The following is a 461373-nucleotide window of genomic DNA, read 5'->3' on the forward strand; positions in this document are numbered from 1 at the left end:
CGGCCGGTCAGTTGCAGGCATCAGCGCACTATACCTCTGCTGGCGTTGGCGATGAAATCGGTAAACAGCTTAAGCTCGGGCACTTCAGCGGCTTTATCCTGCAGTGCGGCTAAGGCTTCGGCTACCGTTTGGCCTTTACGATATACTTCTTTGTAAGCACGGCGAATTTCCAACAGCGCTTCGCTGCTGTAGCCGCGGCGTTTTAAGCCTTCAGTATTAATGCCGGCCGGCACGCAGGGCGCGCCATGCACCATCAGATAAGGCGGTACATCTTTAAGTACAATAGAACCACCTCCACAAAAACTGTGAGCGCCAATATGCACAAACTGATGCACGCCGGTCATACCGCCCAGAATAGCCCAATCACCAACATGCACATGGCCGGCAGCCTGAGCGCCGCTGGCAAAAATAGTATGGCTGCCGATAACACAGTCATGCGCAATGTGAGTGGTATTCATAAACAGGTTATGGCTACCGATAATGGTTTTACCCTGGTCCTGCACCGTACCACGGTGCACTGAGCAGCCTTCACGAAATACGTTGTAGTCGCCAACAATAAGTTGGGTAGCTTCACCTTTATACTTTTTATCCTGGCACGACTCACCGATACTGGCGAACTGGAAAAAGTGGTTACCTTTACCAATAATACTGGGGCCTTTAATCGCCACATGCGATTCCAAAACACAGTCATCACCAATGACCACGTCATGGCCAATGTAGCAAAACGGCCCGACTTTAACGTTCTTACCCAGTTTGGCACTGGCTTCAATTACTGCAGATGGATGGATCACGTTATAGCTCTCTTCTGGCACACATCAGCTCAGCCGAGCAGACAATTTGGCCTTCAACCTTAGCTTCGCCGTAAAACTTCCACATGTTGCGGCGTTCTTTTAAAAATTTAACTTCGAGGATCATGGTATCACCGGGTACCACCGGCTTTTTAAAGCGGGCATCGTCTATAGCGGCGAATAAGTACAGCTCATTTTCAGAGCGTTCAGTTACCGTTTTAAAACCCAGAATACCGGTAGCCTGCGCCAGAGCTTCAAGAATTAATACACCGGGAAAAATAGGCATGCCCGGAAAATGACCGGTAAAAATGGGCTCATTAATAGTGACATTTTTAAGCGCCGTCAGACTTTCACCCGGAGTGAAATCCAATACACGGTCAATCAGTAAAAACGGATAGCGGTGTGGTAGTAACGCCATAATCTCCTGCACCTGGAGACTATTAAGTTGGTTAGCCAAGGTTGTTCCTCTGTTTAGTGATCAGCACCAGTTGCAGTTTGCATACCGGCCAGCTGTTGTTCCAGCTGCTTCACCCGCTGATAAAGTTGGTCTATCTGACGTAACTTAGCGGTATTTTTACGCCATTCTAAATTGCTGACAGCGGGAATACCGGAAGAGTATACGCCTTTTTCGGTGATGGGTTTCATCACCATGGCCATACCGGAAATATGCGCACCATCACATATTTCAATATGGCCGTTAATTACTACAGCACCGCCAATAATACAATAACGGCCAATACGGGTACTACCGGCAACAACCGTAGCACCGGCCATCGCAGTATGATCACCGATGCGCACATTGTGAGCAATTTGGCACAGGTTATCGATGATTACATTGTTGCCTATTACTGTATTATCTATCGCTCCACGATCGATGGTGGTATTGGCGCCAATTTCGCAATAAGCACCAATAATTACCGCGCCGGTCTGTGGGATCTTAAGCCAATTGCCCCGCTCATTAGCAAAACCAAAGCCATCAGACCCTATCACAGCACCACTATGTACTATAGTATTGCTGCCAATTTTAACGCCATGATATACCGAAACATTAGGCCAAAGCCGCACATTATCACCAAGCACAACCTGCTCGCCAACAAAACAACCGGCACCAACCTGAACATTTTCACCAATAGTTGCACCGGCGGCGACAACAGCATTCGGGCCTATAGCAGCCGATGCCGCAACGTCGGCAGTCGGGTCAATACTGGCAGAAGGATGAACGCCATCCGCAGCTGCAGGAGTCGAATCCAACAACTGCGCTACCCTGGCAAAAGCTACATATGGATCTTTGACCACTAAAGCATTTACGCCAGGTGGCATAAAAGGCACATCATCAATTTTTACCAGCACAGCTGCAGCCTTGGTCTCAGTCAAATACTTGCGGTACTTGCTGTTAGACAAAAAACTGATTTGGCTGTCACCACCATGCTCCAATGTCGCAGTAGCTGTGATATTGCATTTTGCATCGCCAATTAACTGAGCATCTAAGTGCTCAGCTAATTCTGCCAGACAGTAACTGCGCATTACTTAGCTTTACCTACCTGAGCAGCAACTGCCTCAGAAATATCATATTCCGGCTTGGCATACACTGCTGCACCAGAGTTTAATACCATATCGAATTTTTCGCGCTCTGCTACCACATCAATAGCCGTTTTGATTAAGGCCAAAACTTTATTGCGCTCTTCAGCCTGGCGGTTACGGATTTCTTCGTCCAATGGCCGGGCTAATTGCTCGTATTGCTGACGCTGATTTGTCACAGCCGTTTTTAATTCTTCCTGCTGTTTTTCGCTCATGGTCGGGCCATCGCGACGCAGCTTTTCAATATTAAAAGTAATGTCTTTTTCCAGCTTACCTACAGCCTCAATACGCTGCGCAAACTCATTTTTAATCGTTTCCTGCATAGCGGCAGACTGTGGAATCTTTGCCGCTACAGCTTGCACATCAACAAAGGCAATTTTCATCTCTTTTGCCGCTACGTTGCCAGCTAACATTAAACCGGCCATCAGTACCAAAGCGGATTTTACTACACGTGTATTCAACATCTTTTATTCCCTATTTTTTCTGTTCTAGAAAGTTGTACCAATATTAAAACTGAAGTTTTCCTGTAAATCACCTTCATACTTTTTGATGATTTTGGCCAAACTAAAGGTTAGCGGGCCCATCGGCGAGATCCATTGTAAAGATACACCAGCCGTAGCGCGAATCAAACCAGGATCTGAATAATCCTGTAACGCTGGCTCCCCCTGAAAGCTCGGGACCTGGATCAACGCCGCATAGCGGTTAAGATCAAACTCGGAGTCCCAAACGTTGCCGGCGTCAACAAACAAACTGGTGCGCACGGAATTGCGATACTCATCACTTAAAAACGGTGTTGGCGTGATCAGCTCCAGTGTCAATATACCCATAGCATTACCACCAATAGAACGCGGCGAGACAGAATAAGTGTCATTTTCCGGGCCACTGGGGAACGGTACACTACCGGTATTTGGGTCAGGCAGCCCTGGTACGGATTGAGCCCGGCGGAAGATCGCATGCGGCCCAATAATACGGCTTTCAAAGCCGCGGATATTCTGGCCACCGGCATAGAAGTTTTCAGTAAATGGTAGGGTGTAATCATAACCATTTTTTGAGCCATAACCATTACCGTAGCCCAGTTCCAGCTTAGACAGGAATGACCAGGCATGATCGTTGCTGAGCGGAATATAATTACGCCCTTCAAAGGTAGTCTTAAAGTAAGTTAAATCAGAATTTGGTGTAGTAGCCTTTAAACTCAGTCCTAAATAATGCCCCGCCGTTGGGAACAGACCGCGGTTTAGCGTGCTGCGCACCCATGATGCCGACAACTCATAGTTAGTAAAGTTATAACCACCATCCGGGTTTTGCGCGTCCAGCAACACGGCACGGAAATGCCGTAATTGATCATACTCATTAATTGAATTGATCTTGTTAACAATGTAGTTCGCACCGAAGTTTAGCCGATTGTACTCATTTATCGGATAACCGATATTGGCACCAAAGCCATAGCGTTGCTGATTATAGGCCTCAAGGTTGGATGAAGCACTACTGTAATCCACATCGGAGTAAAACACCTGGCCACCGAGGCTGACACCATCAAGGGTGAAATATGGATCGGTATAAGTAGCACTTATTGATTTCTGATATTTATTGGTGTTCAGGCTAATACCGGCGCTGTTACCGGTACCAAAAAAGTTTTCCTGTTGCACCCCAACCTGGAACGACAAGCCCATATAATTGCCGTAGGAAATACCGGCGTTAAAACTACCAGACGGCTGCTCTTTAATATTAAAACCTATGTCGACCAGATCGTCGACACCTGCCACCGGTGTAGTGGCAAAATCTACGCTCTCAATATACGGCAAACGCTGAATCCGCTCTTTAGACAGCTCCAGCGCATCATTAGACAACCAGGCGCCTTCCATTTGTCGCAACTCACGGCGCAACACTTCATCGCGGGTATTGCTGTTACCACTCATATCGATGCGGCGCACATATACGCGCTTGCCCGGATCAACGCTAATGGTTAGCTCAACCTGGTTAGTATCATCATTAATTTGCGGAATAGTGCGTACTTTAGAATTGGCATAGCCAAAGCGGGCTAATAACTTGGCTATGCTCTCTTCGGTATAGGTAACCAAAGCACCATTATATAATTCACCGTCTTTTAGCGGCATAATCTTGCGGATAAATTCATCCTGGCCAATCAAATCGCCAACAAACTTAACACCACTGATGGTGTACTTTTCACCTTCAGTGACGTTTAACGTTACATAAACAGATTCTTTGTCCGGACTTACCGATACCTGCGACGAGTCGATATTAAAGCGAAGATAGCCACGGTCTAAATAATGGCTGTTAATTTTTTCTATATCACCCTGCAGGGTTTGCTTTTGATAGCGGTCGGAAGACATAAAACGCCACCAGGGTAAATCTTGTTTAGACTCGACATCTTGCAACAGCTCTTCATCAGAGAACAGCTGATTACCCACCACGTTTATCTGCCTGATAGAGGCTGCATCGCCTTCTTCAAAGTTAATTTTCAGATTTACGCGATTACGCGGCAGGTAAGTCACTTCAATTTCTACTTCAGCCTGATATTTACCCACACCGTGATAAAACTCAGTTAAGCCGTTTTCAATGCTTTGCAGAATAGTTTTGTCCAGCGGTTCGCCCACTTCAACACGGTTGCCGGCTAAACTTTCATTAAGCTGCTCTTCTTTAATATCTTTATTGCCATCAAACTCTATCGTATTAATGGTCGGGCGTTCGCGTAAACGGTAAATAACCGTATTGCCATCACGATATACTTTGATGTCGTCAAAATGACCGGCCGCATAAAGTGTGCGGATACTACGGGATAAATTGTACTCCGTTACCGTGTCGCCAACATTAAAGGGTAAATTGTTCAACGCCGCGCCCAGCGCAACGCGTTGCAGGCCTTCAACCTGAATATCCTGAACCGTAAATGATTCTTCAGCGAGCAGCGGGTTACTGGCAGAGGCAAGTAACATCGCAGCTACTAATCGTTTAATTGTCATTATTTGAACTACTTATGATTAGTTATTTACAAACGAGAAATATCGTTGAGCAGCGCAATTCCCATTAACGTCAGCAGGATTAACGCTCCGAACCGGAAACCTATTTCCTGCGTCTTTTCAGAGACAGGTTTGCCACGTATTAGTTCCAGCAGCATGTACATTAAGTGCCCGCCATCCAGTACCGGTAACGGCAGCAAATTGATGACGGCTAAGTTAACACTTATCAGCGCCAAAAACGATAAAAATGCCACCAAACCTATACTGGCAGTAGTGCCCGCGCCTTGGGCGATAGAAATGGGGCCGCTTAAATGCTTAACGGATACATCACCGGTTACCAGCTTACCAATCATCGCCAGGCTAAGCCGGGTCAACTGCCAGGTATGCGCCACACCAGCACCTACCGCATCCAGCACACCATAGCGTTGGGTATACAATACGCCAGCCGGCCAATCACTGACTTTAGGTGTAACACCCAATATACCCTGCGAAAAACCATCTTCGGTTATTGATAATGCCGGCGTTACCGTTAGCGTTAATTCATTACCTCCCCGCAACAACAGCAGCGTTAAAGGCTGCTCAGCAGCATTAACAATAATCCCCTGCAGTTGCGGCCAATCGCGGATCACCACATCATCTATCTGCAAAATTTTATCATTTGCCTGCAACCCTGCAGCCTGTGCCGCTGAGCCTTCGGCTACTGTAGCGATTTCGGTTAATGCTGTTGGCCGCGCTAAGTGCAGTCCCAAGCTGTCAAACACATTCTGTGTTTCAGGGTCAAATTGCCAATTACGGGTATCCAACTGCACGCTACGCTGTTGCTGAGTTGCCAGGTCTTGCAAGCCCAGCGTTATGCTGTCACTGCCGATTTGCTCCACCAACAATAAATTAACGCTGCTGGCATCGGTAGCGGGGCGTTGATTTACTGACACGATTTGCTGTTGCGCACCGATACCGGCCTGCGCCGCTATAGATTGCGGCGCCACATCAGCAATTATCGGCCGCATAGTTTGCACGCCCAATATATACATCAGCCATAAAGCAAACACAGCGAAGATAAAGTTTGCTGCCGGGCCGGCGGCAATAATTGCCATCCGCTGCCACACGGTTTTGTGGTTAAACGCCAGGTCTTTAAACTGCGGCAACACGGGGTCGATCCGTTCATCCAGCATCCGCACATAACCGCCCAACGGAATAGCGGCAATAACAAACTCCGTACCCTGTTTATCGCGCCAGCGCAGCAGTGCTTTACCAAAACCAATAGAAAAGCGCTTTACCAATACGCCGTTTTTACGGGCGACCCAAAAATGGCCGAACTCATGCACCGTGATCAGTACACCCAGGGCGACAATAAATGACAACAAATTCCAAATCGCACCAGACATTAACTTAGTTTCCTTAGCTGTAACCGCGCATGCTCACGTGCCTGCTGATCCAGCGCCAATATATCATCCAGCGTGCTGACACGAAAGCCGGCAAATTGCTCCAGACTGTGCGCATTCACAGCAGCAATGTCGGTAAAGCGGATTTGCTGCTGCAAAAAGGCCTCTACAGCAATTTCATTGGCAGCATTAAGCGCCGTCGTCGCGCCCTGACCGTGTTGGCATGCCTGCATGGCGAGGTATAAGTTCGGATAGCGCTCAGGTTGTGGCTCAGTAAAAGTAAAATCACGCATCTGTTTAAAACTTAACGGCGCCACGGGACTGGCGATACGCTTTGGAAACGCCAGGGCATGCGCGATAGGCGTACGCATATCCGGCTGACCTAACTGCGCCAGCACAGAGCCATCGGTGTATTGCACCATAGAATGAATAATACTTTGCGGATGGATCACCACCTCAATATCGGCAGCCTGGCAGTTAAATAACCAACGCGCCTCAATAAACTCCAGGCCTTTGTTCATCATCGTCGCGCTGTCAACAGAGATCTTATGCCCCATACTCCAGTTCGGGTGCGCCACGGCCTGAGCCGGCGTAATAGCAGCAAAGTCTGCTAAAGGTAACGTCAGAAAAGGCCCGCCACTGCCGGTCAGTAATAATTTACTGATACCAAAATCAGTGATTTGTTGATCATGGGTATGCTGCTGTAACGCCGCAGGTAAACACTGGAATATCGCATTGTGCTCGCTGTCTATCGGCAACAACGTAGCACCGTGGCGCTTCACTTTGTTGAGAAACAACTCACCACTCATCACCAGCGCTTCTTTATTGGCCAGCAGTATGGTTTTACCCTGCTCTACTGCCGCCAGGGTGGGCAACAAACCGGCAGAGCCGACGATAGCGGCCATCACAATATCAGCGTCCGGGTGCGCGGCCAACTGGCACAAACCGTCAATGCCGGCTAACACTTCTGTGCGGCTACCGGCTTGTTTTAGCGCTGCTGCCAACTCTTTAGCCGCACTGTGGTCCAGCATAGCGGCAAAGCGCGGTTGATACTGCAAACACTGCTGTAACAGCTTATCGCTTTGCGTGGCAGCTGTTAGTGCCAAGACCTGGTAATCCTGCGGATGCGCTGCCAGTACCGATAAGGTACTGACGCCGATAGAACCGGTGGAACCGAGGATAACCACATGACGCATCAGTAAAAACCACCAAAAATTGCCAGAATAATGGCAAACAGCGGCGCCGTCGCCGTTAAGCTGTCAATGCGATCTAAAATACCACCGTGGCCCGGCAAAAAGGCGCCACTGTCTTTTTTACCCGCCACGCGTTTCAGCATGCTTTCGGTCAGATCACCAAACACTGATAACACGGTAAGCAAGAAAGCAGCGATATACCACACTGTAGTTTGTGCCGGCCAGTCCTGCAGTGCCGCAACCACGGTAACCACTATGCCAACAAACAACAAGCCGCCAAGCATACCTTCTATTGTTTTACCAGGGCTGACTTTAGGCAGCAATTTATGCTTGCCAAACGGCTTGCCGACAATATAACCGCCAATATCCGCCGCCCATACCAGGCCAAGCAGACAGCAAATTAACCAGGCTCCGGTAAAGTTTGATGCCGCATAATCCGTTGAACGGATAAATAATACCGCAGCCCAGGCCGGTATCAGCGTTAGCCAGCCCATCAGGGCTTTGCGCCAATCACTGCCAGCCCACAATCTTTGGCTACGCGGGTAAGTAAGTACTAACACTATTGCCAGCAACCACCAGGCCACACCGGCCAATAATAAGCTGCTGAGCAACACATTGGTTTCAACCGGCCAACTGGCCTGCACCGGCAGTTGCCAGTACAGCAGCGCCAGAATAGTCGCCGTAAGGCCAACATAAACCCATCGCATCGCTTTGGTTGCTAAACCACAAAAACCACTCCACTCCCAGGCACCAAGCAAAAAAGCGGCTGAGATGAACAGTGCAAAACCGGCCAGCGGTAAATAAAATACGGCCATTAAAGCCAGTGGCGCTAATATCAGCGCGGTAATTACGCGTTGTTTAAACAATCTCGTTATCCTTTACCCAGCGTTGCCAACTGCCGGATTTGTTCTCCGGTACAGCCAAAACGACGCTCACGGTTAACAAAGGCGGCTATCGCTTCTGAGAACACCTGTTGATCAAAGTCAGGCCACAGGGTGTCTGTAAACCAAAGCTCGGCATAAGCAGCCTGCCATAGTAGAAAATTGCTGATGCGTACATCGCCACCGGTGCGGATCAATAAATCCAATTCCGGCTGTTCTGACATCTGTACCTGTGCAGCAAAAGTATGTTCGTTAATATCCGCCACAGTCAGCTCACCGTTTTGTACCTGAGTGGCCAAACAACGGGCAGCATTCACCATGTCCCAGCGGCCGCCGTAGTTAGCGGCAATATTCAGTGTCATGGCAGTGTTAGCCGCGGTCAACTGTTCGGCTTTGGCAATATTTGCTTTTAATTTATCACTGAAAGCCGATAAATCACCGACAATTTTTAACCTGACATTGTGCTTATGCAGTGTTTTCACTTCGCTTTGCAACACCATCAGAAACAGCTGCATCAAGGTTGACACTTCTTCTTCCGGCCGGCGCCAGTTTTCGCTGCTAAAGGCAAACAATGTCAGCGAACTAATCCCCAGCTCACGGCAGAAACTGACGCTGCGGCGCACCGCTTCTACGCCCTTTTTATGGCCCCACACCCGCGGTTTACCTTGCCGCTGTGCCCAACGACCGTTGCCATCCATGATAATTGCCACATGCTGTGGCAAGCTTTGCGGCTTGAGCTGCGAGTCTGCAGTCATAACGTGCGACCTGTCCTTAACTTGTAATACCCATCAGTCTGCTGCTGATGTCAGATAAAACTATTACCGGATAGAAAAAAGCGCCGTAATGCCAAAGCGTCACGACGCTGTAATGTTAACAGAAGGCCAAATCAGACTTCCATTAGTTCCTTTTCTTTCTCTGCCAACACGTCATCAATTTTCTTCACGAAAGTGTCGGTAATTTTCTGGATCTCATCCGCTGCACGGCGCTCGTCATCTTCACTGATTTCTTTATCTTTTTGCAGTGTTTTTAAATCAGCATTGGCATCACGACGGATATTACGCACGGCAACACGGCCGTTCTCGGCTTCAGCACGTACCAGTTTCACCAGGCTTTTACGCCGCTCTTCGGTCAACGCCGGCAAAGGTACACGAATAATGGTGCCGGCAGACATCGGGTTTAAGCCCAGGTCAGACGCCATAATGGCTTTCTCTACCGCGGCTGTCATGCTTTTGTCGAATACGGTAATAGCAAGGGTGCGGGCATCATCGATTGACACGTTAGCCACCTGGCGCAGCGGTGTATCCGTGCCGTAGTAAGACACGGAAATGCCATCCAATAAGCTTGGGTGCGCGCGGCCGGTGCGCACTTTAGTTAATTGTACTTTAAGCGCATCAACGCTTTTTTCCATCCGTACTTTACTGTCTGTAATAATGTCGTTAATCACGATCGGTATCCTTGTTTGTTCATGGCGTCGATTCAGCACGCCTTACTCAGCGCTCTAGTTTACTGTAAATTTTCGGCGTGGTCGATGACCGTGCCTTCCGGCTCGCCCATAATCACCCGTTTCAGCGCGCCGGCAGTATTCATATTAAACACACGAATTTGCAAATTATGGTCCCGCGCCAGCGTAAAGGCTGCTAAATCCATCACTTTAAGCTCTTTATCCAGCACTTCGTTATATGTCAGTTGGCTGTAAAGGGTAGCAGTAGGGTCTTTTACCGGGTCGGCCGAGAACACACCGTCAACCTTAGTTGCTTTTAGTACGGCGTCGGCTTCAATTTCAATGCCGCGCAAACAGGCAGCAGAGTCGGTAGTAAAGAACGGGTTACCGGTACCGGCAGAGAAAATGACCACCCGGCCCGATTTTAACAAGCTGATGGCCTCGGCCCAGCTGTAATTGTCACAGACACCATTTAACGGAATAGCACTCATCATCCGCGCGTTCACGTAGGCGCGGTGCAATGCATCACGCATCGCCAGACCATTCATTACCGTCGCCAGCATCCCCATGTGGTCACCCACTACGCGGTTCATCCCGGCTTTGGCCAGGCCTTCACCACGGAAGATATTACCGCCGCCGATCACTATGCCAACCTGTACGCCTAATTCGACCAGCTCTTTTATTTCCTGCGCCATCCGGTCCAGCACTTTGGGGTCAATACCAAAGCCCTCATCGCCCATCAGTGCTTCGCCACTGAGTTTTAATAAGATCCTGCGGTAAGTTGGTTTTGGATTCGTGCTCATGAGATCCCCATAGTGCGTGGTTAATTAGGATTATTGCGGGTAAAAAAAACCGCGGCCAGGTTGTTAGACCTGAAGCCGCGGTTATTCTAGCGGGTTTTGCCGTCAGGCAGAAGAATAAATTACTTCTTCGCTGCCGCGATTTGGGCTGCAACTTCAGCCGCAAAGTCTTCTTCTTTCTTCTCGATACCTTCGCCTACTTCCAGACGAATGAAAGAAACAGCTTTAGCACTGTTTTGCTTCAGGAAGTCACCAACAGAAACTGATGGATCTTTCACGAACGGCTGACCGGTTAAGCTTACTTCACCGGTGAACTTGCTCATACGGCCGGCAACCATTTTCTCAGCGATTTCCTGTGGCTTACCAGAGTTAACCGCGATGTCGATTTGGATAACGCGCTCACGCTCTACTACATCAGCCGGTACGTCGCCAGGTGTTAAGAAACCCGGGTTGTTCGCTGCAACATGCATTGCTACGTCTTTAGCGATATCTTCGTTACCGCCTTCCAGCACGGCCAATACACCTATACGGCCAGAATGCACGTAAGAACCAATTACGCCGCCTTCAACTACTGCTGCACGGCGTACGTTGATGTTTTCACCAATTTTGGCTACTAAAGTCGCGCGGGTATCTTCAACTGAAGTACCGTTTAAATCAGCAGCTAAAATCGCTTCAGCAGTGAACAGCTTGTTAGCGTGCGCTAAGTCGGCAACTGCGTTAGCAAAAGCCAGGAAGCTGGCATCACGTGCTACGAAGTCTGTTTCACAGTTAAACTCGATAGCTAAACCGTAACCGTTAGCTACGCGGGTTAAAATAGTACCTTCAGCGGCAATACGGCCTGCTTTCTTGGCAGCTTTGGCCAAACCACTTTTACGCATCGCGTCGATTGCAGCTTCGATATCGCCTGCAGTTTCTTCCAATGCTTTTTTACAATCCATCATGCCAGCGCCAGTGCGCTCGCGAAGTTCTTTTACTAAAGCGGCAGTTACAGCCATGGGAGCTTCCTCGTATTAATTCGGGTTGGACAAACAGGGGCCGGGGCCCCTGTCGCAATTTGGCACTGTGTTAGCGCAAGCTTAGCCTGCGCTAATGACAGAGAAATTACTCTGCTTCAACAACGAAGGCTTCGGCTTCAGCCTGGACTTCGATGTTTTTGTCACGACCTTCCAGGATAGCCTGACCTACAGCAGCCAGATATAACTGGATAGCGCGGATCGCGTCATCGTTACCCGGTACTACAAAGTCAACGCCTTTTGGATCAGAGTTGGTATCAACGATAGATACAACCGGAATACCCAGGTTGTTAGCTTCTTTGATCGCAATGTGTTCATGGTCAGCGTCGATCACGAACAGCACGTCTGGCAAGCCGCCCATGTCTTTAATACCGCCTAAGCTCTTTTCCAGCTTGTCCATTTCACGGGTACGGTCTAAAGCTTCTTTCTTGGTCAGCTTGTCGAAAGTACCGTCCTGGCTTTGCGCTTCCAGATCTTTTAAACGCTTGATTGACTGACGAACAGTTTTCCAGTTAGTCAGCATGCCACCTAACCAACGGTGGTTTACGTAGAACTGATCAACTTTGCTTGCCGCTTCTTTGATTGCTTCAGAAGCCGCACGCTTAGTACCAACGAACAGGATTTTGCCCTTTTTCGCTGCTACTTGCTGAATGAATGCCAGTGCATCGTTCATCATAGGAACAGTTTGTTCCAGGTTGATGATGTGTACTTTGTTACGCGCACCGAAAATGAATGGCTTCATTTTTGGATTCCAGTAACGGGTTTGGTGACCGAAGTGCACGCCCGCCTGGAGCATGTCGCGCATAGAAACTTTTGCCATGATTTATTTTCCTGTATAAGGGGTTAAGCCTCCATGTATCCCATATGCCGACCTTGGTCTGGCTGTGGTTCAGCGCAGAGCAAAGCACCCCGGAATATGTGCCGATACATGTGTGTTTTGTTTAGATTCCGCCGATTAACTCAGTGTTATCTCTATCTGAGAACAAAAGGTTCTGCAATAACAGATAAAGCAATTTGCTAATTTGCGGCGCGCTTTATACCATAGGCACCTTACAAACACAATCAAATGTGTATTTTTGCAGCAGTACGGCGGGCAACATAGTCCTTCGGTATAACCAGAGAGAACAGGCATGACAGCAAGCATCAAAACCCCGGCCGAAATTGAAAAAATGCGTGTCGCAGGCCGCCTCGCCGCCGACGTGTTGGAAATGATTGAGCCTTATGTAACAGCCGGTGTTACCACCGACGAACTGAACACCATCTGTCACAATTACATTGTTAACGAGCAGCAGGCGATACCGGCACCGCTGAACTACCACGGTTTTCCCAAATCCATCTGCACCTCGGTTAACCAGGTGATTTGCCACGGTATACCTGGCGACAAAAAGCTTAAAGAAGGCGATATTGTTAATATCGACATCACGGTAATTAAAGATGGCTACCACGGCGATACCTCGAAGATGTTCGTGGTAGGTAAAGCCAGCATCATGGCCGAGCGGCTGATACGGGTTACGCAAGAGTGCATGTATCTGGGCTTGAAGAAAGTGAAAAACGGCGTGCGCTTAGGCGATATCGGCCATGTTATCCAGCAACACGCGGAAAAGCACAGCTACTCGGTGGTGCGTGAATACTGCGGCCACGGTATAGGGGCGGTATTTCATGAAGACCCGCAGGTATTGCATTACGGCAAACCTGGCACCGGTGAAGTACTAAAAACCGGCATGTGCTTAACCATAGAGCCGATGATTAACGCCGGTGGCCGCCACAGTAAATTATTGGCCGATGGTTGGACAGTGGTGACCAAAGATCGTAGTTTATCAGCCCAGTTTGAACACACTATTTTAGTTACCGATACCGGCTGCGAAATTTTAACCCTACGCAGCGACGATACTATAGAGCGGATCTTAACGGCGGAGTAACCGCCCCAACGGAGTAGCAGTATGAGCCAGGCGGTAACCTACAGCAAAGCGCTTCCGGACAGTTACAGCCTGGAAGCTTATAAAAAGCATTTTGCTGACTTTCATGACTGGCTAAGCCGCAGCTTCTCGCAGCATCCGGTAAATGCGCTGGTAAAAGCCCGCGCCCGTTTTATTGACGATGTACTGGTGCAGCTGTGGCACAAGTACGAGTTACATAAAAGCAAAGACTTAAGCCTGATTGCAGTGGGCGGCTATGGCCGCGGCGAGTTGCATCCCTGCTCTGACATTGACTTGCTGCTACTGGCAGACGGCCGGTTATCCGCGGCACAACAAGAGGCGATCGCGCAATTTATTACCGTATTGTGGGATTTACGCCTTGAAGTTGGCCACAGTGTGCGCACGATAAAAGAATCGATAAAACTGGGCAAAGACGACATTACCATTGCCACTAACCTGTTAGAAATGCGCCTGCTTACCGGTAATAAGCCGCTGTTTGAACAACTGCAATCAGACGTCAGCAAAGACAGCTTCTGGACCAGCCAGGCGTTTTTCCAAGCCAAACGCCACGAGCAACAACAACGCCATGCCCAGTATCACGGCACGGCTTACAACCTCGAACCCAACTTAAAAGCCAACCCGGGTGGCCTGCGCGATATTCAAACCATTGGCTGGGTGGCCAAACGGCATTTTCAAACCCGCACCATGCGCGAGCTGGTGGCCTACCAGTACCTGACCGAAGATGAATACCAGGAACTGATGGAATGTGAAGCCTATTTATGGCAAATGCGCTTTGCACTGCACATAGAAGCCGGCCGTAACGAAAACCGTATTCTGTTTGACTACCAGCCGGCCGTGGCAGAACGGCTGGGTTTTGGCGCCGACGGTAAAGCTTCGGTGGAACGGATGATGAAGCGGTTTTTCCGCACCGTACAGCGCGTAGCAGAGCTAAACGAAATGCTGTTGCAACACTTTGACGGCAGCATTTTAAACCACAAAGAAAAAGTGAAAACCCTGCTGCTGGATGACTACTTCGAGCTGCAGGGCCATTTGATCGCCGCCCGTGATAACGCGGTATTTGCCAGGCGCGATAACCTGCTGCGGCTGTTTTGGCATATTGCCAATAACTCTAATATTACCGGCGTACATTCCTCTACCATGCGGCTGATCCGTCAGGTGCGGCGGCGCTTAATGGGCGACTTACAGGACTATGAAGCCTGCCGCCAGCTGTTTTTAGCCATTATCCGCCATCCGCGCGGTATGGATAAAGCCATTACCTTAATGCACCGCTATGGCGTACTGGCGGCTTACTTGCCGCAGTGGCGTAATATTGTCGGCCAGATGCAGTTTGATTTATTCCATGCTTACACCGTGGATGAACATACCCACCGTTTACTGAAAAACTTATACAAATACACGCTAAGCGAACATGAAAGTGAGTTTCCGCTGTGCAGCGATATCGTCAAAAAAATGGAAAAACCGGAGCTGTTGTATTTAGCCGGTATTTTTCATGATATCGCCAAAGGCCGCGGCGGCGATCACTCTGAGCTTGGTGCTATGGATGTGCGCGAATTTTCCAAGTTGCACAAACTCAGTGAGTTTGACAGCAAGCTGATTGCCTGGCTGGTCGAGCATCACCTGCTGATGTCAGTAACGGCGCAGCGCCGTGACATTCACGACCCGGCGGTAGTGGCGGAATTTGCCGAAAAAGTGCGCGACGAAACCCGGCTGAATTATCTGTACTGCTTAACCCTGGCCGATATCCGCGCCACTAACGACAATTTATGGAACGACTGGAAAGGCTCCTTACTGCGCGAGCTGTTTTTGGCCACGCAAAAAGCCTTTCGCCGCGGTTTGGAAAAACCAATGGATTTGCGCGACCTTATCCGCGAAAACCAAAGCGAAGCTATGCCACTGCTGCTAAAGCAAACCTTTAGTGAGAGTGAAATTTTGCAATTATGGAGCCGGATTAAAGCCGATTACTTTGCCCGCTACAGCGCGCGGCAAATTGCCTGGCACTGCGAGCATATTTTGCGGCATAAAAACCCGGACGAACCGCTGGTGCTGATCAGCAAAGCGCCCATCCGCGGTGGTACCCAGGTATTTATTTACACTAAAGATCAGCCCAAGCTATTTGCCCGGTTAGTGGCGGCGCTCGACAGCAAAAAAGTGAATATTTTCGATGCCCAAATTATGACCAACAAAGACGGTTATGCGATGGACACCTTTGTTATTCTGGAGCAAAACGGCGAGGCGGTAAATTCGCCATCACGCCAACAAAGCATTAAACGCGCGTTAGAGCTGTATATTCTGGACAAACCGGATTTATCGCGGCAAAAAACCAGGTTATCGCGCCAGATGCGCCAGTTTAACGTGCCGCCCAAGGTAGTGTTTTTACCCGGCAACACTGCCAGACGTACTATGGTGGAATTGGCCGCACTGGATACCCCGGGGCTGCTGGCCAATATCGGCGAAGTATTTCAGCGCTGCGATGTGAATATTCATGCGGCTAAGATCACTACCATCGGCGAGCGGGCTGAAGACTTTTTTATGATTTCAAATAGCGACGAGCAGGCCCTGAGCAGCGAGCAGCAAAGCGCGCTGAAACGGGCACTGATCGAGCAACTATCACAGCAAACAGAAGGCTAACAAAGACAATGTCAGAGTTAAAAAGCATTATCGAACAAGCATTTGAACAACGTGCCGACATCACCCCTGCTACTGTCAGCAGCGAAGTAAAACAGGCAGTAGAATCGGCCATCAGCATGCTGGATAACGGCAGTGCCCGGGTGGCTGAAAAACTTGCCGGCGAATGGGTAGTACATCAGTGGCTGAAAAAAGCCGTATTACTGTCGTTTCGTATTAACGACAACCAGGTGATGGACGGGGCAGAGAACCGCTTTTTCGATAAAGTAGCGATGAAATATGCCGGCTACAGCGATGCACAGTTTCGCAGCGATGGCGTGCGCGTAGTACCGCCGGCTGCAGTGCGCCGTGGCAGCTATATTGCAAAAAATGTGGTGCTGATGCCTTCATACGTCAATATCGGCGCCTATGTCGGTGAAGGTACTATGGTCGATACCTGGGCTACCGTAGGCAGCTGCGCACAAATTGGTAAAAACGTGCATTTATCCGGCGGCGTAGGCATTGGCGGTGTATTAGAGCCGTTGCAGGCCAACCCGACCATTATTGAAGATAACTGCTTTATCGGCGCCCGCTCTGAAGTGGTAGAAGGCGTTATCGTGGAAGAAGGCGCGGTGTTATCCATGGGCGTATATATCAGCCAGAGCACGCGCATTTATGACAGGGAAACCGGTGAAATCAGCTATGGCCGCGTACCGGCCGGTGCTGTGGTCGTGCCCGGGACTATCCCGGCAAAAGATGGCAGCCACAGCTTATATGCGGCTATTATCGTGAAAAAAGTCGATGCACAAACCCGTGCTAAAGTAGGCATTAACGCTCTGCTGCGCAGCATAGAGTAACTTACTGTTATAAAAGCAAAACGGCAGGTTATACCTGCCGTTTTTTATTACGCAGCTGCAGCGTTAGCCGATATACAGCAGTACCGCAAAGCTGACTAAACCCACAGCGGCAAACATACCGTACTCCAGGCGCTTTTCAAATTGTTTCTCCGCCCCCACTTCCGCCGGCACCAACAGCGCCGAAAACAAACAGGTTAACCCTGCCAGTAAACACAGTGTGGTTACCCCAAACACCAGCGCAGAACCTAACATCGCCATATGCCACCCTTAGTTGCTGTTAAAACCGGTTAAGCCGCGTCGCGGCAAAAAACTGCGCGCATTCTAGCATAAAAATACCGCTGTTATGCCAGAGCTCTGTTACAACGTTATATTCTGTTACCAAAAAACTGCCGTCAATACAGCGGAATGTCAGCTAAACACCTTATACTGCCTGCATAGCTGTTGCCGGTATTTTAGCTGAGGGTGTAATGTACTACTTTTTTCGTGGCCTGACTTTGATCCACACCAAAGGTTTAAAGCGTTTTGTGCTGGTGCCGCTGTTAATCAACCTGGTGCTGTTTTCCTTTGCGTTTTACATCTTACTGGCTCAGGTAAATGCCATGGTCGCGGCTGTGCAGCACTATCTGCCCGGCTGGTTGCACTGGTTAGAGTATTTACTGATCCCGCTGGGCGTAATGACACTGGTAATTGGTTTAGCCTACAGCTTTACCATGGTAGCCAACTTTATTGCCGCGCCCTTTAATGGCTTGCTCAGTGAAAAAGTAGAAGCACATCTTAGTGGTAAAACACTGCCCGATGTCGGCATAGCAGGCTTTATAAAAGATATCCCGCGCATGCTCGGCCGCGAATGGCAAAAACTGCTGTATGCTCTGCCGCGCGCTATCATTTTATTTGTGCTGTTTTTGTTTCTGCCGCTGGTGGGCCCTATCCTGTGGTTTTTATTTACCAGCTGGTTGCTGGCTATTCAGTATGTCGACTACCCGTACGATAACCATAAAATTGACTTTCGCACCATGCGCGCGCAACTGCGCAGCCAACCCGGAACCAGCTTTGCCTTTGGCGTGACGGTAAATATCGCCTGTATGATCCCGTTGTTTAACCTGTTTGTGATGCCGATAGCCGTATGCGGCGCCACCGCCATGTGGGTAGATAAACTGGCAGCACAAAATGACCCGGCACTAAAAGCTCCGGGCGCCAGGGCATACAATAAGCTGGACAAATACTGTTAGCTTTTCCGTCAGGAACACCAGACCAAACCTTACCCTTGTCGCTACCAGTGTCTATGCTTGGTTTAACTGTCAACTTTGACAACCGCTGATTAACCACAGCACACCAGCATGGAAATATAATGAAAATCGAGCCCTGTGATTACCGCGTGCAACCCGGTGAGAACCTTGACCTGACACAGCGTCCAACCCATGTTGAGCCGGTTTATGACGACAAAAAGGACTACAAAAAGCTGTTGCGGGAACAGGTCGGTGACCTCAGTGAGTTACAGCGGCTGCATTACGCGTCGAATAAATATGCTTTATTAATAATTTTTCAGGGCATGGATACTGCCGGCAAAGACAGCGCTATCCGGCATGTGATGTCAGGCGTTAATCCACAGGGCTGCCAGGTATTTAGTTTTAAACAACCCAGTGCAGCAGAGCTGGAGCACGACTTCCTGTGGCGCACGGTCAAACGCCTGCCAGAGCGGGGACGGATTGGCATATTTAACCGTTCTTACTACGAGGAAGTACTGGTAGTGCGGGTACACCCGGAGCTACTGAAGGCACAAGGTTTTGCCAACGATGTCCTCGCAGGGCAAACCATCTGGCAGCAGCGCTTTAAATCAATAACGGATCTGGAAGCGCATTTACACCTTAACGGTACCCGGGTGGTTAAGTTCTTTTTGCACTTGTCTAAACAGCAGCAGCGCGAGCGGCTTTTAGCCCGTATCGACGAGCCGGAGAAAAACTGGAAGTTTAGTGTCGCTGACATAAAAGAACGCGGACACTGGGACGACTATATGCACGCCTATGAAGCTTGCCTTAGCGCCACCAGCACTGCTGCGTCACCTTGGTTTGTTATTCCGGCCGATGATAAGAAAAATGCCAGGCTGATTATCTCGCAGATCGTCATCGACAGCTTACAAAACCTGGACATGCACTACCCAAAAGTCAGCGCGGCGCGGCGCCGGCAATTGCTAAAACTACGCGAGCAACTTTGACCACCGCCGCACAAGTTTCAACAAACCGAATCTGCCTTATTACCGCGCCGAAAAATGTTGCTCAAGCCACGGCAACGCAATCGTCTCTGGCTCCAGCGTTTCGCCGGTGTCAATGCGCAGCATCGGCGCCAGTTCCGTACCCTGAATTTCCAGTAACAGCTCACGCAGCTGCTCTCCGGCACCGCAAAACGTATCGTAACTGCTATCACCCAAGGCAATGAACGCAAACTGTTTGCCGGTTAACAACGGAAAACGGCTTTGTACATCCAGATAAAACGGCAACAGGTTGTCCGGAATATCACCCAGCCCAGTACCGAACTGTAGAGTTCAACCTGATACTTAACACCAACTCCGCGCAAAATACACAAACAAAACTTATTGACACAATATAAATTACAATATAACAATATTCCTGCATGATTAACATATTTAACTTAACGGAAAAACATAGAGATGAAACCATTTAGTATATTATTAGTTACATTACTCTTCTCTGCTTCAGCACTGTCACTACCGATGACATGTAAATGCACTTCGGGAAGTATGGTGGTAGAGGTTTCTGGAGGCACAACTAAGATGAGCTGTTCAGGTGGCGGACGCGTTAGCTGCAGGATTGGATAAGATAACTCAAGGGCTTTATTTACAAGCTCTTCTTCAAAAACAGAGCGGATCATGAAATTAAATATTAATGTATTGGTAGTTATAACTGTGATAATTGCAGCTTTATTTCTTTATAGCTTCGATGGCAATGTTGAGATACTAAACCAGCACCCAGAGCAACAGGCAGCTTCACAGAATAATAAAACTACCGAAAGCGATGTCACACCGCCTATACAGCTTGCTACGCTGCACGATAAAGATGTTGCTCCGGAATCTGCAATACCTGATAGCGTTGAGCAACTACCCAGCTCAGATCCTGAAGCGATAGCGCACCGTAAAGCAATAATGTTTTTCAACAGCTCGGCATTTAAGTCTGCGGAAACCATAAACGCAGCGTATCTAAATCACGATGGTATTGTGTCACGAAATACATTGGAAATGTCATTTTCCAATAATGACTTTAACCAATTAGTAACTGTAATTAAAAACGCGGAAAAAAATTCAGCGAGCTTCGAATTAGAAACGACCTTAGAGCAACATTTACTCCGCACATTAAGCAGCAAAGTTTTTGACGAAAGCTATTCTTGTGCAGGACGCGTTTGCGCCTTAACTTTCAAAGCAATTCAGCCAGAACAAAACGTTGAATCAGTCAAAGACTTTACAACAAGTTATGCATTTACTAACATTAGCCAAGATGATACCGGTGCTTATATTTATAAAGCTATTTTTATTCAGACAACTGATCCCAGTAATTTGCAGATACAATAAAACACTGAAAGAACTTAATTAGCTTCATTAAGTTCTTCAGCTTCTATCACACCTTACTTTTCGTCTTTGAGTGCAAACTTCTGCTCAAGCCACGGCAAAGCAATCGTCTCCGGCTCCAGCGTTTCGCCGGCGTCAATGCGCAGCATCGGCGCCAGTTCCGTGCCCTGAATTTCCAGTAACAGCTCACGCAGCTGCTCACCGGCACCGCAAAACGTATCGTAACTGCTATCACCCAAGGCAATGACCGCAAACTGTTTGCCGGTTAACAGCGGAAAGCGGCTTTGTACATCAAGGAAAAACGGCAGCAGGTTGTCCGGAATATCGCCCTGCCCGGTGGTAGAGCTTATCAGCAACCAGATATCAGCATTAAAGCTTAATACCTGATCCAGTTTTGCTTCCTCATACAGCGCCACCTCGTGTCCCAAGCCGGTTAATAACGGCTGCGCCTCTTCAGCAACGTATTGGGCAGCACCATATACGCTACCGACAATCAGGGCTATTTTTGCCATTTTTCCTCCATAAAAAGCTCAGCAAATTGTTGCTGATAATAAGTTTCATCTACCGGCCAGCCAAATTGGGCAAACAACGGTGCAAGCTCGTTCAGACCAGCGCTAAACTGCAAAGTTTCAGCGGTTACCGGATGCGGTAACTGTAATTGCTTAGCAACCAACATTAAGCGACGGCAATTAAAATGCTGTTTAAACAACGCATTGTGCTTGCCATCACCGTGGCTGGTGTCGCCGACAATCGGATGGCGTAAATGCGCCAAGTGGCGGCGCAACTGATGTTTGCGACCGGTTATTGGCTGCAGTGCCACTAATGAGTAACGCGCAGCCGGGTATTTACTTACCGCAATGGGCAGTTCTACCTGCTGTAACGGCTGGTAGCGGGTTATAGCCTGCTGCGGCGCTTTATCGTCACGGCTGAACTTATCGGCAATTTTATCCAACTGTTCTTTAAGCGGGTAATCCAGCTCGCCGCCCTGCGGCAAAAAACCGCGAACCACTGCCAGATAGTGCTTACGCCACAGCTTTAGCTCCTGTTGCTCGCCCAGCAGGCGCGCAACCTCAGCAGATAATGCAAACAGCAGTACGCCTGACGTGGGCCTGTCTAAGCGGTGCACCGGGAAGACATGTTGGCCGATCTGATCGCGCAGCGTTTGCATAACAAACACCGTTTCGTGTTTATCTAAAAAAGAGCGATGCACCAACATGCCGCCGGGTTTATCTATCGCCACGATATAGTCGTCCTGATACAGGATAGTTAGCGGCGCTTGTAGCACAAAGGGTTCAGCTGAGCTCATGTATCACCCGACCATGTATTGCCCGACAAAGTGTTGTCAATACGCGCAATAATACCAAGCAGCGGGGCAAGCCGAGCACCGTAAGCGTTAAAGGCATGTTCTGCTATTGGTAGTACACTGATCTTTGTTGGCAAGGCCGAGTGTGCATCCAGCAGTGCCTGCAGCCGTGGCAGAAAGATAAATTGCAGCCATTGCTCAAGCGACATAGTATCGCAGCAAAATGGTGCCGTACTGGCCATCGCTTTAGCAACGGGCGGCGCAGCACTCCAGAGTTGCTGCTGCTTCAGCTCGGTTTCCAGTTCAATAAGCAGGGATTTAACGGCGTCTGACATAACTACCTCATAGTAAGCAGCGCAGTTTAGCATAAGCAAAAGCCACAGCCAGCCCTTGTAAAACAACATGCTAATCAGCATTATCAGCCAATAGCTTTAGGAGTAGAGTATGGGTTCGGTATTATTGCTGCTGGCAGTCAGCACTATTTGTTATCTGTTTTGGCTGCAGCGTAAACAGGATGAGCGTGCCGTTGTCGTAGCGCGCCAGTTGTGCCAACAGCAGCAACTACAGCTGCTCGATTGCGGTCGCAGTGGTCATAGTTTTCGCAGAATTAACGGCCGCTTACGTTTTATTACGCTATACCAGGTCGATTTCAGCGGCGATGGCGAAAGCCGATATCAAGCAGAACTGTTGCTAAGCGGTATGCGGCTGGCCGCTTTTAACTTACCGGCTTACCGTATTAATTAGCCGGCAGCTTGCGTTTTAACTGCCCGGTAAGAAAGTCTTTTAGCATGACCCAATCCGCCGCCAGGCTGTAAAACGGATAGTCAAAGGTTGCCGGTTTATTGTGTTCAAACATAAAATGGCCAAGCCAGGCAAAACCGTAACCAATAACCGGCAATAGCCACAACCAGAGCCATTGCTGCGTCAACAGCACATACAACAACACGGCGATCACTAAAGCGCTGCCAATATAATGCAGCGCACGGCATACAGGGTTTTGGTGTTCACTTAAATAATACGGGTAAAACTCTGCGAAACTACTGAATTTACTCATAAAAGTTATCCCCTTATTAAGTCACACGGCCAGCTGCTGCCGTGGCCGGAACATCAGGGTACCACTTACCGTATTAAACGCCAGTTCAGTTACCGGCTGATATTTATCATCAGCAAAAAAGGCCTGGTATTTTTCCAGCGTAACAAAGACACCAATACCGGCAGAGTGCTGGTCTTTGTCGACAATCGAATCCACCGCATGGATCAGATAATGCCCAAGGCCCAGATGTTGTTGCTTGGGGGCAACAGCAATAAAGGCCAGCATATGGTAGCGCTGCGCTGGCATAGCGGCATGAATTTTTTGCTCTTTTTCCAGCAACTGTTTAGTAGAAACGTAACCGGCCGTCAGCAGCATTTTCAGGCGCCAGTGCCACAACCGCCCGGCACCGATACCGGAGTCCGGTGCTATCACACAGGCCACGCCCAGCAACTGCTCGCCGTTAAACAGCCCTATCATTGGCTGTTTAGCTTGCCAAAAGGTATTGAGCTCTTCTCTGATCGCGGCCCGCAACCGCTGCTCATAATCCGGCTTGTCGGCACGGAAAATTTCCATAAACAACGGGTCATCATGATAAGACTGATACAACAACGACGCTGCCAATTTTAATTCATCAGCACTGAGTAACATGGCTTTTAACCGGTCCAACTCTACTGTATTCAGTTCAGCTAACATACATTCCCCGACTGTTATTGTTGTTTTTTTATCCACAATAGCAGTGCGGCTATCAATTGCCAAGCAACCCATTACAGCAATCAGCAGCAAAGCTGACTATGCTTACAACAACGCTTTAAACAGCAGAGGCTTTTTATGGATATGTCAGAGCACAATTTACGCACTTTGTTTGCCCAACTCGGCCTGAGTAACAATGAACAGGCGATAGCGCAGTTTATCCGCCAACACAGGTTGGCGCCGGGCATGGCCATTCAGGATGCGCCGTTCTGGAATAGCGCCCAGGCCAGCTTTTTGCGTGAGTCGCTAAAACAGGATGCCGAATGGTGTGAGATTATTGATGAGTTAAATGCTCTGTTGCATTAAGCAACAGAGCGAATTTATTACAGATACGGCGGGATTACAGATACTTGTAGGCTTTGTCGCCCCAACCTGTTAGAAGGTTTTGTTTGAAAATCAGCGGTGTGCATTCTTCTTTAGTGGTTTTACCATCACTTTTATGATGATGGGTGCGGTAAAATAATACTGTTACCGTTTCTCCCTCATGGCTGAATGACTCGGTGAAATCCGGCGTACCCAATAATGTACGTATATCTTCTGCACTGCTATCCAATGCCAGTTTACTGATTTGTTGCTGATTATACTGCTGGGTTTTCTTCCAGTTGCTGTCATCATCAAACTCATGATCACCACCCACAGCAATAACACATCCCGACAACGTCACTGCCAAAGCCGCAGCAATAAAAAATTTACCTAACATAATGATTTTCCTGTGTTGTTTTAGTTAACCGGCCGCTATTTCAGGCTCTTATGCATACAGCAAAGAGCGTGCCACAGATTAAAGCGATATAAAACAGTATGTTAATAAACACAAGCTACTCTTCAACGCGGATTAGTGGTAAATTCCGCCACTAGTTAGTCAAACAGGCAACCAACATGACAGACCCGGTACAACTGCTGCAACAAGTAGCGACTCAGCTGCAACAGGAAGGTAAAACCCCCAGCCTGGCGCTGTTTCGTGCACGGTTGGCAGGCCGGATTGCGCCGCAGCAGCTGTTTACGGCTTATCAGCACTGGCGCAACAACCCTGTTATTGCCGCTGTGATTGAAAACACTGAACCAGCCACCACAGCGCCTGCAATGCCGGTGGATAATAACGACATCGCGGCCAGCCTGGCGAGGATTGAAGCTAAGCTGGATTTACTGCTCAGTAAGTTGGATAAATAGCCATGTATGTGGCGCAGCTGCAATTTAAGCTGATTGCGGATACGGATTTTGGCAGTGCTGAAGCCGCTATTCGCCGCTATATTGAAGCACTGATTTTTAATGGCCAGCTACTGGGCCGCGAATTCCCTACTGCGTGGCAGCAAGACAGCTTTAGCAGTAGGGTTGTGCTGCCGGCAGAAGATGCGCTGCTGCAAAAATATCACAGTGCACGCGGCATTAAGGCAATGGAGCACTTAGCCAGCGCAGGGCTGGCCTACCCGCAACTGCAGCTGCTGGGTATGGATCTGATGTCACAACATACCGATCCGTGCCAACAGCCGGAGTTTTATATTCTGTACAGCCGCTTTAATGACACCTGCTCAGCACTACGCTGTGGTGAACATTTCGCACCGCTGCCGTTATATCAGCTGAAAACCACACAACCGGACCATGAACAGTTGATCCGCTGGCAGTTGCAATATCAGGCGCTGGACGAAATACAGATGCAGCAAAGCCGCGTCCTGCTAAAAAGTGCCGAGCGCAGTTTGCAGCAACTTAACAGCCGGTTAAACAACCAGGGCCGGCAGTTGGCCCGGCAACTGGAACGCAGCAACGGTAAAGCCGTGTACTACGCACTTTATAGTGGCAGCAGTAACGACTGCTCACAGGAAGCCGGAAAAACCTGCCCCGGCTGCGGCGGTAATTGGCGCTTAGCCCAACCGCTGCATCAGCTGTTTGATTTTAAATGCGAGCCATGCCGTTTAGTCAGCAATATTGCCTGGGATTGTCAGAGCCCGTCATAACTGCAAGGCGTAAGCTGCGCCAAAAAGTCAGCCAGATTATCCGCCAGCTTTTCTGTCACCTCACGGCCGACATGCTCCAGATAGACTTCGCCGGTGCTATTTAACACCGACAGCAATACGGCATCATCTTCCGTGGTGGCGAAAAATACTGTTTCACGCTGTTTTAACCGCCGCTTCATCAAGATATGGCCGATGATATTTTCCTGCAGCCGTTTTATATCCTCACTGTTCCATACCATCAGCAACGCCAGCTTGCCGCGCGGGTGCACAGCGGCCAGTCCGGCACCGTAATACAGCTGGTAAAAAGCTTTAATATCGTCGTGCAGCTTCAGCTCCAGTGCTTGTTCAACATTGCTGAAATCTGCTGCCGGCTGCTGTAACAACGGCTGCCATTGCACAGTGTTATCGACAATAGCGCCTACCTGACAAGGCGATGGGCTAGCCGGGTCTGCCAGGGTACTTAATGCCAGATTGTGTTGCTGATGCCATTGTATGGCTTGTTGGATAAATTGGCTGTAATTCGTTGCCAGAGCCACGCGACCTTCCGTCAAACTTTATGATAAACTTGCGCCATTGTAACGCCAACTACGCCGTGATGACAAAGCAGACATGACCAGCAGCCACTCAGATCTTCTTGCCGGGTTAAGCCTTGGTAAAGTAACCGCCTATGCCGATAAATACGATGCCGGTTTATTACAGGCAGTGCCGCGCAGTTTGGGCCGGGATGATATTGGTTTGGACCCTGCTGCCCTGCCTTTTGTCGGCCAGGATATCTGGCACGGTTACGAGTTGTCCTGGCTTAACGCCAAAGGCAAACCGATGGTAGCGCTGGCCACCTTTGTAGTGCCGTTTGATTCTGCCAACCTGATTGAATCCAAATCGTTTAAGCTGTACCTGAACAGCTTTAATCAAAGCCGTTTTCCTGATCTGGGCCAGGTATATCAGCATTTACAGCGCGATTTATCGGCTTGCGCCGGTAAGCCGGTAAAAGTCAGCCTGCACAACGTAAATGAAATTATGGCATTTCAGCCAACCTGGATCCCGGGCCGCTGCATTGATGATCTGGATATTGAAATCGATCAGTACCAGTATGATGCCAGCTTGCTACAAACCCAAACCGACGCTGATATTGTCGAAGAGAAGCTACACTCGCATTTACTGAAATCAAATTGCTTAATTACCTCGCAACCTGACTGGGCCAGTGTTTATATTCACTATCGCGGCAAAGCGCTGGATCATGCAGCACTGTTACGCTATCTGATCAGTTTTCGCAGTCATAACGAATTTCATGAACAATGTGTAGAACGTATTTTTTCTGACATCTGGTCCCGTTGTCAGCCGTCTTTTCTTGCTGTCTATGCCCGCTACACCAGACGCGGCGGCCTGGATATCAATCCCTGGCGTGCCAGTGAGCTTTGCACCCCACCTGCTATCCGCCTGAGCCGACAGTAATCATGTTTTAATACATAACTACTTTCACAGAATTAGCAATTAGCCGATTTTGAAAAATAAATTAAGTGTTATTTATCAACAATCTGAGCAAAAATCGGTTAACTGTACACTTTACATAACGGGAAAAAGCTGTAACTCAGCATGAAATACTACAGATCAACTTTCAAAAATAACTGATTTCTGCTTAAATAGTCGGCGTTTGGCAGACGGACTGCCGGACAGTAGTTCCAACAAGGAATGCTGATTATGCAATATCTTACCTCTACTGAAGAACAATCCTGGTTACCTTATTACCTGTGTAAAAAGTAAACCGGTAAAAAAACATCCCCTACCACAGCGGGCTTTGCCCGCTGTTTTTTTTCCATTCAGCTCATTTCTGTACAAACAGTGATCGCATTTACAGCGATAGTCGATATACTTAAGCCTAAACATGCATTTAACCATGAACTCTCAGGTGGTGGCCTTGCAGGACGACTCTAAACAACAGCTGACTAATGCTCTGAAAGCACGTAAAACGCTGGAAGACACTTATGAAGCGCAGTTTAAAATCCTGGCGTTATTTGTGTCCAGATTATCATTGGCATGTAAAGGTGTTGATATTGACCTGGATAACCGGTTGGCGAAACTTCGCACCGAGCTTAATCGTGGCACTGACCTCGAAAAGCTATTGCCTTTTATTGAAGCTACCAGCGACAACCTTAAGCTGTTGGAATCACGCCACCAGGCGGACATTCAGCGCATGCAACAAGGCCTGGCTGACGCCGGGAAAATGTTGCAACAACAAAAAGGTCTTCCTGATCAACTACGCCGCGATTTACGCCTGTTGTTGGGTAAAGTTGGCCAACCCTCCGCTACCGTGCATGCCTTTTTACCGCATTTAACTGAACTGGCCAAACTGTATCAAAACGTGCTGCAAGCCAAACATCAACTGGCAGATGACAGTGAAGATGATGTGCGCTACGGCCATATTTGCCGCCAAATCAGTGTCGAGTTAACCAACCTGCTTAGCGAGTTGGCTTTTGCCGAAGAAAGCGCGGCTGAAATTGATGAAATTCGTCTGAGCTTGTTGGGTAAGCTGCCGATTGATGCCCTGCTGGAAGCCTGTTTAAAAACCATCGGTATTATTATCAGCAGCATTAACCGCGAACGGCAGTCCGCTGAGCATTTTCTGTTAAAGCTGAATGACGCCCTGACCAGCGTGCAGCAATCGGTGGTATCGTCGCTAAGCACCTCTGCTGATCTGAAACAAAAAATGCAGGTGCTGAATCAACAAATTGAGCAGCAAATTGAGCATTTAGGCCATGCCAGCCAAAAAGCCACCTCACTGGAGCAATTAAAATTATTGGTCAGCGATAAGTTAACCGCTATTACCGGCTCTTTGCGCGAGAAAGAACAACTGGAACAGCAGGAGCGGCAACAGTTGTTGTTAACCCTGGGCAATATGGAACAACGTTTGGGCGAGCTGGAAACAGATGCCGGCACTTTTAAAAAGCGCATTGCCGAGCAGAACTTCCGCAGCCTGCAAGACGCCCTGACCGAAATACCCAACCGCGCCGCTTTTGATGAGCGCTATCAGTTAGAGATTAAACGCTGGCAGCGCTATAAAAAACCGCTTTGTGTGGTACTGGCAGATGTTGATCACTTTAAGAGCATTAATGACAACTACGGCCACAGCGCCGGTGATAAAACGCTCAAAGTGATAGCTAAAACACTGAAACTTAACCTGCGCGAAACCGATTTTATCGCCCGTTACGGTGGCGAAGAATTTATTATGCTGTTTCCGGAAACCGAGTTAGCCGAGCTGGAAAAGCCGCTTAACGCCTTAAGAGAGAAAATAGGAAAAATCCCGTTTAAATTCAAAAATGTAAACGTGCCTATTACCATTTCATTCGGTGCCACCCGGTATACAGAACAAGACACCAACCGCAGCGCTTTTGACCGCGCCGATGAAGCACTGTATGAAGCCAAAAAAGCAGGCCGTGATAAAGTAATTCTTAAACCTGCGTCCTGAGACGGCATTAACTGATTGTATAAAGGAGCACATATGCATGTGCAATTAAACCCGCTTGGGTCTATGGATTTATTGTCCCAACTGGAAGTCGACCACCTAAAACAAAACACGCAACAAGCTGCCTTTACCTTATTTCGTAATTGTTGCCTGGCAGTACTTAATGTTGGCAGCCATACCGACAGCTCGGCTGAAATTTATGACCAGTATAAAGATTTTGCCGTTAACCTGCTCAGCCGCGAACGCGGTATTAAAATAGAACTGTTTAATCCGCCACTGAGTGCTTTTGTCGACGGCCAGATTATTAAAGGTATCCACGAACACCTGTTTGCCGTACTGCGCGATATTCTGTTTTACCATAGCCGGCTGCAGAGCAACAAAAGCTGGCTGGATTTAAACAACAGCGCGCATATTACCCACACCGTATTTGATATTTTGCGTAACGCCCGCGTCATAGATGCCAGCAACGAGCCAAATATGATTGTCTGCTGGGGCGGCCATTCCATCAACGAAACCGAATATAAGTACACCAAAGAAGTAGGCTATGAGCTGGGTCTGCGGGGCATGGATATTTGTACCGGCTGTGGCCCGGGCGCGATGAAAGGCCCGATGAAAGGCGCCACCATTGGCCACAATAAACAACGCATCAGCAGCGGCCGTTATCTCGGTCTGACAGAACCGAGCATTATTGCCGCTGAACCGCCCAACCCTATCGTTAATGAGCTGGTGATCCTGCCGGATATTGAAAAACGGCTGGAAGCTTTTGTCCGCGTAGCACACGGTATTATTATTTTCCCGGGTGGTGCCGGTACCGCAGAAGAGTTGCTGTATTTGCTTGGTATCATGCTGCATAAAGACAACCGGCAGCAAAGCTTGCCGGTTATTTTAACCGGACCAAAACAAAGCGAAGCTTACTTTCGTGAGATTGCCGGTTTTATCGAAAACACCCTGGGCAACGAAGCACTGAAGCTGATAGAAATTATCATCGATGACGCCCCTGCAGTGGCGCGTAAGCTGAAACTGGGCGCGGCAGAAGTACGCCACTACCGTAAGTCGGTGGGCGATGCTTATCATTTTAACTGGACACTGCAAATAGAGCCCGACTTCCAGCAACCCTTTGTCCCGAATCATCAGAATATGGCCGCACTGGACTTGCACACCAACCAGGACAGCGCCAAACTGGCTGCTAACCTGCGCCGTGCTTTTTCCGGCATAGTAGCCGGCAATGTTAAAGACGAAGGCATTAAAGCTATTCGTCAGCATGGTCCGTTCCAAATAACCGGTGAAGCTAAACTGATGCAAATGATGGATACCCTGTTACAGGCGTTTGTGGAACAAGGCCGGATGAAATTACCCGGCAGTAAATATGAGCCTTGTTACCAGGTACTGCGTTGATGGCACATTTGCTATTGATAGATGCACTTAACCTGATCAGGCGGCTGTATGCTGTGCAGGAGCGGCCGTATCTGCCATTAGCAGATGATGTAGCAGAAGGCACTAAAACACAGATCATCCGTAATACGGAAAACATGTTACGCCAGGCGCTGGCCAGATTGCAGTTGGAACTGCAGCCCAGCCACGCGCTGCTGGTGTTTGACGGCCGTGACAGCCTGTGGCGTAAAACGCTGTATGCCGATTACAAAGCCAATCGCAAACCAATGCCGGCTATTTTGGCCGATGCCTTACCGGGGCTGCAGCAAACCGCGCAGACATTGGGGTTTAGCAGCGTGCAGCAAGCTGATTATGAAGCCGATGATGTCATCGCCTCGGTTGCGGTCAGATTAGCTCAGCACGGCCAGCAGGTGACCATAGTATCCACCGACAAAGGTTTTTTGCCGTTGTTGGGGCCCCATATTGCTATTTATGATGCCTTTGCCAGGCAGTTTCAAACCGAAGACGCGGTGCTGCAAAAGTTCGGTGTTAATAGCGAGCAATTGGTACGTTATTGGAGCCTGGTCGGTGACAGCACGAATAATATTCCCGGCGTGCACGGTATCGGCCCCAAGGGCGCACATGATCTTATGGCGTTGGGCGAGACGCTGACACAAGCGTTGGAGCACCCGGATTGCCATAAAAAGTTACGCGAGAAAATTCTTCAACACAAAGAGCAAATCAAAATTTTTATGCAGATTTTAACGTTAAAAACTGATGTGCAGTTGGGGCTTAATCTGCAAGATATGCGCATCCAACAGCATGCAAACTCTTAGCACACACGAGGCTACGCACGCTATGCTATCGGTCAAATCCCGCAAGCTGACGTTTTTTCTGTCCGGCCTCGGGATTTACCTGTTGCTGACACTGGCGGTATTGTTCTGGTATCAGGACGATGTTGAGCAAATGAGCTGGGTAGACCGTGAAGTGTTTAATCATAAAATTATTAACAGCTACAGCTCTACTGCCAATATTCAGCAGCAAGAAGTACTGCAGCGTTTGGGCAGCCCCGACATTACCACCGCTGTGCAACAAAATAACACCCTGTATCAGCTGTTATACTACCGCACTCATCGCAGCGTTGCTGATGGCATCACCACCGCAGATGAATGCACGGCGCTGTTGTTCAAAAACCGTCGCTTAATTGCACTGGGCGAGCCTGCTGTGACGCAATATCAGGCAATAGCAGCTAATGGAGGCTAATAACCCCGCCTGGCTGCGCTATCAGCATTTATTACAACAAAGTGCAGAGCAGCTTAGAACCGCGTCCGACATAAGCTCCCTGCTTACACTCAGCCGGCAATTGGCGGCACAGCGGTTGGCTATCGCTGATACCAACGCTGCCGACATTGACACCACAGACGTATTGCAACACATTGCCGCTCTACCCGCAGCGGCGCAGCCGGCAGAGCTATTGTTGCTGTTTTGTCAGCTTTATCGCTGGCCGGCTAAAGTACGACAATTGCTGCTGTTCGCCGGTTATTGCAGTACGCTGGCCAAACACCTGCCGCAAGCGGCTGAGCATGTTAAGTTGCAACCTTACCCTGCACTGTTGGCGGCGAAGTTACTGCACAAACTACCGCAGGCCGCTGCTGTTACAACGCTGCTCAACAACTGTTATCCAACCGAGCGCAATATAGCCCCCTGGCAGCAAAACCCGCTTAGCCTATTGCTGACACAATGTGAATACCTGTGCCGCGATACAGAGTTGTCAGCCCAACCGCTGCGGCAGCGCATTGGCCTGCGCCTGGCGCTGACTAAAAGCGAATATGAGCTGCAATTATTACAGCGCTTATTACAGCCGCCACGGCCCGGCATTGAACTGTCGGACAGCAGCGATTTACTCAGCCAGTCCCAATTTACCCGGCTGTGCGATGCCAACACTAAACAGTTAGTGCTGTATCTGGGCCAATCAGCGACGTTAGCCGCGCCGGTATTGGCACTGGCAACGGAGCTGAACCGGCAACAACAACCTGTTACTGACTTGCGGCTGGCGTTAAATCTGATAGGACAGCAGCAATTGCCTTATATGCTGGCCGAAGCGGAATTGCAGGCGAACCTGCAGCAATTACAACAGCCGGCACAGGTGTTATTGCATCAATTCAGTTTCTGTATGGCGCAGGCACTGCACTTATTACCCACCCTGCAGCTGTCGCTGCCACAGAGCCGCACGCTGGCACTGTGTCTGTGTTCTGAGTTGTGGCGCAATGAGGCAGCTTATACCGGCGGTTTACTCAAACGCGCCGCTCAAAGCTGGCACAGCGCTATTGATAGCCGCTGCTACACACAAGACGACACCTGTGCCGACCGGCTGGCAGCCTTGTTACAGCATTATCGTCTGCAGCAATGGCTAAAGCCGGCTCAGCATTGGTTGCAAAGCCTTAGCGGCAATGCGGTGCCGCGCGACAGTAACACCCTGGCACTGCTATTGGCGTGGCACAGCAGCCTGTTGCTGTTTACAGCGCATAGCCCACAGACACTGCAACGGGTGTTCAGCCTTGCACAGCAGCCGTTGCTGCTGCCTGCCGACAGCGATACCTGGTTGCAGCAGTTGCTGGCCGGCAGTAACTGTTATTATCCGCTTGAATTAACATTGTAGTTTTATTACAACATTCACCGGCTTTATAGTGCCTATAACGGCAAAAACAGCAGTAAACTTGTGCCAAACTGGCACTTTGGGCCGAAAAATGCTATATTCTGCGCCGTTTTCAGGCCCGCCAGAGGCCCTCTTTCCGAATAATTACGACAGCTAAGGATCCCCCCATGAGTAAGCAAATTATTACTGTCATTAAAGGCGATGGCATAGGCCCAAGCATTGTTGAAGCCGCCATCCAGGTACTGGATAAAGTGGGCTGTGACTTCGACTACGAGTATGTCGATGCCGGTTTAACCGCACTGGAGAAAACCGGTGAGTTGTTACCCCAGGCCACGCTGGATGCCATAGCACGTAACAAAATTACGTTAAAAGGCCCGCTGACTACGCCGGTAGGCGAAGGCTTTACCTCTATTAACGTAACGCTGCGGAAAAAGTTTAACCTGTATTCCAACGTACGCCCGGTAATTTCCTTTAAGGGCACTAAGGCACGTTACGAGAATATCGACATCATCACTATCCGTGAAAATACCGAAGGCATGTACTCCGGTCACGGCCAGGTAGTGTCTGCTGATGGCATGGTTGCCGAAGCCACCAGTATTGTGACTAAAGACGGTGCCGAGCGTATTGCGGTGTTTGCCTTTGAAACGGCACGGCGCGAAAAGCGCAAGAAAGTGACCATTGTGCACAAGGCCAACATTCTCAAATCCACCTCTGGTTTATTCCTGAAAACGGCGCGTGAAGTGGCGACCCGTTACCCGGATATTGAAGCTCAGGAAATGATTGTCGATAACGCCTGTATGCAGCTGGTGATGAACCCGCAACAGTTCGACGTTATTGTTACCACTAACCTGTTTGGTGACATTTTATCTGACTTATGCGCCGGTTTAGTTGGCGGCTTAGGCATGGCACCTGGCGCCAACATTGGTGCCGATTGCGCTATTTTTGAAGCGGTACACGGCAGTGCACCGGATATTGCCGGTAAAAACCTGGCTAACCCAAGTTCGGTGATCCTGGCTTCTATTCAAATGCTGGAATATTTAGGCATGCAGGATAAAGCCGAGAAAATCCGCAGCGCTCTGGCCGATGTTATCGCCAGCGGCGATCGTACCACGCGTGATTTAGGCGGCAGCTTCGGCACCACCGACTTTACCGCTGCGGTATTAGAGCGTTTATAAGCAATATTGCTGTTAGAATAGCCACCTTAGGGTGGCTATTTTTTTACCGTCAACAACAGAGGACTTTACATGTCTCAACCGAAAAACCCGCTGCACGGTGTCACGCTGGAGCAAATCGTCACCGCGTTGGTCGATCACTTCGGCTGGCCGGCTCTGGCGCAGCAGATAGATATCAACTGCTTTAAAACAGATCCGTCAGTAAAAAGCAGCCTGAAATTTTTACGCAAAACGCCGTGGGCACGGCAAAAAGTAGAAGAGTTGTATGTGGCAAAAAAGCTGTATCAGCAAGTCTGATACAGCTTTTCGTCTAACCGTTGTAAATAGCCCCGCCGCCACTCACATAGCTTTGCAGTACACTGTTAGCCGCATCGCGCTGTACCAACCGCACTACTTCAACACCGGCATTGGTAAGATATTCATAACTGCTGTCATACACCGGGCCTTCATCAAAACCGATAGCACGGGCGTCGTCGGCTGTAGCCGCACAGACTAAACGCTTTACCCCACTCCATAAAGTACCGCCCAAGCACATAGCGCAAGGCTCGCACGAGGTAAACAGCTCACGCTTAACACCATCGGCTGATAAACTAAAGCTCTGCACGCTTTGCTCTGCCAGCATTATCGCCATCATCTCGCCATGCGCAGTAGAGTTATGCAGTGGCATTACGCGGTTTACGCCAACACTGACCAGTTTGCCGCTGGCGCAGTCAAAAATAGCACTACCAAAAGGGCCGCCGGTGCCGCGCAGCACGTTTTGCTTTGACAGCTCTACCGCCAGCGCCATTTTTTCATCGTCGTTTTGATACACTTTTTGCCAGTCGACTACTTCGTTAATCCAGTCCGGCAAGTGCAGGGTTAATTGTTGTACTGCTGTCATCATTACTCCAAAAACATCTGCTGCAAGCAAACGAGTCGGATTGCCCACGCCAACACGCCGTAAACCCATCCCTGGGGGCTCGTCTCAGCCCGTCCGGGGCTTCAACGGTTAGCTTAGGGCAATCCGACTCTCAGCCTCTCGCTTCTTTCTTTACTTCTCAGCCAATGGCTTGCTATAAGCCAGTTCCATATCCCATGGCAGCTGGATCCAGGTGTCCTGCTCGATATCCGTTACATACTTATCCACCAGTGGCTTACCTTGTGGCTTGGCATAAACGGTAACAAAGCAAGCTTTAGGGAAATGCTCACGCAGGGCTTTGGCCGTTTCACCGGTATCCACCAGATCGTCGACAATTAACAGCTTGTCTGAATCGGCCAGGCTGGCGTCTTTTAAAATGCTTAAGCTACCTTGCTTATCATGCTCGTAGCTGGCAACACAGATACTGTCTACCACACGGATATTCAGCTCACGGGCTAAAATAGCCGCCGGCACCAGGCCACCGCGGCTTACTGCCACTATGGCATTATAGTCATGGCCTAACAGCTGATGCGCCAGCTCTTTGGTGGCGCGGTGAAAGGCTTCCCAGGAAACATAAAACATTTTATTGCTGGATAACGACATGGTTCAATCCTGTAGTCAGTTAAACGGTGATCAGAGGCAGCCCAGTGCCACTTCGACCATTTCATTAAAGCTGTTCTGCCGCAGCTCTGCGCTTAACGCCTCGCCGGTGCGAATATGATCGCTTACCGTGAAAATCGCCAACGCATTGATGCCGTATTCTGCAGCCACGCCGTACAAACCGGCGGCTTCCATTTCAACTGCCAACACACCATACTTTTCTAAGGTGTCGAACAGGGTTTCGCTGGGGTTGTAGAACAAGTCTGAGGTAAACACATTACCCACTTTGACATTGATATTTTTTGCTCTGGCTGCGGCTACCGCTTTTTCCAGTAAGGCAAAGCTGGCCATAGCGGCAAAGTCCATCCCCGCCAGGCGGTTACGGTTAACGTTAGAGTCGGTGCTGGCACCCATACCAATAACTACGTCACGTACTTTAACATCCAGTGGCAAGCCACCGCAGGAGCCGATACGGATAATGTTTTTTACGCCATAAAACTTTACCAGCTCGGTGGCATAGATTGACATCGACGGTATGCCCATGCCGGAGCCCAGCACGCTAACCGGCTTACCTTTATAGGTACCGGTATAACCAAACATATTGCGCACAGTGTTTACACACACCGCGTCGGTTAAAAAGGTTTCAGCAATGTGCTTAGCGCGCAGCGGGTCGCCCGGCATCAATACTGTTGCAGCAAAAGCGCCCTCTGGCGCATTAATATGCGGAGTTGCCATAAATATCTCTTAGTTAATTTTATCCAGGAAGGAATCGCCGTACGCCATAGCGTCCAGCGTAAAATAATCGGCCAGCGTCTGGCCAATATCAGCAAAGCTCATACGCTCGCCCAGATCTGTGCCTTGCATGCCGGGTTTATACACCAACACCGGGATATATTCCCGGGTATGTTCAGTGCCATGCCAGGTTGGGTCACAGCCATGATCCGCGGTCAATATCATCAGTGTGTCATCAGCACAGGCGGCCATTAATTCCGGCAAACGGCGGTCAAAATACTCCAGCGCTTCGCCATAGCCGATAGGATCACGCCTGTGGCCAAAGTTCTGGTCAAAATCCACCAGGTTGGTAAAGACCAAGCTGTTGCCCGTCTGCTGTGCCATCTGTGCCAGGGTTTTATCAATCAGCGCTTCCAGCCCGGTGGCTTTTAAACTTTCACTAATGCCCTGATGAGCATAAATATCGGCAATTTTACCGATGCTTACCACCCTGCCGCCAGCGGCAGTAAGTTTATCCAACACAGTGGGTGCCGGCGGCAGTACGGAATAATCGCGGCGGTTACCGGTGCGGGCATAGTTGTTTGCGCTGTCGCCCAAAAACGGCCTGGCGATAACGCGGCCAATATTGTAGTCGTCCAGCAGTTCACGCGCGACCAGGCAAAAATCCAGCAGCTTTTGCAGGCCAAAATGCTCTTCGTGCGCCGCCACCTGAAACACGCTGTCGGCCGAGGTATAACAAATCGGTTTACCGGTTTTTATATGTTCATCACCCAGCTTTACCAGAATATCGGTACCTGAAGCATGGCAATTGCCCAAAATACCAGGCACACCGGTGCGCCGGCACAGCTCGTCTATTAATGCCGGCGGAAAGCTGTCGGTTTTGTTATGAAAATAGCCCCAGTCAAACAGTACCGGTACACCGGCAATCTCCCAGTGGCCGCTGGGAGTGTCTTTACCGCTGCTCAGCTCGCGGGCATAGCCATAGCCGCCAACTATGTTATCGCTGTCGGCTACATCAGCCGCAATGCCATGCGATGCGGCAGCGCCGGCTTTAACCAGCCCCAGCCGCGCCAGGTTAGGCAACGCCAGCTGACGGCCGGTTTTAGCACGAAATGCTTTGGCAATACTGGCGAAGGTATTAGCACCGACATCACCAAAGGTGTCTGCATCCGGTGCATAACCGATACCGAAACTATCCAATACCAGGATCACTGCTTTTTTTGCCATAGTCCTGCTCCTGCCATCTGTGTTAATCGTTGGTATATCTACTGCGACCAGCATAACCGCTATAGGGTTCGTGCAACAGTGGCCGACACATTTTAAAAAAGGGCACGCAGTGTAAAACGAACGCTGCAGCTTTACAATAAGGCCGGCGGGCTTTGCCGTTAGCCAAAGACAAAAAACCCGCCGGTTGGCGGGTCTTTTATGCCATAGCAGCGGTTACGGCAACTGCTGATAGCCCATGTTATACAACGTAAAGCTGAAGATATCCGCCATCTGTTCAATCTGCTTTGACACCGGCGTACCGGCACCATGCCCGGCATTGGTTTCAATGCGGATCAGCTGCGGGTTTGCTCCGGCATCTTTGGCCTGCAGCTCAGCAGCAAACTTAAACGAATGCGCCGGCACCACGCGATCGTCATGATCGGCTGTGGTCACCATAGTGGCAGGATGCGCCACACCGGCTTTAACATTATGCACCGGTGAGTAACCCAGCAGGTAATCAAACATTTCTTGACTCTGCTCGCTGGTGCCGTAGTCATACGCCCAGCCGGCGCCGGCAGTAAAGGTATGATAACGCAACATATCCAGCACACCCACGGCCGGCAATGCTACTTTTACCAGCTCAGGCTTCTGTGTCATTACCGCGCCCACCAGCAAGCCACCGTTTGAGCCACCGCGAATAGCCAGTTTATCTTTTGAGGTATAGCCTTCTTGTTGCAGGTATTCTGCTGCAGCAATAAAGTCGTCAAACACATTTTGCTTTTGCAACTGCGTACCGGCCTGATGCCAGGCTTTACCGTATTCACCGCCGCCACGCAGGTTCGGTACAGCGTAGACACCGCCCATATCCAGCCATACCGCATTAGGGATACTGAAACCCGGTGTCAGGCTAACGTTAAAGCCACCGTAACCATATAGGATAGTTGGGTTAGTGCCATCGCGTTTTAAGCCTTTTTTGTAACTGATGATCATCGGTACTTTAGTGCCGTCTTTTGAGCTATAAAATACCTGCTCAGACACATAGTTATCGCTGTCAAAATCCGCGCCTGACTTACTGTACACCTCTGAGCTGCCGGTTGCCGGTGCAAAGCTGTATATGGTTTGCGCTGTAGTGTAGTTAGTAAAGGTGTAATACAGCGTATCGTCGGCTTTTTTAGCGCTGAAACCGCCTACACTACCCACGCCCGGCAGGCTGATATCGCGTACCAGTTTGCCGCTGTAGTCGTATTGCTGCACTTTGGCGATAGCATCAACCATATACTCGGCAAAAATGTAGCCGGCGCCGGTGGACGCACTCAGCACGTTGTCAGTGTGCGGGATTAAATCAACCCAATGCTCAGGCTGAGGCTTAGCCGCATCTACCGTTACCACTTTTTTGTTCGGCGCATTCAGGTTAGTCACCAGATACAATTTACTGCCATCGTTATCCAGTAAGTCGGTATCAGAATCGGTGTGGTCTAAAATAGTCACCAGGGCGCTGTCAGGCTTGGTTAAATCTTTTAAAAACAGCTTATTGCCGGATGTAGATACCGCAGCAGAGATCAACAGGTAGCGATCATCTTCAGTGACAGAAGCACCAACATAACGGTGTTTTTCCGCATCAGTACCACCAAAAACGACGGTATCGTCTTTTTGTGCTGTACCCAGTTTATGGTAGTACAGCTTATGCTGATCGGTTTTGGCCGACAGCTCACTGCCATCCGGTTTGTCATAGCTGGAGTAGTAAAACCCTTCGTTACCTAACCAACTGATACCACTGAACTTTACATCAACCAGTTCAGTTTCCAATTGCTGTTTGGTTTCAACATCAATAACGATAATTTTGCGCCAGTCACTGCCACCTTCAGAAATGGAGTAGGCCAGTTTAGAACCATCTTTGGAAAAGCTGACCTCCGCCAAAGATGTGGTGCCGTCTTCACTAAAAGTATTGGGGTCAAGAAATACTTCGCTGCTGCCATCAGCTAACTGACGATACAACACATACTGGTTTTGCAGGCCGTCATTTTTGTAAAAATAGGTGTACTTGCCTTCTTTAAACGGCGCACTGACTTTTTCATAATTCCATGATGCCGCCAGCTTTTGCTTAATTTGTTCGCGGTACGGAATTTGCTCCAGATAACCAAAGGTAACTTTGTTTTGTGCTTTTACCCAGGCTTCAGTTTCACTGCTGCGGTCATCTTCTAACCAGCGGTACGGGTCGGCAATTTGTTGTTCGAAATAGCTGTCTACCACCTCAATTTTGGTAGTTTGCGGATAGCTGATAGTCAGTTTTTTAGTTTCTGTCATAGTAGTACTGTCAGGTCCGGTTACGCTGTCGGTGCCAGGGGCGCCGCCACAAGCGGCCAGTAAGGATAGGGTAAGAATGCTTAAAACATGTTTCATCTGCGCGGACTTCCTGTTTCTGGTTGTTATAAACGCCAACGAGCTTAACAAAGAAGCAGGCCCTTGCCTATTTCAACAGCGCAGATTTTGCCGGCGGTTAAACGAAAAAACCCTAACCAAATGGTTAGGGTTTTAAGTATGGTGCCCAGACCCGGAATCGAACCAGGGACACGCGGATTTTCAATCCGCTGCTCTACCGACTGAGCTATCTGGGCAAAACTGTGACGCTAAATGGTGCCGCTTATCCGAGTCGAACGGATGACCTACTGATTACAAGTCAGTTGCTCTACCAACTGAGCTAAAGCGGCTGCGACAACATGGAAAAAGTTATTTAAGTTTGATACTTTACAACAACTTTAGCACCGAAATTAATGGTGCCCAGACCCGGAATCGAACCAGGGACACGCGGATTTTCAATCCGCTGCTCTACCGACTGAGCTATCTGGGCAACGCGGGTCGTATTAAACGGATTTTACGATCCTAAGTCAACAGATATTTTAGTGCACAAGGTGCGTTAGCTTATTAGTTGAACAAAAGCCCGAAAGATCTGTATCACGGTTGAAAAACACGGCTACTTTTTGCTTAAAAACTAAGCCGCTACCTTATTTAGCAAAAGTTGTTAGAATGCCGGCTATCAATGTTACTTTGCTCTGTCGGCAGCTATGATTGGATAATAAATGGAAAATACGTCGTTTAGTAAACCGATTTTTAAACGCCTGGCTTTATTGTCAGTACTACTGTTGTTAGTCCAGGCTGCGCTGTTACTGCTATGGCATAAACCTGAACCGGGCCTGGTTAATAAACAACTGGAACGGCTGGCTGCCGATACCCGGTTGGTTGGCCGCGTAGTGCAACCTTTACTGCGCCGAAACGATTACAGTGCTATAGAACAAATATTGGCGCAGGCACGCGATGGCAACACTGACAGAGCAATGTACCTGTATCGTACTACCGAAAGTAACGAGACAGAACTGATCGCCAACACCAACAACGTACAGGGCTTTGTACCACAGCCGGCATGGCAGGAAACCGCAGTGCAGCAACCGGGCTATCTGGTAGTACATCACCTTATAAACGTTGGCCAGCAAAAAGCCTTACTGGTGTATGTACAGCAATTAACAATTAAACCGCTGTGGCCTTACGCAGCTATTTTTGCCATTAGTTTGGTAATAGGCCTGTTGCTCAGCGGCTTTTTTGCCTCTGCTATTTCCGGCTTTTTCAGCCGCCGTATTAAGCCTTTATTGCAGGGCACTAAACTGGCACTGGATAAAAATCAATTTAACAGCAGCCTCGACAGCCACGCGCGTGACAGCTACGGCACCCTTGGCAGTTATATTAACCAGTTATTTCGCAAAATTGAGGCTGCACAACAAGGCCTTGCCGAATCAGAGCAAAATATTAAAACGCTGAAGCAGGAAGTAGACACGCGAATTAAAGAGCGCACCGACGCACTGGAAACGGCAAAACTGACAGCGGAAAAGGCCAATGAAGCCAAATCTACCTTCCTGGCTACCATGAGCCACGAAATACGCACGCCAATGAACGGCATTATCGGCACTATCGATTTACTGCGTAAAACCCAGCTGTCTACCTCGCAATTTCGTATGACAGATACCGTACGGGAGTCGTCATTCTCGCTGCTGCGCATTTTAGACGACATTCTGGATTTCTCTAAAATTGAAGCCGGTAAGCTGGAACTGGAAACCATACCGCTGTCGTTGGTGGAAATTATTGAAGCGGTAGGCCGTATTCTGGTGTCAGTAGCGTATCAGCGCCAAATCGATTTAAAGCTGTTTATCGACCCGCGCATTCCGGATGGCCTGGTTGGCGACCCTGTGCGGTTACGGCAAATTCTGTATAACCTGGCCGGCAATGCGATTAAATTTACCCAAACCACACCGGAAACCACCGGTCTGGTGGTAATAAAAGCTGAACTGCTGGAAGAGAATATGGACTTCAGCCAAATTCAGTTCAGTATTATCGACAACGGCAAAGGCATGACGCAGCGCCAAATAAGCTATGTGTTCCAACCATTTAACCAGGCCGAAGGTTCCATTACGCGTAAATTTGGCGGCACCGGACTGGGCTTGTCTATTTGCCAGCGCTTAACCACGCTGATGTACGGCGACATTAATGTGGTCAGTGAAGTTGATAAAGGTACCGAATTTAAAGTACGGGTGCCGATGCGCCGCTCAGACGAAATTCATTATCTGGATAAAGAGCTGTTACGCGATATTCATCTGTGCCTGTTTACTACAGATGCGCATAACCGGGCGCACTTACAAGCGTACTTTGCTTATGCCGGTGCCGAACTTAGCACAGAGCACAGCTTTGAAGCACTGCAGGCCAGAGCCGCTGCGATGAAGCCGCTACCGCCCAAGCAAGCCGCTGTCTGGGTACTGGATGCTACCTATGAGCAAATTTCTGCGAATGAAATTGACCTGCTGCAACAAACGCCGGGCATGAGTCAGGTACAGTTTGTTGTCATTACCAATCAGGTGGAGTTATCTGAGCGTAGTAATGACAAAATCTATTATCTGCACAGCTCACCTATTTGCCGCAGCCATTTATACGATGCGGTGTTAATTGCGGCTAAACGTAAAGCTAAACCGGTGTACGCCGGTGAGAAAACCCCGACCGCCGCAGCGCCGTCGATTGAACAAGCACGTAAACAACGCCGCCTGGTGTTACTGGCCGAAGACAATCTGATGAACCAACGGGTGATTGTCGACCAATTAAACGCCCTTGGCTATGCGGTAGAAGTCGCCGACGATGGCGCTATCGCGCTGGAAAAATGGCGCCGCTATCACTACCCGTTGCTGTTGACTGATCTGCATATGCCCAATATGAGCGGCTATGACCTGGCAAGCGCAATACGTAAAGAAAGCCTGCACCTGAGCGAAGGCGCTGAGTTTACCCGCATTGTCGCTGTAACTGCCAATGCTCTCAAAGGTGAAGAGCAAAAGTGCCTGAGTATTGGTATGGACGGTTATATTACTAAACCGATTGAGCTGGCCACGCTGGAACTGATGTTAGCGCGCTGGCTACCGCACCCGCAAAGCGGTAAAAAAGCAGTGCCGGTAAGTGGCGATAATGGCCAGAATAACTCACCGATTTGTTTTACCACCATCGCCAATTTCCTTGGCAATGACCCGGCCAAACACGAAGAATACCTGAATTACTTTGTCAAACATGCTGCTGAACTGCTAACCAACCTGAGCAACAGTGCAGAGCAACAAGATCGCAGTACCGCGCGCTCTATAGCACATCAGTTTAAATCAGTGGCAAAAAGCGTCGGCGCCCTCAGTTTATCCGCTGATGCAGCGAAGCTGGAAAAAGCCGCAGAAGAAAGCGATTGGTCAGTTATCAACGAGTATATCCGTCAAATGCAGGAGAAATATCAGGAAGTGGTAAGCTACGTGAAGCAGCGTTACTAAGTCGCCTCATTGATTAACCGGAGCCTTAAGGCTCCGGTTACACTTGTGCTAATCAGAACGTTGTATATTGTGCTTTGCTTGGTTTAAGCACTTTACGTACTACTTTTTTCACATTAAAAGTCTGGGTGCTAAGCGCATTTTGCGGTGCGGTATCATTCCAGTATTCGTAGTCAATCTCTTCATACATACCAATACGACCAGCAATTATCAAGGCGCCTTCACGGAATGACTCTTCCCGAACATACAAACGCCGTCCCAACAGACCATCTTCCATTTTTAACACTGTCCATTCACGCTGTTGCTGTAAAGGCTCGTAGAATAATGTCATACCGTTATCGCCATTGAGCTGCCAGGTTAATGGTGGCGTGTTCACTTTCGGGTCAAATGCCGGTGGAAAATCTGTTAACGGAAATGGGGAAATTACCCTGTTACCGCTATTGTCAGCGTTCAGTTGCCAACCAAAAAACTGTGAAAAGACGTTTTCTGTGTCACTGCAATCAGGATCCGCCGGACAAAATAATAACCGGCCGTTATCCCAACTTTCTTTAGTCCAGGAGTTAATCATCGTTTGCCAATATTGTTCTTCAGCATTGGCCAGCAAGCTTGCATCAACACCAGCATCGGTTTTAAAGGCATACTCTGCCTCAGCCGCAATAATGTTGTCGTCTGTATCATAGACCGTAGTAAACACCTGCAAGTCTGTACCGGACTGGTCAATAATTTCCAGTTTAACAGCAGTGCCATCTGATATTGTAAGGAATAGCTGGCCATCAGTTACCTGCCAATTGAAGGTTCTGTCAGTGGCAGTTCCTAAACCGGTACCATCGGCATTAAACAGCAGTGGGTCCAGGTAGAAATTAGTTAAATCTCCGCCTTGAAACGGCAGGTTTTGCGTATAGTAGGTATTTATCGCCCAAGTTCCGGCCATTTGTTCTGCATCAAAAGCTAACTCTGAGTTACTCTGCTTACGCATTAAAACATTGCTGCTAAATTCAATCGTATCTGATGCTTCAACTAAGCCCTGACTCGTTTGCACAGGTACCACTTCACGCCGTTGTATACCTGCCTGACGATATGTATCAATTAGTTGGCCTTGTGTAACTCTGGATAACTCAACCGAATCGATATAATACATAACTGCAACCTGAGAAATATTATCCGTAGTTAACCAATCTACCTGTTGTTGAGTCAGGCCTGCAGCTCCAACTGCCACACCGACAAAACTGGTGAAACTTGAAGCTGCATTAATATAATCAATGCTGATTTTGCCATTTATCAGTTCCCATTCAAAAGTAGATTCACCGCTACTGATTGCATGTAAACCTGTGCCGTCCTCATTAAACTGCCAACGCTCACCACCGCGGGATAAAAAGCCCGGCGCAGCAGCGTAAGTGCGAAAGTACAATGGTGCAATTGCATCGGCGGTTACCGGCGGAGTTAATGTCGGATCTGCCACGATGGCTGCGATGGTATCTTCAATCAAGCTCGGCTGTTCTGCTTCAATTTGCGTAACCAAAGCATTGTAAGCGCCAACATTCGCCAGTAGCGCTACTATATCTGTAGTACCGTCCGGCAGAGCAATATCCGGGTTGTCAGTAAGAATCTTTACAACAGCTGCAGCCTCGGCCAATTCATCAGCATCAATAGATTTTTCTACGAAGGTTAGATCATTGATATTTGCCGGCACCACTCCGTTATTGGCACTAACTAGTAAAGAGTACAACGCGGTGGATACAGCTGTTACCGAAACAGTGTTAGAGCCATCTGCTGCCACACTGACTTGAGTATCTGCAGGCTTGCTTTTTACGGAAGCGACAGAAACTACTTCAGCCACGGTAAAACCGGAATAGACAGCATTGTATTTTAAGCGAGTGTTGGCAACTGATGTCACCTCAACAACTACTACGCTATCAGTAAGGTCATCATCTAATTCCAGCTCAATTACAAAGGCACCATTTTCGTCTACTACAGCAGTTGCCGGCAGCGCCGCGCCGCTCAAAACAGCCTCAGCACCACTGAAATCAGCACCACTAACCTGCCCCTCCAGCGTAAACGCTACCAATGCAGGCGCAATATCGACCACTAACTCTAATTCGGCAGTTTCATCATCATCATCTGTCACCGTTAACATAAAGCTAAGCGAAGTAAGCTCTGTAACCGCTGGTGTAGTGAAACTAACCGTATCAGTGTCGCTTCCGGTCAAGGCTACAGTTGGCCCTGCTGTTTGCAGCCAACTAACAGCAGTAATCTCGCCGTCATCAGTAAGCGGGGCTGTTAATGAGATGTCTGCTTTTTCGGCTATCGCATCAGGTTCACCACTTAACTGCGGCAGGAGGTTATTTAAAAGAGTAACAGTGACATCATCCGTTGCCGTCTGCCCTTTGGCGTCGGTTACCGATAGCCTTAACACAGCGGCACTGTCAACATCTACCGATGGGGCAGTTATCGTCGGCGACAACGTATCCAGGGCTGAAAAGATCACGTCGGGCCCTGACATCTGAGACCAGCTAACCGTCAATTCGCCCTCACCGCTGGCAGAACTGCCGCTGATTTGCACTGAGCGTCGCTCTTTCAGACTAACGTCTGCGCCGGCATTTGCCACGGCATCATCGTCAGATGAACAGCCTCCTAACAAAACACCTGCGACAAGCACTGCTGCCACTTTTTTACGCCATACAGCCATAATAACTATCCTTATATTCGTCTAATCCACATGGATAAAACGCTTACATTCAGCAAAAATTCATAATCAACTATACCTGCAACTTGATAAACAGCCGAGGACATTCATTTATAGCGGATAATTTGCAGCAAAAGATGAGTAAAAAAGAAATAACGAATATATCCGTCAAATGCAGGAAAAATACCAGGAAGTGGTGAGTTACGTGAAGCAGCGTTACTAAGTTGTATTGCGCAGTTTAAAACGCCGGCGCAAAGCCGGCGTTTTACATTTTAATTGCCCCAAATGGCGCTGACAAATTGCGGGTGATCAATAAAAGGGTTACGGTTACCCTGATATTGATAAGCTGCGTCGTTACGATCGCGCTCTTTCTGGCTGACCGGATCCTGCTGATGCCACTGCTTTAACAGCTGCAACAGCCAGCTTTCAAATACCTGAGTGGTGCTGCCATTTAGCGCTGCGTTGGCTTCACTGCTGTTGTTCTGCCAGTTAGCCAACTGGTGCTGATAACGCGTTGCCATATAAAAATATGCCCGCGCCACATCGCCTTTAAACTCATCAATCGGCTCAAACACCACACCACTGTAGCCGGTGCCCGCAGCGGCATTGCCTAGTTTGCTACCATTGGTTGAGGTAAAACTTGCACTGCCTACTTCACCAAACGGATAACTGCCGCGTTTAGCATTAACGTAACCGTCGGTGGCGAATATATGGTGGATATCCGAGTTCATCGGCTCTATTGCACCACCAAACCAACTGCGCGGAAAGCTGTGCTCACGGTTATAGCAATCGGCCTCGCTGTTATAGCTGCCACACTGATCACTGCCGGCGGCATAGACATAGCTATCGCTTGCCGATGGTTTTTCGGAGTAAATATCTAAAATGGAACCGTCGTTCTCATAGTAGTTATCCAGCTCGTAAACATTATAAAAGCCCCAAATTGCGCTGTAGCCCTGCGCCGTATGGGTTTTAATAATGTTATGCAGTGCGGTTTTCAGGTTGTAGCCGGTTAAGCCGGCAGCATCTGCATAATAACTGCCTAAATCGCCGCCACCGCCCGTGCTGCCCAACGTAAAGCTATGGCTTTGCTGGCTGGCAAAAGCGCCGCCACTAAACACCGGTTGACCGCCTAAGGTCAGGCTATAGCTGCCATTACCATAGCTGCAACAAATACCATCACCGTAGCTGTCGAAAATGGTAAAGGTGTAGTCCCCATCCGCCAGGCACCACTGTTCAGTGTAACTGCTGCTGGCGGCATAGCCATCGCCGCTGTACACAGTACCGCTGACATTTGCTACCAACTGCCAGCTGGTTTCAGCACCATAGTTGTCGGTGTTAAGTTCAAAGTCTGCGCTGGTATTAGCACAGCCGGTCGGCGGTGGTGCCTGAGTTGTGGCCGGTTCAAACTGATCAACATACACCAGCTCTGCACCATCAAAACCGCTGACATCATAAAAGCGCAGACCAATTTCGATATTACCGCTGCTGGCAGCGGTATAGCTGTAACTCAGCGTTTGCCACTGTCCGGTTAGTTGCTCATTGGAGTAGCCCTGATAACCGTTAACATATAGCCGGGCTCTGACATTGCCCTCCGTATGATATACCGCGGTACTGAAGTTATAGGTTTGGCCGGCCGTAACGCTGACCAGTTGGCGAAAATCGGTATTGGCCTGATCGGTAGTATTAACGCTAATGGCCGCGGCGCTGCTGCCGCTCAGTTTAGTATTGCCTGATTGGCTCAACGTAATACCGCTGTCAATCAGGCTCCAGCTATCCGGCTGATTGCCTGTCCACTGCTCAAAACCGCCGTTAAGTACAGTAGCCTGTGCCGCTATACTGAGGGTAGCAAGCAGACCCGACAAGATCGTAATTTTTCTCATGCTGTTTGTCCTGTGGCTGAAAAAACTGCCGGCCGGATAGCCAACAGTGCCACTACACTATTGCAAATAATTTGTATAAAAATAAAGCAGTGATGAATTTTTTATGAAAAATTCAATAAAAAAGGGCAGCACAAGGCTGCCCAAACTGTCAGTTACCTGACCACGTAGTATAAAACTAAACTTAACTCATCACTTAACACTCAAAAGTTAAAACTGATTCATGGTGTTATGCGTACCACCGGCTTTCAGTGCGGCTTCACCGGAGAAATATTCTTTATGGTCATCGCCCACATCTGAGCCGGACATGTTCTGGTGTTTAACGCAGGCAATACCCTGGCGAATTTCTTTGCGTTGTACACCTTCTACATAACCCAGCATACCGGCAGCACCAAAGTACTCTTTGGCCAGGTTGTCGGTAGACAGCGCCGCCGTATGATAAGTAGGCAGGGTGATCAGGTGATGGAAGATACCGGCTTCACGCGCCGCATCGGCCTGGAAGGTACGAATACGGTTATCGGCTTCCAACGCCAGTTCTGTCGCATCGTAATCGGCACTCATCAGCAGCGCCCGATCATAGACCGACACATCTTTACCGGCTGTTTTCCAGGCATCAAATACCTGCTGGCGGAAATTCAGTGTCCAGTTAAAGCTTGGGCTGTTGTTGTACACCAGCTTGGCATTGGGTACCACTTCACGAATGCGGTTTACCATCTCCGCTATCTGGCCAACGTGCGGTTTTTCCGTTTCAATCCACAGTAAATCCGCACCGTGCTGCAGTGACGTAATACAATCCAGTACTACCCGGTCAACACCACTGCCCGGTTTAAACTGAAACAAACCACTGGCTAAGCGTTTTGGTTTTAACAGCTTACCGTTGGCTTTTACTACCACATCGCCGTTGGCAATATCGTCCGCACCGCTGATTACGTCACCGTCTAAGAAGCTGTTGTATAAATCACCCAAGTCACCAGGCGCGTTAGTGACCGCAATTTGTTTGGTTAACCCGGCGCCTAAGGAGTCGGTGCGGGCGACGATAATACCGTCATCCACGCCCAGTTCTAAAAAGGCGTAACGCACAGCGTTAATTTTCGCCAAAAAGTCAGCGTGTGGCACGGTAACCTTACCGTCCTGGTGACCACATTGTTTTTCATCCGACACCTGGTTTTCAATCTGAATAGCACAAGCACCGGCTTCAATCATTTTCTTCGCCAGTAAATAGGTGGCTTCTTCGTTACCAAAGCCGGCGTCGATATCAGCAATAATCGGCACAACATGGGTTTCAAAGTTATCAATTTTGCTTTGTACCGCTACGGCTTTGCTGCTGTCGCCGGCAGCTTTGGCGGCATCCAGTTCACGGAACAAGCCGCCTAACTCACGGGCATCGGCTTGCTTTAAAAAGGTATACAGCTCTTCGATTAAAGCCGGCACCGCCGTTTTCTCGTGCATCGATTGATCCGGCAACGGACCAAACTCAGAACGCAGCGCCGCTATCATCCAGCCGGACAAATACAGGTATTTACGTTTGGTAGTGCCGAAATGTTTCTTGATAGCGATCAGTTTTTGCTGACCAACGAAGCCATGCCAGCAACCTAACGATTGCGTGTATTGGCTGCTGTCAGCATCATAGGCTGCCATATCAGCGCGCATAATTTTGGCGGTATATTTGGCAATGTCCAGCCCGGTATGAAAACGGTTCTGCGCCCGCATTCTGGCGGCAGACTCAGGGTTTATTGCACTCCATGCGTCGCCGTTTTGCTGGCGTAACTGCGCGATTTGTTGTATTGCATCTTGGTAAGCTGACATAGCAGTATCCTCTTGTTGCTTGTTGCCCGGCTTGCCGGACGCTGACTGTTCCCAGGCTGATGTGTTACCTGTTGCCTTACACTATAGGTTTCATTTTGATAATTCATAAAGGTGATTTTTGTGATGCCGGCCATTCATGGTATTAATACCAAACCAGGCTTGACGCTGGCCTGGTGGCTAATGCTATGATTCAGTTTAGTTATGAAAAATTGCCAGGCTATTTAACTAATGAATATTAATAAGATGGATTTGAATCTGCTGGTGTACCTGGACGTACTGCTGCGCGAGAAAAACGTTACCCGCGCGGCCAACCAGCTGAACATTACCCAGCCGGCGATGAGTAATGGTTTAAAACGGCTGCGCGATTTACTCAACGATCCCATCTTAGTACGCACCTCAGATGGCATGGTACCGACCGAGCGCGCGCGTGAGTTGGCGCCAATAGTGCGCGGCGTATTATTAACATTGGAAGAAACCCTGCAGCCAAATAAAGACTTTGAGCCGCTGCACAGCCAACGCGTATTTCGCATTATGGCCAGTGATTATGCCGCTTCAACCTTAATACCGGCACTGCTGAAAAAGATGCGCGCGCAAGCGCCGCATACCAGCCTGGATATTATGACGCCTTCCGATGTGACCTTTCACGATGTTGAAAACGGCAAAGTAGATATGGCGATTAACCGCTTTGATCAGTTGCCGCAGTCGTTTCATCAAAAAACCGTATGGCGCGACAGCTTCTCCTGTTTAATCAATGCGCAAAACCCTGTACTGAAAAACTTTAACTTAGACAGTTATTTAAAAGCACAGCATATTTGGGTGAGTAAAACCGGCTTTGGCGTAGGCGTAGGCATGGACCCGAAAGACGTGCAAAAGCTCGGCTGGGTAGACGAAGCCCTGGCTAAGTTGGGCAAGCAGCGCAGCATCTCGGTATTTACCCGTAACTACCATGTGGCGATGCACTTAGCCGTAGGCATAGATTTAATCGCCACCCTGCCCAGCCGCGCTGCTAAGTTGTACGAGAACGACGCCACGATGGCCATTATGGACCCGCCGTTTGCCATACCCTCGATTGAGCTGAAGATGATTTGGAGCCCGTTACTGCACCAGGATGCCAGCCATATCTGGTTCCGCCGGCTGATTGTAGAAACTGCAGATGAATTGAACTGACCCCTCCAGCGAAGGCTGGAATCCCGATTTGGTCGACACAGAGTGTCTGAGTGAGTGCGCAAGCGCGAGCGACAAATTCGTCTGGAACGAATTTGAACAGCTTTAGCTGGCCCGGAGGGTGCAAGGCAGGAAGCCTGAAATAGTTGCTGTGGCGAGCCAAAGCGGGAGTTGCAGCCGAAGCCTTGCTGCTGGCTTAGTAAAACACCCTGCCTCACTCGCCGGGGCAACTCGCCCTAATGCCTACGGCAGGGCTCAGACACTCCCCGACTCCTTCAACAGGGTCTTTTTCACGCAGCCGACCTTGGATGTTTCAACCTTAAAGCCATAAAAAAGGCGCTGTCAGCAAGTCAGCGCCTTTTGCATTGGTGGTTTACTCAGGTTAATCAAGTAACTGATACGCCGGCAGGGTCAGGAAATCTACCAGCTGATCAGAAGTCGTGATATCAAGCAGTAAAGTTTGCGCCCGGGCAAAATTTTGCTCTGCCCATAGCGTTTCACCTACTTCTGCCCGCACCACTTTTGCCTCTTCTTCTAACATAGAAGCAAATAGGGTTTTGGTAATCAGCTTGCCGTTGCTTAAGCTTTTACCGTGTTTAATCCACTGCCAAATCGAAGTACGCGAAATCTCTGCTGTGGCAGCATCTTCCATCAAACCATAAATCGGCACACAGCCTTTGCCACTGATCCAGGCGGCAATATATTGCAACGCTACGCGAATATTGGTGCGCATGCCCTCCTCCGTGCGCTCACCGTCACAGGGTTCCAGCAACTGCGCTGCAGTAATCTCTGTATCTTCTGCGCGGCTGACATCCAGCTGGTTCTGCTTGCCGCCGGCCAGATACTTAGCAAATACCGCATTGGCAGTAGCCGCCAGTCCCGGGTGCGCCACCCAGGTGCCGTCGTGACCGTTAACCGCCTCAAGCTCTTTATCTGCGGTTACTTTGGCCAGAATAGCCGCGTTTTGTTCAGCGTCTTTGGCCGGAATAAAGGCCGCCATACCACCCATTGCCAAAGCGCCGCGTTTATGACAGGTTTTTACCAGCAAGCGCGAGTAGGCATTTAAAAACGGTTGTTTCATGCTAACCACCTGGCGGTCAGGCAGTACGCGGTCAGCATGATTTTTTAACGTTTTGATATAGCTGAAAATGTAATCCCAACGGCCGCAGTTAAGCGCCACTATGTGATCGCGCAGCATATACAAAATTTCGTCCATCTCAAACACCGCCGGCAGGGTTTCAATTAACACCGTGGCGCGAATGGTGCCAATCTTTTGGCTGAATTTTTGCTCGGTGTAACGGAACACATCGTCCCACCATTTGGCTTCCAAATGGCTTTGCAGTTTCGGCAGGTAATAGTACACACCGCTGCCATTGGCTAAGCGGGTTTGGTAGTTGTGCAGGAAATACAGCGCAAAGTCGACCAGCGAACCCGGAATTTGCTCACCATCAACCAACAAATGTTTTTCCCACAAGTGCAAACCGCGCACCCGGGCTATTAACAAGGCAGGGTTATCAGCCAACGCATAGTGTTTGCCACTTTGCGGATCGGTATAACTAATAGTACCAAGGTTAGCGTCGCGCAGATTAATCTGCCCCTCGATAACCCCGGCCCAACTGGGCGCCTGCGAATCTTCAAAGTCGGCCATAAACACTTTTACATCAGCGTTTAGCGCATTAATGATCATCTTACGGTCTACCGGGCCGGTAATTTCCACCCTTCGGTCCTGCAAATCCGCCGGTATGGCAGCTACCTGCCAATCAGACTGGCGAATATTGGCCGTTTGCGGCAGAAAATCCGGCAAGGTGCCCTCGTCATAGCGCTGCTGCGTAGTTTGACGGGCGGCTAATAATGCTGTTAAGCGCGGGCGGAATTCACGCGTCAATTCAACCAGTAAGGCACAAGCCTGTTCCGTCAGAATGCTGTCATAGCCATCATGTAACGGCGCGTTAATGGTTAAACCGGCACGGCTGATGCTTGTTGTCATAAGTCTGTCCTTTTTTGCTGCTAATACCCGGCGACTAATTCAGCCTTGCGGGATCAGGGATACGCACTAACTATAAGCGCTTTTTAGCTATAAAATGTATCAATGCAAACAATGCCTGCCATTCGCAGCATAAATAGTTAAGTTGTAAAATCAGCCCTAATGTTGGCACAACTTATGCTTTAACTATCACAGTGTTGTGGTGTGTCAGACACCGGGTCAATTTTCTGTCGGAGGTGTGCATGGAGTATGTCCTGCTATTAATTTTACTTTTGGTAATAGTGGTCGCGATGGTAGCCAGCCGTTTTATTGACAGTGGTAACCCTTTTCCGCTGCAGAAGAAAGGCAGCTTGTTCAGCCCGGTAGAGCGCTCTTTTATGCAACTGCTGGAAAAAGCCGTAGCGGACGACTACAAAATTATAAACAGAGTGCGGCTGGCCGACGTAATGGAGTTAAAAAACGGCACCAGCGATAAAACCCGCGCCAGCACCATGCAAAAGTTAAACGCCAAATACTTAGACTTTGTATTATGCGACCCACAAGATTTCAGCGTTATAGCGGTATTAGATTTGGTGAATAACAGTAGTAAAGACGGCCACAAAGCGGTGCCGGATTGGTTTGTTAACGGTGCTTTAGACGCGGCCGGTGTGCCTTATCTACGCATGAAAATAAAAGCCGGTTATACTGCCGCCGATATTCAGGCCGCTATTGCCGCCCGCTTAGGCAAAACGGTTGCCAAAGCTGAACCTATGTACAAAGGATTAGTGAAAACAGGCCCCACCCGGCCAGTACGTTCACTAAGACCGGCAACAACCGGCGGCAATACTTTGCCGGTACCGGCGTTGTCACACTCACAAATTAAGGCGCAGCAAACTGCGCTGATCCGGGCTTCTTAACGCACATGGAGAAATGAGTCACTCCGCGCTAAGTTGGAATGCCGCCCGCTGCAACGGGCGGCATTTTTTTATCTGTAAAAAAATGCGTAATAAATGCTAAAGGTATTTATCTCCCGGCCGTTACAGTCTTGAGGAATTGGCAAAGGAGGTTCTATGAGTCAATCCGTTGGCGCTTTGGCGTCGAACCAGGGCTTTGAAGTACTGGGGGCCGTAATGGCCAAAAAGCAACAAAACCAGGAAGCTAAAATGGCGACCATGCTGGTACAAAGTGCTATGCAATCGGTTGAGCAGGTACAGGCTTCATCCCCTGTAGGCAACCTGGGACAAAACATTAATATCACGGTTTAACGGATATTAATGTAGTAAAAACAAAGGCCGGCATCTGCCGGCCTTTTCTATATCTGCAGCTTATAGCCCGGTTAACTGCCGCCCTAGCGGGCAAAGCGCACCACTAATTCATGTAACTCATTTGATACTAACTGTAATTGCTTAATGCTGTCGGCTGAGTTTGCCGCTTCGGTCAGGCTGTTATTAGCTAAACCGGAAATATTAACCACCTGCTGGTTCACTTCTTCTGCCACATTAGCTTGTTGCTCTACCGCTGCCGCCATTTGAATAGACATATTGGCGATATTACCCACTGCATCTGAAATGCCATTCAACATTTCTTCGGTTTCTTTTACTCTGCTAAGCCCGGTTTCAGCACCGGCAGTGCCGCTTTGGGCCACACGCACGGCGGTGTCAGCTCTGCTGGTTAAATCACTGACAATTTGATGAATTTCTTTGGTGGACTCCTGCGTACGCTGCGCCAGGTTGCGAACTTCATCTGCCACCACGGCAAAGCCCCGGCCCTGCTCTCCGGCGCGCGCGGCTTCAATAGCGGCATTTAGCGCCAGCAAATTGGTTTGCTCAGCAATTTGTTCAATCATTTGCGCTACTGTGGCTATTTTGCGGGTTTGCTCCGACACCTCGGTAACAGAGCTGCTGATAGCATTCACGGTTTCGCGCAGCTCTTCTATCGCCTTGCGCGTTATGCCCGCAGTATGCCGGCTCTTGCCGGCCAGTTCATTAGACTGCTCGGCTTGTTGCGCGGTTTCCTGTACATGCTTTGATACTTCAGCGATGGTGGTGGTCATCTGATGCATCGCTGTCGCAGCTTGCTCGGTTTCCTGCTGCTGGCGCTCGATTAACTTCATTGAAGATTGCGCCAGCTGCAAGCCCAGATCTGACTGCTTCGACACACTTTTGGCTGCATCTTCCATCCGGCTCAACACAGCCCCCAGATGAGCTTTAGAGCTCATCACAGCCACTTTCAGCTCACCAACATCCGGTGAGTCATCGGTAAAGGTTTGCACCGCCAGCTCATGTCGGAACGAGTTAGCTAACAACATTTTGACGCTATCCAGCGCGTTCTTCTTGCTGACATTAGCCCAAGCCACATAGCCAATCAGCGCCAGCAACAGCACTAACTGTGATATGCCGGCAAAGCCACTAAAGTGTAAACCGGCGGCCAGCAGCAGCACAGCTGCCAACCCGGCATTGGCGGCCCCGAGGTGAAAATTGCGCGCGCGGAACTTGCCGTTGTTAATGGCAGCATAAAGTTTTTCCGCCCGTTTGATATCGTCGCGCGCCGGACAAGAGCGCACCGATTCATAGCCAATAACACGGCCGTTTTCCGTTACCGGTGTCACATACGCATCGACCCAGTAATAATCACCGTTTTTGCTGCGGTTTTTTACCAACCCCATCCACGGCTTGCCGGCTTTTAAATGCTCCCACATTATTTTATACGCCAATGGCGGCATATCCGGGTGGCGCACGATATTGTGCGGCTGACCAATTAACTCCGCTTTGCTAAAGCCGCTTATTTCAATAAACGCGTCGTTACAGTGCCGGATATTACCGTTCAAATCAGTGTTAGAAATCAATTTTTGTTGCGGGGGAAAAGTACGTTCGGTGTTAGTAACCGGCATATTACGACGCATAACAGAGTGCTCCGTGCATTAACAAATATTTAAGCTGTGCCCTAAAAATAGCAACAGTTCGCAATAAGGCAATGAAGATTAAAGAATATAGTGTGAAGAGCGACAGCTTGCCGCGAAAACGTTAAGTAAGGTTAAGCAAAGTAAAGCAGGGTAAATTATTGAACCGCAGTGCGGATAACGCATTCTTAGCCCCGTTATATCATCTACTTAATGAGGCGTTATGCGTATTTTTTTAACAGTATCGGCACTTGGCAGCTTAATGATGTTAACCGGTTGTGGTAGCAGCAGTTCTGATGACACATCAGCCACTTACACCAGCAGCTATATTCAGCTGTATAACGGTTCTGCCAACAGTACCTCCACCAGGCTGTTACTCACCGACAGTGATGACAGCACTGTGCTGGCCGGCACTGCTGCCTATGCTGATGCTACATCCTTAGTTAGTTACACCCCGGCCACTTATGACATCTCCCTTAGTCGCCTGAATAGCGACGGCGATGATATCAGCATGCTGGATACAAGTATTACCCTGCGTAAAAGTTACAAACACCTGTTGTTGCTAACCGGCGACTACAACGCCCCTGAACTGCTAAAGCTGGAGTTTTTGCGCGATGACAGCCTGACAGACAGTTTTAAGCTGTATGTGGTCAGCTTATTGCCCGACGACAGCGCCTATGATGTGTACTTAAGCACGTCCGATACCGGCTTTGACGATGCCACCCTGGCGGCAACCTTAAATTACAGCCAAATAAGCTCTGTGCTGGAATTTGACAGCGGTAATTATATTGTTTACATCACTGTAGCCGGTAGCCGCGACATATTATTTCAATCACCAAAATATAACTTTGAATATCTTACCGAGTATGTGCTGGTGCCACGCATTGCGTCAGGCCCGCTGGCAGGCAACATAGCGGTAGATGTTATTAATAACACCACTACCGTTGGCGACCTGACCGATCTGACCGCACAAGCACAGTTCCGGCTTTACAACAGTGTAGACAGCGCCGGCAGCAGTGATATTTATCTGGATGGCGATGTAGCAATAACATCAATTAGCGCTGACAGTTTGTCCGATTATGTCGAGTTAGCGGCGAAAGACTACCGCTTGTCGGCAACCGGTGAACAAGGACAATTGTTTTTAAATAACGCCCTGCTGACCTTAAACCAGGGTGAAAGCAAAGCTGTGGTGTTATATCAAAACGCCAATGCTGCAACCGCGGTTATGGTGATAGAGGAAAGCAATACACCGCAAATTTATGACTTTGATCTGAATGTGGTAAACACCATTTTTGATTACAGTACCTTAAGTATTTATTTTGTACCGCCCAACGAAACCATTGATACCACAGAGTATTACATTACGTCGGTTAACAGCGGGGCACAAAAAGAAATCAACCTGCCGGACGGCGAATACACTATTTTTCTGCTTTATACCGACGACAATAAGAACAAAACCCTGATAGCCGAGTCTGACATGCAGCAGTTTGTTGCCGGCAGCAACTATTTGCTGGTTGCCGAACCCGACAGCGGCAGCAGCAGCGGTTACAAATTGAGCTTATTGCGTTAAACAACTTACTGAGGTAGCCGTGCTGCACATACTGTTAATTGATGATGACGTTCAACTAACCGCCCTGCTGGCAGAATACCTGCAAAAAGATGGCTTTAACGTGTCCAGCGCTAATAACGGCGCGGCCGGATTAGAGTGTTGTCAAAAGCAGGCAGTTGATCTGGTCATACTGGATGTAATGATGCCGCAGTTAGATGGTATCTCGGTATTAAAACAGCTGCGCCGCGACAGTAATATCCCCGTGATCATGTTAACGGCGCGGGGAGAAGACCTGGATAAAGTAATAGGCCTGGAGCTGGGGGCGGACGACTACATTGCCAAACCCTGTCTACCGCGGGAGCTCAGTGCCCGCATTAAAGCCATACTGCGCCGTGTACAACAAAGCCGCAACCAAACTGAACTGCAACTGGGTGCTTTGTGCATTAAGCCGGTTAACCGCAGTGTGTCGCTGCAACAGCACAATATTGAATTAACCGGTGCCGAGTTCAGTATTTTATACCTGCTGGCACAACACGCCGGCCATGTTATCAGTAAAGCGGAGCTGTCACAGCAAGCGCTGGGTAAACCGCTGGGCAGTTACGATCGCAGCATTGATGTGCATATCAGCCATATCCGGCAAAAGCTGGGTAAGCCACCGGCAGGGCAACAATGGGTCACCTCTGTGCGTGGCAAAGGCTATCAGTTTACCTATCCGTTTGGCGGCGGAGCATAACAAGATGAATAAATTGTTTTGGCGTTTTTTCCTCGTATTTTGGGCCACCTTGCTTATGGCAGTTGTGTTAGTGCGCCTGACCTTTACCTGGGATGATGCTCCCCCCTGGTTGCCACCGGACAAGCTACCGTTTGGGGCCGGCTTTTTCAGCCAGCCATCAATACCGGCGCACAGTATCAACGCTGCAGGCGCCGCAGCTCTCCCCGTAACTGTTGCAACTCCGCATCCCGTGCCGCCATTTTGGCGCCGGCCGTTGCTGCATTTGGCGGTGTTGCTGGCCACCAGTATCTTGTTTAGCTGGGTACTGGCGCGCAATATTGCCGCGCCGGTACGCCAGCTAAAGCTGGCGCTGGCCGGGTTAGCGGCAAATAACTGGCGCACCCAGCTTGGCCCGGAGCTGATAACGCGGCGGGACGAATTTGGTAGCTTGAGCCGCAACTTCAACCAAATGGCCGGCCAGGCAGCAGAGGCCATCGCCTCGCAGCGCCGTCTGCTGCACGATGTATCCCACGAGCTGCGCTCGCCGCTGGCCAGAATGCAAATTCTTACCGGGCTGGCGGCACAGTCACCATCTTATGCAACTATGGCAATGGAAAAAATTGAACAAGAGGCCAGCAAGCTCGATGCGCTGGTTACTGAAATTCTGACCTTTTCCAGGTTGGAAAGCGGAGCAGTTTGCGCCGAACATATTGATATTAACCTGGCGGAGTTAGTCGCTTCGGTCTGCGATGATGCGCGACTGGAAGCCGACAGCAGCAATAAGTCACTATGGTTGCATCTGGAAAATGTGCCGTTAATTAAAGGCGATCCGTCTTTGCTGTACAGTGCGATAGAAAATGTGATCCGCAATGCAGTGAAATATACCCCGCCGTACTCAGAAGTCAGTGTTTGCCTGCGGCAACATCAGCAACAGCTGAGTTTGCAAGTGCGCGATCAGGGCCCGGGTGTGGCACCGCAGTACCTGGCTAAATTGTTTACGCCGTTTTTTCGCGCCCAGAGCAATCACAACGGTATAGGTTTAGGGCTAAGCATTGCCAAACGCGCCACTGAGGCCTGCAATGGCAGTATAGATGTAGCTAATATCATGACAAATAACGAAATTAGTGGCTTTAGCGTGGTCATTACCTTACCACTCAGTTCATCTGCCGTTCAGGCGGAATAAATAAACTGCAACGCTGTTTTTTCCGTTTTAGTTAATTTTTGCATTACACTGTAATTGCATCTGCGACCGCAAAGGATCTGCCATGACACAACAACAGTGCTCAATATTGATAATTGATGACGCCTACACCGTGCGTGAATACTTGCGCCAAACGCTGTTACATCTGGGGATCAGTAATGTGCATGAAGCAGCGAGCGGCAGCAAAGGCTTGTCTGCGTTTAAACAACATCATCATGATTTGGTCTTTTTAGATATTGAATTGCCCGACATGAATGGCCAGCAAATTCTGCAGAAAATTAAATTACAGGCCGACAAAACCCATGTGGTGATGGTGACGGCGCATAACTCTGTGGATAATGTGCAGCAAAGTATTGCCGCCGGTGCCAGCGGTTTTATTGCCAAACCCTTTTCACCACAAAAGATAAAAAATATTGTCGACCGTTGCCTGGCAGCAAAATTAAATTAAATACTGTTGAATAACAAAGGCCGCATTGCTGCGGCCTTTTGTTTTTATAGCGGCTTAAGTTGTTGCACAATATGCTGCCATGGCACCAGTTTCAGGTTTTGGCCCTGCTCCGGCATGCGGTTACGGCCATCCTGTACTATTAATGCCCCCTGCTCAAACCCCGGCCCCAGCGAACGGGTCGTTACCTCCAGGCCATCGGTTTCAGAGCTGCCATCTATGCCCAATTGCGTATTAGTGCTGACACGAAAGTGCAACCGCATACTATACGGCGCTACAGCATCATAAACCACATAGCTGTCGTTACCCTGGCTGGATACCACCAGATAGGTTTGCCCGCCCGCTTTTGCTAAAGCCAGGCCCTCGACATCGTCTACCAGGGTGCTACCGTCAACCAGAATGATTTTTTCACCGTTAGCAGTAGCATCCGCTTCAGCCGCAAAGCGCCAAATACCTGCATCTTCTTCGCCGACAAATAAAGTACCGCTTTGGTCGTCCGCCACGCAGCCTTCCGGCTGCGAAGGCACCTGCAATGAGCGCACTAAAGTGCCCTGCCAGGCTGTGCCATCGCTATCGATACGGTATTGCTGAATTAAACCGGACTTATCATTAACAAACACATAGTGCTTATTGCTTTGTGTACTCTGGTACATACACAAGCCATAAATATCATCCATCCCGGTCGCTACGTTGCCGGCATTGTGCAGCTTGCCGCTGCTATCAATAGCAAACAGCTGCAGGCTGTTATCGTCACGCAAACTGGCTACGGCAATATCGTAGGCACTACCCTGCCAGTTAAGGCCGTAGCGTACATCGACATTATTTAACCGGCCCACGCTAAGCTGCTGCACACGCTTACCCTGCATATTGTAAACATCCAGCCCGGCGCGTTTGTCAGTACCAAGGATCAGGCTAAGCTCGCTCTTAAGCGGATGATGCCACACTGCCGGGTCGTCCATCACATCGCCACGCTGACTGGCCGCTTCGGTCTGCAGTGTTGGCTGCAGCTGCGTTATTGCCGCTTTAGGGCTACGCTCATTTGCCAGCGGCAGTGTTAGCGATAACTGCTGCACCGCTTCAGCATCTTCGCTGCTGATATAGGCTGTCGCGGTGTTGTTCCGCATACTGACAGCTAAACCGCTGGCCCCGGCCAACGCCGGGACAGCGGCGGCGCTGCGCAGTTGGCCGTCGCTGTTAATCAGCAATAACCTGGCAGGCTGCTCTTCCAGTGCCAGCAGACTGCCGTCAGGCAAGGTTTGCAGCGCTTTTACTTCGCCTTGCAACTGACCAAAGGGTTTATTTACCTGCACTAAACTGCGGCCTTCGTCAGCTTCAGGTTCAGCCTGGTAACGCCAGATAGCTCGGTCTGCCTCGGCAACATAAAGTACGCCTGCCGTTTGATCCACCACACAGGCCGTGCTGCCATAAGGTATATTCAGCTCACGTATTACCAGCGGTTGTGTCAGCCACTGTTGCTGCTGTTGCAGTAGCAACTGATCTGCTCCGCCGCGGCCACCGAGTAAAAACAGGCTGAGCTGCTGGTTTTCGCTACTGTGATAAAAACACAGATCGTCTACTACCCGGCTGCTGATCAGCTGTTGCTGCACCAACTGCAGCGGCGTTGGCTCTGCCGGGGCAAAACGCCATATATACAGGCTGTTACTGTTGTCATCCATCGCGGCCAGTAGCAGGCTATCGTTGCCAAGCGGCTGCACGGTCAGGCGGATAAAAGCACCGTTGTAACGGCTAAGCACAGTGGCACCCTGTTGCACTTGTAACCCTGTCGCATCAGTAAACAGCTGATATTCAGCGCCCGCCAGTTGCACCTCGTGATAATGACTGGCATTAACCGCTAACGCCTGTGCTGCCGGCGCCGGTGTCTGCTCAGTGCCGGCCTGACAAGCACTGAGCAGTGCAGCTAACGCCAGGCTCAGCACACTTAATTGAAACATATTTTTATTGCTTAACATTGTGCTTCCCTTGCTTACCAGTTGGTGATCTGCACGCCCAGCACAAAGGTGCGGCCATATTGCTCATACTGGAAGTTATAAGGCGTACGGCCTGTGTAGGCGTAATAAGGTTCGTCGTTAATATTTATCACGTTAAAATACAACTGCATACCACGACGAAGGGTCCATTTGCCGGTAAAATCGAGCTGCATATGGTCATCAGAATAGACATCGTAAGCCGCATCGGTAACATCGCCCACTTCGGCCAGATACTTCGATTTATAGTTGGCGGCCAGGCGCAGGCTAATCACATCGGTTTCATAGCCGATGCTCAGGTTAGCGGTTTTATCCGACTGGCTGGGCAGCGCCACTTCACGGCTAAATAACGCCCCATCGTCAAACCATTCAATATCGGCGGCAGAATCCGTTAATGTCAGGTTGGCGGACAACAACAGGTTATCCAGCCAATTGCCAAAACCCGACAGCTGATGAATAGCGTTCAGTTCCAGGCCGTATAAATCGGCCTTACCACCGTTAACATAGGTTTCGGCTACCGCAAAGTCGGCATACGCGCCACGGCCGGCCAAATCAGCTTCGTAGATAAAATTATCAATTTGCTTGTAAAACAACATGGCAGAGAGCACGCCCAGTTTGTCGGCATAATGCTCGATACCCAGGTCAAAGTTATTTGACGTCAGCGCTTTTAACTCCGGGTTACCAAAGGTAGCTTCGAGCTCATCGTCATCTTCTTCCAGGATAAAGGCCGGCGATAGCTGCTCAAAGTTAGGCCTTACCAAACCGGTGCTGAACGCCGCCCGCACTATACTTTGCTCCGACAGGTTATAGCGCCCTACTACGGCCGGTAACCAGTAACCTTCAGAACTACTTACCTGATTGGCACTGAATACTTCTTCTATAGCATCATAGCGGCTACCTGTTGCTTCACGTTTCTCGTGCTCATAACGCACACCGGTAATCAGCTGCCAGTTATCCCGCTCCCACTGCGCCATAAAGTACGCCGCGCTGATATCTTCATCTACCTGGTAGTCGTTAATTTGTGACTCAACTTCGTCAATAAAATCGGCACGGTCTAAGCTGCTAACCAGCTGATAAATACTGCCGCTATTGATGGCAGCGCCCATGTTGCCCAAGCCGTAATCCACCGCGGCGCCGGCATAATCACTCAGGCTTAGCGCGCTAATGCCGGAATCTTCAAAGTCTTCAAACAGCCAAACATCCTCTTCGGCGCTTTTCTCACGCTGGCTGAATTTGGCCCCGCCTTTTAACAGCACGCTGCCGTGGCGCTGAATAATCTCGCGGCTTAGATCAAACTTAATATTGCGTTCGGTTTCTTCGGCGTAGGTATCGCCCATCTCAACTTCTTTCAGCTCATAACCATCGGTAAGCACGGCCTCTGCCGGCGCAGTAAGCCGCAGTATCTTGCTACCGCTAAAGCCGACGCCGTCGTCCAATTCTTGCTCAAAATCAGCCGCGCCGATATTAAACGGCGTATCTTCATCGGCTTTACTGGCGCCGGCTTCCAACAACCATTCCCAGCTGCCGGAAATTTGTTTGGTACCAATCACCAGTGCGCTGATGCTCTGAGTTTCTTCACGCTGCTTCAGTGAGCGGATAAGCTCAGCACCACCACTGTTGCCGGCAAATTGTGGATCGGCCAATTCCACTATCATGCCCTGGCGCGTTTCGGTGTCACTAAAACGGCTGTAGAGGCTACGCAGGTAGTATTCGTTATTGTTACCCGGCCGGTAATCGACATTTAGTGCCAAACCAATACGCTCGCGGCTAATGTTATAATCACGCAGTTCAAACTCTTCCAGTCCCTCGTCAAAATCCCAGCTGCCGCCGGTCTCAACGTTTTCAGAGCCGAATTTACGCTCGGCGTAACTGGCTGCGATGGCGATACCTAAACTATCAGTTTCACCAGCGGCATCCAGTATCTTGCTAAACACACCGGAGACCTTCGGGCTGGTTTTACTTTGCTGCTCGTTATAGCCGGCTTCTGCAGTAAAGGAATAAAAATCGTTGCTGCGATCAAAGGCCGACAAGCTTTTAATTTCTACCGTACCGCCTAAGGACCCGGCCGGCATATCCGGTGTCAGGGTTTTGTTTACTTCTACTGATTCGAGCAGATCCGATGGGATCACATCCAGCGCTACTGCGCGGCGACCCGCTTCCGGCGCGGCTAACTGAGTACCGTTGTAGGTTACTGCGTTGTAATCCGGCGCCAAACCACGTACGCGGACAAAACGGCCTTCGCCCTGGTCACGCTCTACTGATAAACCCGCCAGCCGTTGTAAGGCTTCACTAACATTGCTGTCCGGGAACTGACCCATTTCATCGGTACTGGCCACGGTAACAATACCGCCGGCATTACGCTGGCGGTTCAGCGCTTTACTTACCGCGCCGGATTGCCCCACCACTTCGATATGCTCTACATCTTCACTGGCAGACAGCAGCTTAATATCACCCAGACGCTGTTCGGTATCGGCTACCACCAGCACCCGGGTTTCCGGCACTGCGCCAAGGTAGTTCACCAGCAGGGTGTAAGTACCCGCCGGCAGCTGATTAAACTGAAAGCGGCCGTCCGCTGCGGTGGTACGGCTTAGCTTCAGCTCCGGAATACTGACTTGTGCACCGGTCAGCAAGTTGCTGCGGTTGTCAGTGATACGGCCCTGCACGTCGGCATCGGCTAATACCGGCGCGGATAACGTGGCAAACGCCAGGCTTATGGCACAGGCCAGCGCGCTGCGTGAAGTATGTTGGTGATGGCTTGATTTCATCGGTTGCTCTCAGATCACGGCTAATAATTGCGCTAAAGTTTGCCGGTTCTGTGTGACAAAACGCCGTTTGTTAACAGTATGCGCTGAGCCGATATGACCCGGGTCTTAACGGTGCAATGCAATGCCGTAAGCAGCAAAGCTTGTCATCCGGCTGTCATACAGGGCACGGAAAATTGAGTTTATTTGTGTGGATAACCTGACTATGTGGCGACAACACCGCTATAAAATGCTGTTCAGCCTGCTATTGCTGTTAAGTGGCCTGCTGCTGGCTATTGATACCGGCGATGCCAAACACAGCAATGAATTTGACGCTCTGGATATTCTGGGTGAAGGCACTACCTTATTGGTAGCCTGTGGTTGGCTGGGGCTGATTATCAGCAGCCGGCCAACAGGGAGGGTAACCGAATGGTTGTACTATGGCAGCCTGCTGCTGGTGTATTCATACTTTCTTGACTTACTGGACGAATTTATCCGCTACCCGGATCATATCCGGCTAATGAGCTGGCTGGAATCTTTACCGGCGCCGGTTGGCATGTTGGTATTAACCTATGGCCTGATAGGCTGGCACCGTGAACAACGGGCTATTAACCGTCAGTTACGTGGCCGCGAGCTGTTTTTGCGCGACCACCAGCTTATTGATCCGCTCACCCAGCTGTACGGTATTGAGTATCTGCAAGCGGTATTGCAACGCGAAATTGAGCTGCACCAAAGCCAGCACAAAGCTTTAAGTTTACTGGTGCTGGATGTTGATAATTTTGCCGCTGTTAACCGCCGCCATGGTATGGCCGCCGGTGATGCTTATCTTAGCCAGCTAAGTGAGTTGCTTAGCAGTCAGCTGCGCTACAGTGATGTGGTGTGCCGCTACGCCGGTGACCGTTTTATTGCGCTATTGCCCAATACCGCTCTGCCACAGGCACAAATCATGGCACAGCATTTACGCCAGCAGCTATCGCAACTGTCGGTTGCAAACGCCGGGCCACAACTGACATTACTGGAAATGGCCGTTCAACAACACAGTGCGAAAACTGCTTTACACGCGGCTGACCAGGCTATGGCACTGGCGAAAAAAACCACCGCACTTAAGTTGCAGCCTGTCTGATGACTATTCGCCACTTTGGCTATCAGGACAAAATCCTGCTGTTGCAACATGGCTGCACTGAGCTGCTCTCGCTGGCACAACGCCGTGGCGCCCTGTTACATAAGCTGCTAAATGGCACCGGCATTTTTGAACAGGACTTACACAAACCGCATGGCAGGTTGCACCATAACGATTGGTTGAAACTGCTGCAAAATTGCCAGCAACAGCTAAACAGCCCGGAACTGCCCTATTTGCTGGGCGGCGCTTTACTGAACAGCCGTTATATTTCGCTTTGCCAAAGCCTGCAATATGCGCAAAACCTGCGCCAGGCACTGGCTCAGCTGCACTATTTCCGCCATCAGCTGTTTCCTTGCTTCTATGTGCGGCTATACCAACAACAGCATTGCATCCTGATCGAATTTAAACCGGCGCTGGGTTTAGCTAATCAGCAAGGGTTTATGCAGACCGTCGTTTTTTCGCTGCTGCTGGGGTTGATAAAACAACAGCTCGGTAGCGTTTGCGGCATCAGCCTGCAGTTGCAGCAGGCGGCATCACATCAGTTACAGCACCAGTTGCATTGGGGTGTAGATGTCAGCTTTAATCACAGCGCTGACAGCATCAGTATTCCGCTTGCTTTGTGGCAACAACGCTTTACTGATGCGGACGCGCAAAAGTTTAGTGCCACCCGCCGCACCTGTCGCCAGCTTAACCGCGTGCTGAGCAAACAACGGGCTTTGCCGGAGAGCATTTGCCGACTGCAACGCAAGGCCCTGCCGCAACTGCTGAATCAGGATCAGGTTGCCACCGCACTGGGGTTAAGCAGTAGCAGCTTAAAGCGCCAGCTTAGCCAACATAACACCAACTTTGCCACCCTGCTTGACGAGGTACGCCGCGATGCGGCGCGCCAACTATTACAACAGGGCCACTATTCAAACCGTCAGTTGGCACAAAAACTGGGTTACTCCGACGAGCATAACTTTCGCCGTGCCTTTAAACGCTGGACCGGGTTAATCCCCAGCAGCTTTAAAGGCATGTTCAATTTCAACTAACCTCAACATCACAACCAGGGATTTTTAATGAAACTGTTTACTACCGCCAGCCTGGCACTGCTGCTAAGCACTTTGCTTATCGCCTGCTCACCGGCCGACACACCAAAAACCAGCCAGACACCTGCCGCGGCAGCAACAACAGAAAATGTAGTGTTGCGCTTTGCCGTACTGGGTGACGCCGAACCCAAACCTGAGCCGCAATTTCCGCATCTGGCGGCTGCGGTAGCCGATGTAAACCGGTTGGCAACGCAGACTAAACTGGATTTCGTTGTTGGTGTCGGTGATATTGCTCACAAAGGCACCTTAGTGCAATACGACAATGCCACGCCGGTGCTGCAACAGCTAACGCTGCCGTTTTACCCGATTATGGGCAACGAGGAGCACGGCAGCAGCGTTGAGCGCTTTATGCAGTACGCTAACAGCTGGAATGCCGGCAAAATTACGCTGGACTCGCCCAGCTACGTACTGGAATTTGACACTGTGGCGTTGGTATTTGCCTCGCCCGATCATGGCCGTGATTTTAATGACAGCGGTATAAATTGGATGCTAAACCAGCTAAAACAGTTGCAGCCAAAGCCGGTGCTGTTAATCGTGCATGGTGCGCAAACCGGTGTATATCCGGAAAACGCCGATAAAGGCATTAAGCACCCGGGTTTCGCCGACGTGATTGCCCAGCCTAATCTGGCAGCCGTGATCTCCGGCGATTTACATATGGATATGAACCGCGTTGAACATTCGAAACAACTTGGCAAGGTGCATTACCTGCATATACCGGCGCTGGAACGCACTAAAATTCCGGATGAAACACAGCACAGCGCCATGTTTCGCGTATTTAGCCTGAGCAGCAACGGCATAGTGCAGGTAGATACTTACCAAACCGGCAATGCCAAGCCACTGGCGCAGCACAGCTACAGCTTTAGCTTACCCCGCCAACCATAACAACGTGGCCATAAAGCAGGGCTTGCTTGTAACATAGTTTGCAGCTATGTTACGCAGCTTTAATAAAGCTGCCGTTTGTGTGGGCCCTGCTTATATCCAAGGATGTTATGAAGTTACTCTCTGCCTCTGCTAAAACACTTTCTGTTGTAACTATATTGCTGGCCCTGCTCCTAAGCCGCGCGGTAAAAGCGGAACTATCAGCGTTGGAACAGCTGTTTGAACAACAGCAATATGACACCTTCTTGCAACAAGCACAGCAGCAAGCCAGCGAAAACAATGCTGAAGCATTATTTTTACTCGGTAAAGCTTACGATCTCGGCCGCGGCGTTACAGCAAACCCCGTCACTGCCAGCCAATACTATCAGCAGGCCAGAGCTTTAGGCTCTGCCCGCGCCAGCCACAACCTTGGCAATATGGCACTGCACAACGGCAGAAAAACCGAAGCAATCAGCTTGCTTGAAGAAGCCCTGGCTGGTGGCCTTAAATTACCCACCTTATACAACCTGGGGCTGGCACACAGCCCGGCAGACCCTACGTCCATATTTAATCTGGCGCCCACCATAGAGGCCGCACAGCGGGCCGGTAGTTACTTTGGCCAAGCCTATGAGTTGGAGCAAGATAGTTTGTTTCTGGACAAAGCATCTCGCGAATACTTGCGTGCCTATTTAATAGCTTTACAAACTTACGGCAGCGAAAGAGAACAGTTCGATATGGCACAGTTGCGCCAGCAAGCAGTGCATTGGCTGGAACGCGGCATGGCGGCAGATCAGGGCACAGCCTGGACAAACTATGGCGCACTGCTGCTGAACGAAAAAGACTACAGCGGCGCTCAGGCCGCATTTTTACAAGGTGCACAGCGCAATATTGCTGTAGCAAACTATCATCTGGCCACTATGGCAGACAAAGGCCTGGGGGCTGAAGCGGATAAAGCTCTGGCGCTGGCATATTATGAAAAAGCGGCTTTAGCCGGGATGGAACAAGCCAAAGTTCCGGCTTACCGTCTGCTTGAAGATCAGCTTAAGTACGAAGACGACATATTAGTGCTGGAGCAGGGTATTGCCCGTTTTGATGCGCTAAAACAGCAGGAAAAATATCCCCCTGTTTCGTTGGATGCCGCCATTCGCCGGCTGGCATGGGGCAAGTTTTTGGCACAACAACGGCAGCAGAAAATAGCCCTGCCCACGTCAGGCGACACACAATTAGGCCTGCAGGCCTGTGGTTTAGACCTTAGCCAACAGCATGGGGCAACTTACAACCTCGGTATCAATTCACACTGGCGTATGGCCGCCTATCTGACGCTGGCAGACAGAACCCCTTTACCGTTCGAAGGCCGGGTTGACGCGCAAGGCTGTGCCCGTTTCAGCTCCGCCATAACGGAGCAACTGCAGAGCTTGTTACAACAAGGTGCGGTATTTGGCTTGCGCTTTCCTAACTATACCTTACCGCTGGCACTCAGCCGGCAAGACAATGTGCTGCAGCTAACGCTGTTACCTGTTGGCACGCCATTACCAGCTAATTAACCCCTGCAGGAGCGATGATGAGCGAACATGAAATTATTATTCTGCTGCGGGACCCGCAACAACAGCCAAACGCGGACATTATCGCCGCCACTAAACAGTTTATCGCCGGCCTGTTTCCGGCGGTTGAACATATAGACGTTACCTGCACGGACGAAATACGTTATTACGACTGCGGCGGCAATTTTGAACATATTCATTGCCCCGCCTGCCAAACAGAACTTAGCGTAGCGCAATGGCATAGCCTGATGGAGGCAGACTACAACGCTGTGCATAACAGTTTCGCCATGCAAAATCTGGCGCTGCCGTGCTGTGGCATGCTCTGCAATTTAAATCAGCTGCAGTACTCTTTTGAACAGGGCTTTGGCCGTTTCGCCATCATTATGGATAACAGTGTTGGTATTGTTGATACAGCCACGCAGACAGTAATAGAAGCATTTTTAGGCAACCAGCCGGTAAAAATTATCTATCGCCACTAACTAACAACAGGTAGCAGTGCCAGAACAGCGGCCTGCGTATAAACCGGAATAATTGTACATTTTTTGTTCAAGTTTAATTTATCGCTGCCGATAAGCTGATAACAGAAAAACCTTGTGGAGCCTATGATGCACATTACATCAGCTTCGCAACAGTTTGCGGTTGCCGAACAAAAAACCGTTGCTTATGGTCGCAAACAGCAGTTACTAAGCAAAGCTACTACCGAACCCCGCCCTGCCACTATTGCAGCAATGCCTGTTGCAGCCAATACCGCAGCACCGGCTGCCAACGGCACCACAGCACAACCGCAGCCGGCGCAGACCACTGACGATGATCAGGTGTTTAATGCCTTTCAAACCGTTGGCATGGTAAAGCGCATTCTGGCGCAGCTTAGTGCCCACAACGATGCGTGGCTCGACAAACCTTTGCAGGCTGAGTTTGCGGCAAAAGAGGTCGACAGCTTTAGTTTTAGCGCTGCCGTATCTGCGCAATCTGTTTGGTTGGGTGGCAGCCAAAGCCGGCAAGGTGAGGCAAGCCAGGTGCTGGCAACTGAGCAATGGGAGCTGGGGTATCAGGCGGTGCAGGCCAATTTCAGCGGCGAGCTGACGCTAAACAGTGGTGAAACCATCAGCTTTGCGTTTGAATTTAGTATGGTGGTAAGTTGGGCGCGTTACAGCTATACAGAGCAGCAACTGCAAGACCCGTTGGTGGTCAGTTTGTCAGGCAAGCCGGTGCAGCTTGATAACGCCGGTACAGCGTTTGATTTACACAATGACGGCAACAAGGTAAAACTGCCGCAGTTAGCGGCGCAGCAGTATTATTTGGCCGCGGATCGCAATCAGGATAAACAGATAAATAACGGCACTGAGCTGTTTGGCCCGCAAAGCGGCCACGGCTTTGCTGAGCTGGCGGAGTTTGATGACAACGGTAACGGCTTTATCGATCCCGCCGATGATATCTGGCAGTACCTGTACCTCTGGCGGCCAAAACAACAGTTACTGAGTATGACAGAAGCCAGGCTGGGAGCATTTTCGCTAAGTTCTGCCGCCACACCGATGCCGTTACTGAGCCAGAGTCATCAGCCGCTGGGCGAGATACAACGCAGCGGCCTGGCGTTTACTCAGGATGCCAAACCGCTGTTGCTGCAACAGATTGATTTAGTGGTGTGAGAGTTGAATACCTGATTTAAGAACCGACTTACCCTAAACCAACCGTTGAAGGCATGGATGCCTGAATCGAGCCTACAGGGACGTATTCACGGCGTGTTGGTGTGGGTAAGACGGTTCTTGAAGCTACCTAAGGTTAGTTTTTATCCTGCATTTCCAAAAAGTCTCTGAACTCAATGGTGTATAACCGCAGAAGCACCAGTGTCAGGGCAAAAATAATAGGTCCGTAAATTAAGCCAATTAAACCAAACAGCTGAATACCGCCAATTAACGACAGGAAAATCAGTAAGGTGTTCATGCCCGAACTGCCCTGCATCAGTATCGGCCGCAGTATGTTATCAATAGAGCCTACCACTACCGCGCCCCACAGTGCCATAAACACTGCCCAGGGCCAATCGCCGGTCAGCAGCAGATACAAACTGGCCGGTATCCAAATCAGTGCCGTGCCTACTGCCGGAATAAAAGACGCAAACGCCATCATGGTACCCCAGAACAAACCGGGCAGGCCGACTATCGCCATGGCGATACCGCCGGCAAAGCCCTGGGCAATAGCCGTTAAAAATGAGCCCATTACGGCAGAGCGGGTAACCAGCTTGGCCTCTGTTAACAGCGCCTCTTCCTGCGAGCGTGACAGCGGTAATACCCAATGCAGGGTATCAACAATTTTGTCGTGGTCACGCAGCAAAAAGAACAGAATAAACAACATCAGCACAAAACCAAAAATCAGCCCGGTAACATCGCCGAGCACCTTGGTACTGAGGTTCAGCAGTTCTTTACCAAAGCCGGCGGCAAAGTCAGTCAGGTACTGCACTATGCTCTCGCCACTGATTTGTTCTGTCGGCAATATCCGGTTAATTCTGTCCAGCGCACTTTGCACAAACGGATGTTGCAACAACTTCTCAGCGCCGCCCTCACTTAACCAGTTATAGCTCTGTTTGGTAAAAGACACCCCTTGCTGCACTATCGCCATAAACACCAGAGAGGCCGGTACCAGGATCACCACAACCAACAACAAGCAGGAAATGCTGGCGACCAGATTAGGCCGGCCGGGCAGTTTTTGCTCAATATATTGGTGTACCGGGAAACACAGTAAGGACAAAACAAAGGCCAGCACTATGGCGCCAACATAGGGCGCCACCAGTAAATAACTGGCGTACAGCGCTAATAACAGCGCAACGATCAGGATCCAGTGGCGAATTTCTACATCAAACTTTGTCATACAGAATTCCCTTTTCGCGCGTCGTTAAGGCGCAACTTGCTGCAAAATTAAACCACAGATATAGGCACCATAGGTACCCAGACCATACCCCAGCACCGCCAGTAACACCCCCACCGGCGCCAGCGACGGATGAAACGCTGCCGCCACTACCGGTGCCGATGCCGCACCGCCTACGTTAGCCTGGCTGCCAACTGCCATATAAAACATTGGCGCTTTAATCAGTTTCGCCACCAACAGCAACAAACCGGCATGCACCAGCATCCAGACAATACCCACTAAAAACATCAGCGGATAATCCAGAATAGCCGTTACGTCCATATGCATACCAATAGTGGCTACTAATATGTACAAAAATGCCGAGCCCACTTTAGACGCACCTACCGCTTCAAGCTTACGCACTTTGGTGGTCGACATAAATAAACCCACGGTAGTGGCAATAACCACCAACCAAAAGAAGCTGCTGGTTAAACTGTACATCGCAAGCTGCGGTGCAACCTGCTCAATCCAGGGGGCGATAATATCTGCCAGCGCGTGCGATAAACCGGTAACACCAAAAGCAACCGCAATAATTAACATCAGGTCGTTCAGCTTGGGGATGCGGGCATTGTCGGCTTCGTACTGCTCAATTTTCCGGCGCAGATTTACAATGCCGCTGGTATCAGCGCCGTTTTTGCGATCGAAGAACTCGGCGCGGCTGGCAATAAACAGCAATACTGCCATCCAAACATTCGCGACCAGCACATCAACCGTAATCATTACTGAGAAAATGCTGCCTTCAACGCCAAACACTTCTTTCATTGCCGCCTGATTAGCGCCGCCGCCAATCCAACTGCCGGCAATGGTGGTCATGCCGCGCCACACGTCGCCGCCCAGCTCCTGCGGGAAGAAATACCCGACGCTCACCAGCGCTATAGGCCCGCCAATAATAATGCCCAGGGTACCGGTTAAAAACATAATCAGCGCTTTGGGGCCAAGGCCAAGTATCGCTTTAAAATCTACGCTCAGGGTTAACAACACTAAACTGGCCGGTAATAAATACCGCGACGCCATCTTATACAGTGATGAGCCTTCACCATCGATAATGCCAAAACTGTTAAACAGCGACGGAATGAAGTAACACAGCAACAGCGCCGGGACAAATTTGTAGAAGGCTTTGCAGTAACGGTTATCGCTATGGCTGGTATAAAACACCGCGCCCAAAATAACCGCCATTAAGCCCAACACCACCGCATCGTTGGTGATAAGCACACTGGATTCTTGCATACGGGACCCTGAAAAATGAGTAAGAGACAGTTGTTTTACTGACAACACTTTTGGCGCCAACATAGCACAGCACCCGGCGTTAACAAAGCGCCGGCCGTTGTTTTACTGCTAAGCTGCGATAATCTGCTACGTTTTGTTTATCTGACTCACCTTCGCCGACCGGGCTTGTTATGGTGCCGCTTTGGCAGTCAATGCCGGCGTATCAAAGGCAACACCGTCCCAGCCATTGCGGATAAAATTGCGGATATTCTGATGATCAGTACCTTTGGGAGTATCAAGCACAGCGCGGTAATAATCGCCGAATAAATGCAACGTCTGTGGCGCCGACAACTGATGTAGCAGGCCAAAAGCAAGGATTTTACAGGAGCCGTTATTCTCACCGGCGTCGTTGTATAAATCACCGTTTTTAAAGGCTGCCGGCGTAAACTGATACAAGCTGTCAATTAAGCTGATGCTTTGTTCAAAGCTGATGGTGTCCGGCTCAGTACTTAACTGAATAAAAAAACGTTCTAACATATGAACTCCTGTTCTGCGACTGCCTCGCTGGCAAAGTGTTATAGCGCAGATACTAAGCGTTGATACCGCGCTTAGCAAGACGCCCGGCGCCAACGGCAGACAAATTTACTATTCAGTACCGGATCCGGCCGGTTTTTACCGGCGCTGTTGATATACTGCCTTCATACCCAGTTGTCACCGGAACCACCATGCTTAACAACACTGTTTGCCAACAAGCCCGCCTGGCAAGGGACGCCCGCTTTGATGGTCTGTTTTTTACCGCCGTCAAAAGTACCGGCATTTATTGCCGGCCCGTTTGTCCGGCCAGAGCCCCGGCAGAACATCAGGTCAGTTATTATTTCAGCGCTGCGGCTGCCGTTGCCGCCGGTTACCGTCCCTGTCTGCGCTGCCGGCCGGACAGTGCGCCGGGTTCTGCGGCCTGGCAAGGCAGTCAAACCACCTTGCAACGAGCATTACGGCTGATTGACGAAGGCGGATTACAACAACAGAGCCAGGCCGCTCTGGCAACACGGCTGGGGATCAGCGAGCGCTATTTGCGTAAGTTATTTCAGCAACAACTCGGCTTAGCGCCCAAGCAATATGCATTAACACAGCAGGTATTGTTTGCCAAAAAGCTGCTGCATGAAACCGCCCTGCCGGTCAGTGATATTGCGTTTCAGGCCGGCTTTAACAGCGTGCGCCGTTTTAACGATGCGTTTAAACAGCAACTGCAGTTAAGCCCTACGGCAATTCGCCGGCGCAGCAAGGCAACAAATGACTGCATTGAACTGGAGCTGAGCTACCGCCCGCCGCTGGCATGGCAGCGCATGCTGCAATTTTGGCAGGCGCGCACCCTGGATGGCATAGATTGGGCAGACGCACAGCAATACGGCCGCAGCTTTAGTTACCTCGGCCAGCCCGGTTGGTTCGATGTGGCGCCGTGGCGTGCTAACAGTTTAAAGTTGCGCCTGCATTGGCACGGCAAACAAGGCTTGTTTAATCTGGTACAACATATTCGCCGTTTGCTGGATTTAGACGCCAATATGCTGTTAATTGAACAACAGCTGGCAGACAGCCCGCTGTTTGCCGGTGGCATTATCAACGGTCTGCGCATTCCCGGACTGTGGGACAGCTGGGAAGCCGGGGTACGGGCAGTGTTAGGCCAGCAAGTCAGTGTCGCCGGCGCCAGAACCCAATTAAATCGCCTGGTACAGGCGCTGGGCGAAACACTGGGTACAGATAAAAAACTGTTTCCCACGCCGCAAGCACTACTGTCCAGCGACTTACAGATGATTAAAGTGCCCAATGCCAGACGCGATACGTTAAAAGCACTGGCACAGTTTGTTATTGCGCAGCCGGAAGCAGAGCCGCAGCAATGGCTGGCGTTAAAAGGCATCGGCCCCTGGACCGTTAACTACGCCAGATTGCGTGGTTTATCTGACAGCGATATTTGGCTGGGCGGCGATCTGGGCGTACAAAAAGCGCTGGCTAAAACCGGCCGTGACACCGATAACAGCAGCCTGGCGCCGTGGCGCAGCTACGCCACCTTTCAGTTATGGTTTAGTTTAGGAGACTGACTATGTATATGCAGTTTATCAACAGCCCGCTGGGGCCGGTAAAAATAACCGCTTCAGACAGCGGCATTACCGGCATCAGTTTTGTCAGCACAGTATTTGCCGGCACAGCACAGCCATCGCAGCCCTCGGCGCTGACCGACAGCGCCGCTGCCCAGCTTAGCGCTTATTTTGCCGGCAGCCTGAACCGTTTTGATCTGCCGCTGGCAGCGCAAGGCACCGCGTTTCAGCAACAAGTATGGCGTACGCTGTGCACCGTGCCCTTTGGTACAACCTGCAGCTATGCCGACATTGCCCGCGGCATCAGCAATGTGAAGGCCGTGCGCGCCGTCGGCGCAGCCAATGGCCGTAACCCTATTGCAATAGTGGTGCCCTGCCACCGCGTTATCGGCGCTAACGGCACCCTAACCGGCTATGCCGGCGGTTTGGATAAAAAAGCCTGGTTGCTGAAACACGAACAGCGCCCTTAGGCGCTGTTCTTTTTACCATTAAGCTTGCTTAGAACTGGTACGACACGCCAAAGCGGAACTCGTTTTTAGTGTCACCGCTGTTCAGCGCAATATTGCTACGGATAGCCCAATCCGGGCTCAGGTAAAATGCAATACCACCGGCTAAGCTGCCGTGATCATCACCAATAGAGTGGTAAGTTGCTTCAGAGTACAGCTCTACCTGCGGCGTTAACGGATGGCGTAAACCAATACCGCCGTAACCACCGGTGTCGTCGGCATCGCCTGACGCATTTTCAATACCTGCCAAAACATAGGTTTGGGTAGCAGGTGAGAAATCCAACTTAAAACCAGTAAGATAATTAACACCGGCCTGAACAAAGTTCACATCAAAAGGGCCGTTAGATAAACGGGAGAAAGTAGCGTCCACAACCCAGTTACCGTCCAAACGGTAAGAACCTTCGACGTAAGGGCCATCGCCACCTGCATCGGTATAGCCGGCACCGACGTAGTCCCAGTTAATATTAGCCTGGGCACCACTTGCAAATGCTGCCGCGATAACTGCGGCTAAAACCAGTGATTTTTTCATTATTATGACTCCGTTGTTGCTCTGAGGTAGTTGTTACTTCAACTGACTATGCTTAAACACGGCCAGCTTAACCCGGGCGTATTAACGCTGCCTGAACTGGCAAGACCAGCTACAGTTCTATTTTTTAGAAAAATTGCGCGCGGATAATACCATTTTCTTTTCATTTAAAACGGAGTTTAATAGCCAAAACCTGAATGGGAGCACCTGATGACAGCACGCACCTTGCAACGATTAATCCCCGCCATACAAACATCGGATGGCGCCGGGGTCACTATAAAGCGCAGCCTGGGGCAAACGCCGCAAACACGGCTGGACCCGTTTCTGATGTTGGATTTCTTTGGCTCAGACCAGCCCGGTGACTATATCAAAGGCTTTCCGCCACACCCGCACCGCGGTTTTGAAACCGTGACCTATATGCTGGACGGCCATATGCTGCATCAAGACCACCTGGGTAACCAGGGCCACCTGAAAAGCGGCGGCGTGCAGTGGATGACCGCCGGGCGCGGCATTATTCACTCCGAAATGCCGCAACAGGAGCAAGGCCTGATGCAGGGATTTCAACTGTGGCTGAATTTACCGGCGGCAGAAAAAATGCAGCCGGCCGCCTATGTTGATATTCGCCCGGAGCTGATCCCGCACGTTACATTAGCGGAGGGCAACAGTGCTAAAGTGATCGCCGGCCTGTTGCAAACCGACAGCATACAGCAAGGTGGTCCGATCCGTGGCCTCACTACAGATCCGCAATATTATGATCTGCAGCTGCGCGCCGGCAGCCGGGTTACGCTGGAATTGCCGGTAACGCACAACGCTTTTGTTTACCCTTACAGCGCAGATATTTATGTGCAGGACGACAAAGAGCAGCGTAAAGTGCCGCAGCATCAGGCCGGTGTGCTGACACACGGCAATAGTGTAACCCTGGTTGCCACTGAGGATACTAAAGTGCTGCTGTTAGCTGCCGCACCTATCGGTGAGCCGGTGGTGCAGTACGGCCCCTTTGTGATGAATAGTACAGCGGAGATCGAACAAGCCATCAGTGACTATCAGCAAGGTAAACTTACCGCAAACACGGCCGCCGGCAGTATTAAGCTGGCGCCGTAAGGCTAACGCAATGAAAAGCGGGATTTTGTCAGCATAGCGTTTTATACTAATGCCTTTGTAATGACAGAGACTGCAGCATGCAATTAATCGGTATTATCGGCGCCATGGAGCCGGAAGTGGCGCTGCTGCGCCAACAAATCACAGATGTTAACAGCACCGAACTGGGTGGCTATGTGTTTTACAGCGGCAAGCTGGCAGGCCAGGCCGTGGTGCTGGTGCAATCCGGCATTGGTAAAGTGGCATCGGCGCTGGCCACGGCTTTACTTATTCAGCAGTTTAAACCCGATGCAGTCATTAACACCGGCTCAGCCGGTGGCTTTGATCCGCAGCTGAATGTCGGCGATGTGGTGATCAGTACTGAAGTACGCCATCACGATGTCGACGTGACCGCCTTTGGTTATGAAATGGGCCAGGTGCCACAAATGCCGGCAGCCTTTAGTGCACACCCGGCGCTGGTCAATGCTGCAGAGCAAAGCATACAGGCGCTGGGTTTTTGCCAGACCAAAAAAGGCTTAATCGCCACCGGCGACAGCTTTATTTGTGATCCGGCACGCATCGCCGTTATCCGCCAGCAATTCCCCACCATGCTGGCAGTTGAAATGGAAGGTGCCGCCATTGCCCAGGTCTGTCATATGTTGAAAACCCCCTTTGTGGTGATCCGCAGCCTGAGTGACATTGCCGGTAAAGAGTCGCCGCAATCTTTTGAGGCTTACTTGGAAGTAGCCTCCAAACACAGCTCAGCTATGGTCACAGAGCTGTTAACCCGTCTACACGGCGTTACACTGTAACGTGGCGTGGCCGGACGGGCTGGCCGTCTATCCGCCGTTGCTGCTGGTTACCCTGCTGGCAGCACGGCTGTTGCCGTTACCGATGGCCTACCACCCGTTAACCGCATTTCGTTACTTTGCCCGCAGCCTGGGCAATAAAGTTAACCCTGATCCCGGCCGCGCCAAAAGCCAACAATATATTTCCGGCAGCCTGGCGCTGTTGATCGGCTGGCTACCGGCTATGGCATTGTTATACAGCCTGTATCAATTTTCAGAATTGCCATTAGTGCTGGATGCCCTATTGCTGTTTTGCAGCCTGGACTGGCAAAGCCGGCGTAGTCAGGCACTGCAGGTATATCACAGTTTGCAAAGCCATCAGCTAACTCTGGCAAGAGAGCAGGCGCAGCCGCTGCTGCTGCGCAACTGCAGCAAACTGACCGCAATGGGCCTGAGCAAAGCCGTTATTGAAAATCTGCTGCTGCAAAGCAGTAAGCAGCTGATTGGCGTGGGCTGTTTTTTCCTGCTCGGCGGTGGCCTGGCCGCTATCGGTTACCGCTTGCTGCAACAATTACAACAGCAATGGAACCCCAAACTTGCCGGTTATCAGCTGTTTGGCAAGCCCACTGCAATTATCGCCAGGCTGCTGAGCAGTATCCCCATGTTGTTGAGCAGCTGCCTTATAGCGCTGCAACACGGCGTGCTGCGGTTTTACCGCCGCAGCAAAACCGCGCGCTACCGTTTCAGCCTGCCGGCGTTTTATCTGTTGTGTGCCGGTTCGGCCGCACTGCATTGTGATTTGGGTGGTCCGGTCTATTATAGTGAAACCAAATACAATCGCAGCCGCATCGCAGGGCAACATCCGCCCGGCGCAGCCGATATTAAAGCCTGTCTGCGGTTGTTGGCGTTTTTGCACCTTTATCTGCTGCTGCTGACCGGCAGCTTCAGCTTGCTGCAATTAGCATGGTGGCTGGCGAACTGAATATGCCTTTATCAACGCTGACAGAAGGCTGGACAAGGCTGGTGTTCTCGTTATATGTTTTGCCATCACGCAAGGTGTAGCACCGATAATATTGATAAAGCTACCGAACGGGAGTTCCAGTGAATTTTTTGCCGCATTTTTTGCGCTACGCAGCTCTGTTTTTGCTGTTTACAGCATTTTGCCTGCCTGCGGCTCCGTTACTACGGCCGCTGACCCCCGATCAGGGTTTGTCGCAGGGTTCAGTAAACAATTTACTGCTGGATGATGACGGCTTTTTATGGATCGCCACTGCTGGTGGCCTGAACCGTTTTGACGGCAACAGGGTAATTCAGGTAGGCAGTGCCGACTCCGGTTTAAAAGAAGTTAACTTTACCAGGTTACTACGCGACTCTGACCGCATGATCTACGCCGCCAGTGGTTATGGCGATATCTATCGCTATCAGCCATTGTCCGGTTTAATGGCGCCCTTTGCCACTATCCGCCACAGCGAAACCGGCCAACCGCAATTTATTGCCGCTCTGGTACAACAAAACGCTGACTATTTGCTAGCTGCCACCAACTCTACTGTAGTGCGTATTAACCGCTACACCGGCAGCAGCGAAACCTTATTTCACCTTGCCGACGCCGGTTATCCGCAAGGCTGGCTGCGCCAACTTTATGTGTATCAGCACTATGTGCTGATCGCCGCTTTTAACGGCGTTATTGCTCTTGATACCACAAACGGCAACCACACTTACCTGCCGCATATCGCAGTTGAGCAGGCTAATGCAGACAATACCCACGTTAAATTCCTGGATGTTAAACAAGATAAACTGTGGATTGGTACCGTCGATGGTTTATACAGCATTGCGCTTGACGCCATGCAGGCTTATTTACAACAGCAACAACCCTACAGTGCAAAGCTTGAAATAGCCGGGCTGAACATCTGGAAAGTATTATGGCAAGACGACGGCGCCCTGGTACCGACAGAAAGCGGCTTGTATCGCTTTAATTCCACCAGCGGCGATATTACGCGATTGCTGCGGCTAAGTGATGCCAACCTGAACTTATTTGAAAACACCATTTTAGATATTGCAGCCGATAATGCCGGCGGCTATTGGCTGGCTTCGCGTGATGACGGCGCCTTTTACTGGCATCCGCGCAGCAGTGCTTTTCGCCAGTTAACCAGGCGAGATAGCAGCGCGGCGTCATTAAGCAGCGACAAGGTGTTTGCACTGCTGGCTGATGATAACGATACGCTGTGGATTGGTACCGCTAACGGGCTGAATAAAAAGCAATTACCGGGCAAAGAGCTGCAACAGTACCTGGTATCAAATGATCCAAAGGCTGTGCAACACGGTGGTACCATCTACAATATTCATCCAGCCGATACTAATCAACTATGGCTAACCACTGCGCAGGGGCTGAAACTCTTTGACACAGCAATCGGCACAGAGCTGCCATTACCCGGCGTCAGCAATGATGACAAAATGTATTTTAACCATCTGAGCAGCAATTATTACCGTTACGGCGCAGATTTTTACTTTTTCAATCAAGACAAGTTTTTACGCTACACCCCGGCGACGGGCAAGGTTGATGATATCAGCAGCAATATAGCGGCGCAGATCAATCTCAGCGGGCAAATTAATATTATTGGCCAGCTAACCGGCAAACATGCCGGCTTATTGCTCAGCAAACCGGATGAAATTTGGCTGTGGCAGCCGTCCGGCAACATCACCCGGTTGTTATACCGTGTCAGCGACTACAAGCCACAGTTGGGTCGTATCGCCGATACGGCCGTGCAGGATAACAAGGGCACACTCTGGGTGGGTATGTCCGGCATTGGTTTGCTTGGCTTTGACCCCGACTCAATTGGCTTATCCACACTGTTTAACAGTAAAGATAACTTACTGTCCGATGCCATATACAGCTTGCAATCTGACCGCTTCGGCGATATCTGGTTTTCCTCACACGCCGGCCTTGCCAGGCTGGACACACAGCTGCAACAAATAGAGTTTTTTACCCGCGAAGATGGTGTCTACACCAATGAATATAACGCCGGCGCAGTCAGCACTTTGACTGACGGCACTATGGCCTATGGCAGTATGCGTGGCGTTACTTTGGTTAATCCGGCGCTGTTGCAGGAAAAGCCGACAGTGCCCAAAGTGGTGATTACCGGCCTGAGTATATTGTCCGGTGACTTCAGTGCTATAGATGCCAACTTAAACGGCCGCACCTTTAAGTTCTCGCATCAGGATTTAGGCGTATCCTTGCGTTTCAGTTCCATGAACTTCAGTGAGCAGCACAAAATGCGCTATCGCTTCTGGCTGGAGGGCAGCGACAATGTGCACTATCCGGCACAGCGCGATAACAGCGTTATATTTCCCCAGTTGGATAATGGCGACTATGTGTTCAACGTGGTAGCGATATCGCCCGCCAGCGGCAGGGAAAGTGAACCGGCGGTGCTCTACCTTAGTATTCATCCACCACTGTGGCAGTCTAACCCGGCCTTAGCGGCTTACTTGCTGTTAGTGTTATTTACCGGCTATAAATTTTACCGCTTCCGGCGGCATCAACTGAAAGAAGTCCGCGCCGCACATTACCGCGTGCAGCAAAGTGAGCAGCGGTTAAAACAAGCGCTAACCTCTGTAAACAGCGGCGCCTGGGAGTGGAACGCAGACAATAACCGGCTGTTTGCTGCCAGAGTTCACACTATGCTGGGTTACAGCGAGCAGATGAACCCGCTGACGATGCAACAACACATGACGCTGATCCATCCGGATGACAGGGCCGGCTTTGCCAGCCAATGGCTGCGCTTTTTGCAAGAGCCGGATGCCGGCTTTGATTACACCTACCGTATGCAGCACCAGGCCGGGCAATGGCTGTGGTTTCGCGATCTGGGTAAAGCAACTACAACCGACTCCGGCAATAAAGTGACCAAAGTTATCGGCACCTTTAGCAATATCACTGAAACCCGAGCCAATATGGAAAAAGCGCGGCTATTTGGTGAAGCCTTTCAGCAAACCCGTGACTGGGTGGTTATTTTGGACAACCGTCAACGCGTGGTGGCTGCTAACCAATCCTTTGCTGCCGCTTTTGGCAATATGGAGCAGTATCTGGATCAGCCGCGTACTCACCATTTGGGGATCAGCCTGGTGCGGCGGCGTTTTTACACCAAATTACTGCGCGAACTCACTCCCGGCGAGCACTGGCAAGGCGAAGAGCTGGTGATTACCCCGGATGGCCGTGAACGGCCTACGCTGATCAATATCAGCGCCATTGGCGAGCAGCAGCAACACACCTTTTATGTGCTGGTGTTTACCGACATTACCGCGCAAAAACTGGCTGAAGATGAGCTGCGCTACCTGGCCAACTATGATGCCTTAACCGGCCTGCCCAACCGCGCTTTATTAATGGACCGCATTTACCACGGTATTGATCAGGCCAAACGTGACAAACGCTCGTTGGCACTGTGCTTTATCGACCTGGATAAGTTTAAGCAAATTAACGACTCTCTTGGCCATGATATCGGTGACTTATTGCTAAAAGAAGTGGCGCGGCGCCTGACGCTGACGCTGCGTGACAGCGATACCGTCGCCCGGCTTGGCGGCGATGAATTTGTCGTGCTGCTCGAAGGCTATAAAGCCGAAGATAATATCAGCCATGTGGCGCGCAAAATGCTGGCGATTGTTGGCGAGCCAATGCAATTTGGTACCCATACCGTTGGCGTTTCGCCCAGTATCGGTATAGCAGTATATCCGGAAGATGCACTGAACGCCGCGGAACTGCTGAAACATGCCGATGTGGCCATGTATCACGCCAAGGAAGCCGGACGCAACAACTATCAGTTTTTTACCGCCGAGATGAACGAAAAAGCCCATATGCGGTTGGCACGGGAAACCAGGCTGCGCCAGGCGCTGAAAAACGATGAGTTCGTTAACTTTTATCAGCCTATCGTTAACAGCCAAACCCGCCAGGTGGTGGGCGCTGAGGTGTTACTTCGCTGGAACAGCTCCGATGGCATGATATCGCCAACCGAGTTTATTCCGCTGGCCGAAGAGTTGCGGTTAATCATTAATATGACGCATCAGCTACTGGAGCGCGCTCTTAGCGACTTAAAGCAATGGCATGAAGACGGCCACCAGATTTATCTGTCGATTAATTTATCCACTCAGCATCTGGAGCAGCCGGCACTGGCCGGGCACACGCGCTTTTTGCTGAGTAAATACCAGCTGCCGGCCAGCTGTCTACGCTTTGAAGTGACAGAAAGTGCATTAATGCGCGATCACCAAAGCGCGATAGAAACCATGCTGGCGCTGAGCAACCTTGGCGTGCAACTGGCGCTGGATGACTTTGGCACCGGTTACTCATCATTGAAATATTTAAAAGAGCTGCCGATTGACGGCATTAAAATTGACCGCAGTTTTGTCCAGGATATCGGCATCGACAGCAGTGATGAAACCATTATTGATGCCATGCTGAGTATGGCAAACAGCCTTGGCATGTACTGCGTGGCCGAAGGCGTGGAAACCGAGCAGCAACTGGCATTCTTTTCGCGCCGTCAATGCTACCTGATCCAGGGCTATTTGTTCGCCAAACCAATGCCGGCTAACGAATTACTGCAGTTTTTACACAGCGAAAACCTCAGCGCATGACACCGGCACGCCGGGCGGTTGCCCGGCTGCGATAATTGCCGCGCTCACAGGGCACAGCCAGCGCCCGCTCTGCTATACTGGCCGCCTTATCCTGTTACCCGCGGAATACCATGCTGTCGCCGTTAGCCAAAGGGGCTTTGCTGTTACTGCTGGCCGAAGCCTGCTTCGCCGGTATTGGTGCTATTGTTAAATTTACCAGCGGCACCGCCTCTGAAGTACAGGTGGTGTTCTTCCGCAACTTTTTTGCCCTGCTGTTGATGTTGCCGTTTTTGTATAAGCATGGCTTTAGCCTGTTAAAAACCCAACGCTGGTACCTGCATCTTAGCCGCGCCTTAACCGGGCTTATTTCGATGTACTGCTTTTTCTATGTGCTGGCGCGTTTGCCACTGGCACAGGGCATGTTGGTATTGTTGCTATCGCCCTTCATTGTGCCGATTATTGCCAGATTCTGGTTAAAGGAGCGCCCCAGCCGCCTGACACTGTTTGCCATAGCACTGGGTTTTGTTGGCGTAATGCTGGCACTGCCCGGCACCGCCGGTACTGTTGACGCCATTATGCTGGTGGCACTGGTATCGGCGGTGTTAGTGGCCGTAACCAAAACTACTATTCGCTACATGTCCGATACCGAGCCTGCGGTGCGTATCGTATTCTATTTTTCGCTGCTCACCGCCATTTTGTCTGCCATACCGCTGCCGTTTTACTGGCAGCCACTGAATAACGACGTTTGGCTGGCCTTTATTGGTATGGGTGTGCTGGCGGCGATTGGCCAACTGGCGATGACCCGCGCCTACGCCGTAGCGCCGGCCAGTGATATCGGCATGTGGACTTACAGCAGCGTAATTTTTGCCGGCCTGTTTGGCTATTTGTTCTGGCAGGAGCCGGTAACTATGGCGTGGTTTGCCGGGGTGCTGGTTATTTTTTACGCCGGCTATATCACTACCCGGCAAAGGCTGTTATAGCCGTTTTCCGGCAGTGCTGGCAACGCGGGCCCGAACAGGCTAAAATACGCTCCCTTTTTTCCAAGTGACAATACAGGTAACAACGCGCAATGGGCAAAAAACTGCACATTAAAACCTGGGGCTGCCAGATGAACGAATACGATTCATCCAAAATGGCCGACCTGCTGGATGCTACTCATGGCTTTACACTGACCGAAGAGGCAGAAGAGGCAGATGTTATTCTGCTGAACACCTGTTCTATCCGCGAAAAAGCACAGGAGAAAGTGTTCCATCAGCTGGGGCGTTGGCGTCCGCTTAAGGAAAAGAACCCGGATTTAGTCATCGGTGTCGGTGGCTGTGTTGCCTCACAAGAAGGCGCCGCTATTCGTGAGCGCGCGCCCTATGTTGATATCGTGTTTGGCCCGCAAACCCTGCACCGCCTGCCGGAGATGATCAACGCCGTGCGCGGCAATAAATCACCGGTGGTGGATGTATCTTTCCCGGAAATTGAAAAATTCGACCGCCTGCCGGAGCCCAAAGCCGATGGCCCAACCGCCTTTGTCTCGGTAATGGAAGGCTGCTCTAAATACTGTACCTTCTGCGTGGTGCCTTATACCCGAGGTGAAGAAGTCAGCCGGCCGCTGGATGATGTGTTATTTGAAATTGCCCAGTTAGCCGAGCAAGGCGTACGCGAAGTTAACCTGCTGGGGCAGAACGTTAACGGCTACCGCGGTGAAAAATTCGACGGTACTATCTGTCATTTCTCCGAATTACTGCGTTTAGTGGCGGCGATCGACGGTATTGACCGTATTCGTTACACCACCTCGCACCCTGTTGAATTTACCGACGACATTATCGAAGTGTATCGCGACGTACCGGAATTGGTTGATCACCTGCACCTGCCGGTACAAAGTGGCTCAGACCGTATTTTAAACCTGATGAAGCGCGGCCACACGGCGCTGGAATATAAATCGCAAATTCGTAAGCTGAAGAAAATCCGGCCGAATTTGAGTATGTCATCAGACTTTATTATCGGTTTCCCGGGCGAAGACGATGCCGATTTTCAGGCCACCATGGATCTGATCCAGGCTATCGATTTTGATATGAGCTTCAGTTTTATTTACAGTGCGCGGCCTGGCACACCAGCGGCAGACTTGCCGGATGATGTCAGTGAAGAGGCGAAAAAGCAGCGTTTATATATCCTGCAAGACCGTATTAACCAGCAGGCACTGAAAATTGCCCGTGGTATGCTGGGTACCGAGCAGCGTATTTTGGTCGAAGGCCCGTCGAAGAAAAGCATTATGGAGCTGACCGGCCGTACCGAAAACAACCGCGTGGTTAATTTTGAAGGTTCACCGGATATGATTGGTGGCTTTGTCGATGTGAAAATTACCGACGTATTCAGTAATTCACTGCGCGGCGAGCTGATTCGTACCGAACGCGACATGGGCCTGCGCCGTGAAATATCGCCGCAGCAAATTCTGGCACGGCAAAAAGCCGACGCCACGCCCGATGTACTGGGCGTAACCACCTTTACACCCTGATTAATCCGGGGGCATAGCAGCCCCCTTTTACGCTGAGGCAGGCATTTGAGCACATCTTTACATACTGCAGACTTAACCCTGGAAGGGGCGGACAACCGGCGGTTAACGCTGTTATGCGGCCCGTTCGACGATAATTTAAAGCATGTAGAGCGCCGGTTGTTGGTTGAGATCAGCCATCGCGACAACCAGTTAAAAATTGCCGGCCCGGCTGATAACGTTGCCGCCGCGCTGGATGTGCTGCAACAACTGTATGATGCCACCGCCACCCCGGCCTCAGAGCTGACACCGGAGCAGGTGCATTTGCTGATAAGTGAAAACTACGATATTCAGTATCAACAACAAGGTGATGAACCGCGTGATTTCAGCCTGAAAACCAAAAAAGGCCTGATTAAACCGCGTAACCCTAACCAGGCGGCCTATGTCGGCAATGTGCTGAGCCACGATGTTTGTTTTGGCATTGGCCCGGCCGGTACCGGTAAAACCTATTTAGCCGTAGCCTGTGCTGTCGATGCGCTGGAACGTAATCTGGTGCGGCGTATTGTGTTAACGCGCCCGGCGGTAGAGGCCGGTGAAAAACTGGGCTTTTTACCCGGTGATTTAGCGCAAAAAGTCGATCCTTATCTGCGGCCTTTGTACGACGCTCTGTTTGAAATGCTCGGCTTTGAAAAGGTAGAAAAGTACCTTGAGCGCGGCATTATTGAAATTGCTCCGCTGGCCTATATGCGCGGCCGCACGCTGAACGATGCCTTTATTATTCTCGATGAAAGCCAAAACACCACGGTAGAACAGATGAAAATGTTCTTAACGCGGATTGGCTTTAGCTCCAAAGCGGTGATCACCGGCGACATTACCCAGGTAGATTTACCGCGCGGCCAGTATTCCGGCTTAAAACACGCCATTGATGTACTGAGCGACGTAGAAGAAATCAGCTTTAACCACTTTACCGCCAAAGACGTAGTGCGCCACCCGATAGTACAGCGTATTGTCATGGCCTATGAAGCCTTTGAAGCGGCCAAACTGGCAGCCGATAACGCGGCCAAAGGGCAATAATGGCGATTATTCTCGATTTACAGCTGGCCAGCACAGCTGACAATTTACCGACAACTGAACAAGTGCAGCAATGGCTGGACGCGGCCATCCTGCCGTTTCAGGCAGAAGCCGAAGTTACCGTGCGTATTGTTGATAACAGCGAGAGCCAACAGCTGAATTTTGACTACCGCGGCAAAGATAAACCCACCAATGTACTGAGCTTTCCGTTTCAGTGTCCGCCGGGTATTGAACTGGCGCTGTTGGGCGATTTAGTTATTTGTGCACCGGTGGTAATGGCAGAGGCCGCTGAGCAGGGCAAAAGCTTAAGCGCACACTGGGCGCATATGGTGGTACACGGAAGCTTGCATTTACTCGGTTTTGACCATATAAATGACGACGATGCACAGCAAATGGAAGCTGAAGAAGTGACCATATTGCAACAACTTGGCTTTACTAATCCCTATTTGTTGGATAACGAATAGACTCTTTTAATTGTTTGGAGCAACAGTTCACCCATGAGTGACGACAACCCCCACTCTAGTCGCGGTTCTGCCGGTAAATCCTGGTTAGAGCGTATCGCCGGAATTTTCAGTGCAGAACCACAGGACATTTCAGAATTACAGGACATCATCAGCGAAGCCGAAGTGCGCAGCCTGATTGATGCCGACACCAAGAGTATGCTGCAGGGCGTGCTTGAGGTATCCAGCATGCGGGCCCGCGATATCATGGTGCCACGCTCGCAAATGGCCACTATTGATATTGATGACTCCGTCGCCGACATGTTGCCCATTTTAATGGAAAACAATCACAGCCGTTATCCGGTGGTAAATGAAGACAAAGACCATATCGAAGGCATCCTGCTGGTAAAAGACTTACTGCAATATGCGCTGGATCCGAACGTCAACGACTGGCATCTGCGCGATTTACTGCGCCCGGCGGTGATCATCCCCGAGAGCAAAAGAGTGGATGCGCTGTTAAAAGAGTTTCGCCAGAAACGCTACCATATGGCCATAGTGGTCGATGAGTACGGCGGCGTGTCCGGTCTGGTTACCATTGAAGATATTCTCGAACAAATTGTCGGCGAAATTGAAGATGAGCACGACGATGAAGAAGAAAACGATATCAAGAAAATGGCCTCAAGGGTGTTTCAGGTGAGTGCCTTAACGCCGCTGGATGAGTTCAACGAGTCGTTTAATACCCGCTTTGATGAAGAAGATGCCGACACCATCGGTGGTATAGTGCTGCACGCATTCGGCCATATGCCGGCAAAAGGTGAAAGCATAGAACTGGAAGGCTTAACCTTTAAAGTCAGTAAAGCCAACAGCCGCCGCTTAGTGCAGTTGCAGGTTATCCGCGCCAAAGAAACCGCAGATACTGAGGAAAACTAGCCATCTTGCCCGCTGCCGTAAAGCGCCTTGCTAAACTAAGCCTGCCCCACCTGCTGCTGCTTGCAGCCGGTGGCGTTACCACTTTAGCCTTTGCTCCATACACCTTATGGTGGTTACCACTGCTGAGCGTGGCTTTGCTGGTGTTGTTGTTGCAGCGCGCCACATCGGCCAGGCAAGCTGCCTTACTCGGCTTTAGCTATGGCGTAGGCTGGTTTGGTGTTGGTATCAGCTGGGTGCATGTCAGCATAGCGCAATTCGGCGGTTTACCGCTGGCCGGCAGTTTAGGCTTAATGGCGCTGCTGGTGGGCTATCTGGCGTTGTTTCCGGCACTGGCCGGCTGGCTTAGCGCTAAACTGCGCAGCCCTGCATTTACCCCGCTGTTATTTGCTGCCTGCTGGACCTTCAGCGAATGGCTACGCAGCGTGCTGCTAACCGGCTTTCCCTGGCTGTCTATGGGCTACAGCCAAACAGAGCATGGGCTTAGCGACTTTGCGCCGCTAATCGGTGAAACCGGTATCAGCTTTTTACTGGTGTTTGCCGCCGCTGCGCTGGTGCAGCTGTTTCGTCCACAGCATGCCCTCAGCCGCTATGGCTACCTGGTTATCGCCGGGCTGTTATTTGCCATTGCACCGCAACTTAGTGCGCTAAAAGGCTGGCAATACAGCGACGAAACTTTAGACGTGGTGCTGGTGCAGGGCAATATTAAGCAGGATTTACGCTGGGCACCGGAGCAGGAATGGCCCACCATGCTGAAGTATATGGACCTGACACGGCCGCATTTTCAAACTGATTTAGTTATTTGGCCTGAAGCCGCAATTCCGCAGTTGGAACCACTGGCAGAGGGCTACCTGGAAAACCTGAACCGCGCCGCGCTGTACGCCGACACTGCAGTGATCAGCGGCATTTTAGATTACAACTTTAAAACCCAGCAAGCCTGGAATAACCTGATCGTGCTGGGTAAACGCCAACCGAATTCGACCGACGGCGATTATTTCTACGGCCACGGCAACCGTTACAGCAAGCACCACTTGCTGCCGATTGGTGAATTTGTGCCGTTCGAGAGCTGGCTGCGCCAACTGGCACCGATTTTTGATCTGCCGATGAGCTCGTTTAGCCGTGGCGCCTATGTACAACCAAACCTGGTTGCCAACGGCTATCACCTGCTACCGGCTATTTGCTTTGAAATCGCCTTCCCTGCGCAAATAAGCGCCAATATGACCGCCGACACTCAGTTGCTGCTAACGGTAAGCAACGACGCCTGGTTTGGCGACAGCATAGGCCCGCAGCAACATTTGCAAATAGCACAGATGCGCGCGCTGGAATTTGGCCGGCCGCTGCTGCGTGCCACCAATAACGGCGTTACGGCTACTGTTGATGCCAACGGCAGCATCAGCGCCAGAGCGCCGCAATTTACAGAGGCGGTGCTGCAGGACACCATGCGCTTAACCCGGGGCCAAACGCCTTATGCCCGCTTTGGTGATTGGCCGCTGGCACTATTATGCGGCCTGTCGCTTGCCGGCTGCTGGTTAAAGCGCCGCTTTGCCCGTGACTAATCGCCCACTATAGCCACCCAAACATCTGCAGCTCTATATTTATTTAAGTCTGTACACCTGCGAAAAATCAGCCTGATTACACTTTGTAACATTTATTTAGTTAACTAATTTCACAAAAATCACATAAATCAGGGCTTTTCGGGAACTTTGCCGTTGTCGTTGCAATATAAATTCCTCTGTGGCACAACATTTACCTTGCTGAATAAAACAGCAATGCGATAAAGCGCCGACAGAGCGCGACCAGTAACAAGTAAAATCAGCAACAACGACTGATTAATGCAACATCCAGAGGAAGTAAATTAATGAAATATAATAAATTATCCACGATTGCTACTGCTACCCTGCTGGCAATGGGGTTCACCGCTGCCGCAACTGCATCAGACCGCGTCATTATCCAGCTTGATAACAGCAAAAAAGGCGTGGTTAAAGCGCTGGCGAAACAGCTGGGCGGCGATGTTAAAGTTGATGCCGATGGCTTTATCGCTGCACAGTTCAGCGGTAAATCATTAAGTGAAATCAAAGGCCTGTTAAACAATCCGCACATCAAGCTGGTTGAAGAAGACGCTCTGCGTAAGCCACTGGCGATCTACAACGACGATGCAGGCAACCCGATGGCCAGCCAATTAACACCTTATGCGGTGTATCAGTCGCAAGCCAACCAGGTGGCATTGAACTTAGGTGCCGGCATGAAAGTTTGTGTTATCGACTCCGGCCTGGACCGTTCAAATATCGATTTCGACTGGGGCAATATCACTGGTGATAACGACTCCGGCACCGGCAGCTGGGATGTTGCCGGTGGCCCGCACGGCACTCACGTTGCCGGCACTGTTGGCGCCGCCGATAACGGCGTCGGTGTAGTGGGTATGGCACCGGGTGTGGCTATGCACATTATCAAAGTATTTAATGCTGAAGGTTGGGGCTATTCATCTGATCTGGCGTATGCCGCACAAAAATGTACTGCTGCCGGTGCCAATATCATTACCATGAGCTTAGGTGGTGGCGGTGCGAACAGCACAGAGTCTAATGCCTTTGCTACGTTCACTAACAACGGTGGCTTAGTGCTGGCTGCAGCCGGTAACGATGGCAACAACGTACGTTCATACCCTGCCGGTTACCCATCAGTGATGATGATTGGTGCTAACGATGCCAATAACGCCATTGCCGACTTCTCCCAATTCCCAAGCTGTGCCAGCGGCAAGGGTAAAAATGCAACGAACGATGAAACCATCTGTGTTGAAGTAACAGCCGGCGGTGTTGACACTCTGTCTACCTATCCTGCTGATGGCGCAACCTCGGCATCACTGTATGCCGGCAGTACGGCTTTTGCCTCTTCAGCAATGGAAAACGCCGGTTCAGCTGCAGGCAATACCTATTTTATGGGGCTGGCTACAGCAACTGACAGCGGCGCAGCCGGTAAAGTCTGCGTAATTGACCGTGGCACTATCTCATTTCACGACAAGGTGAAAAACTGCGAAAACTCAGGCGGTATCGGTGCAGTTATTATCAATAACGAACCAGGCATGCTTTACGCTACCTTAGGTGAAGGTTCGGCCAACACTACCTCTATCCCTGCAGTAGGTGCGGCGCAGGAAGATCGCTCTGCCCTGCTGGCGGCCGGCACAATGTCAGTTACCATTGAAAGCAGCGACTATGGCTACATGAGCGGCACCTCAATGGCAACGCCGGCAGTAGCGGGTGTAGCAGCTCTGGTATGGTCTAACTTCCCAAGCTGTAGCGGTACGGAAATACGCAATGCGTTAAAAGCCACGGCACAAGACGCCGGGGCGGCGGGCAAAGATGTGTACTTCGGCTATGGCATCGTTAAAGCCAAAGCAGCATATGACTATCTGACTGCCAATGGCTGTGCCGGCTCTGGTGGTGACACTGGCGGCGGCGATACTGGCGGAGACACCGGCGGCAGCTGTAAAGGCGGCCCGAGAAAGTGCGGTTAAGCCGTAACGATTAAAAAAGCCGGCATCAAGCCGGCTTTTTGTTAACATTTAACTTGAGAACACAGCTAAGTCCGGTAGACTAAAGCCACCTGAGCGTCAGTCGGCCTTTGCCATGACTTTACTGCACAATATCAGCCGCACTTTGCAGCGCCGCCGCAACAGCACCTGGCATGCACTGGGCTATGACACCACTGTACGGCCCGAAACTCCGGCCGACTACGCGGCAATAGCCCGCCTTACCCACACTGCCTTTAATAATGATGCCGAAGCAAACCTGATAGCCACACTGCGCTGCCAGGCTGAGGATTATATCGCCTTAGTAGCAGAGCAGCATGGCGAAGTAGTGGGCCATATTTTGTTTTCACCGGCAAGCCTGGATAAGGCCCCGGACTGCAAAATAATGGCACTGGCACCCATGGCGGTAAGTAATGTATTGCAACATCAGGGTATAGGCTCTGCCCTGGTGCGGGCCGGGTTGGAGCAATGCAATAAACAAGGCGTTGCCGCAGTGGTGGTACTGGGCCATCCGGGTTATTACCCGCGTTTTGGCTTTACCCCGGCCAGCCGTTTTAACATCAGCTGCCCGTGGCAGGTGCCGGATAACACTTTTATGCTGTTGGAGTTAATACCAGGTGTGCTGAAGGGCAAAAGCGGCCGCGTAGAGTATCACCCGGCCTTTACTGCGCTGTAGCCTAATCCTCATCCATGGCGCCGTTTACTATTTCGGCAATTTTCGCTAACCGCACCAGCGCACGGCCGTTAACCGACTTTTTCGGATACTGGCCACGGCTGCTTTTCTCGCCGGCTTCTACACCGGTAAGCAGCGTTAAAGCTTCATCCACTGTTTTTACTACGTAGATATGAAACTTGTGCTGCTTCACGGCGTTAATTACTTCGTCATTCAACACCAGGTTAAGCTGGTTGCTGGCCGGAATAATCACACCCTGCTCGCCGGTTAAGCCACGGCTTTGGCACAAGCGGAAGTAACCTTCTATTTTCTCGTTTACGCCACCAATAGCCTGTACCTGGCCATGTTGGTTAATTGAGCCGGTCACTGCCAGGCTTTGCTTAATGGGTATGTCGGTAATCGCCGATAACAGCGCACACACTTCAGCCAACGAGGCGCTGTCGCCGTCGATATGACCATAGCTTTGCTCCATGGCAATATTGGCCGATAACGTCAGCGGGAATTCCCGCGCATATTTCGCCCCCAGGTAACCGGTTAGCAACAACACGCCCTTGGAGTGAATGGCTTTGCCCAGTTCAACTTCGCGCTCTATATCAATAACACCGCTACTGCCGGCAAACACCGTAGCGCTAATGCGTGCCGGGGTACCAAAGGCGGTATCGCCGATTTCCAGCACCGTTAAGCCGTTTACTTTACCCACGGCCAGGCCGTCGGTATCAATTAAAATCTGGCCTTCCTGAATATCTTCCAAAAAGCCTTCGCTAATACGGCCGGTACGGTGTTGTTTGCCTTTTAATGCCTGCTGGATATGCTCAGCCCCCAGGCTGTCGCTGTGCTGCTGGCCGGCGTAAAAACAGGCTTCGCGCACTAATTCCAGTACATCAGCAAAGCGCGCCGACAACTTACGCTGGTGCTCTGCCTGGCGAAAACTAAAGGTCAGCAATTGTTTAAAACCGGCCTGGGTTAACTCGTTAACGTTTAACAAGCGCATTTGCTCGCGAATTTGCATCGCCATATAAGTCACGGTTTGTTCGTTATACGGCAAATAATGTTCAAAATCGGCCAATACCCGAAACAGCTCGTTAAATTCGTCGTCTACGTCCTGGATCAGGTAATACAAGTCGCGCGAGCCCAGCAGCACCACTTTGACATTCAGTGGTATGGCTTTGGGGGTAATAATGGTGGAATTGGTTACCGCATGCTCAGATAAGGTATCAATCAGCAGCTCGCCGGATTTCAGCGCCAGCTTCAGTGCATCCCACAGCTGCGGTTGTGTCAGCAGGCGGTCGGCGTCGAGAATTAAATAGCCGCCATTGGCACGGTGCAGCGCGCCCGGGCGGATCATGCGGTAGTTGGTGTATAAGTTACCACTGCTGGAGTTGTACTCCACCCGGCCAAACAGGTTGCCGTAGCTGGGGTTAGGCTCAAACACTATTGGCGCGCCGGACATGCTCTCGTAATGCACCAGCACGTTAGGGACAAATTCTTCAATAAAAATTTCACGGTTATCGGCTTCTTCCTGCTTCTCTGCTTCAGACTCGTCCGGCATCAGCTCCAGCACGGCTTTTACCAGGTGGTTGCGCATTTCGCGGATGTAACGCTGCACGCCAAGCTCGGCGGCGTAATCATGCTCCAGCTGTTTTAACAGCGGTTTAATCGCCTGCTCTATGGTGTCTTTACGCAGCGCCCGTAAGCTTTCCGACAGCTCGCGTTTCCACTGCGGCAGCTCCAGTAATTGCTCATTTAAGATGGTTTCCAGCTCGCTGACCAGGCCGTAGAAATACTGGCGTTGCTCTTCGGTCAGTTTAGAAAACTCCTGGTCGTCCAGTGGCTTGCCGTCGATAATCGGCGAAAAGCTCACCGCGCCGTTTTCTTCATACAGTACAACATTTTTTTCCAGCGCCTTGCTCTCTACCAGCTCTATCGCATGCTCGTATTTGTCGTCAAAGGCGCGGGCGATGGCTTTTTTCTTGCGCTGATAGCCCGGGTTATCAAAAGCCGCCGGAAAGGTGTCCAGCAACTCGTCAATCAGGCCTTCAATCTTCTTCACCAGCACTTTGCCTTCACCCGGCAGCAGCCGCAAGGTTCCCGGCACCCGCTCGTCGTCAAAGTTGTTCAGGTAACACCATTCTTCCGGCGTGGCTTTTTCACTGGCGGCTTGCTGCAGTATGTCCTGCACCAGGGTAAAGCGGCCCAGCGCCGGCTCACCCATTACGTACAGGTTGTACCCCGGCATATCCATGCCGATAGCAAACGCCAGTGCCGATTTGGCCCGCTCCTGGCCGATAAAGGCCGGGATCAATTGCTTTACGTCCAGTGCTTGTTTAAGCAGCTTGCTGTCCAGATGCGGGCCCAGTTGTTGTATCGTCAGTGCCAGAGGATGTAGGTGTGCGGTCATGTAGTACCTTAGCTTAACCAGCTGTTATAGCGGCTATACTAGCAAAAAGCCGCCCTGCTGTGCTGGTCAATTTCATTGTTTCGCTAAAGAATTCTCCGGCCTTGCCGTTACAGTGTGTATCAAGCAAACAGGACACGGGGCACATTATGAACGAGACTAACCGCTTACAGAAAATCCGCAACCTGGGCGTACGCCTGCAGGAGCTAGAGTTAGTGTCTTTAACGCCGGGTAAGTCTTATACCGGTGCCGCGCTGAACTTTTTATTTGCTGATCACCAATTAGAGCGCCCTGCCGGCTTGCCGCTGGAGCACACGCTGAAAACCCTCGGCGCTGCCATAGTAGACAAACGTAAAGTGCGCTTCGCTAACCTGGATGCCGATGCCGTAATTGACTTCTTTTGCCGCCTGTATCGCGTACATTAAATGGCTTAGCATTCCCTAAGCCGCCTCTCCTTCCCGTTCAATTTCACACTTACTGCCCGGCAAAATTAGCGCCGTGCTGAAATATTCCCGCCGGCCGGCCGTTCTAATAGGCTAGTCAGTAGCTATATGAGCCGGGTCTATGCCAGCCGTTGTTAGTTTTTACCATCGCCTTATTACACACAGCCAGCAGTTGTCAGGGCTGGCACCGCTGTTATTGCGTTTATACCTTGCGCCGGTGCTGTTGCAGGCCGGTTGGAATAAATACCGCCATTTTGATAATACCGTTGCCTGGTTTGGCAATGCCGACTGGGGCTTAGGTTTACCGGCACCGGCGCTGCTGGCTGTGCTGGCCATCGCTGCGGAAACCCTGGGCGCACTGTTTTTACTGTTGGGGCTGTTTACACGGCTGGTCAGTATACCGCTGCTGGTTACCATGCTGGTGGCGATTTTTGCTGTGCACTGGCCCAATGGTTGGCTGGCGATAGCCGACAGCAGCAGTTGGTTAGCGAACGAGCGGGTACTGAATTCGGCCACACAACTTGATGCAGCCAAAAGCCTGCTGCAACAACACGGTAATTATGATTGGCTAACCGGCAACGGCAATATTGTTATTTTAAATAACGGTATTGAATTCGCGGCAACCTATTTTGTTATGTTGCTAAGCTTATTTTTCAGCGGCGGTGGCCGCTATACCAGCATTGATCATTACCTCAGCCGCCGCTACAGTGCAGGACAACGCTAATGGCCAGCATTCATTTTTTGCCAAGCCGGCAAAATCATGCCAGGCTGGCGCTCAACTCAGCAGCGATTAACAGCACTTCTATGCCAGAGCAATCTCACACTGCCTCCGCTGACACCCCGGACGTTGACAGCAAGCCCGCTGCTAACGTCGCAGTATTCCAGCTAAGCGACAGTAAAACCAAGCGCTACGAGCAACTGGTGCAGCATTACCATGCAAATCTGTACCGCTACGGTTATTGGTTGTGCAAAGACCCGGATATTGCGCAGGATTTAGTACAAGACACCTTTTTGCGTGCCTGGAAGCATTTAGACAGCCTGCTCGACCCGGCGGCCGCCAAGGCCTGGCTGGTAACCATATTGCGGCGGGAAAACGCACGGCGCTTTGAACGTAAGCAGTTTGACTATGACGATGGCGCCGAACAAGACAACCTGGCCGACACCAGACAAAGCAGCGCCGAGCAGGACTGCGACAACGACTTATTGCGCAAACGCATGGCTACACTGCCGGAAGAATACCGCGAACCGCTGGTGCTGCAGGCACTGGGCGGCTTTAGCAGCGATGAAATTGCCCATTTGCTGCAGCTTAATGTTAATACCGTAAATACCCGGCTGTTTCGCGCCCGCAACTTGCTGCGCGCTCAGCTTACTTTGCAGGGGGAGTCCGGCCATGGATAACACAGAATTACGCCGTATCTTGCTGGCCAACCCGTTTAGCCGTCATCCGGCGCTGCTGGCGGCTATGGCCCGCGACACTGATTTACAACAGTTCGCCAATGAACTGCAACAGCAGCAGCGCGAGCTGGAAGATGCACTGCAAGTACCGGTACCGCCAATGCTGGCCGAGCGCTTATTGCAAATTCCGCAGCAACACAAACCGCGCCGGCGCTGGTTTACACCACTGGCGCTGGCAGCCAGTATTGCGCTGGTGTCGGTGCTGGGTGTACAGCTGTATCAGGGCAGCTTAGCCACTGATCTGGGCAGCCATGCGCTGGCCCACGTCTACCACGAGCATGACTATTTGCAGCAGCATGCGCAAATGCAGCCGCTGGACGAGGTAAACCTGAAACTGGCCAGTTTTGATGCCAGCCTGCAAGACTGGCAGGACGAGATTATCTACGCCCGTTACTGCACCTTTCAGGGCGTGCGCTCACTGCATCTGGCGGTCAAAACTGCCAGCGGCTATGCCACTGTTTTTGTTGTGCCAAAGGACGCCGAACTGGCCTTCAGCAGCCAATTTTCCGACCAGCAGTATCAGGGCTTAACGCTGGCCATGGCCAAAGCCAATGTGATCGTGGTGAGCGATAACGCCGCTGATTTACAACAGCTGCCGCAAAAGCTGGCCGATAAACTGATTTTCTCCGCCTGAGGCAACAACGCTGATGCCTGCGATCATTGCCGACCCTGCTATAGCGCCTGTTGGCAACCTGCAACATTTGGGCTTGCAGGCATTTATGCCGCATCCTGTGCTGGCTGCTCTGGTGCAATGTTACTGGGTAATACGCCAGCCAACATTGCCCACTGGCGGTTACCGCCAAACCCTGTATCCGGACGGCGGCAGCAGCCTGAACTTCTATTTTCAGCCCAACCAGCCGCCACTATGCCAATTTGACGGCAGCCAAACCCTGAGCAGCATGCAATTAGCCGGCACGCCGGACGTCATAGGTATCCGCTTTTATCCCGGCGGCGCCTTTCAGTTGCTGGGTCACGATATGCCGCAGTTACAGGGCGATGCCATTAATGCCGCTGATTTGGGGATTAGTTCGCTTGCACAGCTGCAACAACAACTTGGCACTACACAGCTTACCGCTACGCGGTTGCACCATCTGGAGCAATGGCTGTTGCGGCAAATGCAGCAATCTGCTGCTCAAAGCAGCCATATTCAACAAGTGTTGCCACTGTTGCTGCAGCATCAGCAGCTGACAACGCCTTCTGTCAGCGCGCTAAGCGCAGCAGTTAACCTGAGCCGGCGCCAGTTTGAACGTAAATTCCTGCAACAGGTTGGTTTAACCCCCGGCCAGTTAAAACTGCTGCAACGGGTGCGCCACGCCAGACAACTGATTAACCTCAATCCGCAGCAAGCCCTGACCGATATAGCGCTTTGCAGCGGCTTTTATGACCAGGCGCATTTTATTCACCAGTTTCAGCGCATTACCGGCCAGACACCGGGCCAGTACCGCCGGCGCAAGCAAAATCAAGCTGCAAACGTTAATACGCCCTGATTGTCGCAAAAATACAATTCTGTTTAACCGCTGTGCGGCACTATAGCGGCTCCACCACCACGAGGAGCACAACATGACGCCACGTATAGATCGCAACGAGGTATATAAACTGCAACCCGCCTTAGTTAAGGCATTGAGTAGTCTGGGCGAAGCGGCCGGCAAGGTCATTGAAGCCCCGCTGGTGCATCTGTTGCACCTGCGCATATCGCAGTTAAACGGCTGTGCCTTTTGCCAGCATATGCATGCTGCAGAAGCCCGCCACGACGGTGAGCAACAGCAACGGTTGGATGTACTGGCCGCCTGGCAAGATACCACTTTTTTCTCTACCCGCGAGCGCGCGGCACTGCGCTGGGCCGAAGCATTGACCTTGCTGGCAAGCCAGCAGGTATCTGATGATGTTTACAGCGAACTGACAGCGCAGTTTAGCCAGCAGGAAATTGTTAATTTAAGCGCGGTAATAGTAACGATGAACGCCTGGAACCGTATCGCAGTGGGCTTTCAGTTTCAACCGCAACTGAGCGCGGGTTAGCACGCGGCGCAAATTAAACGCCGCTTAAACGCTGCTACGTTGGGCGGCATTTAACCGCCGCCACAGGTACCAACCATAGCAGGCGTTAAACCAAAAGCCGGTATACACTATGGCGGTAAGCTGTAACTCGCGGGAGAAATACAGCGGTACCGCCAGCGTATTAACAATAAGCCAGAACCACCAGGTTTCCAGCTTACGGTTCATCAGTAAAAACTGCGCAATAACACTGAACATTAAAATGGCCGAATCGGCAAAGGGGGCGTAAGCATCGGTTAAGCGGTGCAGCATGTAGCCATACAGTGCCGTCACCAGCAGCGCCAGCGCGGCGTAACCGGCCAGCCGCAGCAATGGCGTGGTGCTTACCTGCTTAATGCCACTGGCCCTGCCCCACTGGTACCAACCCATAACGTTGGTAACAATAAAAAACAGCATCAGCAGTACTTCGGCGTACAGCTTTACCTGGTAAAACAGCAGCGAAAATAACGCACAGCCAATAATGCCCAGCCACCAGGTATGAATACTGTTACGCGCAGCCAGAAACACCGCCAGCAAATAAAAGCCGTTGGCGGCATATTCCAGATAAGTCGGGTTCATCTGCATGCCCGGCGGTTAAAAGCGATCATTGCCGCTAACACCCAGGTTGTTAATTTTGCGTTTTCGCAGCAGTTTCAGCAGCAAATTGCGGCAAGCCCGCAACAAAGGGTACAACCATTTCGCCACCCTGCGTGATTTAAACAGATGATAATTCAGCCGGTTAAATACCCCGCTGCGGCTGCTAAGCAGCGACAGCATATAAATAGCGTCACTGCCGTAATAGCAGCTGTCGGCCATTTTCAGCACCATACCCTGATCAATATCCAGCCCTTGTGCGGTTATCGCGCGCATGGTTTCGCTGTCTTCACGGGCATTAATCAGCTTTAGCTCTCCCACGCTTTGGCGAATACGCACCACCTGGCAATAGGCATTACAGGCCGGACAGTCTTTATCGTAAATCAGCAGGATCTGGTTTGGCTTAGTCACGTTACTCCTCTGCTTGCAACTCACGGGCTGCCAGCATATAAAAAAAGTGGCCAAATTCTGCTGAGGTTTTACCCGAAGAATGGCTGTTATTAAACTGCCACCACGGCTGCGCCTGCATATTACTCAAAATCTGGTTCCAACTATTGTCTTCCAGCTCAAAACCGCGCACTTCACACAAACTGTTTTTACAGCGCACAGCCTGCAACTGCACACCGCCGCTAAGCTGATGCATACTGATAAAATCGGCTATGCGTTGCTCCATTAATGGCGCCCAGTCATAATTCACCGCTTCATTTTCCAGCTGATGAAAACGCTCAACCAAAGTGCCTTTAAAGCCGGCGACCAAGCCAGCAAAAGGTTGTGGTAACACGGCTTCCACCTCTTCAATGGTGGCGGTGTTCATTCGCGGTTTCGCCTCAGCAGGCGTAAAAGCCGAAGCCGTATCAGCTGGTTGCGCCAATGCCTGCTCAAAGACCTCGCTTTGCTGCGCTAACTGTTGCTCCAGTTGTAAAATTCTGGCCTCCAGCGCTTCAATGCTGTCCGCGCCGGTTTCATCTTGCACTTGCGGCGGTGTAACCACCTTAGCCGGCAAATTACTGTTAGCCGCTGCCAAACCCGGTTGCGGTGTATTTGCATTTACGGTTATTTCATTATCAGATGGTAATACCCGCGCGGCGCTGAACATGCCACCCAAGACATAGCCGGTTAGCAGACAAACCAGAGCAATAAGCAGAGTTTTCAACATAACATTCCTTGTCAGAAATTTTACTATCTCCAACATAAAGCCTTTACCTGTTTCAGGCAAGCGCCAGCTCAACTGCCGCCTTGGCATGAATCACCGTAGTATCAAACAGCGGCACGGCGGCATCGGCTTTGGCCACTAACAAACCAATTTCCGTGCAACCGAGAATAATGCCGTCCACACCTTGCCAGGCAAGGCCGGCCATCATCTTGCGCACGGCTTGTTTCGACTCGGGGTTTATCACACCCTGACACAATTCCTGATAAATAATCTGATGCAGGCTGTCCTGTTCAGCTTCATTGGGCAGCAGCACTTCTATGCCATGTAACTCACTTAGCCGCTCGCGGTAAAACGGCTGCTGCATGGTAAATTTGGTACCCAGCAAACCCACCCGGCTGCAACCTGCCTGCTTTATCGCTGCGGCGGTAGCATCGGCGATATGCAACAGCGGAATAGCCACTGCCGCTTCAATACTGGCAGCCACTTTATGCATGGTGTTGGTACAGAGCACAATAAAATCGGCACCGGCCGCTTCAAGCGAGCGCGCCGCATCTGCCAGCACAGCGCCGGCAGCGTCCCAATCGCCGGCCTGTTGCATACGTTCAATGTCATAAAAATCAACGCTGACTAAAATGCATTTGGCGGAATGCAGCCCGCCCAGCTGTTGTTTTACGCCTTCGTTAAGCAGGCGATAGTAAGGAATAGTCGACTCCCAGCTCATACCGCCGATAAGGCCAATGGTTTTCATCTTACGACTCCGTCCGGTTCTCAGACAGCTAACATGGCGTAAAAACGCATCGCCTGCAATATCAACGCAGTAGTGTTGAGAAGTTCTGTAACACTAATACCGCAGATTTAAGTTTATTTGTTGTTATTTGCTAATACTGTCCGGCGTATTCCAGCTGTTGCACTGAGAGTAGCTGGTTAAGAGTACTGATATTCAGGTCTTGTTATGTATTAGTATCGCCGACAAGAATATCAAAGTGCAGAACATCCTCGCGCTGCCCCAGCTTTGTGTACAGCGCGATGGCGGGTTCGTCTTCAACCCCCTGATCAGCTTGCACAAAGATCACGTAAGCACCCCGTTTTATTGCCACTTTCTTCAGCTCTTCAATTAGCGCTGTCGCTATTCCTGCACGACGATACGGCTCAGTAACCGCCAAATCGTATATGTAGATCTCGCTACGTTCTTGTTCGAATTTTCTTAACTCGTAGGCAGCAATACCACCGATCACTTTCTTGTCGTCCAGCGCAACGATGGCAATAAACGAATCACTTTTTAAAAGCCGCCGAAGGTAATCTGCGCCAGGCCGCTTCCCGGTATAAGTCTCCGGATCATTGAAAGCTTCGCCGAACATTGTCGACAAATCCTCTATGAGCTTCAAATCAGCGCAAACAAGATGACGATAGGCTAACACCATGGCTCCCCCCAATACGTTCTGAATCAGCAAGCCAGAGTCAAATTGAACTCATGCTTTTCAGCAGTTTAACTTTTATCTGTCACCGTTGATTCCTTACGCACACTTTTTAACGCAGAACTTTGGTCAGTTACTTTGCGGCGATACGTTAAACCATAACTCTTTGCGTTGAACCGGAGTGTTCTCAGGCAAAGCGGCATTGTGCAGCCGCAGTATTGTGCGTTGCGACAACGCTGAACGCGCAATGGCGTCGCGGTGGTGCTGATAAAACAGCTGGTCAAATTTACCGTTGGCAATGGCACGGTTAAGCCCTTGCTCAACCAGCTGCGCCAACGCCGCATTTTGCTTGTTGAAGAAAAAATACACTGCAGTGGGATAATACAGCGCTACGCCGGGCGCTACGGCAAACTGATTGGGACGAGCGTCCATCTCCGACCAGATTTCCAATACAGACCGTGGAAAGGCATCGGCCCTGCCCTTTTGCAGCATACTGAATAACAACTCAATATGCGTTGCAGTATCCAGCCGTAAGCCATTTGAGCGTAGCAGGACATTATCAGGCCAGTCATGGCCCTGCACTAAAATATACTTTTTTAATTCTGCGACTGAAGATACCGGATTTTGCAGTAAAGCACTACCTGGCTTAACCAGCAGTAAGCGCCAGCCATATAAGCCTTTATAAATCGGGATCCGTACCGGCAGTAAGTTATCCTCACGCTCAGCTGATGTCATCGACCAGGCCAGCGTAATGTTTTGATTCTCTTCAAGTAATTTTAACGCGCGGCTTTGTACCAAAACATCGTCAGACGGCTGCAAACGATGCGCAACATTACTTTCACGCAGTGCAAGCTTCAGCAATTGCAGCGGGTACCAATTATCTTCAGTAAAATCACGCATTGGTTTAGGATAGATAATGACCTGTGGCTGAGCCGTGTCGGCCTCCGATGCTTTTGTTAACTGCACGCTACTGGTTGCGAAAAGCAAAAAACTACACCAGCTAAGCCATCTGGGCATTGCAGATTTACCGCCTGAGATACAATACGCTCAGTATAGCGTTAATGCGTTGCGCTTAACGCTACCTAAATATCAAGCGCAGGGAAAATAACCAACCAAATCGATTTGCGGATGTCATATGGCGACGAACTCAGGCCGTAGCAGACCAAAGCATTTGAGATCATGGAACTTGTTTTTCCAAAACCCGCATTCACGCCTGATCCCTTCCTGTTTAAATCCAAGTTTACGCAGCAATAGTTCAGAAGCATCATTACCAGGCACAGTATCTGCCTGGATCCGATGCAATTCGCCACAAGCCAACGCTCCTGAGAAACCAGCGTTTACAATAGCGTGAACGGCTTCGAAGGAATAACCTTGCCGCCAAAATTCAGGCAGCAGGTCATAACCAATCACAGCATTACGCATTTTGCTACTCCACGAATTAAAACCACAAGTACCGATCAATTGGCCTGATGCCTTCAAGCGGATAGCCCATCTGATGCCCTGCTTTTCCTCGTATCGCGTTTTAAAAAGGCTAATCAAATTAGCAGCCTGGCTTTGTTCACAGAACGCTTCTAAGTCGTAGTATTCAACTACAGCAGGGCTGGAAAACAAACTGAATATACTTTGTTCATCATCAGGTTGAAGCTCTGTGAGCAATAGTCGCTCAGTTTCCAGTGATGGAAATACCATCGGAATTCCTCCATGAAATATAACGCCCGCAACACGGGAAAACTTGTAGCACAGCGGAGATTTAATCCGTGTGATTACGCTTATTAAAGCTTGGCGGCAATTGTATAAACATGCTTTTCCGGGTATTGGTCCAGTTCAAGATGCAAAACAGACAAACCATTATTTATAAGTACCTGCACATTTTCATTAATACCAATAGAGCTGTAGTAAAACGTGTCATCGTGCCATCGATCGGTGTGCTCTCCTTCAGCATTGCCAAATGTATATATCAGAATGCCCCCCTCTGCTAAGAGCTGACACAGCTTTGTAACGACAGGTTTTTGCATAGCCAACGGTAAGTGGAAAATGCTGTCCCATGCAACAATGAGATCGAACCTCTGTTCTGTTTCCCAGCAGCAGATATCTTGATGCAAAAATTTGTGCCTGGGGTGGTTTAGGCTAGCCAACCTAATCATTTCTTTTGATACATCAAGGCCTGTAACAGAGAAATCGTTGCCTTCCAATATGCGGACAAATCTGCCACCAGAACCACAACCTACGTCGAGGGCTTTTCCACCGCGCCGCGCAAATTTAACCGCTCGTTGAAACTGATTTACACCATAGGCGGAATCAACATGTTGGTCATGCCACCACTGAGCAATTTTGTCGTATTTCGCCCCTAATACAGATGGTTCCATATGAAAACCTTAACGCTGTGCGCATGCGCGCGAAATTTGTGATTCCGGCATGGTCATCTTAAAAAATACGTAGCCGATAAAACTAACAATCGCAGCCCAACCCAAAATTGCTGTTACAGTTTCCCGGCGTTTTGGGCGTTAATGGCCATAGCTTGCTACCCGTACCACCGTCCACCGCCCTTCTTGCTGTTTCCAGATATGCAAAAACTTAAACACATTGCAATCGGGCTTGCCATTTTCAGTATGGCAAAAGCGGTGCTGCCCGGTTTGAATAGCGCCAAAGTCTTTAACCGGATACACCTCAGTACTACCGGGCACCAGCTCGCGCTTTAAGTCACCGGCATTGGCAAACAGCCGGTTTAAATTAGCGATGGTTTGTTGATGATCCGCCAGCCCGCCGGTGTCGTGGTAAAACTCAACATCGGCATCAAGCATGGCCTTAGTGGTTTCAATGTCGCGCTGATTAAACGCATCAAACAGCTGTTTGTCCAATTGCAGAATTTCATCCTGCAGTGAGGTCTCAATGGCAAACAACGCCGCTGGGTTTAGTAGTGCAACAATTAGTGTCAGTCCTCTTGGCAGTACACTGATTAACTTTGGGCTTAACTTTAGCATGGTATGGCTCCGGTTACAGTTCTCAGCCAGTGTTGCACAGCAATACCGCATTGGCTTGGCAAAAATGTAACAAAAGCTAATAGCACTTATGCACCAAGCGCCAGATCAACCGCCGCCCTGGCTTGAATCATCGTGGTATCAAACAGCGGTACGACGGCATCGGCTTTAGCCACCAACAAATCAATTTCCGCAAGGAATTGCCGACGCCCAACTCATACCGCCAATAAGGCCAATGGTTTCCATCTTACGACTCCGTCCGGCTTGCAGACAGCTAACATGGCGTAAAATTGCACCACCTGCAATATCAACGCAGTAGTGTTGAGAAGTTTTGTAGCACTAATACTGCAGATTTAAGTTTATTTAATGTAAATTTATTGTTTGTCATTGGGTGAGGTATTTGCTACTGTCTGACTGTTTACAGACAATATATCTAAGGGGCTCATCATGGAAGATCTGGTATTTAACGGAAAAGAAGTGCGCTGGCATGGTCAGGGTACTTTCAAAGCTACCTCTGGCATGCACAGCTATCAGTATCCACAGTATCAATGCCGTCCGGACGAGGGACCAATTCCTGCTGGAAACTACTACATCCCGCTAATCCTTGGTGATTTAGCTGAAGATGATGGTACCGGCCGTTGCAACCTTAAACCTTCGTGGCAGCTACAAGAAATACCACGTGGTGAAGCTGCCGGTGATTGTGAGCCATATTGGGCAAACTGGGGTTACAATCGTGTTCGCTTTGAAGCCGCTGACCAAGTTACTAAGACGAAATGTAATCCTGGCCGTGGCGGATTCTACCTGCATGATTCAACTAAGGGCTATAGCCATGGCTGTATCGAAGTTGAAGGGCGTTTCTTTAACGCTTTAAGAGAATTTTTAAAAACATCAAAGCTCAAACGGCTAAACCTGAAAGTTATCTACAATAGTAATGAGCGCACAAATGGAGGAACTTATGTTCGTTAGTAGCTTATTTGTGATGCTACTCGCAGGAGCAGCCGTTGATAACCCCGCTGTCGCTATTGAAAATGGCTTGCAGCAATGTGTACAGATTAATAAGTCAGATATAGTCCAGCGCAATAATCTTACCCTGCTGGATGCGGATATTTCTGTACTGCAAGCTATAGGCTATTGTGGCTGCAAATCAGCCGTTGCCAGTTACCACCTCTATAGCAATAAGCAGCACCTGCGCTCTGAAGCTATTACGCTAAAAAGCAGTAACACCTATTCATTTGTACTGGCAACTGACGGCAAGGCACCAATTCCGGAAGCACTACGGCTACAACTGAGTTGTGGCAGTAATTAGCAAAATCTTACATTTGGCTAACTACAGCCCTACAGATCGCGCAAGCCTGTCTTTAGGATAGCGCTCCTATATCTTACGTAACTCTCTGAGTAATTTTGTTAAAAGTCCTTCAGCCTTAGAATGTAGTTCCATCAAATAAATAGTTTTTTGGAATAGCTCGTAATCCGACATTCCATTTAACTGCGCCAAAAAATGTTCTATACAATAAGTATGCACAAGCTTGTTTCTGGGTTTTACTAACTGTCTCAGAGATACCACAAGCACAGGATCTGCTTCTGTTTTGCCAAAAATCTCGATCAATTTTCGTAAGCCAATAAATCTGTTTTCAGAGAACTTAGCAACAGACTCATGCACTCGAAGTATTTCAGTCAGGACACTTTCATTGAATTGAATACTTTCCACAGCCTTCAGATAAGCGTGGTCATGGTTTTGTTCAAGCATTGTTCTGGGAGCAAGCATATTTAACCTCTTCAATTGACGTAACTTGAGATATAGGCCTAGCAAAACATCTAACGAAAAATATTTTAACACAGCAGTAAGTCATTGAAAAACTTAAAATAATAGTTGACAGCGCGAACCGGAAAGAAGATGACAGGGAAGAATTTATTGCAATGCAATATTCAGTCTTATACGAGACAAAAAACCCTGCAATGCAGGGTCTGGTTTTTGAAGCAGTATTTTTACGCGAACGCGGGGGCATCGAAATTGGCGGGTTCGTCGCTGTAAATGCATACGTTCCAATCTGCTGCCAGGCCGTCTTCTGCTAAACAGTAGGTTTCAAAGAAGTGTTTTATTTCTGCGCGCTGGCAGTGCGCTTCAAAGCTTGGCAAGTCGGCCCAAATTTCGTTGAAGGCAATGGGGAAGCTTTTGCCTTCGGCAAACGGGCTGGCTATTTGCCGCGTAACGATATACTGCAGGCAGCCATCTTCGCGGTTGCTGTTTGGCTCTAAGCTTTGCAGCACTTTAAACAGCTCGTCCGCCTTGCCCGGCTTGGGCAAAAACTGAGCGATACAATACACTTTTTTAGACATTATGCCTCCTTAACCCCGGCGGCTTAATGCGCGGCAGGGCTGCCGAAAATTTGAAACAGTTCGGCGTTTAAATATAAATGCGTTACCACGCTGGCGGCGTAACCCAGCAGTATTACCGGTGCCCATTTTAAATGGCCGGTAAAGGTGTAGTAGCCGCGGGCCTGGCCCATTAAGGCCACCCCGGCTGCCGAGCCGATAGATAACAAGCTGCCCCCCACGCCGGCGGTTAGTGTAATAAGCAACCACTGGCCGTGCGACATATCCGGCTGCATGGTTAATACCGCGAACATTACCGGGATGTTATCCACCACTGATGACATTAAACCTAAAACCACGTTAGCAATGGTCGGGTTACCGTTACCGTACAAGCCGGTAGATAACATTTCCAGATAACCGATATAGCCCAGACCACCAACACACATTACCACGCCGTAGAAGAACAATAAGGTGTCCCATTCGGCGCGGGCAATACGGTTAAATACGTCAAACGGCACAATTTGTCCCAGCGCCCGCACCCGCTCTATATCGCCTTCGCGCTCGGCCATAGCGCGCTTGCGCGCCAGTGAGCCCGGTAATGTTTTACGCAGAAAAAAGCCGAAGAACTGCAGCAAGCCCAGGCCGGTCATCATGCCCAGTACCGGCGGTAAATCCAGCCAGGAGTGGTACAGCACTGCCAACGCGATAGTGGCTAAAAACAACGTTAAAATACGCAGCGCACCGCGCTTTAACTCAACGTCTTCCTGCAGTGCTGCCGGGTAACGCCGCTCAACAAATAAGCTCATGATGATTGCCGGCACCAGATAATTGACCACAGCCGGAATAAACAGCGTGAAAAACTCATTAAAGGTAACAATACCGGCCTGCCACACCATTAAGGTGGTAATGTCGCCAAACGGGATAAAAGCACCGCCGGCATTAGCGGCTACCACGATATTGACGCACATCAGATTGATAAAGCGCTTATCGCCTTCGGCCACTTTCATTACCACAGCACACATCAGCATCGCGGTGGTCATATTGTTGGCAAAAGATGAGATAGCAAAGGCCAGCACACCGCTGATCCAGAACAAGGTGCGGTAGCTGAAACCTTTGCGGATCATCCAGGCTCGCAGTGCATCAAACAGCCGCCGCTCTTCCAGCGCGCTGATGTACGTCATCGCAACCAGTAAAAACAGCATTAACTCGGCAAATTCAAGCAGAGTATGGCGAAACGCATCCGCGGTTACGCCGGTAATACCGTCCTGCATATAACGCCAGGCGATTAACGCCCAGATAATACCGGCCGCCACCAACACCGGCTTGGATTTACGCAGATGAATTTTTTCCTCTGCCATTACCAGCATATAAGCCAGTGCAAACAGCACCAGCGAAATAATGCCGACCGGCGCCAGCGTTAAATTTAATGTGCCGGTGGCGGCAAACGCCGCCGGAGAAAATATGGCACAACACACCGCAAAAACCATCAGACACAGCAGCCACTGTCTCACGCTATTACCCTCAGTTATGGATCAGTTATAAAACAAAAAAATGCTACGGCCGCGGCCGGGTCGCTATTGTAAACCAGCTAAATTAGATTATTTACTCTAAAATCAGCCAAACAACAAAATCACCTGTTTAACAGCAACAAAAAACCCGGCCAATGGCCGGGTTCAGGTTTTAACGTAAGATCAGCAGGGAGCATCTGGCTTTGCAGATCATTGCAGTAGTAGTACTGCCAACAATAAATTGCCGGATCCGCGAGTGGCCGTAAGCGCCCATTACCATCAGGTCAATCACATGTTCCTGCTGATACTGGTTTAGTACAATATCCGGCTCACCGGCCACTATCGCTACTTTGGTATCAAAACCGGCATTGCGCAGTATTTGCGCAGCGCTGTCCATTTGCGCCCGGGCGGCTTCCACGTCGGCACCGGCCATCACCAAATGCACCGGCAAACCTTTGCCCAGCGGGCTGGCCGCCAGCATTTCCAGGCCTTTTAACGCGGTGGCGCTGCCATCATAGGCCAGCATAATGCGCTGCGGCGCTTTATAGCTTTGCTGCGTTAACAATATAGGTTTGTGTAAGCTGCGGATCACCCGCTCCACATGCAGGCCCATATGGCCGTGCGCATCTGCACTGCTAAAACCCCGCTTGCCCAATACCAGCAACCGGGTTTCCTCTTCCAGCTCAGTTAAGGTTTCTACCAGTTGGCCATGGCGTAAGCGCTCGTCTACGGCTTTTACCCCGGCTTGTTCAGCCCGCGCTTTTGCCGCATCTAAAATGCTGCGGCCGCGCTCCAGCGCCAGCTTGCTGTGTTTTTCGTCCAGCTCAGCCAGTTGCTGTAGCAATAATTCCTGCGAGCCCAGGCCAATGCTGCCGCTTAAGTCCGGCGTTTGGGTATGCTGGGCTTTGTCCAGCACATGCACTACCGACATCGCCACATCGAGCTTTTTCGCCGCCCATACCGCGTAGTCGCACACCGCTTCGGCATAGGGCGAGGCATCAATACAAGCCAGTACTTTTTTGGTCATTATTCTGCTCCTTAGTCCGGTTTGGTTCTCAGTGGCCCATCAGTTTTTCAACTGCATCCGGCTGGTTGTGCACGCCAAACTTATCTACCAGGGTGGCACTGGCTTCATTTAAGCCAACCAGCTCTACCTCTGTGCCCTCGCGGCGAAACTTAATAACCACCTTATCCAGTGAGCTGATGGCGGTAATGTCCCAAAAATGCGCGCGGCTTAAATCAATACGTACCTTTTCTACCGCCTCTTTAAAATCGAACGCGGCAACAAACTGCTCAGCCGAGGTAAAAAACACCTGCCCCACTACCTGGTAATCACGTTGATGGCCATCGGCCGACAGCGACGAGCCGATATACAAAATTTTGCCCACTTTAGCGGCAAAAAACAGCGCACTGAATAACACGCCAACTAATACACCATAAGCCAGATTATGGGTAAATACCGTTACCACTACCGTGGCCAGCATAACCACGCTGGAGCTTTTCGGGTTTTTACGCAAGTCTTTCACCGAGCTCCAGCTAAAGGTGCCGATAGATACCATGATCATAATGGCGACCAGCGCCGCCATAGGTATCAGCCCAACCCAGGCGTCGAGAAATACAATTAAAATCAACAAGAACACACCGGCCAGCAAGGTAGATAACCGGGTGCGGCCACCGGATTTTACGTTAATAATCGACTGGCCAATCATGGCGCAGCCGGCCATACCGCCAATTAAACCCGAGCCGATATTGGCAATGCCCTGGCCCACACACTCACGGTTTTTATCACTGCTGGTGTCGGTTAAATCATCCACTATGGTGGCCGTCATTAACGATTCCAGAATACCCACCACGGCCAGTGCTAAAGCATACGGGAAAATAATTACCAGGGTATTCCACGTTAGTGGTACTTCAGGCCATAAAAATACCGGTAAGCTGTCCGGCAGCTCGCCCATATCGGCCACAGTGCGGATATCAAAGCCAAAGTACAGCGCCAGCGCGGTCAGTACTACTATACACACCAGCGGTGAGGGTATGGCTTTGGTGATATACGGAAACAAATAAATAATCGCCAGCCCCAGTGCCGTCATGCCGTACACCAGTGCTGTGCCATGTTGACCGCTCAGCTCCGGTAACTGCGCCAGAAATATCAAAATTGCCAGTGCATTAACAAAGCCGGTGACCACAGAGCGTGACACAAAGCGCATTAGATCGCCGAGCTTAAACAGGCCAAAAATAATCTGCAGTAGCCCGGTTAATAAGGTGGCGGCCAGCAAATACTCCAGACCATGCTCACGCACCAGGGTAACCATCACCAGCGCCATGGCACCGGTAGCGGCAGAAATCATCGCCGGACGGCCACCGGCAAAAGCGGTGATCACCGCAATACAGAATGAGGCATACAGGCCCACTTTGGGGTCGACGCCGGCAATAATAGAAAAGGCTATAGCTTCAGGGATCAGTGCCAATGCCACCACTAAGGCCGCAAGCACATCACCACGCAGGTTGGAAAACCAGTGTTGTTTTAAATAGGCTGTCATTTAACTATCCGGGATTGCAAATACAATAATCCGCCAGCCGGCAAGGCCTGCGGCGTTAAGCTTTTCGGTGAAGTCAATTAACTACATTGGCCCGGATATCCTGCACGATAATAGAAACACGCTGTTGCCAGGCATCTTTACCTGACGTTGAGGACGCGCAGTTTAGCAAAAAACTGCGGCGCTGCCCAGCCACTAAAGTGCCCTGTGCTTAATGCCGCCTCTATTTAAACCGGTAAGCCTTCGCGGAAAAACTGCACGCCGCCGCATTGGCTGCAAGCCAGTAATTCTGCCGGATGAGTGTAATCGATATGTGTCAGACAGTGGCTGCAGCGATAGCGGCCCATGCCTACCACTTCGCCCTGGTAATACACCCCCTGATGTTTAAAATCCTGCGCCAGCTCCTGCCACTCTAACTGGCTTTTATCGGTAATGCTGCTCAGCTCCTGCCACAGCGCTTCGGACCACAGTGATGGCGGCTCTGCGTTGTCTTGTACAGCATCTTCAGCGTCATGATCCTGCCACTGGCGTTTTAACGTTTCGACAAACAGCGCCGTTTCATAGGCGCTCAGCTCCCGACCAGCTTTTATATAGGCTTTGAGCTGTTCGACAAACCCCACCATATTATCCAGTTGCTGCTGCTCAGTTTGCTGCAGGTTACGGCTAAATTCACTAAGCCATTGCTGATACTTCTTCACAAAATCTGTCATAGTGCCTCCGTTGCTGTAAAACCAGTATAGACAATACGCTGCTTGTTGTTGTCAAAACGGCTCTGCGGTATGCTATAGCCACTTTTTTGCTGCAGTTGCAGCAGCCGTACTAACCCCTTTTCGGAAGACCTGAATGCAAGAACAATACAACCCGCAGCAGATTGAAACTGCGCTGCAGCAGCAATGGGAACAAACCAACGCTTTTAAAGTGACAGAAGACGACAGCAAAGAAAAATTTTACTGCCTGTCAATGTTCCCTTATCCCAGCGGGCGCTTGCATATGGGCCATGTGCGTAACTACACCATAGGTGATGTAGTCAGCCGTTTTCAACGCATGCAGGGCAAAAACGTCATGCAACCCATGGGTTGGGATGCCTTCGGTTTACCGGCCGAAAACGCCGCCATTAATAACAAAACCGCGCCGGCGAAATGGACCTACGAAAACATCGATTACATGCGCAATCAGTTAAAACGGCTGGGTTTTGGCTACGACTGGAGCCGCGAAGTGGCGACCTGTAAGCCGGAATACTACAAGTGGGAACAATGGTTCTTCACCAAGCTGTACGAAAAAGGCCTGGTATACAAAAAAATGGCCACGGTAAACTGGGACCCGGTAGATCAGTGCGTACTGGCTAACGAGCAGGTTATCGACGGCCGTGGCTGGCGCTCCGGCGCTTTGGTAGAGCAGCGCGAGCTGGCGCAGTGGTTTATTAAAATTACCGCCTACGCCGAAGAGTTGCTGCAAGATCTGGATCAGTTAGACGGCTGGCCGGAACAAGTTAAAACCATGCAGAAAAACTGGATTGGCCGCTCTGAGGGCGTCGATATCCGTTTTGATATTGCTGATTCCAACCAAAGCTTAAGCGTGTACACCACCAGGCCCGATACATTGTACGGTGTTACCTATGTTGCCGTGGCAGCACAGCACCCGCTGGCGCAACAAGCGGCAGCTACTAACCCGGAGTTAGCGGCTTTTATTGAAGACTGTAAAGGCGGCAAAATGGCCGAAGCCGAGCTTGCCACTATGGAGAAAAAAGGCTGCGCCACCGGCATTTATGCCGTGCACCCGTTAACCGGCGCCAAAGTGCCGGTGTGGGTAGCCAACTTTGTCTTAATGGATTACGGCTCAGGCGCGGTAATGGCAGTACCTGGCCATGATCAGCGCGACTATGAATTTGCCACTAAATACAGCCTGCCAATTAAGCAAGTCGTGGCAGCTGCTGACGGCGCTGCGCAAGCCTGTGATTTAAGCCAGGCCGCCTACACCGAAAAAGGCCTGTTGGTTAACTCGGCAGAATTTGATGGCTTAGCTTTTGACCAGGCTTTCAGTGCCATTGCCGCCAAACTGGCGGGCATGGGCCGTGGTGAAGTAAAAGTAAATTACCGCCTGCGTGATTGGGGCGTATCACGCCAGCGTTACTGGGGTACACCTATTCCGATGCTGAACCTGGCTGATGGCAGCCAGGTTCCGGTACCGGAAGAGCAACTGCCGGTACGTCTGCCGGAAGATGTGGTAATGGATGGCGTAACCTCGCCGATCAAAGCCGACCCGAACTGGGCTAAAACCACCTACAACGGCGCTGAGGCTTTCCATGAAACCGACACCTTCGACACCTTTATGGAATCGAGCTGGTACTATGCGCGTTACTGCAGCCCGGATCATGACAAAGCCATGCTGGACCCGGCCAAAGCCAATTACTGGCTGCCGGTCGATCAGTATATCGGCGGTATTGAACACGCTATTTTGCACCTGCTGTATGCCCGTTTCTTCCACAAGCTGCTGCGCGATGTTGGCCTGGTAAGCAGTGATGAACCCTTTAAGCGTTTGTTGTGCCAGGGCATGGTATTGGCAGAAACCTTCTACCGTGACAGCGATAACGGCGGTAAACAATGGTTCTCACCGGCCGATGTTACTGTGGTACGGGATGAAAAAGGCCGTATTACCAGTGCGCTGTTAAACAGCGACGGCCAACCGGTTGTGGCCTCCGGCATGAGCAAGATGTCAAAATCAAAAAATAACGGCATCGATCCGCAAAAAGTAATCGATTTGTACGGTGCCGATACGGTACGGCTGTTTATGATGTTTACTGCGCCACCGGAGCAAACGCTGGAGTGGTCAGACTCAGCGGTAGAGGGCGCGCATCGCTTTATTAAGCGTATTTATACCCTGGTCAGCGATTTTGCCGGCAGCGGTAATGTTGGTCAGCTGGATATCAGCGCGCTGAATAACGAGCAAAAAACCCTGCGCCGCGAGCTGCATAAAACCATTGCCAAGGTATCCGACGATATTGGCCGGCGTTACACCTTTAACACTGCTATTGCCGCCATTATGGAGCTGAGCAATAAACTGCAAAAAGCCAGCCTGGCAACAGAGCTGGACCGTGCAGTGATGCAAGAAGCCATACTGGCGTTGCTGCAAATGCTGAACCCTATTACACCGCATGTCGCGCAATACCTGTGGGCACAGTTGGGCCAACACAGTGGCATTGAGCAAACAGCCTGGCCACAGGCTGACGCTGCCGCCATGGTAGAGGACGAAAAGCTGGTGGTAGTGCAGGTAAACGGCAAGGTACGCGGCAAAGTAACCGTCGCGGCCGACGCGACTGAAGCTACGGTACTGGCAATGGCGAAAACCGATGACAACGTTAGCCGCCATTTAGACGGCGTCAGCGTACGTAAAGTGATTTACGTGCCAGGCAAACTGCTGAACCTGGTGGTGGGCTGATATGGCACGCCTTAGCCTGGTGTTTGCCCTGCTAAGCAGCCTGCTGCTTGGCAGCTGCGGCTTTCATCTGCGCGGCGATTTGCCGCTGAGCCACTTTCCGGCCATGTATATTCAAAGCGAGCGCCACTCTGAACTGGCGGCATTGCTCAGCTCGCGCTTAGAATACAACAAAGTTGAGCTGCTGGGCAGCTATCAGCAGTCAGCGCCAATGCTGCAGCTGGTCAGCGATACGCTGGAGCGGCGCACGCTGTCGTTGTTTCCCAACGGCCAGGTAGCAGAATATGAGCTGATCTACAAAGTACGCTATGCTCTGACCATGCCGGACGGCGAACCGCAGCCGTATGAATTTGAGCTGTTCCGCGATTATCAGGACGACCCTAATCAGGCATTGGCCAAAGCGAAAGAGCTGGAGTTGATGCTGGGCGAGCTGCGCCAACAAGCCGCTAACCGTATTATGCGCCAGCTGTCGCGGCTGCACTGAGCCTGCTGATGCAAAAACTGTACGCCAACCAGCTGGAGCAACACTTAGCCGGGCCATTGGCGCCCTGTTACCTGCTGTTTGGCGAAGAGCCGCTGCAAAAACTCGAAGCCATTGACGCAATTCGCGCCGCCGCAAAACAACATGGCTATGCCGAGCGCATCAGTTTAACCGCCGATGCGCAGTTTGATTGGAACGAACTGAGTAACGAGCTGCAGGCCATGTCGCTGTTTGCCGAGCGCCGGCTGATTGAGCTGGAGCTGGCGCAGCAAAAACTGACTCCGGCCGCCGCAGAGCAACTCAAAGCCCTGCCGCAACAGCTGCACCAGGATATTATTTTACTGATCCACGGTGAGCGCAGCCACAGCGACGTCAGCAAGCTGGCGTGGTTTAAACAACTGCAAAGCCAGGCGGTGCAAATTCCGGTGTACGCGCTGGACGAGCGCCAGAGCCAGCAATGGCTGCGTGAGCGTGCCAAACGCTTACAACTGCAACTAAGCAGCGATGCGCTGGCGCTGCTGCAACAACATTGCGCCGGTAATTTGCTGGCCGCACGGCAAGAGCTGGAAAAGCTGGCATTAAGTAACCTGGCCCAACCGCTGGATGCGGCGGCTTTAAGCCAGTTTCTTGCCGATCACTCCAGCTTCAGTGTGTTTCAACTGGCCGATGCCTTATTAAGCGGCCATGCCGATGAAGCGCTGCACCGCTTGCAGCGCTTATGCCAGCAAGATGTGGAACCGGTGATTATTGCCTGGCAGCTGCAAAAGGAAGTGCTGCAACTGCGCCAGTTGCAACAGGCACAGCAGCAACACAACCTGAGTGACAGCTTTAAAAGTCTGGCTATCTGGCCCAAACGCCAACCGCTGTATCAAACGGCACTCAAACGTTTATCGCTGAACTGGCTGGATTATCTGCTGCAAGAGCTGGCGGCCTTTGACCGGCTGTACAAAAGCGGCCGGCTGAACAACAGCGAGGTAGCACTGGCACATTTAGTAACCTTATTTATCAAGCCGGTACCCAAGGCCTATTCGTTGCAGCAACAGGCGCTGTATGACTAAGCACATCGGCATTTTGGGCGGCACCTTTAACCCGGTACATAACGGCCATATTGCCAGCGCCCGCTTTGTGCAGCAGCACTGCGCACTGGATGAGGTACGGCTGATGCCGTGCCAATTGCCACCGCACCGTGCTACGCCGGGCGTTAGCGGCGAGCAACGTGCCGCTATGGTGCAACTGGCCATAGCCGCTTACCCGCAGCTTAAGTTGGAGCGGCTGGAGCTGAATAAAACCGGGCCATCTTACACTATCGACAGTCTGCGGCTGCTTCGCGAACGTGAACCGCACAACCGCCTGTACTTTATTATCGGCATGGACTCTTTGTGCTACTTTTGCAGCTGGAAAGACTGGCAAAGCATCTTGCAGTACGCCCACCTGCTGGTGTGCCAACGCCCCGGTTACAGTGCAGAGCAAGGCGATGCCCCGGCCTTGCTGCAACACTACGGCGCCGCCAATTTAGCCGCCTTGCAGCAGGCTAACAGCGGGCGTATTCTGCTGCTGAGCAACCCGGTGATCAATTTAAGTGCCAGCGGCATAAGGCAGCAGCTGCAACAAGGCCAGGCTTGTAGCAATACTTTAGATCCGGCAGTATTGAACTATATTCAAAGCCAACAACTCTATCAGGCGTGAGTGCTATCACCGCACGCAAACTATGCTAAAATGCCGCTTTTTTCAAGCGCAGAGGAATCAGGGTGCAAACAACCGAGCTGGTAAGTTTTATTCAGGACAAAATTGACGACATGAAAGGCCGCGATATCGTGACCTTAGACGTGCGTGGTAAATCCAGTGTTACTGAATTTATGATAGTGTGCTCAGGCACCTCTAATCGTCACACCAAATCTATTGCCGACTATGTTGCGGCCGAAGCAAAAAAAGCCGGCATTGCTGCGCTGGGCATTGAAGGCCAGGCATCAGGCGAGTGGGTATTGCTGGATTTAGACGACGTTGTCGTACATGTGATGCTCGAAGACAGTCGTAATTTTTATCAGTTGGAAAAACTCTGGAGCGCTTAATACAGTATGAAGTTAATACTGATTGCTGTGGGCAGTAAAATGCCCGGCTGGGTACAAAGCGGTTATGACGAATATGCGCGGCGCTTTCCGCGTGATTTGGCGCTGGAGCTGATTGAAATCCCGGCCGGTAAACGTGGTAAAAATGCCGATATCAAACGCATTTTAGAGCAGGAAGGCGAGAAAATGCTGGCTGCCGTGCCACGTGGCAGCAAAATTGTTACCCTGGAAGTCACCGGCGACAACTGGAGCAGCCCTGCTCTGGCCGGCAAACTGACCGACTGGCAACGCGACGGCCGCGATGTTTGTTTGTTGGTCGGCGGCCCGGAAGGTTTAGCCCCGGCTTGCATTGCCGCCAGCGAGGCAAAATGGTCGTTGTCGGCGCTTACCCTGCCGCACCCGTTAGTGCGGGTGGTGTTAGCCGAAAGCCTGTACCGCGCCTGGAGTATCTGTACTAATCATCCGTACCATCGCGAGTAAAGATGTTAAAAAGACGCGTCACCATACAGGATTTCGCCGCTGAAGCCAGGCTGTTTAACAGCCGGGCCATCGTCGCCATGCTGTTTGTTGTGGTGCTGTTTAGCGTTATTGTGTTTAACCAGTATAAGTTGCAGGTAGTGTTGCATCAGGACTACCAAACCCGCTCGGAAGGTAACCGTATTAAGGTCGTGCCGCTGGCACCAAATCGCGGCCTGATTTTTGACCGCAGCGGCATTTTACTGGCTGAAAACCGCCCGGTGTTTTCACTGGAACTGATACCGGAACAAATCAGTGATATGACGGCCACCCTGGCCGGCTTGGCAGAGTTGATTGAACTTAGTCCCGAGCAGCAAGACGCCTTCCTGAAACAGGTTAAAGCGCAGCGCCGTTTTAACAGCATAGCGTTAAAAGAGCAGCTAAATGACACTGAGGTAGCAGTGCTGGCCGTTAACCAACACCGTTTTCCCGGCGTAACGGTAGAAGCGCGTTTAAGCCGGCACTACCCGTTTGGTGATTTATTTACCCATGCAATTGGCTACATCGGCAAAATTAATACCCGCGAACTGCAACAATTGGAAGCCGACGGTGAGGCCGCTAACTACGCCGCCAGCCGCGACATCGGTAAAATAGGCCTCGAGCGTTACTATCAACGTGAACTGCACGGCACCATGGGTTACCAGGAAGTTGAAGTAAACAACCGTGGCCGCTTAATCCGCGTGCTGCGTTCGGTGCCCGCCGTATCAGGCCGCAATATTCATTTAGGCCTTGATGTTGGCCTGCAACTGACCGCGCAGCAAATACTGCAGCATCAGCGCGGTGCTATAGTGGCGATAGACCCACGCGACGGCGCTGTATTGGCGTTTTACAGCAACCCGGGCTACGACCCTAACCTGTTTGTGCATGGCATCAGCTCTGCCAACTATAACGAATTACTCAACTCACGCGACCGTCCGCTAATCAATCGCGTTACCCAAGGCACTTATCCGCCGGCCTCAACTATCAAACCACATTTAGCCCTGCTGGGGCTGGAAACCAATACCATTACCCCCGCCACCAAAATATGGGACCCGGGCTATTTTATGCTGCCCAACAGCGATCACCGCTTTCGCGACCACCTGCGCTGGGGCCATGGCTGGGTAGACATTTATATGGCAGTGATGAAAAGCTGTGATACGTTTTTTTACGAGATGGGCGTTAAGCTGGGTATTGACCGTATATCCGACTACATGAGCAAAATGGGCTTTGGCGAAAAAACCGGCATCGATATCCAGGAGGAAAGCAGCGGCATTATGCCGTCACGTGGCTGGAAACGTGCAAGGCACAATCAACCCTGGTACCCGGGCGATACCGTACCGCTCAGCATCGGCCAAAGCTACTGGACCACCACCCCGTTGCAACTGACCGTTGCTACCGCCGTGGTATTAAATAAAGGCTTGTTGCCAACGCCACACCTGGTAACGGCGTTTAGCGATGAAACCGGCACCTCGCCGGTTGAGCCGGCACTGACCCGCACCATAGAGGTAGTGGATGAACGCAACTGGGATGTGGTAATGGACACCATGCACCGCACGGTGCGGGACCTTGGCGGCACCGCGCACCGCGCCTTTCTCGGTACTGATTACCAGGCCGGCGGTAAAACCGGTACCGCTCAGCTGGCTGCTATTGCACAAGGCGCAGAGTACGACGCTGAAACCATTGATGAGCGGCTGCGCGATAACGCCATGTATATTGGTTATGCCCCTTATGACAAACCCAGTATTGTGATCACTATCGCGCTGGAAAATGCCGGTGGCGGTGGTGCCAACGCCGCCCCTATGGCGCGGCAAATACTGGATTACTATTTTGCTGCCGGAGTAAACCGCGATGAATGATCAGTTTACCGGTAACGCCCGCCACAGCCGGCTGGCGATGTTCCATATCGATACCCCGCTGCTGCTGGGTTTACTGGCACTTATCGGCTTTGGCCTGATGGTGCTGTACAGTGCCTCCGGGCAAAATATTGCCATGATGAAAGGCCAGTTAGTGCGCCTGGGCGTAGCCCTGGCCGTAATGATTATCTTTGCCCAGATTAAACCGCAAACCCTCAGGCGCTGGTCGCTGCCATTATTTATTGCCGGTCTGGGTTTGTTGGTGGCCGTGTTAATGGTGGGCCATGTCGGTAAAGGTGCCCAGCGCTGGCTGGATTTAGGCTTTATGAAATTTCAACCGTCGGAAATTATGAAATTGGCGGTACCGATGGCAGTAGCCTGGTTTATTGCCTCACACAGTTTACCGCCGAGGTTGTGGCATTTGGTGGCCGGATTTCTAATGTGTGCCGTCCCTACCGTACTGATTTCGCAACAACCAGACTTGGGTACCTCTATTCTAATTGCCACAGCCGGGGTGTTTGTGTTGTTTTTATCCGGTATGAGCTGGCGTCTTATTGCCTTTGTTGCCGGCCTGGTGTCGGCCTTTTTGCCGATACTGTGGTTGTTTTTAATGCGCGACTATCAACGCCAGCGCGTGCTGACCTTCTTAAACCCGGAGAGCGATCCGCTGGGCTCCGGTTACCATATTATTCAGTCGAAAATTGCTATCGGCTCCGGTGGAGTGGAAGGTAAAGGCTATTTGCACGGCACTCAGTCGCAACTGGAGTTTCTGCCCGAGCGCCACACCGACTTTATCTTTGCCGTACTGAGCGAAGAATTAGGCTTAATGGGTGTGCTGCTGCTGTTGGGGTTATATCTGTTTATTATCAGCCGCTGCCTGCTGATCGCCAGCCGCGCTCAGGACAATTACGGTAAACTGGTTGCCGGCAGCTTTACCCTGACGTTCTTTGTTTATGTATTTGTTAATATCGGCATGGTGTCGGGCTTATTGCCGGTGGTCGGTGTGCCGTTGCCACTGGTCAGTTTTGGCGGCACCTCTATGGTGACATTAATGGCGGCCTTTGGCGTGATTATGTCGGTGGGTACTCATAAACGGATGTTGGCAGCACCATGATAAAACAGCTTATTTTGCTTGTAACCACGATAATACTGGGCACCGCTTGCAGCAGCCGGCCCGGGGAAAGCGTCCCTAATGCCGGTCGTTACAGCCAGGCCAAAGACAGTATTCCGCAACGCCAGCCAACCCTGTTGGAAATGACGGATCCGGTGCCGCAGGCAGAACCGTTAAGCCGCGGCGGCAACAAACCTTACAGTTTATTTGGTGCCAACTATACGCCGCTGGTGCAGGCTACCGAGCATCGTGAAGCCGGTATAGCGTCGTGGTATGGCAATAAATTCCATGGCCATCTGACGTCTAACGGTGAAACTTACAATATGTTTGCCATGACAGCGGCGCATAAAACCCTGCCACTGCCGTCTTATGTTAAAGTAACCAACCTGGACAACAACAAAACCGCCATAGTGCGGGTAAATGATCGCGGCCCGTTTCACCGCGACCGTATTATTGATTTGTCTTATTCGGCCGCCAGCAAGCTGGGCATGCTGCAGCAGGGTACAGCCAGAGTTCAGCTGGAGTTGCTACAATCGCCGGCGATGTGGGCGCAAACCGACAGGCAAACCGGCACAGCAGAGCAGTGTTTTATCCAGGTGCTGGCCAGTTCAGACAGTAACCGGTTAAATCAGTTACAGCAGCAAATTTTGCAGCCGCAAGCCCTGCCCAGCGAAATCAAACCCGGTAGCGGAATTTTTCGCTTGTTGGTCGGTCCTACTGCAAGTAAACAACAAGCGCAGCAATGGCTGCAGCAGTTAAAAGCCGGAGCATTTCCGGATGCATATTTCTTTGATAGCCGTCAGTGCAGCTGACACCTAATTAAACATAACGATTAAAAGAACAGGTCTCATGAATAGTTATTGTCATATTTTCGCCGTCGCCGCCGTATCCATTGCCAGTGCCGGGCTCAGTTTATCCGCTGTGGCGCAAAGCGTGGTGCCGCAAGCGCCGGAAGTTGCCGCCAAAGGCCATATTCTTATCGACTTTGATACCGGTAAGGTATTGGCAGAGAACAATGCCGATATGTCATTGGCACCGGCCAGTTTAACCAAGATGATGACCAGCTATGTGATTGGCACTGAACTGAAAAGCGGCAATATTACCAACGAAGATATGGTAACCATCAGCGAAAAAGCCTGGGCGAGAAACTTCCCGGGCTCATCCTTAATGTTTATTGAAGTGGGCACTAAGGTGTCGGTGGCTGACTTAAATAAAGGCATTATTATTCAGTCCGGTAACGACGCCTGCGTTGCCATGGCCGAGCATATTGCCGGCAGCGAAAGCGCCTTTGTTGATTTAATGAATGCCCATGCCCAGCGCTTGGGCATGACCAGCAGCCGTTTTGGTAACAGCCACGGCCTGCCAAGTGCAGAAAACTACTCCACACCACGCGATATGGCGATCCTGGCCGCGGCGTTAATTCGTGATGTGCCGGAAGAGTACGCGCTGTACGCCGAAAAAGAATTCACTTACAACAATATCAAGCAATACAACCGCAACTCTCTACTGTGGGATCGCAGCCTGGAAGTAGACGGTATTAAAACAGGCCATACCGACGAAGCCGGCTTCAGCCTGATCACCTCTGCCACCCGCGATGGTATGCGACTGGTATCAGTGGTTATGGGCACCAGCAGTGAACGTGCGCGCCAGACTGAAAACAAAAAACTGTTAACCTACGGCTTTCGTTTCTTTGAAACCTTTACGCCATACCAGGCCGGCGATAAATTTGCCGAACAACGTATTTGGCAAGGTGACAAAGAGAATATTCAGCTGGGTATTTTGCAATCGGTGCAGGTAACGATTCCGCGCGGCCAACGCAAAGACTTACAAGCCGATTTCACCTTGGATCAGCAGCTGTTAGCCCCCATATCTAAAGGCCAGCAGGTTGGCAGCATTTATTTAAAGCTAAACGGTGAAGATATTGCGACTTATCCGCTGGTAGCGTTGGAAGACGTAGCCGAAGGCGGTTTCTTCAGCCGGATGATAGATTACGTTAAAATGCAGTTTAATTAATCAGCACTGCCGCTAGCTTTAACTTACTAAGTCCCGGCATTGGCCGGGACTTTTTGTTACAATTAAGCCAATTTAGCAAAGCAACAGCTCACAGTGTGATAGCGAGACAAAGATGGCACATGAAGTAAAGAACACCAAGTTCGATGAATATCTGGAATTTCCCTGCCAGTTCAGCTTTAAAGTACTGGGTCTGGCGGACGACGCCCTGGTCGATCAGGTAATGAACGTAGTACGCCTTCATACTGAAGCCGGCGACTACAGCCCGGCGGTAAAACCGAGCAGCAAAGGTAATTACCATTCGGTGTCGGTCAGCGTTACCGTTACCAGCAAGCAACATATTGAGCTGCTGTACACCGAGCTTGGCAAAATTGAGCTGGTACGTTACGTACTCTGAGGTAGTACCACCAGCTTAGCCATTCGTATTCAGTGTATAAGGCGGTATAATGCACAGCGTTTCAGACCAGGACAGCCAACAAGCGCCGGCCATAGCAGCCCTTAGCCGGCATTTGCTGATAAGAGAGCTGGGCACGCAGGATTACACCACTGTATGGCACGCCATGCAGCAGTTTACCGACCAGCGCGACGCTAACACGCCGGATCAACTCTGGTTGCTGGAGCACCATTCGGTATTTACTCAGGGGCAGGCAGGCAAAGAAGAGCATTTGCTGTTTCCGGGCGATATTCCGGTGGTAAAAGTCGACCGCGGTGGTCAGGTAACCTACCATGGCCCAGGCCAGTTGATGGTGTACGTACTGCTCGATTTAAAGCGCCGCAACATGGGTGTGCGCCAACTGGTAACACTGCTGGAACAGGTATTAATTCAGCTGCTGACGCCTTATGGCATTAATGCCTACGCCAAAGCTGATGCCCCGGGCGTCTACGTAGATGAGGGCAAAATTGCCTCTTTGGGGCTGCGGGTACGCAAAGGCTGCTCCTTCCATGGCCTGGCACTGAATGTCGATATGGACTTAAGCCCGTTTTCACGCATTAACCCCTGTGGTTATGCCGGTATGCAAATGCTCCAATGTAAAGATTTAGGCGGCCCGCAAACCATTGCCGAGGCCAAACAACGAATAGTGCAGTGTTTTTCGCAGCAACTGAATGTAGCAACACTGCAGCACACTACAGGGTTAGATTGGCAAAATGACTAAAACTGCACGTATGGAACCGGGCGTTAAACTGCGCGACGCTGATAAAATGGCCTTGATCCCGATTAAGGTGCTGCCCACTGAGCGTGACGAAATGCTGCGTAAGCCCGACTGGCTGAAGATCAAACTGCCGAAAAGCTCAGAGCGTATCGATCAGATCAAAGGTGCCCTGCGCAAGCACGGCCTGCATTCGGTATGCGAAGAAGCCGCCTGCCCTAACCTGACGGAATGTTTTAACCACGGCACCGCCACCTTTATGATTCTGGGCGCCATTTGCACCCGGCGTTGCCCGTTTTGTGATGTGGCCCACGGCCGGCCGTTGCCGCCAAGTGCCGAAGAGCCGGAAAAACTGGCATTAACCATTCGCGACATGAAGTTAAAGTATGTGGTGATCACCTCTGTTGACCGCGATGACTTACGTGACGGCGGCGCGCAGCATTTCGCCGATTGTATCCGCGAAATTCGCCAACATAACCCCAGCATTAAAATTGAAGTGCTGGTGCCGGACTTCCGTGGCCGCATGGATACCGCGCTGGATATTTTAACCCAGACACCACCGGACGTGTTTAACCACAATCTGGAAACGGCGCCAAGGCTATACAAACTGGCACGGCCGGGCGCCGACTACAAATGGTCGCTGCAGTTGTTACAACGCTACAAAGCAGCGCACCCGGAAGTGGCCACTAAGTCCGGCTTAATGGTTGGCTTGGGTGAAACCACTGAAGAGCTTATCGAGGTATTAAAAGACCTGCGCGCCCATGACGTGGATATGCTGACCGTAGGCCAGTACCTGCAACCGAGTAAGCATCACTTGCCGGTAAAACGTTATATGCCACCGGCCGAGTTTGACGAGATTAAACGCATTGCCTACGAGCTGGGCTTTAAACACGTCGCCAGCGGCCCGTTCGTGCGCTCCAGCTACCACGCCGACCGCCAGGCCGCCGGTGAAGATATTAGTTAGCAGCGACTTACAACGTTAAATAGTACTCTACGAGGCTATTTTGTATTGCCACCTCGTAACAATAGCGGGACAGCTTAATGAGGGGATTTCAGGGATCAAGGAATTCCCCTCAAACAATCGTTACTGGCGGGTTGATTGGTTCGGTGCACTCCTTCTATACATTCAAAACCAACCTTCTAGGCTAATTTAGTGCAAGAATAGCGCAGCTATCTTTGATAACAAGACTCCACCAAACCTTTTGTTCCAATATTAAAAGTGAAGTGGAGCTCTTCAGCAATGGCTAAATCAAGGGGGTAACTGCCGATTTATTCCTGTTGTATTTGCTGCTTGGGCTATGCACTGAGTTTTCTGCATCGTCTACTTGTTTGATCAATATACAGATTTTGTCAAACTCATTGTCATACTCTTTCTGAGTTTTAAATGTTTTTCTCAACGTCAAAGGGAACAAATTAGGCAGTCGAAGAAATATAGTTCCGCCTTGAGAACCATAACTACCTGCAGGCGTTGGAAGACTTGACTCACCAGTGTAGACAATGTGTTGTATATTTTTCTCTGAATCAACAGCTAATAGCATATGACCTGATTTCTGATTGTATGTTAGTTCAAGGTAATCAAAATATTGAACTTCGCTTTGGATATCCATGTATCGTGTCCTTGTTGTAGACTTTAGGATTCATACGCCTAGTTTAACGTACCTAAACACAATACTACATGCCAGGCATGCCTTTGTACCTGTAAATGTAATTTGCTACTACTTTCCGTAAGTGCGGTCTTTACCCTTTTCATCAAACCACGGCACTTTAACCGGCTGTACTTCAAAGCGTTACACGTAGACAGAAAACTGTAGCAACGTCAGCCAATCCCGCTCCAGAGTAGACTCAAACATCGCCTTGCCCTCAGCCTTAGAATTGGCAGCAACGCCAGTCACATTGCGATAGTTTTTAGGGATATTACGGATTGGCATTAATAGTCCTAAATAAAAAATTCAACGTTCCGTATATTTATTAGGCAAAAAAAGAGTGACAAGACAACTCATTGATTATATAAAAAAGGCACAAACAAAGCTCAGAATGTATGAGCAAAAAATATATCCTACCAACCAGTGGGTAGAGTGCTCCTTCATTTGAAATTTTTCGTTGCAACGCACTTGTTAAGCCGTCGTACAAAAAGTATGAGCCTTTATTATCTTATATACTTGAATAGGTTAGCGCTATGGCAACAACAATAATGCATATTTCAGATTTGCATAGAGACTCTGAAAGCCAAGTGACAACTAAAACACTGCTCTCATCACTTCACAGAGACTTTAGCCGATATACCCAAAACGAGGGAATTCCTAAACCTGATTTAGCTGTTGTTAGTGGCGATATTGTCTATGGTGTTAAAAGCACTGATCCCGATGGCGCTCAAAAACTTGAGGCACAATATAACGAAGCGTTTGAAACGCTTGTTGGCCTTGCTGACCGTTTTTTTGAGGGGGACAGAGAACGAGTTATCATCGTACCAGGCAACCATGACGTCAGTATGCTTCACGTGGACCAGTCCCTCCAAAAAATGGAAATTCCTTCAGATGTAGAGAAGAAAAAACTACTCGCAAGACAACTCAATGGACCAGCTTCCATCTACAGATTTAACCTTGAAGATTTTGCACTGTTAAAAATAGAGAACACCGAGCTTTATGAGCAGCGATTAGAACCTTATTCTAAATTCTACGAACGTTTTTACAATGGGAAGCGCAAGTTCTCGATGAATCCAGAGCATCAGTTCGCAGTTCATGATTTCCCTTCTTTAGGTGTATGTATTGTTGGGCTATCTAGTTGCCATGAGAACGATTTATACAACCGTACCGGACAAATCCATGTAGAAGCTATAACACAAGCCATGGACTCAGTCGTGCCATGTGCTAAGAGCGGACGACTAATCATCAGTGCTTGGCATCACAGTATTCAGGGAGGACCTAAAGATACTGATTACATAGACTCAGGATTCCTTCGTCACCTTATGGACAGCAACTGCTCTATCGGTTTGCATGGCCATCAGCATCGACCACAATTACTGGAACACAGATTCTCAGCAGATAGCCAGCGCAAGATCTCGATAATCAGCGCAGGAACTCTGTGTGGTGGTCCGCATTCGTTGCCAACGGGGAGAATGAGAGCCTATAACCTCATAGTGCTTGATTTAGAATTGAGTATTGGCACTATCCATGTGAGAACAATGAATAATGATGATTTCAGCTCTCCCATTTGGGATAAAGGTCATGTTACTGAATTCGGAGGCAGCTCGATGAAATTCGACCTTATCAAACCAGAAGTTCCAAAAGTCACACCAATTGAACTAGCAGAACAAGCTGACCGATTACTGCGAGAAGGGAAGGCGCAAGAGGCATATGATACTGTTCGTGATCACACATCTGACTTATGGGTCAGAAAGGTGGCATTAGATGCTCTTGTTGAACTGAGGGATTGGAAAACTCTTATATCTTTATTGCCACCACCCAACTCTGTATCAGACTTCTTATTGTTATGCGAAGCCTATGAGGAAACGCACAATTGGAACGAACTGCGTTCACTTGTGGAGTCAGAATTCGTTCAATCTAGTCAGGAACTTGCTGTACAGCAAAAAGTAGAGATGTGTAAAGCAAAGCTGAGGGGAAAATAACAGTGTCAACAACTAATATCGCTTTCCAAGTGGAAACAGACCGCATGCTTGAGATTCTATCCAAGCAAATCTACGACTCCCCTTATGCCATGGTTAGAGAGAATGTACAAAATAGTTATGATGCGATCTTGATGCGAGCGAAAGCGGAAGGCAACGACATAAGCACATACAAAATTGAAGTCAAAGTCGAACCTGGGGCAATTACAATAATTGACAATGGGATTGGCATGTCCGAGTCAATATTGAAAGAGAATTTTTGGAAAGCTGGGTCTTCAGGTAAAAATACTGAAGCAGCGCGAGCTGCTGGGGTGATAGGTACATTTGGCATTGGCGCAATGGCAAACTTTGGCGTCTGCACTAGTCTTTCTGTTACTACTAGGGAACTCAGCAACAAAGTCGGATTCCGGACAATGGCTGAAAAAATCAACCTAAGGATTGGACAAGACTGTATTAGTTTCGAAGTATTAGATGAGTCAACTCCAGTAGGCACTACCGTTTTCGCCAAACTTGAAGCTAATTCAAATCTTGATCTCACCGGACTTAAAAACTATTTAAGTCAATTTGTTCAATTTTTGCCAGTTCCTGTATTAATTAATAATGAGCTTATAAGTTGTAAAGATTTAAAAATTGCTACAGGTATCGATGGATGGCCTCTCATAGCATCAATGCCAATTAACATAGATGGATTAACGTTCGAAATGCACGCCTATGTCCAAGGTAATAGTAGTGTTGGTGTGATTTGTAATAATTTCCATCGTAACAATGTACCGATGAGGGCTTCAATCCATCTTCGCAATGGTACAGGCTCTATTATGGGACTTCGCTCAAGCTTTGGTCTTGCACCTCTACCCGTTGCTACTGTGTATCAATTAGGTGGATTTGCAGATCTACCATTTCTAATTCCAACAGCAGGTCGTGAGGCGTTAACTAGAGACTCCATCGCTGAGGCGTCAAAAATTTTTCCACATATCGAGCTGCATCTGACAACCATTCTGGCAAACCACCCGATAGCTGATTCTCTTACTGCATTTCAACAATACTTAGTAAATCATCGGAAGACGAATTTGGGAGGACGAGTAAAAATACAAGTGCAGGATAATGAAGAACAAATTGAAATGGGTAAGCTGAAAGAGCATTTCGCTGCTCAGCAAGCTCAATTTTATGACGGCACAGATCCTAACTTGATCAGGATGTTTTCTAGTTCAGAAAACCCTCTACTTAGAGTTAGCCAAAACCAGCCTCGTCGAGAGCTTCAAAAGCGTTACCTGCAAAATATCTTAGCCATTCCTAGCATACCTAATCACGCAACTATTATTCGCAAATACGAACCGACCGAAATTAGTCGATCAGAGGCAAGCTTGACATTCATGCTGATCAGAGTGCTTAGAAATGACTATTTACTTGATGATATCGAGATTATTTGGGCAGAGATTACTCATGGAGTCTTCATCCTTACTCAGATGGTGAGCGACAAAGTAACAATCACTCTGTCCAGACAATGGCCTGCAATTAAAGCCATTCTAAAACATTTAGATACCTCATTCGACCTACTAGAGAGTTTCACTAAAGATCTTGTTAGGGTACATATTTATCAACATATTCAATCTTTCGTCCCAAGCTCACAGCGCGCAGGCCTCGACGCGCTCCAACGTGCGTTGGAGCGGAAACGTGAACTTTTTCGTTTAGAGCGTGATGATAACGGTGATATTGAACCTCTAATTACTGGTTATCTAAATGGAGAATTAGAAATCGACCAAGTGCTGACAGCATCTACAACAAAAGTTTCGGTGCAGAGCCAACAGGTAAACGAGAGACAGGTTGGTACAGTTGAAAAGGTACTGCCTGATGTCGTAAATGATCTAGTGCAGGAATCACCGACACCACATGTCAGTGCACCAGTAGCTGGGGCTCCAATTCTTCGATTTGATACTAGTATTGAAGAACGTTTGTTAACCACAGATCAAGACATACCATATCTCAACAATTACCGGATGTTCCTTGCACTCTCAGACCGGATATTTCAACAGGAGTTAGATTTCTTCAAGTGGCCTCATTCAACACAAGTTGCTTGGGCTGGTCGCAGGATTGTCTATTTGTTCTCTGGAGCCAATACAGGCGTAAGTCTATATTACGACATTGAGCTAAGAGGTTTGCGTAATGCTGGCGATGCCAGTGGTACAGCTTTAGCTACGACAACCATAGTTGCAAGTAACCGGATTCTAGTTCCTGTTCCTGCAGCGCTAATAAACTGTTTTAAAGTGTCAGAAGAACCTGTCGAATTTTATGTCCGTTTTGACATTCTTTTGAGTCAAGACATCGTAGGTAAAACAGCTCTTGATACATAGGCGCGATACTTGTCGTCGTATATATGACGGCTTACGCACATAAGCCGAAATGTTAAGATCGGAACAACAAAGCAAATGCTCAATACGTATTTATCTAACAGATACAAATTATCAATGTACTTTTCGCTAGCCGAATTCCTCAGTAGCAATTAGCAGTGTAGAATAACGCCAGGAAGGCTGAATCTAATACAAATTAGCATTGTGATTCACAGATATTAGCTAACATACAATGCTGCGCCGGAATTACGCCGGTGCAGCATAAGCGTGCTTTTCTTTCACCGGAAAACCGCTATGCTTCATACAGTAACGCGGGGGAAGCGATGGAACACAGACGATTTAGCCGGGTGAGCTTTAAAGGCAAGGCACATCTTGATATTGGTGGCCACAGCTGCCAGACAGAAGTACTGGATTTATCCTTAAAAGGCGCATTGATCCGCAAACCGGACGATTGGCCGCGCAGTTTGCCAAAACAGATGTTATTGCGTATTCAGTTAAACGATTTTCCGCTGGAGCTGGAAATGCAGGTTAGCGTAGCCCATACCTCAGACAAGGTAGTAGGCTTGCACTGTGAACGTATTGATATTGAAAGCGTGTCGCACCTGCGCCGTTTATTAGAGCTTAACCTGGGCGATGCTGATGTGCTGGGCCGCGAGTTAGCCGAGCTGAGCGACAGCGATTAACCTTTTGTGCCGTCCAGCGCTTGCTGCGCATCGGCGTACCCCCATTCTGATGCCTGCTGCATAAAATGCTGCCACTGCGGCCAGTTTTGTTGTTGCCGGGCTAAATAAGCAAAATAGTACTGTACCGGCATCAGCTGCTCTGGTTGCGCCAGAATACGCTGTGCCAGCTGAAAATACAGCTGCGGCAACGCCAGCTCGTACGAGCGCATCAGGTTGTTTTGCGCAATAACACGGTATGCCGGCTGTTGCAGCGCGGCACAGGTACGCACCGGCGTTAGCGCGATATCCTGCGCCTGCAGTTGCCAATACGCCAGATAAGCGCGGCTGTCTGCCGTTAACAACAGATTAGGGTAGTGTTTGCCCGGCTGACACACTTGTGTTGCCGCCTCAACAGATAACTGATATTCATCAATAAAACCGAGAATATGCATAAATTCATGCCGCAGCAGTGCCAGCCCGGCGTTATCCGGCAATTGTAAAATACCGTTGTTATAACTGGCTTTACCACGACCGGCAATAACCACCAGCTGACTGAAATCGCCGCCGCTTACCTCGTCTGCCAACACTTCATAACGACAATGCACCAGGCTGTTGCTGTGCTCGGAGCATGCCAGTTCAGTACTGTTAACCGTACGCAGCGGTAAAAAGCATACCGGCAATTGCGACAATTGTTTATCGGCCTGCCATTGCTGTAACAGCTGTTGCCAGGTATCCAGCCCTGCTTGTTGGCTGGCCACCGGCTGTAAGGTCAAACGACAGCCTTGTGCGTGTTCAAAGCCCGCTACAGTGGCCTTATTACCCTGCCACAGGCCAAGCTCAGAGCGTATGTTGGGCGTGAGCGCTTGTGCTGTCAGCGTGCCGCTGTCGAGCTGCTGCTGTAGCCATTGTGCTGTGGCCAGCCTGCCCTGTTGCCGTTGCTGCAACTGCAGGGCGTGCTGCAGGGCACTGTTGTCCCCCAGCAATGCGGCCTGACGCAACCAACGCAGCGCAGCGTCATACTCTTCACTGGCCAGCCGCCGGGCAGCCAAACGCACGGCAGCTGCCGGGTCGGTTTGCGCTTGTTGCATTAGTTCTGTTTCAGCAGGTTGTTTCTGGCAGGCGGTCAGTAATATAAAAGCAAAAAAGCCGGTTAACCGGCTTTTCAAAATTGCGACACGAACCAGGTTAAGGCTCATCGTAGGCATCAATTTGTTGTACTTCGCCACGTAAGCGCGCCATTTCTAACCGCGCGTAACGGTGCTCAACAAACTCATACACATTGGTAGCCAGCACTTGCTTGTAGTAGCTCAGTGCCTGTTCCGGTTGTTGTTGGCTTTCATGCCATTTCGCCAGATAAAAATACACTTCGCATAAGCGCTCAGCTAACAGCTGGGGGCCGGATAAGTCATCTAACACCGAGTCGAGCAAAGCTTGCTCACTGATTTCACCCAGTAAAAACCGTACTATATTGCCAGACCACTCGGCCTTGTCCAATATCAGCGCATGTTGCGCCAGTTGCTGCTGCGCTTGCTCTGCAGACAGCTCACTTTGCGCCAGATACAACCAGATCACGCGGTAAGCATCGGTCGGTTTTAACGCCAGAAAGCGTTCAAAATCACCGACAGCTAATTCTGTTTTACCGGCATAATACAGTGCTATACCACGGTTTAAATAAGCAAACTCGTGTTCAGGTGCTAATTCCAAAGCGGAATCAAAGGCTTCATAGGCTTGATCAAAATCGCCGCTAACCGTATGGTGAATACCGACAAAATTGTAGGCGTCCGCCATGTCCGGTTTTAACCGCAGCGCTCTTAAAAAATCCAGCCGCGCCAAAGAGCGCAGGCCAACACTGTCGTACATTACGCCGCGATCGTAAAACAGCTGAGCAGATTGCTCTTCTGATAATTCGGCGCGATGCAGTATTTCACTTAATCTGGCTATGGCCAGTTCAGTACGGTAAGACACCGCCAGTGGCTCCGGGATAAGCCAGCCGGCAGTAGACGCCGGCTGTGAAGCACAGCCAGCGGTTAACGCTACCAGTAGCGCCAAAGGCGCTACCCGGAACAACAGCCTATCAGGCATTTTCTTCAGCATTAGCAGACTCAGTAGCAGGTTTAGCGTTGGCTTCCTTGATACTTAAACGCACGCGGCCTTGCTTGTCAACTTCCAGTACCTTGACCGATACTTTCTGACCTAAAGTCAGGTGCTCAGATACGTTATTCACGCGCTCATCAGAGATTTGTGAAATGTGTACCAGGCCATCTTTACCAGGCAGTACGTTAACAAAGGCACCGAAGTCAACAATACGCACGACTTCGCCTTCATAAATGGCACCCACTTCAATCTCGGCTGTGATGGCGTTGATCTTGTCGATAGCGATTTGTGCGGCTTTTGCAGTGGTAGCGGCAATTTTAATGCTGCCGTCATCTTCCAGCTCGATAGTCGTACCGGATTCTTCAGTGATCTGACGAATAACAGCACCACCTTTACCGATTACTTCACGGATTTTCTCCGGGTTAATCTTCATGGTGTAAATACGCGGTGCGTACTCAGACATCTCTTCGCGGTGACCACTGATCGCCTGGTCCATTACGTTCAGGATGTGCAAACGGGCCGCTTTAGCTTGCTTAAGCGCAATTTGCATAATTTCTTTAGTAATACCGTCGATCTTAATGTCCATTTGCAGTGCCGTAATACCGTCGGTAGTACCGGCTACTTTAAAGTCCATATCACCTAAGTGATCTTCATCACCTAAGATGTCAGACAATACAACAAAGTCGTCGCCTTCTTTTACCAGACCCATGGCAATACCGGCCACTGAGGCTTTAATAGGTACGCCGGCGTCCATCAGGGCTAAAGAAGAACCACATACTGATGCCATAGAGCTTGAACCGTTAGATTCAGTGATTTCTGACACTATACGTACAGTGTACGGGAAGTCATTGAAATCAGGCATTACCGCTAATACACCGCGCTTGGCTAAACGGCCGTGGCCGATTTCGCGACGCTTAGGTGAACCCACCATGCCGGTTTCACCGACACAGTACGGCGGGAAGTTGTAGTGCAGCATAAAGGTATCGGTTTTAGCACTTAACAAATCGTCGATGTTTTGTGCATCACGCGCCGTACCTAAAGTTGCTGTTACCAAAGCCTGAGTTTCACCGCGGGTAAACAGCGCTGAACCGTGGGTACGTGGCAACACGCCGGTCATTACGCTTAAACCACGGATCATTTCCGGGTCACGGCCGTCGATACGCGGCTCACCTTTAGTGATACGACCACGTACGACTTTAGATTCCAACTCATGGAAAATCTCGCCCACTTCGTTTTTGTTCAGCTCTTCGCCTTCGGCCAGCTCAGCAGTCAGTTTTTCTACCAACGCCGCTTTAATCTCGCCGATACGCTCATAGCGCTTGGCTTTTTCAGTGATCTGATAAGCTTCGCCCAGTTGCGCACGCGCCAGGCTGTCAATTTTTTCAATTAACGGCTCGTTCTTAGCAGGTGCCTGCCAGTTCCACTTTGGCTTAGCGCCTTCAGCAGCAAATTCGTTGATGGCATTGATGGCAGTTTGCATTTGCTCATGGCCATACATTACTGCGCCCAGCATCACGTCTTCAGACAGAATACCGGCTTCAGATTCAACCATTAATACCGCACCGGCAGTACCGGCTACCACTAAGTCCAGCTTAGAGCTTTTCAGCTCGTCTTCTGACGGGTTCAGTACGTACTGGTTATTGATGTAACCCACACGGGCAGCACCAATAGGGCCGGCAAACGGAATGCCTGACAATGCCAACGCAGCAGAAGTACCGATTAACGCTACGATATCCGGCTGAATTTCCGGCTGTACTGACACCACAGTGGCAATAACCTGTACTTCATTGTTGAAGCCTTCAGGGAACAGCGGGCGAATTGGCCGGTCGATTAAACGTGACGTTAAGGTTTCGCCTTCTGACGGGCGACCTTCACGCTTAAAGAAACCGCCGGGGATACGGCCGGCAGCGTACATTTTTTCTTGATAATTTACCGTTAACGGGAAGAAATCCTGGCCTGGTTTGGCTTCTTTCTTGCCCACTACCGTTACTAAAACTGATGTATCACCCAGGCTGGCCAGCACTGCGGCATCTGCCTGACGGGCGATAACGCCGGTTTCTAAGGTAAAAGTATGTTGGCCGAACGGGAATGATTTTACGATGGGAGTCACGTGTTTGTTTCCTTTACTTTATCGCCTGATTGCGATGTCATTTTTGTCGTTTAATTCTTGCGTAGTATACTCTGTAACCAAAGCACAAAGATAGTTCAGTCAATGGTAAACTTTAGTGAAAAAATAGTCTGTCAGCTAAATTAAAAAAAGGGGCTAAAAGCCCCTTTTTTACTCAAACCGATTAACGGCGTAAGCCTAAACGCTCAATCAGTGTAGCGTAACGGCTCTGGTCTTTACCTTTCAGGTAATCCAGTAACTTACGACGCTGGCTAACCATACGCAGCAGACCACGACGTGAGTGGAAGTCATGCTTATGCTGGGCGAAGTGGCCCTGCAGGTGGTTAATAGAAGCAGTTAACAGAGCTACCTGAACTTCCGGTGAGCCTGTGTCGTCTTGCTTAACAGCAAAGTCGGCAACGATTTTTGCTTTATCAGCAGCGCTTAAAGACATATTTAACTCCAAATGTGAGTGAACTAAGTAAGGGAATCGCCGATCACTCATCCAGCAGACCCCAAAAAATCCGCCGTATAATAGCATTTTACTGCTTTTTTACAAGGCGTTTCTGCTACACCACTCTTAGGGTAATGCGGCAGTATTTAATAAACGCCGCGAACTCAACACGCCTTGTTCAACCTGGCCAATGCCAAAGAAGCTATCGTCCGGGCCATGCAGTTTTATTGCGGCAATATCTGCCAGCGCAACCTGGCAACTCTGGCCATGTTGCAAGCGGTGTTGCTCTTGCGCTGTCAACTGCAGCTTAGCCATAGTAACAATACCGGCGTCCAGCGGCAGCAGCAACGTATCCATGGCAGAGAAATCTTTGCTTTGATGGCACAGCTCTGCCAGGGCATCGAGTTGAACCGGAGTAATCATCTGCTCAGCATGAAACGGGCCCACCTGGGTGCGATGCAAGGCACCAACATGAGCACCACAGCCCAGCGCTTCGCCAAGGTCATCTATCAGAGTGCGGATATAAGTGCCCTTAGAGCAGTGCACAATAAAATCGGCTGTGTTGCCGCTGAATTTCAGCAGCTCAAAGCGAAAAATACTGATTGGCCTGGCTTCGCGCGGTACGGTAATACCCTGGCGGGCATAGCGATATAACGGCTGGCCCTGGTACTTCAACGCGGAAAACATCGTTGGCACCTGCAAAATATCGCCGCGAAACGTCGTTAAAGCCTGCTCCAGATCCGCCTGACTGAACTGTACCGGCTTTTCACTGATGACTTCGCCTTCAACATCGCTGGTGCTGGTACGAATACCAAAGTTAGCCGTGACCAGATAGGTTTTATCGGTATCAAGTAAAAACTGGCTGAACTTGGTGGCTTCACCAAAACAGATTGGCAGCAAGCCAGATGCCATTGGATCCAGCGCGCCGGTATGGCCGGCTTTTTGCGCCTGAAACAGCCAGCGCACGCGCTGTAAAATACCGTTGCTGCTAACTTCCAGTGGCTTATCTAACAACAAAATGCCGTTAACGGCACGGGCATTTTTCCGCGCCATTAGTTTGCCGGCTCGTCGCTGCTGCTGTCGGTAGTGTCTGTGTTGTCGGCCGCATCAGCCACATCATCCAAAGCCTGGCCCGACTGCAGCCGGCGACGGTCATCTTCCGCCCGTGCAGTGCTAACCAAAGTAGCCATACGAATACCTTCGTTTAATGACTCATCAAAGGCAAAGCGGATATGCGGCACTATACGCGCCTGAATACGTTTACCTATAAGGCTGCGCACAAAACCGGAGGCGTCGTTAAGGATCTTAAGGTTATCTTCAACCTTATCATCGGCAAGACCTAAAAAGGTGACGAACACTTTGGCATGCGACAGATCGCGCGATACTTCCACGTCTGACACCGTGATCATACTGTGCAGCCGCGGATCTTTAATTTCGCGTTGCAGGATCACCGCCATTTCTTTTTTCATTTGCTGCGACAGTCTGTCGACGCGCGAGAACTCTTTCATTGCTATATTTCCATTGTCTGCAACAGACAAAACAGGGGCCCAAGGCCCCTGTTTTATTGCTGCGTTGCCTGTTACAGGGTGCGTTCAACCTGTATCACTTCGAACACTTCGATCTGATCGCCTTCGCGCACATCGTTGTAGTTCTTCACGCCGATACCACACTCGAAACCGTTACGTACTTCACTTACGTCATCTTTAAAGCGACGCAGCGATTCCAGTTCGCCTTCGAAAATCACCACGTTGTCACGCAGTACGCGGATAGGGGCATTACGCTTAATCACGCCTTCAGTTACCATACAACCGGCGACTGCACCGAACTTCGGTGAACGGAACACATCACGTACCTGCGCCAGACCGATGATCTGCTGCTTAAACTCTGGTGCTAACATACCGGTCATTGCCGCGCGTACTTCGTCTAACAGCTCATAAATGATGCCGTAGTAACGTAAGTCCAGGCCCTCGTCTTCTACCAGCTTACGTGCTGTACCGTCGGCACGCACGTTAAAGCCGATAACAATCGCCGATGAAGCAGCAGCTAAGGTAACGTCGGTTTCGGTAATACCACCTACACCGCTGCCAACAATCTTCACTTTTACTTCGTCGGTTGACAGTTTCATCAGTGACTCAGTAATGGCTTCAACCGAACCTTGTACGTCAGCTTTCAGTACGATGTTCAGCTCAGACACATCGCCTTCAGTCATGTTGGCAAACATATTTTCCAACTTAGACTTCTGCTGACGCGCCAGTTTCACATCACGGAATTTGCCCTGACGGTACAGTGCCACTTCACGTGCTTTACGCTCGTCTTTTACTACGGTTACTTCGTCACCGGCTTGTGGTACACCGGATAAACCTAAGATTTCTACCGGAATAGACGGGCCGGCAGTTTTAATCTCTTTACCGTTCTCGTCACGCATCGCCCGAACACGGCCATATTCAAAACCACACAGCACGATTTCACCTTGCTGTAAGGTACCTTCCTGGATCAGGATCGACGCTACCGGACCACGGCCTTTATCCAGGCGTGATTCAATCACCACACCACGGGCTAAGCCTTGCTTAACAGCTTTTAATTCCAGCAGTTCAGATTGGTTCAGAATGGCTTCAAGTAAGTCATCAATACCCATGCCTGATTTTGCCGATACCGGCACAAACTGCACATCACCGCCCCATTCTTCTGAGATAACATCGTACTGTGACAGTTCGTTACGTACGCGCTCAGGATCGGCTTCCGGTTTGTCCATCTTGTTCACTGCCACCACGATTGGCACACCGGCCGCTTTCGCGTGCTGGATAGCTTCTTTGGTTTGCGGCATCACGCCATCATCAGCCGCTACCACCAGGATAACGATATCTGTCGCCTTGGCACCACGGGCACGCATAGAGGTAAAAGCAGCGTGACCAGGTGTATCAAGGAAGGTGACCATACCGCGGTCGGTATCAACGTGGTAGGCACCGATATGCTGGGTAATACCACCGGCTTCACCGGCTGCTACCTTGGCTTTACGGATATAATCCAGTAAGGAGGTTTTACCATGGTCAACGTGGCCCATTACCGTAACAACCGGCGCACGAGGCTCCAGTTCGCCTTCACCCTGACGGTCAGACATTACGGCTTCTTCCAGCTCGTTTTCTTTGGTCAGGGTAAACTTGTGGCCCATTTCTTCACAGACAATGGCCGCGGTTTCCTGATCAATCACCTGGTTAATGGTCGCCATAGCGCCCATCTTCATCATGATCTTAATAACTTCAGACGCTTTAACTGCCATCTTGGCGGCTAATTCGGCCACAGTGATGGTTTCGCCGATTTTTACTTCACGTTCAACCGGTTGCGCAGGTTTATTAAAACCGTGCTGCATGCTGGTTGGCGTTTTCTTTTTCTTCACATGACGGTTAGCACGGTTAAAGGCTTCTTTGTCATTGGCATCGTCTTTCTTTTTGCCTTTAACAACAGGGGCTTTTTTACCGGTACCGCGACGTCCAGCGCGCTCTTCTTTAGCGTCCACTTCGTCTTCGGCCTGCTTGGCAAATTCATTGCTGGTCAGGTGGTAATCGTCGGTATCAGCAGGCTTGGCTTTCTCTTCCTGTGCCCAGCGCTCGCCGTTTTCTTCGGCCAGTTTACGCGCCGCTTCTGCTTGCTTGGCCGCTTCTTCTTCGAGCTTACGCAGTGCTTCGGCTTCTTGTTGTTGACGAATACGATCGGCTTCTTTACGTGCTTCTTCTTTCGCCGCACGACGCGCCGCTTCTTCCGGATCGTCTTTTAACAGCTGTGCTTGCTTAGCTTCTTCACGGCGACGGGCTTCAGCAGCTTTACGCTCGGTTTCTTCCTTCGCTTTAGCTGCAGCAATTTCTTTAGCTTTGCGATCGGCCTCAGCGCGGGCATGCTCAGCTTCGGCATTGGCTTTTTCTTCTGCCAACCGGGCTTCTTCCTGCGCTTTCATTGTTGCTTCGTCCAGCACAGGTTTTTTCACGTAAGTTTTTTGTTTACGTACTTCAACCTGAATTTCGCGGTTACGACCTGCTCCACCAGCTACGCTGAGGGTGGTTTTTTCTTTGCGTTTTAATGTTAAACGCGCAGGTTCTGCCGACTTACCACCGTGCTGGGCACTTAAATGTTCCAGCAGGGATTTTTTCTCATCTTCGCTGACTACCTGACCGGCTGCTTTACTGATACCGGCATCAGCGAATTGCTGCACTAACCGCTCAACAGTAGTACCGACATCACTGGCTAGCTTTTCTATAGTGACTTCTGCCATTTGTGTTGTTACCTCCGTTGACTACTTATTTTCTTCGCTAAACCAAACGATGTTACGGGCTGCCATAATCATGTCGGCGGCTTGTTGTTCCGACATAGTGGCTATTTCCAGTAAATCATCAACACCCAGCTCTGCCAGGTCGTCTAACGTTGTTACCCCTTTACTGGCCAGAACATAGGCCGTGTGGGTATCTAATTCTTTCAGCGCTAACAGCGCCTCACTTGGTTGTGCATCTTCCAGTGACTCTTCACTGGCCAACGCACGGGTGGTTAATACTGCTTTGGCACGGCCGCGCAGTTCTTCCACTGTCGCTTCGTCCAGACCATCGATGCTTAACAGCTCGCTGATTGGTACATAAGCAATTTCTTCCAGCGTGGAGAAACCTTCATCTACCAGCACATCGGCAAAGTCTTCGTCAATTTCCAACGCATCAACAAACACCTGACGTACCTTAGCGGTTTCTTCCTGGTGTTTTTGTTTCATCGCAGAAACCGACATCACATTCAGCTCCCAACCGGTAAGCTGACTGGCTAAACGCACGTTTTGACCGTTACGGCCAATCGCCATCGCCAGGTTGGCATCTTCTACCGCGATATCCATTGAGTGGGCGTCTTCATCAACAATGATCGAGGCCACTTCAGCCGGTGCCATAGCGTTGATAACAAACTGCGCATCGTTATCGTCATACAACACGATATCTACCCGCTCGCCGGCCAATTCGTTCGATACGGCCTGCACCCGTGAACCACGCATACCGACGCAAGCGCCTACCGGGTCAATACGGCGGTCATTGCTTTTAACAGCGATTTTGGCGCGCGCACCAGGATCACGGGCGGCACCACGCAGTTCGATCATTTCTTCACCGATTTCCGGCACTTCAATGCGGAACAATTCCAGCAGCATTTCCGGCCGTGAACGGCTTAAAAACAACTGAGCACCACGCGCTTCCGGCTTTACTTCAAACAGTAAAGCGCGCAGACGGTCGCCTGGGCGATAGGTTTCGCGCGGTAACATTTCATCACGGCCTAACATAGCTTCAGCGTTATTGCCTAAATCAATAATGATGCTGTCGCGGTTAACTTTTTTCACCACACCGGTGACTAACTCACCCACCTGGTCAATATAAGCTTCTACTACCTGTGAACGCTCAGCTTCGCGTACTTTTTGTACGATAACCTGTTTCGCCATCTGGGTAGTGATACGGTCGAACTCGATAGAGTCAATTTGCTCTTCGTAGTAGTCGCCAACCTGCACTGACGGATCGTCATACTGTGCAGCAGACAAGGTCATTTCGCGGTACGGATGCTCTTGCACCTGATCGTCCGGAATAACCTGCCAGCGGCGAAAAGTTTCATAAGACCCGGTTTTACGGTCAATGTTGACACGAACTTCAATATCGCCTTCGTTTTTCTTTTTGGTGGCTGCTGCCAACGCAAATTCCAATGCCTGGAAGATCTTCTCCCGCGGCACAGATTTCTCATTTGAAACTGCATCAACAACCAGTAATATTTCTTTTGCCATTGTGTGTTGCCTCGCTTTGCCCCGATACCTTAAAACACCGGTACCACGTTTGCTTTATCTACGTTATCCATCAGCAAACGATAGGGTTTGCCATCTACTTCCACTATCAACATATCGTCTTCAATAGCTGTTAGTACGCCTTTAAACTTACGCCGGCCATCCTGTGGAATAGCCAGTTTTACTTCAATTTTCTGCCCGACTACGGCAGCAAAATGCTCTGCCGTAAACAATGGCCGATCCAGGCCCGGTGACGATACCTCTAACAGGTATTCATTGGTGATAGGATCTTCCACATCTAAAATCGCACTGACTTCACGGCTTACCAGTGCGCAGTTATCCACGTTTACGCCATCAGCGTGATCAATATACAAGCGTAATGTTGAATGACGACCAGCCTGCATCAGCTCTAAGCCTAACAATTCAAAGCCGGCAGCTTCGACAGTAGGCAGCAATAGCTCTGTCAGTTTCTGTTCTTGCTTGTTCAACGCGACCTCCGGAAAAGCTGCTTTCGCCTATTACCTCAGCGGTAATATTGGCAACAACAGCAAATAAAAAAAGGGCTGCTTAGCCCAATACTGCTTAAAACTGAGTCTGCAGATACGAAAACGCCCCGAACTAGCGGGGCGAATGGGCATCCAATCAACTAACATATCGCCAATGTTAATTGAAATTCTAATCACTTCATAAGAAGTTGGTTGGCGGGAGCCCCAGAGTTTAAGAGCGAACCGACAACCTTCAGCACTAAAACATAATTAAACTATTTTGTACTGCAAAGTTGGTTGCGGGAGCCGGATTTGAACCGACGACCTTCGGGTTATGAGCCCGACGAGCTACCAGGCTGCTCCATCCCGCGTCCGTAATTGGCGCTTATTATATAGCGCTGGCTGGTTTATCGCAAGCCTTGCCTGAGCAAACTATTGATATATTTGGTGCCGAGAGCGGGACTTGAACCCGCACGTCCGAAGACACTACCCCCTCAAGATAGCGTGTCTACCAATTTCACCACCTCGGCTGAATTAAGCGGATCAGTTACCTACAGGGATATCGCTGGCGTCGTCTTTTTTCTGCTCAACCTGCTCAGTAACCGGTACTGACAGATCCTGCCATTCGTCAACCTGTTTGCTTTGGCCGGCGCTGTAGTTACCCAGTACCAGACTTAATACAAAAAAGATGGTTGCCAGAATAGTAGTCGTTTTGGTGAGGAAATTACCGGTACCGGACGAACCGAACACAGTAGCAGAAGCACCGGCACCAAAAGCTGCGCCCATATCTGCGCCTTTACCGTGCTGAATTAACACCAGACCGATTAAAGCCAACGCAACTAATAAATAAAACACTATCAAAATTTCGTACATGCTTATTCCTTTGCACCTTTTGTAACTGCAAGGCAAATTTGCGCAAATTCTGCTGGTTTCAGGCTTGCGCCTCCAACCAGAGCACCGTCTATGTCGGCTTGCTGAAATAATGCAGCACAATTGTCTGCATTAACACTGCCGCCATACAATAATTTTACCGTTTCTGCTGCCTGCGCATCGTATTGTGCCAAATGTTGCCTGATAAAAGCATGAGTTGCTTGTGCCTGTTGCGGCGTAGCGGACTCACCTGTACCTATGGCCCAAATTGGCTCGTATGCAATCACTGATTTCAGCAGTAATTCGGGCTGCGAAGCATACACCGCATCAAGTTGCTGCGCAATAACCTGCTGTGTTTTTTCTTGCCGGCGCTGCTGCAATGACTCACCAACACAAAGAATCGGCGTTAACCCGGCTGCAACGGCCTGTGTCAGCTTCGCGGCCACCAATGCATCGCTTTCAAAATTCAACGTGCGTCGTTCTGAATGGCCGACAATTACATAGCTGGCTCCAGCTTCCTGCAACAGCTCTGCACTAATTTCGCCGGTATAGGCGCCACTGCTTTCGTGGCTTAATGTCTGGCCGCCCAGGGCAAAACCGCCCTTGTTACTAAAACGTGCCAACAGCGTTGCCGGCGGGCAAACTACCACACTGACTTTATCCAACGGCAATCCGGCCAGTGTTGCCGTCATTTGTTCTGCCAGCGCTGCTGAACCATTCATTTTCCAGTTCGCTGCAATCAAGGGTGTGCGTTGCATGATACTGTATCCCCGTTATTTAACGGGCGCGATAGTAACTAACCACGCCCGTGCAAACAAGCATTATTGGCGCCTTTGGACAATCAACTGGCGATTTTTACCGCAGCGGCAATCTGTTCGGCAAAACTGCGCACCAGCGCAGCATCTTCGCCTTCTACCATAACGCGGATTAACGGCTCAGTGCCGCTTTTACGGATCAGTACCCTGCCTGAAGTGCTTAATTTGGCTTCAACATCAGCAATCACTTGCTTAACATGCTGCTTCTCCAGCGGTGCAGTGCCCTTTTCAAACTTCACATTTACCAGTACCTGCGGCAACTTATGCATGCCACGGCTAAACTCCGCCAGGCTCATTTTCGCTTCTATCATCGCATTAAGTACCTGCAATGAGGCAATAATGCCATCACCGGTACAGGTATGGTCTAAATTCAGCACATGGCCGGAATTCTCACCGCCGATGCGCCAATTTTTCTCACGCAGCAACTCCATTACATAGCGATCACCCACTGCACTGCGGGCAAACGGAATATCCAGCTCTTTTAACGCCAGCTCCAGCCCCAGATTGCTCATCAGGGTGCCGACTACGCCACCTTGTAACTTATTTTGCTCTTTAGCTGCACGGGCAATAATGTAGACAATTTCATCGCCGTCTATTACACGGCCACTGTGGTCGACCATCATCACGCGGTCACCATCACCGTCATAGGCAATACCTAAATCGGCTTTTTGCTCCACCACGGTTTTTTGCAGTAATTCGGTATGGGTGGCACCGCAGTGATCGTTGATATTAAAGCCATCCGGCGTGGCGGCAATAACAGTAACCGCTGCACCTAATTCTTTAAATACCGCCGGCGCTATGTGATAGGTAGCACCGTGCGCGCAGTCTATAACAATGTTCAGGCCTTTTAACGACAGATGGTTAGGCAGGTGGCTCTTGCAAAATTCAATATAACGACCGGCGGCGTCGTCGATCCGGGTGGCTTTGCCGAGCTTTTCTGACGGCTCGCACACCATAGGTTGCTCCAGCTCGTACTCAATCGCCAGTTCTACTTCATCCGGCAACTTGGTACCGTCTGCTGAGAAAAACTTAATGCCGTTGTCATAATAAGGGTTGTGCGAGGCGCTGATTACGATACCCGCTTCAGCGCGGAAGGTCCGCGTCAGATACGCTACTGCCGGTGTCGGCATCGGGCCCAGTAAACGCACATCGATACCGGCGGCAATCAGGCCCGCCTCCAATGCCGTTTCTAACAAATAACCGGAAATACGCGTATCTTTGCCAATCAATACTTTACGGGTACCACGCTGCGACAGCACGCGGCCAGCCGCCCAGCCTAACTTCATCGCAAACTCAGGCGTGATCGGAAAATCACCCACTTTGCCGCGTATACCATCGGTACCAAAATACTTTCTGCTCATCCTTTATGCTCCATACTGCATGGCGGTCACAACCCTGACTGCCTGCACTGTTTCTTTGACATCATGCACGCGGATAATGCGGGCACCTTTTAATGCTGCAATAGTAGCGCAGGCCACGCTGGCTGCCAAACGCTCGTTAACCGGAATCGCCAATAACTGGCCTAGCATCGACTTACGCGACATGCCGGCCAGCACCGGGTAGCCGCTGTCGGCAAACTGCTGCAGTTGTTGTAGTAGTACATAGTTATGCGTCAGGCTTTTGCCAAAACCAAAACCGGGATCCAGAATAATATTCTGCTTAAGCACGCCGGCCTGCTGACATGTTTGCGCCCGTTCGAGCAGAAACTGTTTTACTTCTGCTACCACATCCTGATATTGCGGTGCCTGTTGCATACTGCGCGGTGCGCCTTGCATATGCATCAAACACACCGGCGCCCGTGCTGCAACGGCGGCTTCTAAGGCGCCAGGTTCGAGTAAAGCCCGTACGTCATTAATAATATCGGCACCGGCCTGAACCGCTGCTGACATCACTACCGCCTTACTGGTATCGATGGAGATGACGCTATCAAAGCGTTGCCGTATTGCCTCTATTACCGGCACTACCCGCTCCAGCTCATCCTGTGCTGACACATCTGCTGCACCAGGGCGCGTAGACTCACCGCCAATATCAAGAATAGCAGCGCCGTCGGCCAGCATTTGCTCAGCCTGACGCAGCGCTGCATCATAACGGTTATAGCGGCCGCCATCTGAGAACGAGTCCGGCGTAACATTTAAAATACCCATCACCAGCGGACGGCTGAGATCCAGACTGCGCTGACGGGGCAAAGCTAACTGCATATAAACTCCTGAACGGCAGGGCTGCTACTAAAAATAAACCCCGGCAAAACCGGGGCTTATATTAATTGGCAGCTATTAACTGACAACTATTAAATGACAATCAGCAGTGCTTAGTGCAGATTACCTTCTGAAGGTTTGCCATCTGCCACTACATCATCTTCTTTGCCGGCTTTGGCGTCCGGTTTGTCGTCTGAGCCCGGCTTATCGCGCGGCTCCCAGTTTTCCGGCTGCCGAACTTCACGCCGTGCCATTAAATCGTCAATCTGTTTCGCGTCTATGGTTTCATACTTCATTAAGGCATCTTTCATAGCATGCAGTATGTCCATATTCTCTTCAATCAGCTTTTTCGCTCTGTCGTAGTTGCGGTCAATAAACTCGCGGATCTCTGCATCAATGGCCTTCACCGTATCTTCAGACATATGTTTATTTTTGCTGACAGAACGGCCTAAGAACACTTCGCCTTCTTCATCGGCATACAACAACGGGCCTAATTTTTCCGAAAAGCCCCACTGTGTAACCATTTTGCGCGCCAAGTCTGTGGCCCGCTCAATATCGTTCGACGCACCGGTAGTCACATATTCAAAACCGTAGATCACTTCCTCGGCAATACGGCCACCGAACAACGAACTGATCATGCTTTCTAACAGACGTTTGCTGTGCGATACACGGTCACGTTCAGGTAAGTACATAGTGACACCCAAAGCACGGCCACGCGGAATAATACTGACTTTATACACCGGGTCGTGATCCGGCACTAAGCGGCCAACAATGGCATGGCCAGCTTCGTGGTAGGCTGTCATTTCTTTTTCTTTCTCTGTCATCACCATAGAGCGGCGTTCTGCGCCCATCATGATTTTGTCTTTGGCCTTTTCAAACTCGTCCATCGACACCACGCGGCGATTACCACGGGCAGCAAACAGTGCAGCTTCGTTAACAAGGTTAGCTAAGTCAGCACCGGAGAAGCCCGGCGTACCACGGGCGATTACTGACGGCTCTACGCCTTCAGCCAGTGGCACTTTACGCATATGCACTTTTAAAATTTGCTCGCGGCCTTTTACATCCGGCAAACCAACAACAACCTGACGGTCAAAACGGCCCGGACGCAATAATGCAGGGTCCAATACGTCAGGACGGTTAGTGGCAGCGATAACAATGATACCTTCATTACCGTCAAAGCCGTCCATCTCTACCAGCATCTGGTTTAAGGTTTGCTCGCGCTCATCATGACCACCGCCTAAACCGGCGCCACGTTGACGGCCTACCGCATCAATCTCATCGATAAAGATAATACAGGGCGCCGCTTTTTTGGCTTGTTCAAACATGTCACGTACGCGGGACGCACCCACACCAACAAACATCTCAACGAAATCTGAACCGGAAATGGTAAAGAAAGGTACCTTGGCTTCACCGGCAATCGCTTTGGCTAACAGTGTTTTACCTGTGCCTGGCGGGCCAACCATCAAAATACCGGTTGGAATTTTGCCGCCCAATTTTTGAAAGCGGGATGGATCGCGCAAATAATCTACCAGTTCAGAGACTTCTTCTTTGGCTTCGTCACAACCGGCTACATCCGCGAAGGTGGTTTTGATTTGGTCTTCACCCATTAAGCGCGCTTTGCTTTTGCCAAACGACATGGCACCTTTGCCACCGCCGCCCTGCATCTGGCGCATAAAGAAGATCCACACGCCGATTAACAACAGCATTGGGAACCAGGAGATAAAAATCGTCGTCAGCCAGCTGCTTTCCTCAGGCTTACTGCCCAGGGTTTTAACGTCGTTTTTAATCAGGTCATCCAGCAGCTTTTCATCATAGCCACCGGGCACTACGGTTTCAAACCGCTCACCGCTGCGTTTTACGCCGGTAATAACCCCGGTACGTTCCACTTTAACTTCGCGGATCTGGCCCTGATTTACCTCTTTGATAAACTGAGTGTAGCTGGTTAGCTGGTCCGCCGTGTTGCCCGGGCCAAAGCTATTGAACACCGACATTAATACGACGGCGATCACTAACCAGACAATCAAATTCTTTGCCATGTCACTCAAGGTTATAACCTCTTCTTACCGATAAATAGATAATTATCCGGCTACTTTACTAGACTTTGAAGCCGGTAGCCACGATATATGTCTCCCGTGAACGTGCACGGGATGAATCAGGCTTGCGAATTTTCACTGTGGTAAAGGCCGCACGCACATCTTTTAAAAACTGCTCGAAGCCATCACCCTGAAATACTTTGACCACAAAACTACCATTTTGCTTCAACACTTTGCCACACATATCCAACGCCAGCTCGACCAGATACACTGAACGTGCCTGGTCGGTAGTATCATTGCCGCTCATATTCGGTGCCATATCTGACAACACTACATCTACGTTCTTACCGTTAATCCGGCTCAGTAAAGCGTCTAACACTGCTTCTTCACGAAAGTCACCCTGCAAAAAACTGACACCGTTTATCGGGTCCATCGGCAGAATATCACAGGCGATTACCGTACCTTTATCACCTACCAGACCAACAGAAAACTGCGACCAACTGCCGGGTGCTGAACCTAAATCCACCACTGTCATACCCGGCTTAATCAGTTTATCCTGCTGGTTTATCTCTTCCAGTTTAAACGCTGCACGTGAACGCAGGCCTAATTTTTGTGCCTTTTGCACAAATTGATCATCGAAATGCTCTTTCAACCAGCGCGTTGAACTGGCAGAGCGCTTTTTCTTGGTCATGCTTTCACTCTTGATTAGTGTTATGCGTTAGATGGCGCTACAATAACGCAAATTCAAGCGTTACCTGCGGAAATAGTCATTTTATGAGTTTAACCAACAAACAGAAACAATTTTTAAAGGCCAAAGCCCACGAGCTTAAGCCGGTGATCCTGCTCGGCGGCAATGGCCTGACCGAAGGTGTAGTAGCCGAGATTGACGTAGCACTGAACTTTCACGAGTTAATTAAAGTTAAAGTACCCACTGAAGATCGCGAACAAAAAGTATTGATCATGGATGCCATTATCCGTGAAACCAAAGCCGAAAAAGTCCAGGTAATTGGTAAAACCCTGGTGTTATTCCGCCAAAGCGAAGCGAAAAAGATTATTTTACCGCGCGGTTGATACCCTTCCCGAAAAACCGGCTGCCAGCATAAGCTGCAAGGCAGCCACTATCATGCAAAACAGCCGTGCAATTAAGAGATTATCAACAGCAAGCCGTTGACGCGGCCATTACGCATTTTAAACAAAGCAGCCAATCGGCGGTGATAGTACTGCCTACCGGCGCGGGTAAAAGCCTGGTATTAGCTGAACTGGCACGGCTAGCCAAAGGCCGGGTACTTATTCTGACTCATGTTAAAGAGTTGGTCGCACAAAATGCTGAAAAGGTCAGTTTATTAGATCAGCCCGGCAGCATTTTTGCCGCTGGTCTTAAGCAAAAAGACAGTTCCGCTAAAACGGTTATCGCCAGTGTGCAGTCTGCTGCACGCAACCTGCAGCAATTTGACCAACCTTTTTCATTATTAATTATCGATGAATGCCACCGCGTTAGCCTAAGCCCCGGCAGCCAGTATCAGTTATTATTCGACCAGCTGCGCCGGCACAACCCGGCTGTTAAAATCCTTGGCCTGACTGCGACCCCCTACAGGTTAGGTACCGGCTGGATTTACCAAAGCCATTATCATGGCCGGGTAGGTTCTGTTGAGCATGCCAGCTTTGCGCGTTGTATCTTCGAGCTGCCATTACGGCCCCTTGTTAATGAAGGTTACTTAGCCAAGCCGCTCTTGCTGGATGGCTTGGCGGCCCAGTATGACTTTAGCACGCTGCAACCGGCCAACGGCCTTGATTACAATGAGCAACAGGTAGATTCCATTCTTAACAAAATGGGCCGTGCCACCAAACTGATTGTCGGCCAGCTGTGTCAGTTAGTGGTCAATAAACAAGGTGTGCTTATTTTTGCCGCTACGGTGCGCCATGCCAAAGAGGTACTTAGCTTGCTTGAGGCGCACGGCCAATCCGCCGCGCTCCTCACCGCCACGACCGGCAATACCGCGCGCGACCAACTGATTACTGCATTTAAAGCACGGCAGCTGAAGTTTTTGGTGAACGTTTCGGTACTGACTACCGGCTTCGATGCGCCGCATGTCGACTTAATCGCTATCTTGCGGCCTACTGCCTCGGTAAGTTTATTTCAGCAAATGGTTGGCCGCGGCCTGCGTAGTAGCCCGGATAAAAGCCACTGCCTGATCATTGACTACGCCGCCAACGGCTACGATTTGTTCTATCCGGAAGTAGGCAGCCCGCGCCCCGCCAGCAAAGCGGTACCGGTACAGGTTCCTTGCCCACAGTGTCAGTTTGCCAATATATTCTGGGGGTTAGTCGATAATGACGGGGATATTATTGAACACTATGGCCGGCGCTGTCAGGGCTTAGCGGCACACCACACTGCTGCAGCGCCAACACAATGCAGTTACCGGTTCAGAGCCAGAATTTGCCCCGACTGTGGCGGTGAAAATGACATTGCCGCCAGAGCATGCCAGCAATGTCAGTCGCCGTTAATCGACCCGGATAAACGTTTAAAAGCAGTACTAAGCCAAAAACATCACCATTTATTTCGCTGCCAGCAGATGATACTCAGTGAGCAGCAAGGTAACTTGCAAGTACAGTATCTGGATGTAGACGGCAACCCGTTTTACCGTCATTTTAAACTGGACACAGCGGCACAGCGCAGGGCGCTGTATGCACTGTTTATTTTACCGCACAGCCGCACCCCCGGATGCAAACCGAAAAACTACCACAGCGCCGGCGAACTGGTAGCCGAGCAGAATAAATTCCGCATGCCGCAGCTGCTGCTGCTGAAAAAAACCGGCAAAGGCTGGCAACTGCTGGATAGCATTTTTGACTACAGCGGCCGCTATCAGAACGCGCTAAGTTACCCGGGCTAAACCGGCCGTACCGGTTTGCCGCTGCAGGCGCTGGAACACCGCACTTAGCAGCACCAGACTCATACCCAAACCCATAAACGACGCCGCCCGCAGCAAGCCGGTCAGCTCATTTAAGTCAACAAGAAACACTTTTAGTATCACCATCAGCAACAGAGCAAAGCCGGCTTTGCGCAATTGCGCCTTACGCTGTATTTCTGCCAGCACCACGACCAGGGCAGCCAGCAGTAAAAACACCAGCGAATAGCTATAGTGTTCGGCGTTACCGGTAATGAGTGTCAGGCCAATGCTCTGGCCCTGCCAGTAATGGCGCACCGTGCCGACAATATAAAGCAGCGCCAGCCCGGCCGCCAGATAGTAACCGGCCGGCCGGTAATAATTGGGCCATTGCTGAGCCGAACCTAACCGCGCCAGCAAATAACACAACAGCGCCGGCAACCCCCACAATAACAGCAGCAAATTAAACAGTGGCCAATCGCCCAGTGGCTGATTGGTATAAAACGGATTTAACACCGTATTAAGTTGCAGTTGTAACAGCCCGGCCAGCAGCAACAATACACCACAACTGATCTGATACAAGCGCTGCAGACGGCCGGCGTGATAACTGCGCCATTGATACACCCAGGCCAGCAACAGCCAGTTAAAACTGTGTACCAACATAGTGCTGAAATTAAGCTGATTAAAATCCAGCACCCTGCCGTTTAACCAATACTGCGTTTGCACGCTGATAAATACCGCCAACAAGTGCAAGCAAGCGCCTTCGAACACGACTTGCAAGGCACTGCCGCGCCATAGCCACCAGGCTCCAATCAGACAAGCCAGAGTTAACGGATACACTGCTAACGACCAATGCAGCCCCAGCACAGTGATCCCTTCATAGCTGCCACTCAAGGGGGCTAATGTCAGGCGCAGCAATATCAGCGCCAGCAAGCCTTTAACCAGCCAGGCCGGCAACGGTAACCGCGCTTTAAAGCTAAGCAACGACATCAATACCAATTGGGCGGCAATCGCCACCGTTAACGCGGCGGCTTGCAAATGTAAAGTAAAACAAAATGTTAGCGCGAAATTTGCCCCGGCACTATGAATAAAGGCCAACGCAGGTAACGTGGTGCGCCGCGCCAGTAATGACTGCACTATGACCAAAACTGCCGCATAGAACATCCAGCCGCTCTGCAACTGCAAGCGCAGCACCGGACCGGCCAACTGATAACTCAGACCCAATAATAACACCGGCAATAACGCCACTGCCGCCGACCAATGCAAGCGGCTGGCCAGCCACTTGCGTGCCAACAATGGCAGGCACAGCAAAGCCAGCAACAGTTGTATTTGCAACAAGCTGCCACTAAACCAACTTACCGGTTGCACCGGCGTAGCCGGGGTTAACACAGCCTGCAATGGGTTTAACGCAACCCAACACAGCGCGAGACCGCCGCCGGTCCATAACCATAACTCAGAGCGGCCATCGCTCAGTGCCATCAGATACAACAGGATGATTAAAGCCAACAGAGCCACATAGCTGGTCAGGTCATTAAACTGCCACAGACAAAATACGCTTAGCAGTAACATTACGGCCCCCAGACCATGCTCACGCAGCGGCGGCCACCACTGTCGCAGTGGCACAGCAGCCGGTTGCAGACGTTCTGCGCGGATGCCAATACGCGGCAACCATACTAACAAAGCCATGCTTAGCCACAGCGCCAGCCAAACCGACCAAAGCTGTGACCTATCGCTACTGCTGATAGCGGCCAATAACCATAAGCAATGTGCCGCCATTGGCAAGTACCACAGCCAGGCCCGGCGCACCCGCTGCTCTACCAGCACCGACGAGGTAGTAACAACACCAACATATAGCAACAGCGCCAGCACATTATTGCTGCCGGTTGAGACCAGCACAGGCACCGTATAAGCGCCCAGAATACCAATCACTGCCAGAACAGGCCCCTGCCGCAGTGAAAACCATGAGGCGCTGACAGCTACCACAGCCAGTAAGCCAAACGTCAGCCCCGCCGGTAACAGCTGATAAAACTGATAAGCCATTAATAAGGCTGCGTACAGGGTGATAAAACCGGCACTGGCCAGTGCCGCCGGAATATAGTTATCCAATGCCAGGCTAAACAGCCGCTTACGATGCAACCATTCGCTGCCGGCTACCAACAACAGCCCCATTACTACAGCACTGATAATACGCAGCGCCGGTGAAAACCAGCCCGCATCCAGCGAGTGACGTACCAGAAAAATGCCACCAAAAGCCAGCGCCACACCGCCCAGCCATACCATGCCGCGATCAATCAACTGCCGTTCAAGCCAGCCCAGCCAGTTTATGGCTGCCTTAGCCGGCCGCTCAGCCGGTTCAGGCACCAGGACACGGCTTGCCGTGCTGCTGTAGTTTACCGCAAAGGGTGATATTACTTCAGCCGCTGTTTGAGCCGGCGCCGCCTTAGTCACCGCCGCTGTTGCAGACACCACGCCGGGCATATTAACAGACTCAGGCTGTGTTACCCTGTCGGCCGCAGTAGCTGCCGGCTGGCGCTGCTGAGCCAGCACCGCCACCTGCCGGCGCAAGCCGTCTAATTGCAACAAAGCAATAATGCCACAAACCGAACCAACCAGTACCAGCAGCCCCGCTAACAGCGCCATTAATTCAAACATGCTACGCTTCCATTTATTGAGTAAACCCAGCATAAAAATTGTGTAATGTTAAAGCAAATTTATCTGCAAGCATGATTGTTGAACATTTCCGCTCAGTAATGCGTACCACTGCCGAAGTTGTTGCAAGCTTTCCGGAGGATTTTCACCTGAAACAGAGGCTTACATCGGCCACAAATAAAAAACGCCGGGCTTTGTCCCGGCGTTTTTAGTTTAATTTGTACAAGCGTTGTCAGATGTATTTGACGTCGGTAATTTCAAACTCAACCACCCCTTTGGGAGTAGTAATATTAGCCACATCGTCTGCTACCTTACCGATTAAACCGCGCGCTATCGGCGAATTTACCGAGATCAGGTTATTTTTAATATCGGCTTCATCGTCACCAACAATACGATAAGTCACTTCTTCCTCTGTATCCAGGTTCAGAATAGTCACTGTACTGCCAAAAATAACCTTACCGGTATTAGGTAACTTGCTGATATCAATGATCTGCGCATTAGACAGCTTGGCTTCAATATCCTGAATGCGGCCTTCACAAAAACCCTGTTGCTCGCGGGCTGCATGGTACTCGGCGTTTTCTTTTAAATCGCCGTGCTCACGCGCCGTAGCAATGGCCTGAATAATCGCCGGCCGTTTCACTGATTTCAATTCATGCAGCTCAGTGCGCAAACGTTCTGCGCCCTGCACTGTCATCGGGATTGCACTCATCCGTTTACTCTCTTATGTAGTTCCTGCACCGATGCTACGCTGTCAAAGGCACTGGCGGCATTTGATTTAACGGTAGCGAAGGCGGCATTTAACGTCGTGGTATAGTTGGCTTTATACTGCAAAGCGCCACGGCGTATTACTTTAGAATCTTCAATTGCCTGACGACCGTCAGTAGTATTCACAATGTAGCTGTACTCGCCGTTTTTAATGCGGTCCAGAATATGCGGCCGGCCTTCAGACACCTTATTTACGGTACGGCAAACCACACCGGCAGCTTCTAATGCCTTAGCGGTACCGCCGGTAGCGTCCAACTCAAAGCCTTTGACTACCATTAGTTTTGCCAGTTCAACTACGCGCACTTTATCGCTGTCACGCACGGAAAGCAAGGCACGGCCTCCGGTCGGAATTAAGGTGCTGGCACCAAGCTGACCTTTAGCAAACGCTTGCTCGAAGGTATCCCCCACACCCATCACTTCGCCGGTAGAACGCATTTCAGGGCCAAGGATCGGATCCACACCCGGGAATTTGTTAAACGGAATAACCACTTCTTTTACCGAGAAAAACGGCGGAATGATTTCTTTGGTAATACCTTGTGCAGCAAGTGATTTGCCGGCCATACAGCGGGCCCCCACTTTGGCTACCGCCACACCGGTAGCCTTAGAGACAAACGGCACAGTACGGGCGGCACGCGGGTTAACTTCAATTAAGTAGACTTCGTTATCTTTTACCGCAAACTGCGTGTTCATCAGGCCGACCACGCCCAGCTCCATCGCCAGCTTACGCACCTGCTCACGCATTACGTCCTGAATCTCTTTGCTCAGGCTATGCGGAGGCAGTGAACAGGCCGAGTCACCGGAGTGCACACCGGCTTGTTCGATGTGTTCCATAATGCCGCCAATCACCACTTCTTTGCCATCGCAGATAGCGTCGATGTCGACTTCAATCGCATCATCAAGGAAGTTATCCAGCAGCACCGGTGAGTCATTCGATACGCTAACCGCATCGGTCATATAACGGCGCAGGTCCTGTTCGTCATAGACGATTTCCATCGCGCGGCCACCCAGTACGTAAGATGGGCGTACTACCATCGGGAAACCGATTTCCGGCGCCTTGGAAATCGCTTCTTCCATGCTGGTTACGGTAGCGTTTTTCGGCTGTTTTAAGCCTAAACGCTCTACTGCTTGCTGGAAACGTTCGCGGTCTTCAGCGCGGTCAATGGCATCCGGTGAGGTACCTATAATTGGCACGCCGTTGGCTTCCAGTGCACGGGCTAATTTCAGTGGCGTTTGGCCACCGTATTGCACGATCACGCCTTTAGGCTGCTCTTTACGCACAATCTCCAGCACGTCTTCCAGCGTGATAGGCTCGAAGTATAACCGGTCTGACGTGTCGTAATCGGTAGACACGGTTTCAGGGTTACAGTTAACCATGATGGTTTCAAAGCCGTCTTCGCGCAGTGCCAGTGACGCATGTACACAACAATAGTCGAATTCGATACCCTGACCGATACGGTTCGGCCCGCCGCCGATAATCATAATTTTATCGCGGTTGGTCGGTGCAGCTTCACACTCTTCATCGTAAGTGCTGTACATGTAAGCGGTGTTAGAGGCAAATTCTGCCGCACAGGTATCTACCCGTTTGTACACCGGGTGCAACTTGTAGCCGTAACGCTTTTTGCGTACTTCGTTTTCGCTGACACCTAATACATCGGCAATACGCTTATCGGCAAAGCCTTTGCGTTTTAAGCGTTTTAACCGGGCTTCGTCCAGCGCGGCAAAGCCATCTTTACCCAATGCCAGCTCTTCTTTTACCAAATCTTCGATTTGCACCAGGAACCAGCGGTCGATATTGGTTAAGGTGAAAATATCATCCATGCTCATGCCAAAACGGAACGCATCGGCGATATACCAAATACGGTGCGAGCCAGGCTCTTTTAATTCACGGACAATTTTATCTTTCGCTTCCGGCAGCGTAATATCAATAACAGGGTCTAAACCACAAACACCAATTTCAAGGCTGCGCAGTGCTTTTTGCAGCGATTCCTGCTGGTTGCGGCCAATTGACATCACCTCACCGACTGACTTCATCTGGGTAGTAAGGCGATCATTAGCACCGGCAAATTTTTCAAAGTTAAAGCGCGGCACCTTGGTAACCACGTAGTCGATACTCGGCTCAAACGACGCCGGGGTTTTACCGCCGGTAATGTCGTTGGCCAGCTCGTCCAGCGTATAACCAATGGCCAGTTTGGCGGCCACTTTGGCAATCGGGAAGCCGGTAGCTTTAGAGGCCAGCGCAGATGAGCGCGACACGCGCGGGTTCATCTCAATGATAACCATGCGGCCATCAACCGGGTTAATACCAAACTGTACGTTGGAACCACCGGTTTCAACGCCGATTTCACGCAGTACTGCCAACGAGGCATTACGCATGATTTGGTATTCTTTGTCGGTCAGCGTTTGCGCCGGGGCTACGGTGATAGAATCACCGGTGTGCACGCCCATAGGGTCGAAGTTTTCAATGGCACAAACGATAATACAGTTATCGTTTTTATCGCGTACCACTTCCATTTCGTACTCTTTCCAGCCGATTAATGACTCATCAATCAGCAATTCTTTGGTAGGTGATAGATCCAGGCCGCGGGTACAAATTTCTTCAAACTCTTCGCGGTTATAGGCTATACCACCACCTGAGCCGCCCATAGTGAACGACGGCCGGATAATGCACGGAAAGCCAATGTCTTCCAGTACCTGGTAGGCTTCATCCATCGAATGCGCAAAACCCGCGCGTGGGCAAGCCAGGCCGATAGAGCGCATGGCCTTGTCAAAGCGACCACGATCTTCTGCCTTATCGATGGCATCGGCAGTAGCGCCAATCATCTCAACATTATATTTAGCCAGCACACCTTGCCGTTCTAATTCCAGTGCACAGTTCAGTGCAGTCTGGCCGCCCATGGTGGGCAGAACAGCGCAAGGGCGCTCTTTTTCAATAATTTTTTCCACTACCTGCCAGTGAATTGGCTCAATGTAGGTGGCATCAGCCATTTCCGGGTCGGTCATAATGGTGGCTGGGTTCGAGTTCACCAGAATAACGCGGTAACCTTCTTCTTTTAATGCTTTACAGGCTTGGGCACCTGAATAGTCAAATTCACAGGCCTGGCCAATCACGATCGGGCCGGCGCCTAAAATCAGAATGCTTTTTAAATCTGTACGTTTTGGCATTGCTGCTATATCTCCGTAATTCGTGTCTGCCTAGGCGTTATGCTGTTGCATCAGCGCAATAAAATGGTCGAACAGCTCAGAGGCTTCGTGCGGACCTGGGCTGGCTTCAGGGTGGCCCTGGAAGCTGAACGCCGGTTTGTCGGTACGATGTATGCCCTGTAAGGTGCCGTCAAACAACGATTTATGGGTGGCGCGTAAATTCGCCGGCAAACTGGCTTCATCCACAGCAAAACCATGGTTTTGCGCCGTAATCAGTACCCGTTTGGTATCCAAATTTTGCACCGGGTGGTTACCACCATGGTGGCCCACTGTCATCTTCACCGTTTGCGCACCACTGGCCAGTGCCAGCAGCTGATGGCCTAAACAGATACCAAACACAGGAATGTCGGTCTCAAGGAAGGTTTTAATCGCGTCAATTGCGTAGGTACAAGGTGCCGGGTCGCCAGGGCCGTTGGATAAAAAGATCCCGTCCGGCTTCATTGCCAGTACTTCACTGGCCGGTGTTTGTGCCGGTACTACCGTTAGCTTACAGCCGCGGTCCGCCAGCATGCGCAGAATATTGCGCTTTACACCAAAGTCATAGGCTACCACATGAAACCGTTGTGGCGCTGCTGCGCGATGGCCTTCGCCTAACTGCCAGCTGCCTTCAGTCCATTGATAAGCTTTTTTCACGCTAACTTCTTTGGCTAAATCCATACCTGATAAGCCAGGGAAACCTTTAGCCAGCGCCAGTGCTTGAGCTTCATCCGGGTTGTCGCCGGCGATCAGGCAGCCATTTTGCGCACCTTTCTCGCGTAAAATACGGGTTAACTTACGGGTATCAATATCGGCGATGCCGAGAATATTGTGTTGTGTTAAATACTGACTAAGAGAGAGTTGGTTACGGAAATTACTGGCAAGAAGCGGAAGGTCACGGATTATCAGGCCTCTGGCCCAAATTTGTCCGGATTCTTCATCCTCAAGGTTAGTACCGGTATTGCCAATGTGTGGATAAGTGAGAGTAACGATTTGTTCTGCGTATGAGGGATCAGTCAATATTTCCTGATACCCGGTCATGGAAGTGTTAAACACCACTTCACCTACAGAAACTCCTTCAGCGCCAATGGCTGTACCGCGAAATACGGTGCCGTCTTCCAGTACGAGCAGGGCGGACTTAGTCAAGATAACCTCCAAACAGCAAAAAACGGGCGAAAACCTGACACTGTTTTACAACCCGTTTTGACCCAAAATGTGATACCCGATTTGCCTTAGGCAAACCTGACTATTTTAGGCGATCAGCGCTGGATAAGCTATGCTTTTTTTGATTTTTATTACAAATGACAACTTTAGCCGGTTTTTAAGCTTAATAGCGCAAAAAGCTAGCTTAAATCAGCTAAACCTAACACTTGTTGCATAGAATAAAGTCCGCTCTGTTTATTTTGCAACCACAGAGCAGCGCGCAGTGCGCCTTGAGCAAAGGTGTTACGGCTGGAGGCTTTGTGGCTTATTTCCAGCCTTTCGCCTAAATCAGCGAATAAGGCGGTATGGTCGCCAATAATGTCACCGCCACGCACGGTGGCAAAGCCGATAGTTTGCTGCTCCCGCTCACCGGTAATGCCTTCGCGGCCATATACTGCAACCTTAGCTAAATCGCGATCCAGCGCTTTGGCGATGCTGGCACCGATAGCCATAGCCGTGCCCGAAGGCGCATCTTTTTTAAAGCGGTGATGCGCTTCAATAATTTCAATATCCGCCGTTTGCCCCATTACTTTGGCGGCGGTTTGCACCAAATGCAGCAACAAGTTTACGCCTACGCTCATATTCGGTGCCCAAACAACAGGAATATGCTGGCTGGCCTGCTGTACCTGCTGGTATTGCGCGTCGGTTAAGCCGGTAACACCTATTACCATGGCTTTTTTCGCCGCTACCGCCAATTGCAAATGCGCCAGCATCGCTTCAGGCATAGTAAAGTCGACCCAAATATCGGCGTTATTAATACTGTCAGGGCCGGTGGCACTAAGTGGCAGACCCAGCTTACCCACACCCGCTAATTCACCGGCATCGACACCGATAAGATCTGACCCTGTGCGCACTGTGGCAGCCGTCAGGTTTAGTTGTTGCTCTTTAGCAACAGTAATTAACGCCCGGCCCATGCGGCCGTTAGCACCAAAGATCCCGATAGATGGCATAGTCTGGCTCTGTAGAAATATGATAATGGCGGCTATTAGAGCAAAAGCCGCCTGCAGGGGGAAGTAAAATAGCCATCTTAATGGCTATTTTTATATCTAAACCGCCCGTTGCAAAATCTGCCGCGACACGTCCGGGGTAATATCAGCATGTTCGCCCAACTTCAGCATACCGTTAGCTTGCAGCGCGTCTACCAGCTTATCAACTGCATCGGCTTTAATACCGTAATCGGCTAAGCGGGTCGGCACGCCCATTTGCTCGAAAAAGGCACGTGTGTGATTAATCGCCTCGTCAATTAAACGCTCTTCATCCTGGTGCTGTAACTGCCAGATACGGCGGCCATATTGCAGTAGCTTATCGCGCTTTTGTCCGCGCTGTTGTTGCAACAGGGATGGCAACACTATTGCCAGTGTTTGCGCATGATCGAGGCCATACAGCGCGGTGATCTCATGGCCAATCATGTGAGTAGCCCAATCCTGCGGTACACCCTGGCCAATCAGACCGTTTAGTGCCATGGTTGCCGCCCACATTACATTAGCGCGCACATCGTAGTTGTCCGGCTGGCTTAGCGCTTTGGGGCCTTCTTCTATCAGGGTATGTAATAAGCCCTCAGCAAAGCGGTCCTGCACCGGCGCATTGACCGGATAGGTCATATACTGCTCCATCACATGCACGAAGGCATCCACCACGCCATTGGCGACTTGCTTGGGCGGCAGGCTGAAGGTGACGGTAGGGTCTAAAATGGCAAACTGCGGATACACCAGCGCGCTGGAGAACGACAGTTTTTGCTGGGTTTCATAACGGGTGACAACCGAATTGCCGTTGCTCTCGGTGCCGGTGGCCGGTAAGGTGAGCACACAACCCAGCGGAATTGCAGCGGTAACTTTAGCGCCTTTGGCCAGAATATCCCAGGCATCACCTGCAAACATTGCAGCAGCGGCGATAAACTTAGTACCGTCAATAACACTGCCACCGCCTACCGGCAACAGAAAATCTATTTTCTCGCGCCGCACCAAATCAGCAGCCCGCATCAAAGTCTCAAAGCTGGGGTTTGGCTCTATGCCACTGAATTCCTGCCAGTCAAAACCGTCCAGTGCTTTCACTACCTGGTCGTAAACACCGTTGTGTTTAATGGAGCCACCGCCGTAGGTCAGCAGTACTTTGCTGCCCGGTGGAATAAGTTTGCTTAACTGCGCCAGCTGATCTTTGCCAAATACGATGCGGGTAGGGTTTTGAAATGAGAAATTAAACATCTTGCCTCCGAAACTGTGGCCTGAGCCAACATTAGACAAGTGTTATGCGGCCAACCTGATACAGGTTCAAGGCTGGCCGCCATTATTGCGTTAAATCACACAGCGCTTAAGCCAGATCGCCCCGCAGCAGACGCACCTGGCGCTCCAACTCAGCTGCAGCGGCTTGTTCCGCAGGCAAGGGCGCACTGGCTATCAGCTTTACTTTTGACCAAAAGCGACCTTTAAACTTAAAGGCTCCACTGCCATGGTGACTGAAAAATGAGCCCCACAGGCCCTGCAGCGCCATCGGCACTACCGGTACCGGCGTCTCCGCCAAAATCCGCTCGATACCGGGGCGGAAGCTGTCGATATCACCGCTTTTGGTTAAACGGCCTTCCGGGAAAATACACACCAAATTGCCCTGCTCCAGCTCACGCTTAATGGCCGCAAAAGCGGCTTCGTAAACCTGCTCGTTTTTCTGCTTTGAGCAAATAGGAATAGTACGGGCGGCTTTAAACAACCAGTTGGCTACCGGCAAATCATAAATGGCTTTTTCCATAACAAAGCGCACCGGCCGGCGCACTGCGCCGGCAATCAGCAACGCATCAACATAGCTAACATGATTCGCTACCAGCACTGCGGCGCCTTCTGCCGGGATATTATCCAGGCCACGACTGTTAACGCGGTACATGGTATGGCTAAGCAGGTAAATAACAAAGCGCAGGGCAAACTCCGGCACCCGGCTGTATACATATAACGCGACCACAGCATTCATAATGGCCAGTACCAGAAAATACTGCGGAATAGCTAAATCCAGCACGGTTAAAAATACGATACCCGCAATGGCGCTAACTACCATAAACAGCGCATTGAAAATATTGTTAGCGGCAATGACCCGCGCCCGCTGTTGCGGCTCGGCCCGCTGCTGCAACAAAGCGTACAGTGGCACAATAAACAAACCACCAAATACGCCGATTAATGTCAGATCTGTCAGCACCCACCAGCCAAAAGCACTGGCCAGAAACTGCGGCAGGTTCAGCAGTTCTGCCGGTAACTCTGCCGGGCTGCTGAAAAACAGACTAATACCAAATACGCTTAAACCAACGGAACCAATAGGTACTATACCAAGCTCTACCCTATCGCCGGATAAACGTTCGCACAACATCGAGCCGATACCCACACCAACAGAGAATGCTACCAACAGCGCCGTTACCACAGTGTTGTCACCACCGAGCACCGTCTTGGTAAAATTGGGAAACTGAGTTAAATAGCTGGCCCCTAAAAACCAGAACCAACTGATAGCCATAATAGATAAGTACAGTGTGCGATTTTGATAGCTGATGCTGATAGTGGCCCTGGTTTGTTGCCAGGGCGCAAAACGAAATGTATCGGCATTATGCACCTCGCCCACGGCTGGGATCTGCCGGCTAATTAAATAACCCAGCACGGAAAACAGCACTACCACCAGCGCTACCCACAGCGGCGCATCCGCCAGGCCCACCAATAAGCCACCGGTAATGGTACCCAGCAAAATGGCAACAAAGGTGCCCATCTCTACCCACGCATTGCCGGCTAACAACTCTTTGTCGGTGAGTAGCTGCGGTAAAATTGCGTACTTTACCGGGCCAAAAAATGCCGACTGGCTGCCCATTAAAAACAGCAACCCCAGTAGCATTAAATACTGCTGAAAATAAAATGCTATCGCGGCCAGCAGCATCAGACCTATTTCCAGCAGCTTTAACGCGCGGATCAGTTTAGTTTTGCATACCGCATCGGCCAGGGTACCGGCGGTGGCAGAAAACAGCAGAAACGGCAGAATAAATAACCCTGCAGCCAGGTTCATGGTTAAATCGGTATCCCATGGCAACGCATTAGCTGCAGTAAAGGCCAGCATTAACATCAGCGCATTTTTAAACACGTTGTCATTAAAAGCACCGCTGGCTTGAGTGAGAAAAAATGGCAGAAAGCGTTTGCTGCTGATTAAGCGGTTTTGCGACATATCCACTCCATCGGAAAAAGAGATAGTAATAAATAAGTTGCCAGCATAATCAACTCAGGTAGCTTATACCAGTAGATAAAAATGCCTGCCGAATTGACAGGACGTCTAGCCATCTATATATTGCGCAACCATTAAGGCGATTGCACCGCCTGCGTATTTATAAGGTAAACCTATGAACGATACCACGCTGCCGGCAGCAGGGGCCAAGCGCTCGCTGCTGCCGTTACTGTTTTTTGTTGCGCTGTTTCTCGGCACCGGCTTGTACCTGCAAAGCCAGGATGTGGCTTATGCGTTTTATCAATTACCCGGCCATGTCGCTATTATTCCGGCGCTGATGCTGGCCATCTGGCTGCACAAAGCACCGTTGCAGCAATCAATCGATGTGATGATCAAAGGCGCCGGCAACAGCAATATTATTACCATGTGTATTATTTATTTGCTGGCCGGCGCCTTTGCCAGCGTGGCGACAGCAACCGGGGGTGTCGATGCTGCCGTTAACGCCGGCCTCAGTTTAGTGCCGGCGCCCTGGCTATTGCCGGGTTTGTTTGTTATTGCTGCGCTGGTGTCCACCGCTATGGGCACCTCTATGGGCACCATAGGCGCGCTGGCTCCTATCGCAGTAGGTCTGGCCAATCAGGCCGGGCTGGAGCAGGCATTAGTAGCAGGTGTATTACTCAGCGGCGCCATGTTTGGTGACAACCTGTCGATTATTTCCGACACCACCATTGCCTCTACCCGCACTCAGGGTGCGCAAATGGCCGACAAATTCCGCGAAAATATTAAAATTGCGCTGCCGGCTGCCGCGTTAACCCTGCTGTTGTATATCGTGCTGGCCACAGACGGAGCGCCGGTGCAGATTGACGCCGTAAACTGGAGTGGTGTAGTGCCTTATGCTGCCATTCTGTTACTGGCGGTGCTGGGCTTAAATGTGTTTGTAGTACTGCTGCTGGGTATAGTACTGGCGGCGCTGCAGGGCGCGCTGTTTGCCGATTACGCCATGGCTAACCTGGGCAAAGATATCGCTACCGGTTTTGCCAATGTGCAGGAAATTTTTCTGCTGGCGATGTTGGTCAGTGCACTCAGTGAATTTATAAAACAACAAGGTGGCTTGCAGTGGATCGCCGGTAAAATTCAGCACGCGGCAAACCGGCTGAAACTGGCGGGCAATAAAGCGCAGCAACTGGCGATAGCCGCATTAGCGTTTAGCAGTAATCTGTGTATTGCCAATAATACGGTAGCAATAGTGCTAACCGGTGAGGTAAGTAAAACCCTGGCACAACAACACCATATTACGCCCAAACGCAGCGCGAGCTTGCTGGATATTTTTGCCTGTATCAGCCAGGGGTTAGTGCCGTACGGTGCTCAGGCGCTGTTGCTGGGCGCCAGCTTCGGCATTTCGCCATGGCAGGTTGTCACACAAAGCTACTACTGCCTGATTTTATTGTTAGTAGCCTGTGTCATTATACTAACCCGGCGTCCAGCCTGAGCCGCTTACCAATGCTGATTGGGCGGACGTTTAGGCGCAAATTGGTACTTACCGAATAACTGATCACGCGCAGTAAAAAATGTTTTTATAGTTAAGTGCTTTAACAAAACCCATGGTGGCATTTTGATCCAGTGGCCGCGCAAATACACCAGCTGCTTTGCCCGACGATGCCACCAGCGGCACACCAGAGGATGCGATGGCAGCAATGCCGGCAGCATAATATATCGTGTCCAGAGACCATTACTTGATCCGTTAACACTCTGTTGTAGCGTTAATGGATCAAGAGCAGGCGCAAGATAATAATGCAGTGCGCTCAAACAATACTGCAGCTCATTGCAGAAGCCCGACACCTGCGCCAAGCCATGTAGTTGTTGCCAGAACTCTGTTGTGCTGAATTGCGTGATCAGCAAGTATAAGTCCCACAAATCTCTCATACCGCTTTGCATATCGTCGTTGGTAAATAAATGAATAATACTGTGCAGCACCATAGCTGCAGGGTTAAGCACCAGAGCACCTGATATTGTTGTCTGCGTTAAACGGAAAAACCTCGCCATATCTGCAGCACGGCCACTGATAGGTAAATACAGATTATGGTGCAAGTCCAATACTGTTCCCCGATGTATCTGCACCATCGGCGGAATTTCATGGCTCCACTGCCGGTAATACCGCTCATCGTAATCACTGAGTTTGTCAGTACGCCAACCATTTTTTTGCAACAACGCTTCGGCATCTGCAAGTTGCGACTTTGCAACCAGTACATCTAAATCATTACAAATACGGCCTCTGCCGTTGGCAGTGCCGGCCAATACATAGGCGGAACCTTTTAAATACAAAGCAGGTATGCCGGCGCCATCAAATAGCCGTTTCAATTCGTTGCATTCAAATCTGATTTGTTGACTCTGACGGTCGGCATATGTCAGTGCTGACCGCAAGTGCCGTCTGGCATAGACTGGCAGCTGCAGGCATAACTCTCTGCGTTCAAGCGCCGCAGCTAAAGCGGCAAGCAGCTTAGCTTCACGCAACAGCCAAATCAGCTGTTGCCATTGCGGCAGCGACAACTCTGCACAGCGCTCCGGTTCGGCCAGATACATCAGCAGTTGTTGTGCCCGAAATGCTGTCATGGCTGCACCAGTTCATCAAAAAACTGCGCCAGCTCAGTCAGTTCGCTGTACTCCACCTGATACAAGCCGGCATTACTAACCAAAGCAGCTACTATATCAAACGCCGTTTCTCCCAGCACATTATAATTAAAGGCGTTGCGGCTTAATTGTCCAAATGCGTCCAGCTGGTCCAGCTGATAAATAACCAGCTCGGTATCATGTTTGTATTTGGGGAAAACCACCGCACTTATTGGCACCGGTATAAGCTGCTGATAGTGTTCCCAGCTCAGCACTTTGACATGCGCCACATCGCCCTTTTGCGTATCACGGCATACAGGAGTAATCACGGCATTGGGATGCCAGCTGCGTAACAAGTCGATACTGTTGTTTTTCAAACACACCGGACGAAACAACGGCAACACCTGTCGGCTGTCAATATCGATAACGGCCATTTCGTCACTGTATACCGACCAACCGCTCAACCCCAAATACGCACTGAGTGTGCTCTTACCGGAACCCGGCAATGCCGGACAAATAATGGCTGTGTTGTTTTTTACCAGTACGGCAGCATGCAACAAAAAACGTGAATACTCGTGGGCAGCAATACACCAGTTCATGCCCCATTCCAGTACCGCATAGGCCTGAGACGACGGTAAAGGTTTAAAGGGGGAATGCTGATCGCAACGAAAATTTACCTGAGGCTTTATCCAACGCCGCAGCCATAAACCAGGATCTAAACCGATAGCAAAATCAGCCGGGGCGTCAGCCAGCAGTGCATCACCATAAACCTGTTGAACCGACCTCATAACAGCGCTGTCTGTTGTGGTTAAATCAAAGCGGTATTGGCCACAGTTAATCTGCATTAACACCCTGCTGCACTGATAATAAGCTGGTTATCTAGCAGGTACTGTATCACGCGGTCTGCTTCCTCAGCATCGATACCTAAGGAATTTTGCATATCTGTAAGATTAAAATCAGGCAAAGCAGAAAAACTCTGCAACATTACTGCGTCACGCAGCTCAGAATGCAGCATTAGGGTATCACCCGTGTATGAGCTGTAGATGGCTACGCCGCTACCATCACTAAAACAGCTTAGTTTGGTATGCGGCGCAAAAATAAGACGTCTCATTGCTGACTCAAATGGAACAGTTCGCTACCCAGCGTGTGCTGCCATCAGTGTAGCCAAGCATGTGATCAGAAATGGTACTGAAAGAGGAAGTACTCTTCTGCGTATACCAAAATAAATAAAGACGTTCAACCAGCGCCTCAGCATCTGCCTGACCGCTATATCCCGGATACAGGCCAAAAAAAGCATTCAGATACACAGCAGCCAGATGAAAATAAATATTACTATCACCATAACCGTTGCTGGCCAACCCGGAACGCACAGAGTGAGACGCTGCCTCTAATTCTGCCGGCAAAATCAATGGCATATCCATTGCCAACTCGACTGCATCAACATAGCATTTAAGGTATTTCTGATAAATTTGCGGTTTCTTTTTGTAGATAACTTTCTTACGACTTAAATCGGTAAAAATAGAGTGGCAATTGCTCTTGTAATTTAACCAGCCGCCGGGCGAGCGACCATTCCAAAGTTTAGGAATAGTGCAATCGTGCCTGTCGGTGTTTTGAGACAAATTGCCCGACAAAGCTCCTGATACCGAACATGCACCCCACACCGATTTTGCCGGCAGACTGGCAATAACAGCTCCAACCGCCGTTTTTTGTAAAAACCGCCGTCTGGAGACATCCTTATTTTGCTTAATTTCCATATTTTGCTTTCCTGTTATCAGGCTGCATAGCTAATAAAACCTACTACGAAAGCCATGCAAGATCAAATCCAACACTACAACACTATGTTTTTAAAATAATATAAAAAAGTACCGCTTACATCACCAGCAAAACTGTAAAACAAACTGACGCTTATCGATTACACTTTGGTAACGCAGAAGCTGTCTTACGTTCATTATAAGTTTTCATTGCCGCCGGCATTTTTTCGCGTAAATCTTTGATCCGTGTTTCCGGCAACGGGTGCGTTGACATAAATTCCGGCGTTCCTCCGCCACCAGCGGCTGCCATATTTTGCCATAAGTTCACCGCCTGGCGCGGTTCAAAACCGGCTTTAGCCATTAAGTCCAGACCAATAATATCAGACTCAGACTCATGCGCACGGCTAAACGGTAAGGCAACACCCAGTTGTGCGCCCAAACCGAAAGCCGTCATCAGTTCTTTTTGATACTGTACACCATAGGCTTTCATGCCGGCATCACCCAGAGACAACACCGTTTGTAATGCCTGGTTAGTTGATAAACGCTCGTTGCTGTGACCGGCAATAACGTGGCCTATTTCATGGCCAACTACCGCAGCCAGTTGGTCCTGGTTTTCAGCTACTTTTAGCAAGCCGGTGTATACACCTATTTTACCACCCGGTAAGGCGAAGGCATTGACCTGGTCGGAATCAAATACCACAATTTCCCAGCTTTGTGCCCGCATACTGTCCGGTGTTACCGCCAGCAAACTGTTGGCCACGCACTTAACATAGTTGTTAGTTTTAACGTCTTTAGCGATCGGCGTTTCGGCTTTCATGCTTTCAAACGTTTGCGCCCCCATTTTACTCAGCTCTGTATCATTAAACAGCATGATCTGACGCCGTCCGGTAGGTGATTGCGCGCAAGCAACGATCAGCAAAGTGCAAGTAGCGCCAAGCAATAACTTCTTCAACATCAATATATCCTTATCCATTGCAGTAGCAGGGAAAATATCATCAGCTTTTATTGTATCTGCTGAAAAACAAAAAACCACCCGCAGGTGGTTTTTCATTAGTGTTTAACTGGTTAAATCATCAAAGAACTTCTTCACACCATCAAAAAAGCCTTTTGATTTCGGCCGGTGTTTGGCCTCGCCGTCTCCTGCCATACTGTCATCCAGCTGGCGCAGTAAATCTTTTTGCTTGTCGCTTAAGTTCACCGGCGTTTCGATCACCACTTTACATACCAGATCACCTACGCCGCCGCCACGTACCGATTGCACACCTTTGCCACGCAGACGGAACATTTTTTCAGTTTGCGTTTCCGCCGGAATTTTCAGCTTAACGCGGCCATCCAGCGTGGGGACATCAATTTCGCCACCCAAGGCAGCAGTAGTGAAACTCAGTGGTACATCGCAGTACAGATTATTGCCATCGCGGACGAAAATCGGGTGTTCTTTAACATGCACCTGCACGTACAGATCACCTGCCGGTGCGCCATGCATACCCGCTTCACCTTCGCCGGTTAAACGAATGCGATCGCCGGTATCTACTCCGGCCGGAATTTTCACCGACAGGGTTTTGGTTTTCTCTACGCGGCCTTCGCCGTGGCACTTGCTGCACGGATCGGGAATGATCTTACCGCGGCCATTACAGGTTGGACAGGTTTGCTGCACAGCAAAAAAGCCCTGCCGCATGGTAACCTGGCCAGCACCATGACAAGTGGGGCAGCTTTTGGCTGAAGTGCCTTTTTTCGCACCTGAGCCATCGCAGCTATCGCAACCCACCATCGTCGGAACTTTAATATCGACCGATTTACCGCGTACTGCCTCTTCAAGGCTTAATTCCAGGTTGTAGCGTAAATCTGAACCGCGCTGCGCCCGTGACTGACCACGACGACCACCGCCACCGAAGATATCACCGAATACATCGCCGAAAATATCACCAAAATCAGCACCGCCGGCGCCACCGGCACCGCCACGGTTAGGATCTACCCCGGCATGGCCATAACGGTCGTAGGCGGCGCGTTTTTGTTCATCCGACAACACCTCATAGGCTTCCTGGACTTCTTTAAACTTCTCTTCCATGGCCTTATCACCCTGAGTACGGTCGGGGTGAAATTTCATGGCGAGGCGTTTATAAGCCTTTTTGATGTCTTTATCGTCGGCGCCTTTAGCGACACCTAATACTTCATAATAGTCACGCTTGGACATAGTTCCCGCTCAGTAAATGTCTTAATGCCAAAAGGCTGGCACCAGGCCAGCCCTTATACTTCAGCCAGATTACTTCTTATCGTCTTTGACTTCTTCGAACTCAGCATCAACCACATCGTCGTTGCTGTCAGCTTGCTGGCCGGCATCGCCGCCACCTTGCTGCGCTTTAGCCTGAGCTGCTTCCATCAACTTCTGCGACGCCTGGATCAGAGCTTGTGACTTCTCGTCAATCGCTGCCTTGTCACTGCCTTTTAACACAGCTTCCAGCTCTTTGATGGCTGTCTCAATGGCTTCTTTGTCATTAGCCGCTAAGCTGTCGCCCACTTCTTCCAGTTGTTTGCGCGTGGCATGTACCATCGCATCCGCCTGGTTACGGGTTTGTACCAGCTCTTCAAACTTTTTATCGTCCTCAGCGTGCGCTTCAGCATCACGTACCATGGCCTGAATTTCTTCATCGGTTAAACCCGAGTTGGCCTTGATGGTGATCTTCTGCTCTTTGCCGGTGTCTTTATCTTTAGCCGACACATGCAGAATACCATCAGCATCTAAATCGAATACTACTTCAATTTGTGGCTCGCCACGACGACCGCCGCGAATGCCTTCCAGGTTAAACTGGCCCAGTGACTTGTTGTCAGACGCACGCTTACGCTCGCCCTGCAGCACGTGAATAGTTACCGCAGACTGGTTATCTTCAGCGGTAGAGAACACCTGCGATTTCTTAGTTGGGATCGTGGTGTTTTTCTCAATCAGCGCCGTCATCACGCTGCCCATGGTTTCAATACCCAGTGACAGAGGCGTAACATCAAGCAACAATACGTCTTTAACATCACCTGACAGTACCGCGCCCTGAATAGCGGCACCCACTGCTACTGCTTCATCCGGGTTTACGTCTTTACGTGGCTCTTTGCCAAAGAAAGCTGTTACCGCTTCCTGAACTTTTGGCATCCGCGTTTGACCGCCCACCAGGATAATGTCGTTAATTTCACCGACGCTTAAATCAGCATCTTTCAGCGCTTGTTTCAGCGGCTCAATAGTGCGCTGAATTAAGTCTTCTACCAGTGATTCCAGCTTGGCACGGGTTACCTTGATGTTCAGGTGTTTCGGGCCTGAGGCATCAGCAGTAATGTACGGCAGGTTCACTTCAGTTTGTGATGCTGACGACAGCTCAATCTTGGCTTTTTCAGCAGACTCTTTTAAGCGCTGCATCGCCAATGGGTCGTTACGCAGGTCAATGCCCTGCTCTTTTTTGAATTCTTCAACTAAGTAGTTGATTAAACGGTTATCGAAGTCTTCACCACCTAAGTGGGTATCACCGTTAGTGGCCAATACTTCAAAAGTTTGCTCGCCGTCAACATCGTCAATCTCAATGATAGAGATATCAAAAGTACCACCACCTAAGTCATATACCGCAACCTTGGTGTCGCCTTTCTTTTTATCCATACCATAGGCCAGCGCTGCTGCAGTTGGCTCATTGATAATGCGTTTTACGTCTAAGCCTGCGATACGGCCGGCATCTTTGGTTGCCTGACGCTGTGCATCGTTAAAGTAAGCTGGTACCGTAATTACCGCAGCCGTTACCGCTTCACCTAAGAAATCCTCAGCGGTTTTCTTCATTTTTTTCAGCACTTCGGCTGAAATTTGCGGTGCGGCTAATTTTTTGCCTTTAACTTCAACCCAGGCATCGCCATTATCTGCTTTTACGATAGCGTAAGGCATAATTTTGATGTCGCGTTGTACTTCTTCGTCTTCAAAGCGACGGCCGATTAAACGCTTAATAGCGAATAAGGTGTTTTTCGGGTTAGTAACTGCCTGACGTTTTGCCGGCTGGCCCACTAATACTTCGCCGTCTTCAGCGTAAGCAATAATAGAAGGCGTAGTACGGGTACCTTCAGCGTTTTCTAATACGCGAGGTTTATCGCCGTCTAATACTGCTACACAAGAGTTGGTTGTACCCAAGTCAATACCGATAATTCTGCCCATAACTACACTCCACTTAATATTCTGAACAATCACAAATTGCGTTGAGCGATTAATGGGGATTAGCCCTGATCCATTCAAGGTTATTAGAGCAAAAATTTTGCCATCCGGGCATTTAATCCGGTTTTAGCGCCGGTTTAACGCTGTTATCTGCCGATAACGGTTAACTTATACAGCTTTACCTGCCTATAATAGCCGCCATCTGTAGCATTCATTTTGAGGGTGTTGTTATGCCATTACTCGACAGTTTCACCGTAGACCATACCATTATGAAAGCCCCCGCCGTGCGCGTGGCGAAGAAAATGAACACGCCTAAAGGCGATGCCATCACGGTATTTGATTTGCGTTTTTGCGTGCCGAATGAAGAAATCCTGTCGGAAAAAGGTATTCATACGCTGGAGCATTTATTTGCCGGTTTTATGCGCGACCATTTAAATGGCAACGATGTAGAAATTATCGACATTTCGCCCATGGGTTGTCGCACCGGCTTTTATATGAGCTTAATTGGCACCCCGGACGAGCAACGTGTCGCCAAAGCCTGGCAAGCGGCGATGGACGATGTGCTGCATGTTGCCAGCCAGAGCGATATTCCTGAGCTGAATATTTACCAGTGCGGCACCGCGCAAATGCACTCGCTGGAAGAAGCTAAGCAGATTGCCAAGAATATTCTTGACCGTGGTGTCGGTGTTAACCTTAATGACGAGCTGGCATTACCGGCTGAGATTTTAAATAAGCTGTAATACTTAGCGGCGTCAGTTCAGAACATGTGTGTTGGCTTCAATTGCCAACAACACGAAAAGACGCCGTAAATACCTCCCTGTAGGCTCCTCTGTGGCATCCCTGCCACAGACGCTTTTCTTAGTTGTCGCCAATCTCGCTAGCCAGTTTCGTTGCAGTGACGCTGCAAAAGCTTATGAGCACTTATCCAGCAAATACACCAGGTGCTGATACTCAATACCGCTGTGGCGCGATAAACCAATTTCACAAGTCCGGCTGGTTGACACCCCCTGCGAGCAGCCACTTACCTGCTGCTGTAGACCAGACAGCGCCGAGGCATTCAACTGTGGTAATACAAAACCTTTATCCCCGGCAAAGCCGCAGCAGCTGATGCCTTCCGGTATCACGACGTTATTACTGCAGGCAGAGAGCAGCCGCTGAAGTTTACCGGCCTGACCCAGTTGGCTGGCGCTGCAGGTAATATGCAGTGCTACCGGCTCGCTAAGCGGCGTGATATTCAACTTCGGCAACACCTTGTCATGTAAAAAGTCGACACTGTCATAGATCCTCAGCCGCGGGTCTAATTTGCTGCGCAAGGTTAAACTGCAGGGGCTGGTATCAGAAAACACCGCAATGTCGCCGTTATTGCTAACCTTAAGCAGCCACTGCTCCAGCTCGCGTTGTTTCAGCTCTGCCGCAGCAAACTGGCCCTTGGATTGAAACGGCATACCGCAGCACTGGTTAGCCAGGCCGTCAGGCATTATTAACTGATAACCTGCTTTTTGCAGTAAGCTGGCGCTTACCTGCTGCAAACTGCGTTTATCTTTACTGCCAGCCTGTGGCGCCATTACCCGGCCTGAGCAACTGGCTAAATAGATAACAGGTTTCAGCCGGGTATCTGCATGGGCTATTGGCAGCACATTGTTATAGTTTGCAGTTGGCATAGCGCTATGCCACAAAGCTCGCAGCGGCAGCAATTTAGCAAATATGCTGCCTATAGCCAGGCCAGCACGGGCCATAGCTGATACCGCCGTAAAATGCCTGGCAATAACAGCCGCCAGCCCCTGCCAGGGCCGGTTATGCTCTGCCCGCAGTTGCCGGGTCAGGTCGCCGGTATTAATACCCACCGGACAGGCGGTACTGCACATACCGCAGGCAGCACAGCTATCATTACCCTGATACTGATACGATTGCTGCAATGCCGCCAGCCGCTCAGGTTCATCGCCGCTGCGGCGTAAGCGCGATATCTCACGCTGGGTAACAATGCGCTGGCGTGGTGTTAGCGTTAATTTGCGCGACGGGCACACCGGCTCACAAAAGCCGCATTCAATGCATTTATCAACCAAAGGGTTCGTCGCCGGCAACGGCTTTAAGTTTTGCAGATGCAACTGCGGATTGTGGCTTAGCACTACCTCAGGGTTAAGAATGTGGTTAGGGTCGAGCAGCTTTTTAATTTGCCACATCAGCTGATAGGCTTGGTTGCCCCACTCCAGCTCAACAAAGGGTGCCATATTGCGGCCGGTGCCATGTTCAGCTTTTAATGAGCCGCCAAATTCTACCGCCACCAATTGCGCCACTTCCTGCATAAAGGCATCGTAACGGGCTACCTGGGTAGCATCATCGAAGCCCTGGGTAAAGACAAAATGCAGATTACCTTCCAGCGCATGGCCAAAAATAATCGCCTCAGTGTAATAATACTTATCAAACAGCTGCTGCAGCCGTGATACCCCTTGTGCCAATTGCGCAACCGGAAAGGTAACATCTTCAATAATCACCGTAGTGCCGGTTTTACGTACCGCACCTACTGCCGGAAAAGTGCCTTTGCGAATAGCCCACAGCTGGTTATATACCGCCGGGTCGGTACTGAATTCCACTTGCTGCTCCAGCTCAAACGCGGTCAGACTGGCCGGGATCTGCACCAGCTGCTGTTGCAACAAACTACCGCTGGCAGCCGTGGTTTCAATTAATAAGGCACAAGCATTATCAGACAAGTTTTTTACCCAAGCCGGCATACCCGGTTTATGCGCTACCGAGCGCAGGCTGCGCCGGTCGAGCAGCTCTACCGCCGATACCGGCTGCTGCTTTAATACTGTTACCGCACGACAGCAGCTTTCCACCGACGGAAACACCAACAAGCTACTGGCACGGTGCGGATAATCCGGCACGGTGTTGTAGGTCACGGCACTGATAAACCCCAGACAGCCTTCAGAGCCGACCATTAAATGAGTAAGGATATCAATTGGATCGGTAAATTCAGTTAAGGCATTCAGTGAAAAACCGGTGGTGTTTTTTAAACGGTATTTGTGGCGGATTTTGTTGCTAAGCTCGTTGTTGGCCCGAGTTTGTGCCCCCAGTTCAGCAAGTTCAGCCAGTAATTCACTGTGGCTGTGGCGAAACGCCGCTACACTTTGCGCATCTTCAGTATCCAGCACAGTGCCGTCGAATAACACCAGCCGCATTGCTGAGAGCGTATTAAAGCTGTTATGCGCCGTGCCGCAGCACATGCCGCTGGCGTTATTGGCCACGATACCGCCGATTTTGCAGCTGTTAATCGATGCCGGATCGGGGCCGATTTTGCGCTGAAATTTTGTCAGTACACTGTTGGCCGCCGCACCAATTACGCCCGGTTGCAGGCGTATTTGCTCACCTAAACCGCGCACTTCACGCTGCTGCCAGTTTTCGCCCAGCACCAGCAGCACCGAATCGGTTACTGCCTGGCCGGATAAACTGGTGCCGGCCGCACGGAAGGTTAGCGCAACCTTAAATTCATTCGCCAGTTTTAACAACGCCACCACTTCAGTTTCGCTTTCAACGCGCAAGACCAACTTGGGCAGCAAGCGATAAAAGCTGGCGTCAGTGCCATACGCCAGCGTAGCAACAGGGTCGTCAAAATAACGTTCAGCCGGAATAAGCTGTTTAACGGCCTGAATAAACTGCGCGTGCATGCAAACCTCTGGCTGGAAACACTGACGGTAGATTAACCGATAATACGGTATTCTCTTAAAGCTTGCATAAATTTTTTGCCATAAAAATCAATTTATGAATAATTTATTCACACGAATTAGCATGCAACAGGTATAAAGCGGGTTTTACCTGCCGCCACCGCGCCGGCACAGTTGCAGTGCTAAGCCCCAGGGATCGCGCAACATGGCCAGGTGCGAGCCGTCATTCAGGTGTACATCGGTAACATGGCTGGCACCGGCGGCGATTAGCCGGGCGCTGTCGGCGACCGGATCGGTTGATACCAGCGCCAGGTGCAATATCAGCGGGTCCATAGCGGCGTAATCGGGTACCTGATCGGCCGGGTTGCAGTAAATTTCTATCATCATGACGCCGCTGTCGTCGGCAAGAAAATGCGTTTGCGCCGCATCATTTAATGCCCGTTTTAAGCTAAAGCCTAAATGCTGCCTGTACCAGCTGGCCATCTGCTGCGGTTGGGCGACATTAAAAGCGACGTGTTCGATACGCATAACTCAGGGTTCCTGTTGTTTGTTACCGGCCGGAATAAAGCTGTCCAGCCAGGCCTTGATATTGTCTGTTGGCACGTCCAGCGCGCGGTACACCGGTTCTATCTGCGGATAACCTCCCACCTGCTGCTGGCTGTCGATAATGCGGCTGTTGCCGGTTTGCACCTGCTGCACAATGCGTTGATCAATGCTGTCGCGCTGCCAATAGCGGGCACCGGCCTGTGTCAGCACCATAGCTTCAGTTTCGCTGGCCGGTAAGGCGCTGTAACCGGCTGGCCACAGCGGTGGCGTATCAAGGCGGTTAATTACGCCCTGAGTGTCGTACATCGCTTGTTGGCGCAGGTTAAAGGTTTGATTATCTGCCATGAAGGCATCACCACGGTCTGATATCAGCGCTAAATCGGAATAAGAGTCCGTGCCATAACGCAACACATTACCCACTACAGCCACCTGCGGGTTTTGTGGGCTGATGCCTGAGCTCTGCCATTCGCGCTCGATAAAACCTAACTGCACCGCTGCGTTACCGGCGTTAATAATCAGGTTATTGGCGACCACGCCGGAACTGAACGCTTTGAAGTACGGGTTGCGTCTGTCATTGCTGACAAATAAATTGCCGATAAAGGCCACCTGCTGCACATTGTCATGTACCAGCGCACCTTTACTATGTTTGCCTTTGATATGGCTGGCATAATCCAGTGCTTCGGCCAGAATATTGTGCCGGAAGCTGATGTGCTTCGAGGTAGCAGCCGCGCCTTTATCGCGCGGGCCGGACGCCGACACCAGCTCGTCGGTGGCCCAGCTTATCGAGTTATGCTCGACCAACACATTGCAGGCATTGCTGCCGGTTACCGCTATGCCGTCGGTGTCCCAGCCGGCACGTTTAGCCAAACCGGCATCGCCCGGGCGGATATGTAAATGCCGCACTATCACATCATGGCTGATAATCCGCAGGCCGCCTTTAATCAGCGTAATGCCGGGGTTAGGGGCTGTTTCACCGGCGATGGTCAGGTATGGCTGATTTATTTCCAGATTAGTGCGCTGAAGATCTATCACCCCAGCCACTTCAAACACCACGATGCGCGGCCCGCTGTGCGCCAACGCGGCGGCCAGAGAGCCGGGCCCGTTGCGGTTCAGGTTAGTTACCTTTAACACCACACCGCCTGCACCGCCCGGCGTATCCAGACCAAAGTTAGTGCAGTGTTTATCTGATTGTGCCGCCACAGTACCAGCCAGCAACGGCAACACCATCAGCAGCGCCCTGCAATATAACCAGCGCGGTATCAAAACAAAAAGTCCGTTGATAAAAAGTGCGAGCTGCGCGCCTTTACCATCTGTTTAACAAAATCGATATCCGCCTGCTGATATTTCGCGGCCACTAAGGTTGGCGTAGAAAACTGCCGCAGCGCGTCCACCACCGACAAGGTGCCTTCGGCAGAGTCTTTACGGCCGTTAAACGGAAAGCTATCCGGCCCGCGTTGGCACTGGCTGTTGATATTAATCCGCCCCACCTGATTGGCAAAAATATCTACCAGTTCACCGACTTGCTGCGCGTCCTGACCGAAGATACTCAGCTGCTGGCCAAAGTTAGAATTAACTACATAATCAATCACTTCATTAATATCGTTATAAGGCACTACCGGCACCAGCGGGCCGAACTGTTCTTCGTTATATAACCGCATACTGTTGTTTACCGGATACAGCAATGCAGGGGTAAACAATGAAGCTGTGGTTGCGCCGCCACCGGGGTTTTGCAACTTAGCGCCTTTGCTTAGCGCGTCTTTAAGTAGCTCTGTTAAAAACTGCGTTTTGCCGGGCTCCGGCAGTGGGGTTATCGCCACGCCTTGCTGCCACGGCATACCGGCTTTCAGCTCACCGATAGCATGCGAGAGTTTATCTACCAGCTCGGCGGCACGGCTTTGCTGCACAAACAGAATTTTCAGCGCGGTACAGCGCTGGCCGTTAAACGACAAACTACCGGCCACGCATTCCTTCACTGTGCGCTCCATATCGGCGTCGGGCAAAATAATCGCCGGGTTCTTGGCATCCAGCCCCAGCACAGCGCGCAGCCGGTGTGGCTTGGGGTGCATACGTTTTAAGTCACTGGCGCCTTTGTTGGTACCGATAAAAGCGAATAAATCAATTTTGCCGCTTTCCATCAGCACGCCAACGGTTTCACGGCCACGGCCGTAGATAATGTTAATTACCCCGGGCGGGAAGCTTTGTAAAAACGCCTGCAATAGCGGCTGAATAAGCAATACGCCGTATTTTGCCGGTTTAAAAATCACCGTGTTACCCATGATCAGCGCCGGGATCAGCGTGGTAAAAGTTTCGTTCAGCGGATAATTAAACGGCCCCATACACAGCGCAACGCCCACCGGCACGCGGCGGATTTTGCCTAAACTGCCCTGCTCAATAATAAAGTGGCTGGCGTCTCTGTCTTGCTGCTTTAACGCTTCGATGGTATCGCGGATATAGTCACAGGTGCGGTCGAATTCTTTCGCCGCATCAGGGTAGGTTTTGCCTATTTCCCACATTAGCAGGCGGATAACTTCAGCGCGCTGCAGTTGCATTAACCCGAGGAATTTCTCCACATGCTGAATACGCTCCAGCACCGCCATCGTCGGCCAGGCGCCGCGGCCTAAGTCGTAGGCTTTTACCGCACTGTCGAGGGCTTTTAATGCCGTGTCGGCGTCCAGTAACGGCGTATGGCCCAGCACTACTTGCTGTAAGTTAATGCCTTCCCGTAAATATACGGGGCTCACGACCGGGCTTAATTCGCCCTGCCACTGCACCAACTCGCCATTTAACAAATAGTCGCGCTGGGTTATTTCTGCTGTATGGGCAAACTCTGCCGGTATATCAGCGGCTTGCGGAAAAACTGTTGCTAAACTCATGCCTTGCTCCTTCTAACAAAATTGACTTGGTTGCAAGTGCGATGTATGTCCGGTTTAAACCGGATCTTGTTATTACTTCACAAACACTGAAGGCCGGTTCTGTGCCCAAAAGCCGTTAAAGTGATCCTTACCGACAATAGCGCCGGTGTGCTCAACGACAAAGCCCGCTAAACGGGCGGCAAACTTCACTGCATGCTGCGGTGCTATACCACCTAACCGCGCAGCCAGATAACCGCCGTTAAACGAATCGCCGGCTGCAGTGGTGTCTACCACCTTCTTCACCGGATGCGCCAACGCCGTAAAACCCTGCTGCTGATAACGGCCGTTAATGCCGTTCTTGCCATCTTTAACAATAATCTCCGCCACACCCAGCTCTGTTAACTGCTCAACCACATCCTTGGTGGTTTGCGCCTCAAACAGCACCCGATGATCGTCCAGCCCCGGCAGCGCCACATCGGCTAAACTGTAAGCCTGAATAAAGGCCGCTTTGGCCGCTTCAGCATTAGGCCACAGCGCCGGGCGATAATTCGGATCAAACACAATCTGGCTGCCATCGGCTTTTAACCGGCTTACCAGCTCAAACAATTGCGCTCTGTCGGCATCAGATAAAATCGCCAGCGTAATGCCGGAGAAATAAAACATATCGCAGCCTTTAATGGCGTTGTAATTGAGCTGGGCGTTAAAACACTGCAATACCTGCTTTGCTGCCGAGCTGTCGCGCCAGTAGACAAAACTGCGCTCGCCAAAAGCATCGGTATTTATCATATACAGGCCCGGCCGTGCAGTTTTGGTACGCAGCATCAGGCTGGTGTCTATTTTTTCCCGCTCTACCGCCCGTACCAACTTGTCGCTGATAAGATCGGTACCCACTGCCGTAAAAAACTGTACGTCGACCGGGTTCTCACAGGTGCGTTTTAAATACACCGCAGTATTAAACACATCACCGGCAAAATTCTGGTGATAAACATTGTCGACCAGCTGATACAGCTCGACCATGCACTCGCCCATAATGACAATACGTTTGCTCATGCCGTGCTCCTTAAGCTGCGGTTTTAATCTGTTTGGCAATAGCGGTCGCTTCAGCGGCCAGGGCGGTTATTTGGCTCCACTGCTGTGCTTTTACCAGATTAGCCGGGGTTAACCAGGAGCCGCCCACTACAAACACATTTTTCAGCGCTAAAAACTCGGCCAGATTATGCTGACCAATACCGCCGGTGGGGCAAAACTTCACCTGTTGGAATACGCCGCTCAGGGCTTTTAGCATCTCAATGCCGCCGGATAAGTGCGCCGGGAAAAACTTAACTTCGCGCAAACCATATTCATACGCCATGGCAATTTCCGACGGTGTCGCTACACCGGGTGCCAATGGCAAGCCGGTATCGATCATCGCTTCAAGCAACTTTGGTGTACTGGCCGGGCTGACCAAAAACTGCGCGCCGGCATCTTTACAAGCGTTGGCATCGGCTGCCGACAATATAGTGCCGGCGCCGACCAATAAATTTGGCAAGGCAGTGCGAATAGCAGTAATCGCCGCTAGCGCCTGGCGGGTGCGCAGCACCACTTCAACCGACCCTACGCCGCCATCGGCCAGCGCTTTGGCTATGGCGACAGCTTGATGCGGCGTGTCGGCCTGAATTATCGGTAATAATGCCGGCCCCCTGATCACAGAAGAAAGCAGTGACGACAATAACTGAGGTAACGACGACATTAAATAACTCCTGCAAAAGCGGCCAGCGCAGCGGCTGGTCGGGTAACTAATTGCTGATAAGCAGCATGCACTGTACTAAAAAAGGTGTTGTTTAAACTGAGCTGTGGCGGGAACACCGCATCTACCGCTAAAAACAGCGCTACGTCAGTGTCGGCATTGCCGCTGCACTGCGCCGCTACGGCCAGCAGTTGCTCTGCCAGCGGGTCAACCAGTTTTTCGTTGTCGTTATAACGCTTAACAATAAAAAGGCACCAGGCGGCGATGGCAAACGCCAGTTTGTCTATCGGTTTACCGGCGGCTAAGTTGTCGCTGATGGCAGGCAGAATGCGCATCGGTAGCTTTTGCGAGCCGTCCCAGGCAATTTGCGCCAGCAAATGGCGGATAGCCGGGTTACGAAACCGCGCTAATATATCGTTACTGTACTGCTTAACATCCAACTCCGCCGGGGCTTTGAACGACGGCATAATCTCGTCGCTTATCATCTGCTGAATAAACTGCGTCAGCACTTCATCCTGCATCGCATCGAATACGGTTTCATATCCAAGCAGACAGCCAACATAAGCCAGCGTAGAGTGCGGTGCGTTGAGTAAACGCAGCTTGGCTTTTTCAAAGGCGCTGACATCCTGGGCATAAATTACCCCGGCTTGCTGCCAGGCGGGTCTGTCAGCCGGTAAAATATCTTCAATCACCCACTGCACAAAGGCTTCGCGTTTAATTGGCCAGTTATCCTGTACGCCCAACACCCCGGCTACCTGGGCTTTAATGGCATCATCGGTGGCAGGGGTAATGCTGTCGACCATAGTGCAGGGGCTGATCAGCTGCTGGCTTAGCCAGTTGGCGATAGTGGGGTCTTTTTGCTCAGCAAAGGCAATAAGCGCGTTACGCAGCTTATGGCCATTGTCGGTAAGGTTGTCACAGCTGATCACGCAAAACGGCGCGATATTGGCCTGGTAGCGGGCCGCCAGTGCGGTAAACAATAAGCCAATGGCTGTGATCGGTTGGCCGCTGCCGGTTAAATCCTGCTGAATTTGGCTGTGGTTTAAGTCCAGTTTACCGCTGCCATTTAAGCAGTAGCCTTTTTCGGTAATGGTCAGGGTAACGTATCTGGTGCTGGCGGCAGTTAAGCGCGCTAATACCTGGCTGTACTGTTCGCTGGCGATCAGCACTTCCTGCACCGAGCCGATAACCTGATAGCTTTGCACGGCATCCAGCACGGCCAGGGTATACAAGCCATCTTGCGGTGATAAAGCCTGGCTGACATCGGGTGAGCGCATTGATACCGCACTGATGGCCCAGTCGCCGCCAAATTGCAGCGCTTGTTCGGTATACCACGCCTGATGGCCGCGGAAAAAGGCACCGGGGCCTAGGTGCACTATGCCGATTTGCGGCTTTTGCTCTGCCAGCCGGTAAGCCGGTATTGGCAGTTTGCCGTTTAGGCTTGCCAGAGTCTGATTGTTTAGTTGTGTCATCAGTTTTTTGCCATTTGATTTAGGCTTCGCGGTCAGACAGCACACAAAGACGCCGTAAATACGTCCCTGTAGACTCCTCTGCCGCATCCATGCGGCAGACGCTTTGTTTAGCTATCTGCCCGCTGCGCTTTTCTGCAGTGTAGGCTTGGGCAGTTTGTTACACGCAGAGACGTCGTGAATACATCCTTGTAGACTCCTCTCCAGCATCCCTGCTGGAGACGCTCTGCTTAGTAACAATCTGCCCCGCTATAACGTTCTGTTTATTGTTACTTCAACTGATACGCTTTCTTTACCAGGCCGTAAGTCAGCTCGTAGGCTAACTCGCCGGCTTCTTCTTCGCTTAAGCGATGCTCGGCCACCAAGCCTGCCAGGAAGCGGCAGTCTATGCGCCTTGCTACGTCGTGCCGTGCCGGTATAGATAAAAACGCCCGTGTATCGTCGTTAAACCCCACAGTGTTGTAAAAACCGGCGGTTTCGGTTACCTGATGGCGAAAGCGCAGCATGCCTTCCGGGCTGTCATGGAACCACCAGGCCGGGCCAAGTTTTAACGCCGGGTAATGGCCTGCCAGTGGCGCCAGTTCACGAGCATAAGTGGTCTCGTCCAGCGTAAACAGAATGATGTTTAAACTGGCTTCGTTGCCGTATTTCTGCAGCAACGGCTTAAGCGCCTGCACGTATTCGGTCGGGCTTGGGATATCGGCGCCTTTGTCGGCACCAAAACGCTCAAAAATCACCTGGTTGTGGTTACGGTGTGCACCGGGGTGAATTTGCATCGTCATGCCATCTTCCAGGCTCATGCCGGCCATTTCAGTCAGCATCTGGCCGCGGAACAGCTCGGTTTCTGCTGCGGTGGCTTTACCGCTTAAGCAGCGTTGGAATAATGCCGCGGCATCTTTCATGGCCAAATCTGCCGTAATGGCAGTAGGGTGGCCGTGATCGGTCGCGGTAGCACCGTGCTCACGAAACACCTTACGGCGCTTGCGCAGTGCTGCCAGATAACCCTGCCAGCTTTTCGTATCTTCGCCGGTAATTTCGCCTAATTTAGCCACGTTAGCGGCAAAATCGGCGCGGTCGGCATCTACCACATCGTCGGGGCGGAAGGTGGTGATAACGCGGCTTTCAAAGCCGCTGCCTTTGAGCTTTGCATGGTGTTTTAAATCGTTTAGCGCGCCTTCGGTGGTGGCAATCAGCTCGATATTAAAACGCTGTAACAACGCTCGCGGTTTAAACTCGGGTTTAGCCAGTTGGGCGTTAATGCTGTCGTAATAATGATCGGCGGTATCTTCACACAGGGTCTCGGTTAAACCGAATACGTCGTGGAATACCGTGTCGAGCCAAATGCGTGATGGTGTGCCGCGAAACAGGTAATAGAGTTTGGCAAAAATATGGAAGATTTTGCGGTAATCGCTTTCCACCACGGCACCGTCTTTACGGCGTATGCCTAACTCTTCGAGCTTAATGCCCTGGCTGTATAACATGCGAAACACATAGTGATCCGGCAGCAGCAATAAGGCGGTGGCATTGTCCCAGTTGGCGTCTTCAGCAAACCAGCGTGGATCGGTATGGCCGTGCGGACTGACAATCGGCAAGTCTTTAATTTGCTGATATAAACGCCGGGCGATATCGCGCACCACAGGATCTGACGGGAATAACCGGTCCGGGTGCAGTTCTAAGCGACGACTCTGTGCCATATTCAAGTCCTGTTATAAAAAGTGTTTAAATTCAATACGTTTATTTTTACAGCGTGACGCCATTTTTCCAGATGGCAATTTCGCGGTTATCTGTCTGCTCGTTGCGTGTTGCTTTGCCTGAGGCGACATCAATCAGATAACGGAAAAAGTCATGGCTGAACTGCTCAGCGTCCTGACCTTTTTTCAGCAGGCCGCCGGCGTCATAGTCAATCCACTGCGGCTTGCGTGCGGCCAAAGCGGAATTCGACGAAATTTTTACTGTCGGTGCCGGAAAGCCCAGTGGTGTGCCACGCCCGGTGGTAAACAGCAATAAGGTCGCACCGGCAGCGGTTAAGGCGGTGGATGACACCGCATCGTTGCCCGGCCCTTCGAGCAGGGTTAAACCACTTTGGCTGGCCATATCGCCGTAACGGATCACCTGGTTTACCACCGCCGAGCCGCCTTTTTGAATGGCACCGAGCGATTTTTCTTCCAGTGTGGTTAAGCCGCCGTCTTTATTGCCCGGGCTGGGGTTTTCATACACCGGCTGTTTGTTGTCGATAAAGTACTGCTTAAAGTCATTTACCAGGCTAACGATATCGCCAAACACTTGCTCGTTTTGCGCGCGGGCCATAAATACCTGCTCGGCGCCAAACATTTCCGGCGTTTCGGTCAGTACTACTTTGCCGTTACCGGCAGCGACTAAATCGGCAATGCGGCCAACCAACGGGTTAGCGGTTAAGCCGCTTAAGCCATCAGAGCCACCGCATTTCATGCCCATCACTAAATCGGATACCGGGCACGGCGTGCGTTTATCACTGCGCATCTGCGCCACTAATTCGTCCACTGCCGCCAGGCCTTGCTCTATCTCGTCTTCCACCTGTTGGGCATTGAACGAGCGGATGCGGCTTAGATCAACGCCCGGGCTGGCAGCTAATAACTTGCTTAGCTGATTGTTCTCGCAGCCCAGGCCCATTACCAATACCGCACCGGCATTGGGGTGTTGAATCAGCCCGGCCAGTAAACGCCGGGTGTGGTCTAAATCATCGCCCAGCTGCGAGCAACCAAACGGATGGGTAAAGGCATAAATACCGTCGATATCATCGCCGTACAGCTTGCGTGCCTGTTCGGCCACCCGCATCGCGGCGCGGTTAACGCAGCCTACGGTGTTGATGATCCACAGCTCATTGCGCGTTCCCACTTTGCCGTTAGCACGGCGGTAACCCATAAATTCGGTTGGTAAACCGGCCGGAAACGCCAACGGCTGCGCCTGACAGCCGCTATAACGGTAATCGACCTGGCCGCTTAACAGCGTGGCAAGATTATGCGAGTGAATATGCTCACCGGCTTTAATATCCGTAGTAGCCGCGCCGATGGCAAAGCCGTATTTAATCACCGGCTCGCCTTTGGCAATATTAGCCAGTGCCACTTTATGCCCGGCCGGTACGGCCTGCTGTGCAGTTAACTGCGCAAACGGCTCCGGCAGCGCCACGCCCTGCGCCAGCGGTTGCAATGCCACCACCACGTTGTCACGCGGGTGTACCTGCAACACCTGTAATTGCCCGCCGATATCTGTCGGTGTATTCAGTTTGGTACTACAACCGGGTTTTAGCTCTGTGCTCATGTTCAACCTTCCTGCACCTTGTCTAGCGGTGGCAAACTGGGTTTAAAAAAATAGTCATAGCGTTAAAGCCTCACCATTTAAGGTTAGATCGACCGCATCAATCTGCGCCACATTCTCCAGCACGCCCAGGCTGGCGGTCTGGTTAAACTGCACATGGTGCAAACTGACACCACTTATCGGCGCCCGCTCAAAGCCGCGCAATAAAAACGCCCGCTGCGCTTTTTGCACGCGTAAATTACTGATATGCAAATTCTTCACCTGCGGCAAGTGCGTACCGGCGTCGCCTTCTTCGTAGAAGAAGTTAATCACGATAGCGTCTTTTACTTCGCCGATATCAATATCGCGGATATAGATATTTTCAATTAAGCCGCCGCGTACCGAGTTGGTTTTAATGCGAATGCCGCGCTCTAAATCCGGGCTACTCATCCGGCAGCGGCGGGCGAAAATATTGCGTGCGCCAGCGGATATTTCGCTACCAATAACCACACCACCGTGGCCGGCGCGCATCATACAATCCTGGATCACCACATTTTGCACCGGCGTTGCCAGTCGGCGACCGTCGTTATTACGGCCGGATTTCAGTGCAATACAATCATCGCCGGTATCAAATAAACAGTTCTCTATTAATACCCGGTTGCTCGACTCCGGGTTACAGCCATCTGAATTCGGCCCGTGGCTCACGCAATTTACACCGCGCACTATCACATCTTCCGACAGCACGGGGTTAATCAGCCAAAACGGCGAGTTACGAATGGTAATGCCTTCAATTAATACCCGTTTGCAGCGATACGGCTGAATAAACGGCGGCCGTAAATAATTTTGCGCAAACACACGCTCGCTAACCGGTACCCCGGCTTCAGCCATCTCAAACAACGGTGTGCGGGTATTGCTTTGATCAGTTGTCGCGTCCAGCGGCCACGGCGTATGTTTCCATTTGCCCTTCCACGGCCACCAGTGCGTGTTGCTGCCGTTACCTTCCAGAATACCTTCGCCGGTGACAGCGATGTTTTCCTGTTCAAAGGCATAAATCAGTGGCGAGTAGCCCATCAGCTCTACGCCTTCCCAGCGGGTGTGTACCGCCGGTAAATAACGCTGCGGCTCCGGGTAAAACGATAACAGCGCATCTTTTTGCAGGTGCAGGTTAACGTTAGATTTTAACTGCACCGGCCCGGTGTTAAAGCGCCCTGCCGGCACGACCACGCGGCCACCACCGGCAGCGGCACAAGCGGCAATAGCCGCGTTAATGGCCATGCTGCTGTCAAAATCTGCTGTGGCTTTGGCGCCAAACTCAGTAATAACAAAGTCACGTTTGGCAAACCGTGTTGGCGCTATGGCGGCGATAATGGCATCGGCCTGTTGCCATAACACATCATCGGCGGCATCGCTGGCAGAGCCCGGTACAACAGACACAGCTGAGCAGCCATTTAATGACCATAAAGATAAGCCCATTCCTGCCAGGCCTAAGGTTTTTAAATGTTGTCGCTTTTGTCTGTCTGTCATGGGTTACCTCTGGTGATGCTAAGCACTGCTGCTCAGTCGGCTTCCGTTAGCAATTGTTACTATAATAACCAATTTGCCACCGGTGGCAAGTAAATCGGCAAACTTTTTGCCAACGGTGGCAGAAAAGTTTGTTTTGTTTAAACGGCTGGTAAAGCGGCTTAGTCGCTGCTACCGGCTACGCGGGCAGTCGACTCACGCACCACTAAAGTAGGCGCTACTTTTGCCGCAACATTCGATGCGGCTTTGTCGTTGTTTTCTATCGACATAATCATTTTACTGGTGGCCAATAACGCCATTTGCCGTACCGGCCTTTTAATGGTGGTCAGCGCCGGTATTACCCGGGATGCCAGCATATTGTCATCAAAGCCGGCGACCGAGAGTTGCTCCGGTACCTTAATACCGAGGCTGTGCGCCACTTTTAATACCCCGGCGGCCATTTGGTCATTATTGGCAAAAATGGCGGTCGGTTTCTCCTCTGCCTGCAGCAGCTGGCGCGCACATTCAATACCGGTCTCAAAGGTGTTGTTACCCTCGATAATCCAGTCCGTGCGCAATTTAATGCCATAGGCAGACAGCCCCAGCTGAAAGCCTTCCATCCGTTCGGTGGAGGATTTATAGCGCTGTGGGCCGCTGATAAATGCAATATGTTCATGGCCAAGCTGGGCAAAATAACGTGCCATCTCGGCGGCGGCGGCACGATCGTCCGACACTACGATATGTTTGGCTTCGTCCAGCGCCACTGAGCTTAACCGCACATAAGGGCTGCCGGAGTCTTTTAATGCCTGCGCCAGGGTTTCAGACTCTGACACCGGCGGCAGTACAATAACGCCATCTAACTTCGAGCGCTGCATAAAGCGTAAGCAATCCTGCACCAGGGTTTCACTGCGGTAACGGCACGGATGTACTACCAGCTCGTAACCGAGGTTAGAGCACACTTCCAGCACACCGCGCTGCACGTCATCCAGATAGAGCGCATCGGGGTTATCGTAAATAAGGCCAAGCAAATAGGAGCGGCTGGACGCCAGACCACGGGCCTGGGTATTAGGTGAATACTTTAACTCGCTGATCACCTTTTCTACCCGGGTGCGGGTAGTATCACCAACACTGAGCGAACCGTTAATAACCCGCGATACCGTGCGTTTAGACACGCCGGCAATACGGGCGACATCGTTTATGGTGGCTTGTTTTTGCATAAGTCTCATCTTATTGACCACGCGCGCTGTTGCCGACCAACTGTGGCCGGTAAGTGCTGAGCGCGATATCGATTGCCGTTTGCTTCACGCTGGCAATCAGGTCGGTGTGGACTTTTTTCGCGAACAACGCCAGTGGCCCGGTAATGCCAACAGCTGCCACTACCGCCCCCTGACTGTCACGCACCGGCACCGCCAGGCAACGCACATCGTCGTGGTATTCCATTTCGTCGCTAGCATACCCGCGTGCCAGTACCCGCTGCAACTCTGTTGTTAACTCATTTGGTTGCACCAGGCTGTGCGCGGTGCGGCGCTTAAACAAACCGGCGGCCGCTAAGCTGTGTAACTGATCAAAATGATGAAAGGCTAAAAACACCTTACCGGCGGCAGAGCAGTTAAAATCGGCAATGGTGCCGGGCCTGGCCGCTAACCGCAGCGGATTCGGGCTGTCGCAGACTTCTACCAGCAAAGCCCCCTTGGCATGTGCCATGGCTAAATGGCTGCTTAGCCCGGTAGTCAGCGCCAGTTGTTGCAGCATCGGCAATGCCTGCTGCTGCAAACGCTGCGAGCTGAGCAAACTCAGGCCCATTTTAAACAGCTGGGCCCCCACCAGATAACGTTTGCCGTGCTTTTCCAGCACCTGCTCCTGGCACAGTGTTTGTAAAATACGAAATGCTGTGGTGCGCGGTACCGCTAAGCGCTGTTCCAGTTCAGTTAAACTCAGGCCCTGGTCCGACTCTGTCACCAGCGACAGAATACGACAAGCATTGGCCAGATTGGGGATCACGTAGCTTACCATCGGTTACCTCCTGAGTTTACCAACATTAAAAGCCAAACTGGGCCGGCAGCCATTCACTGATCGCCGGCACATAGGTTACCAACATCAGCACGACAAACATCGCCAGATATAACGGCATTAATGGCCGGATAATGGACTCGAGCTTAGTTTTAGCAATAGCACAGCTGACAAACAGCACGCTGCCCACCGGTGGTGACACCAGGCCAATGGATAAGTTAAGCACCATCATAATGCCGAAATGCAGCGGGCTCATGCCCAGTTCTACTGCCACCGGCAGAAAAATCGGCGTAAAAATCAGCACCGCCGGCGTCATATCCATAAAAGCGCCGACCAGCAGTAAGATCAGGTTAATCATCAGCAAAATCAGCAATGGGTTATCACTGAGTGCCAGCATGCCTGCACTGATGGCCTGTGGAATTTGCTCGTAAGATAAAATCCACGACATCGCCGACGAGGTGGCAATCAGCGCCAGCACAATGGCGGTGGTTTCAGCCGCTTTCATTAAAATAGCCGGCAGCTCAGTGGTGTTAACTTCGCGGTAAATACCTACCGCTAATATCAGTGAATACACCACCGCAATAGCGCCGGCCTCAGTGGCAGTAAATACGCCGCTGACAATGCCGCCGATAACGAGGAAAATCATAAACAGGCTGGGCAAGGCTGCCGCCACTTTTTGTACCACCAGTTTCAGCGGTAACCGCGCCCCCACCGGATAGCCCTTTAGCTTGGCGTAACCGGCACACACCAGCATCAGCGACACCCCCAGCAAAATACCCGGCAGATAACCGGCAATAAACAGTGCCGCTATCGACACCCCGCCACTGGCAATGGCATACACAATTAAAATATTGCTTGGCGGAATAAGCATGCCGGTGGTGGCCGCTGCGGCTGTTACGGCCGCACTGTAATTCACGTCGTAACCCTGTTTTTTCATCTCCGGCAGCATAAAGCTGCCAATCGCCGAGGTAGCCGCCACCGCAGAGCCGGAAATAGCGCCAAAAAACATACAGGACACTACATTCACCAGTGCCAGGCCGCCCGGCAGCATACCCACCAGCGCCATCGCGCATTCGATTAAACGTTTGGCAATGCCGCCGCGGCCCATAATAAGCCCGGACAAGACAAAAAACGGGATCGCCAGCAGCGCAAAGCTGTTAATACCACCGGCCATGCGCTGTGCCATCGTCGTCACTGCCGGCATAAAATCTACGCTTAGCAGCATGGTGGCCAAGGTAGCTAAACCAATACAAAATGAAATAGGTACGTTTAGCAGTAATAAGCCGAAAAATACCAGCAACAAAACCAGAATGGCCATTTCCATCAGTGCATCCCCTCAACCTGCTGCATCGGCTTATGCACCAGCATAAAGTACAGCTGGCACACGCCATAAAACGCAATCAGCAGCCCGGATAACGGCAGTACCGTGTAGATATAGGCCATCTTAATATTCAGCGCAGCCGACATCTGGTTCAGCTCCCACGTCAGCGCCACCAGATTACCGCCGCCTATCACCATTACGGCGATAGCGAAAATTACCACCGCAGCCGTCAGCACCATCGCTAAGCGTCGTTGTATTGCCGGCGCAAATTTTTGCGTTACGATATCTAACCCCAAATGCACCCCGGTGCGATACGCAAAGGCTGCCCCTACCATACCAATCCAAATCAGTAAGGTGCGCGACAACTCTTCGGTAATGGAACTGGGCGCATTTAACACGTAGCGAGACACCACCTGCCAGCACACCACCACTACAATGCCGGCCATTAACGACGCCAGAAACCACTTCAATACGCTATCAACCCAATGCACTAACTTAGTCATGGCTTTGCTCCATTTGCGCGCCCACTTCGGCAATTTGCTGCAATAAAGGCCCGATATCGGTTTGCTGCAAGCTTTGATGAAATGGCGCTACAGCGTCACGAAACGGCTGTTTATCCGGGTAAATCACCGTGACACCGGCGGCTTTTACCGCTGCTAAAGCATCATCAGAAACCTGCTGCCAGGCGGCACGCTGATAGGCTATAGAATCGTTGGCGGCCTGTTGCAGCCACTGCTGCTGCTGTGGGTTTAAACTCTTCCACACCGGCAGGCTGACAATCAGCACATCCGGCACCGCGGTGTGTTCATCCAGGGTGTAGTATTTGCTCAGCTCATAATGGCGCGATAAGTAAAAACTCGGTGGGTTATTCTCGGCGCCATCTACTACGCCCTGCTGCAGCGCGGTGTATAGCTCGCCCCAATCTACCGGCGTGGCGGCACCGCCCAGCTCCTCCACCATCCGCACCGCAGTTTGGCTGGCCAGCACGCGGAATTTTTTGCCACGTAAATCAGCCGGGGTATGAATTTCCGTATTGGTAGAGTAAAAACTGCGGCTGCCGGCATCATAGTAACCCAAGCCAAGTAAGCGCGCCGGCTGCAACGCCATTAATAACTCTGTGCCGGTTTTGCCGTTTAATATCTGCCACAGGTGGGCATTGTCGTTAAAAATATAGGGCACGCTGAATACGCGCATTTGCGGTACAAAGCTTTCCACCGAACTGGCCGATACTTTGGTCATTGCCAAACTGCCGATTTGCAGCAGCTCAACTAATTCGCGTTCATTGCCAAGCTGGCCGCCGCTGTAGATCTCTATTTGCATAGTGCCGTTAGAATAGTGCTCAAGGCGTTCGCCCATCAGTACCATGGCTTTGTGCACCACATGTTGCTGATCCAGCGCATGTGCCAGCCGTAAGGTGGTAACCTCCTGCTGAGGCTTGCAGCCTGCCAGCAGCGCAATGCTGGCCAGCAGCATGGCGCAAGCCTGCCGGGTGAAATTTTTCATAACTCGTCCTACCCTGTTGAGTGGCATGTCTTATTGCATGCCTTTACTTAATGCCTGCCAATGGCAGGTGCGTATTCAGGTATTACTTCATTGCACTGGCCGGGAATTTATCCATATCGTGGTAATCCAGGTTCTCACCGGCCATGCCCCAGATAAAGGCATAGTTACTGGTGCCACAGCCACTGTGAATAGACCAGGCCGGCGATACTACGGCTTGCTCATTGGCGACCCAAATATGCCGGGTTTGCTGCGGTTGGCCCATAAAATGGCACACCCGCTGCTCATCCCCGAGGTTAAAATAGAAATAAGCCTCCATCCGGCGGTCATGCTGGTGCGCCGGCATGGTGTTCCACACACTGCCGGGTTTCAGCACCGTTAAGCCCATTTGCAACTGACAAGTTTCAACCACGTCATTAATCATCAGTTGGTGAATCGCCCGCTCGTTCGAGGTTTCCAACGCGCCCATCTGCAGCACAGTGCAGTTATCCATAGTCAGATGTTTAGTCGGGTACGCATGATGCGCCGGAGCTGAGTTTAAATAGAATTTCGCCGGCGTTGCGCTATCAGCGCTGTGGAAGCTGACCTCACGTGCGCCCATCCCCACATATAGTGCTTCAGTGTTTTTCAGCTCGTAATCCGTGCCATCAACCGTTACTTTACCCGTGCCACCCACGTTGATAATGCCCAGCTCACGGCGCTGCAGAAAATATTGCGCTTTAAGTGGCTCCGGTGCGTCAAGCTTAACCGCAGCCTTTACCGGCACGGCGCTGCCGACAATCACCCGCTCGTAGTGGGTATAACACAGTACCAGCTTGTCAGCCTGCATCAGGTTGTCTACCAAAAAATGCTGGCGCAGCTCGTCAGTATCGTAGTGTTTTACGTCATCCGGATGGGTCGGGTAACGGCTTTCAAATAAAACAGTCATAAAAACCTCAGTTAAAAGTAAAATGTGTCAGCGCGCCAGCCAGCCGCCATCTACCGCAAGTACATGGCCATTGACATAGTTAGCCGCATTGGACGCCAAGAATACTGCTGCACCGGCTAAGTCTTCCGGCTCGCCCCAGCGACCGGCCGGGATCCGCGCTGTAATAGCCGCGTTACGCTCCGTATCCGCCTGCAGTGCAGCCGTGTTGTCGGTACTGAAATAGCCGGGCGCAATGGCGTTAACCTGAATATTATGTTGCGCCCATTCGTTGGCCAGCGCCTTGGTGACACCGGCAATAGCATGTTTGCTGGCGGTATAGGCCGGCACGGTAATACCGCCGCTGTAAGATAACATCGAGGCGATATTAATAATTTTGCCCTGCTTACGCTTAATCATCTCAGCGCCCAGGCGTTGGCTCAGTAAAAACGCTGCATCTAAATTCACTGCTATTACTTTATGCCATTCGTTCATCGGAAACTGGTGCGCCGGGGCGCGAAAAATAGTGCCGCCGCAATTCACCAGAATATGCACCGGCCCTTGTGCCAGCGCTTGCTGCGCCAATTGCTCTACTGCCGCTTCGTTACTTAAATCGGCCGCCAGCGCGCTGGCTGTGCCGCCGGCACTGTTAATAGCCGCCACGGTGTCACTACTGCCGTCCGCAGTTGAACTGGCACACAATACGCTGGCGCCGGCCTCTGCCAATGCCACCGCTATTGCCCGGCCTAAACCGCGACTGGCGCCGGTGACTAAAGCGGTCTGTCCTGCCAGTGAAAATAAGCTTGCCATAGGGCTCTCCTGTTAGCTCGTTTAGCTTGCTGCAGCAATAGAATTGTTCAAATATGGAACAATTTAAAAAATCAAAATCCGCAACAAACCTTTAAAATCATAAACTTAATCAAAAGTGACATAATTCAGTTACAAATTACACCGATTTAACCTCTATCAATAATTGACAGATTTTAGTTGATGGTGTTAGCTTTTTGCCATCGGTGGCACAAAATTGCAAGTTTTTTTTGCCACCGGTAGACAAAGCATATAAGCTGAATACAAAACAAGCAAATCGACAGGGAGCAGCAAGCTTTGCTCCGTAAAAACACTTAAGGCCCGGCATGACCCGGGCTACGACAACAAGTCAATTCAGGACGAGGTGAACACAGATGGCTTATCGCAATACACAATTTCGCCCGACTAAACTGGTACGGGCGCTTACCCTGGCCGGTTTAGCAACAATTCTCGGCGCGGCGCCGGCACTGCAGGCGCAACAAGCCGAGCAGAAAACTCCGGCACAAGTGCAGGAAGAAGATATCGAAGTGATCACCGTCACCGGTGGCTTTCGCGGCAGTTTAGCCAGCGCGTTGAACCAAAAGCGTTTTGAAACCGGCTCTACCGACACTATTAAAGCAGAAGATATCGCCGACTTTCCGGATCTAAACTTAGCAGAATCATTACAGCGCATTCCGGGCGTGGCGATAAGCCGTGCCGCCGGTGAAGGCCGGCAAATCTCGGTACGTGGCTTAGGCCCGGATTTTACCCGGGTACGTATTAACGGTATGGAAGCCCAATCGACCAGCGGCGGTACCGACCAAATTGGCGGCGCGAACCGTGGCCGTGGCTTTGACTTTAATACTTTCTCATCGGATTTATTCAGCGAACTGACCGTACGTAAAACAGCGTCGGCTAACGTAGAGGAAGGCTCACTCGGCGCCACAGTAGACCTGCGCACCGCGCGGCCGTTTGATTATGACGGCTTAACCTTTGCTGCCAACGTGCAGGCCGGTTACAACGATTTATCCGAAGAAGTGGATCCTAAAGCGTCGTTTTTAGTCAGTAATATTTTTGCTGATGGTAAATTTGGTGCCTTGTTCTCACTGGCGATGTCCGAGCGTAATGTCAAAGATGAAGGCGCCAGTACAGTACGTTGGAATAACGTTAACGACTTCGGTAGTTATCAGGGTATCACCGACTTAGAAAATGAAGATTTAGCCGCCATCAACGAAGGGTTCCGCCCACGTTTACCGCGCTATGACTCTTACAGCCATAATGTAAAACGCACCGGTGCCGCAGCAGCGTTTGAATTCCGCCCCAGTATGGAAACCAGGTTTAATCTGGATATTTTGTATTCCAAAGACGATTCAACCCGTAATGAAGTGTTTACCCAAGGCATACTCAACGGCAACGGCCAGACCGGGGCAATGAATGTACTGGATTACGAAATTGATGACAGCAACACGGTAACCTACGCTGCGTTTGAAAATGCCACTGTGCGTAACGAAAACCGCTACGACGAGCTGGGTACCGAGTTTTTGCAATTTAGTTTAAGCGGCCAGCATCAGCTGACTGATAACCTGAAAATTGACGCCATGATTGGCCGCGCCAAATCAGAATTTGATAACCCGGTGCAAACTACAGTGGTGATGCAAAAAACCGGTGTCGATTTCAGCTACGACTATCGCGGAGGCAAGCGTCAGGCACCGGAATTATTGTTTGGTAGCGGCGTGTATGAGACGGATGACTGGACTATCAACAGCGTACGCTTACGTCCGCTGGGCGCAGAAAACACCTTTGATAATGCTGCCCTGAATCTGGAGTATGTGCTGAGCGAAAGCCTGACGCTGCGCGGTGGCCTGCACTATAAAACCTTTGAATTTGAAACCCGTGAAGCACGTTTAAGTAGTGAGGGTGGATTACCCGGCGTAGAAGGCACAGTGCCTATGCCGGAAAACCTTATTATGCAGTATAACTCCGGCTTAGGCTCACAAGGCGCTTGGCTGGTACCGGATTTAAATGCTTTTGCATCTGAATATGGTATTTACAGCAACACCGATCCTTTTGTAGTTAGCATAGAAAACCGCCGCGTAGATAACTATTCCGCTGAAGAGAAAACCTTAGGCGCCTATCTGCAACTGGCGTTTGAAACGGAAGTCGGCGATACCGTGATTCGTGGTGATGTTGGCGGCCGTTATGTTAAAACCGATCAATCTTCTACTGCCTTTGCAAATCTTGGCGGCACCCAAACCCTGGTTACAGCCAAACACGACTATAACGACTTTTTGCCGTCATTAAACCTGGTATTTGAACCCTTAGAAGATGTGATTATCCGCTTTGGTTATGCCGAAGTAATGGCCCGTGCCGGTTTAGGTAGCCTGCGCCCTAACGTGTCGGTATCCGTATCCGGCGGCTCACGCAGTGTTAGTGGTGGTAACCCGACACTGGAGCCTACCAAAGCCAAAACCTATGACTTAGGCTTAGAGCTTTATTTTGACAATGAGTCACTGCTGGGTGTAGCGGTATTCCGTAAAGATATCGACAGCTATGTGCAGGGCCTGCGCGAAACCAAGCTGTTTACCGAAACCGGTTTACCGACTCAGGCGGCGATTGATGCCTGTAATGCCGGCCCGGGCTATGGCGTAGACTGTAATGAAAACCTGGAGTGGCAAACCAATACGCCGTTAAATGGCCCGGGCGGTAACCTGTATGGCTTTGAAGTGCAATACCAGATGCCATTTACCTTTCTGCCGGAAGGCTGGGATCGTTTTGGCTTTATCGGTAACTTTACTTACGTAAAAGCCCAGCTTGATTACGTAAATGCCGACGGCCAAATTCTGGCCACCCGTGACCTGCAGGGTTTATCAGAAAATACACGTAGCGCCACCCTGTACTACGAGGATGATAAGTTCAGCGCCCGCGTATCACTAACCGACCGTTCAGAATATCTGACTAACGCTATTGGTCGTGATAACAATGATATGGAAGGCACCAACGCCACCCGTAATATCGATGCGGCACTGTCATACCAACTGACAGATAAATGGAAAGTCAGCCTTGAAGCGCTTAACCTGACCGACGAAGTAGATGATCAATGGGTTGATTCCAGCGGTAACCGCTTAACCTACTACCATGCTACCGGCCGTCAGTACTACTTAGGCGCCCAGTACAAGTTCTGAGCTGAACCTTGATATAGCCACTGCTATGCTCCGGCATAGCAGTGTTGTTTCTCCCGCAAAACGCTGAGCCACGGAAGGCCGGTTTTATTTAGTATGGACGAACGAATTGTAATAACAGGTATTTTATGGCCCGCATTCTTTTTGGCAAAACCTTGTTAAGCCTGAGCATTGCCGCTGTTGTCAGCGCCTGCTCGCCACAACCTGCTGCCACAGCACCAGCTGCACAGCAAGATGACACTGTAGCCACGCTTACTGTCAGCAACCCTTCTACTTTTGTGCGCAAAGAGCAAAACCTGCTGCTGCCGTTTAGTGATCTGGGTGTAACTACAGACCAGGCACAGGCGCTGGTGGCGGTAGATGGCAATAATACGCTGGCATCGCAACTGATAGACCACAGCGGCGACGGCAACAAAGATAGCCTGTTATTACAGTTTGATTTAACTGACGCAGAGCACAAACAGCTGCGTATTGTTAATGACCAAGCGCGGTTTAACGCTCAACAGTTACCCAAACGCAGCCAGGCAGAAATATCACATAAAACCGGCGGCCAGTGGCAGGATGCTAAATACGTCGGTGGCGAGTTTCAAAACGTCACTGAGCTGACACCACCGCCACAATATACCGACCATTCCGAATGGATCCGCTACGAGGGCCCGGGCATAGAATCCGATAAAGTCGGCTATCGTATTTATCTGGATTGGCGTAACGGCTTTGATGTATTTGGTAATAAAACCGGCAAGCCGGTATTGCACCAGGTCGGGCTGGACGGCTATCAGTCGTACCATAAAATGGCCGACTGGGGCATGGACTTATTAAAAGTGGGTAAATCGCTCGGCGCCGGCGGCTTTGGTTACTGGGATGGCGAAAAAGTGCAACTGGTGTCCAAACTCAGTGGCCACAGCGCCAAAGTGATTGAAAACGGCGCTTTATATTCAGCACTGCAAATTCAGTACAAAGACTGGCAAATTGCCGGTAAAACCACCAACTTAACCGCCAACCTGGGTATGACCGCCGGTAGCCGCTTAGTGCATACCCGGCTCTCACTTAGCGAGCCACTGGACAATATCGCCATTGGCCTGGTACGGTTACCCGACACCAAGGTGCTGCATGGCAAATCAGAAATTACCGGCCACAGCTGGACCTATCTGGCCACCTGGGGCGAACAAACTCTGACCGGTGGCAAGGATAAACTGGGCATGGCGATCTTATACAAACGCGGTGCCAATAAACAACTGACCGGCGACGAACACAGCCATGTCGCGGTAATGACCCCGGCCGGCAATGAACTGGAGTATTATTTCCTGTCGGCGTGGGACGGAGAGCCCGGCGGCATTAAAACCGAAGCAGAATTTGTTGACTATCTTGAGCAGGAAGTGGCAAAGCTGACGCTGACACCCAGGCTCACGCTGAAAACCGCCTTATCTGAGCAGCAAAAAGCCGGCGAGCTGACAGCAAAAGCAGCATTGGATTGGAGTGAACGTTTAGCCGCCAGCGAAATGACGCGGCAAACCCCGTTTTATGCTTACGGTGGTTGGGACCATGAGCGCAAACGCCCGAGTAAGTGGGAATATACTACCGGCCTGCAGCTGCAAGCCTATGACGACCTGCTGAAACTGCGGCCTAACCCGGCGTGGCAACAGGTGCTGAGCGATGTTATCGACTCTTTTATCACTGAGGATGGCGATATCCGCACTTACAAAATCAGTAACTACAATATTGACAGCTTAAACAGCGGCAATATGCTGCTGCGCGAATACCAGCGTAACCCTAAGCCGCAGTATAAGCAGGCGCTGGATTTACTGCGTAAACAGTTAAGCGAACACCCGCGCACTTCTGAGGGCGCCTTCTGGCATAAGAAAATATACCCGCATCAGTTGTGGCTCGACGGTGTCTATATGGGTATGCCATTTCTGGCCAACTACAGCAAAACTTTTGAGCAGGGCCATGCCTTTGATGAAGTGGTAAAAGAATTTAGCATCAGCCGCGCTAAGCTGCGCGACCCCAACACCGGTTTGTACTATCACGCCTGGGATGAAGAGCGCGCGCAGGACTGGGCCGATAAAAACACCGGCCTGGCCAGTCAGTTTTGGGGCCGCGGTTTAGGCTGGTTAGCGATGGCGCTGGTGGATGTACTGGAGATTATTCCTGCAGAGCAAACTGAGTTGCGCCAGCCTTTGCTGGAGATGAGCGCCGAATTAGCCGAAGCACTGGTAAAGGTGCAAGATAGCAAAACCGGTACCTGGTACCAGATCTTGGATAAACCCGCTGCGCCGGGTAACTATTTAGAGTCATCTGCCAGCAGTATGTTTACCTACTTCTTTGCCAAAGGCGTAAACAACGGCTATCTGGACGCGCGTTATAAAGACACTGCCGTTAAAGCCTACCAAGGCCTGGTAGATGAATTTATTCTGGTGCATCCGGATAACAGCATAAGCTTAGTCAACACCTGCCAGGTGGCCGGTTTAGGTTTTGGCCGCGATGGCAGCTATAACTACTATATGAGTGAGCCGGTATTTCGTAACGACGCCAAAGCCAACGGCCCCTTTATTATGGCCGGTGTGCAAATAGCGAAACTGCTTGGTACTCACTAAGTTTCTTCCTGTGTTTAGCCGGTAAATCACCTGAACGAGAACCGGCTTACCCTAAACTAACCGTTGAAGGCATGGATGCCTGAATCGAGCCTACAAGGACGTATTCACGGCGTGTTAGTGTGGGTAAACCGGTTCGTGTCAGATGCATAAAACTTGCAGCCGGCTGCTTTTTTTGGAACCTGATACTATGCAACTACGCCTCTGGTCTTTGTTATTTCTGCTATTTAGCACAACCAGCTTCGCCGATATCATCCGCCTGCAGGTAGCACAAAGCGGCGATGCGCCCTTTCGCAGTATTCAGCAAGCGATAAACAGCCTGCCGGACAACGATACTCAGGCCATTATTCAGATTGGCCCCGGGGTGTATGCGGAAAAAATTTATCTGACCCGCAACAAGGTGGCGCTGATTGGCGCAGGAATGGATAAAACCGAAATCCGCGTCGCCGAACTGCGCACTAACTGGTTAAAACAGCACCCGTCCGATTGGGGCGCGGCCGTGGTGAATATCCGCGCCAGTGATATTGCGCTGCTGAATATCAGCATTGTAAACAGCTACGGTGAGCTGACCGGTGATAACGAACACCAATTTGCGGTACGCGGCTTTGAGCAGGCCACGCGCATTATCACCGCCAACTGCCGCATTATCGCCGGCGGCGCCGATACCTTAAGCCTGTGGAATAAAACCGACGGCATGTATTACCACGATAACTGTTACTTTGAAGGCCATACCGATATGGTGTGCCCACGCGGTTGGGCGTTTTTCAGTAACAGCACCTTTATCAATAAAAAAGCCTACGCGACGTTGTGGCATGACGGCGAATTAAACCAGCAGCAAAAAATGGTGGTGCGTGACTCACGCTTTGACGGCGTGCCGGGCTTTATGCTGGGCCGGCGCCACTATGATGCGCAGTTTTATCTGATTAATAACCAGTACAGTGCCAACATGGCCGACACGCCGATCTTCCGCCACACCTACCCGACGGAGCCAGAGCGCGACCGCGCCAACCTGTGGGGCGACCGGTATTACTTTAGCCACACAGATAATAAGCAGGTTATTTATCCGTGGTTGAAAACTCACTTGCCTGATGATGTAACCGCAGAGCAAATCACCGCTAAGTGGACCTTTGCCGGGCGCTGGGATCCAGAGCTGCAACTAAAATCCCTGCTGGAACTAAATGAGGAAAATCAATGAAATTCCTGGTCTCGCTGTTTTTTTGCCTTGCTTTTACTCAGGCTCAGGCTGATGAGCTTAAGCCGCTGACACTGCATTTAGTCGGCGACTCTACCATGTCGGATAAACCTAATCTGGCCTATCCCGAGCGCGGCTGGGGCCAGCTGCTGCCGCAGTTTTTATTGCCACAGCTTAGCGTGGTTAACCATGCCGCCAATGGCCGCAGTACGCGACGCTTTCTCAATGAAGGCCGCTGGCAGCTGCTGTTAAGCGAGCTGGGCCGCGGCGATTATGTGCTGATCCAGTTTGGCCATAACGACTCAAAACAGTCGGACCCGGCACGGTATGCCGCCTTTGACAGTGATTATCAGACATTTTTAACGCAATTTATTGCCGATGTGCGTGAGCGTGGTGCCACGCCGATGTTGGCCAGCTCAGTTTGCCGGCGCAATTTTGCCGAAGATGGCAGCTTAAAGCGTGATTTAGCCGACTATGCCAGCGCCGCAGCGCAAGTGGCCAAAGCCGCAGAGGTCAGTTTTTTTGATTTGCAGCAGCACAGCTGTGACTTATGGCAACAACTGGGCAAAGCGAACAGCCAGCCGTATTTTATTCAGGTACCGGCCGGGTTATATCAGAAATTCCCCGCCGGCAAAGTGGATAACACTCACCTGACGCTGCAGGGCGCGAGCAAAATTGCGCAGTTTTTTGTGCAGGAGTTGAAAAAGCAGCAACATCCGCTGGCTAATTATGTGTACCGGGAATTGCTGTAAGCGAATAATGTCAGCTCGGCAGGTGAACCTTAATAATTGTCTCGGTACAACAAGTTAGGTACTATTGCGCGGCAGTAAACGGCTGTTAAAAAGGATAGTACATTATATGAAAGGTTTTCCCGCCATGCTGAAGATAGCAGTGTTCAGCTCGCTTGCTTTTATGCTGCTCGCCTGCCAGTCTGACACCGCGAAAGACGTCACCACCCTGACACTCACCAGCAGTGACACCCTGCTGGATACCGCCTTTCCGCAACGTTTTGCTACTGTTACCGCTACCGCGCGCGACAGTGAAGGCAATTTACTGCGCAATGCTACTATCGAATTCAACACTGACCTGGGCAGCTTTAGCGACAGTAGCTTAAACCGCAGTGTAACAGCGACCACCTCGCGCGGAGATGCCAGCGGTGACGGTGAAGGCCAGGCTAAGGTCAGGCTGTACCCGGCAGCAGATGCCGGCACGGCTAATGTTACTGCCTATGTTAATGGTTACCGCCAAAGTGTCGCCTTAACCATTACCGGAACTCCGCCCACACCGCCGCCACAGGCGCCTGCCGGCATTGCATTAACCGTAGCGGAAAAAGCCCTGCTGGTTGCAGGCGTCAATGGCAGCGACAGTACCACTGTTACGCTGCGATTACTGCAAGCCAATGGCGACCCTGCGCAAGATGCTGCCGAAGGCGTTGATAATCTGCAAGTCAGCTTTGTCAGCCAACCCGGCGGTGGCGAATACCTTAGTGGCCAGAACGCAGAGAACGAGGTAGTGCAAAGCGATACGGTCATTAGGGTAAATAGCAGAAACGGCACTACGGTATTAACGCTGAATGCCGGCACCTTACCGGGTGTAGTGGAGCTGCAGGCAGAAGCGCTGGATAACAACGGTAACAGTTACTCACCAGCGGTGATCACTACCGTATCTGCTGTAAGCATTGCTTCAGGTCCGGCGCATTCTATTGCCATCAGTTACCCAACCCAAGACGCTATTACTGATCTGGGCAACGGTATCTACCGGCGTGTAGGCGGCTTATTGGTTACCGATCGCTACGGCAATAAAGTGTCTGATGGCACTGTGGTTAACCTCGGTGTGCTGGACAGCGTAATGTTGTCCAACACTGCACCGGTAATTAACTATGGTTTTGCCAGCAGCGTTGCCGACAATGCTGCGACAACCAGTGCCGGTGTCAGTACTTTATCTGATGCCGGTAACAGCCTGTTCAGCAGTGCTTATATTACGCGCAACAGCAGCGAGCGCTATATCGAACCAAGCGACAGAGTACTTATATTAAACGCTCAGGCCGCCGATAAAAGCCGGTTTGTTGCTGCAAAACCACAACAGGTGTCGGAACTGAGCGTTAACCTGCCCTATACCGCTAACGCCACAGAGCTGAGTTATATCGTCGGTGCGTCTTTGCTCGGTGCTCAGGTATCCGGCGTCGACCCCGACAAAACAGAACTGGTCAGCGGCCAGGCGATAACGGATGATGGCAATGCCACCTTTTACCTGACCTATCCTGCCAACCGTCATACTATTCTTACCGGCTGCCTTGATCCGTTGGTTGATACCAGGCATCAACCGGCCGGCTCCGCTCAGGTTTGGCTGGTGGCCGGTGTCAGCAACAGTGGTGCCACCACGGTGAACAATGAGGCTTGTTTCAGCGCTATGCGCGAGCTGAAACTGCTTAATCTGTCCGGCAACAGTAATTTGTCAGAATCGGCTACTGTGCAGCTGCAGGCGCTGGATGCAACGGATATTGAACTGCCGTTTTTGAACATTAGCGCCACTGTTAGCTACAGCAAGAATGATGGTGGTTTAAATGTAGTGGTGGTCAATTGTCAAAGCAGAGCGGATAAGCGCACTAACCTGCAAGGGCAATGCGAGTTGCCGGTACTGATCAGTGGCGGCACAAGCGGAGACAGCGCAGAGCTGTCATTAAGCATTGGCCAGGACACGCCACTGCAAATCAGCATCAAGATCCCCTAACCGACTGACAGCTCGTTTTAACAAAAAACCGGCTGTACGCCGGTTTTTTTATTGTCACAAATACTGTGATTTATTCCGGTGCTTTAGATACACCTACCATCGCCGGGCGCAATAAGCGGCCGTTTAACTCGTAGCCTTTTTGCATCACAAAGGTAACGGTATTAGGCGCAACATCGGCAGATGGCTGAATGCTCATGGCCTGGTGGTGTTCAGGATTAAATGGCTGGCCCTGCGGGTCAATTTGATTCACGCCGTATTTGGCTACAGTATCCAGGAAGCTTTTCAGTGTTAGCTCAACCCCTTCCACTACGCCTTTTAAGCTGTCATCGGCACGATCAATAAAGCCCAGCGCCCGCTCCAAATTGTCTACTACCGGCAGCAAGTCGCCGGCGAATTTTTCCAGCGCAAATTTATGTGCTTTTTCCACGTCCATACTGGCACGACGGCGCACGTTTTCAGATTCTGCCTTAATTCGCAGCATCAGGTCCTGCTGCTCTGCCACCTTTGCATTAGCGTCGGCTAATTCAGCTTCCAGTTTGGCAATTACCGCCTGCTCACCCGACAGCTCTACTGTGTCGGCATGCTCATTGGCTTGCTCTGTCGCGTTGTCGTTTGGCTGTTGTTGCTCTGTCATGCGTTACTACTCCCAAATTAAGTAGGTGTATTATGGGGATGCTTGCCGCCGATTCAAGTTTAAATTTAATTGTCGGGCACAGGCTTCTACTAAGGGTATTAAGCGCGCGTAGTTCATCCGCCGCGGCCCCAGCAAGGCAATAAAGCGCTGCGGCTGGTTTTGATAACGCTGCGCTATCAGGCTGACATTGGCCAGCTCAATAAAACCGGACTCTTTACCCAGTAATAACTTGGGTTTGTCATCCTTGGTCAGGCTTTGCAATAAACGAATTAAGCCCTCGGGCCGCTCCAGCATATCCATCACTTGCTGTAAGGCCGGGTTTTGCTGATATTCCGGTGTTAACAACAGCTGGTGCTGGCCGAAAATAAGCGGCTGGTGCTGTTGCAGCTCATCTAAACTGAGCTGGCCCAACACTTTTTGCAGCAATTGCTGACACAAGCCGGTTTCATTGCGCACTATAGTACCTAAGCGCTCAATACCATCCTGCCACTGACCGCCGCCACCGAGCGCGGCATTAAGCAAGCACAATACTTTACTCAGCGTGTTGTTATCTATCGCACTTTCGCAGTGCAGCACACGGTGCAAAATATCGCCGTCTTCATCAATCACCACCAGCAACAAGCGGTCACTGGCCAGGCGGACTAAATCTATCTGCCGCACAATACGGCCATCGGCCTTGGGCGCACTGACAATAGCGACAAAGCCGGTAAGGTTGGTCAGCAACTGGCCGGCCTGCTGGCATAATAGCGAAATAGGCAGTTGCGGCGTAATTTTACGCTGCAGCTCGTTAATCCAAAACCCGGATAACGGCTGCAACTGCAGCATTTTATCAATAAATAACCGAATACCGGCCGTGGTAGGAATGCGCCCGGCCGAGGTGTGTGGCGAGCGGATCAAGCCTTGTTGCTCCAATGCCATCATGGTATTACGCACCGTAGCAGAGCTGACCGCCAGTTGGGCGTTATCCGCCAGCAATTTTGACGATACCGGCTGACCGTCTAACAGGTACTGCTCTACTATCAGCTTTAAAATCAGCTCGGGTCTGCTAAGGCTTAACGTCATGCGCCACACTCGTTTTATTCTTGTCAACGGATATGGGGGCATCAGGTTTTAATTCAAGCGCTACAAGCATCTGGTTTGCACCGCGTCCTGCCGTTATACTGCGTTAACGCCGTGCAAGGAAATCCTTATGCAACACGCCTTTAATACCGTTGGCCTGATTGGCAAACCACATCACCCGGGGGCTAACCACACCCTGGTTAGCCTGTACAATTTTCTGCAACAACAGGGCCTGACGGTCTATGTTGAAGAGCGGGTCGCTGAATCGCTGGCGCTGCCCGGCGTTGAAGTGCTGGACCTGGTGGAACTGGGCAAAAAATGCGATCTGGCCATTGTTGTTGGCGGCGACGGCAATATGCTCGGTGCCGCCAGGGTATTGGCGCGCTTTGATGTGGCGGTGCTGGGGGTAAACCGCGGTAATTTAGGCTTTCTGACTGATTTGGCGCCGGAAGATTTCCAGCAACCACTCAGCGAGGTGCTGGCCGGCAACTTTGTTACCGAAAAGCGTAACCTGCTGGAGATCTCGGTACACCGCCACGGTACAGTAAAAAGCAGCAACAGCGCAGTAAACGAAGCCGTGCTGCACGCCGATAAAGTGGCGCACATGATTGAGTTTGAAGCCTATATTAATGACGAGTTTGTTTACAGCCAACGTTCCGACGGCTTAATTATCAGCACCCCTACCGGCTCTACCGCCTACTCGTTATCCGGCGGCGGGCCGATCCTGACACCGGATTTAGACGCCGTTTGTCTGGTGCCGATGTTTCCGCACACCTTAAGCAGTCGGCCGCTGGTGGTCTCAGCCAACAGCGAAATCCGCTTAAAAGTGGCCAGCACCAACGACGCCCACCTGCAAATCAGCTGCGACAGCCATGTTATCCTCGCGGTAATGCCGGGTGATGATATCTATATCCGCAAACACCCTACCCCGCTGCGGCTGGTGCATCCGCCCGGTTACAGCTACTTTCATGTACTGCGCAATAAATTAGGCTGGGGCAGCAAACTTTATTAACCGCCTGCTTGCTAAGTAGCCAATACCTGTATAAAGTTACTGTATAAATAAACACTGTTATTTTTACCAGTAACTTTAACCTGTTCAGGTCTGGAGCATCGCATGCTGTGTCATCTGCATATCAGTAACTTTGCCATTGTTCGCGCGCTGGAAATCGATTGGGCCGGCGGCATGTCTACCATTACCGGCGAAACCGGTGCCGGTAAATCTATCGCTATTGATGCGCTGTCGTTGTGCTTGGGCGAGCGGGCGGACGCCAGCGTAGTGCGGCCAGGCGCTGAGAAAGCCGATATCGTCGCCAGCTTTGACGTCAGTAAACTAACGGCGGCGCAAAAATGGCTGGCAGAGCAAGACCTGGCCATGGGCAGCGAATGCATAGTGCGGCGGGTGGTAAGCAATGAAGGCCGCTCGCGCGGTTATATTAACGGTGTGCAGGTGCCGGCGCAGCAACTTAAAGCCCTGGGCCAGCATTTACTCAGTATCCATGGTCAGCATGCGCACCAACAATTACTGAAAAACGATTACCAACGCCAGTTAATCGACGCCTTTGCCGGCCATGCCGACACTCTGGAGGCTACTCGTACCGCCTGGCGCGGCTGGCAGCAACTGCAACGCGAATACAGCGAGCTGGAGCAGTCGCAACAACAGCGCGATGCCCAGCGCCAGTTGCTGGAATACCAGGTAGCCGAGCTGGATAATTTCGCACCGCTGGATGCGGAATATCCCGTCCTGGAAGCCGAACACAGCCGTTTAAGCCATGGCCATACCTTGCTTAGCCAAAGCCAGCAATGTCTGCAGCTGCTGTATGACGATGAGCAGCAAAATATCTATCAGGCACTGTCTGTGGCAGCCGCGCAATTAGAGCAACTCAGTGCACTGGACCCGGCGTTAAGCAGTATTCAGCAAATGCTCAACGATGCGCTGGTACAAACCGAAGAAGCCAGCCGCGAGCTGCGCCGCTATGCCGATAAAGTGGAATTAGACCCCGAGCGCCTGCAGCAGGTAGATGAGCGTCTTAGCCTGTGGCTGAATTTATCGCGTAAACATCAGGTAGCGCATGAAGAACTGCCGGCACTGCATCAGCAATTGTCCGCGCAGTTAGCCAGTCTGACCGGCGATGACAAACGCTTGCTGCAATTGGCCGCAGACATCGACAGCGCCCAACAGCAGTATCTGGCACAGGCGCAGCTGTTAAGCGAACAGCGCCGTGAAGCGGCGGCCATATTAAGTAGCCAGGTCAGCAGCAGCATGCACGAGCTGAGCATGGCCAATGCGCGGTTTGAAATTGTGCTTAGCCCACTGGATGCTGAGCACGCCGGCGCTAACGGTACCGACGCTATTGAGTTTCAGGTATCTACTAACCCGGGCCAGCCGCTGCAAGCGATGCACAAAGTGGCCTCCGGTGGCGAATTGTCACGTATCAGCCTGGCGATCCAGGTTATTTTGGCTGACAAAGTGACTACGCCTACGCTTATTTTTGACGAAGTGGACGTTGGTATCAGTGGCCCTGTAGCCGCCGGTGTCGGCCGCCTGTTGCGCCAGTTAGGCGACAGCACGCAAATTATTTGCGTAACGCATTTACCGCAGGTCGCCAGCCAGGGCCATCAGCAATTGTTTGTTGAAAAGTACACCGATGGCATAGCTACCGAGACACGGATGCGCACCCTGAACGATGAAGAACGGATCAGCGAAATTGCCCGCTTGCTGGCCGGTGAGAATATCAGCGCCAGCGCGCTGGCTAACGCACGCGAACTTTTATGCGCACCGGTAGTCTGAAAGAAGGTTTTTCACCGCGCTTGTCATAGGGTATGATGGGCGCAATCAGATAAAGCAGATGTGACAAATGAAAGCAGTGATTAAAACATTCGTATTGGTTGCCGGCTTAATCAGCCTTAGCGCCTGCAGCAGTTGGGTATACCGCATAGATATTCCACAGGGTAACTTTTTAGAGCAAAAAGATATCGATAAACTGCGCGTGGCCATGACCAAAGAGCAGGTTAAATATGTACTGGGCTCACCGGTGGCAGACAACGCCTTTGACAATAATACCTGGCATTATTTTTACGCCCTCAAAGGTGGCCGCGGCGCTAACTTTGAAAAACAACTGATTGTTGAGTTTAAAGACGACAAGCTGCAAGACATTAAAGGCGACTTTGACAAGTCTGCCGAGTTTAATACGCCGCTGGATATTTAAGATTTAAGCCAGGGGCAGCTAAGTAAAAAACCAGCATTATGCTGGTTTTTTGTTATTCCGTGCCGGCTTTTACCTCGTGTGGCCGGCCACCGGTAACTTTATCGGCACGGCCCTCTTCTTTGGCTTTCTCGGCACGACGGCGGCGCAAGTCTTTTGGATCGGCTATCAGCGGCCGGTAAATTTCCACTCTGTCGCCGGCTTTTAACAGCTCGTCCAGCTTTACCGGCCGGCTCCAGATGCCGACCTTTTGCACATCAAGGTCAATATCAGTAAATTGCTGCAATATACCAGATTGTTCAATGGCTTCGCGCACCGTACAGTACCGGCTAACCGACAAGGTTAGCAAACTCTGGCGCTGTGGTAAGGCGTAGGCCACTTCTACCGTGATCTGCTCAGCCATGCTGCTCTCCGTATACCTGTTTTGCCCGCTGGGTAAAAGCCTGCACCATAGAGGCGGTTACCTCGGCAAAAATTTTGCCAAAGGCAAATTGCACCAACTTGTTGGAAAATTCAAACTCCAGTTTCAGGATCACTTTGCAAGCAGTGTCGTTTAGTGGTTGAAACTCCCAGCCGCCTTGCAACTGTTTAAACGGGCCGTCAACCAGCTGCATAGCAATGCGTTGATTGGGGTAAAGCGTATTGCGGGTGGTAAAAGTATGGCCGATACCGGCCTTGGAAACGGTAAGCGATGCCACCATCTCTGTTTCAGACCGGCTGACAATACGTGCAGAGCTGCAGCCGGGCAAAAATTGCGGGTAGTCAGGTACGGCGTTGACTAAGTCAAACATCTGCTGCGCGCTGTAAAAAACCAGCGCACTGCGCTCAATTTGTGGCATACTCTATCCCCTTAAAATCCGCCGCCGATTGTAACAGAATAACGCGCTGCAACAAGGCTTGAGCCATCGCTGACCCATAAAACAGAGCTGCGACAAATAACCAATTATGAGTAAAAAACAAACTAGTAAAAACAAAAACGGCACCATAGCGCAGAACAGAAAAGCACGGCACGAGTACTTTCTGGAAGACCGCTATGAAGCGGGCATGGCGCTGCAGGGCTGGGAATTAAAAAGTATCCGCGAGGGTAAAGTTAACCTGTCGGATTCTTATGTCATCTTACACAATGGCGAAGCTTTCCTGCAGGGTGCGCAAATTCAGCCGCTAAACAGTGCCTCCAGCCACGTAGTGTGTGACCCGGAGCGTAGCCGCAAGTTGCTGCTGCACAAACGCGAACTGGATAAGTTAATTGGCTTAAAAGAGCGCGAAGGTTTTACCCTGATAGCTACCGCCATGTACTGGAAAGCCTGCTGGGTAAAGCTGGAATTTCACTTAGCCAAAGGTAAAAAAACCTTTGATAAGCGTGACGATATTAAAGACAGAGACTGGTCACGCGAAAAAGAACGCATGATGAAACACAGTAAACGTTAAAAGATACTTGAAACTTCTGTCGCTTAACCCCATCTAATTAAGGCGACAGGAACAACGGCTAAGCGTTAAAGCAAAGTTGTACCAAGCTTCCCTTGTGTAAAGCAAAGCGGCTGCGTACAATAGCCAAACACTGTAAGTGTAAGTGTAACACCACAGAATTCGGGGCTGATTCTGGATTCGACGGGATTCACGAACTCTTAGGTGCATGCCGAGGTGCGGTAGGCCTCGTAAAAAAACCGCAAAAAACTAGTCGCAAACGACGAAACATACGCAATCGCTGCTTAATAGGCAGTAGATAGCTCTTCCCCTCACGCATGTCTGTAAGCTGAGACTCTGGAAGATCACCCCTAACAGAATCGCGTCGCGTCTTCGCCTGGAGACAACACGTTAAAACCAATCAGGCTCGCCCGACGAAAGCCTGCCATTCGGCGCTCATAGGGTTAACTAAATGAATGTGCTAAGCATGTAGTACCGACGATGTAGGTTTTTCGGACGCGGGTTCAACTCCCGCCAGCTCCACCAAATAGCAAAGGCCAGCAGAAATGCTGGCCTTTTGTTTTTCTGCTTTTGCACACTAATGCCAATATCGGTATATGCTTTTGTTAGCAAGCAAACGGAGGTGTTTATGGCTATTGGCAAGGTGATAAACTACAACAACTCTCAGTTAGTTGAACTGCCGGCTGAAGCGCATTTCCCGGATAGCGTTACGCAAGTAACCGTGCGGGTGAATGGCACAGACCGCATACTCAGCCCCGCCACCAACAGCTGGGATTCGTTTTTTAAACAAGGCCCAGCGGTAACTGATGATTTTATGGCTGAGTAAGCATCGGTCACCCAAGTCAGACTAAAAAATCTACAAACGAGATAATCATTCCACATTCCTTACATGTTAAAACTTTGGCATATGAAAGCATCATGCACGAGCGCTTTAGGTCGACGGCATTTAGCATTATTTGAAAAGCTTCTCTCGCAGTGCCTGACAAGCACCATCAAGTCCGGGAAACATGCTGCTGTGTGTAATCCCCATATGCCTTAACTCCGTCATTACAGTATTTCGCTCACTGTAAGGTATATCAAAATACCGAATCACCTTACGATCACTTTGGCCTTCAAAGTACTGAATACAGTTTTCTATGTTAGCCATATTACTGAACATCACGATTGATTGCTGAGGAGTGGCTCGAAGATTATCTCGGCTCAAAACCTCAAGGATTCGCAATGCTGGTCTCGGATCTAAGACAGAATCAGCTGCATGGGGACCAGTTAATTTCCACCCTTCTCGGTCAAAGACAAAAACACGAGCGTAACCCTCGGTTTTGGTATTTTTTTCTATGTCTTTGAAAGCAAAAAATGCAGCAACAAATGGTGAGAAGCTCCAATCAAGAAGCGGTGTCGGAAATCCATGATGTTGGCCTAAAAACATGAGTTCAGTGAACTCTTCCGGATTGTTTAAATCCAGCTTCCGATTTTGAGTTGCCGCAACTACATGTTGCAAATAGATAAGGTCATTAAAAAAGCGTCTCATGTTTCGGCGCCCCAGCCGATGAAAATGAGTTGTTAAATCAAAATCAGAACTTTTTTGTCCTCGAAAAATGAGATTTCCACTTAGCATTTCATCGCTTAAAGCTCTTTCTCTGAACTCCTTCCAACTAACAATTGAGTCTTGCGAGACTTCAAAAGTTTTCTGGGGCTCGCGATACGTAAGGATAAAGCGGCCTTTAGTTCCGATATCACTAGTCCAATCCCCTACTATTTCAAGGTTGTCATCTATTGTTCCAATAAGCTGAGCTGAGGCAGGAATACTATTTTGGAAAGGCGCGCAGTCGTCTGCAGTGTGCCAAGCATGAGCATGGAAAGTAAAATTGCTCATCTGGCCTTTAACTGTTTGTCCTTCAAGCTCCAATTTAACGTCAGAAATGGTAGAAGCCTTATCAGTATCAATATCGAAAACTAAAATGACACCAGAATTCGGAGTATCACTGTCGATATTCAATGTAACCAATCCATCGTTTGTTCCGTCATGTATGCGCCCGATCCATTGCCCTTTAAGTTCCACCCATCACCCCAAATAAAGTACAAAAATTCAATAGCTTGATTCTGGCTTATGTTTACGTTTTCAACAATAGTTAGGAAAAAACGAAAATTGTTTAATAGACAATTCCCATAGACCTTAAACCTTTAGAAAACCTTGCAGAAATTGAAAATAAAGACGTCAGAGAAAAAAGAACGAAACCTCCCCAGCTCCACCAAATAGCAAAAGGCCAGCAGAAATGCTGGCCTTTTGTTTTTCTGCTTTAAGCAATGTTAACTTTAGGTAAATTTCAGTATCCCTATTGCTGGCAGGATAATTATGCTGTAGTTTCGGTTGTGCGGCTTGCCCAGACAATTCGCTGCCAAATACCGAAAATACGATACGTACGCATGACCATCCTAAGTAACGGTCACGTAATGAATATCAAAAACTACTGCACAAAAGCGACTGGGCTATTAACTAAACTAAGACGATATGATGCTTGCATAATAGCGTGGCAAGCCTTCGCAAATACTAACTCCTAATATCACGCCGCCGCAAACCAAAACCCAAACTGATAGCCTCGATGTTATGGCTTTGCTATTGCAGAAAAGCATTTACTCCATACAGGAGTCCGGCTTTGCTGACAATTGGCGAAGATCCAACATGGTTGGCTAAATATATGGAACACAAAAACTGGGCATGATCCGCATGCTTTAGACCCGTTGGATTGATAATTAGTAGGTGATTCAAATGAATAACAAAATTGAAAAAATACAAATTTCGGAAGTTTTAGAAGAGTTAGGCTTACCACCTGATTCAGAGTATTTGGGATATCTCATACACCGGCCTGATACAGACGATTTTGTCATGTTGGCTTCTGACAATAAAGAGTGCTCTTTATGGATGTGGAGTGACACACCCGAAGGCGCATTTAAATTTCAGGATTACTCATATGTCACTAAGTTGGCTTCAATATATAACAAAGCGCCAGTAATGGTTGGGTTAGTATTCGACACTGGCAACATGCTCGTATTTACTTCGAGTACTGGGCAACTTCACTAAGATGCACAAGCAGCCTATTACCCCAAAACAGCAAAGGAGTGGTTCCGCAGGCTGCTTTTCAAGAAACAATGATGTACCTATTGCAAAAAATCAATTATACCATTACTTTTTGAACAAAGAGTTATGGAGATAAAAAATGAGTGATGGAATTGTTTCGTTTTTCAACTATACGCAATTAGGATTTTACAGAGTTGGGGATGAATACAATGAACCACTCACCATGTCTGAAATGTTATCTTCCCTACATGAATGGTTTGCGGCACGAATTTCACTAGAGGACACATTACTCTGGGATGATGAGACGCCAGGTTACTCACATAGAAAAAAAGTGTACTTGAAATCCATAAAAGTAGATCCCGACACTGGTGATTATATGCTAATTCTCTGGCGAGCAGTCGGGAATGGAGATGGTGTATATGGCATAAAAGCCGATGCAAGTTTGGACGATTCACAGCTTTATGATGCTGATGCTGCTGCCGATGGTGAGCGAGTTATATGGGGCGAAGCGTCGTATTACTGGTTTATCCCCAGTCTAGATATATTTGCCTCTATTCGATTTCCAAAATCAGTAGCGGATACAGAAATGTTGCATCGCTATTTTCGCGACTTCATTGAGTTACATAGCAACATCCGGCAGAAAGTTAGAGAAGAAAAAACTGGGGTACAAGGTGCATATATTAGTATCCATTTTCCTCCTAAAACTCCCGGTGAAACTGGCAGACTATGGTTGAGAATTAGATCAAGACAATACACCAAACTCACTACTGGAGCGGACTTAAGCAAAATAGCCAAAGACATTACCCATTTTGTATACCGTGAAGTAATTAGCGCGAGAGCAAATACTCAGAAAGATTGGACAAGATACTTCGGACATTTACCTTTTATATCAGGCACTGTTGAGAAAGAAACTAGGAAAGTTGAAGTTAATATTGAAGCAAAACCAACTGTAGCTGAACTGCGGAAAATATTCGAAAACTATGCTGCTGAGTACGGACTAGGCAAAGACAGTTGGAGAAATATAGGCTTTAGAAAAGATGGTGTTGGAGGTATTTGCTGGTTAAATAGTTTTGTCATTAAAAATACTTTGCCGGTCAACGACTCTACCGCAGGTGGTCGTGATGATAATGGTCACTACACTGTGGACAGATTGTTCAACGCATTAACTTTCACTCGTGATAGGCTATTAGCACCTTTCGCTGCAACAGAAGCTGGGGCAATAGATGTACCTGAGGCTGAGGCAGAGAATCAAGTTAAGAACTTAATTAATGAAGAATCTCACGTATCATAGACTAGAAGCATTCAAGGCCATTACATGAACAAGGCAATATTTTGGCATATAGGAATAATAACCGTAATCAGTTATCTGAGTTACACATACGGAGCTAAGATTACAAGCAACGACTTGCAACCACTTATCGCTATTTTACAAAACACATCCGCGATGATTTTTACAATTATGGGTATCTGGGTTGCATATGTTTATCCCAATGCTGTATTGAGAATTGTTCAACCATCTAAAGTTATAGCCGTATATTCAAAAGATGATCTATCACAAGTGAAAATGCTAATAGGCATAATAATATTTTCCGCCCTCATTCTATTTTTACTACTAATTGGAACAACAATTGCGACCTTCGTATCAAAAACAAACATATACAATAATAACAGCGAATTATTTTTAATTACGACAACTTTCTCTATTTTATCATTAACGTATGGGCAGTTATTTTGCATTTACCTTGTTATTGCGACGAGTGTAAACTTTGTAATTGAGCTTGAAAATATTAAAACTAAAAAAGAGCTCTCCCAAAAACTGGATGGTAAACCAGGGCCATAATTATTTATTCTGCGTTTGAAGTCAATTAATCTTAACTGACTGATATAAGAATAATATTATTAATCAAACTTCCGCCAGCAGAAATGCCGGCCTTTTGTTTTTCTGTGGTTGCCACTTCCCCTGCTGCGTCCTATCCGCTGCAGCCACCGGCTATGTTATTACAAATTCTTAATTTATTTACCGACCGGTTAACCTGAGGTTCTGTTATGGTGTGCTATAGCCTTACTTTCGGCACTTGTGCGCCGGATATCAGCGGAGTGTTTAATGAAACCTGCAATCTTATTAACCGGGCTGTGTTTACTGACGCTGGCCGGTTGTGCTACCAAGCCGGTGCAACCTGAAGCTGTGCCGGTTGACGTTGCGCCGGCTGAGACTACGCAACCAACAACCAAGCCTGTTGAGTTGTCGGCAACAGAGCAGCTTAGCAGCGGCAAAACCACCACTATTGAAACCTCCCAGGGCAGCATTGAAATTCAGCCTACCGTGGTGGATATGGCCAACCGCGACGACCCCGAAACGCCGGCAGATGAAGCAGCAGAGCAATACAATGATCCGCTGGAGGGCTGGAACCGCGCCATATTCGGTTTTAACCATGTGGCCTACTCTTATGCCTTGATCCCGCTGGTAAAAGGCTACGAGTATGTGTTGCCGGATGTGGTACGCAGCAAAATAGGTAATGCCTTTCGCAATATCCGCGAGCCACTGAGCCTGCTAAACAACCTGGCTGCCGGTGAGGTAAAAGATGCCGGTACTAACCTTGGCCGCTTTTTAATTAACAGCACAGTAGGCCTGTTGGGGTTGTTTGACCCGGCTAGCGCCTGGTTTAATTTACCGCCGGCAAAACAATCGCTGGCCGATACGCTGGCAGGCTATGACGTAGGCCCGGGCCCTTATCTGGTGCTGCCTATCCTGGGACAGAATAATCTGCGCGGCTCTACTTCTGTAGTCAGCGAAGTGCTGCTGGACCCATTGCGCCAGGTTACCTCGACACCTGATACCTATTATTTGCAAGGCGTGGATGCCGTTGACAACTTTACTGACCGCGCCAGAGTGTACGAGACACTGTACCAGCAGGCGGACGACCCCTACCTGTATTTTCGCAATCAGTTTTTACAGGGAGTAAAGCGCGATGACGCCTTCAACAACCAAACAGAGTAACGCTTGCTTCAGCGCCTGGCTGGCACAGCGCATTGTGCAGCTACGGCTGGCGATATTGCTGCTATTTACCGTACTGATCGGCGCCGCCGCATTTTTTGTGCAGCAGTTCCGCATTGATGCCTCGGCCGAAACCCTGCTGGTAAAAAACAATGCGCTGTACATTAAAACCCAGCAGGCCAATCAGCGTTTTTCACCGGACGAGTTTATTCTGGTGGCGTATAAACCGCGCAACGGCGAGCTGTTCAGTGCTGCAACGTTTGCCGATTTAACCACGCTAAGTGAGCAATACCGCAAACTGCCGCGGGTGCAAAGTGTTACCTCAATGCTCAACGTGCCGCTGCTTGCCGATGCGTCTGTGCTGACCACAGATGCCGATGTGTCAGCGCTTACCTGGCAACAGCAGCAGTACTCGCCGGCACAAATGCAACAGCTGCTGAGCAAGCACCCAATTTTTACCGATTTGCTGCTCAATAGCGCCGAAACCGCCGCCGCCATGCAGATTGTGTTTAAACCCGACGCGCAATTAGTGGCGTTGGAGCGCGATATGCTGGCCATTGAGCAACACGCCTTGCAGCGTGAACTCAGTGCAGAAGAAGATGCAGCCCTGGCACAACTGCAAAAACAAGCAGACCCGCTGCGCCAGGCGCTGGTTAAGCAGCGGCAGCAGGAAATTGCGCAGATAGAACAGATTAACCAGCAGGTGCAGCAGCGCGCCCAAACCTTTAGTGGCGGCGCCTATGTGGTAGCACAGCATCTGGTGGATATTATCAGCAGCGATTTAACCGTGTTTGGCAGTGCCATCGCCATCATTATTGCCCTGCTGTTGTTGCTGCTGTACCGCAGCCTGCGCTGGGTACTGTTTCCGCTGTTAGCCTGTACGGTCAGCGTCTGGCTTACGCTTGGCCTGTTTGCACTGCTGGATATTCGCGCTACCGTTATCTCGGCCAACTTTATTGCGCTGCAGCTTATTTTAACCCTGGCGGTGATGATCCACCTTATCGGTGCCTATCGCGACATCGCCCGCAATAACAGCACGGCCAGCCAGCAGCAACGGGTAATAATGACGTTACAGCAAAAGCTGGCGCCCTGCTTTTACGCCGCTGTTACCACCTCAATCGGCTTTGGCTCGTTAGTTTTCAGCGGTATTCAGCCGGTGGTTGATTTTGGCTTTATGATGCTGATTGCCATGCTGCTGACCATGAGTGTCAGCCTGCTGCTGTTCCCTGCTCTGCTTAGCCTGCTGAAAGCTAAAGCCGAAACCACCGACTACGCCATCCTCAGCCGTGTATTGCAGGCTGTCCGGCGTTTGGTAGCGCGTGCGCCGCTGCGTACGGCTTTTGCCGGCTTACTGCTATTTGCCCTGCTGCTGCCGGGCCTGGCGCAATTGAATGTGGAAAACAGCTTTATTAATTATTTTGCCAAAGATACCCAGGTATACCGCGAACTTAAGTTTATTGATCAGGAGTTTGGCGGTTCTACCCCGCTGGATATTGTTATTACCCTTGACCCGGCAAAAGCCAAAGCAGATTTACTGCTAAGCGCAGAGCAGTTTAATCAACTGCATCTGGCCCACGCTGTGGTGGCAGAATTTGCCGCCAGCGGTAATGTAACGTCGCTGGTTAATTTTACCACCCTGGCCAGCCAACTGAATGATGGCAAGCCGCTGACAGAGTATGAACTAAATTCTATTTACCTGTTGCTGGAGCAAAAGGTAGTTAACCAACTGGTGGGGGCTTACCTGGCCGAACAGCCGTTGCAGGTGCGTATTGCCAGCCGTATTCAGGACACGACAGAGGGGCTTAACCGCGAACTGCTGATGCAACAACTGCATCAGGATTTACAATCGGTGGGGCTGACAACCGAAGATTACAGCCTGACTAACCTGTTTGTACTGTATCAGGATATTTTATCGCGCCTGTTTGACTCGCAAATTATGACTTTAGGTTTGGTGTATCTGGCCATGGCCGTTCTTTTGCTGCTGATCTTCCGCTCGTTAAAAATTGCGCTGATAGCATTGGTGCCGAATGTATGTACCACTCTGGGGATTCTGGGCCTGATTGGCTGGCTGGGTATTCCGCTGGATATTATGACCATTACCATCGCCGCCATTGCTATGGGTATTGCCATTGATGACACCATTCACTTTGTACACAGCTATTTGCAAGCTCCGGCAGGTAAAGCTTTGCACTATGCCTTTGCCCATACCGGGCTGGCCATGCTGTTTACTTCGGTGGTTATTGCCGCCGGTTTTGCCGTTTTTGGCTTTTCCGGCTTTTTACCCAGCGTGTATTTTGGCTTACTTACCGCCGCAGCCATGCTAATGGCGCTGGCCGCCGATTTAACCATACTGCCGGCGTTGTTAAGCCGTTTTGTGCCACCGGCAACCAAGCCAGCCTGATGCAAAAAGCCGGCAATATTGCCGGCTCTGTTTTAGCTCTGCCAGGTTTATACGCTAACGTGTAAACGCACGTCGACATTGCTGCGGGTAGCGTTTGAATAAGGGCACACCTGGTGTGCTTTAGCTACTAAATCGTCTGCTGCGGCTTTATCCATGCCAGGCAGGCTGACGAATAAATCCACATCCAGGCCAAAGCCGCCTTCAATTTTACCGATACCCACTTCTGCACGCAGGCTAAGATCTGCCGGCAGGGTTTGCTTGCTCTGGCCGGCAACAAACTTCATTGCACCGATAAAGCAGGCAGAATAACCGGCAGCAAATAACTGCTCGGGGTTAGTTGCACCGCCGCCACCACCTAACTCTTTTGGTGCGGCCAGTTTAACTTCTAATAAACCATCATTTGATTTAGCTGCACCATCACGGCCGCCGGTTGACGTTACTACTGCTTTATAAAGAATATCCATCGTTATTTCCTCAGTTAAGGTTAGTTGCCGTTAGCGAACATCTGCATAATAGCTACATTTAATCTTGCGCGCAAGATAGTTGCATATAACTTTATTGCCTGAAATATAATTTGCGGTGCTATAACGTGGCCGGTTAAGTTTGCTACACTGGCGCAAAATTGCCGGATGAATACAGATGAATAAAACCTTACCACTGGAAGAGCAGCTGTGCTTTGCGCTGTACAGTGCCTCTAATGCCGTAGTACGGCTGTACCGGCCACTGCTGCAACCATTCGATCTTACCTATCCGCAGTACGTGGTACTGTTAGCCTTATGGCAACAAGATGATATCAGCCTGGGAGAACTGGGCAGTAAAACCCTGTTCGACTCCGGCACCTTAACGCCGCTGGTTAAAAAGCTGGAACTCAAAGGCTGGTTAAAGCGTATACCGTCAGCACAGGATGAACGGGTAAAAAAGGTTGTATTAACGGTTGCCGGAAAAAACCTGGAAACCAAGGTAGCTGCGGTAATGCCGGCGCTGCGCTGCCAAATTTCACTCAGCAACGAGCGCCTGATTCAGCTGCGGGCGCTGGCAAGGCAGGTTCAGCAAGATATTCAACAGCTTGAACAGTGTGTTAGCGGCTAAGCTCGAGCTAACGGGTTGCCATATTCCTGTTTCGGTGCCCGGCAACTGAATAACCGCTGAATAACATTTAATTACAGTCGTTAAAAAGTAAAGTTTTTTTCTTGCATTAAAATCATTACGTTAGCCTAAAAACCTTATAAAACGGCGCCTTCACGCCTTTTTCAGGTTTGACGTCAGCGCTAATCAAACGCATAGTAATTCCTGCCTGTGGTTTTGCAACGGAATTGACTGCGTTTATACCCCCCGGATTTGGTGTTTTCAGGCATGAAGTTCACACAATGTACATATGACTGCCTGACAATAACGGCGGCATTAACCTTTTTGGGGCGCGCAATGACTTTGCTTTCCGCAGTGCACGACACTGCTTTTATGCCATGGCTGGAACCGGCGCAAATACCTGTCAACCGGGCTGATACAGCGTTACAGTATTTTTCGCATTTTTTTCAAGCCGCGCTTGCCCGCAGTGCCGCGCAGCAGCGCGACATCTTTCGTCTACGCCATAAGGTGTATTGTGAAGAAATGGCCTTTGAACCCTGCCGCGCGAACAAACTGGAACACGACAGTTTCGACCCGCGTTCTTTACATGCCTGCATCAAATATTGTGACAAAGATACCCTGGCCGGCACAGTCAGATTAATTACCTCAGAGAATAAAGACGAACTGCTGCCGATTGAGCAGTATTTTGGCCACTGCATTACTAATCCGGTACTAACACCGCATAATTTCGACCGCCGCCATATTTGTGAAATATCCAGGTTGGCAGTGCCGGTGGAAATCCGCTGCAAACAAAGCGTGATGTCCAACGATCGCATGACAGGCCTGAATACGCGGGAAAGCCAGTGTCGCAGTGCCGTGGCGGTATCGTTGTACCTTCTTGCCATGCTGATGAGCCTGCAGTCAAAGCGGCACCATGTGTTTGTGATGATAGAACCGGCGCTGGCCAGAGTACTAAAGCGGATTGGCATTCATTTCCAGCAAATTGGCGATGTTATCCACTTTAACGGCAAGCGCGCGCCTTACTACATAGACGCCAGAACCACTTACGACACCCTGCAACATGATTATGTCGAACTGGGTAAAGTATTGGCACAGCAGTTGTTTAACGAAAAAGCAGCAGCGGCACAAACAACAGACAGCGCCGTTGCAGCTGAACTGTGCTTTAGTGCCGCCAGTTAATCAGTTAATCGGCAAAACTCACCTTGCCCATAGTAACGCCCGGTATGCCCTCACGGGCATTGCTGAATTTTTGCTTACCGCCGACTAAACATTCATTCGCCAATACGGCAAATAATACCGCTTCTTTGGCGTCAGGGTTGATGCCCAAATCTGCTGTGGTTTTAATACTGACACCCGGCAGGGCCGCCTGAATTTGTGCCATTAACAGCGGGTTATGAATACCGCCGCCGCTGGCGTAAATAACAAACTTATCCAGCTTTGCTGTAGTTTGCTTAATGGCGCTGATAATCATGTCGGCGCTAAAGCAGTTTAGCGTGGCCATAATATCGGCATGGCTTAACAGCTCTGTGCCGCTGAGCTGTTGCGCGCGCGCCAAATAAGCCAGGTTAAACACTTCCGGCCCGGTGGTTTTGGGGAAATCCAGCGCAAAAAAACCATCTTGTTTTAATGCGTCAAGTAAAGGCTCGCTTAGCTTACCGGCTTTAGCCAAGGCCGAGTCTGCATCAAAATACTGGCCAGGGTAATGCTGCTGAATAAACGCATCCATCATGGTATTGCCAGGGCCAATATCGCTGCTGAACACCGCTTCAGCGTCCAGCGTTTGCGGCAGCCAGGTAAAGTTAGCTATACCGCCGATATTCAGCATAATGCGGTTTTCTGCGCTGCTGCTAAACAATAAATAATCGCCGTATACCGCTAAAGGTGCGCCCTCGCCGCCGGCGGCAATGTGCTTTTGCCGGAAATCACTCAGGGTAATAATACCGCTGGCCATGGCTAAATGGTCACCATCGCCGATTTGCAACGTGGCATTGCCATAGTCGGCCAACTGATGCTGGCGCTTCGGGCAGTGAAAAATGGTTTGGCCGTGGCTGGCAATAATATCGACATCTGCTGCGCTTAACTGCCACTGTGCCAGGCATTGGTTAATCATGCGGCCGTGCTCCAGGCCTATCCACGGGTTTAGCAAGGTTACCGCCTGCAAGTCTACCTCACGTTTGGAAAACACCGCCTTTACCCGCTGTTTGTAGCTGCTGTCGTAGTCTACCGTGGTGAATTGCAGCAGCTTAATGCCGGTGTTCAGGCCATCGCCGCTAAGTTCACACAAGGCCACATCGAGGCCATCAAGCGAGGTGCCGCTCATCAGGCCTATTACCTTACGGCTGGGTTTGGCGGCAATAGCATACAACTGCTGAATATGACTGTGCATAGGCGTTTCCTGTGATAGTTAAAACTGACAAGCAAACTGTAGCATGAATAATTTATCCGACAACAGATGCAAAGTAACTAAATAAAATTGCATAAAACGGTGCATTGGGTTATATATTCAGAAGAAAGCAAAATTAAATGTATAAAAAATTCATAAACCCTAACCCGACATTTTGCCCAGCAACAGGGAGTATACCCGGATGACATCTTACCTCAGCAAAAAAACTCACAGCTATAATCTGCGTCGCGCGTCTAAACTGGCACTGGCGATCAATCTGGCTTTGTTCAGCCAACTTAGCATGGCACAGCAGGCCGACAGCACTGCCGGCGCAGAAAAAACCGAAGTGATCACCATTACCGGCTCGCGCATTGCCCGCACTGAACTGGTGTCTTCCAGTCCGGTGGCATCAGTAGATGAAGTGCAAATTCAGCTCGACCGCGCAGTAAACGTGGAAGACATTACCGCCAAATTACCGCAAGCCGCTGCCGGTGCCAATGCAACCGGCGCCACAGTGGGTGACTCTTTAGGCTCATCCACTATTGACCTGCGTAGCCTGGGTCAAAACCGCACCCTGGTGCTGATTAACGGCACCCGTGCGGTACCGTTCAGCTTTCGTAACTCGGTAGATGTAAACATTATTCCGGCCGGTTTAATTAAACGGGTTGACGTATTAACCGGCGGTGCAGCAGCAGTATACGGTGCCGATGCCGTAGCCGGCGTGGTGAACTTTATTATGGACGACCAGTTTAACGGTGTTGAACTGTCGGCCAGCTATGAAGCCGCTGACGGCGGTGGTGAAAAACTCAATACCGAAGCTGTATTTGGCGGTGATATTGCCAACGGCCGTGGCCATATTACCGGCTACATTGGTTACTCTGAACGTAAAGCCCTGCTGGCCGGCGAGCGCAGCTGGGCCATGCAAAACAGCGGCAGCATGATTAACACCGGCGGCTTTTATACCGACGTTGCCACGGGCAACAGCTTTGGTATCGACGATAACGGCGGCGTAACCGGCGAACGTAATACGGTAAATGTTACCGGCCAGCGCTACCTGACCCAACCGATGGACCGTTTATCGGCCGGGTTATTTTTCGGCGCTGAGCTAAACGATTATGCCGAGCTGTATGGCCGCGGCATGTACGCCAAAATAACCGTAACCGGCGCCGGTGCCAGCGGCCAAACGCCTGTTTCAGTTAATGAGCAGGTTACCTTAACGGCAGACAACCCATTTATTCCTGAGGCGGCACGCGATTTAATCAGTTTTGATGCCAACGGCAATGCATTGGTAAATGTGGAGCGAAATCTGGGGTTAGGTGTGCAAACCACCGAAGCGGTGCGTGAATCCAGCCAGTTCCAACTGGGGTTAAAAGGTGTGCTTACCGACAGCTTAAGCTACGATATTTACGCCCAGTATGGCCGTACCGACGAAACCTCCAGCATTCATAACAATGCCTATAAAAACAACAACAGCGGTGCCAGCCGTTTTGCTGCGCTGGCCAATACGGTAGATATTTTTGACCCACTGCTGGATTTAAGCTCGTTCAGCTCACCTTTGCTGTACTCCAATCGCGAGCGCACGCAAAGTGTAATGGCCGCTACGCTGTCGGGTGATTCTGCGCCACTGTTTGAATTACCGGCCGGCAGCGTTAGTTATGCACTGGGTTATGAATACCGCAAAGAAACCGGTAAACAGCTGCCTGGCGATGCGTTTCGTAACGGCACCAGTTTTGCGGCAGTAAGTGTGTTTGATATGGACGCCGGCTTTGACAGCAAAGAAGTGTATGCCGAAGTACTGGTGCCGCTGCTGTTTGATAAACCGTTTTTCGACCAGCTGGATTTTGAAGGGGCGTACCGCATTTCAGAATATTCCAATACCGATGCCGAAAACACCTGGAAGCTGGGCCTGAACTGGGCGATTAACAGCGATGTGCGTATTCGCGCCAGCCGCCAAACCGCCTTTCGCGCGCCTAATTTAGGTGAGTTTGCCAGCCCGATCACGGCCTTGTCACTGGCGTTATTTGACCAAACCAGCGAACAGTTTGTGCCGCGCTTTGCCGGCCGCTTTGACGGCGACCCGTGCTTACTGGGCACCGGCAATGCTGAGCAGTGTGCCCGCTACGGTGCCGCGCCGGCCGGCACACCGTTTGATGCCGCTACCGCCAGCTACACCTTTGGCGGTAACCCGGACATTAAGCCGGAACAGGCCGAATCCTCGACCCTGGGCGTGGTGTATACCCCATCTTACCTCAGTGGTTTTGATGTTACGCTGGATTACTACACGATAAAAATTACCGATGCGGTAAGCCAAATTCAACCGGCAGCAGCACTTAAAAACTGCTACATCGACAACCCGGTAGCCGGCAACCCTTTGTGTGATGCAGTGCAGCGTGACCCGCAAACCGGCCTGATCAGCACAGCTATAGTAAATGACTTTAACCTGGCAGCAGTACGCCAGGACGGTGTTGACCTGGCGGCCAACTATCGCTTTACCGCTCCTGAGGTAATGGGTGGCAGCATGAAGTTGGCGTATCATGCCACTATAATTACCAAACAAACGCGGCAGAATAACGCCACTGTAGCGGCGATTGACTGTAAAGGCACCTTTGGTAGTGCCTGCTCCGGCGACTTTGCCAGTGTGCTGCAGGCCGACTACAAGCACCGCGTTACGCTGGACTGGAACCTCGACACTGTTGGCGTGCAGTTAGGCTGGCGCCGTATTGGTGAGGTAGAAAATGCAGCGGATCGCAGTATCAGCATCAGCGCACAAAACTACCTTGATCTGGCCGCATCCTGGCAAGCCAGTGATGAGCTGAGCCTGACCGCCGGTATCGACAACCTGCTGGACAAAGAGCCGCCACTGCCGTTGTCCGGTGCCAACCACTTTAATACCGTAAGCGACTACCCGGTAACGGGCCGTACCTTAGGTGTTTCACTGCGTTACACACCCGCGTTCTAATCCCGGACCGGTGTTTCCCGGCCTGTATTGCAGGCCGGGCTTTTCAATTTGCTCCGGTCATAATAAGCTGCGGGTTAAACCCGTTTTATTACGCTGTGCTCTGTGCCGGCAAACAGGACTACCGGATGTCTGTACTTGATAAAATTGAAGCACTGCGCGAGAAATTCCCCCGCGCCGAACAACAACTGGCGGAATATATCCTCGCTAATCCTCAACAAATCCGCGATATGCCGTCGCAGTTGCTGGCGCAAATGGTTGGCATCAGTCAGGCCAGTGTGGTGCGTTTCAGCCAAAAGCTGGGCTATAAAGGTTACCCCGATTTTAAATTTGCCCTAAGCGACACCCTGCACCTGCAAACACCGACTGACAGCACCGCTAAATTACACGGCGAAATTTCGCTGGACGACAATTTCAGTATCATGAGCCAAAAGCTGTTGGCCGGTAAAATCAATGTGCTGCAAAAAACCCATGCTGTTAACCCGCAAGCCAGTTATGAGCAAGCTACCGCACTGCTGCTGAATGCCAAGCGCGTGCTGTTATGCGGTAAGGGCGGCTCAGCCCTGGTAGCAAAAGACTTTTCCTACAAGCTGCAAAAACTGGGCATGGCGGCACTGGCCGAAACCGACACTCATGTGCAGCTGGCTAATATTGCCAACTACACCGGCGAAGATGTGCTGGTGGTGTTAAGTGAGTCGGGCGAAACCGCCGATAGCGTAAAAATTACCGAGCAAGCCGCCATTAACGGCGTGCAAATTATCAGTATTACCGCCTATGGCAACAACAGCGTAACCAAACTGGCCGGGGTAAAACTTTATACCGTGGCCGATGAAAGCTCAGCGCGGTTATCGTCAATATTAGCCCGCAATGCCCAGGAGCTGGTGATTGACACCCTGTTTATTCTGCTCACCCAAAGCTGCCCGCAAGGTCGTAAAAAGCTGGCTGCCTCTAACCTGGCGGTAGATACCTTTTTGGCACGCAAACGCTGATAACGTAACCAGCAACATCAGGCAACGCAAAATAAAAAACCCCGCGCCAAACGGCACGGGGTGTCAGATGAAAAGACAAAGGACAAGGATAGACGTAGTTTGGTGGTGACGTTCAGTTCGCGGGGGAAGTAGCAGATCCAGCTGCTACCCCCTCGCTCACTCGCTCCCGAAAAGTTCCACCAACTCTTTCCGGGCTGCTTACTTTACCGACGCGACGAATTCAGGGTAGGCTTCAATACCACACTCTGACGCATCAACGCCTTCATACTCGGCTTCTTCGCTAACACGAATGCCTATTGCCAGTTTCAATACGTACCACACCACCAGGCTGGTAACGAATACCCAGGCGAAAATCGCCGCGGCGCCAACCAACTGGCCAACAAAACTGCTACCTTCTTTGGTCAGCGGCACTAATAACAGGCCGAATAAGCCAACCACACCGTGCACTGAAATCGCGCCTACAGGGTCATCAATTTTCAGCTTATCCAGACCGATAATAGAGGCCACAACCAAGACACCGCCAACAGCACCAAACAAGGTTGCCTGCAGTGCAGTAGGCGTGGATGGCTCAGCAGTTATGGCCACTAAACCCGCCAGCGCACCGTTTAATGCCATGGTTAAATCCGCTTTACGGAACAGCACTACCGACAATGCCAACGCAGCTATAGCACCTGCAGCAGCAGCGGCATTGGTGTTCAAAAATACTACCGCTACAGCATTGGCGTTGCTGATATCGCCCAGTTTTAATACCGAGCCACCGTTAAAGCCAAACCAACCCATCCACAAAATTAAGGTACCCAGGGTAGCCATTGGCATATTGGCACCGGGGATGGCATTTACTTTACCTTCTTTGCTGTACTTGCCTTTACGTGCGCCCAACAGCAATACACCCGCCAGGGCAGCAGCGGCACCGGCCATATGCACTATGCCTGAGCCGGCAAAGTCAGAGAAACCGAACTGATCATCCAGATTAATACCAAACATGCCCTCTGCGCCCCAAGTCCAGGAGCCGTGTACCGGATAGATAAAACCGGTCATCACCACAGCAAACGCAAGGAAAGCCCACAGTTTCATCCGCTCTGCTACTGCACCGGAGACAATTGACATGGCGGTAGCCACAAACACTACCTGGAAGAAGAAGTCAGAGGCTGTTGAATACACCGCACCGCCGGTGAAGCCGTCTTCGCGTTCGGCAAAGCTGGTTAGCGTAGCGTCAACATCAACACCGCCAATACCGCTTAAGAAGAACTCACCGCCATACATAAAGGCGTAACCGCATATCAGGTACATAATGCAGGCGATAGAATACAGGGCCACGTTTTTCGTTAAAATTTCTGTGGTGTTTTTTGCCCGCACCAAGCCTGCTTCTAACATCGAAAAGCCGGCCGCCATCCACATCACCAATACTCCGCAGATCAGGAAGTAAAAGGTGTCCATCGCATATTGTAAGTGATAAATTTGCTCTTGCATGATAACAGCTCCTTATATGGCTTCAGCGTCAGATTCGCCGGTGCGGATCCGCACAGCTTGTTCCAGGTCGTAAACGAAAATTTTACCGTCGCCGATACGGCCGGTATGGGCAGCTTTCTGAATAGCCTCAATTAAGCGGTCTACCTGATCGTCCAGCGTGGCAATTTCCAGTTTTACCTTTGGCAGAAAATCAACCTGATACTCAGCACCACGATATAACTCGGTGTGTCCTTTCTGACGGCCGAAACCTTTTACTTCTGTTACCGTTAAACCTTCTACCCCAATGTCAGCAATGGCTTCGCGTACATCGTCCAGTTTAAACGGCTTGATGATGGCACATACAAGCTTCATAGCGTTTTCCTTTTACTTTTCTTGTGCGATTGCACAATAGACAAGAAAACCTTGTGCCACTTTTATTTTTATGTTTAATATCAACTATATAAAAATACAAACGCAACTATTAGCTTATAAAATGCACCACTATGGTGCAGTTAATCCCTCTGGCTGTGCAGCAGAAATTGCTGCGACTGCTGTATTGCGCAGCAAGTAATTACTACTATGCTTAAGGCATTAACTGCAGATACTTAACCGTGTCAGTACCCAAGGCTTTTGTTATGCACCGGGTTTTCACCAGGCAGCGCCCGTTATCATTGTTACGGTTGGCTATCCTCACATTGGCGCTGTCATTTTCGCTGTATCCGTCGGCTTCTCCTGTATCACCACCGACATCGCGTTTTGCGAGACTGGATATTCAGCACGGCTTATCTCAAACCACTGTCACCGCCCTGGCGCAGGATAACGCCGGCAATATCTGGATTGGCACGCAAAATGGCCTGAACCGTTATGATGGCTTTGCGGTAACCGTGTTCCGGCCCGAGCCGAAACAGAGCAACGCTATCAGTGATAACTTTGTTACCGCACTGCAGGTGGATCAGCAAGGCGTGATTTGGGTTGGCACCCTGAACGGCCTGAACCGGTTTGACCCCGAACAGGGCCGGTTTGAAAGTATCCGCCTGGCCGGCACCGATGCCGGGGCAGAAGACGTGGTGTTGTCCTTGCATCTGGATACACAGCAACAGCTCTGGGTTGGCACTAATCAGGGCCTGGCGAAGTGGCATGCGCCATCGCAAAGTCTGCAGCGGCAAAGCCATAACGGTCAACACAGCACAGTGCCGGCAAACAGCAATATCACCGCCATATCTGCCGATACTGCAGGCCGGTTATGGCTGGGTACGCCGCGTGGTTTGGCACGCTTTGAGCCGCACAATGGCCAACTTAACACCGTGCCGGACTTTCCGTTGCCGCATGCCTCAGTGATGGCGCTACACCATGACAAAGCCGGCCGGCTCTGGGTAGGGCTGGAACATGACGGGCTGCTGATGCACGACCCCGCCACCGGGCGCTGGACGCAAATTGCTGTCAGCAGTTACGCCAGCGGTGTCAGCAGTAACGAAATTCGCAGTATTACCATGGCAACAGACGGCGATGTCTGGGTTGGCAGCCAGCATGAATTGAGCCGGTTACGCCTGGTTGACGGTCGCTGGCAACAGCAGGCGAGCTACTATCATCAGCGCCACAATCCGGCCAGCCTTGGTAGCGGTAAAGTGGTATCGTTACTGGAAGATCGTGACGGCAGCATCTGGGTCGGCACCTGGAATGGCGGCGTATCGCGTCTTAACCGTGCCAATAACCTGTTTGCCAGTATTACGCCGGACTTGCCGTTAATGGCAGCCGCACGCAACCCTGCCACCATTAGTCTGGTTACCGATAAAGATCGGCTCTGGGCCGGCACCGCAGACGGCCTGTTTCAGCTTAATGTAGCCGACAGCAGCTTTACACCGGTGGCGGATGACACTCTGCGCTATACCTTTTACAGCGCCCTGGCCCGACAGCAGCACCTTTGGTTTGGCCATGCGCGGGGGATCAGCACGCTTAACAAGCAAAGCGGACAATATCAGGATCTGACACTGCCGCCCTCTGTCCGTGCCGGCCCGGTGCGGCGAATGTGGGCCAATGCAGAGCAGCTGTGGCTGGCGATAGATCAGTTTGGTATCGTCATTTTGGATTACAGTGCTAAGCACCTGCTGGCACAACAGCCGCTTAGTCGTGCTGTTACCTTTATCCGCCCGTTAGGGCAACGTTATGTGTTAGTAGGCTCGTATAGTGGCTTATCCTGGTTTGATGCCCAAAGCGGACGGCTGCTGTTTGAACACAAACTGGCCGCCGGCGGCGATAACAGTGCCGCTACCCTGCCGTCGGCACCGATGGCATACCTGAGCGGCGCGGACGGTCGCCACTGGCTGGCCAGCAATGGCAATGGTTTATTAGAGCTGCTGGTACACGACAGCGCCATAACACCAGCCAAAGTCAGCTTTAAGCAGTATGCTGAGGCTCAAGGCCTGGCCAGTGGCCAGTTAAAAGCCGCCGCGTTGGATAGCAAGGGCAATATCTGGCTGAGCACAGCCTTTGGTATCTCGGTGTTTAATCCGGCCACAGCGCACTTTCGCAACTTCGGTTATCGCCATGGTACGCTGCGCCGCGATTACATTAACGCCTCTGCGGCCAGCTTTGCCGATGGCACTATCGCCTTTGGTGGTATTGACGGCTTCACCCTGTTCCAACCAGAGCAGGTATTGGCTTATCATCCCGGGCCAATTGCTGCGCCAGCCATAGTGGCGCTGGATATTAATGACACCGGCACAGAACGCAGCAACAGCAGCCGCGAGGCGATACTGGCAAATGTGCTGTATAAGCAGCATAAACTGACAGTTCCTGCTGCCGGCGCGCGCAGTTTCAGCGTCGGTTATTCTACCCGCGAGTTTATTGAAACCGATCAGGTGCAATTTCAATACCGGTTGGATCCGGTATCTGACGATTGGCTCAGTCAGGATAGCGCTAACCGTACCGCCCGCTTCGAGCGTTTGCCACCGGGACATTATCAGTTAAGGTTGCGTGCCGGTTTACCACAAACCGGTTGGAGCGACGAAACCCGGCTTGACGTTGAGGTACTGCCACTGTGGTGGGAAACCTGGTGGGCGCGGGTACTGCTGCTTAGCCTGCTGCTATCAGTGCCGCTGGGCTTACATTTTTTGCGCTTAACCCGGCTGAAAAAGCAGCAGGAAGAACTGGCGTGGCTGGTGAGGGCACGCACCGAAGCGCTGAACGACAGAACCAAAGCACTGGAGGAGTCGAAGAACAAAGCCGAGCAAACGCTACAGCAGCTGGAATCGACGATGAAAGAGCTGGTGCGCACCGAAAAAATGGCTGCGCTGGGACAATTGGTGGCAGGTGTAGCACATGAGGTGAATACCCCGCTGGGTGTAGCGTTAACTGCCAACAGCGTGGTAACGGAAGAAAGTGTACTACTACAGAAAAAACTGGCCAGCGGTAATATCCGCCGTCAGGAGCTGGACGATTATTTGTATAAACTGACCCAAGCCGGACGTTTGCTGGATCACAACCTGCAACGCGCAGCGCAATTGGTGGCTAACTTTAAACAAGTATCAGTTGATCGCACCGCCGACAACCAGCGCCGGTTTAATCTGGCGCTGTACTTAGATGAGCTGCTGGAGAGCTTAAGTTTAATGTGGCGCAGCCAGCAAATCCGTCTGCGGGTTAACTGCCCCGACGACATCGAAATGGAGAGCTTCCCCGGCACTATTGGCCAGATCATTACTAATATGACGCAAAATGCCATAGTGCATGGCTTTAAAGACAGCGACAGTGGCGAGATTATCCTCAGTTGCACCAACAAAGAGCAGTGGGTCGAAATTATCTTTGCTGATAACGGCGCAGGTATCAGCAGCGATAACCTGGAGCAGATTTTCGATCCGTTCTTTACCACTAATCGTCATCAGGGTGGTACCGGGCTGGGCCTGCATATTGTGTTTAATCTGATCACGCAAAAGCTGGGCGGCAGTATCACGGTGGCCAGTACGCCCGGCGCCGGCACCCGCTTTACATTGCTGTTACCCCGCCAGCTAAAACAGCCTTAACCTTGCTGCTGCGTTAATCTGCCAGAAACTGCTGCCATTCGCGCAGCAGTTTCAGTAAATCTTCCAGACCGCATTGCGTTTGCATGCCATGCTCGTCCAGCTGTAAATCGTCATCCGCCAATTTATCTTGTTGTCGCTGCGGCAACTGCTCTGTGCCGGTATAGAACAGTGTGTTGTGGCTTAATGTCACCTCGCCGTTTTCTACCTCCAGCAAAAACTCCCTGCCCTGATATTGCATACTCTGGCGCGGTTTAAGCGCGTTTAATTGCTGCAACAGCGGCGTATAGGCCTCAGCTTGCTGGCCAAATTCGTCCAGCAAAAAACGGCCCAACACCTCATGCTCTGCCGCCAGCCTGATGCTGAACTGCAAGGTATTGCGATCGTAAATAAAGTCGTATTCCATACATCTCGTCCGTACAAAGGAAATGGCTGATGGTTATTTGCGCAGCTTCTCCATGGCGGGTTTGCATCCCCAATGGGGCGACACAGGGTGTCTGAGCGAACGCGCAGCGGGCGCGAGTTACTGTGGCGAGCCCGGTGGGCGTTGCAATTCCGCCCGCGCAAATAATCTTTCAGCCGGTCGCTGCTAAAATTGTAGCCGCTCGCCGTATATTAGCGAGCAGAAAAAAGGCCTGCAGTGGCAGGCCTTTAGCATTACAGGGCTAGTTACACCGCTTGCTGGATAATCACGTTATCCGCTTTTTTGGTGTACTGCTCCATGCGGTGGAAGTTCAGGTAACGATAAGTATCGGCCGCAGTAGCATCGATTTGCTTCGCGTATTCCATATACTCGGCTACTGTTGGCAGTTTACCGATAATAGAAGCAACTGCTGCCAGCTCGGCTGAAGCTAAGTACACGTTTGCGCCCTGACCTAAACGGTTCGGGAAGTTACGCGTAGAGGTAGATACTACTGTTGAGTTCTCCGCTACCCGTGCCTGGTTACCCATACACAGTGAACAACCCGGCATTTCAGTGCGGGCACCTACTTTACCGAAAATGCTGTAGTAACCTTCTTCGGTCAACTGCGCCTGGTCCATCTTGGTTGGCGGTGCAATCCACAGACGGGTTGGCAGCTGGCCTTTGTATTTATCCAGCAGCTTACCGGCGGCGCGGAAGTGGCCGATGTTGGTCATACAAGAACCGATAAACACTTCGTCGATTTTGTCGCCGGCTACGTCAGACAGTAAACGCGCATCGTCCGGATCGTTTGGTGCACACAGCACCGGCTCTTTAATGTCAGCAAGGTCAATCTCGATAATTTCGCTGTACTCAGCATCGGCATCGGCAGACATCAGCTGTGGATCTTTCAGCCAGGCCTGCATTGCGTTAATACGACGCTCGATAGTGCGCACATCGCCGTAGCCTTCAGCAATCATCCACTTCAGCATAACAATGTTTGATTCTAAGTATTCAGCAATAGAGGCATCTGACAGCTTGATACTGCAACCGGCAGCAGAGCGCTCTGCAGACGCATCAGATAACTCAAACGCTTGTTCTACTGTTAAATTTGGTAAACCTTCGATTTCCAGAATACGGCCGGAGAAGATGTTCTTCTTGCCTTTCTTATCAACGGTTAACAAGCCTTTTTGGATGGCTACGTACGGAATAGCATGTACTAAGTCGCGCAGGGTAATACCCGGCTGCATTTCGCCTTTAAAGCGTACCAGTACTGATTCCGGCATATCCAGTGGCATTACACCGGTTGCAGCTGCGAACGCTACCAGGCCAGAACCGGCCGGGAACGAAATACCAATCGGGAAACGGGTGTGCGAGTCACCACCGGTACCTACGGTATCAGGCAGTAACATACGGTTTAACCAGCTGTGGATAATACCATCGCCCGGACGCAGTGATACACCGCCGCGATTCATAATAAAGTCCGGCAGCGTGTGGTGCGTATCAACATCAACCGGCTTCGGATAAGCGGCAGTGTGACAGAACGACTGCATGGTTAAATCGGCCGAAAAACCCAAACAGGCTAAGTCTTTTAACTCGTCGCGCGTCATCGGGCCGGTGGTATCTTGCGAGCCCACTGTGGTCATTTTTGGCTCACAGTATGTGCCGGGGCGTACGCCTTTCACGCCGCAAGCTTTACCGACCATTTTCTGCGCCAGCGTAAAGCCTTTACCTGAGTCCACTTTAGCTTGTGGCCGGCGGAATTTGTCCGACGGGCCATGGCCTAAGAATTCACGCGCACGGTCAGTTAAGCCACGGCCGATAATCAGCGGAATACGGCCACCGGCACGTACTTCGTCAATTAACACGTCGGTTGCCAGGCTAAATTCAGCCAGCACTTCACCACTACCGTGACGAACCACTTTGCCTTCGAACGGCAGAATGTCGATCACATCACCCATTTCCAGCTTGGAAACATCAACTTCAATTGGCAGCGCACCTGAGTCTTCCATAGTGTTAAAGAAGATAGGTGCAATTTTGCCACCCAGCACAAAACCACCGCCGCGCTTGTTCGGCACGTATGGAATGTCGTCACCCATAAACCACAGCACAGAGTTAGTGGCGGATTTACGTGACGAACCGGTACCCACTACATCGCCAACATAAGCCAGCGGGAAGCCTTTTTTGTTCAGCTCGTCTAACTGTTTGATTGGGCCAACAGTGCCCGGCTGATCCGGGTTAATGCCTTCACGGGCATTTTTCAGCATGGCTAAGGCATGCAGTGGAATATCCGGCCGTGACCAGGCATCCGGTGCCGGTGATAAATCATCAGTGTTGGTTTCACCCGACACTTTAAATACGGTAACAGTAATTTTTTCCGCTAAGGCTGGTTTGGCTTCAAACCACTCGGCATCGGCCCAGCTTTGTACTACTTGCTTGGCATGCACATTACCGGCATCGGCTTTTTCGGTGACATCATGGAAAGCATCGAAAATCAGCAAGGTGTGCGACAGCGCTTTGGCAGCAATAGGCGCCAGCTTGTCGTTGTCCAGCAGGCTGATTAACGGCTGAATATTGTAGCCGCCCATCATGGTGCCTAATAACTCAGTAGCGTATTCGGCACTGATCAGGCTGCTTGACGCTTCGCCATTAGCCAGAGCGGCTAAAAAGCCGGCTTTAACATAAGCCGCTTCGTCTACGCCCGGTGGTACGCGGTTTACTAATAAATCAACTAAGGTGTCTTCTTCACCTTTTGGCGGGTTCTTTAACAGTTCAACTAAGGCGGCTACCTGCTCAGCATTGAGCGGTTTTGGCGGGATACCTTGCGCAGCGCGCTCGGCCACATGTTCGCGATATTGTTGTAGCACAGTATGATCCTCTTGGTCGTTGCCGGCAGTCTTGCTACTGCGGCGTCATTCTTAGAATGAATGGGCGTAATTATATGAAAATTCGGGCCAGATTGACATCGGGCCGTTAACCACCCTACTTATAGTGGGTATAAATACGGTGAATATGAAACCGGATGTTATATACTCTTCGTTATAGTGGTCTGACCTCGCTAGCTATGACAGAGGTTGGAATCCCGAGCCGGGCGCCACAGAGTGTCTGAGCCCTGCCGCAGGCAGTAGGGCGAGTTGCTGTGGCGAGCCGGAGCGGGAATTGCAACCGGCGGGCTAAACTCTGTTAACTATTATAGATATAAAAAAGGCTGAGTAGTCACCTACTCAGCCTGTGCAGTGTAGCAGATTTTTGTTATCCAGCGATTACCAGATCTTAACGCGCTGCTCTGGTGCAATATACATCGCATCGCCTTCTTTAATATCAAAAGCCGTGTAAAACTCCGGAATATTTGGCAGTACACCGATAACACGATAATGCGCCGGTGAGTGTGGCCCCGTGCTTAACTGGCGCTTTAACGCCTCTTCGCGGTACTGTGAACGCCATACCTGCGCCCAGCTTAAAAAGAAACGTTGCTGACCGCTAAAACCATCCAGTACCGGCGCTTCTTTGCCTTCCAACGACAGTTGATAGGCTTTCAGAGCTACCGTCATACCGCCTAAGTCACCGATGTTTTCACCCAGCGCCAGCGCACCGTTAATGCTCAGGCCAGGCAAAGGTTCAAACTTATTGTACTGGCCAATTAACTTGGCGCCACGCGCCTGGAACTGCATTTTGTCCTGCTCGGTCCACCAGTTGCGCAGGTTACCATTACCGTCGTACTTAGCGCCCTGATCATCAAAACCATGGCCGATTTCGTGGCCAATAACACCACCGATACCGCCGTAGTTTACCGCATCATCTGCTGCCATATTAAAGAATGGTGGTTGCAGAATAGCCGCCGGAAACACAATCTCGTTATTTACCGGGTTGTAGTAAGCATTCACCGTTTGTGGCGTCATAAACCACTCGCTCTTGTCGATTGGCTGACCCAGCTTATTGATCATGTCGTCGTAGCCCCAATGGCTGGCGCGGACAAAGTTACCGACTAAATCGTCGGCTTTAATTTCCAGGGCAGAGTAATCTTTCCATTTATCCGGGTAACCGATTTTCGGTGTGAAGGTGCTGAGTTTTTCCAGCGCCGCAACCTTGGTTTCCTCTGTCATCCACTCCAGCTCTTTAATCGAGATTTCGTAGGCTTTAATCAGGTTAGCTACCAGCTGTTCCATCCGCGCTTTGGCTTCCGGTTTAAAGTGGCGCTCAACGTACAGCTTACCGGTCAACTCACCTAATACCTGGTCTGAGGCATCAACCGCCCGTTTCCAACGCGGTTGCTGCTGTTCAATGCCGCTCAAGGTGGTGCCGTAAAAAGCAAAACGCCGCTCGGCAAAGTTGCTGCTGAGTTTATCGGCATAGCTGTTAATGGTTTTGATGCTTAAATAATCCTGCCAGCTTTGTAAGTCTGTGCTGTCCAGCACCTTAGCAAAACCGTCGAAGTAGCTTGGTTGACGCACAATAATGTCAGTTACGCCGGCAAGTTTGGCACCGTTAGCAAAGGCAGCCCAATCAAAGCTACCCATTTGGCTATCGAGCTCTGTAGCGGCAATTTTGTTATAGGTTTTATCGGCGTTGCGGCTCTCTACCCGCGTCCAGTGATGTTCGGCCAGCGCTTTTTCCAGTGCATAAACGCGCTCAGCCGCTGCAGCAGCATCGGTGTGACCGGCCAGGCTAAACATATCGGCTAAATAGGCTTTGTAATCGGCAATCAGCTTTAATGAGGCTTCATCATCTTTAAAGTAATAATCGCGATCCGGTAAACCTAAACCACCCTGGTTCAGATACACGGCGTACTCAGAAGAGTTCTTCGCATCGTTATTAACATACCAGCCAAACGGAATGGCTACGCCATCGCGCTGCAAGCTGGCAAATAACGACGCCAGTTGCGCTTTGTCAGTAACGGCTTTAATGGCATCCAGTTGTGGTGCCAGCGGACTGATGCCCAGTTTTTCAATAGTGGCTTCATCCATAAAGCTGTTGAAAAAGCTGCCCAGCTTTTGCTCATCAGAGCCGGTTTTTAAATCGGTACGGGCCGACACTTCATCAATAATGGCCTTAACTGCCTGCTGTGAATTGTCGTTCAGAATGTGGAACGAGCCGTAAGAGGCTTTATCGGCCGGGATCGGCGTTTCAGCTAACCACTTGCCGTTTACTGCGAGGAAGAAGTCTTCACTGAATTTTACCGCCGGGTCAAAGTATTGCTGGTCGATGCCCGATACTAACGGGGCTTTCACTTCAGCAACTGCCGCAGTTTGGGTTTGAGTGGCATCCTGTTTGTTACACGCCGTAAGGCCAAGTGCCAGCGCCACTGAGGCGGCGGCTAAGGTAAGTTTTTTCATTGTTGTTATCCTGTTGGGTTACATAAAATACAGCCGCTTTATACTACTCTGTTGCTGCCTGGATGCCAAACCGCCGGCGGCGCGAAGTTGTAACAAGTTATAAAATCGCTATGATGCTATTCACTTAATACAAACAAGCCAGACCAAATATGGATCAACTGCGCCGCGCCGATCAACTGTTGCAGTGGACAGAGCAACAGCAACTCAACACTAACCAGCTGCAACAGGCCGCCGGCCGTTATGCGCTGCAGCCGGCAACCGAACTCTGGCTGCTACTGGCCAACCGCGTGTTACTGTTTAGCAGTGTAGTCCTGTTAAGCAGTGCGCTGATTTTCTTTCTCGCCCATAACTGGCCGTTAATGCATTATTTTGCCAAATTTGCGCTGGCAGGCGCTGCTGTGCTGACAGCCGGTGCCGTAGCCTTTTTCAGCAAGGCGCACAGCCTGCTACAACGTGCAGCCTTGCTGGCAACGGCGATAACGACGGGCGCCTTATTGGCACTGATCGGCCAAACTTACCAAACCGGTGCCGATATCTGGCAGCTATTTGCCGGCTGGGCGGCATTGATAACGCCGCTGGTGCTGCTGTCCGGCAGTCGTGCCTGCTATCTACTGTGGTTTTTGCTGCTGGAGCTGGCGCTGAGCCGTTATCTGCATACTCAGTCTGATTTTTTCTGGCTGCCGGCAAGCCCACCTATGATACTGAATCTGGCATTGGCGAACCTGTTGCTATTGGTATTTGCCGAATTTGCCCTGCCCCGGCTTCGGGTTAAAGCCAACCAGGCGCTGGTTTGGCTGGCAGCGCTGCTGTTAATAGCGCCGTTAACTTACGGCGCAGCTATCGGCACATGGGACAGCGACTACCGGCCCAACTTGCTGGCTTATCTGCTGCTGACAGCCGCGCTGATGCTGTGGTATTGGCGCCGGCGCCGCGATGTGCTGTTGTTAGCCTTACTGACATTCAGTGCCATTAGCGTGGCAACCTCAATGCTGGCAAGCGTGCTGGAAAATGCTGATGAGTTTGTTGCGATGAATTTGTTGGCACTGTTTGTTATCGGCAGCAGCACCGGCGCGGTGATCTGGCTGAAAAAGCTGCTGCAAGCCCCTGTAGAGACCACCGTATGAAGCCAAACGCCGAACTCACCACACAGCTCACCGCTGAACTCGCCACACAATTGCAGCAAGCCGGTATTGTTGACCAGGCCGCCGCAGCGCAGTTGCTTAATCCGGCAAGCCCCTGGTGGCTGCAAATTATGCAGGGCATCGCCGCCTGGATAGCATCGATATTTATTATCAGCGCCTTTGTCGGCCCGCTACTGGCGCTGACAGGCAGCAACGTAGTGTACTTAGTTACCGGCTTGCTGTTATTAGCCGGCGCTATCTGGTTGGCGTTGCGGCCGCAAGAGTTTTTGCAGCATATGTCGGTCGCTGTAGCATTAGCAGGCCAGGGCTTGCTGGTGTACAGCAGCTATGAACTGTTTGCGCATTCTATCGACGTACCGCGCTATGCCTGCGCCCTTATCAGCGCGCTACTGCTGTTAAGCCCGCTTAACCGGCTGCACCAGCGGGCCAGCTTAAGCATTGCCTTGCTGTGTCTGTTGTCGTTAATTGACTCTGCGCCGGCAATAGCCGTTATCAGCTCAGTGCTGGCGGCGCTGGCGGTTGTGTTGTGGTGCAGCCGGCCGCAGTGGAGCGGCCTGGCCTTTGCCGGCCGGATAAAAAGCCTGCTGGAAGTTGCCACCCTGGCCGGGTTTGGCCTGAGTTTATTTGGCCAGTGCCTGCTGTTTATTGACAGCAGCCACTGGCTGGACAACAAGCTGATGCTGGCCCGCGCTTTATGCAGTGCACTTGGCAGTGTACTGTTAATTGCTACCGTATTTTGGCTCAGCCGGCTGGCAACAGTGCCCAGCCGGCTGGCACTACTGACCGTAACCACGCTGCTGTGTATTTTACTGTACCCGGCGTCGGGTTTATTGGTTAGCTGCGCCTTAATGCTGGCGTGTTTTTACGGCTGCAGCCGGCGCTGGTGCGCGCTGGCTTTACTGAGCATGCTGTTTGCCATCAGCCAGTTCTATTACAGCCTTGAGCTTAATTTGCTGCACAAATCCGGCCTGCTGGCATTATCGGGCCTGCTGGTACTGGCAGCCTGGTTATTACTGCAACGTTACCAGCGGAGGTTAGCATGATATTAACGCGGCACAGGCTGGCCATTGCCGCCGCCGTATTACTTGTTCTGGCCACGGCAGGCGCAGCAATTGCGCAGTTTGAGCACACGCTGAAAACCGGCCGCGTGGTTAATATCGCGCTGGCACCGCTGGACCCCCGCTCGATTATGCAGGGAGATTATATGGCGCTGGCCTATGCCATTGACCGCGAATTACCGGAAGATGCCGCGCAGTATAAATACGCCTGGCTAAGTGTAGATGCCCGGCAACTGGCCAGCTTGCACAGCCTGAGTAACAGTTTGCCGCAACAGCCGCAGTTGGTTGCCGTATTGCTGCGCCGGCGCGACGGTATATTCAGTGTTGGCCCCAATGCGTTCTTTTTTGCTGAGGGCACAGGCGCGCTATATGAACAGGCACCGTATGGTCAGTTCCGGGTAGATGCCGGCGGCAAAGCATTGCTGGTAAGTTTACTGGATGAAAATTTGCAGTTATTAGGGGAGAATAGCCGCTGAAACCTGCACCAGGCGAGAACCGGATTGCCCTAAGCCAACCGTTGCAGGCCAGGACGGCCGAATCGAGCCTACAGGGACGTATTTACGGCGTGTTGGTGTGGGTAAACCGGTTCGACGCCCCTCAAACTGTTTAATCTTGACACTGATAACAGCCGGGGCTACGCGGGCAACTGTTACCGCGGGCGCAAATCAGTTGCACCGGCTTTTGTAAGCTGCGTGCCACCCAGTTAATATTCAGAATATTCGCCACACTGGTCAGCGCGGTTTGAATAGTTTTCGGCACCCTGGCACCACCGCTGCTGCCAACACACAACTGCTTTAATTCACCGGCCATGCTATCGGCATCGACACCCTGCGCCAGCAACGCCGGGTTTAAATCGATACCGGCGCACAATACATGGGTATTGCCGGCCAAATCGCTTACTTTGGTAGACTCGCAGCAGTAAATACGCGGCGCGCCGTTTACATCCAGCAACGACAGCTGCGCACTGCTGGCTACGCCTTCTACGTCAAACATCCGAAACACCGCCCAATGCTGACACGGATCTTCAACCTGACGCATATTACCCCAAGGCAGCGGTATTCCGTTGCCGCGATACACCGCTTTAAGTTTACCCGGTGTATAGGCATCAAAATAATGCCAGTGCGTGTAGGGCGATACTGCCGTCATGCGGCGCATTGCCACCGATGCCGACACCCCGGCTTGCTGATGCGTGCTGATCTCATAACCATGGCGGTCCAGCAACTGGCGAAACGGTAATTTGGGGCATAAAAGCGCGCCGGCAAAAAAGCTCGATTCAAAATCACGCCAGGCGTGCAAAATATCCTGCGGCTGCACGGCGGTAGAGCTGGACAGCTCATCATCATGCGCACCGCCCACTGTCATGCTGCTTTTTACACCGTCTTTATTGTGCAGCACGGCATGGCCGATATGCACCGCCAGCTCGTATTTTAACCGTGTAGGAAACTGCTGCAGCAAGCTGTTTAAATGCAGGGTATTGGGCGGACTGAAAAACGACGTGGAGACGTTTTTTGACAATACCCCCAATTCATCCAGCAGCTCTTTCGGGGCTTCGGTAAACCAGCTGATCTGCAGCCCAAGCTGTTTTACGATCGCCAGCAACTCTTCCACACTCAGCGGCATACGTTTTTGGCCAACGTCTTCGGCCGCACGTTCCAGCTCAGGGAAGTGGTTTTGATGGTGCTCCTGATGCGCGCGAATAAGCAACTGGGCAAACTGCTTGCCACTGGTACCGGTTTGCGACAGCATTTCCGGAATGGCAATTTGCAAAATATCATTGGAAAACAAAAAACCCGGCTCCAGCGCCATACCGCTGATACCGCCACGGCTGCCTTTTTGTGGCGTTAAATCCTGGCCGTCGTCTTCACCATCGAGAAACCAGTCGATGTCTTTTTGAAATACTTCAGCAATAACCTGCAGCATTTCCACACCGGGCACCCGTTTACCGCGTTCAATCATGGACAGATAAGACACCGACGGCGCCTGCTCCGGATCGACGCGGATACAGCGGGTGGATAAATCTTCCATGGTTAAGTTATTGCGCTTTCTCAGGTTTCTGATCTTGGTTCCGAGAAAATGCGACTTTCTGAGCAGGCTTTTATTTGCTTTCATTTTGTAAAATTCACACTGTAAAATTTTTATTGTGAAATTATGCTGATTTTTAGCCTAGACTAGTTTTTAACCGATAGCAACTGGTCTGACATTCAACGTCAGATTGGCAGATGCTCAGATGCTGACAGCAAAGGTGCCGATCCTTTTCGCATTGGCGAAGGCGGACAACACATTCGTCCGGAACGAATGTGGCCTGCGCAGCAGGTCCGCCAGGTTGAGGGCCGGATAGCCCGAAACTCCGCGGCACCGGGCATGGCAGCATCTGAGCATCGGTTATTAAAGCTAAACACTGCACCTGATTACAAGAGACGAGGATGACATCATGACTACATTGGCCCAACAACACAGCACTCCATCACAGAGCCATACCGCCTGGATGGCGACCGAGCTTAGCGTGATTAACGAGCTGAACCAGCGCCATGTCAAACAGGTAATGGATTACTCAAAAGGCTTTTTAGATAAAACCTTTCCGCTGCAGCAAGGCTCGCATAAAGACGTATGCAGCTATGTGGTGTACTACCAGCAGCTGCTGGCGTTTTTTGCCGACGGCAGCACCAGCGGTTTGCAAACCCCGCCGCAGTTTGTTGCCTTAAGCGGCCATCGCGAAGCCCCCTGCTCTATTGTGCTGAACAATAATGGCCGCCACGTCGAGCTGATTTTAAACCGCAGCGGCATTAACGGTTGTCAGGATAAAGCCAGTATTGACGATATTCAGCTGCAAACCTCAGAGCCGGATTGCGTTTGGTTTAGCATGGTAACCGGCCGCCAGGTAAGTTGCGCCCACAAAGGCAATAAGCAGTTTACCTGCAAAGACGGCTTGCCATATTCACTGGCATAGCGTCAGCGCAACTTAACCACCATGATACCGGGCAACTTGCATTGCCCGGTTATTCTGCGTTCCGGCACGCAAATAGCGCTTTAACATAACACCAGCTTTGTGTAACATCTTTACTTTATTTTCACAGCTTTTTTTAACTTACGGCTTAGCCTTGAGGCGAGATGAAACATTTAACCACTATGCTCATGTTCTGCGCGCTGCTGGCATTAAATGGCTGTACTGTGTTGGGTATCATTGTTGATAATAAAGTGGATAACAGAACCATTGACCCGATAGTTCCACCCGGCACTCACGTACCATCAAAAGTGGAACCCTCTTTTGCCAGCGAAGGCCTTGAAGCCGACATTGCCATTGCCAAGCTGATTAAAGACGCCATTTTCCCGGCTAAACCCCAGCCTAAAGTACGCTGCGCTATGGAGAACGGCCTGCGCATTTGTTACGAAGAAGGCGCCGAGGGCTACTAAGTAGCCAACTACAGTGGCGCCGTTAAAACAACGACAACCCCAACTCGTCTGCTAACAAACTGATCAACTGCATTGCCACCACGGAGTTACCAAAGCGGTTTAGCGGCGGGCTCCATGCCGTTATGACACCAAATTGCGGCACTATCGCCACTATGGCACCGCCAACACCGCTTTTCGCCGGCAAGCCCACTTTAAAAGCAAACTCGCCGGACTGATCATACATGCCACTGGTAGATAAAATAGCGTTAACGCGGTGCGCATCACGCCGGCTGCAAATTTGCTCATTGTTGTGCGGCTGTACGCCGCGATTGGCCAAAAACAGCAACGAGCGCGCTAACTGCTCGCAGTTAATAGCGGTAGCGCATTGATGAAAGTAGTGCTCCAGCACCTGGGGTACTTCAGCTTCAATATTGCCAAAGCTTTTCATCAGATACGCCAGCGCGGCATTGCGGTTACCGTGCTCCAACTCTGACAAATACACCTGCTGATCGGCGTAAATGGCCTCAACTCCGGTTAAGCGGCGCAAAAAAGTTAAAAATGCGGTTTTACTGGCCGAATAGTGGCTTACCAACACATCGGCGACCAAAATAGCACCGGCATTAATTACCGGGTTGCGCGGTATGCCCTGCTCCCATTCCAACTGCACGATAGAATTAAACGGCTGGCCGGACGGCTCCATATTGACCCGCTGCCACAGCTCATCACCCAGCCGGTTCATCGCCATTACCAGACCAAAAATTTTTGAAATACTTTGCAGTGAAAAGCTTTGCTGTGCCGCCCCGGCACTGTGAATTTTACCATCCAGCGTCGCCACTGCCACCGCGGCTTGTTGTGGTGCAACCTGCGCCAGCGCCGGAATATAATCGGCCACTTTGCCCTGGCTATACAGCGGCTGGCATTGTGCCAATAACTGCTGTAGCAAGGCATTCAAATCGGAGGAGTTTTTCATCGGCAATGGCCTTATCTGCGCTGTTCCTGTGGCCCGGCAGTATGCCATAGCGGCCCGCAATGCAGTAGCGCAGTAAACATACTTCTTAACTTGCCACGGACATAAGTTGCAGCCACGCTATTTTTTCTGTTTAACTGCACCAAATCCCGTTATCCGCCGTAACCTGTGCGCATAATATTAATCTGCCAATTTACCGGAGCCTTAGCCATGATCAGTTACGTTACCCTGGGTGTCAGTGATTTAACCGCCGCTAAAGTATTTTATGGCAATTTACTTGCAGAGCTAAATAGCAAAGCGCTGCTGGATATGGGCCGCATTGCGTTTTTTGGCAAAAGTATGGCGCAACCAATGCTGGCAGTATGTGTGCCTTTTAACCTGCAACCGGCTAATCCGGGTAACGGCAATATGGTGTCGTTTCAACCGGGTTCAAAAGAAAAAGTCGATGCGCTGTATCACAAAGCCATAGCACTGGGGGCTACTTGCGACGGCGCACCTGGCCAGCGGGTAGAAAACATGTTTTACGGTGCCTACGTTAAAGATACCGATGGCAACAAACTGTGTTTTTGTCACTTTGGTTAAGGCGTAGTATCTGATGCAGCTAAACAGCGATCTTAACCAGCGCGTACTGATACTGCCTGAGCAGTATCAGTTTGTCAGCTCACCGCTGCAGGGCGTAAGCCGGATGATGCTTGACCGCGCCGGTGCAGAAGTGGCGCGTGCCACCAGCATAGTGCGTTATGCCCCGGGTAGTGGTTACAGCCGCCACACCCACGATGGAGGGGAAGAAATACTGGTGCTCGATGGCGTATTCAGTGATGAACACGGCGACTATCCGGCCGGTACTTATTTGCGTAATCCGCCCGGTAGCTCGCATCAACCTTTTTCCCGCGATGGTTGCACCCTATTGGTAAAGCTATGGCAATTTGCCGCTGATGATAATCAGCAATTGGTTATTAATACGGGTAAGTCTCAGTGGCAGCCGGGGTTGGTGCCGGGACTATCAGTGTTGCCGCTGCACGAGCACAACGGTGTTAGTACTGCACTGGTCCGCTGGGCGCCCGATACATTATTTAACCGCCACATTCACGTTGGCGGTGAAGAAATACTGGTACTTGAAGGTCTGTTTTGTGATGAGCACGGCCGTTATGCTGCCAAAAGCTGGTTGCGCAACCCGCGCTACAGCACGCACACTCCGTTTACCCTTGAACAAGGCGCATTAATTTACGTTAAAGTCGGGCATATAGGGGCAGGCTTATTGGGTAATCAGTTTATTGAAGCGGTAGCTACAACATGAGCCGGCATTTCAGCGCTGAACAGCTGTCACGCATTATTGAAATGGCGTGGGAAGACAGAACCCCTTTTGAGGCTATACAATACCTTTACGGTGTAACAGAGCCTGACTTAATTACATTAATGCGCCGTGAACTTAAGAGCTCATCGTTCAGGTTGTGGCGTGCGCGTGTCAGTGGCCGCAAAACAAAGCATCTGAAACTACGCAGCCCTGATGTAAGCCGTGCATACTGCCCTACACAATACAAGCGTTAGCCGGTAACACTGTTGTATAAGCAAAGGTGGCTAAGTTTACTTACCTCATTTTATTGTTCTTTGTAAGGTTACTAAGACGTATATGGATTCGTTAACACAACTTACGCTGGGAGCGGCAGTTGCCGTGGTCGCGCTGGGCAAACTGCCCGGCAGCAAGCTAAAGGTAGCGCTTACGGGCGCAGTGCTTGGCACTTTACCCGATTTAGATGTGATTATTGATTACGGTGATGTGGTCAGTAATATGGTATTGCACCGCACTGAAAGCCATGCCCTGTTTTATCAAACACTGCTGTCGCCACTGCTGGCCTGGCTGGCGGCGCTGTGCTGCAAACAGCAGCAATATTACCGGCGCTGGTTATTGGCGACCTGGCTTATTTTACTGACCCATACCGGCATTGATGCCATGACGGTGTACGGCACCCAATTTGGTTTACCCTTTACCAACACCCCCTTTGCGGTGGGCAGCATTTTTATTATCGACCCGCTGTACACCTTGCCGCTGCTTATCGGTGTTAGTTGGTTTTTATTCTCCGGCTTAACCAGAGGATACAAGGCAAATATAGCCGGCCTGGTATTATCATCCGTTTATCTGCTGTGGAGTGTTGCAGCGCAGCAGCATGTCAGTACTATTGCGGCCAGAAATGCACAACAACAATTGCCCGGTTATCAACAAATGCTGGTAACACCGGCCCCGCTGAACACCCTGCTGTGGCGCATAGTGCTGATGACAGAGCAGGGCTATGCCGAGGGCTTTTATTCATTGCTCGATGATACAGAGCAGATCAGTTTTACGCTGGTACACCAGGATAACAGGCTGAAACAGCAGTACGCCGCGCTTAAGCCGGTGCAGCAACTGCAATGGTTCAGCCGTGGCTTTTACACCCTGGCACAACAAGGCGACAAACTACTGCTGACAGACCTGCGCATGGGCCAGGAAGGCAGTTACGCTTTTCAGTTTGTGCTGGACCCGTTAAACCCTACTGCAGTGACTCAGCTACCGATGCGACAGGACACTGCCCGGGCTTTGCCGTGGTTGTGGCAACGCATGCTGGGCACAGCGTTGCCATCGCCTTATGCTACTTCAGCGCTTAACCAATGATGTTGTAACCATACCAGTCTGGTTGCATCGGTTGGCTTTGGCCGGACGGAGTAAGGTGAATGTACAAACCCTGCAATTGCTCTACTGCGAAGCAGTCATCCAGCTCCAGCAAATTATCTTTGTGCGGGCTGCCGGCACCGGGTAACAACAGCTGCTTTGCTTTGGCCTTAGCCTCAGCGGCTGAGCCTGCCACGCACAACATAAAATCATGCTGCTCAGCTATTTTATCCGTGTGATAACCACCGAAATTGACAAAATATAACTTAACATCAAGCTTTTGCGGCTCGCGCTGCACACTGACACTGTAACCGTCTATATGTTTTACCTGCATGTAGCTGTCGATATGCAGGCCTTTTACGCTACCAAACCATTGTTGACACAACTGCGTATAAGTATCCTCAATGCGCTCAGCCGCCACAAAGCGCACATCGTGTAACTCTATATTGGCACCCGGCGCAATACCGCCGAGATAAACTAAAAATAATTGCATCGTTTTTTCATCCTTGGGCAAAACGCGCAGTATAACCATGGCTTAACTTTGTCACCAGCAGCAGTTGCGTTAAGCTGCTAAGCTAACTGAATAAAACAACATTGATACAACTTTAGCCGGACGGAAATATCACGATGAAAGCTGCTCTGCCGCATAACGAACAGCAACGATTAGATAGCTTGTATCAATTAAACATTCTCGACACCGCGCAAGAAGATGCCTTTGATGCCTTAACACAGCTGGCCGGCATGATTTGCGGCGTTCCCATTTCTGTTATCTCACTGGTAGATAAAGACCGTCAGTGGTTTAAATCTAAACAAGGCATGGACGACGTGCAAACAAGCCGTGATGTCTCTTTTTGCGCTCATGCCATTTTACAGCCTGAGCAAATCCTGCAGGTAGCCGATGCCAGCAAAGACCGACGTTTTGCCGATAATCCTAATGTACTGGCCCCGGGCGGAATACGCTTTTATGCCGGCGTGCCGTTGGTGCTGGATAAGGGCTTAGCCCTTGGCACCCTGTGTGTAGTTGATACCGTATGCAAAACCCTGGCACCGGCACAGCTCACCGCCTTGCAACTGCTGGCGCGTCAGGCTACCAAGCTGCTGGAAGCACGTAAGCTGGCGCTGGATAATCAACATAAAAGCGCCTTACTGCAGCAAAGCGAACAACGTTACCGCTCTATGCTGGAAAACCTGCCGGGTATTGTATATCGCTGCCAAAACGATACTGATTGGAATATGTTGTTTATCAGTGATGAAGTCGAAACTCTGACCGGCTTCACCGCTGACGACTTTATTGCCAATCGCGCCGTAAGTTTTACCCAACTCACCTTTGAAGACGATATTCCAAGGCTATACCACACAGTGCAGCAAGCACTGGCAAAGCAACAAGGCTATGATGTGCAGTACCGCATTACCACCCGCCAGGGCGAGGTAAAATGGCTGCAGGAATTGGGGCGGGGTATTTTTACAGCGGATGGCCAGTTGCAATATCTGGATGGCTTTATCTGGGACATTACAGAGCAAAAAACCGTAGAGCAATTGAAAAACCAGTTTGTCTCTACCGTAAGCCACGAACTACGCACGCCGCTGACCTCCATCAGCGGCTCACTCGGCCTGGTACTGGGTGGTGTGGCCGGCAAATTACCGGACGCCGCCAACCAAATGCTGCAAATTGCCAACGACAACTGCGAACGACTCACCCATCTGATCAACGATTTACTTGATATTGAAAAGCTGATGGCCGGCAAAATACAACTTACTACCAGCACACTACATGCACATACTCTGCTGGAAAAAAGCCTGCAGCAAAACCAGCCTTATGCCGGCAAGCACCTGTGTAAACTGGAATTGCAACCCGGGCCGGATCTCTGGCTGCAGGCAGATGAGCGCCGGCTGGAGCAGGTTTTAACCAATTTATTATCTAATGCTGCCAAGTTCTCGCCGGCTAACTCCCGTGTGCTGATCAGTGTTAGTCTGCACAACCAGCAGGTGGAAATTGCAGTGCAGGACCAGGGTCCGGGCATTGCAGATGGTTTTAAAAGTAAAATATTTCAAAAGTTTTCCCAGGCAGATGCCGCCGATTCACGCTCAAAAGGCGGCACCGGGTTGGGGCTGGCAATATGCAAAGAGCTGATGCAGGCCATGAGAGGCGAAATAGGTTACCAAAACCTGGAAGACGGTTGCCGCTTTTATATCCGGCTGCCGTTGGCTAACCAGCCGCTGGCGGTTGTGCCAGAATAACCCGGTTGCGGCCGCTGGTTTTAGCCTTGTATAAGGCTTGATCGGCCTTTTCTATCACCACATCAGCTGCAGTAATGCCTGCTACTGCACTGATACCGGCACTAAAGGTGCAAAAAAAACGTTGCTCGTTGCTACTGAAGGGCAAACCGGCGAATAACTCGCGTATTTGTTCAATTACTTCAAACGCCCGCTGTAAGGTACACTCCGGTAACACCAGCAAAAACTCCTCACCGCCATAGCGCCCTACCAGGTCAGTTTTACGCAACTGTTGTTTCAGCAAATTAGCTAAGTTGGCTATAACCTGGTCGCCTACCAGGTGGCCATAGTTATCGTTTACTTTTTTAAAATGATCAATATCCAGCATCACCACACTAACAGGCTGACCGCTGCGCTCCGAGCGCAGCATTTCCAACGCAAGCCGCTCTTTAATATGCGCGTGTTGCAGTAAACCGGTAAGGCTGTCCCGCGTCATAATTTCTGCCAACTGTCGTGCGCGCTGCGCTCTGGCAAATACCGCCACCAACAGGGCCGTGTCAGAAATAGGTTTGGTGATAAAGTCATCGCCGGCTTTGATTAAAGCCGCCAGCTGCTGCTCGCTGTCGGTTTCAGATGACAGATAAATAATCGGTACACCGAGCCAACTTTGCTGCAAACGTACCAGTTGTGCTAACTCCGGGCCACTGCAAAACGGCATATTGACGTCCAGCAAGATCACATCCGGATGAAAACGGTTTAGTGCATCAAAAATATGCGCCGGCTGCGGCAAAATCTCTACCATCAACCCGCCCTGCTGCAACACCAGCGCATAGTGTTGCGCCAACATCTGGTCGTCATCAACCAGCATCACCCGAAAAGGTTCGCGTTCAGCGCCGGATAATTGCTTGCGCACCCCGGCTTCCAGCTCAGTGGTATTTAACGGCCGGCTGTAGTACCCCACCGCGCCAATGCGCACCGCATCAAGGTAACTGTTAAAGTCTGTTTTATTGCTGACTAACAGCAGCGGCAACGCTGTTTTTTGCTCGTTTTGGATTAATTGTAATTCAGCCACGGCCCCCGGTTGGTCGGCATCCGCAATCACAACTGCCGGTCGTTGCGCCGCCACCGCCTCGCGCAGCGCAGCAAAGCCGGTAAACTGGCGATTAGCATAACCGAAAATATCCAGCATAATGCTGATCTGCTCTTTCAGCGCGCTATCGGCGCAACACAAATAAATGCTGGTTGTAGCCGGCTGGCGGCCGGCGTCAACAGTAAACACCGGGCTCTCTGCGCCGGTTTCACTCAAACGGCTCAGCAAAGTTATGCCGGTTATAACGTCGCGGTACGCCGCAACATCGGGTTGGATACCGGCATGCAACCAGTGTTTAACCTGCTGTTCCAGCTGTTTTGCACTTTCGCCCAGTTGCGTCAAACCGAAGGTGCCGGCAGAGCCCGCCAGGGTATGTAAAGCCGCCATAAGCTGCGTCGCTTGCTGCTGCCATAGCTCTGATGGTGTGTCGGGCAATGCCTGTGCCTGTTGCAGTAACGCCGGTAAATCCTGTTGCAGTCGTTCAACATATGCCAGCCGCAGTGTTTCAAGCTGTTGTTGCAGGTCCGTGGTCGATGCCTTCATATCAGAGCCATTAGTTTTTGTACTTTGTTTATCCGCTGCCGACGCGTTTCCTGAATTCGGGGCATGGCGCAGATCTGCAATTTATTACAACAAGTGAATGATTAAACTGCGTTAAATTTAGCGCATAAGCTTTAAAGATGCTATACATTGCAGTTACGCAGCCGGGGTTATTTGTACTGAATCTGAGCTAATACGGAGCGTTGTTTGCCCTTATGCATATTGAACTACAACATATTTTGTCACAGATCAGCCTGAATCCGGATATTGATAAGGGTGACCTTAGTGCCAGTAACCGGCTTATTTTACAGGGTATTACCAGCGGGCTTGGCACCGATCGTGCCAGCGTTTGGTTAATGTCGTCTGACAAACAGCAAATGCATTGTGCTTACTTACTGGACTGCGATACCCATCACACTGAGCCGGATATCACCTTATCACGGCAAGATTTTCCGAATTATTTCTCTGCCTTGGACCTGGAACGTAATATCGTTGCGCAAGACGCCCACACCCATCCACAAACAAGCGAATTTTCAGCGCCTTACCTCACACCACTACAAATATGCTCTATGCTGGACACGCCTATCCGGCATCATGGTGTGATGGTAGGTATTATTTGTATTGAGCACCGCCAAGCCAAACATTGGCAAACGGACGAAATTGTGTTTGCCGGCTTTCTTGCCGACATCTATGGCCGGGCGCTCAGTGCCTCTGAGCGGATGCGGTATCAGTGTGAACTGGAACAGCTCAATAGTGGTCTTGAACAGATTATCAGCCAGCGTACTCAGGAGCTGACACAATCGCTGGAACAGTTGCAACATACCCAGCGACGCTTAATTGAAGTAGAAAAGATGGCCAGCTTAGGCCGGCTGGTGGCCGGTATTGCGCATGAAATCAATACACCATTGGGGGTAGCGGTTACCGCTAACAGCCATGCCGAAACCACTTTGTCAGCCCTGGAAAAGCTGTTTCAGGCCGGCCAGCTTACCCGGCAGCAATTCAGCCAAAGCGGCGCGGCGATTAAAAGCAGTATCGCCATGGTAAATACCAACTTACAACGTGCTGTTGATTTGGTTAACAGCTTTAAGCAGACGGCAGCCGGTGGCGCCGACCAGCAGCCGGAGTCGCTGCAGCTCAGCCGCTTTGTGCCTAAGGTATTGTCCAGCGTAGAGTCGTTGCTGAAACAACATCAGATTGAAGTACAACTGCAGCTGCCACCAACATTGACTGTTCAAAGTTTTGCCAGCCCGTTGGCAACCATCCTGACACGGTTAATTGAAAATGCCTGCCAGCATGCGTTTGCTGCGCAAAGCGCACGCCAAATTGTGATCCGTGCCAGCAAAAATGCCTACAGCTGGCAGCTGGAGGTGGCAGATAACGGCAGAGGCATGACAGCTGATGAGCTGAACAGGGCTTTCGAGCCATTTTTTACCACCCAGCGTAACCGCGGCGCCAAAGGCCTGGGGCTGACACTGGTGTTTAATCTGGTGTCACATTTACTGCAAGGTGAAGTCAGCCTGCGCAATACCGACACAGGCTGTGTCGTTAGCTTAACCTGCCCGCTGACTATCGACGCTACAGCCTGACCGTTAAACCATCCGCCAACGCTTTGCGATAGGCCAATATGCCGGGCAGCGTTGCTAACAGTGCCGATAACAGCAAAATGCCAGCGGCCCAATACAGGGTAGTCAGTTTAACAATGTTGAGGCTGATAAACAGGCCAAAGTCTGCTGCCAGCGTATCTTGCAGCAGATATAAACTCAGCAGCAGCAAAGCGGCAGCCGATAACATAGACAACAAGGTTACCAGTAATACCTCAAGCTGAATAAGCACAAACAAATACCACGGGTGTGCCCCGGTGGCGCGTAAAATGGCCATTTCACGTTGCCGCTCTTTCATCGATGCCAGTAAGGTGGTGATCATCCCCACCAGCGCCGCCAGCAAAACCAACAGACTGATCAGTAACAACAGGTTCTCTACCATGCTTAGCATTTGCCACAGCTCGGCCAACGCCACGCCGGGCAAAATAGCCGACAGCGGTTCGTTTTTATACTCATTGATTTGCCGCTGCAACGTAAAGGTGGCCATGCGCGATTTTAACCCCACCATAAAAGCAGTAATGGATTTCGGCGTTAAATCCATCGCCAATACCTGGTCGCTGCTCAGTTGCCTGCCCGGCATGGGGGCACCCTGCTGCCAGTCCAGGTGAATAGCTTCTATTGCTTCCAGGCTGACATGCACCGTTTGGTCAACCGGCGTGCCTGTGGGAGCCAAAATGCCGGCCACGGTAAAAGGTTTGTCTTTGTGCTGGCTAAAACTGACGGCGCCAACGCCATGCGACAACTCAATTTGCTCACCCAACTTATAACCTAACTTCACCGCCACTTCGGCGCCCAGCACAGTATCAAATACACCGTCAAATGCCTTGCCCTGCGCCAAAACCAGTGGCTGGCTGTTGGCATAGCGGTAATGATTAAAATAGTCGCCGTTGGTGCCCATCACACGGTAACCCCGATGTGAGTCGCCCAGCGATATCGGAATACTCCAGCTTATTTGCGGATGTTTAATAATACGCTGATAGGTTGGCCAACTGATATTGGCGGTAGCATTGCCGATGCGAAATACCGAGTACAGCAACAAATTAAGCTGACCGGAACGGGCGCCAACGATTAAATCGGTACCGGATACGGTGCTGGTAAAGCTGTTTTTGGCTTCAGTGCGTAAATGATCTATACCCAACAACAAGGCAATACTTATTGTCAACGATAACCAGGTCATCAGCACTGTGCCGCGCCGGTTCCATAAACTTAACCGCGCCAGTTTCATCAGCATGGTTGTACTCCTTTGGCTAACTGCTGCATATCCAGCTGAGTATGAAAATACTGTGTCAGACTCTGATCGTGGCTGACAAAAATAACAGTGCAGCCATTAGCATCGGCTTCTGCCAGCATTACACGCATAAAAGCATCGCGGTTGTCGCTGTCCAGTGCAGAGGTAGGCTCATCAGCTATCAACAAGGTCGGTTTTGGCAATAATGCCCTGGCAATGGCCACCCGTTGTTGTTGGCCTACGCTAAGCTGATTAGCTGCTTTATGCCATAAGTCCTGTTGCAGCCCGAGGCGTTGCAATAAGGTTTTAGCACGGCTTAACGCCTCGGTTTTGCTTTGCCCGGCAAAATGGCTGCTAAGCAGGGTATTGTCCAGCACCGACAAATACGGGATCAGGTTAAGCTGTTGAAATACCACACCAATGTATTTCGCCCTTAAGGTATCGCGGGCACTGCTGCTTAAAATGTGCAGCGGCTTGCCGTTAACATACAGCTCACCGCTGGCAGGCCGCGTAATACCGCAAAGTAAATTCAATAAGGTGGTTTTACCGCTGCCGGAGGCACCACGGACAAATAAATGCTGGCCGCGGGCCAAAACCAACTGTGGCAGATGCAGCTGCCAACCACCGCTTTGGTAGTAAAACAGCAACTGTTTGAGCTCAATAGCAGGAATTTTCGGCTTGTCAGTCACAGGCGCTCTCAGTGTCATGTTATGATATCGGCGTTTTTTGCCATTATGCCAACTTAGGGAGGCGAGCTCCAATGCTACGGACGTTATCTGTTGCGTTATACCTGACACTGGTCGCATGTTTTTCTGTCGCACTTAGTGCAAGCGAGGTTAAAACCCTTGAATGGACCGATTTAATGCCGGAAGAAGATTTAAAGCTGTTAGAGCAAATGCCGCAAGTGCAGCATGATTACAGCCAGCCATCGCCGTTTGATGATGACTATAAAGGCGATGATCCGGCCGCACAGCAATGGCAGCAAATTATGAACTCCGCCAAGGTGGTGGAAAAGTATAATAATACCAAGGTGCGGGTACCGGGTTTTATTGTACCGCTGGAATTTGATGGCGAGCAAAATGTTACCAGCTTCTTTTTAGTGCCTTATTTTGGCGCCTGTATTCACGTGCCACCGCCGCCGCCAAACCAGATGATTTTCGTCAACGGTGCCAAAGGCCTGAAAGCCGACATGATTTACTCGCCATTCTGGATCAGCGGCACCCTGACCACTGATGTGATGACACATGATTTAGGCCAGGCCGCTTACAGCCTGAAAGTAGATAAAGTAGAAGAATATACCTATTGAGAAAACGGCAGCTTAAGCTGCCGTTTTTGTTTCAACCTTACTGAAAACGTATGGTACTGCTGCTTAATGCTGCCTGTGATGCACCTTGCTGGCCGTTGATAATCCACTGAATATCCATATGCTCCAGTGTTGGCAGCAGGCTGAAAATAGTTAGTTGTAACTCGTTGAGCCGCGCCGGACGCTGACATAACAGTTGATAATTGGCATAAAAATCGGCATGGCCTTTATTGGCCTGCAGCTCTGTCAGATCAGTACTGGCTTCTGCCATCACCAGCTCACAGTTGGCGTCGGTATTAAAACTAAACCATTGCGCCTGATTAAACACCTCTATGGCCGCTGTCACTTCCTGCTGTTGCTCTGTTGTGCCGGGCTTGTGCTCAAACCCCACTATACTTTGCGCTGCCGACTGAAACGCCAATTGCATTTCATTACCTTCCAGCACCAGGGTTAGCACGGCATGGCCATGCACATGCGCCCCCAAAGCTACCATGTCTGTCTCGTCATCATGCTCGTGCTGCTGATCATGCTCGTGATCGTGGTCATGTTTTTGCTCAGATACAGCATGCTGTAACGGTTGCACCGGGTGTACTGCCGATTGCTCAGCAAAGGCTGTAGCAGTTAAGGCACTAAGTATGGTTAAAGCAGCAGGTAAATACATAGCAAGATCCGTAACGTAATCAGAGTTCCCATCATAGCGCCTCCCCCTGCTGATGCAAACGCCTGTATCACTATGCCTGCATAAAAAATGCTGCCGGTTGGCAGCATTTTTTCTCCGGTCATGCCGGTTTACCGCCTGAAACGGCGTAAAAATAACATGCCTAAACCAAATAACGCCAAACCGGCAGGTTCAGGTACCGGCAAAGCCCGTGATGTGATATTAAACCGGGCCCGGAAGTTGTTTACCTGATCTTCAACCGTAACAAAGCCATAACAGCCGGAGTCAACAGATGCTGCAGCACAGGCTTCATCAGACAAGAGGCCACCTCCTTCTAAAGATATGTTTATCGTGTAAGCATAACCATCAAAATTAAAGGCTTGCAGCAAACTGTCCGGCGATGCAATAGCAAAGATATCACCGCAGCCATTGATATTAGCGCCACTGCCGTTGCTGCCACCGTCCGGGCATAAGTCAAGGTTATTTGTAGTCTCCAAAAAATCAATCATAAAAGTGATAGCAGGAGGAGTGTAAGATGGCCCAGCCGCCGGCATATTCGGAGTAAGCATTAAAATAGTCTGCATTTGCACGCTGAGTAATGAAGGTGCAAAGATAGGAAAATTATTATGTGTCAATAATAACCCATCAACATCATTACCAAAGCTATCTACCTGTCCTACCGTGGCATCTGACAGCAAAAATGACGATAAAGGCCCGCCATCTACCGGCTGTCCCCACGTTAACGATTTATACCAGTCATTTGATACATCATAGCCACCTGCAGTTACGCCTGCGGCAGGGGCCCAACTGTTGTTAACAAAACCAGCGTCAACCTGATAGTCCCACAACGTGATCATTGCTGCCTGAGCAGTACCGCAAGTCAAAGCCAGAGTAGCTAACCCTGCTAAATAAGTATGTTTCATCCTGAAGTTCCTTCTTGTTAAACAGCCGGTACAGACTGCTTGCAGCAGTCAAAAAGCATATTCGGTGCCAAATGTTAACAATATACCCCATCATATTGATTGTTAACCGGAAAAAATATCAGACAACACGGATATCGACAGTAAAAATTCTGTAGATGTAAATTACGCTGACAATACATAACGCTACAAAGAAAATCATACTGATCTGCAGAGGTTGCAGGCTGCGTATTAGCCATATCAGTACGTGCAGACCTTATTTATGGCCAACCTTATTATTATCCTGGGTGATCAGCTCAGCCCTGCGCTGCCCGGCTTACGCGACGCCCAAGCGGATGATGTCATCCTGCTGGCAGAAGTTGGTGCCGAAGCCGGCTATGTACAGCACCATAAACATAAAATTATTCTTATTTTCAGTGCCATGCGCCATTTCTCTGCGGTATTGCAACAGCAAGGCGTACAACTTTGTTATATCAGATATGGTGCTGTACCGGACATCCACAGCATGACAGATGCTGTGCGTTATGCGCTGCAACAGCACCCGGAACTGGACGGTCTGCTGGTTACACAGTGCGGCGAGTACCGCTTACAACAGGAAATAAACAGCTGGCAGCAGCAGTTTTCGCTGCCACTGCATATAGCAGATGACGACCGTTTTATTTGCAGTGCCGCGCGGTTCAACGCCTGGGCCGGGGATAAAAAGCAACTGCGGATGGAGTACTTTTACCGCGATATGCGCCGCTACACCGGCCTGCTAATGCAAGGTGATACACCCGAAGGCGGTAAGTGGAACTATGACGCTGATAACCGTAAACCCTGCCCCGCGGATTTACCGCAAATTCCGCCGCTGCGTTTTGCCCCTGATGCTCTTACCCTGGAGGTGATAGCGCTGGTTGACCAGCAGTTTGCCGGCAATATGGGCAATGGCGACAATTTCAGCTATGCCGTAACCGGCAAAGACGCGCGGCGGGCCTTTTTACATTTTGTTGAGCAGCAACTGCCGGTGTTTGGCGACTATCAGGATGCGATGCTGCTGGATCAGCCGTTTTTGTTTCACAGTATTTGCTCCATGTATTTAAACTGCGGCTTGTTGGATGTGCGTTGGATGTGTAACAAAGTACAGCAAGCTTATCAGCAGGGCTTGGTGCCGTTAAACGCCGCTGAGGGCTTTATCCGCCAGTTAATTGGCTGGCGTGAATATGTTCGCGGCCTGTACTGGCTGCTGATGCCGGATTACAAACAGCATAACGCGTTAAACGCTGAACGCGCTCTGCCGGGGTTTTACTGGCATGGCAACACGCAAATGCGCTGTATGCAGCAAGCGGTGCAGCACACTATTGAGCATGCTTACTCGCATCATATTCAACGCTTGATGATCACCGGCAACTTTGCGCTGTTGGCGGGTTTGTCGGTTGAGCAGGTAACCGACTGGTATCTGGCCGTTTACGCCGATGCTTACGAATGGGTAGAGCTGCCCAATACCCTTGGCATGGCGCTGTTTGCCGATGGCGGCGTGCTGGCTTCAAAGCCCTATGCCGCTAGTGGCGCTTATATTAACCGCATGAGTAACTACTGCAAAAACTGCGCTTATAACGTTAAACGCACTACCGAAACCGATGCCTGCCCGTTTAATGCGTTGTACTGGGATTTCCTCAACCGTAACCAACAACAGTTGGGCGCTAATCCGCGGCTGGCGTTGCCGTTTGCCAACTGGCATAAACGCAGCGACAACGATAAGGCGGCTATTTTGGCGAAAGCTGCCGACACACTAAACCGGCTGGAGCAGTTATGAGTGTCAGCTTAGTTTTGCTAAATGACACCTTACGCCTGCATGACAACCCGCTGCTTAATGCCTGTGCCGGGCCCAAAGTCGCGGTTGTCGTACTGAATAAAGCCGCTTTTTTTGGCCGCCAATATGGTTTAGCCCGCGCCAACCTGCAGCGCTTGCAGCAGCAATTGGCGCTAATAGCCGAACTAAAAACCGCACTGGCTGAACAGCAGATTGGTTTAATCACCTTGTTTGGCGACACCGCCTCCTGCATCACGCAGTTAGCACAGCGTATAAATGCCACGCGGCTGTATTGTGCAGAACCGGTAGCGCCGCATGAGCGCACTGCCTTGCAGCAACTGGCAACGCGGTTTAGCGTCACACAGCTCGATTGCAACTCGCTGCTGGGCGGCGCACTGCGGCCGCAGCTGAGCAGCCTGCCGCACAGCTTTACGCCATTTCGCAAACAACTAGAGCCGCTGCTAATGGTCAGTGAACCGGTAACACCCTTGCCAAATGCCGGTGACTGGCTGTCGCCAATAGCAGCAGAGCTCTACAACAGCGAATTTGCCGCACTGCAGCAGCAATATCAGGCACAGCAGCCGGATGCTGCGGCCGGTGAACAGGCAGCGCTGGCACGGCTTGAGTATTTTATCTGGCAGGGCCGGCATATTCTGCATTACAAAGACAGCCGCAACCAGCTGTCGGGCAGCGACTATGCCAGTTTTTGCTCTGCCCCGCTGGCAAGCGGTGGCTTATCAGTACGTTGGTTATGGCAGCAAATTGTTCAGTTTGAAACACAGGTAGCAGCGAATGAATCCACCTACTGGCTTAAGTTTGAGCTTTTGTGGCGCGAGTTTTTCCGTTGGCAGTTTCGCAAACACGGCGCGCGCTGGTTTAGCAAGGGCGCAATCAAAGGCAGGCTTGATTTTAGCGCCCCTACACTGAACAGTGCGCAGCAAGCCGCCTTTAACCGTTGGTGCAACGCCGAAACCAGCATGGCTTTTATTGATGCCAATATGCGCCTGCTGAACCAAAGCGGTTTAATGAGTAACCGCGGCCGGCAGAATGTCGCCAGCTATCTGGTGCACGACCTTGGCATAGATTGGCGTATGGGGGCGGCGTATTTTGAGCAACGTTTACTGGATTACGACTGTGCCAGTAACTGGGGCAACTGGGCTTATATCGCCGGTACCGGTAACAGCAGCGAGCGGCAGTTTAATGTGCAAAAGCAAGCACAACACTATGACCCGGATGGTGCTTTTGTCCGCCAAATGCTGACGGTACAGCAACCATGACCGCATTGGTATGGTTTAAGCGCGATTTACGTATTGATGACCATCAGCCGCTGTTTCAGGCGGCCAAAACCGGCGCAGTACTGCCGCTGTATATTATCGAACCGGACTACTGGCAACAGAGCGATGTATCACTGCGCCACTGGCAGTTTGTCGCGCCGGCACTGCAGCAATTAAACCGGCAGTTAACCGCCCTCGGCCAACCACTATTGGTGATAAAAGGCCCGGCTACAGCAGTGCTGCGCCGGTTATGCCGGCAATTTGCCATCAGCAGTGTACACAGCCATGAAGAAACCGGTAACCTCTGGACCTATCAACGCGATCTGGCCGTTAAGCGCCTGCTGCATGAGCTGAATATCCCCTGGCAGCAATATCGCCAGTTCGCCATTTTTCGCAAATTAGCCGACAGGGATAACTGGTTTAATCTGGCTGACAACTGGTTGAAATCCGCACCGGCACCGGCTGTTACCCGGCTGGCTTTTGTAACTGACAGCCAATGGGATTTGTCTGAGCTTGCGCCTCATCGCAAAACCGACCTGCCGCTTTGCACTACAGTGCAAAACGCAAACGCCGCCCAAGATACGCTAAGTAGCTTTTTGCAGCTGCGCTGCGTCGATTATCGCCGGCATATTTCATTGCCGGCAAAAGCAGTACACAGCTGCTCCAGGCTCAGCCCTTATATCAGCTATGGCCAGCTTAGCCTGCGCCGCTTGCAACAACAGACCTTTTTGGTGTCCAAACACAGCACTGAGCAACGCCGGCAACAGGGTTTACAGGCGTTTTTCAGCCGGCTGCGCTGGCATTGCCATTTTATGCAAAAGCTGGAGGATGAGCCGGCAATCGAGTTTTTTAATATGCACCGTGGTTTTGATGGCCTGCGGGAAAACGACTTTAACCCCGCCTTGTTTCAAGCCTGGCAAACCGGCCATAGTGGCTATCCGCTGATCGATGCCGCTATGCGCAGCTTGCTCGCTACCGGCTGGCTGCATTTTCGAGCCCGCGCCATGCTGGTGGCTTTTGCCAGTTATCACTTGTGGCTGCATTGGCGGCCGCTGGCGCTGCATTTGGCACAGTGTTTTGTCGACTACGAACCAGGTATTCATTACGCGCAAATGCAGATGCAGGCCGGCACCACCGGTATTAACCCGAACCGGATGTATAACCCGGTAAAACAAAGCCAACAAAAAGATGCCGACGGCCGCTTTATCCGCCAGTGGTTGCCCGAGCTGCGCCAGGTACCGGATAGTTGGTTGCACACGCCCTGGCTAATGCCTGCCGCGCTGCAACAACGTTATGCTTGTGTGATAGAGCTTGATTACCCACTGCCGATAGTTGATTTGCAGCAGGCTCAGCAACACGCCAGGGCCCGGCTTAGCCAGTGGTTGAAACAGCATGACAAACTGCACTGGCAACAACAAAAACAAGCAGTATTTGTGCGCCACGCCAGCCGTAAACGTCCGGTGGCTAAGGCAGTGTTAAATCGTCAGCAATTGAGCTTTGACTGGTGATCAGCGTTTCGCCGCTTGCAAAGTTTGTGGCGGCTGTTGCTCCAGCCATTGCACGGTTTGCCAGATGGCGCTGATTGCCATCTCAAGAAAATCCGCTTCAATGCGCTGCCAGGTGTCGTCAGGCGTGTGATAATGCGGGTGCTCCTGGCCACCGAAAAACAAATACGGGATACCGGCGCGATAAAAAGGCCCGTGATCGCTGGCATTGGGCCAGTCATAGCGCGGGTTATTACGTGCCATACGGCCAGGGCCGCGATGGTGCAAAAACTGCAGTTTGCTAAAATCCTTTGCCAACTGCGCTGTTAAAGCCGGATAGCGCCGGGCACCGGTCAGGTACAGCCTGCCACGCCGGTCAGCGCGGCTAATCATGTCCAAATTCAGGTTCAGCACGATGTTTTCTACCGGCACCGGCGGTGCAGCAACAAAGGCTTTGCTGCCGTGTAAACCGCCTTCTTCTGCATCAGTAGCGAGGAAAATATACGAATAAGCAGGACAAACAGCACTTAACCTGGCGGCCAGTTCCAGCATGGCAGCCACGCCCGAGGCGTTATCATCAGCGCCATGGAATATTTTCCGGCCCTGTTTACCCAAATGGTCATAATGTGCGGTAATAACGATAAATTGCTGCGGATAGGTGCAGCCGGGTTGATACGCCAGTATGTTAACACCGGTTTTCTTCTGACCGCGCCCGTAGCTGAAGTTTTGCCGGTAACCGTTACTGAATGTAGCCAACTGCAACTGAGTGTATCGCTCAACAATAAACTGCTGCGCCAGCTCTGCTCCGGCAGTACCGGTTTTGCGGCCTTGCATCTGTACAGCACTTAACTGCTGAATATCGGCCAGTACGTCTGCTTTAGATATATAACTGTATTGCAGACAAGACGACAAAAACAGCCAAAACAGAAGATTAGATCGCATCCTCATCTTCTTCGCCAGTACGGATCCGGATCACGCGCTCAACTTCAAACACAAAAATCTTACCATCACCAATACGGCCGGTTTGTGCGGTTTTCATAATGGCCTCTACACAACGCTCTACCTGCTCATCCGGCACCACGATTTCCAACTTCACCTTGGGCAGAAAATCCACCATATACTCAGCGCCACGATACAGTTCAGTGTGGCCTTTTTGCCGGCCGAAGCCTTTTACCTCTGTAACTGTCATACCGGTAATACTGATATCTGCCAGCGCTTCACGCACATCATCCAGCTTAAAAGGTTTAATAATGGCTTCAATTTTTTTCATTGCAGTTTCCGTCTGTTAAGCAGCAGTGTTAGCGGCAGTATAATACAAGCTACTATGCTGTTCAGCAGTTAATCGATAAGAATCACTTGATCTGCCAAGGGTAAAGCGCGGTAAGATAGCGTGATACTTTGCAGCAGAGGCCACAATACTATGAATGCAGCCGAAATCATCGAAGAAATGCGGGTATTACCGCAGATAGATCCGCAATTTGAGATCCGTCGCCGGGTCGACTTTATTAAACAACGCCTGAGCGCGTCCGGTATGAAGACGCTGGTGCTTGGCATTAGCGGCGGCATTGACTCCACTACCTGCGGCCGTCTGGCGCAACTGGCGGTAGACGAGTTGAACCAAAGCGGCAGTGGTTATCAGTTTGTTGCGGTACGCCTGCCTTATGCCACACAAAAAGATGAAGCCGAAGCCCAACTGGCGGTAGACTTTATTCAACCCACTAAAGCCCTATCCGTTAATGTGCAACCTGGTGCTGATGCCATTCACCAGGCCACCTGGAGTGCTATGGCGGCTCAGGAAATGGCCACCGCTACTGATACACAGGCAGATTTCGCCAAAGGCAATGTTAAAGCCCGTACGCGGATGGTTATTCAGTATCATATTGCCGCCTTACTGGGTGGTTTGGTGTTGGGCACTGACCATTCCGCTGAAAACATTACCGGCTTTTATACCAAGTGGGGCGATGGCGCCTGTGATTTAGCGCCGCTGTTTGGCTTAAGCAAACGCCAGGTAAGGCTGGTGGGTAAAACCCTGGGTGCACCTGACCTGTTGGTTGGAAAAACACCGACTGCAGATCTGGAATGCATGGCACCGCAAAAGGCGGATGAAGCAGCGCTGGGGCTAACCTACGAGCAAATAGATGATTTCCTCGAAGGTAAAGCTGTTGCCGCTGATGTCAGTGCTAAATTAATCGCCATTTATCAGAAAACCCAGCACAAACGTCAACCTATCCCCACCCCTTACGACTAAGCTGGTTGCAGCATTAAAATATTTAATGCTGCATTTATTTTACATTTATTCAATAAATACTATGCTTTTTGCATTGCACCGCTGTTGCTGAGAAGCTGCTATGCCACAACCTTTACGACAAGGGTTTAGCCTGATTGAATTGCTGGTAACGTTAGCCGTGCTGACTATTCTGATCAGCAGCACTATGCCGGCACTGGCGGAATTTATTGAACGGCAACGCGCCAGCGCTTATGTGCGCCAGTTCAGTCAGCATTTAGCTTACGCCCGGGTGGCCGCCACCAGCAGTAATTTAGCGGTGCAGTTGTGTCCCTATGAAGATGGTGAATGTGCAGCAGACTGGCAGCACTTGCCGCTGCAGCTGAATTTGCTTTATCCGGATCCCGGCGAAAAGAAGTTGCTACGGGAAATTGCGCCGGTTTACGCTGCACATCGCTTGCACTATAACCGCAGTGCAGTAACGTTTCGTCGTGATGGCAGTTTAAATGGCTTTGAAAACGGTACTTTTTATTACTGCCCGCAAACACAGTATCAATGGCATTACCGTATGACACTTAACCAGGCCGGACGTGGCCGGCTGACCGAGTTAGCAGAACCCTGCCCGACTAACTAATCCCAACAGGCCAGGCTATGTGGATATTGCACATTGCGCTGACCAAACTGATTAACGCTATAGAACAAACAATCACTATCTGAACGCTGTAACCCTTCAGCCTCTGCCGTTATGTCAAACGCCAGATTAGCTTCTGACAGCTGTATTTGAAACTCATAACGCTCTGACGGGCTAAGCGCAGCGCCACCCAACGCAGACAAATCGTCAGTATAGACACCATAATCCGCCAGATACTGCTCCTGTGCTGCAGCCAGTTGCAGTAGTTGCGCTGTCGCTTCGGCGCGGTAAGTTCTTAATACATATTGTTGATAAGACGGATAACATATTGCTGCCAGGATACCCAACACCGCCAACGCGACCAGTAACTCAAGCAAACTAAACCCGCGCCGTACATTACACATTTTAATGTGCTCCTTGTTCAGTCTGGTAGGTAGCAAGCCGGAGAGTAACGGGAAACTGCGCCGCCGTTAGCGGTGTCACGCAATCTGCACATTCATCGGTTATGGCTTTTAAGTCAGTTAATAAAAGCTGCTGTTGCTGATCGTGCTGCAGGCTAAGCTCAAGCTCTCCGCTGCTATTCTTTTGCAATACCAGTTCAGCGTTATCTATAGCGCTGATATCCCACTGCCTTCTGGCATAAACTAAACCGGCATGATGCAAATGTACCGCGTACAGCTGAGATACCGCGTCATCAGCCAAACTACAGTCAGCTCTGAGCTGCGTTTCAGCGGCAGAGGTTAGATAAATTACCCCGGCGTATACTTGTGGCACAGCAGTTAAGCGTTGATCCAGCTGTATATACCAGCCAGCGCCTTGTTGAATTTGCTGCCATAACTGTTCAGCAATGCCGTAGCGTTGTTCATCGGCACTCACAACAGTTCTGTCAATCAGGTCAGCCAACTGCAGTGGGCTTTGCCTGTGCCTCTGGTGCTTAACAGCCAGCAATAAATCGCCGGCGGGCATCGTCGCTGTCAACAGCAGCATGGTTTGCTGTTGCATCAGGCCAGCGCTGTGCGGTGCCAACATTTGTACCAGTTGCAACGGCTGCGTAAACCGGGCTTGCGTGTCACTAAAGTCTGCCAGTAACTCTACCGCTTCGAACCCCCGGCTGTTTATCGTTACAAACCACAGCAATCCGCGGCTGTCCACTACGTAGACGGCATCTGCGCTACCATCATAATTATGATCCAATACGACAGGCTGCGCTTTGATACTGCTGATTTGTCCCGTCGCTGTCGGCCAATCTGTCAGTTGATCAATCAACATAAAACTGTCGGCGCTATGTATTTTAAGCACACCGTCAGCTTCCGGCAGTTCAAGCTGAACATTATTGCTCAACAACACGCGCCTTGGCTGCTCATCGGCATTACCGGCTGCCAGGTTGGCCGCAACAGGCTCCGCTTCGTTTAAATTACAGCTGTTGGCCGTAGCGGTTAACAACAAACTAAACAGCGTAATAAGGTAACGTGTTGCCATCTTAGTCAACCTCCTTTGTCAGGCGTTGTCTTAACAGCAAACTGCTATAGCCGGCATAAAAATGTCGCCCGCCGGAGTAGGTTTCTGTATCTACCCGTAATAGCTCGCACTGCACAGCACCACCAGACCAGGCGGCATAGCTTGCCGGGCAATCAGCCATTAACTCTGCGGCCGGAAGTTCCCCTGCCGGCAGCGACGTTAGCTGCGACAAATGCTGCTTTAACGCCAACTGTGACGTTTGCAATTGTTGCTGTGCAGCGTATGCCGTTTTATGACTTAACTGACTCACCAGTAACATGGCAGACACCAGCAAAGCCATCACCAGTAAAAACACCAGCGCCACGATCAGTACCATTCCTTTATTTATTGCCATATCCGGCTCCTAAAGCACTGCGTTTTGAAAAAATATCGTACTGCTGACCAACAGCCGGCGATAATGATCGCCCGGCGCAACAAAGCGGTGCGGCCCCATATCATAACGCTGTTGATTGATGTAGTTCGGATCTGACTGGCGGGCACGTAGTAACAAGTGGTATCGCAGGCTGATAATACGGGCATTACTTTGCTGCCACAGTTGCGCTGACATTTGCTCTGTCGTTAGTTGATAATCCAGTTGGCCGTCTGCATCACTGTCAATACCGAATTCAAAGTGCATGCGTTCAACACCGTCCAGCACAGAATCGGTGCTGATCACGGCCTGCCCGGCTTGATTTCTGCTCAGGCGCTTGCGCATTAATACCGGTATTGATTCGCCGTCAAGCCGTTGCTGCTGCAGATAGAACACCAAATGCTGGTAAGGAAAATAGTCATATTCTGCAGTTAAACCGGCGCTGTTGCTGTCAACAAAGCGGCTATGCTGCCATCCGCTTTCCAGATAAAACCGGTTCTGCCGCATATCCGCAATAGCTGTTTGCAGGCCAAGTAAGCGTTTTATCTGTAGCAGTTCGGTTTGCGGGATAGCGCCGGTCAAACAGTTTAACTGACGCCCGGCACCAATGGTGCGGGCATATAAGGTGACAAAGCTTTGCGCCGGTTGCGGAAAACTGCCACTGTCCAGTGCTGCTTCAACGCAATCCCCTGCCGGTGGATTCGGCAGAGTCAAGGTTACTGCTAACTGCGGCTCTGAGCGCCCGCCCCAGAAACCGGTATTAGCCAGCTCATTTTGCAAAATACTCATCGCCAGTTGCGCATTTTGCTGCAACTCAGCCAATTGCTGAGTTTGCCGGGCTGATCGGCTCAGACTGCTAAAAGCCGTTAGTGTCAGGGTCATAAGAATCATGCCTAACAGCATGGCAATCAGTAATTCAGTCAGCGTAAAACCGGTTACAGGGCGCATAATTACCAACCACCGCCCTGTATGGCAAAACCACTGCGGCCTGCGGTTACCTCACAAGGCGCGGCATTATTTTCTGCAGCATGTAGCCGTTGCTGCCAACTTACGCTCAACCGCGCTGCACCGCCCACCTGCTGCAGACAAAACTCTGCATCACTCAAGCCGGCACCTGTAGCTGGCTGTAGCAAACTAAACCAACTGTGTAATTGTGCTGCTGCCATTTGCTCTGCATTGCAGGCGACGTCGGGGCTGCAATCCGGTGCGGCCGGGATCTCAGACTGTAAATTTAACTGAGGGCCGATAACATCAGCCAAACGCCGATTGGCGCGTATTTCATTGAATAAACTGTTACTTAAAGCAACAGCATGGGTACGCTGTATCGCCCCTTGCAGCTGCCGTAAAGTTAAGGCTTGCGCAGCTAATACGCCTAATAACCCCACTTTCAGGATTAATAATGTAACGAGTACTTCAACCAAGCTAAATCCATGTTGTAACCGCATATCCGTATGCCACAAACATTTTTATTTAACCTTAAAGTTACAACAATATTTCAATAAATCAAATTTAAATGAAAAATCACCAACACTGTCTTATGACATCTAAGCCGGCAGCACCATTCAAAGCACCTTTTCTTCCTGTCTGGTCAAGAGTCAGGACACCACATACAGCATCATTTTGTATAGCCGTCGGTTGAGCAGCAAGTGTATAAGCTCTTGCTGCTCTGTTGGTAAATGCAAATGTATACCTTTGAGCCAGATCATTTCTGCAAGTAAGTGCAGGTAACAGCACTTCCGGATCAGGTATATATGTCATATTTTGTGTATACAAGCGCTCCATAAATTGGGATAACTCTAATAAGCAGGCACTTGCGGCACCTCTGTTTGTTCTTGTGACATAGTTTTGATAAGAAGGGTAGGCTATAGAAGCCAAAATACCCACTATCACCACAACTATCATCACCTCAATTAACGTCATGCCTTTAATAAATCGCTTGCTCATCTGCTTACCTGCTAAATTTCAATTAATATTTCTACTGCAGTTCACGCCAGGTTAGCCGGTTAGAACGAATGCCAATGTTAACCGGCTCCGGTGGCGGCAAACTACCGTCCCCCTCACCATCTACTCCGGTATAGGTGCCATCTTTCTTCCTTACAATATCACGACCAGAGATAATACCGTCTGTCCTTTGACCACTGGTAACCTCACCGGTTGATAAGTTATCACCGTCATCGAAATCGCCGTCCCCATCTACATCAAAATAGTTTGTTCTTAATCTACCGCCTTTATAGGGGTCAATCGCCAGCTTCCAACTGATACCGCCAGCCAAACAAGGGTCGTTGTCCGGGGTGATAGTCGTAACCTCCAGTTGCTGATCGGCTAATAGCGCTGGTAAGACAACCCGCTCACCATTTGCCAAATCTATATACCAACCGCGCTTGTTCAGCCCTAATGCTGTTGAGGCCGACAACCCCCGCCTGTTAGGATCCTCAACATCTGTAGTTAACACTCTGACATCAAGATCGCTGCGGGTTAAAGTTAAACCACTGTCACTGAAATCATCCGTTAAACCATATATAGACTGAGTGCTGAAGTTAGCGGAATCCAAATCGGCTAACGTCAGGTACTTACCGGTGCCAAAATGTAACCAGAGCTTACCGGAGCCGGGTTCTGTTGACAGTGTCAAACCACCGGTAATCGGTTGTTCTTTTCCACCAACAACAGCTTTAAATAATGGTTGCCCACTATTAGCCATTTTCCATCCGCCTGCGCCACGTAAATCGAACTTCCAGATATTACCCTGTACATCACCGCTATAAACAAAGTCCATATTACCGTCAAAATCGTAGTCCCAGCTTTCTATCTTACTGAATCCATTATTACTATCGTTTGTTGCTACAATCATCGTAGCTGCAGCGCCACTGTAATCACCAAATTGGCCTTGTAACTGCGCCAATTTAAAATTTAGTAATCCTGTTTTATTAGCACTGTTGTTATATCCGCTCCCCAACAGAGCAGTCCACGAACCATCATTTGCTCTGGCTATTATCGGCGTACCAACATTCTGACCAATTGGGCTATATGAGATATCAAAAAGTACTTCAATATCGGCGGGATTGGTAATATCAAGTGCAAAGATACTGCTAAAGTCTCCGCGTCCGGTGGTTGTCAGTAACACAGTGCGCCACTCACCATCCAGATAAATATCACGTACAGTTGAGTTACCATCTACATAGTACTGATGGGCATAATTTACATTAGCTAACTCTTTCAGTTCCGGAATTACTGCCTGAGGAATATAGGCAAAGGTTTCAACACCAGTCTTTGCGTCAAATACATGGAACATGCCATCATTGGCGCCAACATAAACCATATGTGGTCTGTTCTTGTGAGTTTCCAAAAACGCTTCATAGCTGGATGCTTCAGGCCAATTAGTAAACCGTTGGTAGCCCATACGCTCCGGAGCTGCAACATAAACCGGCGAAGAGTTGGCAATATCACCTAGTGGCCCAACTCTGTCACGAAATTTATAACTACCATTGCTCAGCACCTCATTTGATCTGTCGCCACGCAAATAGTTAACAACGGCTGTCTTCACAGCGTCATTCTCCAGCCCCATTTGTTCAGCCGTCAGATTATCGGGTTTAAAATCAACTAATGAGTTGCTCTTGATAAATTTGATATTTCTATCAGTATATTTTGGTAGTTTCTCTGACGCCTTCCAGGAAACACTTGCGCCCTCTTCCAAATCATAAGCCCAAAGATCACCATCCCATTTTCCGGAAAGATAGCGGCCCTGAAATACTTTAGCCCCGGCTTGCGTTGACGCACTTACTGCCGCAAGGTTGGATGCTGAACCTACTCTTGTTTTAATTTTATTCAAGGTGCTGGTAAGGCCATTGGCGAAGTCCGTTGGCTTTGCTGCACTAAAAAAGCCGCCGCGACTATTCACGCTGGCGTGCAGCAGATCATCTATCTTGGCATTATTGCTGGTGGTGGGATCAGGCCAATTAATATTCTCTTTATTTTTAATGGCCGCAAACACATCATCTATTACCACATCACCATCTACCCCAAAGCCTATGCCAAAAGTTGTCATATGCTGCCAAAACGCAGGATAATCCTCTGACGACGGTACCCTGTTCTCTAATAACGGACGTAAATCTGAACGCCAGTATTTCATGGCAACATCAGCAAGGGTGTTGCTGTGACCGTCTTTAAAAGGCCCAATCGCTTTGTACTGCCCTGTACTACCATCCGGGGAAGCTATAGAAGGGCCATCAGTACCGTCAGCATTACCTGCCGCAGTAGTTGAGTCGCCATAATAACCATCAGTCATCAACATGGTAAAACTCTGCCGGCATGTTAACTCGGTAAAATCGGTGTCACTGGATTGCCATGGCTGGGCAGACGAAAAATACTCACCTGCTGCGGTAAGTGCGCCAATAAGTGGTGTACTGCCATCTGCTTCTTTATTGTATAACCAATTAAAAAATGCTTTTCTGGAGGCGCCTTCAAATTTTTTTGCTTGTGAGCTTACGTTAGTTGAATTTTTGATAGTGCCGTCACTACTGGCTTTATTGATACCTGCATAGCCAACCCGCATTGTATTTGACTGTCGCTGAAAAGCCCGCCCGATGCCGGTTTTCGCAGCCATCATTCGGGTGCGGTAAAAAGAAAACCAATTGGCGAATTTTTGTTGTTCTGCTGCTGATACATATTTTATGTCATAACAATCATTGGCATAAACATCGTCGCAACCGGTTTTGAAAGTGTAGTAAAAAGCCTTACCTTCATTACCCGAGGGGCTCACCGTAAAGCCGAAGCGATTTGTATTGGAACCTGACGTTCGGCCATAATAGTAATAATCATCCATTATCGCCCGGTATTTAGTCGATAGATTAATACTGGCAGAACTACTGTTATATCCGTTAACCTTCGCTGCAGTAAAAGAGGCAGGCTCATACAAATTACCGTCTTCATTAACCGGTGGTTCATAACTCTCGTTGGGATCGAAATAGATTTTATTCATATGACTGGACGCCAAATACGCGCGCCCGGATGTGTCGAGAAAACAGGTGTTACTCACCCCGGCATAATCCCCTCTGCCACTGCAGGTGGGTAAATAGCGATTATTGCTCATACGGGTTACCAGATCATCTTTCATAAAACCCCAGCGCATTGAGCCTGAATCATCTATTAAAAACAATATATTCGGGTCTACCGCACTGCCGGTCTGCAGTGGTGTCGGAGAAATATCAACAGCAGCTTGCGCCGTGCCAACAGACCAAAGAGCTGCAGCGGCAAAACTAATAAATTTACTTTTATTCATACATTTACCTATAAGCAAATAGTTGCCGTTAAATTGGTAAACCAACAGTGGTTTGCAACATAACGCTTGCCCGACCATCTATCGGAGCTGTGCGCGCTGTTAAACGATATGCCCGTAATCTGCATATAACATTTGAATCACCAGACCCCGTAGACAAACACCCCGGCTGCGCCAGCTGAATGTCGAGATCTTCAATAATGTATTCTGCGGCTGGTAGTCCCTGCCCTGCGGCTATTGAAATCCAGTCAAAACCAGCAGGAGGCGCTTCCCACGCTTCTTGCATGCCTGCAGTTGGTACCCGTGGAGGAATTGCAACAAAAGGAGCCCCGGTTACGATAAGTTGCTCAGCTGCGATTAAAGCGCGCTCAGCCGCCTGCATAGCCAGCTCTCTGTCATAAAGGTTGCTGGCCATTTTTTCCTGAATAATGGTGCCGCGCATCGCAGATGTCGCCAGAAGTGTAATAGCAACTAATAGCAGTAACGAAACGATTAGCGCCACACCTTGCTGTTTTGAGTTTGTCATATGAGTGATATTCATCAGGCATACCTGTTGCGGATATTAATGACATAACGAAATGTTCTGTTTTCTACAGCCAGATCTAAGCCGTCAAGTGCACTTAACTGTAATGTTATCTCAACAACATTTATTTGTGGCCATTGCGCTGCAGTGGGCGCGTCAGTAAGCGCTATACCCGGCCCCGAATAACGCAACTGTAAATCACTGATATTGTCAGCTATCTCTTCAGCTACCGGCACACCAGCAATCACTGACTCCCTGAATAAACTCGGGTTACCTTCGTTATTTAACGCTACATACCACACCACACTATTTAGCTGTGTAAGTGACGCTCCGGGTAAAAATGTCATCGGTACACCATTGAGGCCTAGCGCACCGGCATAACTAACAACACCGCCTACGCCTCCTGCAGCCTCAGCAGCAATGTTAAAAATGGCGGTATGTACCGTGCTATATGGTTCACAGGCAATAACGAGATCACCGGGTAAGAAACCTACCACGTCATTCGTAACAAACGATGCCGGAGCTGCGGGATTATGCTGTGCAACCGTCGCCATTACATTGCTGCCAAATACTGCATGAATAGCATCTGAGCCGGCCAAAGGAGCGTTTGTCAAGCCGGGGTTCGCACCGTTTGCGAAACCTGTAATACCATTTCCGGGCTCTGGCCAGGTAGTCCAAAAGCTGGCAGGCACCGCGAGTCCTACCCGGGTTGCCCTTTCATTGCAACCTGTATAGCCCGCCAATCTCAAATCTTCTGACATTAATTGAAATGCTGTTCTGACTTTTTCCTGGATGCTGCCAGACGCTTCGTTCATTCTGAATGTCGTCTGGTTTGCTATAAAGACACCAATAACGCCACCAACAACAACCAGTCCCAGAACCAAAGCAATCATCAGCTCAACTAATGACAACCCAAGTAAGCGTTTAATGTTACTAATATTTCTCATTAGTATGCCACCACGTAAGTCATTGTCATCTGATCATTCCCCTCAGTACCACGACTGTCATCCCAAACCATCGATATGGTATATACCCTTGCCGCCAGATCTTGTTGTACAGTTGGACAGGCCGAATCTGACAGCAATTGCTGTACATCATTAACCCATCCGGCAATTGCAGCCCCGGGAGCTTCACAGTCTCCATTAAAGCTTGCCCGCGGAATTGCATTCGTATTACGGGCTAAGGCCTGTTCATTTGCCGTTATCTGCTCAGCCAGTTGGCTTACCATAACCGTCAGTAAAGTTCTCTCCTGGGCACTCATGGTGTTTCTTAAAGAGCTGTTTTGTAATCCGGCAACACCCAACACTCCTATACCCAGAATTAATACTGCAACCAAAACCTCAACTAAACTTACTCCCTGTTGGTGTCTGAAGTAAGAACGGGGGGCTACACAATTAAGCAACATCAGACACACTCCTCAATCCGGACAGCATCAACACTTACTCTGCCACCACTGACAAAGTTCATTAATCTGGCATTTTGCGGTACCTGCTCTGAATCACTACAAATCGTAAAAGTCCCACCTAAAGGCGCACCGTTAGCGTTGTTTCGGATCAGGCCGTTAGACGTGAACTGAATAACATCTGTATTAGCAGTACCTGTTGTTCTTAGATTTGCGGAAAAAAAACCACTGGCGATAACTCTGTTCCCTGTATCTGCTATTAACCAGCCTTGCCAGCCTGCAGCACCCGGCGCTGAGCAGTTTACGCCATTATCAGAATGGCATAACCGGGTATTCTGATTCAGTTTAATCGCTTCGTTTCTGGCTAAATTAAAAGCAGAGATGAGCTCATTTGCTTCACCTGTCAATGAGTTACGCACAATCAGATTAGTAAAAGATGGTACAGCAACCGTCAGTACAATAGCTGCCACCGCTAACGTCACCATTAACTCCAGCAACGTAAACCCCTGGTTCTGCCTTACAGTTAAAACGTTGTCAGCAAGGTTTTTTGTTTGAGCAATTATCATTTGATTAAGATCTCTGCGTAAAACACAACACATTTTTATCTGTATGACTTTACATCATCATCACGGTAGTAAAATGATTTTACGACAAACGGTGGTATAAACTGACGGGCGGTAATAAAACTGAGTTAAGACATGCAACTGCGAATATTGGCTACTTCACGACGGCTTACTTCCAGCTTGCCGTCCCAACCAAGCAGCTGCACCCAGTGCTTGCCGTGTGCGGAGAACAACCTGGACAAGTACGTTTTGTTGATTAAAGTACTGCGGTGCACCCTTAGCAATTGCATTGGAAACTGTTGCTGCAACTGCACCAGGCTCTGCTCAATAATTGCCTCCCCCGAGGTAAAAACCATACGTACATACTTATCTTCTGCGCTGAAAAACAGCACCTCTTTTAATTCAAGCTGCCGTTTCACTCCCGCCTGCACATAACCAATTTTAGGTTCGGTATTTCTGCGGCCGAGATGAGCTTTAGTTTGCATACCTACGCGTTCCAATGCGTGCTGCAGGCGCTCAATAGAAACGGGCTTAAGCAGGTAATCGGCAGGAGATGCCTGATATGCTTCTAACGCATGTTGCGGATGAGCTGTCACAAAAATAACAGCCGGAGGTGTTGGCAGCTGCAGAATATCTTTGCCTAAATCAATGCCATCTGCCCCGGGCATAGCAATATCCAGCAGTACAACCTCTGGCTGACACGAATGTATGAGTTCAATTGCCTTACGTGCACTTTCAGCTTCACCAATACACTCATAACTATGTAACTCTGCAAGCAGTCTTTTTAATCTTGCTCTTGCAAGGGGTTCATCATCTACGATTAATATACGCATATTTCAACCTTAGCGCGCCTTTGGAATAACAAGCTTGACGCGAAAGACATCGTCTACAACGCCAAGAGTCAAACTGGCCCGATCACCATACTGCAATTGCAGGCGTTGCCGGATATTGTTAAGTGCTACACCATTACCCCGCCGCATACCTTTAACATCAGAGAATGGATTGGTAATTACCAGACTTAGCGCCTGACGGCTTTCGGTGCAAGCAATTGATAATACACTTGTGGCAGAACTGCTTTCAATGCCATAACGCACCGCATTTTCCAGCAAAGGTTGTATAGTCAGTGATGGAATAAGTATATCCGGGATAGTGTCATTAATATCCCAATTTACCTGCATTCGCTCACCCAAACGCCATTGCTCTAATGACAAATATTGCCTCGCTACGAGAAGCTCGTCTTTTAAGGCCACCATTTCTCCGGCATATAATGCAGCACGAAACAGAGCAGACAAGTCCAGCAATGCTTTTTCAGCGGCTTTAGCGTCAACCTGAGTAAGCTCAGCTACGGTATTCAAACTATTGAATAAAAAATGTGGCTGAATTCGCGCCTGCAGAGCACTGAGTTCTGCCCGCCCTTGCGCTGTAACCTGTTCACTGCGCTCGGTATGCATAATGAAAAATTGCACCGCAACCAAAGCAATAATAAAAGCAACCATCAAATTACTCAGCGTAAAACCCGACACACTGTGGCTGAATTCCGATAAAAAAGAGCCAAGCCAGGCATATGAGGTCATGCTGATACAAAACGTGATAAATAGAAAAACTGAATTGGCAGCCACAAGAATATACAGAGGCGATAAGCGGTTAATTTTTCTGCGTAATACGCATAAACATAATACGGTTAATAACACTACCCAATGTACAAATACGCTGATAACCCCCAAACGGCCCCAGACATTGTCACTTTGTAATCCCGGAGCAAATGCAAGCACTACGGCAACAGCTTGCGCCAGCACCATAGCTCTTACTATATAACGACTATGACATAAATAAGGGATCTGTAACGGTGGCAATTGCCATTGAAATAACATCAAGCCATCCTGTTAAAACCTGGTTGGCTGAATACTACACTGATATTGCTATTGTTGTTAACCGGCAAAAGCTGCAATAAATTACCGCAGCTCTGCCGGGATAGCGAACACCACATTTTCTTCGCGGCCGGGGTTTTCACTTACTGTTTTACCGCCCCACTGCTGCAGCTGTTTAACTACCTGTTGCACCAGCACTTCAGGTGCAGAGGCACCGGCAGTTACGCCTACCGCTTTTATACCATCAAGCCAAGCTTGCTGAATATCGTTGGCGGTATCGATTAAATAGGCGGTGCAGCCCATTTTGTCGGCCAGTTCGCGCAAGCGGTTGGAGTTACTGCTGTTTTTCGCACCCACCACCAGCAGCAAATCAGCTTTAGCGGCTAAATCGCGCACCGCATCCTGGCGGTTTTGCGTGGCATAGCAGATATCATCTTTGCGCGGACCTTCAATATCGGGGAAACGGCTGCGCAGCGCATCAATCACATCCGCAGTGTCATCCACCGATAACGTCGTTTGGCTGCTGAAACACAGCTGGGCCGGGTTCTTCACCTTCAGCGCCGCCACATCATCAACCGATTCGACCAAATAAATGCCACCTTCGGCGTTATCATACTGGCCCATGGTGCCTTCTACTTCGGGGTGGCCGGCGTGGCCAATCAGAATGCACTCAATGCCTTTGCGGCTGGCACGGGTGACTTCCATATGTACTTTGGTTACCAGCGGACAGGTAGCATCAAATACTTTTAAGCCGCGCTGTTTGGCGTTTTCACGCACCGCCTGGGATACACCATGCGCACTGAAAATAACGATATTGCCATCCGGCACTTCGTTCAGCTCATCGACAAACACCGCGCCGCGGCGGCGCAGACCGTCTACAACAAACTTGTTGTGCACCACTTCGTGGCGCACATAAATTGGTGGCTCGTACAGCTCCAGTGCGCGCTCAACAATGCTGATAGCGCGGTCTACGCCGGCACAAAAGCCACGCGGATTGGCTAATAAAATGTCCATAACTCAGCTTACCTGTACTATTTCAACGCTGAAGGTCAGCGTCTGCCCGGCCAGCGGGTGGTTAAAATCTATCGTCACCGACTCGCCCACCACTTCACGCACCAGGCCCGGCATTTCAGAACCATCCGGCATGGTAAAACCGATAATCATGCCGGCTTTAGCGGGTGCATCGGCAGAGAACTTACTGCGGTCAACATAGTAGATATTATCCGGGTTTGGCATGCCGTAGGCATCTTGTGGCGCCAGCGTAAAGGTTTTTTTATCGCCGGCTGCCAAGCCACTTAGCTGCGCTTCAAACGCCGGGGAAATACTGCCATCACCCATCTGCAGTTTCGCCGGCTTGTTGTGCACCCGGGTGCTTTCTGCCGCGCTGCCGTCGGACAACTTAATATCAAAGTGAAAAATTACGCTGCTGTTGGCGCCTATTACTGCGTTTGTCACTTTTTCACCTCGTTATTACTAAAGCTGTCCCAAATAAGTAAGGCTGCACCAATACAGATGGCCGAGTCGGCAATATTAAACGCCGGATAATGCCAGTTCTGATAATACAGGTGGAAAAAGTCTATTACGTAGCCATAAATACTACGATCAATCAGGTTACCCACAGCACCAGCCAGCACTAAACTCAGCGCCAGGTTCAGCTTTAACTGTGTTTTGCTGTTGCGTGCCAGCCATACCGCCAACACGCAACTGATAGCTACGGCAATAAAGGTAAAGAACCAACGCTGCCAGCCACCGGCGTCACTTAAAAACGAGAAGGCTGCGCCGTAGTTACGCACATAGGTAAAGTTAAAAAACGGCAGCAGCTCAATAGAATCAAACAGCTGCATATTGGCAATCACCACCTGCTTACTGATCTGATCCGCCACCAGCACCAACAACATCAGCCACCACAGGCGCCAACCGCTATCTTTAAATACTGCCATTATGCAAATGCCCGCTGTTCGCCGTCACCTTCTACATTGCTCACGCAGCGCAGACATAACTCGGCATGTGCCGCATCGGCGCCGACATCATGGCGGTGATGCCAGCAGCGGCCGCATTTTGCTGCCGTTGAAGCAGCTACCTGAACGCTTAAGCCGGCTAATTCGGTTTGCACCGCATCGGCCGGTGCTGTTTCTGTGCTTACCTGCGCCGTAGAGGTGATCAGTACAAAACGCAGTTCATCCCCCAACTTGGCCAAATCGGCCGCTAGCGCCGCTGAGGCATATAAGGTTACTTCGGCCTGCAGTGAAGCGCCGATTTTATCTTCACGCCGCGCCGCTTCCAGCACCTTGTTAACTTCGTCACGTACCTGCAGCAATTGCTGCCAGAAAGCATCGTCAAACTTACCACCGGTAACACCGCTAAAACCGGTATACCAAACATCAGTAAACACAAATTCCTGCTGCTGGCCTGGCAGTTCATGCCAGATTTCCTGCGCAGTAAAGCTCATTACCGGCGCCATCCAGCGTACCATCGCCTGGGCAATATGGTACAACGCGGTTTGACACGAGCGCCGCGCCACACCATCGCTGTGGGCGGTGTATTGGCGATCTTTAATCACATCCAGATAAAAGCTACCCAGCTCTACGGTACAGAAGTTCATCAGCTTTTGGCTTACCTGATGGAACTGATAGTTATCGTAAGCGGCGATAATTTCCTGCTGCAATTTAGCCGCGCGGTTCACTACCCACAGGTCCAGCTCAACCATTTTGTCAAACGGCACTAAATCGGTTGCCGGATTAAAGCCGTTTAAGTTTGCCAGTAAAAAGCGTGCGGTGTTGCGGATGCGGCGGTATTTGTCCGCTGCACGGTTTAATATTTCATCCGACACTGTCATCTCTGAGGTGTAATCGGTAGTGGCCACCCATAAGCGCAAAATATCGGCGCCTAATTTGTTCATCACGTCTTGTGGTGATACCACATTCCCCAGCGATTTCGACATCTTGCGGCCATCACCGTCTACGGTAAAGCCATGTGTCAGTACTTGCTTATACGGTGCTTTATGCTTGATGCTAACGCCGGTCATCAAGGACGACATAAACCAGCCCCGGTGCTGATCTGAGCCTTCCAGGTATAAATCGGCCTGATCGGCGCCGCCAAACTCCGGCCGCACATCAACCACGCAGGCATGGGTAACACCGGAGTCGAACCAGACATCCAGCGTATCACTTACCTTAACGTATTGCTGCGCATCGTCGCCTAGCAGAGTTTCCGCGCTTAAATCAAACCAGGCCTGAATACCGTCTTGCTCTACCAGCTTGGCCACCTGCTCCATTAACGCCTGAGTGTTCGGGTGCAACGCACCGGTGTCTTTATCAACAAACAGTGCTATCGGCACACCCCAGGTACGCTGGCGTGAAATACACCAGTCCGGCCGGCCTTCTACCATTTTTTCAATCCGCTGTTGGCCCCAATCCGGGATCCAGCGGGTTTGTTCAATTTGCTTAAGCGACGTAGCACGCAGGCCCTGCTGTTCCATGCTGATAAACCACTGCGGCGTAGCACGGAAAATAATCGGCGTTTTATGCCGCCAGCAGTGCGGGTAGCTGTGCTTATAAGCTTTGTGCACCAGCAACGCGCCGGCTTCTTTTAACGCCTCTACTACGCTGTCGTTCGCTTTAAACACATGCTGGCCGGCAAACAGTGGCGTGTCCGGCAGGTAAACGCCGTTCGCGCCCACCGGGTTAGCCACTTCAAGGTTATAGTGCTTACCAACAATAAAGTCTTCCTGACCATGGCCGGGCGCCGTGTGCACACAACCGGTGCCGGAGTCGGTAGTAACGTGCTCGCCCATGATCAGCGGTACGCTAAAGTCATACAGCGGGTGTTGTAATGGCACTAATTCCAGCGCTGCACCCTTAGCAAAACCCAGCGCATGGTAGTGTTCAATACCGGCACGCGCCATCACATCTTTTACCAGGTCAGTCGCAATAATTAAGCGCTCAGCACCCAGCGGGCCCTGCTCTACCTGTACCAGGCTGTAATCCAGTTTGGCGTTTAATGCCACCGCACGGTTGGCCGGAATAGTCCAGGGCGTGGTGGTCCAGATCACTACCGATACTTTGCCACTGCCACGTTTACCTTCAGGATGATCAAAGCGGTCTACCGCGGCTTCATCTACTAAAGCAAAACGTACGTCAATTGCCGGTGATACTTTATCCTGATATTCCACTTCCGCTTCTGCCAACGCTGAGCCACAGTCGGTACACCAGTGCACCGGCTTAAAGCCCTGCTGTAAATGGCCGTTATCAATGATTTTGCTCAGCGAGCGGATGATATTGGCTTCAAAACCGTAATCCATAGTGCGGTACGGGTTTTGCCAGTCGCCCAGCACACCTAAACGGATAAAGTCGGTGCGCTGCGCATCAATTTGCGTGGCAGCGTATTCGCGGCATTTTTGCCGGAATTCGGCAGCGGTTAACTTGGTGCCCGGCTTGCCGTATTTTTTCTCCACTACCAGTTCAATTGGCAGGCCGTGACAGTCCCAACCCGGTACATAGGGCGCGTCAAAATCGTCCAGCGTTTTGGCTTTAACGATAATGTCTTTCAGAATTTTGTTAACCGCATGCCCGATATGAATATTGCCGTTAGCGTAGGGCGGGCCGTCGTGCAAAATAAAGGTTTTTTTACCTTTTTTGGCTGCACGAATTTTGCCGTATAAATCGGCTTCGGTCCATTTGGCCAGCATTTGCGGCTCGCGCTGCGCCAGATTGGCGCGCATCGCAAAAGCCGTTTCCGGCAAATTCAGGGTATGCTTATAGTCGCTCATCCGTTGGGTTCCGTCTTATCAGTAGTGGCATGCGCTGGTGTTAAAGCGCCATGCTGAAAAAATGCTTTTGCTGCTGTCACATCAGCAGCAATTTGTTGTTGTAATGCGGCTAAACCGTCGAAACGTTGTTCGTTACGCAACTTATGCTGCAATAACACTTCTATTTGGCTGCCGTATAAATCGCCTTTAAAATCAAACAAATGCGCTTCAAGCTGCTGGCGTTGGCCCTGTACAGTCGGCCGGTTACCAATATTGGCTACGCCATAATAACTGCCAAATACCGTGTTCGCCGTAATGGCATACACTCCCGCTACCGGCAGCTTACGCCGGTATAAAAACACATTGGCGGTCGGAAAGCCCAGGTCGCGGCCTAATTTGCGGCCATGCCGCACGCGGCCGGTTAAAGCAAAAGGCCGGCCCAGCATCTCTGCGGCCAGGGTTAACTTATCCTCTGCCAGCGCCTGACGGATCAAGGTGCTGCTGATGCGCTGCTGGCCTAACACTAAACTTGAAGTGCTGCACAAACTGAATTGGTATTGCTCAGACGCCAGGGCTAATAACTCAAAATTACCGCTACGCTGACTGCCAAAGCGAAAATCATCACCCACAATTAAGTGCTCTACACCCAGCTGTTTTAGCAACAACTGCTGAATAAATTGCTCCGGCGCCTGCGCAGCAAAAGCAGGCGTAAAATTAACGCATAACAAGCGATCAATACCCAGTTGTGCCAGCGCGTTGTACTTCTCGCGAAACCTCGTTAAGCGTGCCGGTGCCGCAGTGCCGGCAAACAACTCCAACGGCTGTGGTTCAAACAGCATCACGCATGACGGCAGCTGCATTTGTTTGGCAATAGCCACCACTTTATGCAGCACCGCCTGATGGCCCAAATGCACGCCATCAAAATTACCGATGGTAAGCACACAACCGCGATGCCGGGGCTGAATATTGTGTAAGCCGCGAATTAACTCCATGCCTGCCGTTTCTGAGTGCTGATTATAAACCGCGCATTATAACCACTTAATCAATTGCTTTCAGCAACAGAATTGGCTTTAAAATGACGCAAACGTACACCAAGCAACCACAACAGGGCAAAATAACCCGTTACCGCCAAGCCACACAGCGCGCTTAAACGCCACGCCTGAGCAGTAAAACTCAGTTGTACCCAAGCGGCCAGGGTTGGCGTTTGCCAATACAGCAGGCCCGCCATTACCAGGCTGGCGATAACCAGCTTCAACAAAAATACCCTGCTGGTTTTACTTAGTTGGTATACGCCGGCCAGTTTTAAACCACGATACAATAAATAGGCGTTTAAGCTGGCTGACATCGCAGTAGCCAGCGCCAGGCCAACATAGCTTAAAAATGGTGCCAGCATCAGGTTAAACGCCATATTCGCTACCATGGCAATAATACCGATGCGTACCGGCGTTTTAATGTCCTGGCGCGCATAAAACCCGGGTGCCAGTACTTTTATCAGCATATAGCTAAGTAAACCGGTGCTATAGGCAATTAAACTGTACGACACCATCAGCACGTCGTTTTGGCTAAACTCGCCGCGCATAAACAGCAAAGCGATAATCGGTTGTGATAACACCATTAAACCTGCCATAGCCGGAATGCCGAATAAGGCGACAAAGCGCAATGACCAGTCCAGTGTCTGGCTAAAGCGCTCTGTATTGGCGCCGGCATGATGGCGGGATAAATTCGGTAAAATTACTGTAGCTATGGCAATGCCAAATAAACCCAGCGGAAACTCTATTAACCGGTCGGAATAATAAAGCCAGCTTACAGCGCCGGTAAGCAAAAACGAGGCGATAACGGTATCAAGCAATAAATTAATCTGGCTTACCGACACACCAAACAACGCCGGCAGCATCAGTTTACGAATTTTAGTGACGTTTTCATCACGCCAGCCCCATTTGGGCCATACCAGCAAACCAGCTTTGGCCAAAAACGGCAACTGAAATAATAACTGCACCACCCCACCGATAAACACGCCCCAAGCCAGCGCCAGTGCCGGCTCATTAAGTGTGGGTGCCATATACACCGCACAGGCAATAATGGCGATATTTAAAAATACCGGCGTAAAGGCCGCCACGGCGAAACGGTTGTAGGTATTAAGCACAGCACCGGATAACGCCACCAGGCTGATAAACCATAAATACGGAAAGGTAATTTTCAGCATCAGGCTGGCCAGCTCAAATTTATCTGCTTCCGGGCCGTCATTCAGCCATTCGACAAACCAGCCCATGCCGAACAACATCGCCACCAGCGGCGATGCAATTACACCAAACAACGTGACTACAGTGACCACAACGCCGAGGCTGCCAGCCACTTTTGCCAACAGTTCGCGCACAGCATCATCGCCATGTTTGGCTTTTACCTCGGCCAGCACCGGCACGAAGGCTTGCGAAAAGGCACCTTCAGCAAATAAACGCCGCAGAAAATTCGGAATACGGTTAGCAAAAAAGAATACGTCGGCAGCCGCACCGGCACCGATAAAATTCGCCACTACTACGTCACGCACCAACCCCAGCACACGGGAAATTAATGTCATAAAGCTGACAATAAGGCCTGATTTTAATAACTTTGCTGACACTAAAACTTCCTTCTTGTTACCAGCGGCTATTTTGCCTCTATACTGCGACGGATTACCAGTAGGCTATCGGATTAAAATCTGTGACTTTACCGTTAAAGCATTTGACAACGGGCCATTAAATAGGCATATTATGCGGCCTTTGATGGGTCCGGTTTAGTTTTTTAGGAGTGTTACCTTGGCTAACATTAAGTCTGCTAAGAAGCGCGCAATTCAATCAGAAAAACGTCGTCAGCAAAATGCTTCGCAACGTTCTATGATGCGTACTTTCATAAAGAAAACCTACGCGGCGGTTTTAACTGCTGACGTAACTGCTTCAACTGAAGCATTCAAGAAAATGGTGCCTGTTCTTGATCGTATGGCCTCTAAAGGTCTGATCCACAAGAACAAAGCAGCACGTCATAAAGCTCGTTTAAATGCACATGTAAAAGCATTAAGCGCCGCTTAAGACACAGTTCCAACAAAAAAGCCGGCTTACGCCGGCTTTTTTGTTGCTGCTATGCTGTAGCTGTCAGGCATCATCCGAGCAATACAGTTTATGCATCAACGCAATTAACGCTTCGGCTTCTTTACTGTTCAGGCTATAAAATACGGTTTGCGCTTCTTTGCGGGTTTTTACCAGCTTATGCCGGCGTAACAATGCCAGATGCTGTGACAAAGCAGATTGGCTAAGCTCCAGTTTCTGATTCATTTCCCCGACTGACAACTCCCCTTCCAGCAAGTGGCATAGGATCAGTAACCGCCTCTCATTCGACACTGCCTTGAGCAGCTTTACGGCTTTGGCGGAGTTTTTCAACATATCCTGTAAATTCATTACACTTACACTCTGTCTGTCCGGATGGACTAATATTACCGATTTAAGGATAGAGCGACAATATAATCATTCTTATTTAACAAAGAATAACGATTTTCGAAAAAATATCCACGATAGGGGAGTTAATGCAGTAGTGGCCGCACCAGGCTGTTAATACGACTGGCAGTAAAAGGCTTGATCACAAAGGCTTTGGCACCATTTTCAATCGCTTGTTTCAGGTTTTCTACACTGGAAAATGCCGACACCATAAAAACAACGGTATGTTGGTCCTGTTGCTTAAACAGCTTTAGCAATTGCTGGCCGTCAATATCCGGTAGCTGAATATCCAGAAACACCAATTGTGGCTGATGTTGGCTGAACAACTGCGTGGCAGTGTTGCCGTCCGCCGCTTCGATAACCGACGTAATGCCCAACTGCTGCAAAATTTGACTGATATAACTGCGTACAGCAGCTACATCATCTACGATAAGCGCACTAAGCGATTGAGGCATTCCTTGCATCCTTACTACCTGATGTCATTCCGTCTGACAAACTACCGTTTTTAGCGTTGCCCTATGTAGGGCATGATAAAAAGGTGTTAGAGTCATCAATACTCTAACAATAGCGGGACAAAATGAAAAGATGAAATTGTGGCTAACAACAATAACTGCGGCACTGAGCCTGAATTTAGCGGCGAATGAACTGACGCTGGATAATACCCTGGCGTATCAGCTTACTGAGTCTTTAACGGTAGAAGTAGGACAACGCCTTGCCGGTAGCGAGGCAGATGCCCGTGCTGTAGCTTGGGCAGAGCAAAAATTTAAGCAACTGGGTTATGATAAAGTGTGGAGCGAGCCTTTTACCATGCAGTATTGGCAGCGCGGCAACGCCAGCCTGGCAGTTAGCGCGCCCTTTCATCAGAATCTGGTGGTGACTGCGCTTGGCGGCTCAATCGGCACGCCGTTTGATGGCATTAATGCTCAGGTCGTAATGTTTGACAGCCTCGAGCAGCTAAAACAAGCTGATGCCGCCGTAGTCAAAGACAAAATTGTCTTTATCAATAAAAGTATGGGTAAAGATAAACTGGGTACCTTTTACGGTTCAGTGGTCGGTGCCCGCGCCCAAGGTGCCGTTGAAGCAGCAAAGCTTGGTGCCAAAGCCATTATTATCCGCTCTGTCGGCACCAGCATTAACCGCTTCGCTCATACCGGCATTATGCGTTACAGCGACGAAGTAGCACGAATTCCTGCTGCCGCGATTTCAGTGCCGGATGCCATACAATTGGATAAAATGCTCAGCCGCCAGCCGGAATTAAGCCTGCATTTACAAATGCAGAATAAATTACCGGGTGAAGTAGTAAGCCATAACGTTATAGCGGAAATTACCGGCAGTAAGCGGCCGGATGAAATCGTGCTGATCAGTGCCCACCTTGATTCGTGGGACGAAGGCACAGGTGCACTGGATGACGGCGCAGGTGTTGGCATAGTAATGGCCACCGGCGCTTTACTGAAACAGCAGGGGCGGCCCGAACGTACCGTGCGGGTGGTGTTATTCGGTAATGAAGAAGGTGGTTTAGTCGGTGCCCGCGCTTATGCCGCCAAACATGCAGCCACGCTGAAAAACCACGTATTTGCATCTGAATCAGATTTTGGCGCCGGCCGTATCTGGCGTCTGGACACCGGCTTCGGTGAGAAGGCATTGGCTTTTGGCAACACCTTGCAACAGAAGCTGGCTCCGCTGGGTGTAGAGATGGGCGACAATACCGCATCCGGCGGCCCGGATGTATCAGTGTTAAAAGCCCAGGGCGTGCCGGTAGTCAGCCTGCAACAAGATGGCACAGACTACTTTGACTATCACCACACGCCAAACGATACCATGGATAAAATAGACCCTGCCGCCATGCAACAAAATGTTGAAGCCTGGCTTATCACCACCGGCGAAGTGGCAAACAGCAAAGTAGATTTACGCCGCTGATTTACCGCAACTTCCGGCTGACAATTTAACCGCGTGAACGCAACGGCCCGGTATGTAGTACCGGCCGTTGATGCTTACGATAACTGCCACGCAACAACCACAACTGCATACCTATAACCAGCAGTATCATGGCTGACGGATAAAAATAGATATTGTTACTCAACGCAAAAAGCAGCAGCGCCAGCATAAAATAGCTGAACGGCAACAACTCGTAGCACCAGAACGGCAGGATACCACCGTACTTGCTGCGGGCCGCTTTAATATCGGAGCGGCGGTTATCTGAGCGCAGCACCCACACTACCGCGCCGGCACACACCATTAAGAAACCGCACACTACCAACAGCCAGGCATTAGTCGCCAGCATTACCGCACTGCCGACAGCCACATAAGCATAAGGCAAAACTTCATATATTTTATCCGGTATCATAGCTGGCTCCTGCTTTTTCAGCCTGAACTAAGTGTAGAACAACTTTTTCGCCACATTTAACAATTAACCACAACCCATCAATTTAACTAATCTGAAAACCACAAAATTCCTCAGTTGAGTAAAACAGATCCGGCCAGCATAATGCGCACAAATTTTAACCGCTGTAGTATGCAGGAAAGCGCCATGGAAAATATCGTGTTCGACGTAATCAGCTGGGTTGGGCTAACGATTTGTATTGGTGCTTTTTTTATTAAAGATGTGTTCTGGTTACGCCTGACAACACTGGTAGGTTGTAGCCTGCTGTTTGTTTACTACAGCCACATTGCAATCCCACAGGGCGTTATCTCAAACTTATTAGTATTACTAATTAATGCTTATTATTTAATTCGCTTTGCCAAAGCGCGTAAAGCTGAGCAAACCGCCCAACAAACCACGCCGGTAAGTCTGACTGCGCAAGCAGAGTAAACAGCGTAAAACTTTTGTCTGACGAAGCGGCAGGCTATAATTGCCGCCCGACATACAGGAGTACCCGCTATGCAAAACGAAGAAGTCGAGTTGTTTCTGCAGGAGATGTCCGGCGTTAAGCCCCTGTCACAAGATGCCGTATTACCGGAGCAAGGTGAGTTTAGCCCCAGCCTGGCGCAACAAGCCAGACGCAAAGCGGCAGAGCAGGAAATGGAATATGATCCGAATTACCTCAGCATGGAATATGTTGATCTGGTAAAGCCGGACGAGCCCTTCACCTATAAAAAAGATGGCGTGCAGGATGGCGTGTACCGCAACCTGCGCTTGGGCAAATATCAGCTGGACGCCACCCTGAACCTGCTGGGTAAAAGCCTTAGCGACGCCAGACGCGAACTGTTTTATTTTATTGATGACTGCCACAAGCGCGGCATACGTACCTTGCTTATTCACCACGGCATGGGCCGCAACAGCAAACCGCATCCGGCCATACTACGCAGCTATGTGTTTAAATGGTTACCGCAAATTCCTGTTGTACTGGCCTGCAATACCGCACAAAAACAGCATGGCGGCTACAGCGCAACCTATGTGTTACTGCAGAAAAATGCGGAGCAAAAGCGGGAAAACCGTGAGTTACACAGTAAACGCGGTGCGCAGAAATAACTAACCCCCGGCAAGCCGGGGGTTAGGGTTAGTCAATCCGTTTGACTGCATTCGATTCCTGCTATCCACCACACAACAGGCAGACAGCTTCGGCTTTGGTCAAAAATGCCGATAACGCCATTAAACACACTACAACGGCGATTGCGGTAAAGCCAAAACCACGACTGGACGCTTTACTCATAACTAACCTCAGTAACGCTTTTTATTATTCTATTTAGCAAGTTGGCCTAAGTTTCCCCAAACCGGCGTTAAGTGTAGTTAAGTTGTAATAAAGTTACAATAACTGTGTATTTAACCAGCACTTTTACTGTGGTGCGCCAAGGCAGAATAAATAAAATCTGCCGCTAATAAGCGGCTGTCATTCAGCTGCGGTAAAGCCTCTGTAATGGTTTCTGTATGCGTAATGCTAAAACCGGCATGTTGGTAATTTTTCAACGCCGACGGATGATCGGCACTGCAGGTATGCAGCCAAATTTTGGCAGCCTGCCACTGTGCCGCCTGCATCACTGCAGCTTGCGCCAGCTTTAAACCTAAGCCACGGCCGATAAACTGCGGCACTAAACCAAAGAACTTAATTTCCACACTTTGATCAGCATGCTTCAACAGCTCAATATAACCGGCCGGCGTGCCTTGTACCCACAACAACCAGGTACGCACCTGTTGTTGCGTCAGATAATCCAGCCATTGCTGATAATTCCAGCTTAAACGGCTAAACCAACGCCAGGGTCCGCCCACCGTTCTGAACATAAACTGGCTAAGCTCCGGACTGGCAATTTCTGCTTCGACTAACTGCGTGCCCTGTGGCCAGTCAATATGCATTGGCGGCACCGCATCGAACTGCAAAAACCAGGTAGTCACTTCAGTATGCTTTGTTATCGTCACCTTAATAACCCCGCCCCATATCAACCGGATTACACAGCGGCTCGCCGCCCTGACTGCGGCGGTAGTTGTCGGCAATTTGCTCCACAACCGTTGCGACATTAGTGACGGCCGACACATGCGGGGTAATTAAAATAGCCGGATGCTGCCAAAACGGGTGCTCTGCCGGCAAGGGCTCCTGGCGGAACACATCCAGGCATGCCGCCTGCACTTGCCCGCTATCCAGCGCCGCTAACAAGGCGTCGTCATCAACAATAGCGCCGCGGGCAACATTAATAAAAATAGCGCCTGGCGTTAAGCGGTTAAAAAAATCCTCTGCCAGCATATTTTCTGTCGCGGCAGTAAGAGGCAACAGGCAAATCACTATATCGGCCCCGGCAACGGCACTGCCCAGTTCCTCAGTGCCACTGTAACAACGGATATGCGGCAACACCTTTGCCGTTCTGGCCCAGCCGCTGACGCTGTAGCCCAGAGCGGCAAAATGCGCTGCCGCCGCCGCACCTAATTCGCCCAGCCCCAACACGCAAATATGCGCAATACGCCGCGGGCCTTTCGGCTGCCATAACGCTTGCTGTTGCGAAGCACTGAACAAATCCAGCCGCAGCCGGTAATAGCTGAGCACACCATCTAAATAACGCACCATGGTTTGTGTCAGGCCGGGGTCAACAATGCGTGCTATCGGCAAGGCCGGCAAAGTTGGATCGGCCAGAATAGCATCGACACCGGCGCCAAAACATTGAATAGCCTTTAAGTTTGGCAACGCCGCCAAACTGCCGTGCGGTTGTTTCCACACTACCGCAAATTCGACCTCTTCCGGCTTACGGATATCCGGCCAGATTTCTATCCGGGTGTCGGCTAATGCCAGCGCTAAGCGCTGTTGTAAATCATCAAGTTTGCGATCAGGAATGATCAGGGCAAGGCTCATAGGTCACCAAAGCTTCAAAAAATCGTCATACCACTGACACAGCCGGCACCGATGCTGGCAGCGCTTAAAGATAACATGGTACCGACGATGCTGAACTGCCGCACCATTTTTTTATCTGACGTTCATCTGGGTTGCAAAGACTGCCGCGCCGATTATCTACTCAACTTTCTTGAGCAAAGCCAGGCCAGTACCATTTATTTGCTGGGAGATATTGTTGACCTGTGGGCCATGCGTAAGCAAGTGCACTGGACGCCTGAGCAAAACAAAGTGCTGCGTTGTCTGTTAGACAAAGCAGAGCAAGGTGTAGAAGTAGTGTATATTCCCGGCAACCATGATGAAGCCATGCGGCTATACGCCGGTAAAAGCTTCGGCAATATCCGCATTGCGCTGCGCGGTTGCCATACCACGCTGCAGGGCAAAAAACTGTTGTTACTGCACGGCGACGAATTCGATAAAGAGGTCAACTTTGGCCGTGCCCACGCCTGGCTGGGTGATAACCTGTATGATTTCCTGCTGTTTTTAAACCGTTGGTACAACCGTGTGCGCCGGCTTACCGGCGGCAGTTACTTCAGCCTGGCGGCTTATATAAAAAGTAAGGTGCCGGGGGCCAAAAAAGCCATAGCACGTTATCGCGCTGCTGCTATAGCTAAAGCAAAGCGCGGCGGCTTTGACGGTGTGGTATGCGGCCATATTCATCATCCGGAAATCCGCCTGGAACAAGGTATTATTTATTGCAATGACGGCGACTGGATAGACAGCTGCACCGCACTGGTAGAGCAGCTGGATGGCAGCCTGGCACTGTATCACTGGACAGAGCAGGCAGAGAGAATTGCCGCCCTGCCCCTTGCTGTCAGCGCTAAAAAAGCCGCCTGAAATTTCAGCAAACTGCCATAAATCCGACACTGAACTGTCATACAACCACTTTAGCCTGAGCCCAGCCTACTGCAGTGCTATCGGAGCTCAATATGATCAGTGTCGACCAGGTACTTAGCCAAAACCTTCCGCAGTTAACCAACAAGCCCTGGCTATACCGGCCGGTAAAAGGTGCACTGCGCCGCCTGTTGCATGAACAGGACTTTATTGACTTCGCCGCGCGCTATCCGCACCTGCAGGGACTGGAATTTGTTGAGCAGGTGCTGGATTACTTCAATTTTCGTTATTCTGTGCGCGACAACGAAGTTGAGCGCATTCCGGCCAGTGGCCGCGTGGTGATTATCGCTAACCACCCTATCGGCTCGCTGGATGGCCTGGCTTTGTTAAAGTTAGTCAGTGATATTCGTCCCGACGTAAAAGTGGTTGCTAACCAATTGCTGATGGCACTGGAGCCGCTGCACAATCTGTTACTGCCGGTAAACAATATGTATGGTGGCACGGAGCGGCGGGCACTGGATAATATTCAGCAGCATTTAGCTTCGGAGGGCGCTCTGATCCTGTTCCCCTCGGGTGAAGTCTCGCGTCTGCGGCCGGAAGGCATTCGTGATGGCAAGTGGCACAGCGGCTTTTTACGCTTTGCTGCCAACGCTAAGGCGCCGATATTGCCGATCTTTATTGATGGCCGTAATTCCGCACTGTTTTACGGTGCCTCTATGCTGTACAAACCGCTGGCGACTATGCTGCTGGTGCAGGAAATGTTTAACCAACAGCGTAAAAAGCTGGAGATGCGCATTGGCGAGCAAATCCCATACGAAGCCTTCGCTAACTTAGCGCTGGAAACCCAGGCCAAAGTAAAACTGTTTAAGAAACACCTGTACCGGCTGGCAAAAAATAAGCCACCGCTGTTTATTACCCAAAGCGCCATTGCCCATCCGGAAGATCGTATTACGCTGAAAAAAGCCGTGGAAAGCTGCGAGCTGCTGGGACAAACCAGCGACGGCAAACAAATTTACCTGTATTGCCACCAGCAAAGCTCGCCGGTGCTGCGCGAAATTGGCCGGCTGCGCGAATTTGCCTTTCGCGCCGTAGGTGAAGGCAGTGGCCAGCGCCGCGATATCGACCGTTTTGACAGCTACTACGAGCAATTGATCCTGTGGGATAAAGACGATTTGGAAATAGTCGGCGCCTACCGTTTTGCCAATACCCGTAAAGTACTGGCGCAGCATGGCGAAGCCGGGCTTTACACCGCCTCGCTGTTTCAGTTTGATGCCAAGATGCAGCCGTATCTGGATGCCGGGCTGGAGCTGGGGCGCAGCTTTGTCCAGCCCAAATATTGGGGCAAGCGTAGCCTGGAATACTTATGGTACGGCATTGGCGCTTATTTACGCCGTAATCCGGATATCCGCTATTTGTTTGGCGGTGTCAGTTTGTCGAACAGCTACCCGCAAGCTGCCCGCGATCTGATGGTGTATTTTTACAGCCTGTACTTTGGCGACAGTGCCTGCGCGGCGGTATCAAAACAACCTTATCAGCTACCGCAAGCTATCTTGTCTGAGTTACAACAGCACTTTAGCGGCAACGATTACCTGAATGATTTTACCCAACTGAAGCACCTGCTGGCCAATATGGGCGTAAGTGTACCAACCTTGTACAAGCAGTACAGCGAGCTGTGCGAGCCGGGCGGAGCCAAGTTTCTCGCCTTTGGTACCGACCCTGCTTTCGCCAACTGCGTTGACGGCCTGGTGCTGGTGGATATGACCATGTTAAAAGCCAATAAAAAAGCGCGCTACATCGACGCTGCATAACAACCCTGCCGCCAACATAAACCGGCAGCTTTGCTTGCCGGTTTTGCAGTGTAAAGGTTCCGTAAAGTTCAGTTTCAATTCAGCCTAATCCCCCTATAAGCTATACACTGTATAAAAAGTCGCCTGTCATGTATTTTAATGCCAGCGGCTTAAACTGAGGATAGCAAGATGAAAAACCTGATGCTGCAACTAAGCCGAGCTTTGGCCGTCTGCGTGCTGTTGGTTTGCCAGACGGTGCAGGCAGAAGATGACAGCTGGTCTGAAGCAGAACTGGATCAAATGCTGGCGCCGGTCGCGCTGTACCCGGACACTGTATTAACCCACGTACTGATTGCTGCTACTTATCCACTGGAGGTAGTGCAGGCCGCGCGCTGGGTGAAAGATAACCCCGAACTGAGCGCCGACGATGCCGTGCGCGCGGTAGAAGATAAAGGCTGGGACCCGAGTGTCAAAGCCCTGGTGGCCTTTCCACAGCTGTTAGAACGCCTGAGCAACGATCTGGACTGGACCCAACAGCTGGGTGAAGCCTTTTTAGCCGATGAAACTCAGGTACTGGCCAGTATTCAAACCCTGCGGCAAAAAGCCTATGCTAACGGCTCACTTAACGATAACAAGCATGTAGTGGTAGAGCGCGAACGTGAAGTTATTGTTATTGAACCGGCCCGGCGCGAAGTGGTCTATGTACCGGTGTACAATACCCGCGTAGTTTACGGTGACTGGTGGTGGCCATCGCATCCGCCGGTGTATTGGCATACTGCCGGGGTATATTACCGTAACAGTCCGTTCCATTGGGGCGTAAGTGTTAATGTGCGGCCCTGGTTCTACTTTGGTATCTTTGATTGGCGCCATCGCCATGTCATCGTGCATCATCATTATTACCACACGCCACCACGCTATTATCCGAGACGCCATAAGCATTACGTTGATGCGCGGCGCTGGCAGCACAATACCGAACATCGCCGTGGTGTACATTACCGTCATGAACGCTTAAACCGCGATTACAATGCCGGCTATGGCTATCGCCAACCTACCCGAGAAATTCAGGGTAAGCCGGTGCGCCACACCAGGGTAGATAACAACGTAACAGTGCGCGAAAGCAAACAGTTGTACCAGCGCAAAACCGCGGAGCAAGTGCGGTTGCCTGAGCGGCAATACCAGAGCCATGACAAAAATCCGCGCCAGCACAATGAAGCGCTGCGCCAGCAACGTAATGCTGCTACCACAGAGCAACGGCTACGCACTACTGAAGTTAACCGCGATGAGCGCCGCCAGCAGCTAAACCAGCAACTTAAACAGCCGACGGTGCAGCGCGAACGCGTAACAACCACAGAGCAGCAACGCCAGCAGCGGGTTATCAGTACCGAGCAATTGCGCCAGCGCCAGGCTGTACGTGAAGTACAGCCGAAGCAGTACCAGCAACCTGCGGTGCAACAACACCGCCAGCCAGAGCAGCAGAGAGTCCAGGTGCAACAACGCCAGGCTCCTGTGCAACAACGTCAGCAGGCTCAACCGGCACGTGAGTACCGCCAGCCACCGGCCCGGCCAACCACTACGGTGCAACGCCACGAGCGCCGGCAAATCGACTAAGCGCTACTTTATTGATACAAAACAAATTACGGGGCTGAATTTATCTCAGCCCCGTTTTTTATTGATCCAGGCCAATATTCTTTGCCGGCCAAAGCGGACAATTGCAGCAGACCTTATCTGCGGAGTTTATTATGAAAACCACTTTGTCTGTACTTACTCTGGCCGCTGCACTGGCCGCGGCCCCGGCTTATGCCGACTTTGCCATTAACGTTGGCGCCATTACCGTCGCCCCGGACGATAGCAGCTCCAGCCTGAACGTTATTGAACAAGTCGCCGGGCTGCCGGCCGGATCGACTGCGGTAGGGGTTAATACTAATACCCAATTGGGCCTGACTTTTGACTACCGGATCAACCCGAACTGGGCCGTACAGCTGATTGCCGCCACACCATTCAGCCATGATATTAAAGTAAAAGGCTCGGCGATAGACGGCTTAAAAGTGGGTAAAACCAAGCACTTACCACCTACTTTGCTGGCACAATACCATTTTATGCCACAACATCAGACCTTTGACCCCTTTGTTGGTGTCGGCCTGAACTACACGGTGTTTTTTGACGAGCAAATTGACGGCCAGCTTGAAGGCGCGCTGGATGCGTTAAACGTAACCGCTGCCAATGATAATGTCAGTCTGAAGCTGAAAAGCTCTTATGGTCTGGCACTGCAGGCCGGGGTGAATATTAAGCTGAATGAAACCTTTGGTGTACACATTATGCTAAGCAAAATGGATATCGATACCACCGGCCGCGTGCAGGTTAACGGCGCTACTGTGCAAAGTGTCGATGTGAATATTGACCCTTACGTTGCGATGATTGGTCTGCGCTGGACTTTGTAAGGCTGCAGCGTTAATCACCCAGACTAAAGGCGACTGTATAAAGGTCGCCTTTTTGTTTTACACTGAGACACATTACACCGTGACACAACAAGCCTTGCGCCGGATGGGTTATGAGTAAAACCACAGACAAGCTGAACTGGCAACAACTGTTAAAATCGGGCGACCGTATTTTTATCGGCTCGCACGCCGCTACACCAACGGCACTGATTGATCACTTAATCAGCAATGCCAAACAGCTGCATGACATTGAAATTGTGCAGGTGTATTCCCTATCCGACAACAAATGGGCAGAACCGGAATATCAGCAGTTATTTAAAGTTAACGCCTTATTTATCGGTGGCGACCAGGTACGCCGCGCGGTGGCAGAAGGCCGTGCCGATTACACGCCTTGTTTTATGTCGGATATTCCCTCCTTGTTCAGTGACGGCATTTTGCCGCTGGATGCCGCACTTATTATGGTGAGCCCGGCTGACGAACACGGTTATCATTCGCTTGGCGTATCGGTGGATATTGTTTCCTCCGCGGCCAAAGCAGCAAAAAAGGTCATTGCTCAGGTTAATCCCTCCATGCCCATCACCTATGGCCAGGCTTTTATCCATAAAGATCAGATCAGCGCGTATTTTTATGCCGAACAGCCGATAGCGCAAATGCCCCAGCTCAAACCGGATCCGGTGACAGAGCGGGTTGGCCAGTATGTTTCCTTGCTGGTGGAAGACGGCGCCACTATTCAAATTGGTGTCGGTAAAATGTGCGATGCCGTGCTGCGCTATCTGGGTAACCATAGCGACCTTGGCATTCACAGTGAAATGATCACCGACTCGATGATGGAACTGATAAAAAAGGGCGTGGTAACCAACCGTAAAAAAACCTTTCACCCGGGCAAAACCGTTGCCAGCTTCTGTGTGGGCAGCAAAGCACTGTACGATTTTGTGCACTGTAATCCGCATATGGGTTTTTACCCCAGTGAATACGTCAATTCACCGGCCAATATCGCCCGGAACGACAATATGGTGTCGATAAACAGCGCCATTGAGGTCGACTTAACCGGTCAGATTGTGTCTGACTCTATCGGGCATTTATTTTACAGCGGCATTGGCGGCCAGGTCGATTTCAGCCGCGGCGCCTCTATGAGCAACGGTGGCAAGCCCATTATTGCGCTGCCCAGCACAGCGAAAAACGGTACCGTATCACGTATTGTCGCGCATTTAAGCCCGGGCGCCGGGGTAGTAACCTCACGCGGCCATGTGCATTATGTGGTTACCGAATTTGGTGTGGCGTCTTTGCGCGGCAAAAGTATTCGCGAGCGCGCGCTGGAGCTTATCCGTGTGGCGCATCCGAAATTTCGCCAGCAATTGCTGGAGCAAATCCGCCTGCAATTCTGGGTGCCGCACTATCAGCTGCATACCCCTACCGAAGTACCGGAACTGGGCAGCGTCGGCTTTAAAGAACTGCATATCGACGGCGAGGAATTTGACTTGCGGCCACTTAACCCGTCAGACGAGCGCAGGCTGCAGGAATTTTTCTACTCGCATACCAAAGAAACGCTGCAACTGCGCTACAGTGCCGTGCCAACTCAGATGAGTCGCGAGAAATCCTGCACCCTGGTCGGTGTCGATCAATCCAGAGACCTGGCATTGTGTATCGTGAAACAAAAAGGCTCAGCGGTGCAAATTCAGGCTGTGGGGCGCTACTATTTGCTCAACGATAATCAGGGTTGTGAAGTAGCCTTTGTCACACGGGAGAAATACCAGGGCAAAGGCATGGCCAAACGCCTGCTGCAGGAATTGATTAACATCGCCGAGCTACGCGGCCTAACCAGCATGACAGCCTATGTACGCGCAGAAAATAAAGCCATGTTGGCGGTATTCCAAAAAGCCGGTTTTGCCCGTCTGCCTGGCGACGACCCCAGCGAAGTATACCTGCAACTGCACCTGCCGCGCTCAGCTCATAACGGGGAGACCAGCTAATGGCCATTACCTTATTCAGTCACCCAAGCTGTTATTTGCATTTGGCCGGCGATGACCATCCCGAACAACCGGCCCGCTTAAGTGCCGTTAATGATCAGCTGATCCGCTCAGGGCTGGAGTTTGTTGTGCAGCAGCGCGATGCCAGCCCTGCAGCGGCAACAGACTTATACCCGGTGCACAGTAAACTGTATGTCGATGAAATTTACGCCAAAGCGCCAACAGAAGGCCATATCTGGCTGGACCCGGATACCCAGATGATGCGGCACAGCCTGAGCGCAGCACTACACGCCGCCGGCGCCGCCATTAATGCGGTAGACCAGGTTATGGCTGATGTGAACCAGCAGGCATTTTGCAATATACGCCCGCCGGGCCATCATGCCACCCGCGACCAGGCCATGGGCTTTTGTATTTTTAACAACGTCGCCGTAGCCGCCGCCTATGCATTGCAAAAGTATCAGTTAAACCGCGTCGCTATTGTCGATTTTGATGTACACCACGGCAACGGTACCGAAGATATTTTTGCCGGCGACGCACGGGTGTTGTTTTGCTCATCGTTTCAGTATCCGCTGTATCCCAATACCGGCGATACACCATCAGGCGATAATATCGAAAACCTACCCTTGCCGGCGTTATGCAAACCGGCGATTTGGCGCGAGCAAATCATTAAACATTGGCTGCCGCGCATTAACGCCTTTCAACCGCAACTTATTCTGGTGTCGGCCGGCTTTGACGGCCACCGCGAAGATGATATGGCGCAGTTTCTGTTAACAGAGGATGACTACCACTGGATAGCGCAACAGCTGAAGCAACTGGCAGATCAACACTGCCAGGGCCGTATAGTGGCGGTACTGGAAGGTGGCTATGCGCTAAGCGCACTGGGGCGTAGTGTAGTCGCGTTTTTAAAAGGGCTGATGTAACAAGGCGTTAAGCTGCTATGCTATAACCTAAGTGCAATAACTTCCGGCCTCTATGCAGCTTTTTACCCGTTACTTTCCGGCATTCAGCTACCTGGACCGCAGCAGTGAAGCTGAATTTTGCCGTTATTTGGTCCACCGCACACACAACAGCACCAAACGTTTTGCCGTAGTTTGCATTGTATTAATGCTGCTGTTTTCTGTTACCGACGTGCTACTGGGCGACAGTTGGCTTAGCCTCACCAACCTGGCCCGCTATACCGCTGTAATGTGTATAGTGGCGTATATCGTCTTGTCATTAAAACTGAACGCTGAACACTGGCTACAGGGCTGGCTGGCGCTCAGTGCCATAGTAATTATGCTGCTTAGCATTACCTTTTATACCTCTGGCCAATACAACGGCCGGCTGGGTGAAGGCGGCCCTATGGTGGTGGCCTTTGCTATAGCCGCGATACCGATTTTTAATTTGCAGCAAAAATTGTTGTTGTGGCTACTGCTGTTAAGCAGTCTGTTATTTATTAAACTTTGCACTGACACCAACACCGGTTGGGTAATATTTTATTTATGCATCAGCATATTGTTGTGCATGACCTGGCAAAGACAGTTTGACACCTTACTGCGCAGCCAATTTAAAGCAGTACGGCTGGAGCAACAAAAAGCCGAAACCGACCAGTTAACCGGTTTATTAAACCGCCGCAGCTTTGAGCAGCGCTTGCAGCAAAAGCTGGCTCAGCTCACCGAAGGGCAACAATTATCATTGGGATTGCTGGACATAGACCATTTTAAAGCCTACAACGACCACTATGGCCACCTCGACGGTGATTTGGTGTTAATACAATTGTCGCGTTTGCTGTCTGCTGATAAAAAACGTCTGGTAGTACGCTTTGGTGGTGAAGAATTTATTCTGGTAGAACAACATGCAACCGCTCAGCCGCCCGGCTTACTGCAATTACCACAACAACTGGCTGCACAAGCGATACCGCACCGTGCCTCGCCGTTTGGCGTGCTTACCGCGTCCATCGGTGTGGTAACACTGAATTATCCCGGCCACCAGCTGACATCCGGCGAGCTGATGCAGCAGGCAGATTTGCTGCTGTACCAGGCCAAGCAACAAGGCCGCAACCAGGCCCGGCATAGCGTGATAAATCCGTTGCCGGCCGGTAACTCTTGACCCGGAAAAAGGGGAACCAAATGAAAAAATGCCGCTCACCTTAAGTGAACGGCATTATATAATGAGGTGCCTTTTATGCTTTTCTCTTTTTATCGCAATAAACTTATTTTGAAGCGAAACAACGTCCGCTTCTAATGTACTTAATAAGTTAATCGCTACATATTAAGGGCATACTAACTCATCGCCGGTAATCGTCCAATTTAGTTCATTGATCAAGAAATAACGAGACGTTTCTGCTTCGCAATATCTCAGGCCTTCTGCACCAAAAACAACATCTCCCCGAGCATTTTGCTCAGCCCAGCCCGTCAACGTTTTATCATAATTAATCTGAGAAAAAGTCTCACTGCTAAACATTTTTTCCATATTTACAATACTGGTTATATTCCAAGATCCTAAATTTTGATTAAAAGTTCTTGCTGCAAAAAACATCTCTGATGTGACCTGTAAATGAGTTGTATCCCATTGACCAATATCTCTATTAAAAGCGAAGGCTTCTCTGAACATACTTTCCATCGAGGTCACGTTACTAACATCCCAGCCACTGATATCACTGTTAAATGCTGCAGCCCTGGAAAACATACTGGTCATATCTGTGACGTTGCTTGTATCCCATTGGCTAATGTCGCTATTAAAGTTTTTAGCACGATAAAACATCTGGTACATAGAAGTTACGTTGGAGAGATTTGGTAAATCAGTCGCGCTAAAGCCATGCCCCTCCCATCCACCAAAAGTCAAACTTTTCCAGGGAATGTCTCCCCACTGATTTACATCCTTTAGATACTCAATGTCAGGAGTATGAAAATAAGGATAATAACCTTTAATCTCAAGAGTATACGTTCCTGGTTCGACTAAGGTAGTCTGAAAAAACTGTTCTTTTTCAGACGAAACGCTACCACTTTGTACGGGTAACCCGTAGGCATCTTTCCATGTAAATTGGTAGTTACCATCAAAGTCACCAGAACTCAGGTTAATGTCAGTATTGGCTTCATCGGTTTGCCAAGTGGTAATATATGGTCGAAAATCTCCAGCCAAAACGGTCCAACTTTGTATCGTTGTACCATCTTCAGCAGTCACCGTATAAGTGACAGGATTTGTTAAATCAACTATTTCACCACTTGCAGGAACACTAGTTGCGCCATCAGACAAGCTAAAGACAGGCCTCACTGCGGTTAAATCTGCCACCGATAATAAATTGGCAGATACAGTATGTTCTGTTTTATCAACGGTAAAAAACGGGGTGATATTTTCTATCTCAAAAGTAACAAAATCAGTGTCAGTTCGCAGTGGCACAGCTTCAACCGTTACTACCCAATCTTTGGCTTCAGCATTACTCAATCCTGTAACTGAATAAACAACCGGGTGGGTAAAGTCGACTAGAGTACCGTTTGGAATTGAACTAAACGCACCATCAGAAAGCGTAACCGTTGGCGATAATACCGACACATCAGTACCACGCTGAACTTCACTGGTCACAGTGTAGTTTTTATGATCAACAATCGCAGGCCCTGTTTGCTCTGGCAAAACAAAGGTACGGATATGATCATTAGGCAGTGGATGTGCACTTGACTCAATGGCATATTCATAAACAAAGTCTACGTTTTCAGCTGAAAGATGATCTTCACTTATGGCAACAACGACTAAGTACAGTTCTTCGCCTTCCTGCGTTGTTACTTCAAGTTCCGCTTCGCCATTGCCTAATGAGACTTCAGTCCCGATAGGTAAATCAACATATTCATAAGCACCAGGCGTTCCTTTAACCACTTTGCCGATGAAGTTTAAGTCTCCGGTATTTTGATCACTGCCTTTTACTTTTAACGTATAAGTAGCAGCTGCTGTCGACTCGATTTTGTAGCTATTCCATCCATAGGCACCAGGCAAATAGCGTTTTGGTGCGAAATGGTAAATACCATAAGTGCCTTCTGCCGGCCAGGTTGCCGCCAGAGTGTTATCTGCTTCACCAACAACAATCGCTTTTTTCTGAACTGCTTTTAAGTCATCGCTAACTTTAGGGTCCGGGTAATCCCAAACTGTCGTTCTGGCGGCAAATTCAGCAAACTCCTGAGGGAAGTCATGCCCTTCATCTTCGACCACTTTTATAAGTGCTTTGAAAGCATCCGATTCAATTTCAGGTGAATTATATAACTTTCCTATAATGCTATCGCCTGTAACAAAAGCCGTTATATAAGCAAACATTATTGAAGTATGGTAATATCTTTTCTTACCCAGCTCTTTAGTTATTTCATACATCCCTAAATGGGGATTCAAGGTAAATGCTCCATGGCTATAACCTGCAGGAGATTTATTGTAAAAACTCCATGAGGCCCAACTTGCCGTTGCTTCGGCCAGCCATTTACCACCTCCGAACAAGGGCATTTGATAACCGTGGAAGTTCTCATGCAGCCAGTAATGAGTATTCACACTACTATCTGTACTAAACAAGTTATCCAAAGTGAAAAATTCAAACCTTCTGGTAGCGCTATTAGATAAAGAATTGTTCTCTCGATTAACCCAACGATCCAGACTAGCCTGACGATCTACATCATCATACTTATACATTTGAACATCAAATGTATTCCGGTCATATGCCATTTCAAGTGCATGAAGATAAACTCGCTTTTTCTCTTCCAGCAGTTGTTCCTCGCTTTGTAGCCAAAGACATGTATATACACCACAGAGTCTGAATGGGTAATCTGCAAAAGGAAGATGGGTTGGCTCTACTGCCTCTGTACAACGCGCACTGCGCTCATAAATAACCTCGTCGGATACTTGCGAGTTAGTTAATAATACATCCCAGACGTTTCCGTCATATTCTTGCAGGTTAAAAGAATCAATCTCTAACGAGCCGACATTAACATCATCAAACCATTCACCATTTACATACGGCGACATAACGCCGTTTTTAAAACGGATAGCCACGTGATTACATGTGAGTGTATCCAGTCGCACATTATAAATATTATTTATGCCATTAGCGCTGATAAGCAACTGCTCTTCAACTTGACTAATAGTAAGTGCGTCGGAGCTGAAAAACTCTGTCGTTTGCTGATGCGTATTAGGCGTTATTTTAAAAGAGATAGTGCCGTCTGAGGCAGACAAGCTCTTCTCTAATTCAACATTTATCTCTTTACCTATCATGCCGGGGTGTCTTAGTAAGTTGTTGGCACTATCCCCGGTCGTCGTGACGCTGATGCTATTATGTCTATCGGTTTTATCATAATCGCCCGCTAATCGTTGCATATAAAGAATTGCATTTTCATACGCAAGTACTTCGACTGTAGTTTGTTCACTAAAATGTGATGATGCGTTACCTTTGAGAGCGACTATTCGGTAAACATAGTGGGTACCAAGTGTCAAACCATCGTCTTGATAGAACGTTGTATTAGCCCCTACTTCGGCCACGATTTCAAACACCAATGGATTGCCCCGGACGGCCCTTTCAATTCTAAAACCGGTTTCGTTATTAGAGTTATCCTGCCAAGTCAATGTTACTTCATCATTAATACTTGCCTCGGTTGTTACGTTTGTTGGTGGTGCTAATCGTTCTGCATCTGCAAACACTTGTACATGTTGCCAAGTACCTTTGGTGATTTTATCCAGGGAACGAGTGTTAGCAGTTAAACCAATAAACACGTTATCGCCCATCACTACAGTAGCCCGATGTGTTTCTCGCCAGGTTTCACCATCATCTGAAATATAATTAATGAACAGGTTATCTAACCGTTCTAATTTAAACCATAAAGGTAATAGGTTTTTTGTTTCTTCAATCTGTTCTTCTATTGCCCCGTTATTACGACTTTTAAAGAAAGCACGGCCTCTATGGTACATATTACTCACGAATTGTGAGTCCGTATCTAACGTTTCCCTGATCATAATTCCGTGATAACCCGTCTGGCCAGCATTCTCAGCACTTAGTAACTGACCAACAATCTCACCATTTCCTTCTAAAGGTTGATAAACAAAATGAAAAGAATCGAAGGTACCCGTAATATTTCCATTACCTGATACAGAGTACTGATCGCCAGTATAAGTTGCGAAACCGGCTATGGCGGGAGAGCCAATGTCGGTGCTGCTCCAGGCATCAGGCAATTTCGACTCATCTGCCATCGTCGTCCTGTTGACCACATTACTGTAACCTGAGGCGATCTCGCCCATTAAAGCACTTACTCTGTAATGATAGGTCGTCTCTGGCTCTAAGGCATGATCGACTAAATAGGTAGAATTCGGCGACAGCACCGCAAATGATTCAAACTCAAGCGAGTCAGCGTCTTCGGCTCTTTCTACTCTGTACCCTGTTTCATTGTCAGCATTATCTTGCCAAGTTAATGCCACTGCTTTCATCCCACGTGCCACAGCGGTTAAATTGGTTGGTGAATTTACAATATCAGGTGAATTGCCTGTGGATGACACCTCGACATTTTGCCAAGTACCTGTGGTTATTTTCCTTTTATGATGAGCATTAGCGGCCAGGCCAATAAGCACATTTTCGCTCATCACTACGGTTTCCCGATGTGTTTCTTGCCAGGTTTCACCATCATTAGAAATAGAGGCAATAAAAACATCACTCACTCTTTCCAATTTTAGCCATACATTTGGCAAATGGACCTGTTTGTCTTCAATAGGAACATTGATCCCAACGCCATCGCGGCGTCCTTTAAAAAACGAAATCGCTTCATCTTCGAAATAATGGTTACTCGCATATTGCGAGTCATTATTAAGCGTTTCCCTGACCATCAACCCATGATATCCCCATTTACCGGCATCAGAGATATTGGTTAATTGAGCAACAATCTGCCCATCACCTTGTAAAGGCTGATAAATAAAATGCAAAGAGTCATTAGTGTCTAAACTATAACCATTGCCTGATAAAAGGATTTGACCATCGCTATAACTGGCAGATCCAGCTAGATCCGGAGTGCCCACATCGACACTAGTCCAAACATCCGGGAGTGCAGATTCATTTATGGTACCGGTAGAGTTTAATCCTGCTGTATCGGGCAATGCCCCGACAGACTGAGCGTTTGTTGTTGCCAGTTGCTGAGCTTGAGCTGGTGGTGATTCTGAATCACCACCACAAGCGCTAAGGCTCAGGCACGCTAGCATTATTGCTGAACGAGTGAAAATTGCTATATTTCTCATGAGATTATATTCCCTAGTGTTACAAATCCAACCTAACGTATACCAGGACCGAGTAACAAAACGTGGTAAAAATCGTGGTTTTTTAGTGGGGGGCGTGGTTTTTTAACTGCATTAAGAACGACGAGCAACCTATTGGGTTACTGTTCAAACAAAAAATAAACAACAAAGTTAAACGAAGCGTAGCTACTGTAAATAAAATACTTCATCAGCATATACGAGGTTACGCCTTTGCTATTAATGAGCGGGTTGATGTTATTTACTTAAGATTTAACGTGTAAGCTCTACAAAACCACTAAAACATTTAATTAAAGACAGTTTTAAGTCATAAGTTTTAAGAAAAATCCAGAGCTCCAATGGTGATAGAATTTTTCGACGGCAATCAAAAAATAGCTATTAACCCGGAGGCCGTACAAGGCCAATTAGGCTGGATGATTATCAGATCAAAATTAAAGCTGCTTTCGCCATCCTGGAAAAAGGTGGCGAGCTTATAATCACTACTTATTATGCAAGCTATTAAAATATAATAGATTATCCAAACTTAACTTTAATTTTCTGCTACAGCCGTGCCGCCTGCACGTGCATCCAGTCGAAATTACGGCTGCGGCCTAAACTTACCCAGCCCTCGTCTTCCCAACACTGCCACCAGTAGTGGTAATCAGCGCCGGCAAAACCGGCTTTGCTGCTGTTCCATTTCAGCTGGTTGTGCTGTGGGTCAAAGTCAAAAGCGATACCCCAACTGTGGGTGGATAAACTGCTGCCACCGCGTTTAGCGCGCAGGTTAAAGCCACCGCCGTATAAGTCTAAACGCAGTTGTTGTACAGCATCGAAGCCGTAATACAGCACCACCTGTTCCAGCACCTTTTGCAAACTGGTCGCTACTTTTTGATGGCATTGCGTGCTGAGCACTGTGGTGGAGAGATCCCATGCCAGTCGCAGCGGATAAGGTAAACTTACCTTAACCAGTTGGCTGCCCGGCTCGCCATAAAAAGCGCGCAATTCTGCTTCTCTGTCCAGCGGCCACTGGTTAGGGTTAGCCGGCGTGGTAAAGTTATCCCGCCAGGCCGGTGGCGGTTTGCCTTGCTGTTGTATGGCAGCTAACTGCTCAGCGGCGTAAGCGGTTTGTGGCCCCCACCAGCCATCAGGCTCGCCCGGGTTCACTCCGGCTTGCCGGCAACACAGCTGCAGGCATAACACGGCCTGGCGTTCTGCCGGCCAACTTTGCCAGTTTAATGCGCCGGCAGATGCAGCATTGGTTTGCAACCACTGTGAGCACGTTGTCAGCATATAAGTATTCAGAGCACCGTTGACATGCTCGTCATTAAGCTGCAACGCTTGTTGTAAGGCAATAACCGCGGATTTTTGCATAGCCACCTCAGTGACCGGTAATATATTGGGCCAAAATGTCATTAAGTGTAGTTGCTGCAACACGGCGTTGCCGGAATTTAGTGCAGCAGAAAAATCGGCCAGTGTTGAATTGAAGGGCTGAAAAAAACAACCCTGCCGTAGCAGGGTTGTTTAGTGTGTTGCCGGCTTAACCTAACCAGACGCGGGCGTTACGGAACATCCGCATCCAGGGGCTGTCTTCCTGCCAGCCGTCCGGCTGCCAGGAGTTGGCCACGGCGCGAAACACCCGCTCCGGGTGTGGCATCATAATAGTGACGCGGCCATCAGTGGTGGTTAAAGCAGTAATACCGGCAGCCGAGCCATTCGGGTTCTGCGGGTATTGCTCTGTTACTTTGCCGTAATGGTCAATAAAGCGCATGGCTACCGTGCCACTGTGGTTAGCTTTAACAAAGGCTTCGTTGCTGGCAAATTCAGCATGGCCTTCACCGTGTGATACGGCGATAGGCATACGCGAACCGGCCATACCCTTAAACAGCAGCGACGGGCTTTGTTGAATTTCAACCTGGCTAAAGCGTGCTTCAAAGCGCTCAGATTTGTTGCGCACAAAGTGTGGCCACAGCTCTGCACCCGGGATCAGGCTCTTGAGGTTAGACATCATCTGACAGCCGTTACACACCCCCAGTGAAAAGGTGCTTTGGCGCGCAAAAAACTCTGCAAACTGCTTACGGGCAATATCGTTAAACAGTACCGACTTAGCCCAGCCCTCACCGGCACCTAAGACGTCACCGTAGGAGAAACCACCGCAGGCTACCAGGCCGTTAAAATCAGCTAACTTAGCGCGGCCGGCTAAAATGTCGCTCATATGCACGTCAACCGCGCTAAAACCGGCACGGTTAAAGGCAGCAGCCATTTCAACATGCGAGTTAACACCCTGTTCGCGCAAAATTGCAATTTTAGGTGCTGCGCCTTTTAAGATGAAAGGCGCAGCCACATCTTCGTTGATATCAAAGCTGAGTTTCACATTCAGACCAGGATCGGCAGCATCTGCCTTAGCAGCAAACTCCTGTTTAGCTCCTTCCGGGTTGTCACGCAGCGCCTGCATCTGGTAAGTGGTTTCGGCCCAGATGCAGCGTAAACGGGTGCGGCTGTCGCTTAACACCACGTTATCGCCACGGCTGAATACCAGCTCGTCATGGCTGTTTACCACGCCAATCACATGGCTGCAGTTGCCAAGCTCGTGCTGCGCCAGTACCTGCTTAACGTACTCAAGCTCACTGTCGCTTACCTGAATTACTGCGCCCGGCTCTTCCGAGAACAGCACGGCCATATCATCGTTACCCAGGCTACTTACATCAGCACGCACACCGGCTTTACCGGCAAAGGCCATTTCGGCCAGGGTAACAAATAAACCACCGTCGGAGCGGTCATGGTAAGCCAGCAGTTTTTGCTCACGCGTTAACTGCTGCACGGCGTTAAAGAAGTTAATCAGCAGCTGCGGGCTGTCTAAATCAACCGGCGTCTGGCCCAGCTGTTTATACACCTGGGCTAAGCACGAGGCGCCCAGACGGTTTTGGCCCTGGCCTAAGTCAATTAACACCAGGCTGGTATCGCCCTTATCAGTGCGCAGCTGTGGCGTTACCGTTTTGCGGATATCTTCTACCCGGGCAAAAGCGGTGATCACTAAAGATAGTGGCGAGGTGACGGCTTTATCTTCACCGTTTTGCTGCCATTTGGTTTTCATCGACATCGAGTCCTTGCCCACCGGAATGGTCACTTCCAGCGCCGGGCATAACTCTTCACCTATGGCTTTTACCGCAGCGTATAAGCCGGCATCTTCACCCGGGTGGCCGGCAGCAGCCATCCAGTTAGCCGATAACTTAATGCGCTTTAAATCACCAATGTCGGTGGCGGCAATATTGGTAATGGCTTCTGCCACCGCTAACCGGGCTGAAGCGGCAAAATCCAGCAGCGCCACCGGGGTGCGCTCGCCCATTGCCATGGCTTCGCCGTGGTATGTATCATAGCTGGCTGCCGTTACGCCGCAGTTAGCTACCGGCACCTGCCAGGGACCAACCATTTGGTCGCGTGCTACCAGGCCGGTAACAGTGCGATCGCCAATGGTAACCAAAAAGGTTTTCTCAGCAATCGCCGGTAAGCGCAGTAACCGCTCTGCCGCGTCTTTTACTGTTACGCCGGTAAAATCCAATGCTTTACCCGCTGTTTGCACACTTTGCACGTCACGGTGCATTTTTGGCGCTTTGCCCAGCAACACGTTTAACGGCAGATCAATAGGTGTGCTGCCAAAATGGGTGTCAGTCAGGGTTAAATGCTGATCGCCAGTGGCTTCACCCACTACGGCAAAAGGTGCGCGCTCGCGCTTACAAATTTGCTCGAACACCGGCATTTTATCCGCCGGTATCGCCATCACATAACGCTCTTGCGACTCGTTACACCAGATTTGCAGCGGCGACATGCCAGGCTCGTCGTTTGGTACATTACGCAGTTCAAACTTACCGCCTACGCCACCGTCGTTAACCAACTCAGGGAAGGCATTGGATAAACCGCCGGCACCAACATCGTGGATAAACACGATAGGGTTATCCTTACCCAGCTGCCAGCAGCGGTCAATCACTTCCTGGCAACGGCGTTCTATTTCCGGGTTTTCACGCTGTACTGAGGCAAAGTCTAAATCTTCTGCCGATTGACCCGATGCCATCGAAGAAGCCGCACCGCCACCCAGGCCGATATTCATCGCCGGGCCACCCAGTACCACTAATTTAGCGCCTACCGGCAAATCGCCTTTTTGTACATGATCCGCACGGATATTACCTAAACCACCGGCCAACATAATCGGCTTGTGGTAACCGCGTACTTCTTCACCGTTATGCCCGGGTACCTTTTCTTCATAGGTACGGAAATAACCGTTAATCGCCGGCCGGCCAAATTCGTTGTTAAAGGCAGCGCCGCCCAGCGGGCCTTCCAGCATAATGTCCAGTGCAGATACGATTCGCTCCGGTTTGCCAAAATCGGTTTCCCACGGCTGTTCAAAACCCGGGATGCGCAGGTTTGATACCGAGAAACCTACCAGGCCAGCTTTGGGTTTAGATCCTACGCCGGTAGCACCTTCATCACGGATTTCACCGCCTGAACCGGTAGCTGCACCCGGGTAAGGTGAAATCGCGGTTGGGTGGTTATGGGTTTCTACCTTCATCAGTATATGAATAGGTTCATGGTGATACTGATAAGTTAAATTACCGGGCTGGGCAAAAAAGCGGCCAGCGCTGGAACCTTCCATTACCGCGGCATTGTCTTTATATGCCGACAACACATAGTCCGGTGTTTGCTCAAAGGTGTTTTTAATCATTTTGAACAGCGATTTAGGCTGTTGTACGCCGTCGATAGTCCAATCGGCGTTAAAAATTTTGTGCCGGCAATGCTCAGAGTTAGCCTGAGCAAACATATACAGCTCTATGTCGTTCGGGTTACGGCCCAAAGCGGTAAAGTTATCGAACAGATAATCTATTTCATCATCGGCCAGCGCCAGGCCCATCTCAATGTTAGCGTTAGCCAGTGCGGTGCGGCCGCCATTGATAATATCAACCGAGCTAAGCGGCGCCGGTTCAGCTTTGGTAAACAAGGCCTGCGCCTGAGTTAATTCGGTAAACACCGCTTCCATCATACGGTCATGCAACAGTGCGGCAACCTGCTGCAATTGCTGTGCGTTTAATACCGTTGGCGCTTCAACATAGTAAGCAATACCGCGCTCTAAACGCGCTACCGGCGCTAAACCACAGTTGCGGGCAATATCTGTCGCTTTAGATGACCAGGGCGAAATAGTGCCCGGCCGTGGTGTAACCAGTAACAACTGGCCATGTGGCTCATGGCTGGCAATGGCCGGGCCATAAGTCAGTAGTTTATCCAGCGTTTGTTGCTGTGCGTCAGTCAATGCGCTGCTAACATCAGCAAAGTGCATAAACTCAGCATAAACACCGCTGATGGTTAAGCCACTTTGGGCGCATTGGTCGAGTAACTTTTGAATTCTGAATTCGGACAGTGCTGGCGCACCACGCAGGATCAACATAGGCTTTCTTTTCCCGTGGGTTGAACGACGATGGAACCTGAAACAGGCGCGCCATTATAAAGAAATTTCTGCCCAAGTGGTATGAGTAAACACTGACGTAGCGACAGAAGTTTGCTATAACAGCGCAGATTAAGCAGTAACAGGTGGATGCGAATGCAGAAAAGTTTGGGCTGGTTAGTGTTGTTGCTCTGCCTCGCAGCTTGTACCCCCGAGCCAACACAAAGCCAGCTTTATGATATATATCAAAGTGATAAGATAAAGGTTGGCATATTGCACGGCCCCACCAGCTATTATATCGGCACAGATGGTCCTACCGGTTTTGAATTAGAACTGAGCCAGGCACTGGCAGATAAGCTGGGCGTTGAATTAGCGCTTTTTCCCAGTTATCACCTGGATGAACTGCTGCAAAAACTGCAAAACGGCCAGGTGGATTATATTGCAGGTGGTTTAACCCTAACCGGACAGCGCCGCGGCCTGTATCGCGCCTCGCCGGCTTATCGCTGGATTAACGAAGTATTAGTATTTAAACAAGGCAATACCTGGCCCCGCACACTTAAAGACGTCACTGACAGTATCATAGTGGTAAAAGACAGCAGCCATGCCGAAACCCTGCAGCAGCTTAGCCTTGACCATCCCGACCTGAACTGGCAACAACACCCGACATTAGACTCCGACGAAATTTTGCAGCAAGTCATTGACGGCAATATCGCTTACACCATAACGGATTCAAATCAGTTAGCATTAAACCGGCGTTTTTACCCCAATCTGAGTATTGCCTTTACCGTCAGGGATAATCTGCCGGTAAGCTGGCTACTGGCCGATAACAGCGATGACTCACTCTATGCTGTACTGATCGAATTCTTCGGCGCCATGTACCAAAGCGGTGAACTCATCGCATTGGAAGATCGCTATTTTGGCCACGTGCAACAGTTTGACTATGTTGATACCCTGGCTTATATCGATGCGATAGAAACCAGTTTGCCGGATTTAAAAGCCTGGTTTTTACAATACGCCGGCGAACTGGACTGGCGCTTGCTGGCAGCTCTGAGTTATCAGGAATCACACTGGGATCCTAAAGCTAAAAGCCCTACCGGCGTACGCGGCCTGATGATGCTTACCCTGCCCACAGCGCAACAGATGGGCGTTGCCAGCCGGCTGGACCCGGAACAAAGTATTCGTGGGGGCAGCCGCTACCTGCATCAGTTAGTCACCCGCATACCGGAGCGGATTGCCATGCCTGACCGGCTTTGGTTTGCCCTGGCTGCCTATAATGTAGGCTGGGGTCATGTTGAAGATGCGCGCATTCTTACGCAGCAACGGGGGGCCGACCCGGATAAATGGCTCGACGTTAAACAGCACCTGCCGTTATTACGGCAAAAAAGCGTGTACCAAACCACCAAGTACGGCTATGCCCGTGGCGATGAAGCGGTTACTTATGTCGAAAATATCCGGCGTTACTATGACACCCTGCTGTGGGTAGACGAGCGGCAACAAGCAGAGCAACGCCTGGAGCTGCAAAAACAGCGATTGTCAGACCAACTTAGTACAGAAATATTGCCGCCGGCTACGCCGACAGACACACCGCCGGGTTCTTGAAAGTTTGCAGTGCCAGGCCCATAGTAAAGCCATATTCAGCGGGAAAGAGATACTATGTTAAAACGTAAAAAACCGCGGCTCAGCAGCCTGCGTCGTCGTCTGGTAGATGTTGCCGCAAGCCGGCGCCGTATTAAACGTAATATCGCTGTAACCAAACTGCATCAGCGTCGGCGCCATTATCTGAGCTTTTTTAATCAGACAGACGAAGCTGTTTAGCCGCCTTTTGTTCCTGCCGTCGCCGCTTAAAAAACGCAGATAACTGCGTGGCACATTCGGCGGCTAACACGCCGGATACCACCTCCAACTGATGATTAAACTGTACCTGCTGCACCACGTTCAGCACTGAGCCTGCGGCACCGGTTTTCAAATCAGTGGCGCCAAATACCAGACGCTTAATCCGGCTGTGCACCATTAAACCGGCGCACATACTGCAAGGTTCCAGTGTCACGTACAAGGTACAATCCGGCAGACGGTAGTTGCCTATTTTGGCTGCTGCAGCCCTTATAGCCTGCATTTCAGCATGAGCTGAGGGGTCATTCAGGCTAATCATCTGATTCCAACCCTCCCCCAGCAGCACTTTATCTTTTACCAACACCGCGCCCACCGGCACTTCGCCCTGCAGTTCGGCTTTAGCGGCCAGCGCAATAGCATGTTGCATCCAATCTTCATCTGTCATAATGGCTTACAATTAATTGCTGGATCCCAGGCTGAGTTTACCACTATATTTTGGTGAATTTAGCTAAACTTTTGTTTATGCGCCGCAAACAAAGCAAACGGTATAGATTTAATAGATTGATTAATATCACTATTAATTAATTGGCATTGGCCTTGCTTGTTATGCCTGCCTAACTAAAGGAGATAAATTATGGATATAGGTGTAGTTATTATTGTTGTGGTGGCTATTATTGGCGGCATTGGCTACGACGCACTAAAAATGCGTTATAAATACCAGCAACTGGCGTCCGGTAAAGGCGTGGATAAACTGGAGCAGGAAATAGCCGAATTAAAGCAGCGCATAGCCGCGCTGGAAAGTATAGTTACCGATAAACCTTACCAATTAAAACAACAAATTAACCAGCTGTAGCGGAGAGCAAAGCACAATGGGACCTTTTGAAATAGCAGCACTGGCCATTATTGGCGGCATTGGATTATCTGCCTTTAAGGTATATCACGATAATAAGGGCAAAGCCGGTAGCGCAGAACTGGATGAACTTAAAGCTGAGCAGGAAAAGCTTAAACAGCGCATTGCCACACTGGAAAGCATTGTTACCGACAAGTCATATCAACTTAAAGATCAGATCAACCGCTTATAATCACAGTTGTTTTTGCATGGTCGACAGCGTGGCAGTTAGGCACTGATATGGTACACTGCCGGTAACTGCTTGACAGGAGCTGACAATGTCGACGGAAACTCTGGTTAACCGCGCCCGCGTTATTTGTGAAAATAACGGCGCCCGTTTTACATCAATACGCGAAAAAGTGTTTCGCCTGCTGGCCAATCTTAATGGTGGTATCGGCGCTTATGAATTGCTGGAGCAGTTAAAACAAACTGAACCGGGCGCCAAGCCTGCCACCGTGTACCGCGCGCTGGAGTTCCTCACTGAGCAAGGCTTTATTCATAAAATAGAGTCGAGCAATGCATTTTTACTCTGTCATCATTTTGGCCAGCATCATCCGGCGCAGCTGTTGATCTGTGACCAATGTGGTAACGTAACCGAGTTACACTCAAGTTTGTTACAAGACGAATTTAACCGTCAGGCAGTAAGCCATGGTTTTGTCATTAAGCATCAAACCATTGAAGCACACGGCATTTGTGCCGACTGTAAAGTAACAGAATAAAACATACCAAAAACAAAGCCATGGCTTGTGCATTTGGTAAAAGATTCCTAATCTTAAGCAAGCTTTATCCTATGTCCCGTTTTCTTTGATAGGCATTGACATGAATGTTGAATTTATAAACCCGTTTTTATCTTCGTTAGTAAATGTGCTCAGCACCATGGCCAATACCACCATAGTTCCGGGGCAACCCAGAATTAAAAAAGACGAAGTGGCCCGCGGCGACGTGTCCGGCTTAATAGGCATGGTAAGCCCGCAAACCAAAGGCTCTTTTTCGATTACCTTTGAAGAATCTTTAGCGGTAGAAATTATGTTTCGCATGTTAGGCGAGCGGCCAAAAGGCATTACTGCAGATGTTACCGATATGGTGGGTGAAATTACCAATATGGTTACCGGCGGCGCCAAGCGTGTGCTGGGTGAAAAAGGTTACGACTTCACCATGGCTACACCGGTAGTGGTGTCCGGTAAAAACCATACCATTTCGCATAAGTCCGAAGGCGCGAAAATTTTAATGCCGTTCGACTCCGAATTTGGCAAAGTGCATATCGAAGTCAGCTTTGATAAATAACCGCGACTTTTGCAACAAAACGCCGGCAGCTGCCGGCGTTTTTGTTTAGTGTGATGGATTAATATAACTAAATTGTACGCGACTGGTGATATTGCATAGCAGCTCATAGGCGATGGTATCCACACAGCGCGCCAGTTGCTCTACCGGTAAATCGCTGCCCCACAGGATAACGTTGTCGCCCACGGCTACCGCTTCGTTGCCGATATCAACGGTAATCATATCCATCGACACCCGGCCAACGATGGGCAAGCGCTTGCCGTTAATCAGTACCGCGGCATTATTACCGGCGGCGCGCGGGTAACCATCACCATAGCCCATTGCCACTACCGCTAAGCGGCTATCGTGCGCGGCTATCCAGCTGCCGCCGTAACCAACTGCATCACCGGCGTTTACCTCGCGTACCGCTATAACACTGCTGCTGAGTGTCATTACCGGCTTTAAGTCATGAGCACTGCCAACTGCATCTGCCATTGGCGATACGCCATACAGCATTAAGCCGGGCCGTACCCAATCACCATGGCTTTGCGGCCAGTTTAGTACGGCGCCGGAGTTTGCCAGCGAAAGCTCACCGGCACTGCCCTGAGTAATCTGCTGAAATAACGCCAACTGATTAGCAGTAGCAGGCTTATCCAGCTCGTCTGAGCTGGCAAAATGGCTCATTAACCGCAGCGGCCCCTGCACATTGCGGCTTTGGCTTAAACGCTGATACAACTCATTAAATTCGTGTGGGTAAATACCCAGCCGATGCATGCCGGAATCGACTTTTAACCACACCCGCACCGGCGCATCCAGCTGCGCCGCCAATAAGGCTTCAGCCTGCTCGCGATGGTGTATTACCAGTTGTAAATTTGACGCCACAACCTGTGCCAGTTCGTCCTGATGGAAAAAACCTTCCAACAGCACTATAGGCCTGGCAATACCACCGGCGCGCAGTGCTAAGGCTTCATCCAGCCGGGCCACGCCCAGCGCATCGGCCTGCTTTAACGCTTGAGCTACCGGCAACATACCATGGCCGTAGGCATTGGCTTTTAGCACCGCCAGTATTTTGCTGTTTGGCGCCAGTTGCTTTACGCGGGTAAAGTTATGCTCAAGCGCAGCTAAGTCTATGGTGGCATGAGGCCGGCGGCTGGGCATTAATCGTCCTCGAACCTGGCGCTACCGGCGTAGTTATCAAAGCGTGAATATCGACCGTGGAAGGTTAACCGCACCCGACCAATCGGGCCGTTCCGCTGCTTACCTATGATTACTTCTGCCGTGCCTTTATCCGGGCTGTCATCGTTGTACACTTCGTCGCGGTAGATAAACATAATTAAGTCGGCATCCTGCTCGATAGAGCCGGACTCACGTAAGTCGGAGTTTACCGGGCGTTTGTCGGCGCGTTGCTCCAATGAGCGGTTAAGCTGCGACAGCGCCACTACCGGTACTTTCAGCTCTTTGGCCAGTGCTTTTAACGAGCGTGAAATTTCGGCAATCTCTAAGGTACGGTTTTCACTCATACCAGGCACGGTCATCAGCTGTAAGTAGTCGACCATGATCATGCTTAAACCGCCATGTTCGCGTGCGACCCGGCGCGCCCGTGAGCGCACTTCGGTTGGTGTTAAGCCCGAGCCATCATCGATATACATTTTGCCTTTAGTGTTCAAAAGCTCAATGGCAGAAGACAGCCGCGCCCAGTCTTCATCTTCCAACTGGCCGGTACGTACCTTAGTTTGGTCAATGCGGCCTAAGGACGCCAGCATACGCATCATAATTTGCTCGGACGGCATCTCTAAGCTGAAAATAAGCACCGGTTTATCTGAGGTAATAGCCGCATGCTCACACAGGTTCATCGCGAAGGTGGTTTTACCCATCGATGGCCGGGCCGCAACAATAATCAAATCTGACGGTTGCATACCGTTAGTCATTTTATCTAAATCGACATAGCCGGTAGACACCCCGGTAACACCGTCATACGGTGAGCGAAACAGCTCGTCAATTTTCTCAATGGTTTTGGCCAAAATGCTGTTAATCGGCTCAGGGCCTTCATTAGCATTGGTACGCTGTTCGGCAATTTTAAATACCTTGGTTTCAGCAAAGTCCAACAGCTCGGCCGAGCTGCGGCCCTGGGTGTCGTAACCGGCATCGGCAATATCGTGCGCCACGGAAATCATATCGCGCACTACAGCGCGCTCACGCACAATTTCGGCGTAGGCCAAAATATTAGCGGCACTGGGTGTGTTCTTGGCAATTTCGCCCAAATAGGCAAAACCGCCGACATCGTCCAGTTGCAGGTTAGCTTCTAAATTTTCCGATACGGTAATAATATCAATCGGCTGAGTAGCTTCAGCCAGACGCGACATAGCAGCAAAAATAAAGCGGTGCGCGCGCAGGTAAAAATCCTGCTCGACGACTTTTTCTGCCACGCGATCCCAGGCTTCATTATCCAGCATTAAGCCGCCAAGGACCGACTGCTCAGCTTCTATCGAGTGGGGCGGCATTTTAACCGCGGCAACCTGTTTGTCTTTGATACTACTCATAACACCTGTTTCAGTTGGCGAAAACAGCATAATGCTAACCCGCCTAAGGCAGATCACAAAGCGAAGTGTCAGATATTTTTATCGGCTTAACTAAACGAACGGGATAAACAACAACGGGGAAAACAGAGGAAAAAGCGCACTGCAGATACAGTGCGCTTTAAAGCTTATTAAGCTTCTGCGATTACTACAACTTTTACAGTTGCAGTAACTTCAGCGTGTAACTGAACGTCGATCTCGTACTCGCCAGTTTCACGTAAAGTACCGGTAGGCAGTTTAACTTCTGCTTTAGATACTTTAACGCCGGCTTCAGTGATCGCATCAGCGATATCACGGGTGCCAACTGAACCGAACAGCTTGCCTTCGTCACCGGCTTTAGAAGCGATAGTCACTTCACCCAGCGCAGCAAGTTTAGCAGCACGATCGTTCGCAGCAGTTAAATCAGTAGCTAATTTAGCTTCTAATTCAGCGCGGCGGGCTTCGAATTTCTCGATGTTAGCCTTAGTAGCCGGAACTGCTTTACCCTGAGGGAACAAGAAGTTACGCGCATAACCAGACTTAACAGTTACATTGTCACCTAAACCACCAAGGTTAGAGACTTTGTCTAACAGAATAATTTGCATTGCTTATACCCCTTCTGTATTAACTGTGTGAGTCGCTGTAAGGCAGCAGAGCCAGGTAGCGTGCGCGCTTGATAGCACGAGCCAGTTGGCGCTGATACTTAGCGCTGGTACCAGTAATACGGCTAGGTACGATCTTGCCGCTTTCTGTAACGTAGTTTTTCAGAACAGCGGTATCTTTGTAATCAATCTCTACAGTGCCTTCTGCAGAAAAACGGCAGAATTTACGGCGACGGAAAAAACGTGACATTTGCCTGTCTCCTAACTTATATGTTCAATTTGTTGCGCATGCAGCACCAGCTTTGCTTGTCCGCTGCGGCTTTGGTGGCGGTTTAAAAAACCTGTCACCTTTACCATGTTGCCCAACGTTAACTGTCGGGTATGTTGTGTTAGTGCGGCTCCGGTCAGTACTACCTGGATCCTGACATAGGCCTGGCGGTTTAAACCTGCCTCTGTCTGGTTACTGCGGTGTTCTAACACCAGAACCGTATGCGGTATACCCGCAGGACTCTCGCTGTGCTCCGGTTGACGGCAGATACTGCCAACCAGTACGGTGCTATTGTCCATTAACAACAACTTACTCTTCGTTTGCTACTTGCTCTTCATGTTCGCGAGGAGCACGCTCACGACGTTCATCACGTACTTTAGCCATTGGTGATGGCTCAACTACGGCACCATCGGTGCGCATAATCAGGTTACGTAATACCGCGTCGTTGTAGCGGAAGTTAGTTTCCAGCTCATCAATCACAGTTTGTGGTGCTTCTACGTTCATCAGAACATAGTGAGCTTTATGCAACTTCTGGATTGGGTAAGCCAGTTGACGACGACCCCAGTCTTCCAGACGGTGAATAGAACCACCCGCTTCTTTGATTGCGCCAGTGTAACGCTCAATCATGCCAGGTACTTGTTCACTCTGATCAGGGTGAACCATAAAAACGATTTCGTAATGACGCATTGTAGCTCCTTACGGTTAGTAAGCCTCGGGGGAACTCGGCCGGGGTTCTCATGGAGGCAAGGAACGTTAGTGTATGGCCGAAGGTCGCGTATTTTACGGAGTTAGCGGGTAAATAACAAGCAGAAAGCCGTCAATTTGAAAGATTAAGCAGGTAAAAGTGAGTGATAGCACAGCCACAAACCCATTTCGCGTAAGCGAAGGCGGCGGGCAAATTCGTCGGGAACGAATTTGGTAAGCGTAGCTGAGCCGCCTCACTGAGGGCAGGATTGCCCGAAGTGCCGTTGTGGCGAGCATAGCACTCACTTTTACCGGCAACTTCAAAGCAAGGCTAGCTATTTCGCTGTGCTCGCCACAGCAACTCGTTCGCTGCTTGCGCGCTCACTCAGACACTCTGTGGCTGCGCAATCGAAACACCTAACCTTTGCTATCGCCCAAAAGCAATCGGGCACGGAGTTTACTGGCGCTGGCGCACGGCTTCGAATAAACAGATACCGGCGGCAACCGATACGTTAAGGCTGGACACGCTGCCAAACATCGGAATTTTTACCAGGCTATCGCAGGTTTCGCGGGTTAAGCGGCGCAGGCCTTCACCTTCAGCACCCAATACCAGCGCCAGCGGGCCTTTGAAATCGGCTTGGTAAATACTGGTATCGGTTTCACCGGCGGTGCCGACTACCCAAACCCCGGCATCCTGCAGTTCGCGCAAGGTACGGGCTAAGTTGGTTATGGTAATAAAAGGCACGCTCTCTGCGGCGCCACAGGCGACTTTACGCACCACGGACGTCAGCTTTACTGAACGGTCTTTTGGCGATACCACTGCATGCACACCGGCCGCATCGGCACTACGCAAAATGGCGCCCAGGTTATGCGGGTCGGTTACGCCATCAAGGATCAGAATAAAGGGTTTTTCATGCTGCGCAACAATGGCAGCTAAATCAGCTTCGCTACCACTGCTTTGTAAGCGGGCTTTAGCAATAATGCCCTGATGCTGGCCGCCGACCATATCATCCAAGGTTTTGCGGTTACAAAACTGCACCGAGATGCCGTTTTGCCGCGCGTCCTGAATAAGCGGCTGCATGCGCTTGTCGTCGCGATCTTTCATCACAAACAACTCCAGCACATCTTGCGGTGCGCGTTGTAATAATGCTCCTACCGCATGAATACCAAATACCAGATCTGCGCTCATTGTTAACCCTTAATGCCGACGCTTAAAAAAGGCCGGCAGTTTACCTGAATTTATTGTATTAACGAACCGGTTTGCCCACGCCAACACGCCGTGAATATGTCCCTATAGGCTCGACTCAGGCATCCATGCCTTCAACGGTTGGCTTAGGGCAAGCCGATTCTCATGTAGGCAAAGCTATCTACTTAGCCTTACGCCGTGGCTTTTTGCGTGCGGTAATATTGCGCGCGCCTTTAGGCTTAGCTTCGCCACCTTTGGTCGGTGCAGCTGCGGCTTTACCGGTAGCGCGTTTACCGCCTTTAGCTGCACCTTGCTTTGACGCCTTGATTTGCTCTTTACTGACGATGCGTTTTGGCTCGCCTACTAACACTAAATCAATTTTACGCGCTTCTAAGTTAACCGCAGCCACCTTCACTTTTAGTAAATCGCCCATGCGATAAGTTACTTTGCCATGCTCACCACTTAACGTATGGCGCTCGGCATCAAAGTGGTAGTAGTCGTTTTGCAACGAGGTAACATGCACCAAACCTTCGATATACAGCTCAGTTAAACGCACAAACAGGCCAAAGCTGGTAACGGTAGCTACTACGCCGTCAAACTCTGCGCCCAAGTGATCCTGCATATATTCGCATTTAAGCCAATCGGCTACTTCGCGGGTGGCATCATCAGCTCGGCGCTCTGTCATCGAGCACTGCTCGCCCAGCGGGGTAATTTCGGCTTCAGAATATTCGCGCGCGCCCGTCACTTTCTGGCCTTGTTTCGCCAGTAAAGCTTTAATACCACGGTGCAGCACTAAATCCGGGTAACGGCGGATGGGTGAGGTAAAGTGAGCGTAAGCTTCCAGCGCCAAGCCAAAGTGGCCCTGATTATCGCCCTGATACACCGCTTGCTTCATCGAGCGCAGCATGGTGGTTTCTATCAGTTCACGATCCGGCCGGTCACCGATTTTTTCCAGCGTTTGCGTGAGCTCCAACGGGGTTGGCTCAGCCGATAAGTTCGCTTCTATGCCCAGCTCAGCTAAAAAGCGGCGGAAGTTGTCGAAACGGTCGGCATCCGGCCGTTCGTGCACACGGAAAAGCGTATGGGCTTCGTGCTTTTCAATAAAGCGTGCGGCGGCCACATTGGCCATGATCATGCACTCTTCAATGATCTTATGCGACTCTACACGGTGCACCGGTACAATCTGCTCAATTTTACGGTGGCTGTTAAATACAAAGCGGGTTTCTACGGTTTCAAACTCAATAGCGCCGCGTTGGCCGCGTACTTTGGCCAGCTTTTTATACAGGCTGTTCAGCGTTTCAATATTAGTCAGGTTAGCCGCGTATTGCGCCCGCAGCTCAGGGTCGCCCTGCAATATTTTATGCACCTTGTTATAGGTTAAGCGCGCACTGGAGTGCATTACCGCTTCATAAAATTGATAGCTGTCGAGTTTGCCGCTGGCGCTGATATGCATATCGGCGACTAAACATAAGCGGTCAACATGCGGGTTAAGTGAGCACAGGCCGTTCGATAGCGCTTCCGGCAGCATCGGTACTACGTGGTCGGGGAAATACACCGAATTGCCGCGTTCAATAGCAGTATTATCCAGCACCGTATAAGGCAGCACGTAAGCGCTGACATCGGCTATAGCGACCCATAAGCGCCAGCCGCCGTTGTCTTTGGCTTCGGCGTAAACGGCATCGTCAAAATCGCGCGCGTCCTCACCATCAATGGTAATTAAACCCAATTGGGTTAAATCAACGCGGCCTTGTTTGGCCTCTGCCGGCACTTCTTCGCCGTATTTGGCCACTTGTTTTAATACTGCATCAGAAAACACATGCGGAATTTGATGGTTGCGAATGGCAATTTCAATTTCCATGCCGGGCGCCATGTGCTCGCCCAATACTTCGGTGACTTTGCCAATGCCGTTAACACGCTTGGATGGCCGCTGGGTGATCTCTACCAACACCACCTGGCCGTGCCGGGCTTCGCCCTGTTCACCGTCAGGGATAACAATATCCTGGGTAATGCGCGGGTCATCCGGCACCACTACGCCCAAAGCGAAATCTTTGTAATAGCGACCAACTATCGGCTCACTGCGTGGCTCTAATACCCGCACTACGCGGGCTTCAATTTTATCTTTGCTGTTTACGCTTTGCGCTGTCGCCAGCACAATATCGCCGTGCAGTAAGCGCTGCATTTCAAAATTGGGGATAAACCAGTCCGGCCCACCCTGCTCCAGCTTCAAAAAACCGAAACCTTCGCGGTGGCCCAATACCGTGCCTTTGACCAGATCCATATTATCGACCAGGCCATAGCGGCGGTTTTTGGTATAAATTAACTGACCGTCACGCTCCATGGCGCGCAGACGTTTTTTCAGCGCGAAAATAGCATCGTCATCGGTTAAGCCCAGCTCTTCAACTAATTCTTCAAAATAAGCGGGGCTCTGGCGTTTTTCGATATGCTCGAGAATAAATTCACGGCTGGGGATGGGGTTGTCGTATTTTTCCTGCTCACGCGCAAGATGCGGATCATTTACCGTCATTAAGTTATCTTTTGTTGCCTAAATTGTGTTAAGTGTAACAGCTAAACTGCCTGATGAGTATGAACTTCATTTTAACGGCCGTTTAGCGTTTGCTACCACCCGTGGTGGCATCTTCTGCGCTAACTGGCTAAGCAGGTGCTGTATTTGTTTGTGTCTAGCGCCATCGGCGGTAATAGCATGGTGCAACCAGCGGTAGCTTTGTTCAAAATCGACCGGGCTGCCATGGCCATCAACCAATATCTGCGCTAAGCGCAATTGGGCTTTTAAATTACCCAGCGCCGAGGCCTCACGCAGATACACGATGGCTTTATCTACATCCGGCTGCACAAAGCGGCCAATATGATAATAACGGCCTACTTGCTCCAAACCTTCCGGCAAGCCTTGGGCTGCGGCTTGTAGCATTAAGTCCCAGCCACGCTCTACGTTGCGTGGCACACAGACTGCATACGCCAGCATATCACCATATAAAAACTGATAAGCCGGCAGCTGCATAATGTCGGCACGGGCGTCAATATCCCGCACCAGCTGACAATCATCATCACGCACCCGTTTAAGATGACTATTGGTTTGGATCAAAGCCAGCAGCTCATCCTGGCTATACAGTTGCACCGCTTCCAGTTCCTGCGCCTGTACCTGTGCGGTCGCCGGCAATAATAACCATGCCGCTATGATCCAATATTTTTTACTCATCTTATGCGCCTGTAAATTGTCACTTTAGCCTTATCGGCCGCTACCGGCTTTTTTAAAGCAAGTTTCGCGCCTGTTATTGCTCGTTGTTTAAAACCCATGGCGCTGCCAAGCGCGGTTTAACGGCTTTTGCCTGCGTCGTAGCAGCACTCACTGCAACATCACTGCAGCTACCATTGGCAATATAGCTTACCGCTTCAGCATATAACGCATCCCCTGCGACACCCCAATCGCCGGCAATGGCATCATCTACCGGACAATTCGGTATCAAACCATCAAAGTACTCCCCCTGGCCCAATGCATTAACAGTCTGAAAATTAATGGCAAACAACACATAATCACCAATAATATCAGGTTGTTGACCTACAGGTTTACCACAGGTGGTCTCACCGATTTGTACCACATCGACAAAAGGTGTCAGAGAGTTAATTACCAACTCGCTGGAGGAGCAACTGCTTGCTGTGGTCAGCACAAACACCTGATCCAAATCCAGTGCACTGCTACCTGCCCCCCTTGCAAACAAGGTAGTATTATTTTTGCCGCTGTTTTTATCATTATATTGATACTTAACAAACACTTCGCCCAATACGTTGTTAAGAGCGACTTGCGTGCTCAGCTGATTAGCCACCCGAATTAAGCCACCACCGTTGTAGCGTAAGTCCAGCACCAGCGCATCGACGCCCTCTGCTACAAAAAACGCAAATGCTTGCTCCAGCTCAGTTTCAGACAATTCGATAAAACTGTTAAACACCAGATAACCGACGCGCCTATCGCCCTGAGTACTGACCGAGCGGTGTAAAACCGTATTGGTAGTAACATCTGTTTTAATAAAGTCTGCAGACAGTTCAGTATTATCTGGCTTTTGCCAGACAAAGTTACGCATAACACCGGCTTCATTCGGGCCGTACACATCATCATTAGTGGCAGTACCGGCATCAAGCCGGCTTAGCCACTGCGCTACGCTAACGCCTTCAATCTCAGTGATCTTGTCACCGCGGCGCAACCCGTTTTGTGCAGCAGAGCCATCGTCATAGACATAAGCTATGTGCAACGCTGTATTATTATCCGCCCGGACAGAAGAGAAGCCGTAACCAAAAAAAGTCGCATTAATAAAACGGTCTTCATATTCCTGCCGTGTCGTGATATAGCTGTAGCGGTCCTGCGGCGCGGCAACAGCATCCAGCATGGCTGACGGCGAGGCATAAGCGCCCGGATCAATATCTTCCGGTAAATCGCGATACCACAGATAATCCTGCTGCAGTGCGCAAAATACCTGAGAGTTAATGTCCGTACGCTGGCACGCAGCTGTTGCTGTATCATCGTCGCTGCTACTGCCGCCACAGGCACTCAGGGTAAATAACGCGGTAATCAAAATCAGTGTACGCATAGCCATAACTCCATCTGCTGCTGTTTTGACCAGCATAAAACAAAAACGCTGCCTGATGGCAGCGTTTTTTATCGTGTTATTGCTTTACGTTAGCATCAGGCAAACGGATGACGTAATACGATGGTTTGTACGCGATCCGGTCCGGTAGAAACAATATCAATCGGCACACCGGTCAACTGCTCTAAACGGCTGATATAGTCACGTGCCGCTTGTGGCAGTTTATCTAACTGTTGCACACCGAAGGTGCTTTGCTGCCAGCCAGGCATTTCTTCATATATCGGCGTAACTAACTCATAGCCTTCAGCTGCCATGGGTGGAATATCGGAAATATTGCCGGCGGCATCTTTATAACCGGTGCAAATTTTTACTTTATCCAAGCCATCTAATACATCCAGCTTGGTTAAACAAAATCCGGAAATACTGTTTAACTGTACCGCACGTTTAACCGCCACGGCATCGAACCAACCACAGCGACGCTTACGACCGGTAGTAGCACCAAATTCGTGGCCTTTAACACCTAAGTGTTCGCCAACAGCACAATCCAGCTCGGTCGGAAACGGGCCAGAACCAACACGGGTAGTGTAGGCTTTGACGATACCCAGCACGTAGTCCAGGTAACGCGGACCAAAACCGGTACCGGTGGCTACACCGCCTGCAGTGGTGTTGGACGACGTAACATAAGGGTAAGTACCGTGGTCGATATCCAGCAAGGTGCCTTGGGCACCTTCAAACATAATTTCCTGACCGGCTTTGCGGGCGCGATCCAGCAAATCGGTAACGTCGACGACTAACGGCTTTAATATTTTCGCAATAGCCAGGGCGTTATCCAGTGTAGTTTGATAATCCACCGCAGGTACTTTGTAATACTGTGTCAGCGTAAAGTTATGTAACTCCATCACTGTTTTCAGCTTCTCAGCAAACAATTCCGGGTTAAACAAATCGCCGACACGTAAACCACGACGGGCCACTTTATCTTCATAAGCAGGGCCGATACCACGGCCGGTGGTGCCAATCGGCTTGTCGCCACGCGCCAGTTCACGCGCTTTATCCAGCTCAACGTGAAACGGCAGGATTAATGGACAAGCTTCACTTAGCAGTAAACGCTCTTTTACCGGCACGCCACGCTGCTCCAGCATGGTCATTTCCTTTAAGAACGCTTCAGGAGATAACACTACACCATTGCCGATTACGCATTTAACGTTTGCACGTAAAATACCTGACGGAATTAAATGTAATACGGTTTTTTCACCGTCAATAACCAAAGTATGGCCTGCATTGTGTCCGCCCTGATAGCGCACCACATAGCTGGCTTTATCTGTTAATAAATCGACGATTTTACCTTTACCTTCGTCACCCCATTGGGTGCCGAGCACTACTACGTTCTTGGCCATGGTTCCTACATCATGGAAAAAATCAGGCGTGGATTCTACCAAATAGCCGGGCAAGTTTCAGCCGTCCGGATGAAAAAAAGCCGCTTTTTTCGCAGCGGCTTATTTAGTGGTTTTTAATCAATCAGTTAAACGGGTGTTAAGCCAAACAACTTAAGTCGTACTGCGCGCTGTTATGGTATAAAGCGAAGCCAAAGCGCAGACGGTCAGCCCTATAGTCTGTTTCAATGCCAGCCCGTTTAAGTAAAGCTGCCAATTCGGCCACCTCAGGTACGCTGCCCGGCCGAAACGTTAAAAAATGGCCATGGCAGCTAAGATCCTGAGCCAACAAATTGCCGGCGTGCAATTTAGCATGTTGTACTGCCGCCAGTTTTTGTAAAAATGCCTGTTGCAACTGCTGTACATACTGGTGAATACGGCCAACGCTGATGCCCTGTTGTTTAAATAAACGCAGTACCGCATTCAGCCGGTACAGCGCAGAAAAGTCCATGGTGGCACCGGCAAAACGATAACCGTCTTCACTGTACAAAACCGTGGCCGATTTCTCTGCCGCTAAAGTACCAAACTCGGCAAACCAGCCGGTATACAACGGCCGCTCAGTGCTGCCAACCGGCACCGCCATAAAACAACAGCCCTCGCCGCCCTGGGCATACTTATAACTGCCGGCCAGATAAAAAATACGTTCGGCAATGGCAGATAAATCGGTCGGCAACGCCATAAAACCATGATAACCGTCGATTACGATCATCGCCTCACTGACAGCAGCAATTTGCTGTACAAAGCCGGTTAAATTGCTCACCGCCACGCCGGAGTTAAAAAATACCTGGCTGCAGAAAATAAGTTGATACTGGTTTGCTGCCGCTGATGCGGCAAAGCGCTGTTCAAAACTGTCATACGGTTCAGTGGCAACAATATCCACCTGCACATTGTCATATTCTGCCAGGCGTTTGACCTGACGCGAAAAACTGTAAAACTCGCTGTCTGTCGTTAAAATGCGCAACGGTTGGCGTAAATCAAAACAGCTGAGCAAACGCATCACTAATTCATGTGTATTAGGCGCAAACACAATTTGTTCCGGCTGCGGTAATTGCAGAATATCTGCGATCAGCTGCTGGGTTTGCGGCACTTTTTCGCCAAAAATATAGCGCCACTTGTCGTCTACCAGCCGCGCGGTGTCATCCCAGTATTCCAGCATGGCATCGCGGCTGACATCCGGCCAGTAATGATGCGAATGGCAGGCAAAATGCTGCTTGCCCTGATTGGCCTGCAAAAAGCGCTGATAAAATTGTTGATACATAGCTCCCCCCGATACACCGTTACAGACAAAAAAGGCCCTTTCGGGCCTTTTTCAGTACTGGCAGCAGTTAATTCTGCACCTTATCTGACTTCATATATTTAAAGAAATCATTGTCCGGCTGTATAACTAACACATCATCCTTGCTTTTGAAGCTGTTTTTATACGCTTCGAGGCTACGGATAAAGGAGTAAAACTCAGCATTCTTGTTAAAGGTTTCAGCGTACACATTAGCGGCTAATGCATCACCTTCACCGCGCACACTACGCGAGTTACGCTCAGCATCTGCCACCATTACGGTAACGCGGGCGTCAACGTCGGCGCGGATAATTTCAGCTTCTTCCATACCTTTAGAGCGGTGCTCCCGCGCTACAGCATGGCGTTCAGCTTCCATCCGCGCAAAAATTGAACTACTGACTTCCTGCGGCAGGTTAATTTGTTTAACCCGTACATCAACCACTTCAATGCCCAGCTCTTTTGACGCCTGGCCAGCTTGTTGTAAAGCACTTTGCATTAGCTGCGTGCGCTCACCGGATACAATTTCCTGAATGGTACGGGCACCAAACTCAGTACGTAAACCGTTGTTAATGTATTGCTTTAATAACACTTCAGCTTGCGCTGTGTTACCGCCGGTAGAGAGAAAGTAGGCGCCAAAATCGTTGATACGCCATTTTACATAGCTGTCTACCAGTAAGTCTTTCTTCTCCGCGGTAACGAAGCGATCCTGAGCATCATCCAGGGTTTGTACCCGCGCATCCAATTTGCGTACCGTTTCAATTAACGGCAACTTGAAATGCAGGCCCGGCTCATACACCACAACGTTCTGCTCAGCGTCACGCTGAATTTTACCAAACTGAATCACTATGCCGCGCTGGCCTTCCGGCACTACAAACAAAGCTGACAGCACGATAAAACCCACAACTACAATAATGGCAACTATAAAATTCTTCATTGCTTACCCCCTGCCACTGCGCGCTGAACCGGCACGTGACGTGTCAGTGCGGTTTGAACTACTGCTGTCCGTAGTACTACGCGACGGAATTAATGGCATAGCACCGGATGACGGCGCGGTACCGCTACTACCTTGGTTCAACATTTTATCTAATGGTAAATACATAATGTTATTACCATTTTTCACATCAACCAGTACTTTGGAAGTATTGCTGTATACCTGCTCCATAGTTTCCAGATACATACGGTCGCGGGTTACTTTCGGTGCAGCCAGATATTCCGGTAGCAGCTTTTCAAACCGGGCTACTTCACCCTGAGCTTTCAACACAATTTGTTGTTTATAAGCTTCCGCTTCCTGCATTACACGGTTAACCTGACCACGGGCACGCGGTTCAATTTCACGCGCGTAGGCCTGAGCTTCCTGAATAAAACGTTCCTGGTCTTCTTGTGCCTTAATGGCGTCATCAAAGGCGTCACGCACTTCTTCCGGCGGCCTGGCGTCGCGGAAGTTAACATCAACCAGCGCTATGCCCATATTGTAGGGCTCAATAATACCTTCCAGTTCCTGACGGGTATTTTGCCGCACCACTTCACGGCCGCGGGTTAATACGTCATCCATAATGGAGTGACCAATAACATAACGCAGAGCAGCATCGGTGGCCTGATGCAGGCTGCTGTCGGCATCAACTACCGAGAATTTGTAAAGCCGTGCATTAAATACGCGGTACTGAATTTCAAAGGTAACCCGTACCAGGTTTTGATCCTGTGTCAGCATAAAGCCGTCGCTGCGTAATGAGCGCACACTGGTAACATCAACCGGCAGTACATTATCGATAAACGTAGGTTTCCAATGAATACCAGGCCCCACTTCACTGTGATACTGGCCAAAACGCAACACTACACCACGCTCAGATTCTTTGATGGTGTAAAAACCACTGAATGCCCAAACCAGGGCCGCCACAATTAACACCAGTATCAGGGCTGCTGATGCGCCACCGTTACTGCTGCCACCTGAAGATTTGCCTCCACCGAAAATGCCACCGAACTTTTTGCCTAAGTTACGAAACACTTCATCTAAATCGGGCGGGCCTTGATCACGACCACCCTGTTTCCAGGGGTCGTTGTTCTTGCCGTTGTTGCCCGGCTCATTCCAAGCCATGCTCTACTCCAGTTTTAAGTTGTAAAATAAGGGCTAATGTATCAAATAACCGCTGCGCTGACGACATAGTTTTCTAATGCCCCCTGCGATTGCTTTACGCTGCGTTGCCAGACTGACTCACTCAGCCGGAGCGTTAACTGACAATTGCCATCTGCGTCGAACTGCTCTTGCGTTATGCAGTGCTGTTGATGAAAACGGGCGCGCCATACCGCCTGGTCCGGCGGCAAAGACAAGTTGATATCGATATACCGCTCTGACAGCAACTGCGCGACGGCCTGCATCAGCAAGTCTATACCTTCACCGGTAGCGGCAGATAGATACACTGCCACCGGCTGATTATATTCGTTGTATTCAATACGTGGCTTTTGCTCAAGCAGGTCAATTTTATTGTATACCACTAACTGAGGTAAGTGATCTGCTTCAATCTCCTGCAATACTGCAGCTACCTGCTGCATATTGTCGGTTTTACGCGCATCGGCCGCATCAACGACATGCAATTGCAAATCCGCTTCGCGGGTTTCCTGCAGCGTCGATTTAAATGCAGCGACTAAATCATGCGGTAAATGACGGATAAAGCCCACGGTGTCGGCCAGTACTATCTCGCCAACTCCCTTAAGCTTTAACTTGCGTAAGGTGGGATCTAACGTAGCAAACAATTGATCTGCCGCGTAAACATCGGCACGGGTAATGCGGTTAAACAAGGTTGACTTACCGGCATTGGTATAGCCGACTACCGACACCACCGGCACCGCTGAGCGTTGCCTTGCGCGCCGGCCTTGTTCACGTTGCCGCTCCAGTTTGTCCAAACGCAGCTGCAACGCTTTTACCCGTTCACGCAGTAAGCGCCGGTCGGTTTCCAGCTGGGTTTCACCCGGGCCACGTAAGCCTATGCCACCTTTTTGCCGGTCAAGACTATCCCAGCCACGCACCAGACGCGAGGCTAAATGCTTTAACTGAGCCAGCTCTACCTGCAGCTTGCCCTCAAAAGTACGGGCACGCTGGGCAAAAATATCCAGAATAAGGGTGGTACGGTCAATTACGCGGGTCAGACACAACCGCTCTAAATTACGGGTTTGTGCCGGACTTAACGCATGATTAAAAATAACCACTGTTGCCTGATGCTGCTCTACCAGGTCGGCAATGTCCTGTGCTTTACCTGAGCCGACAAAAAACTTCGGATCAGGGGCGCTGCGATTGGTGCTAACCACTTCTATGCTGTTAACACCGGCAGAAGACACCAATAGCTTAAGTTCAGCTAAATCTTCACTGGTATGCTGCTGCGAAAAGTTCACATGGACAAGGATCGCTTGTTCCGGTACAGCGTTAATGTCAGACAAGCGAACAACCCCTGTTGTTATTCTGTGTCGTCTTCGTCATGCTGGCCATTGCTTTGAGCAACCATAGTATTGACAGCTCGCGCCGGCACTACAGTGGAAATGGCATGTTTATATACCATCTGGCTCACGGTGTTTTTCAGCAGTATCACAAACTGATCAAAAGACTCGATTTGACCCTGAAGTTTAATGCCATTCACCAAATAAATTGATACCGGAATACGTTCCCGTCTCAAGGTGTTTAAAAATGGGTCTTGTAAAGATTGGCCCTTTGCCATGTGCCGCTTTCCTTTTTTTATTAGTCCGACTTATATTGGTATTATTTTTTTTATTTCAAGTTGTTAAAACGTCTTTTTTATCCATCTTGTTTAGCTTAGCGAAGATAAAATCGCTTGCAAGTTTTCTGACATCGGCGCATCACTTTTTAACCATGTCAGGTCATGCCAGCTTCTTAACCAGGTAAGTTGACGTTTTGCCAGTTGCCTGGTTGCCGCTATGCCACGCAATGTCATCTCCGCATAACTGCATTCGCCGTCCAGATATTGCCACATCTGCCGGTAGCCGACACAGCGCATGGATGGTAAATCAGGATGTAAATCAGTACGTTGTTTTAGCTTTAAAACTTCCTGTTCAAAACCTGCCGCCAACATTTGCTCGTATCTTTGCGCTATACGTTGGTGCAGCACTGCGCGATCTTCCGGCGCAATAGCAAATTGGTGTACCGGAAAGCCAAAAGGTTCCCCTTTCTGTGCAGTAAGTTCCGTTAAAGTACGTCCGCTAATACGAAAGACTTCTAACGCACGGTTGATACGTTGCGGATCATTCGGATGGATCCGCAGCGCCGACACCGGATCCACTGCTGCCAGTTCGCCATGTAATGCCGGCCAGCCTTTTTCTGCCGCTTCCAGCTCCAACTGCTGCCGCACCGCCGGATCCGCTTCCGGTAATGGTGATATACCTTCGAGCAATGCTTTGAAGTACAACATAGTACCACCAACCAGAATAGGAATGTTACCACGATGTTGAATTTCTGCAATTAGACGCAACGCATCAGCACGGAAGTCTGCCGCAGAATAGCTTTGCGCCGGGTCACGGATATCCAGCAGATGGTGCGGTGCCAACTCCAGCTCTGCAGCAGTCGGTTTAGCTGTGCCGATATCCATACCACGGTAAATCAAGGCACTGTCAACACTAACTAACTCTGACGGCAAGCGCTGATACAGCTCAGTCGCCAGAGCTGTTTTACCCGACGCTGTTGGCCCCAGCAAAAAAATCACCGCTGTGTTGGTATTAGTCATGCAGTTTGCTCCTGCAACAGCGCCAGGGTTGCATCCAATTGCAGCGGCACCGCCAGCCGGCCGCTGTCGCCGGCTATTTGCGGGCAATATTCTAACAAGCGCACTGCATCCAACCCATTAGCATTAAGTAGCATAGATACTAAACCGGGCAGAGGATTGGCATCTGCCGTTTGTGCCAGCTGGCTTAACCACAGCGGGATCCAATGGCTTAACGTAGTGTGCCGCAACCAGCCCGGCACAGCGCGGATAATTAACACCTCATCGGTTAACAGCATATCAAAACCGGCTTGGTTCAGTTGGCGCGCATTATGCGTTAATACACTCATTTGCGCGGCATCGAGTGTCAGGCGCTGCGGCAATAATAACGGCACCGGCGTAATCTGCTGTGCTGCGCTGTAAGCGGCTATAGCGGCGGCCAAATCAATCAATGTCACATCCGCACCGTGTTGCTGCAATAAATAGCGGTTGCGGGCAATTAACGGTCTGGCCGGCGTGAGCTCAGTGGCTGTCGGCGCCGGCTTAAGCGGCGTGTCAGATTGTTCCCCCGTGTGGCTATGTTGCCAGTAAGACAACTCACGGCCAACCTGCACTGCAGCAGGCCGGCGCGGTTGATAACTGCCGCCGCTTTGCACGCGGTAAGCAGAGGTGGCGCTTTCCTGCACATTATTTGCAGTATGGCCGTTAGCCGTAATCTGTATGGGGTTATCAGCCGGGCTTAACTGCGCTAAAGCATCGCTTAGTGCTGATACCACAAAATCGTGAATTAAACGCGCCTGATGAAAGCGTACTTCATGCTTGGCCGGATGCACATTCACGTCTACCTGACGCGGGTCCAGTTCCAGATACAACACAAAAGCCGGTTGTTGCTCCTGGCTTAAACTGTCGCCATAGGCCTGGCGGATAGCGTGGTTCAGCAATTTATCCCGCATCATACGGCCATTTACGTAACTGTATTGGCATTGTAACTGCGCAGAGCACGCTTGCGGCTGCACTATCCAGCCCCAAATCCGTACATCGCCGTAGCGGTTTTCAATAAAGGCGGCCTGCTCTGCAAAAGCGCGGCCACATAAAGCCCCCACCCGTTTTTGCCGTTGTTCGTCTGTCGTGGCAGCTTTTAACCGGCGCACGCTCTGGCCGTTATGCGTCAATTGCCAGCTCACGTCGTAGCGGCTTAGCGCCAAACGCTTTACCAGCTCATCAATATGACCAAACTCGGTTTTATCGGTACGCATAAACTTGCGCCTGGCCGGGGTGTTAAAAAATAAATCCAACACTTCAATACTGGTACCCACCGGATGCGCTGCAGGGCGTACCTCTACCTGCATCTCGCGTCCGGCGGCACTGGCTTGCCAGGCTGCGTGTTGCTCAGCCGTTTTCGACGTCAGCGTAAGCCGTGATACCGAGCTGATACTGGCCAGAGCTTCACCACGAAAACCCAAACTGTTGATGGCTTCCAAATCGTCAAGATCGGTAATTTTACTGGTAGCGTGCCGGCTTAAAGCCAACACTAATTCCTGCTCTGCTATGCCACTGCCGTTGTCACGCACGCGGATAAGTTTGCTGCCGCCTTTTTCTATATCAATATCAATATGGCTGGCACCGGCATCGAGGCTGTTTTCCACTAACTCCTTGACTACAGACGCCGGACGCTCAACAACTTCACCGGCCGCAATCTGGTTAGCCAGCTGCGGCGGTAAGATACGGATGGGCATAATTAAGGGATCCGCAGTGTCTGACCAACACGAATACTATCGTTAGCCAGTTGATTGTGGTTACGTAAATCATCCACCGAAACGTTATAACGCTGCGCCAGCAACGACAGCGACTCGCCGGCGCTGACTCTGTGCTCACGGGCACGTTGCTGAGCAAACAGTGAGTCTGCCGGCGCTGACTTTTCAAAATGACGTTTTAACGCAGTAAACAACGATTGCGCCAACTTGGTTTGATAGGCAGACGAGCGTAGCTGCCGCTCTTCTTTCGGGTTGGAAATAAAGCCGACTTCTACCAAAATGGACGGAATATCCGGCGCTTTCAGCACACCTAAACTGGCCGCCTGCGGTTGCTTTTTATGCAGATAAGCAACCTTACCCAGCTCCTGCAACACTTCATTGGCCGCCTGATACGCCGTTATCATCGAATGGTTCATCGATAAATCCAACACCGTTTGTGCCAGATAACGCTCGTTGGCAGAGTCTTTGATAATTTCCGCGACGCCGCCCAATAATTCAGAATGACGTTCAGTTTGCTCCAGCATCCGGCCTACTTCAGATGTGGCACGCCGCAGCGATAACACCCACACCGAGGCACCACGTGGCTGTGGCGTGGTAAAAGCATCAGCATGAATAGAAACCAGTAAATCGGCCTGCTGGCCGCGGGCAATCTCGGTACGCCGGTTAACATGAATATAATAATCATTAGTGCGTACCATCATGGCTTTCATGCCGGGCTGGCTGTTAATTAACTGCGCCAGCTGTTTGGCGATAGGCAAAGTAATATTTTTTTCATAAAACCCGCTGGGGCCAATGGACCCGGGATCTTCCCCACCGTGGCCGGCATCAATGGCAATAACAATATCGCGTGCCGCCCGAATTGCCGCCGGCGGTATATTTTGTACCGGCTGATCGTCGGGTAAATCGACCACTAAACGATGACCATAAGGCGGTGTGGGCGGCAAGGTAAAAACGTTAGCATTACTGTGCTTGGCTAAGTCGAGCACGATACGCATGCTGTTACCATCACCACTACTGCGAATAGCTTTAATTAACGCAGACTCGCCGGATATCTCCGGCAAACTGCTGCCGCCTTTAATATTACTTAAATCAATCACCAGCCGGTCTGGTTTATCCAAACTAAAGCTTTTATGCTCAGGCGCTGCCGACATATCAAACACCACCCGGGTGTTATCCGGTGATGGCCAAACCCGCACACTCTGCACCTGATTCGACGCCAGCGCAGCAAAGCTATGCAGCGCCAGGCTCAGCAGCAAACAGCTTTTGATTTTGTAATAGTTATTTTTCATCATCCGCTACAGCTTTCAATATTTGGTCACCGGCAGCAGTATTGGCTGTTAACTCAGCCCGCCGGTGTTCCTGTTCAAAAATTAAGTGTATGTCGAGATCCGCCACAGGTAAATATCCACAACCCCGCTCTGGCCATTCAATCAAACATAGACTATCAGCACGAAAATAATCGCGAATGCCCATAAACTCCAGCTCTTCACTGTCGCGCAAGCGGTACAGATCAAAATGATATACCGCCAACTGCGCTAACTGATAAGGCTCTACCAGGGTGTAAGTCGGGCTTTTTACCGTACCTTTGTGCCCCAAAGCGTTAATCAGACCGCGACTGAAGGTGGTTTTACCGGCACCCAGTTCGCCATGCAAAAAAACTGTCAGACCACCGCTAACATGACGTGCCAGCCGCTGCGCCAGCAATAAGGTTGCCGCTTCATCCTTTAATACATACTGAAATTGCGCCACTTATCACCACTTATACTGTTACCCGGCCGTTATAAGCGCTATGTTAACAAATTAATCACCCGCTGAGCCAGCAAAACTGCCGGCCGTGTCTATGACTCAGTACAAAGCAGCAAGGTTCCCGCCCGGCACGCGCCTTAGTGTACTATATGCTAAATTGCACTGTGATTTCTTAACTACCAACAGCATGACTACAGATTACGCCGCTTTAGCGCAGCAAATAAAACAATGGGCAAAAGAGCTTGGTTTCGCCCAACTGGGTATTACCGGCGTGTCTTTACCCGATGCCGAACGTCAGTTGCAAAAATGGCTTGCTGCCGGCTACCACGGTGAAATGGACTATATGGCCAGCCACGGTATGTTGCGAGCCAGGCCGGCCGAGTTGCTACCGGGCACCTTAAGGGTGTTAAGTGTGCGCATGGATTATCTGCCGCAAGGTGCCGGTTTTGCTACCAACCTGGCCGACCCGACACAAGCCTATATCAGCCGCTATGCGCTGGGCCGCGACTACCATAAATTAATCCGTAACCGGTTAAAACAACTGGGCGAGCGCATTAACCAACAGGTGGCCGAGCTGGGTTACCGGCCTTTTACTGATTCGGCACCCGTTATGGAACGGCCGTTGGCACAGCAAGCCGGGTTGGGCTGGGTTGGAAAACACAGTTTATTGCTCAACAACGAGGCCGGCTCGTGGTTTTTCCTGGGCGAGTTACTGGTTAATTTGCCGCTGCCCATCGATACGCCACACCCGGGCGATTGCGGCAGCTGTGTGGCCTGCATCACCAGTTGCCCCACCGGCGCTATTGTTGAGCCCTATGTCGTTGACGCCAGACGCTGCATTTCTTATCTTACCATTGAGCTTAAAGGTGCCATTCCCGAGCAGTTCAGGCCACTTATCGGCAACCGCATCTATGGCTGTGATGACTGCCAACTGGTGTGCCCGGAAAACCGCGCCGCACCGCTGAGCATTGAAGGTGACTTTCAGCGCCGACCACAATGGCAAAGTCAAAGTCTGCTCAGCTTGTTTGCCTGGCAGCAGCATGAATTTTTAAGCTATACCGAAGGCAGTGCCATCCGCCGCATCGGCTATGAACGCTGGCAGCGTAATATTGCCGTCGCTTTGGGTAATGCGCCTTATCAGGTTGAAATTATGCAGGCATTAACAACTAAACTTGATAGTGCCAGCGAGCTGGTAGCCGAACATATTCACTGGGCGTTAGCACAACAAAAACGCAAAAGCTGGCAGGCAGAATCATTATTGCCGCGCAGTACAGAGCGGCTGGTACGGATTATTCAAAAAGGCTTACCACGGGATGCATAACAACAGCGACTGCCTCACGCTGCGCCATTCGCTCGGCAGCCAGATGTAAAATTTGCTCACGCCGCAATACATCTGCAGTGTGCCACTCAATAATTTCCTGCACCAAACGGCCGCAGCCCAGGCAACAGTCTTGCTGATCCAAACAACAATTGCGCACACAAGGAGACTCAGACATAGCGGGCCGGCAGTGTGTTAAACATGCATTAACTATATCGCAGAAAACAAAAAACCGCACTGTGCTTACGCAAAGTACGGTTTCTTATCGAATTTGGAGCGAGTAACGAGGTTCGAACTCGTGACCTCGACCTTGGCAAGGTCGCGCTCTACCAGCTGAGCTATACTCGCATCAACTAACGTTGTTACGTCGTGATGGCGCGCATTTTACAAAATCAGTTAGCTTATGCAAGCACTTTATTGCGGTAATTTAAAAAAATGCTCGCGATAGGTCACTAATTCAGCAATCGACTCCCGAATATCGTCCAGCGCCAAATGACTGCCGGCTTTTTGTACTTTTTTCAGCACTTCAGGGTGCCAGCGCCGCGCCAGCTCTTTCACTGTACTGACATCTAAATTACGGTAATGAAAAAATGCTTCCAGCGTGGGCGCATATTCGGCAAGAAAACGCCGGTCCTGGCCGATACTGTTACCACACATCGGCGATTTACCGGCAGCTACGTAACGGCTTAAAAACGCTATGGTTTGCTGCTCAGCGTCAGCCAGGCTGACTGTGCTGGCACGGCAGCGTGCGGTTAAGCCGCTTTTACCGTGTTGCTCAACACACCAGGCGCTCATATTGTCCAGCACCTCGTCCGGTTGCTTAATAGCGAATACCGGCCCTTCTGCAAGGATATTCAGCTGGCTGTCAGTCACTATGGTGGCCATTTCCAGAATGACATCAGTTTTGGGCTCCAGCCCGGTCATTTCCAAATCCAGCCAAATCAAATTATTGTCATTTACGCTCATGAAAAACCCTTACGCAGCTTGCTGCTTTGTTCATTTACAGAATACAGGTATCATACACGCCCTAAGCTTAGCAGTAATAGCATCCTTTATATCAGAGCGATAAAAGCAGCAGTGACCAAGAAAAAACATCTTACCCAGCGCCAGCAACAGCGTATTGTCGATAACGCCGGCAAGCGGCTACGCGCGCCGAAAAACAAAGGTGTCGAATCGGTTGATGACACCAGCTTTGCTGCTGTTGAAACCGGGTTAATACTCAGCCGTTTCGGCCAGCATGCTGATGTTGAAGACAGCCAGGGCGCAGTAGTGCGCTGTAATATGCGCCGCTCCGTAGCTTCCCTGGTTACCGGCGATCGGGTGGTCTGGCGCCGTGCGCTGCACACCACCGGCGGCGTGGACGGTGTTATCGATGCGGTAGAAGAACGAAGCTCTGTACTGCTGCGGCCGGATTTCTATGACGGCTTAAAGCCGGTGGCGGCCAATATTGATTTAATGATTATCGTCTCTGCGGTATTGCCGGCCCTATCACTGAATATTATCGATCGTTACCTTGTGGCCGCTGAAATGACCGGCATTAAACCGCTATTGGTGATCAACAAGGTAGACTTACTCAGTGACACAGAGCTGGCAGACGTAGAGCAGCAGCTGGCACTGTACCAAAAGTTAGGCTATGACTTTTTAGCCGTCAGTGCCAAAAGCGGTATGGGTATGCAACAGCTGCTGGATTATTTACACAGCGGTACCAGTATCTTTGTCGGCCAATCCGGGGTGGGCAAATCCTCGTTGATGAATAACTTAATGCCCGGGCTGGAAGCCCATACGCAAGAAGTGTCCAGCAATTCAGGCCTTGGCCAGCACACTACTACAGTATCGCGCCTGTATCATTTGCCCGACGGCGGTGACTTAATTGACTCGCCGGGGATTCGCGAATTTGCGCTGTGGCATCTGACGCCGGAAGAAGTTACCCAAGGCTTTACTGAATTTACCCCCTGGCTCGGGCGCTGCAAGTTCCGCGATTGTAAACATATCTCAGACCCGGGCTGCGCCATTCAACATGCGGTTGAAAACGGCGACGTAAGCCGGGAGCGCTACGACAGTTATCTGAAAATCCTCGCCAGTATGGCGCAGGACAAACCAAATCACTTTTAACCTTTTACGAGACCACAATGGATAATTTAAAAATTACCCTGCAATACCTGATGCCCAAGCATTTAATTTCACGCCTGGTAGGCAAACTGGCGGCGGCAAAGCTGGGCTGGTTTACGCATTTTTTGATCAACCGCTTTATCAAAGCCTATGGCATTAATATGGCTGAGGCGCAGTTTGAACGGGCACAAGACTACGCCAGTTTTAATGAGTTTTTCACACGGCCGTTAAAAGACGGTATCCGCCCGCTGGCAACAGAGGCCGATATAGTGGCGCATCCGGTAGATGGTTGTATCAGTCAGCTTGGCCCTATAGTACAGGGCCAATTGGTGCAGGCAAAAAACCACAGTTACTCACTGCAAGCTTTATTGGGCGGCGATATTGCGGCCGCAGAGCCTTTTATCGGCGGCGACTTTGCCACTATTTATCTGGCACCGAAAGATTATCACCGTATTCATATGCCGGTTAGCGGCACCTTACGCCAGATGATTTATGTGCCGGGCGATTTATTCTCGGTAAACCCGTTAACTGCAGAAAATGTACCGGACTTATTTGCCCGCAACGAGCGCGTAGTCACTATCTTTGACACTGAACTGGGCCCAATGGCGCTGGTATTGGTAGGCGCCACTATTGTCGCCAGTATTGAAACCGTCTGGGCCGGTACTGTAACGCCGCCAGCGGGTAAAAATGTGTTTCGCTGGACTTACCCGGCACAGGGCAAAAATGCGATTACACTGGAAAAAGGCGCAGAAATGGGCCGCTTTAAATTAGGCTCAACTGTAGTGCTGGCTTTCGCGGCGGATAAACTGCAGTTTTTAGCCGACCAGCAGCCTGGCACAGTAACCCGCATGGGTGCGCCTTTTGCTGAAACTAATAGCTAAAGCTATTCTTCAACTACGGCGCTTCGAAAACGTGAATGCGCCGTATATTTTTTCTGCGACACGCCGTGAACCCATCCCTGGGGGCTCGATTCGGCCATCCTGGCCTGCAACGGTCGCCGAAAAAAATACTCTACATTCACTTCATCTGTTTAATATCCAGCCTTAGAACGGAGTAAACATGCAAATCATTGCTCATCGTGGTGCCAGTGGTGACTATCCGGAAAATACCCTGCTGGCCATTGATCAGGCCATAGCTCAGGGTGCCGACGCCATTGAAATAGACGTCTTCGCGGTACAGGGCGAACTTATTGTTATTCATGATCATCACTTAGCCCGCACTACCAATGGCAGTGGTAGCATTTATCAATACAGTGTCGCGCAGCTGATGCAGTTAGATGCCGGCCACGGCGAGCGCATTCCTACGCTGTGGCAGGTACTACAACGACTGCAACACACCACACTGTGGCTTAATATTGAGTTAAAGGGCGACAATACCGTAACGCCGCTGTTGGCCTTGCTGGATAAAGCACAGCAAGAGCTGCAATTTGACTGTCAGCGGCTGCTGATATCGTCTTTTAACCATCACCTGCTGGCAGAACTTAAACAGCACAGGCCAGAGCTAAAGCGGGGCGCACTTACCGCCAGCTTAGCCATCGACTACGCTGCTTTTGCGCAGCAACTGCAGGCGTATTCAGTCAATTGCGACGTCAGCTTTATTAATCAGGCTTTTGTTACCGATGCCAAAGCGCGTGGCTTACAAGTGTACGTGTATACCGTGGACCAGCCGGATGATATTGCTCGTATGCAGCAATACGGCGTTGACGGCATTTTCAGTAATTATCCGGCCAGAAGCCGGCAGCAGTTGGCAGAAAAGCCCTAACGCCAGAAAGCAAAAATCCCGCCGCAGCGGGATTTCTTATAAATTTTGATACTTAATGATCATGACAGCTCTTGCAGCTGTTGCACAACCGCATATTCATCACATGCGCCAACACCACCAAAGACGCGCCAACGATTAATACAGCGTGCTCATACTCGTGGCCCCACACATCGCGCTGCCAATAAATAAACACACCTAAAAACAATGAATAAAACGGATACAGCTTGCGGTGGTAACGGTGAAAACCAATAAACAAAGCAATAAAACCAAGCACTATGGTAACGAGCAACATCACGCGCTCAAAAGCATGATTATGGCCAACGCTGAGGCCCAGTAACGGCAGAACCGGCAAAATGATCGGCAGCATAATGCAGTGAATGGCGCAAAGCGACGTCACTGTAATACCTACTTTATCAAATACGCTTCTTACTGTTGCTAACACAATGCTCACTCTGACGGCTTAAATTAAGAAACGAGATAATATAACAAAACGTTTGCGAAAGAAACGGCCAGAGAGAAAAATACTGCGCTTGCACAGCTAACAAGCTAACTCTGCTGAAGCGGCGCCGGCCTTATGGCATAATAGCGCCACTTTTTTCAGCGCAGTCGTATTATGGATACCTTACTTAACCAACTTGATGACAATTTAAAAGAGCTGTACCGCAAAGCACTGGACGCAGATGCCCTGCTCGACAGCCTGCAACAACAGGGCCATGCCAAACATCAGCGTATTTTTGCCGACAACAAACTGTTTCAGGTATCAGCTAACCGCTTTATGCCTTATCTGGCAGAAACCGCTGAACAAGTCGCTGCAATGCGGCAAAGCCAACAATTTAATACCGCTACGCTGCAGAAGGTTGTGCAGCAATTAAAGCAGTTACACAGCACCCTGGGAGAGTTTCGCGCTGTTATAACCAAATAAAATAACGGTATTATTTTGGTCGCAAAATAATCTAACGCTGCCTGGCGCCTGCACTAGTCTAAAAAGATGATTGGAGGTGGTTATGTCAGCGATAAGTGTAAGCCCGCCGGTTGCAGTAAATCGCAGCGCTGCACAGCTTGGCCAACAGGTTGTTGCCGGCAGCAACAGTACTGATATCGCGCCCACACTGCTTAATGCATCAGCCCCTGCCACAAGCGGTAACAATGCCGCCGTTGTGGCTGAAAACAACAGCAATGAATCAATAAGAGTGTCCAGCAGTATCGGCCGTGCCGCTTCAGCCGGCCAGTTAAGCCGGCAGGAAGCGTTAGATATTTACCGCCAGATAGCCAGTTTGCTTTAAATTAGTTAGTGCTCACTTTGGGCAACGCTAAAGCATATTGCTCTACTTTCGGCAGAAGCTCCTTGTCAAACCAGGTGTTTAACATCTGCTTTTCGTAGCGGAACTCTTCGTTGTCACTGACAGAGCGTATTGAATGCATAAAGCCCATATCACGCAGCTTTTCTTCGTTGCTGATAACTTCTTCACCATGCTTATCGCGCAGCACATGGCTGAATTTAATCGCCGGCGAATAAATATCTTTAACGATACGTAAAGTATTACCGGCCCCACCGGCGAAGTAATCAATATCACCGGCCAAATCAATGTCGGTTACCGTAACCTGCCAGCTGTAGCCCTCCGGTAGCCTGGCCGCCATATCAGTAAAAAAGCCATCAAACTTTTTCATTATCCGCTCGCGATACGCCTTGCGGCTGTCATTTGCCGGACGGATATCGGTAAACTTTTCCGGCTCCTGCCATTGTACTTTTACTTCTGCAGCCTGTACGGCACCGGCAGCCAATGCAGCTATGCTGCAAGCTATTAGAATGTTTCGCATTGCGACCTCCTGAAACGTAACGTGGTTCCGCTGTAATAGCTAAAGTTAGAACAGGCTAAGACAGATAAGTTTATTGCTAAGCCTAACTATAGCGCCAAATGCGATGTAATAACTGTGTGGTTTTGTATAAATGTGTAGCCGTGCAGCGTAAAAAACAAAACCCCGGCACAAGGCCGGGGTTTTGCTGGAGCAAGATATGTGGCCTTATGCCATCACATCATGCCGCCCATACCACCCATGCCGCCCATATCAGGCATTGCAGGAGCATCGTTCTTCGGCAACTCAGTTACCATTGCTTCAGTGGTGATCATCAGCGAGCCAACAGAAGCCGCGAACTGCAGCGCAGAACGGGTTACTTTAGTTGGGTCAAGAATACCCATCTCCAGCATGTCGCCGTATTCACCGGTGGCCGCATTGTAGCCGTAGTTACCGCTGCCGGCTTTAACGTTGTTTACTACTACTGACGGCTCTTCACCGGCGTTATCAACGATTTGACGCAGCGGTGATTCCATCGCGCGCAGCGCAATTTTAATACCGTGGTTTTGATCTTCGTTAATACCGCGCAGGTCAACCAGCTTGGCAGCTACACGCACCAGGGCTACACCACCGCCAGGCACCACGCCTTCTTCTACCGCAGCACGGGTTGCGTGCAGGGCATCTTCAACGCGGGCTTTTTTCTCTTTCATTTCAATTTCAGTAGAAGCACCTACTTTGATAACCGCAACACCGCCAGCCAGTTTGGCCAAACGCTCTTGCAGTTTTTCTTTATCATAATCTGACGTGGCTTCTTCAATTTGCTGGCGAATTTGCTTCACACGGCCATCGATAGCACCTTGCTCGCCGGCACCGTCAATAATGGTGGTGTTATCTTTAGTGATAACCACACGCTTGGCAGTACCTAATTCTTCCAGACCGGCTTTTTCCAGTTCCATGCCGATTTCTTCAGAAATCACAGTACCACCGGCTAAGGTAGCAATGTCTTGCAGCATGGCTTTACGACGGTCGCCGAAGCCAGGCGCTTTAACCGCAGAGATTTTCACGATACCGCGCATATTGTTCACTACTAAGGTAGCTAAGGCTTCGCCTTCTACGTCTTCAGCAATGATCAATAAAGGCTTGCCGGATTTCGCTACGCCTTCCAGTACAGGTAACAGCTCACGAATGTTGGTGATTTTCTTGTCAACGGTCAGAATGTACGGGTTATCCAGTTCAACCTGGCCGGCTTCCTGATTGTTGATAAAGTACGGCGATAAGTAACCACGGTCGAACTGCATACCTTCAACCACGTCCAGCTCGTTGGCTAAACCCTGGCCTTCTTCAACAGTGATCACGCCTTCTTTGCCCACTTTATCCATGGCGCTGGCAATGATTTGGCCAATCTCGTCATCCGAGTTAGCAGAGATAGTACCTACCTGGGCAATGGCTTTGCTGTCGGCACAAGGCTGAGACAGTAATTTCAGCTCGGCAACTGCAGCGATAACCGCTTTGTCGATACCGCGCTTTAAATCCATCGGGTTCATACCGGCCGCAACCGCTTTAACACCTTCGTTGATGATGTTTTGCGCTAATACTGTTGCCGTGGTGGTACCGTCACCGGCTTCGTCATTGGCTTTAGAGGCAACCTCTTTCACCATTTGCGCGCCCATGTTTTCGAATTTATCTTCCAGCTCAATTTCTTTCGCTACCGATACACCGTCTTTAGTGATCATCGGTGCGCCGAACGATTTGTCCAGAATAACGTTACGGCCTTTCGGGCCTAAGGTTACGCGTACAGCGTTAGCCAGAATATTTACGCCTTTAAGCATTTTGTTACGGGCTTCATCGCCGAAACGTACGTCTTTTGCTGCCATTTTCTTGATCCTTTAATTCGGTTAATACGTTGAACAGTTCGGGTAAAGTTAGCCTAAGATCACACCTAAGATATTGTCTTCTTTGGTGATTACATATTCCTGGCCATCAACCTTTTCGGTGCGCTCTACATAGGCGCCGAACAGCACTTTATCGCCAACTTTAACGTCTAACGGTTTGATCTCACCGTTGTCTAACACGCGGCCATTGCCAACAGCGACCACTTCACCACGGCTTGATTTTTCCGCTGAAGCGCCGGTTAAGACGATGCCACCTGCTGATTTGCTTTCAGCTTCTAAACGTTTGATGATGACACGATCATGTAATGGACGAATATTCATGCTCTATCTCCTAAAGCTATTTTTGTGTTTTAACATGGGTGTTAAATTGTCTGGTCGGTATATGGGGCAGCCGGGAAAAAAACCCAAGGGCAAAATTAAAATTTCTTCATCTTGCCTTAAGATTTGCCGGCTAATTTTAGCGCGGTTGAAATAACACGGCTGTGCATCTGGTCTGTGCAAAAGTGTAAATGAACGCAGCCACTAAGCCGGGTTGCCACTATTACCGTACTATGTGCCGGGCTATTGCCGGACTGTTACGCTACAGCCAACACATGTTAGTCTGGCGGCATGACAACGCTGAGGCGTTTAAGAGGAAGTATAAGCTGATGTATAAAGTGTTTTTTCTGCCATTTTTACTCTGGTTCACCCTGCTGGCACTGCCGCCGGCGCAGGCACAACAAAATTCAGTGCTTAACAGCCTGCTGCAGGCTAATGATGAGTTTTTGCCGGTTGAACAAGCCTTTGTGTTTGACTTTGTGCAACAGCAGGATGAGTTACTGATTAGCTGGACCATTGCCGACGGCTATTATCTGTACAAAGATAAACTGAAATTTGGCGGCATTGCAGTCAGTTTTTCCCATCCCACTTACCCGGCAGCCATGACAATTGAAGATGAATTCTTCGGCGTCAGTGAAGTGTATTACCATCAGCTAACGCTTCGTATACCGCTGACCGACGTCAGCGAAGATGCGGTATTTAAGATTCAGTATATGGGCTGCGCCGAAGCCGGCTTATGCTACCCACCGGTAACCAAAGAGCTGCCGTTATCTACCCTGACTGCAGCAGACGCTGCCGCAGGCAACAGTGCAGGCAGCAGCGCCGATGGTCAAAGCAATACACCGGTATCAAGCCAAAACACCCTGGCGGCTAAACTGAGTGACGGCGCCGGATTAGCTACCCTGGCCGGCTTCTTTTTACTTGGTTTAGGTTTAGCGTTTACGCCCTGCGTGTTTCCGATGTACCCCATTTTAACCAGCATTATCGTCGGCCAGGGTAAGCAGTTATCCAATAAACGCGCCTTTACGCTGTCGTTCTCTTATGTGCAGGGTATGGCTATTACGTACTCGGCTTTAGGTTTAGTGGTAGCCAGTTTAGGCGTGCGCTTCCAGGGCTATATGCAGCACCCCTCAGTATTAATTGTCGCCAGTGTGATTTTCGTGCTGCTGGCGCTGGCAATGTTTGGGGTATTTAATCTCAGCCTGCCATCCGCCTGGCAGGAAAAAATCAGCAAAGTCAGTAATAACCAGCAAGGTGGCTCGCATAAAGGCGCCTTTACCATGGGCGCGCTGTCAGGCCTTATCGCCTCGCCCTGCACCACAGCACCGTTATCGGCTGCCTTGTTGTATGTGGCACAAAGCGGCGACTTACTGCTGGGCGCCGTAACGCTGTATATCTTAAGCCTGGGCATGGGGTTACCCTTATTGCTGCTGGGCAGCTCCGGCGGCAAATTGCTGCCCAAAGCCGGCAACTGGATGAACGCGGTAAAAACCGCCTTTGGCTTCCTGCTGCTGGCTGTGCCGTTAATTCTGCTGGAGCGGATGCTGCCGTTTGACTATGTGTTAGCAGCGGGCTCATTGCTACTGCTGTGTTTTGTTATTTACCTGTACCGCACTCTGTTTACTTTAAACAATGCCACGGCTAAAGCTGCAGTGCTGATTATCGGCCAGGTACTGCTAATTGGCGCCGTTATGCTAAATGTACGATACTGGTGGCCTGCCCCGGCCGCAATTGGCGCGGTAGTTAACGCCAACCAACAGCAAGGCTTTGAGCTGGTGGGCTCGCTGGAGGAATTACAGCAGAAGATTGCCGCCAGCGGCGAGCGCTTTACCCTGGTCGACTTATATGCGGATTGGTGCATTGCCTGTAAAGAGTTTGAACACCTAACCTTCCCTAAAGCCGAAGTGCAGGCGCAGATGCAAAATATGCAGCTGATTAAAGTCGATGTTACTAAGATGACGCGTAAAGACCAGGCACTACTGGATAACTACCAGGTATTGGGCCTGCCCACTCTGCTGTTTTTCAGCCCGCAAGGTGAAGAGCTCAGCAGTGCCCGGGTTACCGGTTTTATGAACGCTACCGACTTCGCCGCCCACCTGCAACAACTGCAACAGTAACTTTGTGGCGGCGCTTTCTTCCGGCGCCGCCTACTGCCACCTGCCTCCCGGCTGATAAGACCAGTATTTTGCTGCGATTTGTCACGATTTCACTATAATAAGTCGCTATTGTTAAGCTAACGGCTCTGCGTACGACAGAATTTTGTCAAACAGATGCAATTCGCACTTAGCTTTGGCAAGATAGTGCCGGATCAAAACAATTAGCGGGAATAACGCACAAATGGCGGCAACTTATCGAATTTTAGTGTTGAACGGCCCTAACCTGAATATGTTGGGCGTGCGTGAACCGGCGGTATATGGTTCAGCCACTCTGCAACAGATTATTACCGACCTGACGGAACAGGCAGCGGCGAAAAGTGTCGAACTGACACATTTACAATCGAACGCCGAACACGACCTGGTGACTGCCATTCAACAAAGCCTCGGCCAACAGGATTATATCCTGATTAACCCCGGTGCTTTTACTCATACCAGCGTGGCGATTCGTGATGCGCTGCTGGCAGTAGCCATACCTTTTATTGAAGTACATTTATCTAATGTACATGCCCGCGAAGCATTCCGCCGGCACTCGTATTTATCTGATATCGCCAAAGGGGTGATCTGTGGTCTGGGGGCCAAAGGTTATCACTACGCACTTGATGCGGCGGTAGCAGCGTTACAAACAACCAAACAGTAATAACTAAATCAGGCTAAGAAGACATGGATATTAGAAAGATTAAAAAATTGATCGAGCTGTTAGAAGAATCTGGTATTAACGAGCTTGAGATCACCGAAGGCGAAGAGTCAGTGCGCATCAGCCGTAACGGCCCGACACCGCAATATGCGCCTATGCAGCAATACGCTCCGGCGCCACAGCAATATGCGCCGGCACCGGCCGCTGCGCCTGCCGCAGCACCGGCAGCTGCTGCCCCGGCCGCTGTCAGCGGTCATGTGGTTAAATCACCTATGGTAGGTTCCTTCTACCGCGCCGCCTCACCTACTGCGAAGAACTTCGTTGAAGTGGGCCAAAGCGTCAAAGTAGGCGATACGCTGTGTATTGTTGAAGCGATGAAAATGATGAACCAGATCCAGTCTGACAAGGCCGGTGTGATCAAAGAAATTCTGGTAGAAAACGGCGAGCCGGTTGAATTTGACCAGCCACTCTTTGTGATTGAATAACGCAAAAGGCAGACTGATGCTAGAAAAAGTACTGATTGCCAACCGCGGCGAAATTGCACTGCGCATACTGCGTGCATGTAAAGAACTGGGTATTAAAACGGTGGCTGTGCACTCCACGGTAGACCGTAATTTAAAGCATGTGCTGCTGGCCGACGAAACCATTTGTATTGGCCCGGCGCCCTCACCACAAAGCTATTTAAATATTCCGGCGTTAATTGCCGCCGCTGAAGTGACTAACGCTCAGGCGATTCACCCGGGCTACGGCTTTTTAGCTGAGCGCGCTGACTTTGCCCAACAGGTAGAAGAAAGCGGCCTGGTGTTTATCGGCCCGCATCCGGATTCTATCCGCTTAATGGGCGATAAAGTATCAGCCATTGAAGCGATGAAAAAAGCCGGTGTACCTTGTGTGCCGGGCTCCGACGGCGCAGTAGGTGACGATGCAGCCACCAACAAAATCATTGCTAAACGTATCGGTTATCCGATTATCGTTAAAGCCGCCGGCGGCGGCGGTGGCCGTGGTATGCGCGTGGTTCGTAGCGAAGAAGAGCTGGTTAGCTCTATCGAAATGACCAAAGCTGAAGCAAAAGCCGCTTTTGGTAATGACATGGTGTACATGGAGAAATTCCTGGAAAACCCGCGTCATATCGAAATTCAGGTATTAGCCGATGGCCAGGGCAATGCCATTCACTTAGGTGAGCGTGACTGTTCTATGCAGCGCCGCCACCAGAAAGTGGTAGAAGAAGCACCGGCACCGGGTATTACACCCGAGCTGCGCGCCTTTATCGGCGGCCGCTGTGTTGATGCCTGTAAGGTGATGAATTATCGCGGCGCCGGTACCTTCGAATTCTTGTTTGAAAACGGCGAGTTCTTCTTTATTGAGATGAACACCCGGATTCAGGTAGAACACCCGGTAACCGAAATGATCAGCGGTGTCGACCTGATTAAAGAGCAGCTGCGTATTGCCTCCGGCATGCCGCTGACCCTGAAGCAGGAAGATATCATTATTCGCGGCCATGCCGTGGAATGCCGTATTAACGCTGAAGATCCGAAAACCTTTATGCCATCGCCGGGTAAAATTACCCGCTTTCACCCTGCCGGGGGCAATGGTATTCGCTGGGATTCGCACATCTATGCTGAGTACACCGTGCCGCCAAACTACGATTCGATGGTGGGCAAGCTGATTACTTACGGCGAAACCCGTGATATTGCTATCGCCCGGATGCGTAACGCGCTGGACGAATTGCTGGTAGAAGGCATTAAAACCAACATCCCGCTGCATAAAGACATTATGCGCGATGAAGGCTTCTGCAAAGGCGGCACCAATATCCACTATCTGGAACATAAGCTGGGTATTAAATAATCCGCTAAGCGTTTGGTTCTGTTATGTAAAAAACCGCCGGTAACGGCGGTTTTCTTTTGCTTTAGATATCAGCAACTTTGAAATTCCCCGGCCATTTCGCTGTGACAAAAAGGTTAACCTGCACTACTGTTAAGCGGCTTAAGCTTGTTATTGTCAGGGAGGATCTATGACTGAAACACTCCGTCGCTGGTGCATGCCTTGCCTGCTGAGCCTGGCCTTATTAAACCTTAGCCTGGTGGCATCTGCCGAACCCATGGCGGCACCGGGAGATAAAACCAAAGCGGTACAGTTAAAACTGACTGAAGTGAGCGGTAAACCCGGCCGCTGGCATAAAAAGGCGCTGACACTATCCGCCGATACAGAACAACGCTTTTTTGTGCGCGGCTTAAACCCGGCTGCGCCATTGTCTGTGCAGTTAATCGCTGAAGATACCAACCTGCCCGCCAACATCTCTCTGCACCGCTTAAGCTGGATCAATGCCGAATATCAGGCTGCACTACAGCAAGGTTTATTCCGCTTTGATGGCCGCGCTTACGGCGATGTTGGTATTCGCATCAAACCGCAAGCCAACGGCAGCACTAAAGCCACATTGCTGTTGTGGCAAGGCGAACCGGTGGTAAAACCACTGGTTAGTTTTTACACGCCACCGGATAGCACGGCGACCAGCAGCACAAAGCCGGCCGACAACAAACAAGGCGGCACACCGTGGTGGTATATCGCTATTGTGGTGCTGTTACTGGTTATTGTGGTGCTGCTGCTAAAACTACTGCGTAAACCTGCCGCTTCAGCTGCCGTGCTCGCCATCAGCCTTGTCATCACAGGCTTGTTGCCTGCCCCACCGCTAAGCGCGCAGGATAAAGACGACAAGCCACCGGTTGAACAAGCAGAGCCGGTTCCCAACAATCCTTTTGATATCCCCAAAGACGCTAAACCGGCAGATGTTACTGTAGATAAAAACAAAGACGCCAGCGCCGGTAGCAGAGCTGATAAAGATAAAGACCAGGACAAAGATACACAGCAAACCGGCAACGATAAGGACAAGCCGGAGCCGGGTGACACTACCCCACCTGGCTCAGAAAGCAGCTATCAGCAACGCATTGCCGCTGCAGAACAGCACGTAGAGGCGCTGTCAGCACAAGTCAGTGCTAACCGTGCTGAGCTGGAGCGGCTGCGTCTGCTGCTGGAGCAAGATCGTGACAATGAGCCGGATGCAGCTAACTTACCGGCGCTGCCGCTAAGCTGCAAGCCGCCGCAAATAGAAGGTGACGGCATTGTCCGCGATGGCGATGCACAGTGGCAAAACTTCGAGCGCTGTCAGCAATGTTACGCCCAACCGCTGGCCGATTTGGAGAATCACTTGCTGGTGTATGAAAAACTACGGGTAATTTACCGCAGCACCAAAGACTATGTTAGTAATGCCATTACCCTGGGTGATAAAGTGCCCAAGCCGCATACGCTGTTGGAAAATGCCTGGGCCGGGCAAAAATACGCGATAAACCAGTCATTTGAAAAAACCAAACAAGCCTATGACACCAAACTGCCCGAGCTAAACACTACGCTCAGTGACATTTTGGATCGGGTGGGCCAGTGCGAAACCGACTTTAACAATAACCCTATGTGGCGCCAGACTGCCGGTATCTTTTTCTACAATACTATGGCCACCAGCTATAAAAGGAGCGACTAATGCCTCTGCGATTTTATTTAGTGTTACTCCTGCTTAGCGTTTCCGCTGCTGCACAACAGCCAGACCAGTCTGCGCCGGCTAAGCCTCATCCGCTAAAAGCCAATACACAACGCCTGCTGGAGATTACACCGGGCGCTAAGCAGGCGCTGGAACTGGCAGCAGAGGGCGATATAACACCGCTGACCACGGCAGAGCTGGAGCAACTGATTACCGACGCCGGTGGCAGCCTGACTAAACATGGCCGCAACTTTGCGAACGAGCTGGAGCAAGCCGGCGCCACTGCACAATTCAGCGCCGAAGAAGTGGCACAAATGGTGGCACAAACCAACAAAGGTAAGGTGAATGCCACTCATATTCGCAAAATACTGGAGCAACGTGAAGCAGAGCAACAACCCAGTGTAGTCGGTGGGCGGCAAAGCGATGATTGCCCGGGCCTGGTGTATGGCGCCGGTAAACGTGAAATTTGCCTGCCACTGGCAGAGCTGTCGTTTGCCGACCGCGTCGTGTCTTTTACCGCGGGTGAAAAGCCGTCGAAAATCCCGTTTAACAATCCGGATAAGGCACTGGGTGAGCCGGATTATCGCAGCACCAAAAGCCCCGACTTTATTTCTATCGGTTGCAACGGCGAGTTAATCACTCAGTTTACCGACAATGTGCTGGTAGACGTTGCCGGGCCGGATTTATACATTTTTGAAGTCGGTCCCTTTGTCGAAAAAACCGAACTGGCTATCTCACAGGATGGCAGTAATTGGCTGGAAGTAGGCGTGATTGAAGGTGCCCGCTCTGATGTTGATATTAATGGCCTGGTCGCAGCCGGTGAGCACTATAACTATGTCCGGCTGCGTAACGCCGGCACAAGCTGTGGCGGCATGCACAGCGGTGCCGACATTGATGCCATTGCCGCTGTCGGCGCAGAGATCCGCCTGTCGCTGGACAGCGCCCTGCTGTTTGATATAGGCCAATACCAGTTAAAACCTGAGGCACAAGCTGCGCTGGAAGAGCTATTGGAGAAAGTAGCGGCCTATGGCCCGGATATCCGCGTCACCGTTGAAGGCCATACCGACAGCACCGGCTCAGACAGCGATAACAAGCTATTGTCTGAACAACGGGCTAAAGCCGTGTGGCAATATCTGGCACCAGGACTGAAGCTGCCGGCTGCGCAAGTCAGTATCAAAGGTTATGGCGAAAGCAGGCCGGTAGCCAGCAATGATGATGAGGCGGGCCGCGCCCTAAACCGTCGGGTAGATTTACTGATCAAACCGGGCAGCCGGTTAAAACGCTGACAGGAGACAACTATGCTATTGCGCGCCCTAATAATCAGCACAGTAATCAACACAGCGCTACTGTGTATGTCTCTGCCAATACTGGCCGGGCAGCCAGCTGGCTTTAATTGGGATAATTGGGCCCGGGCACTGAACGAATCACCGTGTAACTGGTTCAGTGACGGGCAGTGGCAGCAACTGCTGGGCACAGATCGCCATGCTACTGCCAGTACCAGCAATAGCGCAACCAGTTGTAAATTCAGCAATAGCGCGCAAACGCCCTTGCTAACTATCAGTATTCGCAGCCAGGCAAATGCCACGGCAATCAATGCTGAGCGTGACGCTATGCTGCAACAGATCAGCCAGTATGGCAGTGGCCGCTTTGAACAGTTGCCGACCAGCCAACAAGCCGTTAGCGCCATTTTACGTAAAGACAAACTGCAGCTGTTTATCTTTGCCAACAACAATAACGAAACTGCTTTTATCCTGCTCAGCGCTCATCCGGTGCGCACTGAGAGCCCGCAGCAAAAAGCGCAACGTAAAACCCGCCTACTGCACGTGGCTGAGGCGATATTTAGCCAGTTTCAGTTTTAATCCTGGTGGCAGCAAGCTGCGAAACGCCGGGTTTTCAGGTAGAATGCCGGCTCTTTTGCTGCCTTAGAGATTGATTATGCCCTGGATCCAACTGCGCGTTAGCACCACTGAAGAAAAAGCCGAACAGGTCAGCGATATGCTGATGGGCTGGGGCGCCCAGGCAGTAAGTTTTCTTGATGCACATGACACCCCTATTTACGAGCCGATGCCGGGCGAAGTGATCTACTGGACTAACACCGTGGTGGTGGGTCTGTTTGACGCTGAGCATCCGATGGATAAGGTGGTAAAGCAGTTACAGCAGGTGTCGTTTTTTAAAGATGGCGTTGATTACAAGTTGGAGCAGTTGGAAGATAAAGACTGGGAGCGCGAGTGGATGGATAACTTCCACCCGATTAAATTCGGCAACCGGCTGTGGGTGTGCCCCAGCTGGCGCGATATCCCTGATCCAACCGCGGTAAACGTGATGTTGGACCCCGGGCTGGCATTCGGCACCGGCACCCACCCTACTACGGCGCTGTGTATGCAGTGGCTGGATGCAACGATTCAGAGCGAGCAGACGGTAGTCGATTTTGGCTGCGGCTCCGGTATTTTAGGCATAGCGGCATTAAAGCTCGGCGCTAAACGGGTGATTGGCGTTGATATCGACCCGCAGGCAATAGAAGCCAGCAGCGCTAATGCCAAGCGTAACAATGTCGAAGGCCTGATAGAACTGTATTTACCTAAAGACCAACCAAAAGATTTTCAGGCCGATGTGGTGGTGGCGAATATCCTCGCCGGCCCACTGGCAGAGCTGAAGCACATTATCAGTGCTTATGTGAAACCCGGTGGCCAACTGGCACTGTCGGGTATTTTACAAAGCCAGGCGCAAAGCGTTATAGATGCGTACAGCGACGAGTTCAGCTTCGACCCCATCGCCGTGCAGGATGAATGGGTGCGCCTGAGCGCACGCAAACACGGTTAGTACGTTACAACGCGGCGAGAAAACGCTCGCTGCGGGGTAAATAGTAGTTGTCATAGTCTAAAGAGAACAACACCTTACCGGCGCGCCCGACAATTTCGTGCCGTGGTACAAAGCCGATTACACGTGAGTCGGCACTGTTATCGCGGTTATCACCCAGAACCAGATAATGGCCATCAGGTACTTTTACCGCATTAAAACTGTCGCGGCCGCTGGCAAAGGGCGCCAGCTTAACGGTGTGAGCAATGCTACCCAATTGCTCGGTCAGCAACCGGCTGCCATCCTCCGTCGTGTCTGTAGTAAGGTCGGCACCGCTATAGGCCAGTGGCTCGCCGTTAATACTTACCACATTGTGCTGCATCGCCACTATATCGCCCGGCACACCTATCACGCGCTTTACCAGCCGGTTGTCGGCCGCTTCCGAGGCAAAAATAACAATATCGCCCCGCTTGGGATCAGCGCGCTTAATTAAAGACGTGGTGGTAAACGGCAGGCGCAGATCATAGGCCATTTTATTCACCAAAATACGATCGCCAATCTGAATAGTCGGTTGCATAGAGCCGGTAGGCACATCATTCCAATCCGCTACGGCACTGCGAAACACAAACATCAGGCTTAAACACAGGATAATGCTGCGGTTATCACGCCACAGTTGTTTGATTTTGCTCATGACTTACTCCGTTAAGTAACCTGCACGGTAAGACCCGCGCCCGGCCACAGAGTTCAGGCCCGCAGTTAAAGTTGTTATAGCCACTACATAATTTGTGCCTTGCGGTTGCACTGCGGCGGTTATTTTCGCAAAGTAGCAGCCAGTATTAATCTGGCTGAGCTTTGTATGCCAACATCCTCTGAACTTCGAACCCTGCTGGTAGGCTATGGTTATGCCGGTAAAACCTTTCACGCCCCGCTGTTACAGGCAACCCCGGGCATTAAGCTGACACATGTGGCGTCATCGCAAGTCGCGCAGGTTAAGCAACAATTGGGCGCGAACGTAACAGTATTGGCTGACTATCAAGCCGCCGTGCAGCAGCCGCAGATTGATCTGGTGGTTATTGCCAGCCCGAATGACAGCCATGCACCTTTAGCAGAGTTGGCACTGCGCGCCGGTAAGCACGTAGTGGTAGATAAACCCTTTGCGCTTACGTTTAACGAAGCCAAAGCGTTAACGGCGCTGGCTACAGAGCAAAAACTATTGTTATCGGTATTTCATAACCGCCGCTTTGATGCCGATTTTCTCAGCCTGCAGCACCTGCTAAACAGCGGACAGTTGGGCCAGGTGGCGCATTTAGAATCACGCTTTGATCGCTTCCGGCCACAGGTGCGTCAGCGCTGGCGTGAACAAGCTGGCCCGGGTGCCGGTTTATGGTTCGATTTAGGCCCGCACCTGCTGGACCAAAGCCTGGTATTATTTGGCCTGCCACGCAGCATTACGGCCAGCTTAAAAACCCTACGGCCGGATGCCACAGCGACAGACTGGTTCTCGGTGTTACTGGATTACGGCCACTTTAGTGTCACCCTCGGTGCCTCTATGTTGGCCGCCGCACCATCGGCGCGCTTTACGCTGCAGGCTCAACATGGCAGCTGGCAAAAGTTTGGTCTGGATATTCAGGAAGAACAGCTCAAACAAGGCTTAACACCGGCCGATGCCGGTTGGGGTATCGAACCCCAACCCGGCTTACTTTATCAGGCAGAGCAGGTTACGCCTTACAGCCCGGCAGTGGGCTGTTATCAACATTATTATGCCGCCATTGTTGCCGCCATACAGGGCAAAGGCCCCAACCCGGTACCGCCGCAGCCAGCCTGCAGCGTAATGCAACTGTTGGAGCTGGCGGAGCAATCCGCCGCTGTAGGCAAAACCTTAGCGGTTGGCGCAACATAACGCCGTTTTAAAACTGCACCGGCTAAAGCAAAGCCGGTGTTACAGTGTGCTCAACGCTGCCAGGGTACGGGAAATTTCCTGCTCGTTATTAATCAGGCTGGGCGCAAAACGGGCATACGATTTCCGGTATGGCGTACTGCTGATAATAATGCCTTTGGCATGCAGCGCTTTTACTACATCGTCCGGCGCCATATCTTTGTAATCAAAACAGACCATACCTGATGACAGTTCAGCCGACACCGGCGTATGCAGGGTTACACCTTTTATTTGCTGCAGCCCTTGTTTGGTCAGGCTGTTTAATTGGTGAATACGCTGCTGCACATTGGCTTTACCCAGCTGCAAATGCAGCTTGAACGCCTCCGGCAAGGCCCAGCGATGTTCAAACGAGTGAAAACCGCCCGGCGTCATATGCTCACCAACCGGCACCTGGTCCTGTGTACTACCTCCCAGCCAAACATCATAGGAACGGCTGAAGCTTGGGATCACCGCTTTGCACTGCGCCCAACCTTTATCACTGCCCCAGATAACGCCGGTGCCGCGCGGGCCAAACAGCCATTTGTGCGTGCCGGCGATAAAAAAATCACAGCCCAGCGTTGATACATCAACATCCTCGATACCAAAACCATGTACGCCATCAACGCAAAACAGCAGCTGATCAGCCTCGGTGCGCTGTTTATTTTGCTCAGCCAGCAAATCGGCCATAGCACGGATCGGCAGTTTAACGCCATTGCACGAATGCACCCAGGTTACCGCCACTACTTTAGTAGCCGGCGTAATAGCCGCTTTTAACTTACTTAGTACCTCATCAACCGATACCTGTGAGGGCTTATCATACAACGCCACCCGCCGCACCGTAGCACCGGTGCGCTCAGCCCGTAGTTGTAAAGATAAATCCGTTGAATAATGGTCGTGCACCGTTTGCAGAATTTCATCACCCGGCCGTAACGTCAGGCCACTGTATACCAGGGCCAACCCCATAGTGGTACTGTCGGTCAGCGCAATTTGCCCGGCCGTGCCGCCCATATACTCTGCCGCAGCCGCGGCCACTTCACCGTCTATGGTCATAAAGTGCTGATGCCAGTAATCGGCCGGATTAACATCAAAAGCCCGCCGGTGCCGCTCTATCGCTTCAGCAACCGGTTTGGGGTGCGAGGCCAGTAAAAACGTGGCCAGATGGATATAGTCATAACTCAGGGCAAACAGTTTGCGTAAGCCAGACCAGTCTGCGGCTTTTACCAGCGTGGCGGCAGTGCCGGGTTCAGCACCGGCCTGCAGCAAAGCAGACAATGGCAGTATGCTGCTGCCCACAGCCAATGAGGTTTTTGTCAGAAATTCACGCCGTTTCATCTTAACCACCTATGGTTAAATTTCACTCAGTATAGTGCATTCGCTGAGCGCATTTTCTGCATCAATAAGCACAGCGATTTTTTTCTCAGCGTGAATACCCTTCAATTACTGCTTCCTGCAATACTTTTAAGGAAATACCTTTTTAAGGAAAGCAAACCTTTAGCCGGTAGCTTGCAAGTATCTCTCCGGTTGGTTTTATTCAGCGAACTATTACCAGAAAACAAAAATAGGATTGGGCAATATCGCAATACTATTGTTCTACTTGTCACCGCATCGTCGATGCCATGCTGATTAGCATGACCCTAATCAACAGAGAGCTATTTTATGACGATCTCAGCAGCAATAGCCTGGTTTATTGCCGGCGTTACCCGCGATTTAGGTGTAGCTGTTTCGCTATGCGCAGCTTTAATGGTTATGCCTGCGGCGGCAGCGCAAACACCGGCTCAAATAACCGGGCAAAATAGGCAGCTTGTCAGTCAGGCATTTACCGATTGGGCTGATGGTGGCAGCAGCTTTTTCACCGATATGCTGGCACCCGATGTTGTTTGGACCATTAAAGGTTCCGGTCCGGCCGCCGGCAGTTACCATGGCCGCGACGACTTCATTAACCGTGCAGTAAAGCCCTTTACCGAACGGATGGCAGGCCCGTTAAAGCCTACTGTGCGTGATATCTGGGCGCAGGGTAATGATGTAATAATCCACTGGGATGGCACCGGCACCGCTAAAGATGGCCTGCCCTATCACAACAGTTATGTCTGGATCTTCCGGATGAAAGGGCTACAGGCAACAGAAGTTATTGCCTTTCTTGACCTTAGCCGCTATGACGAGCTGCTAAACAGGGTGAAACCTGAAGCACCATAACGTCTTGGGTATTTCGCTTTAAACCGGTAGCCGCCAGCAAGTTAGTTACGCTGTCCGCTGGACGCCATGCCTGCTGAAAACTGTCGGCGTCAAATTGCGCGGCTATAGCATCCGACTGGCCATTATAAAACTCTGTCATCGGGTAGTGGCTAAAGACAATCAGCGTTTTACCTGCTTGTTCAGCGCGCTGCAGCATAGCGGCGCATATTGCCAATTCAAACGTTATAGCTAACACTGAAGCGCCCTGATATTAAATAAGGATTGTTACTATGCCCCGCTTTGCCCTGCGTAACCTGTATTTGCTGCCGTTGCTGTGCTGCCCGCTAATGGCACTGGCGCAATTTGATCAATGCGCTATCGACACCCCCTCTGCGGTTTACGGTGCCCAAACCTGGCTGGAGATGGGCCATCCGCTGAATATGACCACAGAGCGTCTCGGCCGCTTACCAAGCAGTGCAGGCGCTAAGCTGATTGCCCTGGCCTATCAGGGTTGGCAGCAGGGTAAAGCAGAACAGCAAATCAGCAGCGAAGTCACCGCGCTGTGTAAAACCTTTACTGCCGACGACCTGCTGGCTGACATAGTAGATAGCCCCTGGCCGGTGCTACGCACAGTGTGCGGCGATGCCAGCGAAAACCTGCTAACAGCTCTGAACGAGGCCGGCGCAGCTAATACCAGCGCAGCCTCAGTGCTGTTTTATCTGAAAGGCGAAGAACCGGCACCAAATTTACTGCCACTGGCCGAGCAAACCGTAGCACTTAAACAACAAAACACCGCCGATATACAGATCCTGGAGCGACTATATGCCAGCTGCGCCGCAAAAACCGACGCGTATAAATTAGCATTGGGCAAGGAAATATATGTTGAGTGAGCCGTATCAAACCGGCACAAGATAAACCGGCCCGGCAGTGTGCACTGCCGGGCTGTGCTGCTTAATGAATAGCTGATACTGATTCAACTACCCGCTGTGCACCGTGTTCAATATCGTCGATGATCGCCGACAACCGGTTAATTTTATCGCTGTTTTGTTTACTTAAACCGTCAATGGAATTAATGGCCTGCAGCACATTTTGCGTGACTTCAAGGTTTCTGCTGACAACACTGGAAATATCACTGGTGGCCTGGCTGGTTCTGGATGCCAGTTGCCTGACTTCATCTGCTACCACGGCAAAACCGCGGCCTGCTTCGCCGGCTCTGGCGGCTTCAATCGCCGCATTTAATGCCAGCAGATTCGTTTGCTCTGCCACGCTGCGGATAATGCTCACCATATTGGCAATTTCTTTTGCCTGCTCATTCAAACTCTGGATCACGCTATCGGTTTGCAACACAGTGGCTGAAATTTCTGCCGCCAGCGCAGTAGACGAGGCAATATGCAATTTGCCCTGCTCTGCCACATTAAAAGTTTCTGTCGCGGTTTCATGGGCTATGCGGGCAGCTTCGCGGGTGCGCATTGCCTGCATCACGCGGTTGGTGATCAATGTAGCAAACTTAATCACCTTGTGTACCTTGCCCTGCGCATCCAATACCGGGTTGTAGGTTGCCTCCAGCCATACTTCATTACCGCGGGCATCAACCCGTTTAAACTTACCGGAACTGACCTTACCCTGCGCCAGCTTACTCCAGAAGTCGGGGTTTTCACGGTAGAAACTGTCTTCACAGAACATGCGATGATGTTTATGCTGAATTTGCTCCAGCCTATAACCCATAGACTGCAGAAAATTTTTATTAGCACTAACAATGTGACCATCTGGCATAAATTCAATTACCGCCATTGCCTGATCTATCGAGGCATAAATCGCTTTTTGCTCATCAGCTTCCAGTGTTTGCCGGGTTACATCGTAAGCTATCTTCATCACTGAGCGCACTTTGCCACTATCGTCCCGCACCGGGAAATAGGTGGCCTCCAGCCATATTTTTTTGCCACCGTTGGTTTTACGCAAAAAAGTACCCTGTTTAGCCTCGCCACGGCCCAAAGACTGCCAAAATGCCCGGTATTCACCACTGTTGGCATAAGCACTTTCACAAAACATCGAATGACGCTGCCCTTTGATCTGCTCAAGCGGATAACCCACGACATCAAGAAACAACGGATTAGCATCCTGAATAACGCCGTCGGCGCTAAATTCGACCAGAGCAACACTATTGCGTACCGCAGCGATTACTGCGTTTTTATATGCTAAATCCGTTTGTGCAGACAACAACTGAGCTTTTAACTGTTTGTTAAACATGATTTTCCCGATTTAAGCAGCGTGTTCTGATACAAACCAGCGAATTTTGGTTGAAATAGAAACAACATGATATTGGTACGCAGTGAGCAACCAATACGGTGCGACCTTCACTTTTGATCAGCAGGAAAGACAAAAAGGCTAAAACCGGCGGGTATCCCCGCCAGTGTGTTTAAGCAGATTTAATATACGTAGTTTAATTATTGGCTAAGCCCGCTAAGGCTGCCGTTGCTTAAATCCAGCATAAAGTGCATATCGTTTTCGCCGTGGCTAAAGGCCTGCAGCAGTTGAAACACACCGCCAAACTGCCGGGCGAAGCCGCTGCTGTCGGTTGCAGCTTTGGCCGCCAGTACACGGGTAAGCAACTGATACTGCGCCAGCCGCTGCGGACTGATGTCATGCAACGCCAGGCTGCCGGCATTGCGCAGCCGGTAAAAATCCAGCGCTAAATCAAAGCCACTCCAGCCGGCAAACTGCTGCAGCGTAAAGCCGGCATCCCGTGCCAGGGTATCGGCAGCCTTTAACGCCTGCTGCCAATTTGGGCTTTGTTGCATTGTTGCCAGCTCAGCCGGCAGCTGCGCTAACGGCGGTAAATTTTGCCATTGCGATAACAGCAGCATTTGCCGGCCATCTAAGGCCAACAGCGCTTCGCGCAGCGGCGCCGGCCAGTCTTGCGGTAAAAAACGTTGCCGCGTTAATTCTCTCAGATGCCAGTTGGTAAACTCACGGTAGTTTTTTGCCGTTAAAATCGCCTTGTTCCACAACGGCGCACCCTGTTTTGTCAGGGTGTCATGTTCCTGCTGATAATGCACAAACAGCTCGTTGTAGCGCGGAACATCCTCCAGCACCACCGTTTGCACCGCCACTTTGTGCTGCGGCTTAATACTCACCAGTTTATACGCCGGCACATAAGCGGCCAGCGACGGTGCCTGCACATTCACCAGCACCTTGCCATCCGCGCTTTTGCTAATGCCGGTGTCGTTGAAATGCATATGGCCGCCAATATGCAGCTTTAAGCCGGTAGCCGCCAGCAAGTTAGTTACGCTGTCGGCCGGGCGGCGTGCCAGCTGAAAACTGTCGGCGCCAAATTGCGCGGCTATCGCATCAGACTGGCCATTATAAAATTCTGTCATCGGGTAGTGGCTAAAGGCAATCAGCGTTTTACCGGCTTGTGCAGCGCGCTGCACCACCTGCGCTATCCAGTCGGTTACCTGAGTTTTATGGCTAAACATGCGGTTATAACCGGCATTGCCGGCCCCGGCATAACCCTTGCCATCGGCCTGCGGTATATACACATTGGCATCTATTGCCAGCAACCAGACACCTTCTACCGGCTCTACTAAGTAACTGCTGTCGGGCACGCTGCTGCACTGGCTGTAACCGGGCTGTTTATAGCGCCCGCCGGTGCCCTGGCGGCATATTTCATACTGACGCCGGCTGTAAGCAGCCTGCTCGCCGGCCAGCTTAACGTTGTAATTAAGCTCGCTGTAACTACTGTACGGCGTTTCCCAATACAGATAATCGGGCTGCGGCTGAAAACCAAAGGGGGCCAGCTGCGCCATAATCTCTTGATAGCCCAGCTCTTTTACCTCGTCGCTGCAAATAGTACGCAGTGGGGTGTGGCTTTGTACTGCCGGCAATTTAGCAGAGCACGCCGCACTACCCGGGCTGTAAATTGGCTGCGGGTAACCGCCGGCGCCTAAATAATCGCTTTTACCGGCCGGGCGGCTAAAGGGCCGCACCGGGTCGTGGTTACCGGGAGCGGCAAAAAACTGCATGCCGTAAGTCTGGCTGTAGTGCTGCAAAATAGCCGCCAGGCCACGGATATGCAGCGGCTGGCCATCGTCGCTGAAGTCGCCCGGCAGCGCTATCAGCTTAACGCCGCGCGCGGCCGCATCATCCAGTGCAGCCAGCAGGGCAAAGTAGTTTTCGTTAAATAATCGCGTCGATTGAAGCTGGGCCGCCATAGTGCGGATAGTGGCATGCTTACCGCTTACGCCATCAGGCAAACCGGCAAAGGCGCCATCGCGGAAACTGGCGTAAATATCGTGAAAATGAATGTCCGGCATAAAGGCAATTTGCAGCTCTTGCGCGGCGTTGTTGTCCGGAACAGGGGTGGCGGCCAGGCTGCTAAAGCTCATTAACAGCGCCAGCATAGGGCTGACACGGGGGCTCAGTGACATAAGCTAACCTTGTTTACCAAAAAAGCTCGCCAATAAAACAGCCGGCACTGCAGCGTGAACTGCAGTACCGGCCGGCGTGGCTTAGAAATCTGCGCGGATGCCTAAGCTGATACGGCGTCCGGAGAACTCGTTCATTACCGGGAACTGCGGCGTTAAGGTATAACCTGTGGTGGCTTCATCGGTAATATTAATACCTTTTAAGCTCAGTTTAATATTGTCGGTCAGGTTATAACCAATGGCGATATCGGTTTGGCCATAAGCATCGCGGTACACCGGGTATAAGTTACGTTCAATTACTTCAACATACTTATCTTTGTAGTTATAAGAGATGCGCGCATCGAAACGGTCATTCTCATAATACAGCGTAAAGTTGTAAGTACTGTCGGCCAGGCCTTCCGGCGGCGTAGGAATATCCAAACCGGATGAGCCGGTTAAGGAGTTATCCAGCATGGTGTAGTTAGCATTGATACCAAAGCCGTCCAACCGCGGATGCAACATGCTGAGCGGTAGTTGCGCTATCAGCTCTAATCCGGTGACTTTATAAGAGCCATCAGCATTAACCGGCTGATAAACATCAAAGTCGTAGTAACCATCTAAGGTACCGTTGGCATTGCGTTTTTCTACATCTTCAACCACACCGGTCAGCTCTTGCCGTACCACGCCTTCGATATCTTTCCAGAAATAAGATACCGCCAGAATACCGCCATTCTGCAGATACCATTCCAGTCCGGCTTCCCATTGCTTAGCATAGGTAGGCTGCAGATCCGGGTTGCCGTCGGTAAAACGGAACTCATTCCAGCTGACAGAGCGTTTATAGGCAATATTGGTCAGTGCCGGGCGCATCAGGGTTTCAGACGCTGCAGCGCGAAACAGCACATCATCCAAAATCTCTACCGTCATATTCAGGCTCGGCAGCACATCGGTATAGCTGCCTTCTTTTGAGATCGGCGTATCGGTGTAACCGTTAGAGCCATCTTCGTTCTGCACCTGGTGGTAACCAAATGACAACACAGAAGTATCTACGGCCCGCACCCCGGCATTCAGGGTTACCGGTTTACCGGCCAGGTCAAAATCCAGGTTGGCCATCGCATACAGGCTCAGTGCTTCTTCATCTACGCGATAATAGTCGCCATCATTAAACGGCGTGCTAAAACCGGCATAACGGAAGGTGCTACGGGCATAATCATTTGATACCTGCATCCAGTTCAAATCTTTCGCCTTGTACGCACCACCGGGTACTATGTCAGTTACCCATTGCAGTTCGCTGTCGGCCATAGTTCTGCTGTTAACCCAGGACGCATCACCCGCCGCCGGGCCCTGAATTTTAACACCGCCAAACTGGCGCTGTTTCGATTTATCGGTATAACGCACGCCAAACTGCACGCTGCTCAGTGCCGGCATAAAGGTCAGCTCAAGTGACTTTTTAAAATCAAGCTGGGCTGCATATTTATCGTCGCTAACCTGCTCCAGCTCAGTCTCATATGCCTCAAACAGGTAGCTGTCCGGCGAGTTGTACATATCAATACTGCCAGGGTTAGCGCTAACAACCGTTTCGCCGCCGTTAGCAGTCCAGCGGCTACTTGACGGCGCATAGGCCACGTGTTTCAGGTTGGCGTAATCCTGTGATTTTTCTGCACCGGAAAAGCCTACCAGGCCGTTGATATCCCAGCCATGGGTTTGCCAGTCCAGTGCCAGGCTGTACTGTGAGTAATCGGTGTTATTAATACGCTGTTTGCTTAAAAACTCGTGCTGGGTAGCGCTGTAAGACACATCGGTCAGCACAATAATGCCGTACTGCGCCAAAGTAGTGTCATCATAATCGTGAATAGTTTCCAGCGTACTGCGGCTCGACGCGGTATACGCCGCGGCATCGTACTCATCTTCGGTTACATCGTAGCCGCCTTTCATCGCATCAAAGGTCAGGCTGAAATCATTGCCGGGCTTGTACTGCAGCGACGCGGTAGCGCCCCACTTATCCTGGTCATTCAGGTACAAACGGTCGCCGACTTTATCCTGAAAAATAATCCGGTTGGTTTCGTTTTTATCGCTGCGGTCGCTTACCACTACACCGGCATCACGTTCCAGCACCGCGGCAGCTTGATCAGAGCGTGGCCCTGTGGCTTCCAAAAAGCGCCCCATCGGCCGGAAGTTAATGCCGGAGTTCGAATCGGTTCTGTTAGTGCGGCTGGCTTTGGAGAACGACACTAACGCGCCCCAATCCCCAAAAGTATCGCTGGCTAAAAAGGAGAACTTAGGGTCAACTTCTTCGGAAATAGAGTTATGTGCGCCTTCGGCCGACACAATCAGTTTGCGCTCGCTGTAATCAAACGGCCGCGCGGTAGATATCATTACTGAGCCTGCGATACCGCCTTCTTCATCTGCTGCCGTTGGCGATTTTTGCACCGTGACGCTTTGAATAATTTCCGAGGCAAAAATATCAAACTCAACATCACGGCCACCACTGCCCGAGGCTGTCGCAAGGTTGTTGATAGACACATGAGTAAATTCACTTGGCAAACTGCGCACGTTTATTTTACTGCCCAGGCCCTTGTTGCGCTCTATGGTAACGCCCGGCATACGCTGCAGCGCTTCGGCGAGGTTTTGCTCAGGGAAATCGGCCACGTCGGTGGCAACAACAGAATCAGAAAAGCCGATATTCGACTTTTTCAAATCGACTGCCTGTTCCAGGCTGCGGCTGTAGCTGCCGGTGACCGAAATCACTTCCACCGCTTGTTCTGTATTGTTATCTGCTGTTTGCGCCAGCAGCGGTGCTGCGGCTACGGCCAACGCACCACCCAGCAATATCTGCTGCACGGCACGGCTTAATAGTGTTTTGTTTAACTTGCTGATGTCGTTGTGTTTAATAGAGGACTGCATGTGTTTACCCACTGCTAATAGCTATCGCCGGCCCAGCCGCTGTTATAGCAACCCGGCTTGGCGCGCACGGTTATTATCGGATTTGCTGTTGTCTGCTCCTGCGCCAGCACAATTAAACTTAACAGCGTGGCACTGCGTCCTGCTATCAGGAACGCGGTTACGCTACAGCAGCTGTGTGATGCTTTTTTTACAGCCAGATTAATGATTTGCGACAGCAATAAGCCATAAGTAACCGGTTACAGCGCAGCGGGTAGGCCGCAGCCCGGGTTGGCATAGTTTCTGCTTTATTTCGGTACAGGCAACAACCCTACCTTAGCGGAGCGCATCCTATGACAGTGTCAGGCCTTAGTATTAATAACTACCAACTACAGTATCAGCTGTTAAAACCCGAAACAGAAGCTGCCGACAACAGCGCAGCGCGGCAAGAAATTGCCGCTATTGCCACGCCAGCGGCGACACCGGCAACGCAGCAAGCGCCACAGCAGCAGGATGAAACCAGCAAACAGCAAGAGGCGTTTTTAACTCAGCTGATGGAGCAAATGCTGGCCAACCGCATCGGCCTGGATAAACAAAAGTACGATGAAATACAGCAGAAGATAGAAGAGGCGCAGGCCGAAAAAGACGCCCTGCAACAACAACCACAAAGCCCGCAGCGCGACGGTAAAATAGCCGCCTTAGATGCCAAGCTGGATAAACTGGGTAAAGCCCTCGAAGGCTTAATAGCAGAAGCCAACCGCAACCGCGAGGCTAAAGAGCGCGAGCAGCAAACAGTAAATGCCGTACAGCAATATCAGCTAACGGCGGCAACCGATAAAGAGCAAAAGCTGTTTTTGTAACAGCCGTTAGTTACCCGGCCAGTAATTCATTGCGTACAATTTGCGCCCCTGCTGCCAGAGCATTTAACTTGCCGCTGGCAACCTCGCGCGATAACGGTGCCATACCGCAGTTAGTGCAGGGGTAAAGCTTGTCAGCATCGACATATTGCAGTGCTTTTCTCAGCGTTGCCGCCACTTCTTCTGCGGTTTCTATGCTATCGGTTGCCACATCAATGGCACCTACCATCACTTTTTTACCGCGGATAAGCTGCAGCAGCTCAAGCGGCACCCGCGAGTTGTGACACTCCAAGGATATAATATCGATATTGGATTGTTGCAGTTTGGGGAAAATTTCTTCGTATTGCCGCCACTCCGAACCCAGGGTTTTCTTCCAATCGGTATTGGCTTTAATGCCATAGCCATAGCAAATATGTACTGCCGTTTCGCATTTAAGCCCTTCGATGGCGCGCTCTAAACACTTAATGCCCCACTCATTTACCTCATCAAAAAACACATTAAAGGCCGGCTCATCAAACTGAATAATATCCACACCGGCGGCCTCCAGGTCTTTGGCTTCTTGGTTCAGTATTTTGGCAAATTCCCACGCCAGTTGTTCGCGGCTTTTATAGTGGTCATCGTACAGGGTGTCGATCATCGTCATCGGCCCGGGCAGCGCCCATTTTATCGGCTGGCTGGTTTGCGCGCGTAAAAATTTAGCATCGTCGACAAACACCGGCTTTGGCCGCGACACCGGGCCCACTATCGTTGGCACACTGGCATCATAGCGGTTACGAATTCTGACCGTCTTACGCTGGTTAAAATCCACGCCGCTTAAATGCTCTATAAAGGTGGTGACAAAGTGTTGCCGGCTTTGCTCGCCGTCACTAACAATATCAATGCCTGAGCGTTGCTGCTGTTGCAATGCCAGCCGCAGCGCATCCTGCTTGCCATCAGCCAGTTCGTCACCCTGTAATTTCCACGGTGACCACAGTGTTTCCGGCTGTGCCAGCCAGGATGGTTTAGGCAAACTACCGGCCGTTGAGGTAGGTAAAAGTGTTTTCATAGTTAGTATTATCCGGATTATTAATTAAGCGAAGTTAGCCGACCATTGTTCCAGCGTTGCCCGGTGCGGTTTAATAAAGTGCTCTTCAGCAAACCGGCCCTGGGCTATAGCTAACTTGCTGCGCTCTTCGCGGTCATACACAATTTGCGTAATGGAATGATCCGAATTTTTTAAATCCGGTTTATAGCTTTTGCCTGCAACCGCATTGGCGTTATAAATCTCCGGCCGGTAAATCTTTTGAAAGGTTTCCATGGTGCTGATGGTGCTAATCAGCTCAAGGTTGGTGTAATCGTTAAGTAAGTCACCAACGAAATGGAAGGCCAAAGGCGCCACGCTGTTTGGTGGCATAAAATAGCGCACCTGCAAGCCCATCTTTTTAAAATACTGTTCGGTTAACGACGATTCGTTTGCCAGGTACTCCACCCCCAATACCGGATGCTGGTTTTCCGTACGCTGATAGGTTTTGTTATCCGACACACTCAGGCAGATAACCGGCGGCTTGTTAAAGTGCTGCTTGTAAGCATTTGAGTTAACAAAATATTTAAACAGCTTGCCATGCAGCTCGCCAAAATTTTGCGGAATGCTGAATTGCGCTTGCTGCTTATTATGCTCCAGCAGCAATACGCTAAAATCATAGTCCCGCACGTAGGAGGAAAAGTTATTGCCCACTATGCCTTCAATGCGCTCGTTGGTTTTATGATCAACAATATTGGTTTTTAATACTTCAATCGACGGGAAGCTATCGCCATTGCCGGCAATATCGACATCAACCGAAACGATGTCCAGCTCGACAGAGTAACGATCGCCCTTGGGGTTATCCCATTGCGCTAACGCATTAAAACGGTTGTTAATCATCGTTAAAGCGTTACGCAAATTCTGCTGGCGGCACTCACCTCGTGCCAGGTTAGCGAAGTTGGTGGTGATACGGGTACTGTCCGCCGGCTGATAATGTTCATCGAACCGGATACGCTTAATGGTAAAACTGAAATCGTTGTTCTTCATGCTCTGCTATCCCCTTTGCTAATCTGCCGCCGAAAACATCCAGACGTCTAGACTTAAAGCCATGCGTAATTTGTACACCCGGGGCTGCATGAATAAAAATGATATTATTTCATTAACCCATGAGCAGAAGTCATAGTTAATGCATTTCGAACGCTTAACAGCGCGATGGCGGGATATCGCACGCTGCTGTTGGCAGCATAAAAAGCTCGCGGAAGTGATGCCCCCTGAGTAAAAGGGGGCGGCTGATATGTAATTGCATTAGCTAACTTATGTCATCGAGTGCAGGCCGATTAAATTGCCCTCACAGTCGCGCACTACGGCGCAAAAACCATGTTCACCAATAGACATTTTCGCCTGCTGTATACTGCCGCCATTGGCTGCTGCACGATCAGCCTGCACCGCACAATCCTCGCAGCCAAAATACACCAAAGTGCCACCGCAGCCGGGAGTAAAACCAGCCATCTTCACCAGGCTACCGCCGGCACCGTAATAACTCATGCCGTTTTCTTTATCCATCGGGAAGAACCACATGTCCATCTCAACCTCCGGCGTGGGTGATGGCATGTGTTCCAGCTTGATATCAAACAGCGCCTGATAAAACGCTTTGGCGCGCGGCATATCGTCGACATAAATTTCAAAGTGCACTACCGGGTTAAATTTCATCGTGTTGCTCCTAAAATTGGCAATACCCTGCCACAGCCAGCTGATGTTGCTGCAGTATAGGTAGCAGTGATTGACTCACGTTAGTTAGTCGGATGGGGAAAGTAAAGATTTAATCGCTACCACTATTCTAGACACTACGCCAACTGAGTTTTATATTTATACGTCAGTTGCGTTCGGTGTGCTTCTGAATCCCTTACACTTAGTAAAACTAATTCAATGCGAGTAGTAGCGCAATTTTAGAAATGCATATTCTCGTATTGGTTATTCCAATTTAATCTTTAGAGTAACCTATCTGCAGCTTGGGCATTTACTATTTTCAACTGTTTAATAATTGACCAGATGAGATACACCTCCTATCCTGAAATTCAAGAATTTCCACTAAACAAGGAAGTGTAATGACAGCTCATCTAAAATTGGATGTCGTGCGAGAATCTGATTTTTTCGTTGAGGAATCGGAGCACGACATATTCATTACCGGAACGTCATTTTCAATGCCCAAATTTGATCCCAGCACCTGGGGCAGAAAAAACCTCTACATTCAGGCCTACGATCTCACCCTCATTGAAAATATACAGTCACCCGGGAAAGTCATTTCGATCAATACCAGAACTCTCCGAACTCCTTCTACAATAACTATTGATGTGTCTGGCGGACATGGAGCACCACATACGCTAAGAGCAAACAATGGTCGTACCTTAGGTGCCGCAGGAAATAATGGCCAAGACGGATCCGCCGGCAAAGACGCTGGAACCATCATGATGCATTTAGAGAATCATATCGGACAAAGCGTGACGTTGTTGGCTATTGGAGGCAATGGCGCACAAGGCCAGCATGGTGGTGATGGCCAGCAGGGTCCGCAGGGACGAAATGCTAAGGACAGAATTACGCGTCAATCTGACGAAGGACCAGGTAAAGCGGGAGAACGAGGAGGTAAAGGAGGCGACGCTGGCCGTGGTGGCAAAGGCGGCAAAGGTGGTAATGGGGGCACAATCAACCTTGAGCTTGGTGAGGCGGCAGACAAAACGAAATTTATCTCCAAAGTAACTGGCGGTAAGGCGGGTCTTCCGGGGGAAAACGGAAAGCCTGGTATAGGCGGAAATGGCGGAAAAGGGGGAAAAGGAGTTTCTTGTGAATATGAAGCTCGCGATCACTGGCGGTAAGCGAATCATTTGTTTGTAAGAGCGATACAACATCATTTTTTCAAAGGCACTAACAAGGAACTTAATCATGCCAATCTGGTGTACACACACTAAGCGAGCTGCAAATGGGCCACAGGGCTTTGAAGGAAATATTCCTGCGGCAAATGACAATGGAGTTCTGGGAAAAAATGGTGAGCTGTTAGTTATCACCGACAACAATAAAGGATTATCTACTGGGTACAGTTTGTCTTTTACTCAAATGCTGCTCCATGAAGCAGAACTTGATTATTTAAATCAACGTTTTGAGACATCAGCAGAAAAACTTATCTGGATAAAAAGTATCGTATTGAGCACAACCGCGTTTAAAAGTGAAGCAGTCGACATGTTGGTAGCAGGACAAGAGCTTGAAATGTTACCAGACGTGCAACTAGTGCTAGTTAAACGTATTAATGTGCTACTGACTAAACTATCACAAGGTCTCGACTATTATGGACATTTCCCAGGCCATGTACCTCTTACTACGCTTGACGTGTATGAGCAAACGATAAACCGAATGTTGCCATTGGCTGGCGATATCGAAAAAGCCTATGAACAATATTACACAAAACAACAAGAAGATGTAATTCTGAAAAAAGCCATTGATACGGCAGTCAGCACTTTAGAAATCCAATATGATCGAATTGACAATCAAATACTTCATTTTAGTAGACAAATTCAAGGGGATAGAGATGAGGTTGCCTCACTCCTGTTGGAGGAGGAGGCCTTAAAGTTTAAGGTTGAAAAGGCAGAAGAAGAATTTAAAGAGGCTGTAGCGCGACAAGCCTCTTGTGGATTTGAAGACGCTTTAAAAGCTGGCGCTGCGGTAACGGCAATCGCTACCGGAATCGGAGCAATTGCTGCTGGAGGTACCGCAATATTCAATGCAGGCCAGATGATCGAAAAATCAAAAACACTCGAACAATGGAAGAAAACCGGCCAATACATAGTCAAGCAAGCTAAAGTGATTAAAGGTGGCATAGACGAACTGAAAAAAGGCTATAACGATATTAAAGAGGTCGTCGAATTGGAGAGGGACGCAGGTAAGCTTATCGTTGCAGAAGATGACTTTGATAAAATGATTGATAAGTTCAGTAACTTGCCAGAAGCCAATCAATATCAAAAGCTCATGAAGCAATACTTAGCCATTATTAAGCTGAGAAATAATAAAATTCTTGGAATCGATGCTGCCATTTCACAAGTGTATGAACTTGAATCAGAACAAGAAGGGATTGAACATGACATAGCATCAACAAAGATACGAAATATTCAAGTGTTTAACCGCAGGTTAGCGGAGCATTATGTCTTTTTCGATAAAGCTTTAAGACGCGTCAAAGCAGATCTTCTAAAAGCTGTTGTCATGGCTCACCGCGCACTTAACTATTGGTCACTCAATGGTCATGGGGTACCACGTGATTTACAGGACAGATCTGTGGACCAAATCAAAGCCTATTATGCGGGCTTTATCGCTGACATTTTGAATGAGAGAACCAACCGTAACAGTGCGCCAACCAAATTCACCACTGGAAAAATTCAATTCTCCCGTGGTACCCACCCTGAATTATTTGACACATTCGATGTAACTGGTCAGTTTACTGTGGAAATCGAAAAGACCAATCGTGAATTTGTATTATACTCACAAATGTTAGTTACATCGCTAAAGCTTGCGGTCAAATCAAGAAAACCATTCGAGGGTACACGTTGGGTGAAGTTGGTTCACAACGGGGACCCGTTGTTTATTGATAGACAAAATAAAGAGCACCGATTTTTGCATGACGCTCGCAGCTTCCCGATTCAATTCTCAAAGAGCCAAGATGAACGAGAAATCGAACTTGGTAGCTCTAAGGTTTACGCAGAACTAAGTCCATTAGCTTCTTGGTCTTTATCCATGGAGTTTGCCAATGATACTGGGCTATTGGATGGGGAGTACGAAAGAAAAGAGCGTAAAAACATAAAACAAGTAGACTTTATGTTTTCAGGCGTAACTTTCGCGCGATAAAAAAATATTTCCAGTGTACTAGCTTAGAGCACATTTAAACAGGTATCAGTTTTAAAGGCTTTTTTTTACAAAAAAGAATCTATAGTGACAGATTGCCTGACTCTTGATCGAAGATTTATATGAAATTTATCACGCTGTGAAATCTAATACTCGATTTTAGTTACTATACTTCCTCAATATTCGCTGAGTTGGCCTGTTTATAAACTACCAACGATTGAAGTAATCAGGCTCTAATAAAATAAGGAGATTTTCTGATGTCTAAGGAAGACGAAATTAAAAAAGAGGTTTTAGATCTATATAGTAGTTATGCCTTAAAACTTGGACGAGACACGTCAACTATCACGGCGGATACCATACTGGCTTTTCCAGCAGGTTTAAAACTTACTGTTATTCAGAGAAAGTCTCTTAAGCCTGATCTGAATAAAATCCTAAATAGAGAAAATGCAAAACTGTTCGTCAATGACGATGTCACTTCATTCATAAAAATAAAAGACGCTCAGAGTAAAGTATGGGATAGAATCAAAAGCAGGGAATAAAAACCGAATAAGGATATATATTATGAAATATAGCTCATCACTATGCAGCATTGTTTTTTTACTTCCTCATTTTACTCATGGCGTTGAAAGTGAGTGCCCAATAACCTTATCTCAGCACAGTACAGACAAAAACAGGACATCAAAACCTGCTTATATTCAGTACATCAAATCAAATAAAGATGATGAAAATAAAGAAGATAAAGAGTCATACTCTATAGACGCTGCTCTAAGTGTTTCTTGCCCAATTAATGAAACAAGCGAATTTATGTTCGCGGTTGAAGGCCATAAAAATGATCTAACAACTAAGGAGTCTGATTCATTGGCGGCAAGAGCAGGATGGTCAACTAACCGCTACAAAGATAAAAACTATGGCTTTATGACTTCAATAGGCTATATTTCAGATCACGTTAAAGACACAAAGAGTATACAAGTTATTGCTGACTTAGATTTTTTAAAAAATAATTGGTATTTAAATAACTATTGGATTGGCGACTCAACAGCCTTTATGTGGTCACCAACACTTGCTATAGAGTATGAAAATTTCATTAATCAAGCTGATAGTAAAGAAGGCAGCGTTATAAGGGGAATGCTTGGCATATCTGGAACGTACGCATTTTGGGAAGATAAAGTTTCTGGAGTTTACAAACTAGTGTTTAACGTGAGTTACAATAAATGGCTGAACTTCAATGACAGTAAAAAACTTGAGCTGCCTAAGAATCACGAACTAGCAACTGTTTCTCTGAGTTACATAATTGAAAAAACGAAGAATTATGAGATATCTTTGTCTTACAAGTACAACAATGGCGAAGATATAAGAAACAAAATTGCTGATAATAAATATGATCAGCTAGGTTTAGGTATTAGCGTTATATTTAAGTAGCACTGGGAATATTTCTATTCTGACTGAGCAACAAAGTGCATATAGGCTTTACACCGAAGAAAGTTTGCAGGTTCGGACTATGAAACAGGCATGGCCTCACTCGCCGATTGATAAAAAAACAGCCCTCAACCGGCATTGGTACATAGATTTTATGTCTGACCAGCTTAGTAACTGAATGCGTTGTTGGGTATTGAATGTGAAGGAACACTATTCGCTTAGTATGCAGCAGTCTCTATCAGCGGCAGACATGTGGCAAGTAATAGAATAAATATAACATTGAACAACCTTCAGAATGAAGATTTTTCCTTTTTAATTTTAACCTCGGCCATTTCTTTTAGCTCTTGCTCCTCTTCAAGCTCTTTATCAGCAGCATCTTCCTCATTTTCTTTGTAGCTTATCAAAGGTAGCCGCTTTGAAGCGACTAACCAAGATATCCCAAATGCCCACAAGCAGACAAATTCGACCCAAAACACAGCTGTATTGTCTGGTGAGTTATCAAGCCACTTTGAGAGAATTAAGTAGATACCTGATAAGACCATAGCCCCCGCACATAGCTTATATATCCAAAAGCGAATTCGAATTCGATGCAGGTTCGGGTGCTTTTTCAATTTATCGTTTGCACGATTGGCAAATCCCAGGCAGTAATAAAATAGTATAGTGATTAGTAAGACGGCGCTAGTGTAGTGAATATATGGAGTTACCTTCGAGCCGGTGGTATTACAGATACTTTTATCTTCTAAAGTGCGAATGAAACCATCATCGCTATGAAGGTTTTTACAATATTGAGTGTCAAATGGAATCTTGGCAGAATCTATCCAGTTTAAGTTCAATGTTGTTGGAAAAACCGCCACAAAAATAGCAAGTATGCCTGCAATCTTAGCAAGAACCTTTTCCGTCTTACTAAATCCGTTATAAGCAATGAGAAAGGAGCCAACGGCAAACAACGAACCGACAAAAAAATCCCTTGCGCCTAAATGATATGTGACACTAATACTTGTTGGGATCATAAACTTGCTATTGTGAAGACCAAACATGATAGTTGTTACTATCGCGATACTAATGGCTATTGAGCCCACTATTAGCCGGAGGGCTTTATAGTTTATATCCTTATTGCCAGACATCAGCCCCCCCTCTCCCTAGTCTGAGCGTCTTTGCCCTTCACCTAATACAGTAGATGAATCGCCATTACTTGCGTGTTGTGGCAGAACTATCCTAGCGACCATTACTAATCTTCCCTGTACCTTTGCAGTAGTGGCAATCTATCTTATTAGTACCACCTTTGGTATGGATTGGGCTGCGGCTGTCATAGCTGGCACTTATTTCAATCACATCTGTAACAAACTGCTTCGCGGCGCTATCAAATCCATTTACATCAGAAACGTATTTCCCCGAGAGTTTCAAAGAGAAATGTGTATTCGTTTTTATAAGAGCTAAGAGCTGCCCTGCTAAATCGTTACTTAAATCTTCGCTATTATCCACGAAAATCCTCCATTTCTCTGTATGCAGTGTGAATATCCGGGGTAAGATAATTTTTTACAATTGTCATATTCGGATTAGTCGCGCCATCAACTTGTTTAATATCGTTTAACCATTCGTTGTAAATACGCTTATATAATTCGCCATGATCGTTGAGTAAGTAATCTCGCTTTTCCTTTTTATTGAAAAAGTTGCTACGCCAAGCTCTAGATATCATTTCAAGATGCAACCTAACTGGATTGAACTCTTCATGATAAGCAATTTCTGATTTAGGGTGAGGTGTCTTGAAATTATTGCCATCCTTAACTTTGTTCAAGTATTCAATTAATTCCTTTTTAGTGTACCCCTCGAATCTCCGTTCCTTTGCAAACAAAAAATTGTATATTCCAATCAATCCTCCTGCAATGGCAGTTATCCAAACGAATATTTGCAACAAGGTTGGATCAGCTGAGTCAGACATAACAGAGAATCCTAATATCGTCGCTATGAAGGCTAATTATTGAAAAAATTTATAGACTATTTTGAAATAGGAAGCAAGTTTGCTTCATGTGAATCTTTTTTAACTTGTGAAATGACTAGACTTGCCCTAGTGCCATAGACTTTCATTAAACTCATAGAGATTAGATTTTGCACTTTAATACGCATTAAAGATCAGATTTTGCACTAACTTAGAGACAAAGAGCGGTCAGCGCATCTAACTTAATTAATTTTCTACGAGCTGTCACTACGTTAGTTACAGTTTACATTATTGCAACTATTGAGGGCGATACAGCACCGTATCTACAAGCTCACAGCTTGTCAGAACAATAAGTAGGAATGTGCTTTGATGTATTACAAAAAGAGAGTTTAGAATCGCAGAGTAAGAATAAATCCCAGTCTGGCTGGGCTTTGAATATCACATATTACTTTTTGGCTAAAATTTCTTCGCCATTGGCGGTAGCCAGATTGCACAGCAAATGATGCAAAGTACTTAGCAAGAAGACTCTATATTTACGATGAATTAGTTTGAAACGGGTAATAACTTACTGAGAATATTGGTGCCTAGGGTCGGACTCGAACCGACACGGAGTTTCCCCCGGCGGATTTTGAATCCGCTGCGTCTACCGATTTCGCCACCCAGGCACTGAGGGATATTTTGAGGTAAACGCCTGCATTATACGACGCGAATGGCGATGCGCAAGCGAATTTATGCCACAGCGGTTTAGTTGCACAAAATTACAGCAGCTTCGAAAAAACAAGGCTGCATGCTACACTTGCGCGGTTTTTTACTAGCGGATAACACTATGTTTGCTGATGCACCCCGGGCCGGGTTAATTCGCCGTTTGGCGGCGATGTTGTATGACTGGTTAATTTTAGCTGCACTGTGGATGGCGGCGATGATGCTGGCCTTGTTGCTGGTTACACTGCTAAACAGCATTGGCGTAATTTCGCTGGCTGATTACACCGACCATGCCGATTTTATTGCCCAACATAAAATCTGGTTTCAGCTCTATTCTGTGTTGTGGTTCTTTTGGTTTTATCTGTACTTTTGGTACAAAGGCGGCCAAACCCTGGGTATGCGCGCCTGGCGTTTATTGTTAGTGCAGCAAAACGGCGGCGCTATCAGCTTTAAGCAGGGTTTACTACGCGCCCTTACGGCGTTATTGGGCTTAGGTAATTTATGGCTTTGGCTACGCTGGGGTAAAGGCCTGGCACTGCAGGATCAGCTAACTGATACTCAGGTAATAGTGCTGACCAAAGAGCAAAGCAAATTACTGAACCTGCATAAAGCAGCGCGGTGATTAAGCACTAACAACCCGATTGCACTAAGCCTACGGTTAAACGCATGGCGATGTGTTGGCGTGTGCAATCGGGTTGGTAAAAGTTAACTATACCTTCTTACGCATTAAGTACACCGATAAGGCAATAAACAGCGCGCTGGGTACTATGGCGCCGGCCAGTGGTGGCAACTGGTATACCAGGGCTACCGGGCCGAATACTTCGTTACTCATATAAAACGCAAAGCCGGTTAATATCCCCATCAGCACCCTGGCGGCCATAGTAACGCTGCGCAGCGGGCCGAAGATAAACGACAAGGCCATTAATAACATAGCGATAATAGTCAGCGGTTGCAGCGCTTTGCGCCAAAAGGCCAGCTCGTACCGGCTGGAGTCCTGGGCATTTTGCTGCAAATAATCCACGTAGTCGTTTAAGCCGCTTAACGACAGCATTTCCGGCTTAATGGTTACCACGCCCAGTTTGTCCGGCGTTAACGACGAGCGCCAGCCCTGCTCCGGCCACTGTTGTTTAATCACGCGCAGTTCGGTTAAATCCAGCCGCTTTACCTGCTGCAGCTGCCAGGCATCGCTGCTGTATACCGCGCTGTCAGCACTGGTGACCGACACTAACTGCAACTGGCTGTCGAATTGGTAAATAACAATTCCTTCCAGGTTACCGAAATCGTCTACCTTGCGGATATTAACAAACTGGTCGCCGTCTTTGGCCCAAATACCCTGCTGCGCAGCAAACAGGCTACCGTCTGAAATAGCTTTGGTGCGCAGCTCACGGGCCGCCCTGTCGCTTACCGGCGCGCCCCACTCGGCTACCGCCATAACAAACAACATCATGATCACAGCGGTTTTCATTACCGAACTGATGATATTAAAGCGCGATAAACCGGCGGCCTGCATTACCACCAGCTCGCTGCTGCTGGCTAACATGCCCAAACCAATTAAACCGCCGATCAGCGCTGCCATCGGGAAAAAGGTCACCAGGTCGCCCGGTACGCTGTACAACGTAAATAAGGCGGCGTGCACCATGTCGTAATAGCCACGGCCAACCGAGCGCATCTGGTCGATAAATTTAAACATCGCCGATATGGCCAGCAATACGCTCAGCGTTAGCATCGAGGTGTTTAAGATAGTGCGGCCGATATACAGATCAAGAATTTTCAGCATCTCAGCCCCTACCCGCCAGCCAGGCGCGCAAGCGCTGGGCACTGCTGCGACTGTTCATAATAAGCGCCGTACCCAGCAGTAAGGCACTGGCATGCAACCACCACATGCCGAGGGCCGGCGGAATTTTGCCATCTTCCAATGCCGAGCGGGCAATAATTAACAGCGAATAGTAGCCCAGGTACAACAGCAACGCCGGCAACAAGCGACCAAATTTACCCTGACGCGGATTAACGCGGCTGAGCGGCACAGCGATTAGCGCCAACAGCGGAATAGACAGCGGTATGGCGATACGCCAGTGCCACTCGGCAATGGCTTCGCTGCTTTGCATGGTTAACAGCTCGGCGGTGGGCACACTGCCCAGCTTGCGCCGGCGCTGCTCTACTTCCTGCTCGCGGATCTGAATTTGGTAGCGCTCAAACTCGGTAATTTCAAACGCCGGCGACACCGCATCACCGGCATAACGCCGGCCCTGCTCCAGTTGCAATACCTGGGCACCGCTGGCGTCTTCCTTTACATTACCGCTTTGCGCATACACGATAGAATGGCCGGGCTCGTCGCGGGCATTACTTTGCGCCACAAACACGCGGGATAATTCGCCGCTGCTACTACCGCGGCCAACGTCGTGCACGAAGATCACCGCTTTTTCATTTGAGGTATGCTGAAACCGGCCCGGCACTACCGATAATAAACCGGCATTGGCGTCGGCTTTTTCCAAAATGCGGTATTCCTGCTCGGTAGCCCAGGGGCTTAAAAACAAGGTAACACTGCCGGCCAAAATGGCCATTAACAGCGATAGCATCAAGGTTAGCCGCGTAACATACCACTCGCTTACGCCGGTGGCGTGCAATACGGTCATCTCGCTGTCGGCATACACGCGGCCATAGGCCACTAAAATGCCAATAAAGGCACTGAGCGGCAGAATAATTACCGCCAGCTGTGGCAGCTTCAGCGCCACTATGGTCATTACCAACTGTCCCGGGATTTCGCCCTCAGAGGCATCGGCCAGAATTTTGACAAAGCGCTGGCTAATGATAATGGTCATCAGAATGATAAAAACCGCTAACTGAGACTTAAACACCTCACCCAACAGGTAACGAAAAATAATCAACGCGCCCCCTAAAAACCTGCCTTTTTACTGGAACCCTGGCGATTTTTCAGTAAACTTGATATTTATAGCAATTATTATCGACCAAACGGCGTAGAAAACCGAGCTTTTTTATGAATTCACGGTAGAATTTGGCCATTAATGTGTCGGCTTATGTTAGCACAATCTCTTAGAATCAGGAGTTAGCATGGAGTTCAGCGTAAAAAGCGGAAGTCCGGAAAAACAACGCAGTGCATGCATTGTTGTCGGCGTGTACGAACCGCGTCGTCTTTCCGCTGTAGCAGAACAACTGGATAAAATCAGTGAAGGGTATATCAGCAACCTGCTGCGCCGCGGCGATTTGGAAGGCAAACCCGGCCAAATGCTGTTGTTGCATCACGTACCTAACGTATTGAGCGAACGCGTATTATTGGTAGGCTGCGGTAAAGAGCGCGAGCTGGACGAGCGCCAATACCGGCAGATTATTGCCAAAACGATCAGCACGCTAAACGAAACCGGTTCGATGGAAGCGGTATGCTTTTTATCCGAGTTGCACGTAAAAGGCCGCGATACCTACTGGAAAGTGCGCCACGCGGTGGAAACCACCCAGGACTGTCTGTACGTATTTGACCGCTTAAAAAGCAAAAAAGATGAAACCCGCCGCCCGCTGCGCAAAATTGTATTTAATGTGCCGACACGGCGCGACCTGACTATTGGCGAAAAAGCAGTAGAACAAGGCCTGGCTATAGCGGCCGGTATTAAACAATGTAAAGACGTCGGCAATATGCCGCCGAATATCTGTACGCCGCAGTATCTGGCCGACCAGGCACTGCTGCTGGCTGAAAGCTCAGCCAAAATCAGTGTTGATGTATTAGGCCCGGAAGAGCTGGCCGCACACGGCATGAACTCTTACCTCGCGGTTGGCCGTGGTTCAGTGAATGGCCCGCGTATGGCGGTTATTAAGTACAACGGTGCCGGTAACGACAGCGCGCCGGTGGTACTGGTAGGTAAAGGCTTAACCTTCGACTCCGGTGGTATCAGCTTAAAACCGGGCGATGGCATGGACGAAATGAAATACGATATGTGTGGCGCCGCCTCTGTGCTGGGTACCATGCATGCCGTAGTCCAGCTGAACCTGCAGGTGAACATTGTCGCCGTACTCGCCGCCGCCGAGAACATGCCGGATGCTAACGCCTACCGGCCGGGTGATATTTTAACCACTATGTCCGGCCAAACGGTGGAAGTATTAAACACCGACGCTGAAGGCCGCTTAGTGTTGTGTGACGCCTTAACCTATGTCGAGCGTTTTGACCCCGAGCTGGTAATAGATGTGGCCACCTTAACCGGTGCCTGCGTTATCGCACTGGGTAAACATGCTACCGGTTTGCTGAGTAACCATAACCCGTTGGCGCATGAGATTTTAAATGCGTCCGAGCAAAGTGGTGATCGCGCCTGGCGCCTGCCGCTGTGGGATGATTACCAGGATCAGCTGGAAAGCCCGTTTGCCGATTTCAGCAACTTAGGTGGCCGCGCCGCCGGTACTATTACTGCCGCCTGCTTTTTATCGCGCTTTACCCGCAAATATAACTGGGCGCACCTGGATATTGCCGGCACCGCCTGGCGCAGTGGCGGCAAAGATAAAGGCAGCACCGGCCGGCCGGTGTCGTTGTTAACCCAGTTTTTAATTAACCGGGTTGGCCAACAGCAGGATCATTAATGCAAGTTAGCTTTTATCTGCTAAGCGACACACCGGCAGAAGATCAAGCGAGACAAAATGAGCTGAGCAGCACGCCAGCTCATTTTGCTTTGGCATGCCGGCTGTGTGCCGACTTGTACCGCGCCAAGCAGCGCGTTTTCGTTTATACTGCCGACCAACAACAGGCCGAAGTTTTCGACGAACTGCTATGGCAGTTTGATGCCGAACGCTTTGTACCGCATAACTTAAGCGGTGAAGGCCCGAAATACGGCGCACCGGTAGAAATAAGCTGGCAGGCGCCACGGCAAAACCGCCAGGTGCTGATTAATTTAGCCACTGAGATCCCGGCTTTTGCCAACCGCTTTAGCCAAATCATCGAATTTGTTCCCGCCGCCGAGCAATTAAAAGCGCAGGCGCGGGAGCGTTTTAAGCAATATCGTCAGTTGGGCGTTAACCCGCAAACCGTTAACGCCCCCTGAGCACAGGTACTATCATGGAAAAAACGTTTAACCCCACTGAAATAGAACAGGCGATGTATAACGCCTGGCAAGCCAAAGGCTACTTTGCGCCACACGGCGATGAGAGCAACGGCAACTACTGTATTATGATCCCGCCGCCGAATGTTACCGGCAGCCTGCATATGGGCCATGCCTTTCAGCAAACCATTATGGACGCCCTTACCCGCTACCAGCGCATGCAGGGTAAAAATACGCTGTGGCAGGTAGGTACCGACCACGCCGGTATTGCTACCCAAATGGTGGTAGAGCGTAAACTGGCGGCTGAAGGCTTACCTGGTCGCCACCAACTGGGCCGTGATGCATTTATTGAAAAAGTCTGGCAGTGGAAGGAAGAGTCCGGCGGCACTATTACCTCGCAAATGCGCCGTTTAGGTAACTCAGTAGACTGGCAGCGCGAGCGCTTTACCATGGATGAAGGCTTATCCAATGCGGTGCAGGAAGTGTTCGTCCGGCTGTATGACGACGAGCTGATTTACCGCGGCAAACGTCTGGTAAACTGGGACCCGAAACTGCACACCGCCATCTCTGATCTGGAAGTGGAAAACAAAGAGCAAAAAGGCCAGATGTGGCACTTGCGCTATCCGCTGGCCGACGGCGCTGTAACGGCTGATGGTAAAAATTATCTGGTTGTAGCCACCACCAGGCCGGAAACTATGCTGGGTGATACCGGCGTAGCAGTAAACCCGGAAGATGAGCGTTATCAGGCACTGATTGGCAAAGAGGTGTTACTGCCGCTGGTAAACCGCCGTATTCCTGTGCTGGCCGATGAGCATGCCGATATGGAAAAAGGCACCGGCTGCGTCAAAATTACCCCGGCACACGATTTTAACGACTATGAAGTGGGCAAGCGCCATCAGCTGCCGATGATTAACGTGATGACACCGGACGCCACTATCCGTAGCGAAGGGGAAGGCTTCCACAGCAATGGCGAATTAAACCCGGCGCTGGTTGGCGTTATTCCAGCTGAGTATCAGGGGCTGGACCGCTATGCCGCGCGTAAAGCTATAGTTGCTGCCTTTGATGCCGCCGGCTTGCTGGAAAAAGTCGAAGATCACAACAACACCCTGCCGTACGGCGACCGTAGCGGCGTGGTAATTGAACCGCTGCTCACCGATCAGTGGTATGTGCGGGTTGCGCCGCTGGCGAAAACCGCCACTGAAGCGGTAGAAAGCGGCCAGATTGAATTTGTGCCCAAGCAATACGAGAACATGTACTACAGCTGGATGCGCGACATTCAGGATTGGTGTATCTCACGTCAGCTATGGTGGGGCCACCGTATTCCGGCCTGGTACGACCAAACCGGTAAAGTCTATGTCGGCCGTAATGAGGCTGAAGTGCGCGCTAAACATCAGTTAGCCGACAGCGTAACGTTAAAGCAGGATGATGACGTACTGGACACCTGGTTCAGCTCGGCACTGTGGACCTTCTCCACCCTGGGTTGGCCGGACGATACCGAGGCACTGCGTACCTTCCACCCCACCAATGTGCTGGTAACCGGCTTTGACATTATTTTCTTCTGGGTCGCCAGAATGATCATGATGACCATGCACTTTATTAAAGATAAAGACGGCAAGCCGCAGGTACCGTTTAAAACTGTCTATGTTACCGGGCTTATCCGCGATGAAAACGGCGATAAGATGTCAAAATCCAAGGGCAACGTGGTTGACCCGCTGGATATGATCGACGGCATTACGCTGGACGAGTTACTGGCCAAGCGCACCAGCAATATGATGCAGCCCAAAGATGCCGAGAAAATTGCCGAGCGCACCCGCAAACAATTCCCTGAAGGTATCAGCGCCAGCGGCACCGACGCGCTGCGCTTTACCCTGGCAGCGCTGGCATCTACCGGGCGTGATATTAACTGGGATATGAAGCGCTTAGAGGGCTACCGTAACTTCTGCAATAAACTGTGGAATGCCAGCCGCTATGTGCTGATGAACACCGAAGACCAGGATTGCGGCTTTAACGGCGGTGACATGCAGTTATCGCTGGCCGATAAATGGATCTTGGCGCAGTACCAGCAAACAGTTAAGCAAGTGCGGCAGTACTTTGATACCTACCGCTTTGATTTAGCCGCCACCGCCTTGTACGAATTTACCTGGAACCAGTTCTGTGACTGGTATTTAGAGCTGACCAAGCCGGTGCTGTTTAAAGGCAATGAAGCACAGCAACGCGCCACGCGCCATACCCTGGTTACTGTGCTGGAAAGCCTGCTGCGTTTAATGCACCCGATAATGCCGTTTATTACCGAGACCATCTGGCAATCGGTAAAACCGCTGGCCGGCGCTACTATCAACAACAACGCCGACAGCATAATGCTGCAAGCCTACCCGCAAGTGGATGACAGCCTGGTTGATGCTACCGCCACTGCTGATCTGGAATGGTTAAAAGCAGTGATCACTGCCATTCGTAACGTGCGCGGCGAGATGAACATTGCGCCGGGTAAACCGCTGAGCATATTGCTGCGCAATGTAAACAGCGAAGAGCAGCGCCGCTTAAGCGAAAACGAGAGTTTCCTGATGAACCTGGCAAAGCTGGAGCAAATCACTGTGCTGTCAGCTGATGCGCCGGCGCCAACCTGTGCCACGCAATTAATCGGCAGCATGGATTTACTCATTCCGATGGCCGGTTTAATTGATAAAGACGCCGAGCTTAGCCGCATTGCCAAGCAGTTGGAGAAAACCCAACAGGAACTGGCCCGCGTGGCAGGCAAGCTTAGCAACGCAGGTTTTGTGGCCAAAGCACCGGAAGCGGTGCTGGAGAAAGAGCGCGCCAAGCAAGCCGAGCTGGAGCAGGCCGTGGTTAAGCTGCAAGCCCAGCAAGCCGAAATCGCGGCCTTGTAATAGCACCTTTGCCGAAAAAACCGGGCCTTAGTGTCCGGTTTTTTATTGCTAACGGCCGCGGCCAAAGCTTTAGCTGCCAAGGGCCGGCAAAAGATCTCAGTTGTAGAAAACAAAATTTTTGCTATGATTGCGCGGTATTTCGGCAACTGGCTGACTATACGCTTGCACTGCGTATTTATGCAGTAAAGTCTGGGGTTTAGCGCCGGTGTTTTTTGCGCGCAGCACAGCTGAATAAATGCAAGGAACCGCTCCGTTGAGTTGGGTTATCTGCTGCAACGGTTCACTTAACTTTTATCCGGCGTGCCGGAGTTAACTTTGAGAATAATAAATGATGTCAGCAGATACCCTGGTTGAGAGTCTCGCCGAACCTGTTGCAGCGGCGGCCGAAGCGGCCGCCGCAGTTGTCACCACCCCTTCTGCTATCAGCTTAATTCCACCTGTGGTGGTACTGGCTATTGCTATCTGGTTAAAACGGCCGATTTTAGCGCTGGTAATGGGCGCTATTGCCGGTTTATTGCTGTTATCACCGGTTGGCGCGCTGGGGAATTTTGCCGACACCTCATTGCGTGTTATGCAGGATGAAACCATAGGCTGGTTAATTCTGGTATGTGGTGGTTTTGGCTCACTTATCGCCCTGCTGGTGCATACCGGTGGCGCCTTTGCTTTTGGCCGTGCCGCGCAGCGTGTGGCCACCGGGCGTAAATCCTCGATGTTGATGACCTGCTTCCTCGGCATAGTGATCTTTGTTGATGACTATTTAAATGCGCTGACAGTGGGCGAAACCATGAAACGCATTACCGACAAATACAAAGTATCACGCGAGATGCTGGCCTATATTGTCGACTCAACCGCCGCACCGATTTGTGTACTTATTCCTATCTCTACCTGGGCGGTGTTTTTCGGTGGCCTGCTGGTTGCCAACGACGTGGCCCCGGCCGGCGACGCCAGCGGTATTCAAACCTATATTTCTGCCATTCCGTATATGCTGTATGCCTGGCTGGCGATGCTGATGGTAATCCTGGTTATTTTAGGTGTGGTGCCGGTATTTGGTCCGATGAAAAAGGCCGAATTAGCCGCACAGCAGTCGCTGCTTGCCGCCGAAGATGCGCCCAATTCAGCCACCACAGCGCAGGACACCCATTCCGCTGATGATTTTGCCGTGCAGTCATTTGACGAAGAGTTTGAGCAAAGCAACCGCAAAACCGGCAAGCTGCATAACTTTTTGCTGCCGATGATCATGCTGGTGGGCTTTACCATTTGGTTTGAAATTGACGTATGGAAAGGCCTGTTAATGACCTTTGTTATTACCTTGCCGCTGTATATGCTGCAACGGCTGATGAATATCTCCGAAATGATGGACGTGATGATCCATGGTTTTAAAACCATGCTACCGGCTATCTGCACGGTTATTGCTGCCTTTATCTTTAAAGACGTGTGCGACCAGCTGGGTTTACCGCAATATATTATTGATAACCTGGCGCCCTATATGAGCGCGCAGCTGTTGCCAGCACTGGTGTTTTTCTCAATGGCGATCCTGGCCTTTGCTACCGGCTCGTCCTGGGGCATTTTTGCTGTATCTATTCCGATTGTAATGCCACTGGCATTTGCGGTAGAAGCCAATATTCCGCTGGTAATAGGCGCGCTGTTATCGGCCAGCTCTTTTGGTAGCCAGGCCTGTTTCTACAGTGATTCTACCGTACTGGCGGCGCAGGGCTCAGGCTGTAACCTGATGAGCCATGCGTTAACCCAGTTCCCCTATGCCTTTATGGCTGCTGTGTTGGCGTTTTTCGGCTTTTTAGCACTGGCTTGAGCTGAGTATTCATCAGCAAAAAAGGCGCTTAAAGCGCCTTTTTTATTTACTCCGCTGTGGTTAAAAATCCAGGCTGACGGTAACCGTCCAGATAACGCTCAATGGTTGCCGCCAGCGATACCAGCTGCGGCTCAGACCAGGGTAGCGCCACAAGGCTAATGCCCAGCGGCAAAACTCCATCAAAGGCTGCCGGTATGGTTACCGAAGGGTATCCGGCCACGGCCGCAGCGGTAGAAGTACCAAAATTAAACTGATCACCTTTAACGTGGTCTATTGGCCATGCCGGGCCATACGAGGGCAAAATAATCGCATCATAGCCCTGCTGCAGATACTGGTTAAGCGCTAGCTCAGCCAACTGCCGGCTTTGCTCCAGTGCAGCAAGATAGTCGGCCTTGTCTTGTTCAAGATCTATCGCCTCGGCCTGCTGCAAATATTCTTGGCCATAAAATGCCAGCGCCGCCTTACCTTGCTGCTGATTAAACGCCACAATTTCTGCCACAGTGTCTACCGTTTCGGGTGCCTGATAGCTTTTTAGCCATTGTTCCAGGTCGCGTTTAAACTCATAAATCAGCACCTTAAATTCAGCCTGATACAGCTCGTCTGGCAGCTGCCAGCTGTCAGCATTAACTACCTCAATGCCATCGGCCTGCAGCATTACCGCTAACTGATTAAACATCGGGGCCAAAGCGCGGTTCCGTTTATCATAAGCGCGCACTAACAACACTTTTTTCGCCTTGCTTGGCACTGTGGCAAAATGTGCCAAGGGTGCAGACAGTTTACTGCGTGCTTCAGCGGTTAGCATAGCGTCCAGCAACAACGCAGCATCAAACACCTTACGCGCCATGGGCCCGGCGATATCCTGAGCATGCGCAATAGGAATAATACCCTCGCCCGACACTGCGCCACGGCTGGGCTTAATGCCTACTATGCCGTTGATGGCCGCCGGACAGGTTATTGAGCCATCGGTTTCGGTGCCCACGGCGAACAAGGTAAAATCTGCCGCCACGGCTACCCCGGAACCTGAACTGGAGCCGCACGGAGTATGAGTTAACAAATGCGGGTTCTTCACCTGACCGCCCAATGCCGACCAGCCACTGGCTGAGCCTTCACCGCGAAAATTAGCCCATTCGGATAGATTTGCTTTAGCCATGACCACTGCACCAGCGGCACGCAGTTGATGCACCAGCTGTGCATCACCAGGCGTAATATGGCCTTTTAACGCCAACGCCCCCGCCGTTGTTGGCATATCATCTGCGGTGGCAATATTAGCTTTTAGCACTACCGGCAGGCCATGCAAGGGTGATAAAACCTGCCCCACGGCGCGCTGTTGATCCAGTTGCCTGGCTTGTGCCAGCGCCTGTTGATTAATATCAGCTATTGCCGCCAGCTGGTGGCCATTTTGGTTGTTGGCGGCAATCTGAGCCAGATAATGACTAACTAACTGCTCGCTACTAAGCTCGCCGCGCTGCATCGCATCCAGCGCTGTTTTGGCATCTAGCCAGGCTGGCGCCTGCTGTGCTGGCGCAATGCTACTAAACAGCAAAATACTTATCAGGTTTAAACGGCTACGCATGGCAAATTTACCTTGTTGTTATCGTCAGTTAACAGATAGTACGTCAGCTGCTGCTAATACTGCTGAAACTTTATCCTGCAAAAGCCGCTATTGCCCGCAAAATAACCAACCACAGCGGCGCCGGAGTAAAAACAGGCATTGCATCAACACTTTGTCACTGTTTTATCCCTGACAAAACGCCGCTACACTGTTACCTTATATAACAATCCTCTATAACAACTTTATACAGCCTGTTTACCGGAGTGTTTATGCTTACCTTAGTGGCTAAAATTCTGAAAGTACTTAACTCGGAAGCCTCCCCCTGGCAAATTGGCTGGGCCATTGCGCTGGGCCTGTTTGCCGGTATCTTACCCTTTGGCTTACTCACCTTGCTGATCATCTTAATTGTCTGCCTGCTGACCATTAATCTGTCGACCTTTATTGTGGTATGGGGCTTAACCTCTGGCCTGATGTTACTGTTTGCCGACCCGCTGGAGCGCCTGACCTGGCAGTACGCGCAAAACGACAGCCTGTTGCAACTGTTAGCCAACACCGAAACGCTGCAACTGCTGCATTTGCACCATACGCTGACATTAGGCGCCTTTGTACTGGGCGCTGTATTGCTGCTGCCCATTGCCTGGTTAAGTAAAATGCTGGTAATGCAGTACCGTGTGCGGGTGATGAACAGCGTGCAAAAATGGAAAATTATGCAAATGCTCAAAGCCAGCAAGCTGTTTGCGCTGTACGAAAAGTTAAATTAAGGAGCACAACATGATCCGTAAATCCGGTTGGTTAGTCTTTATTGTGTTCTTTGCCGCCTTACTGGCGCTGGTGTATCTGTTTGCCGGCCCGGCTATTCGTATTGGCATGGTGTATAGCCTGGAAAAAGCCGTCGGTGCTGAGGTGAATATCAGCAAGGTATCGCTTGAGCTGGCGCCGCTGGCGCTGCGGGTAAACAACCTGCAAATAACCGATGCGGCAAAGCCCACGCACAACAGTTTAAGCTTTGGCCACGCCCGTGCCGCGCTGGAGTTATGGCCGGCCCTGCTGGGTTATTATGTTATTGAAGAGCTTACAGTAGATGGCCTGCAATACGGTGCACAGCGTAGCAGTGAAGGTGCCGTGTACCGCCAACCCGGCGCTGAGGGCGAAAAAGTTGATATAGCCAAACTGCTGCAGGTTGATTTACCCGATGCCGATGAGCTGATCGGCCGGGCTAACCTGCAAACCCCGGCCAAAGCTGAAGCGTTAAAACAGTTAGCCGCCACAGAGCAACAACAACTGAAAGGCCTGCAGGACCAACTGCCGACTAAAGATACCCTGGCGCAGTACCAGGCTGAGATTAAAGCCCTGACCGACAGCAAAATTGCCAACGCCGCCGATCTGGCCGCCAAAGCACAGCAGCTGCAACAGCTGAAAGATAAACTGAACGCCGAAAAAGCTAAAGTAGATCAGGTAAAGCAGCAACTGACACTAAGCAAAGACAACCTGCAACAAGCGGTTGCTGAGCTAAAGGCGGCCAGCAGCGAGGATTACGCCAAAGTGCAGCAACTGGCGAATTTAAGCGACGGCGGTTTAGCCGGCATCAGCCAAATTCTGCTTGGCGACTTATGGGGTCAGCGTATTGCCCAATTACAAAGCCTGTATTTATTGGCTAAGCCTTACCTGCCGGAAAAAACAGCATCGACGGCGGAAAACAGTGCAGAGCCGGAAGTGATCTTGCCCAACCGCATTTTGCCCTTGCCGGGCCAGCCTTACCCCGATTTTTGGGTAAAACAGGCGCGGGTTAACTGGCTGATTGGCGGTGGTGAAGCCACCATCGCCTTGCAGGATATTACCGCCCAGCATGCGCTGATTAACAGCGCAACTAAGTTCTCGCTGGATGTAAAACAGTTGCCGCAACTGGCAGCATTTAACTTAAGCGGCGACTTTGCCATTTTGCAGCAAATGGTAACTAACCTGAACTGGCAGCTCGATGGCTTAAACCTGCAGCCGATGACTTTAGGTAAAGGTGACAGCGCGCTGGATCTGGCAGCCGGGCTTATCAGCTCAGGCGGCAAGCTTAACCTGACCGATAACCGGATCACGCAACAAGCCAATGTCGTATTAAACGCAGCAAACTTTAACAGCAGCGGCAATAAGTATCTGCAACAGCTGGCCGGGCTACTGAACCAACAACAGCAAATTCCGTTTAATATTACCACCACCGGCTTAGTCAGCGCGCCGGATGTGAGTATCCGCTCCTCGCTGGATAAATTGCTGGGCGATGCGCTGCTGGGTGAAGCCAAACAAAAAGTGGCCGCTTACCAAAGCGAGTTACAGGCTAAACTAAACAGCCAGCTGCAAAGCGGCCTGGCCGGCCAACAAGACTGGGCGGCACTGCTGACACAGCAAGATGGCGCAGTAACAGATGCCGGCAGCAGTATTGAGACTATGCTGAATGCCAAACTGGCCGATGTAAAAGACCAGGCCAAAGATAAGCTGAAAGACAAACTGCTGAATAAACTCGGTGGTGGTAACTAAGCTGCTCTGCTTACAGGCTGTAACCGGGTGTTACAGCTTGTAAGGCTTTATTAATGCGCCCCCGCCGGGCGCATAATTGCCTCCGTTTGCCCCATTGCTATCGCTTTTATTCTGCCAACGCTTAGATTTCAGGCCACATAAGTGCATGGAATCACGCGCATGAACCTTACCCGCGCGGCATTGAAAAGCCCGGCCAGTATTATTGTTATCGCCATTCTGATTTTACTGTTTGGTGTGATCAGCCTGTTGAAATTACCAATCCAGATCACACCGGATATTGAACAACCGCAAATATCGGTATTTACCGGCTGGCGCTCGGCAGCACCACAGGAAGTGGAAGCGGTGATTATTGAGCCGATAGAAAACGCCATTAAAAATACCCGTGGTGTGGTGAAGGTAGAAACCAACATTCAACGCGGTTTTGGCTCCATTACGCTAACCTTCGATGTTGGCGCCGATATGCAGCAGGCTACGCTGGATGTAATTAATAATCTGAACCAGGCTCCGCCCTTACCACTGGATGCCTTCGAACCCACAGTAGTAGCCGGCGGTGGACAAAATACGCCGAATGCCGCCTCTATCCTGATCCGGCCGTTACCGGGCAACAAGATGCAGGATGTCGCCCGTTACCAACAGTTGATTGAAGATGTGGTGTATCCGCGTTTAAGCCGTATTCAGGGCGTAGGCCAGGTTAATTTAAACAGCCAGCGCCCGCGTGAGCTGCGCATCAGCTTTGATCCGCAGCGGGCCGCAGCGCTGGGCTTGAGCATTAACAGCATGGCCACACAAATCCGCGCCGCTACGGATGCTTCCGGCGGCTTTGCCGATGTTGGCCGGCGCCAGTATACCGTGCGCTTTGCCGGCCAATTTACCCCGCAATCGCTGGGCGATATGATCCTCGCTTACAGCGGCGAAAGGCCGATATACCTGCGCGATGTTGCCACAGCAGAGACCGGCTTTAGTGATCGTACCGGCTTTACGCTGCGCAACGGCGCCCACGCTTACTATATTACGGTGGCGCGCAATAATGACGCCAATACCGTTGCCCTGCTGGATGATATTAACCTGGCCATTAAAGAGCTGAACGAGGGCCCGCTGCTTGAGGCCGGCCTGATGATGGATTTAAGCTTTGATGCTTCAGTACATATCCGCAATGCACTGGCGCTGGTAAAAAGCAATTTAGGCCTTGGCGTACTGCTGGCGCTGGCACTGCTGTGGCTATTTATGCGCGGCTGGCGCGCCACTGCCATTATTGCGCTGACAATTCCGCTGTCGCTGGCGATGGCCCTGCTGGCACTGCAACTGCTGGGGCGCAGCCTTAACGTTATTTCACTGGCAGGGTTGGCGTTTGCAGTGGGTTTAGTGCTGGATGCCGCCATCATAGTGCAGGAAAATATCCTGCGTTTAAAAAGCGGCGGCATGGATGATAAAAAAGCTGCCCTGCGCGGCGCAGCCCAGGTTAGCGGCGCCCTGCTGGCCTCTACCGCCACCACAGTGGCGATCTTTTTACCTATCTTGTTTATGGCCGGCATTGAAGGCCAGTTGTTTTCTGACCTGGCGCTGACCTTATCGGTCGCGGTGTGCAGCAGCTTTGTTGCCGCCATTACCGTGGTGCCGCTGGCCAGCCGTTACTGGCTGCCGGCACAGCAACAAGCTGACCCTTTTGCCGCGTACTGGCAGCGTTTAAGCCAGCTGATCCTGCGCCTGACCAACAGCAGCAGTAAACGCCTGAGCTGGGTCGCCGGCTTGCTGGCGGGCTCAGTAGCGCTGACACTGCTGTTGCTGCCACGCACTGACTTTATGCCACGGGCACCGATAGACGGCTTTTTCTTTAATTTCAGTTTGCCACCGGGCGGCAATATCGAATTTCTTGAGCAGGAGCTGGCTAACCGCGTAGTAGAGCGGCTGGAGCCTTATTACAGCGGCGGCAAAACGCCCGGCATTAAAAGTTATAACTTTTACTCTTACGGCCCTAATGCCAGCGGCGGTTTTATTTACGCCGCCGACCCGACTCAGGTTGAGCAATTAATGGCGCTGGTGCGCAACGAAGTATTTGCCGGCATCCCCGATACCCAGGTATTTTTGTTCCGCGGTTCAATGATTAACGTCTCCGGTGGCGGCGATGGCCGCAATATAGAATTGAACCTGCAGGGGCCTGAGCTGGCAGAGCTGATAAAAGCCGCCCGCATTGGCGTTGATGCCGTACAGCAGCACTTACCGGGCGGCAGTGCCCAGCCGGTACCGGCACTGGATATGGCTGAACCGGAGCTGCAACTGCTGCCCAACGACAGAGCCATCAGCCAGGCCGGGCTAAACCGCGCTGACATTGCCGGCTATGTGCAGGCCTTTACCAGCGGCTTGTTTGTGTCGGAGTATTTTGATGGTAACGATCGCATGAATGTCATTTTACGCGCCCTGGCCTGGCAAACGCCGGAGCAGCTGGCCGCGATGCCGGTGGTCACGCCACGGGCCGGTAACCAAACGCTGTCTGACCTGGTTTATGTGCGCCAAACCGTAGGGCCATCACAGCTGCGCCGCATTGGCGGTAAGCGCACTATCAGCTTAATAGTGCGGCCACCGGAGGGAATGTCGCTGGATGAAAGCATGGATATTCTGCAGCAGCATGTGCTGCCACCGATGCAACAAGCTCTGCCGCAAGGTGCCAGCCTGCTGCTGAGCGGTAATGCCAGCCAGATGAATTCTGCCATCGATGAAATGCTGCTGAATTTTGCCATGGCACTGCTGATCCTGTTGTTATTAATGACAGCCCTGTTCAAATCCTTGCGTGATGCCCTGTTGGTGCTGCTGGTCATGCCACTGGCGATTGCCGGTGGTGTCGCTGCTCTGGCGCTGGTGAATTTGTTTGCGGTGCAGTCACTCGACCTGCTGACGATGATTGGCTTTATTATTTTACTTGGTCTGGTAGTCAATAACGCCATTTTATTGGTAGACCAAACCCGCAGCGGTGAGCGCGAGGGCTTAAGCCGGCACGATGCAGTGCAGCAGGCCATATTACTGCGCGCCCGGCCGGTATATATGAGCACCCTGACCAGCTTATTCGGCATGCTGCCGTTAATGCTGATCCCGGGCGTCGGCGCCGAAATATACCGCGGCCTGGCAACTGTTATCGTCGGCGGCATGGCGGTCAGCGCCATTTTCACGCTGATTTTACTGCCGGCCGTGTTACAAATGCAGCGCCCGGTAGCGCTACGCCGCACCATTCCCCCCGTTTCAGCCCAAGGAGCGCACAATGCGTAATACTTTACTTATCCTCTGTTGGTTTTGCTCTGGCCTGGCATCGGCGCAAACTGCACCGGTTACCTCAGTGCAACTTAGCCAAAGCCGTTTATCCTATGAGGTGCCTACCATAGACGTGGCCGGCACGGTGTACAGCCTGAACAACACAGAACTGACCGCCGGTATAGACGGCCGCCTGAGCTGGGTAGCGGAGGCCGGCACCCTGGTAAAAGCCGGCGATTTACTGGCACAACTGGACCCGTTGCCGCTGCAATTGCAAAAAGCCGAGTTGGATGCCCAACATACACGGGCCAAATTGCAGGCCGGGTACTTTGAACGTGAGTACAACAGGTTGCAGGATTTGCAGCAAAGCCAGAGCATCTCGCTGTTACAGCTGGATAAAGCCCGCTCGGATTATCAGCTGGCACAAGCAGATGCCGATATTATGGCAGCGCGCATTGCTCAGCTGAATGATCAGCTCAGCCGCACAGAAGTAAGAGCGCCTTTTGCCGGTGTAGTTGCCCAAAGGCTGCGCGAAGCCGGCGGTGATGTATCGCGCAGCACAGCGCTGCTGCGCTTGCAGGATATTTATCAGTTGGAAGTGCGGGCCTATGTGCCGCTGCACTACCTGCGCTTTGTCCGGCCCGGTGACACGCTTAGCATCAGCAGTGCGCAACAACAGGGCAGCGCAGCCGTTAGCGCACTGATCCCGGCGGCAGATGCGCAAAGCCAGCGCGCCGAACTGCGGTTAAAACTGGGTAACGCCTCCGGCGATTGGCTGGCCGGTGAACTGGTGAGCGTAAAAGTAGCCACCCGCGATGCTAAAGCGGCGGTTACCGTGCACCGTGATGCCCTGCTGCTGCGCAGCGACGGCACCTATGTGGTTACCGTAGACGAGAATAATGTTGCGCATCGCAAAGCGGTGAAAGTCAGCGATGGTAACGGCGAATGGGTGACCATTGATGAAGGCTTACAACCTGGTGAGAATGTGGTCACCCGCGGTGCCGAGCGGCTGCAGGATGGCCAGACAGTATCGCAAAGCTAAAGCGGCCGCTGCCACGCGGCCCTTTTTTAACCACAAATAAAATCATTTGTTTTACATTTAGTTTAAATTAATGCAAACTCAGGCCTACCTGTTTAATCGAAGCAATGCGTTGCTTAAAGGAACCGGTATGACTTTGGGTTGGACTATCTTCGCCTGCATCGGCACTTTCTTTCTGTCTTATGTGGTATTAGCCATCGGCTTTGTTACCGCCTTTGGCTTACAACAATATGGCAAACTACTGAATTACTATGTGGTCAGCGCCTGGGCCTGGCTGCCAGGTTCAGGTATTCTGGCTATTGTGCTGGGGATCGGTAATTACCGCAGCGGCGCCGATGCCGACGGCTACTGGATTTTTGTATTGCCGTTTGCCGCACTGGCGCTGTATTTTGCCGGCTTACTGCTGCTGGATAAAAAGCGCGAACATTTGCTGTCGCCTGAAGTAAAAGGCCGGGTTACCCGTGGCGGTGCGCCCTTTCAGGGGGCTTGTGTGGTGCGTGCTTTAACACACGGCGAGACACACTATATCGACGAAGCGGTGACCGATGAGCAGGGCCGGTTTCAGTTTGCGCCGAAAAGCGTGATAACGCGCGCCTGGTTTAAAAACCACTTTCGCCAGGAGGTTTACCTGAAAACCGATGGCGAAGCACTGGCGCTGTGGTATATCAGCGCGGATCAGGCATTAACCCATAAGAGTATTGATATTCTGCTGCAACAGCTGCAATGCGAGTTAGATAACCCGGAACTGGCCTATGAGCTGGTGAACTTTGAACAACCGGAACAACATCTGACCGCCATCAGTCGCAGTATCTTTAACCAGCCGGAGCTGATTAAAAATACCGCACCTTATTGATTCAGCCTGGCTGTGCAGCGCAGGCTTGCTTAAGCAGTACCGCGCCGCAATCACAAAAAAGCCGCTTTAGAGCGGCTTTTTTGTGTTCAGTAAGCGTTATTCTTCGTCGTCATCCAGCTCTATTTCATCTTCATCGCTTTCAAAATAGGTACCCCAGCCGTCGTACTCTACTTTATGCTTGTGCGCCAGCTCTTCTAATTTGATAGCGTCGGCCACTATGCTGTCGGCATCCAGCGGTTGCTCGCGAATGGCATCGAATACCCAGGCGTTGCCACCGTCTTCAAACTCGACTTCTTCAGCGTCAGTAACTTCGTAACCCAGCTTAAACAGCTCGACCGCCAGCTTTTCCAGCTTGGCGAAGTCTTTGTCGTAGAAGTGATGTTCAATGGTGTAAAGCGCATCCGGATCGCTGCCATCTTCTAACAAGGCGGCGATGGTGTCTTCGGTAAATTCCTGCCAGTTTTCCATAAAATTACTCTTTAGCTGCAATATTACCGGCAGTGTAGTCGTTGCTCAGTTCGCTATCAAGTTCAGCAATTTTTGTCTGCATCTGAGCGTGGATATTTTGCGCAAATTCACGGATATTCAACTGCTCTTTCGGCAGTTCTACCGGCGCCATCAGTTCAATAATCACCTTGCCGTTATTCCAGCGGTTGAACCTGAACTTGTCATGGGTGCTGCTCATACAGACCGGCACCAGCGCTACTTTTGCTTCCAGCGCTATATGAAAAGCGCCGGTTTTAAACGGTAACAGGCCACGGCCGTAGCTGCGGGTACCTTCGGGGAACATCCAAACCGAAATATTGTGCTTACTGATCCGCTCTGCCGCCCCTAACATGGCGCCCAGAGCGCGGCTTTTATTTTGCCGGTCGATTAAGATATTACCGCTGAGCCAATACAGCTGGCCAAAGAACGGAATGTACTTCAGGCTTTTTTTACCAATGGTGACGGTACGCGGCTGCACGCCGTTACTGATGGTAAATAAATCGAGGTTATTCTGATGGTTGGCAATATACACATAGGGTGTAGCCGGGTCGATATTGGCGTGACGGCGCACTTCCACGCTGAGGCCGAAAATACGCGACACCCAACCGTACCAATGCGAAAAAATATACACATTATTCGGGTGAAATGGCCGCACCAGACAAATCAGCAAGCCCGCAACAGTACTGATAAGAAAAAACAGCACCAATAAAATTAACCTGACTACCGCTATCACCGTACACTCCGCTTTGCCGTTTTATTCCGGCTGTTGTCACTGGCGCAAAACAAGGGCGCCATAAAAAAGGCGCCCAGTATAACGGCTTTACTCTGCAGTGCTGGTTTGATCACTGGCGCTTTCTGCGCTTTGATTCAGCAATATTTCGTCAATACGCTGCAAACCACGCGGTAACTTATTACCACGCCGGCCACGCTCACCGTGATAATGCGCCAGGTCGTCTGCCTTCAGGCCCAATTTACGTTTACCGGCTACTAAGGTAACGCTGCCGTCTGCCGGCACTATCGCCAATTGACAAACATATTCTTCGCGGCTGGCAGCACGAGCGGAGGGAATAGACATCAGCTTATTGCCCTTGCCTTTGCTTAGCTTCGGTAAGTCTGCCACCGGGAACACCAGCATGCGGCCTTCGTTAGAGATACACAGCACTAAGTCGGTATCCGGCTGTTTTACCACCAGCGGCGGCAACACTTTGGCGCCTGTCGGCAAACTCAACACCGCTTTACCGGCCTTATTACGACTGAGTAAATCGCTGTATTGCGCGACAAAGCCATAGCCTGCATCACTGGCCAATAACAGCGTTTGTTTATCGTCGCCCAACAATACATGGTCGAACGATTCGCCGGCCACCACGGCAAAACGGCCGCTTAGTGGCTCACCCTGGCCGCGGGCCGATGGCAACTCGTGTGCTTCGGTGGCAAAACTGCGACCGGAAGAGTCAATAAACACGGCTAATTGGTTAGAGCGGCCGCTGGCCAGCGCTTTAAAGGCATCACCGGCTTTGTAACTTAATGCATTGCCATCGACATCGTGGCCTTTGGCACAGCGCACCCAACCTTTTTCCGACAGCACTACCGTAACCGGCTCGCTGGGTAGCAACTCTTTCTCGCTCAGCGCCTTGGCTTCACCGCGCATGACCAACGGGCTGCGCCGGTCGTCGCCGTACTTTTGTGCATCAGCTAACAGCTCATCACGGATTAATTTGGTCAGCTTTTTCTCTGAACCTAAAATGCCGGCTAACTTGTCACGCTCTTTGGCCAGCTCATCCTGCTCACCGCGGATCTTGGTTTCTTCCAGCTTAGCTAAATGGCGCAGCTTTAATTCTAAAATGGCTTCAGCCTGACGCTCGCTGATGCCGAAAAAGGCAATCAGCTCCGGCTTGGGCTCATCAAAGGTGCGGATAATACGGATCACATCATCAATATTTAAAAAGGCGATTAATAAACCTTCTAATACGTGTAAGCGATCCAACACCTTATCGAGGCGATACTGCAAGCGCCGGCGCACTGTATCGCGGCGGAACACTAACCATTCGCTGAGAATTTCCAGCAGGTTTTTTACCCGCGGCCGCTGGTCCAGGCCAAGGATATTAATATTAACCCGATAGCTTTTCTCTAAATCAGTCGTTGCAAACAGATGCTGCATTAACTGTTCAACATCAATACGGTTGGAGCGCGGCACTATCACAATCCGCGTCGGGTTTTCATGATCTGACTCGTCACGTAAGTCGCTGACCATCGGCAGTTTTTTCGCCTGCATCTGGGCGGCAATTTGCTCTAACACTTTAGAACCGGACGTTTGATGCGGCAGTGCGGTAATAACTATGTCACCGTCTTCCTGCATATACACAGCGCGCATTTTTACGCTGCCACGGCCGGTTTCATAAATAGCTGCCAGGTCAGCTGCCGGGCTGATAATCTCAGCATCGGTGGGGTAATCCGGACCTTTTACGTACTGCATTAAGTCCGCTACGCTGCTGTGCGGATTATCCAGTAAGGCGGCACAGGCGTGCGCCACTTCACGGGCGTTATGCGGCGGAATATCAGTGGCCATACCTACGGCGATACCGGTAATACCGTTGAGCAATATATGCGGTAATCTGGCCGGTAGTACCTTGGGCTCTTCCAGGGTGCCATCAAAGTTTGGCAACCAGTCGGTGGTGCCGGCGCCTAATTCCGACAATAACACTTCAGCGAAGCGCGAAAGTTTGGCCTCGGTGTAACGCATGGCGGCAAACGATTTCGGGTCATCCGGCGCACCCCAGTTGCCCTGGCCATCTACCAGCGGGTAGCGATAAGAGAACGGCTGCGCCATCAGCACCATGGCTTCATAACAGGCCGAATCGCCGTGCGGGTGAAATTTACCCAGCACGTCACCGACGGTACGGGCCGACTTTTTAAACTTGGCCAGATGCGACAAGCCCAGCTCTGACATAGCATAGATAATACGCCGCTGTACCGGCTTTAACCCATCGCCGATATGTGGCAGGGCGCGGTCCATAATGACGTACATCGAATAGTTTAAGTAGGCGTCTTCGGTAAAGCGGCGCAGCGGTAACTGCTCTACGCCATCATGAGATATTACGGTTTCTGTCATAGCTTATCCTGTCTGCAACGGGCTATCGGTGCCCGCTGCGGTGTTTTTACCAGTGCGCCGCGTCAGCTGCCACAGCAATAAAATCAGCAATACCAGGGTAGTGCAACCCAGAATGCCCAACCATAAAAATTGTAACTGCCGGCCACGTTCGGCCTGTTCCAGCCGCAAGGCTTTTAATTCGTTATCCTGCTCCAGCAAGCGCTGTAGTTGTAATTGGCGTTCGTGATCAAAGTTCAGCCGCATTTGCTCAATTGCCAGCTCGTTTTCTTTGTTGCGCTCTTCCTGAAAGGCAAAGACAAAATCGTGCAGTTGCTGGTAAGCACGTTGATATTCGCCCTGGTCGGCCAGCAGCTGTGCCTTTAAATACCATACATTTAACCGCGTTGGGCTGTCGGCGGCTATGCCCTCGCCGGTTAAGCTGTCTTCGTACAACATCACCTGCTGCAATGCCAGCGAGGTTTGCTTCAGCTTGCGGTAAATCAGTGCTTTTTCATAATAATGCGTAGACATATGTGAGCTGGATTGCAACTGCGGCAAATACTCTTCAGCCTTACTGATATAAGACAACGCTGCATCAGAGCGGCCGCTGTCACTGCTGGTAATGGCCAGGCCTAAATAGGCATGGTACAGGTTAACCATATCCTGTACCTGCAGGCTTTTTTGCAGCATTTTATTGTAGGTTTGCAGCGACAACTCATAGCGCTCTAAAAAGCTGTAAGTGCGGGCCAGGTTAAACAACACGGTGATCTGGTTTTTCTGCCAGCCCAGTTGCTCATACAGGCCAAGCGCAGTTTGCAGCAGTTCTACCGCTTCATCCTCATACGCCAGCGAAGCATACAGCAAGCCCAACTCGCCGTTTATCTCGGCCGACAGCTCAATGTCATTTAAGCGCATGGCGCGCTGATACACATCTTGCAGCAATGCCAGAGCCTGTTGTTCCTGGTTTTGCGCACTGAAAATAGCGGCTTGATTAATCTGCCCCATCAGCAGCTGCTTTTTATCTTCCAGCAAGGTTGCCAACGCTATACCCTGCTGATAATGCGCCAACGCCGCCTGATAATCGGTCTGCATTTCTCTGGCAAAACCCAGCTCGTACCACAGCTTTACTTTTAAAGCCGATTGTTCTCCTCCCAACAAGGCCAGGCCCTGTTCGGCCGCCTGTTGTTGTTGCTGATGCCGGCCGAGGCCGTCAAAAATTGCGGCCTGCAGGTAGTAATAGTAAGCTTGCTGCTGCGGCTTTAAGCTGTCTAATTCGTGTTGATGCTGCTGCAACAGCGCCAGCATCGCTTCCGGTTGCCGGCGCTTTTCAGCGGCCACCTGTTGCAACCAGTCCGGCAAGTCTGTGGTTATTACTGTTGTCTGTGATGCAGCTTGCACGGCGTCCTGCGCAGTTGCCGCTAACGGTGCGCCCAACAGCGCACAGCAGCCTAACAGCATCAGAGTAAAGTATCTTTTCACGGTATTCAGGGCCTTGTTGTCCGGTGCGCGTTACACACTGATAGCGGCTTTATCGCCTTTTAATTCCAACCAGTCACGCCGGTCTGTCGCGCGTTTTTTTGCCAACAACATATCCATCAGCTCCATTGTTTGCGCTACATCATCTATAGTGAGCTGCACTAAACGTCTGGTATTCGGGTCCATGGTGGTTTCACGCAATTGTAACGGATTCATTTCACCCAGACCTTTAAAGCGTTGCACATTAACCTTGCCACGCTTTTTCTCCGCCTCTATCCGGTCGAGGATACCGTTTTTCTCATCCTCATCCAGCGCGTAAAAGACTTCTTTGCCGATATCAATACGGTACAGAGGCGGCATCGCCACATACACATGGCCTGCGGACACCAAACTGCGGAAATGCTGCATAAACAGCGCGCATAATAAGGTAGCAATGTGTAATCCGTCGGAGTCAGCATCGGCTAAAATACATAGTTTACCGTAACGTAAGCCGGTTAAATCCTCGCTGTCCGGATCCATACCAATGGCAACGGAAATATCATGTACTTCCTGCGAGGCAAGGATTTGGCCGGATTCCACTTCCCAAGTATTAAGTATTTTACCGCGCAGCGGCATTACCGCCTGAAATTCACGGTCGCGGGCTTGTTTAGCACTACCACCTGCTGAATCACCTTCTACCAGAAACAGTTCAGTGCGGTTAAGATCCTGCGCCGAGCAGTCTGCCAGTTTACCGGGCAGGGCCGGACCGGAAGTGACTTTTTTACGTACCACCTTTTTTGCCGCTTTTAAGCGTTTTTGGGCGTTGTTAATGCAAAAATCAGCCAGGCTTTCCGCAATATCAGTGTGTTCATTCAGCCATAAGCTAAAGGCATCTTTAACTATGCCAGAAACAAAAGCAGCCGACTGGCGTGACGATAAGCGCTCTTTAGTTTGGCCGGCAAACTGCGGATCCTGCATTTTTAACGATAAAATATAGGAACAGCGGTCCCAAACATCTTCCGGTGATAATTTAATGCCGCGTGGCAATAAGTTACGGAATTCGCAAAATTCGCGCAGCGCTTCAAGCAAGCCCTGGCGTAAACCATTAACGTGAGTACCGCCCTGAGCGGTCGGAATTAAGTTAACATAGCTTTCGGTAACCAGCTCGCCGCCTTCCGGCAGCCATAACAGCGCCCATTCTACCGCTTCGGTACTGGCACTAAAGCTGCCGGTAAAGGGTTTTTCCGGCAGGCAAATGTAGTCTTTAACTGACTCGGCCAAATAATCTTTAATGCCGTTTTGATAACACCACTGATATTGCTGCTGGTTCACTTTATCGTCAAAGCTGACCGTTAAACCAGGGCACAACACTGCCTTGGCTTTGAGCACATGCAACATGCGGCTGACAGAGAACTTTGGCGAATCAAAATACGACGGCGTCGGCCAAAACCGTACACGGGTGCCGGTATTACGCTTGCCTACCGTGCCGGTAACTGTCAGCTCTGCTACTTTATTACCGTGTTCAAACGCCATTTCATAAATATTACCGTCGCGGCGCACCGTCACATCAACGCGGCTGGATAAGGCGTTTACCACAGAAATACCCACGCCGTGCAAACCACCGGAGAACTGGTAATTTTTATTGGAGAACTTACCGCCGGCATGCAGGCGGCAGAAAATCAGCTCGACACCGGTAACACCCTCTTCAGGGTGAATATCGACCGGCATACCGCGGCCGTTATCAATCACTTCCAGCGATTGATCATCATGCAAAATCACCTGCACGGTATCAGCGTGTCCGGCTAAGGCTTCATCCACACTGTTATCAATAACCTCCTGGCCCAAATGGTTAGGCCGGGTGGTATCGGTATACATTCCCGGGCGACGTTGCACCGGCTCTAATCCGGTTAGTACTTCAATCGAATCGGCATTGTATTGTTGTGCAGTCATAGTCTCGTCACTGGCTGATAGGATTAAGCGCGTTTTTACGCGAGTTGGCAAAAATTGGCAATAGTCTGCAATTGGCCGGCATAGCCGACGTAACTGTGATCGCCACCTTCGCTCAGGTTTATGTTTGCGCCCTGATAGTAACTAAGCGCAAGACGGTAATCTAACACTTCATCGCCGCTTTGCAACAACAGCAGGTAATTCTGTGGCTGCAGCAGGCGCGGCGGCATTAATTGCGCTAATACGTCCATGTGTTCGGTACTGACATCATAGTGTTGTTGCAGCACCGGATGGTAGTAGCGACCCAAATGTTGATTTAATACAGTATGCGGTGCCACAGCCGGATTAATCAGGCAGGCGCGGCAGTTAATCTGCTCGGCGATGCAGGTGGCCAGAAAGCCGCCCAGCGAGCTGCCGATTAACGCCACATCACGCCGCGTGCCGATAAGCTGTTGCAATAGCTGCATTGCCAGAGCCGGATCATAGGGTAAATCCGGCGCACTAAAGTCAATATGCGGGTAATGCTGCAGGAAAAAATCGCGGGTTTGTACCGCTTTATCTGACTGCGACGAGCTGGCAAAACCATGTAAATACACTACTTTGTTATTCATTGTCTGCTTTTACTACTAAACTTTCTACTTAACTGCAGCTGGCGAAACTGCCAACTGACACTGCCTTCTGCAGCAAAATACCAATCGCACCACTGCGGCCCGTCGTCTTTAGTTTGCCAATCCGGCGTTGCTAAAAACTGCACCGAGCTGGCCGGGCAGCCGACAATAGTAACGCCCTGCTGCTGTGACTGATAAGCATAGTGCGCATGGCCATGGCCTATGCCGGCAATACGTGGCTCTGCCGCAATCGCCTGCCATAATGCAACGGCATCCTGCTGGCCATGTTTATCAATAAAGCAGTGTAACGGCGCCGGATGATGATGGCAAAACAACCAGATAGCCGCTGCATTACTGTGCCGGCACTGTGCCTGCAGCCAGGCTTGCTCTGCGACAGGAAAAGCACCGGCCGGGGTATCACCTTTGCTGTTAAGCAGCAGCAATTGCCAATCGCCCAGCTGTAAGCTGCGCTGTGGCTGAAACGGTGCTTGCTGACATAACTGTTGCAGCATGGCGATATCATCATGGTTGCCGGGCAAGCAAAATACCGGGCAGCTAAGCGGCGCCAAAAGTTGCGCCAGCAGCTGATAAGAGGCAGCGCTGTGATCCTGAGTTAAATCGCCGGTTAGCAGCACCGCATCGGGTTGCTCGGTAACCAGGGTGGCGACAATGGCTGCCAGATGTGCTGCCGGTTGTACCTGCTTATATACACCTTCAGCGCTGGCGAGCAAATGGCAATCGGTGATTTGCGCCAGCCGGTACTGCGCTTTGGCACTGAACGAATACTGCATCAACCGAAAGCCAGCTCCCTGTTGATATAACCCTGACCGGCGCACAGTTTTAACCAGTCACGCAGCAACAGGTTTATCTGCCGTTTTTCGTCCGGCAGCAGCATCTCGGGGTTGGGATAATCGTAACGCGCTTTAAAGCGGCTGACATGCTGACAAGACAGCACTTCAGCAACCTGCGCATCATGGTACAGGCGTACAACAAACCCGGGGCGAAAATAATGCTCACGCGCGTCGGTCAGTTCAATTTGTAAGGTGGTGGTGAAGCGTGCCACTTCGGTTACGCTGATACGGTAATGATGCTGCTCGGTAACACGGATCACTGTAGTATGGCCAGGCACGGTATCGTCCGCCAGATAGCGGTTAAGCTGGGCATAGTTACGCTCGCACAACGCCAGAAAATCCGGCAGCTTGGGTACATATTTCCGGCGTTTTAACCACACGTTACGCCCTCCAGGCCTGCTGTACTTTATCAAGGTTAAGTGCCAGCCATTGCAGCGCAATGACACTGGCAGCGTTATCTATCTTTTGTTCAGCCAGCAACTGCATAGCAGCCGGCCGTGTTACCAGATGTACTTTAATGTCTTCATGCTCGTCGGCCAGGCCAAAAATGCCGCTTTGTACCGGCTGTGTCAACCGGCCTAAAAACAACTGAATGCGCTCGGTGGTGCCGCCCGGGCTCGACAAGTAGCTAAGCATAGGCCAAAGTTCGCTGATTGTTAACCCTGCCTCTTCTTCTGCTTCGCGCTGCGCCACCTGCTCTGCGGTTTCGCCCGGCTCTATCATACCGGCGATCGCCTCAAGCAACCAGGGGCTGGCACTGCTGAAGGCCGCGCCAAGCCGGACTTGCTCTATCAGCACCACTTCATCCGTTTCGGCATTGTACGGTAACACCACAGCAGCATGGCCACGTTCGAAAATTTCCCGCTGCATTGGCTCACTCCAGCCACCGTTAAACAAACGATGACGTAAGGTATAACGGTCTAAGCGGAAAAAACCTTGAAAAACCGTGCTTTTGTCGAGAATTTCCAGATCCGCCGTGCCAAATGAGGGATACTGCTGCGCATTGATTTCAGACATAACTGCACTCACATTCTGTTACACTCTTGCGTGTAACTTTACGGTTTAATGATTACTTAGTTTACAGTATCAGAGTATTATTCGTGCAGTTTCCTTTTAGCTGGCCAGGATTGGTAAAAATGAAAAAAACCTTATTAAGCACTTTGTTAGCCTCTTCTTTCGCGCTGTTAAGCTGGCACACCGCTGCAGCAGATCTGCAGGAAATCTATCAGCTAGCCACACAAAAAGACCCGCAATTGCTAAAAGCTGTTGCTGTGCGTGATGCGGCCAAGCAAGGCATTGACGTATCTAAAGCAAGCTTACTGCCGCAGGTAAACTTCACCGCAGGATATTCCAAAACGATATCAGAAAGCGGCCAGTTTATTGATGGTACTCTGGTGCCTCTGGAAAGGGACAGCAGTGGCTGGAGTGCAGAAGTAGGCCTGTCGCAGTCAATTTTCGACTGGACCAACTGGAAAAACCTGAATACCGCAGAAAAACGTGCCATGCAAAGCCAGACTAATTTGGATGCTGCAATACAGGCATTGATTGTGCGGGTATCACAGAGCTACTTCAATGTGCTTAAAGCCGTTGACGATTTAGGTTTTGCCGAAGCAGAGAAGCGCTCTATCGAGCGTCAGTTAGAGCAAACCAAGCAACGCTTTGCAGTGGGTTTAACCGCCATTACCGACGTACATGAAGCTCAGGCGCAATTTGACAGTGCTGTAGCTCGTGAAATTACCGCCCAGAACGCATTGGAAACCGCACGTGAAGCGCTGCGTGAAATCACCGGCCAGTACCACGCTGAACTGGCAACGCTGAATACCGATAAATTTTCTACTCAGGCTCCTTCACCCGCAACTGCAGACGAATGGGTCAAACTTGCTGAAGAGATGAATCTGAGCTTAAAGGCTAATAAGCTGGCGCTGGACATAGCAGGAAACGATATTGAAAATGCTAAAGCCGGTCACTATCCGACATTAAGCTTAGATGCTTCTTATGGCACCTCAGATTCTACTTCAGACACAACCATTGAAGGCACAACAACAACCAGTAACTTGCCGCGTTTCGATACCAAACAGATTGGTCTGAACTTACGCGTGCCAATTTATAGCGGTGGCGGCACCACAGCGCAAACCGCCGTAGCACGTGCTAACTATGTTGCTGCAGGTCAGGATCTGGAGCTGAGTTACCGTACTGCAGTGCGCCAGGTACGCAGTTCGTTTAACGATATTAACGCCAATATTGCTACTATCCGCGCGTTGGAGCAGGCGGTAATTTCAGCAGAAAGCGCTTTAAATGCGACAGAGGCAGGTTTTGAAGTAGGCACCCGTACTATCGTTGATGTGTTGCTAAGCACCCGCAACTTGTTTGAAGCACGCCGTAACTTGTCAGGTGCACGCTACAACTACGTTATAGCCATTCTGACGCTGAAACAGGCCGCCGGTAATCTGTCTGAACAAGACCTGCAAGGTATTAATCAGGCGCTGGCTGGCTAAGCCCGCATTCTCTGCTTCTCAGGTTCACCGCATTTGCGGTGAACCTCTTACCAGTTTTCACTATCACCGCCGCCGATTTTCGTTACAATAGCGCATTATTTTTTTGCTGAGGACAACGCGTGGTTCAGGCTCCGCAGTTTAGCTGGCGTTTTCTACTGCCAAAATATTGGTTATTATGGCTCGGTGCTGCCTTACTTTGGCTTATCAGCTGGTTACCTTATCCGGCGTTAATGTGGCTGGGTAGCAGCTTTGGCCGTTTGCTGCATCGCAGCTTAACATCACGCCGCAAAGTCGCCGCGCGTAATATTGCCCTGTGCTTTCCTGATATGCCCGCCGCCGAACAGGCTGCATTGGTAAAACGCAATTTTGAGGAAACCGGTAAAGCGCTGTTTGATACCGTAATTGGCTGGTGGTGGCCGGATTGGCGCATTAAAAAGCTGGCCCATTTCAGCGGTTATCAGCATATTGCGGCTGCCGTAGCGCAAGGTAAAGGTGTGCTGCTGCTGGCGGCGCATTTCCTGCATCTGGAAGGGGCCTGCCGCGTATTTGGCTTAACCCACCCCAGCGTCGGCTTTTACCGGCCACACAATAATCCACTGATGGATTACCTGCAGTATCATGGTCGCAATAAAGCCAACAAATATATGGTCGGCAAGCGCGATGTTAAAGGCCTGATTGGCGCGTTGAACCAACAGGAAGTGTGCTTTTACCTGCCCGACCAGGACTATGGCCGCAACCGTGCTGAATTTGTGCCGTTTTTTGCCGTTAACGAAACAGCCACCACCACCGGCACGCTATTATTTGCTAACGCCGCTAACTGCGTGGTAATACCGGTCGTTACCGGTCGCATGGCCGGTAATAAGGGTTATCATGTTGATGTATTGCCGCCGTTAACCCCTTTTCCAACCGGGGATGACAAAGCTGATGTAACCAGAGTTAACCAATGGGTTGAGCAAGCTGTGCTGCGCCACCCTGAACAATATATGTGGCTGCACCGCCGGTTTAAAACCCGACCGCAGGCAGACGCCCCTTCGCTTTATAAAGGAGACTGAAGTATGTGGTTTTGGCTGCGTAATCTTACAATATTAGTGGTATTAGGTACTCTGGCGTACCTTATTCTTACACGGCCAGACTTTTTGATCCGCAAAAACTCCGCCAATGAAGCTGCTGAAGGTTTCAGCCAGTTTTACAGCAAAATTCGCGGCTCTATTGCCGATGGTGCCAGGGAAATATCTGAGTTCCGCCTTACTTTACCGGATACCAGCGATAAGTTAACCGGTCAGTTGAAGCAACGCGCCAAAGTGGTGGTGCCGGGTGATGAAAACTGGCGTGGTCAGGTAACCGACCGCCGCTTTCGCGAAGGCGATACCATTAAAACCAAACTGACCGAATATGCCAGAGCCGAAGGCGTTGAGCTGTTCTGGACCTTACCGCGCGATTACGTGGTAAAGCAGTATTTTCAGACCGACAGCACCTTAATAGAAACCATCTATGAAGTTGGCGTTGCCATTGCACCGGACTTTTCTTCGCCGGTTTTATCCTACTACTGCCCGCGCGAGCGGGCCGCCGTGATTACCGATAAAACCAACGCACACCTGCAGCAATACTGCATTACCGCCGATGCCAAGCCCAAAGCCAAACAAGGCTGAGGGCTAAGCCACGCCGAATAACTGCTGCCAAATTTGTTCCACCTGCTGTTTGGCCTGCTGCAAACTGTCAAGCGACGGCAGCGTGGCCGGCGCCAGGGTATGCCGGTGGCCGGCGCCACGTAATAACTGATACGCCTGCTGTAGCTGTGTCACCTGCTCTGCACTGAGCAAACCGCCGGCAGCTGCCGCATCCAGAATACGGATATTATCGCTGTAGCGGTACAAGCCGGCATCGCTGGCTGCATGCGCCAATACCAGATACTGGCTGATAAATTCCAGGTCAACAATGCCGCCGCTGCTGTGTTTGGGGTCCAGCTCATCAGCCGCATGGTGCTGGCGCAGCTTGTCGCGCATTTGCACCACATCAATGCGCAGCTTGGCAGCATCGCGCGGCAGGCTGAGAATTTGCTGCCGGATCTGGTCAAACTGTTGCACCAACTCAGGGCTGCCGTATATCGCCCTTGCCCGCACCAGTGCCTGATGCTCCCAGGTCCAGGCTTCCTGCTGCAAATACTGCGCATAGGTATTAATATTAATCGCCAGCAAACCGGAGTTACCGGATGGTCGCAGCCGCGTGTCGATGTCGTACAGCACGCCACTGTTGGTACGGGTGGTACAAAGATGCAGCACGCGCTGTACCAGTTTTAAATAAAACTGCTTTGAGTCAATGCTGCGCTCACCGTCGGTGCCAGCCTGGCTGTCGCAATTGTGTACAAATACCAGATCCAGATCCGAGCCATAGCCCAGCTCCAACCCGCCCAGTTTACCGTAAGCAATAACGGCAAAGCCTTTATCGCCGGCCGTAGCATTGGCCGGCGCGCCATAGCGCTCTGTCATTTGCTGCCAGGCCAGCTCAACTACCTGCGCCATCACCACTTCTGCCAGCCAGGTCAGATGATCACTCACTTTCATTAGTGGCAACACGCCGCTGATATCGGCAGCGGCAATGCGTAACTGCTGCGCTTGTTTATACTGGCGCAGAGTTTCCATCAGCAGTTCTAAATCGTCCGCCGGTACGCGCAGCATATGCTGGCGCAGCCGGTCGCTGTAATCAGTGCGGCTGGCCACCTGATACAGTTGCGCCGGGTCTATCAGCTCATCGAGCAACATCGGGTAACGCGCCAGTTGCTCTGCCAGCCAGCCGCTTTGGTTACACAACAGCACCAATTGCTGCAGTGCGGCGGTGTTTTCAAACAGCAGCTCCAGGTAAGCCGTGCGGGTTACTATTTGCCGGAACACGCCTAACACCCTTGCCAGTACTGTCGGCTGACATTGTTGCTGCTGCAACATATGCAGTAATAACGGCACCAATTTGGCAAGAAAATCGCGGCCACGCGGCCCGACGCTGCGCTTTTGGCAGTCTTGTTTAAATTGTTGCAGTTGCGCTATCAGTGCCATAGCGTCTGGCAGCTGCAGCCAGTCCAGCTGCGTTGCCAAATCCTCCGCCGGTTGCTCACTGTCCCACAGCAATTTACCGATACTGGTGTCCTGCTGCTCGGGCTCTTCACCGTTATCAATTACCAGTTTAAATTGCTGATGCACCCGCGCCATCGCCGCATCAACCTGCTGTTGTAACTCTGTCCAGCTGCCCAGTTGTAATGACGCCAGCAGCTGCGCCCGTAGCAAGGCTTCTTGTGGCAGCGTTTGCGTTTGCTGATCGTCTATACCCTGCAGCGCCTGCTCAACACGGCGCAGCAGCAGATAATCTGTACGCAATTCGGCGGCCTGCTGTGGCGTTAACACCGCTTCGTCTGCCAATACTGTCAGTGCCGTTAATAAAGAAGGTTGTTGCATCGCCGGAATGCGGCCGCCGCGGATCAGCTGCAGCGTTTGTACGATAAACTCCACTTCGCGAATGCCGCCGATGCCAAGCTTAATATTGTCGCGCCGGTTTAAACGGCGGTTTTCCTGCTCTATTTGCTGCTTCATCCGCCGCAACGATTCAATGGCAGAGAAATCAATATAACGCCGGTAAATAAACGGCTTCAACAGCTGTTGCAGCTCGGTGCTGTGGCGGCCATCCGGGTTCAGTACCCGCGCTTTTAGCATGGCGTAACGCTCCCACTCCCGGCCCTGCTCCTGGTAATAATCTTCCATAGCAGCAAAGCTTAGTACCAGCGGGCCGCTGTCGCCAAAGGGCCGTAACCGCATATCAACCCGGTAGGCAAAACCATCGGCAGTAACCTGATGCAGCGCCGCGATCAGCTTTTGCCCCAATTTGGTAAAAAACTGTTGGTGTTCGGTGCTGCGCCGGCCACCGCTGGTTTCGCCATTCGCCGGGTAGGTAAAAATTAAATCGATATCGGAGGAGAAATTCAGCTCGCCCCCGCCCAGCTTACCCATGCCGAGAATAAGCAGTGGCATCGGCTCGCCCTGGTCGTCCAGCGGTGTGCCCCACTGTGCGCTTAGTTGCTGATAGGCCCAGTGGTAGGCAGTATTGATCAGCAAGTCTGCCAACTGCGATACCTGCTGCAAACTGGCGCTAACCGGCTGAAGCTGCAGAATGTCGGCGGCCAAAATGCGGCACAACTGCGCATTGCGGTAGCGTCGCAGCGCAGCAAACACCGCCGCCTCGTCTGTCAGTACTGTATCTGCCGGCAATACTTCGCCCGGCTGGCGCAACTGTTGGCACAGCGTTGGCGCATGACAAAACTCTGCCAGCAGCGCCGGTTGCTGCTGTAAAGTACGGCCAATAAAGCTGCTGGCACTGAGCAAGGTGCGCAGTTGCTGCTGTGCTTCGCTACCAAAGGCATCCAGTTCAAACCGGCTGAGTATTTGCGCCAGATACGCGGTTAACGCCGCACTGTTATCAGTCATCATTACCTCCGCTTCAGCCGTTGTGGTACAGGTATTCAGACACCGCCAACAGCAACAGATGGTAATCTTGCTGTGCCAACACCTTATCATCTGAGCGCAGTTGCGTAGCCAGCGCCGCCGCGCGGCTGCTCAGCTGCTGTAATGCCGGCAGCGCTTGCATACTGTCTGCCAGCGCAGCCAGGGATTGTGCCGCTGCGGCTAACGCACTGCTGCTACTCTGTTGTTGATAGCAAGCAGCGGCTTGTTGTAAGGCGTTAATTTGCGCCAGCAGGCTATCACCGCTATGCCGCGGCAATGTCAGCGGTTGTTGTGCTGCCAGGCCATAACCACGGGCGGCTTTACTCTGCCAGCCGGTAACTAACGGCAAATGCTGCAACAGCTGCCGTGCCAGATTAAACAATTGCTGTGCGTCCCCGCTCAGCAACTCTAATTCCAGCTCAGCAATCGGCTGAGTGCGCGTACCGGCCAGCACCTGGCCCTGGTCGTACACCAGTTCAACCATGCTGCCGTCTGAACACTGCAACTGCCAGCTTTTGCGGGTAAAATCGGTGCGGAACAACTCGGTTATTTGTTGTTGTAGCTGCACTATATCGGTGCCGGCCGGCCAGATATGCGCAGGGAAAGCGCTAAGTTGCGGCTCCACACCGGCACAGGGCACATTGTATTCCGGCCGCATTTGCATGGCGCCATGCTGGCTACCGGCCAACTTGATGGTTTGTTCATAGCGGCCGCGCTTAAGGCGGCTACGCAGGCCCATATCATGGCGGCGAAACCACCTATCCTTGGTTTCAAAATAAGCATTCAGCAAGCTGGTGTCATCGCTGCTTTGCGTAGTACCCAACTGTGGCAGCATGGCAATAAGTTGCGCTAAATACCGCGGCGGCATTAAAAACTTCAGTTCCAGTTCAGTACTCATCTGCTACTCTGTTTGCTAAGGTAACGGTGCTGTGCCCGCTTACCGTTTTAACCCTTGTCAATTGCCGCGCAACTCCCTATCATCCAAGATGTTGGCTGCAAAGCTGTTTTGTACAAATAAGCTCAGGATACCTATGTTCAGATTAATTAAAAGCTCCCTGCTGGTATTATTTTCGGCGTACTGCTTAGTCCTTGCCGGCGCAGCCAGCGCCCAGGCAGAAAGCAAACCGGCCTTTATCAGCGATGCGTTATTTGTCTATCTGCATTCCGGCCCCAGCAACCAGTATCGTATTATCGGTACGGTAAATGCCGGCCAGAGTGTGACCTTTTTGTCTGAAGATGCCGAAACCGGTTATGCGCAAATTCAGTTTGAAGACAACAAGACCGGCTGGTTACCAAAAGAATATGTGACGTACACGCCAGGCCTGGTCAGCCAGTTAGCACAACTGAAAGCCGACTACGCCAACCATAATGAAAATATTAACCAGCTGGAGCAGCAGCGCGATCAGTTGAACAGCCAGTTAAATAAAGCGGTGGCGGAGCGGCAAACCGCGCTGGAGCAATTGGAACAGGCTAACCGCGCCTATGAGCAGTTAAAAGGCCAGGTGGAAGCCACGCAAAGCTCGATCTGGCAAAAACCTATGGTGTTGGGTTCGTTAATCCTGCTGGCCGGGTTAATTTTCGGCTTATTACTGCCGCTGCTGATGCCAAAACGCCGCGACAGTGAGCGCTGGATGTAAACAACAGCCTGTTTTGCTTGTAACGCCGGCGCCCTGCCGTGCGGTTACAAGCAGAATATTAACTTTGCACCGCCTCTGTGGTTTTTAACGGCAAACCCGCATCGCTCTTTACCTGTTCAATCACCACATAAGTATGGGTTTGCGCTACGCCCGGCAAATCAACGATTAATGCCAGAATGTTACGATAAGCATCCATATTCGGCAGCCGCAGTTTTAATAAATAATCAAAACCGCCGGCTACCATATGGCATTCGGCCACCTGTGGAATTTGCACTACCGCATCGCGGAATTTATCAAATACCTCGCTGGTGGTTCTGTCCAGCGTAACCTGAATAAAAGCAGCCGTGCCAAAACCCAACCTGGCGGCGTTTAATCTGGCACCAAAACCATCGATATAGCCTTCTTTCTCCAACCGCTTTACCCTGTCAATACAAGGGCTGGCGCTTAAGTTCACTTTTTTGGCTAAATCAACATTGGCAATGCGGCCGTCGCGCTGCAGCGTATCCAGAATACTGATATCTATCCGGTCCAGTCCTTTACTTTTTACAGGTGTACTCATGGCAGCTATTTTTCTGGTTTTGGTTAACATTGGCAGAATTATATAGGGTTAAAGCAAAAAAATAACCACCCTATGCGGCAGACTTTTCACTAGAATGCCGCATTCTCAAATCTTGTCAGGAAGCTTACTGCCATGCTGTATAACGGTTCCCTGGTTGCCACTCAACCGCTGCGTCAAACTATTCGTGATTTCTACCGTGCCGATGAAGATAAAGTATTGGATTATCTGCTGCCACTGGCCGACATTGGCGTTAATGCCCGCAGTCGCGCCTGGGAGCGGGCGCGCAAGTTAGTGCTTAGCATCCGCCAGGCACAGGTAGGCAAGGGCGGTGTTGATGCGTTACTGAATGAGTTTTCGCTGTCAACTGACGAAGGTTTGGTATTAATGTGTCTGGCCGAAGCCTTGCTGCGCGTGCCGGACAAAACCACGGCTGACCGCCTTATTCGCGATAAGCTGGCGCAAGGTGACTGGAGTTCGCATTTAGGCAACAGCAGCTCATTATTTGTCAATGCTTCTGCCTGGGGCCTGCTGTTAACCGGCAAGCTGGTAAACTACTCTGACGAGCAGAAAAAACAACAATTTGGTTTGCTCAAGCGCACCTGTGGCCGTTTAGGCGAACCGGTGATCCGCCAGGCGGTGCGTTATGCCATGCAAATTATGGGCGCCCAGTTTGTCATGGGCACCACCATAGGCGCAGCGCTGGAGCGCGCCACACAAATGGAAGCCAAAGGCTTTCGCTACTCCTACGATATGCTGGGCGAAGGCGCCCGCACTATGGCCGATGCAGATCGCTATTTCGACAGCTATATGCAGGCAATTGATACCATTGGTAAAGCAGCTAAAGGTCGCGGCCCGTTTAACAGCCCGGGCATTTCGGTGAAATTGTCGGCCATTCACCCTCGCTATGAATTCAGCCACCGCGACCGCGTTATCGAAGAGCTGGTACCCCGGGTAAAACAACTGGCTCTGGCGGCCAAAGCTTATGATATCGGCTTTACCATCGACGCCGAGGAAGCCGACCGGCTGGATTTATCGCTGGATATCATTGAGGCAGTGTTCAGTGACCCGGCGCTGGATGGCTGGGAAGGTTTTGGCTTAGCGGTGCAGGCCTATCAGAAACGCGGTATCCATGTGATTGAATGGCTGCGTGATTTAACGGTAAAAGTTGGCCGCAAAATGATGGTGCGGTTAGTAAAAGGCGCCTACTGGGATACCGAGATTAAGCTTAGTCAGCTTGAAGGCTTCAGCGACTTTCCGGTGTTCAGCCGCAAGCCCGCTACCGATGTGTCTTATCAGGCCTGTGCGAGAAAAATGCTCAGCTACCGCGACAGCATTTACCCGCAATTTGCCACCCATAATGCTTACACTGTCGCCACCATTATGGAAATGACGAAGGATTACAGCGGCTTTGAGTTCCAGCGTTTACATGGCATGGGCGATGCGCTGTACGACGAAATCGTGATTAAAGACAAAATCCCCTGCCGCATTTATGCGCCGGTGGGTGAACACTCCGACTTACTGGCCTATTTAGTGCGCCGTTTGCTGGAAAACGGCGCTAACAGCTCCTTCGTTAATAATATTGTTGATGAAAGCATTCCGGTAGAATCACTGTTGGGCGACCCGGTAGAAACCGTGCGCGGCTGGAGCAAAAAACGCAACCAACAAATTCCGTTACCTGCTGCCTTATATGGCGCTGAGCGGCAAAACTCCAGTGGCTTGGATTTAACCGATATCGACCAGGTAGAACCGGTTAAAACCGCGATGGAACAATGGTTCAACAGCACTAAGCAGTTACCGGTAGAGCACGATGCGATAGCCGTAACCAATCCGGCTAACCTTGATGAAATTATCGGTTATTTGCACTATGCCGACAAAGACAAAATGCAGCAAATACTGGCTAATGCTGACGCGGCTTTTGCCAGCTGGTCTGCAAGCACGGTAACAGAGCGCGCGGCCTTATTGCGCCGCATTGGCGATGCGCTGGAAACGAACCGCGATGAGCTGTTGGCGCTGTGCGTAAAAGAAGCCGGTAAAACCTTAGGTGACAGCGTTGCTGAAGTGCGTGAAGCCATCGACTTCTGCCGTTACTATTCGGCCCGTGCCGAAGAGCTGTTTGCTAAGCCACAACAAGCCCGCGGTGTGTTTTTATGTATCAGCCCGTGGAATTTTCCGTTGGCCATTTTCTTAGGCCAGGTAGCCGCCGCCATCGTTGCCGGCAATACCGTAGTGGCGAAACCGGCTGAACAAACCAGCTTAATTGCCATCCGCACTGTCGAACTGATGCGCCAATGTGGTATGCCGGAGCACGTGGTACAGCTGGTTATCGCACCGGGCCGTCAGGTAGGGGAACATATAGTACCGGACAGCCGTATTCAGGGCGTGATGTTCACCGGATCCACCGAAACCGGTTGCTGGATAGCGCGTAAACTGGCAGAGCGTGGCGGCGAACCGGTGCCGCTGATTGCCGAAACCGGCGGCCAGAACTGTATGATTGTCGACTCGACCGCCCTGCCGGAACAGGTAGTAGATGATGTTATCTCGTCGGGTTTCCAAAGTGCCGGCCAGCGCTGCTCAGCGCTGCGGGTGCTGTTTTTGCAAGAAGACGTGGCCGATAAAATTATCACTATGTTAAAAGGCGCTATGGCACAGTTGCACGTTGGCGACCCACAATGGCTCAGTACAGATTTAGGCCCGGTCATTGATGCCAAAGCGCTGGAGCGTTTAAACAGCCATGTGCAGTACCTGGCTGATAAAGCTACTCTGCACTACGAATGCCAGGTGCCGACCGGTGACCGGCATTATTTCTTCGCACCGCGCCTGTACGAGATCAGCGATTTAACCGTGCTGGAGCGCGAAGTGTTTGGCCCGGTGGTGCATATTATCCGCTTTAACGCCAATCAGCTGGATAACATTATCAACCAGATCAACGCCACCGGCTACGGCCTGACTATGGGAGTACACAGCCGCATTGAGCAGTTTACCCAACGTATTGCCCGCGATATTAAAGCCGGCAATATCTACGTAAACCGCAATATGATTGGCGCCGTGGTCGGTGTGCAGCCCTTTGGTGGTCGCGGCTTATCCGGCACCGGCCCCAAAGCCGGCGGCCCCTTGTATTTAACCAGGCTGGTTAAAGATAACTTTGATGTCAGCTGCGCTGAACTGAGTGAACAAAAACGTCACCGCCTGCTCAGTGAAACCACCAGCAATGCTGTAGCCTACGCTATGCCAACAGCTGCTGTAGCACAGCAACAATGGGCACTGCTGAGCATTAATCAGCGTACTTCTGTACTGCGCCAGTTCCTGGCATCACTGGCGTCGAACGCGGTAGTAAATAAGCTGGAACCGGACTTAGAGCAAGTGCTCACCCTGGCACAGCAAAAACTGCAACGGGTAGAGCGTGAGCTGCAAAAGCCGGTAATGCTGCCCGGGCCCACCGGTGAAACAAATATGCTGCTGCTGGATCCGCGCGGCATTTTGGCACTGGTACGCGATGAAACCAGCTCATTCAGCCATTGGTTAGTGGTCATTATTACCGCGCTGGCAGCCGGCAATGCGGTAGTAACAGCGGTAGAAGAAGCCGATGTAGCCGAAGCTGAAGCCTGTATTAAAGCGCTGCAACAGGCCGGCATGCCGGCACACCTGCTGGCCGTAGTACGGTTAGACTGCCTGACTACCCTGCTGGCGCATGCTGATTTGGCCGGTGCTATAGTGGAAGTGAGCAGTGCAGTAAAACCGCTGTGTGCTGAGCTGTTAGCCAGCCGTGAAGGCGCGATTCTGCCGCTAATCACAGCCCCGGCCGGGCAGCGCTTGTTGCAGCGTTTAATTACCGAAAAAACCGTTACCATTAATACCACGGCTGCCGGCGGCAATGCGTCGCTGATGACCATGGCAGATAACGCCGGTTAACCCCTGCACCACTCTGTTTCAATCTGGCTAAAGCCCGCAGTTGCGGGCTTTATGCTATGTTATACGGCATGCTATCGCAGCATTATGACAAATCAGCTCTTTGTTAATATGCAGTTAAGCAACTTCAGGTATACTGCACGGCTGATGTAACGATGGGATTCAGGTTAAACACAAGATGGCATATCAGGAAGTTAACATCGCCGATTTGCAGCCGGGAAGCTATGTAGTGCAGGTATTGCAGCAAACCGGCGAAATAGTCGTCAAACATGCCGGTTGGGTCCGTACGACACAGGCGGTTGACGTATTACGCCAAAAAGGCGTACGCGTGCTGTTGATTGACCCTGATAAAAAGCTAATCAGCCAGGTTGCTGAAGCGCCTGCACCTGCCGCCACCGTTACTGCGGATGAACCACCACCGCGCAGCTTGTTCAGCACTGAATGGCCAAGGGCTGAGCGGGTATTGCAGCAAACCGGCAAAGCACAGCGCCAGTTACTCGATGCGGTACGTCAGGAAAAAGCCATCGATCTGAGCTTAATCTATGAAGTCAGCGCCGGCTTATCTGAGTCTGTGGCCCGCAACCAGGACGTATTGCTGTGCCTGACCCGCATCGCAGAACAAAGCGACACCCTGCTACAACACAGCATCAGCTGCGCGGTTTATATGGCAGCTTTTGGCCGTTACCTCGGCTTGCCACCGCATAAAGTGCAGGCGCTGATCACTGCGGCGTTATTGCACGATATCGGCAAAACCACCAACCCCGATTACCTGAACGCCGACGATCATGTTGCTATAGCGGCAAGTATGACGGCATTGCAAAAAACGCCACACCTGGCCGGCGAAATTTCACTGTGGATCAGCCAGCACTGTGCTTATCTTGATGGCAGCGGCTCGCCAAAAATCAGCAGCAAGCAAATTGATAAAGGTAGCCGGATGCTGGCTATTGTAAACCACTATGAAAACCTGACATCAGCCCATCAGGGTAAACAAGGGCCGCTTAACGCGTCGCGCCAGTTATTGGACCTGACGCCAAGGCAACTGGATGGCGACCTGCTGCAGCTGTTTATTAAATGCATAGGGGTCTATCCGCCGGGTTCAGTGGTAAAACTAAGCAGTGGCCGGCTAGCGCTGGTGCTGGAAAACAACCCGAAAAAGCCGGTGCAGCCCAAGGTAAAAGTGTTCTATCACAGCGTACATCAGCACCATATTCCGGCTAAAGTGCTCGACCTGGCACGGCAGCAGGATGAACAAATTGAAGCTTGTGTCGATTTGAAAAAGTTTGGTCTGGACGTACACAACTATTTGTAAAAAACGCCTGTAAAAACTGTCTTTGAAGTCAGCGCTTGTTTAAGCACGCCCCAGGCACTAGTATTCTAAGGATACGCCATCACTGAAGTTTGCCCATCGTGAAGACAATTCCCATTGATCAGCTGATCTGCGGTATGTTTATTGTCAAAATAGCACAACAACAAAATGCTGCTGCTCTGCAGGTACAAGGCCAGGTTAAAGACAGCGCACAAATTGACTTACTTAAACGCAAGGGTGTAACCGCAGTGGTTATTGACCCGGCCAAACAGCAGGTTGTTGCCTTAGACATTGCCGACAGCAACGGTTTTACTCATGCCTCTGCAGTGCCGGCGCCCCCGGCAGTGACCCTGAGTGCACGGCAAAGCGGCAAAAAAACCAGCATGACGCAGGAGCTGGCAAAAGCAGAAAAACTCTATGCCGAAGCCAAAAATCTGCAAAAGCGCGCCTTTCGTGACATCAGCAACGGTAAAACCATTGACGTTGCCGACTTTCGCAATTGTGCCGACGGCATTATTGACTCGGTGTTCCGCAACCAGGATGCACTGCTGTGCATGAGCCGGATCCGCGATAAAGACGCTTACCTGCTGGAACACTCGGTTAACGTCTCCATTCTGATGAGCATCTTTGCCAAGTTTCTCAATATGGAAGAGTCGGTTATTGAGCAATTGGCAACCGGCGCACTGCTGCACGACATTGGTAAAATTCAGGTGCCGGACGCGGTATTAAATAAGCCGGGCCGGCTGACTGAAGATGAGTTTGTGCAAATGCGCAAACACGTCGAGTACAGCCGCGATATTTTGCAACAAACTGAAGGTATTTCAGATATCAGCCTGGATGTAGCAGCAAACCATCATGAACGCCTCGATGGCAAAGGCTATCCTGCCGGCTTAACGGGTGAGCAAATTTCGTTGTACAGCCGGATGATCGCCATTGTCGATAGCTATGACGCCATCACCGCACAGCGGGTGTATAAAAGCGGCCAAACCAGCGTTAAAGCGCTGAAGATTTTACTCGCCGACAGCCCGCATCATTTCGACCCGGTATTGGTAAAACAGTTTATCAGCGCCATAGGCATGTACCCGCCAGGCACCCTGGTAAAACTGGACAGCGAGAAACTGGCATTAGTGCTGGAACACAACCCGGCCAGCCTGACCTGTCCTATTGTGAAAGTGTTCTACCATGGCAGTAAGCGGCACTATTTAACCCCGGTGACGCTGGATTTAACTAACGCCCGTTGCAACGATGCCATTAACACTGCTGTAGACGCGCTGGAATATAAGATTGATCTGAAGAAGTTTTTTAATCAGTTTATCATGAAAGTCTGACACCAGCGGGCTAGCCGCCGCTGCCCGGCCATTCGGTCAGGGCCGCCATACTGAACAGCTGGTTACCCAGCTGCAGCAGCACAAATTGCGGCGTAATTTCTTTAATGCGGATATCTGCCGTTACCCACTGACCTTCCTGCAAGGTTTTACCGTTTACTTTCACCCAACGCTGGCTAACCGTAGTGGCATAGACGTGGGCATCAAAGCGCAGCGGCGGAATTTGTTGCTGCAGTTGTCGCTCCAGGCTACCGATATCGCGCGCCGGCGCACTTTGGTTACGCTGGCCGCCAGCCGCCACTCTGCCCTCTGTTGCCTCTATCGCCGAAGCAAATTTATCCCGCAGCTCTGCTGACACTGCCGGTTCTGCAGCAGGCTCAGGCTTAGCCTCCACTAACGGCTGAGGTTCCGCAGCAGCAGTCCCGGCCGTCACCGTTGCCATGGCAGGTTTGCTGGTCAGTTGCTCCTGCACTACTTGCGGTTGCGGCGGTTGCGGCGTTAGTGCCTGGGCCAATTCAGTAACAACCGCCGGTGCTGTTTTATCTGCCGCTTCGTTATCGGCGGGGCTTAATGCCGCCAGAATAGCGTCGGGTTGCGCCGGTATCACTACCTCTGCAGCAGGGGTTGCAGCGGGTTTAACCAGCGGCATTAACAGATAGGCGGCGACGGCGCCGGTTAGCAGCGCCAACAGTAAGGCCAGCGCCAACGCCAGTTTACGCCAAAATGCACTGCCATCTGCCGCCGGCGGCGCAGCCTGATGCTGTTGTTTCAATGCTTGCATTAAAATTGACATAAAGTTCCCGGCCCGGTGGGCACTACATTATCCGTTTTGCAGCAGCGGCAGCATAACCACTGCCAGACTAAAGCCCAGCACTATAGCGCAAAGGCCCAGCACAGGCCAGAACCAGCGTGGCAATGCCGCCGGCTTTAGCTGATCTGACAGTGGTAAAATCTCGCCTGCCGCTTGTTGCACCAGCTTGTCACTGACCATAGCCTGTTGCTGACTGTAAGCACCGAGCAAGGCGCGGTCGGCCATCAGATTCAGCAGCCGCGGTATACCGCCGCTGAGCTGATACAAACGCTTTACTGCGCTGTCACTAAATACCGGCCGGCTGCAGCCCGCTACCTGTAAACGGAATTTCAGATAGTGCCTTACTTCATCCAGACTCAGCGGCAGTAAATGATAGCGCGCGGTAATACGCTGCGCTAACTGACGTAAATCATTGCGTTTTAACAGCTGCTGCAGCTCAGGTTGGCCAATTAAAATCACCTGCAGCAACTTACGGGTATTGGTTTCCAGATTGGTCAGCAAACGCAGTTGCTCCAGCACCGCCGGTTGCAGATGCTGGGCTTCGTCAATAATTAACAACGTATGCTTGCCGGCCTCATGGTTTTTCAGCAAGCGGGCTTTTATTTTATCGCCCAGCAGCTTTAGGCTGGCATCGGTTTTTTTGTAGCGGATTTTCAGCTCGTCACAAATGGCTGCCAGCAGCTCCAGCTCAGATAAGGTGGGGTTTAGAATAAAGGCCACCTCGGCACGTTCGTCCAGCTCTTGTAATAAACAGCGCGATACTGTGGTTTTACCGGTACCCACTTCACCGGTCAGCAGCACAAAACCGCCGGCTTCACCCAAGCCATAGCGCAAATGTGCCAGTGCTTCGGCATGGCGCGGGCTTAAATACATAAAGTCAGGGTTAGGTGCAATAGAAAACGGGGCACTGGTTAAGCCGAAAAATCCGGTATACATACTGCATCCTGCTGGTTAGGGCGCCGCCATTTGTTGCGACCGTGCATTTTGAAAGACGACAGGTATAATGGCAAAAAATCAGCCAACAGGAAAGCCGGTGCAACGATATCTGGTAGGTGGAGCAGTACGCGACAGTCTTTTGGGCTACCCGTTTCACGAGCGGGACTGGGTGGTAGTGGGCGCCACCCCACAGCAAATGCTGGATTTAGGCTATCAGCAGGTGGGTAAAGACTTCCCGGTATTTTTACACCCGGATACCAAAGAAGAACATGCTTTAGCCCGTACCGAGCGTAAAAGCGGTAAAGGTTACACCGGCTTTAGCGTCTATGCCGCACCAGACGTTACACTGGAGCAGGATTTACTGCGCCGCGATTTAACGATTAATGCCATTGCGCAGGCCGATGACGGCACTTTAGTTGATCCCTTTGCTGGTGCAGCCGATATCGAAAATAAAATTCTGCGCCATGTCTCCGACGCCTTTGCCGAAGATCCGCTGCGTGTGCTGCGGGTAGCGCGTTTTTATGCCCGCTATGCCCATTTAGGTTTTACTGTTGCAAGCGAAACCCAAGCTTTAATGCAGCGGTTAAGCGATGAGCTTGGCACTTTGACGCCGGAGCGGGTGTGGCAGGAAACCGCCAAAGCACTGAGCGAACAAACGCCGCAGGCCTATTTTCAACTGCTTTACGATACCGGCGCCTTGCAGGTGCTGATGCCGGAGCTGGCCGCTTTATGGGGCGTACCGCAACCACCGCAGTGGCACCCGGAAATTGATAGCGGCGTGCACACCTTAATGGTGCTGCAGCAAGCCGCGGCTTTATCAGCACGGCTGGATATCCGTTTTGCCGCTTTGGTGCATGATTTAGGTAAAGGCGTCACCAAACCAGAGCTTTGGCCGGCACATCATGGTCATGAACACTCTGGTCTGCCGCTGATTAAGCAGCTGTGCGACAGATTGCGGGTGCCAAATGACTGCCGCGAGCTGGCGTTAGCGGTATGTGAATATCATCAAATTATTCATCGCGCCCGCGAGCTTAAAAGCAGCACGGTGTTAAAGCTGTTTAATGCGATAGATGTGTGGCGCAAACCTGAGCGTTTAGAAGCGATATTGCTGTGCTGCACAGCAGATTTGCGCGGCCGCACCGGTTTTGAACAGGCAGAATACCCACAGGCAACCTACCTGCAAGCACTGGCGAATGCGGCGCGCCGGGTAAACGCCAAAGAGTTAGTGGCACAAGGCTTAAGCGGTGAAGCCATCAAGCAGGGCTTACAACAGGCACGGCTGCAAGCTATTAAAGCAGCCAAAGCGCAGCTGAACAGTGCTGCGCTGTAATATCGTCAGTGCGCTATAGGTTGCTTGTTACTTAGGCCGCATTGCTAAGCAATGCCAATAAAACCACACCTAAAATCAGCCGGTATATTACAAACGGCAACATGCCCATGCGCTCTATCACTTTTAAAAACAAGTGAATACAAATAAAGGCGCTGAGAAAAGACAAGCCGGTACCCAACAAGATGGCCGTAATGTCATAGTGCGTAGGCTCTGCCAGTAACTTGCTGCCCTGATAACCACCGCTTAAGATAATGATCGGAATAGACAGTAAAAAAGAAAACCGCGCCGCGCTGACTCTGTCCAACCCCAGCATTAACGCCGCTGTCATGGTAATACCTGAGCGTGAAGTCCCCGGAATAAGAGCAACAGCCTGGGCTATACCAATCAACAACGCTTGCTTCCAGCTTAGCTGTTCCATGCTTTGCAGCTGTTTTGCCGTGGCATCTGCCAGCCACAACGCTAAACCAAATACGATGGTAGTGATAGCAATAACGTAAGGCGAGCGCAGGAACGTTTCTATCAAATCAGCCGCCAACAAGCCGGCCAAACCAGCCGGAATGGTGGCTAATATTACCCACCATGCCAGCTTACTCTCGGTGCTGTGCTTACCACCCAGGCTTTGAAACCAGCCCACTGTTAGCTGACCGATATCACGGCGAAAATACAACATTACTGCCAGCAAAGTGCCGACATGCACAGCAACATCAAACACCAGGCCCTGATCCTGCCAGCCAAATACAGCAGAGGGTAAAATAAGATGAGCAGAAGACGAAATAGGTAAAAACTCGGTAAGACCTTGAATAATAGCTAAAATGATAACTTCCACTGTACTCACTGCTTGTCACTCCAGTTAAATGGCACCGGCCATAGTTTTTGTTGTTTACGATAGTTTTGCCACAAGCTGGCATAGCTTTGCCCGCTACCGGGATGAATGACCTCCGGCGCTAACTCGGCCAGCGGCCACAGCACAAAGGCGTTTTCGGTAATTTCCTGCCGCGGCAAAATAACGGGGCTGTTACATACCACATCGTCATAGGTCAGCAGGTCTAAATCCAGGGTACGGCCACAGAACTTCTGCGCACCACGTACTCTGCCGTATTGATCCTCTATCTGCTTTAACAGCGCTACGCACTGCGCAATGGTTAAATCGGTATCGGCTCCGGCCACCATATTGTAAAACGCATCACCGCTAAAACCGACAGCCTCGCTTTCATACACTGACGACAGCTGCACGGCGGCAAAGTGCTGCTGCAATGCCTCTACTCCGGCGCGGACATAATAGTCGCGCTCGATATTGCTGCCAATACTGATATAAATACGCGCCATCAGCTGCGGCTCCTGACAATATGCACACCCACTGTTTGCGCCTGCTTAACAGCGCCCGGTTTGCTTACCGTTACTTCCACCTTACTGGTAGCAAACTCGCTCAGCAGCAGCTGTGCCACACGTTCAGCGACGGTTTCAATCAGCTCTATCGGCGCAGCGGTGATAAGCGCTGTGACTTTTTCGGCAATCACCGCATAGTCCAGGGTTAATTTAATATCGTCTGTTGCTGCCGCACTGCGTTGATCTGCCGTTAGCGCCAGGTCGAGAAATAAGCTTTGCGTTATCGCCTTTTCCCAATCGTATACGCCAATCACGGTATCAACTTGTAGCTGTTTTATAAAAACTATGTCCATTCAGTTACATCCGCATTGCGTTATTTCTCGTTTCAGGTAGGCTGGTCGGATAGGCAAAACCGCGAAAACCCTATATTCTGCTGGCGCTACGCCATAGGGCAATCTTAACGTAAAAACTGGTGCTGAGGAACCGCCTTAATGACCCCGCTGATTGGAATTATGATGCTGGCTGCCTATTTATTAGGCTCCGTTTCGTCGGCAGTGCTGGTCAGCAAGCTGTTTCGCTTACCCGATCCCCGCTTACACGGTTCCTGCAACCCGGGCGCGACTAATGTGCTGCGTCTGGGCGGTAAATTGCCGGCCATTTTGGTACTGCTGTTTGATATTTTAAAAGGCACCATTCCGGTGTGGGGTTCATACTTCCTAAAAATTGAGCCGCTGTTTCTCGGCCTAATTGCTATTTGTGCCTGTGTCGGCCATATTTTTCCGCTATTTTTTGGCTTTAAAGGTGGCAAAGCCGTTGCTACTGCCTTTGGCGCCATGATGCCGATTGGGCTGGATTTGGCCGGTTTGCTGATTGCCAGCTGGCTGATTATTGTGGCACTAAGTGGCTATTCCTCACTGGCGGCTATTTTAACTGTCAGCTTAGCCCCACTGTTTACCTGGTTTATAAAACCGCTGTATACCATACCGGTGCTGATGCTGAGCATTCTGATTATTGTGCGCCACCGCGAGAATATCGTGCGATTGTGGCAGGGCAAAGAAAGCAAAGTCTGGGATAAGTCCAAGCGGATCCGGGAGTGAACCGCAGCTTCGGCTGTGCTTTCGGTTGCAACTCCCGCTCTGGCTCGCCACAGCAACTCGCCCTACTGCCTGCGGCAGGGCTCAGACACTCTGTGGCGCCCAAATCGGGATTCCAACCTTCAGTCCAAACTACTGACTTATCAAGTTAAACCGCCGGCAGTTCCTGCATTGGCCAGCGCGGAGTTACACCAATCGTTAAATCCTGCTGCTGCCCGGCCGCTAAGCGGTAATACCCCGCCAGCGCTATCATGGCACCATTGTCGGTGCAAAACTCTTTACGCGGATAAAACACTTCACCGCCGTGGCGCTTAAGTAACTGCGCTAATTGCTCACGCAACGAAGTATTGGCGCTGACACCTCCGGCTATCACCAGGCGTTTATAACCGGTTTGCAGCAGCGCCCGCTCACATTTAATCACCAGGGTATCTACCACCGCCTGCTGAAACGATGCGGCAATATCAGCTTGTACCTGCGCGCTGTTGCCCTCTTTGGCTATTACGTTCGCTGCTGAGGTTTTCAGCCCGCTAAAGCTGAAATCCAACCCCGGGCGGTCGGTCATCGGCCGTGGGAACTTATATTTTTTACTGTCGCCCTGCACCGCCAGCTTTGCCAATAACGGGCCGCCGGGGTAATCCAGCCCCATTAATTTGGCGGTTTTGTCAAAGGCTTCGCCGGCAGCATCATCAATAGACTCGCCTAACAGCTCATAACGGCCAATACCTTCTACCGCCACTAACTGGGTGTGGCCGCCGGATACCAACAGCGCCAGAAACGGAAACTGCGGCGGGTTGGCCTCCAACATGGGCGCCAATAAATGGCCTTCCATATGGTGCACCGCCAGCGCCGGCTTGCCCCAAGCCATGGCTAAAGAACGGCCGATAGATGCGCCTACCAGTAAAGCACCGGCTAAACCCGGGCCAGCGGTATAGGCCACGCCGTCAATATCGGCGGCAGCGCAGTTGGCCTCGCGCAGCGCTTGTTGTATCAGCGGAATGGTTTTACGGATATGATCACGCGAGGCAAGCTCCGGCACCACACCGCCGTAATCGGCGTGCAGCGGGATCTGGCTGTACAGTACATGGCTTAATAAACCCAGCTTGTCGTCATAAACGGCAATACCGGTTTCATCGCAGGACGTTTCTATACCTAAAACTCGCATCTGTGTCTCAAATCCGCTAAAATGGCGGCCATTGTACCGGCTCAGTTCACTCAGAGCCAGAGGATCGGATTTAGATCGCAGAACTGCTTTACATCGCCCTGTCTTTTTGCGTAAAATGCCGCACCATTTTTAATCGTATTGGTTCACAGATAACCAATTTGGCCCTGAGGTGAGAATTTAATGCCTGTTGTTAAAGTAAAAGAAAACGAACCGTTTGACGTAGCATTACGTCGTTTCAAGCGCTCATGCGAAAAAGCTGGTGTATTAGCTGACGTACGCGCTAAAGAATTCTACGAGAAGCCAACTTGGATCCGTAAGCGTAAAAAAGCAGCAGCTGTTAAGCGTCACGCTAAGAAGCTGTCTCGCGAAAACGCACGTCGCATCAAGCTGTACTAAGCCTAACCGGCTGTTAGTACCCGCTTAGCGACACCGGTGCTGTCTGCTGCGCACATTATTGCCAGCAACGCTAATAGCAAAGACCAGCCCGACGTAACAGCGCAAAGTCGACATCTGCATACCGTGCCCGCAAGGCACGGTTTGTCTTTTTCTGAATAACGCCGAAGGAAAAAGGTGGCAGGACAAATCCCCAGACAGTTTATCGACGAGTTGTTGGCCCGCACCGACATCGTTGAACTGATAGACCAGCGCGTACCGCTGAAAAAAGCCGGTAGAAATTACGCTGCCTGTTGTCCGTTCCATAGCGAAAAATCGCCCTCTTTCACTGTTAGCCCCGACAAACAGTTTTACCATTGCTTTGGCTGTGGCGCGCACGGCAATGCCATCAGCTTTATGATGGAGTTTGAACAACTCGAGTTTGTTGAAGCCATTGAAGAGCTGGCGCAGCAGCACCATCTTGAAGTACCACGCGAGCAAGGTGCCGGCCCCAAACGCCCTGCGGCGCAGGCCGATGATTACCACTTAATGCAGCAAGCGGCAGAGTTTTACCAGCAACAACTGCAAAGCCACCCCAATGCTGCCATGGTGCAGCAATATGTCGCCAAGCGCGGTTTAAGTGCGAAAACCCTGGCAGATTTTGCTATAGGTTACGCCCCGGATGGCTGGGATAACCTGTTAAAACGCTTAAGCCCGACTAACAATAAAGTGCTGCGCGATCAGCTGTTTGAATTGCGGTTGATAAACCGCAACGACAATGGCCGTGAGTATGACTTTTTCCGCGAACGCTTAATGTTTCCCATTCGCGACAAACGCGGCCGCGTTATTGCTTTTGGTGGCCGCGTATTGGGTGACGGCACGCCGAAATATTTAAATTCACCGGAAAGCCGGCTGTTTCACAAAGGCCGTGAGCTGTATGGCTTATATGAAGTGCGCCAGCAACCGGGCCATGTCGAACAAATACTGGTAGTAGAAGGCTATATGGATGTGGTGGCGCTGGCCGAACACGATATCCGCTTTGCCGTCGCCTGCTTGGGCACCGCCACTACGTCGGATCATATGCATACGCTGTTTCGCTACACGCCCAAAGTAGTGTGCTGCTACGACGGTGACCGCGCCGGCCGCGATGCCGCCTGGCGTGCATTGCAAAGCGCACTGCCGCAATTAAAAGATGGCGTAGAGTTAAATTTCGTGTTTTTGCCCGACGGCGAAGACCCGGATTCATTAGTACAAAAAGAAGGCAAAGACGCCTTTTTACAACGTATCGCCGGCGCCATGCCGCTTAATCAGTACTTTTTTGAGCACCTAGTGCAGGAATTTGACCCGGCCACCGATGCCGGCAAATCAGCGTTATCGGTAAAAGCGGCAGAGCTGATTAAACAAATTCCGAGTGAATTTTACCGTGACAGTTTAAGCGATAAATTGGCCAACCTGCTGGGTAAGCCGCGTGAGCGCACAAAAGCCGCAGTAAACCGCGCGTCAAACCGGGTAAAACCGGCGGCAATGAAAATAACGCCGATGCGCCGTGCTATTGGTTTATTGCTGCAGTACCCCAACTTAGTGAACGTGATGCCGGACGCGCCCGAGCTTGGCGATGCCAATATTCCGGGCATAGGCTTATTACTGGCGCTGCAACAACGGCTGCAACAACAAGCGGACTTAACCACGGCACAACTGATCGAGCAGTGGCGTGATTTGCCCGAGCATAATATTTTAATGACGCTGGCGGCCTGGGATCACCAGATAGCGCCGGAACAATTATCACAGGAATTTGTCGATACCTTTCACTCTATTGAGGATCAGTATCTGCAACAACGGCTGGAAGCCCTGGAACGGAAAGACAAGCTGCAACAACTGAGTAAAGCCGAATGGCATGAATACAAACTGTTGCTGCAGGCATTAAAAAGCAAAAAACCAAAGCTTGCGACCTAATGCGGCTGGCTAGAAAAGCCGCGCTTTGTTATAATCGCTAGTTCGCAATTTTACATTAATCAAATTGGTGGAAGATAAGTCTCTATGGAGCAAAATCCTCAGTCGCAGTTAAAACTCCTGATCATTAAAGGTAAAGAGCAAGGTTATCTTACCTTTGCTGAGGTGAATGATCACCTGCCGCAAGACATTATCGATTCAGATCAGATAGAAGACATTATCCGCATGATCAATGACATGGGGATCCAGGTGTTTGAAAGCGCCCCGGATGCCGACGATCTGATCATGACCGATGCCACCACAGATGAAGACGCAGTGGAAGAAGCTGCGCAAGCCTTAGTCAGCGTAGACAAAGAACTGGGCCGCACTACCGACCCGGTGCGGATGTACATGCGTGAAATGGGCACCGTTGAGCTGTTAACCCGCGAAGGCGAAATTGACATCGCCAAACGGATTGAAGACGGTATCAACACCGTGCAAAGCTCAGTAGCTGAATACCCGGAAGCCATTACTTACCTGCTGGAACAGTGGGACAAGTACGAAGCCGAAGAAATTCGCTTAAGCGACATTGTTACTGCCTTTATCGACCCGAACGAAATTGATGAGGCGCCGGTAGCCGGCAGCCATATCGGCTCTGACGTGCCGGAAGATAAGATGGACGATGACGACAGCGACGACGATGACGACGATGACAGCGATGCTGACGACGGCGACACCGGCCCGGATCCGGAAATGGCACGGCTGAAGTTTGGCGAACTGCGTACCCAGTACGACGTTACCCGTAACTCTATCGTGAAGAACGGCCGCGAACACGCCACCACCAAAGTAGAAATTGAAAAATTAAGCGAAGTGTTCCGCTGCTTCCGTCTGGTACCAAAACAGTTCGATCGCCTGGTTAAAAACATGCGCGAAATGATGGACCGTGTGCGGGTGCAGGAACGCATCGTGATGAAGCACTGCGTTGAATACGCCAAGATGCCGAAGAAAAACTTCGTTAAAGCCTTTACCGGTTTTGAAACCTCTACCGCTTGGGTAGACGTGGAAATTGCTGCGAATAAGCCCTACTCCGCCAAGCTGAAAGAAATGCAGGAAGAGTTGGTTCGCAGCATTGAAAAACTGAAAAAAGTAGAAGAAGAAACCGGCTTAAGTATCTTTAAAATTAAAGATATTAACCGTCGCATGTCGATTGGCGAAGCCAAAGCCCGCCGCGCCAAGAAAGAGATGGTAGAAGCTAACTTACGTTTGGTTATCTCTATCGCGAAAAAATACACCAACCGTGGTCTGCAATTCCTTGATTTAATTCAGGAAGGCAACATCGGTTTGATGAAAGCGGTAGATAAGTTTGAATACCGCCGTGGTTACAAGTTCTCTACCTATGCTACCTGGTGGATCCGTCAGGCCATTACCCGCTCTATCGCGGACCAGGCCCGCACCATCCGTATTCCGGTGCATATGATTGAAACCATCAACAAGTTAAACCGCATTTCCCGCCAAATGTTGCAGGAAATGGGCCGCGAGCCGTCACCGGAAGAATTATCCGAACGCATGCAAATGCCGGAAGATAAAATCCGTAAGGTGCTGAAAATCGCCAAAGAGCCGATTTCAATGGAAACGCCGATTGGTGATGATGAAGACTCGCATCTGGGTGACTTTATTGAAGACGCCACCGGTGAATCACCGCTGGACTCTGCCACTATGGAAAGCCTGAAAAACGCGACTAACGAAGTGTTGGCCGGCTTAACCGCACGCGAAGCCAAAGTACTGCGCATGCGCTTTGGTATCGACATGAATACCGACCATACGTTGGAAGAAGTGGGTAAACAGTTTGACGTAACGCGTGAGCGTATTCGTCAGATCGAAGCCAAAGCGCTGCGTAAACTGCGCCACCCGTCACGCTCTGAAGTATTAAAAAGCTTCCTGGACGAGTAAGCTGCAGCTATAGCAACTACCCCGATAAAGGCGCCAAACGGCGCCTTTATTATTAAAATCAACTTAAAGCCTAAAAAAGCAGCAATTAACTGCACTTAGCGCAATAAGCCGGATGACAAAGCCGGCAAAAGTTTTTATACTGCCTGCCGCTTCACCTATGATGGCCCCATAGCTCAGTTGGTTAGAGCGCTCGACTCATAATTAGTGAGTCCATGTGGTACCATAGGAAATGTTGGTTCAAGTTGTAAAATCGTGGCCCCATAGCTCAGTTGGTTAGAGCGCTCGACTCATAATCGATCGGTCGCTGGTTCGAGTCCAGCTGGGGCCACCAATCCACTAAATACGCGGCTTCTAGCTGTGTTCAGCACCAAAACCCATCACTCTTACTAGAAAAATCGACTGGTTGTAGCTGAAAAAGCTTGGGCTAGTAAATTATTCATGGTTTCAAGCACAACCAAAGCACCACGTAATACACCGGCTACAGCATAGTGTAAAAAGTCGTAAGGGCTTTATATGCTCTGTTGTATTACAGCTAACAGAAATCGTCTCTTTGGCAGCTGTGGTGTAATAAATCCAAAAATGGAAATAAACTTCTTTGCTTTCCTAGGTGACAAATGTAACATAAGGCACATAACAAACAGCTGGATATTTAAACAGTATGAGTATAGGAAAAAGTGGTAGGATTGTCTTACAAATAGACCCTAACTTAAAAAAGCAGCTATACGGAGAGCTGGCAATTCAGGGACTAACACTCAAAGAGTGGTTTCTTGCCAGAGCAGGCGAACTACTGAAAAGTGGCAACGATCGTACCCAATCAACTACTAACAAAGAAAATGAGTAAAATGGCTGAAGAAATTGAGAAAAGTGAAATCGTTGAAGAAACCGCGAGCACAAAAAAAGGCAAATACGACCCGCGCAATAAGCTGAACGATCTAACATCAAGTGAATGGATTCCTGAAACAATTTCCGTATGGAATCAGAAAGGTCTAGGCGCTAAACATCCTGATGTAAAAATTGAAAAACAACACCCTGCGCCGTTCTCATTCACTGATGTGGCAAGACTTATCAGATTTTTTACTAAAAAAGATCAAGTCGTACTTGACCCTTTTTTGGGTATTGGTTCAACTCTCAAAGCTTGCGCGACCGAGCATAGGCGTGGCATAGGTATCGAGCTTAACCCTAAATACGCAGAACTATCGAAAGAAAGAATGGATACTGAGCTTGCAGAGAGCTCAAACAAATCCGAGCAAGTAGTTCTGCAAGGCGACTCACGAGAAGTCCTTGATACACTTGAAGAAAACAGCATCGACTTCGTTGTAACCAGTCCTCCATACTGGAATATTCTTCATAAAGAAGATCATAAGGTAAAGCAGGAACGCAAAGAGCACTCTTTGGATACCAAGTACAGTGATAGCGAACAGGATTTAGGCAACATTGACGATTACGAAATATTTCTGGAACAACTAACTGGAATTTTAGCAAAGTGTGCAAGGGTGCTAAAACCACAAAAATACATGGCTGTTGTTGTAAGCGATTTCCGTGATAAGTCAAAATATATAATGTTCCATTCAGACTTAGCTAGAAAATTAGATCCGATTGGTCTGGAAATGCGAGGCTTAAAAGTGCTTTACCAAAGGCATAAAAGAATATTTCCATACGGATATCCCTATGCTTACGTTCCCAATATTCATAACCAATACATACTGATTTTGCAAAATGCTAAAAAATAACACTAATTCAATTCTGAATATCGATTGTATTGAAGGGTTAAGAAATCTACCCGATAACTCGGTAAATCTTATAGTTGCAGACCCACCATACAACTTAAATAAAAACTTTGGGAAGTGGGACGAAAGCAAAAAGAAAGATGTTTGGTTGCCATGGTGCAAGGAATGGCTGAATGAATGTAAACGGGTATTAAAGGATGATGGCAGCATATTCGTGTACGGCATACACCATCATCTATGTTGGTTACAATGCCATATGATTGACATTGGGCTAGAGTATCGTAGACAGATAATTTGGTACTACGAAAATGGTTTCTCTGGCTATAAAAACACCCTGCAAGCACACTATGAACCCCTGCTATGGTTTTCAAAAACTAGCGAATTCACTTACCATGTAATCAGAGAGCCATATAAAAGTGAAGAAAGACTAAAAAATAAAATTACTAAAAATGGTAAAGTATGGACACCGCATCCTGATGGAAGAATGGCTGGTGATGTATGGAGCTTTCCAACTTTGGCCGGTAAAAGATTCCAAGGTGAAAAAGTAGACCACCCTACGCAGAAGCCATTATCAATCTCAGAGAGGATAATCAGGCATTTTTCAAACGAAGGTGATTTGGTAGTTATTCCATTTGCTGGAAGTGGATCAGAATGTGTCGCAGCCAAAAAGCTTAACCGTAATTTTATCGGATTTGAACTGAACCCTGACTACATTGAAATTGCCAACAAGAGACTAGCTGACTTGAAACAGATTGAAGCTGCTTTTATTTAGCAGCTTCAACAAGGTTACAAGGGGATGCCAAATTTGGCTCCCTTCCCAGCAAAATGGTTATCCCTTCCCTAGCGCTGGTATTATCTTTACTTAAGTTAAACAATAGAACATCCATGGCTGTCTTATTCCAAGCAACACTCAACAAAGCAGTCAAAGGGACAATCATAATATCTAAATCTACTACATTCTTGATGTCACTAATCAATTCCCAAAACTCTGTTCTTTTGTTTGGGAGCTCCGGCAAAACAATCATTCCTTTTACTTTACTCTTGTCAACATTGTTTCTAGAACAGAAAACGGCTACATCATCAAGAATATCTCTTGGTGAATCTAAATTTGCTACAGTTTCAACCTCTACTAAGATGTGAAAATCACCATAAGCGCTGATCCCATCCATACGCATATTCACATCGCCCTGTCTGGTCAGAAACGTGTCGATTCCTGTGACTTGAAGAGCTTTGCAAACTAACCTGTTAATAGTAGCGGTTCTTGAATCTAGCATATTTATATTTACAAGCACCCCTCTAATTAATGGTTCACTCTCTATAATAGGTTGATTTGAATGGGAAATATTAAGACTATTTAAAACTACCGGAGTATCTGTGCGTTTCAAATTGCTCAAATCTCGGTGTATAACAGCCTTGCTTTGATTATTAAAGTGGATCGCCCCGACAGGGCAGACAGCAATACAAAGCCCACACCCGATGCATTTATCACTGTCAATAGATACGTTGCCATCGTCATCCTTAAAAACTGCATCGGTAGGACAGAGAACGTCTGTCTGAGACATGCGCAAGTCATCCCAAACGTTCTCACCTACCTTAATCTTCAAGCACGACTCTTCAAAACAGTTGATACAGGAACTTTTTATAACTGCTCCACTTTCGAAACTCAGGGTCGCCGGCTGTCCCGCCACATATAAAACATCAATCCTCTGACTGTCATCTAGGTAGCTATATGCAGTTTTGTTTTTAATTCGCTGCAACAGTTCAGCCATTTATAATCCCCTTTAGCTCAGCAAGAACTTCAAACTCCAGGCTTTTACTTCCCTTAATTGCTTCTATCGCCAACTTTAACAAATAATCTATCCCTAAAACTGCAATATCAATTCCATATACCTTTTTAATATCGCTAATTAAACTTGCAACTTCAGCTCTTTCATTAGGTAACTCATACCCCACAGCAAGACTTGACGTACCAAATTTGTTTGCCTCAGTTTTCCTAGACTGCAGGATAATTTTATTTTCTAAAGCCTGTCGAACAGCCTTTACAGAAATGTTCAACTCTTCTGTGGGGGATTTTATTTCCATAGGTATTGAATCACCATCAGAGATAATAATTGCATCCCAACGTCTTGAGTTAACGCCATGTGGTGGAATGTCACAGTTCAAACCTAAGCATGAAAATATTTGGCCGATAAGGGGATAAAACTGCTCTTTTGTGTATGTTCTATATCGCTGTTTTAATTGCTGGATAACTTCTTCATCAGTTTTATGTGCAATCAGCGCTTGAACCTGCTTTTTGAATTCATTATCTCTAACAACAGCGCTTGGGCTATCAACTAAAGCTTTCTTTAAATCTATGCTAATTGCTGAAGCTAAACCTTTCGATCTTTCTGCCAACCGCGCTGGTGAGTAAATTGATACTCGTTTACTGCTTGGGGGCACAATTGAAAAAAACTCATTCAAGCTATTCTGCTCAAAAGATTGGAAAGGTGAAAATATTATCTCAGCCGTTCCCAAAACTGCTTTAATATGAGCATCAGCGGTCTGCTTCTGCGAAGCTACAGGACTGGTATCGAAACCAGCCCGCTCTAACATGCCATAAAACGCGCTTTGAGATAATAAACTGCTATCCAAGCCAAGTTTGCCGATAGAAGCCAACCGAATGTCTTTTTTCGCTGCCAATTGCGACAACAAGGTTTTTCCATGTGCTGTTATTTGATAGGTTCTTTGAGATTTTTTATAGTCTTTTTTATTGTTAATTGGCTGAGCCCAATTCAACCACTTCAATGCACCAAGTGGGAAGCGAGTGTAATTTCCTGCGGTTACTGGTGATATACCTCTTGCTTCTAACCGCTGGTTAAACTCCTTGTCAAACTCTATTGGATTTTGCCGATAATAAATTAATTCATCACACATAGACCTGAAAGATTCATCGGTAATATCTGAATCCATAGATAATGGGCCGAATATCATTTCGTCTCTTGATAAGCACCCATTAAGATAATTAAGTGTTTTCAATATAGTAAAGAATGGTCGTATTTCGTGAGTTCCATTTACGCTTAGAACTCTGTTTGGGTATTCCATACCTAAGAAGCATTCTTCAATTAGTCTTTTACTATCCGCGACCCCTTGCGCGATATAGTCCCCCAACAACGTAAAGTTGTACCAAAGTGCCTTATCGCCACTTTGAATCCATCCAAGAGTCCTATACAGTTCAGCATACATTTTGCATTGATTGTAAGATTTGTCCCGTGACAAATCTTTACTTGCTCCACGTAGCAGGGCCTCTATTCCCATAGCGCCAGAAGAACTGATTAGTCCATTCGAAACAAGTAATTCCTGCATGTCATGCAGGTCAAAAACCTCATTCCGGTTTATATTTCGGTATAGGAAAAGATAACAGTTAACTAAATTATCAAGGGCTGAGCCGGGGTTTGGGAATCTGAGCATAACGTCCTGTAATGGCTTTTTCTTTTAATACTAACAGCTTGGATTCCGGTAAGATAGTGGGAACGAGAATACTGTTTACCCAAAGCGCACTTCTGTGCACCAAGCCTTATTAACCGTCAAAATGGCACAGCCATGTTGGAATATACAAGTAAAGACCTGATTTATATGAAGCTATTAAACACATATGACGATAAAGAAACCGCAGAGCATGCATGCTCAATGATAAGTGGAGTAAAAAGACTTGCAAGCGAACGAGATGGTACTCAAACCATTTATAATCTGTTTGGCACTCCCACTTGGGGAAATTTCTACAGGCTTGATATGTTTAACTTGAAACAACTCGAAAATTTACTCAGTCAGAGAGATACTGGGCTGCCATATGATCAAAATCAGCATAGACAAATCATCAACCAATTAAGATACGTCGAATCAAGTTTCGAATTAAAAATTCCTGAGCGCTGGAATTTATGATTTAGTTATAAGGTATAAGTATGCCCTTTAGGTAAGCCCCTGTAAATCAGCAGCTTTGATAGGCATGTATGAGAAACTATTAGGGGGAATATTAGCGCGCATCCATGTATCGGATGGATTTTCGATGGTTTTAACGTATGCAAACCATTGCTGTTGTTAGCTGTTGGCTCTTTACCCTATTGACCGGATAGTACCCATTATCAGTTCAGTAACGGGTTTCAAGATGGCAATCTACAAACGTAAAAACTCATCCAGCTACTACTGTGAAATCACCATTAACGGCAAAACCGTTATCCGTAGCACCAAAACAGCTAAAAAGTCGGATGCTTTGCGCTTTGAAGCCCAGTTACGTGAGCAGCTATATCGTCAGGTGGTGTTAGGTGAGCAACAAACCATCACTTTGGAACAAGCCATTGCTGATTATGCCAAAACCAAAGCCGGTTCGGTGAATGGTCGTAACCTTAAAACACAGATCACCACACTACGTACTCAGCTTAACCGAGTGTACTCACTTAAAAACGGCTTACATGGCTTAAACGGTGGTCATTTAAACCGCTTAGTTGCACTTCGTCGGCAAGATGATGTATCCGATGGCACTATCCGCTTAATGTTCACCACGTTAAAAGGGGTGGTCAACTTCACTAAATCGGCAGGCTATCTGCAACCAACCAATCTGGTTATCCCACGTTTAAAAGTCAGCAACCAGAGAACCCGCACCCTGTCAGATGCAGAAGAACAGCGGTTACTGGCAATCCTACAAACTCACAAAAACCCTGATGATTACGATTTGGTTGTGTTACTGCTTGATACCGCAGCACGTTTAAACGAAATCCAGCAACTTACATGGGATTCAGTGGATTTAGCAGCTGCTGAACTGCGTGTATGGCGCACCAAAACGCAAACCGAATCACTATTAAAGCTTACGGATAGGTCACTGGCTATCCTGCAACGCAGAGCAGCAAGCAATCAGGATTCGTCACTGGTGTTTCCATCAAAATCGGGTGGCATTCGTCGCACTACACCAAAAACCATTCAAAAGGCTTATAAACAAGCTGGCTTGGATGATTTTTGCACCCACAGTATTCGTCACAGCACAGCCAGTAAACTGGTTAAAAACGGCATGAGCTTATTTGCTGTATCGAAAATCCTGGGCCATTCCAGTATATCCATGAGCCAACGTTACTCACACCTTGAGCAAGCAACGGTAGCAGAGCAAGCCATGCAAATTCTTAATAACTGATACCGTGGTACTTGCTGCCAAGCTTAGGCCACATTACTGATAAAAGTGCTGTCAAGGGGCTAACTCCCCCGTTCTCTGCAAGCATAAATAGTTGGACACTTACCGCATTGTAACGATGTAAGGGAACCAACAATGAGTGTTTTTAAACGAAATGGCATTGGTAATTACTATATCCAGTTCAACCATAACGGTAAAACCTACTGCAAAAGCTCAAAAACTACCAACAAGCGCACAGCTGAACGCATGGAACGGGATTGGCGTGATGAAATTCACCGGATTGAAGAACTTGGTGAACGGCCACGCATTACCTTAAAAGATGCTTTAAACGGCTATGTTCAAAGCAAAGCCAATACTGGTAGCAGTGTGTATGCAAAAAATAATCTACCCGCCATCGAATCCAAAATGGATACATCTGTTTTCATCGATGAACTAAGGGATTGGGATTTAAACAAATTTAAATCCAGCCGTGAAGCTGATGGTATGGCACCTCAAACCATAAAACATAACCTGCAAGCTATCCGTAGTGCTATTGCATGGGCCAAAGATCATGGTTATCAGATTAAACCGTTAACCTTTCCCAAAGTTAAGCTTAATAAACACAGGTTACGCTACCTATCACACGATGAAGAAGCACGGTTACTGGCCGATTTAGATCCGAAACGCAAACGGCCCTACCGGCCAGATTATGAGTTTCGTCCTGCTGCTGAAAACCGGATGTATCAGGATAACTATGATTTGGTCGTGTTACTGCTGGATACGGGCGCTCGTTATAGTGAAATCGCTAATATCAAGTGGTCTGCTATCGATCTGGAAAATGGAATAATCAATCTGTGGCGCCCTAAAGTCCGTAACGAGTCCATCATTTACATGACCAGTCGGGTAAAAGATATTCTTACCCACCGGTATTCAGATCGGGTAAGTGATGATCACCTGTTTACCAATCTGGATGGTCAGCCACGGGGCTATCAGTCAAAAGGTATTCGTTCCGCTTTTCAACGTGCTGGTATTACTGATTTCAAAATCCATGATTTGCGTCATACCTGTGCCAGCAGATTGGTACAGGCTGGATTATCACTGTATGAAGTTGCCAGTATTCTGGGACATACAGATGTTTCAACTACCCAGATTTACGCTCACCTTGAACGCAAAGATGTCAGCGCAAAAGCACGTGATGTACTGGAAAACCTGCATCGTCTCACACAAGGAGAACTACAATGAAAGTCGATGATATTTTAACCGAAAGTAATGGCTGGGAAGCAGTACGCAAATGGCTGGATAAGTTATTTGCCTTAACCACAGATTTACCCTCGAAACTCAAACGGGTTAAACAGGGCTTTGATGAAAAAACCGGAGAACACGTTATTCTCTTGGAATATCGTGCTAAAGCTCCGTTTCAACAGGCATTACCGAAACCCGCAAAGGTTAAGGCAATACCTGATAATCAACGCCAGAAAAAGTAAGCTACAACAGCATCCGAACTGCGTTACCAATGGCAAACTGTACACCAGTTGCATAACGGGTTCGGTCTGATACTTTGCAATACCACCCCAACAACACCCCGCCAGGTGTTCTTGCTTCAATCCTGTCTGGTAGCTCCCTTATACGCCCGATAATCTGGCCATTCGGATAACGGATTATTTGCTCGTTCATAGTGATACCTCCTGATGTTGTAGTACCACCATCCCGCTAAAAAGTTTTAGGGTCAACGCGTTGCCATTAAGGGTAATCGGTTTGATGCTTACCCCATCAAAACCAATGGAACACACACCATGATTACCGATAAACACCTTACCGCAGAGCAAATTATCCAGCTGTCAGAAATGGTCGCTGAATTGCTTAGTGGGCAAGCTTTAACCCGTGAAACAGTCGATGAACTTACTGGGATGCTGCTTGAAGATGTATCCGGTATGGAATGTGTTTCTGATACTGAAATTAAGGAGATTACCAATGAAATCTGGCAACAACTCACCAGCAACTAAACCTGTCAAAGCTGATGTATCTGCACCTGCTGCTATTACAGATGCAAAAGCACCAGCAACTAAAATGGAACGGGCTACGGCTCTTTACAGCAAGTTACTGGCGGATGATCCACATATCCCCCGTAAAGATATTATCGATGAATTTGTTAAGCACTGTGAATTAACCCCAGCTGGTGCAGCTACTTATTACAGCACCATTAAAAAACGAGTTTCCAGTAAAAAGTCTTAAAATCTGTTCAGGCTTCCCATCGAACTAGGCAATACGTGGAACTATAACCACGTATTGTTTTACCTGCTATACAATCCAGATCCGCTAACTATTTTCACGGTGTTGGGTAACTCGCAAAATAACGTTCACACTGCATCGCTGTTCGATACCACTGCTTCCTCGGATAGGATACTTTGTAGTTACGTTGATACCACATCTAAAATCGATTTTAACGGTGGTTGCTCACTGTCGTAATGAGCTATCAGCAAAAGGCATTGCATCGGCTTATAATCGTTTATAGATGTGGTTTATTCTCTGTAGCAGCTAACAGGCTCCACAGCTCTTGTTATAGCAATATCACTGTCGAAAACCTCTGGCATAGAAATGGCCATGGTGTTTCGCTCTGTCCATTACATCAATCTTACCAAAAGATCGGTCAAGTACCTTCGCTTCACACCTTCTACATAGGTGTACTGGTCCATAGTTACTTTTAAAATACTTCCATGCTGGTGAACGCCACCTTTTGCACTCATGGCACTGTTGTTTATCCATGGTTCTCCTGTTCGCTTTGGATTCCAGTATCAGCTTGGCTGGTTTTGGTTCTTTAACTTTGGTACTCATTCGAAATCTCCGAAATAGATTGATGTGTCAGAAAGCCACCCAACACGGTTACTGGATCTGCTACCACCAAACTCAAATTGCTTGGTTAAGTACCATTCCAGCTTGTTTGTTCCGTCGTTGTAGTAGTCTTGTAGTAAGTAGTGAGCTATGTAGTACTGGCTGTTGTAGCGCTTCAGGTAGTCCAACTGCTTGTTTAACAGCTGCTCAAACCTTTCATGCTTGGGTAACCAGTCATCGTCAGCAATCAATATGTGGAAGTGGTATGTTTGCATTGCAGTGGTATATTCCTGCACAGCAAAACCTTTTAAGAATGATAAACCTTGTTTAAAACGTCGCTTATAAATGGCTCTGTTAAGTTGCTTGATAAGCTTGTTTAATCGGGAAACGCATACAGGTTCAGGGGTAAACCTCGTAAACGTCACAGTAAGGTGATAACGGGTGTTGTTGGTCAATAACCAGTCAATCATGGCATTACGTGTAGTAGTAGCTGCTACCATGTTCATGTTCCATCAAACAATAGAATAACCAACGCACTACCGTTAACGGTGTGCATGAGTTATCTGAATTGTGGAAGCAACAGCAAGAGGACCCATTAAATAAAAACGTAATCATTGCTGCAGCTGTGAAAAGGTAGATGCTGTTAAATCTTTAACATCTACCTTATTTATCATCGAGATTTACCTGTGTGCATTAACGTATAAAAACAATGCTACAGGTGATAATGGTGATGACTTCTAGATATGAAGTTCTGCTACAACAATGTTTTGAACCATCCGATTATCATCGTGAACATCACGATAGTAATCACATATAACAACGTAGGCGTAATCATCATTCCGTTTAAAATCCAGCTCCATTTCTGCAGGGTTATAGGTATAAAAGCCCGTCCTGTACCGCCCCAAGTATTCATACAGCACATCTTGAACGTGCTTGTCATGCGGTTCATACACGCGCTTATGATCGTATTGTTCTATGCGATCAGCACCAGAAGCAGCAAAGTTAAAATTGTCGCATGTTTGTACAGTTGTTAAATGACACGGATTTTCTGGATCAGTGTCATGCACAAGCATATGGTCTAGCAAAATGCCAGAAGTATCCGGGACGATGCGACTGCCTAATACATAAGCACAGAAGCCTTCCAGTTCGTCTTGGGTTAGCTTGCTAGAGCCATCAGACGAATGTATTTCATCTGCGAGCATAGCTTGTTCTGGACTCTCATACTCTGATCGAGATATTTCGATTACATCCAGTTCGAAATCTTCTGAATCTGACCGCAAAGGAAAACAAAGCACTTTATTTTCATTAGCTTCAGCAATTAGCAAACCAACGTTATAACTTGTTGAGACGATGATTTGGTTCTTTTTTTTAGTGAAAGGTATAATTGCATTCATAGCAGTAAATTCCTGTAAGTATTAAAAGTTAAAGTTAGTTTTTGTCTTAATGACGAACAGGAGTTTACTAACGAATATCGAATCAACCGCTGAAGGAACCAGCCCTTTGACATCGAGAGCTTTTTATGTTACCGAGCAAAAATAACACGCAGATTTAGGCATCCGCGATTTGAGAAAGTACTTAGTCCTGATATTTCCAACCCAGATGTACATGACATAAGCCGATAAGTTATAGCTTAAGCTTTGAGACGGTAAATGCGATTTAACAGCATCTACCGTATTTTTAAGTGACAAGAGGATATGACGAAAGTCTGTTCGTTGATGCTATTTAATCTAAGACCTTTGCAACAACAGCGTTTTGAATTTTGTAGCTACCTTCATAAAGGGAGCAATCAAAAACAATCGCGTACAACTCGTCAGCCTGTGAAAGGCTTAAAACATTATTCGGGTTTATGAAACTGAAGCAATCATATTTTCCATCAAATAAATAATTTAGTCCAGCAATCGTGACTTCATCATCTGGGTTAAAATTTAAGTCTACATCATGATCAACATAATGATGCTTCCAAAAAGAGAAAGCTTCAAGACTGTTGCATGATACTGCAATGCAAATTCGACAATTTGTACCATATTCTTTAGTGAGTTCGACAAGCTGCTTTAGTGCTTGCTCCCATATAGAGAAAATGAGTGAATTACTTATAATATGTGCATCCCATCTACGCCTTTCAATTTCAGTGAATTCCCTGAAGTCATTTGGACTTTCAAAATCTGCTTCGAAAGCACTCTTTGGACTTTCATAATCATCGGGATAGAAAGTAATTGGAGCTAATTGTCCGTTGCCATGAGTTGCTTCCAGATGCAATTCCAGTATCTCTCCGGCATTCATTCGTTCAATGAGACTTTCAAGGTTAAGATTTACTTTACCAGTGATTTGTTTAATTTCTGATGTGTTGATTGCGTTATACATAAAAGCTCCCGTTAATTATTAAGATAAAAAGTAACTTGCCTTAGTGGCGAACGGGAGTTTACTAGTTAATACAGAATACAGAGCTGAGGCAACCAGCCCTTTGACAGCCAGATTTTCTTATGTTAGTAGCTATGTGAATAATAGCCTTTGACGGCTAATAGATTTAGTAAGCAGGTTGCCTGTTTGTGATCGTAATAAAAATCGATCTTTTTTGTGTAGCTTCGATATTTGAGATAGCCAGAAAGCTCATCACATAACTGTAGAATAGAAAATGCACGTGGAGTTTCATCATCATTTTCGTTACCACTATCCGTTTTTGTTTTTTTGCTAAATTTCTCATTCCATTGTGCTACCACATTTATTTCATGTTCTTTTCTTTCTTTTGATGAGGCAAAGTGCTTTGTACGCTCTTTTATGTTTTCGAGCATATCATAATAACTTTTACCTTTATCATCTTTTAGGAGCAATAGTACATTAGGGTCACTAATCCAAGAGTCAATATTCTCTATCAATCTTGCGAAATATGATGCAGAAACGCCTATAAGCGCTGCTAGCTCCGCTTGGGTAAATAAAAAATTTATGTCACCATCTTCATCATCTGGTTCAATATTGTTAGTTAAAAACTCCCCCCAATACCTTCCATCGTAACGAAAGCGAGTAAAAGCTGATAACACAAAGCAACAAAAGTATCTTTCGGATTCGGTGATTCCTATAAAATTGTAATTGTAAAATTCTAGCCGCACTTTAAAGAGCATATAAAGTGAATTGATTACATCATATTCTTCTGAACCCAAATCATCTAAACTCCAACTTTCGGGACACTTCCCGAATAGCACGTAATCTTTGAGTAGGTTAATATTTGCGTAAATTTTCGAATCTAAAAAGCTTGGAGCTTCAGTACCAAGGTAATCACTGAGATAAGAAGTTGTAGCCTTGTAGAACATTGCGGCTCCAACGATTACTTCTTGAAATATGTTCTCGCTATTCCCGTTTATTAAAGTGTTTATCGTTATTCCACTGTATTTGTACATAAATCGCTCTCCCAGTAGCTTGATTTACTATTACTTTTCTGGCTTGTGCAAAACGGTTTAGGTAATTGCATGAAACAACCGTTAGCCGTTAATTTCGCAAAATTTAAACACTTAAAAACTGAAATCTCAAACGAAAACAACGTAAAGCTCTGAATAATGTGATGGGAATCAAAATTTAAACAGCCGTTTAAAACTCAATAAAAAAACACACTGAAATGTCGGCGATACCAATAGCTCAAAAAATCAGATAATTAGCCAATAGGCAAAATGCAGTTAGACTCAAATCTTCAAACAGCATTTAGAAGGTCGTTTTTCAATCAATTACCGCGACTGACCGCCAATTCGGATACTCATCGGGAATTGTGATATTAAACATAATGATTCAAACGAAACCATTTTGTGTTAAAGGTGTGTAATTTCTGATTTAGTGTGGTGGTAAGAGTTTAGAGCAACTTCATTGGTCTAATAGGGATATGAGCAAAGCCATGGTAATACGTTACCAGTATAACGTTACACTGGTAACGAAACTGGTAAGGTAGTGAACCTGCATGGTGGATAAAGTGCAGAAAATGCGGTGGTATTTGCTTGCAAGCGGAGTCTCATAATCGATCGGTCGCTGGTTCGAGTCCAGCTGGGGCCACCATTTCACGCTTCACTTTCATGTTACCCCTCAGCGGACTATTCCCTCTTGCAGCTAAAGCTGCTGCGCGCCCATATTTTTGAATTTCGAAGGCGAAATGCCGGTGTAATTTGTAAAAGCGAGACTAAAAGCACTCGCTGATTTATATCCCACGCGATCGGCTATTTGCACCATTGAGTACAATTGCGTCTTCAATAAGTCTTTTGCAATCGTCATGCGCCATGCCACCTGATATTCCATTGGCGTTATTCCGACAGTTTGTCGAAACCGATAGAAAAATGCTGAGCGCGAAAGCGCTGCTACTTTAGCTAATTGCGCGACAGTTTTTGTTTGGCTTATATCCTGGTGCATTGTTCGTATGGCTTCGGCAATTCGTTTGTCCGCTAATCCTACTAACAGGCCCGGCACCGCAGGCGTATTGATCTTGGTTCGGAAAGCTTCGATCAATAACACCTGCAGCAGGTGACGCACAACTTGCACATAACCGGGTGGGCGAGCTAAAGATTCTTCTATCAGCATTTCTACCAGACTTGTAAGCCTGGTGGCGTTGCGGATATGCACTAACTTCGGCAGTAAAGAAACCAGGATCTTTGCGTCCAGCGAATCAAACCGACAATGCCCCACCAACAACTGCACATTTGCTGCTTGCTCTTTGTCCCCCAGCCTGAATCTACCGGCTGAAATTGCTTCAGGCAGGGAATGTATATCATCGCCCGCAACAGGCGCTGTACTGCTAAACGTAAAATCGAAAGCTTCCGGTATCAGTACAAAATCACCTGCGGTTAAATGACGTGGTTGGTCATTGTCCAGCGTTAAAGCGCATTCACCACTGATAACCACACAATAAAAAGGCTCACCGGTATTTTCACGCGTAATTCGCCATGCTCCGGCACCCTGCACCATTTTTGAGAAAGCAACTTGCGGGTTAAGGAGCGAAACAATTTCTGAAAGAGGGTCAACCACCAACGGACTCTTTATAATACTTTATGGACTTTTCACTATATAGGGTATCAACCAGAATGGCTATAGTATCGCTACCGCAGCGAATTACAGAGGCACTATGAAAACAATACTTATCACCGGATGTTCTTCAGGCTTTGGCTTTGAAACAGCCAATTACTTTTTGTCAAAAGGCTGGAGGGTTATCGCAACAATGCGTAACACTGCCGATAGCTTACTGCAGGAGTCTGAGCGATTAAGGATATTGCCACTTGATGTCAGCGATATCAGCAGCATTGAGAGAGCTGTTGATTTAGCCGGGCCAATAGATGTACTGGTTAATAATGCCGGAATAGGTGTAATGGGCGCACTGGAAGGCACAACAACAAATACCATTCATGATGTGTTTGCGGTTAATGTGCTCGGAACCATTAATGTAACTAAGGCATTTTTGCCTTTGTTCAGAGCGCAAAAGTCAGGCGTGATTATCAATGTATCATCCAGTATAACGCTGGTTCCTCTAGCATTACTTTCTGTTTATACCGCCAGTAAAGCGGCGATAAATGCCTTTACTGAGTCCTTAGCCATCGAATTAGAACAGTTTAATATCCGGGTAAATCTGGTTTTACCCGGCCGGGCTCCTGCAACCCGGTTCGGCGAAAACTCAAAGCCCAGGATGGCCACGGCGATTCCACAGCCCTATGCAGTATTTGCACAGTCAGTTTTTAAAGGCAGGGATGATAACCACATTACTCACCCTCAAGACGTTATCAACGCCATATGGCAAGCCGCCAATAACAGCAGCAGCCCGCTGAAAATTCTTGCGGGCGAAGATGCTAAAGCATTGGCACATAGCAGCAACTAACAACACTGAAAGGTGGCTCTTCGTGTGAACAATGAATTGCCACCGTTAATTATGTCGCGAGTATTCCGCAACGCGAGCTCACGCCTACTGCACTTTTGCTTTGCTGTTATTAGCATTTTTATCTGCCTGTGCCACACTTAACGGCCCTGATCCGTACTGCAGGTGTTTGATGAACAGCTTGCGACTTATTGTTCTGCTTACTATTTTGCTGCTTTGCAGCCCCGTAAAGGCACAGACTGACAGCTTGTTGCTGGCCAGCAGCAATTACTACCCGCACTATGCTGCTGATTTGCCGCAGCAAGGCGCAGTAAGTGAAATTATCCGTCAGGCGTTTTTATTGCAGGGTATCGACATCAGCATTGATTTTATGCCGTTTGCCCGCGCTTATCGTGAAAGCCGGCAAGCGAACTATATTGGCCTGGTGGCCGCCTGGTACAATGATGAGCGGGCGCAGCACTTTTACTACTCCCAGCCGTTGTATGCCAACCAGATTGTATTTTTTAAACGTAAAGATCAGCCGATAAGCTATCGCGAATATAGCGATTTAGCCCAACAACATTTGCGCCTGGCGGTGGTGCAGGGTTACCTGCATTTGCCAGGCTTGCTGGAGAGCGGTATTGCGACAGAGCAGGTCGCCACAGATGAGCAAGCCTTTCATATGCTGGCGCGCGGCAGAGTAGATTTAGTGCCGGCAGATAAATTCAATGGCTTGTATTTACTGGACGAAAAAATGCCGCAGTTTGCCGGCTCACTGGAATGGATGACGCCGGCGCTGGAGCTGCGGCCTATGTATCTGTTGTTGTCGAAGCAAGACCCGCGCTCAGAAGCGCTGATACAACGCTTTAATACCGGCCTGACTGAGCTGCGCCAGTCCGGCCGCTATCAGCAGATTATAGATAACTTACTGCCGCAGCATGACGTACATTAAACAGCGGCTAATTGCGGCCGAATAACACCAGATGATCTAAATCCAGCCGGATACCAATTTGCTCGCCAATGGCGTGGTTGTGATGACTCAGCGCCAGGCATTGCACCAGCTCGCCGCTGTGTAATTTAAGCTGATATAAAATATGTGAACCGCGAAAAGCTTTTTCTACCACCTGGGCGGTAATGCCGCTGCTGTCGTCGTGCACTATGTCGTCCGGGCGAATTAATACATCTACCTTATCACCCTGTTGCGCCGCGCTGGCATAACGTTGGCGAAACACGCCCAGATTGGTTTGCACCTGCTGCGCATCCAGCATGGTACCGGGCAACAATACGCCGCGGCCGATAAAGTCAGCGACAAAACGATTTACCGGCTTGTGATACAGCTCGTAAGGCGTTGCCCACTGCTGCAAACGGCCATGCTGCATTACGCCGATCATATCGGCCATGGTAAAGGCTTCGTTTTGATCGTGCGTTACCATCACCGCAGTAATATGCAGCTGTTGTAAAATTTGGCGGATTTCGCGCGCCAAGCCTTCGCGCAGCTCAGTATCCAGGCTGGAGAAGGGTTCATCCAGCAGCAGTATTTTCGGTTGCGGTGCCAGTGCACGGGCTAACGCTACACGTTGCTGCTGGCCGCCGGACAGCTGATGGATATAGCGCTGGCCTAAATCCGGCAGGCCAACCAGCTGCAATAACTGCTTTACCTTTTCTGCTCTGGCGGCTTTGCCGAGGTTAAACAAACCAAAACTGATATTGTCTGCCACATTAAGATGCGGAAATAAGGCGAAATCCTGAAACACCATACCCACCTGGCGCCGCTCCGGCGCCAGCATTTGCGTAGCACTGCTTACCGCTTGCTGCTGCAGGCTGATACAACCTTCTGACACCGGTTCGAAACCGGCAATGGCGCGCAATAAGGTGGTTTTACCGCAACCGGACGGCCCGACTAAACAACCAATCTGGCCCTGCGCTAACGACAAGCTGATATCTTTCACTACAGTATGGCCGCCGTAAGCCACAGCAACCTGTTGTAAATCCAGCATTAATGCGATCCCTTCATACTTGAGTCTACCGAGCGCGCCAGCAAGATCACCGGCAATAAGCTTACTAATACAATAGCCAGCGCCGGTAAAGCAGCGTCGGCCAGCCGCTCATCAGATGCCAGCTCGTAGGTGCGTACCGCCAAAGTATTAAAGTTAAACGGCCGCAGTATCAGCGTTGCCGGCAGCTCTTTTAATACATCAACAAACACCAGCAACAGCGCCGTTAACACACTGGCACGCAGCAACGGCACATGCACCTTTTGCAACACTTTAAGTGGCGCATACCCTAAGGAGCGCGCCGCATTATCCATGCCGGGTTTAATCCGCTCCAGTCCCGCTTCCACGCTATGCAATGACACCGCCAAAAAGCGCACACTGTACGCCAGCAGCAGCGCAAATAGGGTACCGGAGAATATCAGCCCGGTGCGCACACCAAACCACTGTTCGGCCAGCAGGTCTATGTGGCCATCCAGCCAGGCCAGTGGCAACATTACGCCAATAGCAATAACGGTGCCGGGCACCGCATAACCCAGTGCTGCCACACGCACCGGCGCCTGCACCAGTACGTCACGCCGCAACCGCTTGCCGTAGGCAAACAACAACGCCAGCAACACCGAAATGACCGCCGCCAGCGCGGCCAGTGAAAAACTGTTCCACACCAGTTGGCCAAACTGGTTGTTCAGCGTAACGCTGTAATTCGACATAGCCCAGCTGACCAGCTGCGCTGCAGGAATAACAAAGCCAAACAGTACCGGTAGCAAACACAACGCCAACAACATCAATTGCCGCAGCGGACTGACAATACGCCCGGCCCCAGCCTGAGTACGCTGGCCCTGATGGTAGTAACGGATTTTACGCCTGGACCAGCGCTCCAGCAGCAGCAACAGCAGCACAAAGCCGGTTAACATTGCCGCCAACTGTGCAGCCGCCGGCTGATTGCCCATGCCAAACCAGGTGCGGAAAATGCCGGTGGTAAAGGTTGTGACGCCAAAATACTGCACGGTGCCGTAATCAGCAAAGGCTTCCATCATCGCCAGCGCAGTGCCGGTTAAAATAGCCGGCCGTGCCAACGGCAATGCGACTTTCCAAAAATGCTGCCTTGGGGTTAAACCCAAGGTGCGGCTGGCTTCAGCTAATGAAGCCGACTGTTCGCGAAACGCACTGCGCGCCAGCATATACACATAGGGATACAGCACCAGCGCCAGCATAATAATGGCGCCGGTTAATGAGCGGATTTGCGGAAACCAGTAATCACCATAGCGCCAGTCAAACTGCGCCCTTAGCGCGCTTTGCACCGGACCGGCAAAATCCAGCATGCCGGTATAGGTGTAAGCAATAATATAGGCCGGCATAGCCAGCGGCAGTAACAGCAGCCATTCGAGGATGCGCCTGCCAACAAACTGGTAGCGGGTAATAATCCAGGCAGCAGCTGTGCCAATCAGTAAGGCACCTAACCCGGTGCCAGCGGCCAGTAGCAGCGAGTTGACAACATAGTCGGCCAGCACGGTCTGGCGTAAATGCTGCCACACCGCGGTTTGCGGGTTTAACACGCTGGCAAAGATCACCACTACCGGCAACGCCAGCACTAAGGCCGGCAGCAATACCGACCAACGCCAGATATCGCGCCAGCCTTGCTTCATCCGGCGCTTACCACATTACAACAAATTGAATTCAAAGATTATTTCCAGCCAGCGCGATCCATTACACGAATGGCTTCGGCGTTTAATTCCCCTAATTTGTCCAATTGTAACTGGTCTGCTTTAAATTCACCAAAGCCTTGTAAAATAGCACTGGCTTTTACGCCCTCACGCACCGGGTATTCGTGGTTTACTTCGGCATACCACTGCTGGGCATCAGCTGTCGTCATATATTCCAGTAACTTAACCGCTTCGGTTTTGTTTGGTGCATATTTAGCCACTCCGGCGCCGGAGATATTAACGTGAGCACCGCGGCCGTCCTGATTAGGCCAAAATACTTTAACTTTTTCCGCAGCGGCCTTCTCTTTCGCATCGGCCAGCATACCGCCTAAGTAGTAAGTATTAGCAATAGCAATATCACACACACCGGCTGCAGCGGCTTTGATCTGGTCGCGGTCGCCGCCCTTGGGTGGCATGGCAAAGTTGGCTACCAGGCCTTTGGCCCAGCTCTCTGCTTGTGCTGCACCGTCATGCGCAATCATACTGGCGGTCATCGACTGGTTATAAATATTGTCAGATGAGCGGATACAGATGCGGCCTTTCCATTGTGGGCTGGCTAAATCTTCATAGGTAGACAGCTGCTCCGGCTTTACTTTACCCGGCACATATAAAATCGGCCTTGCCCGCATGGTCAGGCCATACCATTGCCCGGCCGGGTCGCGCAGCGCTTGGGGAATAGTGGCGGTTAATACTTCAGACTCAACGCTTTGCAGCACACCTTGTTGTTTAGCACGGTATAAACGGCCAACATCGGTACTGATTAGAATATCCGCCGGGCTATTGCGGCCTTCGCTGGCCATACGGCTAATCAGCTCATCCGGCTTACCGGTGATCAGGTTTACTTTAATACCGGTGTCGGCAGTAAACTTGTCCAGTAGTGGTTTAATCAACTCTTCCTGGCGGGCTGAATAAATGTTCACTTCTGCGGCTTGTGCCGCGGCAATATTGATAAATGCACCGGCGATACCGGCGCCTAATAAACTTAATGCGTAAGCTGATTTCATACTGCCACTCCTGCAGGGTGTTAAGGTAGAAAAAGATAGGCTATATAAGCATAAATACGAACTATTCTCAATGCGATAAAAGCCCGATAAACAAAAAAAGGCCGTTAAATATACTTAACGGCCTTTTCAGCAAGCTTACAGCAACACAACCTTAGTGGTCATGCGCCTCTGCCGGTTGTGCAATACCTAGCCAAACTAACTTATGCGGCACAAAGTTCAGCTGCTGGCTTGCTACTATTTCACCATCGGCAGTATCAACTGTCAGCAAGCTGCTATCTATCGGGTTAGTTACATACACTTTGTCATCGCTGGCCGATATTGCCAATTCAAAGCGGCTGCCCTCCGGCATAGTCGCCACATCTGCCGTTGTCAGCTGCACTTTGGCGGCAAATTCAAAGGCCGGCTCTGCCGCTTCAGCTGCATCAGCGTCTTCATGCTCGTGGCCATGATAATTCAGGATGGTTAAATAGCCCTGGTTATCCAGCAACACAAATTTGCTGCCGTTATCGGCAAAACCATAGCCGGTAAGCGCCGCACCTTCTGCTGCCTGCCAATCTATCAGCTCCATTTCACCGTCATGGGCGTGAATAGCAAAAGCACTGGCGCCGGCAAAGCCAACAAAATGCTCAGCGTGTTCAGTACCTACCAGGGTGCCGATACGCATGCTGTCGGTAAAATCGGCAGTATTAGCCAGCTTGACGGCAGTAAAGCCGGTGCCGTCTTGCTCAATCAACAACACTCCGTCGGTACAGCCAAAGCCGATAAAATGCTCGTTTTGCGCACTGCCGTGTAAGCCGGGGCATAACTCGTCAAATACCAGCTCTTCGTGGTAGTGATCGCCATGCTGTTCGTACACCGCCACTTTATCCGGCAAGGTGGTTGCACTGTCAGCATCGCGTATTGTGGAGATTAAGTAATCACCACGCGCCTGAGCGGCACCGTGCATGTTCACACTATAATTCAGCACCGGGTAGCCATTGCTGTCGGTAGTAATATCGGCTTCAGTAATTACCGCTACGGCTGCCGGGGTAGAGCTTGCAGCATCGCCGTCAAAAAACAGCGCCAGTTGGCTGTCGGTAGCGGTGATATGGGTTGGCCGGCTGTCACTTAATATAAAGCTGGTTAGCGCCGGTTCTTGCTGATAATCATGCAGGTGGTCGACATGGTCTTCCTGAAACAGGCCGCCATCAATAAACTCTACACGGTCTGTGGTGCGCTGCACTGCTAAGGCGTACCGTTTGGCCGGTGATGCTGCCAATGCAGAGGGCACATCGGCTACGGCAAAGGTATCCAGCAGGCTGCCGTCGCTTAGTTCATACACCGATACCAGATTAGTGTCTTTCGCTGAAATCGCCAGCCGGCCCGCCGTGCTGATTTCATCATGATCGTGGTCATGATCGTCTTCAACCGGGATCGGGTCTTTTTCGACAATATTAGTCGTGCTGTCACCACAAGCACTGAGTAAAGATACGCTGATCAGCACCGCCGCCAGGCTTAATTTAGTTTGCAACATGGACTGTAACATGAAATCTCCTTGCTAAATAAAAAGTTGCCGCAGGCCAGGAACCACACATACCTGCGACAAAAACGTTAAAAACTACCGCGCACACCCAGTGCCATCGAACGGCCCGGCAGTGGGGTTTTGTCTTTTAAAAATGAGGTATGCACCCGAACATCTTCATCTGTCAGATTCTGGCCTTTGAGGTAGGCAGTAAGCTGCGAAGAGCCAAGGTTAAAGCGGTAGCTGACGCTGGCATCGAGCAAGGTATAACCGTCAGTCGCCGTTTCCAGCGCTGCAGTTCTGTCCTGCTTCATATAGCGGGTGGCGCGTAAATCTGCGCTGATGGCATCCTGCTCATAAGCCAGCTCTGCGGAAAAACGCAGTGGCGGCGTGCGGGGTAAGTCACCACCACCTTTTAAGCGGGCACGGATATAATCGCCTTGCAAGGTTAGTTTAAACGGCTCATTTAGCTGCCAGACATACTGCGCCTCTAAACCGTGCAAAGTGACATCAGCAGCGGTAAACAGATACACCGGCAACTCACCGCTGTGATCATGCTCATCGCCGTGATCGTGATCATCGCCGTGGTCATCGTCGTGATCATGACCGTCTTCGGCAAACAAGCCGGTATTTTGCTGGTAGTAGTAGTTATCCACCTGGTTATAGAAGGCATTTAACACAAAGCCGGTATTACCGCTGAATTTACGCAGCGTAATATCCAGGTTATTCGCCGTTTCCATTTCTATTGCTTGAGTGTTTAACACAAACTCATCGTCATCCAGCACAAATAATGCACCAACTTCATAGGCCGCCGTACCAATGTGCGGGCCAAATGACAGTAACTCAGATGCGGAGGGCGCCCGCTGCGAACGTGATACTGATACACCGAGGTTATAGCCTTCAGCAAAATCCCATACCGCACCGGCCGACAGGCTGTAAGGTGTGAATTTTTGGCTGACATCAAATACGCGGATAAACTCTGCACCGTGGTCGTCATCAGCGTGGTCATCATGCTCGTCGTGGCCATGGGCAGCAATATCCGGCAACAGCACATTCGTTGCATCAAGCGTTACCCGTTCAATACGGGCACCTAACTGCACTAACCAGGGGCCACAGTGGCGTTCTTCCATCCAGCCCAACGCCAGCATTTGCGTTTCTGACGGCGGCGTAAAGGCTTCTGCGCCGATGGCCTCAAAATCACTGTATTTGTAGTGCAGGCTTAAGCCGCCGCGCCAGTCCTGATAAGGCCGGTGTAAAATTTCAATACGGGCTTCACGGCTTTGGTTTTGAAAGGTAGTGCCAATTTCGCCATGCTCAATTTCAGCATGCTCATAATCGGTAAATGCCAGTTTGGTGTTAACGGCGCGGATTAACCCGGATGAAAAGTTCAGCTCGCTAAGCAGCTGATAGCGGTTCTGGGTTAAGTCGGCAAACACGTCTTCTTCGGCGCTGTGCTCATCGTGGTCGTCATGATCATCGTGCTCATCATGGCCACCATGCGAATGTCCCGGAATACCGTACTCGCGGTCCAGCCGGCCATAAGACACACCAATATAGCCGTTATCCAGCAAATAACTGCCACCTAAGGTAAAGCCTTTAGCAGTAGCGGCGGTATTAGCTACCTTACCTTTTACCGCATCTTCATCCGGCGCTATATCGGCAAAGCCGGGAATACTGTAGTTGCCGTTGTCGCGCCAGAAGCCATCGACGTAAACGCCAATGTTATCGACACCGGAAACCAAAGAACCTGCAGCTAATTTTTCATTGTTAACGGATTCACGCTGCAGCATCCATTCGGCACGGGTGCTGTTGTCGGTAGGAATACGCTCGTCGACCACATTCACCACACCACCAATAGCACCACTGCCGTAAAATAAGGTGGCCGGGCCGCGCAGCACTTCAATTTGTGTGGCAGTGCTGGCCTCGGCGGCTACACTATGGTCAGGCCCTACGCGTGAGGCATCACCGGCATCGAGGCCATTTTGCGTAATCAGCACGCGCGGGCCGTCCAGGCCACGGATAATCGGGCTGCTGGCCACTCCACCATAGAAATTAGAATGCACGCCGACTTCGTTTTTTAACGTATCACCCAGTGTCGACGCTTGACGCATTTTCAGCGCATCGCCGGCCAATACGCTAACCGGCAAGGCTGACTCAGTAGCAGAGGCATGAAACGGGCTGGCTTTTACATCTATTACTTCAATGCTGCTGCTAAGCAGGGTCAGGCTAACATCTGTTAAGCCTTGCTGTGGCACAGTAAAGTGAAAATTACGGTGGCCAAAGCGGCGCGCTTCTATATGCAACTCTGCTTCAGCGGCCAGCAGCTTGCTTACCACAAAACGGCCGTTGGCATCGGTAAATACCCGCTGATTCTCCCCCACCACGCTAATTTCAGCCCCCGCTACCGGCTGGCCATTCTCATCAATAACCACGCCGCTAACAGACTCTGCACTGGCATAACCCGCCAGCAAACAGCTACTAACCACCGTGGCCAATATGGTTTTCTTAAACATCTTATTCCCCATAAATAGCGCCGTTTTGCCATTGCCTGGAGCAGCTTCAGCATTTGACGGCTCAATTGTTATGTTATAACATCTTTTAACTTTTGTGATGTTATAACATTATTTAGCGTTAGTGCAACGCCTGCGGGTAAATAACATCAGCCAACCCCCAACTTATTCAGTGAAGCGAAGTAATGACGAAACCTATTGATCCACGGCTGCCGGTAACGGTGTTATCCGGCTTTCTCGGAGCCGGTAAAACTACCCTGCTTAACTATGTACTGCATAACCGCGACGGCTTGCGCGTGGCGGTTATCGTTAACGATATGAGCGACGTCAATATCGACGCTCATCAGTTAAATAAAGAAGTAAGCCTGAACCGCGCCGAAGAAAAACTGGTGGAAATGAGCAACGGCTGCATTTGCTGCACCTTGCGCGAAGATTTATTGCTGGAGGTGGGCAAACTGGCTAAAGCCGGCCGCTTTGATTATTTGTTGATTGAATCCACCGGCATTTCCGAGCCGCTGCCGATTGCTGAAACCTTTACCTTTGAGCACGAAGACGGCCAGAGCCTGGCCGATATTGCCAGGCTGGATACCCTGGTAACGGTAGTGGATGCGGTAAATTTTCTTGCTGACTTTGAAGCCGCGCAGGATTTAAGTGAACGTGGCGAAAGCCTGGGCGAAGACGACGAGCGCAGCGTCGCCGACTTATTAATCGAGCAAGTGGAGTTTTGCGATGTATTGGTAGTAAGCAAAGCCGATTTGGTCAGCGCAGAGAAGTTACAACGTCTTAGCGCCATTTTACGTAGCTTAAACAGCCGCGCCCGCATTATTCATGCTGACAAAGGCAAAGTTGAGATAACGCAGATCCTTAATACCGGCTTATTTAACTTTGAGCAGGCGCAACAAGCGCCCGGCTGGCTGGCTGAACTACGCGGTGAGCATAAACCGGAAACCGAAGAATACGGTATCAGCAGCTTTGCCTTTACTGCACGCAAGCCGTTTCACCCGGCGCGCTTTCATGCCTTTTTACATCAGGACTGGCCGAGCGGCCGCCTGCTGCGCTCTAAGGGTTATTTTTGGCTGGCCAGCACGCCCGAATACGCCTGGCTGTGGCATCAGGCCGGTGGCATGGCCCGCTACAATATGGCCGGCTTATTCTGGCAAGCGGTGCCGGATGCAGAGTGGCCGAAAGAGCCGGAATTGCAGGAGGCCATTATGCAAAGCTGGGCTGAGCCCTATGGCGACCGGCGCCAGCAGCTGGTGTTTATCGGCCGGCAACTGGATAAAACCACCATGCTGGCGCAGTTGGAAGCCTGCCTGTTAACCGACGCCGAACTTGAACCGGGTGAGCAGCAATGGCAGCAACTTACCAACCCCTTTATGCAGGAGACACCATAGCACTGCGACAATATGTCGCATCCACTGCTGCGCCGGTATTTGTTACCTTAGTTGAGTAAAATCAATTAACTAACAGAATAATGCGCATGACATTTAATAAACTTACCCCAGCCGTGCTTGGTCTGCCTTTACTGCTTGCTCCCGCTATCGTGTTCGCCACAGAGGCGACAGCAAATGATATTGAAGTGATGGTGGTCACCAGCAGCCGCCAGGCGCAGGCGTTGGTTAATCTGGCCGAAGCCGTGTCCGTGCTGGATGAAGCCACTATTCAAAACGTCAGCCCCGGCCACCCGGCGGAGCTGTTAAACCGTGTCTCCGGAGTGCATGTTAACGATTTAGGCGGTGAAGGCCATATGACGGCTATCCGCCAACCTATCAGCACCGGTGGCGTTTACTTGTTTTTAGAAGATGGCTTACCTACCCGGCCGACAGGTTTTTTTAACCATAACGGCCTGTATGAAATAGATATTCCGAATGCCGGCCGGGTAGAAGTGACCAAAGGCCCGGGCTCAGCGCTGTACGGTAGTGATGCCATCGGCGGCATGTTTAATATTTTAACGCCAGAGCCGGCTGCGCAGTTTGGCGGCCGCTTACAGGCGGAATTGGGTAGTGACGGCTGGCAACGCGGTTTACTTAGTGTCAGCGGGCCTGTAGCGGAAAACCACAGTGCCTTCTGGCAGCTTAACAGCACACAAAGTGACAGTTTTCGCGAACAGTCGGATTATCAGCGTTTTTCCACTAACCTGCGGCTGGATAGCGAAGTCAGCGACAGCACCCGGCTAAAAACCCTGCTTAGCTTTGGCAAGGTAGAGCAAAGCGGCACATCAGGCTTGTCTTTTACCGACTTTAGCCAAAACCCACAGCGTAATTACTATCATGCTGAAATGGGCGCACGCGATGTGCAGGCGCTGCGGTTGTCGGCCGAGCTGCGCCATCAGCTATCTGACACCAGCGAGCTGATGCTGACGCCCTTTTTCCGCGATAACCGCTCCGATCTAATGCCCGGCTGGATGCTAAGCTACGACCCGGTACTGCAGCAAACCCGGTTTAAATCCTATGGTTTACTGGCGCAGTACAGCCAGCAAAACAGCAGCGCCTTTAACTGGACGGCCGGGCTGGATATTGACTATACGCCGGCCAACTTTGCCGAGCAGCAAATTACCGTCAGCCGCGACGGCGATATTTACACTGATTACGCCCTGACCGGCCGCACCAACTACCACTATGACGCCGATCAGACTGTATTATCTCCCTATGCACAACTGCAGTGGTTTGCCACTGAGCAACTGATTATCAGCCTGGGCGCGCGCTATGATTATTTCAGCGTGGATTACACCGACTTGCTGCCAGAGGATGTGCCTCAGCAAGTGGGCCGTAGCAGCTGGTTACGGCCAGAGTCGCAGAAGGTCAGCTACCGCCAGCTTAGCCCCAAAGCCGGTATAGTGTGGAAATTCGCTGACAACCAGCAGCTGTATGCCAACCGGCGCCATGCTTTCAGGGTGCCGTCTGTTGGCCAGGCATTCCGCCCCGGTAGCAGCAGTGACACCACTGAACTGCAGCCGGTAACTGCGGTAAACCACGAACTGGGCTGGCGTGGCCAGTTCGGGCGGATCAGGCTTGATACAAGCTTGTACGATCTGACCATAAAAGATGATGTGGTGACCTACATCGACGGCAATACGCGCAAAGTGACCAATGCCGGTGAAACCAGCCACCGCGGTATTGAACTGATGCTGCAGCTTGCACTGAATGCGCAATGGCAATGGCAAACCAGCGGCAGCTATAGCCGGCAGAAATATGACGATTTTCAGTATCTTTACAGCTGTTTTCCACCGGCCTGCGTACCGCCGCTGTCAGAAACCCGCAACTTTGCCGGTTTTGATGTCGGCAAAGCGCCAAAACAGCTATGGCAAAGCAGCCTGAGTTATCAGCCGCAAGCAGTATCGGGCTTGTGGTTGGAGTTAGAATGGCAAAAAGTCGGCCGTTACTTTACCGACGAGACCAACACCAACACTTACCCGGGCCACGATTTATGGCACCTGCGAGCCCGTTATCAGCTAACCGGCAGCATTACACTGGCGGCAAGACTGATGAATATCAGCGATAAAACCTACTCGACCTATACCAGCAATCAGGTCGGTTCAAGCGCCGTCGAGTACCGGCCGGGTATGCCGCGCAGTGTATTTGTCAGTGCCACAGTCAGCTTCTAAGGGGCAAGCATGAAAACCTTTACCTTAGTAAAATGGCACCGCTTGCTGTTATGGCTCGGTGGCGCCACCTTGGTTATCTTTGCCCTTAGCGGTATCACTCACCCTGTTATGAGTTGGACCGGGCCACAAGCGGTCACCATGCGCCCACCGGCGCTGCAGCTTGACGGCGCCACTTTACAGCGGGCTATGCTGCAGCTGAATAACGCCGCGCTGCCATCGCAAGCGCTGGTAAAGCTGCTGCCCTATCGTAATACAGTACTGATCCAGCTAACCGCCGATCTCACTTCGCCGCGCCGCTATCTGACACTGGATGGTAGCGACGCGCCGGACGATAAAGACGTCGCAGTTTGGCTAAGCAGTCACTACAGTGGTCTGCCGGAAGCAGAGGTTAGCGCCATTACGCTGCTAACGGCGTATAACAATGCCTATCCGTCGATAAACCGCCTGCTGCCGGTGTATCAGGTGGATTACCAAAACGGCCTGAGCCTGTATATTCACACCGAAAGCCTGAGCATGGCCGGCATTACCAATCCATATAAAACCACAGTACAGGCGGTATTTCGCCAGCTACACAGCTGGCAGTGGCTGGATAGCACGCCCACGTTGAAAGTTATCATTATGACCATACTGCTTGGCAGCGCGCTGTTACTGACACTCAGCGGCATCTGGCTGTTGCTGAAACTGCCTTTGGGCGCCCGCCGCAGGGGCCTGCGCCGCTGGCATTATGCGCTGTCCTGGCTGCTGGCGCTGCCGGTGCTGTTGTATCTGCTAAGCGGCATCTATCACTTTGCTTATAAACAACTGCCCAAGGCCAACACCGGTTTAACACTGCCTGCCAGCCAGCCGCTGCCGGCCACGCTTAACCTGCAACAACAGCTTGATAGCCGGGTGTTGTATAACAGCGCCAGTTTAATTCAAGCCGCTGCTGGCCACTGGTATTGGCGACTATCTGAATTTAACCCCCAACAACAGGCCGATCGCCACAGCCGTTTTAACGGCCAGCAAAGCGAGCAAGGCGCCCGGTTTTTAGCCCTGACTAACAACGCCCCGGCGCTGGACGATGTCCGCTACGCCCGCTTGCTGGCAGAGAAGTTTACCGGTTTAGCGCCAGAGCAGCTTAGTAATCAAACGCTAATCAGCCGCTTTGGTCCGGACTACGATTTTCGCAACAAGCGCCTGCCGGTATGGCAGTTTGACTACCCCGGCGGCCGGCTGTTTGTCGATGCGCTAAGCGGCCAGTTAATTGAGCAGCAAAGCCAGGCCAGCCGGCTTGAGCGCTACAGTTTTTCTTTTGTGCATAAATGGGGCCTGTTGCAGCCGCTGTTAGGCCGTGAAGGCCGCGATATAGCGGTAACAGGCATTATGTTGTTAGTGCTGCTGATGGCTGGTTTGGGCTTTGCCATGCGCCTGCGCCGCAGATAACACCATACACAACAGTAGTGCGACAATTTGCCACAGCGACGCAAGCCGCTGATGGCGTTACACTTAACACACTCAGAATGACATTACCGCTGCAATGGTTTAGTCTGCTCTGACATTTTGCAAACGGCTGCCTGGCAGCCGTCTTTTTTCTGTAGCAAGGTAGAGCTTCGCTATGGCCACACAACTTATTATTGCCACTGAACTTTCCGCGCAACATCAGCTTAAACACTTTGTGCAGTTTCGCTGGGGTTTGGTAAGCTTTGCAGCGTTAGCACTGCTTGCCGGTTGGTTACTGCATTATGAGGTCAGCTCCTGGCCGTTACTTAGTCTGTTGCTGCTAACCCATATTTGCACCAATTTACTGCCGCCCTGGCTGGCTGCCAGCCGCGTACCACTTAACGCCATTTACCTGCTGTGTTGCACACTCGATGTGCTTTTGTTGACCTGCTTACTGGCGTTAAGCGGCGGTGTCAGTAATGGCTTAGTCGCCATGCTGTTACTGCCGGTGGCCGTAGCCGCCGTTATGCTACCCGGGCGCAGCTGTTATTTTATTGCCCTGCTGGCCATTGTTGGCTATAGCCTGCTGTTACAGGTGGGCGATTTAAACATTCCGGATATTGATAGCTTGCTGGCGCAAACTGAGCAGCACGCCGCCCATGCCGGCCACCTGATGCATGCGCAGCACAGTACAACGAGTGGATTTAGCCAGCATATGCAGCAAATGTGGTGGGCCTTTGCTATCTCGGCCTTGCTAATCAGTTGGTTTATCAGCGCCCAGGCTAACTTAAATCGGGTTAAATCGAAAAAAATAAGTGAATTACAGCAGCAGCAAGTGCGCAACGAGCAAATGCTGGCACTGGCAACCTTTGCCGCTAACGCGGCGCATGACTTAGCCAGCCCAATCCAAACCATGCAGCTGTTGGCCGATGAACTGGCAACCGATCAGCCGGCAGCACAGGATTTAAAGCAACAGCTGCAGCGCTGCCAGCAGATTGTGCAGCAACTGCGCAGCGATGCCGGCAGCCTGCGCCAGCAGCACAGCACAGCGCCGTTGTGCCAGCAAACAGAGCAGGCGATAACACGCTGGCTAAACAGCCGGCCGGATATCAGCCTTAACATCAAGCGGGTCATACAGGCCGAAGATTTTACGCTAAGCGATAGCCAGGGTTTTAGTGCTGCCCTGCTGAATATCCTTGATAACGCTGCCGACGCCAGTTTGGCCAATAACAGTAACCAGTTGGAATTACAGCTGAGCCTGCACGCTGAAGGCTTAACCTTGCAGGTAGGGGATTTTGGTGAGGGGTTATCTGACAGCCGGCTGGCTGAGCTGGGTAAACTGCCACAGCAAAGTGAGCAAGGCTTAGGCATAGGCCAGTTTCTGGCCAATATGTCGATTGAGCGCTTAGGCGGCAGTGTGCGCCGGCAAAATGCCGGCAATGGCACCCTAACGCTAATCACTATGCCACGCCAGCACACGGAGCCCAAGGCGTGAAGCTGGTAATTGTTGATGATGATATCGCGTTGCTTAATGCGCTATCGCGCCGGTTTAGCCTGCGAGGTTTTAGCGTCGTGGCTATTTCAGACGCGATTACGCCGCCGCAGCTTGTAGCACTGCAGGCCGATGTCTATTTACTGGATCTGCGCTTTGCCAGCCAGTCCGGCTTAAGCTTTGTTACGCCGCTGCGCCAGGCATTGCCTGCTTGCCGTATTGTGCTGCTAACCGGCTATGCCAGCATTGCCAATGCTGTGCAGGCGGTAAAGCTGGGCGCCGATGACTACCTGACCAAGCCTGTCGATTTACTGCAACTTGAGCAGGCACTGCGCGGTGATAACAGCGCGCTTCCTGCTACAGAGCACAACAGCCAACCGCTCCTGTCACCTGATCAGCTGGAATGGGAACATATAAACCGCGTGCTCAGCGAGCAGGACGGCAATATCAGCCGTACCGCAGAGCTGTTGGGCATGCACCGGCGAACATTGCAGCGCAAGCTAAGCAAACACCGGCCTTAATCTGATTTATTGCTGTTCAGCCATTTGCTGTAAAAACTGCAGGCGCTGCAGCTCTTGCTCGTCGGGTTGCCAGGGCTCATCGCTTAGCTGGTTAAGTGAAAAACTGTCTAACTGGTATTCGGCTTTTTCACTGTCGCCGTATTGCGTGAGCTCACCCGGTACCGCCGGGCGTTTTTCCAGTACAAAGCTGCCGAGAATATAAGGCCCGCTGTTATTACGCAGCACGGCTTTAAAAGCGCGTAAGGTGATTTGCTGCTTGCCGCTGCCCAGTTTTTCAGTTGCGGTCAAAAGTGCCAGTGGCTGACGTTGTTCGGTGTACAAATTGGCACGCAGGCGGTAAAAACCAGCTTGTTTTACCTCAAGCTGCAGCGGGATCTGCATATCACTGCCCAGACCGCGTACCTCACCGACGCCGGTAATAGTGGCGACCGGGTTATGGTATTCAATACCGGTCTTCAGTACCTGGTTTTGTCCATTAGCGCTAAAGCTTACCTGCACTTCAAAGGCGCCGTTCCAGCTATCTTCCGGCTCAAGTGTAGCGCTGTAGCGCTGTGGTGTGCCGCGCATCTCTGCACTTGCTGCGCTGTCAGCGCTGCTTTCTTGTACCAGCTGCACGCTGACATCAAATACCTGTAAGCCGTTTATTTCCAGCGTAACCGGCACAGACTCAGGGTAACTAAAACGATACTTAGACAGCACTATGCTGGCGCTGGCGCCGCCTGCAAGCGGCACGCTTTGCGGGATATAGCGGTTGGGGTTAAGTAAATGCTCGTCATCAGTGCTTAGCGGCCGCGAGTAGCCTGGCAACTCCAACTCGGTAGCATAGGCGCTGGCCAGCAGTTTAAAGCTCTCACTTATTGGCTGCGGGACTTTCTCGGTTACCGTAATTTGCTGCGGCGCAGCAGCGGCAGGCTGTAATGGAGCTTTGGCCACAGTATCAGGCCGGGCCAATTCCGGCTTTGGCTGTTGTTGCAGCGGTGCCGGTTGCGGCCAGAATAACCCTAAGCCTGCCAGCAAAGCTGACAGGCTTAGTACTAACAACCACTTCTTATTCATGTTTAATTCGCGGCCTGATACACCAGTGCCGACATGCTGGTGTTATTCGAGTTACGCACCACACGATAACGTGAGCTGAAAATCCACCAGCCGCGGTTTTCATCGTAGGTATTAAACTGCAACCGCTCACCGTTTAAGTAATCAGCACCGCTGTTAGCGGCGGTAATTTCATCCTCAGCACTGTTAGCAATCACCTCGCTGTGGCTGTAGCCTTCGCTCATCAGCATCGGGTAGTGATACGGCATAAAGCCAGACGGACCACTAACCGAAGTAAGCTTGCCATCAAAGGCCACACTGCGCGAGCAACTGTTAAAGCTGGCCACAGCGGAAGCGCCGCAACTGGAATGACTGGCCACTACGCCATCGTCCTCGCCCGGTAAAAACAAGCCGGTAGCACCTAAGAAATCTGACCCGGCGCCAACAAAACGTAAGCGCGGTACGCGGCTATCCGGCAACGGCGCTAACTGCCGGGCGGTGTTTACCCGTAAATCGTTTAACACCCCTACCGTTGCCGGGGTAGGAATTTCACCCAGCCACAATGACAAGGCTAAACGCAGCGCGCCATCGATCAGGCCCGAACCACCGGCCACATTTACCGCTAAATCAGCCAGCTCTACCCCACCACCGGCACCGGCAAAGTCGAAGCTGGCAACAATATTCAGCGGTTGCAGGCCGGCGTTTTGCAGCCACAGCGCTTGGTTGTCAATAATGTAGCGGGTGACTAAATCGCCGGTAGAGTGCGAGACAAAAATACAGCCGTTGGCACAAGTACCCTGCTGCGACATTTGCTGCAACTTCGGCCAAACATAGTCACTGGCAATTTTACCGGCTACACGTTCCTGTGATGGCCAGTCTATGCGCACATCGGCACGGTCGCGCCAATATTCAGCCCAGTACTCAGCGCCATTGTTGCTTACCTGGCTGCCGGTAGGCCGGCTGGCTAAATTATCCGGCTGAAAGCCATGTACTAATACAACAGGGTAGCCGCCAACAGCCGCCTGCGCCGACGCGCTAAGCAGGCCTGCTAATAGCAGCAGGGTAGATTTTTTCATTGGGTTGTCCTCGCCTTTTCTCTGCTGAAACAGGGTTCTTGCTGAGATTATCGTTATTATTTTTGCGTCTCGTCCATGTGACTGGTTACAACTCCACCAACAAGATAGACCAGTAAGATCTGAATGCAATACGTAACGTTGGCCGGGCGGCAAGCAACAGCGGTTAAAAAACAACCTGACTGTTTAAATTCCCCAACAGTGAGATAAATGTGAATGTCGCAGCTGGTTTAACCACCTGCCTTAGTCGTTATAAAGCGGCAGCCAGCGGCTTAAACTGCTGTTTAAAGTGATTGCTCAAATTATTTTTGTCTTTCTTATCGCTTACCGGTATTAACCTTTAGCTCAGCCAACAAGGGTAAGCGCTTTATATTGCAGGCACTGTTGCAGTTGAGCCACTTTTTCCGGGTCGGTAGTTATGCAGATAAAGCGTGGGTTTTCCTGCAGATAAGGTTGGTTATTTTGTATGGTACAAATTTCCAACAGTTGCAAATTGGCAGTTCGCAGTTGCTGCTGTAAAACCGGCAGAAAGAAACCACCGTCATCGTAATAATTTAACTCGCCAAGCGGAACTCCGTGTTTATCGTACAGGCTGTCTGTTACCAGTGTTATGCCGGCCTGGCGGATCGGCACCAACTTATTCATACTAGCCAGAGCCCAGGGATCAAATTCTTTCCATTCAACATAACAATGAAAGTCCTCCCCCAGCAGCGCATCCAGCCAAAACAATTCTTTATAGATACCCTGCCGCTCATCTACCTCAGGTGTTACTACATTGGCCGCGACAAAACCCGGAACAGCTTGTTCCAGAGCAGTATAAAGCTCCGCATTATCCAAAATTAATTCCTTAATATTAAGCATAAATAACTAAAAATCAGCCATCACAAGATATTTACACTATGTGATCTGAAAACGCAGCCTAAGCTGCGTTTTTTTATATCAGCACCGGCTTACTGCTTTTTCATCAACTGATGAAAGGCGGCAATGTCGGTCACTTTTTTCTGGTCGGGTAAATCGGCAAAGGGTTGGTCGCGAAATTTAGTACCGCGCATCTGCACTGAAACCCGCGGTGCTTTGGCGTTTAACATGGTTTCGCGGTAAAAGGCCTTAACGTCTGCCAGGGTTACCTGCTCAACCGCAGCAATTAACTGCTGCTTGCTGTCGAAGCTGAATTTCTCGCGGTACCAGTCGCTAATTAACGGCCCTACTTCGTCCTGCAGGTTTTTTGGCGGCTCTTTTAACGTGACCAGGCTGCTGGCTTTTAACTGCGCGAAGGCCTCTTCAGTTAAAGCATCCAGCTCTTTGGCATACTGCTGTTTAAACAAGTCAAACCTCGCCTGAATATCAGCCACACCTTTTACCGGGGTCTGAATATACATGGCAAAGCCAACATAATCTTCCAACTGCATGGCGGTACCACCTACGGCGTACGCCAGTTGCTCTTCAGTGCGCAGCTTGTCAAAAGCCACATTACTGAAATGGCTTTTCAGCACCGTAGCACGTGCCAACTGGGCATAAGATGGCTCAGGATGCACATGCACATCTACCAGCGCAACGTCGGCTACGTCGATGTCTTTTTGCAGTACCAAAGTTTCGCCCACTGCCGGTTGCCAATAGGCTGTGCGGCTA

General features: G+C 50.3%; 414 protein-coding genes, 8 tRNA genes and 1 other RNA gene (1 of these 423 only partly in view). 189 read left to right on the forward strand and 234 right to left on the reverse strand.

What is annotated here, in order from left to right:
- Positions 1 to 20 precede the first annotated feature (20 nt).
- From lpxA to rpsB, 13 genes are all read right to left on the reverse strand, one after another.
- Positions 21 to 812 carry an acyl-ACP--UDP-N-acetylglucosamine O-acyltransferase gene (gene lpxA, locus Q8O77_RS14955; protein ID WP_305554888.1) on the reverse strand — a complete coding sequence of 264 codons (792 nt, stop codon included), beginning with the start codon at positions 810 to 812 and terminating at the stop codon, positions 21 to 23.
- Positions 793 to 1206: a 3-hydroxyacyl-ACP dehydratase FabZ gene (gene fabZ / locus Q8O77_RS14960; RefSeq protein ID WP_304629623.1), complete on the reverse strand. Its 414-nt coding sequence runs from the start codon at positions 1204 to 1206 to the stop codon at positions 793 to 795. Before fabZ ends, lpxA begins: the two co-directional genes overlap by 20 nt.
- Positions 1207 to 1259: 53 nt before the next feature.
- Positions 1260 to 2312, reverse strand: coding sequence for a UDP-3-O-(3-hydroxymyristoyl)glucosamine N-acyltransferase (gene lpxD, locus Q8O77_RS14965; protein WP_305554891.1), 1053 nt, complete (start codon positions 2310 to 2312; stop codon positions 1260 to 1262).
- Positions 2312 to 2830, reverse strand: a complete 519-nt coding sequence (locus Q8O77_RS14970; RefSeq protein ID WP_305554893.1) for an OmpH family outer membrane protein — start codon at positions 2828 to 2830, stop codon at positions 2312 to 2314. The genes lpxD and Q8O77_RS14970 overlap by 1 nt, the downstream gene beginning before the upstream one ends.
- Before the next feature lie 24 nt (positions 2831 to 2854).
- Positions 2855 to 5344 (reverse strand): outer membrane protein assembly factor BamA, encoded by a 2490-nt coding sequence (gene bamA, locus Q8O77_RS14975; RefSeq protein ID WP_305554895.1) that lies wholly within the window; start codon positions 5342 to 5344, stop codon positions 2855 to 2857.
- Between the two features lie 26 nt (positions 5345 to 5370).
- Positions 5371 to 6726, reverse strand: a complete 1356-nt coding sequence (gene rseP / locus Q8O77_RS14980) for a sigma E protease regulator RseP (RefSeq protein ID WP_305554897.1) — start codon at positions 6724 to 6726, stop codon at positions 5371 to 5373.
- Positions 6726 to 7919, reverse strand: coding sequence for a 1-deoxy-D-xylulose-5-phosphate reductoisomerase (gene ispC, locus Q8O77_RS14985; RefSeq protein ID WP_305554899.1), 1194 nt, complete (start codon positions 7917 to 7919; stop codon positions 6726 to 6728). Before ispC ends, rseP begins: the two co-directional genes overlap by 1 nt.
- Entirely contained in the window at positions 7919 to 8782 is an 864-nt protein-coding gene (locus Q8O77_RS14990; RefSeq protein WP_305554901.1) for a phosphatidate cytidylyltransferase, read from the reverse strand. The genes ispC and Q8O77_RS14990 overlap by 1 nt, the downstream gene beginning before the upstream one ends.
- Before the next feature lie 5 nt (positions 8783 to 8787).
- A complete protein-coding gene (gene uppS / locus Q8O77_RS14995) occupies positions 8788 to 9552 on the reverse strand; it encodes a polyprenyl diphosphate synthase (protein ID WP_305554903.1) in 765 nt (254 codons plus the stop codon).
- Between the two features lie 131 nt (positions 9553 to 9683).
- Complete coding sequence (gene frr / locus Q8O77_RS15000) at positions 9684 to 10241, reverse strand: ribosome recycling factor (RefSeq protein ID WP_305554905.1); 558 nt, start codon at positions 10239 to 10241, stop codon at positions 9684 to 9686.
- Between the two features lie 59 nt (positions 10242 to 10300).
- Positions 10301 to 11041: a UMP kinase gene (pyrH, locus tag Q8O77_RS15005; RefSeq protein ID WP_068232385.1), complete on the reverse strand. Its 741-nt coding sequence runs from the start codon at positions 11039 to 11041 to the stop codon at positions 10301 to 10303.
- Between the two features lie 119 nt (positions 11042 to 11160).
- Positions 11161 to 12033, reverse strand: coding sequence for a translation elongation factor Ts (gene tsf, locus Q8O77_RS15010; protein WP_305554908.1), 873 nt, complete (start codon positions 12031 to 12033; stop codon positions 11161 to 11163).
- 106 nt (positions 12034 to 12139) lie between these two features.
- Complete coding sequence (gene rpsB / locus Q8O77_RS15015; RefSeq protein ID WP_173500898.1) at positions 12140 to 12871, reverse strand: 30S ribosomal protein S2; 732 nt, start codon at positions 12869 to 12871, stop codon at positions 12140 to 12142.
- A 310-nt stretch (positions 12872 to 13181) separates the two neighbouring features.
- Between rpsB and map the strand changes: the two genes are divergently transcribed.
- The 3 genes from map to dapD are packed head-to-tail and all read left to right on the forward strand — an operon-like array spanning position 13182 to position 17449.
- Positions 13182 to 13970, forward strand: a complete 789-nt coding sequence (gene map, locus Q8O77_RS15020; protein ID WP_305554910.1) for a type I methionyl aminopeptidase — start codon at positions 13182 to 13184, stop codon at positions 13968 to 13970.
- A 21-nt stretch (positions 13971 to 13991) separates the two neighbouring features.
- Positions 13992 to 16616: a bifunctional uridylyltransferase/uridylyl-removing protein GlnD gene (glnD, locus tag Q8O77_RS15025; RefSeq protein WP_305554912.1), complete on the forward strand. Its 2625-nt coding sequence runs from the start codon at positions 13992 to 13994 to the stop codon at positions 16614 to 16616.
- An 8-nt stretch (positions 16617 to 16624) separates the two neighbouring features.
- A complete protein-coding gene (gene dapD, locus Q8O77_RS15030; protein ID WP_305554914.1) occupies positions 16625 to 17449 on the forward strand; it encodes a 2,3,4,5-tetrahydropyridine-2,6-dicarboxylate N-succinyltransferase in 825 nt (274 codons plus the stop codon).
- 63 nt (positions 17450 to 17512) lie between these two features.
- Here the strand turns inward: dapD and Q8O77_RS15035 are convergent, their stop codons facing one another.
- A complete protein-coding gene (locus tag Q8O77_RS15035; protein WP_305554916.1) occupies positions 17513 to 17707 on the reverse strand; it encodes a hypothetical protein in 195 nt (64 codons plus the stop codon).
- Between the two features lie 209 nt (positions 17708 to 17916).
- Here Q8O77_RS15035 and cysZ point away from each other — a divergent pair, with 209 nt between their 5' ends.
- A complete protein-coding gene (gene cysZ, locus Q8O77_RS15040) occupies positions 17917 to 18678 on the forward strand; it encodes a sulfate transporter CysZ (protein WP_305554918.1) in 762 nt (253 codons plus the stop codon).
- Positions 18679 to 18797: 119 nt separating this feature from the next.
- A complete protein-coding gene (locus Q8O77_RS15045) occupies positions 18798 to 19661 on the forward strand; it encodes an ADP-polyphosphate phosphotransferase (protein ID WP_305554920.1) in 864 nt (287 codons plus the stop codon).
- A 39-nt stretch (positions 19662 to 19700) separates the two neighbouring features.
- Here the strand turns inward: Q8O77_RS15045 and Q8O77_RS15050 are convergent, their stop codons facing one another.
- Together Q8O77_RS15050 and Q8O77_RS15055 are read right to left on the reverse strand one after the other, a co-directional pair.
- Positions 19701 to 19967 (reverse strand): flavodoxin domain-containing protein, encoded by a 267-nt coding sequence (locus tag Q8O77_RS15050; RefSeq protein ID WP_371133511.1) that lies wholly within the window; start codon positions 19965 to 19967, stop codon positions 19701 to 19703.
- A 128-nt stretch (positions 19968 to 20095) separates the two neighbouring features.
- Entirely contained in the window at positions 20096 to 20335 is a 240-nt protein-coding gene (locus Q8O77_RS15055) for a hypothetical protein (protein WP_305554922.1), read from the reverse strand.
- Between Q8O77_RS15055 and Q8O77_RS15060 the strand changes: the two genes are divergently transcribed.
- Entirely contained in the window at positions 20334 to 21029 is a 696-nt protein-coding gene (locus tag Q8O77_RS15060; RefSeq protein ID WP_305554924.1) for a hypothetical protein, read from the forward strand. The genes Q8O77_RS15055 and Q8O77_RS15060 overlap by 2 nt on opposite strands.
- 53 nt (positions 21030 to 21082) lie before the next feature.
- On the opposite strand, the gene Q8O77_RS15065 is transcribed toward Q8O77_RS15060, so the two are convergent.
- The 3 genes from Q8O77_RS15065 to Q8O77_RS15075 are packed head-to-tail and all read right to left on the reverse strand — an operon-like array spanning position 21083 to position 22664.
- Positions 21083 to 21538 carry a flavodoxin gene (locus tag Q8O77_RS15065; protein ID WP_305554926.1) on the reverse strand — a complete coding sequence of 152 codons (456 nt, stop codon included), beginning with the start codon at positions 21536 to 21538 and terminating at the stop codon, positions 21083 to 21085.
- Entirely contained in the window at positions 21526 to 22332 is an 807-nt protein-coding gene (gene truC, locus Q8O77_RS15070; RefSeq protein ID WP_305554928.1) for a tRNA pseudouridine(65) synthase TruC, read from the reverse strand. Before truC ends, Q8O77_RS15065 begins: the two co-directional genes overlap by 13 nt.
- Positions 22329 to 22664, reverse strand: a complete 336-nt coding sequence (locus Q8O77_RS15075; protein ID WP_305554931.1) for a YqcC family protein — start codon at positions 22662 to 22664, stop codon at positions 22329 to 22331. The genes truC and Q8O77_RS15075 overlap by 4 nt, the downstream gene beginning before the upstream one ends.
- 109 nt (positions 22665 to 22773) lie before the next feature.
- On the opposite strand from Q8O77_RS15075, the gene Q8O77_RS15080 reads away from it, so the two are divergent.
- Positions 22774 to 23073, forward strand: coding sequence for a DUF3301 domain-containing protein (locus tag Q8O77_RS15080; RefSeq protein WP_305554933.1), 300 nt, complete (start codon positions 22774 to 22776; stop codon positions 23071 to 23073).
- On the opposite strand, the gene Q8O77_RS15085 is transcribed toward Q8O77_RS15080, so the two are convergent.
- Together Q8O77_RS15085 and Q8O77_RS15090 are read right to left on the reverse strand one after the other, a co-directional pair.
- Complete coding sequence (locus tag Q8O77_RS15085) at positions 23066 to 23383, reverse strand: DUF962 domain-containing protein (RefSeq protein ID WP_305554935.1); 318 nt, start codon at positions 23381 to 23383, stop codon at positions 23066 to 23068. The genes Q8O77_RS15080 and Q8O77_RS15085 overlap by 8 nt on opposite strands.
- 21 nt (positions 23384 to 23404) lie before the next feature.
- Positions 23405 to 24055, reverse strand: a complete 651-nt coding sequence (locus Q8O77_RS15090) for a GNAT family N-acetyltransferase (protein ID WP_305554937.1) — start codon at positions 24053 to 24055, stop codon at positions 23405 to 23407.
- A gap of 135 nt (positions 24056 to 24190) precedes the next feature.
- Here Q8O77_RS15090 and Q8O77_RS15095 point away from each other — a divergent pair, with 135 nt between their 5' ends.
- Complete coding sequence (locus tag Q8O77_RS15095) at positions 24191 to 24418, forward strand: DUF2789 domain-containing protein (RefSeq protein WP_305554940.1); 228 nt, start codon at positions 24191 to 24193, stop codon at positions 24416 to 24418.
- 34 nt (positions 24419 to 24452) lie between these two features.
- Here the strand turns inward: Q8O77_RS15095 and Q8O77_RS15100 are convergent, their stop codons facing one another.
- Positions 24453 to 24812 carry a DUF3192 domain-containing protein gene (locus Q8O77_RS15100; protein ID WP_305554943.1) on the reverse strand — a complete coding sequence of 120 codons (360 nt, stop codon included), beginning with the start codon at positions 24810 to 24812 and terminating at the stop codon, positions 24453 to 24455.
- Positions 24813 to 24988: 176 nt separating this feature from the next.
- Between Q8O77_RS15100 and Q8O77_RS15105 the strand changes: the two genes are divergently transcribed.
- Together Q8O77_RS15105 and Q8O77_RS15110 are read left to right on the forward strand one after the other, a co-directional pair.
- Positions 24989 to 25279 carry a hypothetical protein gene (locus Q8O77_RS15105; RefSeq protein WP_305554946.1) on the forward strand — a complete coding sequence of 97 codons (291 nt, stop codon included), beginning with the start codon at positions 24989 to 24991 and terminating at the stop codon, positions 25277 to 25279.
- Positions 25280 to 25281: 2 nt separating this feature from the next.
- Positions 25282 to 26061, forward strand: coding sequence for a Zn-ribbon-containing protein (locus Q8O77_RS15110; RefSeq protein ID WP_305554949.1), 780 nt, complete (start codon positions 25282 to 25284; stop codon positions 26059 to 26061).
- On the opposite strand, the gene syd is transcribed toward Q8O77_RS15110, so the two are convergent.
- A complete protein-coding gene (gene syd / locus Q8O77_RS15115; RefSeq protein ID WP_305554952.1) occupies positions 26046 to 26597 on the reverse strand; it encodes a SecY-interacting protein in 552 nt (183 codons plus the stop codon). The genes Q8O77_RS15110 and syd overlap by 16 nt on opposite strands.
- A gap of 73 nt (positions 26598 to 26670) precedes the next feature.
- On the opposite strand from syd, the gene queF reads away from it, so the two are divergent.
- The 8 genes from queF to Q8O77_RS15155 all read left to right on the forward strand — a co-directional run bounded on the left by queF (position 26671) and on the right by Q8O77_RS15155 (position 35017).
- The gene (gene queF, locus Q8O77_RS15120) at positions 26671 to 27513 is read left to right on the forward strand and encodes an NADPH-dependent 7-cyano-7-deazaguanine reductase QueF (RefSeq protein ID WP_305554955.1); all 843 of its coding nucleotides are present in this window, start codon (positions 26671 to 26673) and stop codon (positions 27511 to 27513) included.
- Between the two features lie 442 nt (positions 27514 to 27955).
- Complete coding sequence (locus Q8O77_RS15125; protein ID WP_305554958.1) at positions 27956 to 29524, forward strand: GGDEF domain-containing protein; 1569 nt, start codon at positions 27956 to 27958, stop codon at positions 29522 to 29524.
- Positions 29525 to 29557: 33 nt separating this feature from the next.
- The gene (gene ppnN / locus Q8O77_RS15130) at positions 29558 to 30916 is read left to right on the forward strand and encodes a nucleotide 5'-monophosphate nucleosidase PpnN (protein WP_305554961.1); all 1359 of its coding nucleotides are present in this window, start codon (positions 29558 to 29560) and stop codon (positions 30914 to 30916) included.
- Positions 30916 to 31728: a flap endonuclease Xni gene (gene xni, locus Q8O77_RS15135; RefSeq protein WP_305554964.1), complete on the forward strand. Its 813-nt coding sequence runs from the start codon at positions 30916 to 30918 to the stop codon at positions 31726 to 31728. Before ppnN ends, xni begins: the two co-directional genes overlap by 1 nt.
- Before the next feature lie 22 nt (positions 31729 to 31750).
- Positions 31751 to 32155, forward strand: coding sequence for a DUF3192 domain-containing protein (locus Q8O77_RS15140; RefSeq protein WP_305554967.1), 405 nt, complete (start codon positions 31751 to 31753; stop codon positions 32153 to 32155).
- Positions 32145 to 33551, forward strand: coding sequence for a hypothetical protein (locus Q8O77_RS15145; RefSeq protein ID WP_305554970.1), 1407 nt, complete (start codon positions 32145 to 32147; stop codon positions 33549 to 33551). The genes Q8O77_RS15140 and Q8O77_RS15145 overlap by 11 nt, the downstream gene beginning before the upstream one ends.
- A 164-nt stretch (positions 33552 to 33715) precedes the next feature.
- Positions 33716 to 34723, forward strand: a complete 1008-nt coding sequence (locus Q8O77_RS15150; RefSeq protein ID WP_305554973.1) for an isocitrate dehydrogenase — start codon at positions 33716 to 33718, stop codon at positions 34721 to 34723.
- A gap of 69 nt (positions 34724 to 34792) precedes the next feature.
- A complete protein-coding gene (locus tag Q8O77_RS15155) occupies positions 34793 to 35017 on the forward strand; it encodes a VF530 family protein (RefSeq protein ID WP_305554976.1) in 225 nt (74 codons plus the stop codon).
- A 13-nt stretch (positions 35018 to 35030) separates the two neighbouring features.
- Here Q8O77_RS15155 and Q8O77_RS15160 read toward each other — a convergent pair whose 3' ends face one another.
- The 8 genes from Q8O77_RS15160 to Q8O77_RS15195 all read right to left on the reverse strand — a co-directional run bounded on the left by Q8O77_RS15160 (position 35031) and on the right by Q8O77_RS15195 (position 41004).
- Positions 35031 to 35600: a nucleoside deaminase gene (locus Q8O77_RS15160; protein ID WP_305554979.1), complete on the reverse strand. Its 570-nt coding sequence runs from the start codon at positions 35598 to 35600 to the stop codon at positions 35031 to 35033.
- A gap of 150 nt (positions 35601 to 35750) precedes the next feature.
- Positions 35751 to 36221 carry a xanthine phosphoribosyltransferase gene (gene gpt, locus Q8O77_RS15165; protein WP_371133498.1) on the reverse strand — a complete coding sequence of 157 codons (471 nt, stop codon included), beginning with the start codon at positions 36219 to 36221 and terminating at the stop codon, positions 35751 to 35753.
- Between the two features lie 30 nt (positions 36222 to 36251).
- The gene (deoD, locus tag Q8O77_RS15170; protein WP_305554982.1) at positions 36252 to 36953 is read right to left on the reverse strand and encodes a purine-nucleoside phosphorylase; all 702 of its coding nucleotides are present in this window, start codon (positions 36951 to 36953) and stop codon (positions 36252 to 36254) included.
- A 9-nt stretch (positions 36954 to 36962) separates the two neighbouring features.
- Positions 36963 to 38177 carry a phosphopentomutase gene (locus Q8O77_RS15175; protein ID WP_305554985.1) on the reverse strand — a complete coding sequence of 405 codons (1215 nt, stop codon included), beginning with the start codon at positions 38175 to 38177 and terminating at the stop codon, positions 36963 to 36965.
- A gap of 213 nt (positions 38178 to 38390) precedes the next feature.
- Positions 38391 to 40556 (reverse strand): prolyl oligopeptidase family protein, encoded by a 2166-nt coding sequence (locus tag Q8O77_RS15180; protein WP_305554988.1) that lies wholly within the window; start codon positions 40554 to 40556, stop codon positions 38391 to 38393.
- A gap of 139 nt (positions 40557 to 40695) precedes the next feature.
- Positions 40696 to 40771, reverse strand: a tRNA-Phe gene (locus Q8O77_RS15185).
- Between the two features lie 17 nt (positions 40772 to 40788).
- A tRNA-Thr gene (locus Q8O77_RS15190) sits at positions 40789 to 40864 on the reverse strand.
- Between the two features lie 64 nt (positions 40865 to 40928).
- Positions 40929 to 41004, reverse strand: a tRNA-Phe gene (locus Q8O77_RS15195).
- 229 nt (positions 41005 to 41233) lie between these two features.
- Between Q8O77_RS15195 and Q8O77_RS15200 the strand changes: the two genes are divergently transcribed.
- Positions 41234 to 43993, forward strand: coding sequence for an ATP-binding protein (locus Q8O77_RS15200; protein ID WP_305554991.1), 2760 nt, complete (start codon positions 41234 to 41236; stop codon positions 43991 to 43993).
- A gap of 52 nt (positions 43994 to 44045) precedes the next feature.
- Here Q8O77_RS15200 and Q8O77_RS15205 read toward each other — a convergent pair whose 3' ends face one another.
- The 3 genes from Q8O77_RS15205 to Q8O77_RS15215 all read right to left on the reverse strand — a co-directional run bounded on the left by Q8O77_RS15205 (position 44046) and on the right by Q8O77_RS15215 (position 50356).
- Positions 44046 to 46676: a hypothetical protein gene (locus Q8O77_RS15205; protein ID WP_305554994.1), complete on the reverse strand. Its 2631-nt coding sequence runs from the start codon at positions 46674 to 46676 to the stop codon at positions 44046 to 44048.
- A gap of 269 nt (positions 46677 to 46945) precedes the next feature.
- Positions 46946 to 48553 carry an endonuclease gene (locus Q8O77_RS15210; protein ID WP_305554997.1) on the reverse strand — a complete coding sequence of 536 codons (1608 nt, stop codon included), beginning with the start codon at positions 48551 to 48553 and terminating at the stop codon, positions 46946 to 46948.
- A gap of 207 nt (positions 48554 to 48760) precedes the next feature.
- Positions 48761 to 50356 carry an isocitrate lyase gene (locus tag Q8O77_RS15215; protein WP_305555000.1) on the reverse strand — a complete coding sequence of 532 codons (1596 nt, stop codon included), beginning with the start codon at positions 50354 to 50356 and terminating at the stop codon, positions 48761 to 48763.
- 228 nt (positions 50357 to 50584) lie between these two features.
- Between Q8O77_RS15215 and Q8O77_RS15220 the strand changes: the two genes are divergently transcribed.
- Positions 50585 to 51523, forward strand: coding sequence for a LysR family transcriptional regulator (locus Q8O77_RS15220; protein WP_305555003.1), 939 nt, complete (start codon positions 50585 to 50587; stop codon positions 51521 to 51523).
- Positions 51524 to 51902: 379 nt separating this feature from the next.
- Here the strand turns inward: Q8O77_RS15220 and aceB are convergent, their stop codons facing one another.
- Complete coding sequence (aceB, locus tag Q8O77_RS15225; protein WP_305555006.1) at positions 51903 to 53507, reverse strand: malate synthase A; 1605 nt, start codon at positions 53505 to 53507, stop codon at positions 51903 to 51905.
- A gap of 239 nt (positions 53508 to 53746) precedes the next feature.
- Here aceB and Q8O77_RS15230 point away from each other — a divergent pair, with 239 nt between their 5' ends.
- Together Q8O77_RS15230 and Q8O77_RS15235 are read left to right on the forward strand one after the other, a co-directional pair.
- A complete protein-coding gene (locus Q8O77_RS15230; protein ID WP_305555009.1) occupies positions 53747 to 54400 on the forward strand; it encodes a DUF2726 domain-containing protein in 654 nt (217 codons plus the stop codon).
- A 153-nt stretch (positions 54401 to 54553) separates the two neighbouring features.
- Positions 54554 to 54748: a hypothetical protein gene (locus Q8O77_RS15235; RefSeq protein ID WP_305555012.1), complete on the forward strand. Its 195-nt coding sequence runs from the start codon at positions 54554 to 54556 to the stop codon at positions 54746 to 54748.
- An 83-nt stretch (positions 54749 to 54831) separates the two neighbouring features.
- Here the strand turns inward: Q8O77_RS15235 and Q8O77_RS15240 are convergent, their stop codons facing one another.
- On the reverse strand, positions 54832 to 56385 hold the full coding sequence (locus Q8O77_RS15240; RefSeq protein WP_305555015.1) for a PAS domain-containing methyl-accepting chemotaxis protein: 1554 nt from the start codon (positions 56383 to 56385) through the stop codon (positions 54832 to 54834).
- A gap of 220 nt (positions 56386 to 56605) precedes the next feature.
- On the opposite strand from Q8O77_RS15240, the gene Q8O77_RS15245 reads away from it, so the two are divergent.
- The 4 genes from Q8O77_RS15245 (at position 56606) to Q8O77_RS15260 (ending at position 60292) form a co-directional block, all read left to right on the forward strand.
- Positions 56606 to 57952, forward strand: coding sequence for a DUF4397 domain-containing protein (locus tag Q8O77_RS15245; protein ID WP_305555018.1), 1347 nt, complete (start codon positions 56606 to 56608; stop codon positions 57950 to 57952).
- Positions 57953 to 57971: 19 nt separating this feature from the next.
- On the forward strand, positions 57972 to 58664 hold the full coding sequence (locus tag Q8O77_RS15250) for a response regulator transcription factor (protein ID WP_305555021.1): 693 nt from the start codon (positions 57972 to 57974) through the stop codon (positions 58662 to 58664).
- 4 nt (positions 58665 to 58668) lie between these two features.
- Positions 58669 to 59826 (forward strand): HAMP domain-containing sensor histidine kinase, encoded by a 1158-nt coding sequence (locus tag Q8O77_RS15255; protein WP_305555024.1) that lies wholly within the window; start codon positions 58669 to 58671, stop codon positions 59824 to 59826.
- Positions 59827 to 59908: 82 nt separating this feature from the next.
- On the forward strand, positions 59909 to 60292 hold the full coding sequence (locus Q8O77_RS15260; RefSeq protein ID WP_305555026.1) for a response regulator: 384 nt from the start codon (positions 59909 to 59911) through the stop codon (positions 60290 to 60292).
- A 44-nt stretch (positions 60293 to 60336) separates the two neighbouring features.
- Here the strand turns inward: Q8O77_RS15260 and Q8O77_RS15265 are convergent, their stop codons facing one another.
- Complete coding sequence (locus tag Q8O77_RS15265) at positions 60337 to 62241, reverse strand: phytase (RefSeq protein ID WP_305555028.1); 1905 nt, start codon at positions 62239 to 62241, stop codon at positions 60337 to 60339.
- Positions 62242 to 62273: 32 nt separating this feature from the next.
- Positions 62274 to 65039 carry a TonB-dependent receptor gene (locus Q8O77_RS15270; RefSeq protein ID WP_305555030.1) on the reverse strand — a complete coding sequence of 922 codons (2766 nt, stop codon included), beginning with the start codon at positions 65037 to 65039 and terminating at the stop codon, positions 62274 to 62276.
- Between the two features lie 202 nt (positions 65040 to 65241).
- Between Q8O77_RS15270 and Q8O77_RS15275 the strand changes: the two genes are divergently transcribed.
- From Q8O77_RS15275 to Q8O77_RS15300, 6 genes are all read left to right on the forward strand, one after another.
- Complete coding sequence (locus tag Q8O77_RS15275) at positions 65242 to 66138, forward strand: GGDEF domain-containing protein (protein ID WP_305555032.1); 897 nt, start codon at positions 65242 to 65244, stop codon at positions 66136 to 66138.
- On the forward strand, positions 66138 to 67166 hold the full coding sequence (locus tag Q8O77_RS15280; RefSeq protein ID WP_305555034.1) for an AraC family transcriptional regulator: 1029 nt from the start codon (positions 66138 to 66140) through the stop codon (positions 67164 to 67166). Before Q8O77_RS15275 ends, Q8O77_RS15280 begins: the two co-directional genes overlap by 1 nt.
- A gap of 27 nt (positions 67167 to 67193) precedes the next feature.
- Complete coding sequence (locus tag Q8O77_RS15285) at positions 67194 to 68105, forward strand: metallophosphoesterase (protein ID WP_305555036.1); 912 nt, start codon at positions 67194 to 67196, stop codon at positions 68103 to 68105.
- Between the two features lie 107 nt (positions 68106 to 68212).
- Positions 68213 to 69625: a tetratricopeptide repeat protein gene (locus Q8O77_RS15290; protein ID WP_305555038.1), complete on the forward strand. Its 1413-nt coding sequence runs from the start codon at positions 68213 to 68215 to the stop codon at positions 69623 to 69625.
- 17 nt (positions 69626 to 69642) lie between these two features.
- Positions 69643 to 70101, forward strand: a complete 459-nt coding sequence (locus Q8O77_RS15295; protein WP_305555041.1) for a hypothetical protein — start codon at positions 69643 to 69645, stop codon at positions 70099 to 70101.
- Positions 70102 to 70224: 123 nt separating this feature from the next.
- Positions 70225 to 71268, forward strand: a complete 1044-nt coding sequence (locus Q8O77_RS15300) for a hypothetical protein (protein WP_305555044.1) — start codon at positions 70225 to 70227, stop codon at positions 71266 to 71268.
- 133 nt (positions 71269 to 71401) lie between these two features.
- On the opposite strand, the gene Q8O77_RS15305 is transcribed toward Q8O77_RS15300, so the two are convergent.
- The 3 genes from Q8O77_RS15305 to Q8O77_RS15315 all read right to left on the reverse strand — a co-directional run bounded on the left by Q8O77_RS15305 (position 71402) and on the right by Q8O77_RS15315 (position 74263).
- Positions 71402 to 72484, reverse strand: coding sequence for an AI-2E family transporter (locus Q8O77_RS15305; protein WP_305555047.1), 1083 nt, complete (start codon positions 72482 to 72484; stop codon positions 71402 to 71404).
- Positions 72485 to 72508: 24 nt separating this feature from the next.
- Positions 72509 to 73747 carry a DUF819 domain-containing protein gene (locus tag Q8O77_RS15310; RefSeq protein WP_305555050.1) on the reverse strand — a complete coding sequence of 413 codons (1239 nt, stop codon included), beginning with the start codon at positions 73745 to 73747 and terminating at the stop codon, positions 72509 to 72511.
- A gap of 168 nt (positions 73748 to 73915) precedes the next feature.
- On the reverse strand, positions 73916 to 74263 hold the full coding sequence (locus Q8O77_RS15315) for a HopJ type III effector protein (RefSeq protein WP_305555053.1): 348 nt from the start codon (positions 74261 to 74263) through the stop codon (positions 73916 to 73918).
- Between the two features lie 188 nt (positions 74264 to 74451).
- Between Q8O77_RS15315 and Q8O77_RS15320 the strand changes: the two genes are divergently transcribed.
- Together Q8O77_RS15320 and Q8O77_RS15325 are read left to right on the forward strand one after the other, a co-directional pair.
- Positions 74452 to 75819, forward strand: a complete 1368-nt coding sequence (locus Q8O77_RS15320; RefSeq protein WP_305555056.1) for an AlkA N-terminal domain-containing protein — start codon at positions 74452 to 74454, stop codon at positions 75817 to 75819.
- Between the two features lie 2 nt (positions 75820 to 75821).
- Positions 75822 to 76286: a methylated-DNA--[protein]-cysteine S-methyltransferase gene (locus tag Q8O77_RS15325; protein WP_305555059.1), complete on the forward strand. Its 465-nt coding sequence runs from the start codon at positions 75822 to 75824 to the stop codon at positions 76284 to 76286.
- Positions 76287 to 76314: 28 nt separating this feature from the next.
- Here Q8O77_RS15325 and Q8O77_RS15330 read toward each other — a convergent pair whose 3' ends face one another.
- Positions 76315 to 76851 carry an outer membrane beta-barrel protein gene (locus tag Q8O77_RS15330; RefSeq protein WP_305555062.1) on the reverse strand — a complete coding sequence of 179 codons (537 nt, stop codon included), beginning with the start codon at positions 76849 to 76851 and terminating at the stop codon, positions 76315 to 76317.
- Positions 76852 to 77058: 207 nt separating this feature from the next.
- Here Q8O77_RS15330 and Q8O77_RS15335 point away from each other — a divergent pair, with 207 nt between their 5' ends.
- The 12 genes from Q8O77_RS15335 to Q8O77_RS15390 all read left to right on the forward strand — a co-directional run bounded on the left by Q8O77_RS15335 (position 77059) and on the right by Q8O77_RS15390 (position 93424).
- Positions 77059 to 77949, forward strand: coding sequence for a pirin family protein (locus Q8O77_RS15335; RefSeq protein WP_305555065.1), 891 nt, complete (start codon positions 77059 to 77061; stop codon positions 77947 to 77949).
- 77 nt (positions 77950 to 78026) lie between these two features.
- Positions 78027 to 78737: a 5'-methylthioadenosine/S-adenosylhomocysteine nucleosidase gene (mtnN, locus tag Q8O77_RS15340; RefSeq protein ID WP_305555068.1), complete on the forward strand. Its 711-nt coding sequence runs from the start codon at positions 78027 to 78029 to the stop codon at positions 78735 to 78737.
- A gap of 1 nt (position 78738) precedes the next feature.
- Positions 78739 to 79695, forward strand: coding sequence for a cobalamin biosynthesis protein (locus Q8O77_RS15345; protein WP_305555071.1), 957 nt, complete (start codon positions 78739 to 78741; stop codon positions 79693 to 79695).
- A gap of 119 nt (positions 79696 to 79814) precedes the next feature.
- The gene (locus Q8O77_RS15350; RefSeq protein WP_305555074.1) at positions 79815 to 84329 is read left to right on the forward strand and encodes an EAL domain-containing protein; all 4515 of its coding nucleotides are present in this window, start codon (positions 79815 to 79817) and stop codon (positions 84327 to 84329) included.
- 110 nt (positions 84330 to 84439) lie between these two features.
- On the forward strand, positions 84440 to 85288 hold the full coding sequence (locus tag Q8O77_RS15355) for a DMT family transporter (protein WP_305555077.1): 849 nt from the start codon (positions 84440 to 84442) through the stop codon (positions 85286 to 85288).
- Positions 85289 to 85377: 89 nt separating this feature from the next.
- The gene (gene miaB, locus Q8O77_RS15360; RefSeq protein ID WP_305555080.1) at positions 85378 to 86811 is read left to right on the forward strand and encodes a tRNA (N6-isopentenyl adenosine(37)-C2)-methylthiotransferase MiaB; all 1434 of its coding nucleotides are present in this window, start codon (positions 85378 to 85380) and stop codon (positions 86809 to 86811) included.
- Positions 86812 to 86856: 45 nt separating this feature from the next.
- Entirely contained in the window at positions 86857 to 87861 is a 1005-nt protein-coding gene (locus tag Q8O77_RS15365; protein ID WP_305555083.1) for a PhoH family protein, read from the forward strand.
- Positions 87861 to 88322, forward strand: coding sequence for an rRNA maturation RNase YbeY (gene ybeY, locus Q8O77_RS15370; protein WP_305555086.1), 462 nt, complete (start codon positions 87861 to 87863; stop codon positions 88320 to 88322). The genes Q8O77_RS15365 and ybeY overlap by 1 nt, the downstream gene beginning before the upstream one ends.
- Before the next feature lie 33 nt (positions 88323 to 88355).
- Entirely contained in the window at positions 88356 to 89228 is an 873-nt protein-coding gene (locus Q8O77_RS15375; RefSeq protein WP_305555089.1) for an HlyC/CorC family transporter, read from the forward strand.
- Positions 89229 to 89233: 5 nt separating this feature from the next.
- Positions 89234 to 90781, forward strand: coding sequence for an apolipoprotein N-acyltransferase (lnt, locus tag Q8O77_RS15380; RefSeq protein ID WP_305555091.1), 1548 nt, complete (start codon positions 89234 to 89236; stop codon positions 90779 to 90781).
- 302 nt (positions 90782 to 91083) lie between these two features.
- The gene (locus Q8O77_RS15385; RefSeq protein WP_305555095.1) at positions 91084 to 92733 is read left to right on the forward strand and encodes a S8 family serine peptidase; all 1650 of its coding nucleotides are present in this window, start codon (positions 91084 to 91086) and stop codon (positions 92731 to 92733) included.
- Between the two features lie 112 nt (positions 92734 to 92845).
- Positions 92846 to 93424, forward strand: a complete 579-nt coding sequence (locus Q8O77_RS15390; RefSeq protein ID WP_305555098.1) for a GNAT family N-acetyltransferase — start codon at positions 92846 to 92848, stop codon at positions 93422 to 93424.
- A gap of 1 nt (position 93425) precedes the next feature.
- Here the strand turns inward: Q8O77_RS15390 and Q8O77_RS15395 are convergent, their stop codons facing one another.
- Positions 93426 to 95819, reverse strand: a complete 2394-nt coding sequence (locus Q8O77_RS15395; RefSeq protein ID WP_305555101.1) for a Lon protease family protein — start codon at positions 95817 to 95819, stop codon at positions 93426 to 93428.
- A gap of 146 nt (positions 95820 to 95965) precedes the next feature.
- Between Q8O77_RS15395 and Q8O77_RS15400 the strand changes: the two genes are divergently transcribed.
- The 6 genes from Q8O77_RS15400 to Q8O77_RS15425 all read left to right on the forward strand — a co-directional run bounded on the left by Q8O77_RS15400 (position 95966) and on the right by Q8O77_RS15425 (position 99730).
- Positions 95966 to 96241 (forward strand): hypothetical protein, encoded by a 276-nt coding sequence (locus Q8O77_RS15400; RefSeq protein WP_305555104.1) that lies wholly within the window; start codon positions 95966 to 95968, stop codon positions 96239 to 96241.
- Between the two features lie 139 nt (positions 96242 to 96380).
- Positions 96381 to 96983 (forward strand): DoxX family protein, encoded by a 603-nt coding sequence (locus Q8O77_RS15405; RefSeq protein WP_305555107.1) that lies wholly within the window; start codon positions 96381 to 96383, stop codon positions 96981 to 96983.
- Positions 96983 to 97657, forward strand: a complete 675-nt coding sequence (locus tag Q8O77_RS15410; RefSeq protein ID WP_305555110.1) for a sigma-70 family RNA polymerase sigma factor — start codon at positions 96983 to 96985, stop codon at positions 97655 to 97657. The genes Q8O77_RS15405 and Q8O77_RS15410 overlap by 1 nt, the downstream gene beginning before the upstream one ends.
- A complete protein-coding gene (locus tag Q8O77_RS15415; protein WP_305555113.1) occupies positions 97650 to 98348 on the forward strand; it encodes a DUF3379 family protein in 699 nt (232 codons plus the stop codon). Before Q8O77_RS15410 ends, Q8O77_RS15415 begins: the two co-directional genes overlap by 8 nt.
- A 13-nt stretch (positions 98349 to 98361) precedes the next feature.
- Positions 98362 to 99201: an AraC family transcriptional regulator gene (locus tag Q8O77_RS15420; protein WP_305555116.1), complete on the forward strand. Its 840-nt coding sequence runs from the start codon at positions 98362 to 98364 to the stop codon at positions 99199 to 99201.
- A gap of 73 nt (positions 99202 to 99274) precedes the next feature.
- Positions 99275 to 99730, forward strand: coding sequence for a carboxymuconolactone decarboxylase family protein (locus tag Q8O77_RS15425; protein ID WP_305555119.1), 456 nt, complete (start codon positions 99275 to 99277; stop codon positions 99728 to 99730).
- Positions 99731 to 99754: 24 nt separating this feature from the next.
- Here the strand turns inward: Q8O77_RS15425 and pnuC are convergent, their stop codons facing one another.
- The 9 genes from pnuC to Q8O77_RS15470 form a co-directional block, all read right to left on the reverse strand.
- Positions 99755 to 100324, reverse strand: coding sequence for a nicotinamide riboside transporter PnuC (pnuC, locus tag Q8O77_RS15430; protein WP_305555122.1), 570 nt, complete (start codon positions 100322 to 100324; stop codon positions 99755 to 99757).
- Between the two features lie 15 nt (positions 100325 to 100339).
- Positions 100340 to 100750, reverse strand: coding sequence for a DCC1-like thiol-disulfide oxidoreductase family protein (locus tag Q8O77_RS15435; protein WP_305555125.1), 411 nt, complete (start codon positions 100748 to 100750; stop codon positions 100340 to 100342).
- A gap of 1 nt (position 100751) precedes the next feature.
- On the reverse strand, positions 100752 to 101495 hold the full coding sequence (locus Q8O77_RS15440; protein ID WP_305555127.1) for a hypothetical protein: 744 nt from the start codon (positions 101493 to 101495) through the stop codon (positions 100752 to 100754).
- Positions 101496 to 101547: 52 nt separating this feature from the next.
- Positions 101548 to 102240: an aspartate/glutamate racemase family protein gene (locus Q8O77_RS15445; protein WP_305555129.1), complete on the reverse strand. Its 693-nt coding sequence runs from the start codon at positions 102238 to 102240 to the stop codon at positions 101548 to 101550.
- Between the two features lie 202 nt (positions 102241 to 102442).
- Complete coding sequence (locus tag Q8O77_RS15450) at positions 102443 to 102913, reverse strand: AAC(3)-I family aminoglycoside N-acetyltransferase (RefSeq protein ID WP_305555132.1); 471 nt, start codon at positions 102911 to 102913, stop codon at positions 102443 to 102445.
- A gap of 123 nt (positions 102914 to 103036) precedes the next feature.
- A complete protein-coding gene (locus tag Q8O77_RS15455; RefSeq protein ID WP_305555135.1) occupies positions 103037 to 103873 on the reverse strand; it encodes an ABC transporter substrate-binding protein in 837 nt (278 codons plus the stop codon).
- A gap of 165 nt (positions 103874 to 104038) precedes the next feature.
- The gene (locus tag Q8O77_RS15460) at positions 104039 to 104596 is read right to left on the reverse strand and encodes a GNAT family N-acetyltransferase (RefSeq protein WP_305555138.1); all 558 of its coding nucleotides are present in this window, start codon (positions 104594 to 104596) and stop codon (positions 104039 to 104041) included.
- Positions 104597 to 104679: 83 nt separating this feature from the next.
- A complete protein-coding gene (locus tag Q8O77_RS15465) occupies positions 104680 to 105273 on the reverse strand; it encodes a trans-aconitate 2-methyltransferase (RefSeq protein WP_305555141.1) in 594 nt (197 codons plus the stop codon).
- Positions 105274 to 105411: 138 nt separating this feature from the next.
- Entirely contained in the window at positions 105412 to 105888 is a 477-nt protein-coding gene (locus Q8O77_RS15470) for a nuclear transport factor 2 family protein (protein WP_305555144.1), read from the reverse strand.
- A gap of 444 nt (positions 105889 to 106332) precedes the next feature.
- On the opposite strand from Q8O77_RS15470, the gene Q8O77_RS15475 reads away from it, so the two are divergent.
- Both Q8O77_RS15475 and Q8O77_RS15480 read left to right on the forward strand, forming a co-directional pair.
- Entirely contained in the window at positions 106333 to 106851 is a 519-nt protein-coding gene (locus tag Q8O77_RS15475; protein ID WP_305555147.1) for a tlde1 domain-containing protein, read from the forward strand.
- Entirely contained in the window at positions 106841 to 107191 is a 351-nt protein-coding gene (locus Q8O77_RS15480) for a DUF2195 family protein (RefSeq protein WP_305555150.1), read from the forward strand. The genes Q8O77_RS15475 and Q8O77_RS15480 overlap by 11 nt, the downstream gene beginning before the upstream one ends.
- A gap of 66 nt (positions 107192 to 107257) precedes the next feature.
- On the opposite strand, the gene Q8O77_RS15485 is transcribed toward Q8O77_RS15480, so the two are convergent.
- The 6 genes from Q8O77_RS15485 to Q8O77_RS15510 all read right to left on the reverse strand — a co-directional run bounded on the left by Q8O77_RS15485 (position 107258) and on the right by Q8O77_RS15510 (position 112953).
- Positions 107258 to 107650 carry a hypothetical protein gene (locus Q8O77_RS15485; protein ID WP_305555153.1) on the reverse strand — a complete coding sequence of 131 codons (393 nt, stop codon included), beginning with the start codon at positions 107648 to 107650 and terminating at the stop codon, positions 107258 to 107260.
- 221 nt (positions 107651 to 107871) lie between these two features.
- Positions 107872 to 108222, reverse strand: coding sequence for a putative quinol monooxygenase (locus tag Q8O77_RS15490; protein ID WP_305555156.1), 351 nt, complete (start codon positions 108220 to 108222; stop codon positions 107872 to 107874).
- 23 nt (positions 108223 to 108245) lie between these two features.
- Complete coding sequence (gene nhaD / locus Q8O77_RS15495) at positions 108246 to 109685, reverse strand: sodium:proton antiporter NhaD (RefSeq protein WP_305556709.1); 1440 nt, start codon at positions 109683 to 109685, stop codon at positions 108246 to 108248.
- 193 nt (positions 109686 to 109878) lie between these two features.
- Complete coding sequence (locus tag Q8O77_RS15500) at positions 109879 to 110733, reverse strand: universal stress protein (protein ID WP_305555163.1); 855 nt, start codon at positions 110731 to 110733, stop codon at positions 109879 to 109881.
- A 28-nt stretch (positions 110734 to 110761) separates the two neighbouring features.
- Positions 110762 to 112246, reverse strand: a complete 1485-nt coding sequence (locus Q8O77_RS15505; protein ID WP_305555166.1) for a SulP family inorganic anion transporter — start codon at positions 112244 to 112246, stop codon at positions 110762 to 110764.
- A gap of 224 nt (positions 112247 to 112470) precedes the next feature.
- Entirely contained in the window at positions 112471 to 112953 is a 483-nt protein-coding gene (locus tag Q8O77_RS15510) for a hypothetical protein (RefSeq protein WP_305555169.1), read from the reverse strand.
- Positions 112954 to 113086: 133 nt separating this feature from the next.
- On the opposite strand from Q8O77_RS15510, the gene leuS reads away from it, so the two are divergent.
- From leuS to lipA, 13 genes are all read left to right on the forward strand, one after another.
- Complete coding sequence (gene leuS, locus Q8O77_RS15515; protein WP_305555172.1) at positions 113087 to 115678, forward strand: leucine--tRNA ligase; 2592 nt, start codon at positions 113087 to 113089, stop codon at positions 115676 to 115678.
- Position 115679: 1 nt separating this feature from the next.
- Positions 115680 to 116159: an LPS assembly lipoprotein LptE gene (gene lptE / locus Q8O77_RS15520; RefSeq protein ID WP_305555175.1), complete on the forward strand. Its 480-nt coding sequence runs from the start codon at positions 115680 to 115682 to the stop codon at positions 116157 to 116159.
- Between the two features lie 8 nt (positions 116160 to 116167).
- Positions 116168 to 117214, forward strand: coding sequence for a DNA polymerase III subunit delta (holA, locus tag Q8O77_RS15525; RefSeq protein WP_305555178.1), 1047 nt, complete (start codon positions 116168 to 116170; stop codon positions 117212 to 117214).
- The gene (gene nadD / locus Q8O77_RS15530; RefSeq protein WP_305555181.1) at positions 117207 to 117842 is read left to right on the forward strand and encodes a nicotinate-nucleotide adenylyltransferase; all 636 of its coding nucleotides are present in this window, start codon (positions 117207 to 117209) and stop codon (positions 117840 to 117842) included. Before holA ends, nadD begins: the two co-directional genes overlap by 8 nt.
- 62 nt (positions 117843 to 117904) lie before the next feature.
- Positions 117905 to 118225, forward strand: a complete 321-nt coding sequence (rsfS, locus tag Q8O77_RS15535; RefSeq protein WP_305555184.1) for a ribosome silencing factor — start codon at positions 117905 to 117907, stop codon at positions 118223 to 118225.
- 6 nt (positions 118226 to 118231) lie between these two features.
- Entirely contained in the window at positions 118232 to 118702 is a 471-nt protein-coding gene (gene rlmH / locus Q8O77_RS15540; protein ID WP_305555187.1) for a 23S rRNA (pseudouridine(1915)-N(3))-methyltransferase RlmH, read from the forward strand.
- A 2-nt stretch (positions 118703 to 118704) separates the two neighbouring features.
- Positions 118705 to 120573, forward strand: a complete 1869-nt coding sequence (mrdA, locus tag Q8O77_RS15545; protein ID WP_305555190.1) for a penicillin-binding protein 2 — start codon at positions 118705 to 118707, stop codon at positions 120571 to 120573.
- Entirely contained in the window at positions 120566 to 121684 is a 1119-nt protein-coding gene (gene rodA, locus Q8O77_RS15550; RefSeq protein WP_305555193.1) for a rod shape-determining protein RodA, read from the forward strand. The genes mrdA and rodA overlap by 8 nt, the downstream gene beginning before the upstream one ends.
- Positions 121681 to 122493, forward strand: coding sequence for a septal ring lytic transglycosylase RlpA family protein (locus Q8O77_RS15555; RefSeq protein WP_305555196.1), 813 nt, complete (start codon positions 121681 to 121683; stop codon positions 122491 to 122493). The genes rodA and Q8O77_RS15555 overlap by 4 nt, the downstream gene beginning before the upstream one ends.
- 37 nt (positions 122494 to 122530) lie before the next feature.
- Positions 122531 to 123694 carry a serine hydrolase gene (locus Q8O77_RS15560; protein ID WP_305555199.1) on the forward strand — a complete coding sequence of 388 codons (1164 nt, stop codon included), beginning with the start codon at positions 122531 to 122533 and terminating at the stop codon, positions 123692 to 123694.
- 112 nt (positions 123695 to 123806) lie between these two features.
- On the forward strand, positions 123807 to 124088 hold the full coding sequence (gene ybeD / locus Q8O77_RS15565) for a DUF493 family protein YbeD (protein WP_305555202.1): 282 nt from the start codon (positions 123807 to 123809) through the stop codon (positions 124086 to 124088).
- Between the two features lie 163 nt (positions 124089 to 124251).
- Positions 124252 to 124845 (forward strand): lipoyl(octanoyl) transferase LipB, encoded by a 594-nt coding sequence (lipB, locus tag Q8O77_RS15570; protein ID WP_371133512.1) that lies wholly within the window; start codon positions 124252 to 124254, stop codon positions 124843 to 124845.
- The gene (lipA, locus tag Q8O77_RS15575; RefSeq protein WP_305555208.1) at positions 124838 to 125803 is read left to right on the forward strand and encodes a lipoyl synthase; all 966 of its coding nucleotides are present in this window, start codon (positions 124838 to 124840) and stop codon (positions 125801 to 125803) included. The genes lipB and lipA overlap by 8 nt, the downstream gene beginning before the upstream one ends.
- Before the next feature lie 280 nt (positions 125804 to 126083).
- Here the strand turns inward: lipA and Q8O77_RS15580 are convergent, their stop codons facing one another.
- Positions 126084 to 126446: a hypothetical protein gene (locus tag Q8O77_RS15580; protein ID WP_305555211.1), complete on the reverse strand. Its 363-nt coding sequence runs from the start codon at positions 126444 to 126446 to the stop codon at positions 126084 to 126086.
- A gap of 569 nt (positions 126447 to 127015) precedes the next feature.
- Between Q8O77_RS15580 and Q8O77_RS15585 the strand changes: the two genes are divergently transcribed.
- The 3 genes from Q8O77_RS15585 (at position 127016) to Q8O77_RS15595 (ending at position 131489) form a co-directional block, all read left to right on the forward strand.
- The gene (locus Q8O77_RS15585) at positions 127016 to 128464 is read left to right on the forward strand and encodes a metallophosphoesterase (RefSeq protein ID WP_305555214.1); all 1449 of its coding nucleotides are present in this window, start codon (positions 127016 to 127018) and stop codon (positions 128462 to 128464) included.
- A gap of 2 nt (positions 128465 to 128466) precedes the next feature.
- The gene (locus Q8O77_RS15590; RefSeq protein WP_305555217.1) at positions 128467 to 130809 is read left to right on the forward strand and encodes an ATP-binding protein; all 2343 of its coding nucleotides are present in this window, start codon (positions 128467 to 128469) and stop codon (positions 130807 to 130809) included.
- Positions 130810 to 131129: 320 nt separating this feature from the next.
- A complete protein-coding gene (locus Q8O77_RS15595; RefSeq protein ID WP_305555220.1) occupies positions 131130 to 131489 on the forward strand; it encodes a PilZ domain-containing protein in 360 nt (119 codons plus the stop codon).
- On the opposite strand, the gene Q8O77_RS15600 is transcribed toward Q8O77_RS15595, so the two are convergent.
- The 17 genes from Q8O77_RS15600 to rlmE all read right to left on the reverse strand — a co-directional run bounded on the left by Q8O77_RS15600 (position 131486) and on the right by rlmE (position 148994).
- Positions 131486 to 132556 (reverse strand): hypothetical protein, encoded by a 1071-nt coding sequence (locus tag Q8O77_RS15600; protein ID WP_305555223.1) that lies wholly within the window; start codon positions 132554 to 132556, stop codon positions 131486 to 131488. The genes Q8O77_RS15595 and Q8O77_RS15600 overlap by 4 nt on opposite strands.
- Positions 132557 to 132653: 97 nt before the next feature.
- Complete coding sequence (gene nlpI, locus Q8O77_RS15605) at positions 132654 to 133562, reverse strand: lipoprotein NlpI (RefSeq protein WP_305555226.1); 909 nt, start codon at positions 133560 to 133562, stop codon at positions 132654 to 132656.
- Complete coding sequence (gene pnp / locus Q8O77_RS15610) at positions 133543 to 135672, reverse strand: polyribonucleotide nucleotidyltransferase (protein ID WP_305555229.1); 2130 nt, start codon at positions 135670 to 135672, stop codon at positions 133543 to 133545. The genes nlpI and pnp overlap by 20 nt, the downstream gene beginning before the upstream one ends.
- A 181-nt stretch (positions 135673 to 135853) precedes the next feature.
- Positions 135854 to 136123, reverse strand: coding sequence for a 30S ribosomal protein S15 (gene rpsO / locus Q8O77_RS15615; RefSeq protein WP_173501911.1), 270 nt, complete (start codon positions 136121 to 136123; stop codon positions 135854 to 135856).
- 126 nt (positions 136124 to 136249) lie between these two features.
- Positions 136250 to 137176, reverse strand: a complete 927-nt coding sequence (gene truB, locus Q8O77_RS15620) for a tRNA pseudouridine(55) synthase TruB (protein WP_305555233.1) — start codon at positions 137174 to 137176, stop codon at positions 136250 to 136252.
- Positions 137176 to 137631 (reverse strand): 30S ribosome-binding factor RbfA, encoded by a 456-nt coding sequence (gene rbfA, locus Q8O77_RS15625; RefSeq protein WP_305555236.1) that lies wholly within the window; start codon positions 137629 to 137631, stop codon positions 137176 to 137178. Before rbfA ends, truB begins: the two co-directional genes overlap by 1 nt.
- Before the next feature lie 71 nt (positions 137632 to 137702).
- Positions 137703 to 140387: a translation initiation factor IF-2 gene (infB, locus tag Q8O77_RS15630; RefSeq protein ID WP_305555239.1), complete on the reverse strand. Its 2685-nt coding sequence runs from the start codon at positions 140385 to 140387 to the stop codon at positions 137703 to 137705.
- A gap of 21 nt (positions 140388 to 140408) precedes the next feature.
- Positions 140409 to 141908 (reverse strand): transcription termination factor NusA, encoded by a 1500-nt coding sequence (nusA, locus tag Q8O77_RS15635; RefSeq protein ID WP_305555242.1) that lies wholly within the window; start codon positions 141906 to 141908, stop codon positions 140409 to 140411.
- Between the two features lie 29 nt (positions 141909 to 141937).
- On the reverse strand, positions 141938 to 142393 hold the full coding sequence (gene rimP / locus Q8O77_RS15640) for a ribosome maturation factor RimP (protein WP_305555245.1): 456 nt from the start codon (positions 142391 to 142393) through the stop codon (positions 141938 to 141940).
- Between the two features lie 291 nt (positions 142394 to 142684).
- Positions 142685 to 142761 (reverse strand) — tRNA-Met (locus Q8O77_RS15645).
- 74 nt (positions 142762 to 142835) lie between these two features.
- Positions 142836 to 142920 (reverse strand) — tRNA-Leu (locus tag Q8O77_RS15650).
- Positions 142921 to 142933: 13 nt separating this feature from the next.
- Positions 142934 to 143263, reverse strand: a complete 330-nt coding sequence (gene secG, locus Q8O77_RS15655) for a preprotein translocase subunit SecG (protein WP_305555248.1) — start codon at positions 143261 to 143263, stop codon at positions 142934 to 142936.
- Positions 143264 to 143265: 2 nt separating this feature from the next.
- Entirely contained in the window at positions 143266 to 144018 is a 753-nt protein-coding gene (gene tpiA / locus Q8O77_RS15660) for a triose-phosphate isomerase (protein WP_305555251.1), read from the reverse strand.
- Between the two features lie 83 nt (positions 144019 to 144101).
- The gene (gene glmM, locus Q8O77_RS15665) at positions 144102 to 145436 is read right to left on the reverse strand and encodes a phosphoglucosamine mutase (protein WP_305555254.1); all 1335 of its coding nucleotides are present in this window, start codon (positions 145434 to 145436) and stop codon (positions 144102 to 144104) included.
- A gap of 3 nt (positions 145437 to 145439) precedes the next feature.
- Positions 145440 to 146273 (reverse strand): dihydropteroate synthase, encoded by an 834-nt coding sequence (folP, locus tag Q8O77_RS15670; protein WP_305555257.1) that lies wholly within the window; start codon positions 146271 to 146273, stop codon positions 145440 to 145442.
- Positions 146274 to 146383: 110 nt separating this feature from the next.
- On the reverse strand, positions 146384 to 148306 hold the full coding sequence (ftsH, locus tag Q8O77_RS15675) for an ATP-dependent zinc metalloprotease FtsH (protein ID WP_305555260.1): 1923 nt from the start codon (positions 148304 to 148306) through the stop codon (positions 146384 to 146386).
- A gap of 58 nt (positions 148307 to 148364) precedes the next feature.
- Positions 148365 to 148994, reverse strand: a complete 630-nt coding sequence (gene rlmE / locus Q8O77_RS15680) for a 23S rRNA (uridine(2552)-2'-O)-methyltransferase RlmE (protein WP_305555263.1) — start codon at positions 148992 to 148994, stop codon at positions 148365 to 148367.
- 83 nt (positions 148995 to 149077) lie between these two features.
- Between rlmE and yhbY the strand changes: the two genes are divergently transcribed.
- Together yhbY and Q8O77_RS15690 are read left to right on the forward strand one after the other, a co-directional pair.
- On the forward strand, positions 149078 to 149374 hold the full coding sequence (gene yhbY / locus Q8O77_RS15685; protein ID WP_305555266.1) for a ribosome assembly RNA-binding protein YhbY: 297 nt from the start codon (positions 149078 to 149080) through the stop codon (positions 149372 to 149374).
- 65 nt (positions 149375 to 149439) lie between these two features.
- Positions 149440 to 151194 (forward strand): DEAD/DEAH box helicase, encoded by a 1755-nt coding sequence (locus Q8O77_RS15690; protein ID WP_305555269.1) that lies wholly within the window; start codon positions 149440 to 149442, stop codon positions 151192 to 151194.
- Here Q8O77_RS15690 and Q8O77_RS15695 read toward each other — a convergent pair.
- The 7 genes from Q8O77_RS15695 to Q8O77_RS15725 all read right to left on the reverse strand — a co-directional run bounded on the left by Q8O77_RS15695 (position 151177) and on the right by Q8O77_RS15725 (position 163161).
- Complete coding sequence (locus tag Q8O77_RS15695) at positions 151177 to 153840, reverse strand: DUF2339 domain-containing protein (RefSeq protein WP_305555272.1); 2664 nt, start codon at positions 153838 to 153840, stop codon at positions 151177 to 151179. The genes Q8O77_RS15690 and Q8O77_RS15695 overlap by 18 nt on opposite strands.
- A 229-nt stretch (positions 153841 to 154069) precedes the next feature.
- On the reverse strand, positions 154070 to 154546 hold the full coding sequence (gene greA / locus Q8O77_RS15700) for a transcription elongation factor GreA (RefSeq protein ID WP_305555275.1): 477 nt from the start codon (positions 154544 to 154546) through the stop codon (positions 154070 to 154072).
- Entirely contained in the window at positions 154543 to 157764 is a 3222-nt protein-coding gene (gene carB / locus Q8O77_RS15705; protein WP_305555278.1) for a carbamoyl-phosphate synthase large subunit, read from the reverse strand. The genes greA and carB overlap by 4 nt, the downstream gene beginning before the upstream one ends.
- 30 nt (positions 157765 to 157794) lie before the next feature.
- Positions 157795 to 158925, reverse strand: a complete 1131-nt coding sequence (gene carA, locus Q8O77_RS15710) for a glutamine-hydrolyzing carbamoyl-phosphate synthase small subunit (RefSeq protein ID WP_305555281.1) — start codon at positions 158923 to 158925, stop codon at positions 157795 to 157797.
- A 197-nt stretch (positions 158926 to 159122) separates the two neighbouring features.
- Positions 159123 to 159932, reverse strand: coding sequence for a 4-hydroxy-tetrahydrodipicolinate reductase (dapB, locus tag Q8O77_RS15715; RefSeq protein WP_305555284.1), 810 nt, complete (start codon positions 159930 to 159932; stop codon positions 159123 to 159125).
- Positions 159933 to 160028: 96 nt separating this feature from the next.
- Positions 160029 to 161183: an iron-containing alcohol dehydrogenase gene (locus Q8O77_RS15720; RefSeq protein ID WP_305555287.1), complete on the reverse strand. Its 1155-nt coding sequence runs from the start codon at positions 161181 to 161183 to the stop codon at positions 160029 to 160031.
- A 106-nt stretch (positions 161184 to 161289) separates the two neighbouring features.
- The gene (locus tag Q8O77_RS15725) at positions 161290 to 163161 is read right to left on the reverse strand and encodes an MFS transporter (protein ID WP_305555290.1); all 1872 of its coding nucleotides are present in this window, start codon (positions 163159 to 163161) and stop codon (positions 161290 to 161292) included.
- Positions 163162 to 163333: 172 nt separating this feature from the next.
- Here Q8O77_RS15725 and Q8O77_RS15730 point away from each other — a divergent pair, with 172 nt between their 5' ends.
- On the forward strand, positions 163334 to 164647 hold the full coding sequence (locus Q8O77_RS15730; RefSeq protein WP_305555293.1) for a Na+/H+ antiporter NhaC family protein: 1314 nt from the start codon (positions 163334 to 163336) through the stop codon (positions 164645 to 164647).
- 5 nt (positions 164648 to 164652) lie between these two features.
- Here Q8O77_RS15730 and Q8O77_RS15735 read toward each other — a convergent pair whose 3' ends face one another.
- From Q8O77_RS15735 to dnaK, 7 genes are all read right to left on the reverse strand, one after another.
- The gene (locus tag Q8O77_RS15735; protein WP_305555296.1) at positions 164653 to 165768 is read right to left on the reverse strand and encodes a nucleotidyltransferase family protein; all 1116 of its coding nucleotides are present in this window, start codon (positions 165766 to 165768) and stop codon (positions 164653 to 164655) included.
- On the reverse strand, positions 165765 to 166610 hold the full coding sequence (locus Q8O77_RS15740) for an HprK-related kinase A (protein WP_305555299.1): 846 nt from the start codon (positions 166608 to 166610) through the stop codon (positions 165765 to 165767). Before Q8O77_RS15740 ends, Q8O77_RS15735 begins: the two co-directional genes overlap by 4 nt.
- Positions 166610 to 166876 carry a hypothetical protein gene (locus Q8O77_RS15745; RefSeq protein WP_305555302.1) on the reverse strand — a complete coding sequence of 89 codons (267 nt, stop codon included), beginning with the start codon at positions 166874 to 166876 and terminating at the stop codon, positions 166610 to 166612. Before Q8O77_RS15745 ends, Q8O77_RS15740 begins: the two co-directional genes overlap by 1 nt.
- Before the next feature lie 7 nt (positions 166877 to 166883).
- Positions 166884 to 167519, reverse strand: a complete 636-nt coding sequence (locus tag Q8O77_RS15750) for a hypothetical protein (RefSeq protein ID WP_305555305.1) — start codon at positions 167517 to 167519, stop codon at positions 166884 to 166886.
- 151 nt (positions 167520 to 167670) lie between these two features.
- Positions 167671 to 168471 carry a M48 family metallopeptidase gene (locus Q8O77_RS15755; protein WP_305555308.1) on the reverse strand — a complete coding sequence of 267 codons (801 nt, stop codon included), beginning with the start codon at positions 168469 to 168471 and terminating at the stop codon, positions 167671 to 167673.
- 102 nt (positions 168472 to 168573) lie between these two features.
- Complete coding sequence (dnaJ, locus tag Q8O77_RS15760; RefSeq protein ID WP_305555311.1) at positions 168574 to 169707, reverse strand: molecular chaperone DnaJ; 1134 nt, start codon at positions 169705 to 169707, stop codon at positions 168574 to 168576.
- A gap of 69 nt (positions 169708 to 169776) precedes the next feature.
- Positions 169777 to 171687, reverse strand: a complete 1911-nt coding sequence (dnaK, locus tag Q8O77_RS15765) for a molecular chaperone DnaK (protein ID WP_305555314.1) — start codon at positions 171685 to 171687, stop codon at positions 169777 to 169779.
- 227 nt (positions 171688 to 171914) lie between these two features.
- Between dnaK and luxS the strand changes: the two genes are divergently transcribed.
- Positions 171915 to 172424: an S-ribosylhomocysteine lyase gene (gene luxS, locus Q8O77_RS15770; protein ID WP_305555317.1), complete on the forward strand. Its 510-nt coding sequence runs from the start codon at positions 171915 to 171917 to the stop codon at positions 172422 to 172424.
- Positions 172425 to 172595: 171 nt separating this feature from the next.
- On the opposite strand, the gene Q8O77_RS15775 is transcribed toward luxS, so the two are convergent.
- The 17 genes from Q8O77_RS15775 to Q8O77_RS15855 form a co-directional block, all read right to left on the reverse strand.
- Positions 172596 to 175346 carry an FAD-binding and (Fe-S)-binding domain-containing protein gene (locus Q8O77_RS15775; protein ID WP_305555320.1) on the reverse strand — a complete coding sequence of 917 codons (2751 nt, stop codon included), beginning with the start codon at positions 175344 to 175346 and terminating at the stop codon, positions 172596 to 172598.
- A 144-nt stretch (positions 175347 to 175490) separates the two neighbouring features.
- A complete protein-coding gene (locus tag Q8O77_RS15780; RefSeq protein ID WP_305555323.1) occupies positions 175491 to 175871 on the reverse strand; it encodes a VOC family protein in 381 nt (126 codons plus the stop codon).
- A 3-nt stretch (positions 175872 to 175874) separates the two neighbouring features.
- Positions 175875 to 177116 (reverse strand): polysaccharide lyase family 1 protein, encoded by a 1242-nt coding sequence (locus Q8O77_RS15785; protein ID WP_305555326.1) that lies wholly within the window; start codon positions 177114 to 177116, stop codon positions 175875 to 175877.
- A 32-nt stretch (positions 177117 to 177148) separates the two neighbouring features.
- Positions 177149 to 178762, reverse strand: a complete 1614-nt coding sequence (locus Q8O77_RS15790; protein ID WP_305555329.1) for an NADP-dependent glyceraldehyde-3-phosphate dehydrogenase — start codon at positions 178760 to 178762, stop codon at positions 177149 to 177151.
- A 72-nt stretch (positions 178763 to 178834) separates the two neighbouring features.
- Positions 178835 to 179791, reverse strand: coding sequence for a sugar kinase (locus tag Q8O77_RS15795; RefSeq protein WP_305555333.1), 957 nt, complete (start codon positions 179789 to 179791; stop codon positions 178835 to 178837).
- Between the two features lie 10 nt (positions 179792 to 179801).
- Positions 179802 to 180470: a bifunctional 4-hydroxy-2-oxoglutarate aldolase/2-dehydro-3-deoxy-phosphogluconate aldolase gene (gene eda, locus Q8O77_RS15800; RefSeq protein ID WP_305555336.1), complete on the reverse strand. Its 669-nt coding sequence runs from the start codon at positions 180468 to 180470 to the stop codon at positions 179802 to 179804.
- Positions 180470 to 181939 (reverse strand): mannitol dehydrogenase family protein, encoded by a 1470-nt coding sequence (locus tag Q8O77_RS15805; protein ID WP_305555339.1) that lies wholly within the window; start codon positions 181937 to 181939, stop codon positions 180470 to 180472. Before Q8O77_RS15805 ends, eda begins: the two co-directional genes overlap by 1 nt.
- A gap of 266 nt (positions 181940 to 182205) precedes the next feature.
- Positions 182206 to 183630 carry a glucuronate isomerase gene (uxaC, locus tag Q8O77_RS15810; RefSeq protein WP_305555343.1) on the reverse strand — a complete coding sequence of 475 codons (1425 nt, stop codon included), beginning with the start codon at positions 183628 to 183630 and terminating at the stop codon, positions 182206 to 182208.
- A 46-nt stretch (positions 183631 to 183676) separates the two neighbouring features.
- The gene (locus Q8O77_RS15815) at positions 183677 to 185233 is read right to left on the reverse strand and encodes a UxaA family hydrolase (RefSeq protein WP_305555346.1); all 1557 of its coding nucleotides are present in this window, start codon (positions 185231 to 185233) and stop codon (positions 183677 to 183679) included.
- A 54-nt stretch (positions 185234 to 185287) separates the two neighbouring features.
- Positions 185288 to 186733, reverse strand: a complete 1446-nt coding sequence (locus tag Q8O77_RS15820) for a glycoside hydrolase family 28 protein (protein ID WP_305555349.1) — start codon at positions 186731 to 186733, stop codon at positions 185288 to 185290.
- A gap of 158 nt (positions 186734 to 186891) precedes the next feature.
- On the reverse strand, positions 186892 to 187926 hold the full coding sequence (locus tag Q8O77_RS15825) for a LacI family DNA-binding transcriptional regulator (RefSeq protein WP_305555352.1): 1035 nt from the start codon (positions 187924 to 187926) through the stop codon (positions 186892 to 186894).
- Positions 187927 to 187936: 10 nt separating this feature from the next.
- Positions 187937 to 188722: an IclR family transcriptional regulator gene (locus Q8O77_RS15830; protein WP_305555354.1), complete on the reverse strand. Its 786-nt coding sequence runs from the start codon at positions 188720 to 188722 to the stop codon at positions 187937 to 187939.
- Positions 188723 to 188747: 25 nt separating this feature from the next.
- The gene (locus Q8O77_RS15835; protein WP_305555357.1) at positions 188748 to 190043 is read right to left on the reverse strand and encodes a TRAP transporter large permease; all 1296 of its coding nucleotides are present in this window, start codon (positions 190041 to 190043) and stop codon (positions 188748 to 188750) included.
- Positions 190043 to 190543, reverse strand: coding sequence for a TRAP transporter small permease (locus tag Q8O77_RS15840; RefSeq protein ID WP_305555360.1), 501 nt, complete (start codon positions 190541 to 190543; stop codon positions 190043 to 190045). The genes Q8O77_RS15835 and Q8O77_RS15840 overlap by 1 nt, the downstream gene beginning before the upstream one ends.
- On the reverse strand, positions 190536 to 191543 hold the full coding sequence (locus tag Q8O77_RS15845) for a TRAP transporter substrate-binding protein (RefSeq protein WP_305555363.1): 1008 nt from the start codon (positions 191541 to 191543) through the stop codon (positions 190536 to 190538). The genes Q8O77_RS15840 and Q8O77_RS15845 overlap by 8 nt, the downstream gene beginning before the upstream one ends.
- Before the next feature lie 82 nt (positions 191544 to 191625).
- On the reverse strand, positions 191626 to 192468 hold the full coding sequence (kduI, locus tag Q8O77_RS15850) for a 5-dehydro-4-deoxy-D-glucuronate isomerase (RefSeq protein ID WP_305555366.1): 843 nt from the start codon (positions 192466 to 192468) through the stop codon (positions 191626 to 191628).
- A 27-nt stretch (positions 192469 to 192495) separates the two neighbouring features.
- The gene (locus Q8O77_RS15855; RefSeq protein WP_305555369.1) at positions 192496 to 193254 is read right to left on the reverse strand and encodes an SDR family oxidoreductase; all 759 of its coding nucleotides are present in this window, start codon (positions 193252 to 193254) and stop codon (positions 192496 to 192498) included.
- Between the two features lie 371 nt (positions 193255 to 193625).
- Between Q8O77_RS15855 and Q8O77_RS15860 the strand changes: the two genes are divergently transcribed.
- The 5 genes from Q8O77_RS15860 (at position 193626) to Q8O77_RS15880 (ending at position 202922) form a co-directional block, all read left to right on the forward strand.
- On the forward strand, positions 193626 to 196412 hold the full coding sequence (locus Q8O77_RS15860; protein ID WP_305555372.1) for a TonB-dependent receptor: 2787 nt from the start codon (positions 193626 to 193628) through the stop codon (positions 196410 to 196412).
- Between the two features lie 125 nt (positions 196413 to 196537).
- Positions 196538 to 199003 (forward strand): glycoside hydrolase family 88 protein, encoded by a 2466-nt coding sequence (locus Q8O77_RS15865; RefSeq protein WP_305555375.1) that lies wholly within the window; start codon positions 196538 to 196540, stop codon positions 199001 to 199003.
- 187 nt (positions 199004 to 199190) lie between these two features.
- Positions 199191 to 200195, forward strand: a complete 1005-nt coding sequence (locus Q8O77_RS15870) for a pectinesterase family protein (protein ID WP_305555378.1) — start codon at positions 199191 to 199193, stop codon at positions 200193 to 200195.
- Positions 200192 to 200944, forward strand: coding sequence for a rhamnogalacturonan acetylesterase (locus Q8O77_RS15875; RefSeq protein ID WP_305555381.1), 753 nt, complete (start codon positions 200192 to 200194; stop codon positions 200942 to 200944). Before Q8O77_RS15870 ends, Q8O77_RS15875 begins: the two co-directional genes overlap by 4 nt.
- Before the next feature lie 106 nt (positions 200945 to 201050).
- Positions 201051 to 202922 carry a hypothetical protein gene (locus Q8O77_RS15880; RefSeq protein WP_305555384.1) on the forward strand — a complete coding sequence of 624 codons (1872 nt, stop codon included), beginning with the start codon at positions 201051 to 201053 and terminating at the stop codon, positions 202920 to 202922.
- 70 nt (positions 202923 to 202992) lie between these two features.
- Here the strand turns inward: Q8O77_RS15880 and grpE are convergent, their stop codons facing one another.
- Positions 202993 to 203556 (reverse strand): nucleotide exchange factor GrpE, encoded by a 564-nt coding sequence (gene grpE / locus Q8O77_RS15885; protein WP_305555387.1) that lies wholly within the window; start codon positions 203554 to 203556, stop codon positions 202993 to 202995.
- Between the two features lie 30 nt (positions 203557 to 203586).
- Positions 203587 to 204618, reverse strand: a complete 1032-nt coding sequence (gene hrcA / locus Q8O77_RS15890) for a heat-inducible transcriptional repressor HrcA (RefSeq protein ID WP_305555390.1) — start codon at positions 204616 to 204618, stop codon at positions 203587 to 203589.
- 127 nt (positions 204619 to 204745) lie between these two features.
- On the opposite strand from hrcA, the gene nadK reads away from it, so the two are divergent.
- The 3 genes from nadK to Q8O77_RS15905 all read left to right on the forward strand — a co-directional run bounded on the left by nadK (position 204746) and on the right by Q8O77_RS15905 (position 207821).
- The gene (gene nadK / locus Q8O77_RS15895; protein ID WP_305555393.1) at positions 204746 to 205627 is read left to right on the forward strand and encodes an NAD(+) kinase; all 882 of its coding nucleotides are present in this window, start codon (positions 204746 to 204748) and stop codon (positions 205625 to 205627) included.
- A 102-nt stretch (positions 205628 to 205729) separates the two neighbouring features.
- Positions 205730 to 207403 carry a DNA repair protein RecN gene (gene recN, locus Q8O77_RS15900; RefSeq protein ID WP_305555396.1) on the forward strand — a complete coding sequence of 558 codons (1674 nt, stop codon included), beginning with the start codon at positions 205730 to 205732 and terminating at the stop codon, positions 207401 to 207403.
- Between the two features lie 67 nt (positions 207404 to 207470).
- Positions 207471 to 207821 (forward strand): outer membrane protein assembly factor BamE, encoded by a 351-nt coding sequence (locus Q8O77_RS15905; protein ID WP_305555399.1) that lies wholly within the window; start codon positions 207471 to 207473, stop codon positions 207819 to 207821.
- Between the two features lie 52 nt (positions 207822 to 207873).
- Here the strand turns inward: Q8O77_RS15905 and Q8O77_RS15910 are convergent, their stop codons facing one another.
- Entirely contained in the window at positions 207874 to 208221 is a 348-nt protein-coding gene (locus Q8O77_RS15910; protein ID WP_305555402.1) for an RnfH family protein, read from the reverse strand.
- Positions 208214 to 208657 (reverse strand): type II toxin-antitoxin system RatA family toxin, encoded by a 444-nt coding sequence (locus Q8O77_RS15915; protein ID WP_305555405.1) that lies wholly within the window; start codon positions 208655 to 208657, stop codon positions 208214 to 208216. Before Q8O77_RS15915 ends, Q8O77_RS15910 begins: the two co-directional genes overlap by 8 nt.
- Positions 208658 to 208763: 106 nt before the next feature.
- On the opposite strand from Q8O77_RS15915, the gene smpB reads away from it, so the two are divergent.
- From smpB to vapB, 3 genes are all read left to right on the forward strand, one after another.
- A complete protein-coding gene (gene smpB, locus Q8O77_RS15920; protein WP_305555408.1) occupies positions 208764 to 209246 on the forward strand; it encodes an SsrA-binding protein SmpB in 483 nt (160 codons plus the stop codon).
- Positions 209247 to 209407: 161 nt separating this feature from the next.
- Positions 209408 to 209768: a transfer-messenger RNA gene (gene ssrA / locus Q8O77_RS15925) on the forward strand.
- Positions 209769 to 209871: 103 nt separating this feature from the next.
- Positions 209872 to 210069 (forward strand): type II toxin-antitoxin system VapB family antitoxin, encoded by a 198-nt coding sequence (vapB, locus tag Q8O77_RS15930; RefSeq protein ID WP_305555411.1) that lies wholly within the window; start codon positions 209872 to 209874, stop codon positions 210067 to 210069.
- A 126-nt stretch (positions 210070 to 210195) separates the two neighbouring features.
- Here the strand turns inward: vapB and Q8O77_RS15935 are convergent, their stop codons facing one another.
- Positions 210196 to 211302, reverse strand: a complete 1107-nt coding sequence (locus Q8O77_RS15935; protein WP_305555414.1) for an FRG domain-containing protein — start codon at positions 211300 to 211302, stop codon at positions 210196 to 210198.
- A 708-nt stretch (positions 211303 to 212010) separates the two neighbouring features.
- On the opposite strand from Q8O77_RS15935, the gene Q8O77_RS15940 reads away from it, so the two are divergent.
- The 5 genes from Q8O77_RS15940 to Q8O77_RS15960 all read left to right on the forward strand — a co-directional run bounded on the left by Q8O77_RS15940 (position 212011) and on the right by Q8O77_RS15960 (position 217715).
- Positions 212011 to 212322, forward strand: coding sequence for a hypothetical protein (locus tag Q8O77_RS15940; protein ID WP_305555417.1), 312 nt, complete (start codon positions 212011 to 212013; stop codon positions 212320 to 212322).
- A gap of 136 nt (positions 212323 to 212458) precedes the next feature.
- Positions 212459 to 213610, forward strand: a complete 1152-nt coding sequence (locus Q8O77_RS15945) for a hypothetical protein (RefSeq protein ID WP_305555420.1) — start codon at positions 212459 to 212461, stop codon at positions 213608 to 213610.
- Between the two features lie 24 nt (positions 213611 to 213634).
- Positions 213635 to 214159: a hypothetical protein gene (locus tag Q8O77_RS15950; RefSeq protein ID WP_305555423.1), complete on the forward strand. Its 525-nt coding sequence runs from the start codon at positions 213635 to 213637 to the stop codon at positions 214157 to 214159.
- Between the two features lie 264 nt (positions 214160 to 214423).
- Positions 214424 to 215317: a VacJ family lipoprotein gene (locus tag Q8O77_RS15955; RefSeq protein WP_305555426.1), complete on the forward strand. Its 894-nt coding sequence runs from the start codon at positions 214424 to 214426 to the stop codon at positions 215315 to 215317.
- Positions 215289 to 217715, forward strand: coding sequence for an RND family transporter (locus Q8O77_RS15960; RefSeq protein WP_305555429.1), 2427 nt, complete (start codon positions 215289 to 215291; stop codon positions 217713 to 217715). The genes Q8O77_RS15955 and Q8O77_RS15960 overlap by 29 nt, the downstream gene beginning before the upstream one ends.
- A 47-nt stretch (positions 217716 to 217762) precedes the next feature.
- Here the strand turns inward: Q8O77_RS15960 and Q8O77_RS15965 are convergent, their stop codons facing one another.
- Positions 217763 to 218179: an organic hydroperoxide resistance protein gene (locus Q8O77_RS15965; protein ID WP_371133502.1), complete on the reverse strand. Its 417-nt coding sequence runs from the start codon at positions 218177 to 218179 to the stop codon at positions 217763 to 217765.
- A 175-nt stretch (positions 218180 to 218354) separates the two neighbouring features.
- On the opposite strand from Q8O77_RS15965, the gene Q8O77_RS15970 reads away from it, so the two are divergent.
- Positions 218355 to 218804 (forward strand): MarR family winged helix-turn-helix transcriptional regulator, encoded by a 450-nt coding sequence (locus Q8O77_RS15970; protein WP_305555432.1) that lies wholly within the window; start codon positions 218355 to 218357, stop codon positions 218802 to 218804.
- Positions 218805 to 219137: 333 nt separating this feature from the next.
- Positions 219138 to 219980 (forward strand): PEP-CTERM/exosortase system-associated acyltransferase, encoded by an 843-nt coding sequence (locus Q8O77_RS15975; RefSeq protein ID WP_305555435.1) that lies wholly within the window; start codon positions 219138 to 219140, stop codon positions 219978 to 219980.
- A gap of 4 nt (positions 219981 to 219984) precedes the next feature.
- Here the strand turns inward: Q8O77_RS15975 and Q8O77_RS15980 are convergent, their stop codons facing one another.
- On the reverse strand, positions 219985 to 221187 hold the full coding sequence (locus tag Q8O77_RS15980) for an anhydro-N-acetylmuramic acid kinase (RefSeq protein ID WP_305555438.1): 1203 nt from the start codon (positions 221185 to 221187) through the stop codon (positions 219985 to 219987).
- 199 nt (positions 221188 to 221386) lie between these two features.
- On the opposite strand from Q8O77_RS15980, the gene Q8O77_RS15985 reads away from it, so the two are divergent.
- Together Q8O77_RS15985 and Q8O77_RS15990 are read left to right on the forward strand one after the other, a co-directional pair.
- Positions 221387 to 224143, forward strand: coding sequence for a TonB-dependent receptor domain-containing protein (locus tag Q8O77_RS15985; RefSeq protein WP_305555441.1), 2757 nt, complete (start codon positions 221387 to 221389; stop codon positions 224141 to 224143).
- 125 nt (positions 224144 to 224268) lie between these two features.
- Positions 224269 to 225129: a MurR/RpiR family transcriptional regulator gene (locus tag Q8O77_RS15990; RefSeq protein ID WP_305555444.1), complete on the forward strand. Its 861-nt coding sequence runs from the start codon at positions 224269 to 224271 to the stop codon at positions 225127 to 225129.
- A gap of 198 nt (positions 225130 to 225327) precedes the next feature.
- On the opposite strand, the gene Q8O77_RS15995 is transcribed toward Q8O77_RS15990, so the two are convergent.
- The gene (locus tag Q8O77_RS15995; RefSeq protein WP_305555447.1) at positions 225328 to 226599 is read right to left on the reverse strand and encodes an ammonium transporter; all 1272 of its coding nucleotides are present in this window, start codon (positions 226597 to 226599) and stop codon (positions 225328 to 225330) included.
- Positions 226600 to 226611: 12 nt separating this feature from the next.
- Positions 226612 to 226950, reverse strand: coding sequence for a P-II family nitrogen regulator (glnK, locus tag Q8O77_RS16000; protein WP_008217600.1), 339 nt, complete (start codon positions 226948 to 226950; stop codon positions 226612 to 226614).
- A gap of 263 nt (positions 226951 to 227213) precedes the next feature.
- Between glnK and Q8O77_RS16005 the strand changes: the two genes are divergently transcribed.
- Positions 227214 to 230594 carry a sensor histidine kinase gene (locus Q8O77_RS16005; protein ID WP_305555454.1) on the forward strand — a complete coding sequence of 1127 codons (3381 nt, stop codon included), beginning with the start codon at positions 227214 to 227216 and terminating at the stop codon, positions 230592 to 230594.
- Positions 230595 to 230607: 13 nt separating this feature from the next.
- Here the strand turns inward: Q8O77_RS16005 and Q8O77_RS16010 are convergent, their stop codons facing one another.
- From Q8O77_RS16010 to Q8O77_RS16020, 3 genes are all read right to left on the reverse strand, one after another.
- On the reverse strand, positions 230608 to 230997 hold the full coding sequence (locus Q8O77_RS16010) for a YacL family protein (protein ID WP_305555457.1): 390 nt from the start codon (positions 230995 to 230997) through the stop codon (positions 230608 to 230610).
- A 263-nt stretch (positions 230998 to 231260) separates the two neighbouring features.
- Positions 231261 to 233858 (reverse strand): bifunctional aconitate hydratase 2/2-methylisocitrate dehydratase, encoded by a 2598-nt coding sequence (acnB, locus tag Q8O77_RS16015; RefSeq protein WP_305555460.1) that lies wholly within the window; start codon positions 233856 to 233858, stop codon positions 231261 to 231263.
- 396 nt (positions 233859 to 234254) lie between these two features.
- Positions 234255 to 236324 (reverse strand): M13 family metallopeptidase, encoded by a 2070-nt coding sequence (locus Q8O77_RS16020; RefSeq protein ID WP_305555463.1) that lies wholly within the window; start codon positions 236322 to 236324, stop codon positions 234255 to 234257.
- Between the two features lie 149 nt (positions 236325 to 236473).
- On the opposite strand from Q8O77_RS16020, the gene Q8O77_RS16025 reads away from it, so the two are divergent.
- The 3 genes from Q8O77_RS16025 to Q8O77_RS16035 are packed head-to-tail and all read left to right on the forward strand — an operon-like array spanning position 236474 to position 239000.
- The gene (locus Q8O77_RS16025; protein WP_305555466.1) at positions 236474 to 237448 is read left to right on the forward strand and encodes a DUF2157 domain-containing protein; all 975 of its coding nucleotides are present in this window, start codon (positions 236474 to 236476) and stop codon (positions 237446 to 237448) included.
- The gene (locus Q8O77_RS16030; RefSeq protein ID WP_305555469.1) at positions 237445 to 238509 is read left to right on the forward strand and encodes a DUF4401 domain-containing protein; all 1065 of its coding nucleotides are present in this window, start codon (positions 237445 to 237447) and stop codon (positions 238507 to 238509) included. The genes Q8O77_RS16025 and Q8O77_RS16030 overlap by 4 nt, the downstream gene beginning before the upstream one ends.
- A complete protein-coding gene (locus tag Q8O77_RS16035) occupies positions 238506 to 239000 on the forward strand; it encodes a GDYXXLXY domain-containing protein (RefSeq protein ID WP_305555472.1) in 495 nt (164 codons plus the stop codon). The genes Q8O77_RS16030 and Q8O77_RS16035 overlap by 4 nt, the downstream gene beginning before the upstream one ends.
- A gap of 130 nt (positions 239001 to 239130) precedes the next feature.
- Here Q8O77_RS16035 and Q8O77_RS16040 read toward each other — a convergent pair whose 3' ends face one another.
- A complete protein-coding gene (locus tag Q8O77_RS16040) occupies positions 239131 to 240633 on the reverse strand; it encodes a DUF3612 domain-containing protein (protein ID WP_305555475.1) in 1503 nt (500 codons plus the stop codon).
- Positions 240634 to 240955: 322 nt separating this feature from the next.
- Between Q8O77_RS16040 and Q8O77_RS16045 the strand changes: the two genes are divergently transcribed.
- Both Q8O77_RS16045 and Q8O77_RS16050 read left to right on the forward strand, forming a co-directional pair.
- On the forward strand, positions 240956 to 241471 hold the full coding sequence (locus tag Q8O77_RS16045) for a malate synthase (protein WP_305555478.1): 516 nt from the start codon (positions 240956 to 240958) through the stop codon (positions 241469 to 241471).
- A gap of 161 nt (positions 241472 to 241632) precedes the next feature.
- Positions 241633 to 241935, forward strand: a complete 303-nt coding sequence (locus Q8O77_RS16050) for a hypothetical protein (protein ID WP_305555481.1) — start codon at positions 241633 to 241635, stop codon at positions 241933 to 241935.
- A 22-nt stretch (positions 241936 to 241957) separates the two neighbouring features.
- Here the strand turns inward: Q8O77_RS16050 and glsB are convergent, their stop codons facing one another.
- Positions 241958 to 242884 (reverse strand): glutaminase B, encoded by a 927-nt coding sequence (gene glsB / locus Q8O77_RS16055; RefSeq protein ID WP_305555484.1) that lies wholly within the window; start codon positions 242882 to 242884, stop codon positions 241958 to 241960.
- A gap of 207 nt (positions 242885 to 243091) precedes the next feature.
- Here glsB and Q8O77_RS16060 point away from each other — a divergent pair, with 207 nt between their 5' ends.
- The 4 genes from Q8O77_RS16060 to Q8O77_RS16075 all read left to right on the forward strand — a co-directional run bounded on the left by Q8O77_RS16060 (position 243092) and on the right by Q8O77_RS16075 (position 245528).
- Positions 243092 to 243463, forward strand: coding sequence for a VOC family protein (locus Q8O77_RS16060; RefSeq protein WP_305555487.1), 372 nt, complete (start codon positions 243092 to 243094; stop codon positions 243461 to 243463).
- A gap of 13 nt (positions 243464 to 243476) precedes the next feature.
- A complete protein-coding gene (locus Q8O77_RS16065; RefSeq protein WP_305555490.1) occupies positions 243477 to 244178 on the forward strand; it encodes a cupin domain-containing protein in 702 nt (233 codons plus the stop codon).
- Positions 244175 to 244429: a TIGR03643 family protein gene (locus Q8O77_RS16070; protein WP_305555493.1), complete on the forward strand. Its 255-nt coding sequence runs from the start codon at positions 244175 to 244177 to the stop codon at positions 244427 to 244429. The genes Q8O77_RS16065 and Q8O77_RS16070 overlap by 4 nt, the downstream gene beginning before the upstream one ends.
- Positions 244430 to 244511: 82 nt before the next feature.
- A complete protein-coding gene (locus Q8O77_RS16075) occupies positions 244512 to 245528 on the forward strand; it encodes a metal-dependent hydrolase (RefSeq protein ID WP_305555495.1) in 1017 nt (338 codons plus the stop codon).
- On the opposite strand, the gene Q8O77_RS16080 is transcribed toward Q8O77_RS16075, so the two are convergent.
- On the reverse strand, positions 245518 to 246018 hold the full coding sequence (locus Q8O77_RS16080; RefSeq protein ID WP_305555498.1) for a DUF1543 domain-containing protein: 501 nt from the start codon (positions 246016 to 246018) through the stop codon (positions 245518 to 245520). The genes Q8O77_RS16075 and Q8O77_RS16080 overlap by 11 nt on opposite strands.
- A gap of 134 nt (positions 246019 to 246152) precedes the next feature.
- Between Q8O77_RS16080 and Q8O77_RS16085 the strand changes: the two genes are divergently transcribed.
- A complete protein-coding gene (locus Q8O77_RS16085; protein WP_305555501.1) occupies positions 246153 to 247763 on the forward strand; it encodes an ATP-binding protein in 1611 nt (536 codons plus the stop codon).
- Here the strand turns inward: Q8O77_RS16085 and Q8O77_RS16090 are convergent.
- Positions 247732 to 249372, reverse strand: a complete 1641-nt coding sequence (locus Q8O77_RS16090) for a diguanylate cyclase (RefSeq protein WP_305555504.1) — start codon at positions 249370 to 249372, stop codon at positions 247732 to 247734. The two genes, Q8O77_RS16085 and Q8O77_RS16090, sit on opposite strands and share 32 nt — an antisense overlap.
- Positions 249373 to 249584: 212 nt before the next feature.
- Between Q8O77_RS16090 and Q8O77_RS16095 the strand changes: the two genes are divergently transcribed.
- Positions 249585 to 250955: a sensor histidine kinase gene (locus Q8O77_RS16095; RefSeq protein WP_305555507.1), complete on the forward strand. Its 1371-nt coding sequence runs from the start codon at positions 249585 to 249587 to the stop codon at positions 250953 to 250955.
- On the opposite strand, the gene Q8O77_RS16100 is transcribed toward Q8O77_RS16095, so the two are convergent.
- The gene (locus Q8O77_RS16100) at positions 250945 to 252201 is read right to left on the reverse strand and encodes an ABC transporter permease (RefSeq protein ID WP_305555509.1); all 1257 of its coding nucleotides are present in this window, start codon (positions 252199 to 252201) and stop codon (positions 250945 to 250947) included. The genes Q8O77_RS16095 and Q8O77_RS16100 overlap by 11 nt on opposite strands.
- Positions 252195 to 252887, reverse strand: a complete 693-nt coding sequence (locus tag Q8O77_RS16105) for an ABC transporter ATP-binding protein (protein WP_305555512.1) — start codon at positions 252885 to 252887, stop codon at positions 252195 to 252197. Before Q8O77_RS16105 ends, Q8O77_RS16100 begins: the two co-directional genes overlap by 7 nt.
- A gap of 71 nt (positions 252888 to 252958) precedes the next feature.
- Here Q8O77_RS16105 and Q8O77_RS16110 point away from each other — a divergent pair, with 71 nt between their 5' ends.
- The gene (locus Q8O77_RS16110) at positions 252959 to 253504 is read left to right on the forward strand and encodes a DUF3299 domain-containing protein (RefSeq protein ID WP_305555515.1); all 546 of its coding nucleotides are present in this window, start codon (positions 252959 to 252961) and stop codon (positions 253502 to 253504) included.
- 37 nt (positions 253505 to 253541) lie between these two features.
- On the opposite strand, the gene Q8O77_RS16115 is transcribed toward Q8O77_RS16110, so the two are convergent.
- Positions 253542 to 254162 carry a DUF2796 domain-containing protein gene (locus tag Q8O77_RS16115; protein ID WP_305555518.1) on the reverse strand — a complete coding sequence of 207 codons (621 nt, stop codon included), beginning with the start codon at positions 254160 to 254162 and terminating at the stop codon, positions 253542 to 253544.
- Between the two features lie 128 nt (positions 254163 to 254290).
- Positions 254291 to 255082, reverse strand: a complete 792-nt coding sequence (locus tag Q8O77_RS16120; protein ID WP_305555521.1) for a THxN family PEP-CTERM protein — start codon at positions 255080 to 255082, stop codon at positions 254291 to 254293.
- A gap of 259 nt (positions 255083 to 255341) precedes the next feature.
- On the opposite strand from Q8O77_RS16120, the gene Q8O77_RS16125 reads away from it, so the two are divergent.
- The 3 genes from Q8O77_RS16125 to Q8O77_RS16135 are packed head-to-tail and all read left to right on the forward strand — an operon-like array spanning position 255342 to position 259650.
- Positions 255342 to 256871, forward strand: coding sequence for a cryptochrome/photolyase family protein (locus Q8O77_RS16125; RefSeq protein WP_305555524.1), 1530 nt, complete (start codon positions 255342 to 255344; stop codon positions 256869 to 256871).
- Entirely contained in the window at positions 256868 to 258145 is a 1278-nt protein-coding gene (locus Q8O77_RS16130; RefSeq protein ID WP_305555527.1) for a DASH family cryptochrome, read from the forward strand. Before Q8O77_RS16125 ends, Q8O77_RS16130 begins: the two co-directional genes overlap by 4 nt.
- Positions 258142 to 259650, forward strand: coding sequence for a deoxyribodipyrimidine photo-lyase (locus Q8O77_RS16135; RefSeq protein WP_305555530.1), 1509 nt, complete (start codon positions 258142 to 258144; stop codon positions 259648 to 259650). Before Q8O77_RS16130 ends, Q8O77_RS16135 begins: the two co-directional genes overlap by 4 nt.
- Here the strand turns inward: Q8O77_RS16135 and Q8O77_RS16140 are convergent, their stop codons facing one another.
- Both Q8O77_RS16140 and glnB read right to left on the reverse strand, forming a co-directional pair.
- On the reverse strand, positions 259651 to 260568 hold the full coding sequence (locus tag Q8O77_RS16140) for a M28 family peptidase (protein ID WP_305555533.1): 918 nt from the start codon (positions 260566 to 260568) through the stop codon (positions 259651 to 259653).
- Positions 260558 to 260896, reverse strand: a complete 339-nt coding sequence (glnB, locus tag Q8O77_RS16145) for a nitrogen regulatory protein P-II (protein ID WP_305555536.1) — start codon at positions 260894 to 260896, stop codon at positions 260558 to 260560. The genes Q8O77_RS16140 and glnB overlap by 11 nt, the downstream gene beginning before the upstream one ends.
- A gap of 150 nt (positions 260897 to 261046) precedes the next feature.
- Here glnB and nadE point away from each other — a divergent pair, with 150 nt between their 5' ends.
- Together nadE and Q8O77_RS16155 are read left to right on the forward strand one after the other, a co-directional pair.
- A complete protein-coding gene (nadE, locus tag Q8O77_RS16150) occupies positions 261047 to 261874 on the forward strand; it encodes an ammonia-dependent NAD(+) synthetase (RefSeq protein WP_305555539.1) in 828 nt (275 codons plus the stop codon).
- Positions 261875 to 261974: 100 nt separating this feature from the next.
- Positions 261975 to 262484: a GspH/FimT family pseudopilin gene (locus Q8O77_RS16155; protein WP_305555542.1), complete on the forward strand. Its 510-nt coding sequence runs from the start codon at positions 261975 to 261977 to the stop codon at positions 262482 to 262484.
- Here Q8O77_RS16155 and Q8O77_RS16160 read toward each other — a convergent pair.
- The 19 genes from Q8O77_RS16160 to murJ all read right to left on the reverse strand — a co-directional run bounded on the left by Q8O77_RS16160 (position 262481) and on the right by murJ (position 281340).
- Positions 262481 to 262885 carry a type IV pilin protein gene (locus Q8O77_RS16160; protein ID WP_305555545.1) on the reverse strand — a complete coding sequence of 135 codons (405 nt, stop codon included), beginning with the start codon at positions 262883 to 262885 and terminating at the stop codon, positions 262481 to 262483. The two genes, Q8O77_RS16155 and Q8O77_RS16160, sit on opposite strands and share 4 nt — an antisense overlap.
- A 1-nt stretch (position 262886) precedes the next feature.
- Positions 262887 to 263960: a hypothetical protein gene (locus Q8O77_RS16165; protein WP_305555548.1), complete on the reverse strand. Its 1074-nt coding sequence runs from the start codon at positions 263958 to 263960 to the stop codon at positions 262887 to 262889.
- A 1-nt stretch (position 263961) separates the two neighbouring features.
- Positions 263962 to 264333, reverse strand: coding sequence for a hypothetical protein (locus Q8O77_RS16170; RefSeq protein ID WP_305555551.1), 372 nt, complete (start codon positions 264331 to 264333; stop codon positions 263962 to 263964).
- A 9-nt stretch (positions 264334 to 264342) separates the two neighbouring features.
- Complete coding sequence (locus Q8O77_RS16175; protein ID WP_305555555.1) at positions 264343 to 265296, reverse strand: PilW family protein; 954 nt, start codon at positions 265294 to 265296, stop codon at positions 264343 to 264345.
- 2 nt (positions 265297 to 265298) lie between these two features.
- A complete protein-coding gene (gene pilV, locus Q8O77_RS16180; protein WP_305555558.1) occupies positions 265299 to 265793 on the reverse strand; it encodes a type IV pilus modification protein PilV in 495 nt (164 codons plus the stop codon).
- Positions 265794 to 265869: 76 nt separating this feature from the next.
- The gene (locus Q8O77_RS16185) at positions 265870 to 266292 is read right to left on the reverse strand and encodes a type IV pilin protein (protein WP_305555561.1); all 423 of its coding nucleotides are present in this window, start codon (positions 266290 to 266292) and stop codon (positions 265870 to 265872) included.
- 31 nt (positions 266293 to 266323) lie between these two features.
- On the reverse strand, positions 266324 to 269623 hold the full coding sequence (locus Q8O77_RS16190) for a pilus assembly protein (RefSeq protein WP_305555564.1): 3300 nt from the start codon (positions 269621 to 269623) through the stop codon (positions 266324 to 266326).
- A gap of 28 nt (positions 269624 to 269651) precedes the next feature.
- The gene (locus tag Q8O77_RS16195; RefSeq protein ID WP_305555567.1) at positions 269652 to 270161 is read right to left on the reverse strand and encodes a PilX N-terminal domain-containing pilus assembly protein; all 510 of its coding nucleotides are present in this window, start codon (positions 270159 to 270161) and stop codon (positions 269652 to 269654) included.
- A complete protein-coding gene (locus Q8O77_RS16200) occupies positions 270161 to 271090 on the reverse strand; it encodes a hypothetical protein (RefSeq protein ID WP_305555570.1) in 930 nt (309 codons plus the stop codon). Before Q8O77_RS16200 ends, Q8O77_RS16195 begins: the two co-directional genes overlap by 1 nt.
- Positions 271090 to 271548, reverse strand: a complete 459-nt coding sequence (gene pilV, locus Q8O77_RS16205) for a type IV pilus modification protein PilV (RefSeq protein ID WP_305555573.1) — start codon at positions 271546 to 271548, stop codon at positions 271090 to 271092. Before pilV (Q8O77_RS16205) ends, Q8O77_RS16200 begins: the two co-directional genes overlap by 1 nt.
- Positions 271548 to 272111, reverse strand: coding sequence for a GspH/FimT family pseudopilin (locus Q8O77_RS16210; RefSeq protein ID WP_305555576.1), 564 nt, complete (start codon positions 272109 to 272111; stop codon positions 271548 to 271550). The genes pilV (Q8O77_RS16205) and Q8O77_RS16210 overlap by 1 nt, the downstream gene beginning before the upstream one ends.
- A gap of 125 nt (positions 272112 to 272236) precedes the next feature.
- On the reverse strand, positions 272237 to 272941 hold the full coding sequence (locus tag Q8O77_RS16215) for a LytTR family DNA-binding domain-containing protein (RefSeq protein WP_305555579.1): 705 nt from the start codon (positions 272939 to 272941) through the stop codon (positions 272237 to 272239).
- Positions 272942 to 272950: 9 nt separating this feature from the next.
- The gene (locus tag Q8O77_RS16220; RefSeq protein WP_305555582.1) at positions 272951 to 273979 is read right to left on the reverse strand and encodes a sensor histidine kinase; all 1029 of its coding nucleotides are present in this window, start codon (positions 273977 to 273979) and stop codon (positions 272951 to 272953) included.
- An 81-nt stretch (positions 273980 to 274060) separates the two neighbouring features.
- Positions 274061 to 274990, reverse strand: coding sequence for a 4-hydroxy-3-methylbut-2-enyl diphosphate reductase (gene ispH, locus Q8O77_RS16225; RefSeq protein ID WP_305555585.1), 930 nt, complete (start codon positions 274988 to 274990; stop codon positions 274061 to 274063).
- 3 nt (positions 274991 to 274993) lie between these two features.
- A complete protein-coding gene (gene fkpB, locus Q8O77_RS16230) occupies positions 274994 to 275431 on the reverse strand; it encodes an FKBP-type peptidyl-prolyl cis-trans isomerase (protein ID WP_305555588.1) in 438 nt (145 codons plus the stop codon).
- Positions 275428 to 275916 carry a signal peptidase II gene (gene lspA, locus Q8O77_RS16235; RefSeq protein ID WP_305555591.1) on the reverse strand — a complete coding sequence of 163 codons (489 nt, stop codon included), beginning with the start codon at positions 275914 to 275916 and terminating at the stop codon, positions 275428 to 275430. Before lspA ends, fkpB begins: the two co-directional genes overlap by 4 nt.
- Positions 275916 to 278744 carry an isoleucine--tRNA ligase gene (ileS, locus tag Q8O77_RS16240; protein WP_305555594.1) on the reverse strand — a complete coding sequence of 943 codons (2829 nt, stop codon included), beginning with the start codon at positions 278742 to 278744 and terminating at the stop codon, positions 275916 to 275918. Before ileS ends, lspA begins: the two co-directional genes overlap by 1 nt.
- A complete protein-coding gene (ribF, locus tag Q8O77_RS16245) occupies positions 278741 to 279715 on the reverse strand; it encodes a bifunctional riboflavin kinase/FAD synthetase (protein ID WP_305555597.1) in 975 nt (324 codons plus the stop codon). The genes ileS and ribF overlap by 4 nt, the downstream gene beginning before the upstream one ends.
- Positions 279716 to 279765: 50 nt before the next feature.
- Entirely contained in the window at positions 279766 to 281340 is a 1575-nt protein-coding gene (gene murJ, locus Q8O77_RS16250) for a murein biosynthesis integral membrane protein MurJ (protein ID WP_305555600.1), read from the reverse strand.
- A gap of 175 nt (positions 281341 to 281515) precedes the next feature.
- Here murJ and rpsT point away from each other — a divergent pair, with 175 nt between their 5' ends.
- Complete coding sequence (rpsT, locus tag Q8O77_RS16255; RefSeq protein ID WP_027670768.1) at positions 281516 to 281785, forward strand: 30S ribosomal protein S20; 270 nt, start codon at positions 281516 to 281518, stop codon at positions 281783 to 281785.
- Positions 281786 to 281848: 63 nt separating this feature from the next.
- On the opposite strand, the gene Q8O77_RS16260 is transcribed toward rpsT, so the two are convergent.
- Positions 281849 to 282151: a metalloregulator ArsR/SmtB family transcription factor gene (locus Q8O77_RS16260; RefSeq protein WP_305555606.1), complete on the reverse strand. Its 303-nt coding sequence runs from the start codon at positions 282149 to 282151 to the stop codon at positions 281849 to 281851.
- Positions 282152 to 282273: 122 nt separating this feature from the next.
- Positions 282274 to 282642: a response regulator transcription factor gene (locus Q8O77_RS16265; protein WP_305555609.1), complete on the reverse strand. Its 369-nt coding sequence runs from the start codon at positions 282640 to 282642 to the stop codon at positions 282274 to 282276.
- 130 nt (positions 282643 to 282772) lie between these two features.
- Between Q8O77_RS16265 and Q8O77_RS16270 the strand changes: the two genes are divergently transcribed.
- Positions 282773 to 284104, forward strand: a complete 1332-nt coding sequence (locus tag Q8O77_RS16270) for a M20/M25/M40 family metallo-hydrolase (RefSeq protein ID WP_305555612.1) — start codon at positions 282773 to 282775, stop codon at positions 284102 to 284104.
- A 25-nt stretch (positions 284105 to 284129) separates the two neighbouring features.
- Here Q8O77_RS16270 and Q8O77_RS16275 read toward each other — a convergent pair whose 3' ends face one another.
- Complete coding sequence (locus Q8O77_RS16275) at positions 284130 to 284531, reverse strand: hypothetical protein (RefSeq protein WP_305555615.1); 402 nt, start codon at positions 284529 to 284531, stop codon at positions 284130 to 284132.
- Positions 284532 to 284714: 183 nt separating this feature from the next.
- On the opposite strand from Q8O77_RS16275, the gene Q8O77_RS16280 reads away from it, so the two are divergent.
- Positions 284715 to 284996 carry a hypothetical protein gene (locus tag Q8O77_RS16280; protein ID WP_305555617.1) on the forward strand — a complete coding sequence of 94 codons (282 nt, stop codon included), beginning with the start codon at positions 284715 to 284717 and terminating at the stop codon, positions 284994 to 284996.
- 69 nt (positions 284997 to 285065) lie between these two features.
- Positions 285066 to 285656, forward strand: a complete 591-nt coding sequence (smrA, locus tag Q8O77_RS16285) for a DNA endonuclease SmrA (RefSeq protein ID WP_305555620.1) — start codon at positions 285066 to 285068, stop codon at positions 285654 to 285656.
- 291 nt (positions 285657 to 285947) lie between these two features.
- Here smrA and Q8O77_RS16290 read toward each other — a convergent pair whose 3' ends face one another.
- Both Q8O77_RS16290 and Q8O77_RS16295 read right to left on the reverse strand, forming a co-directional pair.
- Positions 285948 to 286538, reverse strand: a complete 591-nt coding sequence (locus Q8O77_RS16290) for a GNAT family N-acetyltransferase (protein ID WP_305555623.1) — start codon at positions 286536 to 286538, stop codon at positions 285948 to 285950.
- Position 286539: 1 nt separating this feature from the next.
- Entirely contained in the window at positions 286540 to 287460 is a 921-nt protein-coding gene (locus Q8O77_RS16295; protein WP_305555626.1) for a glyoxylate/hydroxypyruvate reductase A, read from the reverse strand.
- 51 nt (positions 287461 to 287511) lie between these two features.
- Between Q8O77_RS16295 and Q8O77_RS16300 the strand changes: the two genes are divergently transcribed.
- From Q8O77_RS16300 to Q8O77_RS16330, 7 genes are all read left to right on the forward strand, one after another.
- On the forward strand, positions 287512 to 288333 hold the full coding sequence (locus Q8O77_RS16300; protein WP_305555630.1) for a UDP-2,3-diacylglucosamine diphosphatase: 822 nt from the start codon (positions 287512 to 287514) through the stop codon (positions 288331 to 288333).
- 92 nt (positions 288334 to 288425) lie between these two features.
- Complete coding sequence (locus Q8O77_RS16305) at positions 288426 to 290138, forward strand: lysophospholipid acyltransferase family protein (RefSeq protein WP_305555633.1); 1713 nt, start codon at positions 288426 to 288428, stop codon at positions 290136 to 290138.
- Between the two features lie 168 nt (positions 290139 to 290306).
- On the forward strand, positions 290307 to 291725 hold the full coding sequence (locus Q8O77_RS16310) for a DUF3300 domain-containing protein (protein WP_305555636.1): 1419 nt from the start codon (positions 290307 to 290309) through the stop codon (positions 291723 to 291725).
- Between the two features lie 131 nt (positions 291726 to 291856).
- Complete coding sequence (locus Q8O77_RS16315) at positions 291857 to 292555, forward strand: OmpW family protein (protein WP_305555638.1); 699 nt, start codon at positions 291857 to 291859, stop codon at positions 292553 to 292555.
- 110 nt (positions 292556 to 292665) lie between these two features.
- Positions 292666 to 294522 carry a bifunctional acetyl-CoA hydrolase/transferase family protein/GNAT family N-acetyltransferase gene (locus Q8O77_RS16320; RefSeq protein WP_305555642.1) on the forward strand — a complete coding sequence of 619 codons (1857 nt, stop codon included), beginning with the start codon at positions 292666 to 292668 and terminating at the stop codon, positions 294520 to 294522.
- Positions 294522 to 295439, forward strand: a complete 918-nt coding sequence (locus Q8O77_RS16325; protein ID WP_305555645.1) for a histone deacetylase family protein — start codon at positions 294522 to 294524, stop codon at positions 295437 to 295439. The genes Q8O77_RS16320 and Q8O77_RS16325 overlap by 1 nt, the downstream gene beginning before the upstream one ends.
- A gap of 52 nt (positions 295440 to 295491) precedes the next feature.
- Positions 295492 to 296607 carry a GGDEF domain-containing protein gene (locus Q8O77_RS16330; protein WP_305555648.1) on the forward strand — a complete coding sequence of 372 codons (1116 nt, stop codon included), beginning with the start codon at positions 295492 to 295494 and terminating at the stop codon, positions 296605 to 296607.
- Positions 296608 to 296769: 162 nt separating this feature from the next.
- On the opposite strand, the gene Q8O77_RS16335 is transcribed toward Q8O77_RS16330, so the two are convergent.
- The 3 genes from Q8O77_RS16335 to purL all read right to left on the reverse strand — a co-directional run bounded on the left by Q8O77_RS16335 (position 296770) and on the right by purL (position 307168).
- Complete coding sequence (locus Q8O77_RS16335) at positions 296770 to 301743, reverse strand: BspA family leucine-rich repeat surface protein (protein ID WP_305555651.1); 4974 nt, start codon at positions 301741 to 301743, stop codon at positions 296770 to 296772.
- 555 nt (positions 301744 to 302298) lie between these two features.
- Positions 302299 to 303108: a M15 family peptidase gene (locus Q8O77_RS16340; RefSeq protein ID WP_305555654.1), complete on the reverse strand. Its 810-nt coding sequence runs from the start codon at positions 303106 to 303108 to the stop codon at positions 302299 to 302301.
- A gap of 166 nt (positions 303109 to 303274) precedes the next feature.
- On the reverse strand, positions 303275 to 307168 hold the full coding sequence (gene purL, locus Q8O77_RS16345) for a phosphoribosylformylglycinamidine synthase (RefSeq protein WP_305555656.1): 3894 nt from the start codon (positions 307166 to 307168) through the stop codon (positions 303275 to 303277).
- Positions 307169 to 307321: 153 nt separating this feature from the next.
- Between purL and mltF the strand changes: the two genes are divergently transcribed.
- Positions 307322 to 308764: a membrane-bound lytic murein transglycosylase MltF gene (gene mltF, locus Q8O77_RS16350; RefSeq protein ID WP_305555659.1), complete on the forward strand. Its 1443-nt coding sequence runs from the start codon at positions 307322 to 307324 to the stop codon at positions 308762 to 308764.
- Positions 308765 to 308818: 54 nt separating this feature from the next.
- Positions 308819 to 308980, forward strand: coding sequence for a hypothetical protein (locus Q8O77_RS16355; protein WP_305555662.1), 162 nt, complete (start codon positions 308819 to 308821; stop codon positions 308978 to 308980).
- Here Q8O77_RS16355 and tadA read toward each other — a convergent pair.
- Positions 308955 to 309440, reverse strand: coding sequence for a tRNA adenosine(34) deaminase TadA (gene tadA / locus Q8O77_RS16360; protein WP_305555665.1), 486 nt, complete (start codon positions 309438 to 309440; stop codon positions 308955 to 308957). The genes Q8O77_RS16355 and tadA overlap by 26 nt on opposite strands.
- A gap of 189 nt (positions 309441 to 309629) precedes the next feature.
- On the opposite strand from tadA, the gene Q8O77_RS16365 reads away from it, so the two are divergent.
- From Q8O77_RS16365 to Q8O77_RS16380, 4 genes are all read left to right on the forward strand, one after another.
- Positions 309630 to 309848, forward strand: a complete 219-nt coding sequence (locus Q8O77_RS16365) for a hypothetical protein (RefSeq protein ID WP_305555668.1) — start codon at positions 309630 to 309632, stop codon at positions 309846 to 309848.
- A gap of 16 nt (positions 309849 to 309864) precedes the next feature.
- Positions 309865 to 310077 (forward strand): hypothetical protein, encoded by a 213-nt coding sequence (locus tag Q8O77_RS16370; protein ID WP_305555671.1) that lies wholly within the window; start codon positions 309865 to 309867, stop codon positions 310075 to 310077.
- Between the two features lie 85 nt (positions 310078 to 310162).
- On the forward strand, positions 310163 to 310603 hold the full coding sequence (locus Q8O77_RS16375; protein WP_305555674.1) for a transcriptional repressor: 441 nt from the start codon (positions 310163 to 310165) through the stop codon (positions 310601 to 310603).
- 100 nt (positions 310604 to 310703) lie between these two features.
- Positions 310704 to 311168, forward strand: coding sequence for a chemotaxis protein CheX (locus tag Q8O77_RS16380; protein WP_305555677.1), 465 nt, complete (start codon positions 310704 to 310706; stop codon positions 311166 to 311168).
- A gap of 45 nt (positions 311169 to 311213) precedes the next feature.
- Here Q8O77_RS16380 and alr read toward each other — a convergent pair whose 3' ends face one another.
- From alr to tsaE, 20 genes are all read right to left on the reverse strand, one after another.
- Complete coding sequence (alr, locus tag Q8O77_RS16385; RefSeq protein ID WP_305555680.1) at positions 311214 to 312302, reverse strand: alanine racemase; 1089 nt, start codon at positions 312300 to 312302, stop codon at positions 311214 to 311216.
- Positions 312302 to 313684, reverse strand: a complete 1383-nt coding sequence (dnaB, locus tag Q8O77_RS16390) for a replicative DNA helicase (RefSeq protein WP_305555683.1) — start codon at positions 313682 to 313684, stop codon at positions 312302 to 312304. Before dnaB ends, alr begins: the two co-directional genes overlap by 1 nt.
- Before the next feature lie 167 nt (positions 313685 to 313851).
- A complete protein-coding gene (rplI, locus tag Q8O77_RS16395; RefSeq protein WP_305555686.1) occupies positions 313852 to 314304 on the reverse strand; it encodes a 50S ribosomal protein L9 in 453 nt (150 codons plus the stop codon).
- 19 nt (positions 314305 to 314323) lie between these two features.
- The gene (rpsR, locus tag Q8O77_RS16400; RefSeq protein ID WP_008218940.1) at positions 314324 to 314551 is read right to left on the reverse strand and encodes a 30S ribosomal protein S18; all 228 of its coding nucleotides are present in this window, start codon (positions 314549 to 314551) and stop codon (positions 314324 to 314326) included.
- 11 nt (positions 314552 to 314562) lie between these two features.
- A complete protein-coding gene (gene priB, locus Q8O77_RS16405; RefSeq protein ID WP_173502543.1) occupies positions 314563 to 314868 on the reverse strand; it encodes a primosomal replication protein N in 306 nt (101 codons plus the stop codon).
- Positions 314869 to 314878: 10 nt separating this feature from the next.
- The gene (gene rpsF / locus Q8O77_RS16410; RefSeq protein ID WP_205311382.1) at positions 314879 to 315256 is read right to left on the reverse strand and encodes a 30S ribosomal protein S6; all 378 of its coding nucleotides are present in this window, start codon (positions 315254 to 315256) and stop codon (positions 314879 to 314881) included.
- Positions 315257 to 315710: 454 nt separating this feature from the next.
- Entirely contained in the window at positions 315711 to 316442 is a 732-nt protein-coding gene (rlmB, locus tag Q8O77_RS16415) for a 23S rRNA (guanosine(2251)-2'-O)-methyltransferase RlmB (protein ID WP_305555708.1), read from the reverse strand.
- 178 nt (positions 316443 to 316620) lie between these two features.
- Entirely contained in the window at positions 316621 to 318963 is a 2343-nt protein-coding gene (rnr, locus tag Q8O77_RS16420) for a ribonuclease R (RefSeq protein WP_305555711.1), read from the reverse strand.
- Positions 318964 to 319029: 66 nt separating this feature from the next.
- Positions 319030 to 319653, reverse strand: coding sequence for a tetratricopeptide repeat protein (locus tag Q8O77_RS16425; protein ID WP_305555714.1), 624 nt, complete (start codon positions 319651 to 319653; stop codon positions 319030 to 319032).
- A 73-nt stretch (positions 319654 to 319726) separates the two neighbouring features.
- Positions 319727 to 321037, reverse strand: a complete 1311-nt coding sequence (locus tag Q8O77_RS16430; protein ID WP_305555717.1) for a S41 family peptidase — start codon at positions 321035 to 321037, stop codon at positions 319727 to 319729.
- A gap of 95 nt (positions 321038 to 321132) precedes the next feature.
- A complete protein-coding gene (locus Q8O77_RS16435; RefSeq protein ID WP_305555720.1) occupies positions 321133 to 322428 on the reverse strand; it encodes an adenylosuccinate synthase in 1296 nt (431 codons plus the stop codon).
- Between the two features lie 136 nt (positions 322429 to 322564).
- On the reverse strand, positions 322565 to 323722 hold the full coding sequence (locus Q8O77_RS16440; protein ID WP_305555723.1) for an aminotransferase class V-fold PLP-dependent enzyme: 1158 nt from the start codon (positions 323720 to 323722) through the stop codon (positions 322565 to 322567).
- A 67-nt stretch (positions 323723 to 323789) separates the two neighbouring features.
- Positions 323790 to 324671 carry a protease modulator HflC gene (gene hflC, locus Q8O77_RS16445; protein WP_305555726.1) on the reverse strand — a complete coding sequence of 294 codons (882 nt, stop codon included), beginning with the start codon at positions 324669 to 324671 and terminating at the stop codon, positions 323790 to 323792.
- A gap of 3 nt (positions 324672 to 324674) precedes the next feature.
- Positions 324675 to 325829: an FtsH protease activity modulator HflK gene (hflK, locus tag Q8O77_RS16450; protein ID WP_305555729.1), complete on the reverse strand. Its 1155-nt coding sequence runs from the start codon at positions 325827 to 325829 to the stop codon at positions 324675 to 324677.
- A gap of 41 nt (positions 325830 to 325870) precedes the next feature.
- The gene (hflX, locus tag Q8O77_RS16455; RefSeq protein ID WP_305555732.1) at positions 325871 to 327166 is read right to left on the reverse strand and encodes a ribosome rescue GTPase HflX; all 1296 of its coding nucleotides are present in this window, start codon (positions 327164 to 327166) and stop codon (positions 325871 to 325873) included.
- Positions 327167 to 327183: 17 nt separating this feature from the next.
- Positions 327184 to 327441 (reverse strand): RNA chaperone Hfq, encoded by a 258-nt coding sequence (gene hfq / locus Q8O77_RS16460; protein ID WP_305555735.1) that lies wholly within the window; start codon positions 327439 to 327441, stop codon positions 327184 to 327186.
- Positions 327442 to 327531: 90 nt separating this feature from the next.
- Complete coding sequence (gene miaA, locus Q8O77_RS16465; protein WP_305555738.1) at positions 327532 to 328461, reverse strand: tRNA (adenosine(37)-N6)-dimethylallyltransferase MiaA; 930 nt, start codon at positions 328459 to 328461, stop codon at positions 327532 to 327534.
- Positions 328458 to 330173, reverse strand: coding sequence for a DNA mismatch repair endonuclease MutL (gene mutL, locus Q8O77_RS16470; RefSeq protein WP_305555741.1), 1716 nt, complete (start codon positions 330171 to 330173; stop codon positions 328458 to 328460). The genes miaA and mutL overlap by 4 nt, the downstream gene beginning before the upstream one ends.
- Before the next feature lie 2 nt (positions 330174 to 330175).
- On the reverse strand, positions 330176 to 331483 hold the full coding sequence (locus Q8O77_RS16475; RefSeq protein WP_305555744.1) for an N-acetylmuramoyl-L-alanine amidase: 1308 nt from the start codon (positions 331481 to 331483) through the stop codon (positions 330176 to 330178).
- Positions 331470 to 331940 (reverse strand): tRNA (adenosine(37)-N6)-threonylcarbamoyltransferase complex ATPase subunit type 1 TsaE, encoded by a 471-nt coding sequence (gene tsaE, locus Q8O77_RS16480; protein ID WP_305555746.1) that lies wholly within the window; start codon positions 331938 to 331940, stop codon positions 331470 to 331472. The genes Q8O77_RS16475 and tsaE overlap by 14 nt, the downstream gene beginning before the upstream one ends.
- A 184-nt stretch (positions 331941 to 332124) precedes the next feature.
- On the opposite strand from tsaE, the gene queG reads away from it, so the two are divergent.
- Complete coding sequence (gene queG, locus Q8O77_RS16485) at positions 332125 to 333258, forward strand: tRNA epoxyqueuosine(34) reductase QueG (RefSeq protein ID WP_305556714.1); 1134 nt, start codon at positions 332125 to 332127, stop codon at positions 333256 to 333258.
- Here queG and Q8O77_RS16490 read toward each other — a convergent pair.
- The 3 genes from Q8O77_RS16490 to orn form a co-directional block, all read right to left on the reverse strand.
- A complete protein-coding gene (locus Q8O77_RS16490) occupies positions 333227 to 333433 on the reverse strand; it encodes a DUF1289 domain-containing protein (RefSeq protein WP_305555748.1) in 207 nt (68 codons plus the stop codon). The two genes, queG and Q8O77_RS16490, sit on opposite strands and share 32 nt — an antisense overlap.
- Before the next feature lie 94 nt (positions 333434 to 333527).
- Positions 333528 to 333603, reverse strand: a tRNA-Gly gene (locus tag Q8O77_RS16495).
- 66 nt (positions 333604 to 333669) lie between these two features.
- A complete protein-coding gene (gene orn / locus Q8O77_RS16500) occupies positions 333670 to 334221 on the reverse strand; it encodes an oligoribonuclease (RefSeq protein ID WP_305555750.1) in 552 nt (183 codons plus the stop codon).
- 111 nt (positions 334222 to 334332) lie between these two features.
- On the opposite strand from orn, the gene rsgA reads away from it, so the two are divergent.
- The 3 genes from rsgA to Q8O77_RS16515 all read left to right on the forward strand — a co-directional run bounded on the left by rsgA (position 334333) and on the right by Q8O77_RS16515 (position 337125).
- Complete coding sequence (rsgA, locus tag Q8O77_RS16505; RefSeq protein ID WP_305555752.1) at positions 334333 to 335367, forward strand: small ribosomal subunit biogenesis GTPase RsgA; 1035 nt, start codon at positions 334333 to 334335, stop codon at positions 335365 to 335367.
- A 17-nt stretch (positions 335368 to 335384) separates the two neighbouring features.
- Positions 335385 to 336245 (forward strand): archaetidylserine decarboxylase, encoded by an 861-nt coding sequence (asd, locus tag Q8O77_RS16510; RefSeq protein ID WP_305555754.1) that lies wholly within the window; start codon positions 335385 to 335387, stop codon positions 336243 to 336245.
- Between the two features lie 178 nt (positions 336246 to 336423).
- Positions 336424 to 337125, forward strand: coding sequence for a glycerophosphodiester phosphodiesterase family protein (locus Q8O77_RS16515; RefSeq protein ID WP_305555757.1), 702 nt, complete (start codon positions 336424 to 336426; stop codon positions 337123 to 337125).
- A gap of 52 nt (positions 337126 to 337177) precedes the next feature.
- On the opposite strand, the gene Q8O77_RS16520 is transcribed toward Q8O77_RS16515, so the two are convergent.
- Entirely contained in the window at positions 337178 to 337576 is a 399-nt protein-coding gene (locus Q8O77_RS16520; protein ID WP_305555760.1) for a MerC domain-containing protein, read from the reverse strand.
- A 162-nt stretch (positions 337577 to 337738) separates the two neighbouring features.
- Here Q8O77_RS16520 and Q8O77_RS16525 point away from each other — a divergent pair, with 162 nt between their 5' ends.
- Both Q8O77_RS16525 and Q8O77_RS16530 read left to right on the forward strand, forming a co-directional pair.
- Positions 337739 to 338047 (forward strand): primosomal replication protein PriC, encoded by a 309-nt coding sequence (locus tag Q8O77_RS16525; protein WP_305555763.1) that lies wholly within the window; start codon positions 337739 to 337741, stop codon positions 338045 to 338047.
- An 82-nt stretch (positions 338048 to 338129) separates the two neighbouring features.
- Positions 338130 to 338408, forward strand: coding sequence for a hypothetical protein (locus tag Q8O77_RS16530; protein WP_305555766.1), 279 nt, complete (start codon positions 338130 to 338132; stop codon positions 338406 to 338408).
- Position 338409: 1 nt separating this feature from the next.
- Here the strand turns inward: Q8O77_RS16530 and Q8O77_RS16535 are convergent, their stop codons facing one another.
- From Q8O77_RS16535 to Q8O77_RS16545, 3 genes are all read right to left on the reverse strand, one after another.
- Positions 338410 to 338943 (reverse strand): DUF3016 domain-containing protein, encoded by a 534-nt coding sequence (locus Q8O77_RS16535; RefSeq protein ID WP_305555769.1) that lies wholly within the window; start codon positions 338941 to 338943, stop codon positions 338410 to 338412.
- A 212-nt stretch (positions 338944 to 339155) separates the two neighbouring features.
- A complete protein-coding gene (gene groL, locus Q8O77_RS16540) occupies positions 339156 to 340793 on the reverse strand; it encodes a chaperonin GroEL (RefSeq protein ID WP_305555771.1) in 1638 nt (545 codons plus the stop codon).
- Positions 340794 to 340841: 48 nt separating this feature from the next.
- Entirely contained in the window at positions 340842 to 341132 is a 291-nt protein-coding gene (locus Q8O77_RS16545) for a co-chaperone GroES (RefSeq protein WP_305555774.1), read from the reverse strand.
- 188 nt (positions 341133 to 341320) lie between these two features.
- Between Q8O77_RS16545 and Q8O77_RS16550 the strand changes: the two genes are divergently transcribed.
- The 8 genes from Q8O77_RS16550 (at position 341321) to prmA (ending at position 350265) form a co-directional block, all read left to right on the forward strand.
- Positions 341321 to 343246: a protein-disulfide reductase DsbD gene (locus Q8O77_RS16550; RefSeq protein WP_305555777.1), complete on the forward strand. Its 1926-nt coding sequence runs from the start codon at positions 341321 to 341323 to the stop codon at positions 343244 to 343246.
- A gap of 220 nt (positions 343247 to 343466) precedes the next feature.
- On the forward strand, positions 343467 to 343922 hold the full coding sequence (gene aroQ, locus Q8O77_RS16555) for a type II 3-dehydroquinate dehydratase (RefSeq protein ID WP_305555780.1): 456 nt from the start codon (positions 343467 to 343469) through the stop codon (positions 343920 to 343922).
- Between the two features lie 23 nt (positions 343923 to 343945).
- Positions 343946 to 344404 carry an acetyl-CoA carboxylase biotin carboxyl carrier protein gene (gene accB, locus Q8O77_RS16560; protein ID WP_305555783.1) on the forward strand — a complete coding sequence of 153 codons (459 nt, stop codon included), beginning with the start codon at positions 343946 to 343948 and terminating at the stop codon, positions 344402 to 344404.
- A 16-nt stretch (positions 344405 to 344420) separates the two neighbouring features.
- Positions 344421 to 345764: an acetyl-CoA carboxylase biotin carboxylase subunit gene (accC, locus tag Q8O77_RS16565; RefSeq protein WP_305555786.1), complete on the forward strand. Its 1344-nt coding sequence runs from the start codon at positions 344421 to 344423 to the stop codon at positions 345762 to 345764.
- A gap of 166 nt (positions 345765 to 345930) precedes the next feature.
- A complete protein-coding gene (locus tag Q8O77_RS16570) occupies positions 345931 to 347448 on the forward strand; it encodes a hypothetical protein (RefSeq protein WP_305555789.1) in 1518 nt (505 codons plus the stop codon).
- On the forward strand, positions 347448 to 348731 hold the full coding sequence (locus Q8O77_RS16575; RefSeq protein WP_305555792.1) for an OmpA family protein: 1284 nt from the start codon (positions 347448 to 347450) through the stop codon (positions 348729 to 348731). The genes Q8O77_RS16570 and Q8O77_RS16575 overlap by 1 nt, the downstream gene beginning before the upstream one ends.
- A 66-nt stretch (positions 348732 to 348797) precedes the next feature.
- Positions 348798 to 349304 (forward strand): hypothetical protein, encoded by a 507-nt coding sequence (locus Q8O77_RS16580; RefSeq protein ID WP_305555795.1) that lies wholly within the window; start codon positions 348798 to 348800, stop codon positions 349302 to 349304.
- Positions 349305 to 349380: 76 nt separating this feature from the next.
- Positions 349381 to 350265, forward strand: a complete 885-nt coding sequence (gene prmA, locus Q8O77_RS16585) for a 50S ribosomal protein L11 methyltransferase (RefSeq protein WP_305555798.1) — start codon at positions 349381 to 349383, stop codon at positions 350263 to 350265.
- A 4-nt stretch (positions 350266 to 350269) separates the two neighbouring features.
- On the opposite strand, the gene lepB is transcribed toward prmA, so the two are convergent.
- Positions 350270 to 350932, reverse strand: a complete 663-nt coding sequence (gene lepB / locus Q8O77_RS16590) for a signal peptidase I (protein ID WP_305555801.1) — start codon at positions 350930 to 350932, stop codon at positions 350270 to 350272.
- Positions 350933 to 351097: 165 nt separating this feature from the next.
- On the opposite strand from lepB, the gene Q8O77_RS16595 reads away from it, so the two are divergent.
- Complete coding sequence (locus Q8O77_RS16595) at positions 351098 to 352141, forward strand: oxidoreductase (RefSeq protein WP_305555804.1); 1044 nt, start codon at positions 351098 to 351100, stop codon at positions 352139 to 352141.
- Positions 352142 to 352180: 39 nt separating this feature from the next.
- Here the strand turns inward: Q8O77_RS16595 and Q8O77_RS16600 are convergent, their stop codons facing one another.
- Positions 352181 to 353488, reverse strand: a complete 1308-nt coding sequence (locus tag Q8O77_RS16600) for an aminotransferase class V-fold PLP-dependent enzyme (protein ID WP_305555807.1) — start codon at positions 353486 to 353488, stop codon at positions 352181 to 352183.
- 324 nt (positions 353489 to 353812) lie between these two features.
- On the opposite strand from Q8O77_RS16600, the gene Q8O77_RS16605 reads away from it, so the two are divergent.
- Positions 353813 to 354349: a nuclear transport factor 2 family protein gene (locus Q8O77_RS16605; protein ID WP_305555810.1), complete on the forward strand. Its 537-nt coding sequence runs from the start codon at positions 353813 to 353815 to the stop codon at positions 354347 to 354349.
- On the opposite strand, the gene Q8O77_RS16610 is transcribed toward Q8O77_RS16605, so the two are convergent.
- The gene (locus Q8O77_RS16610) at positions 354300 to 354584 is read right to left on the reverse strand and encodes a hypothetical protein (protein WP_305555813.1); all 285 of its coding nucleotides are present in this window, start codon (positions 354582 to 354584) and stop codon (positions 354300 to 354302) included. The genes Q8O77_RS16605 and Q8O77_RS16610 overlap by 50 nt on opposite strands.
- Before the next feature lie 34 nt (positions 354585 to 354618).
- On the opposite strand from Q8O77_RS16610, the gene Q8O77_RS16615 reads away from it, so the two are divergent.
- The gene (locus Q8O77_RS16615; protein ID WP_305555816.1) at positions 354619 to 355218 is read left to right on the forward strand and encodes a hypothetical protein; all 600 of its coding nucleotides are present in this window, start codon (positions 354619 to 354621) and stop codon (positions 355216 to 355218) included.
- Positions 355219 to 355279: 61 nt separating this feature from the next.
- On the opposite strand, the gene Q8O77_RS16620 is transcribed toward Q8O77_RS16615, so the two are convergent.
- The 3 genes from Q8O77_RS16620 to Q8O77_RS16630 form a co-directional block, all read right to left on the reverse strand.
- Positions 355280 to 356548, reverse strand: coding sequence for a methyl-accepting chemotaxis protein (locus Q8O77_RS16620; RefSeq protein ID WP_371133513.1), 1269 nt, complete (start codon positions 356546 to 356548; stop codon positions 355280 to 355282).
- Between the two features lie 224 nt (positions 356549 to 356772).
- A complete protein-coding gene (locus Q8O77_RS16625) occupies positions 356773 to 358755 on the reverse strand; it encodes a metallophosphoesterase (RefSeq protein WP_305555822.1) in 1983 nt (660 codons plus the stop codon).
- Positions 358756 to 358836: 81 nt separating this feature from the next.
- The gene (locus tag Q8O77_RS16630) at positions 358837 to 361632 is read right to left on the reverse strand and encodes a TonB-dependent receptor (protein WP_305555825.1); all 2796 of its coding nucleotides are present in this window, start codon (positions 361630 to 361632) and stop codon (positions 358837 to 358839) included.
- Positions 361633 to 361961: 329 nt separating this feature from the next.
- Between Q8O77_RS16630 and Q8O77_RS16635 the strand changes: the two genes are divergently transcribed.
- On the forward strand, positions 361962 to 362468 hold the full coding sequence (locus tag Q8O77_RS16635) for a hypothetical protein (RefSeq protein ID WP_305555828.1): 507 nt from the start codon (positions 361962 to 361964) through the stop codon (positions 362466 to 362468).
- 10 nt (positions 362469 to 362478) lie between these two features.
- Here the strand turns inward: Q8O77_RS16635 and Q8O77_RS16640 are convergent, their stop codons facing one another.
- The 3 genes from Q8O77_RS16640 to Q8O77_RS16650 all read right to left on the reverse strand — a co-directional run bounded on the left by Q8O77_RS16640 (position 362479) and on the right by Q8O77_RS16650 (position 365175).
- Positions 362479 to 363510: a methionine synthase gene (locus tag Q8O77_RS16640; protein WP_305555831.1), complete on the reverse strand. Its 1032-nt coding sequence runs from the start codon at positions 363508 to 363510 to the stop codon at positions 362479 to 362481.
- Positions 363511 to 363534: 24 nt separating this feature from the next.
- On the reverse strand, positions 363535 to 364512 hold the full coding sequence (locus tag Q8O77_RS16645) for a DUF1852 domain-containing protein (protein WP_305555834.1): 978 nt from the start codon (positions 364510 to 364512) through the stop codon (positions 363535 to 363537).
- Positions 364513 to 364779: 267 nt separating this feature from the next.
- A complete protein-coding gene (locus Q8O77_RS16650; RefSeq protein ID WP_305555837.1) occupies positions 364780 to 365175 on the reverse strand; it encodes a VOC family protein in 396 nt (131 codons plus the stop codon).
- Between the two features lie 395 nt (positions 365176 to 365570).
- On the opposite strand from Q8O77_RS16650, the gene Q8O77_RS16655 reads away from it, so the two are divergent.
- The 4 genes from Q8O77_RS16655 to Q8O77_RS16670 all read left to right on the forward strand — a co-directional run bounded on the left by Q8O77_RS16655 (position 365571) and on the right by Q8O77_RS16670 (position 369765).
- Positions 365571 to 366335 carry a hypothetical protein gene (locus Q8O77_RS16655; protein WP_305555840.1) on the forward strand — a complete coding sequence of 255 codons (765 nt, stop codon included), beginning with the start codon at positions 365571 to 365573 and terminating at the stop codon, positions 366333 to 366335.
- A 67-nt stretch (positions 366336 to 366402) separates the two neighbouring features.
- Entirely contained in the window at positions 366403 to 368349 is a 1947-nt protein-coding gene (locus Q8O77_RS16660; RefSeq protein ID WP_305555843.1) for a hypothetical protein, read from the forward strand.
- Between the two features lie 254 nt (positions 368350 to 368603).
- The gene (locus Q8O77_RS16665; protein ID WP_305555846.1) at positions 368604 to 368885 is read left to right on the forward strand and encodes a hypothetical protein; all 282 of its coding nucleotides are present in this window, start codon (positions 368604 to 368606) and stop codon (positions 368883 to 368885) included.
- 22 nt (positions 368886 to 368907) lie between these two features.
- Positions 368908 to 369765 carry a hypothetical protein gene (locus Q8O77_RS16670; RefSeq protein WP_305555849.1) on the forward strand — a complete coding sequence of 286 codons (858 nt, stop codon included), beginning with the start codon at positions 368908 to 368910 and terminating at the stop codon, positions 369763 to 369765.
- Positions 369766 to 370052: 287 nt separating this feature from the next.
- Here the strand turns inward: Q8O77_RS16670 and Q8O77_RS16675 are convergent, their stop codons facing one another.
- The 4 genes from Q8O77_RS16675 to Q8O77_RS16690 all read right to left on the reverse strand — a co-directional run bounded on the left by Q8O77_RS16675 (position 370053) and on the right by Q8O77_RS16690 (position 372363).
- Positions 370053 to 370886, reverse strand: a complete 834-nt coding sequence (locus Q8O77_RS16675) for a hypothetical protein (protein WP_305555852.1) — start codon at positions 370884 to 370886, stop codon at positions 370053 to 370055.
- A 91-nt stretch (positions 370887 to 370977) separates the two neighbouring features.
- Positions 370978 to 371244 (reverse strand): hypothetical protein, encoded by a 267-nt coding sequence (locus Q8O77_RS16680; RefSeq protein ID WP_305555854.1) that lies wholly within the window; start codon positions 371242 to 371244, stop codon positions 370978 to 370980.
- On the reverse strand, positions 371237 to 371701 hold the full coding sequence (locus tag Q8O77_RS16685; RefSeq protein WP_305555857.1) for a hypothetical protein: 465 nt from the start codon (positions 371699 to 371701) through the stop codon (positions 371237 to 371239). Before Q8O77_RS16685 ends, Q8O77_RS16680 begins: the two co-directional genes overlap by 8 nt.
- A 575-nt stretch (positions 371702 to 372276) precedes the next feature.
- A tRNA-Leu gene (locus tag Q8O77_RS16690) sits at positions 372277 to 372363 on the reverse strand.
- Positions 372364 to 372524: 161 nt separating this feature from the next.
- On the opposite strand from Q8O77_RS16690, the gene Q8O77_RS16695 reads away from it, so the two are divergent.
- A complete protein-coding gene (locus Q8O77_RS16695; RefSeq protein WP_305555860.1) occupies positions 372525 to 373022 on the forward strand; it encodes an RDD family protein in 498 nt (165 codons plus the stop codon).
- Between the two features lie 87 nt (positions 373023 to 373109).
- Here Q8O77_RS16695 and lptG read toward each other — a convergent pair whose 3' ends face one another.
- Both lptG and lptF read right to left on the reverse strand, forming a co-directional pair.
- Positions 373110 to 374177 (reverse strand): LPS export ABC transporter permease LptG, encoded by a 1068-nt coding sequence (gene lptG, locus Q8O77_RS16700; protein ID WP_305555862.1) that lies wholly within the window; start codon positions 374175 to 374177, stop codon positions 373110 to 373112.
- 1 nt (position 374178) lies between these two features.
- Positions 374179 to 375285, reverse strand: a complete 1107-nt coding sequence (gene lptF / locus Q8O77_RS16705; protein ID WP_305555865.1) for an LPS export ABC transporter permease LptF — start codon at positions 375283 to 375285, stop codon at positions 374179 to 374181.
- Between the two features lie 184 nt (positions 375286 to 375469).
- Between lptF and pepA the strand changes: the two genes are divergently transcribed.
- From pepA to Q8O77_RS16725, 4 genes are all read left to right on the forward strand, one after another.
- On the forward strand, positions 375470 to 376978 hold the full coding sequence (pepA, locus tag Q8O77_RS16710; RefSeq protein ID WP_305555869.1) for a leucyl aminopeptidase: 1509 nt from the start codon (positions 375470 to 375472) through the stop codon (positions 376976 to 376978).
- A complete protein-coding gene (locus tag Q8O77_RS16715; protein ID WP_305555872.1) occupies positions 376978 to 377436 on the forward strand; it encodes a DNA polymerase III subunit chi in 459 nt (152 codons plus the stop codon). Before pepA ends, Q8O77_RS16715 begins: the two co-directional genes overlap by 1 nt.
- Before the next feature lie 14 nt (positions 377437 to 377450).
- A complete protein-coding gene (locus Q8O77_RS16720; protein ID WP_305555875.1) occupies positions 377451 to 380318 on the forward strand; it encodes a valine--tRNA ligase in 2868 nt (955 codons plus the stop codon).
- Positions 380319 to 380646: 328 nt separating this feature from the next.
- On the forward strand, positions 380647 to 382128 hold the full coding sequence (locus tag Q8O77_RS16725; protein ID WP_305555878.1) for a Na+/H+ antiporter NhaC family protein: 1482 nt from the start codon (positions 380647 to 380649) through the stop codon (positions 382126 to 382128).
- Between the two features lie 46 nt (positions 382129 to 382174).
- Here the strand turns inward: Q8O77_RS16725 and Q8O77_RS16730 are convergent, their stop codons facing one another.
- Complete coding sequence (locus tag Q8O77_RS16730; protein ID WP_305555881.1) at positions 382175 to 383701, reverse strand: amidase family protein; 1527 nt, start codon at positions 383699 to 383701, stop codon at positions 382175 to 382177.
- A 248-nt stretch (positions 383702 to 383949) separates the two neighbouring features.
- Between Q8O77_RS16730 and Q8O77_RS16735 the strand changes: the two genes are divergently transcribed.
- From Q8O77_RS16735 to Q8O77_RS16755, 5 genes are all read left to right on the forward strand, one after another.
- Complete coding sequence (locus Q8O77_RS16735; RefSeq protein WP_305555884.1) at positions 383950 to 384441, forward strand: TIGR03546 family protein; 492 nt, start codon at positions 383950 to 383952, stop codon at positions 384439 to 384441.
- A 10-nt stretch (positions 384442 to 384451) separates the two neighbouring features.
- Positions 384452 to 386203, forward strand: coding sequence for a TIGR03545 family protein (locus tag Q8O77_RS16740; RefSeq protein WP_305555887.1), 1752 nt, complete (start codon positions 384452 to 384454; stop codon positions 386201 to 386203).
- 159 nt (positions 386204 to 386362) lie between these two features.
- On the forward strand, positions 386363 to 389461 hold the full coding sequence (locus Q8O77_RS16745; protein WP_305555890.1) for an efflux RND transporter permease subunit: 3099 nt from the start codon (positions 386363 to 386365) through the stop codon (positions 389459 to 389461).
- On the forward strand, positions 389454 to 390485 hold the full coding sequence (locus tag Q8O77_RS16750; protein ID WP_305555893.1) for an efflux RND transporter periplasmic adaptor subunit: 1032 nt from the start codon (positions 389454 to 389456) through the stop codon (positions 390483 to 390485). The genes Q8O77_RS16745 and Q8O77_RS16750 overlap by 8 nt, the downstream gene beginning before the upstream one ends.
- Before the next feature lie 127 nt (positions 390486 to 390612).
- On the forward strand, positions 390613 to 391335 hold the full coding sequence (locus tag Q8O77_RS16755; RefSeq protein WP_305555896.1) for a carboxypeptidase-like regulatory domain-containing protein: 723 nt from the start codon (positions 390613 to 390615) through the stop codon (positions 391333 to 391335).
- 96 nt (positions 391336 to 391431) lie between these two features.
- Here the strand turns inward: Q8O77_RS16755 and rraB are convergent, their stop codons facing one another.
- The 9 genes from rraB to nudF form a co-directional block, all read right to left on the reverse strand.
- Entirely contained in the window at positions 391432 to 391803 is a 372-nt protein-coding gene (gene rraB / locus Q8O77_RS16760; protein ID WP_305555899.1) for a ribonuclease E inhibitor RraB, read from the reverse strand.
- Between the two features lie 4 nt (positions 391804 to 391807).
- Entirely contained in the window at positions 391808 to 392554 is a 747-nt protein-coding gene (locus Q8O77_RS16765; protein ID WP_305555902.1) for a 1-acylglycerol-3-phosphate O-acyltransferase, read from the reverse strand.
- Between the two features lie 87 nt (positions 392555 to 392641).
- A complete protein-coding gene (gene parC / locus Q8O77_RS16770; protein WP_305555905.1) occupies positions 392642 to 394930 on the reverse strand; it encodes a DNA topoisomerase IV subunit A in 2289 nt (762 codons plus the stop codon).
- A 3-nt stretch (positions 394931 to 394933) separates the two neighbouring features.
- Positions 394934 to 396388, reverse strand: coding sequence for a hypothetical protein (locus tag Q8O77_RS16775; protein ID WP_305555908.1), 1455 nt, complete (start codon positions 396386 to 396388; stop codon positions 394934 to 394936).
- Between the two features lie 30 nt (positions 396389 to 396418).
- The gene (gene parE / locus Q8O77_RS16780) at positions 396419 to 398314 is read right to left on the reverse strand and encodes a DNA topoisomerase IV subunit B (RefSeq protein ID WP_305555911.1); all 1896 of its coding nucleotides are present in this window, start codon (positions 398312 to 398314) and stop codon (positions 396419 to 396421) included.
- A gap of 35 nt (positions 398315 to 398349) precedes the next feature.
- Complete coding sequence (locus tag Q8O77_RS16785) at positions 398350 to 398922, reverse strand: YqiA/YcfP family alpha/beta fold hydrolase (RefSeq protein WP_305555914.1); 573 nt, start codon at positions 398920 to 398922, stop codon at positions 398350 to 398352.
- A complete protein-coding gene (locus Q8O77_RS16790; RefSeq protein WP_305555916.1) occupies positions 398919 to 399710 on the reverse strand; it encodes a metallophosphoesterase in 792 nt (263 codons plus the stop codon). Before Q8O77_RS16790 ends, Q8O77_RS16785 begins: the two co-directional genes overlap by 4 nt.
- On the reverse strand, positions 399710 to 400150 hold the full coding sequence (locus Q8O77_RS16795; protein WP_305555919.1) for a DUF1249 domain-containing protein: 441 nt from the start codon (positions 400148 to 400150) through the stop codon (positions 399710 to 399712). Before Q8O77_RS16795 ends, Q8O77_RS16790 begins: the two co-directional genes overlap by 1 nt.
- A gap of 1 nt (position 400151) precedes the next feature.
- Positions 400152 to 400787 carry an ADP-ribose diphosphatase gene (gene nudF, locus Q8O77_RS16800; protein WP_305555922.1) on the reverse strand — a complete coding sequence of 212 codons (636 nt, stop codon included), beginning with the start codon at positions 400785 to 400787 and terminating at the stop codon, positions 400152 to 400154.
- Positions 400788 to 400906: 119 nt separating this feature from the next.
- Between nudF and tolC the strand changes: the two genes are divergently transcribed.
- From tolC to Q8O77_RS16815, 3 genes are all read left to right on the forward strand, one after another.
- Entirely contained in the window at positions 400907 to 402265 is a 1359-nt protein-coding gene (gene tolC / locus Q8O77_RS16805; protein WP_305555925.1) for an outer membrane channel protein TolC, read from the forward strand.
- 119 nt (positions 402266 to 402384) lie between these two features.
- Positions 402385 to 403317 (forward strand): LpxL/LpxP family Kdo(2)-lipid IV(A) lauroyl/palmitoleoyl acyltransferase, encoded by a 933-nt coding sequence (gene lpxL / locus Q8O77_RS16810; protein ID WP_305555928.1) that lies wholly within the window; start codon positions 402385 to 402387, stop codon positions 403315 to 403317.
- A gap of 3 nt (positions 403318 to 403320) precedes the next feature.
- Positions 403321 to 403914: a TcpQ domain-containing protein gene (locus Q8O77_RS16815; protein ID WP_305555932.1), complete on the forward strand. Its 594-nt coding sequence runs from the start codon at positions 403321 to 403323 to the stop codon at positions 403912 to 403914.
- A gap of 3 nt (positions 403915 to 403917) precedes the next feature.
- Here the strand turns inward: Q8O77_RS16815 and glnE are convergent, their stop codons facing one another.
- Positions 403918 to 406731, reverse strand: a complete 2814-nt coding sequence (gene glnE / locus Q8O77_RS16820; RefSeq protein WP_305555935.1) for a bifunctional [glutamate--ammonia ligase]-adenylyl-L-tyrosine phosphorylase/[glutamate--ammonia-ligase] adenylyltransferase — start codon at positions 406729 to 406731, stop codon at positions 403918 to 403920.
- 13 nt (positions 406732 to 406744) lie between these two features.
- A complete protein-coding gene (locus Q8O77_RS16825) occupies positions 406745 to 407647 on the reverse strand; it encodes an inorganic triphosphatase (protein WP_305555938.1) in 903 nt (300 codons plus the stop codon).
- 133 nt (positions 407648 to 407780) lie between these two features.
- On the opposite strand from Q8O77_RS16825, the gene Q8O77_RS16830 reads away from it, so the two are divergent.
- Positions 407781 to 408386, forward strand: a complete 606-nt coding sequence (locus Q8O77_RS16830; protein ID WP_305555941.1) for a TIGR04211 family SH3 domain-containing protein — start codon at positions 407781 to 407783, stop codon at positions 408384 to 408386.
- A gap of 58 nt (positions 408387 to 408444) precedes the next feature.
- Here Q8O77_RS16830 and Q8O77_RS16835 read toward each other — a convergent pair whose 3' ends face one another.
- Positions 408445 to 408945, reverse strand: a complete 501-nt coding sequence (locus Q8O77_RS16835; protein WP_305555944.1) for an Lrp/AsnC ligand binding domain-containing protein — start codon at positions 408943 to 408945, stop codon at positions 408445 to 408447.
- A 132-nt stretch (positions 408946 to 409077) separates the two neighbouring features.
- Here Q8O77_RS16835 and putA point away from each other — a divergent pair, with 132 nt between their 5' ends.
- The 3 genes from putA (at position 409078) to Q8O77_RS16850 (ending at position 415485) form a co-directional block, all read left to right on the forward strand.
- A complete protein-coding gene (gene putA, locus Q8O77_RS16840) occupies positions 409078 to 412854 on the forward strand; it encodes a bifunctional proline dehydrogenase/L-glutamate gamma-semialdehyde dehydrogenase PutA (protein ID WP_305555947.1) in 3777 nt (1258 codons plus the stop codon).
- Between the two features lie 175 nt (positions 412855 to 413029).
- Complete coding sequence (locus Q8O77_RS16845; protein WP_305555950.1) at positions 413030 to 414160, forward strand: HD-GYP domain-containing protein; 1131 nt, start codon at positions 413030 to 413032, stop codon at positions 414158 to 414160.
- A 98-nt stretch (positions 414161 to 414258) separates the two neighbouring features.
- Entirely contained in the window at positions 414259 to 415485 is a 1227-nt protein-coding gene (locus Q8O77_RS16850; RefSeq protein WP_305555953.1) for an HD-GYP domain-containing protein, read from the forward strand.
- A 10-nt stretch (positions 415486 to 415495) separates the two neighbouring features.
- Here the strand turns inward: Q8O77_RS16850 and Q8O77_RS16855 are convergent, their stop codons facing one another.
- Together Q8O77_RS16855 and Q8O77_RS16860 are read right to left on the reverse strand one after the other, a co-directional pair.
- Positions 415496 to 416275 (reverse strand): general secretion pathway protein GspB, encoded by a 780-nt coding sequence (locus Q8O77_RS16855; RefSeq protein ID WP_305555956.1) that lies wholly within the window; start codon positions 416273 to 416275, stop codon positions 415496 to 415498.
- A 27-nt stretch (positions 416276 to 416302) separates the two neighbouring features.
- The gene (locus tag Q8O77_RS16860) at positions 416303 to 417229 is read right to left on the reverse strand and encodes an ExeA family protein (protein WP_305555960.1); all 927 of its coding nucleotides are present in this window, start codon (positions 417227 to 417229) and stop codon (positions 416303 to 416305) included.
- Positions 417230 to 417326: 97 nt separating this feature from the next.
- Here Q8O77_RS16860 and Q8O77_RS16865 point away from each other — a divergent pair, with 97 nt between their 5' ends.
- Complete coding sequence (locus tag Q8O77_RS16865; protein ID WP_305555963.1) at positions 417327 to 418559, forward strand: multifunctional CCA addition/repair protein; 1233 nt, start codon at positions 417327 to 417329, stop codon at positions 418557 to 418559.
- Positions 418560 to 418590: 31 nt separating this feature from the next.
- Here the strand turns inward: Q8O77_RS16865 and Q8O77_RS16870 are convergent, their stop codons facing one another.
- The 3 genes from Q8O77_RS16870 to folB are packed head-to-tail and all read right to left on the reverse strand — an operon-like array spanning position 418591 to position 420238.
- Complete coding sequence (locus Q8O77_RS16870; protein WP_305555966.1) at positions 418591 to 419394, reverse strand: undecaprenyl-diphosphate phosphatase; 804 nt, start codon at positions 419392 to 419394, stop codon at positions 418591 to 418593.
- Positions 419391 to 419885: a 2-amino-4-hydroxy-6-hydroxymethyldihydropteridine diphosphokinase gene (folK, locus tag Q8O77_RS16875; RefSeq protein WP_305555969.1), complete on the reverse strand. Its 495-nt coding sequence runs from the start codon at positions 419883 to 419885 to the stop codon at positions 419391 to 419393. The genes Q8O77_RS16870 and folK overlap by 4 nt, the downstream gene beginning before the upstream one ends.
- Positions 419885 to 420238, reverse strand: a complete 354-nt coding sequence (gene folB / locus Q8O77_RS16880) for a dihydroneopterin aldolase (RefSeq protein ID WP_305555972.1) — start codon at positions 420236 to 420238, stop codon at positions 419885 to 419887. The genes folK and folB overlap by 1 nt, the downstream gene beginning before the upstream one ends.
- 138 nt (positions 420239 to 420376) lie before the next feature.
- On the opposite strand from folB, the gene plsY reads away from it, so the two are divergent.
- The gene (gene plsY, locus Q8O77_RS16885) at positions 420377 to 420982 is read left to right on the forward strand and encodes a glycerol-3-phosphate 1-O-acyltransferase PlsY (protein WP_305555975.1); all 606 of its coding nucleotides are present in this window, start codon (positions 420377 to 420379) and stop codon (positions 420980 to 420982) included.
- Between the two features lie 145 nt (positions 420983 to 421127).
- Here plsY and tsaD read toward each other — a convergent pair whose 3' ends face one another.
- On the reverse strand, positions 421128 to 422141 hold the full coding sequence (tsaD, locus tag Q8O77_RS16890) for a tRNA (adenosine(37)-N6)-threonylcarbamoyltransferase complex transferase subunit TsaD (RefSeq protein ID WP_305555978.1): 1014 nt from the start codon (positions 422139 to 422141) through the stop codon (positions 421128 to 421130).
- Positions 422142 to 422321: 180 nt separating this feature from the next.
- Between tsaD and rpsU the strand changes: the two genes are divergently transcribed.
- The 6 genes from rpsU (at position 422322) to Q8O77_RS16920 (ending at position 428891) form a co-directional block, all read left to right on the forward strand.
- Positions 422322 to 422537, forward strand: a complete 216-nt coding sequence (gene rpsU / locus Q8O77_RS16895) for a 30S ribosomal protein S21 (protein ID WP_027671378.1) — start codon at positions 422322 to 422324, stop codon at positions 422535 to 422537.
- A 174-nt stretch (positions 422538 to 422711) separates the two neighbouring features.
- A complete protein-coding gene (dnaG, locus tag Q8O77_RS16900; protein WP_305555987.1) occupies positions 422712 to 424466 on the forward strand; it encodes a DNA primase in 1755 nt (584 codons plus the stop codon).
- 84 nt (positions 424467 to 424550) lie between these two features.
- Positions 424551 to 426392 carry an RNA polymerase sigma factor RpoD gene (gene rpoD / locus Q8O77_RS16905; RefSeq protein WP_305555990.1) on the forward strand — a complete coding sequence of 614 codons (1842 nt, stop codon included), beginning with the start codon at positions 424551 to 424553 and terminating at the stop codon, positions 426390 to 426392.
- A gap of 254 nt (positions 426393 to 426646) precedes the next feature.
- A tRNA-Ile gene (locus Q8O77_RS16910) sits at positions 426647 to 426723 on the forward strand.
- A gap of 511 nt (positions 426724 to 427234) precedes the next feature.
- On the forward strand, positions 427235 to 428122 hold the full coding sequence (locus tag Q8O77_RS16915; protein WP_305555993.1) for a DNA methyltransferase: 888 nt from the start codon (positions 427235 to 427237) through the stop codon (positions 428120 to 428122).
- Positions 428109 to 428891, forward strand: coding sequence for a site-specific DNA-methyltransferase (locus Q8O77_RS16920; protein WP_305555996.1), 783 nt, complete (start codon positions 428109 to 428111; stop codon positions 428889 to 428891). The genes Q8O77_RS16915 and Q8O77_RS16920 overlap by 14 nt, the downstream gene beginning before the upstream one ends.
- Here Q8O77_RS16920 and Q8O77_RS16925 read toward each other — a convergent pair.
- Together Q8O77_RS16925 and Q8O77_RS16930 are read right to left on the reverse strand one after the other, a co-directional pair.
- A complete protein-coding gene (locus Q8O77_RS16925; protein WP_305555999.1) occupies positions 428884 to 429888 on the reverse strand; it encodes a 4Fe-4S binding protein in 1005 nt (334 codons plus the stop codon). The two genes, Q8O77_RS16920 and Q8O77_RS16925, sit on opposite strands and share 8 nt — an antisense overlap.
- On the reverse strand, positions 429881 to 431566 hold the full coding sequence (locus Q8O77_RS16930) for a hypothetical protein (RefSeq protein WP_305556002.1): 1686 nt from the start codon (positions 431564 to 431566) through the stop codon (positions 429881 to 429883). Before Q8O77_RS16930 ends, Q8O77_RS16925 begins: the two co-directional genes overlap by 8 nt.
- Positions 431567 to 431731: 165 nt before the next feature.
- On the opposite strand from Q8O77_RS16930, the gene Q8O77_RS16935 reads away from it, so the two are divergent.
- From Q8O77_RS16935 to Q8O77_RS16960, 6 genes are all read left to right on the forward strand, one after another.
- Entirely contained in the window at positions 431732 to 432037 is a 306-nt protein-coding gene (locus Q8O77_RS16935; RefSeq protein ID WP_305556005.1) for a hypothetical protein, read from the forward strand.
- 223 nt (positions 432038 to 432260) lie between these two features.
- Entirely contained in the window at positions 432261 to 433277 is a 1017-nt protein-coding gene (locus tag Q8O77_RS16940) for a site-specific integrase (protein WP_305556008.1), read from the forward strand.
- Positions 433278 to 433409: 132 nt separating this feature from the next.
- Complete coding sequence (locus tag Q8O77_RS16945; protein ID WP_305556011.1) at positions 433410 to 434495, forward strand: site-specific integrase; 1086 nt, start codon at positions 433410 to 433412, stop codon at positions 434493 to 434495.
- On the forward strand, positions 434492 to 434737 hold the full coding sequence (locus Q8O77_RS16950; protein WP_305556014.1) for a hypothetical protein: 246 nt from the start codon (positions 434492 to 434494) through the stop codon (positions 434735 to 434737). The genes Q8O77_RS16945 and Q8O77_RS16950 overlap by 4 nt, the downstream gene beginning before the upstream one ends.
- Before the next feature lie 309 nt (positions 434738 to 435046).
- Positions 435047 to 435256 (forward strand): hypothetical protein, encoded by a 210-nt coding sequence (locus Q8O77_RS16955; protein ID WP_305556017.1) that lies wholly within the window; start codon positions 435047 to 435049, stop codon positions 435254 to 435256.
- Positions 435225 to 435485, forward strand: coding sequence for a hypothetical protein (locus tag Q8O77_RS16960; protein ID WP_305556019.1), 261 nt, complete (start codon positions 435225 to 435227; stop codon positions 435483 to 435485). Before Q8O77_RS16955 ends, Q8O77_RS16960 begins: the two co-directional genes overlap by 32 nt.
- Positions 435486 to 436081: 596 nt before the next feature.
- Here Q8O77_RS16960 and Q8O77_RS16965 read toward each other — a convergent pair.
- The 5 genes from Q8O77_RS16965 to Q8O77_RS16985 all read right to left on the reverse strand — a co-directional run bounded on the left by Q8O77_RS16965 (position 436082) and on the right by Q8O77_RS16985 (position 441077).
- Positions 436082 to 436582: a hypothetical protein gene (locus Q8O77_RS16965; RefSeq protein ID WP_305556022.1), complete on the reverse strand. Its 501-nt coding sequence runs from the start codon at positions 436580 to 436582 to the stop codon at positions 436082 to 436084.
- Between the two features lie 237 nt (positions 436583 to 436819).
- On the reverse strand, positions 436820 to 437476 hold the full coding sequence (locus tag Q8O77_RS16970; RefSeq protein WP_305556025.1) for a hypothetical protein: 657 nt from the start codon (positions 437474 to 437476) through the stop codon (positions 436820 to 436822).
- A 328-nt stretch (positions 437477 to 437804) separates the two neighbouring features.
- Positions 437805 to 438443 (reverse strand): hypothetical protein, encoded by a 639-nt coding sequence (locus tag Q8O77_RS16975; RefSeq protein WP_305556028.1) that lies wholly within the window; start codon positions 438441 to 438443, stop codon positions 437805 to 437807.
- A gap of 122 nt (positions 438444 to 438565) precedes the next feature.
- Positions 438566 to 439474 (reverse strand): hypothetical protein, encoded by a 909-nt coding sequence (locus Q8O77_RS16980; protein ID WP_305556031.1) that lies wholly within the window; start codon positions 439472 to 439474, stop codon positions 438566 to 438568.
- Positions 439475 to 440168: 694 nt separating this feature from the next.
- Positions 440169 to 441077, reverse strand: a complete 909-nt coding sequence (locus Q8O77_RS16985) for an AraC family transcriptional regulator (protein WP_305556034.1) — start codon at positions 441075 to 441077, stop codon at positions 440169 to 440171.
- Positions 441078 to 441174: 97 nt separating this feature from the next.
- On the opposite strand from Q8O77_RS16985, the gene Q8O77_RS16990 reads away from it, so the two are divergent.
- Together Q8O77_RS16990 and Q8O77_RS16995 are read left to right on the forward strand one after the other, a co-directional pair.
- On the forward strand, positions 441175 to 441918 hold the full coding sequence (locus Q8O77_RS16990; protein ID WP_305556037.1) for an SDR family oxidoreductase: 744 nt from the start codon (positions 441175 to 441177) through the stop codon (positions 441916 to 441918).
- A 169-nt stretch (positions 441919 to 442087) separates the two neighbouring features.
- Entirely contained in the window at positions 442088 to 442846 is a 759-nt protein-coding gene (locus Q8O77_RS16995) for an ABC transporter substrate-binding protein (RefSeq protein WP_305556040.1), read from the forward strand.
- Positions 442847 to 442853: 7 nt separating this feature from the next.
- Here Q8O77_RS16995 and Q8O77_RS17000 read toward each other — a convergent pair whose 3' ends face one another.
- The 5 genes from Q8O77_RS17000 to Q8O77_RS17020 all read right to left on the reverse strand — a co-directional run bounded on the left by Q8O77_RS17000 (position 442854) and on the right by Q8O77_RS17020 (position 450606).
- Positions 442854 to 443891: an ABC transporter ATP-binding protein gene (locus Q8O77_RS17000; protein WP_305556043.1), complete on the reverse strand. Its 1038-nt coding sequence runs from the start codon at positions 443889 to 443891 to the stop codon at positions 442854 to 442856.
- The gene (locus Q8O77_RS17005; protein ID WP_305556046.1) at positions 443891 to 445531 is read right to left on the reverse strand and encodes an iron ABC transporter permease; all 1641 of its coding nucleotides are present in this window, start codon (positions 445529 to 445531) and stop codon (positions 443891 to 443893) included. Before Q8O77_RS17005 ends, Q8O77_RS17000 begins: the two co-directional genes overlap by 1 nt.
- A gap of 38 nt (positions 445532 to 445569) precedes the next feature.
- On the reverse strand, positions 445570 to 446592 hold the full coding sequence (locus tag Q8O77_RS17010; RefSeq protein ID WP_305556049.1) for a Fe(3+) ABC transporter substrate-binding protein: 1023 nt from the start codon (positions 446590 to 446592) through the stop codon (positions 445570 to 445572).
- A 151-nt stretch (positions 446593 to 446743) separates the two neighbouring features.
- Positions 446744 to 448117 (reverse strand): 5-methyltetrahydrofolate--homocysteine methyltransferase, encoded by a 1374-nt coding sequence (locus Q8O77_RS17015; RefSeq protein WP_305556052.1) that lies wholly within the window; start codon positions 448115 to 448117, stop codon positions 446744 to 446746.
- Between the two features lie 65 nt (positions 448118 to 448182).
- Positions 448183 to 450606 (reverse strand): TonB-dependent receptor, encoded by a 2424-nt coding sequence (locus Q8O77_RS17020; protein WP_305556055.1) that lies wholly within the window; start codon positions 450604 to 450606, stop codon positions 448183 to 448185.
- Positions 450607 to 450788: 182 nt separating this feature from the next.
- On the opposite strand from Q8O77_RS17020, the gene zigA reads away from it, so the two are divergent.
- From zigA to Q8O77_RS17045, 5 genes are all read left to right on the forward strand, one after another.
- On the forward strand, positions 450789 to 451997 hold the full coding sequence (zigA, locus tag Q8O77_RS17025) for a zinc metallochaperone GTPase ZigA (protein WP_305556058.1): 1209 nt from the start codon (positions 450789 to 450791) through the stop codon (positions 451995 to 451997).
- Positions 451998 to 452083: 86 nt separating this feature from the next.
- Positions 452084 to 454207 carry a TonB-dependent receptor gene (locus tag Q8O77_RS17030; protein WP_305556061.1) on the forward strand — a complete coding sequence of 708 codons (2124 nt, stop codon included), beginning with the start codon at positions 452084 to 452086 and terminating at the stop codon, positions 454205 to 454207.
- Positions 454208 to 454216: 9 nt separating this feature from the next.
- A complete protein-coding gene (locus tag Q8O77_RS17035) occupies positions 454217 to 455629 on the forward strand; it encodes a PepSY domain-containing protein (RefSeq protein WP_305556064.1) in 1413 nt (470 codons plus the stop codon).
- A 172-nt stretch (positions 455630 to 455801) separates the two neighbouring features.
- A complete protein-coding gene (locus Q8O77_RS17040) occupies positions 455802 to 457121 on the forward strand; it encodes a HAMP domain-containing sensor histidine kinase (RefSeq protein ID WP_305556067.1) in 1320 nt (439 codons plus the stop codon).
- A complete protein-coding gene (locus Q8O77_RS17045) occupies positions 457118 to 457639 on the forward strand; it encodes a response regulator transcription factor (RefSeq protein ID WP_305556070.1) in 522 nt (173 codons plus the stop codon). Before Q8O77_RS17040 ends, Q8O77_RS17045 begins: the two co-directional genes overlap by 4 nt.
- A 6-nt stretch (positions 457640 to 457645) precedes the next feature.
- Here Q8O77_RS17045 and Q8O77_RS17050 read toward each other — a convergent pair whose 3' ends face one another.
- The 4 genes from Q8O77_RS17050 to Q8O77_RS17065 all read right to left on the reverse strand — a co-directional run.
- Complete coding sequence (locus Q8O77_RS17050) at positions 457646 to 458695, reverse strand: hypothetical protein (protein ID WP_305556073.1); 1050 nt, start codon at positions 458693 to 458695, stop codon at positions 457646 to 457648.
- A 2-nt stretch (positions 458696 to 458697) separates the two neighbouring features.
- A complete protein-coding gene (locus Q8O77_RS17055; RefSeq protein ID WP_305556075.1) occupies positions 458698 to 459747 on the reverse strand; it encodes a hypothetical protein in 1050 nt (349 codons plus the stop codon).
- Between the two features lie 342 nt (positions 459748 to 460089).
- Positions 460090 to 460581 (reverse strand): hypothetical protein, encoded by a 492-nt coding sequence (locus Q8O77_RS17060; RefSeq protein ID WP_305556078.1) that lies wholly within the window; start codon positions 460579 to 460581, stop codon positions 460090 to 460092.
- A 113-nt stretch (positions 460582 to 460694) separates the two neighbouring features.
- Positions 460695 to 461373, reverse strand: partial view of an insulinase family protein gene (locus Q8O77_RS17065; protein WP_305556081.1) — the final stretch only. 2201 nt of this gene lie beyond the right edge of the window; 679 of the gene's 2880 nt are visible here — the last part of the coding sequence; its start codon lies beyond the right edge, outside the window; it ends in the stop codon at positions 460695 to 460697.

Source organism: Rheinheimera sp., assembly GCF_030690345.1.
In the GTDB taxonomy this organism is placed as follows: Bacteria; Pseudomonadota; Gammaproteobacteria; order Enterobacterales; family Alteromonadaceae; genus Alishewanella.

Coding starts and splice junctions, on each gene's coding strand:
- fabZ (WP_304629623.1), bottom strand. CDS start 1,206: ATGGCGTTACTACCACACCGCTATCCGTTTTTACTGATTGACCGTGTA.
- lpxD (WP_305554891.1), bottom strand. CDS start 2,312: ATGCGCAGTTACTGTCTGGCAGAATTAGCTGAGCACTTAGATGCTCAG.
- Q8O77_RS14970 (WP_305554893.1), bottom strand. CDS start 2,830: ATGTTGAATACACGTGTAGTAAAATCCGCTTTGGTACTGATGGCCGGT.
- bamA (WP_305554895.1), bottom strand. CDS start 5,344: ATGACAATTAAACGATTAGTAGCTGCGATGTTACTTGCCTCTGCCAGT.
- rseP (WP_305554897.1), bottom strand. CDS start 6,726: ATGTCTGGTGCGATTTGGAATTTGTTGTCATTTATTGTCGCCCTGGGT.
- ispC (WP_305554899.1), bottom strand. CDS start 7,919: ATGCGTCATGTGGTTATCCTCGGTTCCACCGGTTCTATCGGCGTCAGT.
- uppS (WP_305554903.1), bottom strand. CDS start 9,552: ATGACTGCAGACTCGCAGCTCAAGCCGCAAAGCTTGCCACAGCATGTG.
- pyrH (WP_068232385.1), bottom strand. CDS start 11,041: ATGAGCACGAATCCAAAACCAACTTACCGCAGGATCTTATTAAAACTC.
- tsf (WP_305554908.1), bottom strand. CDS start 12,033: ATGGCTGTAACTGCCGCTTTAGTAAAAGAACTTCGCGAGCGCACTGGC.
- rpsB (WP_173500898.1), bottom strand. CDS start 12,871: ATGGCAAAAGTTTCTATGCGCGACATGCTCCAGGCGGGCGTGCACTTC.
- map (WP_305554910.1), top strand. CDS start 13,182: ATGACAGCAAGCATCAAAACCCCGGCCGAAATTGAAAAAATGCGTGTC.
- glnD (WP_305554912.1), top strand. CDS start 13,992: ATGAGCCAGGCGGTAACCTACAGCAAAGCGCTTCCGGACAGTTACAGC.
- dapD (WP_305554914.1), top strand. CDS start 16,625: ATGTCAGAGTTAAAAAGCATTATCGAACAAGCATTTGAACAACGTGCC.
- Q8O77_RS15035 (WP_305554916.1), bottom strand. CDS start 17,707: ATGGCGATGTTAGGTTCTGCGCTGGTGTTTGGGGTAACCACACTGTGT.
- cysZ (WP_305554918.1), top strand. CDS start 17,917: ATGTACTACTTTTTTCGTGGCCTGACTTTGATCCACACCAAAGGTTTA.
- Q8O77_RS15045 (WP_305554920.1), top strand. CDS start 18,798: ATGAAAATCGAGCCCTGTGATTACCGCGTGCAACCCGGTGAGAACCTT.
- Q8O77_RS15060 (WP_305554924.1), top strand. CDS start 20,334: ATGAAATTAAATATTAATGTATTGGTAGTTATAACTGTGATAATTGCA.
- Q8O77_RS15055 (WP_305554922.1), bottom strand. CDS start 20,335: ATGATCCGCTCTGTTTTTGAAGAAGAGCTTGTAAATAAAGCCCTTGAG.
- Q8O77_RS15065 (WP_305554926.1), bottom strand. CDS start 21,538: ATGGCAAAAATAGCCCTGATTGTCGGTAGCGTATATGGTGCTGCCCAA.
- truC (WP_305554928.1), bottom strand. CDS start 22,332: ATGAGCTCAGCTGAACCCTTTGTGCTACAAGCGCCGCTAACTATCCTG.
- Q8O77_RS15075 (WP_305554931.1), bottom strand. CDS start 22,664: ATGTCAGACGCCGTTAAATCCCTGCTTATTGAACTGGAAACCGAGCTG.
- Q8O77_RS15080 (WP_305554933.1), top strand. CDS start 22,774: ATGGGTTCGGTATTATTGCTGCTGGCAGTCAGCACTATTTGTTATCTG.
- Q8O77_RS15085 (WP_305554935.1), bottom strand. CDS start 23,383: ATGAGTAAATTCAGTAGTTTCGCAGAGTTTTACCCGTATTATTTAAGT.
- Q8O77_RS15090 (WP_305554937.1), bottom strand. CDS start 24,055: ATGTTAGCTGAACTGAATACAGTAGAGTTGGACCGGTTAAAAGCCATG.
- Q8O77_RS15095 (WP_305554940.1), top strand. CDS start 24,191: ATGGATATGTCAGAGCACAATTTACGCACTTTGTTTGCCCAACTCGGC.
- Q8O77_RS15100 (WP_305554943.1), bottom strand. CDS start 24,812: ATGTTAGGTAAATTTTTTATTGCTGCGGCTTTGGCAGTGACGTTGTCG.
- Q8O77_RS15105 (WP_305554946.1), top strand. CDS start 24,989: ATGACAGACCCGGTACAACTGCTGCAACAAGTAGCGACTCAGCTGCAA.
- Q8O77_RS15110 (WP_305554949.1), top strand. CDS start 25,282: ATGTATGTGGCGCAGCTGCAATTTAAGCTGATTGCGGATACGGATTTT.
- queF (WP_305554955.1), top strand. CDS start 26,671: ATGACCAGCAGCCACTCAGATCTTCTTGCCGGGTTAAGCCTTGGTAAA.
- Q8O77_RS15125 (WP_305554958.1), top strand. CDS start 27,956: ATGAACTCTCAGGTGGTGGCCTTGCAGGACGACTCTAAACAACAGCTG.
- ppnN (WP_305554961.1), top strand. CDS start 29,558: ATGCATGTGCAATTAAACCCGCTTGGGTCTATGGATTTATTGTCCCAA.
- xni (WP_305554964.1), top strand. CDS start 30,916: ATGGCACATTTGCTATTGATAGATGCACTTAACCTGATCAGGCGGCTG.
- Q8O77_RS15140 (WP_305554967.1), top strand. CDS start 31,751: ATGCTATCGGTCAAATCCCGCAAGCTGACGTTTTTTCTGTCCGGCCTC.
- Q8O77_RS15145 (WP_305554970.1), top strand. CDS start 32,145: ATGGAGGCTAATAACCCCGCCTGGCTGCGCTATCAGCATTTATTACAA.
- Q8O77_RS15150 (WP_305554973.1), top strand. CDS start 33,716: ATGAGTAAGCAAATTATTACTGTCATTAAAGGCGATGGCATAGGCCCA.
- Q8O77_RS15155 (WP_305554976.1), top strand. CDS start 34,793: ATGTCTCAACCGAAAAACCCGCTGCACGGTGTCACGCTGGAGCAAATC.
- Q8O77_RS15160 (WP_305554979.1), bottom strand. CDS start 35,600: ATGACAGCAGTACAACAATTAACCCTGCACTTGCCGGACTGGATTAAC.
- gpt (WP_371133498.1), bottom strand. CDS start 36,221: ATGTCGTTATCCAGCAATAAAATGTTTTATGTTTCCTGGGAAGCCTTT.
- deoD (WP_305554982.1), bottom strand. CDS start 36,953: ATGGCAACTCCGCATATTAATGCGCCAGAGGGCGCTTTTGCTGCAACA.
- Q8O77_RS15175 (WP_305554985.1), bottom strand. CDS start 38,177: ATGGCAAAAAAAGCAGTGATCCTGGTATTGGATAGTTTCGGTATCGGT.
- Q8O77_RS15180 (WP_305554988.1), bottom strand. CDS start 40,556: ATGAAACATGTTTTAAGCATTCTTACCCTATCCTTACTGGCCGCTTGT.
- Q8O77_RS15200 (WP_305554991.1), top strand. CDS start 41,234: ATGGAAAATACGTCGTTTAGTAAACCGATTTTTAAACGCCTGGCTTTA.
- Q8O77_RS15205 (WP_305554994.1), bottom strand. CDS start 46,676: ATGGCTGTATGGCGTAAAAAAGTGGCAGCAGTGCTTGTCGCAGGTGTT.
- Q8O77_RS15210 (WP_305554997.1), bottom strand. CDS start 48,553: ATGAGAAAAATTACGATCTTGTCGGGTCTGCTTGCTACCCTCAGTATA.
- Q8O77_RS15215 (WP_305555000.1), bottom strand. CDS start 50,356: ATGTCAGCTTACCAAGATGCAATACAACAAATCGCGCAGTTACGCCAG.
- Q8O77_RS15220 (WP_305555003.1), top strand. CDS start 50,585: ATGAATATTAATAAGATGGATTTGAATCTGCTGGTGTACCTGGACGTA.
- aceB (WP_305555006.1), bottom strand. CDS start 53,507: ATGACAACAAGCATCAGCCGTGCCGGTTTAACCATTAACGCGCCGTTA.
- Q8O77_RS15230 (WP_305555009.1), top strand. CDS start 53,747: ATGGAGTATGTCCTGCTATTAATTTTACTTTTGGTAATAGTGGTCGCG.
- Q8O77_RS15235 (WP_305555012.1), top strand. CDS start 54,554: ATGAGTCAATCCGTTGGCGCTTTGGCGTCGAACCAGGGCTTTGAAGTA.
- Q8O77_RS15240 (WP_305555015.1), bottom strand. CDS start 56,385: ATGCGTCGTAATATGCCGGTTACTAACACCGAACGTACTTTTCCCCCG.
- Q8O77_RS15245 (WP_305555018.1), top strand. CDS start 56,606: ATGCGTATTTTTTTAACAGTATCGGCACTTGGCAGCTTAATGATGTTA.
- Q8O77_RS15255 (WP_305555024.1), top strand. CDS start 58,669: ATGAATAAATTGTTTTGGCGTTTTTTCCTCGTATTTTGGGCCACCTTG.
- Q8O77_RS15260 (WP_305555026.1), top strand. CDS start 59,909: ATGACACAACAACAGTGCTCAATATTGATAATTGATGACGCCTACACC.
- Q8O77_RS15265 (WP_305555028.1), bottom strand. CDS start 62,241: ATGTTTCAATTAAGTGTGCTGAGCCTGGCGTTAGCTGCACTGCTCAGT.
- Q8O77_RS15270 (WP_305555030.1), bottom strand. CDS start 65,039: ATGAAATCAAGCCATCACCAACATACTTCACGCAGCGCGCTGGCCTGT.
- Q8O77_RS15275 (WP_305555032.1), top strand. CDS start 65,242: ATGTGGCGACAACACCGCTATAAAATGCTGTTCAGCCTGCTATTGCTG.
- Q8O77_RS15280 (WP_305555034.1), top strand. CDS start 66,138: ATGACTATTCGCCACTTTGGCTATCAGGACAAAATCCTGCTGTTGCAA.
- Q8O77_RS15285 (WP_305555036.1), top strand. CDS start 67,194: ATGAAACTGTTTACTACCGCCAGCCTGGCACTGCTGCTAAGCACTTTG.
- Q8O77_RS15290 (WP_305555038.1), top strand. CDS start 68,213: ATGAAGTTACTCTCTGCCTCTGCTAAAACACTTTCTGTTGTAACTATA.
- Q8O77_RS15295 (WP_305555041.1), top strand. CDS start 69,643: ATGAGCGAACATGAAATTATTATTCTGCTGCGGGACCCGCAACAACAG.
- Q8O77_RS15300 (WP_305555044.1), top strand. CDS start 70,225: ATGATGCACATTACATCAGCTTCGCAACAGTTTGCGGTTGCCGAACAA.
- Q8O77_RS15305 (WP_305555047.1), bottom strand. CDS start 72,484: ATGACAAAGTTTGATGTAGAAATTCGCCACTGGATCCTGATCGTTGCG.
- Q8O77_RS15310 (WP_305555050.1), bottom strand. CDS start 73,747: ATGCAAGAATCCAGTGTGCTTATCACCAACGATGCGGTGGTGTTGGGC.
- Q8O77_RS15315 (WP_305555053.1), bottom strand. CDS start 74,263: ATGTTAGAACGTTTTTTTATTCAGTTAAGTACTGAGCCGGACACCATC.
- Q8O77_RS15320 (WP_305555056.1), top strand. CDS start 74,452: ATGCTTAACAACACTGTTTGCCAACAAGCCCGCCTGGCAAGGGACGCC.
- Q8O77_RS15325 (WP_305555059.1), top strand. CDS start 75,822: ATGTATATGCAGTTTATCAACAGCCCGCTGGGGCCGGTAAAAATAACC.
- Q8O77_RS15330 (WP_305555062.1), bottom strand. CDS start 76,851: ATGAAAAAATCACTGGTTTTAGCCGCAGTTATCGCGGCAGCATTTGCA.
- Q8O77_RS15335 (WP_305555065.1), top strand. CDS start 77,059: ATGACAGCACGCACCTTGCAACGATTAATCCCCGCCATACAAACATCG.
- mtnN (WP_305555068.1), top strand. CDS start 78,027: ATGCAATTAATCGGTATTATCGGCGCCATGGAGCCGGAAGTGGCGCTG.
- Q8O77_RS15355 (WP_305555077.1), top strand. CDS start 84,440: ATGCTGTCGCCGTTAGCCAAAGGGGCTTTGCTGTTACTGCTGGCCGAA.
- miaB (WP_305555080.1), top strand. CDS start 85,378: ATGGGCAAAAAACTGCACATTAAAACCTGGGGCTGCCAGATGAACGAA.
- ybeY (WP_305555086.1), top strand. CDS start 87,861: ATGGCGATTATTCTCGATTTACAGCTGGCCAGCACAGCTGACAATTTA.
- Q8O77_RS15375 (WP_305555089.1), top strand. CDS start 88,356: ATGAGTGACGACAACCCCCACTCTAGTCGCGGTTCTGCCGGTAAATCC.
- Q8O77_RS15385 (WP_305555095.1), top strand. CDS start 91,084: ATGAAATATAATAAATTATCCACGATTGCTACTGCTACCCTGCTGGCA.
- Q8O77_RS15390 (WP_305555098.1), top strand. CDS start 92,846: ATGACTTTACTGCACAATATCAGCCGCACTTTGCAGCGCCGCCGCAAC.
- Q8O77_RS15395 (WP_305555101.1), bottom strand. CDS start 95,819: ATGACCGCACACCTACATCCTCTGGCACTGACGATACAACAACTGGGC.
- Q8O77_RS15400 (WP_305555104.1), top strand. CDS start 95,966: ATGAACGAGACTAACCGCTTACAGAAAATCCGCAACCTGGGCGTACGC.
- Q8O77_RS15405 (WP_305555107.1), top strand. CDS start 96,381: ATGCCAGCCGTTGTTAGTTTTTACCATCGCCTTATTACACACAGCCAG.
- Q8O77_RS15410 (WP_305555110.1), top strand. CDS start 96,983: ATGGCCAGCATTCATTTTTTGCCAAGCCGGCAAAATCATGCCAGGCTG.
- Q8O77_RS15415 (WP_305555113.1), top strand. CDS start 97,650: ATGGATAACACAGAATTACGCCGTATCTTGCTGGCCAACCCGTTTAGC.
- Q8O77_RS15420 (WP_305555116.1), top strand. CDS start 98,362: ATGCCTGCGATCATTGCCGACCCTGCTATAGCGCCTGTTGGCAACCTG.
- Q8O77_RS15425 (WP_305555119.1), top strand. CDS start 99,275: ATGACGCCACGTATAGATCGCAACGAGGTATATAAACTGCAACCCGCC.
- pnuC (WP_305555122.1), bottom strand. CDS start 100,324: ATGAACCCGACTTATCTGGAATATGCCGCCAACGGCTTTTATTTGCTG.
- Q8O77_RS15440 (WP_305555127.1), bottom strand. CDS start 101,495: ATGTTGAAAACTCTGCTTATTGCTCTGGTTTGTCTGCTAACCGGCTAT.
- Q8O77_RS15445 (WP_305555129.1), bottom strand. CDS start 102,240: ATGAAAACCATTGGCCTTATCGGCGGTATGAGCTGGGAGTCGACTATT.
- Q8O77_RS15450 (WP_305555132.1), bottom strand. CDS start 102,913: ATGGTGTTAGCCTATCGTCATCTTGTTTGCGCTGATTTGAAGCTCATA.
- Q8O77_RS15460 (WP_305555138.1), bottom strand. CDS start 104,596: ATGGTATTTCCATCACTGGAAACTGAGCGACTATTGCTCACAGAGCTT.
- Q8O77_RS15465 (WP_305555141.1), bottom strand. CDS start 105,273: ATGGAACCATCTGTATTAGGGGCGAAATACGACAAAATTGCTCAGTGG.
- Q8O77_RS15470 (WP_305555144.1), bottom strand. CDS start 105,888: ATGCTAAAGTTAAGCCCAAAGTTAATCAGTGTACTGCCAAGAGGACTG.
- Q8O77_RS15475 (WP_305555147.1), top strand. CDS start 106,333: ATGGAAGATCTGGTATTTAACGGAAAAGAAGTGCGCTGGCATGGTCAG.
- Q8O77_RS15480 (WP_305555150.1), top strand. CDS start 106,841: ATGTTCGTTAGTAGCTTATTTGTGATGCTACTCGCAGGAGCAGCCGTT.
- Q8O77_RS15485 (WP_305555153.1), bottom strand. CDS start 107,650: ATGCTTGCTCCCAGAACAATGCTTGAACAAAACCATGACCACGCTTAT.
- Q8O77_RS15490 (WP_305555156.1), bottom strand. CDS start 108,222: ATGTCTAAAAAAGTGTATTGTATCGCTCAGTTTTTGCCCAAGCCGGGC.
- nhaD (WP_305556709.1), bottom strand. CDS start 109,685: ATGGTTTTTGCGGTGTGTTGTGCCATATTTTCTCCGGCGGCGTTTGCC.
- Q8O77_RS15500 (WP_305555163.1), bottom strand. CDS start 110,733: ATGACCAAAAAAGTACTGGCTTGTATTGATGCCTCGCCCTATGCCGAA.
- Q8O77_RS15505 (WP_305555166.1), bottom strand. CDS start 112,246: ATGACAGCCTATTTAAAACAACACTGGTTTTCCAACCTGCGTGGTGAT.
- Q8O77_RS15510 (WP_305555169.1), bottom strand. CDS start 112,953: ATGACAGATTTTGTGAAGAAGTATCAGCAATGGCTTAGTGAATTTAGC.
- leuS (WP_305555172.1), top strand. CDS start 113,087: ATGCAAGAACAATACAACCCGCAGCAGATTGAAACTGCGCTGCAGCAG.
- lptE (WP_305555175.1), top strand. CDS start 115,680: ATGGCACGCCTTAGCCTGGTGTTTGCCCTGCTAAGCAGCCTGCTGCTT.
- holA (WP_305555178.1), top strand. CDS start 116,168: ATGCAAAAACTGTACGCCAACCAGCTGGAGCAACACTTAGCCGGGCCA.
- nadD (WP_305555181.1), top strand. CDS start 117,207: ATGACTAAGCACATCGGCATTTTGGGCGGCACCTTTAACCCGGTACAT.
- rlmH (WP_305555187.1), top strand. CDS start 118,232: ATGAAGTTAATACTGATTGCTGTGGGCAGTAAAATGCCCGGCTGGGTA.
- mrdA (WP_305555190.1), top strand. CDS start 118,705: ATGTTAAAAAGACGCGTCACCATACAGGATTTCGCCGCTGAAGCCAGG.
- rodA (WP_305555193.1), top strand. CDS start 120,566: ATGAATGATCAGTTTACCGGTAACGCCCGCCACAGCCGGCTGGCGATG.
- Q8O77_RS15555 (WP_305555196.1), top strand. CDS start 121,681: ATGATAAAACAGCTTATTTTGCTTGTAACCACGATAATACTGGGCACC.
- Q8O77_RS15560 (WP_305555199.1), top strand. CDS start 122,531: ATGAATAGTTATTGTCATATTTTCGCCGTCGCCGCCGTATCCATTGCC.
- ybeD (WP_305555202.1), top strand. CDS start 123,807: ATGGCACATGAAGTAAAGAACACCAAGTTCGATGAATATCTGGAATTT.
- lipB (WP_371133512.1), top strand. CDS start 124,252: ATGCAGCAGTTTACCGACCAGCGCGACGCTAACACGCCGGATCAACTC.
- lipA (WP_305555208.1), top strand. CDS start 124,838: ATGACTAAAACTGCACGTATGGAACCGGGCGTTAAACTGCGCGACGCT.
- Q8O77_RS15580 (WP_305555211.1), bottom strand. CDS start 126,446: ATGGATATCCAAAGCGAAGTTCAATATTTTGATTACCTTGAACTAACA.
- Q8O77_RS15585 (WP_305555214.1), top strand. CDS start 127,016: ATGGCAACAACAATAATGCATATTTCAGATTTGCATAGAGACTCTGAA.
- Q8O77_RS15595 (WP_305555220.1), top strand. CDS start 131,130: ATGGAACACAGACGATTTAGCCGGGTGAGCTTTAAAGGCAAGGCACAT.
- Q8O77_RS15600 (WP_305555223.1), bottom strand. CDS start 132,556: ATGCAACAAGCGCAAACCGACCCGGCAGCTGCCGTGCGTTTGGCTGCC.
- nlpI (WP_305555226.1), bottom strand. CDS start 133,562: ATGCTGAAGAAAATGCCTGATAGGCTGTTGTTCCGGGTAGCGCCTTTG.
- rpsO (WP_173501911.1), bottom strand. CDS start 136,123: ATGTCTTTAAGCGCTGCTGATAAAGCAAAAATCGTTGCCGACTTTGCT.
- truB (WP_305555233.1), bottom strand. CDS start 137,176: ATGGCGCGGAAAAATGCCCGTGCCGTTAACGGCATTTTGTTGTTAGAT.
- rbfA (WP_305555236.1), bottom strand. CDS start 137,631: ATGAAAGAGTTCTCGCGCGTCGACAGACTGTCGCAGCAAATGAAAAAA.
- infB (WP_305555239.1), bottom strand. CDS start 140,387: ATGGCAGAAGTCACTATAGAAAAGCTAGCCAGTGATGTCGGTACTACT.
- nusA (WP_305555242.1), bottom strand. CDS start 141,908: ATGGCAAAAGAAATATTACTGGTTGTTGATGCAGTTTCAAATGAGAAA.
- secG (WP_305555248.1), bottom strand. CDS start 143,263: ATGTACGAAATTTTGATAGTGTTTTATTTATTAGTTGCGTTGGCTTTA.
- tpiA (WP_305555251.1), bottom strand. CDS start 144,018: ATGCAACGCACACCCTTGATTGCAGCGAACTGGAAAATGAATGGTTCA.
- glmM (WP_305555254.1), bottom strand. CDS start 145,436: ATGAGCAGAAAGTATTTTGGTACCGATGGTATACGCGGCAAAGTGGGT.
- folP (WP_305555257.1), bottom strand. CDS start 146,273: ATGCAGTTAGCTTTGCCCCGTCAGCGCAGTCTGGATCTCAGCCGTCCG.
- ftsH (WP_305555260.1), bottom strand. CDS start 148,306: ATGGCAAAGAATTTGATTGTCTGGTTAGTGATCGCCGTCGTATTAATG.
- rlmE (WP_305555263.1), bottom strand. CDS start 148,994: ATGACCAAGAAAAAGCGCTCTGCCAGTTCAACGCGCTGGTTGAAAGAG.
- yhbY (WP_305555266.1), top strand. CDS start 149,078: ATGAGTTTAACCAACAAACAGAAACAATTTTTAAAGGCCAAAGCCCAC.
- Q8O77_RS15695 (WP_305555272.1), bottom strand. CDS start 153,840: ATGTTTGAATTAATGGCGCTGTTAGCGGGGCTGCTGGTACTGGTTGGT.
- greA (WP_305555275.1), bottom strand. CDS start 154,546: ATGAGTGCAATCCCGATGACAGTGCAGGGCGCAGAACGTTTGCGCACT.
- carB (WP_305555278.1), bottom strand. CDS start 157,764: ATGCCAAAACGTACAGATTTAAAAAGCATTCTGATTTTAGGCGCCGGC.
- dapB (WP_305555284.1), bottom strand. CDS start 159,932: ATGCCATCTATCGGGATCTTTGGTGCTAACGGCCGCATGGGCCGGGCG.
- Q8O77_RS15720 (WP_305555287.1), bottom strand. CDS start 161,183: ATGTTTAATTTCTCATTTCAAAACCCTACCCGCATCGTATTTGGCAAA.
- Q8O77_RS15725 (WP_305555290.1), bottom strand. CDS start 163,161: ATGTCGCAAAACCGCTTAATCAGCAGCAAACGCTTTCTGCCATTTTTT.
- Q8O77_RS15730 (WP_305555293.1), top strand. CDS start 163,334: ATGAACGATACCACGCTGCCGGCAGCAGGGGCCAAGCGCTCGCTGCTG.
- Q8O77_RS15735 (WP_305555296.1), bottom strand. CDS start 165,768: ATGACAGCATTTCGGGCACAACAACTGCTGATGTATCTGGCCGAACCG.
- Q8O77_RS15740 (WP_305555299.1), bottom strand. CDS start 166,610: ATGCAGATTAACTGTGGCCAATACCGCTTTGATTTAACCACAACAGAC.
- Q8O77_RS15745 (WP_305555302.1), bottom strand. CDS start 166,876: ATGAGACGTCTTATTTTTGCGCCGCATACCAAACTAAGCTGTTTTAGT.
- Q8O77_RS15750 (WP_305555305.1), bottom strand. CDS start 167,519: ATGGAAATTAAGCAAAATAAGGATGTCTCCAGACGGCGGTTTTTACAA.
- Q8O77_RS15755 (WP_305555308.1), bottom strand. CDS start 168,471: ATGTTGAAGAAGTTATTGCTTGGCGCTACTTGCACTTTGCTGATCGTT.
- dnaJ (WP_305555311.1), bottom strand. CDS start 169,707: ATGTCCAAGCGTGACTATTATGAAGTATTAGGTGTCGCTAAAGGCGCC.
- dnaK (WP_305555314.1), bottom strand. CDS start 171,687: ATGGGCAGAATTATCGGTATTGACTTGGGTACAACCAACTCTTGTGTA.
- luxS (WP_305555317.1), top strand. CDS start 171,915: ATGCCATTACTCGACAGTTTCACCGTAGACCATACCATTATGAAAGCC.
- Q8O77_RS15775 (WP_305555320.1), bottom strand. CDS start 175,346: ATGCACGCGCAGTTTATTCAGGCCGTTAAACAGCTTATTCCGGCTGAA.
- Q8O77_RS15780 (WP_305555323.1), bottom strand. CDS start 175,871: ATGCGTATCGAACACGTCGCTTTTAATGTCGCCCAACCGCAGCAGATG.
- Q8O77_RS15785 (WP_305555326.1), bottom strand. CDS start 177,116: ATGGTGTTGCCGTTGCTGGCTGGTACTGTGGCGGCACAATCAGATAAA.
- Q8O77_RS15790 (WP_305555329.1), bottom strand. CDS start 178,762: ATGAGTTTAGCAACAGTTTTTCCGCAAGCCGCTGATATACCGGCAGAG.
- Q8O77_RS15795 (WP_305555333.1), bottom strand. CDS start 179,791: ATGAGCAAACGTATTGTCATTATGGGCGAGTGCATGGTCGAGCTGTAT.
- eda (WP_305555336.1), bottom strand. CDS start 180,470: ATGTCGTCGTTACCTCAGTTATTGTCGTCACTGCTTTCTTCTGTGATC.
- Q8O77_RS15805 (WP_305555339.1), bottom strand. CDS start 181,939: ATGACACAACTAAACAATCAGACTCTGGCAAGCCTAAACGGCAAACTG.
- uxaC (WP_305555343.1), bottom strand. CDS start 183,630: ATGGCACAGAGTCGTCGCTTAGAACTGCACCCGGACCGGTTATTCCCG.
- Q8O77_RS15815 (WP_305555346.1), bottom strand. CDS start 185,233: ATGAGCACAGAGCTAAAACCCGGTTGTAGTACCAAACTGAATACACCG.
- Q8O77_RS15820 (WP_305555349.1), bottom strand. CDS start 186,733: ATGACAGACAGACAAAAGCGACAACATTTAAAAACCTTAGGCCTGGCA.
- Q8O77_RS15825 (WP_305555352.1), bottom strand. CDS start 187,926: ATGCAAAAACAAGCCACCATAAACGATGTCGCCCGTATTGCCGGCGTG.
- Q8O77_RS15830 (WP_305555354.1), bottom strand. CDS start 188,722: ATGGTAAGCTACGTGATCCCCAATCTGGCCAATGCTTGTCGTATTCTG.
- Q8O77_RS15835 (WP_305555357.1), bottom strand. CDS start 190,043: ATGGAAATGGCCATTCTGGTTTTGTTGCTGGTATTTTTCGGCTTATTA.
- Q8O77_RS15840 (WP_305555360.1), bottom strand. CDS start 190,543: ATGACTAAGTTAGTGCATTGGGTTGATAGCGTATTGAAGTGGTTTCTG.
- Q8O77_RS15845 (WP_305555363.1), bottom strand. CDS start 191,543: ATGAAAAATTTCACCCGGCAGGCTTGCGCCATGCTGCTGGCCAGCATT.
- kduI (WP_305555366.1), bottom strand. CDS start 192,468: ATGACTGTTTTATTTGAAAGCCGTTACCCGACCCATCCGGATGACGTA.
- Q8O77_RS15855 (WP_305555369.1), bottom strand. CDS start 193,254: ATGGCAAGCTTATTTTCACTGGCAGGACAGACCGCTTTAGTCACCGGC.
- Q8O77_RS15860 (WP_305555372.1), top strand. CDS start 193,626: ATGGCTTATCGCAATACACAATTTCGCCCGACTAAACTGGTACGGGCG.
- Q8O77_RS15865 (WP_305555375.1), top strand. CDS start 196,538: ATGGCCCGCATTCTTTTTGGCAAAACCTTGTTAAGCCTGAGCATTGCC.
- Q8O77_RS15870 (WP_305555378.1), top strand. CDS start 199,191: ATGCAACTACGCCTCTGGTCTTTGTTATTTCTGCTATTTAGCACAACC.
- Q8O77_RS15875 (WP_305555381.1), top strand. CDS start 200,192: ATGAAATTCCTGGTCTCGCTGTTTTTTTGCCTTGCTTTTACTCAGGCT.
- Q8O77_RS15880 (WP_305555384.1), top strand. CDS start 201,051: ATGAAAGGTTTTCCCGCCATGCTGAAGATAGCAGTGTTCAGCTCGCTT.
- grpE (WP_305555387.1), bottom strand. CDS start 203,556: ATGACAGAGCAACAACAGCCAAACGACAACGCGACAGAGCAAGCCAAT.
- hrcA (WP_305555390.1), bottom strand. CDS start 204,618: ATGACGTTAAGCCTTAGCAGACCCGAGCTGATTTTAAAGCTGATAGTA.
- nadK (WP_305555393.1), top strand. CDS start 204,746: ATGCAACACGCCTTTAATACCGTTGGCCTGATTGGCAAACCACATCAC.
- recN (WP_305555396.1), top strand. CDS start 205,730: ATGCTGTGTCATCTGCATATCAGTAACTTTGCCATTGTTCGCGCGCTG.
- Q8O77_RS15905 (WP_305555399.1), top strand. CDS start 207,471: ATGAAAGCAGTGATTAAAACATTCGTATTGGTTGCCGGCTTAATCAGC.
- Q8O77_RS15910 (WP_305555402.1), bottom strand. CDS start 208,221: ATGGCTGAGCAGATCACGGTAGAAGTGGCCTACGCCTTACCACAGCGC.
- Q8O77_RS15915 (WP_305555405.1), bottom strand. CDS start 208,657: ATGCCACAAATTGAGCGCAGTGCGCTGGTTTTTTACAGCGCGCAGCAG.
- smpB (WP_305555408.1), top strand. CDS start 208,764: ATGAGTAAAAAACAAACTAGTAAAAACAAAAACGGCACCATAGCGCAG.
- vapB (WP_305555411.1), top strand. CDS start 209,872: ATGGCTATTGGCAAGGTGATAAACTACAACAACTCTCAGTTAGTTGAA.
- Q8O77_RS15940 (WP_305555417.1), top strand. CDS start 212,011: ATGAATAACAAAATTGAAAAAATACAAATTTCGGAAGTTTTAGAAGAG.
- Q8O77_RS15945 (WP_305555420.1), top strand. CDS start 212,459: ATGAGTGATGGAATTGTTTCGTTTTTCAACTATACGCAATTAGGATTT.
- Q8O77_RS15950 (WP_305555423.1), top strand. CDS start 213,635: ATGAACAAGGCAATATTTTGGCATATAGGAATAATAACCGTAATCAGT.
- Q8O77_RS15955 (WP_305555426.1), top strand. CDS start 214,424: ATGAAACCTGCAATCTTATTAACCGGGCTGTGTTTACTGACGCTGGCC.
- Q8O77_RS15960 (WP_305555429.1), top strand. CDS start 215,289: ATGACGCCTTCAACAACCAAACAGAGTAACGCTTGCTTCAGCGCCTGG.
- Q8O77_RS15965 (WP_371133502.1), bottom strand. CDS start 218,179: ATGGATATTCTTTATAAAGCAGTAGTAACGTCAACCGGCGGCCGTGAT.
- Q8O77_RS15970 (WP_305555432.1), top strand. CDS start 218,355: ATGAATAAAACCTTACCACTGGAAGAGCAGCTGTGCTTTGCGCTGTAC.
- Q8O77_RS15975 (WP_305555435.1), top strand. CDS start 219,138: ATGACTTTGCTTTCCGCAGTGCACGACACTGCTTTTATGCCATGGCTG.
- Q8O77_RS15980 (WP_305555438.1), bottom strand. CDS start 221,187: ATGCACAGTCATATTCAGCAGTTGTATGCTATTGCCGCCAAACCCAGC.
- Q8O77_RS15985 (WP_305555441.1), top strand. CDS start 221,387: ATGACATCTTACCTCAGCAAAAAAACTCACAGCTATAATCTGCGTCGC.
- Q8O77_RS15990 (WP_305555444.1), top strand. CDS start 224,269: ATGTCTGTACTTGATAAAATTGAAGCACTGCGCGAGAAATTCCCCCGC.
- Q8O77_RS15995 (WP_305555447.1), bottom strand. CDS start 226,599: ATGCAAGAGCAAATTTATCACTTACAATATGCGATGGACACCTTTTAC.
- glnK (WP_008217600.1), bottom strand. CDS start 226,950: ATGAAGCTTGTATGTGCCATCATCAAGCCGTTTAAACTGGACGATGTA.
- Q8O77_RS16005 (WP_305555454.1), top strand. CDS start 227,214: ATGCACCGGGTTTTCACCAGGCAGCGCCCGTTATCATTGTTACGGTTG.
- Q8O77_RS16010 (WP_305555457.1), bottom strand. CDS start 230,997: ATGGAATACGACTTTATTTACGATCGCAATACCTTGCAGTTCAGCATC.
- Q8O77_RS16020 (WP_305555463.1), bottom strand. CDS start 236,324: ATGAAAAAACTTACCTTAGCCGCCGCCTCAGTGGCGCTGGCACTTGGC.
- Q8O77_RS16025 (WP_305555466.1), top strand. CDS start 236,474: ATGGATCAACTGCGCCGCGCCGATCAACTGTTGCAGTGGACAGAGCAA.
- Q8O77_RS16030 (WP_305555469.1), top strand. CDS start 237,445: ATGAAGCCAAACGCCGAACTCACCACACAGCTCACCGCTGAACTCGCC.
- Q8O77_RS16035 (WP_305555472.1), top strand. CDS start 238,506: ATGATATTAACGCGGCACAGGCTGGCCATTGCCGCCGCCGTATTACTT.
- Q8O77_RS16040 (WP_305555475.1), bottom strand. CDS start 240,633: ATGAAAGCAAATAAAAGCCTGCTCAGAAAGTCGCATTTTCTCGGAACC.
- Q8O77_RS16045 (WP_305555478.1), top strand. CDS start 240,956: ATGACTACATTGGCCCAACAACACAGCACTCCATCACAGAGCCATACC.
- Q8O77_RS16050 (WP_305555481.1), top strand. CDS start 241,633: ATGAAACATTTAACCACTATGCTCATGTTCTGCGCGCTGCTGGCATTA.
- glsB (WP_305555484.1), bottom strand. CDS start 242,884: ATGAAAAACTCCTCCGATTTGAATGCCTTGCTACAGCAGTTATTGGCA.
- Q8O77_RS16060 (WP_305555487.1), top strand. CDS start 243,092: ATGATCAGTTACGTTACCCTGGGTGTCAGTGATTTAACCGCCGCTAAA.
- Q8O77_RS16065 (WP_305555490.1), top strand. CDS start 243,477: ATGCAGCTAAACAGCGATCTTAACCAGCGCGTACTGATACTGCCTGAG.
- Q8O77_RS16070 (WP_305555493.1), top strand. CDS start 244,175: ATGAGCCGGCATTTCAGCGCTGAACAGCTGTCACGCATTATTGAAATG.
- Q8O77_RS16075 (WP_305555495.1), top strand. CDS start 244,512: ATGGATTCGTTAACACAACTTACGCTGGGAGCGGCAGTTGCCGTGGTC.
- Q8O77_RS16080 (WP_305555498.1), bottom strand. CDS start 246,018: ATGCAATTATTTTTAGTTTATCTCGGCGGTATTGCGCCGGGTGCCAAT.
- Q8O77_RS16085 (WP_305555501.1), top strand. CDS start 246,153: ATGAAAGCTGCTCTGCCGCATAACGAACAGCAACGATTAGATAGCTTG.
- Q8O77_RS16090 (WP_305555504.1), bottom strand. CDS start 249,372: ATGAAGGCATCGACCACGGACCTGCAACAACAGCTTGAAACACTGCGG.
- Q8O77_RS16095 (WP_305555507.1), top strand. CDS start 249,585: ATGCATATTGAACTACAACATATTTTGTCACAGATCAGCCTGAATCCG.
- Q8O77_RS16100 (WP_305555509.1), bottom strand. CDS start 252,201: ATGCTGATGAAACTGGCGCGGTTAAGTTTATGGAACCGGCGCGGCACA.
- Q8O77_RS16110 (WP_305555515.1), top strand. CDS start 252,959: ATGCTACGGACGTTATCTGTTGCGTTATACCTGACACTGGTCGCATGT.
- Q8O77_RS16115 (WP_305555518.1), bottom strand. CDS start 254,162: ATGTATTTACCTGCTGCTTTAACCATACTTAGTGCCTTAACTGCTACA.
- Q8O77_RS16120 (WP_305555521.1), bottom strand. CDS start 255,082: ATGAAACATACTTATTTAGCAGGGTTAGCTACTCTGGCTTTGACTTGC.
- Q8O77_RS16125 (WP_305555524.1), top strand. CDS start 255,342: ATGGCCAACCTTATTATTATCCTGGGTGATCAGCTCAGCCCTGCGCTG.
- Q8O77_RS16130 (WP_305555527.1), top strand. CDS start 256,868: ATGAGTGTCAGCTTAGTTTTGCTAAATGACACCTTACGCCTGCATGAC.
- Q8O77_RS16135 (WP_305555530.1), top strand. CDS start 258,142: ATGACCGCATTGGTATGGTTTAAGCGCGATTTACGTATTGATGACCAT.
- Q8O77_RS16140 (WP_305555533.1), bottom strand. CDS start 260,568: ATGCGATCTAATCTTCTGTTTTGGCTGTTTTTGTCGTCTTGTCTGCAA.
- glnB (WP_305555536.1), bottom strand. CDS start 260,896: ATGAAAAAAATTGAAGCCATTATTAAACCTTTTAAGCTGGATGATGTG.
- nadE (WP_305555539.1), top strand. CDS start 261,047: ATGAATGCAGCCGAAATCATCGAAGAAATGCGGGTATTACCGCAGATA.
- Q8O77_RS16155 (WP_305555542.1), top strand. CDS start 261,975: ATGCCACAACCTTTACGACAAGGGTTTAGCCTGATTGAATTGCTGGTA.
- Q8O77_RS16160 (WP_305555545.1), bottom strand. CDS start 262,885: ATGTGTAATGTACGGCGCGGGTTTAGTTTGCTTGAGTTACTGGTCGCG.
- Q8O77_RS16165 (WP_305555548.1), bottom strand. CDS start 263,960: ATGGCAACACGTTACCTTATTACGCTGTTTAGTTTGTTGTTAACCGCT.
- Q8O77_RS16170 (WP_305555551.1), bottom strand. CDS start 264,333: ATGGCAATAAATAAAGGAATGGTACTGATCGTGGCGCTGGTGTTTTTA.
- Q8O77_RS16175 (WP_305555555.1), bottom strand. CDS start 265,296: ATGCGCCCTGTAACCGGTTTTACGCTGACTGAATTACTGATTGCCATG.
- pilV (WP_305555558.1), bottom strand. CDS start 265,793: ATGCGGTTACAACATGGATTTAGCTTGGTTGAAGTACTCGTTACATTA.
- Q8O77_RS16185 (WP_305555561.1), bottom strand. CDS start 266,292: ATGAGCAAGCGATTTATTAAAGGCATGACGTTAATTGAGGTGATGATA.
- Q8O77_RS16190 (WP_305555564.1), bottom strand. CDS start 269,623: ATGAATAAAAGTAAATTTATTAGTTTTGCCGCTGCAGCTCTTTGGTCT.
- Q8O77_RS16195 (WP_305555567.1), bottom strand. CDS start 270,161: ATGAATATCACTCATATGACAAACTCAAAACAGCAAGGTGTGGCGCTA.
- Q8O77_RS16200 (WP_305555570.1), bottom strand. CDS start 271,090: ATGAGAAATATTAGTAACATTAAACGCTTACTTGGGTTGTCATTAGTT.
- pilV (WP_305555573.1), bottom strand. CDS start 271,548: ATGTTGCTTAATTGTGTAGCCCCCCGTTCTTACTTCAGACACCAACAG.
- Q8O77_RS16210 (WP_305555576.1), bottom strand. CDS start 272,111: ATGATAATTGCTCAAACAAAAAACCTTGCTGACAACGTTTTAACTGTA.
- Q8O77_RS16215 (WP_305555579.1), bottom strand. CDS start 272,941: ATGCGTATATTAATCGTAGATGATGAACCCCTTGCAAGAGCAAGATTA.
- Q8O77_RS16220 (WP_305555582.1), bottom strand. CDS start 273,979: ATGTTATTTCAATGGCAATTGCCACCGTTACAGATCCCTTATTTATGT.
- ispH (WP_305555585.1), bottom strand. CDS start 274,990: ATGGACATTTTATTAGCCAATCCGCGTGGCTTTTGTGCCGGCGTAGAC.
- lspA (WP_305555591.1), bottom strand. CDS start 275,916: ATGGCAGTATTTAAAGATAGCGGTTGGCGCCTGTGGTGGCTGATGTTG.
- ileS (WP_305555594.1), bottom strand. CDS start 278,744: ATGAGCGACTATAAGCATACCCTGAATTTGCCGGAAACGGCTTTTGCG.
- ribF (WP_305555597.1), bottom strand. CDS start 279,715: ATGGAGTTAATTCGCGGCTTACACAATATTCAGCCCCGGCATCGCGGT.
- Q8O77_RS16260 (WP_305555606.1), bottom strand. CDS start 282,151: ATGAATTTACAGGATATGTTGAAAAACTCCGCCAAAGCCGTAAAGCTG.
- Q8O77_RS16265 (WP_305555609.1), bottom strand. CDS start 282,642: ATGCCTCAATCGCTTAGTGCGCTTATCGTAGATGATGTAGCTGCTGTA.
- Q8O77_RS16270 (WP_305555612.1), top strand. CDS start 282,773: ATGAAATTGTGGCTAACAACAATAACTGCGGCACTGAGCCTGAATTTA.
- Q8O77_RS16275 (WP_305555615.1), bottom strand. CDS start 284,531: ATGATACCGGATAAAATATATGAAGTTTTGCCTTATGCTTATGTGGCT.
- Q8O77_RS16280 (WP_305555617.1), top strand. CDS start 284,715: ATGGAAAATATCGTGTTCGACGTAATCAGCTGGGTTGGGCTAACGATT.
- smrA (WP_305555620.1), top strand. CDS start 285,066: ATGCAAAACGAAGAAGTCGAGTTGTTTCTGCAGGAGATGTCCGGCGTT.
- Q8O77_RS16295 (WP_305555626.1), bottom strand. CDS start 287,460: ATGAGCCTTGCCCTGATCATTCCTGATCGCAAACTTGATGATTTACAA.
- Q8O77_RS16300 (WP_305555630.1), top strand. CDS start 287,512: ATGCTGGCAGCGCTTAAAGATAACATGGTACCGACGATGCTGAACTGC.
- Q8O77_RS16305 (WP_305555633.1), top strand. CDS start 288,426: ATGATCAGTGTCGACCAGGTACTTAGCCAAAACCTTCCGCAGTTAACC.
- Q8O77_RS16310 (WP_305555636.1), top strand. CDS start 290,307: ATGAAAAACCTGATGCTGCAACTAAGCCGAGCTTTGGCCGTCTGCGTG.
- Q8O77_RS16315 (WP_305555638.1), top strand. CDS start 291,857: ATGAAAACCACTTTGTCTGTACTTACTCTGGCCGCTGCACTGGCCGCG.
- Q8O77_RS16320 (WP_305555642.1), top strand. CDS start 292,666: ATGAGTAAAACCACAGACAAGCTGAACTGGCAACAACTGTTAAAATCG.
- Q8O77_RS16325 (WP_305555645.1), top strand. CDS start 294,522: ATGGCCATTACCTTATTCAGTCACCCAAGCTGTTATTTGCATTTGGCC.
- Q8O77_RS16330 (WP_305555648.1), top strand. CDS start 295,492: ATGCAGCTTTTTACCCGTTACTTTCCGGCATTCAGCTACCTGGACCGC.
- Q8O77_RS16335 (WP_305555651.1), bottom strand. CDS start 301,743: ATGAGAAATATAGCAATTTTCACTCGTTCAGCAATAATGCTAGCGTGC.
- Q8O77_RS16340 (WP_305555654.1), bottom strand. CDS start 303,108: ATGCAAAAATCCGCGGTTATTGCCTTACAACAAGCGTTGCAGCTTAAT.
- purL (WP_305555656.1), bottom strand. CDS start 307,168: ATGTTGATCCTGCGTGGTGCGCCAGCACTGTCCGAATTCAGAATTCAA.
- mltF (WP_305555659.1), top strand. CDS start 307,322: ATGCAGAAAAGTTTGGGCTGGTTAGTGTTGTTGCTCTGCCTCGCAGCT.
- Q8O77_RS16355 (WP_305555662.1), top strand. CDS start 308,819: ATGTTAAAACGTAAAAAACCGCGGCTCAGCAGCCTGCGTCGTCGTCTG.
- tadA (WP_305555665.1), bottom strand. CDS start 309,440: ATGACAGATGAAGATTGGATGCAACATGCTATTGCGCTGGCCGCTAAA.
- Q8O77_RS16365 (WP_305555668.1), top strand. CDS start 309,630: ATGGATATAGGTGTAGTTATTATTGTTGTGGTGGCTATTATTGGCGGC.
- Q8O77_RS16370 (WP_305555671.1), top strand. CDS start 309,865: ATGGGACCTTTTGAAATAGCAGCACTGGCCATTATTGGCGGCATTGGA.
- Q8O77_RS16375 (WP_305555674.1), top strand. CDS start 310,163: ATGTCGACGGAAACTCTGGTTAACCGCGCCCGCGTTATTTGTGAAAAT.
- Q8O77_RS16380 (WP_305555677.1), top strand. CDS start 310,704: ATGAATGTTGAATTTATAAACCCGTTTTTATCTTCGTTAGTAAATGTG.
- alr (WP_305555680.1), bottom strand. CDS start 312,302: ATGCCCAGCCGCCGGCCTCATGCCACCATAGACTTAGCTGCGCTTGAG.
- dnaB (WP_305555683.1), bottom strand. CDS start 313,684: ATGAGTAGTATCAAAGACAAACAGGTTGCCGCGGTTAAAATGCCGCCC.
- rplI (WP_305555686.1), bottom strand. CDS start 314,304: ATGCAAATTATTCTGTTAGACAAAGTCTCTAACCTTGGTGGTTTAGGT.
- rpsR (WP_008218940.1), bottom strand. CDS start 314,551: ATGTCACGTTTTTTCCGTCGCCGTAAATTCTGCCGTTTTTCTGCAGAA.
- priB (WP_173502543.1), bottom strand. CDS start 314,868: ATGGACAATAGCACCGTACTGGTTGGCAGTATCTGCCGTCAACCGGAG.
- rpsF (WP_205311382.1), bottom strand. CDS start 315,256: ATGCGTCATTACGAAATCGTTTTTATGGTTCACCCTGATCAGAGTGAA.
- rlmB (WP_305555708.1), bottom strand. CDS start 316,442: ATGAGCGCAGATCTGGTATTTGGTATTCATGCGGTAGGAGCATTATTA.
- rnr (WP_305555711.1), bottom strand. CDS start 318,963: ATGACGGTAAATGATCCGCATCTTGCGCGTGAGCAGGAAAAATACGAC.
- Q8O77_RS16425 (WP_305555714.1), bottom strand. CDS start 319,653: ATGAGTAAAAAATATTGGATCATAGCGGCATGGTTATTATTGCCGGCG.
- Q8O77_RS16430 (WP_305555717.1), bottom strand. CDS start 321,037: ATGCGTACACTGATTTTGATTACCGCGTTATTTACCCTGAGTGCCTGT.
- Q8O77_RS16435 (WP_305555720.1), bottom strand. CDS start 322,428: ATGGCCAAGAACGTAGTAGTGCTCGGCACCCAATGGGGTGACGAAGGT.
- Q8O77_RS16440 (WP_305555723.1), bottom strand. CDS start 323,722: ATGTATCAACAATTTTATCAGCGCTTTTTGCAGGCCAATCAGGGCAAG.
- hflC (WP_305555726.1), bottom strand. CDS start 324,671: ATGAAGAATTTTATAGTTGCCATTATTGTAGTTGTGGGTTTTATCGTG.
- hflK (WP_305555729.1), bottom strand. CDS start 325,829: ATGGCTTGGAATGAGCCGGGCAACAACGGCAAGAACAACGACCCCTGG.
- hfq (WP_305555735.1), bottom strand. CDS start 327,441: ATGGCAAAGGGCCAATCTTTACAAGACCCATTTTTAAACACCTTGAGA.
- miaA (WP_305555738.1), bottom strand. CDS start 328,461: ATGACTAATACCAACACAGCGGTGATTTTTTTGCTGGGGCCAACAGCG.
- mutL (WP_305555741.1), bottom strand. CDS start 330,173: ATGCCCATCCGTATCTTACCGCCGCAGCTGGCTAACCAGATTGCGGCC.
- Q8O77_RS16475 (WP_305555744.1), bottom strand. CDS start 331,483: ATGATGAAAAATAACTATTACAAAATCAAAAGCTGTTTGCTGCTGAGC.
- queG (WP_305556714.1), top strand. CDS start 332,125: ATGACTACAGATTACGCCGCTTTAGCGCAGCAAATAAAACAATGGGCA.
- Q8O77_RS16490 (WP_305555748.1), bottom strand. CDS start 333,433: ATGTCTGAGTCTCCTTGTGTGCGCAATTGTTGTTTGGATCAGCAAGAC.
- orn (WP_305555750.1), bottom strand. CDS start 334,221: ATGAGCGTAAATGACAATAATTTGATTTGGCTGGATTTGGAAATGACC.
- asd (WP_305555754.1), top strand. CDS start 335,385: ATGGATAATTTAAAAATTACCCTGCAATACCTGATGCCCAAGCATTTA.
- Q8O77_RS16515 (WP_305555757.1), top strand. CDS start 336,424: ATGCAAATCATTGCTCATCGTGGTGCCAGTGGTGACTATCCGGAAAAT.
- Q8O77_RS16525 (WP_305555763.1), top strand. CDS start 337,739: ATGGATACCTTACTTAACCAACTTGATGACAATTTAAAAGAGCTGTAC.
- Q8O77_RS16530 (WP_305555766.1), top strand. CDS start 338,130: ATGTCAGCGATAAGTGTAAGCCCGCCGGTTGCAGTAAATCGCAGCGCT.
- Q8O77_RS16535 (WP_305555769.1), bottom strand. CDS start 338,943: ATGCGAAACATTCTAATAGCTTGCAGCATAGCTGCATTGGCTGCCGGT.
- groL (WP_305555771.1), bottom strand. CDS start 340,793: ATGGCAGCAAAAGACGTACGTTTCGGCGATGAAGCCCGTAACAAAATG.
- Q8O77_RS16545 (WP_305555774.1), bottom strand. CDS start 341,132: ATGAATATTCGTCCATTACATGATCGTGTCATCATCAAACGTTTAGAA.
- Q8O77_RS16550 (WP_305555777.1), top strand. CDS start 341,321: ATGAACGCAGCCACTAAGCCGGGTTGCCACTATTACCGTACTATGTGC.
- aroQ (WP_305555780.1), top strand. CDS start 343,467: ATGGCGGCAACTTATCGAATTTTAGTGTTGAACGGCCCTAACCTGAAT.
- accB (WP_305555783.1), top strand. CDS start 343,946: ATGGATATTAGAAAGATTAAAAAATTGATCGAGCTGTTAGAAGAATCT.
- accC (WP_305555786.1), top strand. CDS start 344,421: ATGCTAGAAAAAGTACTGATTGCCAACCGCGGCGAAATTGCACTGCGC.
- Q8O77_RS16570 (WP_305555789.1), top strand. CDS start 345,931: ATGACTGAAACACTCCGTCGCTGGTGCATGCCTTGCCTGCTGAGCCTG.
- Q8O77_RS16575 (WP_305555792.1), top strand. CDS start 347,448: ATGCCTCTGCGATTTTATTTAGTGTTACTCCTGCTTAGCGTTTCCGCT.
- Q8O77_RS16580 (WP_305555795.1), top strand. CDS start 348,798: ATGTCTCTGCCAATACTGGCCGGGCAGCCAGCTGGCTTTAATTGGGAT.
- prmA (WP_305555798.1), top strand. CDS start 349,381: ATGCCCTGGATCCAACTGCGCGTTAGCACCACTGAAGAAAAAGCCGAA.
- lepB (WP_305555801.1), bottom strand. CDS start 350,932: ATGAGCAAAATCAAACAACTGTGGCGTGATAACCGCAGCATTATCCTG.
- Q8O77_RS16595 (WP_305555804.1), top strand. CDS start 351,098: ATGCCAACATCCTCTGAACTTCGAACCCTGCTGGTAGGCTATGGTTAT.
- Q8O77_RS16600 (WP_305555807.1), bottom strand. CDS start 353,488: ATGAAACGGCGTGAATTTCTGACAAAAACCTCATTGGCTGTGGGCAGC.
- Q8O77_RS16605 (WP_305555810.1), top strand. CDS start 353,813: ATGACGATCTCAGCAGCAATAGCCTGGTTTATTGCCGGCGTTACCCGC.
- Q8O77_RS16615 (WP_305555816.1), top strand. CDS start 354,619: ATGCCCCGCTTTGCCCTGCGTAACCTGTATTTGCTGCCGTTGCTGTGC.
- Q8O77_RS16625 (WP_305555822.1), bottom strand. CDS start 358,755: ATGTCACTGAGCCCCCGTGTCAGCCCTATGCTGGCGCTGTTAATGAGC.
- Q8O77_RS16630 (WP_305555825.1), bottom strand. CDS start 361,632: ATGCAGTCCTCTATTAAACACAACGACATCAGCAAGTTAAACAAAACA.
- Q8O77_RS16635 (WP_305555828.1), top strand. CDS start 361,962: ATGACAGTGTCAGGCCTTAGTATTAATAACTACCAACTACAGTATCAG.
- Q8O77_RS16640 (WP_305555831.1), bottom strand. CDS start 363,510: ATGAAAACACTTTTACCTACCTCAACGGCCGGTAGTTTGCCTAAACCA.
- Q8O77_RS16645 (WP_305555834.1), bottom strand. CDS start 364,512: ATGAAGAACAACGATTTCAGTTTTACCATTAAGCGTATCCGGTTCGAT.
- Q8O77_RS16650 (WP_305555837.1), bottom strand. CDS start 365,175: ATGAAATTTAACCCGGTAGTGCACTTTGAAATTTATGTCGACGATATG.
- Q8O77_RS16655 (WP_305555840.1), top strand. CDS start 365,571: ATGACAGCTCATCTAAAATTGGATGTCGTGCGAGAATCTGATTTTTTC.
- Q8O77_RS16660 (WP_305555843.1), top strand. CDS start 366,403: ATGCCAATCTGGTGTACACACACTAAGCGAGCTGCAAATGGGCCACAG.
- Q8O77_RS16665 (WP_305555846.1), top strand. CDS start 368,604: ATGTCTAAGGAAGACGAAATTAAAAAAGAGGTTTTAGATCTATATAGT.
- Q8O77_RS16670 (WP_305555849.1), top strand. CDS start 368,908: ATGAAATATAGCTCATCACTATGCAGCATTGTTTTTTTACTTCCTCAT.
- Q8O77_RS16675 (WP_305555852.1), bottom strand. CDS start 370,886: ATGTCTGGCAATAAGGATATAAACTATAAAGCCCTCCGGCTAATAGTG.
- Q8O77_RS16685 (WP_305555857.1), bottom strand. CDS start 371,701: ATGTCTGACTCAGCTGATCCAACCTTGTTGCAAATATTCGTTTGGATA.
- Q8O77_RS16695 (WP_305555860.1), top strand. CDS start 372,525: ATGTTTGCTGATGCACCCCGGGCCGGGTTAATTCGCCGTTTGGCGGCG.
- lptG (WP_305555862.1), bottom strand. CDS start 374,177: ATGCTGAAAATTCTTGATCTGTATATCGGCCGCACTATCTTAAACACC.
- pepA (WP_305555869.1), top strand. CDS start 375,470: ATGGAGTTCAGCGTAAAAAGCGGAAGTCCGGAAAAACAACGCAGTGCA.
- Q8O77_RS16715 (WP_305555872.1), top strand. CDS start 376,978: ATGCAAGTTAGCTTTTATCTGCTAAGCGACACACCGGCAGAAGATCAA.
- Q8O77_RS16720 (WP_305555875.1), top strand. CDS start 377,451: ATGGAAAAAACGTTTAACCCCACTGAAATAGAACAGGCGATGTATAAC.
- Q8O77_RS16725 (WP_305555878.1), top strand. CDS start 380,647: ATGATGTCAGCAGATACCCTGGTTGAGAGTCTCGCCGAACCTGTTGCA.
- Q8O77_RS16730 (WP_305555881.1), bottom strand. CDS start 383,701: ATGCGTAGCCGTTTAAACCTGATAAGTATTTTGCTGTTTAGTAGCATT.
- Q8O77_RS16735 (WP_305555884.1), top strand. CDS start 383,950: ATGCTTACCTTAGTGGCTAAAATTCTGAAAGTACTTAACTCGGAAGCC.
- Q8O77_RS16740 (WP_305555887.1), top strand. CDS start 384,452: ATGATCCGTAAATCCGGTTGGTTAGTCTTTATTGTGTTCTTTGCCGCC.
- Q8O77_RS16745 (WP_305555890.1), top strand. CDS start 386,363: ATGAACCTTACCCGCGCGGCATTGAAAAGCCCGGCCAGTATTATTGTT.
- Q8O77_RS16750 (WP_305555893.1), top strand. CDS start 389,454: ATGCGTAATACTTTACTTATCCTCTGTTGGTTTTGCTCTGGCCTGGCA.
- Q8O77_RS16755 (WP_305555896.1), top strand. CDS start 390,613: ATGACTTTGGGTTGGACTATCTTCGCCTGCATCGGCACTTTCTTTCTG.
- rraB (WP_305555899.1), bottom strand. CDS start 391,803: ATGGAAAACTGGCAGGAATTTACCGAAGACACCATCGCCGCCTTGTTA.
- parC (WP_305555905.1), bottom strand. CDS start 394,930: ATGACAGAAACCGTAATATCTCATGATGGCGTAGAGCAGTTACCGCTG.
- parE (WP_305555911.1), bottom strand. CDS start 398,314: ATGACTGCACAACAATACAATGCCGATTCGATTGAAGTACTAACCGGA.
- Q8O77_RS16785 (WP_305555914.1), bottom strand. CDS start 398,922: ATGAATAACAAAGTAGTGTATTTACATGGTTTTGCCAGCTCGTCGCAG.
- Q8O77_RS16790 (WP_305555916.1), bottom strand. CDS start 399,710: ATGCAGTATTCGTTCAGTGCCAAAGCGCAGTACCGGCTGGCGCAAATC.
- nudF (WP_305555922.1), bottom strand. CDS start 400,787: ATGTCTGAAATCAATGCGCAGCAGTATCCCTCATTTGGCACGGCGGAT.
- tolC (WP_305555925.1), top strand. CDS start 400,907: ATGAAAAAAACCTTATTAAGCACTTTGTTAGCCTCTTCTTTCGCGCTG.
- Q8O77_RS16815 (WP_305555932.1), top strand. CDS start 403,321: ATGTGGTTTTGGCTGCGTAATCTTACAATATTAGTGGTATTAGGTACT.
- glnE (WP_305555935.1), bottom strand. CDS start 406,731: ATGACTGATAACAGTGCGGCGTTAACCGCGTATCTGGCGCAAATACTC.
- Q8O77_RS16825 (WP_305555938.1), bottom strand. CDS start 407,647: ATGAGTACTGAACTGGAACTGAAGTTTTTAATGCCGCCGCGGTATTTA.
- Q8O77_RS16830 (WP_305555941.1), top strand. CDS start 407,781: ATGTTCAGATTAATTAAAAGCTCCCTGCTGGTATTATTTTCGGCGTAC.
- Q8O77_RS16835 (WP_305555944.1), bottom strand. CDS start 408,945: ATGAGTACACCTGTAAAAAGTAAAGGACTGGACCGGATAGATATCAGT.
- putA (WP_305555947.1), top strand. CDS start 409,078: ATGCTGTATAACGGTTCCCTGGTTGCCACTCAACCGCTGCGTCAAACT.
- Q8O77_RS16845 (WP_305555950.1), top strand. CDS start 413,030: ATGGCATATCAGGAAGTTAACATCGCCGATTTGCAGCCGGGAAGCTAT.
- Q8O77_RS16855 (WP_305555956.1), bottom strand. CDS start 416,275: ATGTCAATTTTAATGCAAGCATTGAAACAACAGCATCAGGCTGCGCCG.
- Q8O77_RS16860 (WP_305555960.1), bottom strand. CDS start 417,229: ATGTATACCGGATTTTTCGGCTTAACCAGTGCCCCGTTTTCTATTGCA.
- folK (WP_305555969.1), bottom strand. CDS start 419,885: ATGGCGCGTATTTATATCAGTATTGGCAGCAATATCGAGCGCGACTAT.
- folB (WP_305555972.1), bottom strand. CDS start 420,238: ATGGACATAGTTTTTATAAAACAGCTACAAGTTGATACCGTGATTGGC.
- plsY (WP_305555975.1), top strand. CDS start 420,377: ATGACCCCGCTGATTGGAATTATGATGCTGGCTGCCTATTTATTAGGC.
- tsaD (WP_305555978.1), bottom strand. CDS start 422,141: ATGCGAGTTTTAGGTATAGAAACGTCCTGCGATGAAACCGGTATTGCC.
- rpsU (WP_027671378.1), top strand. CDS start 422,322: ATGCCTGTTGTTAAAGTAAAAGAAAACGAACCGTTTGACGTAGCATTA.
- rpoD (WP_305555990.1), top strand. CDS start 424,551: ATGGAGCAAAATCCTCAGTCGCAGTTAAAACTCCTGATCATTAAAGGT.
- Q8O77_RS16915 (WP_305555993.1), top strand. CDS start 427,235: ATGGCTGAAGAAATTGAGAAAAGTGAAATCGTTGAAGAAACCGCGAGC.
- Q8O77_RS16920 (WP_305555996.1), top strand. CDS start 428,109: ATGCTAAAAAATAACACTAATTCAATTCTGAATATCGATTGTATTGAA.
- Q8O77_RS16925 (WP_305555999.1), bottom strand. CDS start 429,888: ATGGCTGAACTGTTGCAGCGAATTAAAAACAAAACTGCATATAGCTAC.
- Q8O77_RS16930 (WP_305556002.1), bottom strand. CDS start 431,566: ATGCTCAGATTCCCAAACCCCGGCTCAGCCCTTGATAATTTAGTTAAC.
- Q8O77_RS16935 (WP_305556005.1), top strand. CDS start 431,732: ATGAAGCTATTAAACACATATGACGATAAAGAAACCGCAGAGCATGCA.
- Q8O77_RS16940 (WP_305556008.1), top strand. CDS start 432,261: ATGGCAATCTACAAACGTAAAAACTCATCCAGCTACTACTGTGAAATC.
- Q8O77_RS16945 (WP_305556011.1), top strand. CDS start 433,410: ATGAGTGTTTTTAAACGAAATGGCATTGGTAATTACTATATCCAGTTC.
- Q8O77_RS16950 (WP_305556014.1), top strand. CDS start 434,492: ATGAAAGTCGATGATATTTTAACCGAAAGTAATGGCTGGGAAGCAGTA.
- Q8O77_RS16955 (WP_305556017.1), top strand. CDS start 435,047: ATGATTACCGATAAACACCTTACCGCAGAGCAAATTATCCAGCTGTCA.
- Q8O77_RS16960 (WP_305556019.1), top strand. CDS start 435,225: ATGAAATCTGGCAACAACTCACCAGCAACTAAACCTGTCAAAGCTGAT.
- Q8O77_RS16965 (WP_305556022.1), bottom strand. CDS start 436,582: ATGGTAGCAGCTACTACTACACGTAATGCCATGATTGACTGGTTATTG.
- Q8O77_RS16970 (WP_305556025.1), bottom strand. CDS start 437,476: ATGAATGCAATTATACCTTTCACTAAAAAAAAGAACCAAATCATCGTC.
- Q8O77_RS16975 (WP_305556028.1), bottom strand. CDS start 438,443: ATGTATAACGCAATCAACACATCAGAAATTAAACAAATCACTGGTAAA.
- Q8O77_RS16980 (WP_305556031.1), bottom strand. CDS start 439,474: ATGTACAAATACAGTGGAATAACGATAAACACTTTAATAAACGGGAAT.
- Q8O77_RS16990 (WP_305556037.1), top strand. CDS start 441,175: ATGAAAACAATACTTATCACCGGATGTTCTTCAGGCTTTGGCTTTGAA.
- Q8O77_RS16995 (WP_305556040.1), top strand. CDS start 442,088: ATGAACAGCTTGCGACTTATTGTTCTGCTTACTATTTTGCTGCTTTGC.
- Q8O77_RS17000 (WP_305556043.1), bottom strand. CDS start 443,891: ATGCTGGATTTACAACAGGTTGCTGTGGCTTACGGCGGCCATACTGTA.
- Q8O77_RS17005 (WP_305556046.1), bottom strand. CDS start 445,531: ATGAAGCAAGGCTGGCGCGATATCTGGCGTTGGTCGGTATTGCTGCCG.
- Q8O77_RS17010 (WP_305556049.1), bottom strand. CDS start 446,592: ATGAAATCAGCTTACGCATTAAGTTTATTAGGCGCCGGTATCGCCGGT.
- Q8O77_RS17015 (WP_305556052.1), bottom strand. CDS start 448,117: ATGTTACAGTCCATGTTGCAAACTAAATTAAGCCTGGCGGCGGTGCTG.
- Q8O77_RS17020 (WP_305556055.1), bottom strand. CDS start 450,606: ATGTTTAAGAAAACCATATTGGCCACGGTGGTTAGTAGCTGTTTGCTG.
- zigA (WP_305556058.1), top strand. CDS start 450,789: ATGACGAAACCTATTGATCCACGGCTGCCGGTAACGGTGTTATCCGGC.
- Q8O77_RS17030 (WP_305556061.1), top strand. CDS start 452,084: ATGACATTTAATAAACTTACCCCAGCCGTGCTTGGTCTGCCTTTACTG.
- Q8O77_RS17035 (WP_305556064.1), top strand. CDS start 454,217: ATGAAAACCTTTACCTTAGTAAAATGGCACCGCTTGCTGTTATGGCTC.
- Q8O77_RS17040 (WP_305556067.1), top strand. CDS start 455,802: ATGGCCACACAACTTATTATTGCCACTGAACTTTCCGCGCAACATCAG.
- Q8O77_RS17050 (WP_305556073.1), bottom strand. CDS start 458,695: ATGAATAAGAAGTGGTTGTTAGTACTAAGCCTGTCAGCTTTGCTGGCA.
- Q8O77_RS17055 (WP_305556075.1), bottom strand. CDS start 459,747: ATGAAAAAATCTACCCTGCTGCTATTAGCAGGCCTGCTTAGCGCGTCG.